General features: G+C 71.8%; 433 protein-coding genes, 6 tRNA genes, 1 other RNA gene and 2 riboswitches (1 of these 442 running past the window's edge). Of the genes, 253 read left to right on the forward strand and 187 right to left on the reverse strand.

Going from position 1 to position 449,722, the window contains the following annotated elements; translation table 11 throughout:
- The 8 genes from ACSQ2D_RS08160 to ACSQ2D_RS08195 all read left to right on the forward strand — a co-directional run.
- A protein-coding gene (locus ACSQ2D_RS08160) for a hypothetical protein (RefSeq protein ID WP_435985458.1) crosses the window boundary here: on the forward strand, positions 1 to 366 show its 3' portion. 81 nt of this gene lie to the left of the window's left edge; 366 of the gene's 447 nt are visible here — the last part of the coding sequence; the start codon falls outside the window, past its left edge; the stop codon is at positions 364 to 366.
- Positions 367 to 411: 45 nt separating this feature from the next.
- Positions 412 to 831 carry a DUF4233 domain-containing protein gene (locus tag ACSQ2D_RS08165; protein WP_435985459.1) on the forward strand — a complete coding sequence of 140 codons (420 nt, stop codon included), beginning with the start codon at positions 412 to 414 and terminating at the stop codon, positions 829 to 831.
- Positions 828 to 1,256, forward strand: coding sequence for a nucleoside-diphosphate kinase (gene ndk / locus ACSQ2D_RS08170; protein ID WP_435985460.1), 429 nt, complete (start codon positions 828 to 830; stop codon positions 1,254 to 1,256). Before ACSQ2D_RS08165 ends, ndk begins: the two co-directional genes overlap by 4 nt.
- An 18-nt stretch (positions 1,257 to 1,274) precedes the next feature.
- On the forward strand, positions 1,275 to 2,309 hold the full coding sequence (locus tag ACSQ2D_RS08175; protein WP_435985461.1) for a rod shape-determining protein: 1,035 nt from the start codon (positions 1,275 to 1,277) through the stop codon (positions 2,307 to 2,309).
- Positions 2,310 to 2,313: 4 nt separating this feature from the next.
- Entirely contained in the window at positions 2,314 to 3,183 is an 870-nt protein-coding gene (mreC, locus tag ACSQ2D_RS08180; RefSeq protein ID WP_435985462.1) for a rod shape-determining protein MreC, read from the forward strand.
- Complete coding sequence (locus ACSQ2D_RS08185; protein ID WP_435985463.1) at positions 3,180 to 3,680, forward strand: rod shape-determining protein MreD; 501 nt, start codon at positions 3,180 to 3,182, stop codon at positions 3,678 to 3,680. Before mreC ends, ACSQ2D_RS08185 begins: the two co-directional genes overlap by 4 nt.
- The gene (locus ACSQ2D_RS08190; RefSeq protein ID WP_435985464.1) at positions 3,677 to 5,680 is read left to right on the forward strand and encodes a peptidoglycan D,D-transpeptidase FtsI family protein; all 2,004 of its coding nucleotides are present in this window, start codon (positions 3,677 to 3,679) and stop codon (positions 5,678 to 5,680) included. Before ACSQ2D_RS08185 ends, ACSQ2D_RS08190 begins: the two co-directional genes overlap by 4 nt.
- Before the next feature lie 82 nt (positions 5,681 to 5,762).
- Entirely contained in the window at positions 5,763 to 6,899 is a 1,137-nt protein-coding gene (locus ACSQ2D_RS08195) for an FUSC family protein (protein ID WP_435985465.1), read from the forward strand.
- Positions 6,900 to 7,190: 291 nt separating this feature from the next.
- Here ACSQ2D_RS08195 and mctP read toward each other — a convergent pair whose 3' ends face one another.
- Positions 7,191 to 8,900, reverse strand: a complete 1,710-nt coding sequence (gene mctP, locus ACSQ2D_RS08200; RefSeq protein WP_435985466.1) for a monocarboxylate uptake permease MctP — start codon at positions 8,898 to 8,900, stop codon at positions 7,191 to 7,193.
- Positions 8,897 to 9,202, reverse strand: coding sequence for a DUF3311 domain-containing protein (locus ACSQ2D_RS08205; protein WP_435985467.1), 306 nt, complete (start codon positions 9,200 to 9,202; stop codon positions 8,897 to 8,899). Before ACSQ2D_RS08205 ends, mctP begins: the two co-directional genes overlap by 4 nt.
- A gap of 175 nt (positions 9,203 to 9,377) precedes the next feature.
- On the opposite strand from ACSQ2D_RS08205, the gene lpdA (ACSQ2D_RS08210) reads away from it, so the two are divergent.
- Both lpdA (ACSQ2D_RS08210) and ACSQ2D_RS08215 read left to right on the forward strand, forming a co-directional pair.
- Positions 9,378 to 10,775 (forward strand): dihydrolipoyl dehydrogenase, encoded by a 1,398-nt coding sequence (gene lpdA / locus ACSQ2D_RS08210; protein ID WP_435985468.1) that lies wholly within the window; start codon positions 9,378 to 9,380, stop codon positions 10,773 to 10,775.
- A 212-nt stretch (positions 10,776 to 10,987) separates the two neighbouring features.
- Positions 10,988 to 11,590 (forward strand): hypothetical protein, encoded by a 603-nt coding sequence (locus tag ACSQ2D_RS08215; RefSeq protein ID WP_435985469.1) that lies wholly within the window; start codon positions 10,988 to 10,990, stop codon positions 11,588 to 11,590.
- 151 nt (positions 11,591 to 11,741) lie between these two features.
- Here ACSQ2D_RS08215 and ACSQ2D_RS08220 read toward each other — a convergent pair whose 3' ends face one another.
- On the reverse strand, positions 11,742 to 11,897 hold the full coding sequence (locus ACSQ2D_RS08220) for a DUF6131 family protein (RefSeq protein WP_196805932.1): 156 nt from the start codon (positions 11,895 to 11,897) through the stop codon (positions 11,742 to 11,744).
- Between the two features lie 305 nt (positions 11,898 to 12,202).
- Between ACSQ2D_RS08220 and rpsO the strand changes: the two genes are divergently transcribed.
- Positions 12,203 to 12,472 (forward strand): 30S ribosomal protein S15, encoded by a 270-nt coding sequence (rpsO, locus tag ACSQ2D_RS08225; RefSeq protein ID WP_020142650.1) that lies wholly within the window; start codon positions 12,203 to 12,205, stop codon positions 12,470 to 12,472.
- A 170-nt stretch (positions 12,473 to 12,642) separates the two neighbouring features.
- Positions 12,643 to 14,886, forward strand: coding sequence for a polyribonucleotide nucleotidyltransferase (locus ACSQ2D_RS08230; RefSeq protein ID WP_435985470.1), 2,244 nt, complete (start codon positions 12,643 to 12,645; stop codon positions 14,884 to 14,886).
- Positions 14,887 to 14,984: 98 nt separating this feature from the next.
- On the opposite strand, the gene ACSQ2D_RS08235 is transcribed toward ACSQ2D_RS08230, so the two are convergent.
- Positions 14,985 to 16,592 (reverse strand): FG-GAP-like repeat-containing protein, encoded by a 1,608-nt coding sequence (locus tag ACSQ2D_RS08235; RefSeq protein ID WP_435985471.1) that lies wholly within the window; start codon positions 16,590 to 16,592, stop codon positions 14,985 to 14,987.
- Between the two features lie 127 nt (positions 16,593 to 16,719).
- Here ACSQ2D_RS08235 and dapB point away from each other — a divergent pair, with 127 nt between their 5' ends.
- Positions 16,720 to 17,508, forward strand: coding sequence for a 4-hydroxy-tetrahydrodipicolinate reductase (gene dapB, locus ACSQ2D_RS08240; RefSeq protein WP_435985472.1), 789 nt, complete (start codon positions 16,720 to 16,722; stop codon positions 17,506 to 17,508).
- Between the two features lie 26 nt (positions 17,509 to 17,534).
- Positions 17,535 to 18,398, forward strand: coding sequence for an oxygen-dependent tRNA uridine(34) hydroxylase TrhO (trhO, locus tag ACSQ2D_RS08245; protein WP_435985473.1), 864 nt, complete (start codon positions 17,535 to 17,537; stop codon positions 18,396 to 18,398).
- Positions 18,399 to 18,508: 110 nt separating this feature from the next.
- Here trhO and ACSQ2D_RS08250 read toward each other — a convergent pair whose 3' ends face one another.
- The 4 genes from ACSQ2D_RS08250 to ACSQ2D_RS08265 are packed head-to-tail and all read right to left on the reverse strand — an operon-like array spanning position 18,509 to position 20,543.
- On the reverse strand, positions 18,509 to 18,847 hold the full coding sequence (locus ACSQ2D_RS08250) for an MmcQ/YjbR family DNA-binding protein (RefSeq protein WP_435985474.1): 339 nt from the start codon (positions 18,845 to 18,847) through the stop codon (positions 18,509 to 18,511).
- Between the two features lie 21 nt (positions 18,848 to 18,868).
- Positions 18,869 to 19,183: an AzlD domain-containing protein gene (locus ACSQ2D_RS08255; protein ID WP_435985475.1), complete on the reverse strand. Its 315-nt coding sequence runs from the start codon at positions 19,181 to 19,183 to the stop codon at positions 18,869 to 18,871.
- On the reverse strand, positions 19,180 to 19,869 hold the full coding sequence (locus ACSQ2D_RS08260; RefSeq protein WP_435985476.1) for an AzlC family ABC transporter permease: 690 nt from the start codon (positions 19,867 to 19,869) through the stop codon (positions 19,180 to 19,182). Before ACSQ2D_RS08260 ends, ACSQ2D_RS08255 begins: the two co-directional genes overlap by 4 nt.
- Positions 19,866 to 20,543: an N-acetyltransferase family protein gene (locus ACSQ2D_RS08265; protein ID WP_435985477.1), complete on the reverse strand. Its 678-nt coding sequence runs from the start codon at positions 20,541 to 20,543 to the stop codon at positions 19,866 to 19,868. The genes ACSQ2D_RS08260 and ACSQ2D_RS08265 overlap by 4 nt, the downstream gene beginning before the upstream one ends.
- A gap of 92 nt (positions 20,544 to 20,635) precedes the next feature.
- Between ACSQ2D_RS08265 and paaA the strand changes: the two genes are divergently transcribed.
- From paaA to ACSQ2D_RS08320, 11 genes are all read left to right on the forward strand, one after another.
- Positions 20,636 to 21,688, forward strand: a complete 1,053-nt coding sequence (gene paaA, locus ACSQ2D_RS08270) for a 1,2-phenylacetyl-CoA epoxidase subunit PaaA (protein ID WP_435985478.1) — start codon at positions 20,636 to 20,638, stop codon at positions 21,686 to 21,688.
- Positions 21,685 to 22,026: a 1,2-phenylacetyl-CoA epoxidase subunit PaaB gene (gene paaB / locus ACSQ2D_RS08275; RefSeq protein WP_435985479.1), complete on the forward strand. Its 342-nt coding sequence runs from the start codon at positions 21,685 to 21,687 to the stop codon at positions 22,024 to 22,026. The genes paaA and paaB overlap by 4 nt, the downstream gene beginning before the upstream one ends.
- Positions 22,023 to 22,958, forward strand: coding sequence for a 1,2-phenylacetyl-CoA epoxidase subunit PaaC (gene paaC, locus ACSQ2D_RS08280; RefSeq protein WP_435985480.1), 936 nt, complete (start codon positions 22,023 to 22,025; stop codon positions 22,956 to 22,958). The genes paaB and paaC overlap by 4 nt, the downstream gene beginning before the upstream one ends.
- A 5-nt stretch (positions 22,959 to 22,963) precedes the next feature.
- The gene (paaD, locus tag ACSQ2D_RS08285) at positions 22,964 to 23,464 is read left to right on the forward strand and encodes a 1,2-phenylacetyl-CoA epoxidase subunit PaaD (RefSeq protein ID WP_435985481.1); all 501 of its coding nucleotides are present in this window, start codon (positions 22,964 to 22,966) and stop codon (positions 23,462 to 23,464) included.
- A complete protein-coding gene (paaE, locus tag ACSQ2D_RS08290) occupies positions 23,465 to 24,586 on the forward strand; it encodes a 1,2-phenylacetyl-CoA epoxidase subunit PaaE (protein ID WP_435985482.1) in 1,122 nt (373 codons plus the stop codon).
- An 82-nt stretch (positions 24,587 to 24,668) separates the two neighbouring features.
- Positions 24,669 to 24,848 carry a hypothetical protein gene (locus tag ACSQ2D_RS08295; RefSeq protein WP_020142636.1) on the forward strand — a complete coding sequence of 60 codons (180 nt, stop codon included), beginning with the start codon at positions 24,669 to 24,671 and terminating at the stop codon, positions 24,846 to 24,848.
- Positions 24,849 to 24,883: 35 nt separating this feature from the next.
- On the forward strand, positions 24,884 to 25,699 hold the full coding sequence (locus ACSQ2D_RS08300) for a thymidylate synthase (protein WP_435985483.1): 816 nt from the start codon (positions 24,884 to 24,886) through the stop codon (positions 25,697 to 25,699).
- Positions 25,700 to 25,724: 25 nt separating this feature from the next.
- Positions 25,725 to 26,204, forward strand: a complete 480-nt coding sequence (locus tag ACSQ2D_RS08305) for a dihydrofolate reductase (protein ID WP_435985484.1) — start codon at positions 25,725 to 25,727, stop codon at positions 26,202 to 26,204.
- A 200-nt stretch (positions 26,205 to 26,404) separates the two neighbouring features.
- Entirely contained in the window at positions 26,405 to 27,307 is a 903-nt protein-coding gene (gene dapA / locus ACSQ2D_RS08310; RefSeq protein ID WP_435985485.1) for a 4-hydroxy-tetrahydrodipicolinate synthase, read from the forward strand.
- A gap of 65 nt (positions 27,308 to 27,372) precedes the next feature.
- A complete protein-coding gene (locus tag ACSQ2D_RS08315) occupies positions 27,373 to 29,058 on the forward strand; it encodes a ribonuclease J (RefSeq protein ID WP_435985486.1) in 1,686 nt (561 codons plus the stop codon).
- Position 29,059: 1 nt separating this feature from the next.
- Positions 29,060 to 30,148, forward strand: a complete 1,089-nt coding sequence (locus ACSQ2D_RS08320) for an endonuclease/exonuclease/phosphatase family protein (RefSeq protein ID WP_435985487.1) — start codon at positions 29,060 to 29,062, stop codon at positions 30,146 to 30,148.
- Between the two features lie 71 nt (positions 30,149 to 30,219).
- Here the strand turns inward: ACSQ2D_RS08320 and ACSQ2D_RS08325 are convergent, their stop codons facing one another.
- A complete protein-coding gene (locus ACSQ2D_RS08325) occupies positions 30,220 to 31,617 on the reverse strand; it encodes an aminotransferase class V-fold PLP-dependent enzyme (protein ID WP_435985488.1) in 1,398 nt (465 codons plus the stop codon).
- A 36-nt stretch (positions 31,618 to 31,653) separates the two neighbouring features.
- Positions 31,654 to 31,779: riboswitch (SAM riboswitch) on the reverse strand.
- 287 nt (positions 31,780 to 32,066) lie between these two features.
- Here ACSQ2D_RS08325 and ACSQ2D_RS08330 point away from each other — a divergent pair.
- Complete coding sequence (locus ACSQ2D_RS08330; protein WP_435985489.1) at positions 32,067 to 34,997, forward strand: DNA translocase FtsK 4TM domain-containing protein; 2,931 nt, start codon at positions 32,067 to 32,069, stop codon at positions 34,995 to 34,997.
- Positions 34,998 to 35,095: 98 nt separating this feature from the next.
- Here the strand turns inward: ACSQ2D_RS08330 and ACSQ2D_RS08335 are convergent, their stop codons facing one another.
- Genes ACSQ2D_RS08335 through ACSQ2D_RS08360 form a run of 6 tightly spaced genes read right to left on the reverse strand, consistent with a single transcriptional unit; the run spans position 35,096 to position 42,980 of the window.
- Positions 35,096 to 35,773 (reverse strand): response regulator transcription factor, encoded by a 678-nt coding sequence (locus tag ACSQ2D_RS08335; RefSeq protein WP_435985490.1) that lies wholly within the window; start codon positions 35,771 to 35,773, stop codon positions 35,096 to 35,098.
- The gene (locus ACSQ2D_RS08340; RefSeq protein WP_435985491.1) at positions 35,770 to 38,475 is read right to left on the reverse strand and encodes a DUF4118 domain-containing protein; all 2,706 of its coding nucleotides are present in this window, start codon (positions 38,473 to 38,475) and stop codon (positions 35,770 to 35,772) included. Before ACSQ2D_RS08340 ends, ACSQ2D_RS08335 begins: the two co-directional genes overlap by 4 nt.
- A gap of 17 nt (positions 38,476 to 38,492) precedes the next feature.
- A complete protein-coding gene (kdpC, locus tag ACSQ2D_RS08345; RefSeq protein ID WP_435985492.1) occupies positions 38,493 to 39,065 on the reverse strand; it encodes a K(+)-transporting ATPase subunit C in 573 nt (190 codons plus the stop codon).
- A 5-nt stretch (positions 39,066 to 39,070) separates the two neighbouring features.
- On the reverse strand, positions 39,071 to 41,251 hold the full coding sequence (kdpB, locus tag ACSQ2D_RS08350) for a potassium-transporting ATPase subunit KdpB (RefSeq protein ID WP_435985493.1): 2,181 nt from the start codon (positions 41,249 to 41,251) through the stop codon (positions 39,071 to 39,073).
- Positions 41,248 to 42,894: a potassium-transporting ATPase subunit KdpA gene (gene kdpA / locus ACSQ2D_RS08355; protein ID WP_435985494.1), complete on the reverse strand. Its 1,647-nt coding sequence runs from the start codon at positions 42,892 to 42,894 to the stop codon at positions 41,248 to 41,250. Before kdpA ends, kdpB begins: the two co-directional genes overlap by 4 nt.
- Complete coding sequence (locus ACSQ2D_RS08360; RefSeq protein ID WP_435987834.1) at positions 42,894 to 42,980, reverse strand: potassium-transporting ATPase subunit F; 87 nt, start codon at positions 42,978 to 42,980, stop codon at positions 42,894 to 42,896. The genes kdpA and ACSQ2D_RS08360 overlap by 1 nt, the downstream gene beginning before the upstream one ends.
- 101 nt (positions 42,981 to 43,081) lie before the next feature.
- Between ACSQ2D_RS08360 and ACSQ2D_RS08365 the strand changes: the two genes are divergently transcribed.
- Positions 43,082 to 43,825: an ion channel gene (locus ACSQ2D_RS08365; RefSeq protein WP_435985495.1), complete on the forward strand. Its 744-nt coding sequence runs from the start codon at positions 43,082 to 43,084 to the stop codon at positions 43,823 to 43,825.
- Between the two features lie 55 nt (positions 43,826 to 43,880).
- On the opposite strand, the gene ACSQ2D_RS08370 is transcribed toward ACSQ2D_RS08365, so the two are convergent.
- On the reverse strand, positions 43,881 to 45,101 hold the full coding sequence (locus tag ACSQ2D_RS08370; RefSeq protein ID WP_435985496.1) for a dipeptidase: 1,221 nt from the start codon (positions 45,099 to 45,101) through the stop codon (positions 43,881 to 43,883).
- Positions 45,102 to 45,129: 28 nt separating this feature from the next.
- Here ACSQ2D_RS08370 and rimO point away from each other — a divergent pair, with 28 nt between their 5' ends.
- Genes rimO through ACSQ2D_RS08400 form a run of 6 tightly spaced genes read left to right on the forward strand, consistent with a single transcriptional unit; the run spans position 45,130 to position 50,322 of the window.
- Entirely contained in the window at positions 45,130 to 46,605 is a 1,476-nt protein-coding gene (rimO, locus tag ACSQ2D_RS08375; RefSeq protein ID WP_435985497.1) for a 30S ribosomal protein S12 methylthiotransferase RimO, read from the forward strand.
- The gene (pgsA, locus tag ACSQ2D_RS08380; protein WP_435985498.1) at positions 46,602 to 47,357 is read left to right on the forward strand and encodes a CDP-diacylglycerol--glycerol-3-phosphate 3-phosphatidyltransferase; all 756 of its coding nucleotides are present in this window, start codon (positions 46,602 to 46,604) and stop codon (positions 47,355 to 47,357) included. The genes rimO and pgsA overlap by 4 nt, the downstream gene beginning before the upstream one ends.
- Position 47,358: 1 nt before the next feature.
- Positions 47,359 to 47,988: a CinA family protein gene (locus tag ACSQ2D_RS08385; RefSeq protein ID WP_435985499.1), complete on the forward strand. Its 630-nt coding sequence runs from the start codon at positions 47,359 to 47,361 to the stop codon at positions 47,986 to 47,988.
- A gap of 11 nt (positions 47,989 to 47,999) precedes the next feature.
- Complete coding sequence (locus ACSQ2D_RS08390; protein WP_435985500.1) at positions 48,000 to 48,302, forward strand: helix-turn-helix domain-containing protein; 303 nt, start codon at positions 48,000 to 48,002, stop codon at positions 48,300 to 48,302.
- Positions 48,303 to 48,319: 17 nt separating this feature from the next.
- Complete coding sequence (locus ACSQ2D_RS08395) at positions 48,320 to 49,219, forward strand: serine hydrolase (protein WP_435985501.1); 900 nt, start codon at positions 48,320 to 48,322, stop codon at positions 49,217 to 49,219.
- Positions 49,216 to 50,322, forward strand: coding sequence for a dipeptide epimerase (locus ACSQ2D_RS08400; protein WP_435985502.1), 1,107 nt, complete (start codon positions 49,216 to 49,218; stop codon positions 50,320 to 50,322). Before ACSQ2D_RS08395 ends, ACSQ2D_RS08400 begins: the two co-directional genes overlap by 4 nt.
- 68 nt (positions 50,323 to 50,390) lie before the next feature.
- On the opposite strand, the gene ACSQ2D_RS08405 is transcribed toward ACSQ2D_RS08400, so the two are convergent.
- Entirely contained in the window at positions 50,391 to 51,992 is a 1,602-nt protein-coding gene (locus tag ACSQ2D_RS08405; protein ID WP_435985503.1) for a DUF3352 domain-containing protein, read from the reverse strand.
- A gap of 156 nt (positions 51,993 to 52,148) precedes the next feature.
- Here ACSQ2D_RS08405 and ACSQ2D_RS08410 point away from each other — a divergent pair, with 156 nt between their 5' ends.
- The 3 genes from ACSQ2D_RS08410 to ACSQ2D_RS08420 all read left to right on the forward strand — a co-directional run bounded on the left by ACSQ2D_RS08410 (position 52,149) and on the right by ACSQ2D_RS08420 (position 54,705).
- The gene (locus ACSQ2D_RS08410) at positions 52,149 to 52,397 is read left to right on the forward strand and encodes a DUF3046 domain-containing protein (RefSeq protein WP_435985504.1); all 249 of its coding nucleotides are present in this window, start codon (positions 52,149 to 52,151) and stop codon (positions 52,395 to 52,397) included.
- A gap of 329 nt (positions 52,398 to 52,726) precedes the next feature.
- On the forward strand, positions 52,727 to 53,776 hold the full coding sequence (gene recA, locus ACSQ2D_RS08415) for a recombinase RecA (RefSeq protein WP_028785358.1): 1,050 nt from the start codon (positions 52,727 to 52,729) through the stop codon (positions 53,774 to 53,776).
- Positions 53,777 to 54,207: 431 nt separating this feature from the next.
- Entirely contained in the window at positions 54,208 to 54,705 is a 498-nt protein-coding gene (locus ACSQ2D_RS08420) for a regulatory protein RecX (protein WP_435985505.1), read from the forward strand.
- A gap of 107 nt (positions 54,706 to 54,812) precedes the next feature.
- Here ACSQ2D_RS08420 and ACSQ2D_RS08425 read toward each other — a convergent pair whose 3' ends face one another.
- Positions 54,813 to 55,418: a YceI family protein gene (locus tag ACSQ2D_RS08425; protein WP_435985506.1), complete on the reverse strand. Its 606-nt coding sequence runs from the start codon at positions 55,416 to 55,418 to the stop codon at positions 54,813 to 54,815.
- 197 nt (positions 55,419 to 55,615) lie between these two features.
- Between ACSQ2D_RS08425 and miaB the strand changes: the two genes are divergently transcribed.
- The 4 genes from miaB to dapF are packed head-to-tail and all read left to right on the forward strand — an operon-like array spanning position 55,616 to position 59,712.
- A complete protein-coding gene (miaB, locus tag ACSQ2D_RS08430) occupies positions 55,616 to 57,187 on the forward strand; it encodes a tRNA (N6-isopentenyl adenosine(37)-C2)-methylthiotransferase MiaB (protein WP_435985507.1) in 1,572 nt (523 codons plus the stop codon).
- Positions 57,188 to 57,229: 42 nt separating this feature from the next.
- Positions 57,230 to 57,844: a peptide deformylase gene (gene def / locus ACSQ2D_RS08435; RefSeq protein ID WP_435985508.1), complete on the forward strand. Its 615-nt coding sequence runs from the start codon at positions 57,230 to 57,232 to the stop codon at positions 57,842 to 57,844.
- Positions 57,845 to 57,893: 49 nt separating this feature from the next.
- On the forward strand, positions 57,894 to 58,859 hold the full coding sequence (gene miaA / locus ACSQ2D_RS08440) for a tRNA (adenosine(37)-N6)-dimethylallyltransferase MiaA (protein ID WP_435985509.1): 966 nt from the start codon (positions 57,894 to 57,896) through the stop codon (positions 58,857 to 58,859).
- A gap of 1 nt (position 58,860) precedes the next feature.
- Complete coding sequence (gene dapF, locus ACSQ2D_RS08445) at positions 58,861 to 59,712, forward strand: diaminopimelate epimerase (RefSeq protein ID WP_435985510.1); 852 nt, start codon at positions 58,861 to 58,863, stop codon at positions 59,710 to 59,712.
- Between the two features lie 50 nt (positions 59,713 to 59,762).
- Here dapF and ACSQ2D_RS08450 read toward each other — a convergent pair whose 3' ends face one another.
- Entirely contained in the window at positions 59,763 to 60,521 is a 759-nt protein-coding gene (locus ACSQ2D_RS08450; protein ID WP_435985511.1) for a nucleotidyltransferase domain-containing protein, read from the reverse strand.
- Complete coding sequence (locus ACSQ2D_RS08455) at positions 60,514 to 61,125, reverse strand: class I SAM-dependent methyltransferase (protein ID WP_435985512.1); 612 nt, start codon at positions 61,123 to 61,125, stop codon at positions 60,514 to 60,516. Before ACSQ2D_RS08455 ends, ACSQ2D_RS08450 begins: the two co-directional genes overlap by 8 nt.
- A gap of 120 nt (positions 61,126 to 61,245) precedes the next feature.
- Between ACSQ2D_RS08455 and hflX the strand changes: the two genes are divergently transcribed.
- The 4 genes from hflX (at position 61,246) to ACSQ2D_RS08475 (ending at position 64,481) form a co-directional block, all read left to right on the forward strand.
- Positions 61,246 to 62,751, forward strand: coding sequence for a GTPase HflX (gene hflX, locus ACSQ2D_RS08460; protein ID WP_435985513.1), 1,506 nt, complete (start codon positions 61,246 to 61,248; stop codon positions 62,749 to 62,751).
- An 88-nt stretch (positions 62,752 to 62,839) separates the two neighbouring features.
- Positions 62,840 to 62,995, forward strand: coding sequence for a hypothetical protein (locus tag ACSQ2D_RS08465; RefSeq protein WP_020142601.1), 156 nt, complete (start codon positions 62,840 to 62,842; stop codon positions 62,993 to 62,995).
- Complete coding sequence (locus ACSQ2D_RS08470; protein ID WP_435985514.1) at positions 62,992 to 64,062, forward strand: GNAT family N-acetyltransferase; 1,071 nt, start codon at positions 62,992 to 62,994, stop codon at positions 64,060 to 64,062. The genes ACSQ2D_RS08465 and ACSQ2D_RS08470 overlap by 4 nt, the downstream gene beginning before the upstream one ends.
- Positions 64,059 to 64,481 carry a hypothetical protein gene (locus ACSQ2D_RS08475; RefSeq protein WP_435985515.1) on the forward strand — a complete coding sequence of 141 codons (423 nt, stop codon included), beginning with the start codon at positions 64,059 to 64,061 and terminating at the stop codon, positions 64,479 to 64,481. Before ACSQ2D_RS08470 ends, ACSQ2D_RS08475 begins: the two co-directional genes overlap by 4 nt.
- Before the next feature lie 27 nt (positions 64,482 to 64,508).
- Here ACSQ2D_RS08475 and ACSQ2D_RS08480 read toward each other — a convergent pair whose 3' ends face one another.
- Positions 64,509 to 66,212 carry a formate--tetrahydrofolate ligase gene (locus ACSQ2D_RS08480; protein ID WP_435985516.1) on the reverse strand — a complete coding sequence of 568 codons (1,704 nt, stop codon included), beginning with the start codon at positions 66,210 to 66,212 and terminating at the stop codon, positions 64,509 to 64,511.
- Positions 66,213 to 66,307: 95 nt separating this feature from the next.
- Positions 66,308 to 66,901, reverse strand: coding sequence for a TIGR03086 family metal-binding protein (locus ACSQ2D_RS08485; protein ID WP_435985517.1), 594 nt, complete (start codon positions 66,899 to 66,901; stop codon positions 66,308 to 66,310).
- An 81-nt stretch (positions 66,902 to 66,982) separates the two neighbouring features.
- Here ACSQ2D_RS08485 and ACSQ2D_RS08490 point away from each other — a divergent pair, with 81 nt between their 5' ends.
- From ACSQ2D_RS08490 to rpsT, 4 genes are all read left to right on the forward strand, one after another.
- Positions 66,983 to 67,657, forward strand: a complete 675-nt coding sequence (locus ACSQ2D_RS08490) for a TetR family transcriptional regulator (RefSeq protein ID WP_435985518.1) — start codon at positions 66,983 to 66,985, stop codon at positions 67,655 to 67,657.
- A gap of 193 nt (positions 67,658 to 67,850) precedes the next feature.
- Positions 67,851 to 70,091, forward strand: coding sequence for an ATP-dependent DNA helicase (locus ACSQ2D_RS08495; protein ID WP_435985519.1), 2,241 nt, complete (start codon positions 67,851 to 67,853; stop codon positions 70,089 to 70,091).
- A 34-nt stretch (positions 70,092 to 70,125) separates the two neighbouring features.
- On the forward strand, positions 70,126 to 71,085 hold the full coding sequence (gene holA / locus ACSQ2D_RS08500) for a DNA polymerase III subunit delta (RefSeq protein WP_435985520.1): 960 nt from the start codon (positions 70,126 to 70,128) through the stop codon (positions 71,083 to 71,085).
- Between the two features lie 226 nt (positions 71,086 to 71,311).
- Entirely contained in the window at positions 71,312 to 71,572 is a 261-nt protein-coding gene (gene rpsT, locus ACSQ2D_RS08505; RefSeq protein WP_020142594.1) for a 30S ribosomal protein S20, read from the forward strand.
- A 60-nt stretch (positions 71,573 to 71,632) separates the two neighbouring features.
- Here the strand turns inward: rpsT and ACSQ2D_RS08510 are convergent, their stop codons facing one another.
- Positions 71,633 to 72,178, reverse strand: a complete 546-nt coding sequence (locus ACSQ2D_RS08510) for a type II toxin-antitoxin system PemK/MazF family toxin (RefSeq protein WP_435985521.1) — start codon at positions 72,176 to 72,178, stop codon at positions 71,633 to 71,635.
- A gap of 123 nt (positions 72,179 to 72,301) precedes the next feature.
- Between ACSQ2D_RS08510 and ACSQ2D_RS08515 the strand changes: the two genes are divergently transcribed.
- A complete protein-coding gene (locus tag ACSQ2D_RS08515; RefSeq protein ID WP_435985522.1) occupies positions 72,302 to 73,540 on the forward strand; it encodes an MFS transporter in 1,239 nt (412 codons plus the stop codon).
- A gap of 13 nt (positions 73,541 to 73,553) precedes the next feature.
- On the opposite strand, the gene ACSQ2D_RS08520 is transcribed toward ACSQ2D_RS08515, so the two are convergent.
- On the reverse strand, positions 73,554 to 73,895 hold the full coding sequence (locus tag ACSQ2D_RS08520; protein WP_435985523.1) for a cupin domain-containing protein: 342 nt from the start codon (positions 73,893 to 73,895) through the stop codon (positions 73,554 to 73,556).
- Positions 73,883 to 74,986, reverse strand: a complete 1,104-nt coding sequence (locus ACSQ2D_RS08525; protein WP_435985524.1) for a M48 family metallopeptidase — start codon at positions 74,984 to 74,986, stop codon at positions 73,883 to 73,885. Before ACSQ2D_RS08525 ends, ACSQ2D_RS08520 begins: the two co-directional genes overlap by 13 nt.
- A 207-nt stretch (positions 74,987 to 75,193) precedes the next feature.
- Here ACSQ2D_RS08525 and lepA point away from each other — a divergent pair, with 207 nt between their 5' ends.
- Together lepA and ACSQ2D_RS08535 are read left to right on the forward strand one after the other, a co-directional pair.
- On the forward strand, positions 75,194 to 77,038 hold the full coding sequence (lepA, locus tag ACSQ2D_RS08530; RefSeq protein ID WP_435987835.1) for a translation elongation factor 4: 1,845 nt from the start codon (positions 75,194 to 75,196) through the stop codon (positions 77,036 to 77,038).
- A 124-nt stretch (positions 77,039 to 77,162) separates the two neighbouring features.
- Positions 77,163 to 77,624, forward strand: coding sequence for a hotdog fold domain-containing protein (locus ACSQ2D_RS08535; protein ID WP_435985525.1), 462 nt, complete (start codon positions 77,163 to 77,165; stop codon positions 77,622 to 77,624).
- 31 nt (positions 77,625 to 77,655) lie between these two features.
- Here ACSQ2D_RS08535 and ACSQ2D_RS08540 read toward each other — a convergent pair whose 3' ends face one another.
- Entirely contained in the window at positions 77,656 to 78,486 is an 831-nt protein-coding gene (locus tag ACSQ2D_RS08540; protein ID WP_435985526.1) for a tyrosine-protein phosphatase, read from the reverse strand.
- 98 nt (positions 78,487 to 78,584) lie between these two features.
- Between ACSQ2D_RS08540 and ACSQ2D_RS08545 the strand changes: the two genes are divergently transcribed.
- On the forward strand, positions 78,585 to 79,835 hold the full coding sequence (locus ACSQ2D_RS08545) for an MFS transporter (protein ID WP_435985527.1): 1,251 nt from the start codon (positions 78,585 to 78,587) through the stop codon (positions 79,833 to 79,835).
- Between the two features lie 189 nt (positions 79,836 to 80,024).
- Positions 80,025 to 81,809 carry a glycosyltransferase family 61 protein gene (locus ACSQ2D_RS08550; protein WP_435985528.1) on the forward strand — a complete coding sequence of 595 codons (1,785 nt, stop codon included), beginning with the start codon at positions 80,025 to 80,027 and terminating at the stop codon, positions 81,807 to 81,809.
- A gap of 15 nt (positions 81,810 to 81,824) precedes the next feature.
- On the opposite strand, the gene ACSQ2D_RS08555 is transcribed toward ACSQ2D_RS08550, so the two are convergent.
- Complete coding sequence (locus ACSQ2D_RS08555) at positions 81,825 to 82,565, reverse strand: peptidylprolyl isomerase (protein ID WP_435985529.1); 741 nt, start codon at positions 82,563 to 82,565, stop codon at positions 81,825 to 81,827.
- A gap of 62 nt (positions 82,566 to 82,627) precedes the next feature.
- Here ACSQ2D_RS08555 and hemW point away from each other — a divergent pair, with 62 nt between their 5' ends.
- The 3 genes from hemW to ACSQ2D_RS08570 all read left to right on the forward strand — a co-directional run bounded on the left by hemW (position 82,628) and on the right by ACSQ2D_RS08570 (position 87,279).
- Positions 82,628 to 83,863 (forward strand): radical SAM family heme chaperone HemW, encoded by a 1,236-nt coding sequence (gene hemW, locus ACSQ2D_RS08560; RefSeq protein ID WP_435985530.1) that lies wholly within the window; start codon positions 82,628 to 82,630, stop codon positions 83,861 to 83,863.
- A 24-nt stretch (positions 83,864 to 83,887) separates the two neighbouring features.
- Positions 83,888 to 85,366: an aldehyde dehydrogenase family protein gene (locus ACSQ2D_RS08565; protein ID WP_435985531.1), complete on the forward strand. Its 1,479-nt coding sequence runs from the start codon at positions 83,888 to 83,890 to the stop codon at positions 85,364 to 85,366.
- Positions 85,367 to 85,560: 194 nt separating this feature from the next.
- Positions 85,561 to 87,279: a CHAP domain-containing protein gene (locus tag ACSQ2D_RS08570; RefSeq protein ID WP_435985532.1), complete on the forward strand. Its 1,719-nt coding sequence runs from the start codon at positions 85,561 to 85,563 to the stop codon at positions 87,277 to 87,279.
- Positions 87,280 to 87,341: 62 nt separating this feature from the next.
- Here ACSQ2D_RS08570 and ACSQ2D_RS08575 read toward each other — a convergent pair whose 3' ends face one another.
- Positions 87,342 to 88,232 carry a DUF3097 domain-containing protein gene (locus tag ACSQ2D_RS08575; RefSeq protein WP_435987836.1) on the reverse strand — a complete coding sequence of 297 codons (891 nt, stop codon included), beginning with the start codon at positions 88,230 to 88,232 and terminating at the stop codon, positions 87,342 to 87,344.
- Between the two features lie 161 nt (positions 88,233 to 88,393).
- Between ACSQ2D_RS08575 and hrcA the strand changes: the two genes are divergently transcribed.
- From hrcA to ACSQ2D_RS08590, 3 genes are all read left to right on the forward strand, one after another.
- Positions 88,394 to 89,437, forward strand: a complete 1,044-nt coding sequence (hrcA, locus tag ACSQ2D_RS08580; RefSeq protein ID WP_435985533.1) for a heat-inducible transcriptional repressor HrcA — start codon at positions 88,394 to 88,396, stop codon at positions 89,435 to 89,437.
- Positions 89,438 to 89,519: 82 nt separating this feature from the next.
- The gene (dnaJ, locus tag ACSQ2D_RS08585) at positions 89,520 to 90,653 is read left to right on the forward strand and encodes a molecular chaperone DnaJ (RefSeq protein ID WP_435985534.1); all 1,134 of its coding nucleotides are present in this window, start codon (positions 89,520 to 89,522) and stop codon (positions 90,651 to 90,653) included.
- 18 nt (positions 90,654 to 90,671) lie between these two features.
- The gene (locus ACSQ2D_RS08590; RefSeq protein ID WP_435985535.1) at positions 90,672 to 91,415 is read left to right on the forward strand and encodes a 16S rRNA (uracil(1498)-N(3))-methyltransferase; all 744 of its coding nucleotides are present in this window, start codon (positions 90,672 to 90,674) and stop codon (positions 91,413 to 91,415) included.
- A 107-nt stretch (positions 91,416 to 91,522) separates the two neighbouring features.
- On the opposite strand, the gene ACSQ2D_RS08595 is transcribed toward ACSQ2D_RS08590, so the two are convergent.
- The 3 genes from ACSQ2D_RS08595 to ACSQ2D_RS08605 form a co-directional block, all read right to left on the reverse strand.
- The gene (locus ACSQ2D_RS08595; RefSeq protein ID WP_435985536.1) at positions 91,523 to 92,698 is read right to left on the reverse strand and encodes a Gmad2 immunoglobulin-like domain-containing protein; all 1,176 of its coding nucleotides are present in this window, start codon (positions 92,696 to 92,698) and stop codon (positions 91,523 to 91,525) included.
- A complete protein-coding gene (locus tag ACSQ2D_RS08600) occupies positions 92,695 to 93,327 on the reverse strand; it encodes an RNA polymerase sigma factor (protein WP_435985537.1) in 633 nt (210 codons plus the stop codon). The genes ACSQ2D_RS08595 and ACSQ2D_RS08600 overlap by 4 nt, the downstream gene beginning before the upstream one ends.
- Positions 93,328 to 93,469: 142 nt before the next feature.
- Entirely contained in the window at positions 93,470 to 96,457 is a 2,988-nt protein-coding gene (locus ACSQ2D_RS08605) for a glycoside hydrolase (RefSeq protein WP_435985538.1), read from the reverse strand.
- Between the two features lie 247 nt (positions 96,458 to 96,704).
- On the opposite strand from ACSQ2D_RS08605, the gene ACSQ2D_RS08610 reads away from it, so the two are divergent.
- From ACSQ2D_RS08610 to ACSQ2D_RS08665, 12 genes are all read left to right on the forward strand, one after another.
- A complete protein-coding gene (locus ACSQ2D_RS08610; protein ID WP_435985539.1) occupies positions 96,705 to 97,721 on the forward strand; it encodes a LacI family DNA-binding transcriptional regulator in 1,017 nt (338 codons plus the stop codon).
- A 9-nt stretch (positions 97,722 to 97,730) separates the two neighbouring features.
- A complete protein-coding gene (locus ACSQ2D_RS08615; RefSeq protein ID WP_435985540.1) occupies positions 97,731 to 98,090 on the forward strand; it encodes a histidine triad nucleotide-binding protein in 360 nt (119 codons plus the stop codon).
- Complete coding sequence (locus ACSQ2D_RS08620; RefSeq protein WP_435985541.1) at positions 98,087 to 99,619, forward strand: S10 family peptidase; 1,533 nt, start codon at positions 98,087 to 98,089, stop codon at positions 99,617 to 99,619. Before ACSQ2D_RS08615 ends, ACSQ2D_RS08620 begins: the two co-directional genes overlap by 4 nt.
- Before the next feature lie 13 nt (positions 99,620 to 99,632).
- A complete protein-coding gene (locus ACSQ2D_RS08625; protein WP_435985542.1) occupies positions 99,633 to 100,844 on the forward strand; it encodes a PhoH family protein in 1,212 nt (403 codons plus the stop codon).
- Positions 100,841 to 101,308 (forward strand): rRNA maturation RNase YbeY, encoded by a 468-nt coding sequence (ybeY, locus tag ACSQ2D_RS08630; RefSeq protein WP_435985543.1) that lies wholly within the window; start codon positions 100,841 to 100,843, stop codon positions 101,306 to 101,308. Before ACSQ2D_RS08625 ends, ybeY begins: the two co-directional genes overlap by 4 nt.
- Before the next feature lie 19 nt (positions 101,309 to 101,327).
- Positions 101,328 to 102,641: a hemolysin family protein gene (locus ACSQ2D_RS08635; RefSeq protein WP_435985544.1), complete on the forward strand. Its 1,314-nt coding sequence runs from the start codon at positions 101,328 to 101,330 to the stop codon at positions 102,639 to 102,641.
- Positions 102,622 to 103,596, forward strand: a complete 975-nt coding sequence (era, locus tag ACSQ2D_RS08640; RefSeq protein WP_435985545.1) for a GTPase Era — start codon at positions 102,622 to 102,624, stop codon at positions 103,594 to 103,596. Before ACSQ2D_RS08635 ends, era begins: the two co-directional genes overlap by 20 nt.
- A 64-nt stretch (positions 103,597 to 103,660) precedes the next feature.
- The gene (locus tag ACSQ2D_RS08645; RefSeq protein ID WP_435985546.1) at positions 103,661 to 104,026 is read left to right on the forward strand and encodes a VOC family protein; all 366 of its coding nucleotides are present in this window, start codon (positions 103,661 to 103,663) and stop codon (positions 104,024 to 104,026) included.
- A gap of 40 nt (positions 104,027 to 104,066) precedes the next feature.
- The gene (locus ACSQ2D_RS08650) at positions 104,067 to 104,210 is read left to right on the forward strand and encodes a hypothetical protein (protein ID WP_435985547.1); all 144 of its coding nucleotides are present in this window, start codon (positions 104,067 to 104,069) and stop codon (positions 104,208 to 104,210) included.
- Positions 104,207 to 105,586 carry a hypothetical protein gene (locus ACSQ2D_RS08655; protein ID WP_435985548.1) on the forward strand — a complete coding sequence of 460 codons (1,380 nt, stop codon included), beginning with the start codon at positions 104,207 to 104,209 and terminating at the stop codon, positions 105,584 to 105,586. Before ACSQ2D_RS08650 ends, ACSQ2D_RS08655 begins: the two co-directional genes overlap by 4 nt.
- 197 nt (positions 105,587 to 105,783) lie before the next feature.
- The gene (gene leuA / locus ACSQ2D_RS08660; protein ID WP_435985549.1) at positions 105,784 to 107,541 is read left to right on the forward strand and encodes a 2-isopropylmalate synthase; all 1,758 of its coding nucleotides are present in this window, start codon (positions 105,784 to 105,786) and stop codon (positions 107,539 to 107,541) included.
- A gap of 36 nt (positions 107,542 to 107,577) precedes the next feature.
- Positions 107,578 to 109,116, forward strand: coding sequence for a hypothetical protein (locus tag ACSQ2D_RS08665; protein ID WP_435985550.1), 1,539 nt, complete (start codon positions 107,578 to 107,580; stop codon positions 109,114 to 109,116).
- Positions 109,117 to 109,191: 75 nt separating this feature from the next.
- Here the strand turns inward: ACSQ2D_RS08665 and ACSQ2D_RS08670 are convergent, their stop codons facing one another.
- Both ACSQ2D_RS08670 and ACSQ2D_RS08675 read right to left on the reverse strand, forming a co-directional pair.
- Entirely contained in the window at positions 109,192 to 110,007 is an 816-nt protein-coding gene (locus ACSQ2D_RS08670) for a maleylpyruvate isomerase family mycothiol-dependent enzyme (RefSeq protein ID WP_435985551.1), read from the reverse strand.
- 14 nt (positions 110,008 to 110,021) lie between these two features.
- On the reverse strand, positions 110,022 to 110,672 hold the full coding sequence (locus ACSQ2D_RS08675; protein WP_435985552.1) for an alpha-ketoglutarate-dependent dioxygenase AlkB: 651 nt from the start codon (positions 110,670 to 110,672) through the stop codon (positions 110,022 to 110,024).
- Positions 110,673 to 110,793: 121 nt separating this feature from the next.
- On the opposite strand from ACSQ2D_RS08675, the gene recO reads away from it, so the two are divergent.
- Both recO and ACSQ2D_RS08685 read left to right on the forward strand, forming a co-directional pair.
- On the forward strand, positions 110,794 to 111,522 hold the full coding sequence (recO, locus tag ACSQ2D_RS08680; protein WP_435985553.1) for a DNA repair protein RecO: 729 nt from the start codon (positions 110,794 to 110,796) through the stop codon (positions 111,520 to 111,522).
- 37 nt (positions 111,523 to 111,559) lie between these two features.
- Complete coding sequence (locus ACSQ2D_RS08685) at positions 111,560 to 112,339, forward strand: isoprenyl transferase (protein ID WP_435985554.1); 780 nt, start codon at positions 111,560 to 111,562, stop codon at positions 112,337 to 112,339.
- Between the two features lie 83 nt (positions 112,340 to 112,422).
- Here the strand turns inward: ACSQ2D_RS08685 and ACSQ2D_RS08690 are convergent, their stop codons facing one another.
- The 6 genes from ACSQ2D_RS08690 to ACSQ2D_RS08715 all read right to left on the reverse strand — a co-directional run bounded on the left by ACSQ2D_RS08690 (position 112,423) and on the right by ACSQ2D_RS08715 (position 117,213).
- A complete protein-coding gene (locus ACSQ2D_RS08690; protein ID WP_435985555.1) occupies positions 112,423 to 113,391 on the reverse strand; it encodes a hypothetical protein in 969 nt (322 codons plus the stop codon).
- A gap of 187 nt (positions 113,392 to 113,578) precedes the next feature.
- The gene (locus ACSQ2D_RS08695; RefSeq protein WP_435985556.1) at positions 113,579 to 114,004 is read right to left on the reverse strand and encodes a Fur family transcriptional regulator; all 426 of its coding nucleotides are present in this window, start codon (positions 114,002 to 114,004) and stop codon (positions 113,579 to 113,581) included.
- Complete coding sequence (locus tag ACSQ2D_RS08700) at positions 114,001 to 115,065, reverse strand: metal ABC transporter permease (protein ID WP_435985557.1); 1,065 nt, start codon at positions 115,063 to 115,065, stop codon at positions 114,001 to 114,003. The genes ACSQ2D_RS08695 and ACSQ2D_RS08700 overlap by 4 nt, the downstream gene beginning before the upstream one ends.
- Positions 115,062 to 115,901, reverse strand: a complete 840-nt coding sequence (locus tag ACSQ2D_RS08705; RefSeq protein WP_435985558.1) for a metal ABC transporter ATP-binding protein — start codon at positions 115,899 to 115,901, stop codon at positions 115,062 to 115,064. Before ACSQ2D_RS08705 ends, ACSQ2D_RS08700 begins: the two co-directional genes overlap by 4 nt.
- A complete protein-coding gene (locus ACSQ2D_RS08710) occupies positions 115,898 to 116,857 on the reverse strand; it encodes a metal ABC transporter substrate-binding protein (RefSeq protein ID WP_435985559.1) in 960 nt (319 codons plus the stop codon). Before ACSQ2D_RS08710 ends, ACSQ2D_RS08705 begins: the two co-directional genes overlap by 4 nt.
- 65 nt (positions 116,858 to 116,922) lie before the next feature.
- Positions 116,923 to 117,213, reverse strand: a complete 291-nt coding sequence (locus ACSQ2D_RS08715) for a DUF6703 family protein (protein ID WP_435985560.1) — start codon at positions 117,211 to 117,213, stop codon at positions 116,923 to 116,925.
- A 78-nt stretch (positions 117,214 to 117,291) separates the two neighbouring features.
- Here ACSQ2D_RS08715 and ACSQ2D_RS08720 point away from each other — a divergent pair, with 78 nt between their 5' ends.
- The 3 genes from ACSQ2D_RS08720 to ACSQ2D_RS08730 all read left to right on the forward strand — a co-directional run bounded on the left by ACSQ2D_RS08720 (position 117,292) and on the right by ACSQ2D_RS08730 (position 120,871).
- Positions 117,292 to 118,686: a glycine--tRNA ligase gene (locus tag ACSQ2D_RS08720; RefSeq protein ID WP_435985561.1), complete on the forward strand. Its 1,395-nt coding sequence runs from the start codon at positions 117,292 to 117,294 to the stop codon at positions 118,684 to 118,686.
- A 296-nt stretch (positions 118,687 to 118,982) separates the two neighbouring features.
- Positions 118,983 to 120,185, forward strand: coding sequence for a S1 family peptidase (locus tag ACSQ2D_RS08725; protein WP_435985562.1), 1,203 nt, complete (start codon positions 118,983 to 118,985; stop codon positions 120,183 to 120,185).
- A 122-nt stretch (positions 120,186 to 120,307) separates the two neighbouring features.
- Positions 120,308 to 120,871, forward strand: a complete 564-nt coding sequence (locus tag ACSQ2D_RS08730) for a HEAT repeat domain-containing protein (protein WP_435985563.1) — start codon at positions 120,308 to 120,310, stop codon at positions 120,869 to 120,871.
- A gap of 89 nt (positions 120,872 to 120,960) precedes the next feature.
- Here ACSQ2D_RS08730 and ACSQ2D_RS08735 read toward each other — a convergent pair whose 3' ends face one another.
- Positions 120,961 to 121,800: a sulfurtransferase gene (locus tag ACSQ2D_RS08735; protein ID WP_435985564.1), complete on the reverse strand. Its 840-nt coding sequence runs from the start codon at positions 121,798 to 121,800 to the stop codon at positions 120,961 to 120,963.
- Positions 121,801 to 121,825: 25 nt separating this feature from the next.
- On the opposite strand from ACSQ2D_RS08735, the gene ACSQ2D_RS08740 reads away from it, so the two are divergent.
- Positions 121,826 to 122,554, forward strand: coding sequence for an alpha/beta fold hydrolase (locus ACSQ2D_RS08740; protein WP_435985565.1), 729 nt, complete (start codon positions 121,826 to 121,828; stop codon positions 122,552 to 122,554).
- A gap of 30 nt (positions 122,555 to 122,584) precedes the next feature.
- A complete protein-coding gene (gene dusB, locus ACSQ2D_RS08745) occupies positions 122,585 to 123,817 on the forward strand; it encodes a tRNA dihydrouridine synthase DusB (protein WP_435987837.1) in 1,233 nt (410 codons plus the stop codon).
- Between the two features lie 3 nt (positions 123,818 to 123,820).
- Here dusB and ACSQ2D_RS08750 read toward each other — a convergent pair whose 3' ends face one another.
- Positions 123,821 to 124,534: a hypothetical protein gene (locus ACSQ2D_RS08750; RefSeq protein ID WP_435985566.1), complete on the reverse strand. Its 714-nt coding sequence runs from the start codon at positions 124,532 to 124,534 to the stop codon at positions 123,821 to 123,823.
- Positions 124,535 to 124,578: 44 nt separating this feature from the next.
- Between ACSQ2D_RS08750 and ACSQ2D_RS08755 the strand changes: the two genes are divergently transcribed.
- Entirely contained in the window at positions 124,579 to 125,217 is a 639-nt protein-coding gene (locus tag ACSQ2D_RS08755) for a YdeI/OmpD-associated family protein (protein ID WP_435985567.1), read from the forward strand.
- A 78-nt stretch (positions 125,218 to 125,295) separates the two neighbouring features.
- On the opposite strand, the gene ACSQ2D_RS08760 is transcribed toward ACSQ2D_RS08755, so the two are convergent.
- Complete coding sequence (locus ACSQ2D_RS08760) at positions 125,296 to 125,427, reverse strand: hypothetical protein (protein WP_435985568.1); 132 nt, start codon at positions 125,425 to 125,427, stop codon at positions 125,296 to 125,298.
- Positions 125,428 to 125,528: 101 nt separating this feature from the next.
- On the opposite strand from ACSQ2D_RS08760, the gene ACSQ2D_RS08765 reads away from it, so the two are divergent.
- The 4 genes from ACSQ2D_RS08765 to ACSQ2D_RS08780 all read left to right on the forward strand — a co-directional run bounded on the left by ACSQ2D_RS08765 (position 125,529) and on the right by ACSQ2D_RS08780 (position 129,465).
- Entirely contained in the window at positions 125,529 to 126,758 is a 1,230-nt protein-coding gene (locus ACSQ2D_RS08765; RefSeq protein ID WP_435985569.1) for a deoxyguanosinetriphosphate triphosphohydrolase, read from the forward strand.
- Positions 126,759 to 126,809: 51 nt separating this feature from the next.
- Entirely contained in the window at positions 126,810 to 128,768 is a 1,959-nt protein-coding gene (gene dnaG, locus ACSQ2D_RS08770; RefSeq protein ID WP_435985570.1) for a DNA primase, read from the forward strand.
- Positions 128,768 to 129,286, forward strand: a complete 519-nt coding sequence (locus ACSQ2D_RS08775) for a hypothetical protein (protein WP_435985571.1) — start codon at positions 128,768 to 128,770, stop codon at positions 129,284 to 129,286. Before dnaG ends, ACSQ2D_RS08775 begins: the two co-directional genes overlap by 1 nt.
- Positions 129,287 to 129,392: 106 nt before the next feature.
- Positions 129,393 to 129,465: transfer RNA gene (locus ACSQ2D_RS08780), tRNA-Asn, on the forward strand.
- A gap of 152 nt (positions 129,466 to 129,617) precedes the next feature.
- On the opposite strand, the gene ACSQ2D_RS08785 is transcribed toward ACSQ2D_RS08780, so the two are convergent.
- The 5 genes from ACSQ2D_RS08785 to ACSQ2D_RS08805 form a co-directional block, all read right to left on the reverse strand.
- A complete protein-coding gene (locus ACSQ2D_RS08785; protein WP_435985572.1) occupies positions 129,618 to 130,547 on the reverse strand; it encodes an amino acid ABC transporter permease in 930 nt (309 codons plus the stop codon).
- Positions 130,544 to 131,221: an amino acid ABC transporter permease gene (locus ACSQ2D_RS08790; RefSeq protein WP_435985573.1), complete on the reverse strand. Its 678-nt coding sequence runs from the start codon at positions 131,219 to 131,221 to the stop codon at positions 130,544 to 130,546. Before ACSQ2D_RS08790 ends, ACSQ2D_RS08785 begins: the two co-directional genes overlap by 4 nt.
- 87 nt (positions 131,222 to 131,308) lie before the next feature.
- A complete protein-coding gene (locus ACSQ2D_RS08795) occupies positions 131,309 to 132,142 on the reverse strand; it encodes a glutamate ABC transporter substrate-binding protein (RefSeq protein WP_435985574.1) in 834 nt (277 codons plus the stop codon).
- Positions 132,143 to 132,233: 91 nt separating this feature from the next.
- Positions 132,234 to 132,962: an amino acid ABC transporter ATP-binding protein gene (locus ACSQ2D_RS08800; protein WP_435987838.1), complete on the reverse strand. Its 729-nt coding sequence runs from the start codon at positions 132,960 to 132,962 to the stop codon at positions 132,234 to 132,236.
- A 223-nt stretch (positions 132,963 to 133,185) separates the two neighbouring features.
- Positions 133,186 to 134,550: a M23 family metallopeptidase gene (locus ACSQ2D_RS08805; RefSeq protein WP_435985575.1), complete on the reverse strand. Its 1,365-nt coding sequence runs from the start codon at positions 134,548 to 134,550 to the stop codon at positions 133,186 to 133,188.
- A 338-nt stretch (positions 134,551 to 134,888) separates the two neighbouring features.
- Here ACSQ2D_RS08805 and ACSQ2D_RS08810 point away from each other — a divergent pair, with 338 nt between their 5' ends.
- The gene (locus ACSQ2D_RS08810) at positions 134,889 to 135,677 is read left to right on the forward strand and encodes a maleylpyruvate isomerase family mycothiol-dependent enzyme (RefSeq protein WP_435985576.1); all 789 of its coding nucleotides are present in this window, start codon (positions 134,889 to 134,891) and stop codon (positions 135,675 to 135,677) included.
- Between the two features lie 754 nt (positions 135,678 to 136,431).
- Here ACSQ2D_RS08810 and ACSQ2D_RS08815 read toward each other — a convergent pair.
- Positions 136,432 to 136,505: transfer RNA gene (locus ACSQ2D_RS08815), tRNA-Ile, on the reverse strand.
- A gap of 145 nt (positions 136,506 to 136,650) precedes the next feature.
- Between ACSQ2D_RS08815 and ACSQ2D_RS08820 the strand changes: the two genes are divergently transcribed.
- The 5 genes from ACSQ2D_RS08820 (at position 136,651) to ACSQ2D_RS08840 (ending at position 140,431) form a co-directional block, all read left to right on the forward strand.
- A complete protein-coding gene (locus ACSQ2D_RS08820; protein ID WP_435985577.1) occupies positions 136,651 to 136,992 on the forward strand; it encodes a bifunctional 3-phenylpropionate/cinnamic acid dioxygenase ferredoxin subunit in 342 nt (113 codons plus the stop codon).
- A 175-nt stretch (positions 136,993 to 137,167) separates the two neighbouring features.
- The gene (locus tag ACSQ2D_RS08825; RefSeq protein ID WP_435985578.1) at positions 137,168 to 137,683 is read left to right on the forward strand and encodes a DUF3145 domain-containing protein; all 516 of its coding nucleotides are present in this window, start codon (positions 137,168 to 137,170) and stop codon (positions 137,681 to 137,683) included.
- 519 nt (positions 137,684 to 138,202) lie between these two features.
- Positions 138,203 to 138,709 (forward strand): HNH endonuclease, encoded by a 507-nt coding sequence (locus ACSQ2D_RS08830; RefSeq protein WP_435985579.1) that lies wholly within the window; start codon positions 138,203 to 138,205, stop codon positions 138,707 to 138,709.
- A complete protein-coding gene (locus ACSQ2D_RS08835) occupies positions 138,706 to 139,080 on the forward strand; it encodes a WhiB family transcriptional regulator (protein ID WP_435985580.1) in 375 nt (124 codons plus the stop codon). The genes ACSQ2D_RS08830 and ACSQ2D_RS08835 overlap by 4 nt, the downstream gene beginning before the upstream one ends.
- 142 nt (positions 139,081 to 139,222) lie before the next feature.
- Positions 139,223 to 140,431, forward strand: coding sequence for an RtcB family protein (locus ACSQ2D_RS08840; RefSeq protein ID WP_435985581.1), 1,209 nt, complete (start codon positions 139,223 to 139,225; stop codon positions 140,429 to 140,431).
- An 81-nt stretch (positions 140,432 to 140,512) separates the two neighbouring features.
- On the opposite strand, the gene fabF is transcribed toward ACSQ2D_RS08840, so the two are convergent.
- From fabF to argG, 8 genes are all read right to left on the reverse strand, one after another.
- Positions 140,513 to 141,763 carry a beta-ketoacyl-ACP synthase II gene (fabF, locus tag ACSQ2D_RS08845; RefSeq protein WP_435985582.1) on the reverse strand — a complete coding sequence of 417 codons (1,251 nt, stop codon included), beginning with the start codon at positions 141,761 to 141,763 and terminating at the stop codon, positions 140,513 to 140,515.
- 142 nt (positions 141,764 to 141,905) lie between these two features.
- Positions 141,906 to 142,154 (reverse strand): acyl carrier protein, encoded by a 249-nt coding sequence (locus tag ACSQ2D_RS08850; protein WP_020145270.1) that lies wholly within the window; start codon positions 142,152 to 142,154, stop codon positions 141,906 to 141,908.
- Positions 142,155 to 142,290: 136 nt separating this feature from the next.
- Entirely contained in the window at positions 142,291 to 143,346 is a 1,056-nt protein-coding gene (locus ACSQ2D_RS08855) for a beta-ketoacyl-ACP synthase III (protein WP_435985583.1), read from the reverse strand.
- A gap of 149 nt (positions 143,347 to 143,495) precedes the next feature.
- Complete coding sequence (locus tag ACSQ2D_RS08860; RefSeq protein ID WP_435985584.1) at positions 143,496 to 144,428, reverse strand: ACP S-malonyltransferase; 933 nt, start codon at positions 144,426 to 144,428, stop codon at positions 143,496 to 143,498.
- Between the two features lie 46 nt (positions 144,429 to 144,474).
- Complete coding sequence (locus tag ACSQ2D_RS08865; RefSeq protein WP_435985585.1) at positions 144,475 to 145,818, reverse strand: PucR family transcriptional regulator; 1,344 nt, start codon at positions 145,816 to 145,818, stop codon at positions 144,475 to 144,477.
- Positions 145,819 to 145,921: 103 nt separating this feature from the next.
- Entirely contained in the window at positions 145,922 to 146,638 is a 717-nt protein-coding gene (locus ACSQ2D_RS08870) for a class I SAM-dependent methyltransferase (protein ID WP_435985586.1), read from the reverse strand.
- A gap of 59 nt (positions 146,639 to 146,697) precedes the next feature.
- On the reverse strand, positions 146,698 to 147,162 hold the full coding sequence (locus tag ACSQ2D_RS08875) for an SRPBCC family protein (protein ID WP_435985587.1): 465 nt from the start codon (positions 147,160 to 147,162) through the stop codon (positions 146,698 to 146,700).
- Positions 147,163 to 147,325: 163 nt separating this feature from the next.
- Positions 147,326 to 148,750 carry an argininosuccinate synthase gene (argG, locus tag ACSQ2D_RS08880; RefSeq protein WP_435985588.1) on the reverse strand — a complete coding sequence of 475 codons (1,425 nt, stop codon included), beginning with the start codon at positions 148,748 to 148,750 and terminating at the stop codon, positions 147,326 to 147,328.
- A gap of 183 nt (positions 148,751 to 148,933) precedes the next feature.
- On the opposite strand from argG, the gene ACSQ2D_RS08885 reads away from it, so the two are divergent.
- The gene (locus ACSQ2D_RS08885) at positions 148,934 to 149,899 is read left to right on the forward strand and encodes a type IV toxin-antitoxin system AbiEi family antitoxin domain-containing protein (RefSeq protein WP_435985589.1); all 966 of its coding nucleotides are present in this window, start codon (positions 148,934 to 148,936) and stop codon (positions 149,897 to 149,899) included.
- Positions 149,900 to 150,085: 186 nt separating this feature from the next.
- Here the strand turns inward: ACSQ2D_RS08885 and aceE are convergent, their stop codons facing one another.
- A complete protein-coding gene (gene aceE / locus ACSQ2D_RS08890) occupies positions 150,086 to 152,857 on the reverse strand; it encodes a pyruvate dehydrogenase (acetyl-transferring), homodimeric type (protein WP_435985590.1) in 2,772 nt (923 codons plus the stop codon).
- Positions 152,858 to 153,151: 294 nt separating this feature from the next.
- On the opposite strand from aceE, the gene ACSQ2D_RS08895 reads away from it, so the two are divergent.
- From ACSQ2D_RS08895 to ACSQ2D_RS08930, 8 genes are all read left to right on the forward strand, one after another.
- Entirely contained in the window at positions 153,152 to 153,568 is a 417-nt protein-coding gene (locus ACSQ2D_RS08895) for a DUF3052 domain-containing protein (RefSeq protein WP_435985591.1), read from the forward strand.
- A gap of 82 nt (positions 153,569 to 153,650) precedes the next feature.
- Positions 153,651 to 154,178 carry a peroxiredoxin gene (locus ACSQ2D_RS08900; protein WP_435985592.1) on the forward strand — a complete coding sequence of 176 codons (528 nt, stop codon included), beginning with the start codon at positions 153,651 to 153,653 and terminating at the stop codon, positions 154,176 to 154,178.
- A 45-nt stretch (positions 154,179 to 154,223) separates the two neighbouring features.
- Positions 154,224 to 154,296, forward strand: a tRNA-Val gene (locus ACSQ2D_RS08905).
- A gap of 1 nt (position 154,297) precedes the next feature.
- On the forward strand, positions 154,298 to 155,188 hold the full coding sequence (locus ACSQ2D_RS08910) for a Nif3-like dinuclear metal center hexameric protein (protein WP_435985593.1): 891 nt from the start codon (positions 154,298 to 154,300) through the stop codon (positions 155,186 to 155,188).
- Positions 155,116 to 155,925 (forward strand): zinc ribbon domain-containing protein, encoded by an 810-nt coding sequence (locus ACSQ2D_RS08915; RefSeq protein ID WP_435985594.1) that lies wholly within the window; start codon positions 155,116 to 155,118, stop codon positions 155,923 to 155,925. The genes ACSQ2D_RS08910 and ACSQ2D_RS08915 overlap by 73 nt, the downstream gene beginning before the upstream one ends.
- A complete protein-coding gene (locus ACSQ2D_RS08920; protein ID WP_435985595.1) occupies positions 155,922 to 156,917 on the forward strand; it encodes a reverse transcriptase-like protein in 996 nt (331 codons plus the stop codon). The genes ACSQ2D_RS08915 and ACSQ2D_RS08920 overlap by 4 nt, the downstream gene beginning before the upstream one ends.
- 24 nt (positions 156,918 to 156,941) lie before the next feature.
- A complete protein-coding gene (locus tag ACSQ2D_RS08925; protein WP_435985596.1) occupies positions 156,942 to 157,355 on the forward strand; it encodes a rhodanese-like domain-containing protein in 414 nt (137 codons plus the stop codon).
- Positions 157,352 to 158,533 carry an O-succinylhomoserine sulfhydrylase gene (locus ACSQ2D_RS08930; RefSeq protein WP_435985597.1) on the forward strand — a complete coding sequence of 394 codons (1,182 nt, stop codon included), beginning with the start codon at positions 157,352 to 157,354 and terminating at the stop codon, positions 158,531 to 158,533. Before ACSQ2D_RS08925 ends, ACSQ2D_RS08930 begins: the two co-directional genes overlap by 4 nt.
- Positions 158,534 to 158,730: 197 nt before the next feature.
- Here the strand turns inward: ACSQ2D_RS08930 and ACSQ2D_RS08935 are convergent, their stop codons facing one another.
- Positions 158,731 to 159,822 carry an SLC13 family permease gene (locus ACSQ2D_RS08935; RefSeq protein WP_435985598.1) on the reverse strand — a complete coding sequence of 364 codons (1,092 nt, stop codon included), beginning with the start codon at positions 159,820 to 159,822 and terminating at the stop codon, positions 158,731 to 158,733.
- Position 159,823: 1 nt separating this feature from the next.
- Positions 159,824 to 160,573, reverse strand: coding sequence for a YaaA family protein (locus ACSQ2D_RS08940; protein ID WP_435985599.1), 750 nt, complete (start codon positions 160,571 to 160,573; stop codon positions 159,824 to 159,826).
- Positions 160,574 to 160,712: 139 nt separating this feature from the next.
- On the opposite strand from ACSQ2D_RS08940, the gene ACSQ2D_RS08945 reads away from it, so the two are divergent.
- On the forward strand, positions 160,713 to 162,149 hold the full coding sequence (locus ACSQ2D_RS08945) for an RNB domain-containing ribonuclease (protein WP_435985600.1): 1,437 nt from the start codon (positions 160,713 to 160,715) through the stop codon (positions 162,147 to 162,149).
- 84 nt (positions 162,150 to 162,233) lie between these two features.
- A complete protein-coding gene (locus tag ACSQ2D_RS08950; protein WP_435985601.1) occupies positions 162,234 to 162,737 on the forward strand; it encodes a hypothetical protein in 504 nt (167 codons plus the stop codon).
- Positions 162,738 to 162,859: 122 nt separating this feature from the next.
- Here the strand turns inward: ACSQ2D_RS08950 and ACSQ2D_RS08955 are convergent, their stop codons facing one another.
- Positions 162,860 to 163,654 (reverse strand): hypothetical protein, encoded by a 795-nt coding sequence (locus ACSQ2D_RS08955; protein WP_435985602.1) that lies wholly within the window; start codon positions 163,652 to 163,654, stop codon positions 162,860 to 162,862.
- Positions 163,655 to 163,839: 185 nt separating this feature from the next.
- On the opposite strand from ACSQ2D_RS08955, the gene ACSQ2D_RS08960 reads away from it, so the two are divergent.
- The 3 genes from ACSQ2D_RS08960 to ACSQ2D_RS08970 all read left to right on the forward strand — a co-directional run bounded on the left by ACSQ2D_RS08960 (position 163,840) and on the right by ACSQ2D_RS08970 (position 166,668).
- Positions 163,840 to 165,477, forward strand: coding sequence for a peptide chain release factor 3 (locus tag ACSQ2D_RS08960; protein ID WP_435985603.1), 1,638 nt, complete (start codon positions 163,840 to 163,842; stop codon positions 165,475 to 165,477).
- A gap of 4 nt (positions 165,478 to 165,481) precedes the next feature.
- Complete coding sequence (locus ACSQ2D_RS08965; RefSeq protein ID WP_435985604.1) at positions 165,482 to 166,225, forward strand: spermidine synthase; 744 nt, start codon at positions 165,482 to 165,484, stop codon at positions 166,223 to 166,225.
- A gap of 74 nt (positions 166,226 to 166,299) precedes the next feature.
- Complete coding sequence (locus ACSQ2D_RS08970; RefSeq protein ID WP_435985605.1) at positions 166,300 to 166,668, forward strand: STAS domain-containing protein; 369 nt, start codon at positions 166,300 to 166,302, stop codon at positions 166,666 to 166,668.
- A 35-nt stretch (positions 166,669 to 166,703) separates the two neighbouring features.
- Here ACSQ2D_RS08970 and ACSQ2D_RS08975 read toward each other — a convergent pair whose 3' ends face one another.
- A complete protein-coding gene (locus tag ACSQ2D_RS08975) occupies positions 166,704 to 167,102 on the reverse strand; it encodes an ATP-binding protein (RefSeq protein WP_435985606.1) in 399 nt (132 codons plus the stop codon).
- A 66-nt stretch (positions 167,103 to 167,168) separates the two neighbouring features.
- On the opposite strand from ACSQ2D_RS08975, the gene ACSQ2D_RS08980 reads away from it, so the two are divergent.
- Together ACSQ2D_RS08980 and rnpB are read left to right on the forward strand one after the other, a co-directional pair.
- Positions 167,169 to 168,968 carry a PP2C family protein-serine/threonine phosphatase gene (locus ACSQ2D_RS08980; RefSeq protein WP_435985607.1) on the forward strand — a complete coding sequence of 600 codons (1,800 nt, stop codon included), beginning with the start codon at positions 167,169 to 167,171 and terminating at the stop codon, positions 168,966 to 168,968.
- A 92-nt stretch (positions 168,969 to 169,060) separates the two neighbouring features.
- Positions 169,061 to 169,456: RNase P RNA component class A (rnpB, locus tag ACSQ2D_RS08985), an RNA gene on the forward strand.
- A gap of 276 nt (positions 169,457 to 169,732) precedes the next feature.
- On the opposite strand, the gene ACSQ2D_RS08990 is transcribed toward rnpB, so the two are convergent.
- On the reverse strand, positions 169,733 to 170,458 hold the full coding sequence (locus ACSQ2D_RS08990) for a TetR/AcrR family transcriptional regulator (RefSeq protein ID WP_435985608.1): 726 nt from the start codon (positions 170,456 to 170,458) through the stop codon (positions 169,733 to 169,735).
- A gap of 64 nt (positions 170,459 to 170,522) precedes the next feature.
- Between ACSQ2D_RS08990 and ACSQ2D_RS08995 the strand changes: the two genes are divergently transcribed.
- The 4 genes from ACSQ2D_RS08995 (at position 170,523) to ACSQ2D_RS09010 (ending at position 174,467) form a co-directional block, all read left to right on the forward strand.
- Positions 170,523 to 171,563: an NAD(P)-dependent alcohol dehydrogenase gene (locus ACSQ2D_RS08995; protein ID WP_435985609.1), complete on the forward strand. Its 1,041-nt coding sequence runs from the start codon at positions 170,523 to 170,525 to the stop codon at positions 171,561 to 171,563.
- A gap of 96 nt (positions 171,564 to 171,659) precedes the next feature.
- On the forward strand, positions 171,660 to 172,154 hold the full coding sequence (locus ACSQ2D_RS09000; RefSeq protein ID WP_435985610.1) for a DUF6326 family protein: 495 nt from the start codon (positions 171,660 to 171,662) through the stop codon (positions 172,152 to 172,154).
- Positions 172,155 to 172,587: 433 nt separating this feature from the next.
- Entirely contained in the window at positions 172,588 to 173,367 is a 780-nt protein-coding gene (locus tag ACSQ2D_RS09005; protein ID WP_435985611.1) for a response regulator transcription factor, read from the forward strand.
- The gene (locus ACSQ2D_RS09010) at positions 173,364 to 174,467 is read left to right on the forward strand and encodes a sensor histidine kinase (protein WP_435985612.1); all 1,104 of its coding nucleotides are present in this window, start codon (positions 173,364 to 173,366) and stop codon (positions 174,465 to 174,467) included. The genes ACSQ2D_RS09005 and ACSQ2D_RS09010 overlap by 4 nt, the downstream gene beginning before the upstream one ends.
- A gap of 21 nt (positions 174,468 to 174,488) precedes the next feature.
- Here ACSQ2D_RS09010 and ACSQ2D_RS09015 read toward each other — a convergent pair whose 3' ends face one another.
- The 6 genes from ACSQ2D_RS09015 to trxA all read right to left on the reverse strand — a co-directional run bounded on the left by ACSQ2D_RS09015 (position 174,489) and on the right by trxA (position 178,604).
- On the reverse strand, positions 174,489 to 175,259 hold the full coding sequence (locus tag ACSQ2D_RS09015; RefSeq protein WP_435985613.1) for a DUF2202 domain-containing protein: 771 nt from the start codon (positions 175,257 to 175,259) through the stop codon (positions 174,489 to 174,491).
- Between the two features lie 156 nt (positions 175,260 to 175,415).
- On the reverse strand, positions 175,416 to 176,483 hold the full coding sequence (trxB, locus tag ACSQ2D_RS09020) for a thioredoxin-disulfide reductase (RefSeq protein WP_435985614.1): 1,068 nt from the start codon (positions 176,481 to 176,483) through the stop codon (positions 175,416 to 175,418).
- Between the two features lie 2 nt (positions 176,484 to 176,485).
- Entirely contained in the window at positions 176,486 to 177,319 is an 834-nt protein-coding gene (locus tag ACSQ2D_RS09025) for a hypothetical protein (RefSeq protein ID WP_435985615.1), read from the reverse strand.
- Between the two features lie 89 nt (positions 177,320 to 177,408).
- Positions 177,409 to 177,675, reverse strand: a complete 267-nt coding sequence (locus ACSQ2D_RS09030) for a metal-sensitive transcriptional regulator (RefSeq protein ID WP_435985616.1) — start codon at positions 177,673 to 177,675, stop codon at positions 177,409 to 177,411.
- Positions 177,676 to 177,763: 88 nt separating this feature from the next.
- Positions 177,764 to 178,162, reverse strand: coding sequence for a DUF302 domain-containing protein (locus ACSQ2D_RS09035; RefSeq protein ID WP_435985617.1), 399 nt, complete (start codon positions 178,160 to 178,162; stop codon positions 177,764 to 177,766).
- Between the two features lie 70 nt (positions 178,163 to 178,232).
- Positions 178,233 to 178,604, reverse strand: a complete 372-nt coding sequence (gene trxA, locus ACSQ2D_RS09040; protein WP_435985618.1) for a thioredoxin — start codon at positions 178,602 to 178,604, stop codon at positions 178,233 to 178,235.
- Between the two features lie 217 nt (positions 178,605 to 178,821).
- Between trxA and ACSQ2D_RS09045 the strand changes: the two genes are divergently transcribed.
- The 10 genes from ACSQ2D_RS09045 to ACSQ2D_RS09090 all read left to right on the forward strand — a co-directional run bounded on the left by ACSQ2D_RS09045 (position 178,822) and on the right by ACSQ2D_RS09090 (position 187,086).
- Positions 178,822 to 179,145, forward strand: a complete 324-nt coding sequence (locus tag ACSQ2D_RS09045; RefSeq protein ID WP_435985619.1) for a rhodanese-like domain-containing protein — start codon at positions 178,822 to 178,824, stop codon at positions 179,143 to 179,145.
- A 100-nt stretch (positions 179,146 to 179,245) separates the two neighbouring features.
- Positions 179,246 to 180,628, forward strand: a complete 1,383-nt coding sequence (locus ACSQ2D_RS09050; protein ID WP_435985620.1) for a rhodanese-like domain-containing protein — start codon at positions 179,246 to 179,248, stop codon at positions 180,626 to 180,628.
- Between the two features lie 92 nt (positions 180,629 to 180,720).
- Positions 180,721 to 180,897 carry a hypothetical protein gene (locus ACSQ2D_RS09055; RefSeq protein WP_435985621.1) on the forward strand — a complete coding sequence of 59 codons (177 nt, stop codon included), beginning with the start codon at positions 180,721 to 180,723 and terminating at the stop codon, positions 180,895 to 180,897.
- 300 nt (positions 180,898 to 181,197) lie between these two features.
- Positions 181,198 to 182,007, forward strand: coding sequence for a sulfite exporter TauE/SafE family protein (locus ACSQ2D_RS09060; RefSeq protein ID WP_435985622.1), 810 nt, complete (start codon positions 181,198 to 181,200; stop codon positions 182,005 to 182,007).
- A gap of 94 nt (positions 182,008 to 182,101) precedes the next feature.
- Positions 182,102 to 182,728, forward strand: coding sequence for a rhodanese-like domain-containing protein (locus ACSQ2D_RS09065; RefSeq protein WP_435985623.1), 627 nt, complete (start codon positions 182,102 to 182,104; stop codon positions 182,726 to 182,728).
- A gap of 116 nt (positions 182,729 to 182,844) precedes the next feature.
- Positions 182,845 to 183,462: a metalloregulator ArsR/SmtB family transcription factor gene (locus tag ACSQ2D_RS09070; protein WP_435985624.1), complete on the forward strand. Its 618-nt coding sequence runs from the start codon at positions 182,845 to 182,847 to the stop codon at positions 183,460 to 183,462.
- A complete protein-coding gene (locus ACSQ2D_RS09075; RefSeq protein WP_435985625.1) occupies positions 183,455 to 184,015 on the forward strand; it encodes a hypothetical protein in 561 nt (186 codons plus the stop codon). The genes ACSQ2D_RS09070 and ACSQ2D_RS09075 overlap by 8 nt, the downstream gene beginning before the upstream one ends.
- Positions 184,008 to 184,784, forward strand: a complete 777-nt coding sequence (locus ACSQ2D_RS09080) for a DsbA family protein (protein ID WP_435985626.1) — start codon at positions 184,008 to 184,010, stop codon at positions 184,782 to 184,784. Before ACSQ2D_RS09075 ends, ACSQ2D_RS09080 begins: the two co-directional genes overlap by 8 nt.
- Positions 184,781 to 185,713, forward strand: a complete 933-nt coding sequence (locus tag ACSQ2D_RS09085) for a cytochrome c biogenesis CcdA family protein (RefSeq protein ID WP_435985627.1) — start codon at positions 184,781 to 184,783, stop codon at positions 185,711 to 185,713. Before ACSQ2D_RS09080 ends, ACSQ2D_RS09085 begins: the two co-directional genes overlap by 4 nt.
- Entirely contained in the window at positions 185,710 to 187,086 is a 1,377-nt protein-coding gene (locus ACSQ2D_RS09090) for an MBL fold metallo-hydrolase (protein ID WP_435985628.1), read from the forward strand. Before ACSQ2D_RS09085 ends, ACSQ2D_RS09090 begins: the two co-directional genes overlap by 4 nt.
- Before the next feature lie 82 nt (positions 187,087 to 187,168).
- Here ACSQ2D_RS09090 and ACSQ2D_RS09095 read toward each other — a convergent pair whose 3' ends face one another.
- Positions 187,169 to 187,993 (reverse strand): universal stress protein, encoded by an 825-nt coding sequence (locus tag ACSQ2D_RS09095; RefSeq protein WP_435985629.1) that lies wholly within the window; start codon positions 187,991 to 187,993, stop codon positions 187,169 to 187,171.
- 344 nt (positions 187,994 to 188,337) lie between these two features.
- On the opposite strand from ACSQ2D_RS09095, the gene ACSQ2D_RS09100 reads away from it, so the two are divergent.
- The 4 genes from ACSQ2D_RS09100 to ACSQ2D_RS09115 all read left to right on the forward strand — a co-directional run bounded on the left by ACSQ2D_RS09100 (position 188,338) and on the right by ACSQ2D_RS09115 (position 192,526).
- A complete protein-coding gene (locus ACSQ2D_RS09100) occupies positions 188,338 to 189,735 on the forward strand; it encodes an alanine--tRNA ligase-related protein (protein WP_435985630.1) in 1,398 nt (465 codons plus the stop codon).
- A gap of 256 nt (positions 189,736 to 189,991) precedes the next feature.
- The gene (locus tag ACSQ2D_RS09105) at positions 189,992 to 190,552 is read left to right on the forward strand and encodes a MarR family winged helix-turn-helix transcriptional regulator (protein ID WP_435985631.1); all 561 of its coding nucleotides are present in this window, start codon (positions 189,992 to 189,994) and stop codon (positions 190,550 to 190,552) included.
- 151 nt (positions 190,553 to 190,703) lie between these two features.
- Positions 190,704 to 191,390, forward strand: a complete 687-nt coding sequence (locus tag ACSQ2D_RS09110) for a hypothetical protein (RefSeq protein ID WP_435985632.1) — start codon at positions 190,704 to 190,706, stop codon at positions 191,388 to 191,390.
- 125 nt (positions 191,391 to 191,515) lie between these two features.
- Positions 191,516 to 192,526, forward strand: a complete 1,011-nt coding sequence (locus tag ACSQ2D_RS09115; RefSeq protein ID WP_435985633.1) for a DUF4037 domain-containing protein — start codon at positions 191,516 to 191,518, stop codon at positions 192,524 to 192,526.
- A gap of 140 nt (positions 192,527 to 192,666) precedes the next feature.
- Here ACSQ2D_RS09115 and ACSQ2D_RS09120 read toward each other — a convergent pair whose 3' ends face one another.
- From ACSQ2D_RS09120 to ACSQ2D_RS09170, 11 genes are all read right to left on the reverse strand, one after another.
- Positions 192,667 to 193,218 carry an ABC transporter substrate-binding protein gene (locus ACSQ2D_RS09120; protein WP_435985634.1) on the reverse strand — a complete coding sequence of 184 codons (552 nt, stop codon included), beginning with the start codon at positions 193,216 to 193,218 and terminating at the stop codon, positions 192,667 to 192,669.
- A 197-nt stretch (positions 193,219 to 193,415) separates the two neighbouring features.
- On the reverse strand, positions 193,416 to 193,724 hold the full coding sequence (locus ACSQ2D_RS09125; protein ID WP_435985635.1) for a phosphatase RsbU N-terminal domain-containing protein: 309 nt from the start codon (positions 193,722 to 193,724) through the stop codon (positions 193,416 to 193,418).
- Positions 193,725 to 193,733: 9 nt separating this feature from the next.
- Positions 193,734 to 194,132, reverse strand: a complete 399-nt coding sequence (locus ACSQ2D_RS09130; protein WP_435985636.1) for an STAS domain-containing protein — start codon at positions 194,130 to 194,132, stop codon at positions 193,734 to 193,736.
- Positions 194,129 to 194,866 (reverse strand): STAS domain-containing protein, encoded by a 738-nt coding sequence (locus ACSQ2D_RS09135; RefSeq protein ID WP_435985637.1) that lies wholly within the window; start codon positions 194,864 to 194,866, stop codon positions 194,129 to 194,131. Before ACSQ2D_RS09135 ends, ACSQ2D_RS09130 begins: the two co-directional genes overlap by 4 nt.
- A gap of 166 nt (positions 194,867 to 195,032) precedes the next feature.
- A complete protein-coding gene (locus ACSQ2D_RS09140; RefSeq protein ID WP_435985638.1) occupies positions 195,033 to 196,124 on the reverse strand; it encodes a sigma-70 family RNA polymerase sigma factor in 1,092 nt (363 codons plus the stop codon).
- 301 nt (positions 196,125 to 196,425) lie between these two features.
- Positions 196,426 to 196,548, reverse strand: a complete 123-nt coding sequence (locus ACSQ2D_RS09145; RefSeq protein WP_435985639.1) for a hypothetical protein — start codon at positions 196,546 to 196,548, stop codon at positions 196,426 to 196,428.
- Positions 196,549 to 196,735: 187 nt separating this feature from the next.
- Positions 196,736 to 197,284, reverse strand: coding sequence for a DinB family protein (locus tag ACSQ2D_RS09150; protein WP_435985640.1), 549 nt, complete (start codon positions 197,282 to 197,284; stop codon positions 196,736 to 196,738).
- 92 nt (positions 197,285 to 197,376) lie between these two features.
- Positions 197,377 to 197,589 carry a hypothetical protein gene (locus tag ACSQ2D_RS09155; protein WP_435985641.1) on the reverse strand — a complete coding sequence of 71 codons (213 nt, stop codon included), beginning with the start codon at positions 197,587 to 197,589 and terminating at the stop codon, positions 197,377 to 197,379.
- Positions 197,590 to 197,645: 56 nt separating this feature from the next.
- Positions 197,646 to 198,380, reverse strand: coding sequence for a GAF and ANTAR domain-containing protein (locus tag ACSQ2D_RS09160; RefSeq protein ID WP_435985642.1), 735 nt, complete (start codon positions 198,378 to 198,380; stop codon positions 197,646 to 197,648).
- A 64-nt stretch (positions 198,381 to 198,444) separates the two neighbouring features.
- Complete coding sequence (locus tag ACSQ2D_RS09165; protein WP_435985643.1) at positions 198,445 to 199,209, reverse strand: ANTAR domain-containing protein; 765 nt, start codon at positions 199,207 to 199,209, stop codon at positions 198,445 to 198,447.
- A 430-nt stretch (positions 199,210 to 199,639) separates the two neighbouring features.
- Positions 199,640 to 200,107: a GNAT family N-acetyltransferase gene (locus ACSQ2D_RS09170; protein WP_435985644.1), complete on the reverse strand. Its 468-nt coding sequence runs from the start codon at positions 200,105 to 200,107 to the stop codon at positions 199,640 to 199,642.
- A 187-nt stretch (positions 200,108 to 200,294) separates the two neighbouring features.
- Here ACSQ2D_RS09170 and serA point away from each other — a divergent pair, with 187 nt between their 5' ends.
- The gene (gene serA, locus ACSQ2D_RS09175; protein ID WP_435985645.1) at positions 200,295 to 201,497 is read left to right on the forward strand and encodes a phosphoglycerate dehydrogenase; all 1,203 of its coding nucleotides are present in this window, start codon (positions 200,295 to 200,297) and stop codon (positions 201,495 to 201,497) included.
- Between the two features lie 7 nt (positions 201,498 to 201,504).
- Here serA and ACSQ2D_RS09180 read toward each other — a convergent pair whose 3' ends face one another.
- On the reverse strand, positions 201,505 to 202,740 hold the full coding sequence (locus ACSQ2D_RS09180) for a helix-turn-helix domain-containing protein (protein ID WP_435985646.1): 1,236 nt from the start codon (positions 202,738 to 202,740) through the stop codon (positions 201,505 to 201,507).
- Positions 202,741 to 202,826: 86 nt separating this feature from the next.
- Between ACSQ2D_RS09180 and ACSQ2D_RS09185 the strand changes: the two genes are divergently transcribed.
- Together ACSQ2D_RS09185 and ACSQ2D_RS09190 are read left to right on the forward strand one after the other, a co-directional pair.
- Positions 202,827 to 203,966: a ferredoxin reductase gene (locus ACSQ2D_RS09185; protein ID WP_435985647.1), complete on the forward strand. Its 1,140-nt coding sequence runs from the start codon at positions 202,827 to 202,829 to the stop codon at positions 203,964 to 203,966.
- Positions 203,967 to 204,009: 43 nt separating this feature from the next.
- Positions 204,010 to 205,173, forward strand: a complete 1,164-nt coding sequence (locus tag ACSQ2D_RS09190; RefSeq protein ID WP_435985648.1) for a fatty acid desaturase family protein — start codon at positions 204,010 to 204,012, stop codon at positions 205,171 to 205,173.
- A 67-nt stretch (positions 205,174 to 205,240) separates the two neighbouring features.
- Here the strand turns inward: ACSQ2D_RS09190 and ACSQ2D_RS09195 are convergent, their stop codons facing one another.
- The 5 genes from ACSQ2D_RS09195 to ACSQ2D_RS09215 all read right to left on the reverse strand — a co-directional run bounded on the left by ACSQ2D_RS09195 (position 205,241) and on the right by ACSQ2D_RS09215 (position 209,230).
- Complete coding sequence (locus ACSQ2D_RS09195) at positions 205,241 to 206,044, reverse strand: maleylpyruvate isomerase N-terminal domain-containing protein (protein WP_435985649.1); 804 nt, start codon at positions 206,042 to 206,044, stop codon at positions 205,241 to 205,243.
- Between the two features lie 52 nt (positions 206,045 to 206,096).
- Complete coding sequence (locus ACSQ2D_RS09200; RefSeq protein WP_435985650.1) at positions 206,097 to 206,594, reverse strand: pyridoxamine 5'-phosphate oxidase family protein; 498 nt, start codon at positions 206,592 to 206,594, stop codon at positions 206,097 to 206,099.
- A gap of 103 nt (positions 206,595 to 206,697) precedes the next feature.
- A complete protein-coding gene (locus tag ACSQ2D_RS09205) occupies positions 206,698 to 207,777 on the reverse strand; it encodes a fatty acid desaturase family protein (protein WP_435985651.1) in 1,080 nt (359 codons plus the stop codon).
- 384 nt (positions 207,778 to 208,161) lie between these two features.
- Entirely contained in the window at positions 208,162 to 208,581 is a 420-nt protein-coding gene (locus ACSQ2D_RS09210; RefSeq protein ID WP_435985652.1) for a DUF7144 family membrane protein, read from the reverse strand.
- A 151-nt stretch (positions 208,582 to 208,732) separates the two neighbouring features.
- Complete coding sequence (locus ACSQ2D_RS09215; RefSeq protein WP_435985653.1) at positions 208,733 to 209,230, reverse strand: hemerythrin domain-containing protein; 498 nt, start codon at positions 209,228 to 209,230, stop codon at positions 208,733 to 208,735.
- A 158-nt stretch (positions 209,231 to 209,388) separates the two neighbouring features.
- Here ACSQ2D_RS09215 and ACSQ2D_RS09220 point away from each other — a divergent pair, with 158 nt between their 5' ends.
- From ACSQ2D_RS09220 to ACSQ2D_RS09230, 3 genes are all read left to right on the forward strand, one after another.
- Positions 209,389 to 210,987 (forward strand): phytoene desaturase family protein, encoded by a 1,599-nt coding sequence (locus tag ACSQ2D_RS09220; protein ID WP_435985654.1) that lies wholly within the window; start codon positions 209,389 to 209,391, stop codon positions 210,985 to 210,987.
- Positions 210,984 to 211,430, forward strand: a complete 447-nt coding sequence (locus ACSQ2D_RS09225; RefSeq protein ID WP_435985655.1) for an SRPBCC family protein — start codon at positions 210,984 to 210,986, stop codon at positions 211,428 to 211,430. The genes ACSQ2D_RS09220 and ACSQ2D_RS09225 overlap by 4 nt, the downstream gene beginning before the upstream one ends.
- 142 nt (positions 211,431 to 211,572) lie before the next feature.
- Positions 211,573 to 212,502, forward strand: a complete 930-nt coding sequence (locus tag ACSQ2D_RS09230) for a hypothetical protein (RefSeq protein ID WP_435985656.1) — start codon at positions 211,573 to 211,575, stop codon at positions 212,500 to 212,502.
- 37 nt (positions 212,503 to 212,539) lie between these two features.
- On the opposite strand, the gene ACSQ2D_RS09235 is transcribed toward ACSQ2D_RS09230, so the two are convergent.
- Complete coding sequence (locus tag ACSQ2D_RS09235; RefSeq protein ID WP_435985657.1) at positions 212,540 to 213,817, reverse strand: hypothetical protein; 1,278 nt, start codon at positions 213,815 to 213,817, stop codon at positions 212,540 to 212,542.
- Between the two features lie 425 nt (positions 213,818 to 214,242).
- Between ACSQ2D_RS09235 and ACSQ2D_RS09240 the strand changes: the two genes are divergently transcribed.
- From ACSQ2D_RS09240 to ACSQ2D_RS09250, 3 genes are read left to right on the forward strand one after another with little or no spacing between them, the layout of a single operon-like run.
- Complete coding sequence (locus ACSQ2D_RS09240) at positions 214,243 to 215,076, forward strand: ABC transporter substrate-binding protein (protein WP_435985658.1); 834 nt, start codon at positions 214,243 to 214,245, stop codon at positions 215,074 to 215,076.
- A gap of 42 nt (positions 215,077 to 215,118) precedes the next feature.
- Complete coding sequence (locus ACSQ2D_RS09245) at positions 215,119 to 215,910, forward strand: amino acid ABC transporter permease (RefSeq protein ID WP_435985659.1); 792 nt, start codon at positions 215,119 to 215,121, stop codon at positions 215,908 to 215,910.
- 17 nt (positions 215,911 to 215,927) lie between these two features.
- Complete coding sequence (locus tag ACSQ2D_RS09250; RefSeq protein ID WP_435987839.1) at positions 215,928 to 216,677, forward strand: amino acid ABC transporter ATP-binding protein; 750 nt, start codon at positions 215,928 to 215,930, stop codon at positions 216,675 to 216,677.
- A gap of 141 nt (positions 216,678 to 216,818) precedes the next feature.
- Here the strand turns inward: ACSQ2D_RS09250 and ACSQ2D_RS09255 are convergent, their stop codons facing one another.
- Positions 216,819 to 217,142 (reverse strand): hypothetical protein, encoded by a 324-nt coding sequence (locus ACSQ2D_RS09255; protein WP_435985660.1) that lies wholly within the window; start codon positions 217,140 to 217,142, stop codon positions 216,819 to 216,821.
- Positions 217,143 to 217,397: 255 nt separating this feature from the next.
- On the opposite strand from ACSQ2D_RS09255, the gene ACSQ2D_RS09260 reads away from it, so the two are divergent.
- Positions 217,398 to 218,036, forward strand: coding sequence for a DUF4203 domain-containing protein (locus ACSQ2D_RS09260; RefSeq protein WP_435985661.1), 639 nt, complete (start codon positions 217,398 to 217,400; stop codon positions 218,034 to 218,036).
- 158 nt (positions 218,037 to 218,194) lie between these two features.
- Here ACSQ2D_RS09260 and ACSQ2D_RS09265 read toward each other — a convergent pair whose 3' ends face one another.
- Complete coding sequence (locus ACSQ2D_RS09265; protein ID WP_435985662.1) at positions 218,195 to 218,743, reverse strand: DUF1062 domain-containing protein; 549 nt, start codon at positions 218,741 to 218,743, stop codon at positions 218,195 to 218,197.
- Positions 218,744 to 218,962: 219 nt separating this feature from the next.
- Positions 218,963 to 219,565, reverse strand: coding sequence for a TPR end-of-group domain-containing protein (locus ACSQ2D_RS09270; protein ID WP_435985663.1), 603 nt, complete (start codon positions 219,563 to 219,565; stop codon positions 218,963 to 218,965).
- Between the two features lie 289 nt (positions 219,566 to 219,854).
- Here ACSQ2D_RS09270 and ACSQ2D_RS09275 point away from each other — a divergent pair, with 289 nt between their 5' ends.
- The 6 genes from ACSQ2D_RS09275 (at position 219,855) to ACSQ2D_RS09300 (ending at position 225,159) form a co-directional block, all read left to right on the forward strand.
- Positions 219,855 to 220,454, forward strand: a complete 600-nt coding sequence (locus ACSQ2D_RS09275) for an alpha/beta fold hydrolase (RefSeq protein WP_435985664.1) — start codon at positions 219,855 to 219,857, stop codon at positions 220,452 to 220,454.
- A gap of 39 nt (positions 220,455 to 220,493) precedes the next feature.
- A protein-coding gene (locus ACSQ2D_RS09280; protein ID WP_435985665.1) for an IS3 family transposase occupies positions 220,494 to 221,671 on the forward strand; the annotation gives its coding sequence in 2 pieces (ribosomal slippage) (positions 220,494 to 220,778 and positions 220,781 to 221,671; 1,176 coding nt in all).
- A 50-nt stretch (positions 221,672 to 221,721) separates the two neighbouring features.
- Positions 221,722 to 221,976 (forward strand): alpha/beta fold hydrolase, encoded by a 255-nt coding sequence (locus tag ACSQ2D_RS09285; RefSeq protein WP_435985666.1) that lies wholly within the window; start codon positions 221,722 to 221,724, stop codon positions 221,974 to 221,976.
- Between the two features lie 248 nt (positions 221,977 to 222,224).
- Positions 222,225 to 222,923 (forward strand): class I SAM-dependent methyltransferase, encoded by a 699-nt coding sequence (locus tag ACSQ2D_RS09290; protein ID WP_435985667.1) that lies wholly within the window; start codon positions 222,225 to 222,227, stop codon positions 222,921 to 222,923.
- Positions 222,924 to 223,079: 156 nt separating this feature from the next.
- On the forward strand, positions 223,080 to 223,787 hold the full coding sequence (locus ACSQ2D_RS09295; protein WP_435985668.1) for a VOC family protein: 708 nt from the start codon (positions 223,080 to 223,082) through the stop codon (positions 223,785 to 223,787).
- 223 nt (positions 223,788 to 224,010) lie between these two features.
- Positions 224,011 to 225,159 carry a glycerophosphodiester phosphodiesterase family protein gene (locus ACSQ2D_RS09300; protein ID WP_435985669.1) on the forward strand — a complete coding sequence of 383 codons (1,149 nt, stop codon included), beginning with the start codon at positions 224,011 to 224,013 and terminating at the stop codon, positions 225,157 to 225,159.
- Between the two features lie 21 nt (positions 225,160 to 225,180).
- Here ACSQ2D_RS09300 and ACSQ2D_RS09305 read toward each other — a convergent pair whose 3' ends face one another.
- From ACSQ2D_RS09305 to ACSQ2D_RS09340, 8 genes are all read right to left on the reverse strand, one after another.
- Complete coding sequence (locus tag ACSQ2D_RS09305) at positions 225,181 to 226,419, reverse strand: MFS transporter (protein ID WP_435985670.1); 1,239 nt, start codon at positions 226,417 to 226,419, stop codon at positions 225,181 to 225,183.
- A 28-nt stretch (positions 226,420 to 226,447) separates the two neighbouring features.
- Positions 226,448 to 227,197, reverse strand: coding sequence for a respiratory nitrate reductase subunit gamma (gene narI, locus ACSQ2D_RS09310; protein WP_435985671.1), 750 nt, complete (start codon positions 227,195 to 227,197; stop codon positions 226,448 to 226,450).
- The gene (gene narJ, locus ACSQ2D_RS09315) at positions 227,194 to 227,880 is read right to left on the reverse strand and encodes a nitrate reductase molybdenum cofactor assembly chaperone (RefSeq protein ID WP_435985672.1); all 687 of its coding nucleotides are present in this window, start codon (positions 227,878 to 227,880) and stop codon (positions 227,194 to 227,196) included. The genes narI and narJ overlap by 4 nt, the downstream gene beginning before the upstream one ends.
- Entirely contained in the window at positions 227,877 to 229,568 is a 1,692-nt protein-coding gene (gene narH / locus ACSQ2D_RS09320) for a nitrate reductase subunit beta (protein ID WP_435985673.1), read from the reverse strand. The genes narJ and narH overlap by 4 nt, the downstream gene beginning before the upstream one ends.
- Positions 229,568 to 233,329, reverse strand: coding sequence for a nitrate reductase subunit alpha (locus ACSQ2D_RS09325; protein ID WP_435985674.1), 3,762 nt, complete (start codon positions 233,327 to 233,329; stop codon positions 229,568 to 229,570). Before ACSQ2D_RS09325 ends, narH begins: the two co-directional genes overlap by 1 nt.
- A 153-nt stretch (positions 233,330 to 233,482) precedes the next feature.
- Positions 233,483 to 233,878 carry a hemerythrin domain-containing protein gene (locus tag ACSQ2D_RS09330; protein WP_435985675.1) on the reverse strand — a complete coding sequence of 132 codons (396 nt, stop codon included), beginning with the start codon at positions 233,876 to 233,878 and terminating at the stop codon, positions 233,483 to 233,485.
- A gap of 103 nt (positions 233,879 to 233,981) precedes the next feature.
- On the reverse strand, positions 233,982 to 236,789 hold the full coding sequence (locus ACSQ2D_RS09335; protein WP_435985676.1) for a multicopper oxidase domain-containing protein: 2,808 nt from the start codon (positions 236,787 to 236,789) through the stop codon (positions 233,982 to 233,984).
- A 48-nt stretch (positions 236,790 to 236,837) separates the two neighbouring features.
- Entirely contained in the window at positions 236,838 to 237,137 is a 300-nt protein-coding gene (locus ACSQ2D_RS09340) for a DUF2249 domain-containing protein (protein WP_435985677.1), read from the reverse strand.
- A gap of 49 nt (positions 237,138 to 237,186) precedes the next feature.
- On the opposite strand from ACSQ2D_RS09340, the gene ACSQ2D_RS09345 reads away from it, so the two are divergent.
- Both ACSQ2D_RS09345 and ACSQ2D_RS09350 read left to right on the forward strand, forming a co-directional pair.
- Complete coding sequence (locus tag ACSQ2D_RS09345) at positions 237,187 to 237,945, forward strand: helix-turn-helix transcriptional regulator (RefSeq protein WP_435985678.1); 759 nt, start codon at positions 237,187 to 237,189, stop codon at positions 237,943 to 237,945.
- Positions 237,946 to 238,286: 341 nt separating this feature from the next.
- Positions 238,287 to 238,466, forward strand: coding sequence for a hypothetical protein (locus tag ACSQ2D_RS09350; protein WP_435985679.1), 180 nt, complete (start codon positions 238,287 to 238,289; stop codon positions 238,464 to 238,466).
- 54 nt (positions 238,467 to 238,520) lie between these two features.
- Here ACSQ2D_RS09350 and ACSQ2D_RS09355 read toward each other — a convergent pair whose 3' ends face one another.
- Both ACSQ2D_RS09355 and ACSQ2D_RS09360 read right to left on the reverse strand, forming a co-directional pair.
- On the reverse strand, positions 238,521 to 238,757 hold the full coding sequence (locus ACSQ2D_RS09355; protein WP_435985680.1) for a hypothetical protein: 237 nt from the start codon (positions 238,755 to 238,757) through the stop codon (positions 238,521 to 238,523).
- A 39-nt stretch (positions 238,758 to 238,796) separates the two neighbouring features.
- Complete coding sequence (locus ACSQ2D_RS09360) at positions 238,797 to 239,243, reverse strand: hypothetical protein (protein WP_435985681.1); 447 nt, start codon at positions 239,241 to 239,243, stop codon at positions 238,797 to 238,799.
- Positions 239,244 to 239,423: 180 nt separating this feature from the next.
- Between ACSQ2D_RS09360 and ACSQ2D_RS09365 the strand changes: the two genes are divergently transcribed.
- The 3 genes from ACSQ2D_RS09365 (at position 239,424) to ACSQ2D_RS09375 (ending at position 242,661) form a co-directional block, all read left to right on the forward strand.
- Positions 239,424 to 241,769 (forward strand): molybdopterin cofactor-binding domain-containing protein, encoded by a 2,346-nt coding sequence (locus ACSQ2D_RS09365; RefSeq protein WP_435985682.1) that lies wholly within the window; start codon positions 239,424 to 239,426, stop codon positions 241,767 to 241,769.
- 11 nt (positions 241,770 to 241,780) lie between these two features.
- Positions 241,781 to 242,257, forward strand: a complete 477-nt coding sequence (locus tag ACSQ2D_RS09370) for a (2Fe-2S)-binding protein (protein WP_435985683.1) — start codon at positions 241,781 to 241,783, stop codon at positions 242,255 to 242,257.
- 221 nt (positions 242,258 to 242,478) lie between these two features.
- Positions 242,479 to 242,661 (forward strand): hypothetical protein, encoded by a 183-nt coding sequence (locus tag ACSQ2D_RS09375; RefSeq protein ID WP_435985684.1) that lies wholly within the window; start codon positions 242,479 to 242,481, stop codon positions 242,659 to 242,661.
- A gap of 139 nt (positions 242,662 to 242,800) precedes the next feature.
- Here the strand turns inward: ACSQ2D_RS09375 and ACSQ2D_RS09380 are convergent, their stop codons facing one another.
- The gene (locus ACSQ2D_RS09380; RefSeq protein WP_435985685.1) at positions 242,801 to 244,588 is read right to left on the reverse strand and encodes a serine/threonine-protein kinase; all 1,788 of its coding nucleotides are present in this window, start codon (positions 244,586 to 244,588) and stop codon (positions 242,801 to 242,803) included.
- Positions 244,589 to 244,773: 185 nt separating this feature from the next.
- Between ACSQ2D_RS09380 and ACSQ2D_RS09385 the strand changes: the two genes are divergently transcribed.
- The 4 genes from ACSQ2D_RS09385 to ACSQ2D_RS09400 all read left to right on the forward strand — a co-directional run bounded on the left by ACSQ2D_RS09385 (position 244,774) and on the right by ACSQ2D_RS09400 (position 249,152).
- Positions 244,774 to 245,883 carry a YihY/virulence factor BrkB family protein gene (locus tag ACSQ2D_RS09385; RefSeq protein WP_435985686.1) on the forward strand — a complete coding sequence of 370 codons (1,110 nt, stop codon included), beginning with the start codon at positions 244,774 to 244,776 and terminating at the stop codon, positions 245,881 to 245,883.
- Positions 245,884 to 245,965: 82 nt separating this feature from the next.
- Positions 245,966 to 247,180 (forward strand): FUSC family protein, encoded by a 1,215-nt coding sequence (locus tag ACSQ2D_RS09390; protein ID WP_435985687.1) that lies wholly within the window; start codon positions 245,966 to 245,968, stop codon positions 247,178 to 247,180.
- Between the two features lie 482 nt (positions 247,181 to 247,662).
- On the forward strand, positions 247,663 to 248,058 hold the full coding sequence (locus ACSQ2D_RS09395; RefSeq protein WP_435985688.1) for a MerR family transcriptional regulator: 396 nt from the start codon (positions 247,663 to 247,665) through the stop codon (positions 248,056 to 248,058).
- Between the two features lie 56 nt (positions 248,059 to 248,114).
- Positions 248,115 to 249,152: an aldo/keto reductase gene (locus ACSQ2D_RS09400; RefSeq protein WP_435985689.1), complete on the forward strand. Its 1,038-nt coding sequence runs from the start codon at positions 248,115 to 248,117 to the stop codon at positions 249,150 to 249,152.
- A gap of 79 nt (positions 249,153 to 249,231) precedes the next feature.
- Here the strand turns inward: ACSQ2D_RS09400 and ACSQ2D_RS09405 are convergent, their stop codons facing one another.
- Positions 249,232 to 251,001, reverse strand: coding sequence for a hypothetical protein (locus ACSQ2D_RS09405; RefSeq protein ID WP_435985690.1), 1,770 nt, complete (start codon positions 250,999 to 251,001; stop codon positions 249,232 to 249,234).
- Positions 251,002 to 251,172: 171 nt separating this feature from the next.
- On the opposite strand from ACSQ2D_RS09405, the gene ACSQ2D_RS09410 reads away from it, so the two are divergent.
- The 6 genes from ACSQ2D_RS09410 to ACSQ2D_RS09435 all read left to right on the forward strand — a co-directional run bounded on the left by ACSQ2D_RS09410 (position 251,173) and on the right by ACSQ2D_RS09435 (position 256,140).
- Positions 251,173 to 251,826 carry an MBL fold metallo-hydrolase gene (locus ACSQ2D_RS09410; RefSeq protein WP_435985691.1) on the forward strand — a complete coding sequence of 218 codons (654 nt, stop codon included), beginning with the start codon at positions 251,173 to 251,175 and terminating at the stop codon, positions 251,824 to 251,826.
- Between the two features lie 22 nt (positions 251,827 to 251,848).
- Positions 251,849 to 252,655: an ABC transporter ATP-binding protein gene (locus tag ACSQ2D_RS09415; RefSeq protein WP_435985692.1), complete on the forward strand. Its 807-nt coding sequence runs from the start codon at positions 251,849 to 251,851 to the stop codon at positions 252,653 to 252,655.
- Positions 252,631 to 254,202, forward strand: coding sequence for a hypothetical protein (locus ACSQ2D_RS09420; protein WP_435985693.1), 1,572 nt, complete (start codon positions 252,631 to 252,633; stop codon positions 254,200 to 254,202). Before ACSQ2D_RS09415 ends, ACSQ2D_RS09420 begins: the two co-directional genes overlap by 25 nt.
- A gap of 122 nt (positions 254,203 to 254,324) precedes the next feature.
- Complete coding sequence (locus ACSQ2D_RS09425; RefSeq protein ID WP_435985694.1) at positions 254,325 to 254,498, forward strand: hypothetical protein; 174 nt, start codon at positions 254,325 to 254,327, stop codon at positions 254,496 to 254,498.
- The gene (locus ACSQ2D_RS09430; RefSeq protein WP_435985695.1) at positions 254,495 to 255,211 is read left to right on the forward strand and encodes a cytochrome b N-terminal domain-containing protein; all 717 of its coding nucleotides are present in this window, start codon (positions 254,495 to 254,497) and stop codon (positions 255,209 to 255,211) included. Before ACSQ2D_RS09425 ends, ACSQ2D_RS09430 begins: the two co-directional genes overlap by 4 nt.
- Positions 255,208 to 256,140 carry a hypothetical protein gene (locus tag ACSQ2D_RS09435; protein WP_435985696.1) on the forward strand — a complete coding sequence of 311 codons (933 nt, stop codon included), beginning with the start codon at positions 255,208 to 255,210 and terminating at the stop codon, positions 256,138 to 256,140. The genes ACSQ2D_RS09430 and ACSQ2D_RS09435 overlap by 4 nt, the downstream gene beginning before the upstream one ends.
- 50 nt (positions 256,141 to 256,190) lie before the next feature.
- Here the strand turns inward: ACSQ2D_RS09435 and ppgK are convergent, their stop codons facing one another.
- Both ppgK and map read right to left on the reverse strand, forming a co-directional pair.
- Complete coding sequence (ppgK, locus tag ACSQ2D_RS09440) at positions 256,191 to 256,961, reverse strand: polyphosphate--glucose phosphotransferase (protein ID WP_435985697.1); 771 nt, start codon at positions 256,959 to 256,961, stop codon at positions 256,191 to 256,193.
- A gap of 137 nt (positions 256,962 to 257,098) precedes the next feature.
- Positions 257,099 to 257,980 (reverse strand): type I methionyl aminopeptidase, encoded by an 882-nt coding sequence (gene map, locus ACSQ2D_RS09445; RefSeq protein WP_435985698.1) that lies wholly within the window; start codon positions 257,978 to 257,980, stop codon positions 257,099 to 257,101.
- Between the two features lie 112 nt (positions 257,981 to 258,092).
- Here map and ACSQ2D_RS09450 point away from each other — a divergent pair, with 112 nt between their 5' ends.
- The gene (locus ACSQ2D_RS09450) at positions 258,093 to 258,302 is read left to right on the forward strand and encodes a methionine aminopeptidase (protein ID WP_435985699.1); all 210 of its coding nucleotides are present in this window, start codon (positions 258,093 to 258,095) and stop codon (positions 258,300 to 258,302) included.
- A gap of 69 nt (positions 258,303 to 258,371) precedes the next feature.
- Here ACSQ2D_RS09450 and panB read toward each other — a convergent pair whose 3' ends face one another.
- Positions 258,372 to 259,262, reverse strand: coding sequence for a 3-methyl-2-oxobutanoate hydroxymethyltransferase (panB, locus tag ACSQ2D_RS09455; protein ID WP_435985700.1), 891 nt, complete (start codon positions 259,260 to 259,262; stop codon positions 258,372 to 258,374).
- A gap of 278 nt (positions 259,263 to 259,540) precedes the next feature.
- Here panB and ACSQ2D_RS09460 point away from each other — a divergent pair, with 278 nt between their 5' ends.
- The 4 genes from ACSQ2D_RS09460 to ACSQ2D_RS09475 all read left to right on the forward strand — a co-directional run bounded on the left by ACSQ2D_RS09460 (position 259,541) and on the right by ACSQ2D_RS09475 (position 267,706).
- On the forward strand, positions 259,541 to 261,865 hold the full coding sequence (locus tag ACSQ2D_RS09460; protein ID WP_435985701.1) for an immune inhibitor A domain-containing protein: 2,325 nt from the start codon (positions 259,541 to 259,543) through the stop codon (positions 261,863 to 261,865).
- A gap of 155 nt (positions 261,866 to 262,020) precedes the next feature.
- Positions 262,021 to 263,358, forward strand: coding sequence for a type I glutamate--ammonia ligase (gene glnA / locus ACSQ2D_RS09465; protein ID WP_435985702.1), 1,338 nt, complete (start codon positions 262,021 to 262,023; stop codon positions 263,356 to 263,358).
- A gap of 50 nt (positions 263,359 to 263,408) precedes the next feature.
- On the forward strand, positions 263,409 to 266,441 hold the full coding sequence (locus ACSQ2D_RS09470; protein ID WP_435985703.1) for a bifunctional [glutamine synthetase] adenylyltransferase/[glutamine synthetase]-adenylyl-L-tyrosine phosphorylase: 3,033 nt from the start codon (positions 263,409 to 263,411) through the stop codon (positions 266,439 to 266,441).
- On the forward strand, positions 266,438 to 267,706 hold the full coding sequence (locus ACSQ2D_RS09475; protein WP_435985704.1) for an MFS transporter: 1,269 nt from the start codon (positions 266,438 to 266,440) through the stop codon (positions 267,704 to 267,706). Before ACSQ2D_RS09470 ends, ACSQ2D_RS09475 begins: the two co-directional genes overlap by 4 nt.
- Before the next feature lie 66 nt (positions 267,707 to 267,772).
- On the opposite strand, the gene ACSQ2D_RS09480 is transcribed toward ACSQ2D_RS09475, so the two are convergent.
- The 5 genes from ACSQ2D_RS09480 to glnA (ACSQ2D_RS09500) form a co-directional block, all read right to left on the reverse strand.
- Complete coding sequence (locus ACSQ2D_RS09480) at positions 267,773 to 268,759, reverse strand: peptidoglycan-binding domain-containing protein (protein WP_435985705.1); 987 nt, start codon at positions 268,757 to 268,759, stop codon at positions 267,773 to 267,775.
- Between the two features lie 151 nt (positions 268,760 to 268,910).
- Complete coding sequence (locus tag ACSQ2D_RS09485; protein WP_435985706.1) at positions 268,911 to 270,608, reverse strand: MFS transporter; 1,698 nt, start codon at positions 270,606 to 270,608, stop codon at positions 268,911 to 268,913.
- Positions 270,605 to 271,048 carry a DUF1810 domain-containing protein gene (locus tag ACSQ2D_RS09490; RefSeq protein ID WP_435985707.1) on the reverse strand — a complete coding sequence of 148 codons (444 nt, stop codon included), beginning with the start codon at positions 271,046 to 271,048 and terminating at the stop codon, positions 270,605 to 270,607. Before ACSQ2D_RS09490 ends, ACSQ2D_RS09485 begins: the two co-directional genes overlap by 4 nt.
- Before the next feature lie 63 nt (positions 271,049 to 271,111).
- The gene (locus tag ACSQ2D_RS09495; RefSeq protein WP_435985708.1) at positions 271,112 to 271,738 is read right to left on the reverse strand and encodes a DUF305 domain-containing protein; all 627 of its coding nucleotides are present in this window, start codon (positions 271,736 to 271,738) and stop codon (positions 271,112 to 271,114) included.
- Positions 271,739 to 271,894: 156 nt separating this feature from the next.
- Positions 271,895 to 273,319, reverse strand: a complete 1,425-nt coding sequence (glnA, locus tag ACSQ2D_RS09500; protein WP_435985709.1) for a type I glutamate--ammonia ligase — start codon at positions 273,317 to 273,319, stop codon at positions 271,895 to 271,897.
- Between the two features lie 201 nt (positions 273,320 to 273,520).
- Here glnA (ACSQ2D_RS09500) and ACSQ2D_RS09505 point away from each other — a divergent pair, with 201 nt between their 5' ends.
- Positions 273,521 to 274,000, forward strand: a complete 480-nt coding sequence (locus ACSQ2D_RS09505) for an RDD family protein (protein WP_435985710.1) — start codon at positions 273,521 to 273,523, stop codon at positions 273,998 to 274,000.
- Between the two features lie 99 nt (positions 274,001 to 274,099).
- Here ACSQ2D_RS09505 and ACSQ2D_RS09510 read toward each other — a convergent pair whose 3' ends face one another.
- The 5 genes from ACSQ2D_RS09510 to lipB form a co-directional block, all read right to left on the reverse strand.
- Positions 274,100 to 274,834, reverse strand: coding sequence for a DUF4191 domain-containing protein (locus tag ACSQ2D_RS09510; RefSeq protein WP_435985711.1), 735 nt, complete (start codon positions 274,832 to 274,834; stop codon positions 274,100 to 274,102).
- Between the two features lie 5 nt (positions 274,835 to 274,839).
- On the reverse strand, positions 274,840 to 275,865 hold the full coding sequence (gene lipA, locus ACSQ2D_RS09515) for a lipoyl synthase (RefSeq protein ID WP_435985712.1): 1,026 nt from the start codon (positions 275,863 to 275,865) through the stop codon (positions 274,840 to 274,842).
- A gap of 122 nt (positions 275,866 to 275,987) precedes the next feature.
- The gene (locus ACSQ2D_RS09520; protein WP_435985713.1) at positions 275,988 to 277,037 is read right to left on the reverse strand and encodes a hypothetical protein; all 1,050 of its coding nucleotides are present in this window, start codon (positions 277,035 to 277,037) and stop codon (positions 275,988 to 275,990) included.
- Positions 277,034 to 278,005 (reverse strand): ABC transporter ATP-binding protein, encoded by a 972-nt coding sequence (locus tag ACSQ2D_RS09525; protein WP_435985714.1) that lies wholly within the window; start codon positions 278,003 to 278,005, stop codon positions 277,034 to 277,036. The genes ACSQ2D_RS09520 and ACSQ2D_RS09525 overlap by 4 nt, the downstream gene beginning before the upstream one ends.
- A 110-nt stretch (positions 278,006 to 278,115) precedes the next feature.
- Complete coding sequence (gene lipB, locus ACSQ2D_RS09530; protein ID WP_435985715.1) at positions 278,116 to 278,775, reverse strand: lipoyl(octanoyl) transferase LipB; 660 nt, start codon at positions 278,773 to 278,775, stop codon at positions 278,116 to 278,118.
- Between the two features lie 36 nt (positions 278,776 to 278,811).
- On the opposite strand from lipB, the gene ACSQ2D_RS09535 reads away from it, so the two are divergent.
- Together ACSQ2D_RS09535 and ACSQ2D_RS09540 are read left to right on the forward strand one after the other, a co-directional pair.
- Complete coding sequence (locus ACSQ2D_RS09535; protein ID WP_435985716.1) at positions 278,812 to 279,879, forward strand: Gfo/Idh/MocA family protein; 1,068 nt, start codon at positions 278,812 to 278,814, stop codon at positions 279,877 to 279,879.
- 123 nt (positions 279,880 to 280,002) lie between these two features.
- The gene (locus tag ACSQ2D_RS09540; RefSeq protein WP_435985717.1) at positions 280,003 to 281,628 is read left to right on the forward strand and encodes a serine/threonine-protein kinase; all 1,626 of its coding nucleotides are present in this window, start codon (positions 280,003 to 280,005) and stop codon (positions 281,626 to 281,628) included.
- On the opposite strand, the gene ACSQ2D_RS09545 is transcribed toward ACSQ2D_RS09540, so the two are convergent.
- The 3 genes from ACSQ2D_RS09545 to lpdA (ACSQ2D_RS09555) are packed head-to-tail and all read right to left on the reverse strand — an operon-like array spanning position 281,606 to position 285,815.
- The gene (locus ACSQ2D_RS09545; protein ID WP_435985718.1) at positions 281,606 to 282,514 is read right to left on the reverse strand and encodes a TIGR01777 family oxidoreductase; all 909 of its coding nucleotides are present in this window, start codon (positions 282,512 to 282,514) and stop codon (positions 281,606 to 281,608) included. The genes ACSQ2D_RS09540 and ACSQ2D_RS09545 overlap by 23 nt on opposite strands.
- Positions 282,515 to 282,538: 24 nt before the next feature.
- Complete coding sequence (gene sucB, locus ACSQ2D_RS09550; protein ID WP_435985719.1) at positions 282,539 to 284,404, reverse strand: 2-oxoglutarate dehydrogenase, E2 component, dihydrolipoamide succinyltransferase; 1,866 nt, start codon at positions 284,402 to 284,404, stop codon at positions 282,539 to 282,541.
- Positions 284,405 to 284,435: 31 nt separating this feature from the next.
- Positions 284,436 to 285,815: a dihydrolipoyl dehydrogenase gene (lpdA, locus tag ACSQ2D_RS09555; protein WP_435985720.1), complete on the reverse strand. Its 1,380-nt coding sequence runs from the start codon at positions 285,813 to 285,815 to the stop codon at positions 284,436 to 284,438.
- Between the two features lie 201 nt (positions 285,816 to 286,016).
- Here lpdA (ACSQ2D_RS09555) and ACSQ2D_RS09560 point away from each other — a divergent pair, with 201 nt between their 5' ends.
- Both ACSQ2D_RS09560 and ACSQ2D_RS09565 read left to right on the forward strand, forming a co-directional pair.
- On the forward strand, positions 286,017 to 286,364 hold the full coding sequence (locus ACSQ2D_RS09560) for a hypothetical protein (protein WP_028785791.1): 348 nt from the start codon (positions 286,017 to 286,019) through the stop codon (positions 286,362 to 286,364).
- 141 nt (positions 286,365 to 286,505) lie between these two features.
- Positions 286,506 to 286,694 carry a DUF5302 domain-containing protein gene (locus ACSQ2D_RS09565; protein WP_435985721.1) on the forward strand — a complete coding sequence of 63 codons (189 nt, stop codon included), beginning with the start codon at positions 286,506 to 286,508 and terminating at the stop codon, positions 286,692 to 286,694.
- Positions 286,695 to 286,771: 77 nt separating this feature from the next.
- Here the strand turns inward: ACSQ2D_RS09565 and ACSQ2D_RS09570 are convergent, their stop codons facing one another.
- Positions 286,772 to 288,241: a leucyl aminopeptidase gene (locus ACSQ2D_RS09570; protein ID WP_435985722.1), complete on the reverse strand. Its 1,470-nt coding sequence runs from the start codon at positions 288,239 to 288,241 to the stop codon at positions 286,772 to 286,774.
- Between the two features lie 184 nt (positions 288,242 to 288,425).
- Here ACSQ2D_RS09570 and gcvT point away from each other — a divergent pair, with 184 nt between their 5' ends.
- The gene (gcvT, locus tag ACSQ2D_RS09575) at positions 288,426 to 289,544 is read left to right on the forward strand and encodes a glycine cleavage system aminomethyltransferase GcvT (RefSeq protein ID WP_435985723.1); all 1,119 of its coding nucleotides are present in this window, start codon (positions 288,426 to 288,428) and stop codon (positions 289,542 to 289,544) included.
- Between the two features lie 71 nt (positions 289,545 to 289,615).
- Here the strand turns inward: gcvT and ACSQ2D_RS09580 are convergent, their stop codons facing one another.
- The 4 genes from ACSQ2D_RS09580 to ACSQ2D_RS09595 form a co-directional block, all read right to left on the reverse strand.
- Positions 289,616 to 290,065, reverse strand: a complete 450-nt coding sequence (locus ACSQ2D_RS09580) for a CoA-binding protein (protein WP_435985724.1) — start codon at positions 290,063 to 290,065, stop codon at positions 289,616 to 289,618.
- A 4-nt stretch (positions 290,066 to 290,069) separates the two neighbouring features.
- A complete protein-coding gene (locus ACSQ2D_RS09585) occupies positions 290,070 to 290,567 on the reverse strand; it encodes a hypothetical protein (RefSeq protein WP_435985725.1) in 498 nt (165 codons plus the stop codon).
- Entirely contained in the window at positions 290,564 to 290,893 is a 330-nt protein-coding gene (locus tag ACSQ2D_RS09590; protein ID WP_435985726.1) for an ArsR/SmtB family transcription factor, read from the reverse strand. Before ACSQ2D_RS09590 ends, ACSQ2D_RS09585 begins: the two co-directional genes overlap by 4 nt.
- 100 nt (positions 290,894 to 290,993) lie before the next feature.
- Positions 290,994 to 292,130 (reverse strand): P1 family peptidase, encoded by a 1,137-nt coding sequence (locus ACSQ2D_RS09595; protein WP_435985727.1) that lies wholly within the window; start codon positions 292,128 to 292,130, stop codon positions 290,994 to 290,996.
- 141 nt (positions 292,131 to 292,271) lie between these two features.
- Here ACSQ2D_RS09595 and ACSQ2D_RS09600 point away from each other — a divergent pair, with 141 nt between their 5' ends.
- Entirely contained in the window at positions 292,272 to 293,519 is a 1,248-nt protein-coding gene (locus ACSQ2D_RS09600; protein WP_435985728.1) for a Mur ligase family protein, read from the forward strand.
- Positions 293,516 to 294,301, forward strand: coding sequence for a hypothetical protein (locus ACSQ2D_RS09605; protein WP_435985729.1), 786 nt, complete (start codon positions 293,516 to 293,518; stop codon positions 294,299 to 294,301). Before ACSQ2D_RS09600 ends, ACSQ2D_RS09605 begins: the two co-directional genes overlap by 4 nt.
- A gap of 163 nt (positions 294,302 to 294,464) precedes the next feature.
- On the opposite strand, the gene ACSQ2D_RS09610 is transcribed toward ACSQ2D_RS09605, so the two are convergent.
- From ACSQ2D_RS09610 to ACSQ2D_RS09640, 7 genes are all read right to left on the reverse strand, one after another.
- Positions 294,465 to 294,683, reverse strand: coding sequence for a hypothetical protein (locus tag ACSQ2D_RS09610; protein ID WP_435985730.1), 219 nt, complete (start codon positions 294,681 to 294,683; stop codon positions 294,465 to 294,467).
- 308 nt (positions 294,684 to 294,991) lie between these two features.
- Positions 294,992 to 295,798, reverse strand: a complete 807-nt coding sequence (locus ACSQ2D_RS09615) for an adenosylcobinamide-GDP ribazoletransferase (RefSeq protein WP_435985731.1) — start codon at positions 295,796 to 295,798, stop codon at positions 294,992 to 294,994.
- A complete protein-coding gene (cobU, locus tag ACSQ2D_RS09620) occupies positions 295,791 to 296,408 on the reverse strand; it encodes a bifunctional adenosylcobinamide kinase/adenosylcobinamide-phosphate guanylyltransferase (protein WP_435985732.1) in 618 nt (205 codons plus the stop codon). Before cobU ends, ACSQ2D_RS09615 begins: the two co-directional genes overlap by 8 nt.
- On the reverse strand, positions 296,405 to 297,262 hold the full coding sequence (locus ACSQ2D_RS09625; protein WP_435985733.1) for an ECF transporter S component: 858 nt from the start codon (positions 297,260 to 297,262) through the stop codon (positions 296,405 to 296,407). The genes cobU and ACSQ2D_RS09625 overlap by 4 nt, the downstream gene beginning before the upstream one ends.
- Positions 297,259 to 298,881: an ABC transporter ATP-binding protein gene (locus tag ACSQ2D_RS09630; protein ID WP_435985734.1), complete on the reverse strand. Its 1,623-nt coding sequence runs from the start codon at positions 298,879 to 298,881 to the stop codon at positions 297,259 to 297,261. Before ACSQ2D_RS09630 ends, ACSQ2D_RS09625 begins: the two co-directional genes overlap by 4 nt.
- The gene (locus tag ACSQ2D_RS09635; protein WP_435985735.1) at positions 298,878 to 299,963 is read right to left on the reverse strand and encodes an energy-coupling factor transporter transmembrane component T; all 1,086 of its coding nucleotides are present in this window, start codon (positions 299,961 to 299,963) and stop codon (positions 298,878 to 298,880) included. Before ACSQ2D_RS09635 ends, ACSQ2D_RS09630 begins: the two co-directional genes overlap by 4 nt.
- Before the next feature lie 15 nt (positions 299,964 to 299,978).
- The gene (locus ACSQ2D_RS09640; RefSeq protein WP_435985736.1) at positions 299,979 to 300,722 is read right to left on the reverse strand and encodes an SCO2322 family protein; all 744 of its coding nucleotides are present in this window, start codon (positions 300,720 to 300,722) and stop codon (positions 299,979 to 299,981) included.
- A gap of 93 nt (positions 300,723 to 300,815) precedes the next feature.
- A riboswitch (cobalamin riboswitch) is annotated at positions 300,816 to 300,965 on the reverse strand.
- Between the two features lie 34 nt (positions 300,966 to 300,999).
- Between ACSQ2D_RS09640 and ACSQ2D_RS09645 the strand changes: the two genes are divergently transcribed.
- Positions 301,000 to 301,215, forward strand: coding sequence for a hypothetical protein (locus ACSQ2D_RS09645; RefSeq protein WP_056781174.1), 216 nt, complete (start codon positions 301,000 to 301,002; stop codon positions 301,213 to 301,215).
- Positions 301,212 to 302,585: a serine hydrolase domain-containing protein gene (locus tag ACSQ2D_RS09650; protein ID WP_435985737.1), complete on the forward strand. Its 1,374-nt coding sequence runs from the start codon at positions 301,212 to 301,214 to the stop codon at positions 302,583 to 302,585. The genes ACSQ2D_RS09645 and ACSQ2D_RS09650 overlap by 4 nt, the downstream gene beginning before the upstream one ends.
- 37 nt (positions 302,586 to 302,622) lie before the next feature.
- Here the strand turns inward: ACSQ2D_RS09650 and ACSQ2D_RS09655 are convergent, their stop codons facing one another.
- From ACSQ2D_RS09655 to ACSQ2D_RS09665, 3 genes are all read right to left on the reverse strand, one after another.
- Positions 302,623 to 303,204, reverse strand: a complete 582-nt coding sequence (locus tag ACSQ2D_RS09655; RefSeq protein WP_435985738.1) for a DUF3043 domain-containing protein — start codon at positions 303,202 to 303,204, stop codon at positions 302,623 to 302,625.
- Between the two features lie 74 nt (positions 303,205 to 303,278).
- Positions 303,279 to 303,860, reverse strand: coding sequence for a protein-L-isoaspartate O-methyltransferase family protein (locus tag ACSQ2D_RS09660; protein ID WP_435985739.1), 582 nt, complete (start codon positions 303,858 to 303,860; stop codon positions 303,279 to 303,281).
- Between the two features lie 71 nt (positions 303,861 to 303,931).
- A complete protein-coding gene (locus tag ACSQ2D_RS09665; protein WP_435985740.1) occupies positions 303,932 to 304,741 on the reverse strand; it encodes a class I SAM-dependent methyltransferase in 810 nt (269 codons plus the stop codon).
- Between the two features lie 114 nt (positions 304,742 to 304,855).
- On the opposite strand from ACSQ2D_RS09665, the gene ACSQ2D_RS09670 reads away from it, so the two are divergent.
- On the forward strand, positions 304,856 to 306,226 hold the full coding sequence (locus ACSQ2D_RS09670; protein ID WP_435985741.1) for a dipeptidase: 1,371 nt from the start codon (positions 304,856 to 304,858) through the stop codon (positions 306,224 to 306,226).
- Between the two features lie 148 nt (positions 306,227 to 306,374).
- On the opposite strand, the gene ACSQ2D_RS09675 is transcribed toward ACSQ2D_RS09670, so the two are convergent.
- Together ACSQ2D_RS09675 and nadA are read right to left on the reverse strand one after the other, a co-directional pair.
- On the reverse strand, positions 306,375 to 307,154 hold the full coding sequence (locus tag ACSQ2D_RS09675) for a metallophosphoesterase family protein (RefSeq protein ID WP_435985742.1): 780 nt from the start codon (positions 307,152 to 307,154) through the stop codon (positions 306,375 to 306,377).
- Between the two features lie 6 nt (positions 307,155 to 307,160).
- On the reverse strand, positions 307,161 to 308,381 hold the full coding sequence (gene nadA / locus ACSQ2D_RS09680; RefSeq protein ID WP_435985743.1) for a quinolinate synthase NadA: 1,221 nt from the start codon (positions 308,379 to 308,381) through the stop codon (positions 307,161 to 307,163).
- Between the two features lie 110 nt (positions 308,382 to 308,491).
- Here nadA and ACSQ2D_RS09685 point away from each other — a divergent pair, with 110 nt between their 5' ends.
- From ACSQ2D_RS09685 to aat, 6 genes are all read left to right on the forward strand, one after another.
- On the forward strand, positions 308,492 to 309,229 hold the full coding sequence (locus ACSQ2D_RS09685) for an SDR family NAD(P)-dependent oxidoreductase (protein ID WP_435985744.1): 738 nt from the start codon (positions 308,492 to 308,494) through the stop codon (positions 309,227 to 309,229).
- Positions 309,226 to 310,320: an S-adenosylmethionine:tRNA ribosyltransferase-isomerase gene (locus ACSQ2D_RS09690; protein WP_435985745.1), complete on the forward strand. Its 1,095-nt coding sequence runs from the start codon at positions 309,226 to 309,228 to the stop codon at positions 310,318 to 310,320. Before ACSQ2D_RS09685 ends, ACSQ2D_RS09690 begins: the two co-directional genes overlap by 4 nt.
- A gap of 104 nt (positions 310,321 to 310,424) precedes the next feature.
- Entirely contained in the window at positions 310,425 to 311,591 is a 1,167-nt protein-coding gene (locus ACSQ2D_RS09695; protein ID WP_435985746.1) for a glycerate kinase family protein, read from the forward strand.
- Positions 311,592 to 311,720: 129 nt separating this feature from the next.
- Positions 311,721 to 312,098 carry an iron-sulfur cluster insertion protein ErpA gene (gene erpA, locus ACSQ2D_RS09700; RefSeq protein ID WP_020145450.1) on the forward strand — a complete coding sequence of 126 codons (378 nt, stop codon included), beginning with the start codon at positions 311,721 to 311,723 and terminating at the stop codon, positions 312,096 to 312,098.
- A 120-nt stretch (positions 312,099 to 312,218) separates the two neighbouring features.
- Positions 312,219 to 313,205, forward strand: coding sequence for a carbohydrate kinase family protein (locus ACSQ2D_RS09705; protein WP_435985747.1), 987 nt, complete (start codon positions 312,219 to 312,221; stop codon positions 313,203 to 313,205).
- A 78-nt stretch (positions 313,206 to 313,283) separates the two neighbouring features.
- Entirely contained in the window at positions 313,284 to 313,958 is a 675-nt protein-coding gene (aat, locus tag ACSQ2D_RS09710; protein WP_435985748.1) for a leucyl/phenylalanyl-tRNA--protein transferase, read from the forward strand.
- On the opposite strand, the gene ACSQ2D_RS09715 is transcribed toward aat, so the two are convergent.
- The gene (locus tag ACSQ2D_RS09715) at positions 313,927 to 314,184 is read right to left on the reverse strand and encodes a sulfurtransferase TusA family protein (RefSeq protein WP_435985749.1); all 258 of its coding nucleotides are present in this window, start codon (positions 314,182 to 314,184) and stop codon (positions 313,927 to 313,929) included. The two genes, aat and ACSQ2D_RS09715, sit on opposite strands and share 32 nt — an antisense overlap.
- The gene (locus tag ACSQ2D_RS09720; RefSeq protein ID WP_435987840.1) at positions 314,181 to 315,326 is read right to left on the reverse strand and encodes a cysteine desulfurase family protein; all 1,146 of its coding nucleotides are present in this window, start codon (positions 315,324 to 315,326) and stop codon (positions 314,181 to 314,183) included. Before ACSQ2D_RS09720 ends, ACSQ2D_RS09715 begins: the two co-directional genes overlap by 4 nt.
- A gap of 343 nt (positions 315,327 to 315,669) precedes the next feature.
- Between ACSQ2D_RS09720 and ctaC the strand changes: the two genes are divergently transcribed.
- From ctaC to ACSQ2D_RS09735, 3 genes are read left to right on the forward strand one after another with little or no spacing between them, the layout of a single operon-like run.
- Positions 315,670 to 316,596, forward strand: coding sequence for an aa3-type cytochrome oxidase subunit II (gene ctaC, locus ACSQ2D_RS09725; RefSeq protein WP_435985750.1), 927 nt, complete (start codon positions 315,670 to 315,672; stop codon positions 316,594 to 316,596).
- Positions 316,596 to 318,374 carry an aa3-type cytochrome oxidase subunit I gene (gene ctaD / locus ACSQ2D_RS09730; protein WP_435985751.1) on the forward strand — a complete coding sequence of 593 codons (1,779 nt, stop codon included), beginning with the start codon at positions 316,596 to 316,598 and terminating at the stop codon, positions 318,372 to 318,374. The genes ctaC and ctaD overlap by 1 nt, the downstream gene beginning before the upstream one ends.
- 5 nt (positions 318,375 to 318,379) lie before the next feature.
- A complete protein-coding gene (locus tag ACSQ2D_RS09735; protein ID WP_435985752.1) occupies positions 318,380 to 318,781 on the forward strand; it encodes a cytochrome c oxidase subunit 4 in 402 nt (133 codons plus the stop codon).
- A 69-nt stretch (positions 318,782 to 318,850) separates the two neighbouring features.
- Here ACSQ2D_RS09735 and ACSQ2D_RS09740 read toward each other — a convergent pair whose 3' ends face one another.
- From ACSQ2D_RS09740 to ctaE, 7 genes are all read right to left on the reverse strand, one after another.
- Positions 318,851 to 319,708 carry an NAD-dependent epimerase/dehydratase family protein gene (locus ACSQ2D_RS09740; RefSeq protein WP_435985753.1) on the reverse strand — a complete coding sequence of 286 codons (858 nt, stop codon included), beginning with the start codon at positions 319,706 to 319,708 and terminating at the stop codon, positions 318,851 to 318,853.
- A gap of 287 nt (positions 319,709 to 319,995) precedes the next feature.
- Positions 319,996 to 320,346 (reverse strand): metallopeptidase family protein, encoded by a 351-nt coding sequence (locus ACSQ2D_RS09745; protein WP_435985754.1) that lies wholly within the window; start codon positions 320,344 to 320,346, stop codon positions 319,996 to 319,998.
- Between the two features lie 82 nt (positions 320,347 to 320,428).
- Positions 320,429 to 321,025, reverse strand: coding sequence for a DUF2231 domain-containing protein (locus tag ACSQ2D_RS09750; RefSeq protein ID WP_435985755.1), 597 nt, complete (start codon positions 321,023 to 321,025; stop codon positions 320,429 to 320,431).
- A gap of 175 nt (positions 321,026 to 321,200) precedes the next feature.
- Positions 321,201 to 322,964 (reverse strand): cytochrome bc1 complex cytochrome b subunit, encoded by a 1,764-nt coding sequence (gene qcrB / locus ACSQ2D_RS09755; RefSeq protein WP_435985756.1) that lies wholly within the window; start codon positions 322,962 to 322,964, stop codon positions 321,201 to 321,203.
- The gene (gene qcrA / locus ACSQ2D_RS09760; RefSeq protein ID WP_435985757.1) at positions 322,961 to 324,070 is read right to left on the reverse strand and encodes a cytochrome bc1 complex Rieske iron-sulfur subunit; all 1,110 of its coding nucleotides are present in this window, start codon (positions 324,068 to 324,070) and stop codon (positions 322,961 to 322,963) included. The genes qcrB and qcrA overlap by 4 nt, the downstream gene beginning before the upstream one ends.
- Positions 324,071 to 324,119: 49 nt before the next feature.
- Positions 324,120 to 324,929, reverse strand: coding sequence for a cytochrome bc1 complex diheme cytochrome c subunit (qcrC, locus tag ACSQ2D_RS09765; protein ID WP_435985758.1), 810 nt, complete (start codon positions 324,927 to 324,929; stop codon positions 324,120 to 324,122).
- 61 nt (positions 324,930 to 324,990) lie between these two features.
- Complete coding sequence (ctaE, locus tag ACSQ2D_RS09770) at positions 324,991 to 325,653, reverse strand: aa3-type cytochrome oxidase subunit III (RefSeq protein WP_081633962.1); 663 nt, start codon at positions 325,651 to 325,653, stop codon at positions 324,991 to 324,993.
- 213 nt (positions 325,654 to 325,866) lie between these two features.
- Here ctaE and ACSQ2D_RS09775 point away from each other — a divergent pair, with 213 nt between their 5' ends.
- Both ACSQ2D_RS09775 and trpD read left to right on the forward strand, forming a co-directional pair.
- Entirely contained in the window at positions 325,867 to 326,337 is a 471-nt protein-coding gene (locus tag ACSQ2D_RS09775) for a response regulator transcription factor (protein ID WP_435985759.1), read from the forward strand.
- Between the two features lie 3 nt (positions 326,338 to 326,340).
- On the forward strand, positions 326,341 to 327,390 hold the full coding sequence (gene trpD / locus ACSQ2D_RS09780; RefSeq protein ID WP_435985760.1) for an anthranilate phosphoribosyltransferase: 1,050 nt from the start codon (positions 326,341 to 326,343) through the stop codon (positions 327,388 to 327,390).
- A gap of 69 nt (positions 327,391 to 327,459) precedes the next feature.
- Here trpD and ACSQ2D_RS09785 read toward each other — a convergent pair whose 3' ends face one another.
- Entirely contained in the window at positions 327,460 to 327,744 is a 285-nt protein-coding gene (locus ACSQ2D_RS09785; RefSeq protein WP_435985761.1) for an Lrp/AsnC family transcriptional regulator, read from the reverse strand.
- A 19-nt stretch (positions 327,745 to 327,763) separates the two neighbouring features.
- Complete coding sequence (locus ACSQ2D_RS09790; protein WP_435985762.1) at positions 327,764 to 329,563, reverse strand: DEDD exonuclease domain-containing protein; 1,800 nt, start codon at positions 329,561 to 329,563, stop codon at positions 327,764 to 327,766.
- 262 nt (positions 329,564 to 329,825) lie between these two features.
- On the opposite strand from ACSQ2D_RS09790, the gene ACSQ2D_RS09795 reads away from it, so the two are divergent.
- The gene (locus ACSQ2D_RS09795; RefSeq protein WP_435985763.1) at positions 329,826 to 330,170 is read left to right on the forward strand and encodes a hypothetical protein; all 345 of its coding nucleotides are present in this window, start codon (positions 329,826 to 329,828) and stop codon (positions 330,168 to 330,170) included.
- Between the two features lie 57 nt (positions 330,171 to 330,227).
- The gene (locus ACSQ2D_RS09800; RefSeq protein WP_435985764.1) at positions 330,228 to 331,586 is read left to right on the forward strand and encodes a hypothetical protein; all 1,359 of its coding nucleotides are present in this window, start codon (positions 330,228 to 330,230) and stop codon (positions 331,584 to 331,586) included.
- 4 nt (positions 331,587 to 331,590) lie between these two features.
- Here ACSQ2D_RS09800 and ACSQ2D_RS09805 read toward each other — a convergent pair whose 3' ends face one another.
- Complete coding sequence (locus ACSQ2D_RS09805) at positions 331,591 to 333,381, reverse strand: AMP-dependent synthetase/ligase (RefSeq protein WP_435985765.1); 1,791 nt, start codon at positions 333,379 to 333,381, stop codon at positions 331,591 to 331,593.
- 220 nt (positions 333,382 to 333,601) lie between these two features.
- Between ACSQ2D_RS09805 and ACSQ2D_RS09810 the strand changes: the two genes are divergently transcribed.
- From ACSQ2D_RS09810 to ACSQ2D_RS09825, 4 genes are read left to right on the forward strand one after another with little or no spacing between them, the layout of a single operon-like run.
- Positions 333,602 to 334,045: an SRPBCC family protein gene (locus ACSQ2D_RS09810; protein ID WP_435985766.1), complete on the forward strand. Its 444-nt coding sequence runs from the start codon at positions 333,602 to 333,604 to the stop codon at positions 334,043 to 334,045.
- Between the two features lie 6 nt (positions 334,046 to 334,051).
- Positions 334,052 to 334,633 carry a hypothetical protein gene (locus tag ACSQ2D_RS09815; RefSeq protein WP_435985767.1) on the forward strand — a complete coding sequence of 194 codons (582 nt, stop codon included), beginning with the start codon at positions 334,052 to 334,054 and terminating at the stop codon, positions 334,631 to 334,633.
- Positions 334,630 to 335,598 carry an ROK family glucokinase gene (locus ACSQ2D_RS09820; protein WP_435985768.1) on the forward strand — a complete coding sequence of 323 codons (969 nt, stop codon included), beginning with the start codon at positions 334,630 to 334,632 and terminating at the stop codon, positions 335,596 to 335,598. The genes ACSQ2D_RS09815 and ACSQ2D_RS09820 overlap by 4 nt, the downstream gene beginning before the upstream one ends.
- 49 nt (positions 335,599 to 335,647) lie before the next feature.
- Positions 335,648 to 336,340, forward strand: coding sequence for an endonuclease/exonuclease/phosphatase family protein (locus ACSQ2D_RS09825; protein WP_435985769.1), 693 nt, complete (start codon positions 335,648 to 335,650; stop codon positions 336,338 to 336,340).
- Positions 336,341 to 336,362: 22 nt separating this feature from the next.
- Here the strand turns inward: ACSQ2D_RS09825 and ACSQ2D_RS09830 are convergent, their stop codons facing one another.
- Complete coding sequence (locus ACSQ2D_RS09830; RefSeq protein ID WP_435985770.1) at positions 336,363 to 337,016, reverse strand: hypothetical protein; 654 nt, start codon at positions 337,014 to 337,016, stop codon at positions 336,363 to 336,365.
- Positions 337,017 to 337,204: 188 nt separating this feature from the next.
- Between ACSQ2D_RS09830 and ACSQ2D_RS09835 the strand changes: the two genes are divergently transcribed.
- From ACSQ2D_RS09835 to ACSQ2D_RS09855, 5 genes are all read left to right on the forward strand, one after another.
- On the forward strand, positions 337,205 to 338,170 hold the full coding sequence (locus ACSQ2D_RS09835; RefSeq protein ID WP_435985771.1) for a lysophospholipid acyltransferase family protein: 966 nt from the start codon (positions 337,205 to 337,207) through the stop codon (positions 338,168 to 338,170).
- Between the two features lie 4 nt (positions 338,171 to 338,174).
- Positions 338,175 to 339,536: a MacS family sensor histidine kinase gene (gene macS / locus ACSQ2D_RS09840; RefSeq protein ID WP_435985772.1), complete on the forward strand. Its 1,362-nt coding sequence runs from the start codon at positions 338,175 to 338,177 to the stop codon at positions 339,534 to 339,536.
- On the forward strand, positions 339,533 to 340,246 hold the full coding sequence (locus tag ACSQ2D_RS09845; protein WP_435985773.1) for a response regulator: 714 nt from the start codon (positions 339,533 to 339,535) through the stop codon (positions 340,244 to 340,246). Before macS ends, ACSQ2D_RS09845 begins: the two co-directional genes overlap by 4 nt.
- A 134-nt stretch (positions 340,247 to 340,380) precedes the next feature.
- Positions 340,381 to 341,817 (forward strand): class II 3-deoxy-7-phosphoheptulonate synthase, encoded by a 1,437-nt coding sequence (locus tag ACSQ2D_RS09850; protein ID WP_435985774.1) that lies wholly within the window; start codon positions 340,381 to 340,383, stop codon positions 341,815 to 341,817.
- A 3-nt stretch (positions 341,818 to 341,820) separates the two neighbouring features.
- Entirely contained in the window at positions 341,821 to 342,888 is a 1,068-nt protein-coding gene (locus tag ACSQ2D_RS09855) for a threonine aldolase family protein (protein ID WP_435985775.1), read from the forward strand.
- 102 nt (positions 342,889 to 342,990) lie between these two features.
- Here the strand turns inward: ACSQ2D_RS09855 and ACSQ2D_RS09860 are convergent, their stop codons facing one another.
- From ACSQ2D_RS09860 to ACSQ2D_RS09870, 3 genes are all read right to left on the reverse strand, one after another.
- Entirely contained in the window at positions 342,991 to 343,890 is a 900-nt protein-coding gene (locus tag ACSQ2D_RS09860; protein ID WP_435985776.1) for a DMT family transporter, read from the reverse strand.
- A gap of 7 nt (positions 343,891 to 343,897) precedes the next feature.
- Positions 343,898 to 345,889: a Stk1 family PASTA domain-containing Ser/Thr kinase gene (pknB, locus tag ACSQ2D_RS09865; protein WP_435985777.1), complete on the reverse strand. Its 1,992-nt coding sequence runs from the start codon at positions 345,887 to 345,889 to the stop codon at positions 343,898 to 343,900.
- Positions 345,890 to 346,085: 196 nt separating this feature from the next.
- Positions 346,086 to 347,276: a LysM peptidoglycan-binding domain-containing protein gene (locus ACSQ2D_RS09870; protein ID WP_435985778.1), complete on the reverse strand. Its 1,191-nt coding sequence runs from the start codon at positions 347,274 to 347,276 to the stop codon at positions 346,086 to 346,088.
- A gap of 266 nt (positions 347,277 to 347,542) precedes the next feature.
- Between ACSQ2D_RS09870 and ACSQ2D_RS09875 the strand changes: the two genes are divergently transcribed.
- Positions 347,543 to 347,941 carry an Rv2175c family DNA-binding protein gene (locus ACSQ2D_RS09875; RefSeq protein WP_435985779.1) on the forward strand — a complete coding sequence of 133 codons (399 nt, stop codon included), beginning with the start codon at positions 347,543 to 347,545 and terminating at the stop codon, positions 347,939 to 347,941.
- Between the two features lie 73 nt (positions 347,942 to 348,014).
- On the opposite strand, the gene ACSQ2D_RS09880 is transcribed toward ACSQ2D_RS09875, so the two are convergent.
- Positions 348,015 to 349,121 carry a polyprenyl synthetase family protein gene (locus ACSQ2D_RS09880; RefSeq protein ID WP_435985780.1) on the reverse strand — a complete coding sequence of 369 codons (1,107 nt, stop codon included), beginning with the start codon at positions 349,119 to 349,121 and terminating at the stop codon, positions 348,015 to 348,017.
- A gap of 94 nt (positions 349,122 to 349,215) precedes the next feature.
- On the opposite strand from ACSQ2D_RS09880, the gene ACSQ2D_RS09885 reads away from it, so the two are divergent.
- Positions 349,216 to 350,124 carry a methylenetetrahydrofolate reductase gene (locus ACSQ2D_RS09885; protein WP_435985781.1) on the forward strand — a complete coding sequence of 303 codons (909 nt, stop codon included), beginning with the start codon at positions 349,216 to 349,218 and terminating at the stop codon, positions 350,122 to 350,124.
- Positions 350,125 to 350,249: 125 nt separating this feature from the next.
- Here ACSQ2D_RS09885 and ACSQ2D_RS09890 read toward each other — a convergent pair whose 3' ends face one another.
- Entirely contained in the window at positions 350,250 to 350,795 is a 546-nt protein-coding gene (locus ACSQ2D_RS09890; protein WP_435985782.1) for a hypothetical protein, read from the reverse strand.
- Positions 350,796 to 350,947: 152 nt separating this feature from the next.
- On the reverse strand, positions 350,948 to 351,688 hold the full coding sequence (locus ACSQ2D_RS09895; RefSeq protein WP_435985783.1) for a DUF4126 domain-containing protein: 741 nt from the start codon (positions 351,686 to 351,688) through the stop codon (positions 350,948 to 350,950).
- Between the two features lie 609 nt (positions 351,689 to 352,297).
- Here ACSQ2D_RS09895 and ACSQ2D_RS09900 point away from each other — a divergent pair.
- From ACSQ2D_RS09900 to ACSQ2D_RS09925, 6 genes are all read left to right on the forward strand, one after another.
- Entirely contained in the window at positions 352,298 to 352,756 is a 459-nt protein-coding gene (locus ACSQ2D_RS09900; RefSeq protein WP_435985784.1) for a DUF6504 family protein, read from the forward strand.
- Positions 352,757 to 352,787: 31 nt separating this feature from the next.
- A complete protein-coding gene (locus ACSQ2D_RS09905; RefSeq protein ID WP_435985785.1) occupies positions 352,788 to 353,240 on the forward strand; it encodes an SAV_6107 family HEPN domain-containing protein in 453 nt (150 codons plus the stop codon).
- 8 nt (positions 353,241 to 353,248) lie between these two features.
- On the forward strand, positions 353,249 to 357,328 hold the full coding sequence (locus ACSQ2D_RS09910) for a DNA polymerase III subunit alpha (RefSeq protein WP_435985786.1): 4,080 nt from the start codon (positions 353,249 to 353,251) through the stop codon (positions 357,326 to 357,328).
- A 63-nt stretch (positions 357,329 to 357,391) separates the two neighbouring features.
- Complete coding sequence (locus ACSQ2D_RS09915; RefSeq protein WP_435985787.1) at positions 357,392 to 358,156, forward strand: class I SAM-dependent methyltransferase; 765 nt, start codon at positions 357,392 to 357,394, stop codon at positions 358,154 to 358,156.
- Between the two features lie 42 nt (positions 358,157 to 358,198).
- On the forward strand, positions 358,199 to 359,458 hold the full coding sequence (gene dinB, locus ACSQ2D_RS09920) for a DNA polymerase IV (RefSeq protein WP_256792064.1): 1,260 nt from the start codon (positions 358,199 to 358,201) through the stop codon (positions 359,456 to 359,458).
- Between the two features lie 74 nt (positions 359,459 to 359,532).
- A complete protein-coding gene (locus ACSQ2D_RS09925) occupies positions 359,533 to 359,931 on the forward strand; it encodes a DUF3040 domain-containing protein (protein WP_435985788.1) in 399 nt (132 codons plus the stop codon).
- 202 nt (positions 359,932 to 360,133) lie between these two features.
- On the opposite strand, the gene ACSQ2D_RS09930 is transcribed toward ACSQ2D_RS09925, so the two are convergent.
- Both ACSQ2D_RS09930 and ACSQ2D_RS09935 read right to left on the reverse strand, forming a co-directional pair.
- Positions 360,134 to 360,622 carry a DUF456 domain-containing protein gene (locus ACSQ2D_RS09930; protein ID WP_435985789.1) on the reverse strand — a complete coding sequence of 163 codons (489 nt, stop codon included), beginning with the start codon at positions 360,620 to 360,622 and terminating at the stop codon, positions 360,134 to 360,136.
- A gap of 70 nt (positions 360,623 to 360,692) precedes the next feature.
- On the reverse strand, positions 360,693 to 360,917 hold the full coding sequence (locus ACSQ2D_RS09935) for a DUF7455 domain-containing protein (protein WP_435985790.1): 225 nt from the start codon (positions 360,915 to 360,917) through the stop codon (positions 360,693 to 360,695).
- A gap of 407 nt (positions 360,918 to 361,324) precedes the next feature.
- On the opposite strand from ACSQ2D_RS09935, the gene ACSQ2D_RS09940 reads away from it, so the two are divergent.
- The 7 genes from ACSQ2D_RS09940 to ACSQ2D_RS09970 all read left to right on the forward strand — a co-directional run bounded on the left by ACSQ2D_RS09940 (position 361,325) and on the right by ACSQ2D_RS09970 (position 369,087).
- Positions 361,325 to 363,457, forward strand: a complete 2,133-nt coding sequence (locus ACSQ2D_RS09940) for a DNA gyrase/topoisomerase IV subunit B (RefSeq protein ID WP_435985791.1) — start codon at positions 361,325 to 361,327, stop codon at positions 363,455 to 363,457.
- Between the two features lie 394 nt (positions 363,458 to 363,851).
- Positions 363,852 to 364,871: an AAA family ATPase gene (locus ACSQ2D_RS09945; RefSeq protein ID WP_435987841.1), complete on the forward strand. Its 1,020-nt coding sequence runs from the start codon at positions 363,852 to 363,854 to the stop codon at positions 364,869 to 364,871.
- A 27-nt stretch (positions 364,872 to 364,898) separates the two neighbouring features.
- The gene (locus ACSQ2D_RS09950) at positions 364,899 to 365,786 is read left to right on the forward strand and encodes a DUF58 domain-containing protein (protein WP_435985792.1); all 888 of its coding nucleotides are present in this window, start codon (positions 364,899 to 364,901) and stop codon (positions 365,784 to 365,786) included.
- Positions 365,773 to 366,255 (forward strand): hypothetical protein, encoded by a 483-nt coding sequence (locus ACSQ2D_RS09955; protein ID WP_435985793.1) that lies wholly within the window; start codon positions 365,773 to 365,775, stop codon positions 366,253 to 366,255. The genes ACSQ2D_RS09950 and ACSQ2D_RS09955 overlap by 14 nt, the downstream gene beginning before the upstream one ends.
- Entirely contained in the window at positions 366,246 to 367,235 is a 990-nt protein-coding gene (locus ACSQ2D_RS09960; RefSeq protein WP_435985794.1) for a VWA domain-containing protein, read from the forward strand. Before ACSQ2D_RS09955 ends, ACSQ2D_RS09960 begins: the two co-directional genes overlap by 10 nt.
- Positions 367,232 to 368,242, forward strand: a complete 1,011-nt coding sequence (locus tag ACSQ2D_RS09965; RefSeq protein WP_435985795.1) for a vWA domain-containing protein — start codon at positions 367,232 to 367,234, stop codon at positions 368,240 to 368,242. The genes ACSQ2D_RS09960 and ACSQ2D_RS09965 overlap by 4 nt, the downstream gene beginning before the upstream one ends.
- Complete coding sequence (locus ACSQ2D_RS09970) at positions 368,239 to 369,087, forward strand: tetratricopeptide repeat protein (RefSeq protein ID WP_435985796.1); 849 nt, start codon at positions 368,239 to 368,241, stop codon at positions 369,085 to 369,087. The genes ACSQ2D_RS09965 and ACSQ2D_RS09970 overlap by 4 nt, the downstream gene beginning before the upstream one ends.
- Positions 369,088 to 369,109: 22 nt before the next feature.
- Here the strand turns inward: ACSQ2D_RS09970 and ACSQ2D_RS09975 are convergent, their stop codons facing one another.
- From ACSQ2D_RS09975 to ACSQ2D_RS09985, 3 genes are read right to left on the reverse strand one after another with little or no spacing between them, the layout of a single operon-like run.
- Entirely contained in the window at positions 369,110 to 370,327 is a 1,218-nt protein-coding gene (locus ACSQ2D_RS09975) for a sucrase ferredoxin (RefSeq protein WP_435985797.1), read from the reverse strand.
- Entirely contained in the window at positions 370,324 to 372,864 is a 2,541-nt protein-coding gene (locus tag ACSQ2D_RS09980; protein ID WP_435985798.1) for a DNA gyrase/topoisomerase IV subunit A, read from the reverse strand. The genes ACSQ2D_RS09975 and ACSQ2D_RS09980 overlap by 4 nt, the downstream gene beginning before the upstream one ends.
- Before the next feature lie 53 nt (positions 372,865 to 372,917).
- Positions 372,918 to 373,541, reverse strand: a complete 624-nt coding sequence (locus ACSQ2D_RS09985; RefSeq protein ID WP_435985799.1) for a nitroreductase family protein — start codon at positions 373,539 to 373,541, stop codon at positions 372,918 to 372,920.
- Positions 373,542 to 373,596: 55 nt separating this feature from the next.
- On the opposite strand from ACSQ2D_RS09985, the gene ACSQ2D_RS09990 reads away from it, so the two are divergent.
- From ACSQ2D_RS09990 to ACSQ2D_RS10005, 4 genes are read left to right on the forward strand one after another with little or no spacing between them, the layout of a single operon-like run.
- Entirely contained in the window at positions 373,597 to 376,296 is a 2,700-nt protein-coding gene (locus tag ACSQ2D_RS09990) for a bifunctional acetate--CoA ligase family protein/GNAT family N-acetyltransferase (RefSeq protein WP_435985800.1), read from the forward strand.
- A gap of 59 nt (positions 376,297 to 376,355) precedes the next feature.
- The gene (locus tag ACSQ2D_RS09995; protein WP_435985801.1) at positions 376,356 to 376,955 is read left to right on the forward strand and encodes a DUF5998 family protein; all 600 of its coding nucleotides are present in this window, start codon (positions 376,356 to 376,358) and stop codon (positions 376,953 to 376,955) included.
- A gap of 10 nt (positions 376,956 to 376,965) precedes the next feature.
- The gene (locus ACSQ2D_RS10000; RefSeq protein WP_435985802.1) at positions 376,966 to 378,126 is read left to right on the forward strand and encodes an alkaline phosphatase family protein; all 1,161 of its coding nucleotides are present in this window, start codon (positions 376,966 to 376,968) and stop codon (positions 378,124 to 378,126) included.
- A gap of 11 nt (positions 378,127 to 378,137) precedes the next feature.
- Positions 378,138 to 378,830 (forward strand): thymidine kinase, encoded by a 693-nt coding sequence (locus ACSQ2D_RS10005; RefSeq protein WP_435985803.1) that lies wholly within the window; start codon positions 378,138 to 378,140, stop codon positions 378,828 to 378,830.
- A 158-nt stretch (positions 378,831 to 378,988) separates the two neighbouring features.
- Here ACSQ2D_RS10005 and sepH read toward each other — a convergent pair whose 3' ends face one another.
- Positions 378,989 to 380,500: a septation protein SepH gene (gene sepH, locus ACSQ2D_RS10010; protein WP_435985804.1), complete on the reverse strand. Its 1,512-nt coding sequence runs from the start codon at positions 380,498 to 380,500 to the stop codon at positions 378,989 to 378,991.
- A gap of 150 nt (positions 380,501 to 380,650) precedes the next feature.
- On the opposite strand from sepH, the gene ACSQ2D_RS10015 reads away from it, so the two are divergent.
- Genes ACSQ2D_RS10015 through ACSQ2D_RS10025 form a run of 3 tightly spaced genes read left to right on the forward strand, consistent with a single transcriptional unit; the run spans position 380,651 to position 383,371 of the window.
- A complete protein-coding gene (locus ACSQ2D_RS10015; protein WP_435985805.1) occupies positions 380,651 to 381,286 on the forward strand; it encodes a trimeric intracellular cation channel family protein in 636 nt (211 codons plus the stop codon).
- Between the two features lie 59 nt (positions 381,287 to 381,345).
- Entirely contained in the window at positions 381,346 to 382,473 is a 1,128-nt protein-coding gene (locus tag ACSQ2D_RS10020; RefSeq protein WP_435985806.1) for a ferrochelatase, read from the forward strand.
- A gap of 10 nt (positions 382,474 to 382,483) precedes the next feature.
- Entirely contained in the window at positions 382,484 to 383,371 is an 888-nt protein-coding gene (locus tag ACSQ2D_RS10025) for an inositol monophosphatase family protein (RefSeq protein ID WP_435985807.1), read from the forward strand.
- A 122-nt stretch (positions 383,372 to 383,493) separates the two neighbouring features.
- Here ACSQ2D_RS10025 and ACSQ2D_RS10030 read toward each other — a convergent pair whose 3' ends face one another.
- Positions 383,494 to 383,679 carry a hypothetical protein gene (locus ACSQ2D_RS10030; RefSeq protein WP_435985808.1) on the reverse strand — a complete coding sequence of 62 codons (186 nt, stop codon included), beginning with the start codon at positions 383,677 to 383,679 and terminating at the stop codon, positions 383,494 to 383,496.
- 349 nt (positions 383,680 to 384,028) lie between these two features.
- On the opposite strand from ACSQ2D_RS10030, the gene ACSQ2D_RS10035 reads away from it, so the two are divergent.
- The 5 genes from ACSQ2D_RS10035 to ACSQ2D_RS10055 all read left to right on the forward strand — a co-directional run bounded on the left by ACSQ2D_RS10035 (position 384,029) and on the right by ACSQ2D_RS10055 (position 386,898).
- Complete coding sequence (locus ACSQ2D_RS10035) at positions 384,029 to 384,328, forward strand: DUF4193 domain-containing protein (RefSeq protein ID WP_020145516.1); 300 nt, start codon at positions 384,029 to 384,031, stop codon at positions 384,326 to 384,328.
- 53 nt (positions 384,329 to 384,381) lie between these two features.
- Positions 384,382 to 384,879 (forward strand): dUTP diphosphatase, encoded by a 498-nt coding sequence (gene dut, locus ACSQ2D_RS10040; RefSeq protein WP_435985809.1) that lies wholly within the window; start codon positions 384,382 to 384,384, stop codon positions 384,877 to 384,879.
- A 97-nt stretch (positions 384,880 to 384,976) separates the two neighbouring features.
- A complete protein-coding gene (locus ACSQ2D_RS10045; RefSeq protein ID WP_435985810.1) occupies positions 384,977 to 385,729 on the forward strand; it encodes a DUF3710 domain-containing protein in 753 nt (250 codons plus the stop codon).
- Between the two features lie 10 nt (positions 385,730 to 385,739).
- The gene (locus ACSQ2D_RS10050) at positions 385,740 to 386,168 is read left to right on the forward strand and encodes an OB-fold nucleic acid binding domain-containing protein (protein WP_435985811.1); all 429 of its coding nucleotides are present in this window, start codon (positions 385,740 to 385,742) and stop codon (positions 386,166 to 386,168) included.
- The gene (locus tag ACSQ2D_RS10055; protein ID WP_435985812.1) at positions 386,161 to 386,898 is read left to right on the forward strand and encodes a DUF3159 domain-containing protein; all 738 of its coding nucleotides are present in this window, start codon (positions 386,161 to 386,163) and stop codon (positions 386,896 to 386,898) included. Before ACSQ2D_RS10050 ends, ACSQ2D_RS10055 begins: the two co-directional genes overlap by 8 nt.
- 23 nt (positions 386,899 to 386,921) lie before the next feature.
- Here the strand turns inward: ACSQ2D_RS10055 and ACSQ2D_RS10060 are convergent, their stop codons facing one another.
- Together ACSQ2D_RS10060 and ACSQ2D_RS10065 are read right to left on the reverse strand one after the other, a co-directional pair.
- Positions 386,922 to 387,608: a potassium channel family protein gene (locus ACSQ2D_RS10060; protein ID WP_435985813.1), complete on the reverse strand. Its 687-nt coding sequence runs from the start codon at positions 387,606 to 387,608 to the stop codon at positions 386,922 to 386,924.
- Between the two features lie 24 nt (positions 387,609 to 387,632).
- The gene (locus tag ACSQ2D_RS10065) at positions 387,633 to 388,295 is read right to left on the reverse strand and encodes a potassium channel family protein (RefSeq protein ID WP_435985814.1); all 663 of its coding nucleotides are present in this window, start codon (positions 388,293 to 388,295) and stop codon (positions 387,633 to 387,635) included.
- A 204-nt stretch (positions 388,296 to 388,499) separates the two neighbouring features.
- Between ACSQ2D_RS10065 and ACSQ2D_RS10070 the strand changes: the two genes are divergently transcribed.
- The 10 genes from ACSQ2D_RS10070 (at position 388,500) to ACSQ2D_RS10115 (ending at position 401,603) form a co-directional block, all read left to right on the forward strand.
- A complete protein-coding gene (locus ACSQ2D_RS10070; RefSeq protein ID WP_435987842.1) occupies positions 388,500 to 390,461 on the forward strand; it encodes an APC family permease in 1,962 nt (653 codons plus the stop codon).
- On the forward strand, positions 390,458 to 391,729 hold the full coding sequence (locus tag ACSQ2D_RS10075) for a class I SAM-dependent RNA methyltransferase (RefSeq protein ID WP_435985815.1): 1,272 nt from the start codon (positions 390,458 to 390,460) through the stop codon (positions 391,727 to 391,729). Before ACSQ2D_RS10070 ends, ACSQ2D_RS10075 begins: the two co-directional genes overlap by 4 nt.
- A gap of 246 nt (positions 391,730 to 391,975) precedes the next feature.
- Positions 391,976 to 392,395 (forward strand): hypothetical protein, encoded by a 420-nt coding sequence (locus tag ACSQ2D_RS10080; protein WP_435985816.1) that lies wholly within the window; start codon positions 391,976 to 391,978, stop codon positions 392,393 to 392,395.
- Between the two features lie 38 nt (positions 392,396 to 392,433).
- A complete protein-coding gene (locus ACSQ2D_RS10085; RefSeq protein WP_435985817.1) occupies positions 392,434 to 393,540 on the forward strand; it encodes a hypothetical protein in 1,107 nt (368 codons plus the stop codon).
- A gap of 181 nt (positions 393,541 to 393,721) precedes the next feature.
- On the forward strand, positions 393,722 to 394,147 hold the full coding sequence (locus tag ACSQ2D_RS10090; RefSeq protein WP_435985818.1) for an acyl-CoA thioesterase: 426 nt from the start codon (positions 393,722 to 393,724) through the stop codon (positions 394,145 to 394,147).
- A 79-nt stretch (positions 394,148 to 394,226) separates the two neighbouring features.
- Complete coding sequence (locus tag ACSQ2D_RS10095; protein WP_435985819.1) at positions 394,227 to 394,682, forward strand: Hcp family type VI secretion system effector; 456 nt, start codon at positions 394,227 to 394,229, stop codon at positions 394,680 to 394,682.
- Complete coding sequence (locus ACSQ2D_RS10100) at positions 394,652 to 396,013, forward strand: methyltransferase domain-containing protein (RefSeq protein ID WP_435985820.1); 1,362 nt, start codon at positions 394,652 to 394,654, stop codon at positions 396,011 to 396,013. The genes ACSQ2D_RS10095 and ACSQ2D_RS10100 overlap by 31 nt, the downstream gene beginning before the upstream one ends.
- A gap of 97 nt (positions 396,014 to 396,110) precedes the next feature.
- Positions 396,111 to 398,915: an aconitate hydratase AcnA gene (gene acnA, locus ACSQ2D_RS10105; protein ID WP_435985821.1), complete on the forward strand. Its 2,805-nt coding sequence runs from the start codon at positions 396,111 to 396,113 to the stop codon at positions 398,913 to 398,915.
- 125 nt (positions 398,916 to 399,040) lie between these two features.
- Complete coding sequence (locus tag ACSQ2D_RS10110; protein ID WP_435985822.1) at positions 399,041 to 400,192, forward strand: peptidase C39 family protein; 1,152 nt, start codon at positions 399,041 to 399,043, stop codon at positions 400,190 to 400,192.
- 115 nt (positions 400,193 to 400,307) lie between these two features.
- Entirely contained in the window at positions 400,308 to 401,603 is a 1,296-nt protein-coding gene (locus ACSQ2D_RS10115; protein ID WP_435985823.1) for a peptidase C39 family protein, read from the forward strand.
- A 34-nt stretch (positions 401,604 to 401,637) separates the two neighbouring features.
- On the opposite strand, the gene ACSQ2D_RS10120 is transcribed toward ACSQ2D_RS10115, so the two are convergent.
- The gene (locus tag ACSQ2D_RS10120; RefSeq protein ID WP_435985824.1) at positions 401,638 to 402,408 is read right to left on the reverse strand and encodes a VOC family protein; all 771 of its coding nucleotides are present in this window, start codon (positions 402,406 to 402,408) and stop codon (positions 401,638 to 401,640) included.
- Between the two features lie 31 nt (positions 402,409 to 402,439).
- Between ACSQ2D_RS10120 and ACSQ2D_RS10125 the strand changes: the two genes are divergently transcribed.
- The 3 genes from ACSQ2D_RS10125 to ACSQ2D_RS10135 all read left to right on the forward strand — a co-directional run bounded on the left by ACSQ2D_RS10125 (position 402,440) and on the right by ACSQ2D_RS10135 (position 405,161).
- A complete protein-coding gene (locus ACSQ2D_RS10125; protein ID WP_435985825.1) occupies positions 402,440 to 402,832 on the forward strand; it encodes a hypothetical protein in 393 nt (130 codons plus the stop codon).
- A gap of 144 nt (positions 402,833 to 402,976) precedes the next feature.
- Entirely contained in the window at positions 402,977 to 404,842 is a 1,866-nt protein-coding gene (gene dxs / locus ACSQ2D_RS10130) for a 1-deoxy-D-xylulose-5-phosphate synthase (RefSeq protein WP_435985826.1), read from the forward strand.
- Position 404,843: 1 nt separating this feature from the next.
- Entirely contained in the window at positions 404,844 to 405,161 is a 318-nt protein-coding gene (locus ACSQ2D_RS10135) for a hypothetical protein (protein WP_435985827.1), read from the forward strand.
- 140 nt (positions 405,162 to 405,301) lie between these two features.
- Here the strand turns inward: ACSQ2D_RS10135 and ACSQ2D_RS10140 are convergent, their stop codons facing one another.
- Positions 405,302 to 406,129 carry a carbon-nitrogen hydrolase family protein gene (locus ACSQ2D_RS10140; protein WP_435985828.1) on the reverse strand — a complete coding sequence of 276 codons (828 nt, stop codon included), beginning with the start codon at positions 406,127 to 406,129 and terminating at the stop codon, positions 405,302 to 405,304.
- Positions 406,130 to 406,317: 188 nt separating this feature from the next.
- Between ACSQ2D_RS10140 and ACSQ2D_RS10145 the strand changes: the two genes are divergently transcribed.
- From ACSQ2D_RS10145 to ACSQ2D_RS10175, 7 genes are all read left to right on the forward strand, one after another.
- Positions 406,318 to 407,538 (forward strand): substrate-binding domain-containing protein, encoded by a 1,221-nt coding sequence (locus tag ACSQ2D_RS10145; protein WP_435985829.1) that lies wholly within the window; start codon positions 406,318 to 406,320, stop codon positions 407,536 to 407,538.
- A 16-nt stretch (positions 407,539 to 407,554) separates the two neighbouring features.
- Positions 407,555 to 408,289, forward strand: coding sequence for an ABC transporter ATP-binding protein (locus ACSQ2D_RS10150; protein WP_435985830.1), 735 nt, complete (start codon positions 407,555 to 407,557; stop codon positions 408,287 to 408,289).
- A complete protein-coding gene (locus ACSQ2D_RS10155) occupies positions 408,286 to 409,038 on the forward strand; it encodes an ABC transporter ATP-binding protein (RefSeq protein ID WP_435985831.1) in 753 nt (250 codons plus the stop codon). Before ACSQ2D_RS10150 ends, ACSQ2D_RS10155 begins: the two co-directional genes overlap by 4 nt.
- The gene (locus ACSQ2D_RS10160) at positions 409,035 to 409,919 is read left to right on the forward strand and encodes a branched-chain amino acid ABC transporter permease (RefSeq protein WP_435985832.1); all 885 of its coding nucleotides are present in this window, start codon (positions 409,035 to 409,037) and stop codon (positions 409,917 to 409,919) included. Before ACSQ2D_RS10155 ends, ACSQ2D_RS10160 begins: the two co-directional genes overlap by 4 nt.
- Complete coding sequence (locus ACSQ2D_RS10165) at positions 409,916 to 411,061, forward strand: branched-chain amino acid ABC transporter permease (RefSeq protein WP_435985833.1); 1,146 nt, start codon at positions 409,916 to 409,918, stop codon at positions 411,059 to 411,061. The genes ACSQ2D_RS10160 and ACSQ2D_RS10165 overlap by 4 nt, the downstream gene beginning before the upstream one ends.
- Entirely contained in the window at positions 411,058 to 411,987 is a 930-nt protein-coding gene (locus ACSQ2D_RS10170; protein WP_435985834.1) for an alpha/beta fold hydrolase, read from the forward strand. Before ACSQ2D_RS10165 ends, ACSQ2D_RS10170 begins: the two co-directional genes overlap by 4 nt.
- 70 nt (positions 411,988 to 412,057) lie before the next feature.
- Entirely contained in the window at positions 412,058 to 413,002 is a 945-nt protein-coding gene (locus ACSQ2D_RS10175; RefSeq protein WP_435985835.1) for a DUF1254 domain-containing protein, read from the forward strand.
- Between the two features lie 63 nt (positions 413,003 to 413,065).
- Here ACSQ2D_RS10175 and ACSQ2D_RS10180 read toward each other — a convergent pair whose 3' ends face one another.
- Positions 413,066 to 414,928 carry a helix-turn-helix domain-containing protein gene (locus ACSQ2D_RS10180; RefSeq protein WP_435985836.1) on the reverse strand — a complete coding sequence of 621 codons (1,863 nt, stop codon included), beginning with the start codon at positions 414,926 to 414,928 and terminating at the stop codon, positions 413,066 to 413,068.
- Positions 414,929 to 414,974: 46 nt separating this feature from the next.
- Positions 414,975 to 415,796 carry a 3-hydroxybutyrate dehydrogenase gene (locus ACSQ2D_RS10185; RefSeq protein ID WP_435985837.1) on the reverse strand — a complete coding sequence of 274 codons (822 nt, stop codon included), beginning with the start codon at positions 415,794 to 415,796 and terminating at the stop codon, positions 414,975 to 414,977.
- Positions 415,797 to 415,972: 176 nt separating this feature from the next.
- Here ACSQ2D_RS10185 and ACSQ2D_RS10190 point away from each other — a divergent pair, with 176 nt between their 5' ends.
- Positions 415,973 to 417,520: a carboxylesterase/lipase family protein gene (locus tag ACSQ2D_RS10190; RefSeq protein ID WP_435985838.1), complete on the forward strand. Its 1,548-nt coding sequence runs from the start codon at positions 415,973 to 415,975 to the stop codon at positions 417,518 to 417,520.
- Positions 417,517 to 418,392, forward strand: coding sequence for a 2-oxo acid dehydrogenase subunit E2 (locus ACSQ2D_RS10195; RefSeq protein ID WP_435985839.1), 876 nt, complete (start codon positions 417,517 to 417,519; stop codon positions 418,390 to 418,392). Before ACSQ2D_RS10190 ends, ACSQ2D_RS10195 begins: the two co-directional genes overlap by 4 nt.
- On the opposite strand, the gene ACSQ2D_RS10200 is transcribed toward ACSQ2D_RS10195, so the two are convergent.
- The 5 genes from ACSQ2D_RS10200 to ACSQ2D_RS10220 form a co-directional block, all read right to left on the reverse strand.
- Positions 418,326 to 419,855 carry a helix-turn-helix domain-containing protein gene (locus tag ACSQ2D_RS10200; protein ID WP_435985840.1) on the reverse strand — a complete coding sequence of 510 codons (1,530 nt, stop codon included), beginning with the start codon at positions 419,853 to 419,855 and terminating at the stop codon, positions 418,326 to 418,328. The genes ACSQ2D_RS10195 and ACSQ2D_RS10200 overlap by 67 nt on opposite strands.
- Before the next feature lie 135 nt (positions 419,856 to 419,990).
- Complete coding sequence (locus tag ACSQ2D_RS10205) at positions 419,991 to 422,129, reverse strand: 3-hydroxyacyl-CoA dehydrogenase NAD-binding domain-containing protein (RefSeq protein WP_435985841.1); 2,139 nt, start codon at positions 422,127 to 422,129, stop codon at positions 419,991 to 419,993.
- Complete coding sequence (locus ACSQ2D_RS10210) at positions 422,126 to 423,367, reverse strand: thiolase family protein (protein ID WP_435985842.1); 1,242 nt, start codon at positions 423,365 to 423,367, stop codon at positions 422,126 to 422,128. Before ACSQ2D_RS10210 ends, ACSQ2D_RS10205 begins: the two co-directional genes overlap by 4 nt.
- Positions 423,368 to 423,544: 177 nt before the next feature.
- On the reverse strand, positions 423,545 to 424,834 hold the full coding sequence (locus tag ACSQ2D_RS10215) for an HRDC domain-containing protein (RefSeq protein WP_435985843.1): 1,290 nt from the start codon (positions 424,832 to 424,834) through the stop codon (positions 423,545 to 423,547).
- Positions 424,831 to 425,415: a DUF3000 domain-containing protein gene (locus tag ACSQ2D_RS10220; protein ID WP_020145570.1), complete on the reverse strand. Its 585-nt coding sequence runs from the start codon at positions 425,413 to 425,415 to the stop codon at positions 424,831 to 424,833. Before ACSQ2D_RS10220 ends, ACSQ2D_RS10215 begins: the two co-directional genes overlap by 4 nt.
- Before the next feature lie 95 nt (positions 425,416 to 425,510).
- Between ACSQ2D_RS10220 and hemE the strand changes: the two genes are divergently transcribed.
- Positions 425,511 to 426,563: a uroporphyrinogen decarboxylase gene (gene hemE / locus ACSQ2D_RS10225; protein WP_435985844.1), complete on the forward strand. Its 1,053-nt coding sequence runs from the start codon at positions 425,511 to 425,513 to the stop codon at positions 426,561 to 426,563.
- Positions 426,560 to 428,245 (forward strand): murein biosynthesis integral membrane protein MurJ, encoded by a 1,686-nt coding sequence (gene murJ, locus ACSQ2D_RS10230; RefSeq protein ID WP_435985845.1) that lies wholly within the window; start codon positions 426,560 to 426,562, stop codon positions 428,243 to 428,245. The genes hemE and murJ overlap by 4 nt, the downstream gene beginning before the upstream one ends.
- A gap of 42 nt (positions 428,246 to 428,287) precedes the next feature.
- Here the strand turns inward: murJ and ACSQ2D_RS10235 are convergent, their stop codons facing one another.
- Positions 428,288 to 429,460, reverse strand: a complete 1,173-nt coding sequence (locus ACSQ2D_RS10235) for a DUF4349 domain-containing protein (protein ID WP_435985846.1) — start codon at positions 429,458 to 429,460, stop codon at positions 428,288 to 428,290.
- 148 nt (positions 429,461 to 429,608) lie between these two features.
- Positions 429,609 to 430,286, reverse strand: coding sequence for a DedA family protein (locus ACSQ2D_RS10240; RefSeq protein WP_435985847.1), 678 nt, complete (start codon positions 430,284 to 430,286; stop codon positions 429,609 to 429,611).
- 68 nt (positions 430,287 to 430,354) lie between these two features.
- Here ACSQ2D_RS10240 and hemG point away from each other — a divergent pair, with 68 nt between their 5' ends.
- Positions 430,355 to 431,734: a protoporphyrinogen oxidase gene (gene hemG / locus ACSQ2D_RS10245; RefSeq protein WP_435985848.1), complete on the forward strand. Its 1,380-nt coding sequence runs from the start codon at positions 430,355 to 430,357 to the stop codon at positions 431,732 to 431,734.
- Between the two features lie 34 nt (positions 431,735 to 431,768).
- Positions 431,769 to 432,470: a hydrogen peroxide-dependent heme synthase gene (gene hemQ / locus ACSQ2D_RS10250; protein WP_435985849.1), complete on the forward strand. Its 702-nt coding sequence runs from the start codon at positions 431,769 to 431,771 to the stop codon at positions 432,468 to 432,470.
- A 57-nt stretch (positions 432,471 to 432,527) separates the two neighbouring features.
- Here the strand turns inward: hemQ and ACSQ2D_RS10255 are convergent, their stop codons facing one another.
- The 3 genes from ACSQ2D_RS10255 to ACSQ2D_RS10265 form a co-directional block, all read right to left on the reverse strand.
- A complete protein-coding gene (locus tag ACSQ2D_RS10255; protein WP_435985850.1) occupies positions 432,528 to 432,911 on the reverse strand; it encodes a DUF1707 SHOCT-like domain-containing protein in 384 nt (127 codons plus the stop codon).
- A gap of 55 nt (positions 432,912 to 432,966) precedes the next feature.
- Positions 432,967 to 433,413: a peptide-methionine (R)-S-oxide reductase MsrB gene (msrB, locus tag ACSQ2D_RS10260; RefSeq protein ID WP_435985851.1), complete on the reverse strand. Its 447-nt coding sequence runs from the start codon at positions 433,411 to 433,413 to the stop codon at positions 432,967 to 432,969.
- Positions 433,414 to 433,591: 178 nt separating this feature from the next.
- On the reverse strand, positions 433,592 to 434,917 hold the full coding sequence (locus ACSQ2D_RS10265; protein ID WP_435985852.1) for a vWA domain-containing protein: 1,326 nt from the start codon (positions 434,915 to 434,917) through the stop codon (positions 433,592 to 433,594).
- Positions 434,918 to 435,208: 291 nt separating this feature from the next.
- On the opposite strand from ACSQ2D_RS10265, the gene ACSQ2D_RS10270 reads away from it, so the two are divergent.
- Entirely contained in the window at positions 435,209 to 436,390 is a 1,182-nt protein-coding gene (locus ACSQ2D_RS10270; protein WP_435985853.1) for an alpha/beta hydrolase family protein, read from the forward strand.
- Between the two features lie 70 nt (positions 436,391 to 436,460).
- Here ACSQ2D_RS10270 and ACSQ2D_RS10275 read toward each other — a convergent pair whose 3' ends face one another.
- Positions 436,461 to 437,204, reverse strand: a complete 744-nt coding sequence (locus ACSQ2D_RS10275; RefSeq protein ID WP_435985854.1) for a dihydrofolate reductase family protein — start codon at positions 437,202 to 437,204, stop codon at positions 436,461 to 436,463.
- A gap of 90 nt (positions 437,205 to 437,294) precedes the next feature.
- On the opposite strand from ACSQ2D_RS10275, the gene ACSQ2D_RS10280 reads away from it, so the two are divergent.
- Positions 437,295 to 438,278, forward strand: coding sequence for a polyphosphate kinase 2 family protein (locus tag ACSQ2D_RS10280; protein WP_435985855.1), 984 nt, complete (start codon positions 437,295 to 437,297; stop codon positions 438,276 to 438,278).
- A gap of 87 nt (positions 438,279 to 438,365) precedes the next feature.
- Here ACSQ2D_RS10280 and ACSQ2D_RS10285 read toward each other — a convergent pair whose 3' ends face one another.
- Positions 438,366 to 440,006 carry an acyl-CoA dehydrogenase family protein gene (locus tag ACSQ2D_RS10285; protein WP_435985856.1) on the reverse strand — a complete coding sequence of 547 codons (1,641 nt, stop codon included), beginning with the start codon at positions 440,004 to 440,006 and terminating at the stop codon, positions 438,366 to 438,368.
- A gap of 121 nt (positions 440,007 to 440,127) precedes the next feature.
- Here ACSQ2D_RS10285 and ACSQ2D_RS10290 point away from each other — a divergent pair, with 121 nt between their 5' ends.
- The 4 genes from ACSQ2D_RS10290 to ACSQ2D_RS10305 all read left to right on the forward strand — a co-directional run bounded on the left by ACSQ2D_RS10290 (position 440,128) and on the right by ACSQ2D_RS10305 (position 441,711).
- Positions 440,128 to 441,327 (forward strand): YihY/virulence factor BrkB family protein, encoded by a 1,200-nt coding sequence (locus ACSQ2D_RS10290; RefSeq protein ID WP_435987843.1) that lies wholly within the window; start codon positions 440,128 to 440,130, stop codon positions 441,325 to 441,327.
- 102 nt (positions 441,328 to 441,429) lie between these two features.
- A tRNA-Gly gene (locus ACSQ2D_RS10295) sits at positions 441,430 to 441,502 on the forward strand.
- 28 nt (positions 441,503 to 441,530) lie between these two features.
- Positions 441,531 to 441,601 (forward strand) — tRNA-Cys (locus ACSQ2D_RS10300).
- Positions 441,602 to 441,636: 35 nt separating this feature from the next.
- Positions 441,637 to 441,711, forward strand: a tRNA-Val gene (locus ACSQ2D_RS10305).
- Between the two features lie 196 nt (positions 441,712 to 441,907).
- On the opposite strand, the gene ACSQ2D_RS10310 is transcribed toward ACSQ2D_RS10305, so the two are convergent.
- From ACSQ2D_RS10310 to ACSQ2D_RS10340, 7 genes are all read right to left on the reverse strand, one after another.
- On the reverse strand, positions 441,908 to 442,741 hold the full coding sequence (locus ACSQ2D_RS10310; RefSeq protein ID WP_435985857.1) for a hypothetical protein: 834 nt from the start codon (positions 442,739 to 442,741) through the stop codon (positions 441,908 to 441,910).
- Between the two features lie 71 nt (positions 442,742 to 442,812).
- A complete protein-coding gene (locus ACSQ2D_RS10315) occupies positions 442,813 to 444,042 on the reverse strand; it encodes an NRAMP family divalent metal transporter (protein ID WP_435985858.1) in 1,230 nt (409 codons plus the stop codon).
- The gene (locus ACSQ2D_RS10320; RefSeq protein ID WP_435985859.1) at positions 444,039 to 444,362 is read right to left on the reverse strand and encodes a hypothetical protein; all 324 of its coding nucleotides are present in this window, start codon (positions 444,360 to 444,362) and stop codon (positions 444,039 to 444,041) included. The genes ACSQ2D_RS10315 and ACSQ2D_RS10320 overlap by 4 nt, the downstream gene beginning before the upstream one ends.
- 447 nt (positions 444,363 to 444,809) lie before the next feature.
- Entirely contained in the window at positions 444,810 to 445,130 is a 321-nt protein-coding gene (locus ACSQ2D_RS10325) for an ANTAR domain-containing protein (RefSeq protein WP_435985860.1), read from the reverse strand.
- A 247-nt stretch (positions 445,131 to 445,377) separates the two neighbouring features.
- The gene (locus ACSQ2D_RS10330; protein WP_435985861.1) at positions 445,378 to 445,722 is read right to left on the reverse strand and encodes a hypothetical protein; all 345 of its coding nucleotides are present in this window, start codon (positions 445,720 to 445,722) and stop codon (positions 445,378 to 445,380) included.
- 161 nt (positions 445,723 to 445,883) lie between these two features.
- Positions 445,884 to 446,423 (reverse strand): ABC transporter substrate-binding protein, encoded by a 540-nt coding sequence (locus ACSQ2D_RS10335; protein WP_435985862.1) that lies wholly within the window; start codon positions 446,421 to 446,423, stop codon positions 445,884 to 445,886.
- A 212-nt stretch (positions 446,424 to 446,635) separates the two neighbouring features.
- The gene (locus tag ACSQ2D_RS10340) at positions 446,636 to 446,833 is read right to left on the reverse strand and encodes a hypothetical protein (RefSeq protein WP_435985863.1); all 198 of its coding nucleotides are present in this window, start codon (positions 446,831 to 446,833) and stop codon (positions 446,636 to 446,638) included.
- A gap of 282 nt (positions 446,834 to 447,115) precedes the next feature.
- Here ACSQ2D_RS10340 and ACSQ2D_RS10345 point away from each other — a divergent pair, with 282 nt between their 5' ends.
- Together ACSQ2D_RS10345 and ACSQ2D_RS10350 are read left to right on the forward strand one after the other, a co-directional pair.
- A complete protein-coding gene (locus ACSQ2D_RS10345) occupies positions 447,116 to 448,300 on the forward strand; it encodes a flavohemoglobin expression-modulating QEGLA motif protein (RefSeq protein ID WP_435985864.1) in 1,185 nt (394 codons plus the stop codon).
- The gene (locus ACSQ2D_RS10350; RefSeq protein ID WP_435985865.1) at positions 448,297 to 449,295 is read left to right on the forward strand and encodes a glutathione synthase; all 999 of its coding nucleotides are present in this window, start codon (positions 448,297 to 448,299) and stop codon (positions 449,293 to 449,295) included. The genes ACSQ2D_RS10345 and ACSQ2D_RS10350 overlap by 4 nt, the downstream gene beginning before the upstream one ends.
- Here ACSQ2D_RS10350 and ACSQ2D_RS10355 read toward each other — a convergent pair.
- Positions 449,255 to 449,536: a hypothetical protein gene (locus ACSQ2D_RS10355; protein WP_435985866.1), complete on the reverse strand. Its 282-nt coding sequence runs from the start codon at positions 449,534 to 449,536 to the stop codon at positions 449,255 to 449,257. The two genes, ACSQ2D_RS10350 and ACSQ2D_RS10355, sit on opposite strands and share 41 nt — an antisense overlap.
- Between the last annotated feature and the right edge of the window lie 186 nt (positions 449,537 to 449,722).

A 449,722-nucleotide genomic window follows, 5' to 3' on the forward strand; every position in this document is an offset into this window, starting at 1 on the left:
AAGGACCCCGACCGCGAGCTCGTCGGCCTAACCGACGCGGTCCGCGCCCGGGTGAGCCGCGAGATCAGCGCCGGCCACAAGATCAACGCCATCAAGATCTACCGCGAGGCGACGGGGGCACCGCTCGCCGACGCCAAGCGGGCCGTCGACAGCTGGTTCGTCCCGGGCCAGGGGCCGGGCGTGCGGGACGCGGCGGCCGCCTACACCGACGGTCGGCTCACCGACGAGGCCCGGTCGCGCATCAGCGAGCTCATCCTCGCCGGCCGGCGCGAGGACGCCATGAGCCTCTACGCCGAGGCGACGGGGGCGAGCGGCGCCGAGGCGCAGGCCATCATCCGCACCTGGGACACCACCCAGAACTACTGAGCCCCACCGGCCACGAGACCCACACCCGAGGCGAGACCCACTCCCATGCGTTCGATCATCTTCTACGGCCAGACCGGCAAGTTCACCTTCCGCATGCTCGCGACGGTGCTCGGTGGGCAGGCCATCTGCATCCTGCTCGGTGCGCTCGTGGCCCGGGCCATCGCGGCCACCGACGAGGGGAGCGGGCCGAGCACGGCATACCTCGTCGTCGGCCTCGGCCTGGGCGCTCTCAGCATCGTCGCAGCGGGCCTCATGCGTCGCCCGTGGGGCGTGACGCTCGGCTGGGTCGTGCAGGCCCTGACCCTGCTCAGCGCCCTCGTCGTGCCGATGATGCTCATCGTGGGCCTCTTCTTCCTCGCCCTCTGGGTCACCTGCCTCGTCAAGGGCACCCAGGTCGACGCCGTCGTCGCCCGCCGCGAAGCGGCCGCAGCCGACGGCGACGCGGCCGATAGGGTGGACGGGTGACCACCGAACGTTCCCTCGTCCTCGTCAAGCCCGACGGTTTCCAGCGCGGCCTCACCGGTGAGGTGCTGCGTCGCATCGAGGGGAAGGGCTACCGTCTGGTCGCCCTCTCCGTGCTGACGCCCACCCGTGAGCAGCTCTCCGCGCACTACGCCGAGCACGAGGGCAAGCCCTTCTACGAGCCCCTCGTCGAGTTCATGAGCTCCGGTCCCGTCACGGCGGTCGTCGTCGAGGGCCAGGACTGCGTCAAGGGCTTCCGCAGCCTGGCCGGCGCCACCAACCCGACCGAGGCCGCCCCGGGCACGATCCGCGGCGACCTCGGGCGCGACTGGGGCACCAAGGTGCAGCAGAACATCGTCCACGGATCCGACTCCCACGAGTCCGCCACACGCGAGATCGGCATCTGGTTCCCCGATCTCGAGGGCTGATCGGGGCACAATCGCGGCATGACCTCCCGACCGTGGCTGCGCCCCCTCGGGCGTGACCTCGCGATCGACCTCGGCACCGCCAACACCCTGATCCACGTCCGTGGGCGCGGGGTCGTCGTCGAGGAGCCGTCGGTCGTGGCCGTGGAGGTCGGCACCGGCCGGCTCGTCGCTGCCGGCACCCGGGCCAAGGAGATGCTCGGCCGGGCTCCGGGCACCATCCGGGCGGTCCGGCCGCTCCGGGACGGCGTCGTCTCCGACGCCGACGAGACCGAGCGCATGCTCCGGTGGTTCATCGACCAGGTGCGCACCTCACGGCTCGTGCGTCCCCGCATGGTGCTCTGCGTGCCGAGCGAGGTGACCGGGGTCGAGCGCCGCGCCCTCGAGGACGCCGCGACCCGGTGCGGTGCGCGCCGCGTCTACATGATCGAGGAGCCGATGGCGGCCGCCATCGGCTCGGGCCTGCCGGTCTACGAGACCGCGGCGAGCATGGTCGTCGACATCGGCGGCGGCACGACCGACGTCGCCGTCATCAGCCTCGGCGGCATCGTCACCTCGAACTCGCTGCGCATCGCCGGCGACGAGATCGACGAGGCCCTCATCGGCTACGTCAAGAGCGAGTACTCCCTCCTGCTCGGCGAGCGCAGCGCGGAGGACATCAAGGTCGCCGTCGGGTCGGTGTTCCCCCTGCGCGAGGAGCTGACGACCCGCCTGCGCGGCCGCGACCTCGTGACCGGGCTGCCCAAGACCGTGCAGGTGAGCTCGGTCGAGGTCCGCCGCGCCATCGAGACCCCGGTGCTCCAGATCATCGAGCTCGTCCGCGCGACGCTCGACGTGTGCCCGCCCGAGCTCGCCGGTGACATCCTCGACCGCGGCATCACGCTGACCGGGGGAGGCGCCCTGCTGCGCGGTCTCGACGAGCGGATGCGCCACGAGCTCGGCGTGCCGGTCCAGGTCGCCGACGACCCGCTGCGGGCGGTGGTGCGCGGCGCCGGTCGGTGCGTCGACGAGTTCGCCGGCCTCGAGCGCGTCCTCGTCGGGGACCACCGCCTCTAGTCGCATGCAACCCACCGTCCGCCGCCGTCTCCTCGTCGTCCTCGCCTCGCTCACCCTCGCGCTGCTCGTCGCCGACCTCGCCCATCTGGCCGTCGCCGACGGGGTCCGCCGGACGGGCGGCCTGGTGCTCGGCCCGGTGCAGCGCGCCCTCGCCGGGGCGCCGCGTGACGACGTCGCCGCGCTCGAGAGCGAGAACGTCCGCCTGCGCGCGGTGGCCGCCGAGCAGCAGCACCGCCTCGAGGAGCTCGGTCGGCTCGACGAGCTCCTCGGCTCTGACGCCACGACCGGTCGCACGCTCGTGCCGGCGCGCGTCGTCGCCACCGACGTCAGCGCGCTCGGCGGACGGAGCGTGACGATCGACGTCGGCTCGAGGGACGGGGTCCGCACCGACTCGACGGTCGTGGCTGCCGACGGTCTCGTCGGCCGCGTCGTGGCCGTCTCGCCGTGGACGAGCGACGTGCAGGTCCTCGGCAGCGCCGGCTCGGTCGTCGCGGTGCGCGTCGGCCCGGCCGGCACGCTCGGCACGGTGTCGCCGCCGGCACCCGGCGACTCCGAGTCCCGTCCCCGTGGCTCGCTCCGGCTCGTGGGCATCGCACCGTCCACCCCCGTCGTCGGCGACGTCGTCCGCACCCTCGGCAGCGTCGACGAGACGCCGTATGCCGCCGGGATCGTCGTCGGGACCGTGACCGCCGTCGACCCCGACCGGGGCCAGCTGACGCGCGGCGCGACGGTGCGCCCGGCCATCGATCCCGACGCGATCGACGTCGTCGCCGTGCTCGTCCCGACCGCACGCTCGACCCCGCGCTCGACCCCGCGCTCGACGGAGGGTGCGACCGCGCCCGCCACCCGCCCGACGACGGGCTCCGGACGATGAGGCCGACGCTGCTGGGAGTGCTGCGGACGGCATACGTCCTCGTCGCGGCGCTCGTCGTGGCGACCCTCCTGCCGCGTCTCGGCGTCGAGCCCCGCTGGGTGCCCGACCTCGTGCTCGTCGGGGTCGTGGCGACCGCCGTGCTCCGGGGCCCTGTGCACGGTGCCCTCGTGGGGCTGCTCGCCGGCTGGGTCGTCGAGCTCGTGCCGCCCGTCGGCAGCCCGGTCGGACTGACCCCCCTCGTCATGATGGTCGCCGGGCTCGTCGCAGGCCTCCTGCGCCGATCCTCGTCACGCTCACGGCTGAGAGCCCCGGCGGCCCTGCTCGCGGCGGCCGCCGTCGTGCTCGTCGCACGCCTCGGCTCGGCGGTCCTCGCCGAGGGCAGCGTCGAGCTGACCGACGGGCTGGTGCGGCTGCTCGTGACGGTGGCCGTCGGCGGGCTGCTGCTGCCGGCGTTCCTCGCGCTCGACCGGGCCCTCGTGCGCCGGAGGCTCGGGTGAACGGCCCGCGACGACGGGTCGGCGTCGCGGGGGTCGTGCTCGTCCTGCTCGTCACGCTCTTCGGGCTGCTGCTCGGCCGCCTCGGACAGCTCCAGCTCGTCGAGGGTCAGGACCTCGCCCGCGCCGCCGTCACGGTCAACACCCGAACCGTCAGCGAGCACGCCTTGCGCGGCCGCATCCTCGACCGCACCGGGGCGCCCTTCGTCGACAACACCTTCGACACCGTCGTCACGGTCCAGCGCTCGGTGCTCGTCGGGGCCGACGACGGCGGCCGCGACCTCGTGACGCGACTCGCGACCGCGGTCGGCCAGCCCTTCGAACGGTTGTGGGGCAAGACGATGCTCTGCGGCACGACCGGGGCGCCGCCGGCCCCGGCGTGCTTCAACGGCTCGCCCTACGTGCCGATCCCGGTCGCGACCGGTGTCGACGCGCGCCGCGCCCTGACGCTGCTCGAGCGGCCCGAGAAGTTCCCGGGCGTCGGGGTCACCGCCGAGCCCGCCCGCGCCTACCCCCGTCCGCGGGGAGCGCTGGCCTCCCACCTGCTCGGCTGGGTCGCCCGGGCCGGCGCCGACGACGTGAGCGGCAGCCAGGGACGCATCGACGCCGAGGACGTCGTCGGACGCTCGGGGCTCGAGTCGCAGTACGACCGCGTGCTGCGCGGCACCAACGGGAGCACGGTCGTCGCCATCGACCCCCGGGGGATCGTCACCGACACGGTCAGCGCCACGCCTCCCGTGGCCGGCCGTGACGTCGTGACCCACCTCGACGCGCGGCTGCAGGCGCGCACCGAGGCCGCGCTCGTGCGAGCCGTCGCGTCGGCACGGGCCCAGAAGCTGCGCGCCGACACCGCGGCCGCGGTCGTCGTCGACGTGACGAACGGTGCCGTCGTCGCCGCAGCCAGCTACCCGTCCTACGACCCGTCCGTCTTCTCCGGCGGCATCAGCACCACGGAGCTCGCGCGCCTCACCGACGAGCGAGCGGGCACGCCACTGCGCTCACGGTTGACGGCCGAGACGTTCCCGCCGGCCTCGACGTTCAAGGTCATCTCGGTGCCCGCGGCGGTCAGCTCCGGGGCCCGGCTCGACGGGACCTACGACTGCTCACCCAACGTCTCCGTCGGTGGCCGACTCTTCAACAACTTCGAGTCGCGCGGCTACGGTCCCATCGACCTCCACCGGGCCCTCGTCGTCTCCTGCGACACCGTCTTCTACCGCCTCGCGTATGCCGCGTGGCTCGAGCAGGGAGGCCTCGCCGCGCCCGTGAGCGCCGCCGACCCCTTCGTCTCGATGGCCAAGGCCTTCGGGCTCGGACGGCGCACCGGCGTCGACGTCCCGGGCGAGGCGGCCGGTCGCGTCCCCGACCGCGCCTGGAAGGAGCAGTACTGGCTCGCGACGAAGGACGAGACGTGCCGCCGGGCGAGCAGCGGCTACCCGGAGGTCGCCCGCACCGACCGCCAGCGTGCCGACTACCTCAAGCGGCTCGCCACCGAGAACTGCTCGGCCGGCTACCAGTACCGCGCGGGCGACGCCGTGAACTTCTCCATCGGCCAGGGCGACACGGCCGTGACGATCCTCCAGATGGCGGGGGTCTACGCCGCCATCGCCAACGGCGGCACCCTGTGGCAGCCCCAGGTGGCCGCCGGCTACCGCACGGCCGCCGGGGTGACGACGCCGATCGCGCCGAAGCGCGTCGCCACGGTGCCCCTGCGACGCGACGTGCTGGCATACGTCCGCTCTGCCCTCGGCGACGTGACCCGACCCGGGGGGTCGGCGGGGACGGCCTTCGCGGGCTTCCCCCAGGACCGCTACCCGCTCGCGGGCAAGACGGGGACGGGTGAGGTCTTCGGCAAGCAGGCGACTGCGTGGTTCGCGGGCTACGGACCGACGACGAGACCGAGGTATGCCGTCGTGGTCGTCGTCGGGCAGGGCGGCTCGGGCTCCAAGGTCGCGGCCCCTGCCGTGCGACAGATCTTCGATGCCATCCTTTCCCTGGGGCTCTAGCCCTGGACGATCGGATGCACGAGTGACTACCCGCACGACCCCCGGTGGCACCTGCCGCGGGGACCGACCGAGAGGCGCGTTCGTGGACGACTACCTGAGGAGCGACGCCCCGGTCGCCGAGGCCCTCGACCGTGCCTGGGACCGGAGCCGGCTCAGCGTCCGCACCCGGTTCGAGCGGCTGCGCTCGCGGATCTTCCTCCTCGTCCAGTGCGCCGTCTCCGCCGGTGTCGCCTGGTGGCTCGCGACCGACGTCTTCGGTCACGCCTCGCCCTTCTTCGCACCCATCGTCGCCGTCGTCTGCCTCGGCATGTCCTACGGCCAGCGGCTGCGCCGGGTCTTCGAGGTCGCGATCGGCGTCGCCGTCGGCGTCTTCACGGCCGACGTGTTCGTGCACGTCGCCGGCAGCGGCCCGTGGCAGATCGCCGCCGTGGTGCTCGTGTCGATGGCGATCGCGACCCTCCTCGACGGCGGGCCGGTCATCGTCACCCAGTCGGCCGTGCAGGGCATCGTCATCGCCGCCCTCGTCGCGAGCCCGGGCCAGGCGTTCGGCCGGTGGACCGACGCGCTCATCGGCGGTGGCATCGCGCTGGTCGCCGCCACGGTCGTGCCGCAGGCGCCGCTGCGTCGACCGCGGGTCGCGGCTGCCGAGGCGGTCCGCAAGATCGGTGAGCTGCTCCGGCGGGCGGCGGTCAGCGCGCGCGACGGCGACGTGGAGGGCGCGGCCGAGGTGCTGGCCTCGGCCCGCGGCACGGAGTCGCTGCTCCGCGAGCTGCGGCAGGCGGCCGACGAGGGCCTGTCGGTGATCACCTCGTCGCCCTTCAAGCGTCAGCACGCCGCCGGGGTGCGCAAGATGGTCGACCTCGTCGAGCCGCTCGACCGCGCGATGCGGAGCACGCGGGTGCTCGTCCGCCGGGTCACGGTCGCGGTCGGGCGCGGCGAGCCGTTGCCTCCCGGCTACGAGACGCTCCTGCTCGAGCTCGCGTCGGCGACCGACGTCATCGGGCGAGCGCTCTCCGAGAACGCCTCTCCCGAGGTCGGGCGGACGGCGCTGCTCGCGGTGGCGGCCGCGACGGGAGAGGTGCCGCGCACGTCGAGCCTCGCCACCGAGACGGTGCTCGCCCAGGTGCGCTCCACCATCGTCGACCTGCTCCAGGTCACCGGTCTCGACGTCGACGAGGCCATCGCCGCCCTCCCGCCCGAACGCCCCCGCGACCCCTGACCCGCCCCACTCGAGTGAGCGCCCCGCCCCACTCGAGTGGCCCCGTCGTCACACCTCTCGAGGCCCCCAATGGTCGAGTGGCCCCGTCGTCGCATCCTCGGAGGGTCCCACCCGGTCGAGTGGCCTCGTCGTCACATGGTGCGGGTGGGGTCACGGGGCCACTCGACGGGGTGGGGGCTGGCTCGGTGGGGCGGGTGGGGTCACGAGGCCACTCGACGGTGTGGGGAGTCGGGACGCGCGGAGGGCCGGGTCCTTGCGGACCCGGCCCTGCGGCATACGTGCTCGGACGAGTCAGGCAGACGGCGTCGTCTCGTGGGGGCCGACGGCCAGCTTCTCGACGCGGGGGTCACCGGCGTCGGCGAAGTAGTCGGCCGGGATCGTCGCGTCCTCGCCCTCCGGAGCCTTGGCGGCCCGGAGCACGAGGGTGAGGATCGCGGCGACGACGACGTTGATCGCGAAGGCGGTCACCGCGATGTAGCCGAGCTGCCCGATGAGGGGCATGTTCGCGACCGACCCGGCGAACGGAGCGCCGGTGGCCTTGTTGGTCACGTTGTACGCGGCCAGCGTGCCGTAGACCATGCCGACCGCCCAGCCGGCGAGCAGCGCCCAGCGGTGGAACCACCGCGTGTAGAGGTAGAACACCAGGGCCGGGAACGTCTGGAGGATCCAGATGCCGCCGAGGAGCTGGAAGTTGATCGCGTTGCTCTTGTCGAGGGTGAGCACGAAGATCAGCGCGAACGCCTTGACGACGAGCGAGGTGAGCTTGCTGACCTTCGCCTCCTGCTGCACGGTCGCGTCCGGCTTGATCCACGCCTTGTAGATGTTGCGCGTGAAGGTGTTGGCCGCCGCGATCGACATGATCGCTGCCGGGACGAGCGCCCCGATGGCGATCGCCGCGAACGCCACTCCCGCGAACCACGAGGGGAACATGTCCTCGAAGAGCTGGGGGATGACCAGCTGGCCGTTCACCTTGCCGTCGAGGCCCACGGGCTTCGTGCCGGCCGCGATGGCCACCCAGCCGAGCAGGGCCAGCAGGCCCAGGAGGAAGGAGTACGCCGGCAGGATCGAGGCGTTCTTGCGGATCGTGTTGCGGCTCTTGGCCGACAGCGTCGCCGTGATCGAGTGGGGGTACATGAACAGCGCCAGGGCCGAGCCGAGGGCGAGCGTGCCGTAGGCCCAGTACGCCTTGGGTCCGGGGATGAAGACGTTCGGGTTGCCCGTCGCCGGGTTGGTCGTCGTCGTCATCTTCTCCTTGGCCGAGTCGAACACGTGGCCCCAGCCGCCGACCTTGGAGGGCAGGTAGATGACGGCCACGATGATGACGAGGTAGATGAGGATGTCCTTGACGAAGGCGATGATCGCCGGCGCGCGAAGGCCCGAGGTGTACGTGTAGAGCGCGAGCACGAGGAACGCGATGAAGAGCGGCAGGTCCTTGGCGACCCAGTTGTTGCCGCCACCGACGCCGGCGACCTCGAGGACGGCCTGGATGCCGACGAGCTGCAGGGCGATGTAGGGCATCGTCGCGAGGAAGCCGGTGACGGCGACCGCGAGGGACAGGACCCGTGACCCCGAGCGGCCCTCGACGAAGTCGGCCGGCGTCACGTAGCCGTGGCGGTGCGACACCGACCAGAGGCGCGACATGAAGACGAAGATGATCGGGTAGAGGACGATCGTGTACGGCACGGCGAAGAAGCCGTTGACGGCTCCGAAGGCCCACATGGCGGCAGGCACGGCGACGAACGTGTAGGCCGTGTAGAGGTCACCGCCGAGCAGGAACCACGTGATCCACGTGCCGAACGAGCGCCCGCCGAGCCCCCACTCCTCGAGGCTCTCCATGCTCTCCGGGCGACGCCAGCGGGCCGCCCAGAAGCCGGCCCCGGCGACGACGACGAAGAAGAAGATGAGGACGGTGAGCGCGACGCCGTTGACGCCACCGGTGTCGGCGGCCGGTGCGAGAGCCGGTGCGAGAGCCGGTGCGAGAGCCGGTGCGAGGGCGGTCATCGGGTGCCGTCCTCTCGCGTGTCGTCGTCGTCGACGAAGGAGTCACCCTCGGGGTTCATCGGCACGTGCGGGCGTGCCTTGAGCACGATGCGGTAGGCCGTGTAGGTCAGGGCCGAGCAGAGGACCACCCAGAGGAACTGGTACCAGATGAAGAAGGGGAAGCCGCCGAGACGGGGCTCGTCCTTGGCATAGGTGCCGACGAGCATCAGGGCGACGATGGGGATGGCGAGGAGGACGCCGGCGAGGGCCAGCAGGCCCTTGTTCGCCGGTGGCGCCTCGTGACGGTGCGGAGTGGTGCTCACGCGGGTGACCTCCGTTGGTCGGGCCGGACGGGTTCGGCCGTGCGTCGGGGAAACTTACTCTCGCCACGGCGGTCCGTGTGCTCTGCGACACAGGGAAATGCACAGTTCTGCGCAGATCGTGATGTGCGGGTGGGCGCCGTCTCGGAGCGCTCCCGCTCACGGATAGGCTGGGGCCATGGCTGATTTCGATGTCGTTGTGCTCGGTGCCGGTCCTGGTGGCTACGTCGCGGCGATCCGCGCGTCGCAGCTCGGCAAGAAGGTCGCCGTCGTGGAGAAGCAGTACTGGGGCGGCGTCTGCCTCAACGTCGGCTGCATCCCGAGCAAGGCCCTGCTCAAGAACGCCGAGCTCGCGCACACCCTGACGCACGAGAAGAAGAAGTACGGCATCGAGGGCGACGCCACGATGAGCTTCGGCCCGACGCACGCCCGCAGTCGCTCCGTGTCGGCCGGCATCGTCAAGGGCGTCCACTTCCTCATGAAGAAGAACAAGATCGAGGAGATCGACGGCTGGGGCACCCTGACGTCGGCGTCCTCGATGGACGTGGCGCTCAACGACGGCTCGTCGCGCTCGATCACCTTCGACAACCTCATCCTCGCGACCGGCTCCGTGACGCGGATGATCCCGGGTGTCGAGGTCAGCAAGAACGTCGTGACCTACGAGGAGCAGATCCTCGACCCCGAGCTGCCCGGCTCGATCATCATCGCCGGCTCCGGCGCCATCGGCGTGGAGTTCGCCTACGTTATGAAGAACTTCGGCGTCGACGTGACGATCGTTGAGTTCCTCGACCGCATGGTGCCCACCGAGGACGCCGACGTGTCCAAGGAGCTGCTCAAGCACTACAAGAAGCTCGGCGTGAAGGTCATGCTCGGCACCAAGGTCGAGTCCGTCGAGGACACCGGCTCCGGCGTCAAGGTCACGGTCAGCCCCGCCGCCGGCGGCGACCAGCAGGTGCTCGAGGCCGACCGTCTCCTGTCGGCCATCGGCTTCGCGCCGCGTACCGAGGGCTTCGGCCTCGAGGCCACCGGCGTCGAGCTCACCGAGCGCGGCGCCATCGCCATCGACGAGTACGGCCGCACCAACGTCCCCAACGTCTACGCCATCGGTGACGTCACCGCGAAGCTCATGCTCGCCCACGTCGCCGAGGCCATGGGCATCGTCGCCGCCGAGACGATCGCCGGCGTCGAGACGATGGCGATCGACTTCGCCTTCATCCCGCGGGCGACGTACTGCCAGCCGCAGATCGGCTCGATGGGTCTGTCGGAGGCACAGGCCAGGGAGGCCGGCCACGACGTCAAGACGGCAACGTTCCCCTTCTCGGCCAACGGCAAGGCGATGGGCCTCGGCGAGCCCGTCGGCTTCGTCAAGGTCATCGCCGACGCGGAGCACAACGAGATCCTCGGCGCCGCGATGATCGGGCCCGACGTCACCGAGCTGCTCCCCGTCCTCAACCTCGCGCAGACGTGGGACCTCACGGCCGACGAGGTGTCGCGCACCGTCTTCGCGCACCCGACGCTCGGCGAGGCCGTCAAGGAGGCCGTGCACGGCATCGCCGGCCACATGATCAACTTCTGAGCCCCTCACGGACAGGCGTGCGTATGCCGTCCGGCCGGCTCACGAGGGCACTCCCGATCGTCGGGGGTGCCCTCGCGCTGTGTCTCGGCCCGTCCGGGTGCACGACGGATCAGCCTGCGCCGCAACCCGGGCCGACCGGTGCCTGGTTCGGCACCCCACCCGGAACGCAGCATGGAGCCACCGCGGTGGCCGCGCCGACACTCGGCGACGGCATGACCGCGGTGCCGGAGGACTCGGCCTGCGCGGCCGAGACCGACCGCAGTGCCACCTCACCGGTGCGGGCGGCGGAGCTGTGGCCGGGAGCCTCCGTCACGGGCGGGAGGGCGACCGAGGTGCGCGCCCGCCCCGGCGTGCCCTGCCCCGACGTGCCGGCGCCCGTGCCGGACTGTGCCCTGCCGGTCTTCGCGTGGTCGAGCTCGACGAACGAGGAGCTGCTCGGGTGGACGGGAGCCGACCGCGTGCTGTCGGGACTCGCCGGTGCCCGGGTCGCGGCGGCGTCCGACCCCGGCAAGGGCTCGCTCCAGGTCGGCTACGTGCGGCTGCGCTTCCGCGCCGGCGACCCCCGCCTCGGTGAGACCCGGGCGCAGCTCGAGGACGCGATGCGCCGGTGTGGCAGTGGTCGACCGGGCTCGTTGGGCGGTGTCACCGGCTTCGTCGCGACGCAGGAGAGCCTCGTCGGTGCCGACCCCGTCCGCACCCTGCTCGTGGCCGAGTCGGACCGGCTCGTCTGGGTGGCCCTCGACGGCGGTGCGTGGTCGGCCGCGAGCACCGAGCGGGCGGTCCGCCTCACCCTGGCGCGCCTGCGGACGTCCTGAACGCCCGGGGCACGCGTGGGTCGTGGGCGCGGGGTCGGCCACACGGCATACGACCCGGGTCACACGGCATACGACCGCTGCCGGCCGGGGACGCAAGACGCCCCCGCGGAAGTCCGCGGGGGCGTCTGGTTCCTGCTGGTGGTGCGACCGATCAGTACCAGTGCTTCCGGCCACCGATGGCGCGTCCCGACGCGCCGAGGATGAAGAGCACCGCGCCCACGACGACGAGAATGATGCCGATCGTGGTCAGGATGCTGATCTTGGCGAAGATGCCAATGAGCAGCAGGATGAGTCCGAGAACGATCATGGTGTCGCTTGTCTCCTTCAAGAGGGTTTCCCCGAGCAACCTCTGTCGTACCCATGCTCCGGGCCGGGCCAAACACGCCCGCGGTCACGAAACGGTCACGGCCGCCGACGTGTCCTCCGAGCCGCCCCGAAGCCCCCGTGAAGCCCCCGTGAAGCCCTCGTGACGCGCCCCGAAGGCCCGATTAGGGCGGCACGTACCCCGCTGTTACGCTTGGAGACGCCGTCGAACGGCCGCGGATTCGATAGCGCCCAGGTGGACATGCCCTGGAGCACCGCGCAACGAGATGAGAAGGAGTCGGTTCATCCATGCCTTTGGACGCTGACGTGAAGAAGCAGATCATGACCGAGTACGCCACGGTCGAGGGCGACACCGGCTCTCCCGAGGTCCAGATCGCGATGCTGACGCAGCGCATCAAGGACCTGACCGAGCACGCTCGGGCCCACAAGCACGACCACCACAGCCGTCGTGGTCTCCTCCTGCTGGTCGGCCGCCGCAAGCGCATGCTGCGCTACCTCGAGGCGACCGACATCGAGCGCTACCGTTCGCTGATCAAGCGACTCGGCCTGCGTCGATGAGTTCGTGACGAAAGGCGGTCACCGCGTTCTGCGGAGACCGCCTTTCGTCGTAGGTGCAGGCGGGCGACGCCCGTCGTCCGCCGCACCAGGGCCACTCGGCCCGAAGAAGGAAACCACGCACACAACGACGATGTGCGCGGGCACATGAGAAAAAGAAAGCGAGGGCCCACATGGAGGGTCCAGACATCACCTTCGCCGAGGCCGTCATCGACAACGGCAGCTTCGGCACCCGCACGGTCCGGTTCGAGACCGGCCGCCTGGCACGTCAGGCCGGCGGCGCCGTCACGGCGTACCTCGACGACGACACGATGCTCCTGTCGACGACGTCCGCGGGCAAGTCCCCGAAGGACCAGTTCGACTTCTTCCCGCTGACGGTCGACGTCGAAGAGCGCATGTATGCCATCGGCAAGATCCCCGGCAGCTTCTTCCGTCGTGAGGGTCGCCCGTCGACCGAGGCCATCCTCACCTGCCGCCTCATCGACCGCCCGCTGCGCCCGACCTTCAAGAAGGGTCTGCGCAACGAGGTCCAGGTCATCATCTCGGTGTTCTCGCTGAACCCCGACCACCAGTACGACGTGCTCGCCATCAACGCGGCCAGCGCCTCGACGCAGATCTCCGGCCTCCCGTTCTCGGGCCCCATCGGTGGCGTGCGCGTCTCGCTCATCGACGGCCAGTGGGTCGCCTTCCCGAACTTCTCCGACATCGAGCGCTCGGTCTTCGACATGGTCGTCGCCGGTCGTGTCGTCGGTCACGACGTCGCGATCATGATGGTCGAGGCCGAGTCCACCGAGTCGACCTGGGACCTCGTGAAGAACGAGGGCAAGCAGGCTCCGACCGAGGAGGTCGTGGCCGAGGGCCTCGAGGCCTCCAAGAAGTTCATCAAGCAGCTGTGCGAGGCCCAGTCCCAGCTCGCTGCCGAGGCCGCCAAGCCGGTCCAGGACTTCCCGATCTTCCTCGACTACGAGGACGACGTGTACGCCGCCGTCGAGTCCGCCGTCGAGGCCGACACGACCGGTGCCCTCACGATCGCGGGCAAGCAGGAGCGCGAAGAGCGCCTCGACGAGATCAAGGCCGCCGTCAAGGCGCAGCTCGCCGAGCAGTTCGAGGGGCGTGACAAGGAGGTCTCGGCCGCCTTCCGCTCCGTGCAGAAGAAGCTGATCCGCCAGCGCATCCTGCGCGACAAGGTCCGCATCGACGGCCGTGGCCTCGCCGACATCCGCGCCCTGGGCGCCGAGGTCGAGGTCCTGCCGCGCGTGCACGGCTCGGCGATCTTCGAGCGTGGCGAGACCCAGATCATGGGTGTCACGACGCTCAACATGCTCAAGATGGAGCAGCAGCTCGACACGCTGAGCCCCGTCACGCGCAAGCGCTACATGCACAACTACAACTTCCCGCCCTACAGCACCGGTGAGACCGGCCGCGTCGGTTCGCCGAAGCGCCGCGAGATCGGTCACGGCGCCCTGGCCGAGCGTGCGCTCATGCCGGTCCTGCCGACGCGCGAGGAGTTCCCGTACGCCATCCGTCAGGTGTCCGAGGCCCTCAGCTCCAACGGCTCGACGTCCATGGGCTCGGTCTGTGCCTCGACCCTGTCGCTGCTCAACGCCGGTGTGCCGCTGCGCGCCCCGGTCGCCGGCATCGCGATGGGCCTCGTGTCCGACACCGTCGACGGTGAGACGCAGTACGCCGCCCTCACCGACATCCTCGGAGCCGAGGACGCCTTCGGCGACATGGACTTCAAGGTCGCCGGTACCAAGGAGTTCGTCACGGCCATCCAGCTCGACACGAAGCTCGACGGCATCCCCGCCTCGGTCCTCGCCGGCGCGCTGACCCAGGCCCGCGACGCGCGTCTGCACATCCTCGACGTCATGGCCGAGGCCATCGACGTGCCCGACGAGATGAGCCCGTACGCCCCGCGCATCATCACGGTGAAGGTCCCCGTCGACAAGATCGGTGAGGTCATCGGCCCGAAGGGCAAGATGATCAACCAGATCCAGGACGACACGGGCGCCGACATCTCGATCGAGGACGACGGCACCGTGTTCATCGGTGCGGTCGACGGCCCCTCGGCCGAGGCGGCTCGCGCGGCGATCAACGCCATCGCGAACCCGACGATGCCCGAGGTCGGCGAGCGCTTCCTCGGCACCGTCGTCAAGACGACGACCTTCGGTGCGTTCGTCTCGCTGCTGCCCGGCAAGGACGGCCTGCTGCACATCTCCGAGGTGCGCAAGCTCGTCGGTGGCAAGCGGATCGACAGCGTCGACGACGTCGTCAAGATCGGCCAGAAGATCCAGGTGGAGCTCAAGGAGATCGACCCGCGCGGCAAGCTCAGCCTCGCTGCGGTCCTCGCCGAGGGCGACAACGGTGACTCGGCCGCCGAGGCCGACGCGCCGGCCACGGAGTCCGCTGACGCCTGACCCATCCGGTGCCGACGCGAGTCGGCCCCGGTCGACCCGTCCAGGTCACGAAGCGGCCCGTCACCCCCCAGGGGTGGCGGGCCGCTCCGTCGTCCGGGTCAGAAGATCGCGTTGACGATGTTCCAGCCGGTGCTGACGAGCACGCGTGGGCTCCAGCCGCCGGCGGCGGTCCGCGGGTAGAGCCACAGCCGGCCGCTCGAGTCGCGGGCCAGCACGTCGGGCACGCGGTCGCCGTTGAGGTCGCCGGGGCTCATCAGCGCGGTCATGCCGTTCCAGCCGGTGCCGATCTGGACGCGGGTGCCCAGCGTGCTCGTGCCGGTCCCCGGCACGAGCCAGAGGATGCCGGTCGACGTCTCGCGGGCCAGCAGGTCGGGCCGCCCGTCGCCGGTGACGTCACCCGGCCCGACGAGGACGTTGTAGCGGTTCCACCCGGTGCCGAGGCTCGACCTGGGCTTCCAGCCGCCGCTGCCCGTGCCGGGGTAGAGGTAGAGCTCTCCGGTGGTGGCCCGGCGGGCCACGATGTCCATCCGACCGTCGCCGGTGAGGTCGCCGACGCCGACGATGGCGTTCATGACCTGCCAGCCGGTCCCGACGCGCACGCGGGGGAGACGCCATCCGCCCGCCCCGTTGCCCTTGTACATCCAGAGGTCGCCGGTCGACGTCTCGCGGGCGAGCACGTCCTGCGCGCCGTCGCCGCTCAGGTCGCCGGGCGTCTCGAGCGCGGACATGCCACCCCAGCCGGTGCCGATCTGGGTGCCGAGTGACAGGCTCCCCGTGCCCGTGCCGGCGTAGAGCTTGAGAGCCGCGGTCGCGGTCCAGCGCGCCAGCACGTCGTTGTTCCAGTCGCCGTTGAAGTCAGCGGTGCCACCCGAGAGGGACGCGGGTGCCACCGGGAGGCGGGTGAAGGCGTACGGGTCGCACGTGCGGTCGTAGTCCCACGTGGCGTCCCACCATTGCGACAGGTAGACCTTGCCGCCGGAGAAGCTCGGCTGGGTGCACTTGTCCAGCGCCTCGTTCGGGTAGTCGAGGGTGCCGGCCGTCGCCCACACGGGGACGCCGGGCAGCCACCAGGATCCCGTGATCGTCTGCCAGCCCGAGGCGTTGGAGTAGACGCCGTAGGAGTAGCCCGCGGCCCGCAGACCACGCATGATCCCCTCGATGACGTAGCGGTTCTCGAGGCGCTGCAGGGACGTCGACGTGGGCCACGGCTGCCTCCGCGGCTCTGTGTCGCGGGGCTCGACGTCGATCCAGACCATCCGCGGCGCCCAGCCGGGGACGTCGCGCACGGTCGCCACGGCGTACATCGCCTCGGCGTAGCCGACGTTGCTGAGTCGGCCTGCACGCGACGCGGTCGACCACGGGCCGCTGCCACCGTAGGTCGTCAGCTGCGCGGTGGTCGGGAAGGCCGCCATGGTGTAGGCGTGGGTCGGCTTGGCGTGGTCGGTCGCCCAGGCGGCCTGCGTTGCGACACAGGGGTTCTCGGTGAAGGGCAAACCGTTCGTCAGGCCGATGACGAGGAACTGCGTGGACGTCGGCGGGAAGCTCGACGGGCACTGCGGCCACGAGAGGTCGTGCCCGAACAGGACGGCCGCCTGGGCGCTCGGGGCGACGAGGAGACCGACGATCAGCCCGATGGCCGCGAGAGGAGCAAGGGCCAGGCGACGGAGCCGGCCCACGACGACGGTGCTGCGCGGACGGACGGACATGCGGACCACTTCCTCGGTCCCTTCCAGTGTGCGCCTCACAGCCGACTCCCAGCACGGATTGGTGACGCACGAGTCCGTATGCCGTGTGCCTCGTCCCGAGGCCCTGGGGCCTCGTTAGGCTGGCCGCGTGAGCGACACGACAGGCCAGCCGTCCCGCGACACCAAGGTCGCCGTCATCGGCGCGACCGGCCGGATGGGTTCCGAGGCGGTGCGCGCCGTCGAGGGCGCCGCCGGCCTGAGCCTCGTCGGTGCCTTCGGGTCGGGCGACGACCTCGGTGACCTCGGTGGGGCCGAGGTCGCCATCGAGCTGACCGTCCCCGGAGCCTCGCCCGCCAACGTCGCCCACTGCGTCGAGCGCGGCGTCCACGTCGTCGTCGGCACGACCGGGTGGGACGACGCGCGACTCGAGACGCTCCGCGGCCAGCTCGCCGATGCGCCGCCGGCGTCCTCCGGTGCCGGGGTCGGCGTCCTCATCGCGCCGAACTTCGCCATCGGCGCGCTGCTCATGATGTCCTTCGCCGCCAAGGCCGCCCCCTTCTTCGAGTCCGTCGAGGTCATCGAGCTGCACCACCCGGCGAAGGTGGACGCGCCCTCCGGCACCGCCGCGCGCACCGCGGCGATGATCGGTCAGGCGCGGTCCGAGGCCGGCTGCGCGCCGGTGCCCGACGCGACGACCCACGACCCCGACGGTGCCCGCGGCGCCCGGGTGGACGGCATACCCGTGCACTCCGTGCGGCTGCGTGGTCTCACCGCCCACCAGGAGGTGCTGCTCGGCAACGCGGGGGAGATGCTGACGCTGCGGCACGACTCCTTCGACCGCGGCAGCTTCATGCCGGGCGTCATCGCGGCGGTGCGGGCCGTCGCCGACCACCCGGGCCTGACCGTCGGGCTCGAGCACTACCTCGGCCTCGACTGAGCCGCCGCGCACGCGACGAGACCGACATGGCCATCCCCAGGGTCGTCCTCTACTACGCCTTCCGCCCGCTCGCCGACCCCGAGGCTCTCCGACTCTGGCAGCGCGACCTCTGCGAAGGACTCGGCCTCCGCGGGCGGATCCTGCTGTCGCGCCACGGGATCAACGCGACGGTCGGTGGCGACGTGACGGTGCTCAAGACGTACGTCCGCAAGACGAGGGAGTACGCGCCGTTCCGCGACATCGACGTGAAGTGGAGCGACGGCACCGGGCTGGACGCCGAGGGACGGAGCCTCGACTTCCCGCGGCTCGTCGTCAAGGCCCGCGAGGAGATCGTCTCGTTCGGGGTGCCCGACGAGGTCGTCGTCGACGAGCAGGGCATCGTCGGGGGCGGCACGCGGCTGAGCCCCGACGAGCTGGACGCCCTCGTCGCCGAGCGTGGTGACGACGTCGTGCTCTTCGACGGGCGCAACGCCGTCGAGGCGCAGGTGGGCCGCCTCCGAGGTGCAGTCGTGCCGGACATCCGTCACACGAGCGACTTCGTCCGCGAGCTCGACGCCGGCCGGTGGGACGAGCTCAAGGGTCGGCCCGTCGTCACGTACTGCACGGGCGGGATCCGCTGCGAGGTGCTGACGAGCCTCATGCGCTCGCGGGGCTTCGAGGAGGTCTACCAGCTCGACGGCGGCATCGCGCGCTACGGCGAGCAGCGGGGCGACCGCGGGCTCTGGGAGGGCCACCTCTACGTCTTCGACGAACGGATGAGCGTGGGCTTCGGCGACGGGGCGGCCCACCTCGCGACGTGCCACGTCTGTGGCACCCCGACGAGCCGGATGCACAACCGCGAGGACCTGCCGGGTCGCCCCCTCCAGCCCGTCTGCGACGCCCACGCCTGAAGCGGGTCGCCCGGACACACCATCTCGGCCCGTACCGGGGTGGTCGTGCGGCGGGGACAGCGTCGGGCCCGGGTTCGTGTGTCGTGCGGGCCCGCCCCGGAATGGTCGCCTCAGTCGTCGAGCAGGTCGGCGGGCGCTCGCATCCGCCACGCGTCGGTCACGAGCTCGTCGAGCCGGTCCGTGTCCACGTGCTCGAGCCGGACCATGACGAGCGGAGAGCCGTCGTAGGCGGGCGTCGTGAAGAAGAGGTCCGGCTCACCGAGCACGAGGGCCTGCTTCTCCGCCTCGTCGCCGACGTAGAGCACCGCGATGTCGGTGCGGATGACGCGCCGCTGTCCCGGGACGCGCTCGGGATAGGACCAGACGAAACCGTGCCCGCCGACCCGGAAGTCGAAGCCCGCACTGGCGATCTCCTCGACGCCGGGCAGCGCGAGGGCCAGTCGTCGCACGGCGTCCGCATCCGCCACCGGTCAGGCCCAGCCCAGGGCGCGCAGGAGGGCCGCGGTGGCAGCGCCCAGCACGACGACGACGATGAACGGCGCGCGCAGCAGGAGCGCGACGACGGCGACGAGCACGGCAGCGGCCCGCGCATCGAGGACGAACGATCCCCCGGGACCGGTGAACGCCTGCGTCGCGACGAGGGCGGCGAGCAGCGCGATCGGCAGGGCGGCCGTGATCCGGCGGATGCGTGGGGCGTCGAGCAGGTGCGCCGGCACGAGATGACCGGCGAGCTTGAGGCCGAAGGCGATCGCGGCCGCGACGATAACCGCGGTCCACAGGTTCACGGCTGCTCCCGCCTCGGGGTGCGCCACGCCAAGAGCGAGGCTGCGGCGGCCGCCACGACGGGTATGCCGGGCGGCATCGTCGGCGACAGCACGACCGCAACGACGGCGCCGACGACGGCGATCGCCACGGCGTCCCGGTTGCGCAGGCGCGGCCAGAGCAGGGCGGTGAACGCGGCGCACGCGGCAGCGTCCAGTCCGTAGGTGCGCGGGTCGCCGACGTGGCCGCCGACGAGGGTGCCGGCGAGGGTGCTGAGGTTCCACAGGACGAAGACGGTGACGCCCGTGAGCCAGAAGCCCATCCGCGACGTGCCCACCTCGTCCTGGGCGACGGCGACGGCGGTCGACTCGTCGATGGTCAGGTGTGCGGCCGCCACCCGTCGGGGGCCGCGGACGCCGAGGAGGTGTGTCAGCTCGAGGGCGTAGAGGCCGTTGCGGATGCCGAGCATCGACGATGCCGCGATCGCTGCCGGTGCGGCGTGCAGGCCGTTGGCGATGATGCCGATGAACGCGAACTGCGACCCGCCGGTGAACATGAGCAGGGACAGCGCCATGGCCTGCCACGTGTCGAGTCCGGCCGCGACGGCGAGGGCGCCGAAGCTGATGCCGTAGGCACCGGTGGCGACACCCACCGACAGGCTCTGGCGCACGACGGCCCGTCGTGCCCCCGGGTCGACGGTCGCGGTCACGGGACCTCCGGGGCCCTGACGTCGGCGGTGGGGGAGTCGGTGGTGCCGGACGTCTCGTCGGCGAGGGCTGCCGACAGGCGCACCTCGCGGGCCGTGTCACCGTCCGGCGACACGACGCGCTCGCGGTGAGCACCGTCGGCCACCATCCCGGCCGCCGTGAGGAAGCCGCGCGTGGCGTCGTCCGTGGCCAGCAGCCAGGCAGAGAGCTCGGAGCGGCCACGCGCACGTGCCGTGTCGACGACCGCGTGCAGCAGGCGCGAGCCGTGCCCCTGGCGCCGCGCGTCGGGGTGCACCCCGAGCACCCCGAGCTCGGCCGTGTCGGGGCTCGCGTCGGCGTCGTCCGACGCGCCCACCGCGGCGAAGCCGACGACCTGCTCTCCGGCGCAGGCCACGAGCAGCACGCCGTCCCCGGACTTCTCGCCCTCGAGCGTGGCGCGCCAGGCGTTCGCGAACGCCCTCGGCTCGAAGGTCGCGAGCACGTCGGGCGCGAGCACGGCGGCATACGTGTCCCGGAACACGACGGCCTGGACGAGGCCGACCGCGGGGGCGTCCGACGCGCGCGCGACCCGCACCGACGCGTCTGCGACCGGCCCGCGCTCGTGCTCGTGCTCGTGGTCGTGCTCGTGGTCGTGCTGGTCGTCGTGCTCGTGTGTGTTCGCGTCCTCGTGTGCCACCACGGCATCCTCTCAGGCGTGGACGCGCCGGCTGTCCACCCCAGCACACCCCGGCTTTGGACGCCCTCGGTCCCATCTCGCATACTGGACTCATGTATGGCAATGACGTCATCGACCCGAACGAACCGCTGAACGCGGCCGAGACCGCCGCCTACGACGCGGCGGCCGAGCACGACGACCAGCGGGACGGTCGGGACGCCGTCGGGGACGACTTCGACGCCCTCCTCGCGGCCGACCAGCGCATCGAGCCGCGCGACGCGATGCCGGACGACTACCGCGAGACGCTCATCCGCCAGATCGCCCAGCACGCGCACTCCGAGATCATCGGCATGCAGCCCGAGGGCAACTGGATCACGCGCGCCCCCTCCCTGCGCCGCAAGGCCATCCTCATCGCCAAGGTCCAGGACGAGGCCGGGCACGGGCTCTACCTCTACTCCGCGGCCGAGACGCTCGGCATCGACCGGCAGGAGCTGCTCGACCGGCTCCACGACGGCAAGCAGAAGTACTCCTCGATCTTCAACTACCCGACGCTGACGTGGGCCGACTGCGGCGCCATCGGCTGGCTCGTCGACGGTGCGGCGATCATGAACCAGGTGCCGCTCTGCCGGTGCTCCTACGGCCCGTACGCCCGCGCCATGATCCGCGTGTGCAAGGAGGAGTCCTTCCACCAGCGGCAGGGCTTCGAGATCCTCTGGAACCTCATGCGCGGTACCGAGGCGCAGCAGGCGATGGCCCAGGACGCCGCCGACCGCTGGTGGTGGCCCGCGCTCGCGATGTTCGGCCCGCCCGACACCGGCGAGGCCGCCAAGGGTGGCCACACCGAGCAGTCGATGGCGTGGGGCATCAAGCGGTTCAGCAACGACGACCTCCGCCAGAAGTTCGTCGACATGACCGTCCCGCAGGCCCAGAAGCTCGGCCTCACCCTGCCCGACCCCGACCTGCGCTGGAACGAGGAGCGCGGACACTGGGACTTCGGCGAGATCGACTGGGACGAGTTCTGGCAGGTCCTGCGCGGCGACGGCCCGTGCAACGCCGAGCGCATCGAGCACCGCCGCCGCGCCCACGACGAGGGCGCCTGGGTGCGGGAGGCCGCCAACGCGTACGCCGCCAAGCACACGACGACCGCTGAGGAGAGTGCCGCGTGAGCGGAGCCACCACCCCGTCCACTGGTGCCGGGGCCCCGTCCGAGCCTGCCCGGGGGGAGCGCAGCTGGCCGCTCTGGGAGGTGTTCGTGCGCGGCAAGCGGGGCCTGTCGCACGTGCACGTCGGCTCGCTCCACGCGCCCGACGCCGAGCTCGCCCTGCGCAACGCCCGCGACGTCTACACCCGCCGGCAGGAGGGCGTCTCGATCTGGGTCGTCCGGGCCGACGACGTCACGGCGAGCAGCCCGTCCGAGAAGGACTCGTTCTTCGACCCCGCCGGCGACAAGATCTACCGGCACCCGACGTTCTACGACGTGCCCGAGGATGTCGAGTACCTGTGAGCGACCAGACGACCGACACCGGCACGACCCCCGTCACCGAGCCCGTCACCGAGCCCGTCACCGAGCCCGTCACCGAGCCCGTCACCGAGCCCGTCACCGACGCGGCGACGTCCGCCGCTGGGTCCGCCCGGCGTGAGCCCCTGCCCGGGGCCGCCGAGAACACCGGCGCCGACCCCGGCGCCAAGCCGTATGCCGCCTACCTCGTCGGGCTCGCCGACGACGCCATGGTCTACGCGCAGCGCCTCGGCGAGTGGATGACGAACGCCCCGCAGATCGAGGAGGACATGGCGCTCGGCAACGTCGCGCTCGACCTGCTCGGCCAGGCGCGCGGGCTCTACCCCTACATCGGCTCGATCGACGGCAGCGGTCGCGGCGAGGACGACTTCGCCATGCAGCGCGACGAGCGCGAGTGGCGCAACGTCCACCTCGTCGAGCAGGAGCGCGGTGACTTCGCCGACGAGATGGCCCGGCTGCTGTGGTTCTCGGCCTACCAGGTCGAGCTGCACACCGCCCTGACCGGCTCGGGCGACGACGTCGTCGCAGGTGTCGCGGGCAAGGCGCTCAAGGAGGTGCGCTACCACCTCGACCACGCCTCGCTCTGGGTCGTGCGCCTCGGTGACGGGACCGAGGAGTCCCACCGCCGCATGCAGGCGGCGCTCGAGCGCGTCCTGCCCCACCTCGCCGAGCTCTTCGACGACGACGAGGCCTCGGTGCTCGCGGCCGACCTCGGCGTCGGCGTCCTGCCCTCGACCCTGCACGACGCCGTCGTGGCCCGGGTCGCGCGCGTCGTCGAGCAGGGCACGCTGACGCTTCCCGACGGCTCGCGGTGGCGCTCACGCGGTGGCCGCGCCGGCATCCACTCGCGCCCCATGGGCTCGCTCCTCGCCGAGATGCAGCACATCGCGCGGTCCCACCCCGGCGCGACGTGGTGACCGCCGTGGTCGCGCAGTCCGCTGTCGCAGAGGCGATCTCGCGCATCCCCGACCCGGAGGTGCCCGTGATCAGCATCGCCGACCTCGGCATCCTGCGGGCCGTCGACGTCGACGAGGAGGCGCACACGGTCGCCGTGACGATCACCCCGACCTACAGCGGGTGCCCGGCCATGGAGGCCATCGCGTCACGCATCGTCTTCGAGGCCGGACGGCAGGGGTATGCCGCCGACGTCCGCACGCAGCTGTCGCCGGCCTGGACGACCGACTGGATGAGCGACGAAGGACGAGCGGCCCTGCTGCGCTTCGGGATCGCACCCCCGGGCGCAGTCCCGGCGGGGGAGCCGCACGGCCCCGTGGCCGTGACCCTGAGCCGCCACGTCGTCGCCTGCCCGCGCTGCGGCTCCGCCGACACGACCGAGATCGCCCACTTCGGCTCGACCGCGTGCAAGGCCCTGCGCCGGTGCAACGCGTGCCTCGAGCCCTTCGACGAGTTCAAGGCCATCTGAATGACCGACGTCACCACCCCGAGCGCTCCCGCACGCCACCGGGCGCGTTTCCATCCCCTCACCGTGGCCGCCGTCGAGCGCCTTACCGACGACGCCGTGGCCGTCACGTTCACCGTGCCCGAGGACCTCGTCGACGAGTTCGTCTTCGAGCCGGGCCAGCACCTGACGCTCCGCGCCGACATCCGCGGCGAGGACGTGCGCCAGTCCTACTCGATCTGCCAGTCACGCGGGGCCGACCCCGCCGGTCGCAGCCTCCGGGTCGCCGCCGCGCGGGTGCCCGAGGGCCGCATGTCGAACTGGCTCAACGACGGGATCTCGCCCGGCGTCGTCGTCGAGGTCATGACCCCGCAGGGTTCCTTCACGTGCCCGACCCGACCGGACGGCATACGCCATCACGTCGCGATCGCGGCGGGCTCGGGCATCACGCCCGTCCTCTCGCTGCTGACCACGGCGCTGGAGGAGGAGCCCGGGTCGCGCGCGACGCTGCTCTTCGGCAACCGGCGCACGTCCTCGATCATGTTCCTCGAGGAGCTCGAGGACCTCAAGAACCGCTTCCCCGGGCGCTTCCACCTCGTCAACGTCCTGTCACGCGAGGCCCAGGACGTCGAGCTCTTCCACGGCCGGCTCGACACCGAGCGGCTCGAGGCGATCTTCGGCTCGCTGCTGCCGGTCGGTTCCGTCGACGAGTGGTACCTCTGCGGGCCGTTCGGCATGGTCACCGGCGCCGAGGCGCTGCTGACGGGGCGCGGCGTCGACCCGCGGCACATCCACCACGAGATCTTCCACGTCGACGACGGCACCGAGCCCAAGCGCAAGGTCGTCGTCGATGCCGCGGCGCCGCCCGAGGCCACGGTCACGGTCAACCTCGACGGGCGCACGACGGTCATCCCGATGCCGAGCCGCGAGGAGACCATCCTCGACGCGACGCTGCGGGCCCGGCCCGACGCGCCCTACTCGTGCACCGGCGGCGTGTGCGGCACCTGTCGCGCCCGCCTCGTGTCCGGCGAGGTGCGGATGGACCGCAACTACGCGCTCGAGCCCGAGGAGGTGGCGGCGGGCATCGTCCTCGCCTGCCAGAGCCACCCGGTGACCGACGAGGTCAGCCTCGACTACGACGCCTGAGCCCGCCGGTCGGGAGTTGCCGAATGTCCCGCAGGCGGCGGTCTGCCGGCGCACACTGGGGTCGAAGGCGAGGCGGTGACAGATGAGCAACAACGCGGGCGCCGCGGGTGGGGGCGCGATCTACGGCCTGGGCATCTTCGGGGCCCTGGTCTACTTCTGGCAGCAGGCGGACCAGTTCTGGGAGTACCTGCTCGCCGTCTTCCAGGGCCTCTTCTGGCCGGCCTTCATGGTCTACGAGGTCTTCGCCGCGCTGGGAAGGTGAGCAGCGGCGTCGGACGTCGGTGTTAGGTTGCCGACGTGCGGCAGTACCTCGACCTCCTCGACCACGTCCTGACCCACGGTCAGGAGAAGTCCGACCGGACCGGCACGGGCACGCTCAGCGTGTTCGGCCACCAGATGCGCTTCGACCTCGCCGACGGCTTTCCGGCCATGACGACGAAGAAGCTGCACCTGCGCTCGATCATCGGCGAGCTGCTGTGGTTCCTGCGCGGCGACACCAACGTGCGCTGGCTCCAGGAGCGTGGGATCTCGATCTGGGACGAGTGGGCCGACCCCGCGACGGGCGACCTCGGCCCCATCTACGGCTACCAGTGGCGGTCCTGGCCCACGCCCGACGGCCGCCGCGTCGACCAGATCGCCAAGGTCATCGAGCAGATCCGCACCAACCCCGACAGCCGCCGCCTCATCGTCTCGGCCTGGAACGTCGCCGACGTCGACGACATGGCCCTGCCGCCGTGCCACACGATGTTCCAGTTCTACGTCTCGCCGCCCGGACCCGACGGCCGCCGGCGCCTGTCGTGCCAGCTCTACCAGCGCAGCGCCGACGTCTTCCTCGGCGTGCCGTTCAACATCGCGAGCTACGCCCTGCTGACGCAGATGGTCGCCCAGCTGACCGACCTCGAGCCGGGCGAGTTCGTGCACACCCTCGGCGACGCCCACCTCTACCTCAACCACCTCGACCAGGCCCGCCTCCAGCTGACCCGCACGCCGCACGCGCTGCCGACGATGCGCATCACGCCCGGCAAGACCGACATCGACGACTTCGACCTCGACGACTTCGAGCTCGTCGACTACGTCGCGGAGCCCGGCATCAAGGCCCCCATCGCCGTCTGAGCCCGCGTCTGGGAGCCTTGGCGCCATGACCACCGTGCTGCCGAACGTGACGATGATCGCCGCCGTCGGGCGCAACGGCGTCATCGGCGACGGGCTGGCGATGCCGTGGCACCTGTCCGAGGACCTCAAGTTCTTCAAGCGCACGACGATGGGCCACCCGATGGTCATGGGGCGGCGCACCTTCGACTCGATGGGGGCGCTCCCCGGCCGGCGCAGCGTCGTCGTCACCCGCCAGCGCGACTGGAACGCGCCCGGCGTCGAGGTCGCGCACTCCCTCCCGGAGGCGCTCGCGCTGGTGGCTGACGCCGACCAGGTCTTCGTCGTCGGCGGGGGAGAGATCTACCGCGAGGCCATGCCGTATGCCGTCCGCCTCCTCGTGACGGAGGTCGACCGGTCCCCGGAGGGCTCGGTCACCTTCCCGGTCATCGACCCGGCCGTCTGGACCGAGACCGCCCGCGACGAGCAGCCCGGCTTCGCCTGGGTCACCTACGAGCGGCGCGGCTGAGACGGCATACGCCATCTCGGAAAATGTCCGGATCGGGCTGTAACGCCACGGCGACCCCGCCGATATAGGGGGTGGCGAGGCACTACTCGGACCCCCGAGCGAGTAGTGCCTCGCCTCTTTCGTGCCCGCGGCGAGCCGGCTCGTGGGTCCGGCGTGGGCGTGGCGTCGTGCGCGAGGGCCCGGGCGCTAACCTTGGGTCCATGGCTGACGCACCCGCCCTCGGACGTGTTCTCTCGGCGATGGTCACGCCCATGCGGCCGGACGGCTCGATCGACCTCGACGCCGCCCAGCGGGTCGCGACGCACCTCGTCGAGGCCGGCCACGACGGCCTTGTCGTCTCGGGCACGACCGGCGAGTCGCCCACGACCTCGTCCGACGAGAAGGACGAGCTGCTCCGCGCCGTCATCGAGGCCGTCGGCGACCGCTGCGTCGTCATCGCCGGGGCCGGCAGCAACGACACCGCCAAGAGCGTCGAGTCGGTGCGCCACGCGCAGAAGGCCGGCGCCGACGCGGTGCTCGCCGTGACGCCCTACTACAACAAGCCCCCGCAGGCCGGTCTCGTCGCCCACTTCACGGCCCTCGCCGACGCGAGCGACCTGCCCGTCATGGTCTACGACATCCCCGGCCGCTCGGGCATCGCCATCGCGCGCGAGACCTACCTGCGCATCGCCGAGCACGACCGCATCACCGCCGTGAAGGACGCCCGAGGCGACCTCTGGTTCGCGAGCGAGATGATGCAGGAGACCGGCCTCGACTGGTACTCCGGCGACGACGCCATGAACCTCGGCCACTTCGTCAACGGGGCCGTGGGCTTCGTCGGCGTCACGTCCCAGGTGGCCCCGGCGGCCTACCGCGAGATGGCCGACGCCGTCGTCGACGGGCGCTGGGACGACGCCCGCGCCGTCCACCGACGCCTCACCCCCGTCGTCAACGCCGTCATGAACGTCACCCAGGGCGCCATCATGGCCAAGGCCGGCCTCGCCGAGCAGGGCATCATCGAGTCCACGGCCGTGCGCCTGCCGCTCGTGCCCGCCGACGACGAGCAGTCCGCCCTCGTCCGTGCCGCTCTCGCCGCCCTCGCGGCCCTCCCGGCGGTCGGATGACCGCCCCATGACCTCTGACCGGAGCCCCTGACGGCCCGGCAGCACCACCGAATGACAGGACACCTGTGAGCCACCCCCACCCCGAGCTGACCACGCCCCCCGCCCTCCCCGACAACGGCCTGCGGGTCGTCGCGCTCGGCGGGCTCGGCGAGGTCGGACGCAACATGGCCGTGCTGGAGACGAAGGGCAAGCTGCTCGTCATCGACTGCGGCGTGCTCTTCCCCGAGGACCACCACCCCGGTGTCGACCTCATCCTCCCGGACTTCACCTACATCGCCGACCGCCTCGACGACATCGAGGCCATCGTCCTCACGCACGGCCACGAGGACCACATCGGCGCCGTCCCCTACCTGCTCAAGCTCAAGGGCGACATCCCGCTCATCGGCTCCACGCTGACGCTCGCGCTCGTCGAGGCCAAGCTCAAGGAGCACCGGATCCGGCCGTACTCCATGGCGGTCAAGGAGGGCCAGCGCGAGAAGCTCGGCGTCTTCGACCTCGAGTTCGTGGCGGTCAACCACTCGATCCCCGACGCGCTCGCCGTCTTCGTGCGCACCGAGGCCGGCACCCTGCTGCACACCGGTGACTTCAAGATGGACCAGCTGCCGCTCGACGGCCGCCTCACCGACCTGCGCGCCTTCGCCCGCCTCGGCGAGGAGGGGGTCGACCTCTTCCTCACCGACTCGACGAACGCCGACGTCCCCGGCTTCACGACGCCCGAGCTCGAGATCGCGCCGGCCATCGACAAGGTCTTCCGCCACGCCCAGCGCCGCGTCATCGTCGCCTGCTTCAGCAGCCACGTGCACCGCGTGCAGCAGGTGCTCGACGCCGCGGAGAAGGCCGGCCGCAAGGTCGCCATGGTCGGACGCTCGATGGTGCGCAACATGGGGATCGCCGCAGAGCTCGGCTACCTCCGGGTGCCCGACGGCATCCTCATCGACATCAAGAAGATCGACAGCCTGCGGGACGACGAGCTCGTCCTCATCTGCACGGGCTCCCAGGGCGAGCCGATGGCGGCCCTCTCGCGCATGGCCAACCGCGAGCACCGCATCGACGTCGGCCCCGGTGACACCGTGCTCCTCGCGAGCAGCCTCATCCCGGGCAACGAGAACGCCGTCTACCGCATCATCAACGGGCTCATGCGCCTCGGCGCCACCGTCGTGCACAAGGGCAACGCCAAGGTGCACGTCTCGGGCCACGCCAGCGCCGGCGAGCTGCTCTACTGCTACAACATCGTCAAGCCGCGCAACGTCCTGCCCGTGCACGGCGAGTGGCGGCACATGTACGCCAATGCCCAGCTCGCCATCGCCTCCGGCGTCCACGAGGACAACGTCGTGCTTGCCGAGGACGGCGTCGTCGTCGACCTGGTCAACGGGGTCGCCGAGGTGACCGGTGTCGTCGAGTGCGGCTACGTCTACGTCGACGGCAGCAGCGTCGGTGGCGCCGACGAGGCCCTGCTCAAGGACCGCCGGATCCTGCGCGACGAGGGCTTCATCACCTGTGTCGTCGTGCTCGACGCGGCTACCGGCAAGATCGCGAGCGGACCGGAGATCACGGCCCGCGGGTTCGTCGAGGCCGACGAGATCTTCCAGCAGGTCATCCCCAAGGTCGAGCGGGCCATCGAGGAGGCCGTGGCCAAGGGTGTGCGCGACGACCAGCAGCTCCAGCAGGTCATCCGCCGCGCGGTCGGCTCGTGGGTCGGCGGCAAGATCCGCCGTCGGCCGATGATCATCCCGGTCGTGCTGCAGGCCTGACGTGACGGTGCAGGAGGTTGCCCGGGGGACCGGGCCCGCCGGCGACGGCGACGACGTGCCCGCCGGCCCGCCGGGGGACACCGGGGAGACCGCCGGGTCGTCGACGCCGGAGCCGGCGCGACGGGCACCGCGCCGGCGCTGGGTCGACGTCGTCATCGGCGTCGTCCTGCTCGGGCTCGTCGCGGTCGGCGCGCTGCGCTGGTACGACTCGACGGCGTACGTCGTCGTCGTGCTCCAGACGGCCGGACCCTTCGTCGTCATCGGCCTGGGCCTGCTCACGGTGGCGACGCTCGTGCTGCGCCGGTGGTGGATGGTGGCCCCGGTCGTCGTCGCGCTCGTCGTGGCGGCGACCGTCGCGGCCCCCGCCTTCCGGGCCACGTCCTCGCCCAAGGCCGACCGCGACCTCACCGTCATGTCGGCCAATGTCTGGGTCGGCTCGGCCAACGCCGGCCAGCTCATGGACGCCGTGCGCTTCCACTCGGTCGACGTCCTCGTCCTCACCGAGGCCACGCCGGCGATCCTGCGGCGGCTCGACGCCGAGGGCGCCGGCGACTACTTCTCGCAGCGCGAGGGCGTGGCCCGCGCGAACACCTCCAGCGGCACGATGGTGCTCTCGCGCTACCCGCTCTCGGTGCGCAGCCTCGGCACCGACCCCGCGCTCGAGGGCACCCAGAGCGTCCAGCCCGAGGTCGACGTGACCGTCCCCAACGGCACGGTCCGCCTCAAGGTCGCCCACCCCGCGGCGCCGTTGCGCGGTGACACGCTCGAGTGGCGCGCCGGTCTGCGGGCGCTCGAGTCGTGGAAGCAGCGGCTCGACGGCGACGAGCTCGTCGTCATGGCCGGCGACTTCAACGCCGGCTTCGGCCACCCGGGCTTCCGCGACCTCGCCGCCGGTCTCGATGACGCGCAGCGCACCGACGGGCAGGGGTGGGTGCGCACCTGGCCGTTCGCCGGCAACCGGCTCCCGGCCTTCGTGCAGCTCGACCACCTGCTGAGCCGCGGGCTGACGGTCGTCTCGGCCGGGCAGGTGGCCTTCAACCGGGCCGACCACGCCGCCGTCTGGGCGAGCTACGCGCTGCCGGCACGCTGACCGAGCCGCTGACCGCGGCCACGCCCGACCGCGCTGACACACCGACCCCGCTCAGCGGCAGACGCCCGCAGTCACCAGGGTCGCTCGACCTCGACGTCGCGCGGGTCGGTGCCCTCGAGCGCCCAGCCGGTCTCCGTGAGCGTCCACTCGGCGTCGGTGCCGTGCTCGACGAGGCGCGCGACGGCGGCGACGAGGCGCTCGACCCCCTCGAGCGTGCTGCCGAGGCCGATGCTGGCGCGGACGGCGGTGACGGAGCGCTCGCCCCAGGGGTCCTCGAGGAGCTCGTCGACGAGCAGGTGGGCGCAGAACTTGCCGTCCCGCACGCCGATGCCGTGCTCGACGGAGAGCACCTGCGAGACGAGCGAGGAGTCCCAGCCGTCGATGGTGAAGGCCACGACGCCGACGCGGTCGCTGTCGTCGCCGAAGATCGAGAGGACCTCGACGCCTGCGACGTCGTCGAGGCCGGTGCGCAGCCGCTCGAGCAGGCGGGTCTCGTGCTCCTCGATCGCCTCGCGGTGGCGGCTGATCGTCGAGCACGCCGCGGCGAGCGCGATGGCGCCGATGACGTTGGGGCTGCCGCCCTCGTGGCGGGCCGGGCCGGTCGCCCACGTCGTGCCGTCCTCGGTCACCGAGCGCGTCGCGCCGCCGCCGAGCAGGTAGGGGTTGCCGGCGTCGAGCCAGTCGGAGCGCCCGGCGAGGACGCCTGCGCCGTAGGGGGCGTACGTCTTGTGCCCCGAGAACGCGACGTAGTCGGCGTCCCACGCGGCGAGGTCGATGGTGCGGTGCGCCGAGAGCTGGGCCGCGTCGACGGCGATCCGGGCTCCGTGCGCGTGGGCCAGCGCGGCGAAGCGCTCGACGGGCCAGACCTCACCCGTGACGTTCGAGGCGGCCGCGACGACGACGAGGCGGTGGCGCGACGGGTGGTCGGCCAGTGCCTCCTCGAGCAGGGCGTGCGCGTCCTCGACCGTCTGCGGGACGGGGAGGCGCACGGTGCGGAAGCGGCCCCACGGCAGCAGGGTCGAGTGGTGCTCGGTGCCGAAGACGAAGACCGTCGTGCGGCTCGGCAGCGCCTTGCTCAGCAGCGCCCAGGAGTCGGTCGTCGTCCGGGTGAAGACGACCGAGTCGCCCTCGCGCGCGCCGACGAAGGAGGCGACCTCCGCGCGGGCCTGCTCGTACCACGCGCTCGTCAGCCGCGAGGCGAAGCCGGCGCCCCGGTGGACGGAGGAGTAGGTCTCGAGGGCACGGTCGACGGCCCCCTTGACCGTCTCGAGCGCCGGCGTCGAGGCCGCGTGGTCGAGGTTGGCGTATGCCGTGTCGCCGTGCAGCGTGGGCACGCGCAGTCCCGCGCCGACGACGGTGGGCAGCGTGCGCGCCTCCGGCACGACGTGCAGGGCGCGGGTGCGCACGAGCGGTGCGGGGGAGCCTCCACAGAGGGAGGCGGCGGGGTGCGTCGAGGGAAGGACCGACATGGGAGTGCTCCTGGGTCATGGGACCCACCTCGTGCAGGTCCGCGCTTGCCGACCTCGAGGACGCATGCGGACCGAGGGCGGCCTGGTCGTCACCCGGAGCACCCCACCGCGGAGGAGGGTTGCTGGCCAGCGAGCCGGGGCTTGTCACTGGCACTCATGACCTGCGCAAGACCATAGGCGGGACGGTCGCCGGCTGTCCACCGGTCGCTCCCCGGGTGTCGCGATCTGAGACGCCGCCCGGCCCGAGGTGCGCCCGCGGCACCCGACGACGGTCCCCACGGTGCGCGGGAGGTGCGCCCACGGCACCCGACGACGGTCCCCACGGTGCGCGGGAGGTGCGCCCACGGCATACGAGAGCCCTGTGAGCCCTGGAGAGCGCTGTCCGACTGATCGGTCCTGTTGCGCGTGTGACGCGTGAGTTCATCGGTGCGTTGACGTACGGTGCCAGCATGGCGTCACGTCCGTCCACCAGCCAGCGCTCGAGCTCCGCCGCGGCCACCCGCGCCAAGGGATCCGCGGGCAGCGCCTCGTCACGCCCTCCGGCAGCACGCGGTGGTAGGCCGGCGCAGCGCAAGCCCGCTGCCCGCAAGCCCGCCGCCAAGACGGCGTCCAAGACCCGGGGCGGAGGCCTCCCCTTCCCGCTCGGCGCGATGCGCAACACGTGGATGGGGGTCTCGCACATGGCCGGGGGAGCGGTGCGCCGCGTCGGCCACAGCGCCGCCGACCTCGAGCCCGAGCACCGTCGCGACGGCATCGGCTTCGCCCTCATCGCGCTCGCCGTCGTCGTCGCCGCCCGTGAGTGGTGGGGCGTCTCCGGCACCTTCGGCCAGGTCGTGCACGCCGTCTTCGCCGGCACCTTCGGCCGCGTCGCGTACGCCGTCCCGCTCGTGCTGCTCGCGCTCGGCCTGCGCATGCTGCGCGCCCCCCAGGACGACGCGGCGACCAACCGCATCGTCGTCGGCACCATCGCCCTGACCTTCGCCGCGTGCGGTCTGTCGCACCTCGCCGACGGCATCCCCAACCCGCCCGACGGCGCCGACGGCATGCGCGCCGCCGGTGGCATCCTCGGCTTCCTCGCGTCGAGCCCCCTCGCGGCGGCCGTCTCGACCTACGGGGCGCTCGTCCTGCTCATCCTGCTCGGGCTCTTCGGCCTGCTCGTCATCACGGCGACGCCGGTCAACATGATCCCGACCCGCATGCGGCAGCTGCGGGCCCTCGTCATCGACCGCGACCACGTCGACGAGCAGCCCGACGAGGCGCTCGACGCCCCGGCCGCCGCGGTCAAGCGCGCGCGTCGCAAGGCCGTCGACCTCGCCGACCGTGACGGCGACGAGGCGTTCCGCCAGGCCGCGCAGAAGGCGCTCGAGGACGAGGCGACCACGCAGCTGCGGCCCGGCGAGAAGCGCCCGACGCCTCCCGGTCTGCTCGCCCCCCGCCCCGGCGGCGAGAAGGGCGCCGAGCGCGTCATCGACGCCACCGACCCCAAGACCCTCGGCGCCCCCGACACGAGCAAGGTCGGCCCCAAGGCCGAGCTCATCCCGCCGCCCATGTCCGACCTGCCCGCTCGCGTCGAGCAGCTGAGCCTCGGCGGCGACATCACCTACCAGCTGCCCGACCACTCGATGCTGACGCCGGGTCCGCCGCACAAGACGCGCAGCGAGACCAACGACCGCGTCGTCGAGTCGCTGACCAACGTCTTCGACCAGTTCGACATCGACGCCGCGGTCACCGGCTTCACCCGTGGCCCGACGGTGACGCGCTACGAGGTCGAGCTCGGCTCGGGCACCAAGGTCGAGCGCGTCACCGCGCTCTCCAAGAACATCGCGTATGCCGTGGCCTCGGCCGACGTGCGCATCCTCAGCCCCATCCCGGGCAAGTCCGCCATCGGCATCGAGATCCCGAACCTCGACCGTGAGAACGTGTCGCTCGGCGACGTCTTGCGCAGCAACACGGCCCGCACCAACGAGCACCCGATGGTCATGGGTGTCGGCAAGGACGTCGAGGGCGCCTACGTCATCGCCAACCTCGCGAAGATGCCGCACCTGCTCGTCGCCGGCGCCACCGGTTCGGGCAAGAGCAGCTTCGTCAACTCGATGATCACCTCGATCCTCATGCGCTCGACGCCCGAGGAGGTCCGGATGATCCTCGTCGACCCGAAGCGGGTCGAGCTGACGGCCTACGAGGGCATCCCGCACCTCATCACGCCGATCATCACCAACCCGAAGAAGGCCGCCGAGGCGCTCGCGTGGGTCGTCAAGGAGATGGACCAGCGCTACGACGACCTCGCGGCGTTCGGCTTCAAGCACGTCGACGACTTCAACAAGGCCGTCCGCGCCGGCAAGGTCAAGCCGCTGCCCGGCTCGGAGCGGCAGATCACGACCTACCCGTACCTCCTCGTCGTCGTCGACGAGCTCGCCGACCTCATGATGGTCGCCCCGCGCGACGTCGAGGAGTCGGTCGTGCGCATCACCCAGCTCGCGCGCGCCGCCGGCATCCACCTCGTCCTCGCGACGCAGCGGCCGTCGGTCGACGTCGTCACGGGCCTCATCAAGGCCAACGTGCCCTCGCGGATGGCCTTCGCGACGTCCTCGCTCGCGGACTCCCGCGTCGTGCTCGACCAGCCCGGCGCCGAGAAGCTCATCGGCCAGGGTGACGCGCTCTTCCTGCCGATGGGCGCGAGCAAGCCGATGCGTGTGCAGGGCGCGTGGGTCAACGAGTCCGAGATCCACGAGGTCGTCAAGTTCGTCACGACCCAGCTCAAGCCCAACTACGTCGAGAACGTCACCGTCGCGGCGCCGAAGAAGCAGATCGACGACGACATCGGCGACGACCTCGACGTGCTGCTCCAGGCCACCGAGCTCGTCGTCACGACCCAGTTCGGCTCGACGTCGATGCTCCAGCGCAAGCTGCGCGTCGGCTTCGCCAAGGCCGGTCGCCTCATGGACCTGCTCGAGTCGCGCGGTGTCGTCGGCCCGAGCGAGGGGTCCAAGGCCCGCGACGTGCTCGTGCGCCCGGACGACCTCGAGCAGACGCTCGCGCTGCTGCGTGGTGAGGACGTGCCGCACCCCAACGAGCCCGTCGACGCCGACGACCTCGCCGACATCATCGAGCCCGCGGAGCCGTATGCCGCCCCGCCCGTCGACGTGGAGCCCCCGGACGTGTCGGCCGGCTACACCGATGAGCCGGAGGAGGCCGCGCCCCAGCGGACGGCCGCCCTCGTCGCCGAGCGTGGCGAGCAGCGCGCCCACGAGGACGAGACGACCGCGGTGCCGACGGCCCGGTGGACGCCGGGCGACATGACGCGCACCGTCGACGAGGACGACGAGGAGTCCGAGGACGCCTGGAACCTCACCGACCGCGGCCCTCGTGAGCGCTACTGACCCGAAGTGCTCGACGCCTTCCCGTCCCAACCGTCGAAAGGCCACAAACCGGGAGGGACGCGCTTCGCGCGGCACACCGGTTTGTGGCCTTTCGACGGTCAGGGGTTGAAGCGGTAGCCGAGGCCGGGCTCGGTGACCAGGTGGCGCGGGTTCGCCGGGTCGGGCTCGAGCTTGCGGCGCAGCTGGTTGGCGTAGACGCGAAGGTAGTTCGACTCGCGGCCGTAGGACGGGCCCCACACGGCCCGGAGCAGGTCCTGCTGCTGGACGAGGTGGCCCGGCTCGCGGCACAGAGCCTCGAGCACCCGCCACTCCGTCGGCGTCAGACGGACCTCCTCGCCGTCGACGGTCGCACGACGCTCGGCGAAGTCGAGGACGAAGTGGTCGGTGACGACGGGGCCGAGGTGCCGCCCGAGGTCACCGCCGCGGCGCACCGCGGCGCGCACCCTGGCGAGGAGCTCCTCGACGCCGAAGGGCTTGGTGACGTAGTCGTCCGCGCCGAGGTCGAGCGCCTCGATCTTGTCGTCGGACTCGTGCCGTGCCGACAGGACGATGACGGGCACGACCGATGCGGCGCGGATGCGGCGGAGCACCTCGGTGCCGTCGAGGTCGGGCAGCCCGAGGTCGAGGATGACGACGTCGGGCGCGTCCTCGAGGACCGACTGCACGGCGGTGCGACCGTCGGCGGCCGTGACGACCTCGTTGCCGTGGGCGCGCAGCGCGATCGTCAGCGTGCGCTGCAGCCGCGGGTCGTCGTCGACGACGAGCACTCGGGTCACGCGTCCTCCTTGGTGTCGGCCGGCTCGGTCGCCCCGGTGGCCACGGTCGCCCCGGTGGCTCCGGTCGCCTCGGTGGCTCCGGTCGCCTCGGTCGAGGTGGTGCCGGCCGCGACGTCCGTGCCGCCATCACCTCGGACCGAGGGGGCGGGCGGCGCGTGCGGGGTCGGGGTGAGCGGCAGCTCCACGACCATGGTGAGCCCACCGCCCGGGGTGTCCTCGGGCACGAGCGAACCGCCGAGGACGCTCATCAGCCCTCGGGCGACGGCGAGCCCGAGGCCGAGGCCGTCGCCCTGGGGCGCATCGCCGACGCGCTGGAACGCGGCGAAGATGCGCTCCTTGTCGGCGTCGGACACCCCGGGCCCGCGGTCGACGACCCGCAGCTGCACGGTGTCGCCGATGCGACCTGCGGTGATGCGCACCTCGGCGTCGCCGCTGTGCCGCAGGGCGTTCTCGACGACGTTGGCGAGCACCCGGTCGAGCAGCCCGAGGTCGGTGCGCACGAGGGGGAGGTCCGGTTCGAGGTCGACCTCGACGCGCTGCGGCGCCGACGTGGTGCGCACCGTCGACACGACGGCGTCGAGCAGGTCGATGGAGTGGTGGTGCGCGCGCACGGCTCCGGTCTCGAGGCGTGACAGGTCGAGCAGGTTGCCGATGAGGGCGTCGAGGCGGTCGGCGCTCTCCTCGACCGACTCGAGCAGCTCCGCCTCGTCCTCGGCCGTCAGGTCGAGCCCGGCCTGGCGCAACGTCGAGACGCCGGCCTTGATGCTCGCGAGAGGCGTGCGCAGGTCGTGCGAGACGGCGGCGAGGAGCGTCGTGCGTGCGGCGTTGTCGCGCGCGAGCCCGGCGGCCTCGCGCGCGGCCCGGACGAGCTGCTCGCGTCCGTGGAGGATCGCGGCGTGCGCGGCGTAGGCGTTGACGACGCGCTGGTCCTCCGCGGCCACGGGAGGGCCGTCGAGCAGCAGGTGGACGCCGTCGTCGACGGTGACGTCGAGCGCCCAGCCCGTGCCGGCAGGGAGCACGCTTCCGGCCGGCAGGTCGGCGTCGGTCGAGGCGACGACGGTCGTGGGCCGGTCGGGGTGCACCTCGGCGAGCACGGCGGCCCGCATGCCGAGGTCGTCCCGCGCCCGGTCGAGCAGGGCCGGCAGGGGCCGAGGCTCCGCGAGCAGGTCACGGCTCATCGCGGCGAGCGCCGACGACTCGCGCTCGGCCGAGATCGCCTGTTCGGTGCGGCGGGCGGCGACGTTGACGACCGACGAGACGGCCATGGCCACGAGCACGAAGACGGCGAGCGCCAGGGCGTTGGGTGGGTCGCTGATGGTCAGGGTGCCCCGCGGCTCGGTGAAGAACCAGTTGACGACGAGCGACCCGACGACGGCGCAGAAGAGCGCGGGCCAGATGCCGCCGACGAGAGCGCAGACCACGGTGAGGGCGAGGTAGAGCAGCAGGTCGAGCGACAGGGTGTGACCTTCGCGCGTCGCGACGAGGACCCCCGTCAGGGCGACGAGGGCGACGACGGCGAGGAGCAGCCCGGTGACCACCCGACGGGTGGGCAGGCCGGTCGCGCGCGACCGCCGTCGGCCCACCTTCGAACCCTCGTGCGACACGAGGTGGACGTCGATGTCGCCCGACTCGTCGGCGACCTCGGAGGCGATGCTCGGTCGGAGGATCTGCTGCCAGCGCCCACGTCGGCTCACGCCGACCACGATCTGCGTCGCGTTGACGCCGCGCGCGTGGTCGAGGATGGCCTCGGCCACGTCGTGACCCGACACGTCGTGGAACTCCGCGCCGAGGTCGTGCGCCAGCCGGCGCAGGCGAGCGAGCACGGCAGGGTCGGTCGAGGTCAGCCCCTCGGCGGACCGGACGTGGCAGGCGATGAGATCCCCGCCGGCGGCCCGGGTGGCGATCCGGGCGCCGCGTCGCAGCAGGGTCTCGCTCCCGGTCTCGCCGGTCAGCGCCACGACGACGCGCTCGCGCGCGGGCCACTGGTCGAGGATGCCCTGGTCGGCCCGGTAGCGCTCGAGGGCCTCGTCGACCCGGTCGGCGAGCCAGAGCAGGGCGATCTCGCGCAGCGCCGAGAGGTTGCCGACCCGGAAGTAGTTGGCGAGGGCGGCGTCGACCTTGTCGGGTCCGTAGATGTTGCCGTGGGCCATGCGACGGCGGAGGGCCTCGGGCGACATGTCGACGAGCTGCACCTGGTCGGCGTGGCGCACCACCTCGTCGGGCACGGTCTCCTGCTGACGGATGCCGGTGATCGACTCGACCACGTCGTTGAGGGACTCGAGGTGCTGGATGTTGACGGTGGAGATGACGTCGATGCCGGCATCGAGGATCTCCTCGACGTCCTGCCACCGCTTCTCGTGGCCGGCGTCCGGACCGTCCGCGACTCCGCCATCGGTGGCGTCGCGGTTGCGGACGTTGGTGTGCGCGAGCTCGTCGACGAGGACCACGTGGGGACGTCGGGCGAGGACCGCGGGGACGTCGAGCTCGGTGAGCCGGCTGCCGCGGTACTCGACCGTGCGACGAGGGAGGACCTCGAGGCCCTCGAGCATGGCCGCCGTGTGGGACCGCCCGTGCGTCTCGACGTAGCCGACGACGACGTCGGTGCCGCGCTCGAGGCGGCGGTGGCCTTCATCGAGCATGGCGACCGTCTTGCCGACTCCCGGTGCTGCCCCGAGATAGATCCGCAGCGACCCACGCCCCATGAGGCGATCCTCTCAGGTCACCCCGCGCTCGGCGCCGTGAGGCGCGCGAGGGCGAGGTTGAGCTCGAGGACGTCGACCCGCGGCTGACCGAGGAAGCCGGCCACCCGCTCCTGCGTGTGCTCAGCCACGAGCGACCGCACCTGGCTCACGTCGAGCCCACGGGCCGCGGCGACGCGCTCGACCTGGGCTGCGGCATACGTCGGCGAGATGTGCGGATCGAGCCCGCTGGCGGATGCCGTCAGGGCGTCGGCGGGTGCGCTGGTCGCGTCGAGGCCGGCGGCCTGCCCGCGCTGCGCGACCTCGGCGTCGAGGTCAGGCCCGGGCCCGAGGTTGGTGCCGCCGCTCGTGTCCCCGGCGTAGGCACTGGCCGAGGGGCGGCCGTGGAACCACTCGTCGCCCGGCCACTGCTGGCCGATGAGGCTCGAGCCGACCACCCTGCCGCCGGACGAGACGAGCGAGCCGGCCGCCTGGTCTCGCGCCACGAACTGGCCGACACCCCACACGACGGCGGGGTAGAGCACCCCGAGCAGGACGGTGAGGACGAGCATGGCCCGGAGGCCCGCGAGGGACTGCTTGACGACGTTGTTCACAGGTCTCACATCATTCCGGGTAGGTGGCTCACGACGAGGTCGATCAGCTTGATGCCGATGAAGGGGGCGATGACGCCGCCGACGCCGTAGACGAGGATGTTGCGTCGCAGGAGGGCGGTGCTGCCGGAGGGTCGGTAGCGAACGCCTTTGAGCGACAAGGGGATCAGCGCGACGATGATGAGCGCGTTGAAGATGACGGCCGAGAGCATCGCCGACTTCGGGGTCGACAGGCCCATGACGTTGAGCGCGTCGAGACCGGGGAAGAGCACGACGAACATCGCCGGGATGATCGCGAAGTACTTCGCGATGTCGTTGGCGATCGAGAAGGTGGTCAGCGCGCCTCGGGTGATGAGCAGCTGCTTGCCGATCGAGACGACGTCGATGAGCTTCGTCGGGTCGGAGTCGAGGTCGACCATGTTGGCCGCCTCCTTGGCTGCGGACGTCCCGGTGTTCATCGCGACACCGACGTCGGACTGCGCGAGTGCAGGGGCGTCGTTCGTGCCGTCACCCGTCATCGCGACGAGTCGGCCGCCCTCCTGCTCCTTCTTGATGAGCGCCATCTTGTCCTCGGGCGTCGCCTCGGCGAGGAAGTCGTCGACCCCGGCCTCTGCCGCGATGGACCTGGCCGTGAGCGGGTTGTCGCCCGTGATCATCACGGTGCGGATGCCCATCGCGCGCAGCTGGGCGAAGCGCTCCTTCATGCCGGGCTTGACGACGTCCTTGAGGTGGATGACGCCGAGCACCCGAGCCGGCTCGCCCGGCTGCATCGACGCGACGACCAGAGGGGTCCCGCCGGAGCTCGCGATCCCCGCGACCTCGGTGAGCACCCCGGACGGGACGCCACCCCCGTGGTCGGAAGCCCAGCGGCACACGGCGTCGGACGCGCCCTTGCGCACGGCCGTGCCGTCGGGCAGGTCGATCCCCGACATGCGGGTCTGCGCGGTGAACTCCACGAACGTGGCACCCTCGCGCCGGACGTCGTCGAAGCGGGTACGCGTCTCGTCGGCGAGTCCCCGCGCTGACAGCTCGACGATCGAGCGCCCCTCGGGCGTCTCGTCGGCCAGTGAGGAGAGGTATGCCGCCTCGGTGACCTCCACGTCGGGAAGCCCGGGGGCCGCGAGCAGCTCGGTCGCACGGCGGTTGCCGAAGGTGATGGTGCCGGTCTTGTCGAGCAGGAGCGTGGACACGTCACCCGCCGCCTCGACGGCGCGCCCGGACATGGCGAGGACGTTGTGCTGGACGAGCCGGTCCATGCCCGCGATGCCGATCGCCGAGAGCAGAGCCCCGATGGTCGTCGGGATGAGGCAGACGAGGAGCGCCACGAGCACGACGACCGACTGCGCCTGGCCGGAGTAGACGGCGAGCGGCTGGATCGCCATGACGGCGAGGACGAAGATGATCGTCAGCGTCGTGAGCAGGATCGTGAGGGCGATCTCGTTCGGCGTCTTCTGCCGGGCGGCGCCCTCGACGAGCGCGATCATCCGGTCGATGAAGGTCTCACCGGGCCTGGTCGTGATGCGCACGGTGATGCCGTCGGAGAGCACGGTCGTGCCGCCGGTGACGGCGCACCGGTCGCCGCCGGACTCGCGGATGACGGGGGCGGACTCGCCGGTGATCGCCGACTCGTCGACCGTGGCCATGCCCTCGACGACGTCTCCGTCGCCGGGGATGACCTCGCCGGGCCGCACGACGACGAGGTCGCCGATCGTGAGGTCCGAGGCGGCGACCGTCTCGAGGGAGCCGTCGGCACGCCGACGCTGCGCGGTCGTCGTGGTGCGCGTGGCCCGCAGCGTGGCCGCCTGGGCCTTGCCGCGACCCTCGGCGACGGCCTCGGCCATGTTGGCGAAGAGCACGGTGGCCCACAGCCAGAGCGTGATGCTCCAGGCGAACCACGAGGGGTCGACGAGGGCGACGACCGTGGTCACGAGCGAGCCGACCCACACGACGAAGACGACGGGGCTGCGCCACACGTGGCGTGGGTCGAGCTTGCGGACGGCCTCGGGGAAGGTCGCGACGAGCTGCCGCGAGAGGGTGGCGAGCGACACGGACCCACGTGCGGCACGGATGAGCTCCGATGCGGGAGGCGCCGTCTCCGTGGCGCCGGACCTCGGGTCGGTGCCGGCGCCCTGACCGGTGGTGGGTGACGACGGCGTCGTCGTCACGGACGGGGTGGGCGAGGTGGTCATGACAGTGCCTCCGCGAGGGGACCGAGGGCCAGGGCCGGGAAGAACGTGAGTCCGGTGACGATGACCGCCACCCCGACGAAGAGGCCCGCGAACGTGGGTGTGTGGGTGGGCAGCGTGCCGGCATTGACAGGCCGGCGCCGTTGCGCCACAAGAGAACCGGCAAGAGCCAGCACGAGGACGATCGGCACGAAGCGGCCGAGGAACATGCACAGGGCGAGGGTGAGGTTCGTGTAGGGCGTGTCCGCCGAGAAGCCCGCGAAGGCGCTGCCGTTGTTGTTGGCGGCCGACGCGTACGCGTACATCACCTCGGTGAGCCCGTGCGGCCCCGAGGCGAGCATCTGCGACGAGACGAGCGGCGCGACCATCCCGATGCCGGTGAAGACGAGCACGAGGGCAGGCATGACGAGCAGCGCGAGCGCGGTGAGGGTGATCTCGCGCCGCCCCACCTGCTTGCCGAGCAGCTCGGGCGTGCGCCCGACCATGAGTCCCGAGATGAAGACGGTCAGCACGGCGAGGAGCAGCGCGCCGTAGAGCCCCGAGCCGACGCCACCGGGGGAGACCTCGCCGAGCAGCATCGAGAAGAGCGCACCGCCGCCGCCGAGCGCACTGTAGCTCTCGTGCATCGAGTTGACGGCGCCGGTCGACGTGCCGGTCGTGCTCGCCGCGAAGAGCGCGGACGGCCAGACGCCGAAGCGCAGCTCCTTGCCCTCGAGGCCGCCGAGGGGTCCGCTCGCGGCACTCACCTCGGCCCACGTCACGGCGGCGACCATGAGCCCCCACAGGGTCCCCATGAAGGCGAGCACCGTCCAGCCCTGCCGGCGGTCGCCGACGAGGATGCCGTAGGTCCGCGGCAGCGAGAAGGGGATGACGAGCAGCAGGAAGATCTCGACGAGGTTCGTGACGGCGTTCGGGTTCTCGAAGGGGTGGGCGGAGTTCGCGTTGAAGTAGCCACCCCCGTTGGTACCGAGCTCCTTGATCGCCTCCTGGGAGGCGACGAGCCCGCCCTGGATGACCTGCGACCCGCCGGACACGGTCGTGACCTCCGTCGGCGACATGAGGTTCTGGATGACGCCGCCGAGCAGCAGCACGACGGCGCCGACGAGCGCGAGCGGCAGCAGGACGCGGACGGTGCCCCGCACGAGGTCGACCCAGAAGTTGCCGATCTCGGCGCCACTGGAGCGTGACAGCCCGCGCACGAGCGCCACGGCCACGGCGAGGCCCACGGCCGGAGAGACGAAGTTCTGGACGGTCAGCCCGAGCGTCTGGACGAGCGGCGACGTGCCGGACTCACCGGCATACGACTGCCAGTTCGTGTTCGTCACGAACGAGACGGCGGTGTTGAGCGCGGTGTCGAGGTGCATCGACGCGCCGCGCGCGAGCGGCAGGACGCCCTGCAGGGCGATGAGCGCGAAGAGCAGGACGATCCCGACGACGGAGAAGCCGAGGACGGCGACGGCATACGTGCTCCAGCGCTGCTGGGACGACGGGTCGATGCGGCACAGGCGGTAGACGAGGCGCTCGACGCGCCAGTGCTTGGCGTCGGTGAAGACGCGGGCCATCCACGACCCGAGGGGCACGTGAGCGACGGCGAGGGCGGCGACGAGGACGGCGATCGTGAGCAGCCCGCTGGCGGTGTCGCTCATCAGAAGCGGTCCGGGTGGAGGAGCACGTGGACGAGGTAGGCCAGCACGGCGATCCCGACCACGCCGAGGAGGATGGAGGTGAACATGACTCCTTCCTAGGGTCGCCACCGCTGCCGACCGCGGCCGTTGACCTCGCGCTGACGGCTCTTGACGCGTTCTTGACGGGGCCGCCACTAGAGTCCGAGTCGTGAGTGCGTCGCTGGAGCTCTGGCCGTCATCGCCCCGTCGTTCGGGGCCGCCGTCGCGGGTCGACCGCCTGCGCCGCAAGGTGAACGAGCTGCCGTGTGCCCTCCTGCTCTTCACCCAGCTCGCGGCGCTCGTGGCCTACCCGTTCATCGAGACGCGGGCGGGTGACGTCCGTGAGACGGGCCGGGCCATCTTCGGCCTCATCGGCCTCGTCGTGCTGTTCCTCGCCGTGCGGGCGGTACGGGCGACACCGGCCCTGACGTGGGTCGCGGTGGGGCTGGGCGGCCCGGTCGTGCTGCTCACCATCGGCGAGGCGGTGTGGCCGACGAACGACGTCGTCGCCTTCTGGAGCGCCCTGCTGCACGCGCTCTTCTACTTCTACACGGGCTACGGGCTGCTGCGGTACATGTTCGCCGACAACTGGGTGACGCGCGACGAGCTCTACGCCACCGGCGCGACGTTCACCGTCGTGGCGTGGGGCTTCGCCTACCTCTACGTCGCCGTCCAGCTCCTGTGGCCCAACTCGTTCACCATCTACGGCGAGGCCGACCCGGGCACGCGCACGTGGTTCGAGCTGCTCTACCTCTCGATCACGACCATGACCTCGACGGGCCTCTCCGACATCATCGCGGTCGAGCCGCACGCCCGGGCCTTCGTGCTGCTCCAGCAGATCGCGGGCATGCTCTACGTCGCGCTCGTCGTCGCCCGCCTCGTCGGGCTCACCATCGCTCGCTTCCGCCAGTAGGCGTTCGCGCCCACCGAGGGCGTATGCCGTGTGCCCGGGTCGCGCTCGGACGCCCTCAGCGGGTGCCGTCGAGCTCGGCGAAGGTCCTGAGGCTCGGGGCGCGGGTGGCCTGCAGGTCGCGGGCCACGGCCTCGACGTCGCGCATGACACGCAGGGTGTTGCCGCGGACGAGCCGCGCGACCTCGGCCTCGGACCACGACCGGTCGAGCAGGGCGGCGACGAGCCGCGGGTAGCCGCTGACGTCCTCGAGACCGACGGGGAAGGTGTCGGTGCCGTCGTAGTCGCCGCCGATGCCGATGTGGTCGATGCCGGCGACCTCGCGCACGTGCTCGAGGTGGGCGACGACCTGCTCGATCGTCGCGTCGGGCTTGGGGTGCTCGCGCTGCCAGCCGGCGGTGAACCGGCCGAACGCCTCCCAGTCCCGCGCCTCGACGCCCACCTCGGCCGCAGCCGCGGCAGCCTCGACGCGCCAGGCGGCGGTGGCGGGGGAGACGAACTCGGGCACGAAGGTCACCATGCACACGCCGCCGTTGGTGGGCAGCGCGGCGAGCACGTCGTCGGGCACGTTGCGGGGGGTGTCGCACAGTGCGAGCGCCGAGGAGTGGCTGAAGATGACGGGGGCGTCGGTGGTCTCGAGCGCGGTCCGCATCGTCGTCGCGGCGACGTGGCTGAGGTCGACCATCATGCCGAGCCGGTTCATCTCCCGCACGACCTCGCGGCCGAACTCGCTGAGCCCGCCGACGACGGGCACGTCGGTGGCCGAGTCCGCCCACGGCGTGTTGTCGTTGTGCGTCAGCGTCAGGTAGCGCACGCCGAGGACGTGGAGCAGGCGCAGGGTGCCGAGCGAGCAGCCGATGGAGTGACCGCCCTCGGCGCCGAGCAGGGACGCGACGCGGCCTGTCGCGGTGGCCGCCTCCACCTCGTCCGCGGTGCGGGCCAGAGCCAGCCGGTCGGCATACGACCCGATCATCCGGTGCACGCCGTCGACCTGCTCCAGCGTCGCCGTGACGGCCGAGTCGCCCTGGAGGGTGCTCGGCACGAAGACCGACCAGAACTGGGCGCCGACCCCGCCCTCGGCCAGGCGCGGGAGGTCGGTCTGCGTCGACGTGAGGCGACCGGAGATGTCGAGCGCCTCGAAGTCGTAGCCGGTCTGCTCGCGCGCCTCCCACGGGAGGTCGTTGTGGCCGTCGACGAGGGGGTGCTCCCGGAGGAGCTCGCGTGCCCGCGTCAGGAGGTCGTCGTGGCCCTGGGGGGCGGTTCCGAGCATGTCGGCCATTGAACACCCCGCCATCTAGAGTGGACGCATGACCCCTCCCCACCCGAGCGCCGACAAGAGCGTCGCACTCGTCACCCTCGGGTGCACGCGCAACGAGGTCGACTCCGAGGAGCTGGCCGGCCGGCTGCTCGCGGAGGGCTGGCGTCTCGTCGACGACGCGGCCGAGGCCGACGTCGCCGTCGTCAACACGTGCGGCTTCGTCGAGCAGGCCAAGAAGGACTCCATCGACGCCCTCCTCGAGGCCTCCGACCTCAAGGGCGAGGGCAGCCGCACGCAGAAGGTCGTGGCCGTCGGCTGCCTCGCCGAGCGCTACGGCAAGGAGCTCGCCGACCAGCTGCCCGAGGCCGACGCCGTGCTCGGCTTCGACTCCTACCGCGACATGAGCAGCCACCTGCAGACGATCCTCGCCGGTGGCCACGTCGAGAGCCACACGCCCGGAGACCGCCGCACGCTGCTCCCGCTCACCCCGGTCGAGCGCCAGCAGGGCTCCGCGTCCGTCGCGCTCCCGGGGCACGGCGACGCCCGCCCGGACCTCGCCGACAGCGACGTGCCGACCCCTGCCTCCGGGCCCCGCGTCATCCGCGCACGCCTCGACGGCCGCCCCTGGGCGCCGCTCAAGATCGCGTCGGGCTGCGACCGCCGCTGCTCGTTCTGCGCCATCCCGATGTTCCGTGGCGCCTTCCTGTCACGCCGTCCGGCCGACATCGTCGCCGAGGGCCGCTGGCTCGCCGAGCAGGGCGTCAAGGAGCTCTTCCTCGTCTCCGAGAACTCCACGAGCTACGGCAAGGACCTCGGCGACCTCGCCCTCCTCGAGAAGCTCCTGCCCGAGCTGACCGCCATCGAGGGCATCGAGCGGGTCCGCGTCTCCTACCTCCAGCCGGCCGAGATCCGTCCGGGCCTGCTGCGTGCCATGGCCGACACCCCCGGGGTCGTGCCCTACTACGACATCTCCTTCCAGCACGCGTCCGAGCCGCTGCTGCGCTCGATGCGCCGTTTCGGCTCGCGGGAGGCCTTCCTCGACCTGCTCGGCCGCGTGCGCGCGGACGCGCCGGAGGCCGGCATCCGCTGCAACGTCATCGTCGGCTTCCCCGGCGAGACCGAGGCCGACCTCGACGAGCTCGAGGCCTTCCTCACCGAGGCGCGCCTCGACGTCGTCGGCGTCTTCGGCTACTCCGACGAGGACGGCACCGAGGCGGAGGGGTATGCCGGCAAGCTGGCCCCCGAGGTCGTCGCCGAGCGTCTCGACCGCTTCACCCGCCTCGTCGAGGAGCTCAACGCCCAGCGGGCCGAGGAGCGCGTCGGCGAGCGGGTCCTCGTCCTCGTGGAGGAGATCGACGACGAGGAGGGCACCGTCATCGGGCGCGCCGACTTCCAGGGCCCCGACGTCGACGGCGTCACCATCGTGCACGTCCCAGAGGGCGCCCCGGCCCCTCAGGTCGGCGACCTCGTGCCGGCTGTCGTCGTCGGCACCGAGGGGATCGACCTCGTCGCGGAGCCGCGATGACGCCACAGACCTTCCACCGGGGGGAGGGGCCCGCGCCCCGGCCCACCGACTGGAACCTGCCCAACGCCCTGACGGTGCTGCGCTTCCTGCTCGTGCCCGTCTACGCCGTGCTGCTCTTCCAGGACGGCGGCCACGAGCCGTGGTGGCGCTTCTGGGCCTGGGCGGTCTTCGTCCTCGCAGCGGTCACCGACGGCATCGACGGCAAGATCGCGCGGCAGCGCGGCGAGATCACGAACTTCGGCAAGGTCGCCGACCCCATCGCGGACAAGGCGCTGACGGGCACGGCCTTCATCGGGCTGTCGCTGCTCGGGGTCGTCTGGTGGTGGGTGACGGTCGTCATCCTCGTCCGTGAGATCGGCATCACCGTGCTGCGCTTCGTCGTCATCCGGCACGGCGTCATGCCGGCCGGTCGCGGCGGCAAGCTCAAGACGATGCTCCAGACGCTGTCGCTCGGCGCCCTGACCTTCCCCCTCTGGGTGCTCCCCTTTGGCGACGCCTGGCTGCTCGCGGCGTACGTCGTGCTCGGCGCGGCCCTCGTCATGACGGTCATCAGTGGCATCGACTACGTCTTCAAGGCCGCGCGACTGCGCGAGACGAGCGAGCGGACCCTTGCACGGCGGGCCGCCCGCGCCGCTGCCCGCGATGCCGCCCGCGATGCCGCCCGCGATGCCGCCCGCGATGCGAGGTCCGAGGCGGCGGACGGCCCGTCCGGCGACCCGGCACCGCCCGAGCGGACGGCGAAGCGGGACTGACGTGGACGACGTCGTCGAGTCCGCCGAGTCCGTCGAGTCCGTCGAGTCCGTCGAGTCCGTCGAGGCGCCCGGGGCGCGGCTCGTGGCCCGCCTGACCGAGGCGCACGAGACCGTGGCGTGCGCCGAGTCGCTCACGGCCGGCCTCGTCGCCGCCACCGTGGCCGACACCCCCGGAGCGTCCGCGGTGCTGCTCGGTGGGGTCGTCGCCTATGCCGCAGCGGTCAAGACGGCACTGCTCGGCGTGCCCGCCGACCTCGTCGCGCGGGTCGGCACCGTCGACCCCGAGGTCGCCGTCCTCATGGCCGAGGGCGTACGCCGCCGGCTGGGCTCCACGTGGGGTCTCGCCACGACCGGCGTGGCCGGTCCGGGACCGTCGGAGGGCAAGCCTGCGGGCACGGTCCACGTGGCCGTGGCCGGGCCGTCGGGAACAGTGACGCGCGCGCTGGGGTTGAACGGGACCAGGGCCGAGATCCGGTCGGCCACCGTCGACGCGGTGCTCCGGCTCGCGGTGGAGGAGACGGGCGCCACGCGCCAAACACCTGCGCCGCCGTGGGACCCTCGGGGTACGGTAGGGCTGTCGGGTCGCCCCGACGACGGCTCCACACCCGAACGCACGACACCAGCGACCTGAAGGAGGACGGCATGACGACACTGTTGCGACGCGAGCTCGGCGACGTCCTCCGTGAGCGCCGGCGCGCCCAGGGTCGCACCCTCCGTGAGGTCTCGGCGACCGCCTCCGTCTCCCTCGGCTACCTCAGCGAGGTCGAGCGCGGCGAGAAGGAAGCCTCGTCCGAGCTGCTCGCCTCGATCTGCGGCGCGCTGTCGCTCCCGCTGTCGCAGGTCCTCATCGACGTGTCCAACCGGATGGCCGAGAGCGAGGGCCTCGCCCCGACCGTCTCGCTGCCCGTCCCGTCGGGCGACGTGGTGTCCGCCTCCGCCGCCTGATCGTCTACCGTGCTGGGGTGCGCAGCCCCTTCTCGGACCTCGACTCACGACTGGACCGGGCCGTGGTGCCCCGGGACCCGTCGGCCCAGCCGCAGCCCGCCACCGTGTCGGTGTGGCTGGGCGACCTGCAAGGCCGGTCCCGCTACGAGCACGACGCGCTCGCACCCCACTACGCGGCGTCCACCATGAAGCTCCCGCTCGTCATCGCCGCCTTCCGGCGCGTCGTGCGCGGCGAGCTCGACCTCGACGCGCCGGTCGCGGTCACCGGCACCTTCGCCTCCGTGCTCGACGGCTCCACGTTCGCGCTCGACGAGTCGGAGGACCAGGACCCGCAGACGTGGGCGGCCGTCGGCGGCACCCGCACCCTGGGTGAGCTGGCCGAGCAGGCCATCACCCACTCGAGCAACATCGCGACCAACCTGCTCGTCGACGTCGTCGGCCTCGACGAGGTCGCCGAGGTGCTCCGGATCGTCGGCTGCTCGCCGGCCACCGTGGTCGGGCGCGGCATCGAGGACGCCGTGGCTCGTCACGCCGGGATCACCAACACCGTGACCGCCGCCGACCTGGGGCTCGTCATGGCCGCGGTCGGGCGTCGCGAGCCCGCTCTCGGCGGCGACGAGGTGCTCACACCGGTCGAGGAGATGCTGGCCCGTCAGGTCCACGTCGACCAGGTGCCGGCCGGACTGCCGCCGGGCACCGCGACCGCGAGCAAGTCGGGCTGGATCCCCGGCGTCTCCCACGACGTCGCGCTCGTGCGTCCGGAGGGGGAGGAGCCCTTCGTCATCGCCGTCTGCACGACGATCGACCTCGACGAGACGGAGGCGGCCGTCTTCGTCGCCGGCATCGCCCACGACGTCTGGCGCGCCGAGCACCCGACCGAGGACAACAGCGAGAACACCGAGGAGGAGCGAGCATGACCACCGTCGCGCGGGTGACGACGACGACCTCGTCCGTGCCGCTGCACACGCCGTTCGTCACGGCCCTGCGCCGCACCGAGACCACCGACACCGTCGTCGTCACCGTCACCGACAGCGACGGCCGCACGGGCTGGGGCGAGGCGCCGCAGGTGTGGCAGGTGACGGGGGAGTCGCTCGCGAGCGCCACCGCCTGCATCGAGCAGATGCTCGCCCCTGCCGTCACGGGTCACCGGCTCGACGACCGCAGCGACCTCGCCGTAGCCGCTGCCGTCGTCCAGCGCGCCGTGGCCCGCAACTTCGGCGCCAAGGCCGCGGTCGACGCGGCCCTGCACGACCTCGTCGCCCAGGCGGAGGGCACGTCGGTGGCGGTGCTGCTCGCGGCCCGGCCGGACGGCATACGCGAGGTGCTGACGACCGACGTCACCCTGTCGGCAGGTGCCGCTGACGCCCTAGCCGACACGGCCCGAGCGCGCGTGTCCGACGGTTTCCGCACCCTGAAGATGAAGGTCGGCACCGACGCGAGCACCGACGTGCAGCGTGTCGCGTCGGTGCGCGACGCCGTCGGTCCCGACGTCGCCATCCGGCTGGACGCCAACCAGGGCTGGACGCGCGAGGAGGCCGTGCAGGTCATCCGTGCGCTCGAGGTCGCCGACCTCGGGGTCGAGTTCGTCGAGCAGCCCGTCGTGGCCGACGACGTCGAGGGACTGGCCTGGGTGCGCGAGCGGGTCGGACTGCCGGTCATGGCCGACGAGTCGTGCTACGGCCCCTTCGACCTCGAGCGGATCATCCGGCTGGACGCGGCCGACCTCGTCAACGTCAAGCTCGCCAAGTGCGGGTCGCTCACCGTGGGCCGTGACATGCTGCGCCGCGCCCACGACGCAGGACTGCGCACCATCGTCGGATCGATGATGGAGAGCCACGTGGGGGTCGGGGCCGCGGCGGCGCTCGTGGCTGCCGAGCCGACCACCGAGGTGAGCGACCTCGACGCCGCATGGTGGTCGGTCAGCTCGCCCGTCATCGGTGGAATCACTTACTCCGGCAACCAGATCCGTGTGCCGAGCACAGACGGCCTGGGGATCACGGGGTTCGTCGACCGCGCGTGACCCCGCTGGTGCCAGACACACGAAGGGCCCCGCTCCGGCGGGGCCCTTCGTGTGTGTCGCGGGTCGGGTCAGTCGCCCAGGACCCGCAGTGAGAACGAGCCCTCACCGTTGCCGGTGTTGGTGGCGGTGAAGCCGACGGCACGCAGCGACTCGAGGAAGGACTTGGCCTCGCCGTGCACCTCGCCCTTGACGATGGCGTCGATCTTGTCGAGGTCGACGAAGAGCGTCGCGGTGGCGTTGCTGACGTCGCCGACGGCGAGCTTGAACGTGTCGCTCTCGCCGAGCTTGCCGGCCGACTTGAGGTCGTCGGCGTAGTCGGGCGTCGTGGCCACGAAGACCTTGTCGCCCTCGACCTTGTGGGTCAGCACGTCGCTGCCCACGCCGGCCGACTCCATGAGGCGACCGACGAGCTCGTCGGCGCGCTTGGCGTCGCTCGAGACGACCTTCGCGCCGAGGACGGGCACGTCGGACTGGAGGTCCTGCTCGGGCATGGCCAGGGTGAAGGACCGGCCGAGCAGCACCTTGAGGTCGTCGGGGAGCTTCATGCCGAGCTGCTGCTCGACCATGCCGATCGGGTCGGACTCACCGTCGGCGGCGGCGAGGCTCTCGATCTGCTTCTTCAGCTGGGGCCACGCGGAGTCGAGCATCTGGTCGGCGCCCGAGACGTTGAAGGCGGCCATCGTGTTGGCTGGGAGGGAGGCCACCTCGCTGCCGTCGCCCTTGACGGACCTCGTCGCGTCGGCGCCGCGCACGACGCCCGCCATCTCGACGTAGTCGGCGTCGAAGCGGACCGCCGTCGCGACGCGTCCCTTGGCCGAGGCCAGGGCCGTCGCGTCCATCCCCGTCGTGCCGCTGAGCTTCTGGATCTCCTTGAGGCCCGTGCCCATGTCGAACCACGCCGACAGGATGCCCTGCTCGCCGAGCGCCGCCATGTCGGAGGTGAAGTCGGCGTTCTGCGCGAGCGTGCCCTTGGAGGCGGCGGCGAGGGTGGCGTCGCCGACGCCGGGCGGGGTGACGATGGCGTAGCCGTCCTTCATCCGCAGCTCGGTGTCGGAGCCGCCCTTGTCGCAGGCGAAGAGCCTGGTCAGGGTGTCCTTGGCCGCCGACTCGTCCTTGACCTGGATCGCGATGGCGACGTTGGGGGCGTCCTCGGTGCCGCCGGGCCGGATCGCGGCGCCGACGCGGTCACCGAGCCAGGGCGCGATGTCGGTGTCGTAGCTGAACTTGGCGACGCAGTCGTTGCTCGCGTCCTTGGAGGCGAGCTGCCACAGCTGCTTTCGGGGGTCGTCGGCGCCGAGCGTGTCCTTGACCTTGGGCAGCTTGCCCAGGAAGCGCACCGCGGCGATCTTCTGGCCGGCCGACGGGTCGATGTCGAGACGGAAGTAGGCGTACGCGTCGCCGGGCAGCACGTCGGCGGGCTGGGAGCCGCCACCGCTCAGCGTCTGGAAGGCGAAGGCCCCTGCGCCGCCGAGGACGAGGGCCGTGACGACGCCGCCGACGAGCAGGCCCGTCCGCTTGCGGCCACCGGACGCGGGCGGCTGCGGGTCGTCGGAGAGGGTGACCTCACCGGGGACGGTCTCGGCCGCGCCGGCGGGCGTCGGGTAGGTGTAGGGCTGGGCCGCCGCGCGCGTGGGCTCGGTGGGCTCGGTGGGCCCGGTGGGCTCGGTCATGGTGTGCTCCCCTGAAGAGTTCGGTGTGCCGCGCGGCTGCGCGCGCGACGAGAGGACGATACCGGCCGCGCCGGACGTTCGCGGGCGGTTGCGGTAACGCTCCGACGACGGGTTCGCGCGGAACGGTTCCGGCGCGGCGGGTGGCACACTGCAGTGGTGCGGATCAGCCACTTCTGGACCTTGATGGACGACGAGTTCGGCGCGGCGTATGCCGGGTCGCTCGCCCGCGACCACGTGCTGGGTGCGCTCGGCAACCGCACCGTCGTGCAGGCCCTCGCCGAGGGCGAGCCGCCGCGCGCCGTGTGGGAGGCGCTCTGCACCGACATGGACGTGCCGCCGGAGCGACGCCTCGGACGCGACACCCGCGTCGCGCGGGGAGCCCAGGGCGGTCAGGCCGGTCGCTGACGCCGGCGCCGTTCGGCCCGGTGCGGAGCGGGGGAGCGCGCGGTGAGCGGGAGCTCCGCGTGGACCGCGTTCGACCGGGCGCTCACGCAGGTCCGGGCCGACACGCTGATCCCGACACCGGCGTGTCGTGCAGACTTCGAACACCTGTTCGGTACTGTTCTCCACAGGTCCTGCGCCACCACCCGCATCGTCCACAGGCCGTCTCGTGGATCCTCCCGATGTCGGCGCCGGCACCTAGCGTCTGACCCGACAGCGGACCTCGCAGCACGAGGCCGTGGCCCGGGTCGAAGGTAGACGACCGCAACGCAGACGGCAGATAGGTGACCGACATGGCTTCGGTGCAGGAAAAGGACAAGGACAAGGCCCTCTCCTCGGTGATGGGCCAGATCGAGAAGAGCTACGGCAAGGGTGCGGTGATGCGTCTCGGCGACGACATCCGTCCTCCCATCGAGGTGATCCCCACCGGGTCGATCGCCCTCGACGTCGCTCTCGGCATCGGTGGTCTGCCGCGCGGACGCGTCGTCGAGATCTACGGCCCGGAGTCCTCGGGCAAGACGACCGTCGCCCTCCACGCGGTCGCCAACGCGCAGAAGGCCGGCGGCATCGCGGCGTTCATCGACGCCGAGCACGCGCTCGACCCGGACTACGCGAAGAAGCTCGGGGTCGACACCGACGCCCTGCTCGTGTCGCAGCCCGACACCGGTGAGCAGGCGCTCGAGATCGCCGACATGCTGATCCGCTCGGGCGCCATCGACATCATCGTCATCGACTCCGTGGCGGCCCTCGTGCCGCGCGCCGAGATCGAGGGCGAGATGGGCGACAGCCACGTCGGCCTCCAGGCGCGACTCATGAGCCAGGCGCTGCGCAAGCTCACCGGTGCCCTCAACAACACCGGCACCACGGCGATCTTCATCAACCAGCTCCGCGAGAAGATCGGTGTCATGTTCGGCTCGCCGGAGACGACGACCGGTGGCAAGGCGCTGAAGTTCTACGCCTCGGTCCGCCTCGACGTGCGTCGCATCGAGACCCTCAAGGACGGCACCGAGCCGGTCGGCAACCGCACCCGCGTCAAGGTCGTCAAGAACAAGGTCTCCCCGCCGTTCAAGCAGGCCGAGTTCGACATCCTCTACGGCCACGGCATCTCGCGGGAGGGCGGCCTCATCGACATGGGTGTCGAGCACGGCTTCGTCCGCAAGGCCGGTGCCTGGTACACCTACGACGGCGACCAGCTCGGCCAGGGCAAGGAGAACGCCCGCAACTTCCTCAAGGACAACCCCGATCTCGCCGACGAGATCGAGAAGAAGGTCAAGGAGAAGCTCGGCGTCGGGCCGCGCGTCGACCAGCCCGCCGAGGTCTCGGACGTGCCTGTCGACTTCTGATCATGGGTCTCTCCGAACAGGAGACCGCACGGGACCGTCTGGCTCGCGCCGCGGCCGCCCTGGCTGAGGCCGAGGGTGTCGCCGGGGTGCGAGCCGGCGGTGCGTCGGGCATGGCTTCGGGCGCAGTGTCCGGGGAGTCGGCGTCCGAGGTCGGCGCAAGCCGGTCCGGGCTTCCGTGGTCCGAGCCTGCCCACGTCGAGCCGTCCGGGCGCGAGAGTGGTCGTCCAGCGAGCACGAGCGCGACCCGACCCGGCAACACGGGCTCGTCTGGAGCGGCGGGCGGGTCCCGTGGCGGCGGGCGTTCGGGCCGCTCCGGTGGCGCGAGCGGTTCCGGTCGTCAGGGTCGCCGGTCGTCGAGGCCCCGCTCGGGCTGGGGTTCGGACGAGGCGGGGGAGCGACCCGACTGGGCGCCCCCTCCCGACGACGTCGAGGTGGCGGTTCCCGACGCCGACGCAGAGTCGGTGGCGCGGGCCATCGTCCTGCGACAGCTGAGCATGGCTCCGCGCAGCCGAGCCCAGCTCGAGAAGAAGCTGCGTCAGCGCGGCTGCGAGGACGACATCGCGGCCAAGGTCCTCGACCGCATGACCGAGGTCGGCCTCATCGACGACGAGGCGTACGCCCAGATGCTCGTCCGGTCGAAGCAGTCGGACAAGGGCTTGGCACGGCGCGCCCTGGCGCACGAGCTGCGCAAGCAGGGCATCGACCAGGAGGTCGCCGACGAGGCGCTCGGTCAGGTCGGTGCGGGCGACGAGAAGGTGCGGGCCGAGCAGCTCGTCGCCAAGAAGCTCCGGTCGATGCGGGGTCTGGCGCCGGACGTCCAGACGCGACGCCTCGCCGGGCTGCTCGCGCGCAAGGGCTACTCGGGTGAGGTCGCGTGGCCGATCATCCGCGACGCCGTCGACGGTCTGCCCGAGCACCGGCGCGACTGACGTCCGGTGCAGTGGCTGACCAGGGCCACCCGGGCTTCTGCGGACACCACGAGGGGGTGAGGACCGTGCGGTCCTCACCCCCTGGGTGTGCTGTGGTGCGGTGCTGCTCAGACCTCGGCGGGCACGTTGGCGATCGCGGACACGTCGAACTCGAGCTTGACCTTCTCGCTGACGAGGACGCCACCGGTCTCGAGGGCGGCGTTGAAGGAGAGGTTCCACTCGGTGCGGTCGATGGTGACGTCACCCTCGAAACCGACGCGGGTGTTGCCGAACGGGTCCTTGGCCGAGCCGGTCTCCTCGAAGGGGATCGTGACGGACTTGGTGACGCCGTTGATGGTGAGGTCTCCGGTGATGTCCCACTCGGCGCCGTCGCGCTCGACGTTCGTCGAGACGAACGTGATCTGCGGGTAGTTGGCGATGTCGAAGAAGTCGGGGGTCTTGAGGTGACCGTCGCGCTGCTCGTTGCCGGTGGTGACGCTGGCCGCCTGGATCGTCACGGTGACCGAGGAGTTGGCCGGCGTCACGGTGTCGACGTGGGCCGAGCCCTCGAACTCGTCGAAGTGGCCGCGGACCTTCGTGACCATGGCGTGGCGGGCGGAGAAGCCGATACGCGTGTGGCTCGGGTCGATGGTGTAGTCGCCGGAGATGTTCTCGACGGCGACCGACGCGGTCTCGGTGGCGGTCTCGTCCTTGGTGCGGTTGAACAGGCCCATGATGTGTCCTTCGGAGTAGGTTATTGAATCTTCAACAACTATGATGCAACCAAGTCGTTGAACTGTCAAGCACCGGGGTCAACAGGTCCACCATCGCTCCTATTCCTCCGTCTCGCGCGTCGGGACCAGAGCCTGAGCAGCACGCCGCCCGCGCGCGACGCTGACCGGGCGCTGCACGACGTACCCTTGTCGGTGCCATGACAACGCAGAACTTCGCGCCCACGCCCGAGGCCGCCACCACCGCGCCCGCCGGCTCGCCCCGCACCTACGACGTCCGCACCCACGGGTGCCAGATGAACGTCCACGACAGCGAGCGCCTCGCCGGCCTGCTCGAGACGGCCGGCTACGTCGACCTCGCGAGCCTGCCGACGCAGGAGCGGCCCGAGGTCGCCGACGTCGTCGTGTTCAACACGTGCGCGGTGCGCGAGAACGCCGACAACAAGCTCTACGGCAACCTCGGCCAGCTGCGTCCGGCGAAGCAGAAGAACCCCGGCATGCAGATCGCCGTCGGCGGCTGCATGGCGCAGAAGGACCGCGGCACCATCGTGCAGCGCGCGCCGTGGGTCGACGTCGTCTTCGGCACCCACAACATCGGCTCGCTGCCGGCTCTGCTCGACCGGGCTGCCCACAACAAGCGGGCCGAGGTCGAGATCCTCGAGAGCCTCGAGGTCTTCCCCTCGACGCTGCCGACCCGTCGGGACTCGGCCTACAGCGCCTGGGTCTCCATCTCGGTCGGCTGCAACAACACGTGCACCTTCTGCATCGTGCCGAGCCTGCGCGGCAAGGAGCAGGACCGTCGCCCCGGCGAGATCCTCGCCGAGATCGAGGCCCTCGTGGCCCAGGGCGTCGTCGAGGTGACCCTGCTCGGCCAGAACGTCAACACCTACGGCGTCGAGTTCGGCGACCGTCTGGCGTTCGGCAAGCTGCTGCGCGCCTGCGGCGAGATCGAGGGTCTCGAGCGCGTGCGCTTCACCAGCCCGCACCCGGCCGCCTTCACCGAGGACGTCATCCTCGCCATGGCGGAGACGCCGAACGTCATGCCGAGCCTGCACATGCCGCTCCAGTCCGGCTCGGACAAGGTGCTCAAGGACATGCGTCGCTCCTACCGGAGCACGAAGTTCCTCAGCATCATCGAGAACGTCCGCCGGCACATCCCCGACGCCGCGATCACGACCGACATCATCGTCGGCTTCCCCGGTGAGACCGAGGAGGACTTCCAGGGCACGCTCGACGTCGTGCGCGAGTCGCGCTTCTCCAGTGCCTTCACCTTCCAGTACTCCATCCGGCCCGGCACCCCTGCGGCGACGATGGACGACCAGGTCCCGAAGGCCGTCGTGCAGGAGCGCTTCGAGCGGCTCATCGCCGTGCAGGAGGAGGTCAGCTGGGCCGGCAACCGCGCCGTCGAGGGCCGGGAGGTCGAGGTGCTCGTCGCACCGTCCGAGGGCCGCAAGGACGTCGAGACGAAGCGGCTGTCGGGGCGGGCCCGCGACAACCGGCTCGTCCACTTCGCCGTCCCCGAGGGCGCCGAGGTGCCCCGCCCCGGCGACATGGTCACCGTGAGGGTCACGTACGGCGCGCCCCACCACCTCGTCGCCGACTCGGGCCTCGACGGTGGGACGTATGCCGTCCGGCGCACTCCCGGGGGAGACGCCTGGGCGGCTCTCCAGGACGCGCCGCAGGGCACGGGCAAGCCGGCCGTCAGCCTCGGCATGCCGTCCGTCGGCCGACCGGCCGCGCCCCCGGCTGCGCCGGGCTGCTCTGTCGTCTGAGCCGATTCGGGTGAGCGCGTCCCCTCGTGCTTGACTTGGCGCATGAGTGTGCGCCCCATCGTCATCACCGGTGAGCCCGTCCTGCACCGGGCCGCCGCCCTCGTCACGGACTTCGACGACGAGCTCCGCACCCTCGTCGAGGACATGTACGAGACGAACGTCGCCGCCAACGGCGTGGGACTCGCCGCACCCCAGATCGGCGTCGGCCTGCGGGTGTTCATCTGGAAGATGGCCAACGAGGACGGCGTCCCGGAGCAGGGGCACGTCATCAACCCGACGGTCACGACGTCGAGGATCCCGCAGGAGCGACCGAACCCCGACGAGGAGACCGAGGGCTGCCTGTCGGTGCCCGGCGAGGCCTTCCCGCTCAAGCGGGCCGACCGGGCGCACGTCGTCGGTCTCGACGTCGACGGCAACCGCGTGGAGTTCGACGCGACCGGATGGTTCGCGCGCTGCATGCAGCACGAGTACGACCACCTCAACGGCACCCTCTACGTCGACCGGCTCGACGACCGGCAGTCGAAGAAGGCCCGCAAGGCCGTCAAGCGCAACGGTTGGGGCAAGCCCGGCAGCTCGTGGCTCCCGGGCGTCGACAAGGACCCGTTCGGTCACGACGAGGACGAGAGCGACGAGTACGCCGACGACCTCATCGGCTGAGGGCGCGCACCTCTCGTGACGGGCACCCCCAGCTCCGGTCCGGTCAGCCGTGACGCCTGAGAGCGCGTCGACGGTCGGTGCGCCCGTGGTCGCGGTCGTCGGGCCGACGGCGACGGGCAAGTCCGACCTGGCCCTCGACCTCGCCGAGCGGCTCGGCGGGGAGGTCGTCAACGCCGACGCCATGCAGTTCTACCGCGGCATGGACATCGGCACGGCGAAGCTCCCCGTCACCGAGCGACGCGGCATCGCCCACCACCAGCTCGACGTGCTCGACGTGACCGAGGAGGCGAGCGTCGCGGGCTACCAGACGGCGGCGCGCGCCGACATCGCCGCCATCCGCGGCCGAGGCCACCGGCCGCTCCTCGTCGGCGGTTCGGGGCTCTACGTCCGCGCAGCCCTCGACCGGCTCGAGATCCCGCCCACCGACGCCGCGGTCCGCGCACGCCTGGAGGCCGAGGCCGAGGTGGTCGGTAAGGACGCCATGCACGCGCGGCTGCTCGCCCTGGACCCGCGGGCGGCCGCCGCGATCCTGCCCGGCAACCGCCGACGCGTCATCCGAGCCCTCGAGGTCATCGAGCTCACCGGTCGCCCCTTCAGTGCGTCGATGCCCACGCGTGAGTTCGTCTCTCCAGCAGTGGTGCTGGGTCTCCGAGTCGACCGCGAGCTCCTCGTCGAGCGCATCGACCGGCGGGTCGAGCGCATGTGGGCGGAGGGTCTACGGGGCGAGACCGAGTCCCTGCTCGCGCAGGGCCTGCGTGACGGCGTCACCGCGAGCCGGGCCATCGGCTACAGCCAGGCCATCGCCGTCGTCGACGGCACCCTGGACGAGGCCACGGCACGGGGCGACACGGCGCAGGCGACGCGCCGCTACGCGAGGCGGCAGGAGTCGTGGTTCCGGCCCGACCCCCGGATCCTGTGGCTCGACGCCACGGACCCGCACCTGCTCGACCGGGCGCTCACGGCGGTTCGTGAGGCGGATGCACGGGTGCGCGACGGCATGCCGGAGAATGGCTGACATGACGCGTTTCACCAAGGGCCACGGCACCGAGAACGACTTCGTCCTCGTCCCCGACCTCGAGGGCTCGCTCGAGCTCACCCCGGCCCAGGTGCAGCGCATCGCCGACCGGCACGCCGGTCTCGGGGCCGACGGCGTCATCCGCGTCGTGCGCGCGGCACTCTCCACCGACGAGGACGTGCGGGCGCAGTCGCGCGAGGCCGAGTGGTTCATGGACTACCGCAACGCCGACGGCTCGCTCGCCGAGATGTGCGGCAACGGCACCCGCGTCTTCGCCGAGTACCTCCGCCGTGAGGGCCTCGCGTTCGGCTCGACCTTCAGCATCGCCACCCGCGCCGGCGTCAAGACGGTGCGTGTCGTCGACGAGGGGTATGCCGTCGACCTCGGGCCGTGGCGGCTCGGCGACGAGGAGGGCGCCCGCCGTGACGGCTTCGACGTCATGGTCAAGCCGCGCCACGGCAAGCCCGTGCCGGCCCTGACCCTCGACCTCGGCAACCCGCACGCCGTCGTCATGCTCCCCGAGGGCATCTCCCTCGAGAACCTCGACCTCGGTGAGGCCCCCGAGCTGCATCCCGAGCCGGCCGACGGCTCCAACGTCGAGTTCGTCCGGGCCGTCGGGCCCGGCCACATCGCCATGCGCGTCCACGAGCGAGGAGTCGGTGAGACCCGGTCGTGCGGCACAGGCGCAGCAGCGGCGGCCCTGGCGACGCGCTTCTGGTCGGGCGTCGAGGACCTCAGCCCGTGGACGGTCGACGTGCCGGGCGGTCGCCTGACGGTCACGCCCCTGGCGGGTCAGCGCGTCGAGCTCGCGGGTCCCGCGGTCCTCGTCGCCGACGGAGACTTCCCACTCTGACGGCCGTCACCTCTCGTTCGAGGTGATGTCGGCTAACTGCGGGCCCGGGGTCACCTCGAACCGAGAGGCGGTCGCGCCGCGGGGTCGGTGCCGGAGAGCCGGTGGCCCTCGAAGAGCGGACCTCCGTTGCGGGCCAGCACGTCGTCGGCGAAGGCGAGCACGAGGGACACGTCGCCGGCAGCGGCCGTGACGAGCGCCTGCTCGTGCCGGACCCGCCAGGAGCTGCCATCACGCTCGTCGAGGTCGGCCAGCTCGCGCACCACCCACTTGCCGCGGCCCCACCAGTGGCCTGCCCCGTGCAGGAGCAGGCGGGCGGCCTCGTCGGCGAGCAGGACGGCGCTCACGAGCCGCTCGTGGCCGTCGTGCGCGTGGGTCACGTCGTCGAGCAGGTCGGTGACGGCATACCTCAGGGTGGCGAGGTCGTCGCCGGTGAGCCGCGGAGGTCCCGCGGCCAGCAGCTGCTGGGCCGTCTGCTGCCACTGTGCGCCGGTCCCGTCCGTGTCGACGAGCACGACGGACCGTCCGACGAGGCGTGCCATCGTCGGACGCCCGCTGTCGACGTCACGCCGCACGTAGTGGCCGAGCGAGGTGTCGGTGTGCACGAAGAGCTCGACCGGCCAGCCGCGATAGCGCCGAGAGTCCCGGTACGGCGCAGGCGGCCCGGGGAGCAGCACGGTCACGTCGAGGTCGGAGCCCGGGGTGGCCGAGCCGAGGACGACGCTGCCGCCGAGCCACGCCGCCCGTGCCTCGGGGAACCACTGGGCCACGAGGGCACGCGCGTCGTCGACGGCCCCGCCCACCTCAGGCACGGCGCACCTCGAGGATGCGGAACGCCTTGGCCGACGACAGGCGCGTGCACGTCAGCCCCCAGTCCTGCTCGTTGATCCACCGCTGGAGCGAGTCGGAGCCGAGGTGCTTCTGGACGACGAGGTGCGCGACCCCGTCGTCGGCCAGGCGTGGGAGCCACCGCTCGAGGAGGGCGTGCAGGGCGGCCTTGCCCACGTGGATGGGCGGGTTGGACCAGATCGTCGCGAACCGCACGTCGTCGGGCACGTCGTCGGGCTCGCAGAAGGTCGTGTTGTCGACGTGGGCCGCCGCGGCGTTGGCCCGGGACAGGTCGAGCGAGCGGCGGTTGACGTCGACGCCCCAGACCCTGGCAGCGGGGGAGCGGAGCGCGAGCGTGAGGGAGATGGGCCCCCACCCGCAGCCGATGTCGAGCAGGTCGCCGGTCGGGCTCGGGTCCGGGGCGCCGTGGAGCAGCACGGCCGTGCCCGGGTCGAGGCGGTCGGGGGAGTAGACGCCGCGGGCCGTCGTCAGGGTGAACCGGCGCCCGTCGAGGGTGACCTCGATGGAGCGACGCTCCTCCGGTGTGGCCGGCTCGGCGGCGAAGTAGTGGTCGGTCGGCTCGCTCATCACGGTCACCGTATCGGCCCCGAGGTGCCCTCCGCGGCACGTGCGTGCCGTGCCCTGGGCGACGCATCGGGCACAAACGAGTGGCTCGTGGCGTTGGACGAGTGGGACCATAGGGAGAACATGACGAGCAACCACACGAACCACCCCAGCGACACCGACCGCGCCGTCCAGCGCGAGCGCACCCTCTTCGCCACCCGCGCCGACGCGCTGGCCGAGGAGCTCCACGAGACCGACGAGACGGCATACCCGCTCTACGACGGTGACCAGCTCGACCGCGAGGAGCGCGCCGCGCTCCGCCGCGTCCAGGGCCTGTCGACCGAGCTCGAGGACATCACCGAGGTCGAGTACCGCCAGCTGCGCCTCGAGCGCGTCGTGCTGGCCGGTGTCTGGACCGAGGGCACCGCCGACGACGCCGAGAACTCCATCCGTGAGCTCGCGGCGCTCGCCGAGACCGCCGGCTCGACCGTGCTCGAGGGCGTCGTCCAGCGCCGCCAGAAGCCCGACCCGGCGACCTGGCTCGGCAAGGGCAAGGCGATCGAGCTGCGCGACATCGTCGTCGAGGAGGGCGCCGACACCGTCATCTGCGACGGTGAGCTGGCCCCCAGCCAGCGGCGAGCGCTCGAGGACGTCGTCAAGGTCAAGGTCATCGACCGCACCGCGCTGATCCTCGACATCTTCGCCCAGCACGCCAAGAGCCGCGAGGGCCGTGCGCAGGTCGAGCTGGCCCAGCTCCAGTACCTCCTGCCGCGCCTGCGTGGCTGGGGTGAGTCGATGTCCCGTCAGGCCGGTGGCCGCGTCGCCGGCGGTGAGGGCATCGGTTCGCGTGGACCCGGTGAGACGAAGATCGAGCTCGACCGTCGCCGCATCAACACGAAGATCGCCAAGCTCCGCCGTGACATCAAGGGCATGAAGACGAGCCGAGACACGCGCCGGCACTCGCGCCGCGCGGGCGGCGTCCCGTCCGTCGCCATCGCCGGCTACACCAATGCCGGGAAGAGCTCGCTGCTCAACCGCCTCACCGGCGCGGGTGTCCTCGTCGAGAACCAGCTCTTCGCCACCCTCGACCCGACCGTGCGTCGCACCGAGACCGAGGACGGCCGCGTCTACACGCTCGCCGACACCGTCGGCTTCGTGCGCAGCCTGCCGCACCAGCTCGTCGAGGCGTTCCGCTCGACGCTCGAGGAGGTGGGCGACTCCGACCTGCTCCTGCACGTCGTCGACGGCTCGCACCCCGACCCCGAGGGGCAGATCACGGCCGTGCGCGAGGTGCTCGCAGAGGTCGGCGGCGACCAGATCAAGGAGATCATCGTCGTCAACAAGGCCGACATCGCCGACCCGGAGGTGCTCGACCGGCTCCGCCGCCACGAGAAGCACTGCATCACCGTGTCAGCGCGCACCGGCGCCGGCCTCGACGAGCTGCGTGCCCTCATCGACGAGGAGCTGCCGAAGCCCGACATCGAGGTGGACGTGCTCGTGCCCTACGAGCGCGGTGACCTCATCTCGCGCCTCCACGAGGAGGGCGAGATCCTCGAGAGCGAGCACGTGGCCGAGGGGACCCGGTTGCGCGCCAAGGTGACGCCGAGCATGGAGCCCGACCTCGCGGCATACGCCGTCGTCGCCAGCTGACGTCCACCGCACCGTCGAAGGGCCCCTCACCGGGGCCCTTCGGCATGTCGGTCCCTGGCCGTCGGGGGCGTCGGGGAGGATGAGGAGCATGGCCCTCGAGATCCCGTGCCCCTACTGCGGCACCCAGATGTACGCCGAGCAGGCGCACAACCGCTGCCCGAAGTGCCTCTACATCGAGCCCTGCTGCGACGGCGCGCCGCTGGCCGCCTGTGAGACGCGCGCGCCCGAGCGACAGGCGCCGTGACCGCTCCCGCCGACGACGGGGCCGTGTGGCTGACGACCGACCGGCTCGTCCTGCGCCGTCCTCGGGCCGACGACCTCGACGACTACGTGCGCCTCCACACCGACCCACGCACGTACGCCCACTCGCCCTCGAGCATGCCCAGCCCCGAGCGGTGCCGCGAGAGGCTCGAGGCCGACCTCGCCGACTGGGAGCGCGACGAGCTGGGGTATGCCGCCGTCGTCGACCGCGCGACCGGTGAGGTCGTCGGGTGGGCGGGCTTGCGGCACAAGGACTCCGACCGCTCTTCCCTCAACCTCTACTACCGGCTGGCACACGACCGGCTCGGCGCGGGTCTGGGGCGGGAGATCTCCCGCACCGTCGTCGCGTGGGGAGTCGAGCACCGCCCGGACGCCCTCGTGACGGCCATGGTCGACGCGGTCAACACCGCGTCGATGCGCACGGCGGTCTCCGCAGGACTCGTCCAGGTGGGCACCCGCCGGATGAAGGGCGAGCCGGACGGCGAGCCGATGCCGTACTTCGTGGCGCCGAGCGTCGTGTCCGTGCCGCGCGAGGCCGTGGACGCCGGGCTCCGGGAGGCCGTTGTCGACCTCTGGGTGCGCGTCAACGACGCCGGTGGCTCGGTCGGCTTCCTGCCGGGTGCAGCCCGACGCGACGTGGCGACCGCCCTCGACCGGCACCTCGACGACGTGCACGAGCGGCGCTCCCTGCTCTGCGTGCTCAGGGAGCCCGCCGGGGCCCTGCTCGGGGTCGGCCTCTGGGAGCACTCGAGAGGCTTCCCCTACGACCACGTCGCCGGGCTGAAGCGGCTCATGGTCGACCCGGCCGCCCAGGGGCGCAACCTCGGCCGCATCCTCCTCGGTGGCATGGTCGGCATCGCCCGACGCGAGCTGCCGTGGGTCGAGCTGCTGCGCCTCGACTACCGCGACGGTCTCGGTCTGGGGGAGTTCTACGTCCGCGCGGGCTGGACCGAGGTCGGTCGGGTGCCACGCGGCCTTCGACTCAGCGCGAGCGACTACCGCGACGACGTCGCGATGGCGCGGCGCGTCGACGGGACTCCGCTGTCGTGAGCGTCGATGCCCCGCTCGTCGCCCTCACCGCTGCCGCTGCGGTCCACGCCGGGTTCCAGGTCACGGTCACGGCGCTCGTCTACCCGGCGCTGCTCCGCGACGACCACGACTGGGCCCGGCGCCATGCCGCGCACGGCCGCCGGATCGTGCCGCTCGTCGCCATCACCTACGGAGCCGTGCTGCTGTCGGTGGCCTGGGTGCTGTCGAGCGGTCCGGCATCGCTCAGCGTGTGGGTCGCCGCCGGCGCGTTCGGTGTCATCCTCGTGCTGACCGCCGTGGGTGCAGCCCCACGGCACGGACGGCTCGGGCGGGGCTACGACGCCGATGTCGCGGCCGGCCTGTCACGCGTCGACCAGTGGCGCTGTGCCCTGGCCCTCGTCATCGTGGGTGGCGCGCTGTGGGCGCTGATGACGGCGTGAGCCGATGGACCGGATCGGGTCGGACGGTCACGACAGGCCGGTGACGGAGCCGTCCTCGCTGATGTCGATGCGCTCGGCGTTGGGGGAGGTCGGCAGGCCGGGCATGGTCCGCATGTCGCCGCAGACCGCGTAGACGTAGCCGGCGCCGACCGCGGCCCTGACCTCGCGCACCGGCATCCGCCACCCGCGCGGCGCCCCGCGCAGCGACGGGTCGGACGAGATCGACAGGTGCGTCTTGGCGATGACGACGGGCAGCCCGCCGTAGCCGAGGCGCTCGTAGTCCTTGAGCGCCCTCGCCGCCGCCGGGCTCACGTCGATGCCGTCGGCGCCGTAGATCTGCGTGGCGATGGCCTCGATCTTCTGCTCGAGTGGCAGGTCGAGGGGGTAGAGGAACTCGAAGCTCGTCGGCTCGTGCGCGGCCTCGATGACGACCTGGGCGAGCTCGAGCGCGCCGGCTCCCCCCTCGGCGACATGGCGGGTCACCGCAGAGCGCACCCCCAGGCTGTTGCAGAAGCGACGGATCACCGCGTGCTCCGAGTCGTGGTCGTCCGGGAAGGCGTTGATCGCGACGACGGGCTGCACGCCGAAGCGCCGCACGATCTCGATGTGCTTGCGCAGGTTGGCCAGCCCGGCCTCGACGTCCTTGGGACTCTCCTTGAGCAGGCCCGCGGGCAGGGGCTTCCCGGCCTTGACGGCATACCTGCCCGAATGGGTCTTGAGGGCACGGACCGTCGCCACGATGACGGCGACGTCGGGCTTGAGGCCGCTGACCCGGCACTTGACGTCGAAGAAGCGCTCGGCGCCCATGTCGGCACCGAAGCCGGCCTCGGTGATGGCGTAGTCGCTGCCGCGCATGGCGATGAGGTCTGCCGTGACGGAGGAGGTGCCCGTCGCGATGTTGCCGAACGGTCCGCAGTGGATGATGGCCGGGCCGCCCTCGAGCGTCTGGAGCAGGTTGGGCTTGAGGGCGTCCGCGAGCATCGCCGTCATGGCCCCGGCCGCGTGCAGGTCGTCGGCGCTGACGCCCTTGCCCTCGGTCGTGTAGCCGACGACGATCCGGCCGAGTCGCTCGCGCAGGTCGCGCAGCGAGGTCGCGAGGGTGAGCAGGACCATGACCTCGCTCGCGGCGGTGATGTCGAACCCCGTCTCGCGGGCCACCCCGTCCTGGCGGGCGCCGAGCCCGATGACGACGTTGCGCAGGGCCCTGTCGTTGACGTCGAGGACCCGGCGCCACGTGATGTTGCGGACGTCGAGCCCGAGCGCGTTGCCGTGGTGCAGGTGGTTGTCGATCATCGCGGCGAGCAGGTTGTGGGCCGACGTCACGGCGTGGAAGTCACCCGTGAGGTGCAGGTTGAGCCGCTCCATCGGCACGACCTGGCTGTAGCCGCCGCCGGCCGCACCGCCCTTGATCCCGAAGGTCGGACCCATCGACGGCTGGCGCAGGGCGACCGCAGCGCGCTTGTCGAGCCGCTGGAGCGCCTGGGCGAGCCCGACCGAGGTCGTCGTCTTCCCCTCGCCGAGCGGGGTGGGCGTGATCGCCGTGACGACGACGTACTTCGCGTCCGGCTGGTGCGGTGGCTCGTCGAGGACGGCGAGGTCGATCTTCGCGACGTCACGCCCCCACGGCTCGAGGTGGTCGGGGGTCACGCCGAGGTCGGCGGCGACGTCGACGAGCGGACGCAGGGTCGCCGCGTTCGCGATGTCGAGGTCGGTGGGCAGGGGTGCGCTCATACCTCGATACAACTCCCGCACCTGCCTGCGCACAACGGGATCGCCGGACGAGCTGTGGTGACGTGCGTCCCAGCACCGACGGCGATCGGCTCGCCTCAGCGCGTGGGGGACCAGCGGGGATCGCGCCCGAGGTAGCGCAGCAGACGGTCGACGGCGTCCCCGTCGTCGCCGGGAAGCGCTGCGGCGTAGGCGAACCCGCGCAGCGGCTCGACGATCTCGAGGGCCACGGCATGCAGCTGCTCGGCCAGCACGGCGTCCACCGGGGACGGCTGCCCGGTCCCGACGGCGATGTCCCAGGCGTGCACGGCTGCGTCCAGCGCGCTGGCGCCGACGGCGACCGGGGCGGCCAGCCGTCCCTGCGGCAGCGGCACGGGGACGGCGGGGTCTGCGGCGTCGACGCGCGAGAAGGCGAGCCGGGCGGCCGCGAGCGGCGGGTCGAGCAGGTCGGGAGCGTCGGCCTCGAGAGCGCCGGTGGGGGAGAAGGGGTCGTATGCCGGGAAGTCGCCTTCGCCGAGGACCGCGGCGTAGGCCTGTTGGTCGCCGGCGGCGTGCTGCAGCACCTGTGCCACGGTCCACTCGGTGCACGGCGTGGGACCGTCCCACTGGTCGGTGCGGACCGCGGACACGGTGTCCCGCAGGGCGGTGTGCGCGGTGTCGAGGATGGTCCAGGCGGTCGGGGCGGCGTCCATGGGGTGACCTCTCTATCGGAATGATGCGTTCCGACCAAGATAACGGAACGAAGCGTTCCGTTCAAGTGCTACCGTCGGCGGATGACCAGCGACCGCCCGCAGGAGCCCAGCACTCACGCCGAACGGGCCCGTCCCCGACGAGGCCGCCAGGCCGAGGCCGCGCGCAACGACACGGCGATCCTCGAGGCGGCACGCGCGACGCTGCTTCGTGACCCGGAGGCGTCCATGGCCGCCGTGGCGCAGGCTGCCGGCGTCGGCGTCGGCGGCCTGTACCGCCGCTATGCCGGCCGTGACGAGCTGCTCCAGCAGGTGTGCGGGGACGGGCTTCGTCGTTTCGTGGAGCTGGCCGAGCAGTCACTCGCCGACGACGGCGACGCCTGGTCGTCCTTCGAGACGTTCCTGCGCCGCGTGGTCGAGGCCGACGTCCACGCCCTGACGGTCCGGCTCGCCGGCACGTTCAGGTCGACGGGCGAGCTGCGGGACCTGGCCGCGCGCAGCGGTGGGCTCGTCGACGCCCTGGTGCGCCGGGCGCAGGCTGCCGGTCGGCTGCGCCCCGACGTGGAGGCGGCGGACGTCCCGATGCTCCTCGAACAGCTGACGGCCGTGCGCGTCGAGGACCCCGAGCGGACCGCCGCCCTCCGGCGCCGCTACCTCGGCCTGCACCTCGACGCGCTCCGGGCGCCCGGGCCCTCTGTGCTCGACGCGACCGCGCCGACGGGAGCCGAGCTCGGCGAACGCTGGGCCCGAAGCCACTGAGTCGCCGGGTCGCTGAGTCGCCGGGTCGCCGAGTCGCCGAGTCGCCGAGTCGCCGAGTCGCCGAGTCGCCGAGTCGCCGAGTCGCCGAGTCGCGAGTGAGTGCCAGACCATCGAGGGCACGCCGGACCACGCGTCGCGCGCGGGCGGGGGACGGGTGGCACAGCAGGTCACCCCTGCGGCATACGCTGATCCAATGCCTCAGCGACCCGCGCTCGACGACCTCCTCCACGCCGCGGTGTCGGGGGTCGGCGGCGCCGAGCGTCCCGGGCAGGTCGAGATGGCCAAGGCCGTCGCCCACGCCATCGACGGCGGCGAGCACCTGCTCGTCCAGGCAGGGACCGGCACCGGCAAGTCGCTCGCCTACCTCGTGCCCGCCGTCGCGCACGCCTTCGAGGCGGGCAAGCCGGCCGTCGTCGCGACCGCGACCCTGGCGCTGCAGGCGCAGATCGTCGACCGCGACATGCCGCGCGTCGCCGACGCGCTCGCACCGGTGCTCGGGCGTCGACCGACCTACGCCCTCGTCAAGGGCCGGCGCAACTACGTGTGCCTCAACAAGCTCGAGGGTGGTTTCCCCGACGACGAGGACGGGCTGCTGTCGGTCGGCCAGGTCGACGCCGCCGTCGGGCGTCTCGGCCAGGAGGTCGTCCGGCTGCGCGAGTGGGCGAGCACGACCGACTCGGGCGACCGCGACGAGCTCGTCCCCGGCGTCTCCGAGCGCGCGTGGCGGCAGGTCTCGGTCTCGGCGCACGAGTGCATGGGTGGCAAGTGCCCGCTCGTCGCCGAGTGCTTCGTCGAGCGCGCCCGCGAGGCCGCCAAGGACGTCGACGTCATCGTCACGAACCACTCGTTCATGGCCATCGACTCCTTCGAGGGCCGGCAGATGCTGCCCGAGCACGACGTGCTCGTCGTCGACGAGGCGCACGAGCTCGTCGACCGCGTCACCGCGACGATCACCGACGAGCTGACCGGCACGATGGTCATGACGGCCGCCAAGAAGGCCGGCCGGATGTCCGAGAACACCGCCGCCCTCGACGAGGCGGGGGAGATGCTCGCCCTCGCGCTCGAGCCGCTCGAGGAGGGCCGGATGCTCGGCGTCCCCGACTCCGTCGGGCTCGCCCTCGCCCGGGTCCGCGACACCGCGCGCACCGTCCAGAGCGACCTCAAGCCACCCCCGGGCCAGGAGGCCGACGGAGCCCGCCAGGTGGCGCGCGCGGCCGTCGACGAGGTCCACGAGAACGCCGAGCGCATCCTCGAGGAGCGCGAGCTCGACGTCGTCTGGCTGAACCGCGACCAGCGCCGGGGTCCCGTCCTGCGCGTCGCGCCGATGAGCGTCGCGATGCTCGTGCGCGACAAGGTCTTCGAGGAGCGGACCGTCGTCCTGACGTCGGCGACGCTCGAGCTCGGAGGCTCGTTCGACGCCGTGGCCGGGACCATCGGGCTTCGCGGCGACGGCGCTCCGAAGTGGCAGGGCCTCGACGTCGGCAGTCCCTTCGACTACCCCAAGCAGGCCATCGCCTACGTCGCCGCGCACCTGCCGCCGCCGGGTCGCGACGGCGCCGGCGACGACACGCTCGACGAGATCGAGGAGCTCGTGCGTGCCGCGGGCGGGCGCACGCTCGGCCTCTTCTCCTCGATGCGCGCGGCCCAGACGGCCGCCGAGGTCATGCGCGCCCGCTTCGGCGACGACATCCCGGTCCTCTGCCAGGGGGAGGACCAGATCACGACCCTCGTGCGCCAGTTCGCGCGCGACCCGCGCACCTGTCTCTTCGGCACCCTGACGCTGTGGCAGGGCGTCGACGTGCCGGGCTCGTCGTGCCAGCTCGTCATCATCGACCGCATCCCGTTCCCGCGCCCCGACGACCCGCTCGCGTCGGCCCGGTCGCAGGCCATCGCGCGGATGGGCGGCAACGGCTTCATGGCGGTGTCGGCCACGCACGCCGCGCTCCGCCTCGCGCAGGGCGCCGGGCGTCTCGTGCGCCGGGCCGACGACCGCGGCGTCGTGGCCTTCCTCGACTCCCGGATGATGACGGCGAGGTATGCCGGCTTCCTCCAGCGCTCGCTGCCGCCCTTCTACCCGACGACCGACAAGACGATGGTGCTCGCGGCGCTCGCCCGGCTCGACGCGATGGCGCCGCCACCCGTCGCCGTCGAGGAGCCCGCCCTGCGCTCGCTCACGGGCGCCCGGTCCGACGCCGACGGCACCGAGCACCCGCGGCCGGTCGCGGTGGCCCCACCGGCTCCGGTCTCGTCGCGCAGCGCGGTCACGTCCGGCCACGCGTGGACGGACGAGCAGGACGAGGAGCTGCGTGACGCAGCCGAGGCCGGCATGCAGCTCGACGAGCTCGTCGACCACTTCGAGCTGCCCGAGGAGACGATCGCGGCCCGGGTCGAGCAGCTCGGGCTCACCATCGCCTCAGGTGCTCTCTTCGACTGACGGGACTGTCGCCCGGGCATGACAGAGTTGGGCCATGACCGACCCGGCCATCCTTCCCTTCGTGCTCGTGACCGGCCCCGAGGGCGTCCTCGTCGAGCGGGCCGTCGCCGGCGTCCTCGCCGGTGCCAGGGAGGCCGACGTCGAGGTGATCCGCATCGAGGCCGCCACCTACGAGTCCGGGGCCCTGCAGATGCACGCCAGCCCCTCGCTCTTCGGCGGCACCAAGACGATCGTCGTGCGCGACCTGCACGAGTCACCCGACGAGCTCCAGCTCGACCTGCTCGCGCTGCTCGCGGCCCCCGACCCCGACGTCGGCCTCGTCGTCGCGCACGGAGGAGGGGTGAAGGGCAAGAAGGTCCTCGACACGATGAAGAAGGCCGGCGCCCGCGTCATCGAGTGCCCGGCCGTCAAGACCGACCGCGACAAGACCGACTTCGTCATGAAGGAGTTCTCGGCGGCCCGGCGCAAGATCACGAGCGAGGGCGTGCGGGCGCTCATCGAGGCCGTGGGCAAGGACGTCCGCGAGCTCGCCGCCGCCTGCTCGCAGCTCGTCTCCGACACCGAGGGCACGATCGACGACGCCGTCGTCGACACCTACCACGGGGGCAAGGTCGAGGCCACCGGCTTCCGGGTCGCCGACGCGACGATCGCCGGGCACTCGGGCGAGGCGCTGCGCCTGCTCCGGCACGCCATCGCCACCGGCGTCGACCCCGTCCCGATCGTCGCCGTCATCGCCTCCCAGCTGCGCCAGCTCATCAAGGTCGGTGCGGCCGGCCGGGGCAGCTCGGCCCAGCTCGCCAAGAGCCTCGGCATGGCTCCCTGGCAGATCGACAAGGCCCGCCGCGCCGTCGGCCACTGGACCGCCGCCGGCCTCGCCGTCGCCGTGCAGGCCGTGGCCGCCGCCGACTTCGAGGTCAAGGGTGGCGGCCGCGACCCCGTCTACGCCGTCGAGCGGGCCATCCTCACCATCTCCCGGGCGCGGGCCGCCCGCTGAGCGCGCCCCCGCCGGGCGTCCGCGCGGACCGCGGCGGACGGCATACCTCCGGTTTGGTCGAGCGCACCGGCCGCTGGTAACTTTGTCCCTTGCGTGCGCGCTCAGGTCGTGCGCGCATGCATGCACCATCCAGAGCCGCTCACGCAGGGTGTCCCCACGCCCGGTCCCGAGCAGCTTTGCCGCCCTCTAACGGCAACCATCCGACCGAACGAAAGAAACCATCAACGTGGCAAACATCAAGTCGCAGCTCAAGCGCATCAAGACGAACGCGACGCGCACCGAGCGCAACAAGGCCGTCAAGAGCGAGCTTCGCACGTGGGTCCGCAAGGTCCGCGAGGCCACGGCCTCCGGCGACAAGGACGCTGCTGCCGAGGCCCTCAAGACCGCCTCGAAGAAGCTCGACAAGGCTGTCAGCAAGGGTGTCATCCACCAGAACCAGGCCGCCAACAAGAAGTCGGCCCTGGCGAAGAAGGTCGCGTCGCTCTGACGCACCACCCTCGCGCGTGAGCGGGCCCGTCACCTCGTGGTGACGGGCCCGATCTGCGTCTCAGCCGTGGTGGGCGCGCGCGGCGGCCACGACCTCGTCGTAGCGGTCCCGCGGGAGCACGGCTCCCTCGCGGCGCACCCCGTCGGGGTCGACGCGGACGAGCCGGTTGACCCGCACCTCGCTCGGGCGTCCGCGGCCGTCCCACGCGCCGGAGCCTATGTCGACCCACTCGCGGCCGGAGCGCCGCTCCTGCTGCTCGTCGCGGTCGTGGTCCTTGCTCGTCAGGGGCAGCGCCACGAGCCAGTCGCCGTCGCGACCGATGACGAGCACGGGACGGTCCTTGCCCTGGGTGTGGTCCTCCTCGTAGGGCACCCAGGTCCAGACGATCTCACCCGGGTCGGGCCGTCCGTCCGGGCGCGGCGCGTACGTCGCGTCGGGCACGCGTGTCGCGTCACCGGGGTAGGGCTTCGTGGCACCCGGAGGCGCCGCGGGGGCACCCGGCGGCACCGGGCTGCGACCGGCCGGTGGACGGGTGCGGGTCGTTGAGGACGTGGCCCGCACGAGGCCGCGCAGGCGACCGAGCAGGCGATCGAGGGTGCTGGACATGGGAATCACCGTAGCCGCGCCACCGTTACCGTTGAGGTCCGAGACCGGGTCGACGGCGATCCGCACCACGCCTTCCCGCGCCACCCCGTGGACGCCGACCGACGACCGAACCCGGAGAGCCCTGTGAGTCCCGCAGCACGCCGCACGACCCTCGCCATCCTCGCCATCGCGGTCGGCGGCTTCGCCATCGGCACGACGGAGTTCGTGACGATGGGCCTGCTGCCCCAGATCGCCGACGGGACCGGGGTCGGCATCGCCACCGCGGGTCACTACGTCTCCGCCTACGCCCTCGGCGTGGTGGTCGGTGCCCCGATCATCGCCATCGCCTTCGCCAAGGCGCCGCGCAAGGGCCTGCTCATGGGGCTCATGGCCTTCTTCGCCGTCGCGCACCTCGCCATCCTCGCGGCGAACACGTACCCGACCGTCATGGCCGCCCGGTTCCTCGCCGGTATGCCGCACGGTGCCTTCTTCGGCATCGGCTCGGTCGTCGCCGCCTCCCTCGTGTCGCACCAGCGCCGCACCGCGGCCGTCGCCGCCATCCTCGGCGGCCTGGGCGTCGCCAACGTCGTCGGCGTGCCCCTCGCGACCCTGCTCGGGCAGCGCTTCTCGTGGCACCTGCCCTACGTCCTCGTCGGCGCCATCGCGGCCTTGACGGTCGTGGCCATCGCGTTCTTCCTGCCGCACCAGCCGCCGAGCGGTGAGGAGTCGATGCGCGCCGAGATGCAGGCGCTGCGTCGGCCCCAGGTGTGGCTCGCGCTCCTCATCGGCGTCGTCGGCTTCGGCGGCATGTTCGCGATGTACTCCTTCATCACGCCGACCATGACCGAGCTCGCGGGGCTCGACGAGCGCTACATCCCCTGGGTGCTCGCGGCCTACGGCGTCGGCATGGTCGCCGGCATGGTGCTCAGCGGCCGCGTCGCCAACCGCGTCGGCGTGCTCAGGGGCATCATCGGGGCTCTGGCCGCCATCGCCGTGCTCCTCGCCCTCTTCGGGTGGGCCGCCCAGATCCTCTGGCTCGCGGTCGTCATGGTCTTCGTCCTGGGCCTGCTGCCCTCGATCGTCGTGCCGCTGCTCCAGACGCGCCTCATGGACGTCGCGCACGAGGGGCAGTCGCTCGCGGCCGCGCTCAACCACTCGACGCTCAACACCGCGAACGCCCTCGGCGCCTGGCTCGGCTCGATCGTGCTCGCCGCTGGCTGGGGCTACGGGGCGCCGAGTCTCGTGGGTGCCGGTCTCGCCGTGCTGGGTGTCGGCGTGGCCGTGCTCTCGGCGGTGCTCGAGCGCCGGTCCCGCGCCGCAGCGCCGGGCTCCGACCGTCAGGTCGAGCCCGCTGCCGTCGTGTCGGCCACGACGAACGCCTGACGGCCGGGGTCGCTCACTCGAGCCAGTCGGTGACGAAGCGGTCACTGGCGTGGATGTGGACCGCTTCGTAGCCGCCCGGCCCCGTGCGGAACCGGTGCGGTGTGCCAGCCGGCACGACGAGCACCTGACCGGCGTGTCCGAGGACCTCTTCCGTCCCGACCGTGAAGGTCGCCGACCCCCGCCGGATGATGAAGGTCTCGGCGTAGGGATGCCGGTGCAGGCGGGGTCCCACGCCCTCGCGCGTCGTCGACTCGAGGATGATGCTGATGCCCGCACCTCCGGGCAGCTCCTCGTAGTTCTCGGTCCAGTCCTCGCCGTCGTCGCGTCCGTCGGCCCGCTCGATCAGGGTCTCCATCGCTCGTCCTCTCGGTTCGGCGGCGGCGTCGTCGGGGCCGTCGCGTCGGGGTAGGGCGCGGGGACGCCCTCACTCCCACGTCGAACGGCGGGAACACCGTTCGACAGGGCGTCGACCGGGACGCCCTGCGTCACCTCCCGGCTCGGCACCGCCTCGGGGAGTGGCGTGGGCGAGAACCCGACCATCGCGGGGAGGGCGTACGCGCCGGGCGCGGCCGGAGCGCCCCACAGCCACGGCTCCCTCGGGCGCCAGAGCAGCCGTCCCGGACGGCGCCGGTCGCGCAGGGCGTGCATGCGCCACAGCAGCACCGGGTGGCTCGCCGCGGCGTTCGCGACCCAGACGAACAAGCCCGGCTCGGTGACGGCGCGGTCGGCCATCGCGTCGACGTCGACCGACCGGCCCAGGTACTTGCCCCCGGCGAGGGTCGCCATCGCCGACCGGGCGCCCTGGGGTGCGAGCGCGTGGCCGTAGTTGTCGGCGGTGTACTCCTGGGCCCGGCTCAGGGTCGACCCGACGAGCGGGATCCACTGCGAGGCGAACGTGCCGAGGATCCGCCAGTAGCTGACGTGGCCGGCGGCGATGTGGCCGACCTCGTGGGCGATGACGAACCGCAGCGCGTCGGGCTCTCGGGCCGCGCCGCCGACCTCGAGGAGGTCGCTGTGGATGAAGACGAAGCGACGGAACCCGTGTCCGGATGCCGCCGCGTTGATGACACCGTTGCCGAGCACGACGTACGCGTCCGGCACGTAGGAGAGTCCGGACCGGCCTGCGGCGTCGACGAGCATCGCGTACGCCTCGGGGAACTGCTCGGGGGTCAGCTTGATGCCGTTGAGCCGCTGCTGCGCCCACAGCTGCCCCCGCGCGAACCAGACGAGGATCGGGGCGAAGACGAGCGCGAGCGCGTAGACGTCGGGCGTGCGCTGCTCGTCGACGGCGGCCGACACCTCGGCGATGGCCGCCAGGAGCAGGAGCAGCGAGGCGATGATGGCGACGACGAGCGTCACGATCTCCCGAGGGTGCCGCACGTGACGGCGCAGCGGCAGGTGCGACCCGGGGGCCACGGGCAGGACCTGCATGGGTTGGGCGCGCATGGCCGCCATTGTGCGTCACGACCCGGGGCGGTGGTGGGCGCGGGCCGTGAGGGCGTGAGCGCCGGGACCCCAAAGCATGGGACACTGTGCTGGCTGCGGCGGCACCCCGAGCGATCCGAGCGATCCGAGCGACTCGAGCCCGCCCGCCCACCGACCAGCACCATCCCCGTCACCCTGACTCTGCGAGGTTCGTCCCACGTGTCGCCCATGGCCCGCTCCGCGTTGGCACCCAACGCAACGCCGCCGGACCTGATCCGCAACTTCTGCATCATCGCGCACATCGACCACGGCAAGTCCACGCTGGCCGACCGCATGCTGCAGCTGACCGGCGTCGTCGACGCGCGCGCCATGCGCGCGCAGTACCTCGACCGCATGGACATCGAGCGCGAGCGCGGCATCACGATCAAGAGCCAGGCCGTGCGGATGCCGTGGGAGCTCGACGGCACGACGTACGCCCTCAACATGATCGACACCCCGGGGCACGTCGACTTCACCTACGAGGTGTCCCGGTCGCTCGCCGCGTGCGAGGGTGCCGTGCTCCTCGTCGACGCCGCCCAGGGCATCGAGGCGCAGACTCTCGCGAACCTCTACCTCGCGATGGAGAACGACCTCTCGATCATCCCGGTCCTCAACAAGATCGACCTGCCCGCGGCCCAGCCGGAGAAGTACGCCGAGGAGCTGGCCAAGCTCATCGGCTGCGAGCCCGAGGACTGCCTCCGGGTCTCCGGCAAGACCGGCGCGGGCGTCGAGCCGCTGCTCGACAAGATCGTCCGCACCCTGCCGGCCCCGGTGGGTGACCCCGACGCCCCGGCACGCGCGATGATCTTCGACTCGGTCTACGACACGTACCGCGGCGTCGTGACCTACGTCCGCGTCGTCGACGGCAACCTCAGCCCGCGCGAGAAGATCGTCATGATGTCGACCCGGGCCACCCACGAGCTCCTCGAGATCGGCGTCATCAGCCCCGAGCCGGTCCCCGGCAAGGGCCTCGGCGTCGGCGAGGTCGGCTACCTCATCACCGGGGTCAAGGACGTGCGCCAGTCGCGCGTCGGCGACACGGTGACCAACGCGAGCAAGCCGGCGACGAAGGACCTCGGCGGCTACCGCGACCCCAAGCCGATGGTCTTCTCCGGCCTCTATCCCATCGACGGCTCGGACTACCCGGACCTGCGCGACGCGCTCGACAAGCTCAAGCTCAACGACGCCGCGCTCGTCTACGAGCCAGAGACGTCGGCAGCGCTGGGCTTCGGCTTCCGCGTCGGCTTCCTCGGCCTGCTGCACCTCGAGATCGTCCGTGAGCGGCTCGAGCGCGAGTTCGACCTCGACCTCATCTCGACCCAGCCCAACGTCGTCTACGACGTCACGATGGACGACGGCAAGTCCGTCCACGTGACCAACCCGAGCGAGTACCCCGACGGCAAGATCCGCGAGGTGAGCGAGCCGGTCGTGCGCGCCACGATCCTCGCGCCGTCGGAGTTCGTCGGCGCGATCATGGAGCTGTGCCAGCAGAAGCGCGGCAACCTCCGCGGCATGGACTACCTCTCCGAGGACCGTGTCGAGATGCGCTACACGCTGCCGCTCGCCGAGATCGTCTTCGACTTCTTCGACCAGCTGAAGTCGCGCACCCGCGGGTACGCCTCGCTCGACTACGAGCCCGACGGCGAGCAGGTCGCCGACCTCGTCAAGGTCGAGATCCTGCTCCAGGGCGAGACCGTCGACGCGTTCTCGGCGATCGTCCACAAGGACAAGGCGTACGCCTACGGCGTCATGATGGCGAGCAAGCTCAAGGACCTCATCCCGCGCCAGCAGTTCGAGGTCCCGATCCAGGCCGCCATCGGGTCGCGCATCATCGCCCGCGAGAACATCCGCGCCATCCGCAAGGACGTGCTCGCCAAGTGCTACGGCGGCGACATCAGCCGCAAGCGCAAGCTCCTCGAGAAGCAGAAGGAGGGCAAGAAGCGCATGAAGATGGTCGGACGGGTCGAGGTGCCGCAGGAGGCCTTCGTCGCTGCCCTCTCGAGCGACGGCGACAAGGGCGACAAGAAGAAGTAGCCGAGGCCGCAGCCCTCCGGTGCGCTCGGGGGCGCTCGCGTGCGCTCGGGAGCGGACGGCATACGGCGTACGTCACCGTGGGTGTCCGGTGACGACAGGGTTACCTGTCGGTAACCTGACCGGCATGACGAACGCCTACGCGCTCTACCGCCGTCTCGAGCACCGTCCCTTCGGCAAGCGGGTCTTCGCCCGGGCGTTCACGGCCGCGGCGCCCTACTTCGCCACGGTGCGTCCGAGGGTCGTCGACGTGGCGCCCGACCGGGCCGTCGTCGTGGTGCCCAAGCGGCGCCGGGTGCACAACCACATCGGCACGGTCCACGCCATCGCGGCCTGCAACGGTCTCGAGGCGGCGATGGGACTGCTGGCCGAGGCGAGCATCCCGCCCACCCATCGCTGGATCCCGCGCGGCATGGAGGTGCGTTACCTCGCGAAGTCCACGTCCGACCTCACGTGCACGGCCGAGACCGACCCGCAGGTGTGGCGCGACGGGCGGGCGGAGGTGCCGGTGCGCGTCACGGCCACCCGGGCCGACGGTGTCGTGACGGTCGAGGGCACGATCCACCTCTACGTCAGCCCTCGCGGCTGACGGCTCTGCCCGCGACCCCGGGTCGCGGCTCTCAGGCCTCGAGGAGCTTGCGGCGCAGGCGCTCCGTGTCGGCCGCCGTCCAGCCCTGGGCGTCGAGCCAGCCCATCGGACCGCCGTAGCGCTCGTCGAGCGCGGCGAGCAGCAGGCGCATCGTGTCGGTGGTCGGCGACTGCTGGGCCACCGTCTTGTCCTTGAGGTTGGCGGCGTAGGCCTCCTTGGCGCGCAGCCGCTCCATGATCGCGGCGACGCGCTCGGCCGACGCCGCGTAGTCGGCGACGACGAGGTCGTCGGGCACCCCGACGACCTTGAGCGCGAGTCCGACGACGGTGCCGGTGCGGTCCTTGCCGGCGGCGCAGTGCACGACCGCGGCGCCCTCGCTCGTCGCGATGGCGTGCAGGGCCGCCACGACCGAGTCGGGACGGCTCGCGAGGTAGCTGAGGTAGTGCTCCGACCAGAACTGGTCGTGGCTGGGGCCGTGGCCCTCGCCCCGCGCGGCGGCCGCTGCGGCTGCGGCGTCTCGGCGCTCGTCGGTCTCCCAGGGCAGGGCGCGCTCCGCGGCCGGGATGCCGGACTCCGTCGTGTCCTCGCGGTAGAGCGTGTGGTGGTGGTGACGTATGCCGTCCAGCGTGCGGAGCGGGCCGTCGCCCTCCTTGGCGACCTCGACGTCGGTGCGCAGGTCCACGACGTCGCTGACGCCGTAGCGGTTGACGAGGGCGTCGACGGAGCCCGGGGTGAGGTCCTGGAGGTTGTCGGAGCGCAGCAGCCGACGGGGCCGGACGGTGTCGCCGTCGGCTGTCACCATGCCTCCCAGGTCACGCATGTTGACGACGCCGTCGAGCTCGATCCAGTTGGGGCTGTACACCCCAGCACCATATGCGACGGCCGAAAACGAGTTGCACCGATGTGCCCAGCGCCATATATCTTGACGTCGAGATAAGTGCGGGGACGAGAGAGAGTGCCATGACGTCGACGACGACCCGACCGCTGACCCACCGCGGCATCCCGGTGGACCGTGACCTGCGCATCCTCGCGCTGGGCTCGTTCGCCAACCGGTTCGGCGCCGGGGCCGTCCTGACGACGAGCGCCCTCTACTTCACCCGCCAGGTCGGCTTCAGCGCCACCGAGGTGGCGCTCGCGATGTCGGTGTCGGCCGTGGTCGGCATCGTCGTCCAGGTGCCGGCGGGCCACCTCGGCGACACCCGCGGCCCCCGCCAGGTGCTCACGGCGTTCATGGTCGGGGCCGCCGTCTTCAGCGCGCCGCCGGTCCTGGCCACGACCCCGTGGATGCTCGCGCTGCTGCTCGGCGTCCTCGCGTTCTTCGAGCGCGGGGCCGGCGCGGTCAACCAGGGCGTCATCGCCCAGCTCGCCACCGGCGGGCGTGGCGTGCTCTTCAAGGCCTATCTCCGCGCCGTGACGAACACCGCGCTCGGTCTCGGGTCGGTGTTCGGGGGCGCCGCGCTCATCATCGACGAGCGGTGGGCCTACGTCACCGTCTTCGTGCTCAACGCCCTCTTCACCGGCCTTGCGGCCTGGAACTCGACGCGCCTGCCGGACCTCGCCCCGCACGAGCGAGCCGCCGGCGAGCCACGTCTGGCGGTCATCCGGGACTGGCCCTACGTCGTCATCACCGTCATCACCGGGCTCTTCTCGCTGCACTTCTTCGTCATGGAGCTCGGGCTGGCCCTCTACGTCTCGGCCCACACGTCGGCCCCCACGGTCATGGTGGCCGTCCTGCTCGTCATCAACACCGCCGCCGTCGCGCTCTTCCAGGTCCGGCTCTCGCGCCGGGCCGACTCGGTCGTGGCCGGCGCCCGGGCGCTCGTGCGAGGGGCGTGGTGGATCGCAGCCGGCTTCGCGATCGTCGCCCTCGCCGACCGCGGCTCGATGTGGCTCGCTATCGCTGCCCTCGTCGCCGGCTCGCTCGTGCACGTCGTCGGCGAGATGATCGGCTCCGGTGGTCAGTGGGGGCTGCAGATGGGGCTCGCTCCGCACGAACGGCAAGGCCAGTACCAGGGCTTCGCCGGACTCGGCTTCAGCGTGCTCGCCGTCGTCGCCCCGCCCGTCGTCACCTACCTGTGCGTCGACCTCGGTGAGACGGGCTGGCTCGTCCTGGCGGCCTTCATGGTCGTCATCGCCCTGGTGTCGGTCCCCGCCGCGAGGTGGGCGCTCGCCTCCCGGGCCCGCTACGGCGTCACGACGCACTCGGGCTGAGCGCGTCCTGCGAGCTCTCCGACAAGAGACCCGTCCTGGCGTCCGGGTGGGTGCGGGCGTGCTTGGATGTCCCCTGTGCCAGCCACACGCCTACCGGACGGTGATGCCGCCGACCCCGTCGTGGGGGAGCCTCCGGTGCATCCGGCGAGCGAGCTGGTCCGGCGGGCCGACCAGCAACGATGGGCCGACGTGCGTCCCCACCTCGCCGCGATGGAGGTCGTCGTCACCGCCCTGCGCGGGCGCACGGACGGTGCCGTGCTCGTGGTGGGTGGACCCGACGCCGCACCGTGGTCGACGATCCTGGCGGCCCAGTGGCCCCTGCTGCGCGTGTCGACGGTGCAGCTGCCCGACGACGCCTCGAAGACCCACGCGCGGCTCACCGTCGAAGGGCCCTTCGACCTCGTCGTCGACGCCTCCGACGAGAACGGCAACGACCAGGCCCTGCTCTTCGAGCGGGTGTTCATGCACCTGCGCCAGGGGGGCGAGTACGTCGCTCGTCGTCTCGTCCCGCACCCGCTCGAGGACGCCGTGGCCTCCGCGAGCCCCGGGGAGTCCCTCGCGCAGCGTCAGGCCGCATCGCTGACCGCCTCGGACGGCGGCACCCGGATCGCGGTCGACGACGCCCTGCCCAACGAGAACCTGCCGCCGGAACCTGCCTACGCCGGCGACCTGTGGGGCCTGGTGGCCGCAGCCCAGGAGGCCCGCACGCGCGACTTCCACGACGAGCGGTTCGAGGCGCCCGCCTACCGGGACGTCGAGGGGCTCGGTCGCTCGCTCGAGCAGGTCCACGTCCACAGCAAGGTCCTCCGCGTCGTCAACGGCGTCCGCGTCGCCCCGAAGCTGCGTGAGGAGGAGGTCGACACGGTCCTCGCGGGACGTCCCGAGCTGGGGGAGCGGCTCGATGCGCTGCCCGCCGTCACGTGGACCGCGACGTGCGCCTACGACGTCAACCGGGTCGCCGATCCCTACGTCCAGTCCCGGCTGACCGTGCCCGAGATGGTCCTGCGGCGCTACGACGCGCCGACGTGCTCGCGCGGGCAGATCGTGACCCGGGACGACGTCCTCTTCCCCGAGACCTTCCGGCAGAGCTGGATGGAGCGGATCGCCAACGTCTACGTCGTCGAACGCGCCCCGCGCTTCGGGACGGTGCGGCGCGACATCAGCTCGCCGGACGAGCTGCCCGGGGCGTGGTTCCACCTCGACTCCGAGTGGCCCGGGCACTTCGGCCACCTCATGACCGAGCAGCTGAGCCGGCTCTGGGCCTGGGAACGGGTCCGCGCGCTGGAGCCGGACGTCAAGGTGCTCCTGACGCTGCAGCACGACCGCGAGCCGGCCGTGCTCGCTCCCTTCGAGATCGACATCCTCGGCGCGTTCGGCATCACCCCCGACGACGTGCACGTCTTCACGGCACCCTGCCGGCCCGAGCGGCTCTACACCGCGACCGGCATGTTCTCGCTGCCTCGATTCGTCCACCCCGCCATGGCGCAGCTCTGGGACCGCGTCGGTGACCACGTCGTTGTCTCGGCCGAGCGGCGTCGCCGGCCCGAGCGGATCTTCGTCTCGCGCCGCCCCTCGCTCAAGCGGTCGTGCCACAACGTCGCCGAGGTCGAGGCGTTCTTCGTGGCGAGGGGTTTCGAGGTCGTGCACCCCGAGGACCACCCGCTCGCCGAGCAGGTGGCGCTCTTCCGCGCCGCCGGGACGATCGCGGGCTTCGCCGGCAGCGGCCTCTTCTCGCTGGCCTTCTGCACGACGCCGAAGCGCGTCTTCGCCCTCGGGCCCGACGCCTACACGGCTCGCAACGAGTACCTCATCTCCGCCCTGCGTGGGCACGACCTCACCGCGGTGCGCAGCCGGTCCGACCTCGAGCACCCCGACGGCTCGTGGACCCAGCAGGCCTTCGCGTCGAGCTTCAGCTTCGACTTCGACGACGAGGGACGCTTCCTCGCCGACCGCCTCGACCAGCTCGACCGCTGACGCTCCCGCGCGGGGTCATCTCCGGGCGACGTCGACGGAGAGCACGCTGACCGACTGGAACGGCGGCCCGTCGGGCCGGGTGTCCTCGCCGCCGCGGCTCGCGACCTGCTGCACGACCTCCTGCCCCGAGGTCACCCTCCCGATGAGGGAGTAGACGGGTGCGCCTGCCGGCACCGTGAAGTCCTCGTGGACGACGAAGAACTCACCCGCCGTGCCAGGGAAGCCGTCCCCGCGGGCCATCCCGACGTCCCCGACCCGGTAGGTGCGGCCGGCCGGGACGTTCTCGAGCGGCAGGTCGTAGCCGGGGTCGGCCGTGCTGCGGCCCGTCGGGTCGCCGCACTGGAGGAGCTTCGTCGGCGCCTGGCGCGAGGTGAGCCGGTGGCAGACGCTGTCGGTCCAGTAGCCGGCCTCTGCCAGCGTGACGAACGAGGCGACGCTGCGCGGGGCGCGCGTCCCGTCCAGCCGCATGGTCAGGTTGCCGCACGTCGTGCGCACGACGGCGGACCAGGACGCGCCCTGCGCCACTGAGGCGTCCGGTGCCGACGTGAAGGTCGGGTAGGTCGTCGGCGGGAGCGGTGGCGGCGAGCACGTCGGGGCGGCGACGGGGGTCGGTGTGGGCAGCCGCCCGGGGCGGTTTCCCTCGACGAACACGTGTTCGGCGACCACGGGCAGCACGATGACGAGGCAGAGCACGAGCACGGCGACGCCGAGGAGGAGACGAGCGGCCCTCCGTCGCTGCGACGGACTCTCTGGCATGACCGCAGCGTACGACCGAGGGGGTGGACGGGACATGCCTCCGGGGCTGGGACAATGGGCGTATGCCGCCCTCCGCCCTCCCCGACGGCGACCCCGCTCCCAGCACGGGTGAGCTGCCCTCCGCGGCCCTGGCCGATCTCGCGAGCGCCGACCTCGGCGTCTACGTCCACGTCCCGTTCTGCACGGTCCGCTGCGGCTACTGCGACTTCAACACGTACACGCTCACCGAGCTCGGTGGCCCGGGCGCGAGCATCGGCATCGACACGTACGCCGACGCCGCCATCCGTGAGCTCGATCTCGCGCGCCGCGTGCTCGGGGACGAAGCGCCAGCAGTGTCAACGGTGTTCGTCGGTGGTGGTACCCCGACGATGCTGAGGTCCGCCGACCTCGTGACCGTGCTGGACGGCATACGCACGCGGTTCGGCCTGGCGGCCGACGCGGAGGTCACGACGGAGGCCAACCCCGACTCCGTGACGCCCGACTCCCTGCGCGAGCTCGCCGACGGCGGCTTCACGCGGGTCTCGGTCGGCATGCAGTCGGCGGTGCCCCACGTGCTCCGCACGCTCGAGCGCACCCACGACCCCGACAACGTCGCGCGGGCCGTCGCGGCCACGAAGGCGGCCGGCATGCAGGTGAGCGTCGACCTCATCTACGGCACGCCGGGGGAGTCGCTCGCCGACTGGCGCCGCAGCCTCGAGGCCGCCGTCGCGCTCGATCCCGACCACATCTCGGCCTACGCGCTCGTCGTCGAGGACGGCACCAAGCTCGCGGCCCAGGTGCGTCGCGGCGTCGTGCCCCCGCCCGAGGACGACGACGAGGCCGACAAGTACGAGCTCGCCGACGAGCTGCTCTCGGCCGCGGGCTTCGGGTGGTACGAGGTGAGCAACTGGGCGCGGTCGGAGCAGACCCGGTGCCGCCACAACGTCGCCTACTGGTCCGGCACGAACTGGTGGGGCGTGGGCCCGGGCGCGCACAGTCACGTCGGGGGGCTTCGGTGGTGGAACGTCAAGCACCCGAGTGCGTATGCCGCCCGGCTGGGTGCGGGGGAGTCGCCGGCCCAGGCGCGTGAGACCCTCACCGACGACCAGCGCTACGACGAGCGTGTGCTGCTCGGCACACGCCTCGTCGAGGGACTGCCGGTCTCCGATCTGCGAGGATCGGGTCGCACCGCCGTGGCCGGCCTCATCGCCGACGGCCTGCTCGACGGCACGGCCGTCGTGCGGGACTCCCGTCTCGTGCTGACGCGGCGCGGGCGCCTGCTCGCGGACACGGTGGTGCACCGGCTCCTCGCCTCCTGAGGGGCCTCGACGAGAAAGGCCCCGATGAGCGAGACCCTGTCGACGACCGCCGGTGACGAGGCGGACTCCCACGCGAGCCACGGGGCGGTGTCCCGGGCGGCCGAGGTCGTCGCCGCGGCCCGGCGCGCCTTCGACGACGGGGTCACCAAACCGCGCGCATGGCGCGTCGCCCAGCTGCGGGCCCTGCGCTCGCTGCTCGTCGACCACGAGGGCGAGCTCGCCGAGGCGCTGCACTCCGACCTCGGCAAGGGCGCCACCGAGGCCTGGGTCACCGAGACGGGTTTCGTCGTCCGCGAGATCGACCACACGCTGCGACACCTCCGGGCGTGGACCGCCCCGCGCCGGGTGCGGGTGCCGGTCTCGCTCGCCCCCGGCCGGTCCAAGGTCGTGCGGGAGCCGCTCGGTGTCGTCCTCGTCATCGCGCCGTGGAACTACCCGGTCCAGCTGTGCCTCGCCCCGCTCGTCGGTGCGCTCGCCGCCGGCAACGCCGTGGTGCTCAAGCCGAGTGAGGTCGCCCCGGCGACGTCACGGGTGCTGGCGCGCCTGCTGCCCCAGCACCTCGACACCTCGGCGGTCCACGTCGTCGAGGGCGCGGTCCCGGAGACGACGGCGCTGCTCGCCGAGCGGTTCGACCACATCTTCTACACCGGCAACGGAGCCGTCGGCCGCATCGTCCTGGAGGCTGCTGCTCGGCACCTGACGCCGGTGACGCTCGAGCTCGGGGGCAAGTCCCCGGCCTACGTCGCCGACGACGCCGACCTCGAGGTGACCGCGCGCCGCCTCGTGTGGGGCAAGTTCACCAACGCCGGCCAGACGTGCGTGGCGCCCGACTACGTCCTCGCGAGCCGCTCCACTCTCGATGCCCTCAAACCCCTTCTCGTGCAAGCGATCCAAGAGGCCTTCGGTGACGACCCGGCGGAGTCGCCCGACTACGGCCGCATCGTCGACGGCCGCCACTTCGAGCGGCTCACGGCCCTGGTCGACCCGGCTCGGGTCGTCACCGGTGGTCGTTCCGACGCGTCCACGCGCTACCTCGAGCCGACGGTCGTCGAGGTCGACGACGCGGACGACCCGCGGGAGCTCGTCATGCGCGAGGAGATCTTCGGGCCGGTGCTGCCCCTGGTCACCGTCGACGGGCTCGATGCCGCCATCGACGTCGTCAACCGGCGGGACAAGCCCCTCGCGCTCTACGTCTTCACGACCTCCGACCAGGTGCGCCAGCGCTTCGTGCGCGACACCTCGTCGGGCGCGCTCGGCTTCAACATCCCCCTCGCGCACCTCGCCGTCCCGGGGCTGCCCTTCGGTGGGGTGGGGGCGAGCGGCATGGGCGCCTACCACGGGGAGCGGTCGGTCGCGCTCTTCTCGCACGACAAGGCCGTGCTCTCGATGCCGACCCGACCCGACACGACGGTCTGGGTGCGCCCACCGTTCACCTCGCTCAAGGAGCAGGTCATCGCCCGGGTGGCCGTCCCGGGCCGCCGGCGTCGCGCGGACGGGTCGTAGTCGCGAGGCCGCGGGAGCGCGCGGCCTCGCGAGCCTCTTGTGGCCGAGAATGACAGCGGTGTCATTAACACAGGAGTGACCCGAGGGCACGTAGATCTCTCGCGTGTCGCATGGGATTTCTGGGAAACCAGTGATCGTGTGGCCCCATTGTCCTAGATTGCCGAATGCACCCACGGCGACCACGGGAGACCCCTATGCCACTCGAGCGCGACCTCACGGCCGAGCCCCGTCTCCCCGGACCCGGCGGCGAGCCCGCGCGGACCTCTCGTCCCGCCCGCACGCGCACGGGTGCCCTCCTCCTCGCGGTGGTCGCGCTGCTGCTCGGTGCGGCCGGCACGGTCGGTCTGGCGGGACCGGCCCGCTCGGCCGAGTGGATCGTCCTGTGCACCGGCTACGACCCGTGCCAGTCGGCCGGCTACCCGCACTCGGGCTACAAGGAGAACAGCGCCACGAGCTACTGGCGGCAGTCGACCGGCCACAACTGCACGAACTACGTCGCCTACCGCCTCGTCAGGAACGGCCTGCCGAACACCAAGCCCGCCTCCCTGTCCGGCAACGCCTACAACTGGGGCCCGTCGTTCCCGAGCCAGACCAACGACGACCCGGCCGTCGGCTCGGTCGCCTGGTGGAACACCTCCTTCTCCTCGACGGGACACGTCGCCTACGTCGAGAAGGTGGTCTCGGCCGACGAGATCCTCGTGTCCGAGGACAACTGGGGCGGCGACTTCAAGTGGCGCAAGGTCACGCGGGCCGGCGGCAAGTGGCCCAACGGCTTCATCCACCTCAAGGACCAGGGCGCGACGGTCGTCGACACCGACGTCTACCGTCCCGTCCGCCCGACCCGTCTGCTCGACACCCGCACGGGACTCGGTGCGCCCGCGGCCAAGGTGGCGGCAGGCACGTCGATCGCCGTGCAGGTCAGCGGCCGGGCCGGTGTCCCGAGCGGCGGTGTCGGCACGGCCGTCCTCAACGTCACGGTCACCGCGCCCGCCGCCTCCGGCTACCTCACGAGCTACCCGTCCGGCGCGGCACGGCCCGGCGCCCGGAGCGTCACCTTCACGACGGCGGGCACGATCAGCGAGCTCGTGCCGGCGCGGCTCGGCACCGACGGCAAGGTCCGGCTCTACACCTCGGCGACGACGCACCTCGTCGCGGAGGTCGTCGGGTGGTACCCCACGACCGGACACCTCGTGTCCGTCACGCCGACCCGCGTCCTCGACACGCGCACCGGCCTGGGCACCGCGCAGGTCCGGGTGCCCGCGAACGGGAGCGTCGACCTCCCGGTGGCCGGGGCCGGCATCGTGCCGAGCACGGGAGCGTCCGCCGTCGTCCTCGCCGTCTCGGCGGCCGCGCCCGGCGCGGGTGGCTGGCTGACGGCATACCCGGCGGGGACCGGCCGGCCGACCACGGCCCACGTGCGCTACGACGCGGACGCCGGCATGACGGGCGTCGTCGTGTCGCGGATCGGCACCGGCGGAAAGGTGACCATCCACTCGACGGCGCAGACCGACCTGCTCGTCGACGTCGTCGGGTGGTTCCGGACGGGCGGCGACCATGTCGCGGTCGCCCCGTCCAGAGTGCTCGACACGCGCGTCGGCCTCGGGGCCCCGACGGGCCGCGTCGCAGCGGGCTCGACCGTCTCGGTCCCCGTCCTCGGCCGCGCGGGGGTGCCCACCGTCGGTGTGGCCGCCGTGTCCATCACCCTGACGCCGATCGCGCCGACGGCGACGACCGCCGTGACGGCGTACGCCTCGGGCACGACCCGACCGAGCCCCGCGAACGTCACCGTGGCCTCGGGACGGACCCGGGTCAACGCCGTCGTCGTCCCCGTCGGCGCCGACGGGTCGATCACGGTGCACACGAGCGCGGCGTCCTACCTCGTCGTCGACGTCCAGGGCTACCTCAAGAAGTGACCCGGCCGCCGCGAGCCGCCGCGAGCCGCCGCGAGCCGCCGTGAGGCGCCGCGGGCCGGCGGTCAGGCGCCGGGCTCGGTGACGAAGTCGATGAGCTCCTCGACGCTCGCGAGCAGGGTCGGCTCGAGGTCGGCGTAGGTGCGCACCGTGCCGAGGATCCGCTTCCACGCGTTCGCGATGTCGGCCTGGCTCGCGTGGGCCCAGCCGAGCTCGGCGCAGATGCCGTGCTTCCACGACGTGCCGCGCGGGATGACCGGCCACCGCTGCCAGCCGAGCCGCTCCGGGCGCACGGACTGCCACACGTCGACGTAGGGGTGGCCGAGGATCCGCACGTGCTGCGAGAGGCCCGGCAGGGCCTGGGCCTGGGCGACGATGCGGGCCTCCTTGGTGCCGGGGACGAGGTGGTCGACGAGCACGCCGAGGCGACGCCCGGGCCCCGGCTGGAACTCGGCGATGATGCCGGCGAGGTCGTCGACGCCGTCCATGAGCTCGACGACGACGCCCTCGACGCGCAGGTCGTCGCCCCAGACCTTCTCGACGAGCTCGGCGTCGTGGCGGCCCTCGACGTAGATCCTCGACCCGCTCGCGACGCGTGCCCGGGCGCCCTCGACGGCCACCGAGCCGCTCGCGGTGCGGGACGCGGCACGGCGCGCCTCGGCGAGGGCGGTGCCGGCGGCGGCCTGCGGGGGAGTGAGCGTCACCGGGGCACCGTCGACGAGGAAGCCGGGTCCGAGCGGGAACGCCTTCGTGCGTCCGCGCCGGTCCTCGAGGTGGACGACGTGCATGCCGCCCGCCTTCTCGACACGCACGACGGCGCCGACCCAGCCGGTCTCGACCTCCTCGACGACGAGGTCGGGCTCCGCCGGGGTCGGGGTCGACCGGCCGCGCCGTGGGGCACGCCAGTCGCCGTTGAGCACGTCGGAGCCGTAGCGATCGTTGGGGGACACGACCAGTGAGGGTATGCCGCCCGGTGGGCTCCCACGCAGCCGCCACGCGGGCGGGGGCGGTGGCGCCGCGACGGCATACGGTTGGATGAAATCGGAGATCCGCGAGGCACGTCGTAGACTTGGCACTCGTCGATCGAGAGTGCCAGACCCGTGAAGGAGGGGACGCGATGAGCGAGGACCGCCGGCTGATGGTGCTGCGCGCGATCGTGCAGGACTACGTCCAGACCTCCGAGCCCGTGGGCAGCCGGGCGCTCGTCGAGCGCCACCACCTCGGTGTGAGTGCCGCGACCGTGCGCAACGACATGGCCCTGCTCGAGGAGGAGGGCCTGATCCACGCGCCGCACACGTCGGCCGGGCGGGTGCCCACCGACGCGGGCTACCGCGTGTTCGTCGACCGCCTGAGCGCCGTCAAGCCCCTGGGCTCGGGCGAGCGCCGCGCGATCGGCCAGTTCCTCGAGGGAGCTGTCGACCTCGACGACGTCGTCGACCGCACCGTGCGCCTCCTGGCCAGCCTGACCCGCCAGGTCGCCGTCGTGCAGTACCCCTCGCTGACGCGGTCGACGGTGCGCCACATCGAGCTCGTGCCGATGGGGTCGTCGCACCTGATGATCGTGCTCATCGTCAACACCGGTCGCGTCGAGCAGCGCGTCGTCGACACCGGACGCGTGCTCTCCGACGGCACCGGTGAGGCACTCGTGGCCTCGATCCGCTCGCGCATCAACGAGGTGGCGGCCGGTGTGCCGTTCACCGTGGCCGCGACGCGGCTGCGGCGCCTCGTCGACGAGGCCGACGAGGCCGACCGCGCCGCCATGGAGGCCGTCGTGTCCGCGCTCGGCGACGCCCTCGTCGAGGAGCGCGAGGAGCGTGTCGTCCTCGCCGGGCAGGCCAACCTCGCGCGCGCCGGCAGCGACTTCCCGCGCACCATCGGGCCGATCCTCGAGGCGCTCGAGGAGCACGTCACCCTCCTGCGCCTGCTCGGCCAGCTCGGGGACGACCCCGACCTCGTCTCCGTGCGCATCGGCTCCGAGAACCCCGTGACCGGGCTCCAGTCGACGTCCCTCGTGTCGATGGGCTACGGCTCCGGAGCCGAGCGCGTCGCGAGCCTCGGGGTGCTCGGCCCGACCCGCATGGACTACCCCACGACGATGGCCTCGGTCCGCGCCGTCGCGCGCTACGTCTCCGAGATCCTCGACGAGAACCAGGCCACCTGACCCACCTGCACCACAGCGGCCAGTCCGCCGGCGCAGCGCCGCGCCGGAACCGAAAGCACCACGTACCAAAAGGAATCTCAGCTTGAACGACTACTACGCCGTCCTCGGGGTCTCGCGCGACGCGAGCCAGGAGGAGATCAAGAAGGCCTACCGTCGGCTCGCCCGCAAGCTGCACCCGGACGTGAACCCCGGCGCCGAGGCCGAGGAGGAGTTCAAGCGGGTCTCGCAGGCCTACGACGTCCTCTCCGACCCGCAGAAGCGCCAGTCCTTCGACATGGGTGCCGACCCGTTCGCCTCGGGCGGCGGCGCCGGTTTCGGTGCAGGACAGGGCTTCTCGTTCAGCGACGTCATGGACGCCTTCTTCGGGGCGGGCGCCCAGGCCGGCACGCGCGGTCCGCGGGCGCGGGTGCAGCGCGGCCAGGACGCGCTGGTCCGCCTCGACATCGACCTGTCCAAGGCCGTCTTCGGCTCCGAGGAGGAGCTGACGCTCGACACCGCGGTCGGCTGCAAGCGGTGCGACGGCGACGGCGCCGAGCCCGGCACCGGTCGCCAGACCTGCCAGATCTGCAAGGGCGCCGGCGAGGTGCAGCAGATCCAGCGCAGCTTCCTCGGCCAGGTCATGACCTCGCGCCCGTGCGTCAACTGCCAGGGCTACGGCTCGACCCTCACCGACCCCTGCCACGACTGCTCGGGCGACGGCCGGGTGCGCACCCGCCGCTCGCTCAAGCTCAAGGTCCCTGCCGGTGTCGACACCGGCACCCGGATCCAGCTGACCGGCGAGGGCGAGGTCGGTCCCGGCAACGGGCCCAAGGCCGACCTCTACGTCGAGATCCGCGTCGTCAACCACGACACCTACACGCGTCGCGGCGACGACCTCCACTGCAGCGTCGAGCTGCCCATGGCCGCGGCCGCGCTCGGCACGAGCTTCAAGCTCTCGACCTTCGACGGCATGCAGGACCTCGAGATCAAGCCCGGCACGCAGAGCGGCGACGTGCTGACGCTGCGCGGTCTCGGCGTGACGCACCTGCGCCACGGGGGCCGCGGCGACCTGCTCGTGCACGCCACGGTGCAGACGCCGACCCGCCTGACCGAGGAGCAGCGCGAGCTGCTGCACCAGTTCGCGACGCTCCGCGGCGAGGAGCGCCACGAGGGACGGCTCACGCCCGCCAACAAGGGACTCTTCGGCAAGCTGCGCGACGCCTTCAAGGACAAGTGACCCGTCCGTGAGCGCCCGGTGACCCACCAGCTCTTCCTCGGCGAGCCGTCCGCGGTGGCCGGGGCCGTCGTGGGCGCGTCCCTGCTCCTCGAGGGCGACGAGGGGCGCCACGCCGCGACCGTCGTGCGCATCCGCCCGGGTGAGCGCTACTACGTCGCCGACGGTGCCGGTCGGCGCGCCCTGCTCGAGGCCACCGACGTCGACCGGGCCTGGGTCCGGGGACGGGTCCTCGACGTGACGGTCGAGCCCGAGCCCGCCCCACGGCTCGTCCTCGTCCAGGCCCTCGCCAAGGGCGACCGCGACGAGCAGGCGGTCGAGGCCGCCACCGAGCTCGGCGTCGACGAGGTGGTCCCGTGGCAGGCCGAGCGCTCCGTCGTGGTCTGGCGTGGTGACCGCGCCGCCAAGTCGCTCGCCAAGTGGGCCGCGGTCGTGACCCGCGCGACCAAGCAGTCACGCCGCTCGCGTGTGCCGGTGACGTCCTCCGCGGTGGGGCTCGCACCGCTCGTGGCCCGGGTGGCGGAGTCGGCCCTCACGCTCGTGCTCCACGAGGACGCCACCGAGCCGCTCGCGTCCGTCGAGCTGCCCGCGTCGGGTGACGTGCTCGTCGTCGTCGGCCCCGAGGGTGGCATCTCCGAGCGCGAGATCGAGGCCCTCACGGCCGCCGGGGCGCGGTCGGTGCGCCTCGGGCCGACGATCCTGCGGGCGTCGTCCGCCGGACCCGCGGCCCTCGCCGTCCTCAGCGCGCGCACCCGCTGGACCTGACGGCACACGCCCGTCCAGGGAGTGACCCGGGACGCCACTCTGGTCCGGGGTGGTCTCGATCCTGAGGTGGGTGCCGCGACCACCCCGAACGGGTCGGAGCGGGCCGGTCAGCGGGCGGTGACGGGGACGAGCTGCTCGGCGACCGCCGACCCGTCCTTCGCGCTGGTGGCGAAGACGCGGACGACGTAGGCGCCGGGCGTGAGCGAGGTCTTCGTCGTGAACCGGTAGGTGCCGCGGTCCGGGGCCCCCGCCGACGCCGTCGTGAAGCCGTGGTCGACGCGCCGGCCGTCGCGGAGCAGCTCCCACTCGACGGTGGCCTCGAACGTGCTGGCGACGCCCTTGACGGTGAGCCGAGCGCCCGCCTTGACGGCAGAGCCCCGGGCCGGCTCGTCGACCCAGACGGGCGCCACCTGCTCGAGGACGGCCATGGCGTCGGTGGGACGGGTGAAGGTCGACGAGGCCGGGTGGCCGGGCGAGACCTCGGTGCCTCCGTCGGCCAGCTCGAAGCGGACGGGCAGCGCCTTGCCCAGCGCCGCCTGGACGGTCCAGACGAGCTGTTCGGTCGCGAGCGACTCGGACGAGGTCGTGCCGGACGAGAGCCGGACCGTGACGACGTCGGGGCCGAGCGTCACCGCGTCGGCGGTGACGCCCTGCCAGGCCGTCCGGTAGCTGCTCCCGGTCGGAGCCGGTCCCATCGCGAGGCGCAGCGCCGTCAACGCGTTGCCCGCCGGCACCGAGGGCGAGGGGACCGCGGACGACACGAACTCGCGGAAGAGTCGCAGCTGGTCGCTGCCGGCCACGACCGGGCCGAGGTAGTAGACCGGCACGGTGGCGGTCGTCGTGGCCGGAGGCGGTACCGCGGTCGTTGCCGGTGTGGTCGGCCGCTGGGCCGTCTGCGTCGGGACGGTCGACGGTGCGCCGGACGACGTCGGGGACGAGGGCCGCGAGGTCGAGGAGGCCACGACCGTGGGCGTTCCGGCGACGGGCGGTGTCGGCGCGGACGGTCGGTTGACGGCCCAGACGGTGCCGGCGACGAGGACGGCCGCGGCCGCTGCCACCGCCGGCACGAGCCACCGGTGGTGCTTCGACCCCGACCCCGAGCCCGCCTGGTCCGCCGCGTGCGCGTCCGCGAGGATCGCGCCGAGTCGGTCGGTCGGGGTGATCGAGCGAGCCTCGGCCTCGAGGGAGCGGCGCAACCGGTCCTCGACCGGCCGCAGCCCGGCACCGATGAGGGTCGGCTCCTCGTCGGGCAGCTCGCCCGGTCGCTTCGGCTCGGCGTTCATGACAGCTCCAGGGGTTCGATGGTGCGGCGCAGGGCCGTGAGGCCGCGGTGGGCGTGGGTCTTCACGGCGCCGGGGGAGATCTCGAGCGCGTGGGCGATCTGTGCCTCGGAGAGGTCGGAGTAGTAGCGCAGCACCAGCACCTCCCGCTGGCGCGAGGGCAGGGTGCGCAGGGCGTCCAGCACGGCGTCGCGCTCGGCCGTGTGGAGGACCTGGGTCTCGGCGCTGCCGTGGCTGCCCCGCCCAGGGGCGTCGGCTGCAGCGGCGTCGCGGACGTTCTGGCGGTCGACGACGACGGTGTGGCGCTGCACCGAGCGGCACCCGTTGACGACCGCGGTCTGGAGGTAGCCGACGACGCGCCCGCCGTCCCGGATGGCCGACCAGCTGCGGTGCGTGGCGACGAACGCGTCCTGCACGACGTCCTCCGCGGCGAGCTGGTCGCGCAGCAGCAGCCACGCGAGGCGCACGAGCCGGTGCCAGTGCGCGTGGTAGAGCTCGGTGATGGCCACGTCGGGGTCGGTCGGCAGCTGGGCTCCGCCGGGGGCGCCCTGCGCCGGGAGCCCGGTGCCGCCCGTCGCGGGACGGCCAGCGTCCCCCGAGGCCCCGGGGTCGCTGAGCTGGCCGGCCGGCATACCCAACGTTCTCACGGACAGATGACGCGCACCGGGAGCTCGCGGTTGACACGTCGGAGCGGGAGATGTCCGGAAGGCGTCGCGGGCCCACGGCTGCCCGGAGGCTTCCGTGGGCCCGCGACCGGAGGGACCGGCTCAGGCCTCAGCCCGCGGACCTGGCCAGCACCTCGACCTCGCTGACGGTCATGTAGCTCGACGCCGTCATGACGACCCGCACGGCGGTGGTGCGTGTGGGGGTGACCGGCACCGACACCACGGGCGCGGCCGGTCCGCTCGCGGCGACCGTCACCTCGCCCGACACCGGCGTCCAGGTGCCACCGACGAGTGCCTCGACGTGGAGCGTCCTGGCGTAGCTGACGTTCCCGCCGTCCTGGTAGAAGCGCGTCACCACCCGGGTGACGTCACGGGCACCGGGCAGCGTGACGGTCAGGGTGTCGCCGGGACGCTGGGTGCCCGAGCGCCAGTTCGACCAGGCCTTGTCGGTCAGCACCCCGTTGACGATGCCCTGCACGGAGTAGCCCGGCTCCGTGAAGGTCGCCGATGCCGTCGTGCCCGGCGCGAGGGCCGCGTTGGCCTCGACCGGCTCGGTCACCGTGACGACCACGGTGGCCGGCGCGGTGGACCCGTCGGGCAGGGTGGCCCGGCCGGGCAGCGTGACCGTGCCGACCGAGTCGTAGGCCGCGCCGGTCGTGTCCCACACCACCGGCAGGGTGACCGTCACGGCGTAGCGGTCCGACGTCGCCGTGACGGTCGGCGGCAGGTCGGGCGTGCCGCCGACGTAGGTGCGGGCCTCGGCCGGGTCGGTCGCGGCGATGGTGTCGACGGTGACGACGGCCCGTGCCGCGTACTCCCGTCCGGTGGCCGGGTCGGTCGCGGTGCCGAAGACGACGACCTGGCCCGGGCGCGCCCAGCGCACGGCGGGCACGGGGCGCCACGTCACGGGCAGGGCGGCGGTCCCGGCGCCGACCCGGTCGGGCGTCACCGTCGTGGGCAGGGTCGGGGCCACCCCGGGCATCGTGAAGACCGGGACGTCGGAGACGCCGCGCACGGTCTCGTCGACGAGCCGCCACCGCTGGTTCGCGGCCGCGTTCGGCTGCCAGGTGCCGACGGGGGAGCCGTCGGCGGTCGCCTGACCGCCCACCTCGATGTTGCCGGGACCCGCAGCGCTCGAGATCGTCCACGTGCCGTCGCCGGTCGTCGAGAGGTACCACTGTGCCGCCACGTCCGGGGTGGTCTGCGCCGTCTCGAGGACGAGGGCGCCCGATCGCAGGGCCACCTGGCGACCGTCGAGCGCTCGCAGCTGGTAGCGCTCGCGGTTCGTGTCACCGCCGGTGAGCTTCGTCGTGGTCCAGAGCTGGTCGGCGCTCGCGGCGTCCGTCGTGCGGATCGCGAGACCGGTCTGCTCGGCGTCGAGGGAGCGCCCGCTCTGGACACCGACGAAGCGGTACGCGTGGTCCTCCTGGAAGGTCGCTGCGTCCTTGGCGACACCACGCACGTCGGAGACGACGAGCGTCGTGACCGACTGCGCGGGCACGCGGACCGTGGCCGAGGTGCCGTCGACGGGCACGGGGGTCTGCGACCGGAGCGCGCCCGCGGCGTCGGTGACGACGGCGGTCACGCTGGCCTTCGGGCCGACCTTGCCGAACTTCGACAGGTCGATCGCGAGGTCCTGGGGCGTCGTCCCGCCGTTGGTGTGCACGAGGGTCGCGGTGCGCGCACCGGGGCGGATCGCGGCGATCGTGCTCGTGTCGTCGACCGTGACGACATGGTCGCCGGGGCGGATGTAGTGGGTGAAGTTGCGGACGGTGTTGAACTTCTGGTTCGTGTAGATGGGGCAGGTGGCCAGCGTGTCCTGCGCCGTGCAGTCGAAGCGCATCTGGATGCTGCCCCAGTTGGCCCCGGCCGCGCTCTCGCCGCCCGGCTTCATGTTGTCGTAGTCCTCGACGGGCTGCCAGAAGACCCAGGCGGACGGCTCGAGCTCGCGCAGGTCGTCGGTCATCCGCTGCGCCATGCCGATGCCGGGCTCCATGGACGTGAAGCTCTGGCCGCTGCCCCAGCTGCCCTCGACCTCGGACATCCACAGGGGCTTGGCGTCGGACTTGCTGAGGTCACGCACGGCGGTGCGCTGCGCGGTGCCGTAGGTGTGGACGTTCATCCGCGACACGGCGGCCTTGACGTCGTCCGGGTAGCTCATCCAGTTGGTGACGAAGGTCCCCGGGTTGGTCTCGTCCATCGCCGCGATCCTCGCGTCGGTGCCCGAGCCGGCGAGCCGCTGCTCGAGCGAGCGGACGACGTCCTGCTGCAGCTGCGGCCCGATGTGGGCGCCCTCCTGGCGGCCGCCGGTGGGCTGCCCGTCGGCACCGAGCTGGGTGCCCCAGTAGCTCGTGTTCGGCTCGTTGAACGGGTCGATCGTGTCGACCTTGATGCCGTGCGCCGCCTCGAGGTGCTCGGTCACCCAGACGAGGTATGCCGTGAAGTCGCCGATGCTCTCGCGCTTCAGCTGGTCCTGGCTCGCGTCGAAGTTCCCCGACACGTAGCCGCTCTCGGTCATGAACCACGGCGGGGAGTTGCTGAAGGTCTCCCACTTCGTGATGCCGCCCTTGATGCGGTCGACCCACCAGCGCTGGGTCCGGTCGGCGTCCCAGTTCCAGTCGGCCTCGTCGTCCGGCGACCACCAGTCGACGTCGGTCCGCGTCGTGCCGGCCGGTGCCTTCCACCAGCCCTGCACGGCGCCTCCGGGGCGCAGGTAGTCCTCGACGTCCGGCGCGTTGCCGCCGCCGATGTTGTAGCGGGCGATGTTGAGCGCGAGCCCGTCCTTGCCGAAGACGAGGTCGGCGAGCCTGTCGCGGACGGCGTCGGGGTAGTCGCCGGTCGCGTTGGCGAACCAGACGAGGCTCGTGCCCCAGCCCTCGAACGCGGGCTGCTGGTAGGACGGGTCGGGCGTGAGGCGCACGACGGGGACGCCGTCGACGGCACTCGTCCGGGTGGAGGAGGAGGCGGTGGCCGAGGTCGGGGGAGCAGCTGCCGGGGCGGGCGCCGCCACGGCGACGGAGCCGGCCAGGAGCGAGCCGACGGCGACCGTGGCGGTCGCCAGGGCGCCCGAGGCGACGCGGGTGGGACGGGGTCTCATGGGTGGTGCCTTCCTGGAGCGACGGCGGTGGCGGTCCGGGGCGAATGCGCAGCCACCGCCCGGAATGAGCGTATGTTTGCGTAAACATCGACCGTCGCCACCGTCCCAGCCGAGCCAGACGGGTGTCAAGGGGCCGTCTCGCGGAGGCTGGCAGGATGGCGCCGGAGGCGGACGGCATACGCCCGCCGGACGTGTGGGCCGAGTGACACGAGCAGGAGGAACGGTGGGGGAGCGACGAGCGGTGTCGATGGCCGACGTGGCGCGCCTGGCCAACGTGTCGTCGCAGACGGTGTCACGGGTGGCGAACGGCGAGACGAGCGTCGTCGAGAGCACGCGCCAGACGGTGCTCCGCGCCATGGAGGAGCTGGGCTACCGTCCCAACAGCGCGGCGCGAGCGCTCAAGCGTGGGGCCTTCCGTGCCATCGGGGTCATGACGTTCACCCTGTCGACGACCGGCAACGTGCGCACCCTCGAGGGCATCGTCGCGGCGGCCGCCGTGCACGACTATGCGGTGACGCTCATCCCGGTCAACGCCCCCTCCCAGGATGCCGTCCGCGGGGCCTTCACCCGCGCCGGTGAGCTCGCCGTCGACGCCGTGGTCGCCATCATGGAGACCCACCTCGCGAGCGACGCCCCCGCGCCCTACCCGCCCGGGTTCAAGGTCGTCGTCGCCGACTCCGACGACGCCGGCGACCGCCACCCGGTCGTCGACACCGACCAGGCGGCGGGCGCCGCCTCGGCGACCGACCACCTGCTCGACCTCGGGCACCGCACCGTGTGGCACGTGGCCGGCCCCGAGAGCTCGTACGCCGCGCAGCGTCGTCGGGACGCCTGGCGGGCGCGGCTCGTGGCCCGGGGCCTCGAGGTGCCTCCGGTGCAGCACGGTGACTGGACCCCCGAGTCCGGCTACGAGATCGGTCTTCGGCTGGCCGACGAGCCCTCCTGCACAGCGGTTTTCGCCGCCAACGACCAGATGGCACTCGGTCTCCTCCGGGCCTTCCACGACCGGGGCCTGCGGGTCCCTGAGCAGGTGAGCGTCGTCGGCTTCGACGACGTGCCCGAGGCGGCGTCCTACATCCCCCCGCTGACCACGGTGCGCCAGGACTTCGAGCAGATCGGCCGGCTCTGCGTCGCGCAGGTGCTCGGCCAGGTGCGGGGCACAGGGCCGACCACCGGCACGACCCTCGTGCCCACGCAGCTCGTCGTGCGGTCGAGCAGCGCCGCGCCGAGCCGCACGGGTGCGCGCCGACCACGTCGTGCCTAGGGTGCAGTCATGACCTCGCAGACCCCCAGTGACTGCCTCTTCTGCAAGATCGTCGCCGGCGACATCCCGTCCGACCGGGTCGCCGAGAGCGAGCGGTCGATCGCCTTCCGCGACATCAGCCCGGCGGCGCCGATCCACGTCCTCGTCGTGCCCAGGCGCCACGAGCCGACCGTCGGCGCGCTGGCGGCGGCGTCCGGTGACGACCTCACCGACGTCTTCCGGCTCGCGGCCCGTGTGGCGGAGCAGGAGGGTGTGTCCGACGCGCACCGGATGATCGTCAACACCGGCAGCGGTGCGGGGCAGACGGTCTTCCACGCGCACGTGCACGTGCTCGCCGGTGCGGCCTTCACCGAGGGGAGGATGGTGTGAGCGACGAGAGCCCCACCCCCGACGAGAAGACCTCTGCGACAAAGGGATCGGCGGACACGGAGCCGAAGGCCGCTGACGCCGAGGCGAAGCCGGTCGACCCCGTCGACGACCTCGTGACGACCCACCACACGCTCAAGGTGGGCCGGCGACGGCTGCGCTACACCGCGACGACGGGCCGCGTCGTCCTCCGCGAGGAGGAGCACAAGGACGGCACCTTCGGGGGCCACAAGGCTCGCGCGGAGCTGTCGATGACGAGCTACGTGCTCGACGACGCCGACGCCCGCACGCGGCCCGTCACCTTCGCCTTCAACGGTGGTCCCGGCAGCTCGAGCGTCTGGCTGCACCTCGGCCTGCTCGGTCCCCGCCGCGTCGTCAGCGGCGACGTGGGCGCCCTCGAGCCGCCGCCCTACCACCTCGTCGACAACCCCGAGTCGCTCCTCGCCGTCAGCGACCTCGTCTTCATCGACCCCATGTCGACCGGCTACTCGCGGGCCGTCGAGGGCGGCAAGCCGGGGGAGTACCACGGCTACCAGAAGGACATCGAGTCCGTTGGCGAGCTGATCCGGCTCTGGACCTCGCGCAGCGGGCGCTGGATGTCGCCGAAGTTCGTCGCCGGCGAGTCCTACGGCACCCTGCGCGGCGCAGCGCTCGCCGAGCACCTCCAGTCCCGCTACGGCATGTACCTCAACGGGCTCGTCCTCATCAGCAGCGTCCTCGACCTCAGCTCGGTCGACTTCGAGAACCAGCGCAACGACCGAGCGCACGCGCTCTACCTGCCGACGTATGCCGCCGTGGCCCACTTCCACGGCAAGCACGGCCGCCGCGCCCTGCGGTCCGTCCTCGACGAGGCCGAGGCGTATGCCGCCCGCGAGTACCCGTGGGTGCTCTCCCGAGGCCACCGGCTGACGAAGGCCGAGCGCGCCGAGGCGGTCTCGACCCTGGCCCGGCTCTCGGGGCTGACCGAGGACTACGTCGACCGCGCCGACCTGCGGATCGAGCACTGGCGCTACTTCACCGAGCTGCTGCGCGACGAGCGCCTCTCGGTGGGTCGCCTCGACGCCCGCTTCACCGGGCCGGCCGCCACGGCCATCGCCGAGAACATGGACGCCGACCCGTCGCACGACGCCATCGCCGGCCCCTACGCCGCGGCCTGGAACCACTACGTCCGCGACGAGCTCGGCTACGTCAGCGACCTCCACTACGAGCAGATCTCGCGTCTCGTGCACCCGTGGAGCTTCAAGGACTTCGAGGGGCGGCCCATCGACGTGTCTCCGAAGCTCGAGCGCGCGATGCGCCAGAACCCGCACCTCAAGGTCCACATCGCCTACGGCTACTACGACGGTGCCACCCCGCACTTCGCCGCCGAGGACGTCGTGGCCCACCTGCAGCTGCCGGCCGACCGGCTCGCGAACATCGAGCACGCCTACTACGAGGCCGGCCACATGATGTACGTCCACGAGCCGTCGCGCGTGCAGCAGAGCAAGGACCTCGCGGAATTCGTGGTGAGGAGCTCCGGCCGCGACACGTAGACTCGTCACCACGATGAATGACGCGCAACCTCGACCATCCGACAGCGACGGCCCTGACGCCCCTGACGGCACCCAGCTCCCTGCGGGAGCCGAGAGCGGCGGTGACGCGCCGGTGCTGACCCGGCAGATCCCGCCGCCCATCGAGATGGTGACCCTCCTCGGTCCCCGCGACGAGCTGCTGCGCACGATGGAGCGCCAGTTCCCGCTCGTCGACACCCACGTGCGCGGCAACGAGATGACCTTCGCGGGACCCGCCGGTGAGCTCGAGATCATCGACACCCTCGTCGACGAGCTGCTGACCATCGTCTCGACCGGACAGCCGCTCAACCGCGACGCCGTCGAGCGGTCGATCTCGATGCTGCGCGGGCAGACCGCCGAGCGCCCGGCCGACGTGCTGACGATGAACATCGTCAGCAGCCGCGGTCGCACGATCCGCCCCAAGACGCTGAACCAGAAGCGCTACGTCGACGCGATCGACGAGCACACCGTCGTCTTCGGCATCGGCCCCGCCGGCACCGGCAAGACCTACCTCGCGATGGCCAAGGCCGTCGCGGCGCTGCAGGCCAAGCAGGTCAACCGCATCATCCTGACCCGCCCCGCGGTCGAGGCCGGCGAGCGTCTCGGCTTCCTGCCCGGCACGCTCAACGACAAGATCGACCCCTACCTGCGCCCGCTCTACGACGCGCTCCACGACATGGTCTCGCCCGAGACGATCCCACGGCTCATGGCGTCGGGCACGATCGAGGTGGCGCCGCTCGCGTACATGCGCGGACGCACGCTCAACGACGCCTTCATCATCCTCGACGAGGCGCAGAACACCTCGAGCGAGCAGATGAAGATGTTCCTCACCCGTCTCGGCTTCGGCTCGAAGATGGTCGTCACGGGCGACATCACCCAGGTCGACCTGCCCGGCGGCACGCGGTCGGGCCTGCGCGTCGTGCGCGACATCCTCGAGGGCGTCGAGGACGTCCACTTCGCCGAGCTGACCTCGCACGACGTCGTGCGTCACCGCCTCGTCAGCGCCATCGTCGACGCCTACGAACGCGACGAGGTGCGGGCCGAGCGCCGGGCCCGGGCGAGGAGCGGGGCGGTCGACCACCGCGACCACCGGGGTTCACGTCGTGGCCCCGACCACCGCGACGACCACCGCGACGACCACCGCGACCACGACGACCACCGCGACGATCGCGGCGGTCGCCGTGACGCCACGGAGGCCGGCGCGTGAGCATCGACGTCCTCAACGAGACCGACCACGACGTCGACGAGCTCGAGCTGCTGGCCTGCGCGGCCTACGTCATGGAGCAGATGCGCGTGCACGCGCAGGCCGACCTCTGCATCAAGCTCGTCGACGAGGACGCGATGGAGGTCCTCCACGTGCAGTGGATGGACCTGCCCGGACCCACCGACGTCATGAGCTTCCCGATGGACGAGCTGCGGCCCGGCCGCGAGGGCCAGGAGCCCGAGGAGGGCACCCTCGGCGACATCGTCCTCTGCCCGTCCGTCGCGACGAAGCAGGCGCTCGAGGCCGGTCACGCGCCGATGGAGGAGATGCTGCTGCTCACGACGCACGGCATCCTGCACCTGCTCGGCTACGACCACGCCGAGCCGGACGAGGAACGCGAGATGTTCGAGCTGCAACGTCAGCTGCTGCTGACCTTCCTCGCCACGCGCAACCGCCCGAGCGCCTGACCGCGGACGAGAGACCGAGATGTTCCCGCAGTTCGCCCTCCCGGCCCTCATCAGCATCGTCGTGGCGTTCCTGCTGTCGGCCGCCGAGGCCGCCATCTTCCGCATGTCACGGGTGCGCGCCCAGGAGCTCTTCGACGAGGGACGGTCGGGCGCCAAGTCGCTGATGACCGTGGTCGGCGACTCGCCGGCATACCTCTCGGTCATCGCGTTCCTGCGCGTCGTCGCCGAGGCCACCGCAGCGGTCCTCGTCACCCTGGCCGTCGCCGGGCGGTTCGAGTCGACGTGGAGCCGCGCCCTCATCAGCATCACGATCATGGCCGTCGTGTCGTTCGTCGTCGTCGGCGTCTCGCCGCGCACCCTCGGCCGGCAGAACTACGACACCGTCGCGCTGTGGAGCGCCCCCTTCGCCGTCGGCCTGCGGCGCGTGCTGGGCCCGCTGGCCAAGCTGCTCGTCGTCCTCGGCAACGCGGTCACGCCCGGCAAGGGCTACACCGACGGCCCCTTCCAGACCGAGTCCGAGCTGCGCGACCTCGTCGACATGGCCGGTGACTCCGACGTCATCGAGGCCGACGAGCGCGAGATGATCCACTCGGTCTTCGAGCTCGGCGACACCCTCGCTCGCGCGGTCATGGTGCCGCGCACCGACATGGTGGTGCTCGACGCGGACAAGACGCTGCGCAGCGCGATGTCGCTCTTCCTGCGCTCGGGCTTCTCCCGGATCCCCGTCGTCGGCGAGGACAGCGACGACGTCCGCGGCCTGCTCTACTTCAAGGACGTCGCCCGACGCCTCAACGCGGCCCCCGAGGACGGCCGGCACCCGGCCACCGAGGTCATGCGGCCCATGCACTTCGTGCCCGAGAGCAAGCCGGTCGACGACCTGCTGCGCGAGATGCAGCGCGACCAGAACCACTTCGCCATCGTCGTCGACGAGTACGGCGGCACCGCCGGCCTCATCACGATCGAGGACATCATCGAGGAGATCGTCGGCGAGATCGCCGACGAGCACGACCGAGAGGCGCCCGGCGTCGAGCAGCTCGAGGACGGCACCCTGCGGGTCCCGGCGTCGATGGACATCGACGACCTGGCGGAGCTCTTCGACGTCACCATCGACGAGGAGGACGTCGACACCGTCGGCGGTCTCCTCACGAAGGTGATCGGGCGGGTCCCGATCGTCGGGTCGTCCGGTACGGTCGCCGGGTTGGAGCTGACGGCCGAACGCATGGCCGGACGCCGCCACCGCGTCGCGTCGGTCATCGTGCACCGGGCCTCGGTGCCGGAGGACGACGCCGCGTACACCGAGACGGAGGACGCCCATGGGCACCCAGGACGCTGACCCGACGCACGGCGAGACCTCGGCCTCGGGGACGACCGACCGATCGGCCGACTACCGCGCGGGCTTCGCCTGCCTCGTCGGGCGACCCAACGCGGGCAAGTCGACGCTGACCAACGCGCTCGTGGGCCAGAAGGTCGCGATCACGAGCTCCAAGCCGCAGACGACCCGCCACACGATCCGGGGTGTGACGACGACCGCGACGGCGCAGCTGATCCTCGTCGACACCCCGGGTCTCCACAAGCCGCGGACCCTCCTCGGCCAGCGCCTCAACGACCTCGTCCGCGAGACGCTCCTCGAGGTCGACGTCATCGGGTTCTGCCTGCCCGCCGACCAGCGCATCGGGCCCGGCGACACCTTCATCGCCCACGAGCTCGCCGAGCTGCGCTCGGTCCGGCGCCGCCCGGTCGTCGCCATCGCGACGAAGGCCGACGCCGTCGACCGCGAGCGGCTCGCCGAGCACCTCATCGCCATCGACCAGCTGGGCGAGTGGGACGCGATCATCCCGTGCTCGGCCGTCTCCGGGAGCCAGGTCGAGGAGGTGCGTGACGTCCTCGCGTCCTTCCTGCCGCGCTCGCCGCAGCTCTACCCCGACGGGATGCTCACCGACGAGCCCGAGATGGTCATGATCGCCGAGCTCGTGCGCGAGGCGGCGCTCGAGGGCGTGCGCGACGAGCTGCCGCACTCGCTGGCCGTGGTGGTCGAGGAGATGGTGCAGCGCGAGGGCCGTCCCGACGACAAGCCGCTGCTCGACGTCCGCGTCAACGTCTTCGTCGAGCGTCCGAGCCAGAAGGCCATCGTCATCGGGCGAGGCGGGTCCCGGCTGCGTGAGGTCGGGACGAACGCCCGCAAGGGCATCGAGGCACTCCTCGGGCAGAAGGTCTACCTCGACCTCCACGTCAAGGTGGCCAAGGACTGGCAGCGCGACCCCAAGCAGCTCCAGCGCCTCGGCTTCTGACCCGCGACGAACACTGCAGCCCAACGGATTTCGCTCTCGTCCCGCGGTGCTTTAGCCTGCCGCGATGAGCAGCCCGATCCAGCGCCGCGTCGGCCAGGTCTTCGTCCCCGTCCGTGACATGGCTGCCGCCATCCGGTGGTATGCCGCCGTGCTCGGTTTCGAGCCGGGCGTGGCCTCCCATGGCGGCACCGTCTACGACATCCCGACAGACGGGGAGACCCGGCTCGCGCTCGACGCGAACCGTCCCGACTTCGTGGCGTCCGGGCCGCCGCGCTTCTTCCTCTGGACCGACGACATGGCGGCGACGGTCGAGCACCTTCGCCGCCTCGACGTCACGATCACCTCGGACGTCGAGGACATCGGCAGCGTCTTCTTCGTGCAGTTCGAGGACCCCGACGGCAACGCACTCATGGTCTGCCAACGCGCCTGACGTCAGCGTGCGGTCCTAGACTTCGGGCAAGGAGGCGCACATGTCGGAGACGGCTGCACACGACCACGAGCTCGAGGTCCTCGAGGAGGACCAGACGGTGCCCCCGCGTCCGGAGGAGCAGATCGCCGACGCCCGCCAGGATGCTTCCGAGGCCGACGCAGCCAGCCCCACCTCCGCGCCGTGACCGACGACCCCTGGGGACTCCACGAGCCACCTGCCGTCGCCGAAGCAGACCTCGAGCCGCTTCCGGGGGTCCTGGCCGAGATCGCCCGGGCCCTCGACTCAGGTGACCGGCTGCCCGCTCCTGAACGGGCGCACATGGACCGGCCCGGGGCGCGTGACCTGCCAGAGGTCGACGCTCTCGTCGGGCAGGGGTGGGAGCCGCTGGCCGCCATGCGCCTCGGCTCCGACGTCGGTCTGGTGCCCGCCGTGTGGCCCGCCGAGCACCGGTGCTGGCTTCACGACCGGGTCCCCGCCTTCGGCGTGTGCGCCTACGGACCCGGCGAGACGTACATCGAGCCGGACCTGCGCAACCCGCAGCGTGAGCACTGGGAGCTCGCGCGCCACGCTCGGTCCGTGGGCCTACCACCCCCGCCGCCGGGTCGACTGTGGCTGCTGCGCTCACCCTGGACCGGGATCAGCGCCAGCAGCCTCCTGCTCGCCATCAGGCAGGTGCGCGACGCCGATGCCTTCGGCTGGGACGCCGTCGGCATGATGCGGGCGGCCGCGCACGTGCTCGACCACGGCGAGGACGCCCTGTGGAACCGGTGGACCGGACGCCAGGCCGATGCCGCCATGGCCTGGCGTCGCGAGGGTGCCACCGGCCGGGACGTCGCCCAGTGGGTTCGTCTCGGGCTGCGACCCGACGACCTCGCCGTCCTGACCGCCCCCCTCGCCGAGGGCGGTGCCGGTCTGTCGCTCAGTTCGGTGCCCGAATGGTGCGAGAGCGTCACTGCCATGACGGGAGAGCCGCGGGACGACGACGTCTCGCGCGTCATCGCCTGGCGGAAGATCGGGCTGTCGGAGGATGCGCCGGTGTGGCGGCTGTCAGGTGTGATGTTCGAGCGCGAGCCGGCCCACGTCCGGGCCTGGCTCGAGGCGGGCCTCGCCGTGGAGGAGATCGTCGCCTGGGATGCCGACGACCTGTCCCTGGCGCTGCGGTGGCGCGAGGCCGGCGTGGAGGTGAGGGACGCCAGAGCGCTGACGCTGGCCGACCCGACCTTGACGCCGGAGGAGGCGCTCGCCTACGACGCCATGGGGATCGAGCGACGCGCCCGGCAGCGCTGGGTCGAGGCCGGCTTCTCGGCCGATGAGGCCAGGACGTGGACCGATCTCGACATCGTGGCGTCCGAGGCCCGCGTCTGGCGTTCCCTCGGCCGTGGAGTCGAGGAGGCCCGAGCACAACGAGCGGCTGGCGGGGCTGCACTGCCGGCCGGGTTCGAGGGCGGGTGGATCGGCTTCGGCTCGGACCGCGACGACGTCAGCTATGGCGTCACCGACCCGCCGGGCACTCGGGGAAGCGTGGCGAACACCGGTCCGGACGGCATGCCGTACCCCTGACCGGACTCGTGTCTCACGATCCGGGCAGCGGTCCCGAGGGGTGGACGCGAACGGAGCGACCGGCATACGGTGAACGGGTGCGAGCGGTGAGCCTCCTTCTTCTCTGCCGCGACGAGGCCTGACCCCGGCCCTCCTCGTCGCGGAGTTTCCCGTGTCCGGCCGGACACCGAGCGAAACGCAGACGAGAGAGTGACGCGATGATCCACCCCCAGCAGACGTCGGGAATGCCGTTCCAGAAGTACGTCCCGTTCCACGAGCAGATCCCGTTCGAGCTCCCAGACCGCACGTGGCCGACGAAGCGCATCGACCGGGCGCCGCGCTGGTGCGCCGTCGACCTGCGCGACGGCAACCAGGCGCTCATCGACCCGATGAACTCCGAGCGCAAGCTGCGGATGTTCCAGCTGCTCGTGAAGATGGGCTACAAGGAGATCGAGGTCGGCTTCCCGTCGGCGAGCCAGACCGACTTCGACTTCTGCCGCGAGCTCATCGAGGGTGGGCACATCCCCGACGACGTGACGATCCAGGTCTTGACGCAGTGCCGCGACCACCTCATCGAGCGCACCTACGACGCGATCCGGGGCAGCAAGCAGGCCATCGTCCACTTCTACAACTCGACCTCGGCGCTGCAGCGCAAGGTCGTCTTCGGCCTCGACCAGGACGGCATCATCGACATCGCCGTCCAGGCCGCGCGTCTCTGCAGGAAGCTCGAGGAGACGATCCCCGACACGACGATCTACTACGAGTACTCGCCCGAGTCCTACACCGGCACCGAGCTCGACTTCGCGATGCGGATCTGCAACGCCGTCGTCGACGTCATCGACCCGACGCCCGACCACAAGATCATCGTCAACCTGCCGGCGACCGTCGAGATGGCCACGCCCAACGTCTACGCCGACTCCATCGAGTGGATGATCCGCCACCTCGAGCGTCGCGAGTCGATCGTCGTGAGCCTGCACCCGCACAACGACCGCGGCACGGGCGTGGCCGCGGCCGAGCTCGGCTACCTCGCCGGCGCAGACCGCATCGAGGGCTGCCTCTTCGGCAACGGTGAGCGCACCGGCAACGTCTGCCTCGTCACCCTCGGCATGAACCTCTTCAGCCAGGGCATCGACCCGCAGATCGACTTCAGCGACATCGACGAGGTGCGCCGCACCGTCGAGTACTGCAACCAGCTGCCCGTGGGTGAGCGCCACCCCTACGGCGGTGACCTCGTCTTCACCGCCTTCTCCGGCTCGCACCAGGACGCCATCAAGAAGGGCTTCGAGGCCATGGCGTCCGAGGCCAAGGAGAAGGGCACGGGCATCGACGACCTCGTCTGGGGCGTCCCCTACCTCCCGATCGACCCGCACGACCTCGGCCGCTCCTACGAGGCCGTCGTCCGCGTCAACAGCCAGTCCGGCAAGGGCGGCGTCGCGTACATCATGAAGACCGAGCACCAGATGGACCTGCCGCGCCGGCTGCAGATCGAGTTTTCCGGTGTCGTCCAGCGCGGCGTCGACCAGGACGGCGGAGAGGTCGCGCCCGCCGACCTGTGGGCGAGGTTCCAGGACGAGTACCTCCCCGACCCGACTCGTGCGTGGGGTCGCTTCGAGCTCGTCAACGTCGTCACGGACTCGACCGTCGACGGGGCGAGCACGATCGAGGCGACCGTCCGCGACGGCGGCGATTCCCTGACCGTCACCGGCACGGGCAACGGCCCCATCGCCGCCTTCGTCGATGCCCTCTCGACCGTCGAGGGCACCCCGGACGTCCGGGTCCTCGACTACGCCGAGCACGCCTTGTCCGCCGGTGGCGACGCCCGCGCTGCGGCCTACGTCGAGTGCGCCGTCGGCGACCGCGTCCTCTGGGGCGTCGGCGTCGACCCCTCGATCGTCACGGCGTCCATCAAGGCGATCGTCTCGGCGGTCAACCGCGCCCACCGCGACGCCGTCCCGGCCGCCTCGTCGGACGCCTGATCTGACGCCCACTCGCGTGGGGTAGCGTCTGGCGCCATGGAGTCCCCGGTCGGTCGAGCACTGCTTCGACTGGCCGGGGTCTCTCTCGTCGCGGTCGCGGTCGTCGGTCTCGTCGCGCCCCGACCCGTCAACGTCGAGCACCGCTGGCAGGTGGTGGTGCCCGTCACGGTCGGGCTGGTCCTGCTGGCCGCCGTCGTCCGCGTGCCCGGGTGGGCGAAGCGGCGCTGGGTGCCCGTCGTCGTCGCGGTCGGCGGGGGCGTCGTCGCGACGATGGTCGGGCTCATGACCCGCTACCGCTACGGCTGGGACGCCCGCATCGTCATGGACATGGCCCGGGGACTGCAGTCTGGCCGACCGCTGAGCCCAGCGGAGTACGACTACCTCTCCCTCTACCCCAACAACCTGCCGCTGCTCGCCATCGACCGGATGGGCGTCGCTGTCGGACAGGCGTTCTCGCTGGCGCCCGACGCCGTCCTCATCCCGCTCAACGGGATCTGCGTCGGCGTGACGCTGTATGCCGTCCACGACCTCGTCGGGCGCGTGGCAGGTCGCGGGCCCTCCCTCGTGGCCCAGCTCGCGACGCTCGTCCTCGTCGGCACGAGCCCCTGGCTGGCCGTGCCCTACACGGACTTCTACGCGATGCCGTTCGTCGTCGGGGGAGTGGCCCTCGCCGTCCGGGCCATGACCCCACGGGCGCGGACCGGCCGGGTCGTCCTGTGGCTGCTCGCCATCGTGTCGGTGACCGTCGCGTACTCCATCAAGACCACGCCCGTCGTCATCGCCATCGCCGCGGTCCTGACGGCCGTCGTTGCGATCTTCGACCACGACCTCCTCCCCGCCCGACGCGCGGGCGTCATCGCGGCGTGCGCAGCGTCCGCGCTCGCGTTCGTCGGCCTCGGAGTCGGGCTGGCCGCCACCGCGACGGCCGCATCGGGCGTCGACTCCGCGCGCATCGACACCTCGGTCTCGCCCCCGATCCTCTGGTGGGTCGCGCTCGGCGCCGACGAGCAGCGCTCATCGACCGGGGTCGTCAACTACGGCGCCTACTCGCGGGAGATGGTCGACGCCGTGACCGGCCGCAGCCAGGCCGAGATGAAGACGTATGCCGCCGGCGTGCTCGCGGACCGGTGGGCCGAGCGCGGTCTCGGCGGCATGCTGGCCTTCTACGGCAACAAGGCCGCGTGGAACTGGGGAGACGGGATGTTCTGGGCCTGGGGTGAGGGCCCCGACTCGCTCCCCGGCACGCTCGCGCCCGCGACCGGTGTGACCGGGGTCGTCCACGACCTCAACGGGTTCCAGGGCTCGGGATACCAGACGCGCGCCGACCTGACGCAGGCGTTGTGGCTGGCCCTCCTGCTCGTGGCCGGTGTCGGGCTGCTGCGCGCGCCCTACCGGCGCGAGACCCTGCTCGTCGCCGCCTCGGTGCTCGGCATCGCCGCCTTCACCCTCGTGCTCCAGGGCCGGTCGCGCTACCTCTTCGCGTTCGTCCCCCTCGTCGTCGTCCTGGCCGGGATGGTCCACGCCTGGTTCCCGGGCCCGGGGCGAGCAGGTCGCTTCGGGCGCCGCACGGGCTGAGCCGTCCGGGTCCGTCGTCCGGGTCCGTCGATCGAGTCAGTCGATCGAGTCAGTCGATCGAGTCAGTCGATCGAGTCAGTCGATCGAGTCGGAAAGCACGGCGTCGACCGCGGCCAGCGCTGCGGCGTCGCCGTCACGCGTGATCTCGCCCTCGGCGGGGCGGTTCCAGAGCCAGCAGTCGATGTCGGCCGCGGACCCACTGATCTCGGCCGCCGCGTCGGCGTCGGGCCCGTCGCTGACGAGGAAGCGCAGCACGTCGATCTCGTCGCCGTTCCGCGTGCCGGTGATGCGCACCGGGGTCACGGTCCAGGAGTGCATCGCGTCGACCGTCGCGATCGTCACCGGTGCCGAGACCGGCACGTGGGTCAGGTCCGGCTCGGGCTCGTGACCGCGCATGATCCGCAGGGCCTCGTCGATGCCGTCGGCCGCGAGCCGACAGTCGAGCGGGGTGCGCTCACCGACGGTGAGCTCGGCGTCGATGCGGTGCACCATCGCCTCGTGGGCCTGACGTCGGCGGATGTAGCCGGCCGTCTTGTCGTCGGCCCACATCCACAGCGGCGTCTCCGGCGGCAGCTCGCCGAGCATCCGGTGCAGCCTCTCGCTCGAGCGGTCGAAGAAGTCGAGCAGGCCGGCGCGGTCGGCCGGTCGCTCCTCCCGGGTCGCGTTCATCGCGTCGAGGTCGGCGGGGTCGGTCAGCCCTCGCTCGGCGATCTCGCCCCAGAACCACTGCACCTCACCCAGGTGCCACAGCAGGTCGTCGGCGTCCCAGTCGGGGCACGACGGCACCCGGGCGCCAGCCGGCGCCGTCGCGAGCACCGTCCGGAAGCGAGCCGAGTCGGCCGCGAGGTGGTCGAGGAAGGGAAGGGGGCCACCTGAGCGGCTGGACGGCATACGTGGGTCTCCTGTCAGCGGACGCCGGCTACACGGAACTGCACCGAGATGCGCGGCCCCATCGGCTCCGACGTCTTGGGGACCGCGTGGTCCCACGTCCGCTGGCACGAACCGCCCATCACGACGAGGTCACCATGTCCCAGGGGATAGCGCAAGCTCTTTGTCGTCGCCCCGGGGATCGGCCCGCCGTCGCGCGGGCGCAGCGCGAGCGTGCGCGCCGAACCGAGGGAGAGGATCGCGATCATCGTGTCGCTGTCACGGGAGCGCCCGATGCGGTCGCCGTGCCAGGCGACGCTGTCGCGACCGTCGCGGTAGAGGCAGAGGCCGGCCGTGACGAACGGCTCTCCGAGCTCGGGCGCGTAGTGCCGGCTCAGCGCGTCACGCGCCTCGACGAGCATCGGGTGGGGGAGCCTCTCGTCGCCCGCGTAGAACTTCGTGAGGCGGGGGACGTCGACGACGGAGTCGTACATCTGGCGCCGCTCGGCGTGCCACGGCACGTCGCGCAGCAGCGCCGTGAAGAGCTCGTCGCCGGCCGCGAGCCAGCCGGGGCGGACGTCGACCCACGCGCCGTGGGCCAGGTGGTGGCGGGTCTTCCCGGTGCCCACGTCGCGGAGCGTCATCGCGTCGGCGAGGTCGAGGAGCGAACCCTGGAGTGAGAGGTCCATGCCCCCACGATAACCCAACCTGTCGAACGGGTGTTCGAACGACGGCGGCGTTTCGCGACGACCTCGGGCAGACCGGCGCGTGCGGTGCCCCCCACGCCCCGGCGGGGGAGAGAATGGAGCCATGCCCCTCTACCGTGACGAGGCGATCGTCCTGCGCACCCACAAGCTGGGCGAGGCCGACCGCATCATCACGATGCTGACCCGCACGCGGGGCCGGGTCCGCGCGGTCGCCAAGGGCGTACGGCGCACGAGGTCCCGCTTCGGGTCGCGCCTCGAGCCCGGGATGGTCATCGACGTGCAGTGCTACGAGGGACGCAACCTCGACACGGTGACCCAGGTCGAGACGCTCGCTCCCTACGGCGACGCGATCGCCCGCGACTACACCGCCTACACGTGCGCGACGTCGATGCTCGAGACGGCGCTCCAGCTCACGGAGGAGCACGAGCCCCAGACGCAGCAGTACCTCCTGCTCGCGGGTGCCCTGCGCTCCCTCGCCGAGCACAGCCACGACGCCGGGCTCGTCCTCGACGCCTACCTGCTGCGCTCGCTCGCCGTCGCCGGCTGGGCGCCGAGCTTCGTCGACTGCGCGAAGTGCGGTGCGCCGGGCCCCCACCGGGCGTTCAACGTGCAGGCCGGCGGCGCCGTGTGCTCCGTGTGCCGTCCGCCCGGCTCGAGCGCCCCCGCCCCCGAGACCTTCGAGCTGCTCGCGTCACTGCTCACCGGCGACTGGGACGTCGCCGACGCGAGTGACGACCGCATCCGGCGACAGGGCAACGGCCTCGTCTCCGCCTTCCTCCAGTGGCACATCGAGCGAGGGCTGCGGTCGCTGCGCCTCGTCGACCGAGCCTGAGCCAGCAGCGAACCCGATCCCGACCGACCGGAGACCCATGTACGCCAAGCCCTTCCCGCACCCGTCCGGCGCGACGCCGCCCGCCATCCCGACCGACCTGCTGCCCAAGCACGTCGCGATCGTCATGGACGGCAACGGCCGCTGGGCCAACGCGCGAGGGCTTCCGCGGACCAAGGGCCACGAGGCGGGGGAGGCGTCGCTGCTCGACGTCGTCGCGGGAGCCGTCGACATCGGCGTGACGCACCTGTCGGCCTACGCCTTCTCGACGGAGAACTGGCGCCGGTCGCCCGACGAGGTCCGCTTCCTCATGGGCTTCAACCGCGACGTCATCCGCCGGCGGCGCGACCAGCTCCACGAGTGGGGCGTGCGGATGCGCTGGGTCGGCCGTGCGCCGCGCCTGTGGCGGTCGGTCATCAAGGAGCTCGAGGTCGCCCAGGAGCTGACGCAGCACAACACGGGTCTCACGCTCTACTTCTGCGTCAACTACGGCGGGCGCGCCGAGATCGCCGACGCCGTGCAGCGGATCGCCCATGACGTCAAGGACGGTCGGCTCCGTCCGGGTTCGGTCGACGAGAAGACGATCAAGCGCTACCTCGACGAGCCCACGATGCCCGACGTCGACCTCTTCGTGCGCAGCTCCGGCGAGCAGCGCACGAGCAACTTCCTGCTGTGGCAGTCGGCCTACGCCGAGATGGTCTTCCAGAACCGGCTGTGGCCCGACTACGACCGCCGCGACCTCTGGTCCGCGATCGAGGAGTACGTCGACCGCGACCGCCGCTACGGCGGAGCCGTCGACGCCCCGACGACCACCTCCTGATCCCGCCTGCGGCTTGAGCGACCTGCTCGGGTCGACGCCACCCGGTCGGGTCGACGCCACCGGTGTCCGGGGGGTCGGAGCCGTCAGCGTGGCGTCGCCTCGAACGGCCGGCTGCGGGCGATCGCGGCGCGGATGCGCTCCCAGACCAGCTCTGGCCGGTCCAGGTCGCTCCACGTAACCCGGACCACCGTCCAGCCCTCGTCCTCGAGCGCGTCCTGGCGCCGTTTCTCCTGCCACAGGACGTCGGCCCCGTGCTGCGGGTCGGTGTACTTCACCTTGCCGTCGAACTCGACGAGCACTCGGGTGCCGTCGATGCGGAAGTCGGCGCGGCGCGTGCCGAGTCGGGTCGAGACCTCGAGCTGCGGCGTCACGGGCAGCCCGAGATCGGCGAGGAGGTGGGCGAGGCGCGTCTCGCCGGGGGACTCGTGCCTGCCGTCGCACCGCTCGAGGGCCGCTGCCGCGGCCCGGATGCCGCGGTGCCCCGACAACAGGACGGTGGCCTCGCGCAGCGACCCGGCGGTCACGAGCCCGGCCCGCAGGGCGGCGTCCCCGCAGATGGCGGCATCCATGGCGCCGGCGACGAGGCCCGTCTGGACGACGGCGACGGCCAGGGGCACGAGCGGTCCCAGGGCAGGTGGGCCCGGCTCCGGCGCAGGTGTGATCGGGACGAGCCCGGGCACCGCCGAGTGGCTGACGACGTGCGGCCTGCGCCGCGTCACGCGGTCACCGACCCGGGTGACGTGGACCGCCGACAGGTCGGCACGCCAGACCGGGAGGCCTGCGATCAACACGCGGGAGTGATGGCTGAGCGCCACCCGTCCGTCGAGATGGCGCACCACGGCCCGGGCGAGGAGCAGGTGCCGGTCGACGGCGTTCTCGGGGCGCCGCGTGGCGTACCAGCCCGTGCACAACCGGTGCAGCCGACCAGCCCGGAGGAGACGCCGGACCTGGTGCGAGTCGATCCCGTGCCGAGCCAGGTCGGCCGCGCTGAGGACGTCGTGGGCGGCATACGGCAGGTCGACGTCGGGCTGTGTGCGGGCGAGGGCGCTCATGGTGACAGCCTGAGCCGCACGCCCGGTCTGGCTGGCGGGACCGAGCGGGCTGTGGACGACCCGCCGCGGACGCGCGGGGGTGTGGACGGAGCCGCGCCGCCGGGGCCGGGCCACCCTTGCGGCACGGAGCGACCCGCCTGCCAGTGGCTCGCTTCCGCCAGGGTGGCGTCGGGCGTCGAGGGTGGCGTCAGCCGGCGGCGGTGCAGTCGGCGCAGGTGCCGAAGATCTCGAGGGTGTGCGTCACGCCGCTGAAGCCGTGGTCGCTCGCCACCTTGTCGGCCCACTTCTCGACGGCCGGGCCCTCGACCTCGACGGTGCGGCCACAGGCGCGGCACACGAGATGGTGGTGGTGGTGGGTCGAGCAGGCCCGGTAGACGGCCTCGCCGTCGTCGGTGCGCAGCACGTCGACGGTGCCGGCCTCGACCATCGACTGGAGCGTCCGGTAGACCGTGGCGAGCCCGACGCCGGCTCCCGCGTCGCGCAGCCGGGCGTGCACCGTCTGGGCGGAGGTGAAGTCGTCGGAGCGCTCGAGCAGCTCGGCGACGGCCACCTGCTGCCGGGTCGGCTTGCGCGAGGTCGCCGAGGCGCTCGAGGTGTTGGTGCCGCTCGTCATGGTCTCGATCCTGTCGTCGGGCCGGTGGCCGGGCCGGCCGGGCGGGCCGGGCCGGCGCCGGCCGTCTCCGGAGCGGGTCCGGAAGGGTTGTCGTGGTGGACACCGTGCTCGTCGTAGTGGCCCTCGTGGGCGGCGTGCAGGTGCCCGTCGTGGACGTAGTCGACGTGGTCCCCGTGGGTCACGGCAGGGTGGCCGCACTCGACCCCGTGCTCGTGGGCGTGCGTCTCGGCGATGTCGTGCCCCCGGCCTCCGACCCTCGCCATGACGCCGGTGACGAGGGCCGTGACGACGAACAGCCCGACCGCGAGCAGCACGATGGTGCCGCCGGAGGGTGTGTTGAGCGGGTAGGACAGCGCGACCCCGCCCACCGACGAGACGAGACCGAAGGCGATGGCCCATCGGAGGCCACTGCTGAACGACCGGGCGATGAGCTGGCTCGCGGCGTTGGGCACGATCATGAGCGCGCTGATGAGCAGGAGCCCGACGACCCGCATCGCCACGACGACGGTCGTGGCCGTGAGGACGGCGAGCACGATGTTGAGGGGAAGGACGGGGATGCCGACCGCCCGGGCGTACTCCTCGTCGTTGGCGACGGCGAAGAGCCGCGGGCGCAGGGCCCACGTGGTGACGGCGATGACGAGGGCGAGGGCTGCGAACAGGTAGAGGTCGCCGCGCTGCGTCGTGAGGATCGACCCGAAGAGGTACTTCATGAGGTTGGCGGGGGTGCCGTCGGCCGACTTGCTGATGATGACCACACCGGCCGCGATGCCGCCGTAGAAGATCACCGCGAGGGCGACGTCGCCGTTCGTGCGTCCCCTCGTACGCAGCAGCTCGATGACGATGGCGGCCAGCACGGCGGCCACCAGTGCCGTGAGCACGGGTGCGGCCCCGGAGACGAGGCCGATCGCGACGCCGGCGAGGGCGACGTGGCCCATGCCGTCGCCGATGAGCGAGAGCCGCCGCTGGACGAGGAAGATCCCGACCATCGGTGCGACGGTGCCCACGAGCAGTGCGGCGATGAGCGCGCGCTGCATGAAGTCGATGGAGAGCATGGCGATCACCGTCGTCTCCCGTCGTTGAACGTGTCGAGCGGACCGTGGGCGACGCCCATCTGAGCCTCGAGCTCGTCGTCGTGGTGGTGGCTGTCGTGCTCGTGGTGGACGCGGGCACGCGCAGCGGCGTACTCCTGCGGCGTTCCGTTGAAGCGGATGCGACCGCCGTCGACGACGATGATGCGAGACAGCAGACGTTCGAGGGCGCCCAGCTCGTGGGTGACGATCACCATGGTGACGCCACGTGCCACGAGGCGCTCGAGCACGTCCGCGAGCACGTGCTGGCTGGCGGCGTCCACACCCGCCGTCGGCTCGTCCATGATGAGGACGTCGGGCTGTCCGGCAAGCGCACGCGCGATGAGGACGCGTCGCTGCTGTCCGCCGGAGAGGGTGCTCACCTCGGTGGCGGCGCGGTCGGCCAGGCCGACGAGCTCGAGCGAGCGGGCGACGATCTGCCGGTCAGTGGCGCGCAGCCGGCCCAGCCACCCGAGTCGCGGTAGGCGTCCGGTCGAGACGATCTCCTCCGCGGTCGCGCGGACCGAGGCCGAGAGCGTATGCCGCTGCGGGACGTAGCCGAGCCTCGCCCGGTCGCGCAGGTCGGTGCTGGGGACACCGAAGAGGGTGACGCTTCCGGAGACGTGGTCGTTCAGCCCGAGGATGCCCTTCATCAGGGTCGACTTGCCGGATCCGTTGGGCCCGACCACCGCGAGGGTCTCACCGGGCCTCACGACGAGGTCGGCGTCGTGGAGCACCGCGCGGTCGCCGTAGCCGAACGAGGCGTGCTTCAGGTCGATGACGGGATCGGTGCTCGGTGCACGGCTCGCGTCCGGGGCAGGGTGCGTCACCGGCAGTTCAGACCCTTCTCCAGAGCCGCGAGGTTGCTGCGCATGACCTCAAAGTAGTCCTTGCCCGCCGACTCGGAGGTGATGCCCTCGATCGGGTCGAGCGTGGCGAGCGTGGCGCCGGTGGAGGTCGCCACGGTCTCGGCGAACTTCGGCTCGACGAGGGTCTCCTGGTAGATGGTCGTGACCTTCTCCTTGCGCACGAGGTCCGAGATCTGCTGCAGCCCTGCGGCGCTCGGCTCGGCCTCGGGCGAGATGCCGCTGATGCCGTGCTGCTCGAGACCGTAGCGCTGCGAGAGGTAGCCGAAGGCGGCGTGACTCGTCACGACGACCTTCGAGCCGCACGACGACAGGCCCTTCTCGAACTCGGCGTCGAGCACCGTCAGCCTGCCCACGAACGCGTCTGCGTTGGTCGAGTAGGTGGCAGCGTTGGCCGGGTCGTCCTTCGAGAGCCGGGCGGCGATGGCCCGCGCCACGGCGGAGTAGCGCTGCGGGTCGAGCCAGAAGTGCGGGTCGTCCGACGAGTGGGCGGCGTGGTCGCTCTCGGACTCGCCCGCGTGGTCGTGGCTGTCCTCCTCGGCCGCGGTCAGGGTGAGCTGGGCGGAGTCGGCGACGTCGAGGACCTTGGCCGCATCCACCTGACCCATGGCGTCGTCGACGGCCGGCTGGAAGCCATCGGCGTAGATGACGAGCTTCGCCTGGGTCATCGACCCGACGTCCTGCGGGGCGAGCTCGAGGTCGTGCGGCTCGGCGCCGGGCTTGGTCAGCACCGTGACGGGGATCTTGCCGCCGGCGATCTGCTGGGTCGCGAACTGGATGGGGTAGAACGAGGTGACGACCGAGCCCTCGGCCGAGCTGGTGCCGGCCTCAGACGTGCTTCCGCACGCGGTGGCGGTCAGGGCCACCGCGGTCGCGGCGACGAGGGCGGGTAGGGCGCGGCGCAGGGGAGGGCGGGTCATGAGAAGCATCATGGCCCGAGATGAGAATGATTGTCAAAACCGTTCTCGCCCTCAGGAAGGCGAGGTCAGCCGGCCGGGACGATCCTGACGACCGCGACCGCCACGGCGAGCACGAGCACCGCCGTGCGCATGAGCCGCTCGGGCAGGGTCAGGCGCTGCCACGTGAGGAAGAGCAGCCAGCCGACGAAGGCCGCGACGACGAGGAAGGCGATGCCACCCCAGGGACGCGGGGCGAAGATGCCGACGGCCAGCAGGACGACGAGGGCGCCGAACGCGACGGGACGCGGGACGGCGTTGAGCCGCTCCACCCACGGGTAGGAGGCGTGCTCGAGACGGGAACGGAAGCTCAGGGCCACACGACGAGCCTAGGGGACGCGACGGCATACCCCGGACGCGTGGCAAAGCAGTGGCGCCGGCCCGATAACCTGTCCCGCATGGCAAAGCAGACATCCATCGTGGACACCGTCGTCAGCCTCTGCAAGCGCAGGGGCTTCGTCTTCCCGAGCGGTGACATCTACGGAGGCACCCGGTCTGCCTGGGACTACGGCCCCCTCGGCGTCGAGCTCAAGGAGAACATCCGCCGCCAGTGGTGGAAGTCGATGGTGACGAGCCGCGACGACGTCGTCGGTCTCGACTCCTCGATCATCCTCCCGCGCGAGACGTGGGTCGCCTCGGGCCACGTCGGCACCTTCACCGACCCGCTCGTCGAGTGCCTGAGCTGCCACAAGCGCCGCCGCCAGGACCACCTCCAGGAGGCGCTCGCCGAGAAGAAGGGCATCGAGGACCCCGACTCGATCCCGATGTCCGACATCGTGTGCCCCGACTGCGGCACCAAGGGCCAGTGGACCGCACCGCGCGAGTTCAACATGATGCTCAAGACCTACCTCGGCGTCATCGAGGACGAGTCGGGCCTGCACTACCTGCGCCCCGAGACCGCCCAGGGCATCTTCGTCAACTTCAACAACGTCATGCAGGCCTCGCGCAAGAAGCCGCCGTTCGGCATCGCCCAGACCGGCAAGAGCTTCCGCAACGAGATCACGCCGGGCAACTTCATCTTCCGCACCCGCGAGTTCGAGCAGATGGAGATGGAGTTCTTCGTCAAGCCGGGCGAGGACGACGAGTGGCTCCAGTACTGGCTCGAGGAGCGCACCCGCTGGTACGTCGACCTCGGCATCAACCCCGACAACCTGCGCCACTACGAGCACGCGCCCGAGAAGCTCTCGCACTACTCGAAGCGCACCGTCGACATCGAGTACCGCTTCAACTTCGCCGGCTCCGAGTGGGGCGAGCTCGAGGGCATCGCCAACCGCACGGACTTCGACCTCTCGACGCACTCGAAGCACTCGGGCACCGACCTCGTCTACTTCGACCAGCAGACCGGTGAGAAGTACACCCCCTACGTCATCGAGCCGGCAGCAGGCCTGTCCCGCTCGCTCATGACCTTCCTCGTCGACGCCTACTCCGAGGACGAGGCGCCCAACACCAAGGGCGGGGTCGACAAGCGCGTCGTGCTGCGTCTCGACCCGCGACTCGCGCCGGTCAAGGCCGCGGTGCTGCCCCTGTCGCGCAACGCCGACCTCTCGCCCAAGGCCCGTGACCTCGCGGCCACCCTGCGCAAGCACTGGAACATCGACTTCGACGACGCCGGCGCCATCGGCAAGCGCTACCGCCGCCACGACGAGATCGGCACCCCGTTCTGCATCACGGTCGACTTCGACACGCTCGAGGACCACGCCGTGACGATCCGTGAGCGCGACTCGATGGCCCAGGAGCGTGTCGCGCTCGACCAGGTCGAGGGCTACCTCGCGCAGCGCCTCGTCGGCTGCTGACGCAGCACCACCGCACCACCGACGTATGCCGTCCGCCCACCCGGGCGGGCGGCATGCGCCTGTAGGCGCCGTCCCACGCGTCCCCCGAGCCTTCGCGCGCGAATCATCACCGGTGACAAGGGGGTTCGCATCCCGAGCCGGGCGTCCTGACGATGAAATGGGTTTCAAGGACTTCTCTTGACCGAACCCGGAGGCAAGCCTGAGGCGGTCCATGGACCGGTCTTGAGTGGCCCTTCCTAGGTTCGTCGTCGTCGGCCGGATCCGCGGTCGACGAGCCCGACACAGGAGAACCGCGCATGATCCGCACGAGCTTCACCGCCCTGGCAGCCACCGCTGCCGTCGCGACGGCGATCACCGTGATGCCGGCCCAGGCATCGACCCTCGCCGCAGACGAGACCCCCACGCCCACCCCCGCGGCGTCCACCGACTCCGGCCAGTCCGTCGCCGAGATGTCGGCCCGCTGGCTCGCGAAGGACCGTGGCATCTCGCTCGCCACGGCGCGTGAGCGCGTCGCGGCCCAGGACGGGCAGGCCCGCACGGCGGCCTCGCTCGAGCGCTCGCTCGGTGCCCGAGCCGCAGGGTCCTACATCGACGCCACGTCGGGAGTGCTCGTCGTCAACGTCGTCGACGCGGCGTCCGCCGCGAAGGTGCGGGACGCCGGAGCCGTCGCCCGCGTCGTCGACCGCTCGACGAGCGAGCTGTCCGCGACCGAGCGCAGGGCGCGTGAGCGGGCGGGTTCGGCCGTCGTGTCCTCCTACACCGACCCCGTCACCAACGGGGTCGTCCTGACCGTCCCCACCGCGCGGGTCTCGGAGGTCCGCAGCGAGGTCGCCGGTCTCGACGGTGTGGCCGTCGCGGGCACCGACGCCCGGACGACGACGCAGGCCAACGTCTACGGCGGCCAGCAGATCGAGTTCAGCGGCTACGTCTGCTCGCTCGGCTTCAACGCCACCCGCGGCGGGTCGCCGGTCTTCATCACGGCCGGGCACTGCGGTGAGGGCTGCCAGACCTTCAGCAAGGGCGGCACGACGCTCGGCAAGACACAGGCCTACTCCTTCCCGGGCAACGACTACGCCTACTCGACCCTGACGTCGAGCTGGACGGGCATCGGTGCCGTCGACCTCTACGACGGCGTCAACGCGCGCCCCGTCTCGGGCTACTCGAACGCCCCGGTGGGCACCGCCATCTGCAAGTCGGGCCGCACGACCGGCTGGACCTGCGGCTCCGTCCAGGCCAAGAACGTCACGGTCAGCTACAGCAACGGTGACGGCACGACGAGCACCGTGAGCGGCCTGACGAAGAGCAACACGTGCACCGAGGGTGGGGACTCGGGCGGCTCCTGGATGGCGAGCACGTCGGCCCAGGGTGTGACGAGCGGTGGTGCCGGCTACGGCGCGAACAGCGTGTGCGGCGAGAAGGTCGGCCAGCCCAACATCGCCTACTTCCAGCCCGTCGACGAGATCGTGTCTGCCTACGGGCTGACCCTCAGGACCTCCTGAGGTCCACCCCTGCCGACCCGTTCCTCCCGGGTCACGACCGACGGCCCCCACCACGACGACGTGGTGGGGCCCGCCGGCCGTCCCGGGCGCCGCCCGTCCGGGATCGGCGGCATACTGCCCGCATGGTCGAGCCCGAGGTGCTGCACGCCACGCCCGGCGACCGGGCGAGGGCCGCTGCGGATGCGCTCGGTGACGACGTCCTGACCCGCTGGTGCGCCGACCTGCTGTCGGGCCGTGCCAGCTGGGGCGACCCGGCCCTGCCCGACATCGGCTGGGTCGGCGGCCAGGTGGTGACGGGCTGGGGGTCGCCCCACCACCTCGACGACGACACCCGCTACTGGTCGCGGGTGTGGGCTGCCCGCACCCTGCTCTACGTCTGGTCGGAGCGGTGCGGGCCGGATGTCGTTGCAGGACTGGTCGATCCGGCCTGGCGCGTCCGCGAGATGTGCGCGAAGGTCGCGGCCCGCTGGGAGGTCGGACCCGCGGCCGAGACCTGCGCGGGCCTCGTCACGACCGACGACGTGCCGAGGGTCCGGGCCGCGGCCGCCCGGGTGCTCGGCGCCGTGGGGGAGGCCGAGCACGCCGACGCCCTGCACGGGGCCGTGGACGACCGGGACGAGTCCGTGCGCGTGGCGGCCGCCCGAGCGCTCGGCACGCTCGAGCGTCGCCTCGACCGCGACCTCTGACCGCGCCAACACGCCGAGCAGGTCACGACGCGCCGGGATCCGATCGCGGTGAGCCGTGACCTGCTCGGTGTGTTGCGGGGTGGAGAGGGTCAGCCGGGGGAGTGGCCGGTCGCGACGGGCCGCGCGGCGTCGCGGATCCACTCGCTCCAGGATCCGGGGTAGAGCACCGTGTCGACGCCGAGCTCGGCCAGCGCGAGCATCTCGTGGGCAGCGGTCACACCCGACCCGCAGTAGACCCCGACCGTCCCGTCGCCGGGGTCGACGCCGCCGGTCACGGTGGCCCAGTGCTCGGCGAGGTCGCGGCGGAACGTGCCGTCGCCGGTGACCCACGCGGCCGTCGGGCTGTTGACCGCCCCCGGCACGTGCCCGGCCACGGGGTCGATCGGCTCGGTCTCGCCCGCGTAGCGCTCGGGCGCCCGCGCGTCGAGGAGCAGCCCGTCCCGGGCCAGGGCGGCCGCACCCGCCGCGTCGAGCGTCGGCAGCTGCCCCGGCCGCACCTCGACGTCGCCGTGCCGGTCGGCCGGCTCCTCCGTCGAGACCGGCAGCCCGGCCGCCAGCCACGCGGCGTACCCACCGTCGAGCACGCGGACGTCGTTGATGCCGACCCAGCGCAGCACCCACCACGCCCGCGCGGCGGCATACGACTCCTTGCCGTCGAGGACGACGACGCGGCTGTGCTCGGTGATGCCGGCGCGGCGCAGGACGGTTTGCACCACGGCAGGGTCCGGCAGCGGGTGGCGCCCGCCGTCGCCCGCCGGCGAGGCGAGCTCGGTGTCGAGGTCGACGAAGAACGCGCCGGGGACGTGGCCGGCGTCGTAGTCCTTCCGGCCCGCGGGGGTGTTCGCCGTCGTCAGCGCCCACCGCACGTCGAGCACGACGACGTCCTCGATCTCGTGGGCGAGCTGGCCGGCGGTGATGAGGTGGGTCACCGGGCCATCGTGGCATCCTCACCGTGTGCGTGCTCACCTGGTCCTCGTCCACGGGTCGCGCCTGTCGAGCACCCAGTGGGCGCCCCAGGTGCCGCTCCTGCGCGACCACGTCGACCTGACGCTCGTCGACCTGCCCGGGCACGGCGCGCGCGTGGACGAGGAGTTCACCCTCGCCCGCTGCGTCGACGTCGTCGACGAGGCCGTGGTCGCGGTCCCCACCGGCACGCCGGTCGTGCTCGTCGGTCACTCGCTCGGCGGCTACGCCGCGATGGCGTATGCCGCAGCGCGCCCCGACACGCTCGCCGGGCTCGTCCTCGCCGGGTCCAGCGCGGTCCCCACCGGCCCCGGAGCCGCGATCTACCGTGGGGTCGCGGCGCTGACCGACCGGCTCGGCGCGGAGCGGATGACGCGGGTCAACGACCGCGTCCTGCACCGCCTCTACCCGCCCGAGCGCATCGACCCGGTCATCGCCGGTGGCTACTTCTTCGCGCCGACGGCTGCGGCCTGGCGGGAGGTCATGGCGCACTGCCGGCCCTCGATGCTCGAGCACGTGCACTGCCCGGTGCTGCTCCTCAACGGCCAGTTCGACCAGCTGCGGATCGGCGCCCGGGCCTACCTGCGCGCGTGCCCGAGCGCGCGCGAGCAGATCGTCCGTGGGGCCGGTCACCTGTCCGGCCTCGACCGGCCCGAGGCCTTCGCCGACGCGCTGCTCGGCTTCGTGCGGACCGACGTCGATTCGGCCCCGCGCGCCTGATCGGGGACAATCGAGCCCGTGACCGACGTGATGAGCCCCGCGACGCAGGCCGGTGAGGCCGCCCCCGCAGAGACGACGGGCGCCGTGCTGCCCCCGCTGCGCATCGGGCGCCACGTCATCGAGTCACCCGTCGTGCTCGCGCCGATGGCAGGGATCACCAACCGGGCCTTCCGCCGGCTGTGCCGCGAGTACGGCAACGAGGGTCGTGCGATCGGTGGCGCCAGCGGCGCGACGAGCCTCTACGTCAGCGAGATGATCACCTCCCGCGCCCTCGTCGAGCGCACGCCCGAGTCGATGCGCCTCATCGAGCACGACCCCGAGGAGAACCCGCGCTCGATCCAGCTCTACAGCGTCGACCCCGCGACGGCACGGGCCGCGGCCCGGATGCTCGTCACCGAGGACCGCGCCGACCACATCGACCTCAACTTCGGCTGCCCCGTCCCGAAGGTCACCCGCAAGGGCGGCGGCTCCGCCCTGCCGTGGAAGAAGGACCTCTTCAAGGCGATCGTCGGCGCCGTCGTCGAGGAGGGCGCCAAGCGCGAGATCCCCGTCACGGTGAAGATGCGCAAGGGCATCGACGACGTCCACCTGACCTACCTCGACGCGGGCCTGACCGCCGAGGCCGAGGGCGTCGCCGCGGTCGCGCTGCACGGACGCACGGCCGCACAGGCGTACTCCGGCACCGCCGACTGGAGCGCCATCCGGATGCTCAAGGAGACCGTGACGAGCATCCCCGTCCTCGGCAACGGCGACATCTGGTCGGCCGAGGACGCGGTGCGGATGGTCCGCGAGACCGGCTGCGACGGCGTCGTCGTCGGACGCGGCTGCCTCGGTCGCCCGTGGCTCTTCACCGACCTCGCGGCTGCCTTCGCCGGCACCCCGGCGCGGGTGACGCCGACGCTCGGGGAGGTCGCCGACACGCTCCGGACGCACACGGCATACCTCTGCGACTTCTACGGCGAGGAGGAGCGCGCCTGCCGCGACATCCGCAAGCACATCGCCTGGTACCTCAAGGGGTTCCCGGCCGGCTCGACGATCCGCAACTCGCTGGCGCTCGTCGACTCGATGGCCGCGCTCGACCGGCTGCTCGCGACCCTCGACCCCGACGTGCCGTGGCCCGGTGAGGCCGCAGAGGGCCAGCGCGGGCGTGCTGGGTCGTCGCGCACCGTGGCGCTGCCCGACCGCTGGCTCGAGTCGCGCGAGCTGTCCGAGGAGCACCGGCGCACGATCGCCGAGGCCGAGCTGTCGGTCAGCGGCGGCTGAGCCTCACTTCAGCCAGACGCTGAGCGGGCCGATCCGCTCGCACCCCGCGGCGACGGCGGCCTCGACGCCCGCCCCGGCCTCCCAGCCGACGAGGGGCATGCCGCCCACGACGCCACGGGCGGCGGCCGCGGCCGCACCCCAGGCGCGCTCGACGTCGCCGTCGGACGTGAAGACGTTGCCGAGACCGGCGACCTCGCCCGTCACGTTGACGACCGCCCCGGAGACGAAGGGCGACGTGCCGTCAGCGGGGTCGTCGGAGGCGCGGGCGCCGAGGACGTGGACGCCGGGCTCGTCGAGCAGCGACGGGCGCAGGATGGCCTCGGCGTCGGGGTCGCTCGCCCACGCACGCACCCAGTCGGCCATCGCGTCGGGCGTCGTGACGCGCTGCCACGCCGCCGCGGGTGCGGGCACGGGAGGTGTCGACGGGTCGAGCCAGACCCACTCGCCGACGACGAGGCGGGCGAAGTCCTCCATCGACAGGTCGAGACGCGACCAGGAGTCCTTGACCGAGCAGCCGTCGGAGTCGTCGACGCGCGCGAGGACGTCGTACTCGCCGACCTCGGGGGAGAGGGTCACGGCGTCGGGGTAGTAGGGCGGCGTGCGCGTCGACGCCGTCCACGCATGGTCGTCGAGGGTGCACACGACGCCGTGCGAGCGGGCCACGGCGTCGCACCAGAGCGCGTTGTTGCGGGCGGCGAGCAGGATGCGGTCGGTCACGGCACGATCCTCCCAGCGTCGGTGGCCGATGGCAGGATCGGGGCATGCGACAGGGCGGATCGGCCGAGCGGCCCGCGACCTTCTTCGACGACGCCGAGGACTTCCGGGCCTGGCTCGAGGCCCACCACGAGAGCGCCACCGAGCTGTGGATGGGCCTCAACAAGAAGCACGTCGAGCCGCGCGGTCTGCAGTGGGCCGAGGCCGTGCGCGAGGCCCTGTGCTTCGGCTGGATCGACTCGATGGCCCAACGCATCGACGAGGACGCCGTGCGCCAGCGGTGGACGCCGCGCAAGCCGGGCAGCAACTGGAGCGCCATCAACATCAACGCCGTCGCCGAGCTCACCGCCGCCGGGCGCATGCGTCCGGCCGGGCTCGTCGCCTTCTCGAGGCGCCGCGAGGACCGCTCCGGCATCTACGCCTACGAGAACCGCGAGCTCACGTGGTCCGACGACTACGAGGCGATGCTGCGCGCCGACCCCCGCGCCTCGGCCTTCTGGGACGGGGCGACACCCTCCTACCGCAAGATCGCGACGAACTGGGTGCTCACGGCCAAGCAGGAGGCCACCCGCGACAAGCGCATGGCAGAGCTCGTCGCCGACTGCTCCAACCTGCGCCTCATCAAGATGCAGCGCTACGGCACCGAGCCGGCCTGGGTGCGACGCATGCAGGCCGAGCTCGGCTGAGCCGGGTCGAGGTCAGACCCGTGTCAGACCCGTGTCAGACCCGTGTCAGACCCGTGTCAGACCCGTGTCAGATCGAGGTCAGCGCTTGCCCTTGGGCGGGATGATCTCGGTGTGGTCCTTGGCTGCGGACTTCGCGTGCTTGTCGGCACGCTTCTCCTTGAGCGATCTGGCCTTCGTGGACATGTGGGACTTCGGTGACTTGTCGCCCATGGCGCGCTCCTGAGGTTGGAAGCCTGAGCGGCTCCATGACTCAGTATGCGCCCCGGGAGCGGCGCCGCGGTCGGCTGCGCCTCGCCGCATAGAGTTCCGGTGTGGGCTACGAGGGTCGGGACCGGGAGCGCTGGGTCGCGGAGGACCCTGCCCAGAAGCGGGCCGACCGCGACGACTTCGCGCGCGACCGGGCGCGGGTCGTGCACTCCTCGTCGCTGCGCCGGCTCGCCGCCAAGACGCAGGTGCTCGCACCCGGCCACGACGACTTCGTCCGCAACCGCCTGACGCACTCGCTCGAGGTCGCCCAGATCGGCCGCGAGTTCGGGGCAGCCCTCGGCTGCAACGCCGACGTCGTCGACACCGCGTGCCTGGCCCACGACCTCGGTCACCCGCCCTTCGGGCACAACGGCGAGACGGTCCTCGACGAGATCGCCTCGGGGATCGGCGGGTTCGAGGGCAACGCCCAGACGCTGCGCCTGCTGACGAGGCTCGAGGCCAAGCGTGCACACGCCGACGGCACGTCCGCCGGGCTCAACCTGACGCGGGCCAGCCTCGATGCCACGACGAAGTACCCGTGGGCGCGCGGCGACGGCCCCTACGAGACGCACAAGTTCGGGGTCTACCCGTCCGACCTCCCCGTCTTCGAGTGGATCCGCGAGGGCGCGCAGCCGCAACGCCGGTGCCTCGAGGCCGAGGTCATGGACTGGTCCGACGACGTCGCCTACTCGGTCCACGACGTCGAGGACGCCATCGCCTCGGGCTGGATCGACCCCCGGCTGCTCCACTCGCGAGACATGGCCGACGTCATCGACGTGGCGGGCCGCACCTACGCGCCCGACCTCGGCGCCGACGCGCTCGGGGCCGCGCTGGAACGCATCCTCGCGTCGGGAGCGGTGCCCACGGCATACGACGGCTCGCGCGGCGACCTCGCGCGCCTCAAGGACATGACGAGCCGGCTCATCGGCCACTTCGTGCTCGTCGTCGAGCAGGCCACGCGCGAGCGTCACGGCCCCGGTGAGCTGTGCCGCTTCGAGGCCGACCTCGTGGTCCCCGACGGCACGCGCGCCGAGTGCTCCGTGCTCAAGGCCATCGCCAACCACTTCGTCATGACCACCGACGAGCGCCTCGCGATCATGTCGGGTCAGCGCGACGTCGTGCGTGCCGTCGTCGAGGCGTATGCCGCCGCGCCCGAGGAGCGCCTCGACGTGGCCTTCCGCCTCGACCACGAGGCCGCTGCCGACGACGGGGAACGGCTGCGCGTCGTCGTCGACCAGGTGGCCTCCCTGACCGACGTCCGGGCGCTCGCGCTCCACAGCCAGTGGTGCCGGTGACGGGCACCTCGAGGCCGAGCACCTAGAATCACGGATGGCGACAGGAGGCAGATGGCGGGGCTGATCAACAGCGAGGACATCGCGGCGGTCAAGGCGCGGTCGTCCATCGAGGACGTCGTGCGTGAGCACGTGACGCTCCGCTCCGCCGGTCCGGGGTCGCTCAAGGGCCTGTGTCCCTTCCACGACGAGAAGACGCCGTCGTTCAACATCCGCCCGGCCGTGGGTGCGTGGCACTGCTTCGGGTGCGGCGAGGGCGGAGACGTCATCTCCTTCATCCAGAAGGTCGACCACCTCAGCTTCTCCGAGGCCGTCGAGCGCCTCGCGCAGAAGCTCGGCATGGAGCTGCGCTACGAGAACGGCGACCGGCCGCGCGAGGAGGGGCTCGGCCGCCGCAGCCGCCTCGTCGAGGCCCACCGCGTCGCCGAGGAGTACTACACCGAGCTGCTCCTCGGCAGCCAGGGCGCCCGGCAGGCGCGTGACTTCCTGCGGGCCCGGGACTTCAACAGCGAGCACGTCAAGCAGTTCGGCATCGGGTTCGCGCCCCGTGGGGGCGAGGACCTCGTGCGCCACCTGCGCGCCAAGGGCTTCACCGACGACGAGCTCGTCACCGGCGGCATCGCCGGCCGGGGCGCGCGGGGTCTCTACGACCGCTTCCGAGGGCGTCTCGTCTGGCCGATCCGTGACATCACCGGCGACACCGTCGGCTTCGGAGCCCGACGGATCTTCGACGACGACCGCATCGAGGCGAAGTACCTCAACACGTCCGAGACCCCCATCTACAAGAAGTCGACCGTGCTCTACGGCCTCGACCTCGCCAAGAAGAAGATCTCGCAGGGCCGCCAGGCCGTCGTCGTCGAGGGCTACACCGACGTCATGGCCTGCCACCTCGCCGGCGTCGAGACCGCCGTCGCCACGTGTGGCACGGCCTTCGGCGCGGACCACATCAAGACGCTGCGACGCCTCATGCGTGACGAGGCCGGCCTCGCCCCGGCCAAGGTGATCTTCACCTTCGACGGCGATGCCGCCGGCCAGAAGGCAGCCATGCGCGCCTTCGCGGACGACGAGAAGTGGACCTCGCAGTCGTTCGTCGCGGTCGAGAAGTCGGGCAAGGACCCGTGCGAGCTGCGCCAGGCCGGGGGAGACCCGGCGGTGCAGGCGCTCATCGAGGACGCCGTGCCCATGTTCGAGTTCGCGGTGCGCACGACGATCAAGCGCTTCGACGTCGCGACGGCCGAGGGTCGCATCCAGGCCGTCCGCGCGGTGGCCCCGATCATCGCCTCGATCCGCGACCAGTCGCTGCGGCCGGAGTACACCCGCGAGGTGTCCGGCATGCTCGGCCTCGACGTCGAGCAGGTCGCGACCGAGGTGTCCCGGGCCGGCAAGATCAAGGTCGACGAGGACGCTCGCACGGACCGGGCCGACCGGGCCGACCGGGCCGACCGGAACGGCCGCGACCGTGGCGACGGACGCGACGACGTGGAGCCGCAGGCGGGTGACGGGGGAGGCATGCCCGTGCCGGACCGTCGCGATCCCGTCGTCCACGCCGAGCGGCAGCTGCTCCAGGTCCTGCTCCAGTTCCCGACGGTCTTCAAGCCGGGCGCCATCGACCTGCTGACGCCCGAGGCCTTCTCGGCGCCGGCGCACCGCGCGGTCTTCGACGGCATCCGCATCGCGCACCACAGCGGCGACAAGGGCAACGCGCGCGCCTGGACCTCGGCCGTCACCGAGGCCGCGCCCTCGCCCGTCGCCGGGCTCGTCAGCGAGCTCGCGGTCGACACCCTGCCGACGCGTATGGACGCCTCGACGGGGCTGCCCACGTCGCGCTACGTCGACGAGCTCTTCGACCGGGTGCGCACCATCGCCCTGACGCGACAGATCGCCGACTCGATGAGCGAGATGCGCCGGCTCGACCACGCCGAGACGCCGTCGCCCGAGCGCACGCGTGAGCTCGGCATCCAGCTGCAGACGCTCCAGCGCGAGCTCGCGGCGATCAAGGCAGGAATGGGCTGATGGCACTCTTCGAACGCCGGCGTCGACCGGCGCTGCCCGCTGACGTCCGCGCGGCGGTCCCGCTCGACGGCGGGGAGCAGGTGCTCGCCTGGGCCCGTGACGAGACGAGCGGCGCCCACGTCGTCGCGACGACCTACCACCTGGCCCTCGTCGACGCCGACGGCGGCCTCGTCTGGCGCCGCGCGTGGCACGAGGCCGAGTCCGGCACGTGGCAGGGCGAGTCCTCCCGGCTCACGGTCACCTGGGTCGACCGCGGGGTCCCTGCGCGCTGGCACCTGACGGAGCCCTCGCTGCTGCAGCAGACCTTGCGTGAGCGGCTCCAGGCGAGCGTCGTGCTCGCCGACGAGTTCCGCACCGCCGGGCGCCGCACGGTGCGCGTCGTGATCCGTCAGGACCTCGCCAGCGGCGCTCTGCTCGAGCAGACGATCCCGGGCAAGGGCGCCGACCTGACCGACCCCCAGGTGGCCCGCGAGGCGGCACAGCGGATGGATCGGCTGCGCTCCGAGGTCGGGCTCTGACGGGACCTGACGAGGTGTCCCGGAGGCTCGTCAGGACGTCGTCTCCGACCCGCCGAACCCGATTTCTCGACGGCGCTGATGCTTTGCTATGGTTGCGCAGCAGCATTCCCCTGTAGCTCAATTGGCAGAGCAGCCGGCTGTTAACCGGCAGGTTATTGGTTCGAGTCCAATCGGGGGAGCCCAGCGAGAAGGGCCCCGACACCAGTGGTGTCGGGGCCCTACTGCTGTCGGTCCCGCCGACGTCGGCCGGCACCACACCGAGACGCCGGCAGCCCCCGACGGCTGCGTCCGTCAGGGGCTGTCGACTGCTCGGGTGCTGCGACGAGGTGGTTCAGCGGCTGTTCGCGTCCCCGGTGCGGACGCCCGTGCCGGCGATGCCGACGGTGGGTGCGTCGACCGTGCCGGCGCCGACCACCCCGGTGGCCTGGGCGGCCTTGCGGGGGCCGCGGCCACGACGGTTGAGCCGGCGCTCGACGCGACCGGCGAGCACCGTGAGGCCGTAGTTGAGCAGGATGAAGATGACCGCGACGAAGATGTACGCCGGGATCGTGTTGCTGTAGGCCGTGCCGATGTCCTTCGCGGCCTGGAGCAGCTCCGGGTAGAGCACCGCGGTGCCGAGCGCGCTGTCCTTGAGGATGACGACGAGCTGGCCGACGAGGGCCGGGAGCATGGCCGTCAGGGCCTGGGGCAGCTGGATCGAGCGCAGCGTCTGGCCAGCGGTCAGGCCGATGGACAGGCCGGCCTCGGCCTGTCCCTTCGGGAGCCCGAAGACTCCCGAGCGGACGAGCTCGGCGATGACGGAGCCGTTGTAGAGGGTCAGGCCCGTGACGACCGCCGCGAGCGGGTTGATCGCGTTGGTGAAGACACCGTTGTTCGAGTAGTAGAAGTAGGTGAAGTACATCATCAGCAGCACCGGGACGGACCGGAAGAACTCGACGATGACGCCGCACACCCAGCGGACGGCACGCAGGTGCGACAGCCGGCCCATGCCGAAGACGAGACCGAAGGCGACGGCGAGCACGATGGAGATCGCCGCGGCCTTGAGCGTGTTGATCAGGCCGGGGATCAGGTAGGCGGTCCAGACGTCCGCGGTGAACAGCGAGGTCCACATCGAGGCCTCGAGCTGCCCCTGTGCGTGGAACTTCCAGATGACGAGCGCGATCGTGGCCGCGGCGAGGACGAAGCCGAAGGCGGTGAGGATCGCGTGGCGGCGCCGGGCACGGGGGCCGGGGGCGTCGAAGAGGACGGACTGTGCGCTCATCGCTTCACCGCCAGTCGCCGCGACAGCGACGTGAAGAGGATGCCGACCGGCAGCGTCAGGATGACGAAGCCGAGGGCGAAGATGAGGAAGACCGTGACGCTGGCCGTCTCGTTCTCGAAGATCTCGCTCATGAGCAGCGAGGCCTCGGCAACGCCGATGACCGACGCGACGGTGGTGTTCTTCGTCAGGGCGATGAGGACCGAGCCCAAGGGCGCGATCGCGCCGCGGAAGGCCTGGGGGAGGATGACCTCACGCAGGCTCTGGCCGAAGGTGAGCCCGATCGAGCGGGCCGCCTCGGCCTGGCCGACCGGCACGGTGTTGACGCCGCTGCGCAGCGCCTCGCAGACGAAGGCCGCGTGGTAGACGGCGAGACCGACGATCGCCCACCGGATGTTGTTGTCGACGATGGACGTCGGTGAGCTCGGGTCCGCGAGGTTGATCTGGAGGATGTAGAGCACGCCGAGCGAGCAGAAGACGAGGATCAGGGTCAACGGGGTGTTGCGCACCGTGTTGACGTAGAAGGTCCCGAGCCGCCGCAGGACCGCGACCGGGGACACGCGCATCACCGCGAGGACCGTGCCGATCACCAGCGCCCCGATGGCGGAGAAGAAGGTGAGCTTGATGGTCATCCAGAACGCGCCGAAGATCGCGTACTTCTCGAAGATGTCGAGCACTACGCCCCTTTCCGCAGGAGAGTCACACCGTCGTGGGTCGTGCGGTCACCCGTGGATGACCGCACGACCCGACGAACCGGCTGGGGGTCAGGAACAGGCAGCCGGCGTGGGCGGGTTGCCCGGGCCCGGCTTGTAGTTCGCCGGTCCGAGGTTGTCGGCGATCGCCTTGTCGAGCGAGCCGTCGCTCTGCATCTTCTTGATCGCGTCGGTGATCTTCTGGCACAGGGCGGTGTCGCCCTTCTTGAGGCCGATGCCGTAGTTCTCGGTCGAGAAGGGCTTGCCCACGACCTTGAACTTGCCCTTGTTCTCGGGCTGGGCGGCGAAGCCGGCAAGGATCGTGTCGTCCGTCGTCAGGGCGTCGACACCGCCCGTGGCGAGGGCCGGCAGGCACTCGGAGTAGCCCGAGAACTCCTGCAGCTGTACGGTCTGGGCGAACTTGTCCTTGACCTTCTGCGCCGACGTCGAGCCCTTGACCGAGCACAGCTTCTTGCCGTTGAGGCTGTCGGGGCCGGTGATCGACGTGTCGTCGGCCCGCACGAGCAGGTCCTGGCCGGCGACGAAGTAGGGGCCGGCGAAGCTGACCTTCTGCTTGCGCTCGTCGGTGATGGAGTACGTGGCGACGACGAAGTCGACCTGCCCGGTCGAGATGAGGTTCTCGCGCTGGGCGCTGGGTGCCTGCACCCAGGTGATCTTGTCCTCGGTCGTGCCGAGCTCCTTGGCGACGTACTTGGCGACGTCGACGTCCATGCCGGAGTACTCGGTGCCCTTCTTGAGGCCGAGGCCGGGCTGGTCGAACTTGATGCCGATCTTGAGGCCGTCGCCGCTGCCGGCGTCGCCTCCGCTGGTGCCGGAGCCGCACGCGGCGAGCGTGAGCGCCAACGTCGCAGCCGCCGCGACGGCTCCGATTCGTCGTGCCTTCATCTGGGTTCCTCCCTGAGTGGTTGCACGCGGCACGCGGTGCTGCGTGCCGCGCCCTGTCGCTTGGTCCAGTGGGTCGGTGGGTGGGGTCGGTTCAGTGGGTGAGGATCTTGCCGAGGAAGTCCTTGGCGCGCTCGCTCCTGGGGTTGGTGAAGAACTCCTGCGGCGTGCCGGTCTCGACGATCTGGCCGTCGGCCATGAAGACGACCCGGTCGGCGGCCTTGCGGGCGAAGCCCATCTCGTGGGTCACGACGATCATCGTCATGCCCTCCTTGGCGAGGCCGACCATGACGTCGAGGACCTCGTTGACCATCTCCGGGTCGAGGGCCGAGGTGGGCTCGTCGAAGAGCATGACCTTGGGGCCCATGGCCAGGGAGCGCGCGATGGCGACGCGCTGCTGCTGCCCGCCGGAGAGCTGCGCGGGGTACTTGTCGGCCTGGGCCTCGACGCCGACGCGCTTGAGCAGGTCGGTCGCCTGCTGGTCCGCGTCGGACTTGGACTTCTTGCGCACCTTGATCGGTCCGAGCGTCACGTTGTCGCGGATCGTCTTGTGCGCGAAGAGGTTGAAGGACTGGAAGACCATCCCGACGTCGGCGCGCAGCTGCGCGAGCGGCTTGCCCTCCTCGGGCAGGGCCTTGCCGTCGATCGAGATGGTGCCCGACTCGATGGTCTCGAGACGGTTGATGGCGCGGCACAGCGTCGACTTGCCCGAGCCGGACGGTCCGAGGACGACGACCACCTCGCCCTTGCCGACCGTGAGGTTGATGTCGCGCAGCACGTGCAGGTCGCCGAAGTGCTTGTTGACGCCCTCGATGACGACCATCAGGTCACGAGGCGTGTCCGGGGTGCGATCGCTCGGCGCCGCGGTGTCGGGGTTCACGTCGTCCATCCCGGAAACCTATCGGCTCCGGGGACCGCGGGGCACCCTCCGCGCCGAGCGTGCCCGAATCGTGAGGAGTCCCGTCCGACGACGCCCAGGCCGCGTCGGCCGGAACGGACCCGCCGAGCGCCCCCGTGCCCCGGGCAGGAGCCCGCGGACGTCCGGGTCAGGCGCCGCCCTCGGCGGCCGCCGTCGTCGAGGCGGTCGGCTCGCTCGTGGACGTGTCGCTGGCCGTCGCGACCGCGGTCGCGACCTCCGTCGCCGTCTTGAGGACCTGGGTCGCCGTGGCGGTCGCCGTGGCCGTCGGCGTGGGGTCAGCGGCCACGGGCGCGGCCGACGGCTCGCTCGACGTGCTCGGCGCCTCGGACGACGGAGCGGGCGGCGGGTCGCTCGTCGTCGTGGGCGGCGGCTCGCTCGTCGTGGTCGTCGTGCTCGGCGGCGGGTTGGTCGTCGTCGTGGTCGTCGTGGTCGTCGTCGTCGGAGCGGGCGTCGTCGGGGCCACCGTCGTGGTGGGCGAGCTCGTGGTCGTCGAGGGCGACGGCTTGGTGCTCGTCGGGCTCGACGTCGTCGTCGGGCCGGGAGCGCTCGTCGTCGTCGAGGGACGGGTCGTCGTCGGCGTGCCCGTGGACGTCGTGGGCTGCGTCGTGGACTGCGTCGGGGTCGACGTCGGCGGACGGCCGCCCGTGCTCGTCGGGGTCGGTGAGCTCTCGGTCGCCTCGGGGATCGGCACGTCGCCGTCCTCGACGGTGCGGATGACGCGACCGCCCTGGTCGAGCACGAGGTGCGGGACGACGGCATACGGCACGGAGGCCGTGGCCGACGGCGCGAAGCCGAGGTACGGGGCGGGGTCGACGTAACGGTCGTTGACGATGACGTCGAAGTGCAGGTGGCAACCGGTCGACCACCCGGTCGTGCCGCTGAGGCCGATGACCTGGCCCTGCTTGACGCGCTGGCCCTCGGTGACGAGGAACTTCGACTGGTGGCCGTAGGCCGTCTTGAGCGTCGGGCTGTGCTCGATGATGGTGCGCCCGCCCCACGACGCCGACACGCGGGCGTAGATGACGGTGCCGTCGGCGGCCGCGTGGATCGGGGTGCCGCACGCCGCGGCGAGGTCGATGCCCGTGTGGAACATCGGACGCCCGAGAAGCGGGTGGATGCGGGGGCCGAACGGCGAGGTCTCGCCACCGGCGACCGGGTGGATGAACAGCGGGCGCCCGATGATCGGTGCGGCGATGGCCTGGGCCGTGGCCGGAGCCAGGCTGATCGCCGGGAACATGAACAGGCCGCCACCGATGGCGGCGGAGAACGCCGAGTCGACCGGGGCGAGCGCGGCGGTGGGCGACGCGGCGACCGAGCCGCTCATCTCCTGGCGGGCCTGCCCGACGGCTGCCACGGCGTCCTGCACCGCGGCCGGGGACCCGGCTGCGAGGACGACCGAAGCGGTCGGGGTCTGGGGGGTGCTACCCCCGAGGAACGGCAGCAGCGCGAAGAGCAGCACCATCGTCGCGAAGGGCACAAGGCGACCGCTCATCCTGATGTTCAGGACGAACGGACCACTTCGCTCATTGGCATCTCTCACCGTCAAGCCACCCCCTCGAGGCACACGCGCTGTCACCTTCGACACTCTCCCGGCAGTCGCACCGCCGCAACCGGAAGGCCCCCACGGACGCCCCCACGTCCTGACTCACCGGTCTCCACCACCATAGGTCGACCGGTTGCGCAAGGGGCGGTTCCCGGGAAAATGCGTCGGGAATCGGTGACGAATGTGACTGATGGGGACAATGTCCGTCTCTCGTCGGGTCGGGAATCGGGGGCGTCGTCGCGAGGTTGGCGTTGGAGACCGTACCCCGCAGAGCAGATGGAGCCAGCATGACCCCGCAGGCAACCTGGATCGACGCCGTCCGCACGTCCCACGAGAGGCTCCGGGGGGTCCTCGACCGGATCGAGCCGCAGCAGTACGAGAGCAGGGCCTACCCGTCCGACTGGAGCATCGCCCAGGTGGCGTCCCACCTCGGCAGCCAGGCCGAGATCTTCGGCCTCTTCCTCGACGCCGGTCTCGCGGACGGTGTCGCCCCGGACGGCGACGCCTTCAAGGCCGTGTGGGACCGCTGGGACGCCATGGCGCCGGCCGACCAGGTCACCGGGAGCGTCGTGGCCGACGACCGCTTCGTCGCGCGGCTCGAGGAGGTCGCGTCGTCCGGTGCGCCGTTCGAGGTCGACCTCTTCGGCGGGCCGTCTGACCTCTCGGGCGTCGCCGCAGCCCGGCTCGCCGAGCACGCCGTGCACACGTGGGACGTCGAGGTGGTCCTCGACCCCGAGGCGACCGTGGGGCCCGAGGCCGTGGACCTGCTCGTGGACCGCCTGCCGGGCACCGTCGCCTTCGCCGGCCGACCGTCGACAGACGTCGGCCCGACCTCCGTGGTGGTGGGCACGCTCGGGACTGAGCGTCGCTTCCGTCTCGACGTCGACGCGGACGCGGTCCGCCTCGAGCCGGTCGACGTCGGGACGGAGTCCGGGGCGCACACCGCCGACGTCGTGCTGCCCGCGGAGTCGCTGGTCCGCCTCGTCTACGGCCGCCTCGACGCCGAGCACACTCCCGCCGACGTCGCCGGCGCCGAGCACCTGCCCGCGCTGCGGGCGGTGTTCCCCGGCTTCTGACGCGACCCGGACGCGGTGGAGCCCGCCGGTCACGAGACCGGCGGGCTCCGCCGTCCGCAGCACACGGCATACGCCATCAGCGCGCCGAGGCGGCGACCGTCAGCTCCTCGGGACCCTTCCGGAAGGCGACCCAGGCGCCACGGGATCCTGGCGTGACCACTCCGACGGGCGGAACGGTGGGCTCGGAGCCCTGCCACGACGGATCCCGTCGCGTCCCTTGCGCCAATCTTGCGGAAACCACGGCATTTGGGGGGTTTCGATCTTGCAGTCCGCACGGCACAGTGGTCGTTGTGGGGGAGGAAGCCCGACCAGGACCGTGGGGGGACGGGTCGGGGGCGTGACCGGCGGGGGAGCCGGCTGGGGGTGAGGACGGGGCGGGTTCTGCCGGGGGAGTCGGCGGGACCCGCCCCGACCGCTGTCCGGCCCACGTCGCCGTGCACGGCGTGACGATGTCGTGACTGCCGGATCTGTGCCGTTTGCACCCGGGACGCGCGGGTGCGGGTGGACACTGGGACCAGGGCCTCGCAGGCCCCTTCTCGGGAGAAGGGTCGGCGTGGCCCAGCGGACGGTGCGGCCCTCGTGGTCGACGAGCACCGGGCCCCGACTCCCACCCCCGGGGTCCGTGCTCTCCCTCAACGCCGTCCGGGCGCCGACCGGCCCGTGAGCGGGCCGCCCGGTGCAGGACTGGCCGGCGGCGGTCGCACCCCGCCGGCCAGCCCCACCGTGGCGACGGGCCGGTGCGTGCGGTGAACGGTGGGGCAGCAGGGGCTTGAACCCTGGACCGACGGATTATGAGTCCGCTGCTCTGACCGGCTGAGCTACTGCCCCGGGACCGTCGACGGCCGGGGCCGCCGAGATCGGTCGGAGTCTAGCGACCGGCCGGCAACCGTCGTGGAGGCGGGCGTGGGGGCTTGCGACCGAACCTCTAGGCTCGCCGTGACCATCGACACCGGGCACGTGAGGAACGACAAGCATGAGTGACGGCATCCGCGTGGCAGCGGTCGACGACGTCGAGCCCGGTGAGGCGCTCGTCCTCGACACCGCGGTCACGGCCACGGACGAGCCGATCTCGCTCTTCCGCGACGACGACGGCACGTACTACGCCCTCGACGACACGTGCTCGCACGAGGACGCGTCACTGGCGGACGGCTGGATCGAGGCGGGCGAGGTCGAGTGCCCGCTCCATGCCACGCGCTTCTGCCTCAGCGACGGCAAGCCGATGTGCCTGCCCGCGACGAAGCCGGTGCGCACCCACAAGGTCGAGGTGCGGGGCGACGAGGTCCTGCTGTTTCCGGGCGTGCCCGCCGGCACCTGAGAAGGGCGAAAGCCACATATCGGTTCCTGAGACTGCTGGTGCCGATGAGACTCGTGGTGCACAATGGGCGAGTGCTCGGAGTCGAGCACGCTCGTCCGGCACCACCGAGTCAGTCCACCGGCACGTGAAGCAGCAGGCGTTGGGGAAGACGTCCCTGCAACTTCAGGAGGTTCGGATGGCTGTCGCGATGCCGCGCACCACGACACGTGGGGTCCTGTTCGTACACGGAGCCCCCGCCGCGCTCTGCCCGCACATCACGTGGGCGATCGAGGCCGTCCTCGACCAGCCGGTCACGTTCGACTGGATCCCTCAGCCGGCCGCGCCCCGGATGGTGCGCACCGAGCTGGGCTGGACCGGCGCCCCCGGCACCGGGGCCGAGCTGGCCAGCGCCCTGCGCGGCTGGGACGGCCTGCGCTACGAGGTGACGGAGGAGCCGTCGCCCGGATGCGACGGGTCCCGGTGGTCCTACACGCCGCGCCTCGGCATCCACCACGCCATGACCTCGGCGTCCGGCGACGCCGTCGTGCAGGAGGACCGCCTGCGCGAGGCGATCCTGCGCACGCGCGGCGACGTCGAGGCGCTCCAGGACGAGATCGACCTGCTGCTCGGAGTCCCGTGGGACGAGGAGCTCGAGGTCTTCCGCTATGCCGGTGACGGTGCCGCCGTGCGCTGGCTGCACAAGGTGGGCTGACCACCACACCTCTCGCCCGTCGCGACCTCCAGCGCGGCGCACGAGATGACGAGGGCCCGGGCGGTTCGTGCTCCCGGGCCCTCGTCATGCGTGGCGCCGTGGACGGCCCGTGCAAAATCCTTGGCGGACAGGTGCTGTCGCCTGTCATGATCGACCGGGGCACGACGACCGCTGTGCCCCAAGACCTCTCACCGTCCGTCATCGAAAGGCCTGTCATGGCAACGGGACCCATCATGGAAGCGAAGCGCAGCCTGTGCCTCGCCGATGCGGCCTACCCGTTCCCGGGGGAGTGCGGCATCCGGCACCCCCAGCCACGGCATCCCCGCCTGCGATCTCGCTGACGCGACGAACCTCACGGTTCCGTCCGACGAGCCGCCCACCGGGATGACCCGGACGGGCGGCTCTTCTCGTGCCGCCCGTCGGCCTGACAGCAGCGCACCACGAACTGCAGCGCACCACGAGCAGCAGCGCACCACGAGACGAAGCACGAGACGACACGACGGACAGGAGGTCCCGGTCATGACACAGGTCGAGGTGTGGAACGCCGACGAGACGCTCCTGCACCGCGTGTCCGTGCGGCACGCCGTGCGGATGATCTGGCGCGGCGTCGCCACTCCCGTCGAGGTCCATGCGACGGAACGGTTCGGGCCCTACCAGGTGCCGGTCGTCGTGCGCCTCGTGCGCTACGTCGAGCAGAAGTGGCTCTACTCGCGCACCCGTGCCACCTACTCGCGTGAGGGCGTGCTGCTCCGCGACCGCCACCAGTGCGCCTACTGCGGCCGTTTCACGGCCACGACCATGGACCACGTCCTCCCGCGCTCGCGTGGCGGCGCGACGGCGTGGGCCAACGCCGTCGCGGCCTGCGAGCCGTGCAACGTCCGCAAGGGCGACCGAACCCCCGACGAGGCACGGATGCCGCTGCGCTGGGAGCCCTACGTCCCCACCCGGGCGCAGCTGCACTTCGCACGCACCACCTCATCGTCCGCAACGCACGTCACCGACCTCGGGAAGGAGCCCGCCAGATGACGAGGAACCGCACGATCACCCGCACCCAGTCCCTCGGACAGTTCGGTCTCCGACCGGCCGCCAGGAGCGCGCACGGCCTCGACGCGTGGATCTTCCGCGCGGCGTCGGAGCACCCCTTCGAGCCGGGCGGCGTCGAGCCGCTCTGCGCGGGGGAGGACCCGGACCTCTTCTGGCCGGCCACCGAGGCCGAGGCGGAGCTGGCCAGGGCGGTGTGCCGTGCATGCCCCCTGACGGAGGCCTGCCTGGCCGTGGCGCAGCAGCGCCTCGAGTGGGGCGTGTGGGGCGGGCAGCTGCTCGCCAAGGGACGCGCCACGACCGAGCTCCCGGGCAACGTGCGTCCGTCGGCGCACGACACGGCGCGCAGCGCCTGACACCGAGGACGTATGCCGGGTGGTGGGGTCCATGGGGACGCCACCACCCGGCATACCACCACGCCGACAGACCCTGTCGGCGACACGAACGTACGACCACGACGTCCGGGCGCCCGCCCGGCACCACGAAAGGATGAGGACCATGACCACCTTCCCTGTCGCGCTCCCGGGCGCGCAGGCCTCCACTCTCATGTGGGCCGACCCCGCGCAGGTCGAGCCCGCAGCCCTGGAGCAGCTGCGCACCATCAGCCGGCTGCCGTGGGTGCACGGCCTGCGCGTCATGCCGGACGTGCACCTCGGCAAGGGCGCGACGGTCGGCTCGGTCATCGCCATGCGCGACGCCGTCTCCCCGGCTGCGGTCGGCGTCGACATCGGCTGCGGCATGACCGGCGTCCGCACCAACCTCACGGCCGCCGACCTGCCCGACGACCTCGGCCCGCTGCGATCGGCCATCGAGGCCGTCCTGCCGGTGGGCTGGCACGCGCACGAGGGAACGGCCCCGGTGCTTCGACGCGAGCGCGCGCTCGCGGCACGCTTCGACAGCCTCATGGGGCGCTTCGGGGAGCTGCGCGCCCCGAGGATCGCGGACCGCCAGGGCCGGGCACTGGCGCAGTGCGGTTCGCTGGGATCGGGCAACCACTTCCAGGAGGTGTGCGAGGGCGACGACGGTCACCTGTGGCTCATGCTCCACTCCGGGTCGCGCAACATCGGCAAGGAGCTCGCGGAGCGGCACATCGCCACGGCCAGGACGCTCGAGCACAACCTCGGGCTGCCCGACCGTGACCTCGCGGTGTTCCTCGCCGACACGGACGAGATGGCGGCGTACCTCCACGACCTCTACTGGGCCCAGGAGTACGCGCTGATCAACCGCGAGGTGATGATGGCGACGACGCGCGAGGTCCTGGCGCGGCACTTCCCGCACGTCGTGTTCGACGAGCCGGTGCGCTGCCACCACAACTACGTCTCGGAGGAGACGTACGACGGGGTGGACGTCGTCGTGACCCGCAAGGGGGCGATCCGGGCAGGAGTGGGCGACCTGGGACTGATCCCGGGGTCGATGGGCACCGGGTCGTACGTCGTGCGCGGACTGGGCAACGAGGCGTCGTTCAGCTCTGCGAGCCACGGGGCGGGTCGCCGGATGTCGCGCAACGCGGCCAAGCGGCAGTTCACCGTCGAGGACCTCCGGGCGCAGACCGCCGGGGTGGAGTGCCGCAAGGACGCCGGCGTCATCGACGAGATCCCCTCTGCCTACAAGGATCTCGAGTCGGTCATCGCGGCGCAGGCGACAGGGCCGAGCCCCCTGGTCGCGGTCGTGGCGCGGCTGAGCACACTGCTCTGCGTCAAGGGCTGACAGCGAGTCACAGATAGACGGAGTGCCCACCCGACGAGCAGGTCGGGTGGGCACTCCGTCACGGCAGATGCGCCAGGCGAGTCAGATGCTGCGGATGGCCAGGGCGACGTTGTGCCCGCCGAAGCCGAACGAGTTGTTCAGGGCGGCGATGTCACCGTCGGGCAGCTTCTGGTGCTCGCCCGTGACGACGTTGAGCGGGATCTCGGGGTCCTGGTCCTCGAGGTTGATCGTCGCCGGGACGAGGCGGTGGTAGATCGACTGGATCGTGATGACCGCCTCGAGGGCCCCGGCCGCGCCGAGCAGGTGCCCGGTCATCGACTTGGTGGCCGTCACCGACATGTTCTCGGTGTGGTCGCCGAACGCCCGCTTGATGGCGTTGTACTCGGCCACGTCACCGACGGGGGTCGAGGTGGCGTGCGCGTTGATGTGGATGATGTCGGTCGGTGCCAGGTCGGCCCGCTCGACGGCATACAGCATCGCGCGGGACGCGCCGGAGCCGTTGGGCTCGGGGGCGGTGATGTGGTGCGCGTCGGCGGACATGCCGACGCTCGCGAGCTCGGCGTAGATCCGGGCGCCGCGGGCGCGGGCGTGCTCCTCCGACTCGAGGACGATGACCGCGGCGCCCTCACCGAGGACGAAGCCGTCACGGCCGGTGTCGTAGGGGCGCGAGGCCTTGGTCGGGTCGTCGTTGCGCGTCGACAGCGCCTGCATCGCGGCGAAGCCGGCGATGGGCAGCGGGTGGACGGCTGCCTCGGTGCCACCGGCCACGACGATGTCGGCCCGGCCCGTGCGGATCATGTCGATGGCGTAGCCCATGCTCTCGGCGCCCGACGCGCAGGCGCTGACCGTCGTGTGCGCCCCGGCGCGGGCGCCCAGGTCGAGCGAGACGGCCGCGGCAGGGCCGTTGGGCATGAGCATCGGGACCGCCAGCGGGTAGACGCGGCGGGGCCCCTTCTCCTTGAGGACGTCCCACTGGTCGAGGAGGGTCCACACGCCGCCGATGCCGGAGCCGATGGCGGCGCCGAGCCGCTCGGGGTCGACCTCGGGGGCGCCGGCGTCGGCCCACGCCTCACGGGCCGCGATGAGGGCGTACTGGCTCGAGGGGTCGAGACGTCGCGTCTCGACCTTGGCCAGCACGTCGACGGGCTGGGTGGCGATCGTCGCGGCGAACGTGACGGGGAGCTCGTACTTGGCGACCCAGTCGAAGTCCATGGGGCGGGCGCCGGACCGGCCGGCGAGCAGGGCCTCCCACGTCTCCGTGGCGGTACCGCCCAGGGGCGTGGTGGCTCCGAGACCGGTGACCACGACGCGTCGGTCGCGATTGGACGTCATGGTGACGTGCTCCTCTGGGTCGAGTGGGGTGGTGTCGTGCGAGGGGTGGTGGCTGTGACGGGACTGCGGTGCTGCTCGTGGGGCAGGCGCCCGTGGTGCGGCTCGGTCGGCGCCCGGTGGTGCCGGGCGCCGACCGGGTGCATCAGGACTGAGCGCCGGCGATGAACGTGACGGCGTCGCGGACGGTCTTGAGGTTCTTGACCTCGCTGTCCGGGATGCGCACGCCGAACTTCTCCTCGGCGTTGACGACGATCGTCATCATCGAGAGGGAGTCGATGTCGAGGTCCTCGGTGAAGGACTTGTCCATCTCGACGGACGCGGTGTCGAGGCCGGTCTCCTCGTTGACGATCTCGGCAAGACCCTCGAGGATCTCCTGCTCGGACTGAGCCATCTGTCTGCTCCTTGTTCGTGTTGGCGGTTCGTGCTGGCGGTGGTGCTCGGGGCTGTCATCCGCGTGGATGGCATTCCGTGGCCCGAATGACCCGTCGGGACCGGCGGGAGTGCTGGACTGCCCGTGCTGGGAGTGCTCAGGGCAGCACGACGACCTGCGCGGCATACACGAGACCGGCGCCGAAGCCGATCTGCAGGGCGAGGCCGCCGCTCGGGATCTCCTTCTCGGCGAGCATGCGGGTCGTGGCGATCGGGATCGAGGCCGCCGAGGTGTTGGCGGTGGTCACGATGTCGCGGGCCACGGGGATGTCGGCCGGCAGCTTGAGCTGCTTGACCATCGCGTCGATGATGCGGATGTTGGCCTGGTGCGGGATGAAGGCGTCGAGGTCGTCGGCCTTGATGCCGGCCTTGTCGATGGCCTGCTGCGCGACGGGGGCCATGCCCCAGACGGCCCAGCGGAAGACCGTCTGGCCGGCCATGCCGATCGCGGGCCACACGTTCTTGTCGGCCTGCGCGGACTGCCACGACTCCCGGACGTCGGTCCACGCCTGCTTCTGCGAGATGGCGTCGCGCTGCGTGCCGTCGGAGCCCCAGACGGTCGGGCCGATGCCCGGGGTGTCGCTGGGACCGATGACACAGGCGCCGGCGCCGTCGCCGAAGATGAAGGCGCTTCCGCGGTCGTAGGGGTCGGTGAAGTCGCTCAGTTTCTCGACGCCGACGACGAGGACGTAGTCGGCGGAGCCGCCCTTGACCATGTCGCTGGCCATCGCGACGCCGTAGCAGTAGCCGGCGCACGCGGCGGAGATGTCGAGGGCCGGGGCCGTCGAGCCGAGACGGGAAGCGAGCTCCGGAGCCGCGGCGGGGGTCTGGTAGGGGTGCGTGACCGTGGCGACGAGGACGAAGCCGATCTGCTCGGGCGCGATGCCGGCGTGCTCGAGGGCCTGGCGGGAGGCCGCCTCCGCCATGTCGATGACGCTCTCGTCGTCGGCGGCGAAGTGGCGGCTGATGATGCCGGACCGCTCCCGGATCCACTCGTCGCTCGAGTCGATCTTGTCGACGATCTCGGAGTTCATGACGACGCGGGCCGGGCGGTAGGCGCCCACGCCCAGGATCCGCGAGTGGCGTGCGGCGCCGTTGTCGACGAGGGTGCCGGTGCCCTTGGGCGTCGGCGCGGTGGCGCTGGGGGATGTCACGTGAGGCCTTCTCGAGGGTGAGGGTTCAGGTGGGGTCGTGGTGCGGCGCGGGGGAGGTCCTGGTCGGGCGGGGTCACCGTCGGACGGGGCCCTCTCCACGAGCGTGCCCCTGTCGGGGTCGGTGCGCCAGTCATGGGACGTCGGTGTCGTCAGGTGCTCGCGTGGGTGGCGACGAGCGCGCGGGCCGCCTCGAGGTCGTCGGGCGTCTTGACGGCGAGGGTCTCCACGCCGGGCATGGCGCGCTTGGCGAGACCGACGAGGGTGCCGGCGGGAGCGAGCTCGAGCAGCCCCGTGACGCCGAGCGCGAGCATCGTCTCCATGCAGCGGTCCCAACGCACGGGGTTGCTGACCTGGCGCACGAGCCGCTCGAGCGCGTCGGGACCGTCGGCCACGGTGGCTCCGTCGGCGTTGGACAGGAGCCGGAGGGTGGGCGCCGAGGGCGTGACGTCGGCCGCAGCGGCGGCGAGAGCGTCGACGGCGGGGGACATGTGGCGGGTGTGGAACGCGCCGGCGACCTGGAGGGGGATGACCCGCGCCTTGGCCGGCGCAGCCGCGCGGAGGGCCTCGACCTGCTCGAGGGTGCCGGCGGCGACGACCTGTCCCGCTCCGTTGATGTTGGCGGGCGTCAGGCCGTGGGTCTCGAGCGCGGCGAGGACCTCGTCGGGGTCGCCGCCGAGGACGGCGGCCATGCCGGTGGGGGTGACCGCGCTGGCCTCGGCCATCGCGCGCCCGCGGGTCGCGACGAGGGAGATGGCCTGCTCGTCCGTGACGACGCCCGCGAGGGCGGTCGCGGTGAGCTCCCCGACGGAGTGCCCGGCGAGGACGGCTCCCGTGCCGGCGAGCTCGTCGCGCGAGGGGAAGAGCGCCGAGGCCGTCACGAGCCCGGCCGCCACGATGAGCGGCTGCGCGACGGCGGTGTCCTTGATCGTCTCGGCGTCGGACTCGGTGCCGTGGGCGACGAGGTCGTGCCCGGCCGCACGGCCGAGGGCGGTCAGCTGCTCGCGCACACCGTCGAGCTCGAGCCACGGGGCGAGGAAGCCGGGGGTCTGGGAGCCCTGTCCAGGGCAGACGATCGCTAGCACGTGCTCAACCTTTCCGGGTTACCGGTGAGGACCTCGCCACCGAATGTCACGAAGTCGTCGGGGATAGTTTGGAGGTTTCCTCCAAGGGAGAACGATCGGTCGTGCGTGGCCGAAGTCGTGGCGTCCGCGACGGGGTGGTCGGGCCGTCGCCGCCCGGCGGGCCGAGGCCGCCCGCGCCGCGGGTGCCGCCGGAGCCCCCGGACCCGCCCGTGCTCGCCGGGGCGGCAGCGAGGCGGCCGAGGGCGAGCGCGATCCGCACGGCCCAGGCCTCGCGCGGCGTCGCGAGGTCGTAGCCCGTGACGTCGGAGATGCGCCCCAGCCGGTAGCGCACGGTGTTGGGGTGCACGAAGAGCACCCGCGCCGTCGCCTCGAGCGACCCGCCGTGCTCGAGGTAGGCGGTCGCCGTCTGGAGGAGGGGTGCGTGCCCGGCGGCGGTGAGCGGGCGATGGATGCGGTCGACGAGGATGCGGCGCGCCGGAGGGTCGCCGGCGAGGGCACGCTCGGGCAGGACGGCGTCGGCCTCGAGCACGCGCGGTGCGTCGGGCCACGCCCCGGCGGCCGCGAGCCCGCTCAGGGCGGCACGTGCCGACCGCCCCGCCGCGAAGAGGTGGGGGACCGTGGGCCCGAGCACGATCGGGCCGGGTCCGAAGCAGTCCGTGACGGCCTCGACGACCCGTGGCGCCTCACGCGTGCCGCCGAGGATCGCGATGAGGCGAGAGCGCTGGACGATGGCGAGGGCCTCGACGCCGTGCTGGCGCACCGCGCGGCGCAGGTCGTCGACGGCGGGAACCGCTCCGCCGCTCGCCGTCGGGGTGCTGCCCACGACGAAGGTCACGTCGGCGAGCTCGCCCCAGCCGAGTGCGCTGGCGCGGGACTGCATCGAGTCGTCGGCCTCGCCGCGCAGCACGGCGTCGACGACGAGTGCCTCGAGCCGGGCGTCCCACGCGCCACGGGCCTCGGCCGCGCCGGCGTAGACCTCCGCGGCCGCGAAGGCGATCTCACGGGAGAAGCGCAGCACCGACTCGCGCAGCAGCTGCTCGTCCCCGGGCGCGGCGAGGCCCTCGACGCGCGACTCGACGACGTCGACGACGGTCCGTACGAGGTCGAGCGTCTGGCGCAGGCTGACCGACCGGGTCAGCTCCTGTGGCGCGTTGGCGAAGATCGAGATGGCCGACGGCGGATGGCTCTCCTCCTGGTGGAACCACGCGATGAACTGCGAGATGCCGGCCTGGGCGACGAGCCCGACCTGCGAGCGTTCCTCGGCCGAGAGGTCGCGATACCACCGCAGGTGCTCCTCCATGCGCTGCGACGCGAGGGTCGAGAGCTCGCCGGCGCTGCGCTCGACGGCGCGGGAGGTCGCCTCGCTCGGGTGCTGTCGCCGTCTGCTCACGGGCCCAGCCTAGGTCTCCGGCAGCCCTGACTTTGTATGCCGCTCACAAAGGGATGGCGGGCACGTGACGTCGCGGACGGGTCGGGTCGCCGTCGGAGCGGCGTCAGTGGGCCGACAGGACGGCGGTGTGGCCGGCGTACGTCCGAGGGCCCTCGAAGTGCGGGAGGGACTGCGCGAGGTCGGGGGAGAAGGTCGCGAGGTAGGCGCTCGCGGCCGCGTGGTCGGCGAAGGTCGCGCGGGTCTCGACGTCGCGCTGGACGACGTGCTCGAAGTGTCGACCGAGCACCTCGGCGGCGTTCTCCGACATGAACTGGGTGACGAGCGCGTCGCCGCCGGCCTCGCGCAGCAGCCCGGCCAGGTGCTCGCGGCCGTTCGTCGCGACGTACAGGGCCCCTCCGTCGCGCAGGACGCGGCGCAGCTCGCGCAGCGTGCCGTCGAGGTCGGGCACGTGGTAGAGCATCCAGGCCGCGACGGCCGCGTCGCACGTGCCGTCGCCGAAGGGCAGGACGTCCGAGGAGGCGACCTCCGCCGGGACGCCCAGGGCGCGCGTCGCCTCGACCATCGCCGGGGACAGGTCGGTCGCGACGTAGTCGACGTCAGGCGCCTCGTCGAGGACCGAGCGAGCGAACTGTCCTGTGCCGCAGCCGATCTCGATCAGTCGCTTCGGCTGGGAGGACACCACGAGCGTACGCAGCACGTCCACGGGCGACACGCCCTCAGGACCGGGGCCCCACACGTCACGCCGCGTGCGGAGGTTGTCGGTCGAGCGGTACTGACGAGCGACGTGGTCGCTCTCGGTGAGGTGGGTCGTCGAGTCCATGACCGGCCACCCTAGCGGCGGTCACGGGGAGATCCCATGACCGCCGAGGGGTGCGTCGGTCAGCTCGAGACGGCTGACGCGAGGTTGCCGAGGCTGTCCTCGAGCTGGCTCTTGTCGACGAGGGGGAAGCTGACCTTGGACAGGATCTCCTTGTCGGTGACGTGGCTCCAGTCGTAGGTCAGCGTCACGAGGGTCGCGTTCGGGCCCTCCGGCGCGAGCTCCCACATCCACTCCCACCCGGGGGGCGGGGTGTCGGCGGGAGCCGTCTTCCACGCGAGCAGGGAGTTGTGCGAGTAGCCCGAGACCGTGTTGTCGGTCTGGTACTCGCCACCCATGTGGTCGCCGGCCATGTTCATCCGGAACACGTCGCCGACCTTCTGGAGGCGCTCGGCCTTCTCGTCGGACCGGACGAAGCCGGACCCGTCGAGCTGGACGTGGCGCTTCGGGTTGCTGAGCACGTCGAAGATCTCGGCTGCCGGGGCGTCGATGGTGCGCTGGACGGTGATTCTTCCGTTGTCGCTCATACAGGGCCCCTACCCGATCGGTGCGTTCCCGCGACCGGCTCCCCACCGGCCCCCACCGAAACGAGGTGGTCCCGGCAGCGAGAGGGCTGCCGGGACCACCTCTGACGACGGAGTCGGGCGGGGTCGGGCGGGGTCGGACGGGGTCAGTCGGGGTCAGTCGGGGTCAGTCGGTGCCGAACTCCATGGCGGCGCGGTCGAGCGCGTCGTCCTGGTCGTCGAGTCCCACGGCCGCCGGGTTGGCCGAGATCGCGGCCGCGCCACCGGGCGTCAGCTCGCCCACGAGCTCGCGCGCGTCGGCGCCGAGGAGGCCCTGGGCGGCATACAGCTCGAGCTTGGCGCGCGAGTCGGCGATGTCGAGGTTGCGCATCGTCAGCTGACCGATGCGGTCGACGGGACCGAAGGCGGCGTCCTCGGTGCGCTCCATCGAGAGCTTCTCGGGGTGGTAGCTGAAGGCCGGACCCGAGGTGCCCACGATCGACCAGTCGTCACCGCGGCGCAGCCGGATCGTGACCTCGCCCGTGACGGCCGAGGCGATCCACCGCTGGATGGACTCGCGGACCATGAGCGCCTGCGGGTCGAGCCAGCGTCCTTCGTAGAGAAGGCGGCCCAGCTTGCGGCCCTCGGCGTGGTAGTTGGCGATCGTGTCCTCGTTGTGGATCGCGGCGACGAGCCGCTCGTAGGTGATGTGGAGCAGCGCCATGGCCGGGGCCTCGTAGATGCCGCGCGACTTCGCCTCGATGATGCGGTTCTCGATCTGGTCGCTCATGCCGAGGCCGTGGCGGCCGCCGATGGTGTTGGCGGCGTCGACGAGCGCGACGGGGTCCGCGTACTCCTGGCCGTTCACGGCGACGGGGCGGCCGCGCTCCCAGCGCACCGTGACGTCCTCGGTCTCGATGGCGACCGAGGGGTCCCAGAACTTGACCCCCATGATCGGCTCGACGACCTCGATCGACTCGTCGAGGAACTCGAGGGTCTTGGCCTCGTGCGTGGCGCCCCAGATGTTCGCGTCGGTGGAGTACGCCTTCTCGGCGGACGCGCGGTAGGGCAGCTCGCGGGCCGTCAGCCACTCGGACATCTCGTGCCGGCCACCGAGCTCGGTGACGAAGTCGGCGTCGAGCCACGGCTTGTAGATGCGCAGGCTCGGGTTGGCCATGAGGCCGTAGCGGTAGAACCGCTCGATGTCGTTGCCCTTGAAGGTCGAGCCGTCGCCCCAGATCGACACGCCGTCCTCCTGCATGGCGCGCACGAGCAGGGTGCCCGTGACGACGCGGCCGAGGGGGGTCGTGTTGAAGTACGTCTTGCCGCCGCTGCGGATGTGGAAGGCGCCGCACGCGATCGCCGACAGGCCCTCCTCGACGAGGGCGGCCTTGCAGTCGACGAGACGGCTGATCTCCGCGCCGTACTGGCCGGCGCGGCCGGGGACGGAGTCGATGTCGGGCTCGTCGTACTGCCCGAGGTCGGCCGTGTAGGTGCAGGGCACGGCTCCCTTCTCGCGCATCCAGGCAACAGCCACAGAGGTGTCGAGGCCGCCGGAGAAGGCGATGCCGACACGTTCACCGACGGGGAGCGAGGTCAGGACCTTGGACATGGATGCAAGTATATGCACAGCCACGCATACCTATCCAATCGCTGTGGCAGCCCGTGAACATCGCGTATGCCGGGTGGCCGACTGCCGCTCAGCAGCGTCGGTCGCGCTCAGCCACGGTGGAGGACTCCGGCGCTGGTGAGCCGTCCACACCCTCCTGGGACCGGCCCACGTCGTCCACAACCCGTGGGCGGACCGTCGCCGTGGGCGCGCGCCCAGTGGACGCTCGAGCGCACGGACCTCCACCTCATCGCGCGTGACGGCGTCTTCTCGACCTCGGACGCGGCCCGCCTCGGACTGGACCGCAACGCGCTGGCCCGCCTCGTCCGTCAGGGGCGCTGCCTGCGCCTCACGACCGGTTGGTATGCCGTCGTCGACGGAGACCCGCCGGCCCGTGAAGCACTGCACCGGCTCACTGCCGTTGCCGTCGGGAGGGCGCTGCGCGGACGCGCCGCCCTCAGTCACCACTCGTGTCTCGTCGTGGCTGGGCTTCCGACGTTCGCGGCCGACCTCACGACCGTGCACCTCACCTCGCTGGTCGAGACGCGAGGTGGCGTGTCGGTCACCCGGCGCGGCGTCACGGTGCACCGGCGCGTCGGCAACCTCCGCATCCCCGCACCGGACCTGCTCGCACCGGACCGGCCGCGGCTCGTACCGACGGCGTGGGCAGCCGTCCAAGCCGGCATGACAGCCGGGCCCGAGGCGTTCGTGGTGTCGGCCGACGGCGCTCTGCGCGCGGGAACAGCCACGCCGGATGCGCTGTCCCGCGCGGTTGAGGTCTTCGCGACCCACACCGGCATCGGCCCGGTCCGAGCTGCGCTGCCCCTCGCGGATGCGCGGCACGAGTCGCCGGGTGAGTCGCGCGCTGCCTTCCTGCTGGCGGCTCTGGGTCACTCGGTGGAACCGCAGGTCGAGGTGGTGGCCGAGGGGCGGCGCTACCGCGCGGACTTCCGGATCGTCGGCACGCGGGTGCTCGTCGAGTTCGACGGTGCGGTCAAGTACGAGGACCGCCGCGCACTGTTCGAGGAGAAGCAGCGCGAGGACGCCCTGAGGCGGGCCGGTTGGGTCGTGGTCCGGGTGGTGTGGGGCGACCTGGACGACCCGAGGCGGGTCGCGCGGCGGTTGGCGGCGGCCCTGGCCGTCGCCGCGTGACCTGCTGTGGCGCTCAGCGGACCCACTCGAGCTCAGCGACGCCGGAGGCCTGCGGCGCCAGTGAGAGCGACCCGCGCGGGTGAGAGCGACCGGCGTCGCTGGGGTGGGGGCGGGTGGCCGGGTATGCCGTGCGGCCCGGTCCCTGGGCAGGGACCGGGCCGCACGGCATACGTCATCGGGGGAGCGTCAGCTCTCGCCGCCCGCGTTGCCCGACGTGCCGGCCGTGACGTCGTCGAGCTGGTACTTCTCGGCCGCGCGACGGGGGACGTCGGCGTCGACCTTGCCCTCCTTGGCGAGCAGCTGCAGCGTCCGCACGGCGACCGAGGGGCCGTCGATGTGGAAGAAGCGGCGTGCGGCCGGGCGGGTGTCGGAGAAGCCGAAGCCGTCGGCGCCGAGGGTGGCGTAGGTGCCGGGGACCCACTCGCGGATCTGGTCCTGGACGGCCCGCATGTAGTCGGACACGCCCACGACCGGGCCCTCGGTGCCCTCGAGGCACTGGGTGACCCACGGCTTGATCGGCGGGCCCTCGGGCTTGAGGAACTCCTGCTCGTCGGACCGCAGGCCGTCACGACGCAGCTCGTTCCACGAGGTCACCGACCACACGTCCGCGGCCACGCCCCAGTCGTCGGCGAGCAGCTGCTGCGCCTCGAGCGCCCACGGCACACCGACACCGGACCCGAGCAGCTGCGCGCGCGGCGCCTCGTGCGTCCAGCCCTCGGTGTCGGCCACCGAGATGCGGTGCATGCCGCGCAGGATGCCCTCGACGTCGACGTCCTCCGGCTCCTTCGGCTGCTGGATCGGCTCGTTGTAGACGGTGAGGTAGTAGATGACGTTCGACTCCTCGGGCGTGTTGCCCTCGCCGTACATCCGCTTGAGGCCGTCCTGCATGATGTGCGCGATCTCGTACGCGTACGCCGGGTCGTAGTGCACGACGGCCGGGTTGGTCGCGGCGAGGAGCGGGCTGTGGCCGTCGGCGTGCTGCAGGCCCTCACCGGTCAGGGTGGTGCGACCGGCCGTGGCGCCGATGAGGAAGCCACGCGTCATCTGGTCGGCGGCCGCCCAGATCGAGTCGCCCGTGCGCTGGAAGCCGAACATCGAGTAGAAGACGTAGATCGGGATCATCGGCTTGCCGTGCGTGGCGTACGACGTGCCCGCCGCCGTGAACGCCGCCAGGGAGCCCGCCTCGTTGATGCCGAGGTGCAGGATCTGGCCGCTGACGTTCTCGCGGTAGGCGAGCATCAGCTCGGCGTCGACCGGCGTGTAGTTCTGCCCGTTGGGGTTGTAGATCTTGATCGTCGGGAAGAACGCGTCCATGCCGAACGTGCGCGCCTCGTCGGGGATGATCGGCACGATGCGCGGACCGAACTCCTTGTCGCGCAACAGGTCCTTGAGCAGGCGGACGAACGCCATCGTCGTGGCGACCTCCTGCTTGCCCGAGCCCTTCTTGACCTGGGCGTACGCCTCGTCGCCGGGCAGCTTGACCGGCTCGAAGTCGACGCGGCGGCTCGGCAGGGTGCCACCGAGCTTGGTGCGGCGGTCGATGGAGTACTTGATGACCTCGCTGTCGGCGCCCGGGTGGTAGTACGGCGGCTGGTAGGGGTTGGCCTCGAGCTGCTCGTCGGTGATCGGGATGCGGAGGCTGTCGCGGAAGGCCTTGAGGTCGTCCAGCGTCATCTTCTTCATCTGGTGCGTGGCGTTGCGGCCGGCGAAGTGCGAGCCGAGGCCGTAGCCCTTGATCGTCTTCGCGAGGATGACCGTCGGCTGGCCGGTGTGCTGACGGGCCGCCTGGTAGGCCGCGAAGACCTTGCGGTAGTCGTGGCCGCCGCGCTTGAGGTCCCACCAGACCTGCTCGTCGGTCCAGTCCTCGACCATCTTGGCCGTGCGCGGGTCGCGACCGAAGAAGTGGTCGCGGACGTACTTGCCGTCGTTGGCGCGGAAGGTCTGGTAGTCGCCGTCGCTCGTCTGGTTCATGATGTGCACGAGCGCGCCGTCGCGGTCGGCGGCGAGCAGCGGGTCCCACCCGCGGCCCCACACGACCTTGATGACGTTCCAGCCGGCGCCGCGGAAGAACGCCTCGAGCTCCTGGATGATCTTGCCGTTGCCGCGCACCGGCCCGTCGAGCCGCTGCAGGTTGCAGTTGATGACGAAGTTGAGGTTGTCGAGCTCCTCGTTGGCCGCGAGCTGGAGCAGGCCGCGCGACTCGGGCTCGTCCATCTCGCCGTCGCCGAGGAAGGCCCACACGTCCTGCTGGCTGGTGTCCTTGATGCCGCGGTTGTGGAGGTACTTGTTGAACTGCGCCTGGTAGATCGCGTTCATCGGGCCGATGCCCATCGACACCGTCGGGAACTCCCAGTAGTTCGGGAGCAGCCGCGGGTGCGGGTAGGACGGGACGGCCTCGACCGTGCCGTCGACGCGGTGGCTCTTCTCCTGGCGGAAGCCGTCGAGCTGCGCCTCGGTCAGGTGGCCCTCGAGGAAGCTGCGGGCGTACATGCCGGGGGAGGCGTGGCCCTGGAAGTAGATCTGGTCGCCGCCGCCGGGGTGGTCCTTGCCGCGGAAGAAGTGGTTCATGCCCACCTCGTAGAGCGTCGCGGCGGACGCGTACGTCGAGATGTGCCCGCCGACGCCGATGCCGGGCCGCTGCGCGCGGTGCACCATGATCGCGGCGTTCCAGCGGATGTAGCGGCGCATCTCGCGCTCGACGTCCTCGTCGCCGGGGAACCACGGCTCGCGCTCGGGCGGGATCGTGTTGATGTAGTCGGTCGCCGTCAGGGACGGGACGCCGACCTGCTGCTGGCGCGCGCGCTCGATGAGCTTGAGCATGATGTAGCGCGCCCGCGTCCGGCCCTTCTCGTCGAGGACGGCGTCGAGCGAGTCGATCCACTCCTGCGTCTCGTCCGGGTCGATGTCCGGGAGCTGACTGGGGATGCCGTTGAGGATCGGTCCGGCCTCGGATGCCACGTCGTGGGTCCTTTCTCGTCGCGAGGCGGCGCCCGCGGCCGGTCGGCCACGGCGCTGCACCCACCCATCCTCTACCAAACCGTGGTGGCCGTCACACTCGGGTCCAGCACCGGGACGGCCACTCCGGCGTCGCCGCCGTCCCACCCGGTGGTATGCCGTGTGCTCCCTCTGGCGCGGCGTGCGCGTTGCGCACCCACCGGGTCGGGCTTGCGCGATAGCGTCGGAGCCAGTGCACTGATCTCGTGGCACCCACGCCACGACACGACGCGCCAACGATCGAGAGGACCGGTGACAGTGAGCGAGACCGCGGGAGCGGCGTCCTTCAGCAAGCTCGGATTTGCCAAGGGGCAGATCATCCAGGAGTTCGGCTATGACGACGACGTCGACGACGACCTGCGGTTCGAGCTCGAGGACGCCATCGGGACCGAGCTCGAGGACGAGGACTTCAACGACGGCGCGGACGGGGTGCTGCTCTGGTACCGCGACGGCGACGACGACCTCGTCGACCTCATGGTCGACGGGCTGACGAAGCTCTTCGACCAGGGCTTCATCGTGCTGCTGACGCCCAAGGCCGGACGCTCCGGTCACGTCGATGCCAGCGTCGTCGAGGAGGCCGCCTCGACAGCCGGCCTGACCACCGGGGGCCAGGTCAACGTGGCCGCCGACTGGGCGGCCACGAAGCTCATGCCACCGAAGGGCCCGCGCCGCTGAGCCCCGTCTGACGTCGGGTCCCGGGCCGAGCCCGTGTCGAGGGTGGCGGCGACACCCGGGCAGTGGTGTCACACTTGCCGCCATGACGAACGCGCACCCGACCGAGTCACCGGTCCAGGCGTCCGCCCCGTTGGGCGTCGGCGCGCTGGCGCCCGACTTCACCCTCGTCGACCAGTACGGCGTCGACGTCAGTTTGTCGGCCGTGCGCGACGTCAAGAACGCCGTCGTCGTCTTCTACCCGGCGGCCTTCTCGGGCATCTGCCGCGGCGAGCTGCGCGAGATCCGTGACGGGCTCGAGGACTTCCAGGACGACGACATCCAGGTCTTCGCCATCTCGTGCGACTCGATGTACACGCTGCGGGCGTGGGCCGACGCCGAGGGCCACTTCTTCCCGCTCCTGTCGGACTTCTGGCCGCACGGCGAGGTGGCGCGGCGCTACGGGATCCTCGACGACGAGGACGGGTTCGCACTGCGCGGCACGTTCCTGCTCGACCGCTCGGGCCGGATCGTCTGGACCGAGGTCCGCGGCATCGGTCAGGGACGCGACTTCCGGGCCTACCGCGAGGCGCTCGCGACGCTCCGCGCGAGCCAGCGCGATGCCGTAGGCTGACCGCCGCCTGCCGGTGTCAGCCACCTGCCTCCTGCGGGCACGTGAGGGCCTGTAGCTCAGTTGGTAGAGCACCGCGTTTACACCGCGGGTGTCGTCGGTTCGAGCCCGGCCGGGCCCACGTGGACGACATCGCCCCCGCCCTCAGCCTCCGTGACGTCGTCGCGGCGCTCGAGTCGCTCTACCCCCTCGAGAGCGCGGCCGACTGGGACCGCGTCGGCCTCGTGACGGGTGACCTCGACCAGCCCGTACGCCGCATCCTCTTCGCCCTCGACCCGACCCTCGCCGTCATCGACGAGGCGCGGGAGTGGGGCGCCGACCTGCTCGTGACGCACCACCCGCTGCTGCTCCGCGGCATCCACTCCGTCGCGACCTCGTCGGCCAAGGGCGCCTCCGTGACGGCGCTCGTCCGCGCCGGCGTCGCGCACTGGGTGGGCCACACGAACGCCGACGTCGCCGACCCCGGGGTCTCGACGGTGCTCGCCGACGCCCTGGGGCTCGTCGACCAGCGCCCACTGTCGACCGAGGGTGGGTACGCGATCGGTCGGGTCGGCGCGCTGACCTCGCCCGTGACGCTGGCGGAGTTCGCCGACCACATCGCCGCGGCCCTGCCCGCCACCGCCGGCGGCACCCGGGTCAGCGGCGACCCCGATGGCCTGGTCTCCACGGTCGCCGTGATGGGCGGGTCCGGTGACGACCGCTTCGACGACGTCCGCGCGAGCGGCGCCGACGTCTACGTGACGGCGGACCTCCGACACCACCCGGTGCTCGAGGCGCGCGAGGAGGCGCGGGGCGGCACGCCCTACCTCGTCGACGCGGGCCACTGGGCGACGGAGTCGCTGTGGCTCGCCAGCGTCCGCGACCGTCTGCTGACGGCGCTGGAGCAGGTGCCCGGAGCGACTAGGGTCGAGTCCAGAGTCTCAGCCATCCGCACCGAGCCGTGGACGTTCGTCGTCGGTGCGAACGCCGCGCGGGCCGACCGTGCGGCTCCCTTAACCGGAGGTGTGCCCTGAAAGCCGACCCGTCCCGCCAGTGGCGCCTGCTCGACCTGCAGGCGATCGACACGCGTCTCGACCAGATCACGCACGCGAAGGCGACGCTGCCGCAGACCCCCGCGCTCGAGGCGGCCCGGCGCGAGCTGGGTGCTCTCGAGACCGAGATCGTCAACGCCCGGACGGCCGCGGGCGACGTCCAGCGCGAGCTGACGAAGTCCGACCAGGACGTCCAGCTCGTCCGCGACCGCGCGGCGCGCAACCAGGCGCGTCTCGACGCCGGCCAGGGCAGCGCCAAGGACCTCCAGGCCCTCCAGCACGAGCTGACGTCGCTCGCGCGGCGCCAGGCCGAGCTCGAGGACGTCGAGCTCGAGGTCATGGAGCGGTCCGAGTCGCTCACGGCACGGGTCGCCGAGCTCGAGGCCCAGCGGGTCGAGCTCGCCGCACGCGTGGAGACCCTCGAGTCCGAGCGCACCGCCGCCATCACGACGCTCGATGCCGAGGCCGAGCAGGTCGGCTCCGGACGGGCCGACATCGTCGCGGGTGTCGGCGACGAGCTCATCGCCCTCTACGAGAAGATCCGCGCCAGCAGCGGTGGCATGGCCGCCGCCGAGCTGCGCCACCGCCGCTGCGGCGGCTGCCGGCTCGAGCTGGGCAACGTCGACCTCGCCCGCATCCGCAACGCTCCGGAGGACGAGGTCGTGCGCTGCGAGGAGTGCCGCCGGATCATGATCCGCACGGGCGAGTCCGGTCTGTGACCGCTGCGTCTCGCGGGTCGGGACGCCGGCTCGTCATCGAGGCCGACGGCGGCTCACGGGGCAACCCGGGGGTGGCCGGCTACGGCGCGCTCGTCCGTGACCCCGAGACCGGCCGGGTGCTCGTCGAGCTCGCCGAGCCGCTCGGCAAGGCCAGCAACAACGTTGCCGAGTACTCCGGCCTGCTCGCCGGCCTGCGCGCCGTGCTCGACCTCGACCCGGGGGCGTCGGTCCGCGTCAAGATGGACTCCAAGCTCGTCGTCGAGCAGATGTCCGGGCGCTGGAAGATCAAGCACGAGGACATGCGCCGGCTCGCGCTCGAGGCGCGCGACCTGTGCGCCGAGATCTCCGAGGCCGGTGGCAGCGTCGACTTCGAGTGGATCCCGCGCGAGAAGAACAAGGACGCCGACGCCCTGAGCAACGACGCGATGGACGGCAAGAGCGTGCACCGGGTCCTCACGGACGAGGCTGACGGTGCCGATGCGGCGGTCGACGCGGATTCCGTTGCAGCGCAGGGGATCTCCGAGACAACCTCGCCGCAGCCGGCGTCCCGACCGCTCCGCCTGCTGCTCGTCCAGGCACCCCACGACGGAGCGGCGGCGCCCCGCATCGTCACGGCGGTCCGGCGCCTCGTCGGCCCCGGCACCCGTGTCGTCGGCGCCGACGACGACCTCGCTGCCCGGGTGGCGGCCGACCTCGCCGCGGCGCTCGACGTTGAGGCCACGACGACGGGGGACTGGTCCGGCCAGGCACCCGGCGAGGGAGCCGACGAGAGGGTGCGGACGGCATACCACTCGCTCGCCGCGACCGGCGGCACCGTCGTCGCGGTGACGAGCCGCAGGGGCGTGCTCTCGGTGCTCAGCGACGTGCTCGGCACGCCCGTCGGGCGCTTCTGGGCCCTGGCGACCGCGGCCGGCAGCCTCACCGCCGTGGAGGTCTGGGAGGACGGGTCCGCGTCGGTGGCTTTCACCAATCGGACCGACCATCTCGCCTGACGGACGCTGTGCGATATTCGGGGCATGAGCTATGCCGGTGACGTGACCCCCGAGCAGGCCTGGACGGTCCTGCGCGACGAGCCCGGTGCGGCGCTCGTCGACGTGCGCACGAGGGCGGAGTGGTCCTACGTCGGACTGCCCGACCTCGGCGAGGTCGGCAAGGACGTCGTCCTCGTCGAGTGGCAGACCTACCCCGACGGCGCGGTCAACGAGCGGTTCACCGCCGAGCTCGAGGCCGCCGGGGTCCCCAAGGACGCTCCGGTCTACTTCCTCTGCCGCTCCGGGGTGCGCTCCGTCGCCGCGGCCGAGGCCGCCACACGTGGCGGGTGGGTCCGGTCGCACAACGTCGTCGAGGGCTTCGAGGGACCGCACGACGAGCAGCGCCACCGCGCGGTCTCCGGCTGGAAGGTCGCGGGACTGCCGTGGGTGCAGGGATGAGCGACGCGAGCCAGCCGTGGCGCCCCGACACCCTCGCGGTGCGGGGAGGCTTGTCCCGCAGTGGTTTCGAGGAGACCTCCGAGGCGCTCTACCTGACGTCCGGCTTCGTCTACGACACCGCGGAGGACGCCGAGGCGGCCTTCAAGGGTGACGTCGACCGCTTCGTCTACTCCCGCTACGGCAACCCGACCGTGGCGATGTTCGAGGAGCGGCTCCGGCAGATCGAGGGCGCCGAGGCGTGCTTCGCCACCGGCTCGGGCATGTCCGCCGTCTTCGTCGCGCTGGCGGCCATCCTCGGCCAGGGCGACCGTGTCGTCTCGTCCCGGGCCCTCTTCGGCTCGTGCTTCGTCATCCTCGACGAGATCCTGCCGCGCTGGGGCGTCGAGACCGTCTTCGTCGACGGTGCCGACCTCGACCAGTGGCGCGAGGCGCTCTCCGAGCCCACCACCGCGGTCTTCTTCGAGACGCCGAGCAACCCGATGCAGGAGCTCGTCGACGTCGCGGCCGTGACCGAGCTCGCCCACGCCGCGGGAGCGAAGGTCGTCGTCGACAACGTCTTCGGCACGCCGGTCTTCTCCAAGCCGCTCGACCTCGGCGCCGACATCATCGTCTACTCCGCGACGAAGCACATCGACGGCCAGGGCCGCACCCTCGGCGGCGCCGTGCTCGGGCCCAAGGAGTTCATCGACGGGCCGGTGCAGAACCTCATGCGCCACACGGGGCCGTCGATGTCGCCCTTCAACGCGTGGGTGCTCGTCAAGGGTCTCGAGACGATGTCGCTTCGCGTCGAGCGGATGGCCGACAGCGCCCTCGAGGTGGCGCGCTTCCTCGAGACGCACCCGAGCGTCAAGCGCGTCGTGCACCCGTTCCTCGAGTCGCACCCACAGCACGACCTGGCCAAGCGCCAGATGCTCGCCGGCGGCACCGTCGTCACGTTCGAGCTCGATGGGGGCAAGGACGAGGCGTTCGCCCTCATGAACGCCCTGCAGGTCATCGACATCTCCAACAACCTCGGTGACTCCAAGTCGCTCATCACGCACCCGGCGACGACGACGCACCGCCGCCTGACACCCGAGGCGCGGGCATCGGTCGGCATCACCGACGGCGTGCTGCGGGTCTCGATCGGCCTCGAGGACGTCCGCGACCTCGTCGACGACCTCCGCCGAGCGCTCGGCTGACGTCCCTAACCGCGTACGGGACCGACCACTCGACGGCCAAGATGCGTCGAGTGGTCGTGTCCGTGCGCCCGGCGCGCCAGGTGCGCGTACGGGAGTGACCACTCGACGGGCAGGATGCGTCGAGTGGTCGTTTCCGTGCGCCCGGTGCGCCAGGTGCGCGTACGGGAGTGACCACTCGACGGGTGGCGGCCGGTGGGTCAGGTGGTCGCGGCGAGGGCCAGGGTCGCGGTGGCCACAACGGTGACGGCGCAGAGGGCGCCGGTGCGCGCGATGCGCCCCACGTCCACGGTGAGGTCGGCGGAACGGCAGCGCGAGGCCCAGAGCAGCGTCGCGACCGAGCCCCACATCGTGATGATGGGGCCGGCGTTGACGCCGATGAGCAGGGCCGCGAGGCGCGCCGGGGAGTCGGCCACCGTCGGCTCGAGCGCCAGGTAGGCCGGCAGGTTGTTGATGCCGTTGGAGGTCAGCATGCCGATGCCGCTGACGCGGAAGAGATCGCCCGTGCCGGTGCCGTGCCCGACGACGGTGCGCAGCCACGCCTCCAGCCCGAGGCGCAGCGCGGCGTCGATGGCGAGGAAGAGGATGCAGATGCCCATGACCGTGAGCCACGGCATCTTGATCCGGCGCAGCAGCTCGGGTGCCCGCCAGTAGGTCGCCGCGAGCAGGACGAGGGCGGCCGGCACGGACGCCAGGGCCGGCTGGATCCCGACGACGAACGCCGGGGCGAGGAGCACGCACACACCGCCGGCGACGAGCATGAGCACCCGGTCGTGCGGCTCGGCGCGCGGCGGCGTGTCGTAGGTGCTGCCGAGGTCGCGTCGGTGCAGCAGCCAGAGCACGGCGACGGTGGCGATGATCGCGACGACGGCCGGCACGGCCATGAGCCTGATGTAGCCCAGGCTGCCGACGCCGAGCTCGGCGAACGGGTGCAGGGCCAGCAGGTTGGTCAGGTTGGACACGGGCAGCAGCAGCGACGCCGTGTTGGCCAGCCAGAGCGTCGTCATGGCGAACGGCAGTGGCGGGGCGCCGACCTGACGAGCCACCGTGATGGCCACGGGCGTCAGCAGCACGGCCGTCGTGTCGAGGCTGAGCACGATGGTGCACACCACCGCGAGCCCGACGACGAGCAGCCACAGCACGAGCACCCGGCCCTTGGCGACGCGCGCGGCGTGGTGGGCCAGGACGTCGAAGAGCCCCGACAGGTCGCAGATCTCGGCCACGAGGGTGATGGCGACGAGGAAGACGAGGATCGGGGCCACGCGCTCGACGAGCAGCCCGAGGTCGAGCACCTCAGGCCCTCGGCGTCGTGGCCAGCTGCCACGGTCGTCCCGGGCGCGGCGGTGGCGTCAGCTCGACGTCGAAGCGCTCCGAGAGGCGCTCGGCCAGGGCCTGCGGTGTGCGCGGCGCCTCGGCCTGCACGAGCTCGCGCGTGACGAGTCCGCGGGTGTGCTTGGCCATGTGCGAGGCGCCGGGGACCGTGACGTGCACCCACCGCTCGGCGCGCTCGCCCGTGGGGCGCCACACGGCGGCATACGTGCTCGACCGGCAGTCGACGACGAGCTCGCGGGGCTTCACCGCGGCGTCGAGGGCCGTCGGCAGCTCCTTGCGCCACTCGTGCGACACGTAGCCGATGCCCGGGAGGGTGCTGCAGATGTTGACGCGGTAGGCCGGCACGCGGTCACCGAGGCGCAGCGCGCCGAAGAGAGCCGACACGACGACGACCCAGCGGTTGGCGCGGCGCTTGGAGGCCGCGTCGAGCGAGTCGACGTCGAGGGCCTGGTAGAGGACTCCGGTGTAGACGTGGGCGGCCGTCGCCGTCGGAGCGGTGCGCAGGACCGTGTTGCCCTTGAGGTCGGCGACGAGGTTGGGGTTGATCTCGAGGACGCGGGCCGCGTCGGCCTCGCCGCTCAACCGCTCCACCGTCTCGACGAGCGACTCGCGCAGGGGCGTCAGCTCGGGGAAGGAGAGGCTGCCGAGGTCGAGCGACCGCCCCCGCCGGGGTCTGGTCTTGCCCTCGGACGGGGGGAGCAGGATGAGCACGGGGGTCAGCCTAGGCAAACCGGACAGGGATGTCTCATCCCTGCGCGTGTCGCGGACGACGAGCAGCGGTCCGACCGACAGGCGGGAGAGCGGGGTGCCGGGACCGCCCGGAGCGGGTCGTGATGCGTAGGGTGACGCCATGGCCCAGCGACACATCGTCTTCCGCCCGGCGACGCAGCCCGGCGACGTGGCACGGCAGCTCACGGCCCGCTTCGAGGCGGTGCGCCGCGAGTTCGAGGTGCCCGACCGGTTCCCACCGGAGGTGCTGGCCGAGGCGGCAGCGGCCGCCGGCGCCGCGACCCTGCCGGAGCGTGACGAGACGGCCATCCCCTTCATCACCATCGACCCGCCGACGTCGATGGACCTCGACCAGGCCATGTCGATCGAGCGCAGCGGCGACGGCTACCGCGTGCGCTACGCCATCGCGGACGTGCCGGCCTTCGTCCGTGCCGGTGGGGCCGTCGACGGCGAGGCCCGCCGCCGCGGCCAGACGGTCTACTGCCCCGACGAGCGCATCCAGCTGCACCCCACCGAGCTGAGCGAGGGTGCGGCCAGCCTGCTGCCCGACCAGGTGCGGCCCGCCTTCGTCTGGGACATGACGCTGGCCGCCGACGGCGAGGGCACCGCGGTCGAGGTCTACCGCGCGATGGTCCGCAGCGTCCGTCGCTACGACTACGAGCAGGTGCAGAAGGAGGTCGACGCCGGCACCGCCGAGGAGTGTCTCGTCCTGCTCAAGGAGGTCGGCGAGAAGCGCGTCCTGCTCGAGCGCAAGCGGGGCGGTGCGACCCTGCCGATGCCCGAGCAGGAGGTCGAGGAGGACGAGGACGGCAGCTTCCGGATCTCGTTCCGCCCGCTGCTCGCCGCCGAGGACTGGAACGCCCAGATCTCGCTGCTCACCGGGATGGGCGGTGCCGACCTCATGCTCCGGGGCAAGGTCGGCATCCTGCGCACCATGCCGCCACCGGACCCGCGGGACCTGGCGCGCTTCCGGCGGCAGGCCGCGGCGGCCGGTGTCGACTGGCCGAAGGACCTGACGTACGGCGAGCTGCTGCGCACGCTCGACCACAGCAACCCGCGACACCTCGCGCTCATCCACGAGGCGACGTCGCTCTTCCGAGGCGCCGGCTACACGCCCTTCGACGGTGACGTCCCCGCGCAGCCGGCGCACGCGGCGGTCGCCAACCCGTACGCCCACGTCACGGCCCCGCTGCGGCGCCTCGTCGACCGCTTCGGGCTCGTCGTGTGCGAGGCCCTCTCGGCGGGTCAGGACGTGCCCGGCTGGGTGCGCGAGGCGCTGCCGACGCTGCCCGAGATCATGGCGACCTCCGACCGGCGCACCAACGGTGTCGAGCGTGCCTGTACCGATGCCGTCGAGGCCGCCGAGCTGCACCCCTGGGTCGGGCGCACGGTGCAGGGCGTCGTCGTCGACGAGAACGACAAGGGCGTCGTCGTCCAGCTCATCGACCTCGCCGTCGTGGCGAAGGCCAGCGGGTCCGCCAAGGCCGGCGAGACGGTGACCCTGCGGGTGGACGCCGCCGACGTCGGCACGGGCACGATCGCGCTGTCGGTCGCCTGACCCCACGCGGCCGGAGCGCGAGGGACGCTGCCGAAAACCGCTGGCACTGCGCCGGCGTGCGCTCCTAGCCTCGAGGGCGTGCGGGTGAGCTTCGTGAGGACCGGCGAGCGTCGCTACGAGGTGCGCGTGGAGCGAGACCTCGCGACGGACCTCGTCATGAGCCCGGCCCCTGGGTGGAGCGACCTCGCCCCGCACGACCTCGTCCACCTCGTTGTCGAGCACCGCTTCGGCCTGCGCGACGGCATCTTCGGCCAGATCGCCGCGGGCGGCAACGGGGGCACCTTCGTGCCCACCCAGGAGCCGCGCACGAAGGCGTGGGCCCGTCGCGTCGCCCGCCGGAACCAGTCCCGGGGCACGCAGATCGGGCGGTCGGAGCAGCTCGCCGCAGCCGTCTACCCGGCCTGGCTGCGACACCGCGGCATGACCCCTGACGTCCACCACGAGCCAGGCCCAGGGGGAGCGGCGGACCTCGGAGCCCGTGAGCTCGGCGAGGTGTTCACCGACCTCGACCGGCTCTCGGCACAGTGGTCCGGGCTCGCGGTCGGGGAGTCCGTCGACGTCGACTGGCCCTGGCCCGAGCGACGCTGACCGAGGCAGCTGCGGCGGGTGCGGTCGGAGGAGGCAGGACCCCCTCGACCGCACCCGGCGGCCGACCACGACGACGTATGCCGCCACACCCGACGGCATACGCCAGCAGGTGGCTCGGACGCTCAGGGAGCCGTGACGGGGGCGCTCGGGGTGCTCGCGCCCGGGTCGGGCGTGGCCGGCGTCGTGGGCGGCGTCGGGTCGGCCGACCCCGTCGCCCCACCCGGGGTCGCCGGGGTGGTGGGGGTCGCCGGGGTCGGCGCGGACGGGGTCCCGGTGGAGGTCGCCTGACCGGGCGTGGACCCGGCGGGCGCCGTCGTCGCGCCGGTCGCGGGCGCGGTGGGCGCCGTGTCGACCGCGCCGGTGTCGGTGGAGGTGCCGTCGCCGGCGGTGTCGCGCGCGGTGCCGCCGGAGGTGCCGCCGGGGCTGTCGACCACGGCGCCCGCGCTGGTGCGGCCGCCGAGGTCCGTGCCGGTCACCTGGGCGCCGGTCGCCAGCTGGAGGCCGGTGAGGAAGGCCGCGGCGATGGCGAAGACGGCACCCGTCGTGACGAGCACGCGTCGCGTCGTCGCCCGGTCGGGACGTCGCCACCACGTCTCGCGCACGACCTCCACGTCCACGCCGTCGGGCCCGCGGCGCGATCGCACGAGCACGACGGCCTCCTTGGCGCGGGCCATGGAGTTCGTGTAGAGGCTGGCCGCGATCGCCGAGATGATGCTGAGCACCGCGGCGCCTGCGATCGTGCCCACGACGCCGAGCCGGGAGCCGAGGGCCGCGGCCGTGGCAGCCGCCATCGAGCCGCCGAGCAGCTGGGTCAGCGAGAGATCGAGCAGCTTCGCTCTGGGCCGTGCGTCAGGCTCCGCATCGGGGGCGGAGCCGGGCCGGGTGTCGGGCAGGTCGTCGGTCAGCGGTTGCGTCATGGTCCTGGGGTCGGTTGCGATCGTCATCTCCCATGCACGACGAACGACGGCACCGGATCGTTGACGCGACCGGCGAGGTGTGACTCGGGTCACCTCGCGTCACGTCGTCGTCGGGCCCGGTGGGCGGTGCCGATTCGGGCGATCAGGGCCGACGGTGACAGACTCGGGGCGATCACTGGAGGACCATGGACGCCACCGCACTGCACGACCGCGACCTCGCGGGCAGCCGAGACCCCGACGGCGCGGACCACCACGGGGGAGCGGTCGCCGAGGAGGCGGCCCGACGCCGCACCTTCGCCGTCATCTCGCACCCCGACGCCGGCAAGTCGACCCTGACCGAGGCGCTGGCCCTGCACGCGCGCGCCATCGGCGAGGCCGGTGCCGTGCACGGCAAGGGCAACCGGCGCGGCGTCGTCTCCGACTGGATGGAGATGGAGAAGGACCGAGGCATCTCGATCACCTCTGCCGTGCTCCAGTTCGCCTACGACGGCACCGTCATCAACCTGCTCGACACCCCCGGCCACGCCGACTTCTCCGAGGACACCTACCGGGTGCTCGCCGCCGTCGACGCCGCCGTCATGCTCGTCGACGCCGCCAAGGGCATCGAGCCCCAGACGTTCAAGCTCTTCGAGGTCTGCCGGGCCCGCGGCGTGCCCGTGATCACCGTGGTCAACAAGTGGGACCGGCCCGGGCTCGACGCGCTCGCGATCATGGACGAGCTGACGACCCGGATCGACCTGCACCCGATGCCGCTCACCTGGCCGGTCGGCGTCGCCGGGGACTTCCACGGCGTGCTCGACTGCGCGACGGGCGACTTCGTCCAGTTCACGCGGACGCCCGGCGGTGCCACCGAGGCCATCACCACCCGGATGAGCGCCGAGGAGGCCGAGCGGCTGCTCGGCTCCGTCTGGACCGACGCGGTGGAGGAGTACGACCTGCTCCGCTCCTCGGGCCACGACCTCGACCTCGAGCTGTTCCTCTCGGGCGCGGCCTCGCCCGTGCTCTTCGGCTCGGCCGTCCTCAACTTCGGCGTACGCCAGCTGCTCGACACGCTCGTGACGCTCGCCCCCGCGCCGGGTGCGCGGCCCGACCGCTCCGGCGACCCCCGGGCCGTGTCGGCGCCCTTCTCGGGCTTCGTCTTCAAGATCCAGGCCGGCATGGACAAGGCGCACCGCGACCGGCTCGCGTTCGTCCGGGTCTGCTCGGGCCGGTTCACCCGCGGGATGGTCGTGACCCACGCCGACACGGGCCGCCCCTTCGCGACGAAGTACGCGCAGAGCGTCTTCGGCCGCGACCGGTCGACGCTCGACGAGGCCTTCCCCGGCGACGTCATCGGCCTCGTCAACGCCAACGCCCTCCGGGTCGGCGACACCCTTTTCGCCGACGAGAAGGTCGCCTTCCCGCGCATCCCGCTCTTCGCTCCCGAGCACTTCGCCGTCGCGCGGGCGGCCGTCACCGGCAAGCAGAAGCAGTTCCGCAAGGGCATCGAGCAGCTCGGCGAGGAGGGCGTCGTGCAGGTGCTGCACTCCGACCGGCGCGGTGCGCAGGCGCCGGTGCTCGCGGCCGTCGGGCCGATGCAGTTCGACGTCGCAAAGCACCGGATGGAGCACGAGTTCGGCTCGCCGATCCGGCTCGAGCCGCTCGGCTACTCGGTCGCGCGGGCCGTCACGGCCGCCGCGATGCCGATCGTCGACAGCCGCCCCGGCGCGGAGTCGCTGACGCGCGAGGACGGGCTGCACATCGCGGTCTTCGCCGACAAGTGGCGCCTCGCGTCCGTCGAGAAGGACCTGCCGGCCGGCTCACTCACCCCGATCTTCGGCTGACGTCGTGAGCCGGCGCTTCGAGGAGATCGACTGGCAGCAGACGCCGATGGGCGAGATCAGCCTCCGCCGCCGGCTCGAGCCGTCGCTGCTCGTCGACGTCTACGAGGTCAAGCTCGGCGAGGAGTTCCTCATGTCGAGCCTCTTCACGGTCGCCGAGGTGGAGCTGGCCCGTCTCGGGCTCGCGGCCGTCGAGGGGGACGGCTCGGGCGAGGGGCTCGACGTCGTCGTCGGCGGCCTCGGCCTCGGCTACACCGCGGTCGCGGCGCTCGAGGACGACCGGGTGCGCACCCTGACCGTCGTCGAGGCGCTCGCACCCGTCATCTCCTGGCACGAACGGCAGCTGCTCCCGGGCACCGCCGCCCTCACCGTCGACCCGAGGACCACCCTGCTCGAGGGTGACTTCTTCGCCCTGGCGCGCGAGGGGCACGGTTTCGGTGACGCGCCGGACCTGCTCCACGCGGTGCTCCTCGACATCGACCACACCCCGCACCACGTCCTCCACCCCAGCCACGCCGACCTCTACAGCCGGGAGGGGCTCTCGCGTCTCGCCGCGACCCTGCACCCCGGCGGCGTCTTCGCGCTGTGGTCGGACGACCCGCCCGAGGACGCCTTCACGGCCCTGCTCGCAGAGGTCTTCGCCGACGTCGCGGCGCACGAGGTGTCCTTCGCGAACCCGCTCACCGGGGGCACGTCGTCCAACGGTGTGTACGTCGCGACCACTGCGGTCGGCAGCCGGCCCACCGACTGAGCCGCATCCGGTCACACACCACCCGAAGTCGTCCTAACGTAAGGCCGAGGACACCGACGTCCACAGGAGGTTCGATGAGCGTCACGGTCTCGGTCAACGGCGCCGTCACCACCGCCCGGCTCGCGGGTGAGATCGACACGTACACCGTGCCGGACGTCCGGGCGGCGTTCGAGAGGCTCACCATCGCGCCGGACGCGACGGTCGTCGTGGACCTGCGCGACGTCACCTTCCTCGACTCGTCGGGCCTCGGGGCGATCATCGGGCTCTACCACCGCGTCGTGGCCGGGGACGCCCGGCTCCAGCTCGTCTGCGGCGACCTCACCCTGCGTCTGGTCAGGCTCATGCACCTCGACCAGGTCATCGACGTCGTCGAGGCGGCCGACGTCGATGCGACCGACGGCGAGCCGGCGGACCCGGCCCGGGCTGACGCGGACCGTTCCTGACGGTCCCGACCGTCCGGCCCTCCGGGTCCCGTCGGTCAGGACGCCAGGCTGAGGTGCACGCCGATCCGCGTACGCGTCGGGCGGGCCTCGATGGTCAGCCGGTCGCTCAGCCGCTGGGCGATCCACAGCCCCCGGCCGCTCGTCGAGTGGGCGTCGAGTGCGAGGACCTCGGGCACCGACCCGGTGCCGTCGTCGTCCTCGACGGTGAAGACGAGCGAGTCGGCCGTCTCGTCGATGAGCAGGACCCCGTGGCCGCCACCGTGGACGATGCTGTTGACCGCGATCTCGTGGACGGCGAGGACGGCGTTGTCGGCCCGGTCGGGGATGCGCTCGCCCGCGATGGCCCGCACGACGTCGCGCACGTGACGGAGGTCGTCAGGACCGAACTCGACACGGCCGAGCTCGCGTCCCCTGGCCACCCCTTGACCCGTCACCTCTGCATGCTCCCACTTCTGCGGCATCCGTGGTTGTCCAAGCCCATCGGCTGTCAGGATGACCCCATGAACGCGCCATGGCAGAGCCCGGCAGCGAGCCGCGCGTCGGTCCCCCCGCGGCTGGCGTCGTTGGCGGGCGTCGCCGCGCAGGTCGCGGCGGCCACGACGCTCGACGAGCTCACCGAGACCATCACCGAGACCGCCTCGAAGGCCATGGGTGCCTCACGGGCCGTGCTCGCGGTGCAGGACGGCCCCTCGCGCCTGCGCACCATCGCCACGCACGGGCTGACCCCGTCGGAGGCCCGCCAGTGGGCCAGCCTCGAGCTCGACGACAGCTCCCCGCTCACCGATGCTTTCCGGACCACCGAGATCGTGTCGGTCGCGGGCCGGGCCCAGCTCCTCGAGCGCTACCCGGACCTCGACGACGGCACGGAGCGGTCGTCGGTGACGCTTCCCCTCATCTCGCGGGCCGGCGGTTCCGCCATCGGAGCCGTGGGGTTCCGGTTCGACGGACCCGGCGGCCCGGTCGACCCGGAGCTCGTCTGGGTCCTGGGCGTGCTCACCGACATGTGCGCGCAGACCCTGCTGCGCCTGCGGGCCGAGGCCCAGAGCGCGAGTCGCGCGGCCCAGCTCGAGTTCCTCGCCGACGCGTCCCAGGCGCTCGCCACCTCCCTCGACTACCGGCAGACCCTGCGTCAGGTCGCCTCGCTCGCCGTGCCGACGCACGCCGACTGGTGCTCCGTCCAGATGGTCGACGACGGGGTCCTGCGGACCCTTGCCGTCGCCCACGTCGACCCGGACAAGGTGCAGCTCGCCAAGGAGCTCGAGACCCGATGGCCCTCCGACCCGGACCGCCCCGGCGGAGCGGCCCAGGTGGCGCGCACCGGGCAGAGCCTGCTCATCGAGAACGTCACCGACGAGATGCTCGTCGCGGCCGCTCGGGACGAGGAGCACCTCCGGGTCGCGCGCGAGCTCGGTCTGCGTAGCGCCATGACGGTGCCGCTCATGGCCAAGGACCGGGTGCTCGGGGTGCTGACCTTCGTCGCGGCCGAGTCCGGTCGCCGCTACACGCACGACGACGTCGCCTTCGCCGAGGACCTCGCCCGGCGGGCCGGGCTCGCCATCGACAACGCCGACCTCTACTCGCAGACACGTCGCGTCGCGTCGGTGCTCCAGGCGACGCTGCTGCCCCAGGACCTTCCCGAGATCCCCGGCTGGCAGATCGGCACGGTCTACCGTCAGGCCGGGCGCACCGACGTCGGCGGCGACTACTACGACGTGAGCGGACTCGACGGCGGCCGCGTCGCCGTCGTGCTCGGCGACGTCATGGGGCGCGGTGTCGACGCGGCCGTCGCGGGATCCCGTATGCGTTCTGCCGCAAGGGTGCTCGCGACCCAGGACCCGGAGCCCGATGCACTCGCAGGCGCGATGGACCGCTTCATGGCGACGGAGCCGCCGACCCAGATGGCGTCGTCGGTCTACCTGCTCTTCGAGCCCGAGCGCGACGACCTCGCCGTCGTCGTCGCCGGACACCCGCCACCGCTGCTCGTCCAGGGCGGTCGCACCCGTTTCGTGACCGAGGACGGCTCGCCGGTGCACGGCCTCGGTGAGGTCCCCCGGGCCTCCGCCCGGGTGCCTTTCGCCGTGGGGGACATGCTCCTGCTCTACACCGACGGCCTCGTCGAGCGTCGCGGCGAGAGCATCGACATCGGGCTCAAGCGCCTGCAGGCCGCCGCCGAGGAGCTGCTCACCGGGGCCGACGACGACACCGACCTCGACGTGGTCCTCGACGAGCTGGCCGAGGCGGTCTCCGACCCCGACCGGCACGACGACGTGGCCGTGCTCGCGTTCCGCCGCGTCGTCTGAGCGGGCCACCGATCCGCGTCGGCGCCGGGGGAGCGGCTCGCCGGTGGGCGCGGACGCAGCGGACGGCATACGCCCCTATGCTGGTGCGCGGATGAGTCGGCCAGACGGTCGCGTCAGGGCCTCGGCCCTGCCGAGGAACGTCCGGGCTCCACAGGGCAGGGTGGTGGCCAACAGCCACCCGGGGTGACCCGCGGGACAGTGCCACAGAGAACAGACCGCCGGCGGCTTCGGCAGCCGGTAAGGGTGAAACGGTGGTGTAAGAGACCACCAGCGCTCCAGGTGACTGGAGCGGCTCGGTAAACCCCACCCGGAGCAAGTCCAGACAGCACACGATCGACGCCTCCGGGCGTCGGGAAGACCGGCCCGGTCGAGTGTGCGGGTAGGACGCTCGAGCCGGCCAGCAATGGTCGGCCTAGATGGATGGCCGTCGCCACGTCACCGGTAACGGGGGCGCGGAACAGAACCCGGCGTATCGGCCGACTCATCCACTTTCAGGCCTCTGACCTGCGGCGATGTGTTCGGTCGCCCCCGTTGGTCCGCAATGGGTCCGCAGATTTCGGAGGACTCCGTCGAGGGCCCTCGTGCACTCGTCGTTGTCGCGCCTGAGTGCTCCTCCCGTTCGTCACCGCTACCGCCAGCGCGGGGCACCTGCGCATGAGGAGCAGTACTTCGGGCAATCTCGTGAGTGCCAGGCCCGAATCAAGTCGGCGGTTATGGATCTGAGCTGCGGTGCGGAGGTCCGTGCGACGGTCCGTGGGCCGTTCCTATGCGGAGGCTCTGAGGGGCTCGAGGGCGGCGAGGACGAGGTCGAGGCCGAAGGTGAACTCCTCTGCCGGGTCGTAGCCGGCAGCGACGAGCGCCGCGGCGGACTCGTTGAGGTAGGGGAACTCGTCAGGAGGTAGCTGGGGCAGGTAGACGTCCTCGGCCATGTCCGCGAACTCATCGGCGGTGTCGAAGGGCAGGCTGGCTTCCTGCAGGGCGAACCCGTAGACGTAGACATCGAGCAACCAGTTGGCGTGCGTCGCCATCACGACCGAGAAGCCAGCCCGCCGCAGGCAGGCGGTGACCGCTTCGCGGTGGCGCAGGTGCGCAGGCCCCGGCGACGTCCGCGACTCCATCAGGCCGATCGCCCACGGGTGGCGTGCGAGAACCTGTCGAGCGGAGACCGTCCGCCGTCGCATCGCCGACTGCCAGTCGGTCTCCTCGGGCGGGAGCTCGATCTCCTCGAACACGACGTCGATCATGGCGTCCAGCAGCTCCTCCTTGCTCGCCACGTAGTGGTAGAGGGACATCGCGCCCGCGCCGAGCGCGCCAGCCAGCCGGCGCATGCTCAGCCCGTCGACACCCTCGCGGTCGGCGAGCCGGATCGCCTCGACCACCACCCGCCGCTTGCTGAGCCCCGCGTCTGACTGGACCTGGCGTTGCTTCCTCACAGACACGGGCCTCCTTGCTCCTTGGAACGGCTTGACAATCGTACAGTGTACGCCCATAGTACAGCGTACGAAGTACAGTGTACGAACCAGCGAGAGCCCACCGCTGACGTGAGGAGCTTCCATGGGAACCGAACAGCGATCGAATGCTGGAGAACGCCGGGTGCCGAGGGGGAGTCCGGCTGGGGCGGCGACGATGCGGGCCGCCGTCCAGCGCTGCTACGGGCCGCCCTCGGTACTCGAGTCGGGCAAGGTCGCGCTACCGCAGCCCGGTCGAGGAGAGGTGCTCGTCAAGGTGGGCGCGGCCTCGACGCATCCCGGCGACTACTTCGTCATGACCGGTGATCCGTACGTGGTGCGCCTGGCGTTCGGGCTCCGCCGGCCGCGCCGCGGCATCCCCGGTAGGGACCTCGCCGGCGTGGTTGCAGCCGTCGGGAAGGATGTCACCGCTCCCCGCCCCGACGAGCAGGTGTTCGGCTGGAGCACCACTGGAACGTTCGCGGAGTACGCCTGCGTCCCGGCGGACCACCTCGTACCGGTGCCTGCCAACCTGTCGGTCGCCGACGCGGCAGCGGTCCCCACGTCGGCCATGACGGCGTTGCAGGCCCTGCGCGACATCGCCAACGTCGGACCGGGCCAGACGGTGCTGGTCACGGGCGCGTCGGGCGGCGTGGGCTCCTTCGCCGTACAGATCGCCAAGGCGGTTGGCGCCGAGGTGACCGGTGTGTGCAGCACCAGCAACGTCGACCTGGTCCGGTCGCTCGGTGCCGACCACGTCGTTGACTACACGAGGACCGACTTCACCCGCACCGAGAAGCGTTACGACGTCATCCTCGACAACGTGGAAGCGCAGCCCCTCTGGGCTGTCCGCCAAGCGCTGACACACACCGGCACCCTCATCCCCAACAGCGGACGCGGCGGCCGCTGGCTCGGCCCCCTTGGTCGGATCGTCACAGCGCGCGTGCTGTCCGGGTTCACCCGTCAGCGGCTGAGGCCCTTCACGTCGGTCGGGAAGCGCCAGGACCTGCTCACCCTGGCCGACCTCCTCGCGACCGGGCAGGTCACGCCGGTCATCGACCGCACCTACCCTCTCGACGAAGCAGCCGACGCCCTCCGCTACGTCGGGGCCGGCCACACCAGAGGAAAGGTCGTGATCACCCTCTGACGACCGAACCGAAGAGCACGACCCACCCCGTGTGGGTGAGCTCCCAGACCCGCCGCCACTCCGGCGGACGGACGCGCCTCTCGAGAGAAGAAACCGATGTCCCTCCGAACGAAAACCCCGAACCTGCTCGACAACCCGCTGGTCCCCCTGCAGGCCAAGCTCGCGGCAGCCTGGACCAGCTTGATGTTCCTCGTCATCTACATCGACTACTTCCACCTCTACCAGCCCGGCGAGATCGACGTGATCCGGGGTGGCGAGATCTTTGCGTTTGACATCACCCCGACGTTGATGGCCGTCTTCTTCGTGGTCATAGCTGTCCCCGCCCTGATGGTGCTGCTCTCCATGGCGCTGCCCGCCCGGATCAACCGCGCCACCAACCTCGTCGTGGCATCGCTCTACATCCCCGTCATGGTGTTCAACGCGGCAGGGGCGTCCTGGGACTGGGCCTTCTACTACGGCCTCACCATCGGCCTCGAGGTGCTGATCCTGGCCTTCATCCTGCGCTGCGCCTGGACCTGGCCGCGCACGACCTCACCGTCGATGCCAGACCTGGTCGAACCTGACCGGCCGCAGATCCAGATGGGACGGTAGGCAGTAGGCCTCGATCAAACCGCAGGTCTGACCAAGAACTTCGGTGATCTCCGGCCGTCAACGCGGTTGACCTGCCGGGCGTGTGCCCGCGACGTCCCCGGCCACCCTGTCACCACGACCCCCGGCCCCTACCGCGAGGAGAACCTCGCCTACCCGGTCGAGGTCGCCGACACCGTCCGCTACCAGCCGATCACGCAGACCACCGTCGACCTGGTCGACATCGACGGCTCTATCGGCCGGCTGCAGTCCGCCGACTCTCGGGCAGCTCGCAATCCATCGGCTCGCCAACGGGTCCGTGAACGCCGTCATCGTGGGATGCGGACCGGGTCCGGCAGGTGGCCGTGACGACGGCTCGTTCCGTGTAGGGAGTCATACCCCGGGCCGTATGCTGAGAGTGGGGGTCGGTGGGTCCGGTCCCGGTCTGGAGTGGGCCATGGTCCAACGCGTCCTCGTCGTCGACGACGAGCCGAAGATCCGTGCCGTGCTCCGGTCCTACCTCGAGGCCGAGGGATTCGTCGTCAGCGAGGCGGACACCGGCGAGGGCGCTGTCGTCGGTGCGACCACCGGTGAGGACAGGCCCTCGCTCGTTCTTCTCGACATCGGTCTGCCGGACGTCGACGGACTCGAGGTGCTCCGCCGCATCCGTTCGCGTGGGGATGTGCCGGTCATCCTCGTCACGGCGAGAGCCGAGGAGGTGGACACGCTCGTCGGGCTCCGTGTCGGAGCGGACGACTACGTGACGAAGCCCTTCAGCCCCCGAGAGGTCGTGGCTCGGGTGCACACGGTGCTGCGCAGGGCGCGACCACCGGTCACGGGGGTACCGGCCGATGCCGCTCGCGCCGACGACCTACCCGGAGGCGACGGTGGCACAGGATCCCTGGCCGCCTTGAGGTTCGACGGCCTGCGCATCGACCCCGACCGCCACGAGATCTCCCGTCTGGGCGACGAGGGCTGGGTGCCGGTGCAGCTGTCGGCCCTCGAGTTCGAGCTGCTGGTGGCGCTCGCGCGTAGTCCGGGCCGGGTCTACTCGCGAGCGCAGCTGCTCGAGCAGGTCTGGGGCTACGACTTCTACGGTGACGAAAGGGTGGTGGACGTCCACGTCGCCAGCATGCGTCGCGCGTTGGGTGACGACGCCGGTCGGCCCACGATCATCGGCACGGTCCGTGGCGTCGGCTACCGGTTCGTTCTCCCGCCGGTCGGGTCGAAGCCATGAACCGCCTCGTCGCCCGGCTCATCCTGTCCCACCTGCTCGTGGTGCTGGTGGGGGCCGCGGTGACCTACCTCGTGGTGCGACAGCTGGCCCCCGCCCTCTTCGACGAGAGCCTCCGGATGGGTGCCCGCATGGGAATGGGCCAGAACGGGGTGGATCCGGAGGCGTCCGGGCTGCTGCGCCAGCAGGTCGGCGACGCCGTCAACCAGTCACTCGTCATAGGACTCCTCGCCGGTGTCCTGCTCGCCGCGGGACTCGGGACGTTGGCTTCGGCGAGGCTGCTACGTCCGATCGTGGCCATCAGACAGGCCGCCAGACGCCTGGCCACGGGACACTACGACGCGGCCGTGCCGGTGCCCGAGGAGCGCGAGCTCGCCGAGCTCGCCACGGACGTCAACACGCTCGCCGGCGCCCTGGCGAGCACCGAGCAGCGCCGGGTCCGGCTGCTCGGCGAGGTCGCCCACGAGATGCGCACGCCCCTGACCGTGATCCACGCGAACATCGAGGGCATGATCGACGGAGTCGTGCCGGCCGCTCCGGCCCAGCTGTCCTCCCTGCAGGTCGAGGTGCGTCGCCTCACCAGGCTCGTCGATGACCTGTCGACCCTGTCGCGAGCGACCGAGGGTGCCGAGCCCCTCCACCGTGGACCTCTTGACCTGCGGGAGGTCGTGCAGCTCGCCGCCGAGAGGCTCCGCCCCCAGGCGGCGGACGCCGGACTCGAGCTCGTCGTCGAGACGAGTGAGGTCCCGCTCACGGTCGACGGCGACGCCGACCGGCTGGCGCAGGTCGTCACGAACCTCGTGGGGAACGCGATCCGGGCCTCTCACGTCGGGGGACGGGTCTCGGTGCGCTCGCGGGTCGAGGGACACGACGCGCTCGTCGAGGTGCAGGACTCCGGGGTGGGGATCGGGGCTGAGGACCTCGAGCGCGTCTTCGAGCGTTTCGTCCGCCTCGACCCCGCCGGGTCTCCAGGTTCGGGAATCGGCCTGACGATCGCTCGGGCGTGGGTCGAGGCGCACGGCGGTACGCTCTCGGCCGCCTCGGCCGGCAGGGGAGCGGGCGCGACCTTCACCGTGCGGCTACCGCTGCCACCCGGTGGCTGAGCTCGCAAGGGCGGACCAGGGTCACGTGTTCGGGCAGTCGGTGGGCCGCACTCCGGTCATGCCGGCTCCGCGGCCGGGCGTGGTCGAGGACTCTGCATCGGCCCACCCCTGCCGCATCGGGCCGGCGCCACCCTCGTGCCTGCCCATCCCAGCCCGTTCCCCGGCGCCCATGCCCTGACCTGCGCCCTGACCTGCGCCCGGCAGGGGGGTCTGGCCCGAGGCGGCGGCCTGGAAGGCGGCGAGGTGTCGCTCCGACGCCGTGCGCAGGTTGGTCAGCACCTGGCGTGCGTCCGCCAGGGTGGTGCGGGCGATCGCGCTGTCGAGGTCTGCGATGTCACGCTTCTCGAGCTCGACGCCGACCTGGTAGGCCGCGTCGAGGGACGTGAGGCCTCGCCGGAGCCACCCGTCGTAGAGCGCCTGGATGGCCGGGTCAGCGTAGCTGCCGGCCGCCAAGCCTGCGGAGGGGTCGGTGATGCCGTGCGTGGTCAGCAACGCACCGACGGCGCTCCAGTGCATCTGCTCGCTGCGGGTGATCATCGCGAAGGGCGCAGCCCCGTCGTAGTGCTCGGCGAGCGCCTGGTACAGGTCGCGAGCCATCCGCTCCTCCTCACGGTTGTACGCCAGCAGTGCAGCGTCGTTGGTGGCCTGCGTCAGCGTCACGCCCGAGCCCGGCGCCGCGGCTCCGGACTGCGCGACGGCGACACCGAGCGCGCCGGTCATGGTCACTCCAGCCAGCACCATCGCAAGGGTGCGACGCGAGGTGGGGTGGGTGCGGATCCGCTTGGTGTTCATGATGGTCATCCCTTCGATGAGGCCTCTCGGCCGGAGGCCCGGTCTGGTCCTCATCTCCAGTTCACCGCGCGACTGTGTCGCCACGACCGGCGCGAGTATGAAGGCCTCGTGAAGGCAGGTGCTGCCACAGCACGGTGCGCGGGACCGTGATGCGGGTCAGGCGCTCAGTTCGGCGCCGACCTGAGAGAGACGGCCAGCCGCCCCCTGGCCGGCCTCGTCGATGACCGCGGCCTCGGCGGGGGCCTGGGCGGGGGAGGCGGTGTCCTCGAGGGCGGCGAGGTAGTGCTCGGCGTCGAGCGCGGCGGCGCAGCCGGAGCCGGCGGCGGTGATGGCCTGGCGGTAGGTGTGGTCGACGAGGTCGCCGCAGGCGAAGACGCCGGGCACGTTGGTGCGGGTGGAGCGGCCGTCGACGAGGACGTAGCCGGCGTCGTCGAGCGCGACGGACTCGCCCTCGGTGCCCTCGCGGGGGACGAGGAGCTCGTTGCGGGGGTCGTGGCCGATGGCGACGAAGAGCCCGGTGACGGCGAGGTCGCGGGTCTCGCCGGTGACGGTGTCGCGCAGCGTGATGCCGGAGAGCTTGTCCTCGCCGTGGAGCTGGGCGACCTCGGAGTTCCAGGCGAAGCGGATCTTGTCGTTGGCGAAGGCGCGGTCGGCCATGATCTTGCTGGCGCGCAGCTCCTCGCGGCGGTGGATGATCGTGACGGTGCGGGCGAACTTCGTCAGGAAGGTGGCCTCCTCGATGGCGGAGTCGCCGCCGCCGACGACGGCGATGTCCTGGTCGCGGAAGAAGAAGCCGTCGCAGGTGGCGCACCAGGAGACGCCGTGGCCGGAGAGCTCCTTCTCGCGGGGCAGGCCGAGCTCGCGGTAGGCCGAGCCCATCGCGAGGATGACCGAGCGGGCGCGGTGGAGGTTGCCCTCGCCGTCGGTGACGGTCTTGACCTCGCCGGTCAGGTCGACGGCGGTGACGTCGTCGGTGACGAGCTCGGCGCCGAAGCGTTCGGCCTGGGCGCGCATGCCGTCCATGAGGTCGGGGCCCATGATGCCGTCCTTGAAGCCGGGGAAGTTCTCGACCTCGGTCGTGTTCATCAGTGCGCCACCGGCGGTGACGGCGCCCTCGAAGACGAGGGGCGCGAGGTTCGCGCGGGCGGCGTAGACGGCGGCGGTGTACCCCGCAGGGCCCGAACCGATGATGATGATTTCGCGGGGAGTCACGTCAGTGGGCATGGTCATGGTCTTCCGGTGGGGTGGGTCGAATCCGTGTCTGAGGGTTGCCCTGTCCGCCTCGGGGGAACGGCTGTGGGGCAGGACGGGGGAGCGGTGAGCCGTTGCGTGAGCGCGAAGCCGGCGGCGCCGAAGGACAGGGTTGCCGAGCCGAGCACGCCGGGATCGGCGATGGTGAGCCACGTCGCACCAAGTGCGAGGAGGCCGCCGGCGGCGGCGCAGGGACCGCAGCCGAGATGCAGTCGGCTGAGTCGGCCCTGTGCTGGAACGAAGGTGGACAGTGCGCTCGACGCGAGCACGAGCGCCGCAAGACCGATGGCTGTCGCCCAGGCCGATGCCTGAGGGGTCTGCGCAGAGCGGACGACCAGGCCCGTGGAGAGCGCCGCCACCAGCGTCGACGCCACGACCGCGCGCCGTGGGCTCCATCGTCGTGGGGTGGACGTCGACGACGCGAGCGGGTGCGGCGCCACCGGCGACCTCGGGCTCGAGAACGGGTGTGGCGCGTCGTCGCTGACCGGTTCGACGTGTTCGAGCTTGCCGAGCGCGTCGCCGAGGGCGCGAGCTCCACCATCGGTGTAGTCGGCCCATGCGCTCCCGTGGCGGTGCTCGTTCTCGGACCTCCATGCCCGGATGCATCGCTCTGCGAGGGTGCCAGCCGGCTCGGCTGGTTCCTGGAGGACGGACGTGCGGAGCCGGCTCAGGGCGACGACGGCTCCTTCGAAGGACTTGAGCGTCTCGCCGTGGCCCGGCGTGCCGGACGGTGGTGCGGTGGAGCACAGGGGAGCCCCGCCGGCGCGGAGCGACAGCCGTTCACGTGCCTGCTCCAGCAGCCCGTCCACGACTGGCAGGGCAGACCCGCTGACTCCTCGTGTGGCATCGCCCGTGCTGCCGGACTCGACCCGTTGCGACATGCTCCATCTCCCCGCTCTCAGGCCAGGCTCAGGAAGAGCTTCTCGAGGACGGCCTGGTCCTCGTCCTGCAGGCCCTCGGGGGAGGTGATGCACTCGCGCAGGTTGGTCGAGATGATGGCGAAGCCGGCCCGGTCGAGGGCCTTGTTGACGGCAGCGAGCTGGGTGATGATGTCCCGGCAGTCACGGCCCTCCTCGATGAGGCGGATCACGCCGCCGATCTGGCCCTGGGCTCGCTTGAGCCGGTTGATGACCGGCGTCATCTCCTCGGCGGGGGGTGTGACCATGAGTGGACCTCTCCTGTGTTGGACGGCGCCCTCCAGGGCGCTGCGGGTGTGGTGGTGTGCTCGGCGCGATCTCGGCAGGTCGCCGCGGTCAGGCAGGACGGCCGAGCGCCTCGAGCGCGCGGCTGAGACGCTCGCGTGCGTCGGCGGCGACATCGGCGAGCTGGTCGTTGCCCGTGAGCTCGACCATCGTGGCCGGGTCCATCGCCTCGACGATGGTGCGCCCTGCCCCGATCGCGCGGACGACGACGTTGCACGGCAGCAGGACTCCGATGGAGGGCTCGGCCCGGAGTGCGGCATGAGCCAGTGGTGGCCTGCAGGCGCCGAGGATCACCTGGGGCGCGATGTCCACGTCGAGCTTCGCCTTGAGGGTCGCCGCCATGTCGATCTCGGTGAGGATCCCGAAGCCCACCTCGGCCAGCTGGGCACGGGTCGCGGTGAGTGTCGCGTCGAAGTCGGCGTCGACCGTGGTCGTGAGCGTGTAGTCCATGTTCTCTCCTGGGGTGGTTGATGACGGGCGAGCGGGGGAGGGGGCGCGCCTGTGACGGCCCGGTCCAGACTCAGACGTCGGCGGTCTGCGACGCGGCGACCTTGGCCCGGACGTCGTCCATGTCGAGGTCGCGGACTGCCGTGATGACCTGCTCCAGGGCGGCGGCGGGCAGGGCGCCGGGCTGGCTGAAGACGAGGATGCCGTCCCGGAAGGCCATGAGGGTCGGGATCGAGGTGATCCCCGCAGCGGCGCTGAGCTGCTGCTCGGCCTCGGTGTCGATCTTGCCGAAGACGATGTCGGGGTGCTTCTCGGACGAAGCCTCGTAGACGGGTGCGAACATGCGGCACGGTCCGCACCAGGCGGCCCAGAAGTCGACGAGGGTGATCCCCTCGCGGGTGATCGTCGACTCGAAGTCAGCGGCGGTCAGGTTCTGCGTGGACATTGGATCTCCTTGTGTGGGAACGGTTCGACTGGGTAAGGATATACCCACCGGGGTATACAACCGACCAGCGTGAGAGATCATTCCCGCCCGACCGGCGCATACGGGCAGGGGTATGTGCGCGACGCGCCGCCCGGTTCGACGAATCGCCCTGTCGCGGGTTACGGTTCTGTCCGTGAGATACCCCCATGGGTATCAAGTCCCTACCTCAGGAGAGTGAATGACCACTAGTGCCAGCATCGACGAGCTCGCTGCCGCCGCCGCTGACGGTGCCGCCGTCGTCGACGTGCGCGAGCCCGGTGAGTACGTGGGCGGGCACGTGCCCGGCGCCGTGCTGATGCCGATGGGTCAGCTGCCGTCACGGCTCGGCGAGCTCGACCGGCACCGCCCCGTCTTCGTCATCTGTGCCAGCGGCAACCGCAGCCGCGCCATGAGCGACTACCTCACACGCGCCGGCTTCGACGCCCGGTCCGTCGACGGCGGGACGGCGGCCTGGGCCGCGGCGGGGCGCCCGATCGTGGGCGGCGCCAAGGCCTCCGCCTGACTCACCTGCCACCTGCCACCTGCCACCTGCCGCGCCGGGCCGGCCTGGCCCGGCGCCGCACCTGACCGCATACCGGTCCGTCCCCGAAAGGACCCGCCGCATGGCGACCATCATCCCCATCGACACCCCGACGCTCGGTGACCGCAGCTACCTCGCCCATGACGGGCAGGTCGCCATCGTCATCGACCCCCAGCGCGACATCGACCGCGTCCTCGACCTCGCGAAGGACGCCGGCGTCTCGATCACCCACGTCTTCGAGACGCACATCCACAACGACTACGTCACCGGCGGCTACGCCCTGGCCCAGGCCACCGGTGCTGCCTACCACGTCAACGCTGCCGACGAGGTCTCCTACGACCGCGTCCCCGTCAGCGACGGCGACGTCCTCGACGTCTCACCCGCACTGCGGATCCGGGTCATCGCCACCCCCGGGCACACCTACACCCACCTCTCGTACGCCCTCGACGCCGCGGACGAGGCGACGGGGACGCTCGAGCCGGTCGGGGTGTTCACCGGCGGTTCGCTGCTCTTCGGCGCGACCGGCCGACCCGACCTCCTCGGGCACGAGCACACGCACGACCTCGTCCACCACCAGTACGCCTCGGCCCACCGGCTGGTCGACGAGCTGCCCGAGCACACCCACGTGCTGCCCACCCACGGCTTCGGCAGCTTCTGCTCCGCGGGCTCCACCGGCGACACGACCGCCTCCACGATCGGTCGGGAGAAGACGGCCAACCCGGCCCTGACCCAGGACGAGGAGCAGTGGGTCGCAGACACGCTCGCCGGACTGGATGCGTACCCCGCCTACTACGCCCACATGGCCCCGGCCAACAGTGCCGGCCCACACGCGGCCGACCTGTCGGCCCCGGCGCTTGCCGACAAGGCCGTGCTGGCCCGCCGCATCACGGAGGGCGAGTGGGTCGTCGACCTGCGCACCAGGACGGCGTATGCCGCCGGGCACGTCACGGGCACACTGAACTTCGGCGTCGACGGCCAGTTCGCCACCTACCTCGGCTGGCTCATCCCGTGGGGCACCCCTCTGACTCTGCTGGGGGAGAGCCCCGAACAGGTCGCCGAGGCCCAGCGCGAGCTCGTCCGCATCGGCATCGACCACCTCGAGGGCGCCGCCACCGGCACCCCTGAGGACTGGACCGACTCCCCGCTCGGCTCCTTCGAGCGCGCGACGTTCGCCGACCTCGCGCAGGTGCGACACCACCGCCGCGTCGCGGTCCTCGACGTCCGCCGCGCCTCGGAGTTCACCGAGTCGCACATCGACGACGCCGTCAACATCCCACTGCACGAGCTCCTCGAGCGCCTCGACGAGACTCCCGCAGGCGAGGTCTGGGTGCACTGCGCCGGCGGCTACCGCGCCTCCATCGCCGCATCCGTCCTCGCCGCCCACGGGCACCACGTCGTCGCCGTCGACGACAGCTACGGGGAGCGCGCAGAAGCGGCCGGTCTGCCGCTGACCGCGGCCGCCTGACGCGCCGCCGAACTCTCACCACACCTCATCACCAAACTCATCACCACAACCCACCCACCGCCGAACACCGACGGTAGACAAGGAGATCCATAATGTGTCGTCCCGCCACCTGCAAGACCTGCGGCAAGACCACCTGGGCCGGATGCGGCCAGCACGTCGACCAGGTCATGCGCAACGTTCCCGCCGGCCAGCGCTGCCCCGGCCACGTCTCTGCCTCCTCGGAGGGCAGCGGGGGCGGCTTCCTCAGCCGCATCTTCGGCGGCCGCTGAGCCGCGCGGTCGGCGGCGGGTCGCTCGCCTTCGGCCCCATCACCGCCCACCCGGTCTGTGCCCGGGCGGGTCCAGCCCGGGAGTCCGCCCCCACGGACCTCCCGGATCCGATCCCGAGCCCGGCGCGTCCTGTCCGCCGAGCCGTCGCCGTCTCGCCATCCCCCAGGAGAGGCCGACGCGCTCGAGACCGGGGCTCGGACGGCACCGTCGGGGGCCCGGGCCATCCTCGTCCGGGCCCCCGATGCAGCGCCGAACCCAGAACGTCCCCCACCATCAGTAGCGTCGAAGGAGCTCCATCCCATGCCCGTGCTGGCCATACCGCTCGGCGTGCTGATCGGCCTCGCCCTCGGGGCCCTGGGCGGAGGCGGCTCCATCCTCACCGTCCCCGCCCTGGTCTATGTCCTCGACCAGGACCCGCGTGACGCGACGACGAGCTCGCTCATCATCGTGGGGATCACCTCGCTCATCGCGCTGGTACCGCACGCCCGGGCCGGCCGAGTCAGGTTCGCGCAAGGGCTGCTCTTCGGTGCCCTCGGAACCGCAGGCGCGTTCGCGGGGACAGCCCTCTCACGGTCCGTGGCCCCCAACACCCTGCTGCTCGCGTTCGCAGCCCTCATGCTCTTCGTCGCAGCGCTCATGCTGCGCCGTGTCCTCAACCCCGCTGAGCGGTCGACACCGCTGGACCCGACGGTCGAGCCGATGATCACGCTTCACCCGTTCAGCTGCGCCTGCCCACGCGTCGCCAAGGTCGTCGTGACTGCCACCCTCGTCGGTCTGCTGACCGGGTTCTTCGGTGTCGGAGGGGGATTCGCGCTCGTGCCGGCCCTCGTCCTGGCCCTCGGCTTCCCCATGCCCACCGCAGTCGGCACCTCCCTGCTGGTCATCGCCGTCAACAGCGCCACCGCGCTGACCGCGCGCGTCACCCACACGAGCAGCAACCTCGACTGGGCGCTCATCGCGACGTTCACGGCCGCCGCCGTCGTCGGCAGCCTCATCGGAGGGCGCATCGCGTCCCGGGCCAACCCGCGACACCTCACCCTCGCCTTCGCCGTCCTGCTCGTCTGCGTCGCCCTGTACACCGCCGCGCGCAGCCTCTCCCTCCTCGGCTGACACCAGCCACCGGGACCTCCGGCGCGGTGGCCGATCCGTCGCGCCCTCCCTCGGAACCCGCACGCCTCCCGGCGCGCGGAACGTGAAAGGAACCATGAGCCACAGCCCCTCCGTCCACCCCGACCCGACCACCACCCGCACCATGCCGCGCCGGCCCGCAGCGCTCGACCCGCAGGCCCTGCGGGAGTGGATGGCCGCCGACGACCGGCCACGCCTGCTCGACGTGCGCACCCCGGCCGAGTTCACGACCGCCCACATCCCCGGGTCCTACAACGTGCCCCTCCCGCTGCTGCGCGAGCACCGCGACGAGCTGCGCACCCACCTCGACGACGACGTCGTCCTCGTCTGCCGCTCCGGGGCCCGGGCCATGCAGGCCGAGACGCTGCTCGGCTCGACCGGTCTTGCCAACCTCCACGTCCTCACCGGCGGCGTGTCCGCCTGGGAGGTCGCCGGCGGCCCGCTCAACCGCGGCGCCCAGGCGTGGGAGCTCGAGCGCCAGGTGCGGCTGGTGGCCGGCGGCATCGTCCTGACCGGCGTGCTGGCCAGCGTCAAGCTCCCGGCCTTCAAGTGGGTGTCGGCGGCAGTCGGAGCAGGGCTGACGGGAGCGGCGGTGACCAACAGCTGCGCCATGGGCAAGGCACTGTCGATGCTGCCCTACAACCGCCGTACCGGACCCAGCCTCGACGCCGTGCTACGCGAGCTGGCCACGCCGGCGAGCTGACGCCAGCAGCACGGCGGCGAGGCGAGGGAATGCTATTCTCGTTTTCCATGGAACAAGCGAGAAGGACAGCTGTATCGGGCGGCCTCCACGATCCTCTTTTCGATCACCTCGCCGTCGTGGGCAAGGCGTTCGCCAACGCCAAGCGCCTGCACATCATCGAGCTGCTGGCCCAGGCCGAACGATCTGTCGACGAGGTCGTGCAGCTGACCGGCCTCGGCCTCAGCACCGTGTCGGCTCATCTGCAGATCCTGCGGGCCTCCGCCCTCGTGCGGACCCGGCGCCAGGGCACCCGCGTCTTCTACCGACTGGCCGGTGACGACGTGGCCACGCTGTTCGCTGCCCTCGGCGCTGTCGCACGCGCGCACTCAGCGGATGTCGGGGCCGCGCTCGACGCATACCTCGGCACCGGCGGGGGAGTCGGGACGCTGTCCCGTGCGGAGGTCGCGACCGGGCTGGAGAGGGGCACCGTCGCTCTGCTCGACGTGCGACCGGTCGAGGAGTACGCCTCCGGCCACATTCCGGACGCCGTCTCCATGCCGTTGGAGGACCTGGTCGCACGGGTAGAGGAGCTGCCCTCCACCGGAAGGCTCGTCACCTACTGCCGCGGCGCGTACTGCGTCATGGCCCACGACGCGGTGACCCTGCTCGGCTCCGTCGGTCGGGAAGCGGTGCGCCTCGAGGACGGGTTCCTCGAATGGCGCCGAGAGGGTCTGCCGGTGGTCTCGGGTGCCTGAGATCGCGACCATCCCGGCGCCCAACCCCAGCCCGGCCTCTGCGGTCGCGGCGTGGACGGCACGCCAGTGGGTGACGGTGCTTGTCGGATCGGTCGTCTCCGCCCTGCTCGTCGCCGTGCCGACGGACCTGCTCGACACTCCGCTGTTCGGCCGTGCGGTCCCGCCGACGGCCTGGGCCTGGCCGTCGCTGGCCGTCTCGTCCCTGCTGTCCGGCCTGCTCCTGGCGACCTACGTGTCGCAGCCTCGGTCAGCACGGCCGGCAGACTCGGCCGACGCGCGCGGCGACCGATGGAGCTCACGCGGCTGGCTCGGCGCAGCGCTCACCTTCTTCGCGGTCGGCTGCCCCGTGTGCAACAAGGTCGTCCTCCTCGCCCTCGGCTACTCCGGCGCGATGCGCTGGTTCGCGCCGCTCCAGCCGCTCCTGCAGGTCGCAGGGATCGCCGTCCTCAGCTGGGCCCTCGTTGCCCGACTGCGCTCGAGCCTGGCCTGTGCCCCGCCGCGCACGCGCGCCAAGACCTTGACCGTCACTCCCGAGGAGAAGTGTCATGACTGACCCGTCCCCACCACGCGCGCGGCGCTCGGTGCTCGTCCCCGCCGCCGTCGCTGTCCTTGCCGCACTCGTGGCCGTCGTCGCCTTCGTGGCCTCCCACCCGTCCTCGAACCCGGCTGCGGGCACGGCCCCGCCGAGCTCGGCCGGCACCGGTCCAGCAGCCGTCATCGAGACCCCGAGCGCCGATGCGTCCACCACCGACCCCGTCATCGAGATGCTCAAGGGTCTCGCCCGCCGCACACCCGGCGACCCGATGGCCCGAGGCAAGACCGACGCGCCGGTCGTACTCATCAGCTACTCCGAGTTCCAGTGCCCGTTCTGCGGCAAGTTCGCCCGTGACACGGAGCCGACCCTGATCCGCAAGTATGTCGACGCCGGTGTCCTGCGCATCGAATGGCGCGACTTCCCCTACCTCGGCGACGAGTCCACGACCGCAGCCGTGGCCGGGCGTGCGGCTGCCGCCCAGGGCAAGTTCTGGCGGTTTCACGACGCGCTGTACGCCGACCAGCAGCCCCCGAACAGCGGCAGGCTCACCACAGCCTTCCTCACCGACGTCGCTCGAAAGGCCGGCCTCGACCCGACCCGCTTCGCCGCGGACCTCCGGAACGCGAGGCTGCGTGACGCGGTCGAGAAGGACTTCGCGGAGGGACAGCGGATCGGCGTCATCGGCACCCCCGCGTTCCTCGTCAACGGGACGCCGATCATGGGCGCCCAGCCGACCGACGTCTTCGAGCGGGCCATCGAGCAGGCTCGGGCGGCGGCCGCCTCGTGACCGAGGTCGGCCTCATCACCGCCCTCGCGGCCGGCGGGCTCTCGCTCATCTCCCCGTGCAGCGCCCTGCTGCTCCCGTCGTTCTTCGCGTACGCCTTCTCGAGCCGTACCGCTCTCGTCGCGCGTACGGGCGTGTTCTACATGGGTCTCCTGCTGACGCTGGTGCCATTGGGCACGGGGGCCGGTGCCGCGTCCACGATCTTCTACGGCCACCGCCAGCTGCTCGTCACCGTCGCGGGCTGGCTGCTCATCGCGATGGGCGTCCTCACGCTCGTCCTGCCCAGCCTGAGCCTCGGAGGCCGGTGGTCCGGCGCCCTTGCCGCGGCGTCGGGGCGTGCTGCCTCCGGTGTGGCTGATGCGTCCTCGGCCCGTGGGCGCTGGCTGTCGACACTCGTGCTCGGTGCGGTCTATGGTCTGGCGGGGTTCTGCTCGGGGCCGGTCCTCGGCGCCATCCTCACGCTCGCCGCGACGCAGGGCGGCCCGGTCCAGGGCGGTCTGCTCCTGGCGATCTACGCCCTCGGCATGGCACTGCCACTCTTCGTCCTGGCCCTGCTCTGGGACCGGTTCGACCTCGGACGGCGTCGCTGGCTGCGCGGGAGGCCTCTGCGGCTCGGGCCGCTCGTGACGCATTCGACGTCGCTGGTGTCGGGGCTGCTGTTCGTCGTCATCGGTGTGCTCTTCATCGCCTTCGACGGCACTGCGGGCATCGTCGGGAACCTCGGTCTCGACACCTCCGAGCTCGAGTTCGCCGCACAGGACGCGCTGGCCGCGGGGGTTGCTGACGTGCCGGTGTGGGTTGCCCCGGTCGCCGTGGCGCTCGTGGCATCGATCGTCGCCGTACGGCGCGCCACGACTAGGGAACATACCCCTGGGGGTATGCGTTGCGACAGTGACGACGTTTCCAGCCGCCCTCGAAGGAGCGACCCGTGATCTTCACCCAGTACTACCTCGACTGCCTCTCCCAGGCTTCGTACCTCATCGCCGACGAGACGACCGGCAAGGCCGTGATCGTCGACCCCCGACGCGACGTCGCGGGCTACCTGGCCGATGCCACCTCCCGAGGTCTTCAGATCGTGGGCGTGGTCAACACGCACTTCCACGCCGACTTCGTGTCGGGCCACCTCGAGCTGGCCCGGGAGACCGGTGCCTGGATCGGCTACGGCGAGGCTGCCCGGACCGACTTCCCCGTGCGCCACCTGGCCGACGGCGAGCGCATCTCCCTCGGAGACGTGACCCTGGAGATCATGGCGACCCCGGGCCACACGCCCGAGTCCATCTCGGTGCTCGTCCACGAGCACGCTCGGGACGACGTCGCCTACGGCGTCCTCACCGGCGACGCGCTGTTCATCGGCGACGTCGGTCGTCCGGACCTGCTCGCGTCGGTCGGCGTCACTGCCGAGGAGCTCGGCAGGATGCTGTATGACTCGGTGCAGCACCGCCTCATGGCGCTGCCGGACGCCGTCCGCGTCTTCCCAGCGCACGGCGCGGGGTCGGCGTGTGGCAAGAACCTCTCGACCGAGCGCCAGTCGACGATCGGCGAGCAACGGGCCGTCAACTACGCGTGCCAGCCGATGAGCGAGGAGCAGTTCCTCGAGGTCGTCACGGCCGGGCAGCCGGCGGCTCCCGCGTACTTCGTCTACAACGCCACCCTGAACAAGCAGTCCCGGAACGTGCGTGACGTCGACGCCGAGGTGCCGGCGCTCGACGCCGCGGGCGTCGAGGCGGCGCTCGCCCGCGGTGCCCGTGTCCACGACGCCCGCGACGTCCAGGAGTACGCCACGGGACACCTCCGCGGCTCGGTCAACGTGCCCGCCGACGGACGCATGGCCGAGACGGTGGGCATGGTCTTCTCACCGGACGACGAGATCGTCGTCATCGCCCCAGAGGGACAGGAGCAGGAGGTTGCGACCCGGTTCGCCCGGATCGGGTTCGACCACGTGGTCGGCTACGTTGCCGAGCCCGACGCATACCTGCTCGCGCACCAGGACGACACCGAGCGGGCCAGCCGGCTCACCGTGGTCGAGGTCGACGTGGCATCCGCGCGTCCCGACGTGCAGATCGTCGACATCCGCAACGCCGGAGAGCTCGAGGCGGGAGGCCTCCCCGGGGCTCGCCACATCCCGCTTGCCGAGCTGTCGCGACGCACGTCCGAGCTGGATCCGGACCGGCCCGTCCTGCTCTACTGCGCGGGCGGCTGGCGCAGCTCGGTCGGCGCGAGCCTGCTGCGCTCGCAAGGCTTCGACGATGTGTCCGACATCCTGGGTGGGTTCGGCGCGTGGGAGCGCGCGCACGTCACCGCGTGATCGGGTTGAGTCGATGGGCGCCTCCGGCCTCCGGGCGGGACTGCGAGATCCTCCGCGGCTCCTCGACTCCGCCGCGGAGGAGTCAGCGGTCGCCACTCTCCTCAGGCGCGCGGGCGATCAGCACGGAGCACTGAGCATGGTGGATGACAGCGTGTGCGGTGGATCCGAGGACGGTACGACGGAGCCCTCCGATGCCTCGTGTGCCCATCACGACCAGGTCGGGGCCGTCAGCGGCGATGGTGTCGAGGATCGTCGCCCGGACGTCGAAGGTCGCCGTGTGGGGTAGTGCAGCCAGCAGCCGGGTGCCGGAGAGCGTGACCCCGCGGGTCTCGAGGAGCCGCACAGCCTCCTCCACCCCGCGCTCGACGTCAGCGTGCTCCTCGCTGACGCCCAGGACCGTGACCTCGGTCGTGTCGATCCACGGGAGGCCGACGAGAGTCTCTGCAGCCCTCTGAGCGTGGACCGAGCCGTCGACGCAGAGCAGCACCTGTCGGCTGGGGCGTGCCGATCGCACGATGACCAGTGGCGTGAGCGGGCGATGCGCCGAGATCAGCCATTCAGCCGTGCTACCGATGAACAGGTGCTTCAGCCGTCCCGTGCCACGGGGTCCGATGGCCATCAGCGCCGCGTCGCTGAACGAGTCCAGGACGAGCCGAGGGTCGGCCTCCGCCATCAGGTGCTCCACCTGCGTCGCGCCGTCGGCGAACAGACGCCGCGGTGCCGGCGGTTCCCAAGGGTGTGGGGATGACCGCTCAGGGCCGACCGATGCGGTCAGAGGGGTCCTCTGCGCCGTGACCACGGAGATGCGCCAGCCTGGCCAAGGGTGGTTGTTGATCCACAACCAGACGACGTCGGCGGCCGCTGATCCGTCGTCGCCGAAGACCAGGTGCCGGCTCTCCGTGTTCATGTGTGGCCCTTCCTTCGCCGGTCTTCGGGATGTGACCCAGCAGCTCGTGCTTGCCCACCGGGCGGATCCCGAGGACCGCGCCGGCCCTGGGAACCCGGCACCAGGTGCTCGCGAGCGGCCGGGGGAGACCCCTCCAGGAACTATGCCCCGTCTGGGTCGGGGTGTCTCGTGATCCCCTGAGACGGGTCTCCGGGGGCGGCACCCGTCGCGACGCCGTGGAGGCGGGTCGTGTCGGGCAGGTCGTGTCGCGCCGTCGGGCTCGGGCGCCGCCCGCCACGCGCACGAGTGACCGCAGGTTCAGGACGCCTGTGGACGAGTGGGCGTTTGTGGTGTCGACTGGGCACGTGGATGCCGACGCGATCCGGGGCGCGTTCCTGGACTACATGACCGAGCAGGGCCACACCGTGATACCACGGGCGCCTCTCATCCCTCGGGACGACCCGACGACGCTCTTCACCGGGAGCGGCATGCAGCCGCTGCTGCCCTACCTCCTCGGCGCCGAGCACCCCGCCGGCACCCGGCTCGCCGACAGCCAGACGTGCCTGCGCGTGCAGGACATCGAGGAGGTCGGCGACAACCGGCACACGACCTTCTTCGAGATGCTCGGCAACTGGAGCCTCGGCGACTACTTCAAGGACGAGCAGATCCCGCAGTTCTGGACCTTCCTCACCGAGAAGGTCGGGCTCGACCCGGACCGCATCTACGTCTCGTGCTTCATCGGTGACCCGGCCCACGGCATCCCCAAGGACGAGGACTCCGCCACCATCTGGACGCGGCTCTTCGCCGAGGCGGGCATCACGGCCGACCAGGTCGAGGTCGACACCGAGGAGCACGCCGCGCAGGTCGGCACGGGCGGGGCGCGGATCGCCTTCTACGGCAAGAAGAACTGGTGGTGCCGCGGCGGCAAGGCCGAGGACATGCCGGTGGGGGAGCCCGGCGGGCCCGACACGGAGGTCTTCTACCTCTTCCCGCACGTCGAGCACGACCCGGCCTACGGAGCGCAGTGCCACCCGAACTGCGACTGTGGCCGTTTCATCGAGCTCGGCAACTCGGTGTTCATGGAGTACCGCCGCACCGAGACCGGCTTCGAGCCGCTGCCTCGCCGCAACGTCGACTACGGCGGCGGGCTGGCCCGGATCGCAGCCGCCGCTCTCGACACCTCCGACGTCTTCCGCATCGGGCTGCTCTGGCCCATCGTCGCGCGGCTGGAGGAGCTGTCCGGCCGGTCCTACGATGACGAGACGCTCGCGATGCGGGTCATCGCCGACCACCTGCGCGGCGCGACCTTCCTCGCCATCGACGGGGTGCGCCCGAGCAACAAGGCCCAGGGCTACGTCATGCGTCGGCTCATCCGCCGCGCCGTCCGGTTCGCCTTCGACCTCGGGCTGGAGGAGAACTTCTTCCCCGACGTCATCCCGACCGTGGCCGGCATCTACGACGTGCACTACCCCGAGGTCAAGGAGCACACCGATGACATCGTGGCGCTGCTGTCCAAGGAGGAGCAGTCCTTCCGCCGCACCCTGCGCAAGGGCCTGAAGCAGCTGGAGGGCTATCGGGGAACGGGGGTCACGGGCGCCGAGCTCTTCGTCCTCTACGACACCTTCGGCTTCCCGGTCGAGCTGTCCACCGAAGAGGCGCGCACGCAGGGCATCTCCGTGAGCGACACGTGGCGTGAGGAGTTCGACGAGCAGATGGCGGCCCAGCGGGCGCGGTCCCAGCGCGCCACGAACCTCCACGTCTGACATGGCGCCGCCGTCGACGCCGGACCGATCGGCACCGCAGTGGGATCTGGCCGGTCTTCTGGGGCGTTTCGGCCAGGACCTCACGAGCGTCGTCGACAGTCATCTCGGTAGTGAGTGGGCGGAGAACGACGAGATCCTCACCATGCTCGCCCTGCGTCATGACATGGGTCCGACGACGCGTGAGCTCGCCGGTGTGGGCGGTCTCAACCGACGTGCCGTCAGTCGCCTCGTGAGCCGGCTGCGTCATGACGGGATCGTGACCACTCGCAACAGCCCGTTCGATCGCCGAAGCGTCGTCGTGGAGCTGACACCGCACGGCACCGCCAGCTTCGCGGCGCTCGAGCGTGACGTGGTCTCTCTCTTCGAGGCGCATCGAGGGACAGCCGCACAGATCTGCGACCTGCTGCACTGCGGACCACCTCAGGGTGGGAGCCAGCACGACCCCCTGGGTCTGCTCGAACACCTCGTCCGCGCCGGCGCGGAGCTCGTTGGCAGCATCGAGTCGGCTGCCGGCGACTCCATGACCGGGAGCCAGCGCACGGCCCTCGTACGCATCGCCGCCGAGCCCGGCCTCCGTCCCGTCGACCTCGTGCCAACTCTGGGCCTCGGGCGCTCGGGAGTGGCGTACGTCGTCGACCAGCTCTGCGACAAGGGCTTGGTGACACGATCGCGGGACGCGGTCGCGGACGATGCGAGAGCGGTCGTTCTCAGCGTGACCTCGGAGGGCTGGACGGCCGCGCGGTCGGTGAGCGAGGCGGCAGCCGTGCACCGGCTGCGCTTCGGACCGTTGTTCGCTGCGGTGCGCGACTGGGAGTAGCTGAGGCTTGCCGGTCCCGTGGCATGCAAGGTCGACGGAGCTGATCGCGCGACTGGCGCCTCCTCGTCGGCGGGGTGCTCTCCGGCCTCGCCGCCGCTGCCGGCGCCCTGGTCCTGCTGCGTCGCCGGCGCCCCGCGGTGGGACAGGACTCATGAGCCGGCAGGCCTCCTCGCGGCTGCTCGTGACCCGGCTCGTCGCCGTCGTGACGGTCGCTGCGGCCGTCGCGTCCGTGGTGCTCGTCCGGGCGTGGCTCCAGCAGCCCGACGACACCGCGCTGGCCGCGGGAGCCGGGCGGACGGCATACACGGGCGGTCACGTGACCCGTGACCTCGACGGCACGCCCGTCGTGTGGGACGCGGCACCCGACGTGGCCCGCGCTGGGGCGCTGGCCACCGGTGGGAGGTTCGTCGCACCCCGGCAGCAGGTGTCCGTGCCGCTGCTCAGCGCGTCGGTCGTCGGCGGCGTCATCGTCCCACCGACGTTGACGGACGCCTATGTCATCCGCGACTTCGGCCGTCTCGACGACACGACGACCGGGCTCGTCGTGGTGGCCATGCACTCCGTGCGAGGCGGCCGCGGACCGGGCAACGCCCTCTTCGAGCCGGGGTCGGGGCGCACGCCACACGTCTCGGTCGGTGACCGGCTCGCCGTCGACGAGACCGACTACCGGGTGACAGCGGTGCTCATCGAGCCCAAGGGCGCCGCTGCCACCGACCCACGGGTGTGGGGCAGGTGGCGGGAACGTGGCGACGAGCTCGCGGTCATCACCTGCCTGCTCGACCCGCACGTACCGATGACCCGGCAGGACAACCTCGTCGTGCTCGCCCGCCGGACGTGACGAGGGACCTGCATCCGTCGGGTGTGCGGTCACCAAATGGGCGAGACCCTGTCGATGCTGCCTGTACCCGCCACTCACCTGCATGAAGGGGTCCACACTTGGTTTCCGTGGAGGAGGCCGATGGCGTGTCGACGTTCGTCCCGGGTGCCGAGCTGAGCCGGCGGTTGTACGACGAGGTCGTGCACCCTGTCATGCGCGCCAGGTTCCGCGACCTGCCCCACTCTGCTGCGCTCCTCGGCCGTGGGTCGGAGGTGCTGGGCTTCGATGACGAGATGTCGACCGACCACGACTGGAAGCCACGCGCCTTGGTGTTCCTCACGGAGGCGGACGAGGCGCGCCGCGGCGACGAGGTCCGGAAGGCGCTGGAAAGGGACCTGCCGGCGACCTTCGCCGGCCACCCGACGGCCCACGAGGTCCACACCGTTCGTGGTTACGTCCTGCAACAGCTGGAGCTGGACATCGCGCGCGACATCGAGCCGCGCGACTGGCTGACGCTGCCGGAGCACGCCTTGCGCGCGTTCACCGCGGGCGTCGTCTTCCACGACGGGGTGGGCCTGCAGGCGACGCGGGACCGTCTGGCCTACTACCCCCACGACGTCTGGCTCTACCTGCTGATCGCCGCCTGGTGGCGCGTGCACCCGGAGATGAACCTGGTCGGCAGGGCAGGAGCCACGGGCGACGAGCTGGGCTCCTCGCTCATCGGCTCGCGTCTCGTCTCGGACCTCATGCGGCTCGCCTTCCTGATGGAGCGGCAGTACGCGCCGTACTCGAAGTGGTTCGGCACGGCCTTCTCACGTCTTGCGTGTGGCTCGGAGCTGACGCCCCTCCTGTGGGACGTCGGGCGCGCAGAGGCGTGGCAGGACCGCGAAGCTGCCCTGATGACGGCCTACGAGAGGTTGGTCGCGATGCACAACGCCCTCGGGCTGACGGCTCCGGTGACCACCGAGGTCGTGCGCATGTGGGACCGGCCCTTCACCGTCGCCTGGGCCGACATCCCGGACCTGCTCCTGCCCCTGATCCAGGACGCAGCGGTGGTCGACATCGCGCACCGATGGCCGGTCGGACCCGTGGACCAGTTCCGCGAGCTGATCTGGGCGCCGAAGAACCGGCACCTCCTGCTGCGTCTCTTCGACTGACACGGCGCGGCGACCAGTGCCGAGGCACTGATCCGGTCGTGCAGAAAGCAGCCGAGGCGGAGGGGGCGTCGGTCCGTGAAGGACCGGCGCCCCCTCCTCGGGTGAGATCAGACCCGTGTATGCAGCGGGGCGAGCAGCCGTCAGAGGCCGAGCAGGCGGTTCAGCAGGGTGGCGAGCCCGTTGACACCACTGCCGTCGAGCAGCCCGGTGATGGCGCAGAGCAGGTTGCCCAGCAGGTTGCCGGCGCCGGTTGCACCGGTGATGTTCAGCACGACCTGGTTGAGGTCCACCACGAGTCCGAGGACATCGAGGTGCAGCGGTCCGAGAACGAGGTTGAGGATGTCGCAGGAGCCCGCCGCCGTCGCGCCGGCCACTGTGGTCGTGACGGTCTGGGTGACGGGCACGACCGCCCCCGTCAGGGTCGTGAGCGTGCCGGTGACGACGCCGGTCACCGCGAGCTGCCCGTTCTGGTTGGTGAACGCCGTCGGCGTGAACGAGCCGGCGAACGTGCCGACCCCTGCGATGACCTGGTTGATCGTCGAGGTGGCCGTGGTCCGAGGCGTGCTGGCTGCCTGGGCAGCCGACGGAGCTGAGGACGGTGCCGCGGACGCGGCGGCAGCGGGCACGAGCCCCAGCGCCGCGGTCGTGGCCAACGTGGCTCCGGCGGCGCACAGCTTGGTGGTCAGCTTCATGAGTGTGACTCCTTGATCGGTCTGCTTACCGGCCTCGTGGGCCGTCGGTCACACCTGAAGAGTCCGTCGCCGTCATGGCATGACGCGGGGTCGCTTCGACGGCATATGTCCAGATGCACGGCCCCCGGCGTCGTGACGCTCCGAATCTCGGGGACTGCCACGTCATGCCACCACCCCCAAGGCGTCCGGGTCGCGGCTCAGGGGTCGAGCACGCTCCGGTTGGTCATGTCGTATGCCGCGAGCACCTCGAGCAGCAGCTCACCCGCAGTCTCGAAGATCTCGGGGTGGCCCGCGGCGCGTGTCTCGTCCAACAGCTCGAGGCTCGAGTCGTGGTGCACCCGGCAGACATCGAGGAGGCTGATGCCTCCGGTGAAGGCTCGCCGCCCCAGGTCGTAGGCCGCTTCCCTCGCAGCCTCGTCGCGACGGGGGAGGAAGCGACGGAGGACCAGGCGGTAGTTCTGCCTGAAGTCCTCCGGGCTGATGTGGTCCCTCGCCTGTCCGGGCATCGTGATCCGTCAGGCCTCGGATGCGTCAGGAGCCGGACGGTTCGACCCGTGCTCGGCGAGAAGCGCGAGGCCCTCCTCGAGGTCCAGCGCGGTCGGGACGGCGCCGGTGCCCATGCCGAGGCGAACCATGGTGAAGGCCACCTCCGGCTGGATGCCGACGAGGACGGTCACCGCCCCTCGAAGGCGCGCCATCTCCGCGATCCGTCGCAGGGTGAGAGCAGCGAAGGAGTCGATGACGTCCAGGGCCGCGACGTCGATGATGACGCCGCGGGAGCGGTGTTCACCGATCTGGTCGACGAGGTCGTGCTCGAACCTGATGAGCTCGGAGTCGTTCAGGGCAGTGTGCACCGACGCGATCAGGGTCGATCCCTGCCGCATGATGGAGACGAGCGCCGGTCCGCCGTTCACGAGCTGGTGCTGACCTCCTTCCGGGTCACGGTGTAGCCGAGGAGCCGCTCGGCCTCCTCGAGACCCCCTTGCAGGTCACCGATGGTGTTCATCTTGCTGAGGTCCACCCCGATGGTGACGAGGGTCTGCGCGATCTTGGGGGAGAGACCCGTGATGATGACGCTCGCGCCCATCAGGCGTGACGCGTCGACGGTCTGCACGAGGTGGTTCGCCACCGACTCGTCGACGTCGGGGGAGCCGGTGATGTCGATGACGACGACCTTCGCGCGGTGCTTCCGGATGCCGGAGAGGAGCTGCTCGGTGAGCTGTCGCGCGCGTTCGCTGTCCAGCACGCCGATGATCGGCAGGATCAGGAGCCGCTCCCGGACGGGAAGCACCGGGGTGGACAGCTCGCGGATGGCGTCCTGCTGCTGGCGGATGACGCGCTCGCGTTCGTCGACGAAGCTGACGGCGACCGTGTTGGCGATGCGGTTGGCCGCGGGCTCGTAGGCGTCGAGCACCTCGTTGAGCATGGAGAAGTCCCGCTGGTACTTCTCGAAGAGTGACCGGGCGAGGACGTCGCGGAGGAGCAGCACGATGCCGACGACCTCATGGGTCTCGACGCCTCGCGGGATGATGCGCTCCGAGAGGTCCCGTGCATAGTGCTGCAAGGCTTCGACGTTGCCGGTCTCGAGCACCTCGACGTAGTTGTCGTAGACCGACGTGGTCTCGGCCGCCATCTCCTGGGGCGTCATGGCAGTCAGCAGGTGCGCTTGCTGGATGCGCTGCGACCACTCCTCCTGAAGGCGGGTCCGATGCTCTCGAAGGTGAGCCACCAGCTGCGACAGGAGGTGACCGCCGGGGCCGGAGTGTGCGGAGTCGTGATCAGGATCGGGTACGGGCTGCATCTGCCGTCGCTCCTCAGGTCGGTCGTTCATGGTCGGTCCTCTCCCACTTGGTCATCGTCACGGTGGTGCCGTGACCGGGCTCGCTCGCGATGGCGAACTCGTCCATCAGTCGCCTCACCCCAGGAAGGCCGAGACCCAGCCCTCCGTAGGTGCTGAAGCCGTCGCCCAGCGCTCGGTCGATGTCTGCGATGCCGGGACCGCCGTCGCGCGCGACGATCTGGATCCCGCGCCTCGGCCCCTCGAGCAGCTCGACGACGATCTCTCCGGCGCCGGCGAAACGGACGATGTTGCGGCACACCTCCGAGACGGCCGTCGCTATCACCGTCAGCTCGGTGGTGCCGAAGTCCAGACGGGAAGCCATCTCGCGGACGGCCCGGCGGGCCGACACGATGTCGGCGTCTGCGCTCACGGCGATGCGCAGACAGTCGTCGCGTTGCTGGCCGCGATCGAGCAGCGGCTGGCTCAGCCGGGCACACGGCTCGCACTCGAGAAGGTGCTGGGCTGCGCGAACCTCACGCTGACGCCGTTGGTCGCCGCTGCTCAGGGCGATCAGCACCGGCCGACAACGATCGGTCGGCGGGTCGACGTGCTCGAGCGCCAAGAGGTACTCGACGCGCAGCCGCGCCCTCGTTCGGTTGAGCTGCGCGGCCACGGCACCGGCACTCGTGCCGTGGCGTGCGGCCAGGGCGTGCGTGTCCGTCCCGTCGACCTCGTGGTCGAGCAGCGCCCGCCGTTCCCGCTCGTCGAGCCGTGCCAGCGCGGTGGCCATCGCCGACTGCTCCTCCTCGAGAACGACCTGTCTCTCAGGTGGCTCCGGGGCGCTGAGATCGACGAGCCGGTGCTGGTTGCGGCGCTTGCGGTCGGTGTCCCGCCACAGGGTGGCGACGACGTTCCGGGCCGTCACGATCGCGTAGGGCTCGAGCATGCCGGGCTCGATCGTCGAGGCTGTGGAGAGCACTCGGGTCAGCGTCTCCTGCACGAGGTCCTCGGCCGACGGGTGCGAGCCCACTCTGGCGTACACGATCCGCCGGACCATGGGAATGAGGTCCGCGACATCCTCCGCGGTGTGGCCGGAGCCGGTCCCGGAACGCTCGGTCGCGCTCATGGGGTGCCCGTGCCCGACCGGCACTCGTCATGCGGTCCGGTCGGTGGCGTCGTCAGACAGAGACCAGTCGGACACGACGGTCGGCTGCCACCAGGAACGGACATGACGCTGCTCACGATTCTGATCCCGCTCGGGGGACTCGTTCTCCTTCTGTCGCTGGGGCGACTGGAGACGTGGCTCGACGGCGAGGTGCCCGGGCGCCCACAGACATCGTCAACGCGCATCCGCCCGATCGCCGGCGGTGCGGCTCGCTGCGCACGCCGTCCATGCCGCCACACAGGGAGGCCGGGTGTCCGCCGCACTACCCACGAGTCTGGGGGGCCACCCTGCCGGTGTCGGTGGCGATGACACGCTCCTCGAACCACTGCAGCGTCAGCAGCAGGCCGAAACCCAGGACGGGGGCACTCAGGGCCAAGGCGATCACGGCGACTCCTAGCATCGGGATGTGGTGTGAATGCTTCGCCCCGACGAACGCATCACGCTGGTCCTTACCTACCCCGATCCACCTGAGTGGGCACACGCGTGCTTGCTGGATCCGGCTCTCTTCTTGCTCTGCTCGTCCTCCGCCGTCACTACGGCAGGTCGGTTGGCGCGTCGCGCCACCCCGGCCGCTACCGGCCGAGCGTGAGCTGCCGGCGATGGTGGTCGTAGTGCAGGACGGGGTAGGCGTAGACGGCGGCCACCGTCATGCGTTGCCGGAAGTACGGGTCCCAGCTCGTCGGGAACCGCATCCCGCGGCCGAGCCCCTCTTCGGGCTCCTGCATCAGGCTTGTGACCAGGCGGTCGACGGTGTGGGTGCACAGGCGCCCCATCCGGGTGTGGTCGAACACGAGTGCGCCTCCGCAGGAGCCCGCGTAGTTCACCCAGTGGAAAGGTGCCCGGCCCGCCTCGAGCACGGCGGCGAAGCTGCGGTCGACCCAGCCCGGGGCCACGGACATGAGTCGTACGAGCGGGAGCAGGCGGCGCACGACGAGGAAGCCGAACACCATGTGGAACAGCAGCTGCTCGTTCGTCCACCGGGTGCCGTTGCTGGCCGCACGCAACTCCGCGCGGGTGGCTCCGGCCAGGAGCGCGAGCAGGTCGACGCGACACCGCTCCAGATCGGCGGCGATGGCATCGCGGTCGACCGGAGGACCCCCGGCTCCGTCCTCGGGCCTCATCGCCACATGCCACCCATGCCGTCGCGGTGCGACCTCGCGCGGCTGGAGCCGAGGCTTTGGGCGCCGACGCGACGGCACGGCATACGCCCTCGTCAGCCGACGCGCTGCCGAGCCGACGGCCGCGCGACGGATGAGGTGGGCAGGTGGAGGGCGGCGTCGACCTCCTGCTGCGAGAGGTGTCGAGGATGCTCGGAGGCCGTGACGATGACGTCGAGCAGCAGCTCGATCTCGTCACGCAGGTGGCCGTCCTCGAGCGTCGCCGGTTCTCGCCGGTCTCGGGTGCGTTCAGCGGGTTGTCGTCTCATGGTGTCGTCCTGGAGGGGTAGGCGAGGGCGCTCGTGCACGTGTCGGGCGTCGTGGTTCAGGGGGACGGTCTGGTGAGCGTGGGGTGTCGCTCGGGGTCGTTGACGATCTCGGTCGCGACGGTGCTCAGACCGAGCCCTGCGCCGCGGGCGTAGGAGCGCAGCAGCGTGAACGCGTCGTCGACGCTGATGCCGTGGATGCGCGAGAGGATCCCCTTGGCCTGCTCGATGCTGATCCGGCTGACCAGGGCGTACTGCAGCTGCTCGGTGAGGAGGTCGCTGGCGCGGATGGATCGCTCCTGCAGGATGCCGATCGTGGCGATGTCGGCGACGGCCTGGACGACCTTCACGTCAGCGTCCTCGAGCGGGTGCGCGTGGACGCTGAGCAGGGTCAGGGCGCCGATCGCGGTGCCCTGGTGGCGCAGCGGCAGCGCGTGCACGGACTCGTAGCCCATCGAGACGGCGAGGTCGGCGAACGCCGGCCAGCGCCGGTGCGCCTCGGTGTCACGCAGGTCGGTGTTGACGACCGGCTCGCCGGTGTGGAAGCAGTCCTGGCACGGGCCACTCTCGCTCTGGACCGCGAGAGCCTCGAGGAGCCGGACCGACTCCTCGGACGCGGCCACGAACTGCAGTCGCCCCGTCGGGTCGCCCAGCACGATTCCGGCCGCGCTGGCCGTGCTGATGGCCGCAGCCTTCTGGGCGACGAGCTCGAGGAACTCGATGATGTCGAAGTCGGCGATCAGGGTGTCGGCCACGGCGACGAAGACGTCGGTGAGCTTGTCGATGGCAATCACGAGCGGTCAGCTCCTTTCAGCGTGAGGCACATGGGGGAACGGTCCGCAGACCTGGACGAGGGTGTCATGGGTGGTCATCGGGAGCGGGAGGCGGGCCGTCCCGCTGCAGGTGGAGGATGCCGTCGATGACGTCCCGGGCCACGACAGTGATGTCCTGACCGGTCGCGAAGGCGTGGCCACGCAGGCGTGCCATCGCCTCGTCGGGCCTGACGTCGAGGTCGACCATGACCATCCCCTGGGCCTGGTAGACCTCCATGCGGTAGGCCAGGGCATCGTCGAGCCCTTCGGGATGCCGGCCCTCGGAGGCTCCGGCCTGCTCCTGGAGCAGCAGCCGGAGCGCGACCTCGGCGAAGGTGTAGCCCGACGCGAGGGCCTCGGCGGAGAGCGGCCCGGCCTGCTGCCGGTAGATGTCGAGCACCCCCACCCGCACCGACCCGACCTGAAGGGGGAATGCGAAGACCGCGCCCACCCCGAGCTCGGAGGCCCGTGGGCCGTAGATGGGCCAGCGGTGCGCCCCGGCGCCCGCGAGGTCGGGTTCGAGCATCGGGCGCCGCGCCGCGTGCGCATCGAGACACGGACCCTCGCCCAGGGTGAACTGCAGCGCCTCGAGGCTGCGGCTGCGGGGGCCCGCGGCCGCAGCGATCCCGGCGGAGCCCTGCCCCTCGCCCACGAGGCTGATCCCCGAGCCTGACGCCGGCAGGTGCCGCACCACCGCGGCACACAACCGCGTCAGGGTGCTGACGAGCCCGTCCGCGCCGGGCGGCTGAGGCTCCTCGGCGAGCTGGAGCAGGACCCGAGCCACTGCTCGGTCCGGAGGGGACGTCGTCACGTGCAACCTCGGTTCTGCGGCATGAACCACGAGCCCGACGCCACGGTCCGGTGTCGCCCTGCCTGGGAACCCCACCCTACGCCTCGACCCCGGACGGGCGGGCCCCTCGAGGACGGGCGGGCGCGGCCCGCTCGGGTGGGGTGAGCGGGCCGCGCCGGGTGCGCCAGCGGCAGGGGGGTTGCCGCTGGGGCGTGAGCGCGCCCGTCGAGACAGGGGAGCATCGACGGGCGCGCGAGAGCGACAGTGCCACACCCGGCTGAACGAATCCTGCGCGCCACGCCGAAGGAAAAGTGCGTCATGATCCGGGCGCTCGATCGTCTTCCAGCTGACGGCGGTTCACCCCGAGTTGCCGACGTCAGGGGTCCCGGGTCTGCTCATGGAGGGGTGCCTGGGACCCCACCTCCCCAGCCGGTGCCGGGCCGTCGCGACGTCAGCCGCGCAGCTCCATCCGGTGCTCCGGGGGCTCGTCGGCCGGCCACCACTCCGGGACGCCGGCGTCGACGAACCCGACCCGCTCGTAGGCCCGGCGGGCGCGGACGTTGTCGCTGCGGACCATGAGGTAGGTCGACTTGTCCTGGGCGGCGGCCCAGTCCACCACCGCGCCGATGAGCTGCCCCGCCAGCCCCGTGCCCCGCGCCTCCGGGACCACCCACATCGAGATGAGCTCGACCCACGTCTCGTCGGCCGGCTGTCCGCTGACGACCCCCAGCAGCGTCCCGTCCTCGTGCGCCAGGAGGGTCAGCGGCACCTGGGTCAGGCGGGAGCGCCAGCGCTCGGCAGGGGCGTCGACCCAGTCGGCGTGCCGAGAGCCGAAGGCTCCCGGTGCCTCGGACAGCGACGCGAGCCGGACCGCTCGGAACTGCTCCCAGTCGCCCGCTGCGATGCGCGTGATCTCCACGCGGAGAACCTAGCAAGCGGCGGGCAGGCCACCCCAGTGGGCTTCCCAAGGGGTGGCCATGTGAGCCCGACCGGAGCATGCGTGGCACCATCGGGTCGGTCGAACCCGGTGTGGCAGGCGCGCTCGAGCCGCTGCCCACCGACCCGCTTGCACCACAAACCGTCCTGCCCCGGACAAGGAGGCGCCCGTGAAGGTCCTGCTGCTGGAGAACGTGCACCCCGTTGCCGTCGAAGCCTTTCGAAGCAACGGCCACGAGGTCGAGGTCCGATCCGGATCCCTCACCGAGGGCGAGCTCATCGACGCGCTGGTCGGGGTCTCGCTGCTGGGCATCCGGTCCAACACCAAGGTGACCGAGCGGGTGCTCGCGCGGGCGGACGACCTGCTCGCGGTCGGGTGCTTCTGCATCGGGACCAACCAGGTCGACCTCACCGCAGCTGCCGCGCACGGGGTCCCGGTCTTCAACGCCCCCTTCTCGAACACGAGGAGCGTCGTCGAGCTGGTCATCGGCGAGATGCTCGCCCTGGCCCGCCGTCTGCCCGAGAAGACGCAGCGGATGCACGACGGGATCTGGGACAAGTCGGCGCGGGGGAGCCACGAGACGCGCGGCCAGACGCTCGGCATCGTCGGCTACGGCAACATCGGCACCCAGCTGTCCAACGTCGCCGAGGCCATCGGGCTGCACGTCGTCTTCTACGACACCGCGGACCGGCTGGCCCACGGCAACGCCCGGCGCGTCGGCTCGCTCGAGCAGCTGCTCGCCGAGTCCGACATCGTCAGCCTCCACGTCGACGGGCGCCCTGGCAACGCCGGCCTTTTCGGCGACGAGCAGTTCGCCCTCATGAAGCCCGGCTCGGTGTTCATCAACGCCTCCCGCGGCATGGTCGTCGACGACCTGGCGCTGCGCGCACACATCCTGTCCGGCCACCTCTCCGGCGCGGCCATCGACGTCTTCCCGTCCGAGCCCAAGGCGCAAGGTGACCCGTTCGAGTCGCCGCTGCGGGGGCTCGACAACGTGATCCTCACCCCGCACGTCGGCGGGTCGACCCAGGAGGCGCAGGAGGAGATCGGCTCCTTCGTCGCCGCCAAGCTGCTCGGCTTCGTGCAGTCCGGCCTCACCTCCCTGTCGGTGAACCTCCCCGAGGTGTCGGCGCCGCCGGCCGACGGTGGCGGCTTCCGGGCGGGCTACCTCCACCACAACGTCCGGGGTGTGCTGGCGTCGATCAACCAGACGCTCTCCGAGGCAGGTGCCAACATCACCGGCCAGTCGCTCTCGACGCGCGGCGAGCTCGGCTACGTCATCACCGACACCGACGTGGCGCTGTCGGACGAGACCCTGGAGCGGCTGCAGCAGCTGGAGGAGACCGTCTGGCTCCGGACCTGGGCGACCTGACAGACGCTCAGGATCCGTCCGGGGCGGGAGCCGAGAGCGCCACGACGAGCTCGCGCACGACGGACGGGTCGAGGAGCCGGTCGCCGTAGAGCTCGCGCACCTGGCCCATGCGGTAGCGGACCGTCTGGGCGTGGACGTGGAGCTCGGCGGCGACCGCGTCCCGACGGCCCTGGTGGAGCAGCCACGACAGGAGCGTCTCGGCGAGCCGGTCGCGCGTGCTCGCGGGCAGGTCGGTGAGCGGCTCCAGCGCGTGGGCCCTGAGGTCGGCGAGGGCGTCCGGGTCGGCGGTGAGGACGAGGTCGGTCAGGTGCCGCTCGGTGTCGATCGGGGCTCCGGTGCGCGACGGCCGCACCAGCCGCGCCGTGCGGGCGGCCCGGTCGTAGGACGAGCGGGCGTCGTCCCAGGCGCGCGGCGGCCCGACGACGGCGTGGCGTCCGGCGAGCACCCGCAGCAGGTGGACGCGGCCGGGCCCGTCGGCGTCGGGGACGAGCAGCAGCGTCAGGGGATGGTCCGGGTCGACGTCGTCGACGCCCGGCAGGTCTTCGCCGACCTGGAGCGTGTCGGCCCCGAGTGACGCGAGGGCGCGCCGTCCCTGCGCCGCCGGCAGCAGCACGGCGGTCAGCGTGGCCGGGGGAGTCCACTCGGCACGGGCGGCAGCCGCGGTCAGCGCGTCGACGCCTGCCCGGGCCAGCAGGTGCTGACCGAGCCGCTCGCGGTAGCGGTCCCGGACCCGCCCGCTCGTCGTCAGCTCGTCGGTGTGGCCCGCGACGCTCGCCGCAGACAGCTCGTCGATGTAGGCGAAGAGCAGCTCGGCGAACTTCGCCATCGTCGTCGCGGGCAGGCCGGCCTCACCGGCGGCGCTGGCGAGCTCGCGCCACGAGACGCGGGCACCGACGCGGTATGCCGCGAGCAGGCTGTCCATCGAACGTCCCCCACGTGCCTCGCCGCGTCCGAGGGCGTAGGCCCCTTCGCGGGTCGGGCCCAGCGGGGTGCTCGGGTCGACGTCGCTCCCGCCGCCCGCGAGCTTGAGGAAGCCGGCGATGGCCATCTGCACGGCGCGCTCGATGGTGTCGCCGGCGGACCCGCCGAGGGCGCCCCGGTAGTCGGGGACCTCGTCGACGACGGCCGTGACCGTCGTCGACGCGATGGCCGGGAGCCGCTCGCGCAGCACCCGGAGCACCGCATGGTCCAGCTGCAGGTCGGCCGCGCCACGGACCGTCGCTCTCGTCGCTTCTGAGGCCATCGACTGTTCCCTCCGCACAAGAGTTCCCAAACACTTCACGCCCTGCGGTCAGGATCTTACCCTTGTCCCTCAGTCATGCTGGGTGCATGAGCCTGACCGCGCCCTCGAAACCCTCGACCCGAGAGAGCCGACCGTCCCTGCGACGACGGTTCCTCCAGCTCGCCGAGCGCGCGACCTCCCCGCTGCTGCCCGCCGACTACCTCGACCTCTTCGACCCGCTGCGCCCCGGCGCCGACCTGCGCGGACGCATCGTGGCCGTGCACCCCGAGACGGCCGACGCCGCCACCATCGTCATCCGCCCCGGGGCCGACTGGGCCGGCCACGTGCCGGGACAGTACGTCCGCGTCGGCGTCGACGTCGACGGCATCCGCCAGTGGCGGGCCTACTCCCTGACCCACGGGCCGCGCGCCGACGGCAACATCTCTATCACCGTCAAGGCGGTGCCGGACGGGCTCGTCAGCACCCACCTCGTGCGCGAGTCGCGAGCCGGCACCCTCGTGCACCTCGAGCAGGCCCAGGGCGAGTTCGTGCTCCCCACCGACGGCGGGAAGTTCCTCTTCGTCACCGCGGGCTCCGGCGTCACCCCGGTCATCGGCATGCTGCGCAACCTCTTCCCCGTCGCCGACGACGGCGTCGTGCGCCTGGCCCGATCGGCGGCATACGACATCGTCGTCGTGCACGTCGCCCCGAGCGAGCCGCACTCGATCTTCATCGACAACCTCCGCGCCCTCGACGAGGCCGGGCTCATCCGCCTCGTCGCGCGCTACGACGACGAGCACGGCGTCCTCGACGTCGCCGACCTCGACACCCTCGTCCCGGACCTCCACGAGCGGATGACGCTCGCGTGCGGTCCCGGCGGGCTGCTCGACGCGCTCCAGCGCCACCACGACGAGCGCGGGCTCGACCTGCTCACCGAGCAGTTCCGCGTCACGACGCTCGTCGTCGGCGAGGGCGGCACCGTCGACTTCACCGGCTCGGGCACGACCGTCGACGCCGACGGCGCCACTCCCATCCTCGACGCCGCCGAGGCCGCCGGCGTCCTCATGCCGTCCGGGTGCCGCATGGGCATCTGCTTCGGCTGCGTCCTGCCCCTGCGCGAGGGCGCCGTGCGCGACCTGCGCACCGGCGCCGTCACGACCGCGACGCCCGGCGAGACCGAGGGCCAGGGCGTCCCGATCCAGACCTGCATCTCCGCAGCCGCCGGCGCCTGCGTCATCGACCACTGACCCGATCCACAGACCTCCCGACCCCCTGACCAGAGGAGTCACCATGACCGTCCTGCAGAAGAAGGCCCACAACCCGATCGGGCACCTCACGCCCGAGGACATCGAGCAGATCGGCGTCGAGCTCGACGCGATCCGCCAGTCCGTCATCGACACCCGTGGGGCCGACGACGCGGCCTACATCCGCAAGGTCATCGCCACCCAGCGCAAGCTCGAGCTCGGCTCCCGCGCGGTCCTGCTCGTGTCGATGTTCCCGCCCGCCTGGGTCGTCGGCACCGCCGGCCTCGCGGTCGCCAAGATCATCGAGAACATGGAGATCGGGCACAACGTCATGCACGGTCAGTGGGACTGGATGCGCGACCCGAAGATCCACTCGACGACGTGGGAGTGGGACAACGCCAGCCCGTCGGAGCAGTGGAAGCACTCGCACAACGAGCTGCACCACACGTACACGAACGTCATCGGCAAGGACAACGACCTCGGCTACGGCATCATGCGCGTCGACGAGGACCAGCGCTGGGTGCCGCTCTACGCCGCGCAGCCGGTGTGGAACTTCGTCAACGCCTGCTTCTTCGAGTACGGCATCGCGGCCTACGACCTCGAGCTCGGCAAGAACCTCGCGACCAAGGAGCGCCGCCAGGACCCCGACTTCCGGGCGCGCGCCAAGGTCACGCTGAAGAAGATCCGCAACCAGATGACGAAGGACTACGTCATCCACCCGCTGCTGTCGGGCCCGTCGTTCCTCAACACGCTCGCCGCGAACGCCACGGCCAACCTCATCCGCAACCTCTGGACGCACTCGGTCATCATGTGCGGCCACTTCCCCGAGGGCGTCGAGACGTTCGAGCGCCGCTCGATCGTGGGGGAGACCCGCGGCGAGTGGTACCTGCGCCAGATGCTCGGCTCGGCCAACATCAGCGGCAGCAAGGCCATGCACTTCATGACCGGCAACCTCAGCTTCCAGATCGAGCACCACCTCTTCCCCGACCTGCCGAGCAACCGCTACCAGGAGATCGCCCCGCAGGTGCAGGACCTCTTCCGCAGGTACGGCCTGACCTACACGACGGGCTCGCTGCCGCGTCAGGTCGCCTCGGCCTGGAAGAAGGTCATCCGGCTCTCCCTGCCCAACGACTTCCTCGGCCGCAACAAGGGCGCGTCCGTCACGGACCTGCCGACGACGCAGCCCACCCGGGAGCACGCCGCCGCCTGACGCCGGTCGCGCCGCGCACCTCGTGGAACCGCGTGGAACCTCGTGGCACCTCGACGCGAAAACCCTGTCATGAAACCGCACCCCGGTCGTCTACAGGGTGAAGGGATGCCTCCGGGCGTCCTGGCAACAGCCTCGGGTGTTCGTGGAGGGGTACCCCAGGCTGGCCCGTCGGGGACGGGCAGCACCGAACAGAGCCCCCGCTCGCCCACCTGAGCGGGGGCTCTGTGCTGCCCGCGCCCGGGCCCCCGGTTCCCGGTCGGCCCCGGACCGTGGGGTCCCAGCGCCAGGCGTCGAGGCGTGGCCGGTCCGGGAGGGCCGCCCGGCCGCAGCACCACAGGAGGACCTCCGTCGGGTCCCCGTCGGGTGCCTGCGGGAAGAGCCGCGGCAGCACGGGCCGGCTCAGCTGCTGCGGCGGCGCCCAGCCCAGGCCCAGACCCAGGGCGATGTCGTGCGTGTGCACGAGCACCTCGACGACGCCCATGGCCGCGAAGCCCTCCGCGTCCGCGACGCCGGCCGGGTGCCACGCCCGCAGCCGGTCCGGCGCGGCCGCACACGCCAGGTGCAGCAGCTGCGCGCACGCCACGACGGATGCGACGAGACGGTCGGGCGTCGCGGCGTCCTCGACCGTCACCTCCATCGGCAGGTAGGCCCCGTCCGGCTGCGCGACGACCTGGCCGGCATACGAGAAGAGCACGTCCGCGACGTGCGCGGCGGTGCCTCGGCACGACCAGTCGAGGTCACCCGCCGGCTCGTCCCAGTCGCGGTCGACGGCGGCCTCGAGGACGCGCCGGCACTCGGCCGCCACGGCGGGGAGCAGGTCGGTGATCGGGCGCGGGTCGGCGAAGGGTGCGGAGGTCGTCGCGGTGGTCATGGCCCGACGGTGCCAGCGGATCCGGACGGTCCCCGACCGGGATGCCGCGGACTCACCCCTGTTGCCGGCGCTCGCGCTCGCGCACCAGCTCCTCGACGGCGCTCGGCAGCGTCTGCTCGAAGTCGATGAGCTTCGCCCACGTCGGGGTCACGACGATCCGAACCATCCCGGCGTAGAGCGAGCGCACCTCGGCCTCCCACGCGACGCGCTGCTCCGGCGTCATCGTGTAGGTCCCGTTCATCTGGAGGTACTCCTCCGGGATGCCGTCGACGACGTCGAGCTCGGCCGTGCCGCGGATGAGCAGCATCGTCGGCGGGTGCACCTCGGTGTCGATGGTGAGCGCCACCGACGGGTCGCGGCGCAGGGCAGGCAGCTTCGGCGCGTTCGTGGAGGTGCACATGACCAGCTGGGTCCCGTTCCAGGTGAAGGCGATCGGGATGGCGCGCGGCGTGCCGTCGGTGCCGACGTAGGCCAGACGGGCCACGTCGCGGGACAGCATCTCCTGGGCGCCGGGTCGGTTCAGGACCTCGGCGATCTCGTTCGGTTGCACGGTCGTCCTCCGTCGTCACGGGCCCCGGGTGGATGCCCTTCACCCGTGGGACGGAGCCGGCCCGCACGTCTCGACATCGCGCCGGGCCCGACCTCCGAAGACGTCAGCGGGCGTCCGCCACGGTCACCGCTCGCCGGCTCGCGACGAGCGGGCACAGGAAGGGGTCGTTGTCCTTGAGCCCGACCGTGTTGAGGTGGCTGATGACGCTTCCGTATGCCGTCCAGAGCGTCGTCTGCGTGTAGCGCACTCCCTCGGCCGCGCAGTAGGCGACGACGAGCGGCTGGACGCGCCGGAGGTGGGGCCGGGCCATCGACGGGAAGAGGTGGTGCTCGGTCTGGTGGTTCAGGCCGCCGAGGAGCACCGACATCCACCATCCACCGCTGATGTTGCGGCTCATGAGGACCTGGCGGTTGAGGAAGTCGAGCTTGAGCCCGGGCGCCACGAGCGGCATGCCGATGTGGTTCGGAGCGAACGAGAGGCCCATGTAGAGGCCGAAGAGGCCGAGCTGGACGGCGAGGACGGCGACGACCTTCGCCGGCGACATGACGAGCAGCAGGAGCACGGGCAGCCCCGCGAGGCGGATCGTGAGGAAGGCAAGCTCGACCCACCGACGGTCGACCCGGCGGCGGCCGGCGACCCGGTGGATGCCCTCCCAGTGCAGCGACAGGCCTTCGAGCAGCAGCAGGGGGAAGAAGTACCAGCCCTGGTGGGCCACGAGCCACCGGACGAGTGGTCGCTCGGGACGCTGGGCCTGCTCGGGGGTGAAGGCGAGGACACCCGGCGCGATGTCGGGGTCGTAGCCGACCTTGTTGGGGTTGCCGTGGTGGCGGGTGTGCTTGCTCTGCCACCAGCCGTAGCTGATGCCGACGAGCAGGTTGGCCACGACGAGGCTGACCCAGTCGTTCATCCGACCGGAGCGGAACATCTGGCGGTGGGCGGCGTCGTGGCCGAGGAAGGCGATCTGGGTCATCAGCACCGCAAGGACCGCCGCGGGTGCGAGCTGCCACCAGCTGTCCCCGATCCACACGACGACGAGCACCCAGGCCGCCATCGCCACGACCGCGCCGACGAGCCTGGTCCAGTAGTAGGCGTACCGCCGACGCATCAGCCCGAGGTCGTGCACCTGGCGGGTGAGCGCGGTGAACGAGCTCCCGGTCGTCTGGTCGTGGTGGGTGCTGGTCACGGCGATCGATCTCCTTGGGTCACGGTGGGTGCCCGTTGGTGTGCGACCGGTCGCGGCCAGCACGACACAGGGCTGCACGGGAATGTGAGCCGTGACCTGGCTCGGGGACGGCGGTGCCGGACGACGCGCGAGGTCACGTTCACGGGAGGGACGCGACCGGGGTCCAGGGACTCGCCTACCAGTGTGAGTGTACGCGTCCGGAGCGGCGTGACCTCCCGGTGACGGTCGGCGGCGGGGTCGCGGACCCCCCGAGCGCGGGGGAGGCGTCGCTGCGGGCGGACGGCGCTCACCGACCGTCCACCTCCCCTCGGTACCGACACGGGATGTGGGTGTCGAGCACCGACCGTGCGGCGCTCGAGGTACTCGGGGCGCGACGAGCGCGGGTCAGTAGCCGACGTCGTCGGCGAACCCGGCGGTGCACAGCGCCCAGATGACGAGGGCGTTGAGCGTCAGCAGCACGATGGACCAGAAGGGGTAGACCGGTATCGAGGCGAAGTTGAGGACCATCGCGATCGAGACGGGGACCAGGCCGAGGATCCGGCCGATGGGGCGCTCGGCGAGGATGAGCCCTCCGACCACGACGAGGACGATGCCCCAGACGAGGTGGATCCATCCCCAGGCCGTGACGTCGAAGGCGAAGATGTAGCGCGGCGTGTTGACGTAGAGCGTGTTGTCGAAGAGTGCCGACAGCCCACGGAGGAACTCCAGGATGCCGGAGATGAGCAGCACCGTTCCCGCGAAGAGCACGGTCCCGTACCTCCAGCCGTGCGGGCGGGTCGGAGCGGTGATGGGCGAGGTGGTCATGCGTCCTCCCGGGCTAGGCGATGCCTCATCGTCGCCTGGTGGGTGGCCGACCGTCCTCACCCGGTCGGCATGAGATCGCTGCGCTCGCCACTGCCCGGGCGGCGCGTGCCTGACGAGCTCGCGTGACCTCGTCAGGCCGGGAGCCGGAGCGTCAGGAGACGACCGCGTCGACGGCCTTCTTCATGGCGCTGGGCTGCTCGGGTCGGCGCGGCGCCTTCTCCCTGGCCTCGATCAGCTCCTGACCGAGCTCCTGGAGCTGCTTGCGGCCGAGGCCGTCGCGGACCTTGGGGAACCAGTCCTGCTCCTCCTCGGCCATGTGGTGCTCGACGTTCTCGATGAGCACGGTGGTCTTGGCGTCGAAGCGCTCGTCGGTGGCGTCCATCGCGGAGAGCTCCATGGCGAGCACGTCGGCGACGTGGTGCTCCTCGTAGGACTCGAGCACGTCGTCCTCGAGGTCGGGCAGCAGGGCCCTCACGCGGGGGTACATGACCTCGTTCTCGATGTAGGTGTGCACGGTCAGCAGCTCGAGGATCGTGTCGACGATCTTCTGCTTCTGGACGGGGGTCTGGTCGGGCTTGCGGAAGGCGCGGAACTGCTCGCGCACGTCCTTGTGGTCCTGCTTGAGCATGACGATGGCATCGGTGGACACGGGCACTCCTTCGAGCGGGGTGGGTGGTGCAGACGAGGGGTCGGCCCTGTGACGTCCACCGGCCTCGTACCCGGAGCGGGCGTGGACCCGCGGGCGCGCCCCGGGTTCATCCGGGACTGGACGGGGTACGTCGAGCACGAGGCGGACGAAGGGACATCGTGACGACGACGGATGCAGTGGTCATCGGCAGCGGACCCAACGGGCTCGTCGCGGCCAACCTCCTCGTCGACGCCGGGTGGTCGGTCGTCGTGCTCGAGGAGCAGGACCGGCCCGGGGGAGCGGTGTCCAGCGACGACTCCGTCGCGCCCGGTCACGTCCACGACACCTTCAGCCCCTTCTACCCCCTGGCCGCCGCGTCGCCGACCATCCGCCGGCTCCGTCTCGAGGAGCACGGGCTCGCGTGGTCGCACGCGCCGTCCGTCCTCGGACACTCGTTCGGCGGCGGCCGCTGGGGCGTGCTCCACCGGGACCGGGATGCCACTGCGTCGGGGCTGGACGCGCACGCACCCGGTGACGGTGAGGCCTGGCTCGCCCTGTGCGAGACATGGGACCGCGTCGGCGACGACGTGCTGCGCGGCCTCCTCAGCCCCTTCCCTCCCGTGCGTGCAGGCGCCGGTCTCGCGCGTCAGGTGCTCCGCCCCGGTGGGCTGGAGCTGCTGCGCGAGATGGCGATGCCGGCCCGGAGCCTGACCGAGCGGCTCTTCCGCGGCGAGGCGGCGCGCATGCTCGTTGCCGGCAACGCCGGTCACGCCGACATCGGCCTCGAGTCGCCGGGATCGGCGGCCATGGGCCTGCTGCTCGCGCTGCTCGGGCAGTCGGTCGGCTTTCCCGTCCCGCGGGGTGGTGCCGGGCGGCTGTCGACGGCGATGGTGAGCAGGCTCGGGTCCAAGGGCGGGCAGCTCTGCCTCGGCGAGCGGGCCGAGGGCGTACGCGTGCAGGGCGGTCGCGCGGTCGCCGTGCGCACCGCGTCCCGCGAGATCCGCGTCCGCCGCGCCGTCCTCGCCGACGTGTCGGCGCCTGCCCTCTACGGCGGGCTCGTGCCGTGGGACGTCCTGCCGACGCGGCTGCGCCATCGGATGGCGCGATTCGAGTGGGACCCCTCCACCGTCAAGGTCGACTGGGCGCTCGACGGCCCGGTCCCGTGGGAGGGCGCACCGGCTGCGGCCCCCGGCACGGTGCACGTCGCCGACTCGATGGACGAGATGACCCTGACCGGGGGACAGGTGGCCGCCGGACTCGTGCCGGACCGGCCGTTCCTGCTCGTCGGCCAGATGGGCGTGGCCGAGGCCTCCAGGGTGCCTGCCGGGGGAGAGGCGCTGTGGGCGTACACGCATGTGCCCCAACGGGTCCGGGGTGATGCTGCTGCCGGGCGACCCGGGGTCCGCGAGGTGCGCGGCACGTGGGACGAGGGTGACCTCGAGGCCATGGCCGAACGCATCGAGCAGCGCATCGAGAGCCGCGCGCCCGGCTTCCGTGACCGCGTCACGGCACGACGGGTCCTCGGCCCGCGCGAGCTGGAGGCGCGTGACAGCAACCTCGTCGGGGGAGCGCTCAACGGCGGCACCGCGGGACTCCAGCAGCAGCTCGTCTTCCGGCCCGTCGCCGGGTCCGGACGTTCCGAGACGCCGGTCAAGGGCCTCTACCTCGCCTCCGCCTCGGCCCATCCCGGTGGCGGCGTGCACGGTGCCTGCGGAGCCAATGCCGCTCGGGCAGCCCTGTGGCACCACAAGATCCAACCGCCTTGGAGGCGCACATGAGCACCACGACACGAACCGTCCACGGCACCCCCGAGGCGATCTTCGACGTCCTCGCCGACGGATGGAGCTACAGCCAGTGGGTCGTCGGCGCCTCGCGCGTGCGCGACGTCACCCCCGGCTGGCCGGAGCCGGACACGCACATCCACCACTCCGTCGGCGCGTGGCCGCTCCTCATCGACGACACGACGACGGTGCGCCGGTGCGAGCGCCCGCACCTGCTCGAGCTGACCGTGCGTGCGTGGCCGTCCGGTGAGGGCGTCGTGCGGATCACCTGTCGTGCGACCGGAGCCGGCACCGAGGTGACGATGGAGGAGGACGCGACGAAGGGGCCCGCGAAGCTCGTCCCGAAGCCGGTGCGCGACGTCGTGCTCGACCGCCGCAACCGCGAGGCGCTCCGTCGTCTGGCGATCCTCGTCGAGCGCGCCCAGCCGGACCCGGCCTGACAGCCCTCGCGGGGCGCCGGACCACGGCGCTTGGGGTCGTCGGTGCGAACCTTGCGGCAATCTTGCGAAACGGCTGCGCGAGTCTTGCGCAATCCGGACAATTCGGAGGGCTGGTCGCCACCCCTCGTCCCGGAGTCCTCTCATGTTCATCACCCGTCGTGCCCGCGCCACTCGCCTCGTCGCCGGGGCCCTCGCACTCGCGGGCACCACTGCAGCCCTGCTCGCCACGGCTCCCGGCGCAGCCGCGGCCCCCAAGGTCAGGACGGTGACCACCGTCGCGACCCCGACCCAGGACACCCGGGCCATGTGGGTGTGGGACACGAGCACCCCCGCGGCCACCGTCGACCTCGCCGTGAGCACCGGCATCGACCAGCTCTTCGTCGCCGTCCCGCCGAACCTCGCGACGTCGACCCAGCTGCCGAACATCACGACACTGAGCAACCGGGCCCGTGCCGCCGGGATCCGTGTGGACGCGCTCGGCGGTGACCCGGGATGGGTGGACAACCCGGCGTGGGTCGTCACCTACTGGCTCAAGCCGGCCAAGAGCTCGGGGCTCTTCACGGGCATCCACGTCGACGTCGAGCCCTACTCGACGCCCGCGTGGAGCACCAACCAGGCCACCGTCGTCAGCAGGTACCTCACCCTGCTCGACAAGCTCAAGGCCAGTGCCGGCGCCGCCCCGATCGAGGCGGACATCCCCTTCTGGTTCAACACGATCCACGCCGTCGCGTCCGCGGGGGCGGCCTCGACCCTGGACCGGGAGATCATGAAGCGCACGGCCGGCGTCACGGTGATGTCCTACCGCAGCAGCGCCACCGGCACGGACGGGACGCTCGACGTCGCGGCACCGGCCCTCGCGGCCGGGGCCTCGCTGGGCAAGCCCGTGCGCCTCGGCCAGGAGACCAACTACCTCGGCGCCACCGCGGTCGACACGAAGCAGACGTTCTACGGCTGGACCCGCAGCGCCATGGAGATCCAGCTGGCGCAGGTGAACGCCGGCGCGAGCGCCCACGCGACGTATGCCGGGCTGGCGATCCACGACGCCGCCGGGTATGCCGCGATGACCCCCTGACCGGGCGCTGACGGAAGGGCGACGGGAGCGCGACGGCTCAACCGCCGCCGATCCGGCCGGCGATGATGCTCGTGATGATGACGGACGTGATCGTCACGGTGGAGAAACCGGCGACGATCATCTTCGGCAGGATCTCGTTCTCGATCGCGGCCACCTCCTCGGGGGTCTCCCCGGCCCCCTTGGCGGCCTCCTGGGACAGGATCATCGTGCCGGGGAAGCCGTAGAGCGAGGTGAGCCCGATCGCCACGGACATCGGGACGCTGTAGCCGAGGAGCTTGCCGACGAGCGCCGCGAAGCCGGCGATGCCGACGATCCCGAAGAGGAAGGCGATGAGCAGGGGCCCGGCCAGCGCTGACACGTCGGAGGGCTTGACGGTGGCCAGCGGTCCGAAGACGAGGATCATGATGGCGATCATCATGAGGCCGAAGGCGTCGATGCCGGAGAGGACCGAGGGCTTGAAGACCCCCGTCGTCCGCAGCCCGATGCCGAAGAGCAGAGCCACGACGAAGGTGTTGAGGATGCCGTCGGTCAGGTTGTTGATGCCGAGGCTGGCGAGCACGACGACCCCGACGATGAAGAGCGTGCCGGCGGTCGTCCGCAGGGCGGCGGGGAGCTTGGTCTCCGGAGCGGGTGGGGCGGGTGCGGTGGACGCCTTCGCCGCACCGCCGCCGTCGCTCCGGCTGCCACCGCCGCCGGCGGCGACCGCCCCCACCACTGCGACGGGCGCCAGCGTGCCCGCGCGGTACTCCTCCCTCAGGCGGGCGGCTTCGCGGCGCAGGATGATCGAGGTGAGCGGGAAGCCGATGAGACCTTGCAGTGCGGCGATGAGGACGGGGAAGACGGCGATGCTCGTCAGGCCGACTCCGAGGGCGGCCTCCTGGACGATGAGCACCGAGATCGTGCCGCCGCTCAACGCGCCCGTGCCGGCGATCACGAAGTCGAGCGCCTGCGCGTAGCCGTCGGCCGCGGCGCCCGAGATCTTGGGTCCGAAGATGAGTCCGGCGAGGAGCAGCGCCAGCCCGATGCCGATCACGGTGGCGATGCCGACGAGCAGCGTCTTCCACTGCTTCTTGAAGTCGTCGAGGCTGATCATCGTGCCGAGATGGACGATGACGAAGCCGACGACGACGCCGGCGAGCGCGAGCAGGCTCGAGCTCGCGAGGAGGTCCTCGGGGAAGACGTCGGTGAGGAAGCCGACGAGGAAGATGATCGAGGCGACGAAGAGCGAGGACAGCAGTGACTGAGTCTTCTTCGCGACGAGGTCACTGACGGTCCAGACGAGCATGACGATGACGAACGCGAGCACCGGGTTCACAGCGGCCTCATCTTCCTCGTGGTGGCGGGGTGGTCGTCTCCCGATCGTGCCGGGGAGGGGGAAGTGCCGATTCCCCCTCCGTGGGTGATCGGGACCGACCCGGTCACGACGTCAGCCCCTGTGTCAGGCGGGTCGCAGGAGAGCCCGACGTTGGTCCATGGGCCCGTCGCGGCCCCGCCGTCCCGTCCGTCGACGGCGGGACCCGATTATCACGTCGAGTTAAGTGTCCTATAACCTTTTGAAGGTGAACGTCGCGCGAGCCCGGATGCCTGCCGCTTCGCGGCGCTGTCCCTAGCCGCACCCCCGACGCGCCCCTCGCGGCGCTCGGCGTGCGGCACGCCCGTTCCTCCCATGAGCCAGCACCGTTGCCCGGCGAGCCGGGCCTCGGCGCGCCCTGACCTGCCCGAACGAGAAGGACTACACCCATGCCACTGCTCCAGCGCTCCCTCACGGCCGCCGCCGTCGCCCTCGTCTCGCTCTCGCTGGCCGCCTGCGCCGGCGGGTCGTCCGCGAGCCAGGGGTCGGCCGACAACCCCTACGACCTCCAGCAGCCCGGCACGCTGCGCGCCGGCACCCTGACCGACGCGCCGCCGAACGTCTTCCTCAAGGACGGGAAGTTCACCGGCTTCGACAACGACCTGCTGACGGCCGTGGCCGCCAAGCTCGGCCTCGAGGTCGAGTTCGTCGGGACGGAGTTCAGCTCGCTCCTCGCCCAGGTCAAGACCCGCAAGTTCGACGTCGGCTCCTCGTCGATCAGCATCACCGAGGCGCGCAAGAAGACCGTCGACTTCACGAACAAGTACGACTTCGGCTTCCTCGGCCTCGACGTGCCGAAGGGCTCGAGCATCACCTCCTTCGACCAGCTCGCCGGCAAGCGGGTCGTCGTCGTCCAGGGCACCGTCCAGGACGACTACGCCACGCGCGAGAACCTCGACCCGGTCCGCGTCCCCGACTACAACGCGGCGCTGAACCAGCTCCGCGCCGGCACGGCCGACGCGTGGATCACCCCGGCCGAGATCGGTGAGAAGACGGCGGGCGACTCGGGCGGCAAGGTGCTCGCCGTGGCCAAGCAGCTCGACCCTGGCGGCATCGCGTATGCCGTCGCGCCCGGCAACGACAAGCTGCGCGCGGCCCTCGACAAGGGGATCGACGCGGTCGTCGCTGACGGCACCTGGGCCAAGCTCCAGAAGCAGTACTACCCGAGCCGAGAGATCCCGGCCGACTTCAAGCCGGGCAGCGGTTCCGCCGCCCCCCAGTGACCCCGACGCCGTAGCCGCACCCACCACCGAGAGGAGGGCCGGATGGACATCCTGACCACGTTGCGGGAGACGTTCTTCGACCTCGACGCCATGCGCGAGGCGCTGCCCGACCTGCTGCGCGTCGGCCTGCCCAACACGCTCATCCTGGCCCTCACCTCGGCGGTGATCGGCACCGTGCTCGGCATGGTGCTCGCCGTCTGCGGGCTCTCGCACCGACGCTGGCTGCGCTGGCCCGCGAGGGTCTTCACCGACGTGTTCCGCGGGCTCCCGGCTGCCGTGACGATCCTGCTCATCGGGGTCGGCCTGTCTCCGGTGGGACTGCAGATCTGGGGTCCGAACCCCTACCCGCTGGGCATCCTCGCGCTGTCGCTCATCGCGAGCGCCTACATCGGCGAGATCTTCCGGTCGGGCATCCAGAGCGTCGACGACGGCCAGCTCGAGGCGGCGCGAGCCCTGGGCTTCAGCCGGCCCTCCGGGATGCGGCTCGTCGTCATCCCGCAGGGGGTGCGCCGGGTGCTCCCGGCCCTGGTCAACCAGTTCATCGCCCTGATCAAGGAGTCCTCGCTCGTCTACTTCCTCGGCTTGCTCGCCAGCCAGCGCGACCTCTTCCGGATCGGGCAGGACGCCGCGGCCAACACCGGCAACCAGTCGGCGCTGGTCCTGGCCGGGCTGTTCTACCTGCTCATCACCGTCCCGCTGACGCACGTCGTCAACGCCGTCGACCGCCGGCTGCGTGACGGCCGACGCGCGGACGGCGCCGCGCGGCCCGACGACGTGGGCAGCGACGACCGACCGGCTGACGCGCCGCTCGCCCTGACCCAGGAGGCACGATGACCCCCGGCAGCACGACCATGACCGACACGCCTGCCACGGTCCGTGGGGTCGCCGTCTCCACCCGGGACGTGCACCTCTCCTTCGGGTCGAACCAGGTCCTGCGCGGCGTCGACCTCGACGTGCCGGCGGCGACCACGGCCTGCGTCATCGGGCCCTCGGGCTCGGGCAAGTCGACGCTGCTGCGCGTCGTCAACCGGCTGCTCGAGCCAGAGCGGGGAGACGTGCTCCTCGACGGCCGGAGCGTGCTGCGCGACAACCCCGACGAGCTGCGCCAGCGGGTGGGCATGGTCTTCCAGCACTTCAACCTCTTCCCGCACAAGACCGTCCGGGCCAACGTCACTCTGGGACTGACCAGGCTCAAGGGGCTCTCGAAGGACGCGGCGGCCGAGCAGGCACAGCACCACCTCGAGCGGGTCGGCCTCGCCCACAAGGCCGACGTGCGCCCCGGCAACCTCTCCGGGGGTCAGCAGCAGCGGGTGGCCATCGCCCGGGCCCTCGCCATGGAGCCCGAGGTCATGCTCTTCGACGAGGCGACCTCGGCCCTCGACCCTGAGCTCGTCAAGGGAGTCCTCGCCACGATGGCCGACCTCGCGTCCGAGGGGATGACGATGCTCGTCGTGACCCACGAGATGGGCTTCGCACGGTCCGTGGCGCAGCAGGTGCTCTTCATGGACCACGGACGGGTCGTCGAGTCGGGGGAGCCCGACCAGCTCTTCCGGGCCCCGCAGACCGAGCGGCTCCAGCGCTTCCTCTCGCAGGTGCTCTAGACGTCGCGCGCCGGAGATCACGAACCCCCCGCGCGGTCGCTCTTGTGGACGCAGCACGTCCGTTCCCACTGTCAGGACGACACTCACCGTGCCCGCCCGACGTCTCCCCTCGCGCTCGCTCGTCTGGCGCGACGTCCCGCCCTATGCGGCCGGCGGGAGGAGCTGTGCCAGGGCGTCACCCATGCGGTCCCGGCTGCCACCGTCGCGCCCGATGTTCCCCAGGCCGAACTGCAGGTTCGAGGACAGCGTCACCTGCACGGTGCCCGGAGTGACCTCACGGATCCGGGCAGTGACCTTCTCCCCGAACGAGAGCACCATCCGCCCTGCGGTGAAGACGAAGATGCCGGTCGCAGCATCAGAGGAGAGGTGCTGCATCCCCGCGCGGCGCGCTGCGTCCTCGAGCGCCGTGACCGCCTCGCCGGTGCTCGCCCGGAAGGTCATCGACCGCGTGTTCCTCGTGCTCATCTCACCGCTCCCTCACCCGACGCCATCCGTGGGTCCGCGGCGGGTCACACTCCATGGTCGGCCCGACTGCAGCCCTTCCGCGCGTAGGACGAGACTAGCGAGACGACGACGGCGCGGGCGGTGCTTTCGGGTGCACCGACGTCAGGGACCGGACGGAGCGGCGGTACGTACGGTCCAGCGCCACCGGACCGTGAGCGTGGCCCCTAAGTGCTGCGTTCGTGCCCGGGCCGACGAGCGGGAGCCCTACATTGGGGCATGGCAGACATCATCCTGGGCCTTTTCGCCATCATTGCCGGTGGTCTCATGCTCTTCGCCGGACAGCTGCTGCTGCGCTTGGTCCTCCCCATCTGGGGCTTCTTCGCCGGATTTGCTTTCGGGGCAGGACTCTTCGCTGAGCTTGCCGATGAGCGTGTCCTCGGCACCGTGCTGGGTTGGGTGGCGGGCTTCGTCTGCGCCCTGATCTTCGCCCTCCTCGCATACCTCTACTTCGCGGTGGCCGTCGTTCTCGCCATGGCTGCGTTCGGTTTCGCGATCGGTTCGGGCCTCGTCGTCGCCCTGGGCATCGACTGGAACTGGGTTGCCGTGCTGGCGGGCATCGCCGTCGGCGCCGTGCTCGGCCTGGTGGCGGTCATCGGCAACCTGCCGATGATCGTGCTGGCTGTCGTCAGCTCGATCGCCGGGGCCGTCAGCGTCGTCGCCGGTCTGATGCTGCTGGTGGGCACGATCGACTCCGCCGACTTCACCCGGGGCAACTTCACGCAGGCGGTGCAAGCCAGCTGGGGCTGGTACGTGACCCTGCTGGTGCTTGCCCTGGTCGGCATCGTCGCCCAGACCCGGCAGCGGCTGGCGATGCGCCGCTCCATCCAGGAGACCTGGTACGTCGAGAGTCGCTGACGGGGGACCCTGCGCCTCGGGCGCCGCGGTCGCGGACATTCGGCGTCGTCGGCGTGGCGTCAGCCGGGTGAGCGGCTCCGCCGCCGTGCCGAGCACCAGATCGAGACGCCACAGCGAGGCTTGCGACGTCTTCGTCGCCGGCCAGACGGTCGGACGAATCAGCGCTCGAGTGTGAATGCAAACTCTCCGGAGCGTTTGCCGTTCAGGCGGACACCGGATCTCAGCCTGCCCTCGGCGATGAGCTTCTCGACCTCGGGCCGCGAGAGGCCGAGGCCCTCGGCGATCAGTCGTATCGGCCGGACCGGGATCGGCGCTGCGAAGCGCACGACGACCTCGGCGTCCTCATCCACCAGGTCAAGCGGTTCAGAGGTGTCGAGGCGCCAGGCGTTGTCCCAGTCGAGCGCGACCCGGTTACGTCGCCGCACGGTCGGATCCGCAAGCAGCTCGGCCGCCAGATGGGGGTCGTTGTGGTGCAGGCGGTCCAAGAGCTCATGCCTCACCGCCCGGACGTTGATCCGTTCAAGCACCGTGAGCTTCGTGGTGTCGCCGCAGATGGTGCACAGGGCCAGGAGCCAGGAGTCGAGCAGCTTGTGGTTGGCGTTGACGCGGAACTTGCCGCTCGTGCGAAACCGTTCGGAACCACAGGCGTGACAGCGTCGGACGATGGTGGGCAGGCAGGTGGGTACGACGACCCAGATTCTGGGCACAGAGATGCACCGGTTCCCGTGAGAAGTTCGAAAGCGAAAGGAGCGCGACGCGCATTCGCGTCGCGCGACGAATCAGCGCTCGAGAGGTCTCACAGGTGGTGCATCGGCAGGTCCTTGGCGGTGGCTACTGGGTTTGCCGCACCGTAGCAACGCGACGAAGGACCGCTCCATCGGTTTTCAGGGGACCGTCGGCCTGGCCTCCCAGCTGGCAGCCCTCGATCACTGCTCGCCGACGAGCTCCTTGAACTCTGGTTCGTCACGGATCGGAACGAAGTCGGCGTCGGCGCGTGCATCTGCCCGGTACTTCTCCGAGGCGTCGATGGCGTGCCGGAGATGACGTATCGCCTCGGCCGGGCGGCCGCGGAGGCTCTCGCAGCAGGCCAGGTTGTAGGCGAGCATCGGATACCCGGGGTTGGCGGCGACGGCTTCCTCGAGTCGAGCGCTCAGCTCGTCGTGCTCGCCTTCGTCGTAGAGCGGTCTCAGCGGTGCCCACAGCTCCCAGCCGGTCGCGTCGTACGCCTTGCCCGGTGTGCCGTCGAAGACGAGGACGGTGGTTGCCGGCTCGGCCGCGACGGCTGTGCGCCGGGTGCCCTGTCTGGTGAACACGAGAGTGCCAGGGCTCGCTTCCACGCGTTCGTCCTCGAGCTCGAAGACCGCTCGCCCGCTGACGACGACGAAGAGCTCCTCGGCCGGCTCGGAGTCCTCGTCGAACTCGTTGATGATGGCGTCACCGTCAGAGCCCACCCATGCGGTCACCCCGAAGCTCGTGATGCCGAAGTGGTGCCGTACAGGCCGATAACGACCCGGACCGTCGGCCAGCACGTCGATCTCGTCCAGTCGTGCGACTGCGTACCCTCGCTGCGCGTCCGCAGCCTGTGTAGACGTTGCCATCCACACACGCTAGGACCGCTTCCGGACGACCGGCGTCCGGGACAAGGTTCACGTCGGGTGCCATTCCCGTGCGGGCACCAGTCGTCCTGCAGCGGCACGCAAACGGCGCCCTGCCCTGCTAGGGCCAGAAGTCGCCGAGCTCCAGCCGACGGGACCGTGCACTGCTGGGGCCCGTTCAGGAGCGTGTCCGCGTGCTGGGCCGTCGCGGTACGGTCACCGGGTGCCGGGTCACATCGACATACCTTCCGACGAGTTCGTCACGCTCGACGGTGTCCGCTTCCACTACCTCGACTGGGGCGGCGACGGAGACCCGCTGCTGCTGCTGGCAGGACTGGGCGGCACCGCCCACGTCTTCGCCGAGCTGGCCCCGCACCTGAGCGACCGGTTCAGGGTGCTCGCCCTGACCAGGCGCGGGCACGGCCTGAGCGACCGGGTCGAGGGCGGCCACGCGCTCGCCGACGCTGCCGAAGACGCGCGACGGCTGCTCGACGCCCTGGGCATCGAGCGTGCCCACGTCGCGGGGCACTCGATGGGAGGGGGTGAGGTCTCGGCCCTGGCCGCTCGTCATCCCGGACGCGTGGCCAGCATCGTCTATCTCGACGGGGCCTACGACTGGGCCGACAGCCCCACACCGGAGTGGCCGGAAGAGGCCGCGAGCCCGGAGCGGTTCGCCTCGTACGAGGACTACGTCGACGTCGTCCACTCATTGCTCCCCGACGACATCCGGGGACCCGCCTTCGACGCGATGCTGCGCACCTCCGTGGAGACCCAGGAGGACGGGTCAGTGGTGGGGACTGCTGCACGGATAGGTGACATCTGATCTGCGTCGATGTGTGTCGGCGCTGGAAGGATGTGCACCATGCCCAAGGCGTTTCCCAACGAGTTCCGCGAGGACGTGATCCGGGTCTTCAAGGAGTCGGATGCCTCCGTGGCCCAGGTCGCGAAGGACTTCGGCATCTCGCCGTCGTGCCTGAAGCGGTGGCTGACGATCGATGAACGACGCTCGGCCAGCGCTGCGAGCCCGGCCCGGACCTCCAATGAGTCCGAGGCGCTTCGGGAGGCGAACAAGCGGATCAAGCTTCTCGAGCAGGAGAACGAGGTCCTGCGCCGCGCGGCCGCCTATCTCTCGCAGGCGCACCTGCCGGGAAAATGATGTACCCGCTCGTCCGCGAGCTCGCCGGCGACGGGATCCCCGTCACGGTGACGTGCCGGGTGCTGAAGATCGCCCGCCAGCCCTACTACCGCTGGCTGGCCAACCCGATCACCGACACCGAGCTGACCGCGGCCTACCGGGCGAACGCGTTGTTCGACGCCCACCGCGACGACCCGGAGTTCGGCTACCGGTTCCTGCTCGACGAGGCCCGCGACGCCGGGCAGGCGATGGCCGAACGGACCGCGTGGAAGCTGTGCTCGCAGCAGGGTTGGTGGTCCGCGTTCGGCAAGAAGCGCGGCCGCAACGGCAAGACGCCGGGACCGCCGGTGCACGACGACCTGGTCGAGCGCGACTTCACCGCGCCCGCCCCGAATCGGCTGTGGCTGTCCGACATCACCGAGCACTGGACCGGCGAGGGCAAGCTCTACCTGTGCGCGATCAAGGACGTCTACTCCAACCGCATCGTCGGCTACTCGATCGACTCACGGATGAAGTCCTCCCTCGCCGTCGCAGCCCTGGACAACGCCGTCGCCCGACGCCACGCTGACGGCGCGGACGTGGCCGGATGTGTCCTGCACACGGACCGCGGGTCGCAGTTCCGGTCCAGAAAACTGGTCCACCAGCTCCACCGTCACGGCATGGTCGGCTCGATGGGCCGGGTCGGGGCGGCCGGTGACAACGCAGCCATGGAGTCGTTCTTCGCGCTGCTGCAGAAGAACGTCCTGAACCGTCGCGCGTGGGCGACCCGCGAGCAGTTGCGGATCGCGATCGTCACCTGGATCGAACGCACCTATCACCGCCGCCGGAGACAGCCTCGGCTCGGGCGGTTGACCCCGGTCGAATACGAGTTGATCATGACGACAACCGCCACGCAGGTGGCCTAACCGAAACTGTCACCCGTCCGTGCAGCAGACCCGTGGACACGTTCTCCTCCGTGGCTGCCGCGCCGTTCGTTCAGGCCCTTAAGGCGTTCCGTCATCCCTACTCCGACATCACCGCACCCGCGCTGGCGATCTACGCGCTCGGGGACCAGTGGCAGGGGCCGGAGGCGATCTGGCGGGTCGCGTGTCGTGACCGCTTCGCCGCAGAGACGGCGGATGCCCACGTCATCGAGCTCCAGGCCAGCCACTACCTCTTCATCGACCGCCGTGACGACGTGCTCGCGGCGATGCGGGCGTTCCTCTCGTAGCGGTCACCCCGTTCTGCGAAACGCGTCGCCCGCCGCCGCCCTCCGTGCGCGAGGTCAGCGGTCGCACCTGCCGCCGAGCGGCGGTGCCGACGAGGGCCGGTGGCCGAGCAGGTCGGCGGCCTCGTCGAGAACGACGACATGAGAGTGCCGGGACCGGAGGCGCCGGGCGGGCACCGTGCCTTTCCCTGTGCCAACGTTGGTACGTCGCTCCCGGCCGGGGGGGGGGGGCACCCAGGGAAGAGGGACGTGTGCGGGCCGACCACTACGACAGCTTCGCCGAGAGCTACGCGAAGGCCAACGAGACGGGCCTCTTCAACGCCTACTACGCACGACCGGCGATGGTCGAGCTGGCCGGCGATGTCGAGGGGCGTCGCGTGCTCGATGCCGGCTGCGGCTCCGGGCCCCTGTCCGAGGACCTCCGCTCGCGGGGCGCCCACGTGAGCGGGTTCGACTCGAGCCAGGCCATGCTCGAGCTGGCACGGCAGCGCCTCGGCGCGGAGGCGGACCTGAGAGTGGCCGACCTCAGCCAGCCTCTGCCGTATGCCGATGCAACCTTCGACGACGTCATCTGCTCCCTCGTGCTGCACTACCTCGAGGACTGGACGGCGCCCTTGGCCGAGCTGCGGCGCATCCTCCAGCCAGGAGGACGCCTCCTCCTGTCGGTCAACCACCCACGCATCCTCGAGTCGAGCGACCCCGATGCCGACTACTTCTCCGTCACCCGCTACTCGGAGGAGTACCTCTTCGACGGCCGGCCCGCGGTGCTCACGTACTGGCACCGGCCGCTGCACGCCATGAGCGACGCGTTCACCGAGGCCGGCTTCCGCATCGCCGTCATCAGCGAGCCCCCCTTCTCGCTCGACACCCCACGAGACCTCCTCCCACCGGACATCGGTGGCCGGACCGCCTTCATCTGCTTCCTCTTCTTCGTCCTCGAGGCGCACTGACGTCCAAGCCCGTTCCCGGCGCGATCGGTGGTGGTCAGGCACCCGCGCCAGACGGGTGGTGGCCGACGTGCCGCGGGAGGGGTGTGCGGTGCGCTCGGAAACCGTGCTGCCTCTCCGGGGCACCGAGGGCTGGTGTCGCGGCTAGGGTCCCCGTGTATGGACATGCTGAAGAGCGCCCAGATCGCCGAGGCCGGCCTGACCGACTGGCGCAAGCTGGCCCAAGGCCTGCACGCCCGCTACCTCGTCGACGACTTCGGCACCGGCGCTCGGTTCGTCGCGGCGGTGGGCGACGCGGGCGATGCCCTCGGCCACCACCCCCGCGTGTCCATGGGCAACGGTGTCGTCGACCTCAAGCTCGTCAGCGACGACGCCATCTACCGCGACGACGAGGGCACCGAGCACGTCGTCGAGTGGGTGACGCAGCAGGACGTCGACCTCGCGCGACGGATCACCGAGATCGCCGCCGACCACCACCTCGATGCCGACCCGGCGTCGGTCAGCGACATCGAGCTCGGGCTCGACACGACGCGCTCGGCGACCATCGCCCCGGTGTGGGCCGCCCTGCTGACCGGCAGCGCCGACTCCCAGGGTCGCGGGACGCCCAGTGACGAGATCCGGGACGCCACGAGACGTGTGCCGAACCTGTGGTTCGGTGACGCCGACGAGCAGGACTCCCCGCGCCAGCGGTTCCACGTCGAGGTCTACGTGGCGCCCGAGGTGGCGGACGAGCGGATCGCCGCCGTCCTCGCTGCGGGCGGGACCGTCGTCGATGACAGCGACGCGCCCGGGCTCACCGTGATCGCCGACCAGGACGGCAACAGGGGAGTCCTGTGCGTCGACGTGTCCGCTGCCAGGAAGGACTGAGACGCCGATCCTCGTGACGCGCGGCCGGCCCCGCGCGCCTCACGACGGCAGCGACGAGAGCGGCTCGGGGTCTCACCGTCTGCGCCCGCTCCCGATCGCCCGACCGATGTCCGGTTCGTCCGTTCGGCGAGGGTTCACGCAGACGCCACGTCGCGGGCACCCCGGCCGGGCGGGAGATCCATAGCGTCGAGGGGCCAGCCCAGCCCCGAGTGAAGGATCTCCGATGCCCGTACGCCGTCTCCTCGTCAGCATGGCACTCGCCGGACCCCTGGCCGCCCTGACCCTCGGCCCCGCCGTCGCCGCCGGAGGCGCCGGGGCCAGCGGCGCCGTCGCCGCCATCACCCCCAGGGCTGCCGTCACGCTCGAAGGCGCGGGGGAGTCCGGCGCTCGCGCCGTCCTGCCGCAGAAGACGCACTTCGACCTTCAGGCCCACCGCGGCGGCATCGGGATGACGACCGAGGAGTCCCTCGAGGGATTCGCCAAGGCGATGCTCCTCGGCGTCACCACGCTCGAGCTCGACACGCAGGTCACCAAGGACGAGAAGGTCGTCGTCAACCACGACCGCCAGGTCAGCGCCCAGAAGTGCCGCGACACCGCCCCCGTCACGCCCGGCGACCCGATGTACCCCTACGTCGGCAAGTACATCAAGGACCTCACCCTCGCCCAGGTGAAGACGATGGACTGTGGCTACCAGCAGCTGCCCGGATTCCCTGAGCAGGAGCGGGTGCCCGGCTTCCGCATGGTCGAGCTCAAGGACGTGCTCAACCTCGTCGAGTCCTACCGCGCCAAGCAGGTGACGCTCAACATCGAGACGAAGGTGGAGGCCGGCGCCCCCGAGCAGACCGCGCCGCGCGACCTCTTCGTGCGTCGCGTCTACGAGGAGATCCACGCCTCCGGCATCGAGGACCAGGTGACCATCCAGTCCTTCGACTGGGGCGCCCTCAACGTCATGCACCGGCTGGCGCCGTCGTGGCCGCTCGTCGCCCTCACCAACTACGACTTCCTCCAGGTCGGCCGGCCGGGCGCCTCGCCGTGGCTCGGAGGTGTCGACGCCGACGACTTCGGCGGTGACTACGTCGCGACCGCCGCGGCAGCGGTGCCCGGGCTCACGGCGCTGTCGCCGAACTACGGCTTCCCGCAGAACGGCACCGTCGCCGACCCCGGCTTCCGCTTCTACCCTGACCGGGCCATGGTCGACGCCGCCCACGCCAGAGGGCTGAAGGTCATCCCGTGGACCTGCGACGACCCGGCCACGGTCAGCGCGCTCATGGACCTCGGCGTCGACGGCGTCATCACCGACTACCCGAACCGGGTCCGCCGGATCATGGCTGACCGCGGCATGCGCCTGCCCAAGGCGTACGGACCGCGCTGAGCCACACGGCATACGCAGCCGTCAGGCCGTGCGCCGACGGTCGTCGGACGAACGGATCCCGACCTGCGAGAAGACGAGGGCGCAGGCTGCGACGAGAGCCAGCAGGGCGAGCCCGAAGCCGTACTGGGGGAAGACCTTGTCGTAGGTGGCGCCGAGGACGAGGGGCGGGAAGTAGCCGCCGAGCCCTCCTGCCGCGCCGACGAGCCCGGTCACGCTGCCGACCCGCTCCGGCGGCGCGAGGCGGGCGACCCAGGCGAAGACGCCGCCGGTGCCGAGGCCGAGGAAGAAGGCGATGGCGACGAACGAGATGCCGGCCGGCAGCTCGAGCGGCGGCCGGAAGGCCAGGATGATCGCGAGGACGGTCGTGCCGGCCAGCGAGATGGCGACGACCGCGCGCGGGCCGATGCGGTCGGACAGCACACCACCGATGGGTCGAGCGACGACCGCCGCGATCGCGAAGCCGGCCGTGCGCGTGCCCGCTGCCGTGAGGTCGAAGGAGTAGACGTCCTTGAGGAAGGTCGGCAGGTAGGTCGAGAACGCGACGAAGCCGCCGAACGCCACGGCGTAGAGGAACGACATCTGCCACGTGACGGGCAGCTTCAGCGCCGCCGCGAGCTTGGGCACGACCGGGTCGGTGTTGGGCTTCCAGACCGGTGAGTTGCGCATGGCGGACCAACAGAGCGCGGCCGTCCCGACGAGCAGGACGGCGATGATGACGTGCGTCAGCGTGTAGCCGAACCACGTCACCATCCGTGGCGTCAGGGCCGACGACAGGGCCGTGCCGCCCATGCCGGCGCCGAAGACGCCGGTGGCGAAGCCGCGCCGGTCGGCGCGGTACCACGCGTTGACGAAGGGCACGCCGACCGCGAACGTCGTGCCACCGATGCCGAGGAAGAAGCCGAAGAGCAGCATCAGCGGGAAGGACGCGAGGTTGCCGGCCAGTGCGACGAGGAGCACGAAGGGCACGGTGAGCAGCGTCAGCACCGGGAACATGACGCGGCCGCCGTAACGGTCGGTGAGCGCACCGACCGGGATGCGGCCGAGCGAGCCGACGAGCACCGGCGTCGCGACGAGCAGCGCCTTCTGGCTGCTGCTCAGGTGCATCTGCTCGGTGTACCTCACCCCCAGCGGCCCGATGAGGTTCCACGCCCAGAAGGTCACGGCGAAGGCGAACGTCGCGAGGGCGAGGTTCCGGCCCTGGCCGCTCAGCTCGACGTGCGGCGTGGACGGCGTCGATGCGCTCGGTGCGCTCGTACTCATGGCTCTCCTCGAGGCAAGGTCGGTCGGGTCAGTGTCTGCGGTCGCGGTCGGAGGTGCCGACGCCGCTCCAGCCCGGACGGCTCGAGCGGTTGCCGGAGGTCCGGCCGTCGCGGGACCGGTAGACGATGTAGGGCCGGAAGAGGTAGTGCAGGGGGGCCGTGAAGGCGTGGACGAGCCGGGTGAAGGGCCACAGCGCGAAGAGCAGCATCCCGACGATCGCGTGGACGTGGAACTGCACCGGTGCTGCCGCCATCGACGCGACGTCGGGGCTCAGCAGCAGCACCGACCGGAACCACGGGGACACCGTCTCGCGGTAGTTGTGCGCCTCGCTGCCCGCCCCGACGCTGACGAGCGTCGTCCAGAGGCCGAGGACGATGGCCGCGACGAGCAGGACGTACATCAGCTTGTCGTTCTTCGTCGTCGCCATGAAGACGGGCCCGGTCGTGCGGCGCCGGTAGACGAGGATGAGGATGCCGGCGAGGGTGCAGACCCCGGCGAGGCCGCCGAAGAGCAGCGCGTTGAAGTGGTAGAGGCCCTCGCTGACGCCGACGGCCTCGGTCCACGACTCGGGGATGACGAGCCCGCCGACGTGGCCGACGAAGACGAGCAGGATGCCGAAGTGGAAGAGCGGGGACCCGATGCGCAGCAGGCGCGACTCGTAGAGCTGGGACGAGCGGGTCGTCCACCCGAACTTGTCGTAGCGGTAGCGCCAGACCGTGCCCCCGACCAGGCTCGCGATGCAGAGGTAGGGCAGGACGCCCCAGAGGAAGGTGCTCACGAGCGGGCCCCCGTCGGTGCGCCGGACGAGACCGTCTGCAGGGGAAGGAGTCTCGGGTCGTAGGGCTCGAGCCCGACCGACTCGGTCGGGTGCGGCCCGCTCAGGCCGACCATCTCCATGACCGCCGCGCGGTCGGGAGGCGACTCACCGGGAAGGGTCGCGCACACGGCGACGACTGCGGCGGCATACGGGCTCTTCCTCTCCTGCAAGGCGATCCGCAGCAGCTCGAGACTTGCGCGGTACTCCTGGAGGAGCGAGACACCCGCCTCCGGATCGACGCGCGCCGCGAACTCGAGCACCATCGGGAGGTAGTCGGGGAGCTCCCCGTGCGTGTCGACGACCGCACCACTGCTGCGGTATGCCGTCTTGAACCGTCCCAGCACCTCCCCGCGACGGCGGGTGTCGCCATCGGTCCAGTACGACAGGTAGAGCGCGTGCTTGCGGCTGAGGTCGAAGGTGTCGACATAGGCCTGCTGGAGGTCCGGCAGGTCGGCTCCGCCGAGGTGGGCGACGAGACTCGTCAGTCGGGTGGCGGCGGCCGAGTCGCCTTGCTCCGCAAGGGCATCGCGCATCGAGGGGAGGGTGGTGACGAGCTCGGCCGAGGGGTAGTCGAGGCAGCGACCGGCCACGAGGTGCACGACGCGGTGGTCCCGGGGTGTCGCCCGCCGGCGCAGCCCGATCACGGTGCGTCCCCGTCCGAGCGGCCCGGGAAGAGTCCCGGGGGAGCGCCGTTGCCGTCCCAGTTGAGCAGGTTGACCCGACCGGTCAGGGAGCCGGACTCGGTCGTCGTCATGGCCGTGTCGGACGTCTGCCGCTGCTTGAGCGCGTTGAAGGTCTCGACGGCCACCGGCGCGGGCCGGCCGCTCGCCTCGCCAAAAGGTCCGGACTCGTACATCCCCGGACCCTCGTCGAAGTCGAGCGAGCAGCCGATCTCCTCGAGCTCGTGGGCGCGCTCGACGTGGGCGGTCGGGATGACGTAGCGGTCGGCGTACTTCGCGATCGCCATGAGGCGGTACATCTCGTAGAGCGTCTCCTCGCTCATGCCGACGGCCTCCGGGATCGCGGGGTCACCGTCGCGGCCCAGCGACACGTCGCGCATGTACGCGCGCATCGCGGCGAGCTTCTGCAGCACGCCCGTGATGATGTCGGTGCGGCCCGCGGTGAAGAGCTCGGCGAGGTAGTCGACGGGGATGCGCAGCGCCTCGATGGCCCCGAAGAGCACGGTGCGGTCCTCGGCGTCGTGCCCCTGCGACGACAGGACGTCGACGATCGGCGACAGTGGCGGGACGTACCAGACCATCGGCATCGTGCGGTACTCCGGGTGCAGCGGCAAGGCCACCCGGTAGGTCTTGGCGAGCGCGTAGACGGGAGACCGGCGCGCCGCGTCCATCCAGTCGTCCGGTATGCCGTCGCGCCGGGCCGCCGCGATGACCTCGGGGTCGCTCGGGTCGAGCATGAGGTCGAGCTGGGCCTCGTAGAGGTCGCCCTCGTCCGGGGTCGCGGCCGCGGCCGTGACCCGGTCGGCGTCGTAGAGGAAGAGCCCGAGGTAGCGCAGCCGTCCGACGCACGTCTCGGAGCACACGGTCGGCAGGCCCACCTCGACGCGGGGGTAGCAGAAGGTGCACTTCTCGGCCTTGCCGCTCTTGTGGTTGAAGTAGATCTTCTTGTACGGGCAGCCGGTGATGCACTGCCGCCAGCCGCGGCACCGGTCCTGGTCGACGAGGACGATGCCGTCCTCCTCGCGCTTGTAGATCGCGCCGGACGGGCACGACGCCATGCACGAGGGGTTGAGGCAGTGCTCGCAGATCCGGGGGAGGTAGAACATGAAGGTCTTCTCGAGATCGAGGCGGACCTTCTCCTCGGACTCGCGCCGCACCGAGGCGTTGAGCTTGGCGACGATGGGGTCGAGGTGGCCCATCTCGCTCGCGCCGCCGAGGTTGTCGTCCCAGTTGGCCGACCACGTGATCTTCGTGTTCTCGCCGGTGATGAGCGACTTCGGCCGGGCGACGGGGAAGTCGTCGCCGAGCGGTGCCTCGATGAGGGTCTGGTAGTCGTAGGTCCACGGCTCGTAGTAGTCGGCGAGCTTGGGCTGCACGGGGCTCGCGAAGATGCCCAGGAGCTTCTGCACCCGACCGCCGCCCTTGAGCTTGAGGTTGCCGCGGTGGGTGAGCGTCCAGCCGCCCTTCCACGTCTCCTGGTCCTCGTAGCGGCGCGGATACCCTTGTCCCGGGCGCGTCTCCACGTTGTTGAACCAGACGTACTCCGTGCCCGCGCGGTTGGTCCACGCCTGCTTGCACGTGACCGAGCACGTGTGGCACCCGATGCACTTGTCGAGGTTCATCACCATGCCCATCTGGGCCATGACACGCATCAGTACGTCACCTCCTGCGAGCGCTTGCGCACCGTCGAGACCATGTCGCGTTGGTTGCCCGTCGGCCCGAAGTAGTTGAACGTGTAGGACAGCTGGGCGTAGCCGCCGATGAGGTGGGTCGGCTTGACGAGCAGCCGCGTCACCGAGTTGTGGATGCCGCCGCGGCGACCGGTCGCCTCCGACTTCGGCACGTCGATGGTGCGCTCCTGGGCGTGGTGCACGTAGACGACGCCTTCCGGCATACGGGGGCTGACGATCGCCCGGCCGACGAGCACGCCGTTGGTGTTGAGGCACTCGACCCAGTCGTTGTCCCTGACGTCGATCGAGCCGGCGTCCTGCGGGCTCATCCACACCGTCGGGCCGCCGCGCGACAGCGAGAGCATGAGCAGGTTGTCCTGGTACTCCGAGTGGATCGACCACTTGGAGTGCGGCGTCAGGTAGCGGACGGTCACCTGCTTCGCGCCGTCGGGGCCGAGCTTCGGCTCGCCGAAGAGGCGGTGCATGTCGAGGGGCGGCCGGTAGATGGGCAGCGCCTCGCCGAGATCCTGCATCCAGTCGTGGTCGAGGTAGAAGTGCATCCGACCGGTGAGGGTGTGGAAGGGCTTGAGACGCTCGATGTTGACGGTGAAGGGCGCGTAGCGTCGCCCGCCGGTCTCGGAGCCCGACCACTCGGGCGAGGTGATGACGGCGACCGGTGCGCTCTGCGTGTCGGCGAAGGTGACGTGCTTCTCCTCGGACCCCTCGGCGAGGTCGGCGAGCTTCTTGCCGACCCGCTCCTCGAGGGTGCGGAAGCCCTGCACGGCGAGGTGGCCGTTCGTCGTGCCCGAGAAGGTGAGGATGGCCTCGGCCATCTTCGCGTCGGTGTCGATCGCGGGACGGCCGTCACCGGCGCCGCCGAGCATGACGCCGTTCGTGGCGGCAAGGCGGGCCACCTCCTCCTCGACCCGGTAGGTGACGTTCTTGACGGTGAAGCCGAGGCTGTCGGCGAGCGGCCCCACGGTGGCGAGCTTCTCGCTGATCGCGGTGTAGTCGCGCTCGACGAGCTGGAAGACCGGCATCGTCTTGCCCGGCACACCCGGCTGTCCCGTGGCCCGCCAGTCGACGGCCCGCCCGCCGGGCTGCGCCGTCTCGCCGGGGGTGTCGTGCATGAGCGGCACGCTGACGAGGTCCTTGCGCACGCCGAGGTGGGTGCGCGCGAGGTCCGAGAGCTTCTCGGCGAGGAGGTGGAAGAGCTCGAAGTCGCTCTTGGCCTCCCAGGGCGGGTCGATGGCCGGGGTGAAGGCGTGCACGAACGGGTGCATGTCGGTCGAGCTGAGGTCGTGCTTCTCGTACCACGTCGCGGCGGGCAGCACGATGTCCGACAGCAGGGTCGTCGACGTCATGCGGAAGTCGGCCGAGAGCAGCAGGTCGAGCTTGCCCTCCGGCGCCTCGTCGTGCCACTTCACCTCGGAAGGCCTTGGTGCCAGAGGGTTCTCGCTGCCGAGGACGTTGTGGTGCGTGCCCAGCAGGTTGCGCAGGAAGTACTCGTTGCCCTTGGCCGAGGAGCCCATGAGGTTGCTCCGCCACAGCACGAGGGTGCGCGGCCAGTTCTCGGGGGCGTCGACGTCCTCGATGGCCGAGGTCAGCGTGCCGTCGTGGAGAGCACCGGCCACGTATGCCGCCGGGCTGGCGGCGGTGCCCGCGTCGACGGCGGCCTGGGCGTCCTCCGCCACCTGGAGCGGGTTGGCGCCGAACTGCGGGTAGAACGGCATCCACCCCATCCGGGCGGACTGCGCGATGGTGTCGGCGGTGTGCTTGCCGGCCAGATGCCCTCTGGCGAGGGGCGAGTTGAGCGAGTCCGCGGAGTAGCCGTCGTTGCGCCACTGGTCGGTGTGCATGTACCAGTACGACGTGCCCGTCATGGTGCGCGGCGGCCGGCCCCAGTCGAGGGCGTTGGCGAGGGAGATCCAGCCGGTGATCGGTCGGCACTTCTCCTGGCCGACGTAGTGCGCCCAGCCGCCACCGTTGCGACCCATGCAGCCGGTGAGGACGAGCAGCGAGAGGATCGCGCGGTAGGTCGCGTCGCCGTGGAACCACTGGCAGATGCCCGCACCCATGATGATCATCGAGCGCCCTTGTGACTGCTCGGAGTTCGTCGCGAACTCGCGCGCGATGCGGATGCACTGCTCGGCCGGCACGCCGGTGATCTCGGCCTGCCACGCCGGCGTGTAGGGCGCGGTCACGTCGTCGTAGCCCGTCGGCCAGCTGCCCGGCAGCCCTTCTCGCTCGACGCCGTACTGCGCGAGCATGAGGTCGTAGACGGTCGTCACGAGGTGACCCGCGACGCGGCGAGCAGGCACCCCTCGGCGCAGGACCGAGCCGGTGCCGTCGGGCTCGACGAAGGCCGGCAGCAGCACCTCGACGGCCTCGGCGGCGTCGCCTGCCATCGTGAGCGCTGGGCTGACCCCGTCGAGGTCGAGGTTCCAGCGCCCCTTGCCGGAGTCCGCGTAGCGGAAGCCCATCGAGCCGTTCGGCACGACCGGTTCGCCGGTCACGTCGTCGAGCAGCACGGTCTTCCAGGCGTCCTCGTCCGGGGCCGTGCTCCCTTCGGCGGCGAGGTCGGCGGCGGTGAGGAACTTGCCGGGCACGAGGGGAGCGGTGGCACCGGCACCCGACGCGGCGGCATACGCCTCCTCGGGGGCCTCGAGACGGATGAGGAAGGGGATGTCGCTGTAGGTGCGCACGTAGTCGGTGAAGAAGGAGACCTCGCGGTCGACGAAGAACTCCTTCAGGAGCACGTGACCCATCGCCATCGCGAGCGCGGCGTCGGTGCCGGCCTGGGCGGGCATCCACTCGTCGGCGAACTTCGTGTTGTCGGCGTAGTCGGGGCTGACGGTGACGACCTTCGTGCCGCGGTAGCGGACCTCGGCCATCCAGTGCGCGTCGGGCGTCCGGGTCACCGGGACGTTGGAGCCCCACATCATGAGGTACGTCGCGTCCCACCAGTCGCCCGACTCGGGCACGTCGGTCTGGTCGCCGAAGACCTGCGGGCTCGCGACGGGCAGGTCGGCGTACCAGTCGTAGAAGCTCGTCATGACGCCGCCGATGAGCTGGATGAAGCGGGTGCCGACGCAGTGCGACACCATCGACATCGCGGGGATCGGCGAGAAGCCGGCGACGCGGTCGGGGCCGTACTCCTTGATCGTGTGGACGTGCGCGGCGGCGGCGATCTCGACGGCCTCGCCCCACGACGCACGCACGAGGCCGCCCTTGCCGCGAGCGCTCTGGTAGCGGCGGCGCTTCTCGGGGTCGGTCGTGATCTCGTGCCAGGCGGCGACCGGGTCCCCGAGGCGGGCCTTGGCCTCGCGGTACATCTCGAGGAGGACACCGCGGACATAGGGATAGCGCACGCGAGTGGGGGAGTAGGTGTACCAGGAGAAGGCGGCTCCGCGCGGACAGCCGCGGGGCTCGTACTCCGGGCGGTCGGGGCCGACGGACGGGTAGTCGGTCTGCTGCGTCTCCCACGTGATGATCCCGTCCTTGACGTAGACCTTCCACGAGCAGGAGCCGGTGCAGTTGACGCCATGGGTCGAGCGGACCACCTTGTCGTGGCTCCACCGGTCGCGGTAGAAGACGTCGCCGGCCCGCCCGCCCTCACGGAAGACGGCACGGCCGTCGTCGGACTCCTCCCACCGCGTGAAGAACCGGCCGGCCCGGAGCAGCGCCGCCGACGCCGCGCCGTCGAGGCCAGCAGGACCTGCGGTCGTTGACCGTTCAGCCATGACGCACCCCCTTCCGCGCTTCTTTGCGCGGCCAGGTCACCTCGAGGGTTGCCATGTCCTGCACCCTGTCACGGGTGTGACCCGTGTGACCAGACCTACGACCCCGTGTAGTCGGCGAGTTTGTATCTGGTGTCGTCGTGGTTGGGTTCGTCGTCATCGGTGCGCTCCTGCTGCTGTCGGGGTGAGGGCCAAGACCTCGTCCCACTCGGGGCCGCCGAGGTGGATGGCCGCTGCGGGGAAGAGACCGTTGTCCTCGCGGTCGATGTGGTCGCGCAGGGCGTCCTCGAAGCGGGGGAAGAGGGCGACGTCACCACCCGCCACGGCCGCGAGCAGCTCGTCGAGCTCGTGGTGCTCGCCGCAGAGCCGCGCGATGTGGTCGGTGAAGACTTCGTCGCGAGCCATGATCGTGAACAGCCCCGCCTCCTCGGCCACGACGTGCGGCGTCAGGTGGGCCTCGAGCTCGTGCGCCGCTGCGCGCCGCCGGGGCTCGTCGTCGAGCGAGCTCCGCAGGGCGCTGAGGTGGTTGATGATGTGCTCGTGCTCGGCCATGAACCGTCCGACCACCTCGAAGTCGGCACATCCGCAGTAGCTGCACATCATCGGTTCCCGTCGTCGGTGGTGGTGGTGGACAAGGGCGTGGTCGTCGCAGCGCTCATGGCTGCACCTGTACGATCCCGTGCGCTCCGCGCTCCGCGTCGGCCATGACGTGGCTGACGAAGGGGTAGTGGCCGGCTTCCGGGAAGGACGTCTCGACGAAGCCGCCCTGGGCCGCGCCGAGCGAGAGGGTCTGGCTGCCCCCGCTCGACCCGTCCCGCCGCAGCAGCCACGCGCCCTCGGCCCAGACGACGTCGAACTGCGCCCCGACGACGTGGAAGCTGCTCCCCCGGTTGGGCCCGGCGTCGAGCACCCAGAAGCGCACGCGCTCCCCGACGCGCGCCCGGAGGTGCGTCGTGTCGTACTGGAACGCGGTGCCGTTGAAGACGACGCCGTCCGGGGTGTCCGCCTGCGTCTTCGTCGCGTCGGCCTCGACGGCTGAGCCGTGGGCCGTGCTCGCGCCCAGATAGAGCTCCGACTGCACGAGCAGGAAGCTGCGGTCGACGGCGGGCAGGTCGGGCGGCTCGATGACGACGGCCCCGAAGAGTCCCGCCGCGATGTGCGCCGACATCGGCATCGTCCCACAGTGGTACATCCAGATGCCGGCCCGGGTCGCGGTGAAGCGGTAGGTGAGGCTGGCACCAGGCGGCACCGTCCGCATCACCTCGTCCGGCGCCCGTGAGCCGGCGTGGAAGTCGATGGAGTGGCCCATCGTGCCGTGGTTGACGAGGGTCACCTCGAAGACGTCGCCGACGCGCCCGTGCAGGGTCGGCCCGGGCGAGGTGCCGTTGTAGGTCCACCGCCGCTGCCACACCCCTGGCGCCACCTGCTGCTCGAGCTCCTCGACGGTGAGCGTCACCCGGTGGACCCGCTCGGCCATGAGCGGCGGCAGCACGGGGTCGTATGCCGTGAAGCCGGCTCCGAGCGCACCCTGGCCGGAGTGCACAGGGGCGTCGGGCATCGTCATGGACGACCCGCCGTGACCCGCCGACGGCACGCTGCCCGCCACGGAGCCCGCCCGGCCGCCCGGAGCGGCGGTGCCAGCGGCGTCGCCGCCGACGACCAGCACGTGCAGGACCATGCCCATCTGGCGGTGGCCGACGACGGAGCACCAGCCCTCCACCGGACCGGCGACCACGCCTGCATCGAGCTCGCCGGTTGCTCCCGGCGCCATGCGAGCGGTGCGGCCACCCGTGTCGAGGACGAGGTCGTGGGTCGTCGTCTCGTCGCGGTTGGTCAGGCGGATGACGAGACGGTCACCGAACGGCACCGTGATCGAGGCAGGCGTGAAGCGCATGTCCCGTGCGGCGACGTCGACGGTCGTCGTGTGCCCCGTCGGGGTGACCTCGGCGCGACCTCCCCCCGCCGCCGCAGACGGCAGGGCAAGGCTCGCAGCGACGACGAGGGCGATGACGGACACGGCGGCGGCAAGCTGTCCGGAGGTCCAGAAGGCCCGCCCGTTGGCCGGGACGCGAGAGGTGAATGCGGGAATGGCGGGTCCGGTGGCAGCGGGGATCTGCGCGGTTCGCGCACCCTCTGCTGCGGGCGGGTCCGCCTCGCCGAGATCGCCGGCTGCTGCCGGTACCGCCGCCGCCGCCGGTACCGTCGCCCCGGCTACCGACTGTGCGGCCCGGCGCCCCCGGATCGACTCGCGCACCGAGAGCCCGGTGAGGGGCAGGAAGCTCGCCACGGCCAGGGCGACCAGCCCACCCAGGGCCATCCGGGTGGGGCTGGGGAGCGGGAGCAGCCACAGCGCGAGGCCGAGGTTGAGCACGACGACCCGGAACGGCGCGCCGCGCTCGAACCAGTCGAGTCCGGCGCGCAGGACGGCCGGGCCTCCACCGAGGACGCTCGGCACGAGATGGCTGAGCGCCGCGAGCACGAGCTGCAGCGCGAACCCGAGGGCGAGCGCGGCTGCGACGAGGTCGTAGTGGGCGCCCACCTCGGTCCAGTCCGGAGTCACGAGCACGAGCACGGCGACGGCCACGACGGCGGCGACGAACCACGTGAGTGCGCACGCGGCGGACACGGTGGCGAAGCGTCGCGGCACGCTGCGACGGGCGGGGGTGACGAGCGCGCGTGCCCACCAGAGGAGGCCGGCGGCATACGTCATCAGGCCGAGCGAGGTGAGCGGGTGCCAGCCTGCGAGGGCACCACCCACGGCGACGGTGACGCCGACGATCAGCACCGGAAGTGCCTCTCGCGCAAGGCCTTCGGCGCGGTCGTCCATGCGGGCGCGCAGGAGCGTCGGCCAGAAGGTCACGAGGGTGCCGGTCACGGTGAGACCGAGCCAGCCGAGCGCCATCGTCATCGAGTGGGCCACGAGGAGGCGGGCGTGCCACGGGTCGGCCGGCTGCTGCGCGAGGAGGACCCCGAAGAACGCGCCCACCGGCATGGCCGTCGCTGCGGCGAGGTAGTAGCGGATGGTGATCCGGAAGCGCCCCGGGAGGGCTGCGCGGAGGCGGCGCCACAGCTGGACACCGTGCCACGTGACGGCGGCGGCCGCGCACGTGGCACCGGCGACGGTCACAGGCCCGCACCCGGCCGGCACCCCGACGAAGACGAGGGTGGATCCGACGAGCAGGAGCGCGAGGCGACGGCCCTGCTGCCGGCGCCCGTCGAGCGTCGGCGGTGTCTTGAGGAGGGCCTGCGCGAAGTGGGTGCTCCAGACCATCACCGCGTGGGTGACCGCGCCGAGGAGCACGAGGTGCACGACGAGCCAGTCGGCACCCGGGATCCCTCGACCGAGCGCCGTCACGACGAGGGCCGCGGTCAGCCACAGCGTCGTCGGGTGGTCGCGTAGCGGCCACACCCCGCGGCCCGGCAGGGCTGCGGCAGAGGGGCGCTCGAGCTGGCGAGTGCTCATCGCGGCGGCTGTCAGGGGCGTCTGTCAGGGGGCGTCGACGGCTGTTGGTCAGGCCTGACGGGTGAGGCGCAGGGTCCAGGCCTCGGCGCCGCGCACGAGGTAGTCGACCTCGATGGCGCCGCCCTCACGATCCTCGATCTGGGCGAGCAGCGGCTTCGGGTCGTGGGGCGCGACGAGGCGCAGCGACCCACCGACCGGCACGGCTCCCAGGGCGCCGAAGACGGTGGCGTGGCGGATCGCGTGCGGGATGGCGCGCACGTCGAGCTCCGGCTCACCCTCGTCGGAGCACCCGCAGGCGCAGCCGGCCGAGGTGATGTCGGAGACGGGAAGGGAATCGTGGATGCTCACGCTGGCTCCTTGGGGTGCGGTGGGGACGAGTATTTATTACACTGCCCTTGTGGAAAATAGCCCACGCGGTCGCGTCGCGCCAACCCGACCCCTGGAGCAGGCCCTGGAGCGCGAGCGAGAGCGCGGCCCCGAACCCCTGCCCGAGGTGCCGCCGGCGCGCGAGCGGGTGCTCGAGGCCCTGGCCGGCCACGGCCCGGAGCGGGCCGCCACGATCGGCGCTCTCGTCGAGGTCCTCGGCGGTCACCCCAACACCGCGCGCGCCCACCTCGCCCGCCTCGTCGACGACGGTCTCGTCGCGCGGACGGCCATCGAGGCCGGCACGCGGGGGCGGCCCGCGCTCGGCCACCACCTGACCGAGCGCGGGCGGCTCGTCCTCGAGGCGCTGCGCGTGTCACGGCCCGTCTCGACCGACGAGCTCGTCACGGCCATGGCCGAGCACCTCGCCGACACCAGCGACCCCGAGGCGCATGCCCGGGCCATCGGGCGCCGTTGGGCCAGCCAGCTGAGCGAGCCGTCAGCGGGCACGCGCCCGGCGCCTCCCGTCGACGCGGTCGTCGGCATGCTGACGACAGCCGGGTTCTCGCCGCAGGTGGAGCCGGACGGCGACATCGCGCTGCGCACGTGTCCGGTGCTCGCGTCGGCGCGGGCGCACCCGGGCATCGTCTGCACGATGCACGAGGAAATGCTGCGCGCGGCGCTCGACCGGTCCGGGGCGACGGACACCGAGGTGGGCCTGGTCCCCTTCGCTCGCGACGGCGCCTGCCTCGTGCACCTCCTGAAGCCCGATCCGGTAGAGGCTGGAGCCTGAGCCGCTCCACGATCAGGACCGCGACCAACGCCGATTCGAGGTGAGGGCGCCTCTCTCCCGATGATCCCCGAGGAGGTCGGCGAACGCCGGGGGCTGTCACGCAAGGAGGCGCCGGCGTCGCGGGCCGCCGTCACGCCCGACGCCTGGCTCGGCAGGCCTCTCGAGCACCGTCGACCTCGGTCGTGCACGCACACCCAGGCGCTGACGACCGGGTGGTCACGCGGTGATGGAACCGGACGGTCGCGGGGTATGGGGCCGGCGTGTGCACGTCGTCAGTGCCCGGAGAACGCCGGGGCCACTCGCAAGAGACCCCGGACCCGGCCATCGCCGCCCCGAGAGGCTTGAGCCCGCAGGGCGGCATCGACCTTGCCGTGGCGGTGGACCTCGTGATGCTGCAGCGTGGCCTGACCAGCGACGAGGCGCACGAGCTGTTGCGCAGGCAGGTCGAGGCCACCGGCGGCAAGCTCGACCGAGTCACGAGCGACGTCATCGACCTCGGCACCTCGAGCCTGCTGCGCTGACCACCGCGGCTCGACCGCCTCGTCGCCGCCCGGGTCGTGGAGCTTCGTCGGCGCTCAGGGTTCCTGGGCGCCCTCGCTGTTGGCCACGGCCTCGACCCAGTCGACGGCCGCGTCCGAGAGTTCGAGCCCGTCGGGACCGCGGCGGGCGACCCACCAGGCGTCGTGGTCTACGGGACCGCTGACTCGTGTGATGTCGTCGACGACGTCCACCGGTAGCGGTTCGCCGTTGTGGGCGACGAGCCAGTCGCGGGTCTCGGGCCTCACCGCGGACCACCACGTCTCGAGGGACATGAGCCCACTGTCGCAGCCTCGCGGGCCCGCGTCGAGGCCTCAGCCGGCAGGCCCCGGAACCCGTCGCGCCGGCGCGAGCAGGCGGCGCACGACGAGGCGGCTGACCAGGAGCGCGAGGATGAGCAGCGTCACCGACACGAACCCGCCGAGGCTGACGCTGTCGCCGAAGACGAGGTCGATGGTCTTGAGCACGAAGAACTTGCTGCCGACGAGGACGCCCCAGAGCAGCAGGCCCGCGCCGACCTTTCCCGCGGCGCTGCGCGCCGAGGTGAACCGCCACCTCGCGCGCTTCTTCACCGCGACGACGACCTCGAGGACGCCCTTGAGCAGGACCGCAGTGAGCAGCGACAGCGTGAAGGTCTCACTGATGACGGCCGGGAAGTACTCGACGAAGAGGTTGAGCACGACGACGTAGACGAAGATGTCGACGACATCGGCGGCGCGCCCGTTGCTCGGACTGGGCGTCGGATCGACCTGACCGGGCACGGAGCTCACTGTAGGGCCGTCATCGCGCTGCGGGCGTGACATCGGCACACACCGGCTCGTTGGGGCAGGACAATCCGGATCCGCCCGTGCGGCGAACCACGGAGGCACCACCACGTGCAGCCCGCCCCACCCCCGGCACTCCCGGTTGCACGTGCTCGTTCCGAGAAGGGACCCCAGTCGATGACGACGACCCCCGGCCACCCGCACGTCCAGAGCCCCGCCCGAGCCCCGGGTTCGCCACCCGGCGGCGTCAGCCGGAGGCGGTTCATCGGCTTCGTCGTGGCAGGGGCCACACTCACGGTCGCGGCGGAGGTCGGCGGCGCTGCCCCCGCCTCGGCCGCGGTCCCGAGCGCATCGCAGGTGCCCGAGCTCTACGACCTCGGCGACCTCCAGACCCACTCGGCGCTGCCGACGTCACAGCTGATCACCATCACGGTCGACGACCACGGACTGGCGCGCTTCGCGATCCCGCGCATGGAGGTCGGGCAGGGCATCACGACGGCTGCGGCCATGATCATCGCCGAGGAGCTCGCGATGCCCGTCGAGGACGTACGCGTGACGCTGGCGCCCGCACGCCCCGAGCTCGTCTTCAACCAGCTCACCGGCGGCTCGAACACCATGCAGTCGATGTTCACGCCGATCCGGGTGGCGGCCGCGGTGGCCCGCGGCGCCCTCCTCGAGGCTGCGGCGACAGCCCTCGGCGCCACGGTCGCCTCGCTCGTGGCCAAGGGCGGCGTCGTGACGGCGCGGGACGGCAGCAGCCGGACGTATGCCGAGCTGTCGGGTCCCGCCGCCAGCTCCACGACCACGGCCGTCGACGTCGAGCTCGCTCCGGTCACCTCGTTCGACGTCGTGGGCACGCCCCGCAACCGGGTCGACGCACTCGAGGCCGTGACGGGGCGCAAGCGGTTCACCATGGACCTCGACGTGCCCGACGCGCTGCCGACGATGGTGTGCCGACCCCCGACGCTCAACGGCTCGCCGCGCAGCGTCGACAACCTCGGGGCGGTCCAGGCACTGCCCGGAGTCACCGACGTCGTCGTCGTCGACACCGGAGTCGCGGTCCGCGCCGAGACGTTCGGCCAGTGCATCGACGCCGTCCGCGCCCTCCGGGTCACGTGGGACGGCGGTCCGGTCGAGGGCGAGTCCGACGACTCGGTGCTGCGCCGTCTCAAGGCGGCAGAGCTGCCGATGGCGGTGCCCAAGGTGCCCCTGCTGACGCAGACCGTCGACCTGCGCTTCGAGTTCATGTTCCGCAGCAGCGCGGCCCTCGAGCCCAACTGCGCCATCGCCGACGTGCGCGACGACCGCGCCACCGTCTGGGCAGGCCTCAAGGCTCCCATCGTCGCCCAGCGCAACATCGCCAAGGCCCTGGGCCTGCCGATCGCACGCGTCGCCGTCAACGTCGTGACCGGTGGAGGGTCCTTCGGGCACAAGCTCTTCGGCGATGCGGCCATCGAGGCTGCGAAGATCTCCCGGGCCATGGGCAAGCCCGTCAAGCTCATGTGGCACCGTGCCGACGAGCCCCGCCAGGGGCGGACGCACCCCATGGCGACGTCACGGATCCGTGCCACGCTGCTGGCGGGGGAGGTGCTCACCTTCGAGCAGCGGCACACGAGCATCAAGACGGACTTCTCGCACGGGCTGGGTGAGCGGCTGACGGCGATGGCCTCCGAGCTGCCCGCCGGTCTGGGCAACCTCGGTCTCGCCGAGTCGATCTTCACGCTGACCCAGGAGCTGCCCTACGACTTCGGGGTCGTGACCCAGCTGCTCAACGAGGTCGACATGGGCTTCAACACCGGGAGCATGCGCAACATCTACTCACCCGACGTCGCGTGCGCCAACGAGCTGTTCATCGACCAGCTCGCCAAGAAGCTGCGCAAGGACCCCCTCGCCTTCCGTCTGGCGTTCCTGCGCAACGAACGCGTCAAGGCCTGTCTGCGCAAGGTCGCCGAGGTCGGCCAGTGGGGACGCTCGATGCCGGCCGGCACCGCGCAGGGGATCGCGATCCACTCTGAGTACAAGGGCGCCACCGCGGTCCTCGTCGAGATCGACTGCCGCCCCGAGACGGTGAACCGGCAGGTGCGCGATGCCGTGACCGGCCCACGCGTCACCAAGGCGGTCATCGCCATCGACGCCGGACTCGTCGTCAACCCACGCGGACTGGAGGCGCAGATGATGGGCGGAGTCTCCGACGGCATCGCGCTCGCCCTGACGAGCAGCAACCACCTGCAGGACGGTCACTTCCTCGAGGCGAGCTGGGACAACTACTTCTACACGCGGCAGTGGAACGTGCCCCCGACCTTCGAGTGCATCGTCATGCCCTCGGACGCCGAGCTGCCGGGCGGCGCGGGGGAGGCCGGTGTGGCCGCCTCGGTCGCCGCGACGGCGTGTGCCTACGCCCGGGCCACGGGCACCGTCCCGACGCGGTTCCCCATCAACCACGGGACCGTGTCGTTCACCCCGAAGACCTTCGTCCCACCGGTGCCGCCGTCACCCACCGACGGCCTCGACCACACCTACTGAGGAGCACACCCATGGCACAGCACACCTTCCGGGTGAACGGCGAGTCCGTCACCGTCGACGTGGCCGACGACGTCCGGCTCCTCTGGGTCCTGCGCGACGTCCTCGGCATCACCGGGCCGAAGTACGGCTGCGGCATCAACGTCTGCAAGGCCTGCACCTCGCACATCAACGGCAAGGCCTTCAACCCCTGCTCGGTCCAGGTCAAGGACGTCGGTCCGGACGACGAGATCACGACCATCGAGGGACTGCCCGACACGGTGGGCGCCGACCTGCACCCCATGCAGGAGGCGTGGCTCCAGCGGGACGTCGCCCAGTGCGGCTACTGCCAGCCCGGGCAGATCATGGCCGCGGTCGCTCTCGTGCAGAAGGTGCGTGCCGAGGGCCGCGCCATCACCGACGACGACCTCGACGGCATACGCAACGTCTGTCGGTGCGGCACCTACACCCGCATCCGGGAGGCGATCAGGGACGGCGCCGAGCGGATGTAGCTCCGGCGTCCGGCCGTCGACCAGCGGTCGGTCGACGGCCCACCGGCGGCCGCGGGTCCTTCGGGCCGCGGCCGTCGGCTGACCATCCCTTGCACATTTCTTGAGACTTTCTTGCAGATATTCGGGCAATAGGGACGTATCCGTCCTTTACGACTGGTACACCTACTCCAAGGACACCGGCCACAGGGTAGAGCCGGGTGCCGCGACCAGGGAGAACCACCATGAGCGCAGTGACGGCGGCCGACGACGAGACCTTCGCGACCGTGATGACCGGCAGCGAGCGGGCAGCAATGCTCGAGCGTCTCGCGCAGGTGTGCACGACGAGCGTCGTGGCCCCGGTCGGCGCGGCGCGGAACCGAGCAGGGCACTCTGCACGTTCACTGGTCATGTGGCGCTGCCCCTGACGGTCCTCCCGTCACCGTCGAGCCACACCGCGAGCACCCCGCCGTCCGCGGCGCCCCGCCCCAGATCTGAGGCACGGCCACCCGAACGCGGACGGCGGGGCCTCGGGGCGCCTCGACCGCCGCAGCGGCCCGGCCGTCGTCAGAGCCGGCGGCTGCTCAGCACCGACGATCGGTCGATCTTGAGGATCCCGCCGTCGTCCACGAGCGAGTAGGACGTCCGCTCCTCGAAGCGGCGCCCGTCGTCGAAGGCGTAGCGCAGGGTCGCGACGACCGACCGCGGCGCCGACCCGGTCGCCTGGCGCACGTCGACGGAGTCGACGGAGCCCCAGAAGCGCTCGTAGGTCGCGCGGCTGCCCGACGTCGTGGACCGGTAGCGGTCGGTCAGGCGCGCCCACCCGGCGTCGGTGTCGCCGGGCAGCAGCGCGTAGTAGTCCCGCACGGCGCGGGCCAGCTCGGCGTCCGTCGGGCCGCCCGGAGCCGCCGTCGTCGTGGAGTTCGAGGGCGTCGAGGGCGCCGTCGTGGGCGTCGACGACGGCGAGGGTCGGGGGCTCTGGGGCGCGCTCGTCGAGGGCGAGGGTGTCTCGGCCCGAGACGTGGTGGGAGCCGACGTCGTGGGTCGCGTCGTGGCCTTCGAGGTGCTGGAGGCGACGGGTGGCGCAGCCTGTCCACCGGGGTCGGTCGCGTCACGCTGCAGGCCCCAGACGGCAAGACCGGCACCGGCGAGCACGACCACGGCGATCAGGAGGAGCACAGCGGCCCGGCGGTGGCCCGGGCTCTCGCCGCGGTCCACGACCTCGCCGTCGTGGTCACCGCCCTCCGGCCACGCGACCTCGGAGGGTGGGGGTGGCGTGGCCCTCGCCGGCGTGTCGGTCGGGTCGGGTGCCCCGGCCGTCGGCAACCGCGTGGTGCCCGGGGTCGCGCCGCCGAGGTCGTCGCCGCCGCGGTCGCCATCGTGCCTCGACGCACCGCCCGCACCGCCCGCGGCGGCGGCTGCGGCCCCGGCTCCCGCGGCCCGCGCCGCTCCGCCGGCGGGCAGGACACGCGTACGGGCAGGGCGGTCGGCGGGTCCGTCGTCGGACGAGGTCACCGCTCCGCCGCGGGGCGGACGTCCGGCAGCGACCTCGGCGAGCTCGGCCGAGACGTCCTGCATCGACGGACGGTCCTCGGGTGATGCGGCGAGCATCGAGAGCAGGACGGGCGCGAGGGGACCGTCACCGGGCGGGGTGATCGAGCCGGACGCGACCCGGTGCAGCAGCGCCATCGCGTTGTCGCCGGTCCCGAACGGTGGCGTGCCCTCGGCAGCGGCATAGAGCGTGGCGCCGAGGGAGAAGACGTCGGAGGCCGGGCTCGACGCCGCCCCCCGGGCGACCTCTGGCGCCAGGTAGGCGGGGGTGCCCGTGACCATGCCGGTCGACGTCAGGGACGCGTCACCGACGGCGTGCGAGATCCCGAAGTCGGTGATGCGGGCCGTGCCGTCCTCGGCGACGAGCACGTTGCCCGGCTTGACGTCGCGGTGCACGATGTCGGCGCGGTGGGCGGCGGCGAGCGCCGCGGCGAGCTCGCCGCCGAGCTTGGCGACCTCGCGCACCGGCAGGGGTCCGCGCTCGGCCAGAACGGCGTGCAGGCTGCGCGACGGGAGGTACTGCATGACGAGGCACGGCTGACCGTCGTGGTCGACGACGTCGAAGACGGGGACGGCGTTCGGGTGGTGGAGGCGGGCCGTGTTGCGAGCCTCCCGCATGGCGCGTTCGTGGGCGACGCGGGTGTCGGCCTCGTCCAGGCCGACGGGGGAGTGCAGCTGCTTGAGGGCCACGGCACGGCTCAGTCGCTCGTCCCAGGCGAGCCACACGTGTCCCATGCCACCGGAGCCGATCCGGTTCATGAGCCGGTAGCGCCCGGCGATGAGGTCAGCCTGTCGGTCCACCATGCTCGGCCTCTCCCTCGGGTTCGTGTCGGCTCGTGGCCCGCCGTCCGGAGGCGACCACCCGCCCTGTGCGGGCGACGCATAGGGCTTCGTACCCACAGCAGCGCCCCATGCTGCCATTGCCCGCCGACGACCAGGGACCGGCCCCGTCCCGTGCGGCCGTCCCACCCATTGGGTACGGGCAGGGAATGGCACCCGCAAGCGACCCCTCACGCAGCAGCCGCGGCCAGGCGCAGTCCGGCACCCCCGACGACGCCCCCGACAGCAGCCCCGACATCAGCCCGGACGGCAGTCCTGATGGCACAGACCACGGCACGAGGACGTCCGGAGAGCCGGACAGTCCCGCCGACCTGCCCCGCTCCTCCCTCGTCGCAGCCCTCAAGCGTGCCCGGGTCGAGTTCAAGCGGGACAACCTCACCGACCTCGCGGCGTCGTTGACGTACTACGGCCTGCTCTCGATCGCCCCGGCGCTCGCCGTGCTCGTCGCGGCGCTCGGGCTCATGGGGCGCAACGCCACGGCCGAGGTCATCAGCCAGGTCCAGGCCATCGCACCCGGGTCGAGCGCGGACTTCGTGCGCACGCTCATCGCCCAGGCACAGGCGAACCGGACGAGCGCCGGCTTCGGGGCGGTCCTCGGCCTGCTCGTGGCCCTCTGGTCGGCGTCCGGCTACGTCTCGGCGTTCATGCGGGCCTCCAACGTCATCTACGACATCCCGGAGGGCCGTCCGCTCTGGAAGACCGTGCCGATCCGTGTCGGGGTGACCCTCTTCGCCGTCGTCGTCATGGTCGCCAGCGCGGTGATCGTCGTCGTCAGCGGGCCGGTGGCCGAGCAGGTCGGCAACCTCATCGGCGCCGGTGACACGGCTCTCCTCGTGTGGGGCGTGCTGAAGTGGCCCGTGCTGCTCGTCCTCGTCTCCGTGCTCTTCGCCGTCCTCTTCTGGGCCAGTCCCAACGCGAAGCAGGGAGGCGTCAAGTGGGTCAGCCCCGGCGGCGTCATCGCCGTGCTCATCTGGCTCGTCGTCTCGGGGCTCTTCGCGGTCTACGTCGCCCTGTTCTCGTCGTACAACAAGACCTACGGGTCCCTCGCCGGTGTCGTCATCTTCCTCGTCTGGCTGTGGCTGACGAACATCGCGATCCTGCTGGGCGCCGAGGTCAACGCCGAGCTCGACCGGAGCCGCGCGATCGCCGAGGGCGTCCCGGAGGACCTCGAACCGTTCGCGGAGCCGCGCGACACCCGCGCCATGGACGACATCGACAAGCGGGCCGTCGAAGAGGCGTCGCAGCGCAGGTCTTCGTGATCGGCCCCGCCGGGCGGCGCGAGGCGTCCGGGACGGCGCCTTCGGTGCCGGGTGGCGCGCCGCCGCGTGAGGGGCTCCGCGGATGAGCCAGTGGCGTGACGACGCGAGGCAGCGGGTGCGCGCCCTGCGACGGGCGTTCCACCAGCCCGGTCCCGAGCGCGATGCGCTGCTGCTGCTCGTCAAGGCTGCGGTGGCGACCGTCCTGGCCTGGCAGTTCGCCGTGCGGGTGCTGGACAGCCCGGTCCCGTTCTACGCGCCGATGGCAGCCCTGCTCGTCGTGGACCGCACCATGGTGCGGTCGATCTCGGCCAGCGCCCAGCGGATCGCCGCCGTCGTGCTCGGGCTCAGTGTCGCGTGGGTCGTGGCGACCGTCTTCGGCGTCACGTGGTGGACGATGTTCGGGGTCATCCTCGTCGCGCTCGTCATCGGTCGGTGGTCCCGCCTCGGGGAGCACGGCATCCAGGTGCCGGCCATGGTGCTCCTGTCGCTCATCACCGCCGGCGGCACCGACGAGCAGTTCACCTACCTGACGATCGTCGAGACCGTCGCGGGCGGCATCATCGGCGTGGCGACCAACGCGATCGTGTTCGCACCGCTGCACCTGACCAAGCCCCGTCAGCGGGTGTCGGCGCTCGCGCGACAGGTGCGCGAGCTCCTCGAGGAGATGGCCACCGGGCTCCGCGGGGACTGGGACGCCGAGTCGGCGCGTCGGTGGTACCGGCGCGGCGGCGAGATCGGCGACAAGGCGCCGTACGTCGTCGACGACATCCGGACCGGGCGCGAGAGCACGCGCTACAACCTGCGCGACAACCTCCGCCCTGCAGACGTGGACTGGGACGGCTACGAGCGCACGGTCACGACCCTGCGTCGCACGGTCTGGGAGGTCACGGGCATCGGACGCACCCTCGTCGACGCTGCGGACGAGCGACGTCGACGACCGGCCCCGTCCGACACCTTCCTCGGGGAGTATGCCGACGCGCTCGAGGCCATGGCGCAGGCCGTCTCCCAGCTGGGTCGGCACGACGACGACGCGACGGCCGCGTTCGACGCCGGCACGGCAAGGGCCCGGGAGGTCCTCACGTCGCTGCGCGAGGAGGTGCGCACGACGCCGCTCGAGGACCCCGAGCAGTGGCCGGTCTACGGCTCGCTCATCAGCGACTCGCTGCGGGCCGTCGCCGAGCTCGAGTCCGCCCGCGAGACGGCGGTGGTCCCCGGTGACACGGGGTCGCTACGACTGCCTCCGTCCTCGTCGGGGCTGTGGTCCCGGCTGCGACGACACGGGGAGCCGGGTCACTGACGTCGGCGGCCGGCGCGTAACCCCCGGGGGTGTCGGGTCGTTCCCAGAGCACGCGGCCACGAGGTCCGCGTCCAGCGCGGTCGTCCCCGACCGGGTCGGGGTCGGGGGACCCGCCCGGTCGGTCGTCCGCCGAGGAGAGAGGAGCGACCTGTGCCGGCACCCACCCTGCTCGAGACCGATCTCCCGCCCGACGCCGCCGTGACCCGGGCACCGGCCCCACGCATACCTCCTCGTCCCGCGGCCGCGGTCCCGAGGGCCGCGCGGTGAGCCGCGACGGATGCGCCGGGAGACCCGGCCCCGGCTGGGAGTGCTGGACGTGGCCCGCCGCCCAGGAGCGGCGGCTCGCCCCCGCCCGTGGCGTCGGCCGTCGTCGCCGGCGGCTGCTCCGGGTGACCGTGTGCAGGCCCGTGTCAGGCGGTCGTGAGCGCGACAGTCGCCCTCCCACTTGACTTCGAGTGCGCTCGAAGCGTCAGCATGGGTCCGTGACCGCCATCGCACCGCCCCAGGGCCTGACCATCGCCGAGGCGTCCGAGCGCACCGGCCTCACCACGCACACGCTTCGCTACTACGAGCGCGACGGGCTGATGCTGCGCGGCGTCGGCCGCACGAGCTCGGGCCACCGCGTCTACACCGAGCACGACCTGACGTGGGTCCGGATGCTGACGCGCCTGCGCGCCACGGGGATGCCGATCCGCGAGGTGAAGGCGTATGCCGCCCTGTGTCGTTCGGGCGACGGCAACGAGACCGAGCGCCTGGCGCTGCTGCAGAACCATCGGGCGAGGGTGCTGGCGCAGCTGGCCGAGGTCACCGAGCACCTCGGCGCCATCGACAACAAGATCGGGATCTACCAGTCCACGCTCGAACGCGCCGACGCCTGAGCCCTCGTGGCAGGCGGCTTGACTTCGAGCGCGCTCGAAGGGTTTGACTCGAACGCATGACCCAGAACCCCGAGACCACCGCCCCCGCCGGAGCCCGAGCACCGCTCGGCACGCGCACCCTGGGCACGGCGTCGCCCCTGACCGTCTCGACCATCGGCCTCGGCTGCATGGGGATGTCCGAGTTCTACGGCACGGGTGACGAGTCCGACGCCGTCGCGACCATCCACCGAGCGCTCGACCTCGGCGTCACCTTCCTCGACACGGCCGACATGTACGGGCCGTTCACCAACGAGAGGCTCCTCGGACGCGCCCTCGACGGCCGCCGCGACGGCGTCGTGCTCGCGACGAAGTTCGGCAACGAGCGGGCCGAGGACGGCACCCGTCTCGGCATCAACGGCCGGCCCGACTACGTCCGCCGTGCCGCCGACGCCTCCCTCCAGCGGCTCGGCGTCGACCACATCGACCTCTACTACCAGCACCGCGTCGACCCGACCGTCCCGATCGAGGAGACCGTCGGCGCGATGTCCGAGCTCGTCGAGGCGGGCAAGGTCGGCCACCTCGGGCTCTCGGAGGCCTCGTCCTCGACCATCCGGCGCGCGCACGCCGTCCACCCGATCACGGCGCTGCAGACGGAGTACTCCCTCTTCACCCGCGACGTCGAGGACGAGATCCTCCCGACGCTGCGCGAGCTCGGCATCGGCCTCGTGCCCTACTCGCCCCTCGGTCGCGGCATCCTCACCGGCGTCATCACCTCGCCTGACGACCTCGAGGCCGGCGACTCGCGGCGCACCGCCTACTTCCCGCGCTTCCAGGGCGAGGCCCTCGAGTCCAACCTGGCCCTCGTCGCGCGGGTGCGCGACATCGCCGCGTCGAAGGGCGCGACCGCCGGGCAGCTCGCCCTCGCCTGGGTCCTCGCCCAGGGCGACGACGTCGTGCCGATTCCCGGCACCAAGCGGCTGCGCTACCTCGAGGAGAACGTCGGGGCCGCCTCCGTGCAGCTCACCGCCGACGACCGTGCAGCGATCGACGCCGCCGTGCCCCGGGCTGCCGTGCAGGGCGCACGCTACGGCGACATGTCGAGCATCGACGCCTGAGATCCCCGAGATCCCCGAGATCCCCTGAGAGACCTGGTGGCGGCCGAGGCTCCGGTGCAGCGGCGGCGTCGCTCCGGGCCTACCGCCGCAGGACGTCCCGGAGGTTGACGACGAGCACGATCACGGCCACCGACACGAGTACCCAGTAGCTGACCAGCTGCCAGTTCCCGGCGAAGTCGGAGAGCAGGGACAGCACCACCGTGAGCGCGACGAGGCGCAGGACGTAGGCGAGGAGGTAGCCGCGGGCGAAGGCTTCGACGCCGAGGACGAGGGTGATGACCACGAGTGCACCCAGCGGCCGGTCGGTCACCTCGGGCTTGAAGAAGCCTGCGACGAGGTAGAGGACGAGGGGCGTGCTGACGACGGCCCAGACCGCGAGCAGCCGGTCCCGCGAGCGCTCGCTCGCGGCGATCGGCGTCCGACGGTGGGACAGGTGCGCGTGCGGCGAGGCCGTGGGGAGCCCGTCGCGGAGGGCGCGCTCCATGCGGGACCGCTCGTCGCGCAGGCGAACCGCCTTCATCCGCACCGCCGTGAGCTCGCGCTCGTCGGGTGCGAGACCACGCACGTCGGGGCTGTCCGGACCGAGTCCGGCTGCGCGCGTCGTCACGGCGTGGACCCTGGCGTCGGCCTGCTCCGTCAGGTCGGCGAGCTGCTGGTCGATCTCGTCGATGCGGTCGGCGACGAGGGCGGCCTCGGCCTCGGGGCTCGGGGCGACCTTGGCGAGCGCGGCCCAGCCCACCGGGTCGCCCCAGGACAGCCGGACCGTGGCGTCGCGCTCGTAGCGCGGGCCGGCGGGCCCGCGCTCGCCGCCGAACCGGTCCTTCGTGTCGTGTCCCCAGAGCCCGCGGTAGTCGCGCACCCACGCGGTCCTGTCGTCGATGACGACGGGACTCCAGGCCAGCTCGGCCGAGGGGCCGATCGACGGCCCGTCGCCGCGTGCGTAGTCGATGTACGGGATGCCGAGCCCGGCGCCCTGGGCCGCGCGCGCCCACGGGGCGAAGAGCTTGGCGAGACGACGCACGGCGGGGATGACGCCGCCCCAGGACGGTGGAGCGACGGTGATGAGGTAGTCGCCGGGCAGGTAGGCGCCCGAATGGGATCCGGCGCCGGCGAAGACGACGGGGTGGCGGCCGTCGACCGTCTCGAGGTCGGGGTCGTCCCACCGGCGACGGAGGTCGTCGCCCGTCTCGTCGTGGGCGCTGAAGATGACCCAGCGTGGTGGTGGCAGACCGTCGTCGCCGAGCGTCCCCGTGCCGTCGAGGAAGATGGTCACCTGTTCCCAGTCGGCCTCGTGCTCGTTGACCCCGGAGAAGCCGGATCGCCAGTTGTTGAAGGCGTAGAAGAACCAGTACTGGCACACGACCCAGCCGTCGCTGCGCACGACGCGGCCGTAGTAGGTCGGGCGGTCGGGGGAGAGGTGCTCCTGCTGGACGGCATACGCGGTCGCGGCGCTGCCGCCGGGCACCGAGCCGCGGAGCAGCAGCGACAGCCGGCTCAGCGTGTCGATGGTCCGGCCCAGCAGGCCGACCTGCGCCAGCCGGCTCCCGGCCCGGAAGCTCGGTCGGGCACCCGGGAGCGCCCTCCGCAGGCGCTCGACGAACGACCGCGGCTCGGTGATGCCCGACAGCGACAGCCCGGGCCCGTCGTGGTCCGTGCCGTGGGCGGCGAGGGAGGCCAGGTCGAGCGTCCCGGGCGGAGCGACGACCGTGGCCGACCCCGCCTCGTTGCGGATGAGGCTCGCGTGCGTCACGTAGGCGTCGACGGCGACCGGCAGGAAGTACTCGCCGCGGGTGAGCCGCACGACGGGCTCGTAGGCCCGGAGCAGGCGGAGGTCCTCGTCATGCTCCACGGTGTCCACCCGCCGTCACCCCGATCCAGCCACGCCCGCACGTGCCGGTCCTGGGAGCGACCGGTCCTGCGGTGAGTCTGTCATCCGGCCATGACGCGTGCAGAGGGATGTTCGCGGGTGTGCGCTGTGTCTCGCGGTTCGGGCGGCGGGGACCGTGATTAGGGTGGTGGCATGCGCGTGACTCACCTCGGACATGCCTGCCTCCTCGTCGAGACCGCGGACCGTCGCATCCTCATCGACCCGGGCAGCTTCTCGACGGGCTTCGAGGAGCTCACCGGCCTCGACGCAATCCTCGTGACCCACAACCACGCCGACCACTTCGACGCCGAGCGCGTCAGTGCCCTGATCCGCTCCAACCCCGGCGCCACGGTGCACACCGACCCCCTCACGGCCGAGAAGCTGCGCGACGAGGGTCTGGCGGCGGTGCCGTCGCGGCAGGGCGAGGACTTCGCCGTCGGCGACGTCACGGTGAGCCCGGTCGGCGAGCTGCACGCGTTCAACCACGCGTCGATGCCGCGCATCCCCAACGTCGGTGTCGTCCTGCGGGCCGACGGCGAGCCCTCCCTCTTCCACCCGGGCGACGCCTACGACGGCGAGCCCGGGCAGGTCGACGTCCTCGCCCACCCTCTCAACGCCCCGTGGGCCGCGAGCCGGGACTCCATCGCCTTCGTCGGGCGCATCGCCCCGAGGGTCTTCATCCCCATCCACGACGCGCTGCTCAGCGACGTCGGGCACCGGATGTACTCCGGCCACATCGAGCAGTTCTCCGGTGTCGCCGGCCTCACGTACACCCCGCTGCGCGACGCCGAGTCGGCGACCTTCTGACGCTCGATCTCGGGGGAGTGACATGAGCGACGTGACCGATCTGCCTGCACCGCAAGGCGACCCGACCGAAGGGCCGGCGATCGCGCTTCGCGGGCTGGGCAAGCGCTTCGGTGACCTCATCGCCGTCAAGGGGATCGACCTCGACGTGCCGCGCGGCTCGTTCTTCGGGCTCGTCGGCCCCAACGGCGCCGGCAAGACGACGACGCTGTCGATGGTCACGGGCCTGCTTCGTCCGGACGCCGGTCAGGCGTTCGTCCTGGGCCGCGACGTCTGGGACGACCCCGTCGCCGCCAAGCGGCTCATCGGCGTGCTCCCCGACGGGCTCAAGCTCTTCGACCGCCTGACCGGTCTCCAGCTCATCACGTATGCCGGTCTGCTCCGGGGGATGTCGCGTGAGCTCGCGTCGGAGCGGGCGTCCGAGCTCGTGGCCGCCCTGGGCCTCTCCGAGGCGCAGGGCAAGCTCGTCGTCGACTACTCGGCAGGCATGACGAAGAAGGTCACGCTCGCGTCGGCGCTCGTCCACGCGCCGCGCGTGCTCGTGCTCGACGAGCCGTTCGAGGCCGTCGACCCGATCTCGGCCGCGACGATCCGTCGGATCCTCTCCGGCTTCGTCGAGTCCGGAGGCACGGTCGTGCTCTCGAGCCACGTCATGGACCTCGTCGAGCGCATCTGCACGCACGTCGCCGTCATCTCGGACGGGCTCGTCCTCGCCGCCGGCCCGCTCGACGACGTCCGGGATGGCCGGTCGCTGGAGGAGCGGTTCGTCGACCTCGTCGGCGGGTCGACCGAGGTGGTGGGGCTCTCGTGGTTGCGCACCTCGTCCGACTGAAGCTCACCCTGCTGCGCAACATCTTCCGGCGCAGCCGGGCCCAGGCCATCGGTGCCGTCGTCGGCATCGTCTACTTCGCGGTCCTCGTGGCCGGGCTCGCCGTCATCCTCGCCTCGTTCCGCCAGTCGCTCGACGCGGCGCGCGTCGTCATCCCGCTCGCGGGCGCCGCCGGCATCGTGCTCTGGACCGTCGTGCCGCTCTTCTCCTTCGGCTCCGACCCGACGCTCGACCCGGGGCGCTTCGCCACCTTCGCCGTCCCGCACCGCGACCTGGCGGTCGGCCTCGTGGCCGCTGCGCTCGTCGGCCTGCCGGCGATCGCGTCCATGGTGCTGTCGGCCGGGGTCGTCGTCGCGTGGTCCCACACCGTGGCCTCGACCGCGGTCGCCGTCGTCGCTACGGCGGTCGGTCTGCTCACGGCGATCACGACGAGCCGCTGGGTGTCCGCGATCATGACCCATGCGATCTCGAGCCGTCGGGGCCGTGACGTCATCGCGGTCCTGGGGCTGCTCCTGCTCATCGTCATCGGGCCGGCCATCTCCGTGGTGGCCAACCTCGGCGCGGACCTGCGCGACGTCGCCACGACCGCCGCAGCCGTCGTCGGCTGGTCGCCGCTCGGCTGGGCGTGGGCCGCCCCGGGTGACGTGGCGGCGGGCGACACGGCGATCGGGCTGGTGCGCCTGGCCCTGGCCGCAGGACTGCTCGTCGTCGTCTTCTCGCTGTGGTCCCGGGTGCTCCGTGACGAGGTCGACAACCCGCGCGCGGTCTCGCGGTCCGACTCGGGCACCTCTGTGGGCGACGACCTCGGCCTGCTGGCCCGGCTGCCCGGCACGCCGCTCGGCGCCATCGCGGCACGGGTTCTGACCTACTGGCGCCGGGACCCCCGCTACCAGATCAGCATGGCCATGACCCCGGTCGTCCCGCTCGCCCTGCTCATCCCGTTCGTCACCGGCGACGTGACATGGACGCCGCTGCTGATGGGCCCGCTCGTCGCGTTCCTCCTCGGCTGGAGCGAGCACAACGCCGTCGCCTACGAGTCCGACGCGCTGTGGCTGCACGTCGTCTCCGGCACCTCTGGCCGCGACGACCGGCGGGGGCGCCTGCTGCCCGACGTCCTCCTCGCCGCGGTCCTCGTGCCCGTGTACGTCGTCGTCGGGGTCGCGGTCGCCCACCGCTGGGACCTCCTGCCGGCCGCGCTCGGTCTGTCGGTGGCCCTGCTCGGAGCGGGGTATGCCGTGTCGAGCGTCATGAGCGTCGTGCTGCCCTATCCCGTGCCCGAGTCGGGCGAGAGCCCCTTCAACGCGCCACCGGGCGCCGCCGGGATCACCATCGCGGCCCAGTCGATGGCGAGCCTCGGCACGCTGCTGCTCGCATCGCCGACGATCCTGCTCGCCTGGTGGGCCTGGCAGGGGTCCGTCGCAGCGGGCTGGGCGGCCGGCGTCGTCGGGCTCCTGCTCGGCGGTGTCGTCGGCGTCGTCGGCGTCGGCGTCGGCGCACGGCTCTACGAGCAGCGTGCCCCGGAGCTGCTCTCGGCGCTGCGGCGCTCGTAGGCGCGGGCACCGCAGATCACATTCGGTCGCCGGGGCGGGGGCCGAGGATCTACTCTTACAACGTGTAGTAGATCTGCGCCGGGCAGGAGGACTCACAGCTTCGCACTCCCCGGAGGCCAGAGATGATCACCCAGTTCCTCGCCGCGTCGCAGCCGGTGCCCGCAGGGCCCGTCGTCCAGTGGGGGTGGCTGACGATCACGGTCGCCAACCTCCTGGTGATCCTGCTCATGGTCGTCGTCTTCGTCCTCGCGCTCCTGCTGCCCTTCCCGGCGCCCCCTGAGGAGGAGGACCGGTGAGCCGGGCGCCGACGCCCCTGCGCCCGGGATCTCCCGAGCCGCAGGCGCGGCCCCAGAGCACCACGTGGACGGCTGCGGTCACCCGTTGGGTCGAGGGTCTCGTGCCTCAGGGGCAGTGGCTGCCCGATCGCCAGCCGGCCTACGTCGCCTCGTGGATCTACGTCTTCGGGGTCGCCTGTCTCGCCAGCCTCGTCGTCATCATCGTCTCCGGACTGGTCCTGGCGATCGGTGGAGTCTCGTGGTGGCATACGAGCGAGCTCGGTCACTTCGTCAACTCCGTCCACCTGTGGAGCGTCGAGCTCTTCTTCGCCACCATGGTGATCCACCTGTGGGGCAAGTTCTTCATGGCCGCGTGGCGCGGCAACCGTGGACTCACTTGGGCGACAGGAGCGCTCGCCTTCTTCGGTTCGCTGGGGACCGCGTTCACGGGCTACCTCGTGCAGACCAACTTCGACGCTCAGTGGATCTCCACGCAGGCCAAGGACGGGCTCAACGCAGCGGGCATCGGCGCGTGGTTCAACGTCACGGACCTCGGGCAGATGATGCTGTGGCACGTCTCGCTGCTCCCGCTCGTGGTGGGAGCCATCGTCGTCGCGCACATCGTCCTGGTGCGGCGACACGGCGTCGTCCCACCGATCGGCGCGACCGAGCCGTCGGTCGCCGCGGGCGACACGTCCCCGACGCCGAGCACGCCCCCAGGGGTGCAGTCATGACCCGCCGGACGGGCGGGTGGGGACCCACTCCGGACTCGCACGCCTTCCCGACGCGTCGGTATGACCTCGTCAAGGAGTTCGTCATCGCCCTCGCCGCGGTCTCGGTGCTCTCCGTCGGGGCCGCACTCGTCTTCTCGTCTCCCGACGAACCGGCGATCTCGTTGCAGCAGTGGGCCCGACAGGCACCGGCCGACGTCGTCGCCACCGCCGCAGGCGAGCTCGCGGGAACCACGACGAGCGCTGGTTACGGTCCGCCCTACAACACCGCCGGAGAGGGCCAGAGCCTCGGCCCGGTGAACCTCCAGACCATGCCCGGGGTCACCATCCCGGTCGACTCCGCGAAGGATCTCGTCCTCGACCCGGTCCGGAGCCTCACCTCGGACCCGGCCGCAACCGCAGCGGTCCGCGCCTGGGACGCTGCGCCGGCGGACCGGCAGCAGGCCTGGGCCACCGCGTACGCGGACGCGCTGTCCAGCGCGCCGGACGGCGACCCGGCCAAGGTCGCCGCCGGCGACTACGGACCGGTCCCGGCCATCGCGGCGGCCGAGCTGCAGCTCGCCGACAGCGGGGCGCTCGAGGGGCTGCTCACCTCCCGGACGTCCTTCTTCGGTGCCGACAGCACCAAGGCACTGCTGCTGCTCGCCGACGGGACCCATCTGGAGGAGGCGGCTCGGTCCCAGAACCTGGGTGGGGACCAGTGGGGGATCATGAACGAGACCGGCAGCTACCCCGGTCAGCCCTGGCTCTGGCTCTACTCGCTGTGGTACCAGGTGCCGCCGTTCTCGACGTCCGAGAACGCGGACATCGCCGTCTGGGCCCTGATGGTCGTGCTGAGCATCGGCTTCATCTGCATCCCGTGGATCCCGGGGCTGCGCACGCTGCCACGCCATCTGGGGGTCCACCGGCTCGTCTGGCGCAGCCGACCCTGACGCGGGACGGCGGGGGTGGAGCGCCCGTGCCGGGCGCTCCGGCCGCCGGCTCAGGACCGGTCGGCAGCGATGTCGGCGGCGAGGTGGGCGGCGCCGATGATGCCGGCCTGGTTGCGCAGCTGGGCCGGGACGATGGGGCAGCGCAGCTTGAGCTTCGGCAGGAAGTCGTCGCTGTCCTTGGAGATGCCGCCGCCGACGATGATGAGGTCGGGGGAGAAGAGCTTCTCGATGGTGTCGTAGTAGGTCTGGAGGCGCTCGGCGTACTCGTCCCACGAGAGGCCCTCGGAGTCCTTGACGGACGACGCGGCCCGGTCCTCGGCGTCGTAGCCGTCGATCTCGAGGTGACCCAGCTCGGAGTTCGGCACGAGCCGCCCGTCATGGATCAGGGCGGTGCCGATGCCGGTGCCGAGGGTCGTGAGGATGACGAGGCCCTGCACCCCCTTGGCGGCCCCGTAGTACATCTCGGCGAGACCGGCGGCGTCGGCGTCGTTGAGGACGGTCACCGCGCGACCCGTGTGCTCCTTGATGAGGGCCTCGGCGTCGGTGTTGATCCACGACGGGTCGATGTTGGCCGCCGAGAGCACGGTGCCGCGGATGACGACCGCCGGCACGGTCACGCCGATGGGGGAGTCGCCCGTCACGTCGGCGAAGTGGTCGACGATCTGGTCGACGACCTCGGCCACGGCGTCGGGCGTGGCCGGCTTCGGCGTCAGGATCTTCAGCCGCTTGCCGGCCAGGTCGCCGGCCTTGAGGTCGACGGGCGCGCCCTTGATGCCGCTGCCGCCGATGTCGATGCCGAGGGGCTTGCCGTGCTTGGCCATGGTCCGTACTTCCTTGTCGAGGACGTGGTCGTGGGGTGTCAGCTGGTGGTGCGGGGTGACGCGGTGCGCTCAGGTGCTGCCGTGGGTGCGACGTGGTGCGAGTGGTGCGAGTGGTGCGACGTGGGTGGCCGGCCGGCTCAGGGGGCGGCGTCGCCCTCGGGCAGGGTGAGGATCTCGAAGCCGTCGTCGGTGATGAGGATCGTGTGCTCGAACTGGGCCGACCGCTTGCGGTCGCGCGTCACGACGGTCCACCGGTCGTCCCACATGTCCCACTCCGGCGTGCCGAGGTTGAGCATCGGCTCGATGGTGAACGTCATGCCGGGCTCGATGACGGTCTCGTAGTGGGGAGCGGCGTCGTAGTGCGGGACGATGAGCCCGGAGTGGAACTCGAGCCCGATGCCGTGCCCGGTGAAGTCGCGAACGACGCCGTAGCCGAAGCGCTTGGCGTAGCTCTCGATGACGCGGCCGATGACGTTGATCTCGCGGCCGGGACGGGCGGCCCGGATGCCGCGCATCATCGCCTCGTGGGTGCGCTCGACGAGGAGACGGGACTCCTCGTCGACGTCGCCGACGAGGTAGGTCGCGTCGGTGTCGCCGTGGACGCCGTGGATGAAGGCCGTGACGTCGATGTTGACGATGTCGCCGTCCTCGAGGGGCCGCGCGTCGGGGATGCCGTGGCAGATCACCTCGTTGACGCTCGTGCACACCGACTTCGGGAAGCCCTTGTAGCCCAGGGGCGAGGGGTAGGCGCCGTGGTCGAGCATGTACTCGTGGGCGATCGCGTCGAGCTCGTCGGTGGTGACCCCGGGCGCGATGGCCCTGGACGCCTCGACCATGGCCGTGGCCGCGATGCGCGAGGCGATGCGCATCTTCTCGATGGTCTCGGTGTCCTTGATGCGCAGGTCGCCGTCCTCGCGCGGGTTGGGCACGTCGACGTAGTGCGGCCGCTCGATCGAGGCGGGCACCGGTCGTCGCGGACTGAGGGGGTGTGCTGACACCCGCGGCTGGAGCAACGGCATACGGTGGAGTCTAGGTCGTCAGCGGGTGCCGTCCACGAGGGGCGTTCACGACGCGGACCCGCTCGAGCCGGATGGCAGGTCGGAAGAGTCCGAAGAGAGAAGGAGTGCGCACGTGAGCTTCTGGTACAACGTCGACACGGGTCAGGTCGAGACCGACGAGAACCGCAGCCGCGGTGAGCAGGTGCTCGGGCCGTACGCCACCGAGGCGGAGGCGCAGGCGGCCCTCGAGACCGCCCACAAGAAGACCGAGCAGTGGGACTCCGAGGACCGCGACTGGAACCAGCGCGGCGGCTCGGCCTCGGGCGGCGACAGCGACGCCTGAGCGCGGCGACCCGCCCCACCCCACACCGCGCTCCGCCCGACCGGTCCCGACCGGTCGGGCGGCGTCGTCTCAGGACTCGAAGGAGTGCTCGGCGTCGGGGAACGCGCCCGACTCGACGTCGGCGGCATACGCCCGGGCGGCGTCGAGCAGCGTGCCGCGCAGGTCGGCGTACTTCTTGACGAACCGCGGTGCCTTGCCGCTGCGCAGGCCTGCGAAGTCGCTCCACACGAGCACCTGGGCGTCGGTGCCGCTGCCGGCGCCGATGCCGATCGTCGGGATGCTCAGCACCTCGGTGACCCGGGCCGCGACGGGGGCCGGGACCATCTCGAGGACGACGGCGAAGGCGCCGGCGTCCTGCAGTGCCCGCGCCTCGTCGACGAGCGCGTCGGCCGCGTCGCCACGCCCCTGCACGCGGTAGCCGCCGAGCTGGTGCTCGCTCTGCGGCGTGAAGCCGACGTGGGCCATGACCGGGATGCCGGCGTCGGTGAGAGCCTTGACGAGCGGCACCATGGCCGTGCCGCCCTCGAGCTTGACGGCGTGGGCCAGGCCCTCCTTCATGAGGCGCACGGCGCTCGCGAAGCCCTGCTCGACCGACCCGCCGTAGGAGCCGAAGGGCAGGTCGGCGACGACGAGCGCGCGACGGGTGGCCGTCGACACGGCCCGGACGAGCGGGATCATCTCGTCGAGCGTGACGGGCACGGTCGTCTCGTAGCCGTAGACGTTGTTGCCCGCCGAGTCGCCGACGAGCAGCACCGGGATCCCGGCCTCGTCGAAGATCTGCGCGGCGTACATGTCGTACGCCGTGAGCATCGCCCAACGGCGCCCCTCCGCCTTGAGCGCGTGCAGGTGGGGGATGCGCACCTTCCGTGGGCCCGGAGCGGAGCCCGCGGCCGCGGGGGAGCCCTGGGCACGGCTCCCGGAACCGTAGGGACTCTGCTCCTCGGGGGCGTCTGTGCTCATCCCGGGAGCATATCGGCGCCCCGGGGGAGGCCCTGGGCAGTCGTCGGCCGGTTCAACGGATGCCTCTGTGACAGATGGGGTTCCCTACTCGACGCGAGGCCTGGTTGGGAAGGGTGAAGGGCCGTCTCTTTACGAAGATTTTACGTTCTTTGCGACGAACTGCCTTGCAGCACAAGTTTTTTCGAATTGTCTGGCACCAGGCGCCACATTGTCTGTGTTCTGTGTTCTTATACGCGAGGTGCCGGATTTGCGGCGCCTTGTGACCAGGAGGACAGATCGTGAACAAGCGCCATTGGAGTGCTGTTTCGGGGCTGGCCGTGGGGGCGCTCGTCGTCACCGGGCTGAGCGCGCCGATGCAGGCTCAGGCAACTCCCGTTGCCAAGGCCCCGGTGAGCGGAGACCCCGCAGCCGCCCAGGCCTCGCAGCCCGACAACCTGCCCAACCCCCTTGCCGAGGCCCAGGCGGCCGAGCGCAAGGACGCCGTGGCCAAGCTCCTCAAGGGCGAGGCCTCGACGAAGACCATCAACGGCAACCGCGTCATCGAGGTCAAGAGCAAGGGCAAGGACGGCAAGCCGGCCAAGTCCAAGTACGTCAACTACCCGGTGAACCGCGAGGAGGACATCTTCACGATCCTCACCGACTTCGGCACGCAGACGAAGTCGCCGTTCGACACGACCCCCGGGCCGGTGCACAACCAGATCGCCGCGCCCGACCGCACGTGGGACGGCAACGCGACCGACGACAACTCGACGTATTGGGTCAAGGACTTCAACCGCGACCACTACCTCGAGATGATGTTCGGCACGGGTGAGTCGTTCAAGGACTTCTACCTCAAGCAGTCCAACGGTCGGTTCCTCGCCAAGGGTGACGTCTCCGACTGGGTGACCGTCCCCTACAACGAGGCCCGCTACGGCGCCAAGAACAACGCCGACGGCTACTGGAACTACGTCAAGGACACCGCGACGGCCTGGTACAACGCCCAGAAGGCGGCGGGCAAGAGCGACGCCGACATCAAGACGTACCTCGCGCAGTTCGACAAGGTCGACCGCTACGACTACGACGGTGACGGCGACTTCAACGAGCCCGACGGCTACATCGACCACTTCCAGGCGATCCACGCCGGTGAGGGCGAAGAGGCCGGCGGCGGCGCCCAGGGCGTCAACGCCATCTGGTCGCACCGCTGGTACGCCTTCTCGACCGACGCCGGCAAGACCGGTCCGGACTTCAACAAGCTCGGTGGCGTGCCGCTCGGCACCTCCGGCATGTGGATCGGCGACTACACGACCGAGCCCGAGAACGGTGGCCTCGGCGTCTTCGCGCACGAGTTCGGTCACGACCTCGGTCTGCCCGACCTCTACGACACCAACAACGGTGACAACAGCACGGCCTTCTGGACCCTCATGAGCGGTGGCTCGTGGCTCAACCGCGGCACCGACTCGATCGGCACGACCCCCGGCTACATGGGTCCGTGGGAGAAGCTCCAGCTCGGCTGGCTCGACTACAAGACCGTCCCCTTCGGTGACGACACGTCGGTCAAGCTCAGCCAGGCCGACCTCGCGACGAAGAGCGGCTCGGTGCAGGCCCTCGTGGTCCCGCTGCCCGAGCGCACCGTGACCTCCGACCGCAACACGCCGCACTCCGGCAAGGCGGAGTGGTGGAGCGGCTTCGGCGACAACCTCAGCTCGACGCTCGCGCGCCCCGTCGACCTGACCGGCGCCAAGACCTCGGCCTCGATCAGCGCCTGGGTCCAGGGCAACCTCGAGAAGGACTACGACTACCTCTACGGCGAGGTGTCGACCGACAACGGCGCCACGTGGGTCCAGGTCGGCTCGCCCGTCAACGGCGTCTTCGCCTGGGCGCAGAAGACGTGGGACCTCTCGTCCTACAAGGGGCAGAGCATCCAGTTCCGCTTCCGCGTCGCCACCGACGGCGGCGTCTCCAGCGAGGCCTTCGTCGACGACATCGCCGTGACCACCGACGGCGTCGCCGGCGCGGTCGACGACGTCGAGTCGGGTGCCGGTGCCTGGGTCGCCAAGGGTGGCTTCGCCGTCATCGACGGCACCACCTCGAAGCAGGTCCAGGACTTCTACCTCGCCGAGAACCGCGTCTACAGCGGCTACGACGCGACGCTGAAGACCGGTCCGTACAACTTCGGCTGGGGCAACAGCAGGCCCGACTGGGTGGAGCGCTTCCCGTACCAGAACGGCATGCTCGTCTGGTTCGCCAACGGCGAGTACGGCGACAACAACACCATCGACCACCCCGGTGGCGGTCAGGTGCTCCCGGTCGACGCCCGCCCGGCGCCGATCATGCTCAACAACGCCGACGGCTCCAAGTCGATGCTCGGCAACCGTCGCCAGCCCTTCGACGCCACCTTCGGTCAGGAGGCCACCGACGCGGTGACCTTCCACCGCAACGGTGTCGAGACGGTCGTCCCGTCCTCGCCGGCGATGCCGACGTTCGACGACTCGGACGTCAACCGCTACTGGTCCGCGGCGAACCCGCTCGGCTCCACCAAGGTGGCCGGCTCGGGCACGACGATGACCGTGACGAAGACGCGTGACGGCGGCAACGAGCTGCAGGTCAAGGTCGCGTTCAAGTGACACACCCCGTGACCGCGAGGTCATGAGCGCGTCGGGCCCCCGGGACACGTCCCGGGGGCCCTTCGCGTGCCCGCCCGGCGGCATACGACAGGGCTCTCGTCCCAAAGATCGTGTGTCGCAACATCCGTGAAACAGCCATGCGGCAGGATCGACACATGAACCGTCAGGAAGAGTTCGTGCTGCGCACGATCGAAGAGCGAGACATCCGGTTCGTCCGTCTGTGGTTCACGGACGTCCTCGGCACCCTGAAGTCGGTGGCGGTCGCCCCGGCCGAGCTCGAGGGGGCCTTCGCCGAGGGCATCGGCTTCGACGGTTCGGCGATCGAGGGTTTCGCGCGCGTCTACGAGGCCGACATGCTGGCCAAGCCCGACCCGTCGACCTTCCAGATCCTGCCCTGGCGCGGCGACCCTCCCGGCACGGCGCGGATGTTCTGCGACCTCCAGCTGCCTGACGGCACGCCGAGCTTCGCCGACCCGCGGCACGTGCTCCAGCGGGCCCTCGGCAAGGCCGCGGACCTCGGCTTCACCTTCTACACCCACCCCGAGATCGAGTTCTTCCTCCTCGAGCAGGGACGCGGCCCTGACGGGCGGCCCGTCCCGGTCGACGACGCCGGCTACTTCGACCACGTGCCGCACGGCACCGGCCACGACTTCCGCCGCGCCGCGATCACGATGCTCGAGAACATGGGCATCTCGGTCGAGTTCAGCCATCACGAGGGCGCCCCGGGCCAGAACGAGATCGACCTGCGCTACGCCGACGCGCTCAGCACGGCCGACAACATCCAGACCTTCCGGACGGTCGTCAAGGAGGTCGCCCTGACGCAGGGGATCTACGCGACCTTCATGCCCAAGCCGTTCTCCGAGCACCCCGGGTCGGGGATGCACACGCACCTCTCGCTCTTCGAGGGCGACTCGAACGCCTTCTTCGAGGCCGGCGCCCCCTACCAGCTGAGCAAGGTGGGGCGGCAGTTCATCGCCGGCCTGCTGCGCCACGGGGCCGAGATCGCCGCCGTGACGAACCAGTGGGTCAACTCCTACAAGCGCCTCTGGGGCGGGGGAGAGGCTCCGGCCCACCTCACGTGGGGCCACAACAACCGTTCCGCGCTCGTCCGGGTGCCGATGCACAAGCCCAACAAGGGCCAGTCGACGCGCGTCGAGGTCCGTTCGCTCGACGCCGCCTGCAACCCCTACCTCGCCTTCGCGGTCCTGCTCGGGGCGGGCCTCAAGGGCATCGAGGGGGGCTACGAGCTGCCTCCCGAGACCGAGGACGACGTCTGGAGCCTCACCGACTCCGAGCGCCGCGCCATGGGCATCAAGCCGCTGCCGTCCTCGCTCGGTCGGGCGCTCGAGGTCATGGAGGAGAGCGAGCTGGTGGCCGACGTCCTCGGCGAGCACGTCTTCGACTTCTTCCTGCGCAACAAGCGCCAGGAGTGGCTCGACTACCGTCACGAGATCAGCCGCTTCGAGCTCGACCGCTACCTGCCGCGACTCTGACCGGACGGGCCCCACCCTCCCGGACCCGACCACCGAGCGATTCGACACCGATGTCATCACGCACCAGCACGACCGAGGGAGCCCTGGCCCGGCTCGGTTTCGCCGACCCCGACCGAGGCGTCGGGCTCATCGACGACCGCGCGCTGCTGCCGATCCGGGCCGCCTTCGAGGACGGCCAGCTCGACCCCCTCGCCGCCGTCATGGGCGACACCGCCGACCCCGACCAGTGCCTGCTCGGGCTGGTCCGGGTCGCGGAGTCCCTCGCCGCACTCGGTGACCCGCCCGGGTGGGGCATCTCCGCCTTCGCGGCCGAGCTCGCCACGCCCGGTGTCGGGCGCGACCGCGTCCTCGGCGTGCTCGGGGCCTCGACGGCACTCGTCGACGAGCTGGTGCGACACCCGGAGCACTGGGTCGACGCCGCGCGTGCCGAGCGCCGCACCGGCGAGCAGGTGCGCAGCGACCTCGTGCACGCCGTGACCGACGAGCGCGCGGACCGCACGCCGCTCGACGCCCTGCGCATCGCCTACCGCCGCGGGCTGCTGCGGATCGCCGCGCTCGACGTCACGGCCGCCGACCCGCTCGCCGAGATGCCCGCCGTCGGCGAGGCCCTCGCCGAGCTGGCGGAGGCCGCCCTGGAGGCCGCCCTCGCCATCGCGAGGGAGGAGTACGGCGACGGCCACGAGGTATGCCGTCTCGCCGTCATCGGGATGGGCAAGACGGGCGGTGGCGAGCTCAACTACGTGAGCGACGTCGACGTCATCTTCGTCGCGGAGCCGGCCGACGGCGCCGACGAGGACCTCGCGCTGCGGGTCGGCACGGCCCTCGCCACGGCCGTCATGCGGGCGTGCTCGACGCCCACGCCCGAGGGCAGCCTGTGGCCGGTCGACGCCGCGCTGCGCCCCGAGGGCAAGCAGGGCCCGCTCGTGCGCACCATCAGCAGCCACAAGGCCTACTACGAGCGCTGGGCCAAGACGTGGGAGTTCCAGGCGCTGCTCAAGGCGTGGGTGTCGGCGGGCGACAAGGAGATCGGGCTGCGCTACAAGGCGGAGATCTCGCCGATGGTGTGGGAGGCGGCCGGACGGGACAAGTTCGTCGAGGACGTCCAGGCGATGCGGCGCCGCGTCGAGCAGCACGTGCCCGCCAACGAGGCAGCGCGCCAGCTCAAGCTCGGTCCGGGGGGCCTGCGCGACGTCGAGTTCAGCGTGCAGCTGCTCCAGCTCGTGCACGGGCGCACCGATCCGAGCCTGCGGTCCGCGACGACGCTCGAGGCCCTCGCGGCGCTGGCCCGCGGCGGCTACGTGGGCCGTGACGACGCCGCCATCCTCGACCGGGCCTACCGCCACCTGCGCTGCCTCGAGCACCGCATCCAGCTGCACCGGCTGCGCCGCACGCACCTCATGCCGGTGACGGAGGCGGACCTGCGCCGGCTGGGTCGGGCGATGGGCCACCGCACGCACCCGGAGCGGGCCGTCGTGGCCGACCGCCAGGCGTCGGCCCGGGAGGTGCGCCGGCTCCACGAGCGGCTCTTCTACCGCCCGCTGCTCGCCGCCGCCGCGAAGCTCAGCCCGACCGAGGCACGACTCAGTCCCGAGGCAGCCCGACAGCGGCTCCTCGCCCTCGGCTTCCGCGATCCGGCCGGCGCCCTGCGCCACATCGAGGCCCTGACGACGGGTGTCAGCCGTCGCGCCGCCATCCAGCGCACGCTGCTGCCGGTCATGCTCGGCTGGTTCGCCGACGAGGCCGACCCCGACGCCGGGCTCCTGTCCTTCCGTCGCGTCTCCGACGAGCTCGGCTCGACCCACTGGTACCTCAAGATGCTCCGCGACGAGGGACGTGCTGCCGACCGTCTCGCGCACTGCCTCGCGCGCAGCCGGTACGCCGCGGACCTGCTCGTCCGCTCGCCCGAGAGCGTCTCGATCCTCGGCGACGACAACGGTCTGACGCCGCGCACGCGCGAGGCGATCACGGCGACGATGCAGTCGGCGGCCGGTCGTCGCGACTCGGCCGCGGACGCCGTGGCCGCGGTCCGCGCGATCCGGCGCCACGAGCTGCTCCGCATCGTCATGGGGGACCTCGTCGGGGTCATCGACCTGCCCGGTGTCGGGGCGGCCCTGACCGACCTCACCGGCTCGACGATCCAGGTCGCCCTCGAGGCGGCCACCCGTGAGGTGGAGCGGCGCGAGGGTGAGCCCGTCGGCGGTGACATCCTCGTCGTCGCCATGGGCAGTCTCGGTGGCCGGGAGCTCGGCTACGCCAGCGACGCCGACGTCATGTTCGTCCACCAGCCGCACCCCGGCTCGTCGGAGAAGGACGTCCAGGCCCGCGCGACCCTCGTGGTGCAGGAGCTGCGCAAGCTCCTCTCCGGCTCGGGTCCCGACCCGGCGCTCGGGCTCGACGCCGACCTGCGTCCCGAGGGCAAGGGCGGCCCGCTCGTGCGCAGCGTCGACTCGTTCCGCACGTACTACGAGCGATGGGCCCTCACGTGGGAGTTCCAGGCGCTCCTGCGCGCCACCCCGATCGCGGGGCCGTCGTCGCTGGCCGAGGCCTTCCTCGAGCTCATCGACCCGTTGCGGTGGCCCGAGGGCGGCCTCGACGACAGCCAGGTGCGTGACATCCGCACCCTCAAGGCGAGGGTCGAGAGCGAACGCCTGCCGCGGGGCGCCGACCCGCGCACCCACATCAAGCTGGGCCGCGGCGGCCTGACCGACGTCGAGTGGGTCGTCCAGCTGCACCAGCTCGAGCACGCCCACGCGCACCCGGCCCTCCGGGTCACCGGCACGATGGCCGGGCTCGCGGCGCTCGAGTCCGAGGGCCTGGTCGCGACCGACGACGTCGTGGCGCTGCGCGAGGCCTGGCGTCTCGGCGCGCTCATGCGCAACGCCGGTGTGCTGTGGCGGGGGAGGGCCATCGACAGCGTCCCGTCGGACCTGCGAGACCTCGACGGGATCGGCCGGATCATGGGTCGGCCGGCGGGCGAGGGAGCAGCCCTCGCCGAGCTGTGGCGCCGGGTGGCCCGACGCTCCCGGCACGCCACTGATTTCAACTTTTACGACACCCCACCTCGGGGTAGCGTCGTCACGTGAATCCGAGCCAGGGGCAGGGCGACAGCGCGCCGACGTACGCCGCCGTCCTCCGGGTCCCGCGGTACCTGCCGGTGTTCCTGGCCAACGCCCTCTCGATGTGGGGCGACTACATCGCGCGCGTCACGATCGCGGCCGTCGTCTACGAGCGCACGTCCTCGCCGCTCGCGACGGCCACGACGCTCGCGGTCAGCCTCGTGCCCACCTTCTTCGGTCGTAGCCTCATCGGTCCCATCGTCGACCGGTTCCCCTACAAGTGGGTCCTCATCTGGTCGCACCTGTTGCGGGCCGCGTGCGTCCTGGGTCTGATGTGGCTCGTCCTGCAGGGGGCGAGCTTCTGGTTGATGTTCCTCGTGCTCTTCGGGCTCGAGCTCATCGGCGGGGCGTCGACGGCCTCCTACATGGTGCTCGTCACGGACCTCTTCGAGGATCGCCACCTCTACGCCCGGGCCGTGGGACTCGGGGCGATGTCCGAGCAGTTCAACCAGGCGATCGGCCTGGCCGTCGGCGGTGGGCTCATCGTCCTCGTCGGTCCCGAGACGGGGCTGCTCTTCGACCTGCTGACGTTCGTCGTCGCGGCACTCGTGACGCTCTTCGTCGTCGAGCTCAAGCCCGTCTCGGGCGAGCGGGGTCGTGGCCTGCGCGGCTTCGCCCGCGACCTCACGACCGCCGCGGGCGACCTCGCGCGTCACCCGGTCCTCGCGCGACTCGTGACCCTGAGCGCCGTCGCGTGCCTCGGTATCGTCGCGCCCGAGGCGCTGGCCCTGCCGATCGCCGGGCAGAACGGCTGGGGCGGTGTGCTCATGGCCTCCCCGATCGTGGGGGCCGTCGTCGGCATCGTCCTCATCGGCCGCCGCGACGTGCACCAGCAGAACCGGTCGATCGTGCCGCTCGCGCTCCTCATGCCGCTGCCGCTGCTGCTGACTGCTCTCCAGCCGCCGATCTGGCTCGTCGCCCTGCTCTTCTTCGTGTCCGGCATGATGCAGGCGTTCATGGTGCCGTTGCAGGCGACGTTCGCCCTCGTCACGGAGCCGGCCCTGCGGGGTCGCATCTTCAGCCTGGCGGGGTCCGTCTCGATCGCCGCGGCCGGCCTCTCCTACCTCGCCGCCGGCTGGGTGGCTCAGCACTCGAGCGCCTACCTCGCCGTCACCATCTGTGCGGCGGTGTGCCTGGGCCTCATCACCCTCATCGCCGCGACGTGGCCGCACAGCCGGGTCCGTTCGGCCGTGGACTCCGCCTACGCGACGCCGTCCTCCCGCGCCGCCTGAGCGACGCGGAAGGACGTCCGGTGCCGGATGGTGTCCGGCGCGGTCCCCTCGGGGGGCAGCGCTTCGTCAGTGCATGCCGTTGGCGGCGAGCAGAGCCCGCCAGGTCGACGGGTAGGTGATGCCCGTGGCGCCGAGACCGTGCTTGGTCTGCCACGTCTTGAGGCGGCTCGTCGTGACCGAGGCGAAGGTGCCGGTCGCCGGGGACACCCCGATGGCCTGCTGCAGCGTCGTCACCGCGGGCCCGGACATGCCCGGACGCAGGACCATGCCCGAGCGGGGGACGAGCTGCTTGAGCAGTGCGCTCGCGCCGGACGGAGCCTTGACGACGGCGTAGCTCGGGCAGCGTCGCGGGTTGGGGGCCGCCTGGCCCTCGGACCAGTTGAGGTCCGCGGGTCGGCAGGGGCCCCAGTCGACCGGCGCGACCGCCTTGGTCCAGAACGAGGTACGCCCGTTCGCGCCCTCCCACGAGAGGCTGAGGTGGACGTGGTTGCGGTGACAGGCCGTGTCGTACGCCGATGAGGGCGTGTCGGCGCAGTTGCTGTACGGGCGCCATCCCTCCGAGGGGCGGTAGGAGCTCCACATCTTGTCGTTCCAGATGATGTACATGACGCCGAGTCGCCGCGCGTTGGCGTAGCGGTTGCCCGCCTTGTCGTACGCCAGCAGCCAGGTCAGCAGGGCGCTGGCCTCGGCGCGCTCGGTGGCGTTGCGCACGTTGAAGAACGTGTCGATGGCACGCCCGTCGAAGTGCTCCGACGACGGCGTCGTCGCCGACGTGCAGGTGCGCGAGAGGCCGTACGTGTTGCCGTACGTCGCCTGGATCAGCGTGGCGAGCTTCGCCGAGCCGGTCCGGGTGCGCAGGTCGCAGCCGGTTGGCGGGACGTAGGGCGACAGGCCCTCGATCGCGACCGGGAGGCCGGTCGGGGTCGGGGGCACGGCGGCGCCCCCGCCGGCGGTGGCCGGTGCGGCCACGGCGGACACGATGGCGAGCGAGGCGACCGCTGACAGCAGCAGGCCGAGACCGCGCAGGCGTCGGGGAAGGGTGGGGTGCTTCATGGGTTCTCCGAGACGGGGATCGGTGGGATCCACCCAGGCCGAGGCAGGGTGGCAGGGCGCGAGGGGCATGGTGTGGTGATCCCGTGCGCGTGGAGAGAGGCCGTCAGAGAACCTGCGAACGCGGGTGTGGCAATTTAACCCATTTGTCCGGCTACTGCCCAGTCAACGAGGACATCGACCTCCGGACACGCCGAACAGAGCGCGTGACCCGTCGCTCAGGATGAGGTATGCCGCGCTCGTCCGGGACGCCGGTGGTGAGGCCGGGAAGGGCCCGGCCGGGATCCCGGATCAGCGTCCGAGGGTGGACGCTGCCCGTTCGCGCCGCCTGCGCCCGCGCAGGTCGAGGGAGCTGGCGAGCAGGGCGACCGCGACGAGGCCCGCGGTGACGCGCAGGGCCGTCGACGCGTCGAGACCACCACCCGAGGCGGCCGTCGAGTAGAAGACGGCTCCGACGAGGGCGATCCCGGCTGCGGTGCCGATGCGTTGGCCGGTCTGGAGGAGCCCGCCCGCGGTGCCGGCTCGCTCGACCGGGGACCTGGGCGACGGTGAGGGTGATGTTGGGCGAGATGACCAGCCCGCTGCCGAGACCGGCGACGAGCAGGGGGCCGGCGAGCCACCAACCGAGCGAGGCGTCGTGGACCGTGCCGAGCACGACGTCCACCGCCACGATGCCGACGAGCACCACGCCCAGCCCGCCGGTCACGAGCGACCTCTCGAAGCGACTGACGAGTCGCCCACCGATCGCGGAGGTCACGGCCGACCCGGCGGCGAAGGGAGTGACCGCCAGGCCGGCGAGCAGCGGCGAGTAGCCGAGCTGCTGCTGGAAGAAGATCGTCAGCACGAAGAAGATGCCGGTGAAGCCGCCGAAGTAGATGCTGCCGACTGCAGCGCCCGAGGCATAGCCGGGCACGCGGAAGAGAGCCAGGTCGACGAGTGGGCTCCGGCCGCGCCTCGTGTAGGTGCGCTCCCACCAGAGGAAGACCACGAGGAGGACCCCGCCGATGACGGCGACCCACCCCGGCACACCCGCGCCGCCACGCCCGGTCTCGACGACGGGCAGCAGGATGCCGAGCACGCCGGCGCCGAGCAGCACCACGCCGAGGGGGTCGGCGTCGACGTGCCGGTTCGGGTCGCGCGGCGGAGGGTCGGGCAGCCAGCGCATCGCGAGGACGACCGCGACCACGGCGACCGGCAGGTTGACGAAGAAGATCCACCGCCAGCCGCGCTGCTCGCCCAGGCCGTCGAGGATGACCCCGCCGACGACGGGTCCCACGGCCGTGGAGATGCCGATGATCGCGCCGAGCAGGCCGAACGCCCGGCCACGCTCGGCGCCGCGGAAGAGCTGCTGGATCAGACCCGAGACCTGCGGGTTGAGGATCCCGCCGGCCGCCCCCTGGACCAGCCGGGCGACGATGAGCAGGGTGGCGTTCGGCGCGATCCCGCAGGCCAGGCTCGCGAGCCCGAAGAGGACGACGCCGACGACGAACACGGTGCGGCGGCCGAGCGCGTCGCCCAGGCGTCCCGCCGGCACGAGGGTCAGGCCGAAGGCGAGCGCGTAGCCGGACACGACCCACTGCAGGTCGCTCGGGGTGGCCTCCACCCCGGTCTGGATCGAGGGGAGGGCCACGTTGACGATGCTGACGTCGAGGAGCGTCATGAACCCGGCCACGAGGCACACCCACAGGGCCTTCCAGCGCCGCGGGTCGGGCTCGCCGTCCGCTGCGCCTCCCATGGTCCGACCGGATGGCTCACGGTCGGTCCGCCGGTCGGTCCGCCGGTCGGTCCGCTGCTCGGTCCGCCGGTCGGTCCGCTGCTCGGCGAGGCCGGCCTCGACGGCGTCGTCGGTCACGAGCCGAGGATCCCGGTCGTCGCGTCGTCGCGGCGGCCCTCGAAGAAGTGCTCGAGCACGCGGGCGAACGGCTCGGCCTCCTCCGCGTCCCGTGCGGCGAGCTCGAAGAGCGTCATCGACGAGCGCAGCTTGGTCGCGTCGACGGGACCGAGCACGCGCACCGGGTCATCGGTGTCGAGGGCGTCGAGCGCGTCCGCGCACTCGCGCAGTCGGGGTCCGAGGACCGGGTGGCGCAGGTAGGCGCGGGCCTCGCGAAGGCCCGACACGGCATACGCCCTGGCGGTCTCGCTCCTGCCCAGCCCGCTGACCTGGGGAAGGACGAACCACATCCAGTGACTGCGCTTGGCGCCGCCCCGCAGCTCCGAGAGCGCGGCGGCGTAGGTGCCGCCCGCGTCCTGGGCGCGCACGAACCGCTCGAGGTCGGGGGAGTCGTCCGTCATGTGGAGGTCGTACCCGAGAGGCCCGCGCGACCGGACACCCCTGTCCAGGGTCGCGCCCGTCGGTCAGGACGTCAGCGCACGCATCGTGGCGATCTCCCGCTGCTGGCCGGCGACGACGGCCTGGGCGAGCGCTCGCACGTCGGGGTCCGCGGTCGTCGAGAGCACCGTCCTGCTCATCGTGACGGCTCCCTCGTGGTGGGCGATCATCATCGTGAGCCACAGCCGGTCGAACGCCTCGCCCTCGGCGTCGGCGAGCGTCGTCATGTCGGCATCGGTCATCATCCCGTCCACGCCGTGGTCCATGTGACCGGAGGCGCTCGTGGGGGCTCCCCACTGCTGGAGCCAGCCCGTCATCGTCGCGATCTCCGGTGCCTGCGCGGCGCGGATCTGGCGGGCGAGGTCCCTGACGGCGCTCGAGGTCCCCGCCTTCTCCAGCGCGAGGTCTGCCATCTCGACGGCCTGCTCGTGGTGGGGAATCATCATCTGGGCGAACATCACGTCACCCGGAGCCTGGGCCGACCCGGTCGTCGACGCCCCTGAGGTCGCCGACGGCGACCCGGCGTGGGTGGCCACCGAGCCGTGGTCCATGCCTGCGGGCGCCCCGGTGTCGTGCCCACCACAGGCGCCGAGCGCGAGGGTGGCCGTGATGCCGACGGCGGTGAGGACGGGGATGCGGTGTCTGTTGCGCACGATGTCTACTCCTCGGGTTTCGGGAGTCCAGCATACCCCATAGGGGTATCCCTGCCCGACTGGGCGGCGTACAGCGCGAAACGCGGGCCCCCGTAGGGACCCGCGTTCCGAGTGTGGCCGTCCCACCAGGGGACCGGCCGGTGCTGCCGAGTCGGCTCAGATGTCGAAGTACATCTCGAACTCGTGCGGGTGCGGACGGAAGCGGATCGGGTCCACCTCGTTCTTGCGCTTGTACTCGATCCAGGCCTCGATGAGGTCCTGCGTGAACACGTCGCCCTCGAGGAGGTAGTCGTGGTCGGCCTCGAGCGCATCGAGCACCTCGGGGAGCGAGCCGGGCACCTGCTGGATCGCGGCGTGCTCCTCGGGCGGCAGCTCGTAGAGGTCCTTGTCGACCGGCTCCGGCGGCTCGATGCGGTTCTTGATGCCGTCGAGACCGGCCATGAGCTGGGCGGCGAAGCAGAGGTACGGGTTCGCCGACGGGTCGGGAACGCGGAACTCGATGCGCTTGGCCTTCGGCGACGTGCCCGTGATCGGGATGCGGACGCAGGCCGAGCGGTTGCGGGCGGAGTAGACGAGGTTGACCGGGGCCTCGTAGCCGGGGACCAGGCGGTGGTAGGAGTTCACCGTCGGGTTCGTGAAGGCGAGCAGCGACGGGGCGTGCTTGAGCAGGCCGCCGATGTACCAGCGCGCGAGGTCGGACAGACCGCCGTAGCCGCGCTCGTCGTAGAAGAGTGGCTCGCCGTCCTTCCAGAGCGACTGGTGCGTGTGCATGCCCGAGCCGTTGTCACCGAAGAGCGGCTTCGGCATGAACGTCGCCGTGTGGCCCTGCTTCCACGCGGAGTTCTTGACGACGTACTTGAACTTCATGAGGTCGTCGCCGGAGTGGAGCAGCGTGTTGAAGCGGTAGTTGATCTCCATCTGGCCCGCGGTGCCGACCTCGTGGTGGCTGCGCTCGACGTTGAGACCGACCTCCTTGAGGTCGAGGCAGATCTTGTCGCGGAAGTCGGCGAAGTGGTCGACGGGGGAGACGGGGAAGTAGCCACCCTTGTAGCGGGTCTTGTAGCCCTTGTTGCCGCCCTCCTCGACGCGACCGGTGTTCCACGCGGCCTCGATGGAGTCGAGGTAGTAGTACGACGCGTTCTGCTTCGTCTCGAAGCGCACGTCGTCGAAGATGTAGAACTCGGCCTCGGCACCGAAGTAGGCGGTGTCGGCGATGCCGGTGGACTTGAGGTACTCCTCGGCCTTGCTCGCGATGTTGCGCGGGTCGCGGCTGTAGCGCTCGTCCGTGAACGGGTCGAGGATCGAGAAGTTCATGACCAGCGTCTTCTCGGCGCGGTACGGGTCGACGAAGGCCGTGGCGGGGTCCGGCACGAGCTTCATGTCCGACTCGTGGATCGCCTGGAAGCCGCGGATCGAGGACCCGTCGAACATCTGACCAACGGTGAAGAAGTCCTCGTCGACCGACTCAGCCGGCACGTTGAAGTGCTGCATGACACCGGGCAGATCGCAGAACCGAATGTCGACGAACTTGACGTCCTCGTCCTTGATGAACGTGAGGACCTCGTCAGCTGAGCTGAACATCCAACCTCCTGATGTGGGGCGAGGGCGTCTCCCGGTCCGGGGCTCCACGGAGCGGCAGGGATCGAGGGACGGCCTCGTGCTGTCGGTGTCGACACTATCGACTGCCGATTTCTCTGCCATGACCCTCATGTTTCACGGGTGTTACGGATGGACAGGCCCGGGCAAAGAGCCCGGGCCGTGTCTCGTTACGCTGGACCCGTGGTGGACCGCAAGGATTTCGGCTCGTGGCTCGAGGGCCCGCGCGCACGTACGAACGCCGAGGGGCAGTACCGAGGCCGCGACCTCGGCCTGCCACCGCGCGGACCCGGCTCGGTGGCCGGCTTCGGCATCCGGTTCGCGGGTGTGCTCGTCGACTGGACCATCGCGTCGTTCATCGCGAGGGGCCTCTTCGGGGTGCCGCTGCCGTTCTCGCAGCCCCCGGCGTCGGGCGCCCAGGGGTTCGTCGTGCTCGCCGTGTTCGGCGTCATGCACCTCGTGCTCGTCGGCACGGTCGGCTTCACGATCGGTCACCGGATCATGGGTCTGCAGGTGCGCTCGCTCGTGGGCGACCGCGTGCTGCCGCTCCAGGCCGTCGTCCGCACCGTCCTGCTCTGCCTCTTCCTGCCCGCCGTCGTCTGGGACCGTGACGGCCGGGGCCTGCACGACAAGGTGCCGAACACCGTCATCGTGCGCACCCGCTGACGCGAGCACGCCTGCGAGGACGGGGTATGCGCAAGGGCCGGTTCCCGGGGAACCGGCCCTTGCGCATACCTCTGGGTCGTGCCGCCGTGGCGGCCGGGCTCACTTGCCGCGCAGGGCCTTCCGGTCCATGCGGGCGCGCATCGGGTCGACGCCGGGCGGGAGCGGGGCGCGCAGGCCACCGAGTGCCTTGAGGCGCTTGTTGACGAGCGCCATCTCGTCCTTGGTGATCTGCGGCTTGAGGCGCTGGACCTTGCTCGCGAGCTTGGGGAGGGGCACCTCGTTGTCGCCCGAGCCGACGCGCATCGTCGTGACCGGGACTCCGGGGGCGACGCGCTCGACGCGCTTCTTCTCGGTGGCGAGCAGCTTCTGGACGCGCGCCGTGGGGCCCTCTCCGACCAGGACGACACCGGGGCGGCCCAGTGCGCGGTAGACCATCGCGGCCGAGTTGATGTCGCCGGGCCGCGCCACGTCGGCGGCGACGGGCTCACGGTCGGTGTACCACCCGCGGCGGATCGAGGTGAGGGCGGCGCCGGCGGCGCCGGCCTGGCCCTCGATCTGGCTGTATGCCGCCCGCTCGGCGCGACGGCTCATGATGATCGTCGCGGCGAGGATGCCGAAGAGCACCCCGAAGATGCCGAAGATCCACGGCAGCTTGACGAGGAAGCCGATGACGAGCAGCACCCCGAAGACGACGAGGAACGACAGCAGCATGAACCAGCCGATGAGCGGGTCAGCCTGCTTGGAGACCCGGTAGACGTCACGGATCTGGGACAGCCGTCCCTGCTTCTTCTCCTGGGGCGCGCTGCTCGCGTCGCCGTCCTTGTTGCGTGCCATGGTGCTCAGGATACGGCGCTCTGGGCGCGGGCCACCAACGACGCCGCCTCCTGGCGGGCGGGGGACCCGGCGGCCTCGGCCAGGTGCGAGAGGTGGGCGGGGATCTCGCGCCCCCACTTGCGCATCGCGGTGGCCCACAGGCGACCGGCGCGGTACGACGAGCGCACGAGCGGACCGGCCATGACGCCCTTGACTCCCATCTCGTCGGCGACCTCGGACCAGTGCACGAACTCCTCGGGCTTGACCCACCGGTCGATCGGGTGGTGCAGCTTGGAGGGCCGGAGGTACTGCGTGATGGTGAGGATGTCGCAGCCGGCCTCGTGGAGGTCGCGGATGGCCTCCTCGATCTCGGTGTCGGTCTCGCCCATGCCGAGGATGAGGTTGCTCTTCGTGACGAGCTCGGCCTCACGGGCCATGCTCAGCACGGCCAGCGACTTCTCGTAGGTGAAGGCAGGACGGATGCGCCGGAAGATGCGCGGCACCGTCTCGAGGTTGTGCGCGAAGACCTCGGGCCGGGCGTCGAAGACCTGGCCGACGAGCTCCGGCTTGGCGCCGAAGTCGGGCGGGAGGATCTCGACGCCGGTGTTGGGGTTGAGCAGGTGGATCTGGCGGATCGTCTCGGCGTAGAGGCCGGCGGCGCCGTCGGGCTGGTCGTCGCGGGCGACACCGGTCACGGTGGAGTAGCGCAGGCCCATCTGGGCGACCGACTCGGCCACGCGGCGCGGCTCGTCGAGGTCGAGCGTCGTCGGGCGGCCCGTCGCGATGTCGCAGAAGTCGCAGCGCCGGGTGCACACGTCACCGCCGATGAGGAAGGTGGCCTCCTTGTCCTCCCAGCACTCGAAGATGTTGGGGCAGGCGGCCTCCTGGCACACCGTGTGCAGTCCCTCGGACTTCACCATCGAGTGCAGGGCGGTGTACTCGGGCCCCATCTTGGCCGTCGTCCTGATCCAGGACGGCTTGCGCTCGATGGGGGTCTCGGCGTTGCGCGCCTCGACGCGCAGCAGACGACGGCCGTCGGGAACGACAGACACACGGGCTCCTTGGTCGGGATTTGCTGCTCCGCACAGGTTACGCCTCTCCGCCGACGGTCCCGGACCACCCTCGACGTGGGCGTATGCCGGGTGGCCGGGTCCGGGGAGGGGCGTCCTCGGCGTCAGGTGACGTCGCGGCGCCGGAACGACGCGACCCCGACCAGCACGATCGCGAGCGCGACGACGAGGAGGAAGACCCAGCCGTGCGTGTAGGTGAGGGTCCGCTCGGTGTAGTCGCACGACGTGGGCCCGCAGGACTCGGCGACGTAGGTGGTGCCCCGCTCGACGACCGCCTCGATGTTCTTCAGGACCGACCACTGCTGGAGCCGGCCCTGGAGGAACGCCTGCATCGCGATGCCCTCGACGACGACGGCGAAGCCGAGCACGGTCCCGATGATCGCCGCCGTGTGCCGGAGCAGCAGGCCGAGGGCCGCCCCGACGACACCGGCGCCCACGGCCAGCGCGACGATGCGCAGCCCGAGCAGGGCCAACGGCTCCTCGAGCGGGGGCGCCTGGGGCAGCTGGAGGTCGGACCCGGGGCGGTTGACGACGGCGACCATGCGCGCGCCGAGGTTGGTCAGGACGAGGCCGAGGACGGCGACGACGGCGCCGCCGACGGCGGCCGCCGTGAGCTTGCTGGCGGCGACGCGCAGCCGACGTGGCTGGAAGGTGAGCCACAGGCCCATCGAGCCCGTGGAGAACTCGGCTCCGACGAAGCTCGCGCCGAGCAGCAGTGCCACGAAGGCGAGCAGCAGGGCGATCGTCCTCGCGATGCCGTCGGTGACCGTGTCGGCGACGGGCAGGGCGAGGCCCATCTGCTCGAGCGTCGGCGTCTGGCCCTGCTGGTCGCAGCCGAAGTCGAGCGTCTGGTCGCCGCTCCGGTCACGCTCGATGGCCTGCTGCTTGCGGCACTCCTCGATCATCCGGGGTGCTTCCTGCTGCATGATCCGGTAGCTGTCGAGCTGCTGGGCGAGGCGCTCGGGCGTGCTCGCGTTGTAGGCGTTGAAGACGCTGGCCCCGATGAAGACGACGACGGCGGCGAGAGCCACCTTCGTCAGGCGGCGCCACCAGAGTCGGCGCAGCTCGACGCCGACGAGGCCGACGAACGACGTGCCCTTCGGCTGTCGGGCTGCGCGGGGCCCGGAGTCGGGGGAGACGAGGGTGCTGCTCATGCCGCACCCCCGTTCCGGCGACCGCCGGCGGCCCGGTCGGCCTCGCTCCCGAGGCCCTCGTCGGCGGTGAGCGCGAGGAAGGCCGACTCGAGGTCCGGACGCACCGGGACGAGCTCGGCGACGTAGAGACCGTGCCCGGCGAGGGAGCGGGTGACGGCCGAGGGGTCGTCGGTGCCGACGACGAGGTAGGCGTCGTCGCGGGTCAGGGTGAAGCCGTCGGCGGCCAGCACCTCGGCGGCCCGGTCGGGCGAGGCGACGCCCACCCGCACCTGGGCGGTGCCGGCGGCACCCGCGCCGCCGAGGATGTCGCTGACGCGCCCCTCGGCGAGCAGCGACCCGTGGCCGATGATCGACACCGTGTCGGCGACCTGCTCGACCTCGGCGAGGATGTGCGAGCTGACGAGCACCGTCTTGCCCTGCTCGCCCAGCGACCTCATCGTGTCGCGCACCTCGCGGATGCCGGCGGGGTCGAGCCCGTTGGTGGGCTCGTCGAAGATGAGCAGGTCGGGGTCCTTGAGGAGCGTCGCCGCGATGGCCAGGCGCTGCTTCATGCCCAGCGAGAAGCCGGCGTAGCGGTCGCGCCCGCGGTCGCCGAGGTGCGTGGCCTCGAGCACCTCGTCGACGCGCTGTCGCGGGCTGCCGATCGCGCCCGCGAGCAGGGCGAGGTTCTGGCGGGCGGTGAAGGCGGGGAAGAACTTCGGCGACTCGACGATGGCCCCGACCCGGTCGATGACGTGCGGCAGCCGCTTGGGCACCGCCTCGCCGAAGACCTCGGCCGTGCCGGAGTCGGCGCGCACGAGGCCGAGCAGCATCCGGATCGTCGTCGTCTTGCCCGAGCCGTTCGGGCCGAGGAAGCCGTGGACGCCGCCGAGCGGCACGGCCATGGACAGGCCGGTGACGGCGACGCGTCTCGACCCTCGGCTCAGGTACGTCTTGCGTAGGTTGACGGTGCGGACGGCGACGTCCATCGATCCCCCTGGTTCGACCGGTTGGTGGTCGACACCCTAGGGGTGGCCCGAACGGACCGCGCGGGGACCCGCCGGTCACGACACGGCATACGGGACCCGGGGGCGGGAGGTCAGGCGAGGGCGCGGCGGTTCGGCTGGAGCGTCGGCAGGATGTCGGCGAGGTGCTTCTCGACGTGGGGGAGCACCTCGGTCACGGGCACGTCGCGCCCGAGCTCGTAGGACAGCGAGGTGACACCGGCCCCGACGATGCCGCACGGGATGATGACCTCGCCCCACGACAGGTCGGGGTTGCAGTTGAGCGCGAAGCCGTGCATCGCGACCTGACGGCTGACGCGGATGCCGATGGCGCCGATCTTGCGACGCGGGCCGCGGTCGTCGGCGGCGATCCACGTGCCGCTCTCGCCCTCGACGCGTCCGGCCTCGACGCCGAAGTCGGCGCAGACGCGGATCATCATCTCCTCGATGTGGCGGACGTAGCCGACGACGTCGATGGGCGCCGGGAGCCGGACGACCGGGTAGCCGGTGATCTGTCCCGGACCGTGCCAGGTGATCTTGCCGCCGCGGTCGACGTCGATGACGGGAGTGCCGTCGCTGGGTCGCTCCTGGGGCTCGGTGCGCTTGCCCGCGGTGTAGACCGCGCGGTGCTCGAGGAGGTAGACGGTGTCGGGCTCCTCACCCGCCACGACCTTCGCGTGCGTGTCGCGCTGGACCTGCCACGCCTGCTCGTAGTCGACGAAGTCGGGGTCGAGACCGAGGTGGACGAAGCGCATGCGGCCACCCTACGCCGGGCGGCATACGATGCCGGAATGCCTGCCACCGACGCGTCCCCGTCCACCCCGCCGCGTGTCGGACTCGTCGGCTACGGCTCGGCGGGCCGGGGCATCCACGCCCCGCTCATCGGGCGGGCCGGCCTCACGGTGGCAGCCGTGTCGACGTCGAACGCGACCCGCGCCGACGAGGTGCGGGCCGACCTCCCGGGGGCCGAGGTCGTCCCCGACCTCGAGGCCCTGCTCGGCGTCGAGGGTCTCGACCTCGTCGTCCTCGCGTCGCCGAGCGGCGTGCACGCCGAGCAGGCCGAGCGCGTCATCGAGGCGGGCATCCCGCTCGTCGTCGACAAGCCGCTCGCCGTCGACGCGAGCCGTGCCCTCGACGTCGTCGACCTGGCCGCCCACCACGGCGTGCCGCTCACGGTCTTCAACAACCGGCGCTTCGACCCCGAGCTTGCGGCGCTGCGCATCGTCCGCGACGACGAGCTCGTCGGCGAGATCTGGCGGGCCGAATACCGTTGGGACCGTTGGCGTCCCGTGCCCAAGCAGCGCTGGCGCGAGCAGGTCACCGCCGAGGAGGGCGGCGGTCTGCTGCTCGACCTGCAGACCCACCTGGTCGACCAGGCGGTGCTCCTGCACGGCGAGGTCGAGTCGGTCTATGCCGAGGTCGACTCCCGCACGACGGTCGCGGAGGACGACACCTTCCTCGCGTGCCGGCACACGTCCGGCGTCGTCAGCCACGTCATGTCGAGCTCGGTCAACGGCGCACCCGGACCCCGCGCCCGCGTCAACGGCTCGGCGGGCTCCTTCGTCATCGGCCGGCAGGTCGACGACGTCAGCGCGTTCACCGAGTTCGAGAACGACGGGGACGCGATCGGCTGGATCGTGCGCGGTGACGAGCGCGAGCGAGGACCGGTCGTGACCGACGCCGACCAGGCGGACTTCTACCGCGCGCTGGCGGTGGCACTGGCGTCGTCGGACCCGCAGGCGAAGATGCCGGTCGACCCGCGCGACGCCGTGCACGTGCTGGCGGTCGTCGACGCCGCACGGATCAGCGCCCGCGACCGACGGGTCGTCGACGTCGTGACGCCGGGCCAGACTCCCTGACGGGAGCCGGGCACCGACCGGTGGTCGTATGCCGGGTGGCCCGGTACGTCGTCGCGCGCGGTCCTCTCGCGACCCTGTGGACGACGCGCCCGCGGACGGCTGCGGCGCTGCTTGCATGGCCGGGTGACCGAGAACGAGCGAGAGCAGCCACCGGAGCGTCCCGACGTCGCGGGGCACCGCGTGGACTCCGTCATCGGCGTGGGATCGTCGGCGGTCGTGTGGTCCGGCGTCGACGCGACGGGACGCCGGGTGGCCGTCAAGGTGCCGCACCTCGTCCGCGACGAGCTCGACCGGCAGCAGTCGCTCGCCGAGCAACAGGTGCTGCTGGCCGTGCAGCACGACCACCTCGTGCCGCTGCGGTCGGTCGTGCCGCTGGCCGACGGCCGCGAGGCGCTCGTCTTCGACCTCGTCGCGGGGGCCCAGCTCGCCGGGATGGTGCGCAGCCGCGGCCACCTCCGGCCGGGCGAGGTGGTCACGGTCCTGACGCCCGTGTGCGAGGCCGTCGCCCACCTGCACGCGGCAGGAGGCCTGCACGCCGACATCTCGCCGTCCAACGTCATGCTGACCTCCGACGGGCGACCGGTGCTGCTCGACCTCGGAGCCGTTCGCGTGGCCGGCCACCAGCCCGGAGCCGTCCACGGCACGGCCGGCTTCGTCGCCCCCGAGGTGCTCCTCGGCGGCGCCCCGGACGAGGCCTCCGACGTCTACGCCCTCGGCGCCGTCGCGTGGTTCTGCCTCACGGGCAACGGTGCGCCGGACACGGTGGTGCGGCTCGACGAGGAGACCGTCGTGAGCCACGTCGGGCCCGAGCTCGCGGCCGTCGTCGCGGCGGCCATCGACCCCGACCCGGACCGCCGCCCGGGTGCGGCCGAGCTCGCACGGCTCGTCTACGACGCCGCTCCGGCCGAGCCCGTCGAGGTGGTGGTCGGAGCAGACCAGGCCTCGGCTCTGACCCACCGGCTCCGTGCCGAGGCCGGTCGCGAGCCATCGCTCGTGCAGCCCGACCGCCGTCGCTGGCCGCGGCGACTCGTCACGTCCGTGCTCGTCGCGCTGCCGCTGCTCGTGGCCGCCGGGTGGGCGTGGGCGGCCCGCGCTCCGGGAGCGACGGCGCCGCTGGCAGCGGTGGCCACGACGGACGCGAGACCGGGGTCCACGACACCCGGTGCCGCTGGGGCGGCGACAGCACGCCCGGCCCGAGTCCCGTCAGCCTCGCCGCCGACCGCGTCCTCGATGCCGTCGATGGGGCCGAAGCCGCCGATGGGGCCGAAGCCGCCGAAGCCGCCGACACCGGCGGTCCCGACGCCCTCGTCCGGGTCGGCCGTGGGCACCGCCGACCGGGTGCTGCGTGACCCCGCCGGCGCCTCGACGAGGCCGGAGGACCTGCTGCAGGCCCTCAGCGACCGGCGTACGGCCGCGCTCGTCGATCGCGACGCGAGCGCCTTGGCGGGAGTCCACGCGCCCGGCTCGCCGAGCCTGTCGAGCGACCGGGACCTGGTCTCCGGGCTCGTCGAGGCCCGCACGCGGTGGGAGGGGCTGCGGCTCGAGGTCGCCGAGGCGCTCTACGTGACGGGGTCACCCACGGAGGCGGTCGTCCGCGCCAGGGTCGACTGGACGGCATACGTCGTCGTCACCGCGGGCGGTGCGCGGCTCGGTCGACCGGCGGACGTCGGTCGTCAGCTCGACTTCCGGCTGACGCGTGGAGCGCAAGGTTGGCGGATCAGCGCGATCAGCGCTTCACCAGCCACCTGACGGCGCTCTCCAGGTCGGGGTGCTCGAACGAGAACCCGGAGGCGAGCAGGGCCTCGGGCTCGACGCGCTGGCTCGCGACGACGTAGTCGGCGAACTCGCCGATGACGGCGCGCAGGGCGAAGTGGGGCGCGGGGACGAAGGCCGGGCGTGACAGCGCCGATCCGATGGCCGAGGCGATCTCGCGCTGCCGGGCAGACCCCGGAGCGACGAGGTTGAACGGGCCGGTGAGCTCCGGGTGGTCGACGAGGTGCAGGATCGCGCGCACCTCGTCGACGAGGGTGATCCACGGCCACCACTCGCGCCCCGAGGCCATCGGGCCGCCGAGGCCGAGACGGCCGAGCAGCACGACCTGCTCGAAGGCGCCGCCCTCGTGGGCCATGACGAGCCCGGTGCGGGCCAGCGCGACGGGCAGGCCCGCCTCGACGGCGGGCCCGGTCGCGGCCTCCCAGCGGACGACGACGCCGGAGAGGAAGTCCTGACCCGGCGTGCTCGTCTCGGGGAGGTGCTCCTCACCCCGGTCGCCGTAGTAGCCGACGGCCGACGCGTTGACGAGACGGATGGTCTCGCCGGTGCGGTCGCGGTGGGCGACGAGGGCCTGCGCGACCGTACCGGTCGCGTCGGTGCGCGACCGCTCGACCTCACGCTTGTGCTCGGCGTTCCACCGGCGGTCGCCGATGCCGACACCGGCGAGGTTGACGACCGCGTCGACCCCGTCGAGCGCCCCCTCCTCGAGACGGCCACGGCTCGGGTCCCACTCGACCTCGTCCGGCGCGGACGGGGCATGGCGCACGAGACGCACGACGTCGTCCCCGCGCTCGGCGAGCGCACGACGAAGCGCGCCGCCGATCAGGCCGGACGAGCCGGTGACGGCGACGCGCTTCGTCATGGGGTGCTCCTCATGCAGGGGACCTCAGGCCTCGAACTGGCCCTCTTCGAGCCTGGCCTTCATCGTGCCGAGGAACCGTGCTGCGTCGGCTCCGTCGACGATGCGGTGGTCGTAGGACAGGGCGAGGTACATCATCGAGCGGATCGCGATGGTCTCGCCGCCGTCGGCGTCGGTGACGACGACGGGCCGCTTGACGATCGCGCCGGTGCCGAGGATGGCCACCTGCGGCTGGTTGATGATCGGCGTGTCGAAGAGCGCGCCGCGGCTGCCGGTGTTGGTGATCGTGAAGGTGCCACCGGCCAGGTCGTCGGGCGTGATCTTGTTGCTGCGCGTGCGCGCGGCGACGTCGGCGATGGCCCGGGCGAGACCGGCGATGTTGAGGTCACCGGCGTTCCTGACGACCGGGACGATGAGGCCCTTCTCCGTGTCGACGGCGATCGAGAGGTTCTCGCTGCCGTGGTAGACGACCTCGTCGCCCTCGATGCTCGCGTTGACCATCGGGTGCGCCTTGAGCGCCTCGGTCGCAGCGAGGGCGAGGAACGGCAGGAAGCTGAGCTTCGTGCCCTCACGGGCCTCGAAGTCGCTCTTGACCCGGGCGCGCAGGCGGGCGACCTTCGTGAGGTCGACCTCGACGACGGTGGTCAGCTGCGCGGAGACCTGCAGCGACTCGACCATGCGGGTCGCGATGACCCTGCGCAGTCGGGTCATCTTCTCGCGGGTGCCACGCTTCGGCGAGACCGCCGCAGCCGTGGGGGAGGCGCTGGGTGCGGCCGCGGCTGCCGGAGCGGCGGCGGGCTGCGCGGCGGGTGCCGGCTCGGCCGGTGCCTTGGCTGCCTCGGCGGCGTCGAGGACGTCCTGCTTGCGGATGCGACCGCCGACGCCCGTGCCGGTGATCGAGCCGAGGTCGACACCGTGCTGGTTCGCGAGCTTGCGGACCAGGGGCGTGACGTAGGCGGCGGCGTCGTCGCGCGACGGCGCCTCCGCCGGGGCGGCGGCCTCGGGGGACTGCTGGGCGGGGGCGCGCTCGGCGTCGGCCGGCTTTCCGGCAGCCTCCTGCGTCGCCTCCTCCGGCTGCTCCTGCGCCGGAGCCTTCGGCGCCTCGGCGGCGGGCTCGGGTGCCTTCTGGGGCTCGGGCTCGGGCTCCGGCGCCTTCGCGGGCTCGGGTGTCTTCTCGGGCTCGGCGGCCTTCTCGGGCTCGGCGGCCGCGGCGGGCGCGCCACCGCCGATGACGGCGAGGTCGGCGCCGACGGGGACGGTGTCGTCCTCCTGGACGAGGATCTTGGTCAGGGTGCCGGCGACAGGAGAGGGGATCTCGGTGTCGACCTTGTCGGTGGAGACCTCGAGGAGCGGCTCGTCGACGGCGACCTCGTCTCCCTCCGACTTGAGCCAGCGGGTGACGGTGCCCTCGGTGACCGACTCGCCGAGCGCGGGCATGGTCACGGTCTGGCCCTCGCCACCGCCGGATGCCGAGGAGGCAGCAGCCTGCGGCGCCTCGGCCTGCTCGGCCTCGGGCTCGCTCGTCGCGGCCTGCGGCTCCTGCTCGGTGCTCGGGGCCTCGGGTGCCGGGGCGGCCTCGGGCTCCTTCTCGGGCTCCTTCTCGGGCTCCGGCTCGGGCTCGGCGGCCGGGGCATCGCCACCGGAGGCGGGAGCGTCGTCGTCGCCGATGACGGCGAGGTCGGCGCCGACGGGGACGGTGTCGTCCTCCTGGGCGAGGATCTCCTGGAGGGTGCCCGCCACGGGGGAGGGGATCTCGGTGTCGACCTTGTCGGTCGAGACCTCGAGCAGCGGCTCGTCGACCTCGACGCGGTCACCGACGTTCTTCAGCCAGCGGGTGACGGTCCCCTCGGTGACTGACTCACCCAGGGCCGGCATGGTCACGCGTTCTGACATGACGTGTTTTCTCCTCTTCCCAGTTTCTGGCTCAAGCGTGTGCGTGCAGGGGCTTACCCGCCAAGGCCAAGTGTGCCTCGCCGAGCGCCTCGTTCTGTGTGGGGTGCGCGTGGATGAGACCGGCGACGTCCTCCGGGTGCGCCTCCCAGTTGACGATGAGCTGTGCCTCGCCGATCTGCTCACCCATCCGGGCCCCGATCATGTGGACGCCGACGACGGGCCCGTCGACCTGGCGCACGAGCTTGACGAAGCCCTGGGTGCCGAGGATCTGGGACTTGCCGTTGCCGCCGAGGTTGTACTCGTACGTCGCGACGTCGCCGTGCTTCTCGCGAGCCTGGGCCTCGGTGAGGCCGACGCTCGCGATCTCGGGGTCGCAGTACGTGACGCGGGGGATGCCCGTCTCGTCGATGGGCGCGGGTGCGAGGCCAGCGATCTCCTCGGCGACGAAGATGCCCTGGGCGAAGCCGCGGTGCGCGAGCTGGAGCCCGGGCACGATGTCGCCCACGGCGTAGACGCCGTCGACGCCGGTGCGCAGGCGCTCGTCGGTGGGCACGAAGCCGCGGTCGACCGTGACACCGGCAGCCTCGAAGCCGAGACCCTCGGTCACCGGCCCGCGGCCCACGGCCACGAGCAGCAGGTCGGCCTCGATGGTCTCGCCCGACTCGAGCGAGACGGTGACGACGTCACCCTCCTGCGTGGCACCCGCGAAGCGGACACCGGTCCGGAAGACGATCTTGCGCTTGCGGAAGGAGCGCTCGAGCTGCTTGCTGATCGCCTCGTCCTCGGCGGCGACGAGCCGCGGCAGCGCCTCGACGATCGTCACCTCCGAGCCGAAGCTCTTGAAGACGGAGGCGAACTCGACGCCGATGACCCCGCCACCGAGCACGACGACCCGGGCCGGCACGTGGTCGATCGAGAGGGCCTGCTCGCTCGTCATGATGCGGCCGCCGATCTCGAGCCCCGGGAGCGACTTCGCGTAGCTGCCCGTGGCGAGCACGACGTTTCGGCCGGTGATGCGACGGTCGCCGACGACGACGGTGTGCGGCCCGTCGAGGACGCCCGCGCCCTCGACGTAGTCGATCTTCGCGGCCTTCACGAGACCCTGCAGGCCCTTGTAGAGACGGCTGACGACGCCGTCCTTGTAGGCGTTGACGCCCGACATGTCGACCGACTCGAAGGTCGTCTTCACCCCGAACGACGCACCCTCGCGGGCGACGTCGGCGACCTCGGCCGCGTGGAGCAGCGCCTTGGTCGGGATGCAGCCCTGGTGCAGGCACGTGCCGCCCAGACGCCCCTTCTCCACGAGCGCCACGGAGAGCCCCAGCTCTGCCGACCGCAGGGCACAGGCGTAGCCGCCGGACCCTCCACCGAGAATGACGACGTCGTAGTCGCCTGCGGCACCAGCCGGCATGTGCATGTGCTCCTTCGGATGAATCGCCTGCTCCCGCCGTCGTGCAGCAGGAGTCCGCGGACGTTCTGGCGTACGCGTGGGTGGGCGTAGGGGTGGGCGTGCAACAGCATCTTGTCATTGATCGGATGAGACGTCACAGGCAGGTCACGCCTCCCGGCGCGCTGTGGTGGTGGGCACGGGTCGACCCCGTACAGTGCCGCCATGGGCTGGTTCTCACGACGCGGCAGCCGCAAGGGCAATCCCTTTCCCGGCCGGTCCGACGGGCCGCAGATGGAGATCGACCGGAAGGCGGTCGAGCAGCACCTGCGCGCGTTCGTCGAGTCGCGCCTCGGGGTCGAGGCCTACGTCGAACCCGCCACGAGCGTCACCCCGACGACGATCGTGCTCATCGCCTGGGACGGCGAGTGGACGCGTCGCGCCGTGCCGTCGCCCAAGGACGGCTTCGAGATGAGCCAGAAGCTCGGCGTCCCGGTCTACGACGTCAACAAGACGGGCTATCCCAACCGGATGCGCGAGTGGAGCAAGCGCCGACGTCAGGGAGATGCCTGACCCGGCGGCACGGCATACGACCTCGTCGTCGGTTGCCGGGCAAGAAGGCAAAAAGGGTGGACCGGGCCCCGGTTCGCTGACAGGGTGAAAAGTGTTCAGTCCGTGCCGGATTCGGCGCCACAGCACACAGGAGGTTCTCGAATGTCGAAGCAGGATGGCGAATCCGCAGGTCCGAGCGAGGAGATGAAGGCCAAGTTCCGGGCGGCGCTCGACAAGAAGCACGCCCACGGCGGCAAGGACGTCTCCGACGACCACGACCGCACCAAGGTGCACGGCGCACACGGCCCCGCCAAGGCCCAGCAGATGTTCCGTCGCAAGTCCGGCGGCTGATCCCAGCCGCAGACGCCGAGAGGCCCCGTTCCGTCACGGAACGGGGCCTCTCGCGCGTCGACGTCAGACGTAGGGCGTCAGACGTAGGACTCGGCGAGGCCGACCAGGGTGCGCACGCCGAAGCCGGTGCCGCCCTTGGGCCAGTAGCCCGTCGGGGCCTTGTCGTTGTAGGCGGGCCCGGCGATGTCGAGGTGGCTCCACGGGATGCCCTCGCCGACGAACTCGCTGAGGAAGATGCCGGCCGTCAGCATGCCGCCCTCGGCGCCGCCCTTGTGCGCGAGGTCGGCGTTGATCGAGTCGAGGCCGGGACGCAGCTCGGTGGGCAGCGGCATCGGCCACATGGCCTCGCCGACCGTGGAGGCCGCGTCGAGGACGCGGGTGCGGAAGTCGTCGTCGTTGCCCATGACGGCAGCCGTGTTGGCGAGCGCCACGACCTGCGCACCGGTGAGCGTGGCGATGTCGACGATGGCGTCGGGCTTGCTCTCCGAGGCCAGGGCGATGCAGTCACCGAGGACCATGCGACCCTCGGCGTCGGTGTTGAGCACCTCGACGGTCGTGCCGCCGCGCATCGTCACGACGTCGCTCGGGCGCTGGGCCGTCGAGCTCGGCATGTTCTCGGCGAGTCCGAGGTAGCCGGTGACGGCGATCGGCAGACCGAGCTCGGCGATGGCGAGGACGGCGCCGGCGACGGCGGCCGCACCGGCCATGTCGCACTTCATCGTCAGCATGCCGTTGGCCGGCTTGATGCAGAGGCCGCCAGAGTCGAAGGTGATGCCCTTGCCGACGAAGGCGATGGACGCCTTGGGTCGCGTGGGCGTGTAGCTGAGGACGGCGATCCGCGGCTCGTTGGCCGAGCCCTGGCCGACACCGACGGTGCCGCCGAAGCCGCCCGCACGCAGGGCCTTCATGTCGTAGGACTTGAGCTTGACCTTCGTGCCCTTGACGCGGTCGGCGAGGGAGTCGACGAACGTCTCCGGGTAGAGCAGGTTCGGCGGGAGGTTGACGAGGTCACGCGTGTACGCGACGGCCTCACCGAGCGCGGCCGCCCGCTTGACGGCACGACGCGAGGCGGCGTCGGCCGGACCGACGAGCGCGACGGCCGCGACGGCGTCGGTGCTCCGCGTGCCCGCCTTGGACACGGCGTACGCCCCGAGCGCCACGCCCTCGGCGACGGCGGAGACGACCTCGACGGACGTGCCCGGCACGACGACCGCGACCTTCTTCTTGCGGCTCAGCGAGCGGATCGCCCCGCCGATGCCCTTGCGGACGTCCTCGAGCGCGGACGCGTCGGCGGCCAGCTGGCCCACACCGGCGAGCACGACGAGCTTGGCGGCCACCTCGGGCACGGCCGCGAGGGTGGTGACCTCACCGACCTTGCCGGCGAGCTCGAGGTCGGTGACGACGGACTTGAGGTGGGCGACGGTCTTGCGGGGGAGTCCGTGGCCGGGGGCCAGGGTGGCACCGCCGTCACCGGGGACGAGCGCGACGACGAGCGCGTCGCCGGCCGTGTCGGCGGCCGAGCGGTTCGAGATGGTCAGGTTGGCCACGAAGGACTCCTTTGTCGAGGTGCTTGCGGGCGCACGGTCACAGCACGTCCTGAGGGGTGCGTCGAGGGTGCGTCGCTGGCGCACGGGCTCGTGCGCCGGTCGAACTCACGACACCGCCGCTGGTGGCGGCGTTCGATGATAACGAGCGGAGGCGGCATACCCGCTGGGCGGTAGGTTGACGACCATGACGACAGCGACGTCGGGGACGACCTCCCCGCTCACCTCACCCCTGCACGACCGCCACGTCGCCCTCGGCGCCAAGATGGCCGACTTCGGTGGCTGGGACATGCCGATCGAGTACCCGGGCGGCGGCGTCGTCGCCGAGCACACCGCAGTGCGCGAGCGCGTCGGCGTCTTCGACGTGAGCCACCTCGGCAAGGCCTCGGTGACCGGCCCGGGCGCGGCCGACTTCGTCAACGCGTGCCTGACCAACGACGTGCGCCGCATCCAGCCCGGCTCGGCGCAGTACACCCTGTGCTGCGACGACGCGGGGGGCGTCGTCGACGACCTCATCGTCTACCTCAAGTCCGACGACGACGTCTTCCTCATCCCCAACGCGGCCAACACCGCCGAGGTCGTCCGACGGCTGCAGGCCGCCGCGCCGGAGGGCATCACCGTCACGAACCTGCACCGCGACTACGGCGTCATCGCCGTCCAGGGCACGAAGAGCGACGAGGTGCTCGAGTCGCTGGGTCTGCCGACCGGCCACGACTACATGTCGTTCGTCGAGGCGGACTGGCAGGGCACGCCGGTCATCGTCTGCCGCACCGGCTACACCGGTGAGCGCGGCTACGAGCTCGTGCCGCGCTGGGACGACGCGCCTGCGCTGTGGGACGCGCTCGTCGAGGCGGTCGCCCCGTTCGACGGCAAGCCCTGCGGTCTGGGTGCGCGCGACACGCTCCGGACCGAGATGGGCTACCCGCTGCACGGACAGGACCTGTCGCTGCAGATCTCGCCCGTCCAGGCGCGCGCCGGCTGGGCCGTCGGCTGGAAGAAGGACACCTTCTGGGGCAAGCAGGCTCTCGAGGCCGAGCGTGCCAACCCGACGCGCCTCATGCGAGGTCTGCTCGTGACCGGTCGCGGCATCCCGCGCGCCCACTGCACCGTGTCGTGGAACGGGGCCGCGGCCGGCGAGGTCACGTCCGGCACCTTCTCGCCCACGCTCAAGCAGGGCATCGCGCTCGCGCTGCTCAACCCCGAGATCGCCGACGGCGAGACGGTGTCGATCGACGTGCGAGGTCGCGCCCTCGAGGCGACCGTCGTCAAGCCGCCGTTCGTGCAGGTGCAGGTCCGCGAGAGCTGAGTCCCCTTCTCCGAGAACGTATGCCGGGTGGCGCGCCCGAGTGCGCCACCTGGCACAGCGGCGTAGCGGCCTCAGCGGGCGCGGACGGCTGCAGCGGCCTCGACGATAGAGGGGGCGCTGACGAAGTCGACCCCGGCCTCGCGGGCGAGCGCTGCCCTCTGCTCGGCCTCGGCGTCGGTCAGGTGGACGCCGGCAGGGTCCCTCTCGCCACGTTCGTCGAGGCCGGACTGATGCCACAGGGTGGAGGCGCCGAGACGCCGGGCCTCGTCGAGCAGGCGCGGCATGTCATCGAATGGCCGGTGGCTGTAGATGATGTCGGCGTGCTCGGGAAGGCCGGACACGCGCTCGGTTTCCGGACGACCGTCGACGAGTCGGGTCACGTAGAGGTCATCGGGCTCCGGGCCGCCCTGGAAGGTGACATCGAGCCCGGCGGCGACGAGCGCGTTGGGGACGTCCTCGGACGGCCAGTCATGGAGCACGACGGTCCGGGCCGCTCGCAGGATCTCGACGGCATCGATCATGGCACTACCTCCGTGGTTTCGGTCCAGCTGTGCGGTCAGGGGCGATGGTGGTGCTGCGTCCGGGCGGCAGGTCCTCGCACCATGGAAGGAGCCAGCCGATGACATTGGGCCAGAAGAGGAAGGCGCGATCGCCGTCGTCGCGCAGGTACTGGTGCACCCGCACGGTCGTGCCGGTGGCGGAGGGCTCGAAGGAGACGTCCGTCTGGCTGTCGTCGACGATGCCGCGGTAGGACAGCCGGACTCCCGGCTCCCACGTGGTGATCTCGGCGATGACGAGCTCGCCGTCCGGGTAGACCTCGAGCACGCGACCGCCGGGTCGGCACTCGACACGCATCGTGGGCGAGCGGTTCGCGTCGAAGAAGTTGATCGGCCCCGGAACCCACCACGAGCCGATCTCGGCCGTGAAGGCCTCGAAGGCGCGCTGGGGCGGGACCCCCACGTCGACCTCGGCGCGGGCCTCGGGGCGGGTGCCCGGGGTTCGCGCGTCGCGACGGGGAGTCACGAACCCGCCTCGACGTGCGCGCGAAAGGCGGTGAGCTGCTCGTCCCACTGGGCCTGCACCTGGTCCATCCAGGCGCGGGCTGCCACGAGGCCGGCGTGGTCGAGTGCGAAGACGCGACGGCGTGCATCACGGGGGTCACGGGTGTCGGTGACGAGGCCGACCTCGTGGAGCGTCCGTAGGTGTCGGCTCATGACCGACGGGGAGACCGAAGCGAGCCGCGCGAGCTCGCCGGCGCTCAGTGGACCTCGTGCCAGGGTCTGCACGGTCGCTAGCCGTACGGGGTCGCCGAGCGCCGCGAACCTCTCGACGGCGAGAACGTCATGCATACCTGCAATATTTCATGACTTCCGCAACTAATCAAGAAGTCGTCAGGCCGTGCCGGCGGAGCCGGCTTGGTGGGCCGCGGACACGGCCACCGTGGATTCGCTACTCGCGGAGGGAGAAGCGGCGCCGGCCGTGGCGGTCGAGGATGCTCGCGAGACGCTCGCCGTCGAGGGCGTGGATCGTCAGGCCGTCGCGGCCCTCCATCGTCTCGGCCTGGAGCATGGCGTTGAGGATCGCCTCGGCGGTGGCCTCGATGACGGCGCCGAACATCGCGTCGAAGTACTCGAGGGCGAGCATCTCGACCTGCATCCCGATCTCGGTCCGGGCGCCGGGGCCCTGGTCGGGCATCCCGTGCGCGGCCGTCGAGAAGGCGATCATGAGGTCGCCGGAGTAGTTGTCCCCGCGGGCGCCGAACTTCGCGATGCCGAGCCCGGCGCGCTGGGCCAGCCGGTTGAGCTGGTGGGGGAGCAGGGGCGCGTCGGTCGCGACGACGGCGAGCACCGAACCCGTGCCCGGCGGCGGGACCCGGGTGATCTCGGACGTGCGGGGGAAGGGCACGACCTTCTTCGTGAGGACATGGCCGACGGGCACGCCGTTGACCTCGAAGTGCTTGCGGTCGCCGTGGTTGGCCTGGACGAGGACGCCCACCGTGAAGCGACGGTCGCCGAGGTCGACGACCCGCGAGGCCGTGCCGGTGCCGCCCTTGAAGCCGTAGCACTGCGTGCCCGTGCCGCCACCGACGTTGCCCTCTGCGATGACGCCGGTGCGCGCGTCGTCGAAGGCGGCATGCACGTGCTCGCGGGTGACGTGCTGGCCGCTGATGTCGTTGAGGATGCCGTCCCACGTCTCGCCGACGACCGGCAGCATGATCGGCATCCGCCCCGGCACCCGGGTCTCGCGGGCGATGAGGGAGTCGCGCACGACGCCGACGCTGTCGGTGTTGGTCAGGGCGATGGGGCTCGAGAGCATGCCCGACTCGTGCAGCCACTCGAGACCGGTCAGCTCGCCGAACCCGTTGAGCCGGTGGTAGCCGGCGAAGACCGGCTCGGTGGAGGCACGGCCGCCGTGGGGGAGCACCACGGTGACGCCGGTGCGCACCGGTCCCTGCCCGACGGTCATATCGCCCTCGCCGTGCACGATCGTGCTGTAGCCGACCCGTACGCCTTCGACGTCGGTGATCGCGTTGAGTGGACCCGAGCGCCCCGTCCCGATCTCGATCCCGACATCGGTGGCTCGCACGCGGTCTCCTCCTCGTCCACCCGCGGACCGGGAGAACCGGTGCTGCGGCTACGATCTGGCTTGTCGATCTGGCATGTCACCGAGCGGTCGCCCCTCGCTGCCGAGCGGCGCGACCCACGATGTCGAGAAGGGTAACCGCTTTTGTCTGACGCACGCGATCCGCTCCGCGCCCGCCTGGCGCTGGCCACGGGACGGTCGGCGGGACGGCTCTCGCAGGCCCTCGGCAAGGGCTCCGGCTCCATGATCGGTGGCCGCCTCGCCCTCCGCGTCGACCCGCAGGTGCTCCGCGCCGTGGCCGGTGACCGGCGCAGCGTCCTTGTCACCGGCACCAACGGCAAGAGCACCGTGACCGCCCTCGTCGCCGCGGCGATCACGCCCGGCGGCACCGTCGTGAGCAACTCGACCGGCGCCAACATGACCGACGGCATCGTCACCGCCCTCTCGGCAGACCGCACCTCCGAGCTCGCAGCCCTCGAGGTCGACGAGGTCTACCTCGAGCCGGTGGCCCGCGGCACCCGGCCCAAGGCGGTCGTCGTGCTCAACAGCTCCCGCGAGTACACCCGCGGCGTGTCGCTCCGGAGCACGCTCGAGCACTGGCGCCGCACCGCCGCCGCGCTGCCCGACGACTGCGTCGCCATCGTCAACGTCGACGACCCGCTCGTCAGCTGGGCCTTCGAGACCGCGCCGCGCCGCATCGGCGTCAGCGGCGGCCTCTACTGGCGCGGCGACGCCCTCATCTGCCCGGCCTGTGGCTCGGTCCAGGACTTCACCGACGACTCGTGGAGCTGCCCCGGCTGCCAGCGCTCGAGACCGGAGCCCGACTGGAAGGTCGTGCCGGACGGCGACGGCTGGGCCGTCGAGCACTCCGGGGAGCGCACGCGCATCGAGGTCACGGTTCCCGGCCGCACCGGCCCGGTGGGCGGCGCCTTCGCCCTCGCCGCGGCGGACGCGCTCGGCGTCGACGTCGCCACGGCCGCCGAGCGGGTGAGCGCCGTCGCCGACGTCGACGGCCGCTATGCGCCGTACCGGCTCGGCGACCACGCCGCTCGTCTGCTCATGCTCAAGAACCCCGCCGGGTGGGCGGAGGCGATCGACGTCGCGGTCTCGACCGGCCGGCCGCTCGTCGTCGCCGTCGACCCGTTCGGCCCCAAGGACACCGCCACCATGTGGGAGGCGCCGTTCGAGCGCCTCGCGGGCCAGCGGGTCGCCGTCACGGGCGGGCGCACGGCCGACGCCGTGGCGATCCTCGACGCCGCGGGGGTTGAGGTCGTCGAGGCCCCCGACATCGAGTCGGCCGTTCGCGCCCATGCACCGGGCGAGGTGATGGTGGCCTGCAACTACCCGGCCTTCCGACGCATCTCCAAGCAGTTCCGAGGAGGCACCCATTGAGCCGGGCACTCACCGTCGCCACGCTCTTCCCGCTCGCCACGGTCGCCGCGGCCGACGAGGCCAACGCGAAGGCGCTCGTGCGCCGCGGCGCCGCGCGTGACCTCTCCGTCGAGACCGTCACCGTCGACCGCGCCGACTCCTTCGTCGACGCGGACGTCTACCTCGTCGGCGGCACGGGACGCGGTGGCGTGGCGGCCCTCGTCGAGGCGCTGACGTCGACCGATCTCGCGGCACGCGTCGCTGACGGCGCCGTGCTCCTCGCGGTCGACGCCGGTCTCGACGCGATCGCCCGCTCGTGGGTCGACCCGTCCGGTGCCCGGCACCAGGGCCTCGGTCTGGCACCGGTCACCGTCCACCCGGCTCCCGAGGTCACCGGCACCGTCGTGACCCGGCCCGACGCCTCGCTCGACCTGCCGGCCCTCATCGGCTGGGAGGCGCACGACCTCCGCACGGATCGCGAGGACGGCGCGCGGGCCCTCTTCACCCTCGAGGTGGGCGCCGGCAACCGCACCGACGACGCCGCCGGCGCCACGACCGAGGGTGTGCTCGCCGGGTCGGTCCTCGGCACCCGTCTGCACGGACCGCTGCTGGCGCTCAACCCGGAGCTCGCCGACCTCGTCCTGGCCCGGGCCACGCGCCGGACCGAGCCGTGGGCCGTGCTCGAGTCCCCGGCGGTCGAGCGCGCCCGTCGCGAGCGCATCGCCGAGGTGCGACGCGAGTCGCCGAAGGCCGACTGGCGCAGCCGTCTCCCCGGACCAGTAGCAGGCCGCCTCCGCCGCTGACCGAAGCCCAGGTCAACCGTCGAGACGCGGGTCCGCGCCCACCGACGGAGCTGCCGAGGCGCTGCGTCTTGCGAGCTGGCACACGCCTTCTCAGGGCCAACGGTACGGAGCCGACCCCCGAAGAGCCCGAGCGGGTCGTGCTCCGATGCTGTGGTACCTGGGGTCACAGAGCCGACGTGGCCGCAGCGCCCCCGTACATGAGGAAGAACACGACGATCGACGCGAGCGCGGTGACGAGGCCGGCGATCGCCATGCCGCGACCGGGGTGCTTCTTGGCGAGAGCGATGCCACCGAAGACGATGGCGAGGACCGCGAGTGGCCACAGGCCGATGTTGAGGAACGGAACGAACGAGAGGAGCACGGCGAGGATTCCGAGGATCATGCTCGTGACCGCGAAGCCGGTGCCGGGGCGTGTCGTGGGTGCTGCAATGTTCGTTGCAGCCGGGCCAGGGATTGTTTGACTCATGATGTCTCTCCTGCAGATGAGTCGAGAACTCGACTCCGATGTGGGTCAGAATGCCCACGAGCCAAGTCAACTCCTCCCGTGCCCTGCGCGGATGGGCTGGAAGTCCCCCGAGCGCGGACCGAAGGTCCTGTCTGCTTGCCTCGGGCGTCGCTCACCTGGTGTCTGCTGCCCGCGCGGGGCATGCAGCCGTGACGGCACTGCGGCCGGACGTGGCCTCTCGACGGTTAGAGGTGGGGGAGGGCGGTGGTGACGACGGTCGCTGCCACGAGCCCGGCGGCCAGGGCGACCTCGACGGCCGCGCCGATGACGTCGCCCGTGACCCCGCCCAGACGCCGCACCGCGTGACGCCGGGTCACGACGGCCCCGGCCACCGCGACGAGCACGACGACGACGGCGCCGAGGCCGACGGTCCACGACGTCTCGCCGAGCACCCCTGACAGCCCGCCGACCGCGAGCCCGGCAAGCACGCCCACCGCGGCGACGAGTCCCAGCAGCCGCCCCCGGGCCACGGTGCCGGCGACACCCTGACCGAGTCCCTCGGGACGGGCGGGAGGTATGCCGTCCCGCGCGCACACCGCGCACGCGAGCCGGCTGGCCACGAGGGCCACGACGGCCAGCGCCGTGCCGAGCGCGCCGACGAGCAGGAAGGCGAGGCAGGCGGCGTCGAGGAGGAGGACGAGCACGACCGCTGCAGCGCCGGCCGGGCCGGTGTCGCCGCGTCGCATGACCTCGAGAGACCGCACCGGGTCGTGCCCGGAGGTGAGCCCGTCGGCGAGGTCCGCGAGCCCGTCGAGGTGGAGCGCCCGGGACAGCAGCGCCGTGACGACGAGCGCGATCACGGCCACCACGCCGGAGGGGGCCCAGCCCGTGACCGAGACCGTGCCGAGCACGACCCAGGCGAGCGCGGCCGGCGCCGCCGTCACGGGTGCGAGGAGCATGGACCGGCCGAGGACGGCCCGGTCGACGTGCGTCGGGGGCCCGACGGGCAGGGCCGTGAAGGTGCCGAACGCCAGGCGCCAGGCGTCACGCATCGAGCGTCCCGCTCCGCGGCTCGCGGGTCACGACGGGGGCGTCACTGAGGTCGACGACGCGTCCAGCGACGACGAGGTGCACGCGGGCCGCCACCGTCGCGACGAGCGCGTTGAGGCGGCCCAGCTCGTCCTGGAAGAGGCGTCCGGAGGCCGTCGTCGGCACCAGCGACCAGCCGACCTCGTTCGTCACGACGACCACGGGCACCGTTGCGGCGCAGAGTGCCTCGACGAGCCCGTCGGCCTCGCGACGCACCGCGCCCGCCGCGGCGACGAGGTCGTCCCAGCCGGCCTCGTCGACGAGGGCCGTGAGCCACGTGCCGAGGCAGTCGACGAGCACGGGACCCGTGGCGGCCTCGATCGCCCCGGCCACGTCCGTCGTCTCGAGGGTCCGCCACGTCGCGGGTCGGCGCGTGCGGTGGTCCTCGACGCGCCGGCTCCACTCGGGGTCCGAGGCGTCGGCGCGGCGCCCGGTCGCGACGTACGTGACGTCGTCGTGGCCCTCGACGAGGTCCTCGGCGTGGCGGCTCTTGCCGCTGCGCACCGGTCCCGTGACGAGGGTGGTGGTCCGGGCCCGGCGAGGTGAGAACGCGACGCCGTCCGTGCTGGTCATCGCAGCCCGCTCGCGTCCTGCAGCGGGACCTCGCGGGTCGCTCCTGGCGCGGGTGCCGGGCCGAAGACGACCGGCACTCCGAAGGCCGCCCGCCGCGCGCCGCGCCGGAAGACACGGAGCAGTGCCGGGCCGGCCAGCAGGACGAGGGCCGCGTTGAGCACGCCCCGCGGCAGGTCCCACGCGAGGGACGTCGCGAGGTAGAAGAGGGCGTAGTGGGCGAGGTTCTCCGAGACCGGGGCGCCGGGGACGAAGCCCATCCCGCTGGGCGCGTTGGTCCCGAGGAACGGCCAGAACCAGAGGTTCATGAAGAGCCCGAAGGCGAGTCCCGTCACGAGGGCGTATGCCGTGAGCACCCAGCGCTCGACGCGTCCTCCCGCACGGCCGGGGAGCAGGCCGGCGCCGAGCCCGATGCCTCCGGCGCAGATCATCTGGAAGGGCAGCCAGGGGCCGACCCCGCCGGTCAGCAGGGCGCCCGTCGTGACGGCGAGCGCCCCGGACACGAAGCCGACGCCGGGACCGAGCACGCGTCCGGCCACGATGACGACGAAGAACATCGGCTCGAGCCCGGCGGTGCCGGCGCTGAGCAGCCGCAGGCCACCGCCTGCGGCAGCAGCAACGCCGAGGACCGCGATCGTCTTGGCGTCGAGACGTCCGGCCGTGACCTCGGCGAGGCACACGACCGCGAGCAGCCCGAGCAGGACGGCGAAGAGCCAGGGCGCGTCGTTGCCGTGGTCGCGCGCGAAGTCCCCGGTGACGAAGAAGGGCCACGTGAACGCGACGAGCCCGACGATCCCGACCACCCCGACGGCCACGACGGCCGGCCAGCGCAGCGGGATGACGCGGCGGCCCGTCATGCGATCCTCGCGAGGGCGCCAGCGACCTCGGCCACGGTGAGCCACGTCTGGGGCAGGAGCACCTTCGTCACCTGCGGGGCGAACGCCGGTGACGAGGCGAGGACCTCACGCGCCGGGCCGTCGGTGACGACCTCCCCGTCGGCGAGGATGACGACACGGTCGGCGACCTCGGCCGCGAGCTCGACGTCGTGGGTCGCGAGCAGGACCGTCGTGCCGTGCGCCGCGAGGCCCGTGAGCATCTCGCCGAGCCGCTTCTTGGCGCCGTAGTCGAGGCCGCGCGTCGGCTCGTCGAGCAGGAGCACCTCGGGCGACCCCGAGAGGATGACGGCGAGCGCGAGCTCGAGGCGCTGGCCCTCGGACAGGTCGCGCGGGTGCACGGTGGGGTCGATGCCTCCGGAGATGCGGTCGAGCAGGCCGCGGGCCGTTCCCGGAGCGGCGCCGAAGTCCTGGTCGGCCGCGGTGCACTCGGCCGCCACGGTGTCCGCGTAGAGGAGCAGCTCGGGCTGCTGGGGCACGAGCCCGACGGTGCGCACCCGCTCGCGGGCGGACCGGGCGTGCGGGTCGACTCCTCCGGCCCCGACGCGCACCGTCCCGCCGGACAGCCGGTGCTGGGCCGCGATGGCGCCGAGGAGCGTCGACTTGCCGGCGCCGTTGCGCCCCATGAGCGTCGTCACCGAGCCACGGGCCACGGCGAGGTCGACGCCGTCGAGGACGACCCGGCCGCCGCGCGCGACGCGGACACCGTCGACGGTGACGGCGTCGGCGGGCCCGATCACCCGGAGGTCGGCCACGGGGCGCGGGGTGCTCGTGCCGAGGGCCTCGCGCAGCGCGGCGGCCTTGCGGCGCGCGTCACGGATGGACAACGGTGTCGGAGACCACCCGACGAGCCGGGAGAGGCCGACGACGGGCGGGTAGATCTGGGAGCGCAGCATCGCCTCGGCGGGGTCGAGCAGCTCGGACACATGGCCCTCGTCGACGAGGACGACGCGGTCGGCGTGGTGCACGACGCGCTCGAGCCGGTGCTCGGCCAGCACGACCGTGACCCCGAGGTCGTGCACGATGCGGTGGAGCGAGGCCAGGACCTCTTCTGCCGCAACGGGATCCAGCGCCGACGTCGGCTCGTCGAGCACGAGGACCCGAGGGCCGGCGGCGAAGAGGGCGGCGATCGCGACGCGCTGCTGCTGACCCCCCGAGAGGGTGCGCAACGCCCGGGCGCGCAGGGGAGTGAGCCCGAAGAGGTCGAGCGTCTCCTCGACGCGGCGACGGATCGTCGTCGAGTCCAGCCCCATCGTCTCCATGCCGTAGGCGACCTCGTCCTCGACGACGTCGGTGACGAAGGTCGAGGACGGGTTCTGCTCGACGAGCCCGACCACGGTCGCGAGGTCGCGCGGACGGTGCTCGGCCGTGTCGAGCCCGTCGACGGTGACGCGTCCGGTGAGCGTGCCGCCGCTGAAGTGCGGCACGAGCCCGTTGATGGTGCGCAGCAGCGTCGACTTGCCGCTCCCCGTGGGCCCGACGACGAGGACGAGCTCGCCCTCGGGGATCTCGAGCGTGACGTCGTGGAGGCTGGGAGCGGGAGTGTCGGCATACTGCACCGACACGTGCTCGAAGGTGATCACGGAGCGACCTCCCGGGGACGGGGCGACAGCCAGGCAGGCGTGGCGGCCACGAGCAGCGCGAGGACGGCGACGAGCGGCACGGCGGGCAGCTCGGCCTGCTGGCTCGGCACGATGCCCTCCCAGCCCTGCACCGAGGCGACGACGAGGACCGCGGCGGGCACGGCGCCCGCGACGACCGTCACGGTCTCGGTCCACGTCCACCGGTCGCGACGATGTCCCGACCGGGGGTCGCGTGACGCGCCGACGAGCAGGCTCGAGCCGGCGAGCAGTGCGCCCAGCACGAGGACCGGCAGCCCGAGCACCCCGCCGGCGGAGGAGTCGAGCAGACCGTAGAGCCCGGCGAGCACACCGACGAGACCGGCGAGGGCGAGCCCGGTGGCGGCACGGCGGCTCGTCGTCGTGGAGCGGACCGCGCGACCGTAGCCGCGCGACTCCATCGACGCGGCCAGCCCGAGCGATCGCTCGAAGGCGGTCTCGAGCACGGGCACGGTGAGGCGCGCCATCTCCCGCAGGCCCCGGCCGTCGCGTCCGCGCAGCGTGCGGGCCGCCCGCACGTCACGGGCGTCGGTCAGCAGCTGCGGCGCGAAGGTCAGGCCGACGACGACGGCCGTGCCGACGTCGTAGAGCGTGGCGGGCAGGTAGCGCAGCAGCCGGCGCGGGCTCGCCAACGCGTTGGCGGCGCCGAGGCACGCGAGGACCGCGGCGAGGCGCAGGGCGTCGTAGGCGGCATACAGCAGGGACTCGAGCGTGACCGTGCCGCCGAGGCGCACGCCCGCGGCCCAGTCCGGCAGCGGGACGTTCGGCAGGGTCATGACGACGGTCTCGCCGACGATGCCGTTGCCGAGCAGCGCTGTCATGACGATGCGGAAGGCGACGATGACGGCACCGATGACGAGGAAGGCGGGCAGCGGGTTGACCGTGGCGGGGTCGTGGCGCTCGCTGACGACGAGCACGCAGACGCCGATGACGAGCAGCAGCAGGACCGGGTTGGTCGTGCGCGACGCAGCGGTGGCCAGGCCCAGCCCCCACAGCCACCAGGCTGCGGGGTGCTGGAGCCGGGCCTTGCGCTGGAGTCCCGCCACGTCCGTCGGGGCTCCTCAGGCGTCCTGGCGGGCGCGCGAACGCGAGCGCACGAGCAGGTAGCCGACGAGCGCGAGCAGGACGAGGCCCGCGATGACGTATGCCGCGACCGTCCCACCCGAGGTGCCGGACGTCGGCGCTGCGGCGACGTCGGTGCCCGAGGCGGCGGGGGTCGTGGCCGCCGCGGACGGTGTGGCTGCCGGAGCGGCGATGGTCACCGGCTGGTCCGCCGCCTTCGCCTCGGGGCTGACCTCCTTGACGGCACCGCCGCAGTCGCTCGTCGGGTAGCCGTCCACCCCGCAGACGAGGCCCTTCTCGGTGCGCACGTCACCGGCCTGAGCGAGCACCACGGCGCTCGTGGCGTCCGTGGCGACGACCGCGCACAGGGCCTTCGGCTCGGGCGGGGTGGCGCCGTCGGCGGCGTCGGCCGGACGACCGAAGTCGACGACGAGACCGACGCGCTTCTTGCCCGCCTCGGCGGGGGTCGTGCCGCAGACCTGGTCGAAGGTGAGGACGGCGCGCGGGTAGCGGGTCGAGGCCTCGTCGGCGACGGCGAAGCGCCAGCCGTCGACGCTGCCGTCCTTCGGGACCGTCTGGTCCGGGCCCTTCTGTGCGAAGGTCCAGGCGCCGTCGGAGAGCTGGTAGAAGCCCCAGTAGCGGTAGGCGGCGGCGTGGGCCGGCGCGATGGTGAGGGCCGAGAGGCAGGCCGCGACGAGCGCGGCGAGCACGACCCGGAGCGGGGCACGACGGACAGGGGACACGGTTTCCTCCTCGCGGTCGGACACCATGTCGGGTCTGCTGGCTGAGGCCGGCCCGGCGGGGTGACTCCGGTCCGCATTCCACGACAGACTGACAAAGGAGCCGGTGGGACGCGGGTTTTCCGGCTGGTCACCCCGGGCCGCACTGCGGCGGGAGGTGGCTTCACGGTTGCGGGTCAGCGCCGGAGTCACACCGGCTTGCCCCATCGTCCTTCGGTTAGGCGAACCGTCGCACGCGGGGCGTCCGCCCGTCAAACGGCGTGCCAACTAGGGTGGCCGCATGAGTGCTGACTGGTCCTGGCTGTTCCTCGACGCGCACGGCAACCCGGTGGAGGGGGAGGGCGTGACGACGTCGGGCTTCCCGACCCAGAGCGACGCCGAGAGCTACCTCGGGGAGTCGTGGCGCGAGCTGCTCGACGCCGGCGTCGAGGCGGTCACCCTGCGTGAGAACGACACCGTCGTCTACGGCCCGATGAGCCTGCGGGCCGCGGAGTGAGCGCGCCGCTCGGCGCCGGCAACCCGTCGGACACGGCGCTGTCGGCCGGGCTCGAGCGCGACCTGCTCGCCCGGGTCGTCACGGCCCAGCGCTCGTGGCGCTCACCGGGCGTCAGCGTCGGCGTCGTGCGCGACGGCGTGCTCGTCTGGTCGGCGCACGTGGGGTCGGCCCGCCTCGGGTCGCAGCCCGCACCGGCCACCGACGACACGCAGTTCATGATCGGCTCGGTGACGAAGACGTTCACGGCGCTGGCCGTCATGTCGCTGCGTGACGAGGGGCTGCTGTCGCTCGACGACGCGCTCGAGACGTACGTGCCCGGCACCAGGCACGCACGGGTTCCCTTGCGGCAGATGCTCGCCCACGCCTCGGGACTGCAGCGCGAGCCCGTCGGCAACATCTGGGAGAGCCTCGTGGCGCCCGAGCGCGAGGAGTTCCTGGCCGGCGTCGAGCAGGCCGAGCAGGTGCTCCCCGCCCACCACGCCTTCCACTACTCCAACCTCGCCTACGGCCTCCTCGGCCAGGTCGTCGAGCGCGTCACGGGACGGGACTGGGAGCACGTCGTCCGCGAGCGCGTGCTCGAGCCCCTCGGGATGAGCCGCACCGGCCTGACGCCCGCCGACGACCGCGCCCTCGGCTACCAGGTCGACCCCTATGCCGGCACCGCGAGCGAGGAGCCGCTCTTCACGCTCAACGCGACGGCGCCGCTCGGTGGCCTGTGGTCGACCGTCGCCGACATGGCGCGCTACGCGGCCTACGTCGCGAGCCCCGACGACCGGGTCGTGCGGCCCGAGACCGTCGAGGAGATGTGCCGGCCGATCATCATGACCGACGTCGACGGCTGGAGCGGCGCCTACGGGCTCGGCTTCGGCATGGGCCGTCGCGGCGACCGCGTCTACGTCGGCCACGGCGGAGCCATGCCGGGCTTCCTCACCGGCCTGCGGGTCCGTCGCACGGACGGCGTCGGCGCGGTCGTCTTCGCCAACGCCACGTCCGGGGCCATGACCCTCGGCCTCGCGACCGACCTCGTCGAGGCCGTCGTCGACGCCGAGCCGTCCATGGCGGCGGCGTGGGTGCCCGAGACGGAGCAGCCGGCCCTGGCCGAGCTCCTCGGCCTGTGGTGGTCGGAGGGCTCGCCCCTCACCTTCTTCGTGCGTGGCGGCGAGCTGTGGTCGCGGCTCGCCGACGACGAGCCGCTCTCCGAGACGCGGTATGCCGCCGAGGGCACCGACCGCTTCCGTGCCGTGGCCGGTCGGGAGCGCGGCGAGGTGCTCGAGGTCGTGCGCGCCGGTGACGGCTCCGTCGACAAGCTCTACTTCGCGACGTACGCCGTGACACGGGCGCCGCTCGCGTTCGCCGACCTGCAGGGCTGAGCCGGGCGGTCAGCAGCCCCGTCGCCCCGGAGGTCGGTCAGGCGGGGTGCTCGCCGCGGGCGACCTGCGGCTTCGGCATGCGCGTGCGGCGCATCTGGAAGGCACGCATGATGGCGTACCACGCGTCGCCCTTCTCGGCGCCGCCGAACTTGTCGTCCATCTTGCGCCGCGTGCGGCGCCACATCAGCAGGGCGTCGCCGATGGCCACGAGGATGAGGCCGTAGACGAGGACGAAGACGAGCAGCAGGGCCCAGTTCGTGCGGACGAAGCTGAGCAGCAGGACGATGAGCATGATCGGCAGCATGAACTCGCCGATGTTCCAGCGGGCGTCGACGGTGTCGCGGATGAAGCGGCGGCGGGGGCCCTTGTCGCGGGCGGGGAGGTACTTCTCGTCCCCCGTCATCATGCCGGCGCGCTGCTTGGCCATCGCCTCGCGGCGGGCTGCCTTGTCCTGCTTCGTCGCGGCCTTGCGGTCGGTGACGATGAGGGGACGCTTGTTGAGGGCCTCCTGCTCGCGCCGCTTCGGCGTCGGCCGGTTCTTCGCGCCGGGGCGCGCCGACTCGTCGGTCGAGGCCGTGGGTGAGAGCTCTTCGTTGAGGGTCTTCTTGCGTCCGAACACGGGGACACTCTAAGCCGAAGGGCGGCCGGGACCCGCATCGCGCCCACGGCCACACGGCACACGGCCCCTCGTCGTCACGACCCGGGTGACGTGCGGAGCGGGACGAACCGGTAGTGCCCGTGCCGCGTGGTCCGGAGCGTGCCGTGGTCGCGCACGGCGAGTGTCATGGTGCCGGCGACGGGGACGACGAGCCGCCCGGGGTCGCCGAGCTGGTCGACGAGCGGCTGGGGCAGGCTCTGCGCCTCAGCCGAGACGAGGATGCGGTCCCAGGGCGCACCGTCGGGATCTCCGAGCACGCCGGCGGCGGCCTCGTGGATCTCTGCCCAGGGCATCCGGGCGGCGGCGAGGTTCTCGGCACCCCAGCGCGCCAGGGCGGGCTCGAGCTCGACGCCGACGACCTCGCCGGTCGGCCCGGTGAGGTGGGCGAGCAGGGCGGTCGTCCAGCCGGAGCCCGAGCCGACGTCGAGGACGCGCTGGCCGGGTTGCACGTCGAGCAGGCGCAGCATGTCGGCGACGGTCCGCGGCTGGGAGTTCGTCTGGCCGTGCCCGATGAGGATCGGGGCGTCGTGGGCCGCGCGGGACCGGGCGCCGCGGGGGAGGAAGCCCGCGCGCGGCACCGCGGCGAAGGCCTGCTGCACCCGGTCGACGGCGTCCATGGTCCGAGCCAAGCACGACCGGGCGCGGACGTCAGCCCCCGGCGGCGTGGCGGGACGCGCCGACGGGGGAGTCAGGCCATCCGCCGGGCGATGACGTGCACGAGGGTGCCGAGCGCGCGGTAGGGGTCGGTCGAGCCGAGCCTCTCCTCGACGTCGAGCAGGGTCGCGAGCTCGCCGCCCTCCGGAGCCGGCTCGTCGACGGCGACGTCGTCGCTCGCGACGCGGATGCCGTACCACGCGACGACCTCGAGGCCTGCTGCCTCGCAGTCGGCCGTCAGCGAGGCGAGGGTGTCGGCGCGGGCGTCGACGCCGATCTCGTTGCGGTAGCGCGCGTGCCGGCCCTCCCGGGCCGCGTGGCGCGTCTCGTCGAGCATGGCGAGGGCCGCGCGCCAGTCGTGCCGCCCGGCTGGGCGCCAGGCCATCGCGTCACCGTTGCGGGCCGCGATCGACACGATGCCGCCCGGCGCGACGCGACGGGCCAGACCGGCCACCGCGGAGCGGCTCTCGGGGAGGTACATGAGGACGCCGTGGCACATGACGACGTCGTATGCCGTCGGCCGCGTCACGCTCGCGAGTCCGGCGAGGTCGGTGGCCACGAGGGTGACGTGGTCGCGCTGGTCCGGAGTGAGTCCGGCGGCGGCCTGCTCGAAGGTGGCGCGCATCCGCCCGTCCGGCTCGACGGCGGTCACCGAGTGGCCGAGCCGGGCCAGGCGCAGCGCCTGCGTGCCCTGCCCGGCGCCGACGTCGAGGACGCGGAGCGGGCCACGTGGCAGGTGCGCCGCGAGCTGCCGGGTGACCATCTCCTGGCGCACGACGTTGCGCAGGTTGCCCAGGCGCTCGAGCCAGGGGTCCTGCCCGGCGACGAACGTGTTGTCTCCCATCCGGCCGAACCTACCCATGGGGGACGACAGCTCCCGAGGCGGCCACCGCGAGGGTGGTGGACCGGGGCCTCGCCTGCCTCGTGGGACGGACGCCCGCGTGGGTAGGGTCGGCACGTGACTGACGACGCCCTCACCCCCGCCCAGATCCAGCAGATCCGCGACCGCGTGGCCGAGCTCATGCCGCAGGTCCGGGCCGACCTCGAGGAGCTCGTGCGCATCCCGAGCGTCTCGGCCTCGTCCTTCGACCAGAGCCAGGTGACCCGCAGTGCGGACGCCGTCGCCGAGCTGCTCCGCCGCGAGGGACTCGACGTCGAGGTCGTCGTCGAGGGTGGCCGGCCCGCCGTCATCGGGCACCTCGACGGCCCCGAGGGAGCTCCGACCGTGACGCTCTACGCGCACCACGACGTGCAGCCCCCCGGCGACGACGCCGACTGGGACAGCTCGCCGTTCGAGCCCGAGGAGCGCGAGGGTCGCCTCTACGGCCGCGGTGCGGCCGACGACAAGGCAGGCGTCATGGCCCACGTCGCCGCACTGCGTGCCCACGCCGGCAACCTGCCCGTCGGCGTCACCGTCTTCGTCGAGGGTGAGGAGGAGTCCGGCTCCCCGTCGCTCGGCACGATCCTCGAGAAGCACGGCGACCGCCTCGCCGCCGACGCCATCGTCATCGCCGACTCCGGCAACTGGGACATCGGCACGCCCGCCCTCACCACGACCCTGCGCGGCGGCATCCGCGTCGTCGTCCGAGTGCAGACGCTCGACCACTCCGTGCACTCCGGCATGTTCGGCGGTGCGGCGCCCGATGCCACCACCGCGCTCGTGCGCCTGCTCGCCTCGCTCCACGACGCCGACGGCACCGTGGCCGTGGCCGGGCTCGACGCCGGTGAGGCCGCCGACATCGACTACGACGAGCAGCGCTTCCGCGCCGAGTCGGGCCTGCTGGACGGCGTGTCGCTCATCGGGTCCGGCTCGATCCTCAGCCGGCTCTGGAACAAGCCCTCGATCACGACGATCGGCATCGACGCGACGTCCATCGACAAGGCGTCGAACACGCTGTCGGCCAAGGCTGCCGCCAAGATCTCCGTCCGGCTGGCACCGACCCAGGACCCGCTCGTCGCCTTCGAGCGGGTGCGTGAGCACCTCGAGGCCCACGCCCCGTGGGGTGCCCGCCTGACCGTCGAGCTCGAGGAGCACGGCTCGGGCTTCGCGGCCGACGCGAACGGTCCCGTCTACGACGAGGCGCGGGCATCCTTCGCCGACGCGTGGGGGACCGAGCCGGTCGACATGGGCGTGGGTGGCTCGATCCCGTTCATCTCCGACTTCTCGGCGCGCTTCCCCGACGCCTCGATCATCGTCACCGGGGTCGAGGACCCCGACACCCGCGCCCACGGCGCGAACGAGTCGCTGCACCTCGGCGAGTTCGAGAAGGTCTGCGTGGCCGAGGCGGTCTTCCTCGCCCGGCTGGGAGCGCTGCGGTCCGCCCACTGAGGCGGGCGGCATACGCCATCGGTCCGAGGGTCGACCGATGACGTGTGCGATGGTGCTGCGTCTGCTGGGGTGGTCACACCACCGGAGGCAGCACCATCAGCAAGGTCCTCCACGCCGGAGCCCGGCGGGCCCGGGCCGGCCCGGCGGCTCAGGAGGCGGGGACCGCCGACCCCCGGTAGCGCTGCTCGCGCAGCTCGAGGGCGTACGCGTCCGCGCCCGGCATCCCGAGCTCCTGGGCGATCGCGACCTCGGCCTCGACGTCGTACGGGACGCGCACGAAGGCGATCCCGACGTGGCCCGGCGGCTCCTCCTCGCCAGGGGCGGCGAGGCTTCCCTCGAGCACGACGTAGGGCGCGCCCGGGCCGTCGAGGGCGTTGCCGACCGAACCGGCGTTGAAGACGGTGATGCCGTAGTCGACGGCGAGGTAGGCGCCGTGGATGTCGCCGTAGCCGACGATCGTGGGGACCGGCCCGTCACCGGTGAACTCCGTCTGTGCGACGAAGGCGCGGTGCTCGGCCTCGGTGGTGGGCGCGTAGACACGGGTGAACTCGTCGACCGGGGACGCGTGGAAGAAGCGGATCGGCTGCCCGCTCAACACGAGCTCGTGCACGTTCGGCAGGTCCGCGAGCCACAGCCGGTCAGCAGGTGTCAGCTCGTCGTGGACCCACTGCGGGTGCTCCCAGGGGTGCTCGTCGTCACGCGCGATGAAGGCGTCCCAGTTGCCGCGGACCGTCGGGATGTCACGGTCGCGGGTGATCCGGATGCACTCCGAGCCGCGCGGGCCCTTGCCGACGACGTCGCCGAGGTTGACGACGTGCTCGATCCCGCGACGCGCGATGTCGGCGAGCACGGCTTCGTACGCGGTCACGTTGCCGTGCACGTCGGAGACGACGGCGACCCGGTGGAGGCCGTCTGCGGGTGACGTCACCGCGGCTCAGTCCTTGTGGGTCGTGCCGGGCAGCGCGAGCATCCGGTCGAGGGCCGCGCGGGCCTCGGCGGCCACGCTCGGGTCGACGTGGATGGGGTTGACGACCCGACCCTCGACGAGGGACTCGAGCGCCCACACGAGGTGCGGCAGGTCGATGCGGTTCATCGTCGAGCAGTAGCAGACGTTCTTCTCCAGGAAGGCGATCCGCTGCTCGGGGAACTGCTGCGCGAGCCGTCGCACGAGGTTGAGCTCGGTGCCGACGACCCACGACGTGCCGGCCGGCGCGGCGGCGATGGTCTGGATGATCTTCTCGGTCGAGCCCACCTCGTCGGCCCGCTCGACGACCTCGTACTGGCACTCGGGGTGGACGATGACCTTGACGCCCGGGATCTCGCGGCGGGCGGCCTCGACGGCGTCGACGGAGAAGCGGCCGTGCACCGAGCAGTGCCCGCGCCAGAGGATCATCCGCGCCTTCTCGAGCTGCTCGCGGGTCAGGCCGCCGTTCGGGCGGTGCGGGTCCCAGACGACGCAGTCGTCGAGCGAGAGGCCGAGCTCGCGCACCGCGGTGTTGCGGCCGAGGTGCTGGTCAGGCAGGAAGAGCACCTTGCCCGTGCCGGTCCCGTCCAAGCCGACGCCACCGACCTGCTCGAAGGCCCAGTCGAGGGCGGTGCGGGCGTTGGAGCTCGTGCAGATGGTGCCGCCGTGCCGGCCGGTGAAGGCCTTGATCGCGGCGGAGGAGTTCATGTAGGTGACGGGGATCGTCTCGCCGGCGACGCCGGCCGCGGTCAGCTGCTCCCAGCAGTCCTCGACCTGGGCGATGGCGGCCATGTCGGCCATCGAGCAGCCCGCTGCGAGGTCGGGCAGGATCACGGTCTGCTCGTCGCTCGTGAGGATGTCGGCGGACTCGGCCATGAAGTGCACGCCGCAGAAGACGATGTAGGGCGCGTCGGGCCGGGCGGCGGCGTCGCGGGCGAGCTTGAACGAGTCGCCGGTGACGTCGGCGAACTCGATGACCTCGTTGCGCTGGTAGTGGTGCCCGAGGACGAAGACGCGGTCCCCGAGCGCCGCCTTGGCCGCGCGGGCGCGCTCGACGAGGCCGGGGTCGGACGCGGGCGGCAGGTCGCCCGGGCACTCGACGCCGCGCTCGGTGTGCAGGTCGGTGCCCTGCCCGAGCACGAGGAGGGGGAGCGGAGCAGGTGCCGGGGCCGATGCCGTGTCGGTCGTCATGAGCAGATCGTATGCCGCCGCGCGGGCTCCCAGCGCCCGGGCACTTGACCTCAAGTCAACTTGATGTCTGACGCTGTGGCCATCGACCCACGACCACCACAGGAGTCATGATGCCCACCGCACTCGTCACCGGCGCCACCCAGGGCCTCGGCCGGGCCCTCGCCGAAGCCCTCGCCGTCCGCCGCTGGGACCTCGTCGTCACGGCCCGCGACGCCTCGCGCCTCGCCGAGACCGTCTCCTCCCTGCGCGACCACGGTCACGTCGTCGTCGGCCTGTCCGGCGACGTCAGCGACGCCGTCCACCGGGAGGAGCTCGCTGTCGCCGTCACCGAGCTGGCAGGGCCCGGCGCCCTCGACCTGCTCGTCCACAACGCGAGCACGCTCGGCCCGGTCCCGCTGCGCCCCCTGACCGACCTGACGACGGACGCCCTCGCAGCCGTGCTCGCCGTCAACGTCATCGCCCCGCACGCACTGACCCGCTCGCTCCTCGCGTCCCTCGAGACCGCGGGAGGGACGGTCATCGCCATCTCGTCGGACGCCGGCGTCGAGCACTACGAGACGTGGGGCGCCTACGGCGCGAGCAAGGCCGCGCTCGACCACCTGACGCTGACGCTGGCGGCGGAGCTGCCGTCCGTCCGGGCGTACGCCGTCGACCCCGGCGACATGCGCACCGCGATGCACCAGGCCGCGTTCCCCGGGGAGGACATCGGCGACCGCCCGCTGCCGGAGGAGGTCGCCGTCCCCGCGATCCTGGCGCTGCTCGCGTCGCGGCCCGCGAGCGGCCGGTACCGGGCTGCGGACCTGCTCGCGGCCGGTTCGGCGGCCGGCTCGGCGGCGGTGGCCTCGTGACCGCGACCCTCGCGCACGCGCCGCACACCGTCTTCCGCGTCACCGACGACCTCACGGCCGACGCCCCACCCGAGACGAGGGGTCTCGGTCGGGACGGCGTACGCCTCCTCGTCGCCTCGGAGCCGACCTCGGGCGGGGTGCACGTCGAGCACACGACCTTCGCCGCGATCGGTGACCACCTCGCGCCCGGCGACCTGCTCCTCGTCAACAACTCGGCCACCGTGGCGGCCGAGGTCGACGGTCGGGTGGCGGGACGAGGAGCCGTCGTCGTCCACGCCGCGACCGAGCTCGACGACTGCACGTGGGTCGTGGAGCTGCGCACCGCGCCCGACGCCGCGCACCCGGTGCTCGACGCCCTGGAGGGCGACGTCGTCGAGCTCGGGCCGGGCGGTCCCCGGCTGCGCCTCGAGGCCCCGTACCCGAGGCCCGACTCGTCGCCGACGGGCCGCGGCAACCGGCTGTGGCGAGCGGCGGAGCTCGACGACTGCACCCTCGCGGAGCACGTCGCGGCGCACGGCAGACCGATCGCGTACGGCTACCTCCGCTCCAGGTTCCCGCTCGAGGCCTACCAGACGGTCTTCGCCCGGCTGCCGGGCAGCGCCGAGATGGCCAGCGCCGCAAGGCCGTTCACCGCCGACCTCGTCACCGCCCTCGTGTCCTCGGGGGTCCTCGTCGCCCCCGTGACGCTGCACACCGGCCTGTCGTCGCAGGAGGCGGGGGAAGCGCCGCAGCCGGAACGGTTCGCCGTGTCCGGGGAGACGGCCGCCCTCGTCAACCTCGTGCGCGACCGCGGCGGGCGGGTCGTCGCGGTCGGCACGACCGCGACCCGGGCCATCGAGTCGGCGACCGCCCCGGACGGTCGGGTGCACGCCGCGGCCGGATGGACCGAGGTCGTCATCTCGCCGGACCGGCCTGCCCGCGTCGTCGACGGGCTCGTCACCGGCTGGCACGACCCGGACGCCTCGCACCTGCTCCTCGTCGAGTCGGTCGCGGGGGCCGAGCTGGCCCAGCGGGCGTACGACGAGGCGGTCGCGCACCGCTACGCCTGGCACGAGTTCGGCGACGCCGGCCTCTTCCTGCCCCACCGCTGACGGGGCGCCGCCGCCGGTTCGAGGTGATCAGGGCACCCTGTGGCGCCCACGACCACCTCGAACCGGCACCCGGCGGCGACCACGGCAGTGGGAGGATGCCGGACGTGCACGTGATCATCGCCCCCGACTGCTACACCGGCACCCTCACCGCGTCCCAGGCCGCGGCCGCGATGGCCGAGGGCTGGGGACGCACCGCCCCGGGGGACCGCCTGACCCTCGTGCCCCTCTCCGACGGCGGACCGGGCTTCGTCGACGTCCTCTCCGAGACCCTCGCCGGCGAGGTGCACGCCGTCGTGACCACCGACCCGCTCGGCCGCGAGGTGCCCGGCACGATCCTGCTGACGACGGGCGCGGGCGGCCGGACGGCATACGTGGAGTCGGCGCAGGCGGCCGGGCTGCACCTGCTCGCCCCCGACGAGCGCGACCCCACCCGCACGTCCACCTCCGGTGTCGGGACGCTCGTGCTGGCGGCCCTTGACGCCGGCGCCCGGCGCGTCGTCATCGGGCTCGGCGGCTCGGGGACCAACGACGCGGGGGCCGGCCTGCTGGCCGCCCTCGGCGTGGGTTCTGCCGCCCGTCTCGGGCACGGAGGCCTGGCGCTCGCAGCGGCGACGCCCGACGACGTCGCCGGCCTGGACGCCGCGCGCGACCGGTTGCGCGGCGTCGACCTCGTCATCGCCAGCGACGTCGACTCGCCGCTGCTCGGCCTCAAGGGCGCGAGCGCGGTCTTCGGGCCCCAGAAGGGCGCGTCCGAGGAGGACGCCCAACGGCTCGAGAACGCGTTGGGCCACTTCGCGAGCGTCGTGGCGCGGGTGCGCCCGCCCGCCAAGGACCTGCTGACCGGCACCCTGCTCAAGCCCGAGCGCGAGCCGGGCGCCGGGGCCGCGGGCGGACTCGGCTACGCCCTGCACCTGCTCGGTGCCCGCCGGGTGTCCGGGGTGGAGGCCGTGCTCGACGCCGTCGGGTTCGCCGACCTCGTGGCCTCCGCCGACCTCGTCGTCACCGGTGAGGGCAGCTTCGACTGGCAGTCGCTGCGCGGCAAGGTCGTCGTCGGTGTCGCCGAGGCCGCCGCGCGCGTCGGCGTGCCGGTCATCGCCGTGCCGGGCCAGTCGCTCGTCGGCCGCCGCGAGGCGATGACGGCCGGACTCTCGGGGGTGTATGCCGTCGCGGAGCGTCCCGACCAGGTCGCAGCCGCCCTCGCCGAGCCCGCCGCACGCCTCGCCGACCGCACCGCCCGCGTCGCGCGGACGTGGTCGCCGTCCACATCCTGAGCCGCCGGAACGGGGGAGGATGCACGGATCGGGTGGGTCCCGACGTATCCTTGGAGGCGTCGGGAACACATCCGGCGCGGCATGGGTTCTCACTTCCGACCCATGCTCCACGACGTGAAGGACCAACACATGAGTGTCGAGACGAACGCATCTCCCGCCGAGGTTCAGACCGAGGCTCCCGCCCACGGTGTCGTCCTGACGGACGTCGCGGCCACGAAGGTCAAGAGCCTGCTCGAGCAGGAGGGTCGTGACGACCTCCGTCTGCGCGTCGGTGTCCAGCCCGGCGGATGCTCGGGCCTGATCTACCAGCTCTACTTCGACGAGCGCAGCCTCGACGGTGACCTCGTCCGCGACTTCGACGGCGTCGAGGTCGTCGTCGACCGCATGAGCTCGCCCTACCTCGAGGGCGCGACGATCGACTTCGCCGACACCATCGAGAAGCAGGGCTTCACCATCGACAACCCCAACGCGGGCAGCAGCTGCGCCTGCGGCGACTCCTTCAGCTGAGCCGCCTGCGCCACGGCGCACACCGCACCGCACGTCCGAAGGGCCCGACCGTCACGGTCGGGCCCTTCGTGGTCCCCGGGTCGGCGTCGGCGACGCCGTGATCCCGGGTAGGTTCGTGCTGTGCAGATCGCCATCACCGGTTCCATCGCGACCGACCACCTCATGACCTTCGACGGACTCTTCGCCGACTCGCTCGTCGTCGAGCAGCTCGACAAGATCTCCCTGTCGTTCCTCACCTCGGACCTGCAGGTCCGACGGGGCGGGGTGGCCGCGAACATCGCGTTCGGCATGGCCAACCTCGGACAGCGCCCGCTGCTCGTCGGGGCGGTCGGTGAGGACTTCACCGACTACCGCAGCTGGCTCGAGCGCCACGGCGTCGACTGCGGCGCCGTGCACTACTCCGAGTCCCAGCACACGGCACGCTTCATCTGCACCACCGACCGCGACATGGCCCAGATCGCCACCTTCTACGCGGGCGCCATGACCGAGGCCCGTGACATCGAGCTCGCGCCGGTCGCCCAGCGCGTCGGCGGGCTCGACCTCGTCGTCGTCGGTGCCAACGACCCCGAGGCGATGCTGCGCCACTCCGACGAGTGCCGCTCGCGCGGCATCCCGTTCGCGGCGGACCCCTCGCAGCAGCTCGCCTTCTGCGACGGGCCGACCATCGCGCGCCTCATCGACGGCGCCGAGTACCTCTTCACCAACGAGTACGAGAGCCACCTCGCCTGCCAGAAGACCGGCTGGAGCGAGGACGAGCTCGCCGACCGGGTCCGCGTCCAGGTCAAGACCCGCGGCAAGGACGGCGTCACGGTGCGCGTGCGCGGCGAGGAGCCCGTCGAGGTCGGGATCGCCCGTGAGGTGCGCAAGGCCGACCCGACCGGTGTCGGCGACGCCTTCCGGGCGGGCTTCCTCACCGGGCTCGCGGCCGGGCTCCCCGTGAGGCGGTGCGCCGAGCTCGGCTCGATGCTCGCCACCTACGTCATCGAGACGATCGGGACGCAGGAGTACGCCCTGGGCAAGCAGCGCTTCCTCGAGCGGCTGGCAGACGCCTACGGTGCCGACTCCGCCGACGAGATCGGGCCCCACATCACCTGTCCACGGCCATGACGCCGTCGCCGGCCCGGCGCTGACGGTCACCACGAGCCGCTGAGCAGCCCACCCCCACGACAGCCGGGAGCCCCGTCAGTGCCCACGCCGCCGCCGCCCACCCCTTGGGACTTCGCGCTCGACCGCGTGCCCCCGGGGGAGGACCTCATCGGCATCGGCGCCGACCTCGACGTCGCGACGCTCTTCGAGGCGTACTCCGTCGGCGTGTTCCCGATGGGGATCGGCGACCACGGCGCCGAGCCGATCGGGTGGTGGTCACCGGACCCCCGGGGCATCCTGCGGCCGCGTGAGCTGCGGGTCAGCCGGTCGCTCCGCAAGGCCGTGGCCCGCTTCGAGGTGCGCGTCGACACCGACTTCCGCGCGGTCGTCGAGGCCTGCGCGGCACCCGACCGCGACGGTCGCTGGATCACGCCCGCGATCGTCGACGCCTACGTCGGGCTCCACGAGGCCGGGTGGGCCCACTCGGTCGAGACGTGGCTGGACGGCGAGCTCGTCGGCGGGCTCTACGGCGTGGCCATCGGCGGCCTCTTCGCGGGTGAGTCGATGTTCCACCACGAGCGCGACGCCTCGAAGGTCGCCCTCGTCGGCCTGCGCGACCTCCTCATCACCGACGGGGACCCGCGACGGCTCGTCGACGTGCAGTGGCAGACGCCGCACCTGGCCACGCTCGGCGTGCGTGAGGTCCCGCGCGACGAGTACCTCGCGATCCTGCCGACCGTCCTCAGGGCGCCCCTGCCGGCCTGCTGGGCCTGACGACCTCGACGACGTATGCCGTGTGGTCGCCCTCCGCGCGCGCCTCGACGAGGCGGTGGCCGCGCATCCGGCACCAGGCCGGGATGTCGTGGGCGGCGGCGGGGTCGGTGGCCAGCACCATGACGCTCGCGAGGTCGGGCCGGTCGCGGACGAGCCGGGCGAGGCGGATGACGGGCAGCGGACAGCGCTCCCCGCGCGCGTCGACGACGGCCGGGTCGTCGGTCACAGGTCCCCGACCCCGAGCTGGTCGCGCACGGCCCGGACGGTCGGTGCGATGGCGGCCGTGAACTCGCTGACGTCGTCGGCGAGCAAGGGGGAGACGGCGGGCAGGGGCAGCGTCACCCGGACGTTGCCGTGGGTCAGGACCCCCATCGCCGCGAGGACGTGGCTCGGCTCGAGCGTGCTCGACGTGCAGGCCGACCCGCTCGCCACGGCGAAGCCGGCCGTGTCGAGGGCGCCGACGACGGTCTCGCCGTCGACGTAGAGGCTGGAGAAGGTGACGACGTGGGGGAGCCGGTCGTCCGGATCACCGACGACGACCGTGTCAGGCACTGCGGACGCGGCTCGGCGGATGTCGTCGACGAGCGCGCGCGTCACCTGCCTGTCAGCCGGTCCGGTGGCCGACGTCTGCTGCCACGCCTCGGCCGCGGCGAGCGCCAGCGGCACCCACGGCGTGACGTCCGCGCGACCGTGCTCGACGTCGGCCCGGGCCTCCGACCAGTGCCAGCGCACGCCCTCGCGCACGACGAGCACGCCGAGCGGGGGCCCGCCCCACGAGCGTGCGTCACCGACGAGGACGTCCCAGTCGGCAGGCACGTCGTCGCGTCCGAGGGACGCCGTCGCGTCGACGACGAGGGGTGTGCCGTGGGCGGCGGCCGCGTCGCGAGCCGCGGCGAGGGGCTGACGGGTGCCCACCTCGCCGTTCGCGCTCTGCAACGCCGCGACGACGGTGCCCGGGACCGCCAGGGCGCTGCGCCACGCGTCGAGGTCGAGCCGACCCAGGGGGTCGACGGCGACCTCCGCGAAGAGGGACGCGTCGTCGGCCGCGGCCGCCCGGGCCCGGCCCGGCACGAGAACGGCGGAGTGCTCCACCGCGGAGGCCACGGTGCGCGCCCCACGCCGGCGGGCGGCATACGCCAGCCCGTCGACGGCCCGGGCCAGAGCGGTCGGCCCGCTGGGCAGGAAGCTCACCTCGCCGGGGCGGACCCCGAGGCCCGCGGCGACGATCTCACGGGACCGGTCGAGCAGGGCCCGGGCCCGGCGGCCCTCGGCGTGCAGGCGGGCGGGGTCGGCCCAGCCGACCTCGACCGCGGCCAGCAGGGTGTCGCGGGCGACGGGGTGGAGCGGGCCGGACGACGCGTCGAGCAGCCGCCGCGTGGCGGGCGAGCGGGGCGGCGTAGGTGCCGGCGCAGGTGCCGGCGCAGGGGCCGGCGCAGGAGCGCGCTGAGGGTCGCGCTGAGGGTCGCGCTGAGGGTCGCCGGGGAGCCCGCCGGGCGCCTGCTGGGAGCCTCCGGAAGGGGACGACGGGCCGGGTCCAACGTTCGTGCCCGGATCGTGACTGACCACGGCGCAACGTTAGCCGCCCCCTGCGGACACCGTCAGGAGTGGGACGGTAGGGTTGCGCCGTGGGCCTTTGCTGCCCAGACGGTTTGACGTGAACACGTTCGACGCGCGCCCTGCGCGCCCACGTACGGAACGAAAGGTGCACCTGGTGCCTGAGCACGAAGACACCCCAGCGGCGTCGCCGGTGGTGACGACGGTGGATGGTCGGACCGGGCGGCGACGCACGGGTCTGCGCATCGCCGGGATCGCCGGTATCGCGGCACTGGCCCTCAGCGGTTGCCAGGGACAGGTGTCCAACGGATACCTGCCCCCCGTGGTTTCCGACAGCGGCCAGCGGGTCACCGACCTCTGGATCGGCAGCTGGATCGCGGTCCTGGCCGTCGGCGCCGTCACGTGGGGCCTGATGCTCTATGCCGCCATCCGCTTCCGCAAGCGTCGGGGCGACGAGACCCTTCCCGTCCAGCTGCGCTACAACGTGCCGATGGAGATGCTCTACACGGTCATCCCCGTGTTCATGGTGGCCGTCTTCTTCTACTACACCGCGCGTGACGAGGCCCGCCTCGTCGACACGAGCACGAAGAAGGACCTCACGGTCAGCGTCGTCGCCAAGCAGTGGAGCTGGGACTTCAACTACGTCGACTCGAACGTCCACGAGACCGGTGTCCACACCGAGCTCGACGGCACCGAGGGCAAGCGGGCCCAGATGCCCGTGCTCTACCTGCCCGTCAACAAGCGCGTCGAGTTCGTCCTCAACGCCCGCGACGTCATCCACAGCTTCTGGGTCCCCGCGTTCATGATGAAGATGGACATGCTCCCGGGCAAGACCAACAAGTTCCAGCTCACGCCCACCCAGGTCGGCACCTTCCAGGGCAAGTGCGCCGAGCTCTGCGGCGCCTACCACTCGCAGATGCTCTTCATGGTCAAGGTCGTCCCGCAGGCCGAGTACGACCAGGAGATGGCCCGACTGAAGTCCATCGGCCAGGACGGCCTCATCCCCGTCGACGTCAGCCGCGAGAAGATGGTCCAGGCCGACATCGACAAGATCCCCGCACCGGCTCGCACTGGGAGCAACTGATGACCTCCGCAACGTACAACCGTGAGGCGCAGGCCCCGAGCATGACCGCCGCGGCCCGCCCGCGCCTGGCCAAGGGCCAGACGTTCGTCAAGTGGGTGACGACGACCGACCACAAGGTCATCGGCAACCTCTACTTCATCACGTCGTTCATCTTCTTCCTGCTCGGCGGGCTCATGGCCCTGCTCATCCGCGCCGAGCTCATCGCGCCCGGCCTGCAGGTCGTCGACAACCCCGAGCAGTACAACCAGCTCTTCACGATGCACGGCACGATCATGCTGCTGCTCTTCGCGACGCCGCTCTTCGCCGGCTTCGCCAACGCCGTGATGCCGCTGCAGATCGGTGCGCCCGACGTCGCGTTCCCGCGCCTCAACATGTTCGCGTACTGGCTCTACCTCTTCGGTGGCCTCATCGCGTCCGTCGGCTTCCTGACGCCTCAGGGCGCGGCCGCCTTCGGCTGGTTCGCCTACGCGCCGCTGTCCGACGTCAGCTACTCGCCCGGCGTCGGCGGTGACCTCTGGGTCTTCGGCCTCGCGCTCGGTGGTTTCGGCACGATCCTCGGCGCCGTCAACTTCATCACGACGATCATCTGCCTCCGCGCGCCCGGCATGACGATGTTCCGGATGCCGATCTTCACGTGGACCGTGCTCATCACGTCGCTGCTCGCGATCCTCGTCTTCCCGATCCTCGCGGCCGCGCTCTTCGCCCTCGGTGGTGACCGGCGCTTCGGGATGCACATCTTCGACGCCGAGAACGGTGGGGCCATGCTGTGGCAGCACCTGTTCTGGTTCTTCGGGCACCCAGAGGTCTACATCATCGCGCTGCCGTTCTTCGGCATCATCAGCGAGGTGCTGCCGGTCTTCTCGCGCAAGCCGATCTTCGGCTACAAGACCCTCGTCTTCGCCACGATCGCCATCGCGGCCCTGTCGGCGAGCGTCTGGGCGCACCACATGTACGTGACCGGGCAGGTACTCCTCCCGTTCTTCGCCGTCATGACGATGCTCATCGCCGTGCCGACCGGTGTGAAGTTCTTCAACTGGATCGGCACGATGTGGGGCGGCAAGGTCGTCATGGCCACCCCGATGCTGTGGTCGATGGGCTTCCTCGTCACCTTCCTCTTCGGTGGTCTGACCGGCATCATCCTGTCCAGCCCGGCGCTCGACTTCCACCTCTCCGACAGCTACTTCGTCGTCGCGCACTTCCACTACACCGTCTTCGGCACCGTGGTCTTCGCGATGTTCGCCGGCTACTACTTCTGGTGGCCCAAGCTGACCGGCCGGATGCTCGACGAGACGCTCGGCAAGATCCACTTCTGGATGCTCTTCATCGGCTTCCACATGACGTTCCTCATCCAGCACTGGCTCGGCGTCGAGGGCATGGCCCGTCGCTACGCCGACTACCTGCCGGAGGAGGGCTTCCAGCTCGCGAACATCGTCTCGAGCGTGGGTGCGTTCCTGCTCGGCGCCTCGATGATCCCGTTCGTCTACAACGTCTGGAAGACGTGGCGCACGGCCCCGCTCGTCGAGTCCGACGACCCGTGGGGCTACGGCGCGTCGCTCGAGTGGGCCACCTCGTGCCCGCCGCCGCGGCACAACTTCACGTCGCTGCCCCGCATCCGGTCCGAGCGTCCCGCGTTCGACCTGCACCACCCCGAGGCCGCTGCGGGCGTCGCGCCCGTCGCCGACCAGGGCACCCTCGTCCAGGTCATGGGCCCGGCCGACGTCGCCGGGTCCGAGAAGGCCACCGCCAGCCCTGCCAGCACCGAGAAGCGTGAGGACTGATCCCGATGCGTGTCGAGACCAAGCTCTTCCTCTACCTGTTCGTCTTCTTCGTCCCCGTCGTGCTCATGTACGGCTTCTGGTCCAAGTGGGAGGAGCCGATCGGCGTCACGGCGCTGATCCTCACCGCCCTGCTGTTCGCCCTGACCGGCTTCTACCTCTGGATGACCGGCAAGAAGCTGCCGCTGCGCCCCGAGGACAACGCCGCCGGTGAGATCGAGGACGCCGAGGGCAACTACGGCTACTTCGTCGCCAGCTCGTGGACGCCGCTGTGGCTCGCCGGCTCCGGCGCCATCATGTTCGCCGGTCTCGCGATCGGCTGGTGGCTCTTCATCATCGGCGCCGTGTTCGCGATCGTCGCCGTGTGCCTGTGGGTCTTCGAGTCCTTCTCCGGCGAGTACTCCATCTGATCGCCATCTGAACGTAGGAGGGCCCCGGTCGTCGACCGGGGCCCTTCGTCGTTGTCCTGCGGCAGCTCGTCAGGCCGGGAGCCCTTGGCGCCAGCCGTGTCGCGGCTCGAAGCCGATGAGGCGTCGGGCCAGGGCGTTGGACAGCAGGGTCTCGTGCCCCGCGAGCTCGCCCCGGATCTCGACGTCCGGGAAGACCTCGTGCATGAGGGCGGCACTCGGCGTCTCCATGATCGTGTCCTCGGCGGCGATGATGACGTTGACCGAGCCCGTCGTGTCGGCCTCCAGCGCGTTGCGGCACGAGGCGGCGGCGTCACGCACGTCGATGTAGCCCCAGAGGTTCCACATCCGGCTCCTCGCGTCTCCCTGGAAGGACGGGACGCGTCGGTAGTCCTCGTCGGTGAAGATGTTGGACAAGCGAAGCCCGACGAAGGGGATGCCGCTCCACGTGCTGATGTGCTCGGCCATCGTCTCGGAGAGCACCTTGGACAGGGCGTAGGTCGACTCCGGGTGCGGGTAGTGCGCCTCGTCGACCGGTGCGTAGCGCGGGGGAGTGTCGGGACCGAAGGCCAGGCCCAGGGTCGTCTCGCTCGAGGCCCACACGACCCTGCGCAGTCCGAGGGTCTGCGCGGCGAGGAAGACGTGCGCGTTCATCGTCGTGTTCTCGGTCAGGGTCCGTGCGGCAGGCCGCAGACCGGGAGCCGGGATGTTGGCCAGGTGCACGACCGCGTCCGCCCCGTCGAGGACGTCGACGACCTGCCCGTGGTCGGTGAGGTCTGCCCGGAGGTATGCCGTGTCGAGGCCGTCCGGTGGCGGCGTCCGGTCCGTGGCGGTGACCCGGTAGCCGTGCTCGAGCAGGTCGGCGACGGCGGCTCGCCCGGCCTTGCCGGCGGCCCCGGTCACGACGATGTGCTGCGGTGATGACGTCATCGCCCAACCCTAACGACGTGACCTCTGGAGCCGGACAGCGCGAAGGGGAAGGCCGTGGGCCTTCCCCTTCGATCCGACCCTGACCTTCACGGTCCGAGCGGCTCGCAGTGCGATCGTGTGGGAGAGAACATCTGACGCACCTCCATCCGATCGGTTGAACGGTTCCTCGACGGTATCTCCGGCCGGCTGCGACGTAAAGGGGCGCTCCGTGCGGGTCCGACAAACTGTCCCGGGTGCGAGACGGCACGCTGCGGGCGTGGCCGGGGACGGTGGGGATGTGGCGGACCTCAGCCCCAGCCCAGCTCGTGGAGGTGCTCGTCGTCGATGCCGAAGTGGTGGGCGACCTCGTGGACCACGGTGATGGCGATCTCCTCGCGCAGCTGGGCGGCGGTGTCGCACATGCGCTCCAACGGGCCCTGGAAGATCGTGATGCGGTCGGGGAGCGAGCCGGCATCCCACCAGCCGTCGCGCTCGGTCAGCGGCGTCCCGTCGTAGACGCCGAGCAGGTCGGGGTCGTCGGGCGGGGGCTCCTGCTCGACGAGCACGACGACGTTGTCCATCGCCCGCGCGAGCTCCTCGGGGATCGAGTCGAGGGCATCGCCCACGGCCTCCTCGAACTCCGCCTCGGACAGGTGCATGGGCCGAGTCTGTCACGACGCCGCGGAAGCGTTCCGGCCACCGCTGCCGCGGCTCACGGCGCGCAGCGCCACGCTCAGCGGCTCAGTCGTCGTCGCCGCCCCCGGCGGGCGCGGGGGTCTGCGACACGGAGTCGGACCACGCCGCCTGCGCGCCGCTGTGGCCGATGCGCACCACCTGGACGGTCGTGCCGAGCGCTGCGACGAGGCCCACGACGGCGCCGCCGACGAGGAGCCGGCGGGGCACGAGCGAGGCGCGAGCCGAGCCCTCGGTGGCGTCGGTGGCGTCGGTGGCGTCGGTGGCCCGGCCGGTCCGGCCGGATGGTGTCTCAGCGGCGGCGGTGCGGAGAGCGCGCCGCTCGCGCCGCGCCACGACGAGGAGCAGGACCGCCGCGACCGCGAGGCCGACGACCCAGGGCAGCAGGCCCTCTGCAAGCTCCGAGTGCGTCTCGATCAGGTCACTGCGCCCGACCCGGCGCTCGAGCGACTCGCCCGACTCGGTCGACAGGGGAGTGAGGACCACGGCGAGGACGGACAGCGCCAGGGGCATCCATCCGGCCCAGCGGCGGAAGCGGGGCCACACGGCCGCCAGCAGCACCGCGAGGGCAGCGGCCGGGACGACGACGGTCGTCGCGTGGACGACGAGCGGGTGGACGGGGAGACCGAAGATCGTGTCGAGCATGGACCTGCCTGTCGTTCGGGGACGGGTGCAGCCGTGCGCCCAGATGCTCTCGACGACATCTCAGAAAGTTCTCATAACGGGCGGGCCGGCCCAGAACCCGGCCCGAGACGCCGAGAGGGACCTCCCGCGGTGGGAGGTCCCTCTCGTGTCGTTCTCGCCGGACGGCGATCCGGCGTCAGCCGTGCTGCTTGTCCGCCTTGATCGTCTCGCGCTCCTGGCCGGCCCCTGCGGACTCGATGGCCTCGTGCGCACCGTCGGGTGCCGCCGCGTGGTCGTCGTGCTCGTGGTGGGCCGCCTCGAGCTCCGACGGGGTGGCCGGGGCGACGCGGTCGCGGAAGTAGAAGTTCGAGAACTTCGCGCGGAGGCGCTCCTTGCGGGCGATCGGGCTGTCGACGCCGTTGGCGTCCTTGCCCGCGGTGAGCTGGAGCGGCTCGAGGGACTCGTGCTGGACCAGGACCCAGCGCTCCTCGGGCGTGAGCGGGGCGTGGATCTCCTCGAACCGGCCGTCGGCGTGGCGCCAGATCGTGCCGGTCTCGCGACCGTGCAGCACCTTCTGGCGATCGGCACGCTGCAGGCTGAGGCAGATCCGCTTGGTGATCCAGAAGGCGACCGGCGGCGCCACGAAGAAGAGCACGCGCAGCGTCTGCGTGATGTCGTTGATCGACAGGTGCAGCTTGATCGCCATGAGGTCGTTGCCGGCGGCGAGGAAGAGCACGACGTACATCGAGATGCCGGCGATGCCGATGGCGGTGCGGGTCGGGGCGTTGCGCGGTCGGTCGAGCAGGTGGTGCTCGCGCTTGTCACCGGTCACCCAGGACTCGACGAACGGGTAGACGCCGATGATGGTCCACATCAGGGGCAGCAGGACGAGCGAGCCCGGGAAGATGTTCATGCTCCACGTGAAGCCGAACGTCTCGAACTCGAGGAAGCCGGGCAGCAGTCGCAGCGCGCCGTCGGCGAAGCCCATGTACCAGTCGGGCTGGGAGCCCGCGGTGATGGGGGAGGGGTCGTACGGACCGTAGGCCCAGATCGGGTTGATGGTCACGACGGCCGAGATGAGGGCGATGACGCCGAAGACGATGAAGAAGAAGCCGCCGGCCTTGGCGACGTACACCGGCAGGAGCGGGTAGCCGACGACGTTCTTGTTCGTGCGACCCGGTCCGGGGAACTGCGTGTGCTTGTGCAGGAACACGAGCAGGATGTGCGCCGTGAACAGGCCGACGAGGATCGCCGGGATGAGCAGCACGTGTGCCGAGTACAGGCGCGGGATGATCGCCTCGCCCGGGAACGCCCCACCGAAGATGAAGTACGACATGTAGGAGCCGATGACCGGCGCCGACTGGATGAAGCCGTTCATGGCGCGGATGCCCGTGCCCGAGAGCAGGTCGTCGGGGAGCGAGTAGCCGGCGAAGCCCTCGATGCAGGCCAGCAGCGACAGGATGGTGCCGAAGACCCAGTTGATCTCACGCGGCTTGCGGAAGGCACCGGTGAAGAAGACGCGGGCCATGTGGACGAAGACCGACACGACGAAGATCAGGGCGGCCCAGTGGTGGATCTGCCGGATGAGCAGACCGCCGCGGATGTCGAAGGAGATCGCGAGCGTCGAGCGGTAGGCGTCCGACATCGTCACGCCCTGGAGCGGGACGTACGAGCCGTCGTAGACGACCTGGCTGGCGCTGGGCACGAACCAGAACGTCAGGAACGCGCCGGTCAGCAGGCAGACGATCATCGAGTACATCGCGATCTCGCCGAGCATGAACGACCAGTGGTCGGGGAAGACCTTCTTGGCGAGGAAGGAGACGCCCTTCGCGCCACCGAGGCGGTCGTCCATCCAGCCCGCGATGCCGCCGAGCGGCTTGGTGGAGGAGGCGCGCTCGTCGGCCTGGCGGTCGCCGGCGCGGAGTGCGTCGGCGGGACGAGTCTCGTTGATGGTGCTCATCGCGCACGCTCCCAGAAGCTCGGTCCCACGGGCTCTGCGAAGCCTGCGGGGGCGACGAGGTATCCCGCGTCGTCGACGGTGATCTTGAGTTGCGGCAGCGGCCGCTTGGCCGGGCCGAAGATGACGGCGCAGTCCTCGGTGAGGTCGAAGGTCGACTGGTGGCACGGGCAGAGCAGGTGGTGCGTCTGCTGCTCGTACAGGCCGACCGCGCAGCCCACGTGGGTGCAGATCTTGGAGTAGGCGACGACGCCGTCGACGCCCCAGTCCTTGGCCTTCTGTACCTTGATCAGGTCGGGGTCGAGGCGGATGAGGATGACCGCCGCCTTGGCCTTGGCCTCGAGGACGTGCTTGCCCTCGTCGATGTACTTCTGGAGGGTCTCGGGCATCACGTGGAAGACCGAGCCGGACGTGACCTCGTCCAGACGGATGGGCGTCATCTCCGGGTCACGCATGAGCCGGATCGGCTTGCCGTCGTTGTCCTCCGGGTCCCAGATCGTGTGCTTGAGCTCCTCGATGGTGACCGGTCCGAGCGAGCCGGCGACCTGCAGGCCGAGGGGGAGGATGAAGAGGCCGAGCGCGCCGCCGAGGGAGTACTTGAGCAGCGGGCGACGGTTGAGCTGGGTGGACTCGACACCTTCGGCGACGACGGCGACGGCCTTGGCGCGCTGCTCGGGGGTCGAGGCCTGCTCGTGGCGTTCCTCGACGACCTCCTCGTCGGACATCAGCGTCTTGGCCCAGTGCACGGCGCCGATGCCGATGAGGAAGATCGAGAAGCCGAGCGAGAGGCCGAGGACGACGTTCTGCGTCTTGGCCAGGCCGACGCCGGGGAAGAAGAAGGTCGCCTCGTCGGGCACGGCGAAGTAGCTGACGACGAACACGAGCGTCGCGAGCATCGACAGCCCGAAGAGCGTCGCGACCTGGCGCTCGGCGCGCTTCGCGGCGGCGGGGTCGTCGTCGGCGGCACGGTGGACGTGCGGGGGAAGACCGGGGTTCTCGAACTGGTCGACGTCGGTGATCAGCGACGCCGGCAGCAGGTCGTGTCCGTCACTGGACGCCGGGACGAGAGACGTGCTCTTCCCGTGGTCCGTGGTCTCGTGGTCGTTCATCGGGTCGTGGTCCTGTCGTCGTTCGTGATCGGGACGATGCAGCGCGGGGTCATGCGGCCTTCTTGCCGAGCCAGACGGCACAGCCGATGAGGATGCCGAGCGCGAACACCCAGGCGAAGAGGCCCTCGGACACCGGGCCGAGGTTGCCCAGCGTCAGTCCACCGACGTTGGTCGCGTTCTCCTGGGCCTTGAGGTAGGAGATGACCTTCTGCTTGGACTCGGGCGTGATGTTCATGTCGTTGAAGACCGGCATCGACTGCGGGCCGGAGACCATGGCCTCGTAGATGTGCTTCGGCGTCACGCCGTCGAGCGCCGGGGCGTACTTGCCCCGGGTCAGCGCGCCGCCCGCGCCGGCGAAGTTGTGGCACATGGCGCAGTTGACGCGGAAGATCGCGCCGCCCTCGGCGATCGCCTTGTTGTTCTCGGGCGTGCCGGGCTCGATGACCGTCGTGTACTTCTCCGCCGGGATCGCCGGGCCGGGGCCGAGCGACGCGACGTAGGCCGCGAGGGCGGAGATCTGGGCGTCGTCGAACTTCACCTTGTTCTGGGGAGCCTGGACGTTCGGGCCGGCGAGCGGCATACGGCCGGTACCGACCTGGAAGTCGACCGACGCGGCACCCACGCCGACGAGCGACGGGCCGGACTTCGTGCCCTGGGCGCCGACGCCGTGGCAGCTCGCGCAGTTGGCGATGAAGAGGTCCTTGCCCTTGGCGACGTCGTCGGCCGCAGCCGTCGGGGCGGACGCGTTGGCGTCCTTGGGGGCGAGGAAGGAGTAGGCGCCACCGGTCACGAGGAGGCCGAGCAGCAGCAGCACCGCGATCGCGGCGGGGTGTCGGCGTCGGGCGGCCAAGGCGTTCACTGTGGGTTCCTGTCGTCCATGGAGGTGGGGTTCGGGTTCGGCTGTGCGCTCATGCCGGAGGTCAGCGCAGGATGTAGATGGTCGCGAAGAGCGCGATCCACACGACGTCGACGAAGTGCCAGTAGTACGACGTGACGACGGCGCCCGTGGCGTTGGCGTGCGTGTAGCGACGCGTCGTGAACGTGCGGGCGATGATGAGCAGGAAGGCGATGAGGCCTCCGGTCACGTGCAGACCGTGGAAGCCGGTCGCCATGTAGAAGACCGAGCCGTAGGCGTCGGAGCTCAGCGTGACGTTCTCGTGGACGAGCTCGGAGTACTCCATGACCTGGCCGGCGATGAAGAAGGCGCCGAAGAGGTACGTCAGGACGTACCACTCGCGCATGCCCCAGCCCTTGATGTCGAGCAGCTTGCCGGTGCGTGCCTTCTGGCCGCGCTCGGCCTTCCAGACGCCGAGCTGGCACCACACGGAGGAGATGACGAGCACGAGGCAGTTGACGCTCGCGAAGGGCAGGTTGAGCTTCTCGGTCTGCACCGCCCAGAGGTCACCGCGGACCGACCTGAGCTGGAAGTAGACGGCGAAGAGACCCGCGAAGAACATGAGCTCGCTGGAGAGCCACACGATGGTGCCGACGGCAACCATGTTGGGGCGGGTCGCCGGCCCGTGATGGGCCGGATTCGCTACTGCGCTTGAAGGAACTGCCGATGCTGTCGCCACGTTGGACATTATTCCCACATTCCTGTCCGGCTGTGCGAGGGACCCCCCGCTTCGGGGCCCTTTCTCGCGCGGGTGTAGAGGATTCGTGACCATTCCGACACGAACCCTGAACAGCCGTGTCGCGGGCCGTCCGGGACCACCCTCCCACGTCGCCGTCCCGGGGCGTCTCGCGGGTGGGAGGTCCGTGCGGGCGCCCGCGACCCGCCCGGTAGCATCGGTCGCATGACCGCCTCGAACGACAGCGCAGCACAGGGCACGTCCACCGACATCGCGACGACGACCGGCGCGCAGCGGCCGGTGGCGCGGGTCAGCGTGCTGCTCTACAGCGACGACGTCACGACCCGCGACGCGGTGCGCGCGGCGGTCGGTCGTCGCCCCGCCAAGGACGTCGAGGTGGTCCGCTGGCACGAGTGCGCGACGGCCGACGCCGTGATCAGCTCCGTCGAGTCCGAGCGGTTCGACATCCTGGTCCTCGACGGCGAGGCCGCGAAGGTCGGCGGACTGGGCCTGGCCCGTCAGCTGAAGAACGAGATCTTCGAGTGCCCGCCGATCATCGTGCTCACGGGCCGTCCGCAGGACAGCTGGCTCGCCGCCTGGTCCCAGGCCGACCTGGCCGTCCCGCACCCGCTCGACCCGATCGCGCTGACGTCGGCCATCGCCACGCTCGCGCGTTCGGGCGTGCCCACGGCCTGACGCATGGCGCCCGACGCGACGACCTGGCCCGCACTGCTGACCGACCTGATCGCCGGTCGTGACCTCGACCGGACGACGGCCGAGTGGGCCATGGCGCAGATCATGACCGGTGAGGCCACGCCGTCACAGGTCGCGGGCTTCCTCATCGGCCTCCGGGCCAAGGGCGAGAGCATCGAGGAGATGCGGGGCCTGGCCGAGCAGATGCTCGCCCACGCGCGTCGTATCGAGGTGCCGGGCCCGAGCCTCGACATCGTGGGCACCGGCGGCGACCGGGCCCACACGGTCAACATCTCGACGATGTCCTCGATGGTGGCGGCCGCCGCCGGCGTTCGCCTCGTCAAGCACGGCAACCGGGCTGCGTCGTCCTCGTCCGGCTCGGCCGACGTGCTCGAGGCGCTCGGCATCGACCTGTCCCTGCCTCCGGAGCGCGTCGTCGAGGTGGCGTCGGAGGCCGGCATCACCTTCTGCTTCGCCCAGACCTTCCACCCCTCGTTCCGTCACACCGCGGTGCCGCGCCGCGACCTCGGGATCGGGACGGCGTTCAACTTCCTGGGCCCCCTGACCAACCCGGCCCAGCCCACGTATGCCGCCGTGGGCTGCGCGGACGCCCGCATGGCCCCGCTGCTGGCCGGAGTCTTCGCCCACCGCGGCAAGGACGCCGCGGTGTTCCGCGGCGACGACGGCCTCGACGAGGTCACCGTCTCGACGACGACGCACGTCTGGTGGGTCCGTGGTGGCGCCGTCACCGAGCGTTCGCTCGACCCCACGCGCCTCGGGCTCGAGCTGCACCCCATCGAGGAGCTGCGCGGCGGCGACGCCGCGCACAACGCCGGCGTGGTCCGCGACGTCTTCGCCGGTGCCCCCGGAGCCGTCCGGGACGCGGTGCTGCTGAATGCCGGCATCGCCCTCGCGCTGACGCGCCCGGACTCCGGGGCGTCGGAGAGCGACTTCGACGGCGACGTGCGTGCCGGGATGGACCTCGCGGCGGAGGCCATCGACAGCGGCGCCGCGACGAGCCTCGTCGATCGCTGGGTCGCAGCCACCCGACGCTGACCCCTTCGGCTCAGCGGTCCGTGCAGTGCGGCGGTGGTCCCTCGGCGAGCCAGCCGACGTCGGGTCGGGCTAGTCGCCCTCGAGGCCGAGGCTGAAGGCTGCCTCGAGGTCGTGCGAGGAGTAGGTGCGGAAGGCGATGTGCGTCGACGTGCCGACGATGCCCTGCACCTTGTTGAGCCGGTCGGCGATGACGTCGGCGAACTCCTCGTGCGCCTTGACCCGCACCATGGCGATGAGGTCGGCGTCGCCCGTCACCGAGTAGACCTCGGACACGGCCGGGATGTCGGCGATGGCCTCGGCCACCTCTGGGATGCGGTCGACCTCGCAGCTGATCATGACGATGGCGGTGATCACGACAACACCCTAGCCGGGCCTACCCGGCCCGACGCAGGCCGCCGCCCCTCCCCGGACGGGCGGCGCGACCGGGCCGGCCTCCGTGGGCCGCGCCACCGCGGGGTCCCGGGACGTCGTGGTCGAAGCCGACGACGTCGTGCGCCGACGCGACCGCCGGCTCGAGCTCGCTGCGCACCGAGCCGGCGCCGCCGACGGGGCACGTCCAGGACCCCTCGAGCTCGACGATGCGCACGCCCGGCGCCTCGAGCCACCGGAGCAGGATCTCGGTCTCCTCGGTGAGGGCGGACGGGCGGTCGGGCGTCGGTGCCGGCACGACCTCGGCGGTCGCCTGCATCGAGTGGACGTAGGGCATCGGGTCGGCGCCTCGCGGGCTCACGGCAACGCCGGCCATGCGGCCGTGGCGGATGGAGACGAGCTCCCACCCGCCGAGGTCGCTGCGGCGCGCGGCGATGATCTCGGGGGAGCGGACGAGCGGGGCGAGCCGTTGTGCGCGGGCCGCCCCGCGGACGAGCTGGAGGAAGCGGTCGCGCACCCGGGCCGCGTCCTCGAACCGCTCCTGGGAGGCCAGCTCCTCGAGGCGGACCCGGAGCAGCTCGGCGCTCGGTCGGGCGTTGCCGGTGAAGATGGCGCGGCACTCGGCGACGACGACGGCGTAGTCGCCCTCGGACTGCGCCCCGGTGCACGGTGCGCCGCAGCGGCCCATGTCGGCGAGGGCGCAGGCGGTGCCGCGGCCGGTGAGCCGACCGGTGCACTGGCGCAGCGGCACGACCTCGTGGACGGCGTCGATGGCCGCCTGGGCCGTGGCCCTGGAGCGGAACGGCCCGATGTAGTGGGCGCCGTCGTCGCGGACCTGCCGGACGATCGACAGGCGGGGGAAGCGCTCCTGCGTGAGCTTGACCCACATGACCTTGCGGCCGTCCTTGGACCGACGGTTGAAGCGTGGCTTGTGCTCGTCGATGAGCCGCAGCTCGCGCACCTGCGCCTCGAGGGAGGTCTGGCACACGACCGGGTGGACGACGTGGGCGAGGCGCACCATCTCAGCCATCCGGCTGCGTTGCTCGGAGGCCGTGAAGTAGGTGCGCACCCGGGTGCGGATGTCGCGGCTCGTGCCGACGTAGAGGACGCGGTCGCTGCCGTCCTTGAAGAGGTAGACGCCGGGGGCGCTCGGCAGCGGGTCGGCGAGGAAGCGCTTGCGTCGCTGTGACGGGGTGACCCGCGAGCTGTAGCTCGAGAGCTCCTCGAGCGTGTGCACCCCGAGGTTGCCGACGCGCTCGATGAGTCCGTGGAGCACGTCGACCGTCGCGCGCGCGTCGTGCAGGGCACGGTGGTCGGGGGCGGTGGTGGAGCCGAAGACCTGGGCGAGCGAGGAGAGCCGGTGGTTGGGCGACTCGTCACGCACGACGAGCTGGCGTGCCAGCTGGAGCGTGTCGAGGACGGGGAAGCCGGGCCACGGAGCGCCGACGCGCGCGGCCGCCGCCTTGAGGAAGCCGATGTCGAATCCGGCGTTGTGGGCGACGAGGACGCTGCCGGCCGCGAACTCGAGGAAGGCGGGCAGGGCGCTGTCGATGCGCGGCGCGTCGCGGACCATCGTGTCGGTGATGCCCGTGAGGACGGAGATGAACGCCGGGATGGGCTCGGCGGGGTTGACGAGGGTCTGGAACTCGCCGAGCACCTCGCCGCCGCGCACCTTCACGGCGCCGATCTCGGTGATGCCGCACTGCGCGGGCGAGCCGCCGGTGGTCTCGAGGTCCACGACGACGAACGTGACGCCGGCGAGGGGTGTGCCGAGGTCGTCGAACGTCGCCTGGATTGCCTGCATGACCTCGACGGTATGCCGGGGTGCCGACAATGCCTCGGAGGCGCGTCGGTCGCAAGCCCTTCTGGCACAAGGGGGCCGGGCCCGTCCCCTCGTCACGGTGTCGTGCCCCGGGACTCCGCGGGCGCGACTCGACAACCGGTTCCGACACAGCAGGTGGGCGCCGGGAGGCGACTCGACGGCCGGTCGCGTCGGGGCAGTGTCAGTGGGCCCGCCTAGCGTCTTTCACGACAGATCGCAACGAGAGACGAAGGGTTGGACCACGATGATGCTCGTCGACTGCCAGACCTGCCCGGTGCGGGACGTCCACTGCGCAGACTGCATGGTGACCGCGCTGACGGCGATCCCGCTGCGTCCGGGAGCGACCGCACCCGGCGCCGACACCGAAGGCCGCGACCGCGCGGGGACGCGTCCCGGCCGTCCGCGCGCGGTCGACGACCGCCGCGACGTCGACGGGGTCATGACCGCACCGCTCGACCGCGCCGAACGACGGGCCGTGTCGGCCTTCGTCGCGGCCGGACTGGTCTCCGCGTCCACCGCCAACGCCGCCCGGGCGGAGCTCGAGCCGGCCGAGGTCGTGACGCACCACCGAGCCCGACGCGCCGTCTGAGGCGCACCGTTCCGGCGGCAGGACCCTGGCGACAGGTCCGCGTGACACGATGTCGCGGTGTCGAGCACCCGTCGTCGTGGACAGGCGAGGTCTGCGGCCTCGGCGGCGCTGGCAGCCCTCACGGCCCTGGCCCTCGCGGCGTGCACGGCGGTCGGCTCGGCACCGGCCACGTCGTCCACCGCGGCCGCTGGCGCGACGTCTCCCGGCGACGCCGTCGCCACCACCTCCGACATCACCCCGGAGGCATGGGCGGCCGCCCGTCAGCGCGTGGTCACGGACCTGCTGCGCAGGCGCTTCGCTGCCGCCGACCGGGCGGACGAGGCCGGCTGGCTCGCGCCGCTGCAGGGCGCGTCCTCCGCGTCCCTGCGCACGACCCAGGCCGCGGTGCTCGACCGCATGACGCGCATGCGGGTGGGGAGTGTCCGGCTCGTCGGCGTCCGGGAGACGACCGCCCCGGTGCCGGCCGCGCGGGGGACCGCGGTGGAGTGGGACGTCAGGGCGAGCCTGACCTACCGGCTTCGCGGCTTCGACTCCGCGCCGCGATCCTTCGGCCTCGACCTCACCTTCAAGGCCGACCCGGCCCGTCCGGCCGGTCTCGCCATCACGGCCTCGACTCCCTCGGGGCGACCGCAGCCATGGGACCTCGCCGGCCTCGTCGTCAGGAGGTCGGACACCGCTCTGGTGCTGGCCGTGGGCGACGACGAACGGGTCGAGGAGGTGGTCCGCCGGGCGCGCACGGCGGCCTCGCGTGTCGCGACCGTGTGGGGAAGCGTGCAGCCCGCCGTCTGGATCTCCCCGGCCACCGATGCCGACGCCGCCAGGCTGCTCGGCCGCACGGCCGGCGAGCTCGACGGCGTCGCAGCGGCCACGGACGGTCCGCTGACGCCGGGAGAGCGGGCCGGGGCGGACCGCATCGTGCTCGTCCCCGGGGCATGGGTCTCGCTGCGTCCCGACGGACGCGACGTCGTCATGACGCACGAGCTGACCCACGTCACGGTGCGGGCCTCGACGACACGGGCCGTGCCCGTCTGGCTGTCCGAGGGCTTCGCCGAGCTCGTCGCGTACGAGCCGATCGACCTGCCCGAGGCGACCGTCGTGGCTCCGGCGCTCGACCGGGTCCGGGTCGCAGGTGTGCCTCGGACCCTCCCCGCCGACGCCGACTTCGACCCGGGCACCCACGCGCTCGCGGCGGCATACGGCCTCTCGCTGCTGGCGCTGCGCACGCTGGCCGACGCGCACGGCACCCAGGCCGTCGTGCGTCTCTACCGGGCCGCCGCCGGCGGGCTCGACGTCCCGACCTCCCGGCTCGACGACCGGGAGGCGGCTGTCGACGCGGCCCTGCGGAGCGCGACCGGGACCACCCGGTCAGCCCTCGTGGGGGACTGGCAGGCGCGCATCCGCGACCTGCTGCGGTGAGCCCTCAGGCGTAGAGCTTCTCGACCTCGTCGGCGTAGTCCTTCATGACGACGTTGCGCTTGAGCTTGAGCGACGGCGTCAGGTAGCCGTTGGCCTCGGTGAAGTCGCCGGGCAGCACGGCGAACTTGCGGATCGACTCGGCCTTGGAGACGGCCTCGTTGGCCCGGTCGACGGCCTCCTGCAGCGCCTCGAGCACCTTCGGGTCGGTGCGGGCCTGGTCGAGCGACACGCCCTCGACGCCGTGCGTCTTGGCCCAGAGGGGCCACATCTCCTCGTCGAGCGTCAGGAGGACGGCGACGAACGGCTTCTGGTCGCCGACGACGATGCACTGGGAGACGAGGGGGTGCGCGCGCAGCCGGTCCTCCAGCACGGCCGGGGCGACGTTCTTGCCGCCCGCCGTCACGAGGATCTCCTTCTTGCGGCCGGTGATCCGGAGGTAGCCGTCGTCGTCCATCTCGCCGATGTCACCGGTGCGGAACCAGCCGTCGACGATGGCGTCGGCGGTCGCGGTCGGGTTGTCGTGGTAGGCGCTGAAGACGCCGACGCCCTTGAGCAGGATCTCGCCGTCGTCGGCGATCCGGATGCCCGTGCCGGGCAGCGGCGGTCCGACGGTGCCGATCTTGATCTTGTCGGGCGTGTTGACCGCTACGGGCGCCGTCGTCTCGGTGAGGCCGTAGCCCTCGAGGATGACGACCCCGATGCCCCGGTAGAAGTGGCCGAGACGCGTGCCGAGGGGTGCCCCGCCGGACACGGCGTAGCGCACGTGCCCGCCCATGGCCGCTCGCAGCTTGCCGTAGACGAGACGGTCGAAGACGGCGTGCTGGATGCGCAGCCCCAGGCCGGGCCCGCCGGCGTCGAGCGCCTCGCTGTAGGCGATGGCGACGGTGGCTGCGCGCAGGAAGATCTTGCCCTTGCCCTCGGAGGAGGCCTTGGCCTCGGCGGAGTTGAAGATCTTCTCGAAGACGCGAGGGACGGCGAGGACGAAGGTCGGCTGGAAGCCGGCGAAGTCGTCGAGCAGGGTCTTGATGTCGGCCGAGTGGCCCATGCGTGCGCGGCCCTCGACGCAGAGCACCTCGATGAAGCGGGCGAAGACGTGCGCGAGGGGCAGGAAGAGCAGGGTCGAGGCGTTCTCGGTGAGGACGACCTGGCCGAGCTTCTCGATGGCGTTCTCGGCGAGGTCGAGGAAGTTCCCGTGGGTCAGCTCGCAGCCCTTGGGCCGCCCCGTCGTGCCCGACGTGTAGATGATCGTCGCGACCGACCGTCGGTCGAGCCCGGCCCGGCGCGCAGCGAGGTCGGCGTCGGTGACCTCGCGGCCCTTCTCGCGCAGGGCGTCGAGACCTCCGGCGTCGATGGTGACGACGTCACGGAGCGACGGCAGCTCGCCGCGGACCTGGTCGACGGTGGAGCGGTGGGCGTCGGTCTCGACGACGACGACGTGGGTGTCGGAGTCCGAGAGGATCCACTGGACCTGCTCGGCCGAGGAGGTCTCGTAGATCGGCACGACCACGGCGCCGGCGCTCCAGGCCGCGAAGTCGACGAGGGTCCACTCGTAGCGCGTGCGCGACATGAGGGCCACGCGGTCGCCGGGCTGGAGACCGTCGGCGATGAGGCCCTTGGCCACGGCCGCCACGTCGTCGGCGAACTGGGACCACGTCACGTGGGTCCAGCCACCGGAGGGCGTCTTGCGGGAGAACGCGGTGTCGCTCGCGTTCTCCGCGGCGTTGCGCACGGGGAGGTCGGCGAGGCTTCCCTCCGTCGTGACGGGGGCAAGTGGTGCGACGACGTTGTCCTTCACTGTCACTCCTGATGGCGGGGCCGGGGAACTGTGCTGCACCTTACCGATCGGTAACCGCGCAGACCACGTCAGCATGATCACAGGGCGGGCTCCGTGGTCGGGCGCGCCGCCCCTCGGCGCAGGGCTGCCGTCGTCCCCATCTTGGCACGCGGCCGACGCGCGATGACAGCGGCAGGGACATCCACCGTGGGCCCGCTGGTGACGCGATAGCCTTCGGCGCATGGCCGATCGCACCGAGTCCTCCATCGTCATCGACGCCCCGCCCGGCGAGGTGCTCGACGTCATCGCGGACTTCGAGGCCTACCCGGAGTGGGCGGGCGAGGTGAAGGACGTCAGCGTGCTCGCCGAGGAGGGCGACGGCTGGGCCGACCAAGTCCAGTTCACCCTCGATGCCGGTGCCATCAAGGACACCTACGTCCTGGACTACGAGTGGGACGTCGTCGAGGACGGCACCGGGGTCGTCTCCTGGTCGCTCGTCTCCGCCCACGTCCTCAAGGCCATGAACGGCTCCTACACCCTCGCGGGCGACGGTGACGGCACGAAGGTCACCTACCGGCTGTCGGTCGACGTCAAGATCCCCATGATCGGGCTGCTCAAGCGCAAGGCGGAGAAGGTCATCGTCGACACCGCGCTCAAGGAGCTGAAGAAGCGCGTCGAGGCCTGACCGACCGTGACCCCGAACGACGGTCCAGACGCAGCACCTACCGCTCCCGACCAGCCCCACCGACCTGACGTCGACGCGTCGGCACGCCCTGCGGACGCGCCTCCCGGCAGCGTCGCCGCGGAGGCCGCGCTGCTCGTCGACCTGCTCTCCGGCCGCAGCTGGTCGAACCGCTCGCGTATGCCGTCGAGCGGCGTCCGGGGTGAGCGCCCCGGCGCAACCCCTCACGACCACGACCACTCCGCGGGCCCCACGTCGGCCACGGGTGACCGGTCGGGACCGGAGCCGACGACCACTCAGGACGGACCCGCAGGGGAGTGCACGTGCGGAGGGGCGACGCCCGCCGCCTGCCGCGTCTGCCCCGTCTGCCAGCTCATCGCCTTCGTCCAGCAGGTCAACCCCGACACCATCGAGAAGGTCGCCGACTTCGTCGGCTTCGCGGCCACGGCCCTGCGCGACCTCGCGACGGCGCAGCGGGAGCGACGGTCCGAGCCGGCACCCGACACCGACGAGGCCGACACCCCCGACACCGACGACCACGTCACCGACGACCACGTCACCGACGAGAAGGGGCCCGGAGGCAGCGCATGAGCAGGCGTCTCGCGATCGGCATCGACATCGGCGGCACCAAGGTCGCGGGCGGTGTCGTCGACGAGTCCGGTGTCATCACCCACCGCACGCGTCGTGACACCCCGCACCGCTCGACCTCTCCGGCGGTCGTCGAGAACACCATCGTCGAGTCGGTCGAGGAGCTGCTCGGCCAGGTCGACCCGGACGACGTCGTCGCCGTCGGCATCGGCGCCGCGGGCTTCGTCGCCGAGGACCGCGCGACCGTCGTCTTCGCGCCGCACCTGTCGTGGCGCAACGAGCCGCTGCGCGACGCGTTGTCCCAGCGCATCGCGCTGCCGATCACCGTCGACAACGACGCCAACGCCGCCGCGTGGGCCGAGGCGACCTTCGGTGCCGCCCGGGGTGAGTCGCACGTCGTCGTCATCACCCTCGGCACGGGCATCGGTGGCGCCCTCATCATCGACGGCAACGTCCAGCGCGGACGGCACGGCATCGCCGGCGAGTTCGGCCACATGCAGATCATGCCGGGCGGCGCCCGCTGCGAGTGCGGCAACCGTGGCTGTTGGGAGCAGTACGCCAGCGGCAACGCCCTCGTGCGCGAGGCCCGCGCCATGATCGAGGCCGGGTCGCCCGTCGTGGCCGACCTGCTGGCCCGCCTCGGCGGCGACGCCAACGCGCTGACCGGACCCTTCATCACCGAGGCGGCCCGCGAGGGCGACCCGACCGCCCGCGAGCTGCTCGCCGACATCGGCGAGTGGCTCGGGATCGGGCTGGCCAACCTCGCGTCGGCCTTCGACCCGGGCCTCTTCGTCATCGGTGGCGGCGTCAGCGCGGCCGACGAGATGCTCATCGGGCCGGCCCGTGAGGCCTTCCGCCGTCAGCTCCCGGGCCGCGGCTACCGTCCGGAGGCGAGGATCGTGCGCGCCGTGCTCGGCAGCGACGCGGGCCTCATCGGGGCTGCCGAGCTCGCGCGCGCCGGCCGCTGACTCCGTGGTCCCGCGGCCCCGTGGCCGACCGGAGCACGTGCTCCGGGTCATGAGCTACAACGTCCACGACCTGCTCGACGACCGGGCCGCGGCCGCCCGGGTCGTGCGCGCCGTCGCTCCCGACGTGCTCTGCCTCCAGGAGGTCCCGCGCCGGCTCACGACCGAGCTGCGCCTCCCACCGTTCGCGCGCGACTGCGGTCTGCACTGGCACGGAGGCCGCCTCGGCACGGGCGGGACCGCCGTCCTCACCGCCGAGGACGTGGTCGTCCACGGCGTCTCGCGCGCCCGCCTGCCGGTCCGCTTCCCCGACCGCACGCGGGGGTATGCCGCCGCGACCGTGTCGCTCCCGTCAGGCGGTCCGTCGTGTCGTCCTGTCACCGTCGTCAGCGTGCACCTCGGGCTGCGGGCGTCCGAGCGTGAGCGGCACGCGGCAACCGTCCTCGCGCGACTCGGCGGACGTGAGGGAGTGGGCGGCGCGGGCGACCGCGCCGTCATCGCCGGGGACCTCAACGAGGGACCCGGCGGGCCGGCATACGCGATGTTCGCGGCGCACCACCCGCCGGTGTCCGGCGGCGTGCCGACGTTCCCGGCACGGCGTCCGAGCCTCGCCCTCGACGTGGTCTTCGCCGGCCCGGGACTGCGGGTCGTCGAGACCGGGCAGACGCCCGTGGACGAGCGTGACCTCGCGACGGGCTCGGACCACCGTCCGGTGTGGGTCGACCTCGACGTCGGGTCCGACTGACGCGTCGGACCGCAGGGATGGCCTAGACGCGGGTGCCGTCGTCGAAGGGGTCGCGCTCGGTGCCGCCGCGCAGGACGAGCAGCACGAAGCCGACGACGACCATGGTCAGGGCCGTCACGACCCACCAGCCGCTGCCGTCCCGGTCGAAGAAGAGGACGTAGAGCAGCAGGAGCGGGCCACCGCCGAGCCCGCCCACGATCGCCCAGAACATCGGGTCGGTCTCGGCGGACGGAAGGTCGATCTCGGACGGCGGGACGAAGTGGTCGTCGCCGTCCGAGAGGTCGTCGACGTCGTCGCGACGGGAGGTGGGGCCGCGCCACGCGTGGGACGTCGTCGGGGCGATCGGCAGCTCGAGCAGGCCGGACGACCCGGACGGGCTCGACGCGCCCGCTCCCGGCTGCTGGGGCGGCGCGGCGGGATCGCTGCCCAGGCCGCCCTCGGGGCGCTCCGGCGCCGAGGGCGCGGCGCCGGGCGTCGACGGAGGACGAGGCTCGTCGGCCGCGGCGGTCGGGTCGACACCGACGGGCGGTGCCGGCGGTGACGCAGGATCGGGCGCCGGCTCGGGCGAGGGTGCGGCATCGGGCGCGGCGGGGTCACGGCGCTGCGGCTCGGGTGCCTCGGCGTCCCAGCCTGCGATGATCCGCGCGAACTCGGCGTCGAGGTCCCGGTCACTCATCGACGGTCCCGGGGACGGTCGTGCGGAGGTGCTCGGCAGACATGCCGAGGCCCACTGCGGCGTCGGGACGGACCGTCACGGTGGGGCTCCTCGGGCGAAGCGGCTGGACCTGCTGATCCTCGCATGCGCCGCTGTCAGTGCGCGAGTGTCGTAGAGTTCGAGCCGTCACAGACGGAAGGCGGACACGGTTGTTCTACTGGTTCCTCAAGACGATCGTCATCGGGCCGATCATCAAGCTCCTCTTCCGTCCGTGGGTCGAGGGGGAGGAGAACATCCCCGAGGAGGGTGCCGCGATCTTCGCGAGCAACCACCTGTCCTTCTCCGACTCGATCTTCCTGCCGCTCGTGGTGTCCCGCCGCGTCACGTTCCTCGCGAAGAGCGACTACTTCACCGGCCGAGGCATCAAGGGCCGGCTCACCGCCGCCTTCTTCAAGGGTGTTGGGCAGCTGCCCGTCGACCGGTCGGGCGGCAAGGCGAGCAACGCTGCGCTGACGTCGGGCCTGAAGGTGCTGCGTCGCGGTGACCTGCTCGGGATCTACCCGGAGGGCACCCGCTCACCCGACGGACGCCTCTACCGCGGCCGCACCGGCGTCGCCCGGATGGCGCTCGAGGGCAAGGTCACCGTCATCCCCGTCGCCATGATCGGCACCGACAAGGCGCAGCCGACCGGCAAGGTCATCCCGCGGATCATGCGGGTCGGGGTGCGGGTCGGCAAGCCGCTCGACTTCTCGCGCTACGAGGGCATGGAGGACGACCGCTTCGTCCTCCGCTCGATCACCGACGAGATCATGTACGAGCTGATGCTCCTCTCGGGCCAGGAGTACGTCGACATGTACGCCACGTCGATGAAGGACCGGCTCGTCTCCGCGGCCCGGGCCAAGGCCCGTGAGCTGCAGGAGGCCGCCAAGCCCGGCAGCGCCGCCCCGGAGCTCGAGGAGGCGCTCGACGCCGCCGAGGGCAAGGCCCGTCCCGCGAAGACCACTGAGTCCACCGAGTCCACCGAGTCCACCGAGTCCACCGAGGCCACGGACTCCACCCAGTCCACCCAGTCCACCGAGGCCACGTCGTCGACCGGGCCGAGCGAGTCGGTCGAACCCGGGGCGTCCTCGGCCTCCGACGACGACGGCGACGCTCCCGTCGTGGCGGCGTCCTGAGGTCATGGCTCGCACGCGCCACGGCGCCGGCCCGGAGCGCGACCGTGATCCCGGCGGTGAGCCGGGCGGCCCGGACACCGACCTGATCCCCGCCCCGGCGCCGCTGTCCGACGACGACCTGCCCGCCGTCGTCTCGGGACCGACGGTGGCGGTGCTCGACGACGAGCACGCCATCGTGCGAGGGCTCTGGCGGGGCGTCGACGTCTTCCGCTGGCTCGCCCTCGTGTATGCCGCGTGGTCGGTCTGGGAGCGTCACGAGCAGATCGCCCACCTCGTCGGGGCGGTCGCCATCCTCGGGGTCCTCGCCGGCTGGACGCTGGCCGTCACGCTGCGGCCGATGCGGACGGTCCGCGCCTACACGGTCGAGCTGGCCATCGGCTGCTCCGCGATCCTCGCGACCCGGCTCGTCGACGACCCCGACGTCATCACCGCCGGCGCCAAGACCATCCCCTCGATCTGGCCGACCGCGGCCGTCGTCGGGTTCGCCGTGCTGCGCGGGTGGCGCGGCGGGCTCGCCGCCGCCTCGCTCGTCGCGGCGTGCTCCTTCGTCGAGGTGGTCCAGCCGACCCCCAACACCATCACCAACTCGATCTTCGGGCTCCTGCTCGGTGGCTGCATCGGCTACTGCGTCGACCTCGCCCGCTCGAGCCACGCGGCCCTCGCCGAGGCCATGCGGCTCGACGCGGCCCGTGCCGAGCGCGACCGGCTCGCCCGGACCGTGCACGACGGGGTGCTCCAGACGCTGGCCTTCATCAACCGCCGCGCGAGCGACATCGGTGGCGAGACGGCGCGGCTCGGTGCGATGGCCGGTGAGCAGGAGCGGATCCTGCGCACGCTCGTGAGCCAGACCGACCTGGCCGAGGTGGGTCGGGCCGTGAGCGGCGACGCCGACCTGCGCGGCCTGCTGCGCCACGTCGAGGGCGAGGGCGTCCAGCTCGTCTCGCCCGCCGACGCCGTGCTGCTGCCGAGACGGGTCGCCGACGAGGTCGTCGCGGCCGTCGAGGCCGCCCTCGACAACGTCCGGCAGCACGCCGGCGACGACGCGCGGGCGTGGGTGCTGCTCGACGACGACGGCGACGAGATCGCCGTGACGATCCGCGACTCCGGTCGAGGCGTGCCGGCAGGCCGGCTCGAGGAAGCCGTCGGCCAGGGCCGTCTCGGCGTCTCGTCGAGCATCGTCGGCCGGCTGGCCGACCTGGGCGGCACCGCGACCATCACGTCCGGACCATCCGGTGGGACGACCGTCGAGCTGCGGATCCCCAATCGCCGGACGGCACGTCTGACCAACCGGCACCATGGTCGCCGGACGCCCGCGACGACCGAACCGGTGACGCAGGCCCGCACCGAGGGACGAGGAGCATCGTGACGGAGCAGGAGGACGCCATGCCGCAGCAGGGGAGCAGCACGCCGCCCGAGCACATCCGGGTCGTCGTCGCCGACGACCACCCGATGTGGCGCGACGCCGTCGCCCGTGACCTCGCCGACGCCGGCTTCGAGGTCTTGGCGACCGCCGACGACGGCCGGTCCGCCGTGGCGCGGACCCGAGCCACGGTGCCCGACGTCCTCGTCCTCGACCTCAACCTCCCGGGCCTGTCCGGCGCCGAGGTCTGCGCCGCCCTCGCCGCCGCACAGGTGCCGACCCGCATCCTCATCCTCTCGGCCAGCGGCGACCACCAGGACGTCCTCGACGCGGTCAAGGCCGGGGCGCTCGGCTACCTCGTGAAGTCGGCGGGGCGCGAGGAGTTCCTCGCTGCGGTGCGCGCGACGGCCGCGGGCGAACCGGTCTTCACCGCGGGCCTCGCCGGTCTCGTGCTCGGCGAGTTCCGGCGGGTCAAGGCGGCGGGCGGCGGCAGCCCGGAGCGGCCCATCCCCGAGCTGACCGACCGCGAGACCGAGATCCTCAAGTACGTCGCGACCGGCATGGGCTACAAGGAGATCGCGGCGACGCTGTTCCTCTCGCACCGCACCGTGCAGAACCACGTGCAGAACATCTTCGGCAAGCTCCAGATGCACAACCGCGTCGAGCTCGTGCGGTTCGCGATGGAGCGCGGGCTCGACCTCGCCGACCCGACGTGACCCGAGCCGACCCCGGCTCGTCCCGACGGACCCTGTGAGCGCGCCGGACGGCATACGTCGTCGGTGACGCCGCCGGGACCCTGCGAGACCCGGCGGGACCCGGCGAGACCCGGCCAGACCCCCGAGGTTTCGGGATGCGGACCCGCGCGGGGGCACCGCCGTGCGACGTCTACGCTGTCGGAGTGAACACGAGGACCGCCACCGCCGATGCCGGCCTCGAACCCGTTGACGGGTCCGAGGCCCTCGCCGCCCTCACGGCCGCGGCCACCGAGCTCGAGGCCCAGCAGCAGCCTGCCTGGCCCGACACGGCTGCCCTGGCCGAGGTGATCGAGACCCTCGCCTCGTATCCTCCGCTCGTCTTCGCGGGCGAGTGCGACATCCTCACCGACCGGATGGCCAAGGCCGCCGTCGGCGAGGCCTTCGTCCTCCAGGGCGGCGACTGCGCCGAGACCTTCGCCTCCGCCACCGCCGACAACATCCGCGACCGCATCAAGACGATCCTGCAGATGGCCGCGGTGCTCACCTACGGCGCGTCCGTGCCGGTCATCAAGATCGGGCGCATGGCCGGGCAGTACGCCAAGCCCCGCAGCTCGACCGTCGAGACCCGGGAGGGCGTCACCCTGCCGGCGTTCCGGGGCGACATGGTCAACGACTTCGCCTTCCACGAGACCGCTCGCATCCCCGACCCGCAGCGCCTCGTCCGGGCCTACCACGCGAGCTCGGCGACCCTCAACCTCGTCCGCGCCTTCACGACCGGCGGCTTCGCCGACCTGCGGCACGTGCACGACTGGAACCGTGGCTTCGTCGCCAACTCGGCCAACCAGCGCTACGAGAAGATCGCCAAGGACATCGACAAGGCGATGCGCTTCATGTGGGCCTGTGGTGCCGACTTCGACGCCATGCGCACCGTCGAGTTCTACGCCGCACACGAGGCGCTCCTGCTCGACTACGAGCGGCCGCTGACGCGCATCGACTCTCGCTCCGGGCGCCTCTACGACACCTCGGGCCACTTCGTGTGGGTGGGCGAGCGCACCCGTCAGCTCGACGGCGCGCACGTCGACTTCGTCTCGCGCATCAGCAACCCCATCGGCGTCAAGCTCGGGCCCAAGGCCGACATCGACGAGGTGCTGCGCCTCATCGACAAGGTCGACCCGAACCGCACCCCGGGCCGTCTCACCTTCATCACCCGCATGGGTGCCGGCACGATCCGCGACGCCCTGCCGGCCCTCGTCGACAAGGTGACGGCCTCCGGTGCCACCGTGACGTGGATCTGCGACCCGATGCACGGCAACACGTTCGAGAGCCCCTCGGGCTACAAGACGCGTGACTTCGAGGACATCGTCGAGGAGGTGCGCGGCTTCTTCGAGGTGCACCAGTCCCTCGGCACGATCCCCGGCGGCATCCACGTCGAGCTCACCGGCAACGACGTCACCGAGTGCCTCGGCGGGGCGGAGAAGATCATCGACTCCGACCTCGAGAAGCGCTACGAGTCCGTCTGCGACCCGCGCCTGAACCACCAGCAGTCGCTCGAGCTCGCGTTCCTCGTCGCCGAGATGCTCGGCCAGGCCTGAGCGGTGGTGGCGACGAGTCCCTTCCGGGCGGACCTGCTCAGCGACACCCTGACCCGGCCCTCCGCGGCCATGCGCGATGCCATGGCGCGCGCGGAGGTCGGCGACGACGTCTTCGGCGAGGACCCGACGCTGCGCGCCCTCGAGGAGCGCGTCGCCGGGATGCTCGGGCACGAGTCCGCGCTCTTCACGCCCTCGGGGTCGATGGCCAACCAGCTCGGGGTGCGCCTGCACGTCAGGCCGGGGGAGGAGCTCATCGGCGACTCCCTCGCCCACGTCGTGCGGGCCGAGCTCGGCGCGGCGGCGGTGCTCTCGGGCATCTCGTCGCGCACCTGGGTCTCCGAGCGCGGCCGCTTCCGCGCTGACGACGCCGCGTCGCTGATGATCACCGGCGTCGGGCCCTACCAGGTCTGCACGTCGCTCGTGATCGTCGAGAACACCCACAACTTCGGCGGGGGCACCGTGCAGTCGCTCGACGAGATCCGCCGGGCACGAGAGGTGACGCGCGAGCGGGGCGTCGCCATGCACCTCGACGGCGCGCGGCTCTTCAACGCCCACGTCGCGTCGGGCGTCCCCGTCGGCGACTACGGCCGCGAGTTCGACACCGTCTCGATCTGCCTGAGCAAGGGCCTGGGCGCACCCGTCGGCAGCGTCCTCGTGGGGTCGGCCGACGCCATGGCCGAGTCACGGATCTGGCGCAAGCGCTTCGGTGGCGGCATGCGGCAGGCCGGGATCCTCGCTGCCGCAGGCCTTTTCGCCCTCGACCACAACGTGGAGCGCCTGGCCGACGACCACGCGCGAGCGCGGCGCGCTGCCGAGGCGATGGCCGAGGCGGCACCCGGTGCCGTCGACCTGGCCACGGTCGAGACCAACATCGTCATCGTCGACGTCGCCGCGGTGGGGTGGACCTCCGCCGCCTTCGTCGACGCGGCCCTCGCCGCCGGCGTGAGGACGTATGCCGTGGGGCCCGGTGCCGTGCGCCTCGTGTGGCACCTCGACGTCGACGACGCCGGCACCGACGTCGCGATCGACGTCCTCACCGGCCTGCTCCGTTCGGCGCCTCCGGCAGCCTGACCCGAGCCACGCCTCCCGCACCGAACGCCGCGTTCGGTGCCGAACTCACTGGTGGAACAGCGCTTTCGCCACCGAACGCCGCGTTCGATGAGGAGGGTGGGCTCAGACCTCGTGGTGGAGGGCCTCGGCGGGCAGCTCGCCCGGGCGTCGCCGCGCGAGGAGCTCGACGGCATACATCGCGGTGAGCACGAGCGCGCCGCCGACGACCATCCGCAGCGTCGCGGTCTCGTCGCCGAGCGTCACGGCGAAGAAGGCCGCGAAGACCGGCTCGAGCGTCATGACGATCGCAGCTCGCGTGGCCGGCATGTGCGCCTGCGCCCACGTCTGGACCCACAGCGCGAGGATGCTCGCGAAGACGACCATGTAGAGCACCGACGCCCACTGGGCCGGCGTGCTCGGCAGGATGATGCCGCCGGGCACCGCACCGACGACGCACAGGAGCGCGATGACGACCATCTGGACGACGGACAGTCCGGTCGCGATCTCGGACGCGCTGTAGCGGCCGAGCCCCACGATGTGCAGTGCGTAGAGCGCGGCGGCGAGCAGGGTGATCGCCTCGCCGACGCCGACGGAGAAGCCGTTGAGCGAGAGCAGCGCGAGGCCCACGGTCGCGAGCCCGACCGCGGCCCAGGTGGATCCGGCCACCCGCTCGCGCAGCAGGACGGCGGTGAAGACCGGCGTGAGCACGACGTAGGTGCCGGTGATGAAGCCCGACACGGAGGCCGGCGTCGTCGCGAGACCCTGCGTCTGGAAGATCTGGGCCAGGCCGTAGAGGGCCCCGAGACCGACGCCGACGAGGACCTGACGGCGGCTCAGGGCCCGTACCGGTCGCCAGAAGACGATGAGCATGATGACGGCCGAGAGGCTGAAGCGCACCGCGAGGAAGTCGACCGGGGGGACGGTCTCCACGAGGTCGCGGATGAGGAAGAACGTCGAGCCCCACACCGCCGTCAGGGCGACGAGGAGCAGCGTGGCCAGGCGCGTGCGCGCCGCAGGAGTCACGGAGGCCTCAGACGATCGTCAGGTGGATCGTCGTGCCCTTGGGCACGGGCGTGCCGGCGGCGGGGTCCTGGGCCCGGACCTTCTTCTCGAAGAGCTCGCCGAAGGGGTACTGCTTGTCGACCTTGAAGCCGAGGTCGGTCAGCGTCTTCTCGGCGGCGGCGTCCTGCTGGTCGACGACGTTGGGCACCGGCACCATCACCGGACCCTTGGACACGACGACCGTGACCGTGTCGCCCCGGTGCAGCGTGCCCTTGTCGGGTGACTGCGAGACGACCTGGCCTGCAGGCACGCTGTCGCTGTTGACGTCCTCCCCACGCTGCACCGTGAGCCCGGCCTTCGTGATGGCCGCCGAGGCCGCGTCGAACGGCGCGCCGGTCACCGTGGGCACCTCGATCGGCTCTCGGCCCTTGGACACGACGACGGACACGGGGGTGCTGCGCTTGACCGACTCGCCCGGAGCCGGGTCCTGGGAGATGACGACGCCCTTGGCCACCGTCTCGCTCCACGCCTCGGAGCGGTCGCCGAGGCGGAGCGTCAGGGGTGACAGGGCCGCCCCGGCGTCGCCCAGCCTGGCTCCGACGAGCTTCGGGACGGCATACCGCTCCTTGCCCTTGGAGACGACGAGACGGACGGTGGACTCCTTGCCGAGCTCGCTGCCAGCGCCCGGCTCGACGCGGAGCACGACGCCCCTGGCCCTGCCCTCGGAGAACTCCTCGACGGTCTCGACCGTCAGGGAGGCCTGCTCCATCGCACCCTCGGCCTGCGCGACCGGCTGGCCGACGACGGCCGGCACGACGGTCGACCCACCCGGTCCGGCCGTGAACCACCAGCCACCGAACGCCCCACAGGCCACGACGAGGACGGCCGCGAGCCAGAACGGCCATCGTCGGCGGCGTCCGGCGCGTCGGTCGATCGGCATGGCCGCGGTGTGCTCGAGGGCGGGACCGTCCTCGTGGACGGGCAGGCCGGCGAGGGCGGCGCGTCCGACCTCGTTGGGCCGGGTGCGCTGGCGCTCGGGGGCGGCGGGCAGGTCGGCTCGCTGCGGCCGGGCGGGAGTGCCGGGCTGCGTCGTCGACGAGACGGGTGGCAGCACGGAGGTGGCGGCGGGGTCCGTGGTGACGGCGCTCCCGCGCCGGTCGAGCTCCTCGGCCGAGAGACCGCGACGCACCGCGCGCAGGGCGGCCACGAACGCGGCGGCCGAGTCGAAGCGGTCCTCGGGCTCGAGCGCCGTCGCGCGGGCGACGAGGTCGTCGAGCTCGGCGGGGATCCCCGGGACGACGGAGCTCGGCGTGACGATCGAGCCGTGGACGTGGTTGTACGCGATCTGGATCGGGGTGCCGCCGGTGACGGCCTTGCGCCCGGTCAGCATCTCGAAGAGGAGCAGACCGGCGGCGTACACATCGCTACGGGTGTCGGCGACGCCGCGCTCGACCTGCTCGGGGGAGAGGTAGGAGACGGTGCCCAGCAGGACGCCCGTCTGGCTCGTCGCGGCCTGGTTGGTGATGGCGCGGGCGAGCCCGAAGTCGGCCACCTTGACCTCGCCGTCGCGGCGCACGATGACGTTCTCGGGCTTGACGTCGCGGTGGATCATGCCGGCCACGTGGGCGGCCCGCAGCGCCAGCAGGATCGGCTCGAGGATGGCGAGCGCCTCCCGTGCGGTGAGGGGCGCCTCCTCGTGGATGACGTCACGCAGGGTCTTGCCCTCGACGAGCTCCATCGCCAGGAAGACCTCGCCGTCGTCCTCGCCCTGGTCGAAGACGGCGACGACGTTGGGGTGGCTGAGGCGCGCGGCGGACCGGGCCTCAGCGCGGAAGCGCTCGACGAAGACGTCGTCGGTGGCGAGACCGGGGCGCATGATCTTCAGCGCCACCTCCCGGTCGAGGCGTCCGTCCAGCGCCACGTAGACAGAGGCCATGCCTCCGTCTGCGAGGTGGGAGAGGATGCGGTACCGGCCGTCGATCACCCGACCGACGAGGGCGTCCGCCACGCTGGACGTCACGGACCGAAGTTTACGGGCTGGTCCGGCGCATCCCGCGCAGGCCAGCCGCGGCGGGGTCTCGCGGTGTGGGCGCGCTGCCCGCCCGGTGGGCGCGCCGGCTCATGCGCACCGCGAGACCTCCGCCCGGCGCTCCGCGGCCGTGGGGCCGTCCGGCGACCACCCCGACGGACGGCCCGGGACGCGGAGCGGCACCCCGTCAGAGGCGGTCGTAGACGGCCAGCACGGTGGCCACGTACTTCTTCGTGTCCTCGTACATGCCCTTGGTGCGGACCGAGTAGAGGCCCTGGTAGTAGCCGGCGATGGCCTGCTCGCGCGAGTCGGCGCTGGCCTGCAGCGCGCGGATGATGAGGACGCCGCCGGTGATGTTGTCCTGCGTGTCGTAGCGGTCGAGCGTCCGGCCCGCGAGCTGCGAGGCCCACGTCTGGGCCACCGGCATCAGCTGCATGACGCCGACGGCGTTGGTGTAGGAGACGGCACGCTGGTACCACCCCGACTCCAGGTAGCCGATGGCGAGGGCCAGCTTCGGGTCGACACCGTGCCGGGTGGCCGTCGCGCGGATCATCGCCGCCGTCTCGGTGCGGCTGGGCACGTCCATGGCCGCGAGCTTCGCCTTGCTCTCGGCGACGGCCTGGGCGGTCTTGCTGGGGTACTGGTATCCCGGGGCGGGTGCCGGAGCGGGAGCCGGCGTCGTCGGCGCGGGCGCCGAGGCGGTGCCGGGGATGACGATCCTCTGGCCCACGTAGATGCGGCTCGCGTCGGGCAGCTTGTTGGCCGCGAGCAGCTTGGTCAGGGACACGCCGTGGCGCTGGGCGATGACGCTCATGCTGTCGCCGGCCTTGACGACGTAGATCGAGCCGGCACCGCTCGGCGTCGTCGGTCCCGTCGTCGGCTTGGAGGGCGTCGGCGTGGAGGGCTTCGGGGTGGCGGGCGCCGGCGTGGCCGGTGCCTTCGCGCCCGGCACGCTGATCCGCTGCCCGACGAAGATGAGTCCCGCGTTGGGGAGCCGGTTCGCGGCGAGGAGCTTGGTCAGGGACACCCGGTACCGCTTGGCGATCCCGCTCATCGTCTCGCCGGAGCGCACCACGTGGATGACGGTGGCGGTCGTGCTCGCCGGACGCGGCTGGGCCTGCGTCGACGAGGCGGACCTGGCGGGGGTCGACGACGGACGGCCGGGGACGAGCAGCTTCTGCCCCGGGTGGATCACGGATCCGCCTGCCGTGAGCCGGTTCTTCTCGACGATCGCCTGGACGGTCGTGTGGTGGGCGATGGCGAGGTGCCAGAGCGTGTCACCCGGGCGGACCGTGACGGTCTTCCACGGCGTGGCGGCCACGGGGGCCACGGCGGCGTGAGCGGGCAGCGCGAGCGCGGCGACGTCGGCGAAGGGCATGGGGTGGAGTCCTTTCCTGGAGCCCGAGCTGAGTTCGATAAGCGTGGAGGGGCGTTCGGAAGGGGTTCGGTGGTGGTGCTGGAGGTTGCTCTGGTGCTGCGGAGGTGCTGTGTGACGCTTGTGAGCGGAGTGGCGCCTGTGACGATAGCGCATAATTGAGCACTAAAGTATAAATACAGCGGTGTAATTCGTCCCTGTCCGCGCCACGGCGGTCCGGCCGGGGAGGTGTGCGCGGACCCGTCGGGACGGTGGCAGACTCTCGTCCTGTGAGCGAGACCCCCGAACCGCAGCCCGACGTGCCCACCTCCCACGACCTCGAGTCGCTCGTCGGGGAGTGGCTGACCGTCCCCGACGTCGCCGAGCGCCTCGGCCTCCAGCTGTCGCAGGTGCGTCAGCTGATCGCCGACCGCGAGGTCCTCGCGGCCCGGATCGGCGAACGGCGCGTCGTCGCGATCCCGGCGAAGTTCTTCGACGAGGCCGGACCCCGGCCGGAGCTGCGTGGCACCTTCACCGTCCTCGCCGACGGCGGGATGGACGACGACGAGATCATCGAGTGGCTGCACACGCCGGACGACACGCTGCCCGTCGAGGGTGCGCCCATCGACGCCATGCTGGCCGGGCACAAGACGGAGATCCGGCGCCGCGCGCAGGAGCTCGCCTTCTGACGCGTCCCGATCGGCCGAAGGCCGACAGGCCGAGGCCCGACAGGCCGAGGGCGTATGCCGTGTGGCCCGGTCGTCAGGACCGGCGCGCGGTCGAGACGGCGACGAGCGCCTCGAGGACGTCGAGCGCCGACGTGTCGTAGGAGCCCGTCGCCCGGGCGCGTTCGACGGCGTGGCAGGCCTCGTCGGCCAGCGTCGTGATGAGGCTCTCGACCCGGTCGACCGCCCCGGTGTCGACGAGGACCCTGCGGATCGCCTCGACACCCGCGAGGTCGAGGTCGTCGCGGCCGAGGAGGCCCTCGACCGTCTCGCGGTCGGTGTCGGACGCCGCGTCGAGGGCGTGGGCGACGAGCACCGTGCGCTTGCCCTCGCGCAGGTCGTCGCCCGCCGGCTTGCCGGTCGCCTCGGGGTCGCCGAAGACGCCGAGCAGGTCGTCGCGCAGCTGGAACGCCTCGCCGAGCGCGAGGCCGTAGTCCGACAGGGGTGCGAGCGAGCCGTCCGGCGCCCCGCCGACGAGGGCCCCGATGAGCAGCGGGTGCTCGATGGTGTACTTCGCGCTCTTGAATCGGATCACCTTGCGGGCCGAGGCGATCCGGGCATCGAGGTCGAGACCGTCCCAGCCGCGGGCCGACTCGAGCAGGTCGAGGAACTGGCCGCCCATGAGCTGTGTGCGCATCGAGTCGAAGAGCTGTCGGCCCCGGGCCAGCTCGTCGGCGGGCAGGCCGCACGTCGCGTACAGCTCGTCGCACCACGTGAGGCACAGGTCGCCGGCGAGGATCGCCGTGCCCTCACCGAAGCGGTCGGCGTCACCCGCCCAGCCACGCGCCTGGTGCAGGGAGGCGACGGCCCGGTGCGCGGACGGCATACCCCGTCTCGTGTCGCTGCGGTCCATGACGTCGTCGTGGAGCAGCGCTGCGCCCTGGAAGAACTCCATGCTCGCCGCCAGGCGCACGAGGGCGTCGGAGTCGGCGCCACCGGCGGCGCGGTAGCCCCAGTAGAGGAAGCCGGCGCGCAGGCCCTTGCCGCCGGTCAGCAGGCCGGACACGGCCGAGACGAGCGGGGCGGTCTCCTCGCCGATCGCGGCCAGCGACTGCGTGGCCCCGGCGATCTGCCCGTCGATCGCCTGCTGCACCCGACGGCGCAGCACGTCGAGGTCGGTGGGGGTCTGCACGGGGTCCTCCATCGAGTCGCGGGAATCGTGGTCAGCCTACGCGGCGAGCGGGTGCGCCCGTGAACAGCCCGGACACCGCGGACGCGCGCGGCTTATGGTGTGCGGCATGGCACACGGCACGGCATCCTCGATGGCGCGGGCGGAGCGGTTCACGCGGTCCATCCCGGCGATGATCGAGGCCGACACCCCGACGTTCAGCTTCGAGTTCTTCCCGCCCAAGGACGACGCGTCCGAGGCGCAGCTCTGGGACGCCATCCGACGCCTCGAGAAGGTCTCGCCGAGCTTCGTCTCGATCACCTACGGCGCCGGCGGCGGCACCCGCGACCGCACCGTGCGGCTCACCCAGCGCGTCCTCGAGGCGACCTCGCTGACGCCCATGGCACACCTGACGTGCGTCGGTCACTCCGTCGCGGAGCTGCGCGGCATCGTCGGGTCGTATGCCGCCGCCGGGGTCCGCAACATCCTCGCCCTGCGCGGTGACCCCCAAGGCGGCCTCGGCCAGCCGTGGGTCGCGCACCCCGAGGGCCTCGACCACGCCGACCATCTCGTCGCGCTCGTGCGCGGCCTCGGCGACTTCACGGTCGGGGTCGCGGCCTTCCCCGACGGACACCCCGAGTCGGGCGACATCAGCGAGGACGCCGAGACCCTGATCCGCAAGGAGCGCGCCGGCGCCGAGTTCGCCATCACCCAGATGGTCTTCGACGTCGACCACTACCTCCGGCTGCGCGACGAGCTCGCCCGGCGCGGGTCGCGGCTGCCCGTCGTCCCCGCGATCATGCCGATCACCAACGCCCGCCAGGTGGTGCGCATGGCGCAGCTCGCGGGTCAGCCGATGCCGACCGCGGTCACCGACCGTCTCGAGCGGCACGGCGACGACGCCGCCGGAGTCCGCGCCGAGGGCATGGCGATCGCCACGGAGGCGTCGCGGCGCCTGCTCGACGAGGGTGCTCCCGGGATCCACTTCATCACGATGAACCGCTCGTCGGCGACGCTCGAGGTCTTCGGCAACCTCTGACCTGCGAGCGAGGCCGAGCCGTCGGAGGCAGCGGCACCGTTGGAGCCAGCGGCACCGTCCCCCACGGCATGGGGACGACCGACCCCCAGGGAGGGGCCGGTCGTCCGGTTCGTGGGCGGGTCCGGTCAGGTGGTGCTCGACGGGGTGGCCGTACCGTCGGGGGAGGCCGGTGCCTCGCCCTGCTGGCCCAGCTCGCCCTGCTGGCCCTGGGGGCCGTCGCCGTCGTGGTCAGCGCCACGGCCGCCGGGTCCGCCCGGGCCGCCCTCCTGGACGTCGGTCACGGTGAAGGACGCGTCGACCTGCACCGTGATGTGCGTGCCGTCGGTGCGCACCATGTGCGCCTCGTAGACGCCGTCCGAGTCGGTCTCGACGCGCTCGATCGTCGCGGTCGGCTCCTTGGCCTCGGCGGCTGCCGTCACCTTGGCGGCGACGTCGCCCGTGAGCAGGGTCTCGTCGGAGCGCATCGGCGTGCTCGGGTCGGTGTTGCCGGCGGTGCTGCCGTCGGCCTGGCGTCCGGCGCTGGCGCCGGGGCCTTCGCCGAGCCGGCCGTAGCTGGTGGCGGTGCCTGTGGCACCTGTCTCGTCCGCGCTCGCGAGGGCTGCCCCGCCGAGCGCGAGCGCCGACGCGGCCACGATGCCGGCTCCTGCCAGCGCGATGGTCTTGTTCCTCATGCGTTCCACTCCTTCGATGGGCCGGCCTCGTGCCAGCTGTGTCCACCGTCGGCAACAGGGCTGTGCCCGCGCCTTCGTCAGGGTGGGGAGGGACTGTGAGACGGCCGCCGTCCTGTGAGTGGCACCCGTCGGGGGCGCGGCCGGACCCTGGCTCAGGAGTCCTGGTCGAAGGGTCGTTCGAACCGCTCGTGCTGCTCCTGCCACTCGTGGCGTTCCCCCCGGGGGAGCGGCTCGGTGGACCCGGCCGACGGGCGCCGCGGGTCTGCCGTGGTGTCGGGCGCTCGGCGGTCGGACGGGACGGCGATGCCCACGCGTTCGCCCCACGCGTCGTAGCGGCGCTTGTAGCGACGGATGCGTCCGGCGAGCTTGTAGACGAGGAAGGCGCCGAGCACGAGGAAGACCAGGGCGATGGCCGCCGCCAGCCACGGGTGCGCGATGGCGAGGGCCGTGACGCCGGTGACCGTGACGTCCTCGGTGGTGCTCACGAGGACGTTGCTCGCGGGCTCGGGGGAGGTGTTGACGGCCGCGCGCAGGCCGGCCTTGATCCCGTGCGAGATGAGGGCCGTGACGCCGCCCGTCGCCGCGCCGACGGCGGCGTCGAGGCTGGCCGTGTCGTGGCCGATGAGGTAGCCGATCGTCGCGCCGACCGCCGGCCTGACGACGGTGTGCACGGAGTCCCAGACGGAGTCGACGTAGGGGATCTTGTCCGCGAGCATCTCGACGACGAAGAGGACTCCTGCCCCGATGAGCACGTCGGTGCGGGCCAGGGCGTTCGGGATCTGGCTCAGGTTGAAGATCTTGTCGGCCAGCCCGAGGACGAGCACGACGGCGTACGCGTTGATGCCGCTGCCCCACCCGGTGGTGAAGGCCATGGGGATGAGCTCGGCGCCCACGACACCCCTTCGGTCGTGCGCCGGTCACGATGGGCCGGTGCGGGTCTGGCCAGGCCGGTCGGCCGAGCCCAGGTCCAACGTCCCTGACGCTCCCGTATTCCCGTGGGCGACGCAACGGGGCGCGCTGGGCTGGCCGGACGGGGGCAGCGGAACGGGCCCGATCCGTGAGCGGACAGGACCCCTGCGCCCCTCCGTTCGCGGACCGAGCCCGCGGCATCACTCTGCCGCTGGGGACGCACACCGACCTGAGCCCGGGTACTCAGATCGGTCCGGACCGTGACGGAACGGGCACGTGCGCCGTGGCGGGCTGCAGCGGTTCCGGATCGCGTGGAGGTGACCCGCGGACCGTCTTGACAGGCTGTCGGCGGCAGGGGTTAGGCTTCGAGTATCGAACAGGTGTTCGAATCTCGTTCTTCCGGGTGAGTGCCGGGGAGGAGGTCCGGGCCGGTGTTCGAGCCAGTCAGTGGTCAGTCAGTGTCAGTCAGTTGTCAGTTCAAGTCGTCGGTTGGTGTCGGGCCGCTCGTGTGGGGCGCGGGTGGTCTGGGTCGTGATGTCCGGCCTCGACGTGTCCGAGGGAGACGTGTCGTGGTGCGCAGGTTCAGTGACGCCGTGCAGGTGAGAGTGCGCGAGCGGGAGCAGCAGGAGCAGGAGCAGTCCGTCGTGGGCCGGTCCGATGGCCGGGTCGCGAGGTCGACCCGGCCGCCCGGGGCCTCGGGAACCACCGGGGCCCCGGGGTCCCCGGTGTCGGAGCCATCGGGATCGCCGGCGTCGCCGGGGGACGGGACCCTCGAGGCGCCACCCGAGGCGTTCATCTGGCGCGGTCGTCTCTACGTCGTGCGTGGCGTCCTCGCCCAGTGGCGCGAGCGGCGGGCCTGGTGGCACGACGCGCTCGAGGCCGACGAGGCGCAGGTGCGTCCCGGCGAGACGCTCGTCGCCGCGGCGAGCGAGCAGCACGTCTGGCGCGTCGAGGCGAGTCCGGGGTGGTCGTTCACGCCCGGGGTCTACGACCTCGCCCACGACGAGTCCCCGCGCGGCGACCGCTGGTCGCTCGTCCGGGTCGCCGACTGAGCCCATGAGACGAGAGAGGAGAGGAACCACCATGACCACCGCCCACGACCTGCGTCGCCCACCCATCTCGGTCGCCGTGCTCGACCTGCTCGAGCGGGGCCGGGCGACCCTCGAGAGCGCGTGCCGCACGAGCGACGCGTCCGAGCGCTACCGCGACGCCCACCTCGGGGCCCTGCGCGCCGCCGCGGCCCTCGTCGCCGCCCGCACCGTGCCGTCGCCCCGCTCGCGACCGCGCAGCGTCTGGCAGGTGCTGCCCGGGGTGGCCCCCGAGCTGGGGGAGTGGGCTGCCTTCTTCGCCGCCTGCTCGGCGCACCGGTCGGTCATCGACCGCGGGGGTCACATCAGCGCACGCGAGTCCGACGACCTGCTGCGCCAGGCCGAGATGTTCCTCGAGATCGTCCAGGACCTCCTCGGCGTCCCCGCGACGATCCCGCTGCCGCAGTCGATCACCCCGGTCTCGAGGAGCCGGGCGAGCGGGGCGTGACGACCGGTATGACCACCATCACCAGGAGCCGCACCAGCAGCGGCACGGCCGGCGGCACCGAGAGCTTCGTGCACCTGCACGTCGCGTCCGGCTACTCCATGCGCTACGGCACGGCCAAGCCGCACGAGCTCGTCGAGCGTGCCGCCGCGTTCGGGCAGCCCGCGCTCGCCCTGACCGACCGCGACGGGCTCTACGGCGCCGTGAAGTTCGTCCGTTCCTGCATGGAGCACGACGTCGCGCCGATCCTCGGCGTCGATCTCGCGCTCGGTCCCGACCAGCCCGAGCGGCGGGGCGGACGTCCCGTGCGCACCCCGGTCCGTGGCGGCGCCCTCGTCGACCCGCGGCTCCCGCGGGTCACGGTGCTGGCCCGGGGCAGCAGCACCGGTCTCGCCCCGGGCGCAGGGTGGGCGGCGCTGTGTCGCCTCGTCACCGCGACCCACCTGCGCGGTGAGCGCGGCAACCCCGTGACGACCACGGCCCTCGTCGCCGAGCACGCGCGCCGGCTGCCCACCCCGTCCGTCCCGCCCGTCCCGCCCGTCCCGCCCGTCCCGTCCGTCCCGTCCGTGCCGTCCGTGCCGTCCTCGGCGGAGGGCGACCGGCCCGACCGACCCGACGGGCGACGCGGACCCGACGGACGAGGCGGACGGCATACGCCATCGGTGGCGGACGGCGGGCCCTCCCGCCTCGTCGTGCTCCTGGGGCCCGACTCCGACGTCGGTCGCGCGGTGCTCGCCAAGCGACGCGACCACGCCCGGGCGGCGCTCGAGCGCTGGGTCGCGCTGCTGCCGCGGGGCGCCGTCGTCGTCGAGGTCGTGTGCCACGGCGGACCCGAGCACCAGCCCGGCAGCCTCGGACAGGCCGGACGCATGCTCGCGCTCGCCCGCGAGGTCGGCGTGCCCAGCGTCATCACGGCCGCGGTGCGCCATGCCGACCCGCAGGACGCCGCCATCGTCGACGTCCTCGACGCCGCCCGCCGGCTCGTCGCGCTCGACGCGCGCCACCTCGACCGCGTCACGACCGCCGGGCACCTCTCGCCGACACCCCTCATGCACGCGCTCGCCCTCGATGTCGTCCAGGTCTCCGGCCCGGGGCTCGTCGGCGGCGGGTCCCTGGCCCGCGAGCAGGCACGTGAGCTGCTCGCCCGCACGACGGCGCTGGCCGCCGACTGCGTCCAGGACCCGCGGGCCGACCTCGGCATCGGCTCGGTCCACCTGCCCGAGCCCGGCGTCCTCGGCATCCGGCCCGGCACCAACCCGCACCGCGTCCTCGCGCGTCGGTGCCGCGAGTCCATCCCGACCCGCTACCCCGCCCGCACCGAGAGCGAGCTCGTCGCCGTCAGCGACCGGCTCGAGGACGAGCTCGGCGTCATCGAGACCCTCGGCTACGCGACGTACTTCCTCACCGTCGCCCAGGTCTGCGACCTCATCCGCGAGATGGGCGTGCGGGTCGCCGCCCGCGGGTCCGGGGCCGGGTCGCTCGTCAACTACCTCCTCGGCATCTCCGGCGTCGACCCGATGCGGCACGGGCTGCTCATGGAGCGCTTCTGCTCACCGCTGCGGGCCGAGCTGCCCGACATCGACATCGACGTCGAGTCGGCCCGGCGCACCGAGATCTACGAGCGCATCCTCGACCACTTCGGCGGCGAGCGGGTCACGTGCGTCTCGATGATGGACACCTACCGGGTGCGCCACGCGATCCGCGACGCCGGGGCCGCGCTCGGGCTCCCGCCGCCCGAGGTCGACGCCATGGCCAAGGCCTTCCCGCACATCGCCGCCCGCAACGTCCGCAACGCCCTGGCCGAGCTGCCCGAGCTGCGCGCGAGCGGCCTCGACGTGCCCCGCCTGCAGCTGATGTTCGACATCGTCGAGCGTCTCGACGGCCTGCCCCGGCACATCGCGCTGCACCCGTGCGGCGTCGTGCTCTCCGACTCGGTCCTGCTCGACCGCACACCCGTCGAGGCGAGCTGGCTCGGCTTCCCGATGAGCCAGTTCGACAAGGACGACGTCGAGGAGATGGGACTGCTCAAGCTCGACGTCCTCGGCATCCGGATGCAGTCCGCGATGGCCCATGCCGTCATGGAGGTCGAGCGCGTCGACGGTGACCACGTCGACCTCGACGACGAGTCGCAGGTGCCCTTCGACGACGAGCCGACCTTCGAGCTCGTCCGCTCGACGAAGACCCTCGGCTGCTTCCAGATCGAGAGCCCCGGACAGCGCGAGCTCATCGGCAAGTTCGGGCCACGCACCTTCGACGACCTCATCATCGACATCTCCCTCTTCCGCCCCGGCCCGGTCAAGAGCGACATGATCATCCCGTTCCTCAACGCGAGGCAGGGCTGGAAGGACCCGTCCTACCTCCACCCGTCGCTCGTCCCGGCGCTCGAGGAGACCGAGGGCGTCGTCGTCTTCCACGAGCAGGTGCTCATGATCGTCGCCGAGACCACCGGGGTGACCCTCGCCCAGGCCGACGAGGTGCGCCGCACGCTCGGCACGCCCGACGGGCAGAAGCGGATCGAGGCGTGGTGGCGACCCGCGGCCCGGGACCGCGGCTATGCGCCCGAGGTCGCCGACAAGATCTGGGAGGTCCTCAAGGCGTTCGCGTCGTTCGGCTTCTGCAAGGCGCACGCCGCGGCCTTCGCGCTGCCGACCTACCAGTCGGCCTGGCTCAAGACGCACCACCCCGCGGCCTTCCTCGCCGGGGTGCTCACCCACGACCCCGGCATGTACCCCAAGCGCCTCATCCTCGACGACGCCCGCACCTTCGGCATCGCGATCCTCGGGCTCGACGTCAACGTCTCGACCGGCGCCTACCGCTTCGAGCGCACCGACGACGGCGGCGAGGCCATCCGGCTCTCGCTCGCCGACGTCCACGGCATCAGCGAGGCCGAGGTGGCACAGATCGTCGCCGGTCAGCCCTACTCCAGCCTGTCCGACTTCTGGCAGCGCGCCCACGTGTCGCGGCCCGTCGCCGAGAAGCTCGTGCTCGCAGGAGGATTCGACTCGCTGCACGACATCGACCTCGGTGGTCCCTCCCGCCTCGACGAGAGCGGGTCCGGGGTCGTGGGCCGGGCGCGCGGCGGCCTCGGCCGTCGCGGTCGGGTCACCCGGCGCGACCTGCTGCTCCACGTCGCCGAGCTCGACCGCTGGTCCTCCTCGCAGCGGTCGTCGCGCCGGTCCTCCCAGCGGGTCTCGGCCGCGAGCCGGTCGTCGGGACCTGGCTCGTCACGGGGCCGGGTCACGTCCGTCTCCGCCACGGGAGACATCCGGGCCCTCGCGGCCGCCCAGTCGCAGGCCTCCGCCGGGGCGCCCGCGCAGATCGCGACCCAGCTGACGCTCGACCTCGGCGACACGCCACGGCTCTCCGCGACGAGCGGCCTTCCCGAGATGACCGGCCCGGAGCGCGTCCGGGCCGAGCTCGAGGTGCTCGGCCTCGACGCGAGCGGTCACGTCGTCGACTTCTACGGCCCGCTGCTCGACGCGCTCGGCGTGACCCGGGCGCGCGACCTGCTCTCCGGCCGCAGCGGCCGCGAGGTGCTCGTCGCCGGGGTCAAGGTCGCCACCCAGACCCCGCCGATCCGCACCGGACGCCGCGTCGTCTTCCTCACGCTCGACGACGGCACCGGCCCGGCCGACCTCACCTTCTTCGAGGACGTCCAGGGCCCGTATGCCGCCACCGTCTTCCACTCGTGGCTGCTGCTCTGCCGAGGGGTCGTGCGACGCACCGGCCCACGCGGCGTCTCCATCCGGGCCACCGGTGCGTGGGAGCTCTCGGCCCTGCAGGACGCGTGGACCTCCGGAGGCATCACCGCCGTCCGTGACGCGCTCGAGGCCGCAGACCGGTCGGCGTGGGAGCGCGCCACCGCGCTCGCCGGACCCGACGGGGCGAAGGCCGGAGTCGGTGAGGGGCCGGACGGCCGGCGGGTGCTCGTCCATGCCTCGGGCTTCAAGCAGTCGCCCTACGCCGACATCAAGCCGGCGGGTGACGACGTCCGGGGACCGCGCGGCACGAGCGGGCTCGTGCCCACCGAGACCGTGGGTGGCCCGCCACGCAAGCTGTGGCACGCGAGTCCGGGAAGCTCGGGGCACTAGGGTGATGACGCACACGAACCACACGCGGCACCACGCGTACCACGTTCCCAGACGGAGGATCCCGTGCCCGACGAGCAGCGCCCCCAGCGACGTGGAGGGGTCCGGCCGTCGGCCGTCGTCTCGGCCGTGGGTCGCATCGCCGACGAGTGCTCGCAGCGCCTCGGCCGTCCGCTCGAGGTGCTCGACCTCGGGGGCGGCACCGGCGGCGTCGCCGTCCCGCTCGCCGAGGCCGGTCACCGCGTCACCGTCGTCGACCCCAGTCCCGACGCGCTCGCATCGCTCGCCCGCCGGGCCCGCGAGGCCGGCATCGTCGACCGCATCACCGCGGTCCAGGGCGACGGCGACTCCCTCGGCTCCGTCCTGGCCGGGCGTCACGTCGACCTCGCCTGCTGCCACGGCACGCTCGAGTTCGTCGACGACCCCGCGGCCACGCTCCACGCCATCGCGCAGGCGCTGGGCGAGGGCGGTGTCCTGTCACTGCTCGTCTCCGGCCGCCTGTCCGTCGTCTTCGCCAAGGCCATCGCCGGTGAGTTCGGTCAGGCCCGCGCCGCCCTCGTCGACCCGTCCGGTCGCTGGGGGAGCACCGACCCGCTGCCGCGCCGCTTCGACGTCGAGCAGCTCGAGACGCTCCTCGCCGACGCCGGCTTCACCGACGTCCGGGTGCGCGGCACCAACATCCTCGGCCACCTCGTCCCGGCCTCGCTCATCGACTCCGAGGCCGACCGTGTCGCCCTGGCCGAGCTCGACGAGCTGCTCGTCACCGGTCCGGGACGCGAGTTCCTCCGGACCCTCGGCAATGCCCTCCACGTCGTCGCGCGTCGCGACTGACCGCGCTGTCGTGAGCGCGTCGACCCGTCCGGCGGGCCGACGATGAGCCGCCGCCAGTTCACCGCGCCGACCCGCGCCGGCTCCGAGCCGCCCGACGACACCGGCTGCACCGTCCTGCACGTCGACATGGACGCCTTCTACGCGTCCGCCTCGCTCATCTCGCGTCCCGAGCTGCGGGGCCGACCCGTCATCATCGGCGGCGCGAGCGGGCGGTCCGTCGTGCTCTCGGCCACCTACGAGGCCCGAGCCTTCGGGGTCACCTCGGCCATGCCGATGGCCCGGGCCCAGCGGCTGTGCCCGCAGGCGGTCATCATCGAGCCCGACCACCGCCGCTACGCCGCCATCTCCGAGGCCGTCATGGCGACGTTCGCGACGATCACCGACAGCGTCGAGCCCCTCTCGCTCGACGAGGCCTTCCTCGACGTCTCCGGGGCCGTACGCCGCCTGGGCCGTCCGACGCAGATCGCCGAGCAGCTGCGTGACACGATCGCCGACGAGCAGGGCATCACCTGCTCGGTGGGGGTGGCCTCGACGAAGTTCGTCGCCAAGCTCGCCTCCAACCTCGCCAAGCCCGACGGGCTCATCGTCGTGCCGCGCGAGGAGGTCGTCTCGTTCCTGCACCAGCTGCCCGTCGGCGCGATCTGGGGTGTCGGCGACAAGACCGAGGAGCACCTGCACCGCCTCGGCCTGCGCACCGTCGCCGACCTCGCGCACACGCCCGTCGAGACCCTCCAGCGAGCCCTCGGCGACGTCGCCGGCCGGAGCCTGCACGACCTCGCGTGGGGTCGTGACCCCCGGTCCGTCGTGCCGGAGCGACGCGAGAAGTCGATCGGCGCCGACGAGACCTTCGCGCACGACATCGACGACCCCGTCCGCATCCACCGTGAGCTGCTGCGCCTCGCCGACCGCACCGCGGCCCGGGCCCGGTCCGCCGGGATGACGGGACGCACCGTGTCGATCAAGGTCCGCTTCGCCGACTTCACGACGATCACCCGCGCCAAGACCCTGCGCCACCACACCGACGTGTCCCGCGACATCTTCGCGACGGCACGCGAGCTCTACGACCGGCTCGGCCTCCAACGCGCCCGCATCCGGCTCGTCGGCGTCCGCCTCGAGGGGCTCGTCCCGTCGGCCGTCGCCCCCATCCAGGCCACCCTCGACGAGCCCGAGCACGGGTGGCGCGAGGCCGACCGCGCGGTCGACCGGGCGAGCGCCAGATTCGGTGCCGGGTCGGTGCGTCCAGCATCACTGATGCCTGACCGACCCTCGGGTTCCCAACGCGGTCGGCGCGACCTATCCTGAGGGAAAGAAGTCCGCGTCGGCCGTTTCCGACATACGATTCGGGCACAGTCGATTTCGCACCAGGGAGGTGCCCGGTGGCACTCTCGGAACACGAGGAAGCACTCCTCCAGCAGATGGAGGAGGCCCTCTACGCCGAAGACCCTCGATTCGCGTCGCGGATCGAGAAGACGAAGTCACGCGGTCTCGGCCGTGGGCGCCTCGTCGCCGGCGTGGTCGCAGCTGTCGTCGGTCTCGCCCTCGTGGTCTTCTCGGCGATGAGCAGCAGCATCTGGCTCGGTGCGGTCGGGTTCGCCATCATGGTCGCGGGCATCGTCTACGCGATCACTCCGTCCAAGACCAAGCTCGCCGCCGTCGCCAGCGACGGCACCACCAAGCCGCGGGCCGGCAAGGCCAAGGCCGCCTCGGCCAAGCAGGCCAGCTTCATGGAACGCCTCGAGGAGCGGTGGGAGAAGCGGCGCCGCGACCAGTGGTGACGTGTCGCTGACCGGCTCCGGCCACCCGCACAGACAAGGACCCTGACGTATGCGTCCGGGTCCGTCGTCATGTCCGTGGCCCGTTCGGGCCCGTGCACGGGGGCAGCGCGCCTGACCTCAGGGCGGCCTCAGGGCGGCCTCAGGGAGGTCCCAGCGAGAGGGCTCAGCGAGAGGTCCCAGCGAGAGGTCCCAGCGAGAGGGCTCAGGGGCGGGTGGCGTAGACCCCGAGAGCCCACGTCGCGATCATCGCGAACGCCGTCACGAGCTCGATGCCGATGTTGAGGGCCACCGCCCGCAGGGCCTGCGTCGTCGCGTGCCAGGCCGGGGCGTGGGCGCGGTGCTTGACCCGCTCGAGGACGTAGATCGTCAGGACGAAGCCCAGCGGCGCGCCCACGACGGGCACGACGAAGAACCCCACCACGGCGACGGCCAGCGCCACCGCGACGATGACCCCGTCGACGCCCGCGGTCTTCATCCGGCGCCCGGGGACGAGGTACTGCGCGACGAGGCCCACGGCATACAGCAGGGTCGAGATGCCGAGGACGAGCCAACCCGGCCCGTCCTGACGTTCGAACGCCCAGACGAGCGTCGCACCCCACACCAGGAGCAGTCCCGGGAGCACCGGGACGACGATGCCGACGGTGCCCACGAGCATCGCGAGGAGAACGAGGACGTTCGTCGCAGTGATCACGGGGCAGCCGTCGGCGGCGTGCGGATCAGGATGGGGTCAGGAGGGGCCGGGTCGGAGATCGCCTCTGGACTCAGTGTTCGTCCACGGGAGAAGATCCCGGGACCTCGGTGAGTCGTTCCGTCTCGTCGCGGATGTCGAGAGCCTTGTCCTTCAGCGCCGGGAGGTGCTCCCGTCCGTGGTGCGCGCAGAAGAGCAGCTCTCCGCCGGAAACGAGGCGGGCGCGGATGTAGGCCTGAGCCCCACATCGGTCGCAGCGGTCAGCAGCAGTCAGTTCGGGTGCCAGTGCTGTCGTCATCGTATTTCGCCTCTTTCCTCCCTCGGGGGTCCCCCGGAGGGAAACCCTGCCATGTACCTACGACGCCCGATCGGTCCATCGGGTGGACCTCTCGCGCCTCGTGGACGTTCCAACAGTGAATCACGTCGAAACCTTCCCGATGGTGAGGCTCGGTAACTGAGACGCCCGTCGGACCAACATCGTTACGTGTCAGTGATTCGCCGCGCCGCCCAGATACGGATTGGTGAGGTGCTCCCGGTGGGGCCCGCGTGGCTGTCGGGGACTCGTGTCCGGGTCGTCCGTGAGGTCGGTCACCCGGGGCCCAGCGAGCCTCCCGGGAGCGGTCGGTGGCGGTGACTAGGCTTCCCCTGCCAGCCCTCCACAGCCCGACCGCTGGCCGCACACCGACGGAAAGAGAACGACACACCGTGGCCTCCGCCTCACGACCCGCTCCCTCCGGCAACGGCGACTACACCGCCCGCCACCTCCAGGTCCTCGAGGGCCTCGAGGCCGTGCGCAAGCGCCCCGGCATGTACATCGGCTCGACCGACCAGCGCGGCCTCATGCACTGCCTCTGGGAGATCATCGACAACGCGGTCGACGAGGCCCTGGCCGGCGTGTGCACCGACATCGAGGTCATCCTCAGCGGCGACGGGTCCATCGAGGTCCGCGACAACGGCCGAGGCATCCCCGTCGACATCGAGCCCCGCACGGGCCTGTCCGGCGTCGAGGTCGTCTTCACCAAGCTCCACGCGGGCGGCAAGTTCGGTGGCGCGTCGTATGCCGCAACCGGTGGCCTCCACGGCGTCGGCGCGTCCGTCGTCAACGCCCTGTCCGCGCGGCTCGACGTCGCGGTCGACCGTGGCGGCAAGACGTACGGCATGAGCTTCCGGCGCGGCGAGCCCGGCACCTTCGGTGACCGCACGGCGATCCACTCGCCCGACTCGGAGTTCACGCCCTACGAGAAGAAGAGCGCGCTGCCCGTCGTCGGCAAGGCCAAGCGGGGCGTCACGGGCTCGCGCGTGCGCTTCTGGCCCGACCGGCAGATCTTCCTCAAGGACGCCGAGCTCGACTACGACGCCATCCTCGGTCGTGCCCGCCAGACCTCCTTCCTCGTCCCCGGGCTGCGCCTCGTCATCCGCGACGAGCGGCGCCTCAAGGGCACGCCCGGCGAGGAGGGCCCCATCGAGGAGGTCTTCCAGCACGACGGCGGCATCGCGGACTTCGTCGAGTTCCTCGCGCCCGACACCCCGATCACCGACGTGTGGAAGCTCGAGGGCTCCGGCACCTTCACCGAGACCGTCCCGGTTCTCGACGTCAACGGGCACATGACGCCGACCGAGCTCGAGCGCGAGTGCGCCGTCGAGGTCGCCCTGCGTTGGGGCCAGGGCTACGACACGAGGGTCCAGTCCTTCGTCAACATCATCACGACGCCCAAGGGCGGCACGCACGTCACCGGCTTCGAGCAGTCCATCGTCAAGGTGTTCCGCAAGCAGCTCGAGGTCAACGCCCGGCGGCTCAAGGTCGGCAACGACAAGCCCGAGAAGGACGACATCCTCGCCGGCATGACGGCCGTCGTCACGGTGCGCCTCGCCGAGCCGCAGTTCGAGGGGCAGACCAAGGAGGTCCTCGGCACCAACGCCGTGCGCGCCATCGTGGCCAAGGTCGTCGAGAAGGAGCTGACCGACCGCCTCACGTCGACCAAGCGCGGCGACAAGGCGCAGGCCGCACTGCTGCTCGAGAAGGTCGTCTCCGAGATGAAGTCGCGCATCAGCGCGCGGCTGCACAAGGAGACCCAGCGTCGCAAGAACGCCCTCGAGAGCTCGACGCTGCCCTCGAAGCTGCGCGACTGCCGCACCACCGACGTCGAGCGCTCCGAGCTGTTCATCGTCGAGGGCGACTCGGCCATGGGCACCGCCAAGGAGGCCCGCAACTCCGAGTTCCAGGCGCTGCTGCCGATCCGCGGCAAGATCCTCAACGTCCAGAAGGCGTCGGTCTCCGACATGCTCAAGAACGCCGAGTGCGCCTCGATCATCCAGGTGATCGGTGCGGGCTCGGGCCGCAGCTTCGACCTCTCCGCCGCCCGCTACGGCAAGGTCATCATCATGACCGACGCCGACGTCGACGGGGCGCACATCCGCACCCTGCTGCTGACGCTCTTCTTCCGCTACATGCGTCCTCTCGTCGACGCCGGTCGCGTCTACGCCGCCATGCCGCCGCTGCACCGGCTCGAGGTCATCAACGCCGGCGCCAAGAAGAACGAGCTGATCTACACCTTCAACGAGCCGGAGATGCGCCGCACGCTCGCCCGCCTCGAGAAGTCGGGCAAGAAGATCAAGCAGCCGATGCAGCGCTACAAGGGCCTCGGTGAGATGGACGCCGACCAGCTCGCCGACACGACGATGGACCCGCGTCACCGCACGCTGCGCAAGGTGACGATGCGCGATCTCGAGACCGCCGAGCGCGTCTTCGAGCTGCTCATGGGCAACGAGGTCGCCCCGCGCAAGGACTTCATCATCGAGTCCGCGGCCGAGGTCGACCGCGAGCGGATCGACGCCTGACGGGAGCGTTCGAGGCCCCCGGAGCGTCCGTGGGGTGACGGGACCACCGGCGCGGCACAGCCAGCCGTGCTTACGATGTGTCCCTGCCGGCGCGACTCCCTCCGCCGGTACGCGTCGAGAAGGGGAATCGATGGTGGGCAACGTCAACGCCGAGGAGTCGGTCGCCGACGGCCAGCAGGCCCAGGCCGACGGTGAGACCTTCACCGTCGCGCTCCCGGGCACGGCAGGCCACGCGCAGGACGGTCCGGTTGCACCCGCCCAGGACGGGCACGTGCCGGGCGTCCCGGACGTCCCGGGCGTCCCGAACGTCCCGGACGACGCGGCCGTCCCCGACGAGCCGGAGCAGCTCTCTGGCTCGCCCGCCGCCCCCGACGAGGACGTCGCCGTGGCTGGCATCGACACGGCTCCGGACCGCACCGCCCCGGCCCCGACGCGCTACCTCACCCCCGACGAGCTGCACTGGGCCGGCGAGACCATCGAGGCCATCTCGACGGCGTTCGCCTCGAAGGTCGTCGGCCAGGCACGACTGCAGGAGACCCTCCTCATCGCGCTGCTGACCGGGGGCCACGTCCTCCTCGAGAGCGTCCCGGGACTGGCCAAGACGACGGCCGCACAGACGATCGCGCAGGCCGTCGGTGGCAAGTTCCACCGCATCCAGTGCACCCCGGACCTGCTGCCGAGCGACATCGTCGGCACGCAGGTCTACAACCAGCACTCCGGCACGTTCGAGACCCAGCTCGGCCCCGTCCACGCCAACTTCGTGCTCCTCGACGAGATCAACCGCAGCAGCGCCAAGACGCAGTCGGCGATGCTCGAGGCGATGCAGGAGCGCCAGACCTCGATCGGCGACAAGAGCTACGCCCTGCCCGACCCGTTCCTCGTCCTCGCGACCCAGAACCCCATCGAGCAGGAGGGCACGTACCCGCTGCCCGAGGCGCAGATGGACCGCTTCATGCTCAAGGACGTCCTCGACTACCCGTCACCGGCGGAGGAGGCCGAGGTGCTGCGGCGCATCGACTCCGGGATCTTCCTCACGGCGTCCGAGCCGGTCGTGTCCGTCGCCGACGTCAAGCGGCTGCAGGCGCTCGTGGGCCGGGTCTACATCGACCCGGCCATCGTCAACTACGTCGTCGGCATCGGCTACGTCACGCGGCACCCGCGCGACTACATCGAGCCGCGCCTCGCCGGCTACGTCGACTTCGGCGCGAGCCCGCGTGCGAGCATCGCCTTCACGAGCGCCGCGCGGGCCCGTGCCCTCGTCGACGGCCGCAACCACGTCGTCCCCGACGACGTCAAGGCACTGACGCACCGGGTGCTGCGGCACCGGGTGACGCTCGGCTTCGAGGCGGCGGCCGACGAGATGGCCGTCGAGAGCATCATCGACGCGATGGTCAACGGGATCCGCACCCCCTGACCGGGGGAGCCGGACGAGAGACGCGACATGCCGACGACGCTGCTGACCAGGGTGAAGAGCAAGCTCTTCGTCCATGCGCGCCGCAAGTCCCGCAGCCTCCTCGAGGGCGAGTACGCCTCCGTCTTCCACGGCCGCAGCCTCGACTACGACGACCTGCGCGACTACGTCCCGGGTGACGAGGTGCGTGACATCGACTGGCGGGCCACCGCCCGCAGCCAGTCGCCGCTCGTCAAGCGCTACGTCGCGACGCGCAAGCAGAACGTCATGCTCGTCATCGACACCGGCCGCGGGATGGCGGCCTCGACCCGCAGCGGCGAACCGAAGAAGTCGGTCGCCATCGCGGCGGCGGGCCTCGTCGGCTACCTCGCGCAGCGCCACGGAGACCTCGTCGGGCTCGTCCGCGGCACCGCCGGCTCGACGGTGGCGCACGACCTGCGTGGCTCCGAGGCGCACCTCGAGCTGCTGCTGCGGGCCGTCGACGCCGCGACCGTCCTCGACGGCGACCAGAGCAACCTCGCGACGCAGCTGCGCTGGATCGTGCGCAACGTCCGGCGCCGGCTCGTGCTGCTCGTCGTCGCCGACGACAAGGAGCTCGACCCGGCCCTCGACGAGCTGCTGCGCCGGCTCCACGTGCAGCACGAGATCCTCTGGATCACCGTCGAGGACGCCGACCCCACGGCCATCGAGGGGGACCGGACGGCATACGACGTCGCCGACACGTACACCCTGCCGACGCTCGTGCGGCTCGACCCGCGGGTGCGCGCGGCGTATGCCGCGTCGGTCGCCGAGCGCGTGCTGCGCACCACCGAGCTGCTCGACCGCCGCGGGATCAACCACGCGCGTCTCGGCTCGTCCGACGAGGTCGTCGCCACGGTCTTCGCCCTGCTCGAGAGGCAGCGCCGTGCGCGCCGCTGACGCACCGCCGCCGGGCTTCTACGCCCCCGACCCGTATGCCGCGAAGTGGCTCTGGATCGGCATCGGCGCCCTCGCCCTCGTCGCCGCCTGGTACGCCTGGGTGTGGTGGTCGACCCGCGAGAAGAAGGTCGTCGTCCCACCGCGCATCACGTCGGACCGGCTGACCCGCCTGCGTGCCGACTACACGCGGCAGATCGACCTCGTGCTCGACCGAGCGGCTGCCGGCGAGATCAGCCAGCGCCGGGCGCACCAGCAGCTCAGCGTGCTCGTGCGCCACTTCGTCCAGGAGGTGTCGGGGATCCACGCGCCGACGATGACGCTCACCGAGCTCAACGCGACGGGGTCCCGGCTGACGCCCGTCTCGGAGGTCGTCGGCTCGCTCTACCCGGGTGAGTTCGGGCCGCGTGAGACGGCGACCCTCGTCGGGGCCGGCAGCGTCGCCAAGCAGGTGGTGGCGCGATGGAGCTGAACGGGCTCGACCTCAAGTGGCCGGGGGTGCTCGGCCTCGGGACGCTGCTCGCGGCACTGCTCGCGTATGCCGTCTACCGCCTCATGTCCCGACGCCAGGCTCGCGCGTCGGCGGCGGTCGCCAACTCGACCGCGCTGACCGAGCTGCCGGAGTACCGTCGGGCGCTGCGCCTGCACCGGATCCGGATGGCGGTGCTCGCCTCGAGCGCCGTGCTCCTCGGTGGGGCAGCGCTCGTCGGCGCGGCCCGACCGCTCGACACCACCATCGACAAGCCACAGACCCGCAGTCGCGACATCATGCTGTGCCTCGACATCTCCGGCTCGATGGCTGCCTACGACGCGACGCTCGTGTCGACGTTCAAGACGCTCGTGTCGAGCTTCCAGGGCGAGCGCATCGGCCTCGTCATCTTCAACTCCTCGGCCGCCACGGTCTTCCCGCTCACCGACGACTACGACTTCATCAACGGCGAGCTCGACTCGGCCGGCCGCGCGCTGACGGGCGACCCGGAGTACGACTCCTTCTTCGCCGGCACCTTCAACGGCCGCGGCACCTCCCTCATCGGCGACGGCCTCGCCACGTGCGTCTCGAGCTTCGACAAGGTCGACCTGCAGCGCGCCCGCTCGGTCGTCTTCGCCACCGATAACCACCTCGCCGGGCGGCCGATCATCGACGTCGACGAGGCCGGCGAGCTGGCCAAGGCCAAGGGCGTGCGCGTCTACGGGCTCAACCCGGAGGAGGACGGGGCCGACGATGAGGCGGTGGAGATGCGCGACATCGTCACCGGTACCGGCGGCCGCTACTTCGCGATGAGCGACCAGGCAGCCATCAAGGGCATCGTCGACGCGGTCCAGGCCCAGGAGGCGACGCTCATCGACGCGGCCTCCCGCGCCCTCTACTCCGACAACCCGACGCTGCCGATCACACTCGCCGGGATCGGGCTCGTCGGCGTCATCGGTGCGAGCCGGAGGTGGGCGTCGTGACCCTCCTGCCCGTCGCCCCGTGGCCCGTGCTGCTCGTCCTCGTCGTCGGGGCGCTCGCCGCCGTGTGGTGGAACCCCTCGTCGCGGGCGGTGCCGGGGGAGTCGCGGGCGACGCACTGGCGCCTCACGGCTGCGGTCGTGCTCCTCGGGATCGCCGCGTTGCGCCCGGCGGTGCCGGGCGAGCAGGTCGACACCACGGCCGCCAACCTCAACGTCTACTTCGTCGTCGACACGACGAGCAGCATCATCGCCGAGGACTACGGCGACGGACGTCCGCGCATCGAGGGCGTCTCCTCGGACATCTCTGCCATCGCCGCGTCCCTGCCGGGCGCCCGCTACTCCGTCGTGACGTTCGACCAGGAGGCGCGGGTGCGCCTGCCCCTGACCACCGACACGACAGCCCTCGACGCCGCGGTCGAGACGTTGCTCCCCGAGTCCTACGAGGTCTCCAGGGGCACGTCGGTGAGCGAGGCCAACACCCGCCTCAAGACGCTGCTCCAGCAGGCCGACGCGCGCACCCCCGAACGCGGACGCGTCGTCTTCTACTTCGGCGACGGGGAGCAGACGGCGCAGGACCCTCCCGCGCCCTTCGACGTCGACAAGCGGCTCATCAACGGCGGAGCGGTCCTCGGCTACGGCACGACCGAAGGCGGCCGGATGAAGGCCACGCGGTCCCGCTTCGACACGACCCGCGACTACATCAAGGACCCCGCGACCGGTGAGGACGCCAGGTCGGTCGTCAGCGAGGACACCCTGCGCACGATCGGCGACCAGCTCGGCCTGACCTACCTGCACCGAGAGGCGGGCGACGCCATCGGCCCCGCCGTCGACGGCATCGACCTCGAGCGCTTCGGCACGAGCGAGCAGATCGAGAAGCAGAAGGTCATCGCCCGTCGCGAGCTCTACTGGCCGCTCCTGCTCGGAGTGGCCGGGATCGCCGCGTGGGAGGTCGGCGCCGGCATCACGGCGCTCGTCCAGACCCGCCGCCGGAGGGAGACCCGCCCATGACGCTCCTCGACGAGCGGCCCGCACGCGCGGACGACGTCCCCGACGAGGGCGTACGCCGCCGCTTCCGACTGCGCCGACGTGACCGTCGTCCCCTGCCGCCACACCTCCGCCGGCGCCGCAGGCGCCTGCTGCTCGCCTCCGCTCCCGTCGTCGTCCTGCTCGTCCTCGTGGCGATCAGGCTGGTCTCGCTCAACCTCGTGCACGCGCAGACGCGCGACGCCTACGAGGCCGGCGACAAGCCCCGCACGCAGACCTGGGGTGAGCGACAGGGATGGGTCAACGTCGTCGAGCAGTTCCGTTCGCCCTTCGCGATCGGTGACGCCCACGTCCTCTCGGGACACTTCGAGCTGGCCCGTCCGTGGTTCGAGCAGGCCTTCGAGCAGGTGCCCAAGGGCGGGATCGACGACTGCAAGGTACGGGTCAACCTCGGCCTCACCTACGAGGCCCTCGGTGACGCGGCCAAGGCGCGCGAGCGCACCGACGAGTGGAAGCAGTACTACGACAAGGGCATCACCATCACGAAGGAGCGCCCACCGCTCTGCGAGGCTCCCGAAGGTGGCCAGACCGGGGAGCAGCTGCAGCAGGCGCAGCAGCGGATGGAGGAGAAGAACTCCGACGCGCCGCCCCAGGACCAGCAGCCGCCCGACAACCCCCAGCCGCAGCCCGGCCCGGGCCAGCAGCCCGCTCCCACGCCGGATCCCGGGAACACACCGAGCCAGGAGGAGCAGGACTACCTCCAGGAGCAGCAGCGCCAGAACACCATCGAGCGCAACCAGCAACAGCAGCAGGGCAACGACGACACGGTGCCGGGCGACGGGTCGCAGACCGTGCCAAAGCCCTGGTGAGAGGGCCCGTCGAGGTGCCGGGCTAGAACCACGCCTCGAGGATCGTCGCCCGGTGCTCCATGACCTCGATCGCCTTCTTGCCGCACGACTCGGGTCGGGTGCGACCGACCGGCTCGCGCGTGACGCGCACGTGCCAGCGGCGCCCGTCGGCATGGGTGACGGTCACGTCCCAGCCGCCGTCGGCGGGCTCCGGGGCGTCGGCCCAGAGGGCGTCGAGGCGGGTCTCGCCGGTCTCGGCGCGGACGTGCGACTCGGCGCACTGCGAGGGACCGGTCACGCCGGAGCGCCCCCGGTCGTGGAGCGGGCCGAGCAGCTCGGCCGGCAGGTGCCCGGTCTCGCTCGCGCCGAGGAGCCACTCGGAGGCCCGCTCGTCGAGGCGCGCGAACGTCTGGCCCCAGGGCAGGAGGACGGCGGTCGGCGCGAACCGGTGACCGCCGGTGTGCGACACCTCCCACGCCCGACCGGGAGCGACCCGCGCGGCGTGCGCCGCGAGGGGACGTCCGCGGACGGCGCAGCAGACGTCACGGCGACCGTTGGTGCACACGAGCAGAGTCGGCTCAGCGGGTCGTGAGCCGAGGAGCGAGGCCTGCACCAGCGCGCGGCTGCCGCGGGCGAGGGCACCCCAGTCGAGGCCGAGCAGGTCGCCGAGCTCGTCGACCTCGGCGGTGAGGAGCCAGGCGTCCTCGGGCCGCGCACCGGCGTGCGCGACGAACACGTGGCGAGGGCCGTCGTGCGCCGGGTGGCCTCCCGGGCGCCGGATGAGCATGAAACGCCCGCCAGCCCGGCTCGTGCGGCCCTCCAGCTCGGTCCCGAGCTCCCGGTCGAGGTGTGACTCGCGGGCCGCGTCGCGGCCCCACGGGCCGGACTGCTCGACGATGACGAAGAAGCGCGCCGTCGCCGCGGTGCCGTAGGCACTCGTGCCGTCGTGGTCCCACAGGACCGAGCACGCGTCGGACGCAGGAGTGCCGTAGCCCGTCGTCGCCGGGTGCTCGGCGTGCTCGGGCTCGACGGGCTCGGTGTGCTCGGGCTCGGTGGGCTCGGTGGGCTCGGTGGGCTCGGTGGGCTCGGTGGGCTCGGTGGGCTCGGTGTGCTCGGGCTCGGCGTGTTCCGGGTCGTCTCGTGGCGCGGGATCTCCTGAGACGGCGTCGACGACCGACGCCACCGTCGCGGATGCGGCAGCCGTGGCCGCCGCGGCGACGGCCGCAGCACGTCGGGCGGCCTTGCCACCTGGCGGCGTCATGCGTCGCCTCCGTCGGTCGGCGCGCTGTCACCGGTGCCGGCGTCCGGGGCGGCGTTGGCCCCCGGCTCCGGGTCCGTCGACTGGGTCGTGGCCGGTGGGGCCGCGACGTGCGCGATGACCGCGCTTGTCGGCACGCCGGAGCCGTCGCGGCGCCCGTCGGCGGTGGGCAGCTCGATCGCGACACCGTTCGCGGCGGCAGCGCGGGCCGGGGTGTTGCCGGCGAAGGCGAGCACGAGCGTGTCCTCGCCCTTGAGGAAGCGATGGCAGCGGACGCCGCCTGTCGCTCGCCCCTTCGCGGGGTACTCGGCGTACGGCGTCACCTTGAGCGACCCGCCCTCGGTGCCGGGCAGCGCACCCGACGAGCCGGACGACGTGACGACGACACCCTCGCGGGCCGGGTCGGCGACGCCGAAGAAGGCCACCCGGGCGCCGGCGGCGAGCTTGATGCCCGCCATGCCCCCGGCGCTGCGTCCCTGGGGCCGCACCGTCCGGGCCGGGAAGCGGAGCAGCTGGGCGTCGGTGGTGACGAAGACGAGGTCGAGGTCGTCACGGTCGGCGACACCGGCCCCGACGACGCGGTCGCCGTCCTTGAGGCTGATGACGTCCCAGTCGTTGCTCTTCGGGGCCTCGTTCGTCACACGCTTGACGACGCCGGCAGCGGTGCCGAGGGCGACGAAGGGAGCGTCGGCCCCGATGGGCACGATCGTCACGGGCTCCTCGCCCTTGCCGAGGTCGACGTAGGCGGCGAGCGGCGCACCCCCAGACAGCGTGGGGGCCCCGTTCGTCGGTGGGAGGGTCGGCAGGTCGAGCGCCGAGAGGCGCACCATGCGCCCGGCGCTCGTGACGAGACCGAACTCGCCTCGGGCGGTCGTGCGGACGGCGCCGATGACGACGTCGTGCTTGGCGCGCGAGCCCTCGGCGGTGACCGGTTCGGCCGTGCCGGTCCGTGCCAGCAGGCCGGTCGAGCTGAGGAGCACCCAGCACGGGTCGTCCGCGATCTCGAGCGGCGAGGCGGCCGTCGCCGTCGCGCTGGCGCCCGAGCTCTCGAGCAGCACCGTGCGGCGCGGGGTGCCGTGCGCCTTGGCGACGTCGGCGAGCTCGGTCGACACGAGCTTGAGGAGCAGCTTCTCGTTGTCGAGCAGGGCCCGCAGCTCCTCGATGGCGCGCTCGAGCTCGGTCTTCTCGTTCTCGAGCTCGATGCGCGAGAACTTCGTGAGGCGGCGCAGCTGGAGGTCGAGGATGTAGGTCGCCTGGGCCTCGGACAGGTCGAAGACGTCCATGAGCCGCGCGCGGGCCGTGGCGGCGTCGTCGGAGCTGCGGATGACCTGGATGACCTCGTCGATGTCGACGATGGCGATGAGCAGGCCCTCGACGAGGTGCAGCCGCTCCTCGCGCTTGGCCAGGCGGTGGGCGGTGCGTCGGCGCACGACGTCGGTGCGGAAGTCGACGTAGACCTTGAGGAGGTCCTTCAGGCCCATGGTGCGCGGCTGGCCCTCGACGAGTGCCACGTTGTTGATGCCGAAGTTCTCCTCCATCGGCGTCAGCTTGTAGAGCTGCTCGAGGACGGCGTCGGGGTTGAAGCCGTTCTTGATCTCGATGACCAGACGCAGGCCGTTCTGGCGGTCGGAGAGGTCCTTGAGGTCGGCGATGCCCTGCAGCTTCTTGCCCTGGACGAGGTCCTTGACCTTGTCGATGACCTTCTCGGGCCCGACGAGGTAGGGCAGCTCGGTGACGACGATCCCCTTGCGCCGGGCCGTGATCGACTCGATGCGTGCCGTCGCCCGGGTGCGGAAGCTGCCACGCCCGGTGAGGTAGGCGTCGCGGATCCCCTCGAGCCCGACGATCTTGCCGCCGCACGGCAGGTCGGGCCCGGGGACGAACTTCATGAGGTCCTCGAGCGAGCACGTCGGGTTGGCGATGAGGTGCCGTGCGGCGCCGATCACCTCGACGAGGTTGTGCGGGGGCATGTTCGTGGCCATGCCGACCGCGATGCCGGCCGCGCCGTTGACGAGGAGGTTGGGGTAGGCCGCGGGCATGACCCCGGGCTGGAGCTGGGTGTCGTCGTAGTTCGGGACGAAGTCGACGGTGTCCTCGTCGAGGCCGGCCACCATGAGGAGCGCGGCGTCGGCCATGCGCGCCTCGGTGTAGCGGGCCGCCGCCGGCCCGTCGTCCAGCGAGCCGAAGTTGCCGTGCCCGTCGACGAGGGGCAGGCGCAGGGTGAAGGGCTGCGCCATGCGCACGAGGGCGTCGTAGATCGCCTGGTCGCCGTGCGGGTGGTACTTGCCCATCACCTCGCCGACGACGCGCTGGCTCTTGACGTGGCCGCGGTCGGGCCGCAGCCCGAGCTCGTTGGCGCCGTACAGGATCCGTCGCTGAACGGGCTTGAGCCCGTCCCGGGCGTCGGGCAGCGCCCGGCTGTAGATGACGCTGTAGGAGTACTCGAGGAAGGCGTTCTGCATCTCCTCCTCGACGTCGATGCCGACGATCTTCTCCTCGAAGTCCTCCGGTGGAGGCGGGGGGGTCTTTCCACGGGCCATGCCGGGTGGTGCTCCTTGCCGCTAGCGGGTGAACACCCCATCTTCGCGCAGGGTCATGACGCGTCCTCACCTGCCACGCCGAAGCGGCCCCAGTGGGACACCTCGCGGCCGGTGCGCCGGTGCCGCCGCAGGCTCGGGCTCCGGGGTCCCGGGACGGCATACCCGATGGACACGACCCCGACGATGCTGCGGCTGGTGGGGATGCCGAACGCCTCGTGGACGGCGCCGTGGCGCTCCGGCGGCACCCCGAAGAAGAGGCTGCCCAGGCCCTCGTCGGTGGCGGTCAGCAGGATGAGGAGCGAGGCCATGCCCGTGTCGACGTCCCAGTAGGGCACCGGCCAGCGCGCCTCGTCACGGTCGGTCCATCCCTTGTCGGGCGCCGCGTAGCGCTCGAGGTAGGCGTCCTTGTGCGAGAGGCACAGCACGAGCACCGGAGCGGCGCGTATGCCGTCCAGCCAGGGGTCGCTCGCCGCGCCGGGCTCCGTCGTGGCCGCCCAGAAGGCGTCGCGCTCGGGCGGGCTCGTGAGCACGACGAAGTCCCAGCCCTGGCTGAAGCCGGCGCTGGGGGAGCGCACCGCGTTGTCGAGGCAGCGCTCCACGACCTCGCGCGGCACCTCCCGGTCGGGGTCGTAGCGGCGGACCATGCGTCGGGAGCGGACGACGTCGGTGAACTCCATGCGACCACACTCCCATCTCCCTGGGTCGTGCAGCCCGACGTGACACGATGAGGGCATGGAGGGTGGCGAGCTCAGCGACGAGACCGGCGCGATCGAGCGGGTCTCGGCGCAGGCCACGGGTGCCCCCGTCGAGTGGGAGGCGGACGTCGTGCTCCGGGACGGCACCGTGGCGCACATCCGGCCGATCACGCCCGACGACGCGGACGGCATACGCCACTTCCACAGCCTCCAGTCGGAGGAGTCGATCTACCTGCGCTTCTTCGCCCCGCTGCGCGAGCTGAGCGCCCGGGACCTTCACCGCTTCACGCACGTCGACCACCACGACCGGGTCGCCCTCGTCGCGACGCTCGACGGCGAGATCATCGGCATCGGCCGCTACGACCGCATCGACCCGACCTCGGCCGAGGTCGCCTTCAACATCTCGGACCACTACCAGGGCAAGGGCATCGGCTCGGTCATGCTCGAGCACCTGGCCGCCATCGCGCAGGAGATGGGGATCAACCGGTTCGTCGCCGAGGTCCTGCCGCAGAACCGCAAGATGCTCACCGTCTTCAAGGAGGCGGGCTACGAGGTCACGCACCACATCGAGGACGGCGTCGTCGAGGTCTCCTTCGACATCTCGCCGACCGAGCAGAGCAAGGCCGTCCAGCTCTCGCGGGAGCACCGGGCCGAGTCCCGCAGCATGCACACGATCCTCTTCCCGGAGCGGGTCGCGATCATCGGCGCGAGCCGGCGGGAGGAGTCGATCGGCGCCCTCGTCATGCGCAACATCCTGGCCGCCGGCTACCAGGGCGAGCTCTACCCGATCCACCGGGTGGCCGACCGGATCCAGGGCCTCACCGCCTACCCGAGCATCCAAGACGTGCCGGAGCCCGTGGACCTCGCCATCGTCGTCGTCCCGGCGGCGCAGGCCATCGAGGTCGTCAAGGACTGCGGCAAGGCCGGTGTCAAGGCGCTCCTCGTCCTCTCAGCCGGCTTCGCCGAGGCGGGCGAGGAGGGAGTTCGCCTGCAGGAGAAGCTCCGTCGTCGGGTGCGTCGCGCCGGGATGCGCATCGTCGGCCCGAACAGCTTCGGCCTCATCAACAACGACCCGTCGGTGCGCCTCAACGCCACGCTCGCCTCGGTCATCCCCGAGTCCGGTCGTCTCGGTCTCTTCGCCCAGAGCGGTGCGCTCGGCGTCGCGGTGCTCGCCTCGGCGGCCCGGCGCGGCCTCGGCATCTCGGTGTTCGCGTCGGCCGGCAACCGCGTCGACGTCTCGGGCAACGACCTCATGCAGTACTGGATCGACGACCAGGAGACCGACACCGTCGGCCTCTACCTCGAGTCGATGGGCAACCCGCGCAAGTTCTCCCGCATCGCCCGGGCGCTCGCGGCGGTCAAGCCCGTCGTCGTCGTGAGCTCGGGGGTCTCGAGCTTCGCCGCCCCGCCCGGGCACCGCACCCGCGTCACCAACGTGCCCCCGCAGGCGTTCGACGCGCTGCTGCGCCAGGCCGGTGTCATCCGCGTGGAGAACGTCCACCAGCTCTTCGACGTCGCCCAGCTGACCCTGCACCAGCCGCTGCCGAAGGGTGACCGCGTCGCCATCGTCGGCAACTCCGACGCCCTGGGCGCCCTGAGTGCGAGCGCCTGCGTCAGCTGGGGCCTGCGGGTGACGCACGGCCCGGTCTCGCTGCCGCCGCAGGCGTCGGCCGAGGAGTTCGCCGCCGCGCTCGACGCCGCCTTCGCCGATCCCGAGGTCGACAGCGTCGTCGCCGCCTTCATCCCGCCGCTCGTGACGCAGGACGAAGAGGTGCACATGGCGGTCCGCACCATCGTTGCCGACCACGAGAAGCCGTGCGTCGCAACGTTCCTCGGCATGCGCGGAGTCGGTGACGGGCTCTCCTACGAGCAGCACGGCATCCGGCGGTCGGTGCCGGCGTACTCCATGCCCGAGGACGGCATCCGGGCGCTCAACGCCGTGACGCGCTACGCCCTCTGGCGCCAGCGCGACCGCGGCACCCAGGTCGCGCCGGTCGGCATCGACCGGCTCCGCGCCGAGGCGCTCCTCGACGGCTACCTCGCGGGCAGCCCCGACGGGCGTGCGCTGACGCGCGAGGAGGCGCGCGAGCTGCTCGGGGCCTACGGCATACGCGTCTGGCCCGCCGTGGAGGTCGCGGGCGTCGACGCCGCCGTGGCCGCCGCCGAGGAGCTGACCTACCCCGTCATCCTCAAGTCGACCTCGCCGGTCGTGCGCCACCAACCCGGCCTCGTCGGGGTGCGCGGCGACCTCGTCGACGCCGAGGCCGTCCGCGACGCCTACACGTCCCTGACCCAGCGGCTCGGGCCCCTGGGAGCCGACCGGTTCGTCGTGCAGCGCATGGCCGTCCCCGGCGTCTCGTGCGTCATCCGCGCGAGCGAGGACCCGCTCTTCGGTCCGGTCGTCAGCTTCTCCGTCGCCGGGCCTCCGACGGAGCTGCTCGGCGACGTCGCGCACCGCATCCCGCCGCTGACCGACGTCGACGTCACCGACCTCATCGACAGCGTCAAGGCGGCGCCCCTGCTCAGTGGGCACCGGGGTGCGGCACCGGTGCACCGCGCGGCGCTCGCCGACCTCATCGCGCGGCTGTCGGTGCTCGCGGACGACCACCCCGAGCTGTCCTCGGTCGAGCTCAACCCCGTCAACGCCTGGACCGGCGGGGTCGACGTGCTCGGCGCCGAGGTCGTCGTGCGACCCGCCCTCGTGCGCAAGGACCCCGGCCGCCGGCGGATGACCTGACGCCGCACGGTGTGGACCGCTGGGAGGGGTCATTCTCTCGCTGGTGCAAGGATGGGGGCATGCGACGCGTCACCACGGGCACCGGTCGGGCCCTTCCCGAAGACCTCACCGAGGCGATCACCCGAGCCGGCTACTACCCCTCGCTCGTCTGCGACGTCGTCGAGTCGGCGATCGCCGACGACGAGGTCGTCTCGCACCTCGTGCACCAGGAGACGACCTTCGACCACGAGACGGTGCGCCGTCACGTCACGGTGCTCGTCGTCACGCCGCAGCGGCTCGTCATCGCGCACGCCGACGACCACGCCGAGTCCGAGGACAAGCTGATGGCGACGGCCACGACCGAGACGGTGCCGCTCGCCGCCGTGCGCGGCGTCATGCTGACCCACGTCGTGGCCCAGCCCGACACGTTCACGCCCGGCACCCACGGCCGCGACCTGACCCTGACGCTCGGCTGGGGCGCCGTGAGCCGGCTCGACATGATCCCCGCCGCCTGCGGCGACCCTGACTGCACCGCCGACCACGGCTTCGAGGGGACCATCGCCTCCGACGACATCTCGCTGCGCATCAGCTCGGCCGCCGACGGCGAGGACGCCGTGGGTCGCGCGATGAGCTTCGCCCGGGTGCTCTCCGCGAGCATCGGCGGCGGCACGGCGCACTGACGCGCGCGCCGTGGCCGACGACGTGACCACCCACGCCGCCACGCCGACCGACTGGTCGGCGGGCACCCTGGCATCGGTGCTCCCGTCGGTCGCCGACCGTCTCGGCGTGCCGCGGTATGCCGGCCGCGACGTCTTCGACCTGCCCGCGGTGCCGCGCACCGTCGTCGTGCTCGTCGACGGGCTCGGTCACGACCTGCTGCGCCAGCGCAGCGGCCACGCGCCCTTCCTGCGCAGCCACCTCGGCACCGCCCACCGGGTGCCGTGCGGCTTCCCGACCACGACGGCGACGTCGATGGGGACCTTCGGCACGGGTCTGCCGCCGGGCTCCCACGGTCTGGTGGGCATGCAGGTGCTCGACCCCGCCACCGACCGGCTGCTCAACGAGCTGTCCTGGGAGGACGGTCCCGACCCTCGGGCCTGGCAGCCGAACGAGACGGTCTTCGAGGCCGCCGAGAACGCCGGCGTCTCGGTGACCATGGTGGGTCCGCACTACTTCGACGGCTCGGGCCTGACCACCGCCGCCCTGCGCGGCGGGCGCTTCCGGGCCGGGCGCACGCTCGACGACCGCGTCTCCGCCGCGGCCTCGGCGGTGCGGGCGACGCCGCGTGCCCTCGTCTACCTCTACTGGGGCGAGGTCGACAAGATCGGCCACGTGCACGGCTGCCAGTCGTGGCAGTGGGGCGACGAGGTCGAGTCGGTCGACGCCGCGCTCCGGCAGCTCGCCGCGCGCGTCCCGGACGACACGTCGATCGTCGTCACGGCTGACCACGGCATGGTCGACGTCCCCTTCCACGACCGCATCGACCTCGTGCGCGAGCCGGAGCTCATGGCTGGCGTGCGCCATCTCGGCGGTGAGCCGCGCAACCTCCAGCTCTACGCCGAGGCCGGCGCCACCGATGACGTCGAGGCTGCGTGGGCGGCCCGGCTCGGTGACCGGGCGCGCATCCTCACCCGTGAGCGCGCCGTCGACGAGGGCTGGTTCGGCCCCGTGCGCGCGGGTGTCGAGGGCCGGATCGGCGACCTCCTCGTCGTCACGGAGGGCTCCTTCGCCGTCGTGCACTCCGGGCTGATGCGGCGCGAGGTGGTCGCGCTGCTCGGTCTGCACGGCTCGACGAGCGACGCGGAACTCGCCGTGCCGGTGGTCGTGGTGCCACCCCGCCGGGGCGCCTAGGGTGGTGCCTCGTGGCTGAGCTCGTCTTCTTCTCCGGGACCATGGACTGCGGCAAGTCGACCCTCGCCCTCCAGATGGACCACAACCACGGCGCGCGGGGTCGCGTCGGTCTCATCTTCACCAAGATGGACCGCGCCGGCGCCAACGTCCTCAGCTCGCGGCTCGGTCTGTCGACGGGCGCCCTCGAGGTCCGCGACGACCTCGACTTCTGGGAGGCGATCGTCGACCGGGCCACGGCGGGCACCCGCATCGACTACCTCATCTGCGACGAGGCCCAGTTCTACACCAGTGACCAGGTCGAGCAGCTCGCGCGGATCGTCGACGAGATGGACGTCGACGTCTTCGCCTTCGGCATCACGGCCGACTTCCGCACCGAGCTCTTCCCCGGCAGCAAGCGGCTCATCGAGCTCGCCGACAAGGTGCAGGTGCTCCAGGTCGAGGCGCTGTGCTGGTGCGGCCGTCGCGCGACGACCAACGCCCGCGTCATGGACGGCGTCATGGTCGTCGAGGGAGAGCAGGTCGTCGTCGGCGACACGAAGCCCGGCACGACCGGGCTCGTCGAGTACGAGGTGCTCTGCCGCCGGCACTACATGCGCCGGATGACCTCGCACGCCGCCCGGGCCGCCGCGATCTCGCCCGAGGTGCTGCCCTTCGACCTCGACGTCTGCCCGCTGCCGCCGCTGCCCATCACCCAGGCCGACTGAGCGCCCACGTCCCCAGCCGAGGGCGTATGCCGTCCCGCGAGCTCCGGGACCCGCCACCCGGGCGCCGCGGCGCCCGACGGGTCGGTGCGAGGGCCGGGTGGGGGACGGTCTGCGTGCCGTGGCCCCCTAATGGTTGCGGGGGAGGCGCTGGGTGGCCGTCAGTCGTTCTTGCGGCCGAACATGATGTCGTCCCAGCTCGGCACGCTCGGCCGTCCGGACTTGCGCGCCGGTGGAGCCGGGCGGGGGACCGGCTTGGCCGCCGGAGCGGCTGCCCGCTGCTCGACGACGTCGTAGCCGTCGTCGTCGGGCTCACCGGACTCGTCGCGATCCTCGGCTGCGGGGGAGGGCTCGCCCTTCCCGGCGGGGACGCGTGACAGTCGCCGGGAGTCCTCGCGGCGGTGCGCGGCGGGCCGCAGCGGCTCCTCGACGGGCTCCGGGTCCGACGACGACCGGTCCGTCGGGTCGTCGGCGACCTCAGCGGCGTCGTCGAGGTCGACCTCCTGACGGCGGTGCTGATCGAGCTCGGCCGCCGACTCGCTGACGGCCTCGGCCGCCGGCTCGGGCTGGCCAGCAGACTCACGCTCGGGCTCGCGGGTCAGGTCAGCGGGGTCGGAATCGGGTGCAGGCTCCGCCGGGTCCGGGTCCGGGTCCGGGTCCGGACCCGGGGCGGCGGTCGACTGCTCCGGCGCCTGTCGCACGGGCTGGGTGGGCTCGGTGCGCCGTGCCTTGCGGCGGGCGGCGTCGACCCCGACGCGCTGCTCGACGGAGCCGGTCTTGACGACCTCGGGGTCGTCCTCAGGGTGCGTGTGCGCCGGCGGCGGCAGCTCGTCGCGTGGGTCGCCGGCGAGCTCCTGCAGCGGCAGGGCCTCCTCGGGCGCCTCGTCGAGGCCGGGGACCTCGGTGGACTTGGGACGGCGGCGACGACCGCGCTGGGCGCTTCGCTCGCGCATGGCGGCCATGAGGTCGACGGTCTCGCCCTCGCGGCGCCGCATCGTGGCCGCACCGACCCCACCCTCGGCCTCGACGTCGTAGACGCGGCTCGGACGGTTGGAGGCGCTGAGGTGCGGGGCCGGGATCGGGCCGGGAGCCTGCTGGTCCTCGTCCTCGCTGAGCCAGCGGGCCTCGTCGTCGACGGCCGAGACGGTGCGGGCGAGCGGGTCGTACTGCCAGGCGGCCTCGCGCTCGCGACCGCCGGCGGTGAAGAGCAGCAGGACGGTCCAGGCGCCCTTGTCGGTGCGACGGGAGTCCCAGCGCGCTGTCACGGAGTCGATCTCGCGGGTGCGCAGGCGCTCGGTGACCCGCGCGTCGAGGGTGGGAGCCGCGCCGTGGGATCCGCCGCGCGGGCGCAGCCGGACCTGGCGGGCGAGGCCGGCGACGTGCTCGCGCTCGGCGAGGATCGGACCCTCGTAGCGATGGACCTTCTCGACGGTCCAGCCGGCGCGCTCGGCGACCTCCTCGGCCGTCATGCCCGCCCGGATCATCGCCTGGACGTCCTTGGGCCGCAGGCCGCCCGAGATCTCGATCTGGAGCTGGCCGAGCCGCGGCCGGTCGCGCCGCACCGCAGCGCGGAGCGAGTCGTCGAGCGGGACGGAGAAGCGGTTGCCCTCGTCGTCGGCCAGCAGCAGGTGCAATCCGTCCTCGTGGACGCCGACGAGCCTGAGGAGCTGCATGGGTGGGTCTCCCGGTACCGAGTCTGCGTGGTCCTGCCGTGAAGGGTGCGCCGGTCGCTGGTGCCGGCCGGTGCGCCGTGCTGTCGAGCATGCCACCGGCCCGGGTGCGCACCAAAGCGACCACGCCGCACGGGTACCGTTTGCTCTGGCATGCCTACCTCTTTCGCGTCCGCGCAGCTCGCCCTCGACCTCGTCGGCGTGTTCGTCTTCGCGCTCTCCGGTGGCCTCGTGGCCGTCAAGAAGCGCTTCGACCTCTTCGGGGTGCTCGTGCTGGCCTGCGCTGCGGCCCTCGGCGGCGGCATCGTGCGCGACCTGCTCATCGGCGACATCCCGCCGGTCGGCATCAGCGACTGGCGGCTGCTGACCGCCGCGGCGCTCGGCGGCCTCGTCACGTTCCTCTTCCACCCGGGCGTCGAGCGCATCACCCGCTTCGTCCGCGTGCTCGACGCCGCCGGCCTCGGCGCCTTCGCCGTCGCGGGCAGCCTCAAGGCCGTGACGACGCTGGGGGTCTCGCCCATCGCGGCCGTCCTCGTGGGCGTCATCACGGCGGTCGGGGGCGGGGTCGTGCGCGACCTGCTGGCGGGCCAGGTGCCCGAGGTGCTGCGCCGCGAGCTGTATGCCGTCCCGGCCATGCTCGGCTCGATCCTCGTCGTCGTGGCCGCCCAGCTCGGGTCGCTCCAGGACTGGGTGCTCTGGACCGCCGCGGCTCTGGTCTTCGCCCTCCGGATGCTCGCCGTCCGCCTCGACCTCAACGCCCCGACCCCGTTGCGCTCCAACCCGACCTGACGACGGCGCACCACGGCCCTGGCCCCTCGAAACCCTGCTCACCCACCGATGGCGGAGACATGACATCAGACGCAGCACCGACGCCCGACCAGCCCCAGCCCTCGCCGCTCGAACCGTACGACGCCGTGATCCTGCTCGGCTTCGGCGGTCCCGAGGGCCCCGACGAGGTCATGCCGTTCCTGCGGCGCGTCACCGCCGGCCGGGGCATCCCGGACGAACGTCTCGAGGCCGTCGGCGAGCACTACCACCACTTCGGTGGCCGCAGCCCGATCAACGACCAGAACCGGGCGCTCATCGCGGCCCTGCGCGCCGAGCTCGACGGGCGCGGCATCAGCACACCGATCGTCTGGGGCAACCGCAACAGCGAGCCGTTCATCGACGACGCCCTGCGCGAGAGCCACGCGGCCGGGCACCGACGCGTCGTCGCCCTGACGACGAGCGCGTACTCGTGCTACTCCTCCTGTCGCCAGTACCGCGAGAACCTCGCCGACGCCGCCGCCACGGTGGCCGAGGACGGCATCGAGCTACAGATCGACAAGGTGTCGCAGTACGCCCGGCGCCCCGGGTTCGCCGCGGCCAACGCCGGCGAGCTCGTCCGGTCCCTGCGGGCGCTCGACGGCGCGCCGGACGCGGAGATCGCGCTGCTCTTCGTCACGCACTCGATCCCCGACGCCATGGACGACACGTCCGGTCCCGGCGACGGGGAGGGCAACCTCTACCAGCGCCAGCACCTGGCGCTCGCGTCGCAGCTCACCGAGGAGGCCAACCGCGTCCTCGGCCGCGACCTCACGGGTGAGCTCGTCTTCTGCTCGCGCTCGGGCCCGCCCACCCAGCCGTGGCTCGAGCCCGACGTCAACGACCGGATGCGCGAGCTCGCGGCGGCCGGGATCCGCACCGTCGTCACCGCTCCGATCGGCTTCGTCAGCGACCACATGGAGGTCGTCTACGACCTCGACACCGAGGCGCAGGAGACGGCCCACGAGCTGGGCCTGACCCACGTGCGCGTCCCGACGGTCGGCACGGACGAGGTCTTCGTCCGAGACCTCGTCGACGCCCTGCTGGAGCGCGCGGCGGAGGCCCGCGGCGAGGACGTGCCGCAGTTCGAGGGCCGGATGCCCTCGGTGTGCGCACCCGGCTGCTGTCCCAACCTGCGCCAGGCCCGCCCGGCCCTCTGCGGCAGCGACTGAGGACGCCGCGATGACGACCGAACGCCCTGTTCCCGCCCTCCCTTACGGTGTCACGGTCCAGGAGCTCGAGCGGCTCTGCGTCGAGCTCGCGGTGGAGGCCGCCCGCTTCATCCGTGACGAGCGCCCGCCCCGGATGGGCGTCGCCGCGACCAAGTCGACCGAGACCGATGTCGTGACCGTCATGGACCGGCGTTCCGAGGAGCTGCTCCACCGGCTCATCCAGGCGGCCCGCCCCGACGACGGCATCCTCGGCGAGGAGGGGGCCGACGTCACCGGCACCTCCGGCCTGACGTGGGTCGTCGACCCCATCGACGGCACCGTCAACTACCTCTACGAGATCCCTGCGTATGCCGTGTCCGTGGCCGTCGTCGTCGGGGACGCCCACTCCCAGGGTGGGTGGACCCCCGTCGCGGGTGCGGTCGCCGACCCGTGCCGGCGCCTCGTGCACCACGCCGGCCGGGGCACCGGAGCCCGGACGAGCCCGGAGGACCCGACCGAGGGCGTCGCGCCGAAGCAGCTGTCGGTCTCGGACGAGGACCGTCTCGCCCGCACCCTGCTCGCGACCGGCTTCGGCTACGCCCCCGAGGTCCGCGCCCGACAGGCGGAGGTGCTCCTGGGGGTCCTGCCCCTCGTCCGTGACATCCGACGCATCGGGAGTGCCGCCCTCGACCTCGTCCGCGTGGCCGAGGGCTCCGTCGACGCCTACGCCGAGACCGGCCTCAACGCCTGGGACCTCGCCGCGGGCTGGCTCGTCGTCGAGGAGGCGGGAGGCGTCGTCATCGGCGCGGGGGAGGAGCCCGGGTCGGCACCCGGCACCGCCCTCACCGTCGCCGCGGGACCCGACCTCGTCGAGCAGGTGCGCGCGCTCTTCGTCGCGCCGCAGGGCGCAAACGGCTGACCGTCACGCCGCTCGCTCGAGGACGCAGGACGAACGCCCCACCCGGCCGAGCCGGGTGGGGCGCCTGTCGTCGTGCGGGAGCGGACGGCATACGTCCGCGGTCGTGCGTCGGGTGACGCTGCTCAGGCCGCCTGGAACGGCTCGAGCTCGGGGACGCGGACGCCGTTCTCCGTGGCGAGGCGGGCGAAGGACTCCAGCTCGCCGGTGTGCACCTGCACGCGGTAGTCGTCACCCGCCTGTCGCGCCTCGGCGAGGTCGCCCAGCGCGTCGTTGACACGTTGCCTGATCTGGTCGACGAACTCGGTCATGGGTGCCACCTCCGGGCCTGGGTTGTCGATCGGTCGAGTCCGGAGACCCTACCGCGCCGTAGGACCACCAATGTGCACCCGTGAAGGTCGGCGGATGGCAAAGCGCAGGTGAACTGTTCGTCCGAAAAGGGCAGGTGTGAGTGGTGCGGGCGGGGGCGCGTCTCAGGCCTTGGCTCGGGCAACGTGACAACGCGGTGGGGATCGGGCACCATACGCGCACGCGGACATGTTTCGTCGCTGTTAACAACGTCGTTGACCGCGCGGGTTCTCCGGGAACAAGCACGGGCCCACGAGCGTTCTCCGCGTCACAGACCGCAAGGCGCAGCACGAGTAGAAGTGAGACAACGAGATGGCAACCGATTACGACGCGCCACGCAAGACTGACGACGATCTGAGCGAAGACTCCATCGAGGAGCTGAAGTCCCGTCGGGTCGACAAGACGTCGTCCAGCGTGGACGTCGACGAGACCGAGCAGGCCGAGGGCTTCGAGCTCCCGGGCGCCGACCTCTCCGGTGAGGAGCTGTCGGTGCGCGTCCTGCCCAAGCAGGCCGACGAGTTCACCTGTGGACGGTGTTTCCTCGTCCACCACCGCAGCCAGCTCGCCAAGGAGAGCAACGGCATGATGATCTGCACGGAGTGCGCAGCCTGAGCGCATTCCCCACCGGGCAGCAGCATGGCCAGGAGCAAGTAGGGTCGGTCCTCGTGACCGACCCTTGTGCTGTCCCGGTCCGGAGGCTCGACCCCGACCTGGCCCTGCCCCGCTACGCGCACCCCGGGGACGCCGGCGCCGACCTCTGCTCGCGCGTCGACCTGACCATCGAGCCGGGGGAGCGTGTCCTCGTGCCGACGGGTGTGGCCCTCGCTCTGCCCGCTGGTCACGCGGGCTTCGTGCACCCGCGCTCCGGCCTCGCGGCACGTCACGGCATCTCCATCGTCAACGCCCCCGGGACCGTCGACGAGGGCTACCGGGGCGAGATCCTCGTCAACCTCGTCAACCTCGACCCACGCGAGCCGTTCACGGTCCGCAGGGGCGACCGGATCGCCCAGCTCGTGGTGCAGCGGGTCGAGCGCGTGCACTTCGTCGAGGTGGATTCGCTCGACGACACCAGTCGGGGGGACACTGGACACGGATCCACCGGTGGGTTCGCCACCGGCGGCGCCGCCCCGCCGACACCGGGGGAGACGCCCACCGGGGCGTGATCATCGGATACGGTTCGCCGGGCGCTGCGTCAGCGCCGCGACGACCACGGGCGGGCATCGTGCCCACCGTGCAGCAGGACTCAAAGGACGGAATGACGTGGGACTCTTCAGCCGGGGCAAGTCGAAGGACCGCCCGGACACCGATGCCGTGGACCTTCCCGACGACCTCGAGCAGGACGAGCTCGGTGACGGCGACGTCGACGGTGACGGCGCCCCTGCGGCCACGTCCCGACCGCTCGACCGCAGCGAGGTCGAGGACGACTCCGACTACCTCAACCTCGGCGCCATCTGGCTGCGCGGGCAGCAGGGCATGGAGCTGCGCCTCGAGGTCAACGAGCAGGAGCAGCAGATCACGGGTGTGACCGCCGTCATCGGCGAGTCGGCCGTGCAGCTGCAGGCCTTCGCCGCTCCGCGCACCGAAGGTGTCTGGATCGACATCCGCAACGAGATCGCCGCGAGCATCGTCGACGCCGGCGGCACCGCCGAGGTCCTCACCGGCGAGTTCGGCGAGGAGCTGCTGACCCGGATGCCGCAGGCCGGCCCCGACGGCCGGACGGTCTTCATGCCGGCCCGCTTCGTCGGTGTCGACGGCCCCCGCTGGTTCCTCCGCGCCGTGGTCTCCGGCCGGGCCGCGATCGAGCCCGCCGCCGCCGACGCGGTGCACGACGTCATCCGGACGACGGTCATCGACCGTGGCGAGGAGGCCATGCCTCCCCGCGAGCTGCTGCCGCTGCGCCTCCCCGACGCCGATGGCGCCGCCCAGGCCGGTGAGCCGGACGACGCCGCCGAGCAGGGCGGTCCCGACCTCAAGCCGTTCGAGCGTGGACCCGAGATCACCGAGGTCCGTTGATGTCCGGCCCGTGTCCCGCACCGCGTCCGAGCCGGACGCGCCCGTGAGCACGGGCCAGCCCGGCGCCCTGCGTCGCCTCACCGACCGCCTGACCCGCTCGTCGCACGAGATCGAGGCGGCCGAGCTGCGCCGTGAGTCCTCGGACCTCGACGGCGTCGTGCACATCGGCGACGCGCCCCAGCGCGTCAGGGTCACCGTGTGCGGCGAGGTACGGTCCGTCACCCTGCGGCCGCGCGAGGAGACCCCGGCGCTCGACGTCGAGGTCTGGGACGGCACCGAGTCGCTCCACCTCGTGTGGCTCGGTCGTCGGCGCATCGCCGGCATCGTGCCCGGGGTCAAGATCCAGGCCACGGGCCGCATCACCACCCGCCGGAAGGTCAAGACGATGTTCAACCCGGCCTACGAGCTCATCGGCCGGGCGGGGCAGGCGCATGGCTGACGCCGAGGGCACGGCCGTGGGACCGGGCGGAGAGCGCACCGGGGAGGGCGACGGGGTCGTCCGCTCCGAGGCCGACCTGCGCCGCTACGACACCGTCGAGGAGCTGCTCCGCGACAAGCTGTCCGAGGCGCTGGGCGGCTGGCGCGGCGCCGTCGAGTCGGCCGTGCCGACCCTCGCCTTCGCCCTCGTGTGGGCGCGCACCGAGAACCTCCGCACGTCCCTCGTGGTCGCCGGCGTCCTCGTGGGCGTCCTCCTGCTCGTGCGCCTCGCCCAGCGCCAGGACCCTCGCTTCATCGCGTATGCCGCTGCGGGCGTGGGGATCTCGGCCTTCTTCGCGCTGCGGTCGGGTCGGGCGGAGGACGCGTTCCTGCCGGGCATGCTGCAGAACGCCGGGCTGCTCGTGCTGCTGCTCGTGACGAACCTGACGCGGTGGCCGCTCTTCGGCTTCGTCGTCGGGGTCGCCGAGCCCGAGGCGTTCGCCGAGAACCCCACGTGGTGGCGGCGGCACCCCGGCATCGTCACGGTCGCGGCGCGGCTCGCGTGGGTCCTCATCGCCCTCAACGTCGTCCGGCTCTCGATCATGGTGCCGCTCTACCTCGCCGAGCAGGTCGCCGCTCTGGGCGTGGCCAAGGTGGTGCTCGGCTGGCCGGCGTACCTGCTCGCCATCACGGCGATGGGCGCCATCCTGCTCCGCGGGCGCACGCCGATCGACCCCTCGCGGGTCGCCTGACGCCCGACCCGGCGACGTCGAGGTCAGTCCTCGAGGTGGGTGTGGTGCCGCTCGCCCGGTGCGACGAGGTCCTGGAGGCGGTCCTCCTGCTCCGTCGTCGTGATGAAGAGCAGCTCGTCGCCGGCCTCGATCGCGTCGTCAGGGGTGGGAGCGAGCGGACGCTCCTCGCGGATGATCGCGACGAGCACCGTGTCGGTCGGCCAGTCGACGTCGCCCACGCGGCGCCCGGCGAACGGGCTGCCCTCGGGGAGGGTGATCTCGACCATCGAGGCCCGGCCCTGCTGGAACTCGAAAATGCGCACGAGGTCGCCGATGCTCACGGCCTCCTCGATGAGCGCCGTCATGAGCCGTGGCGTCGACACCGCGACGTCGACGCCCCACGACTCGTCGAACATCCACTCGTTCTTCGGGTTGTTGACGCGGGCGACGGTGCGCGGGACCCCGAACTCGGTCTTGGCGAGGAGCGAGAGCACGAGGTTGGCCTTGTCGTCACCGGTGGCGGCGACGCACACGTCCGACTCCTCGAGCCTGGCCTCCTCGAGGGCGGCGAGCTCGCACGCGTCGGCGAGCAGCCACGACGCCTCGGGCACCCGTGAGGCCTGCACGTCGTCGGCGTCCTTGTCGATGAGCAGGACCTGGTGCCCGTTGCCGAGCAGCTCACGGGCGATGGAGCGGCCGACGCTTCCGGCTCCGGCGATGACGACGCGCATGGGGGTTTCTTCTCCTGTGCCGGGTCAGTGGGCGGCCGGGGCCTGGTCGCAGAGCCGCTCGACGCGAGCGAGGTCGTCGCGCGGGACGGTGAGGTGCACGAGGTCGCCCTGCTGGACGACCATGTCGGGCCGGGGGAGCGTGCCCTCGCCGAGCCGGGTGACGTAGGCGACGCGGGCGCCGGTCTGCTCCTCGAGATCGGTGAGGTGCCGGCCGACCCAGCCTTCGGCGAGGGGGACCTCGGCGATGACGATCTTGCCGCTCGGGTCGGTCAGCTCGGGCACGGCGCCCTGCGGCAGCAGCCGCTGGATCATCTGGTCGGCCGTCCAGCGCACCGTCGCGACGGTCGGGATGCCGAGGCGCTGGTAGACCATGGCGCGCTGCGGGTCGTAGATGCGGGCGGCGACGTGCTCGACCCCGAACGTCTCGCGCGCCACGCGGGCCGCGAGGATGTTGGAGTTGTCGCCGCTGCTGACGGCCGCGAAGGCGTAGGCGTCACGGATGCCGGCGGCGATGAGGGTGTCGCGGTCGAACCCGATGCCCGTGACGGTCTGGCCCTCGAAGGAGGTGCCCAGCCGGCGGAACGCGGAGGCGTCCGCGTCGATGATGGCGACGTCGTGGCCGTTGCGGCCCAGGGTGCGGGCGAGGGTCGACCCGACGCGGCCGCATCCCATGATGACGAAGTGCACGGACGCGACGCTACACCGTGGGGACGTCGCCCACCCCGCAGGCCGCGCAGGCCGGACGCCGAGCGAAACGTGCGGGACGGCATACGTTCTCGGGGCGGTGTCCGCGCCGTCCGGAGTGGGTCAGTGCGAGGGGACGATCCGTCATACAGTTGCGTCGTGCCCGGTACCGGTTCGCTGTTCAAGCGCCTCCTCCTCGGTCGCGCGATGCGCAGCGACAAGCTCGGGGAGACCCTGCTGCCCAAGCGCCTCGCGCTGCCGATCTTCGCGAGCGACGCCCTCTCGTCCGTGGCCTACGCGCCCGACGAGATCCTGCTCATGCTCGGGCTCGCCGGCGGCACGTTCGTCGCGACGCACAGCTGGCAGGTCACCATCGCGGTCGTCCTCGTCATGGTCGTCGTGGTGGCGTCGTACCGCCAGAACGTCCACGCCTACCCCTCGGGCGGCGGCGACTACGAGGTCGCGACCGTCAACCTCGGTCCGCGGGCCGGGCTCACGGTCGCGAGCGCCCTGCTCGTCGACTACGTCCTGACCGTCGCGGTGTCGATCTCGTCCGGCGTGCAGAACGCTGCCACGGTGCTCGGTTTCGTCCGCGGCCACGAGGTCATCGTCGCGGTGGCCCTCATCGTCTTCCTCACCGCCATGAACCTGCGCGGCGTCCGGGAGTCGGGCAAGGCGTTCGCCGTGCCCGTCTACGCCTTCATGCTCGCCATCATCGGGATGGGCGTCTACGGCTTCATCCAGCACTTCACGGGCAACCTGACGCCGGCCGAGAGCGCAGGCCTGACGCTCAAGCCCGAGGAGGGCCAGGGCCTCACCGGACTCGCTGCGGCCTTCCTGCTCCTGCGGGCGTTCTCGTCCGGCTGCGCGGCCCTGACCGGCGTCGAGGCCATCAGCAACGGCGTCCCGGCCTTCAAGAAGCCCAAGAGCACGAACGCCGCGACGACCCTGCTCCTCATGGGCACCCTGTCGGTCGTCATGCTCGGCTCGATCATCGCCCTGAGCCAGTGGACCGGCGTCAAGATCGCCGACGACCCGGGCGCCCAGCTGCTGCGCGACGGACAGCCGGTCGGTGACTCCTACATCCAGCACACGGCCATCGGCCAGCTCGCCGAGTCGGTGTTCGCGGACTTCCCGATCGGCGTCGTCTTCGTCTCGATCGTCACCGGCCTGATCCTCGTCCTCGCCGCCAACACGGCGTTCAACGGCTTCCCGGTGCTCGGCTCGATCCTCGCCCGCGACGGCTACCTGCCCCGCCAGATGCACACCCGCGGCGACCGGCTCGCCTTCAGCAACGGCATCCTCATCCTCGCCGGGGCGGCCATCGTCCTCGTCATCGTGTTCAAGGCCGAGGTCACCGCGCTGATCCAGCTCTACATCGTCGGGGTGTTCGTCTCCTTCACCACCTCGCAGATCGGCATGGTGCGGCACTGGACGCGCCACCTGCGCCTCGAGCGCAACGCCAAGGAACGGTCGCGCATGCAGCGGTCGCGCATCATCAACGCGGTGGGTGCGGCGATGTCGGCGACGGTGCTCATCGTCGTCCTCCTGACGAAGTTCCAGGCCGGGGCGAAGTACGCCATCCTCGCGATGGTCGTCCTCTTCGCCCTCATGCTCGGGATCAAGAAGCACTACAACCGCGTGCGTGACGAGCTCGCCATCGACTGGGACGTCGAGCGGCCCATGCTGCCGAGCCACGTGCACGCCATCGTCTGCATCTCCAAGGTGCACAAGCCGACGATGCGGGCGCTGGCGTACGCCCGGGCGAGCCGGCCGTCCTACCTCGAGGCCGTGACGGTCGACGTCGACCCCGACGAGACGCAGGCACTGCTCGACGAGTGGGACAAGCGCGAGATCCCGGTACCGCTCAAGGTGCTGTCCTCGCCGTACCGCCAGATCACGAAGCCGATCCTCGACTACGTGCGGTCGATCCGCAGCGGCAACCCCCGCGACATCGTCACGGTCTACCTCCCCGAGTACGTCCTCGGGAAGTGGTGGGAGCAGGTGCTGCACAACCAGAGCGCGCTGCGCCTGAAGGCCCGGCTGCTCTTCACCCCCGGTGTCATGGTCGTCAGCGTCCCGTGGCAGCTCCAGTCGTCCGAGGGCGCCGAGCGCGACTGGATCGACGAGCCGCCGATCAGCGGGTCCGTGCGCGGTGGAGCGCTGTGAGCGGCCGCCAGAACCGCGAGCGCGCCGCAGGGGGCGAGTCGCTCGTGGGACGGGAGTGGACCGTCGAGGTCGGGCCCGTCGCCCACGGTGGTCACTGCGTGGCCCGGCACGAGGGACAGGTCATCTTCGTGCGCCACACGCTGCCCGGCGAGCGCGTCGTCGCGCGCGTCACCGAGGGCCGCGTCGGTGACAGCTTCGTGCGTGCCGACGCCGTGGAGGTGCTCGAGGCCGCGCCCGGTCGCGTGCCCGCGCCGTGCCCGTATGCCGCCCCCGGGCTCTGCGGTGGATGCGACTTCCAGCACGCCTCCCTGGACACGCAGCGTGCGCTCAAGGGCGCCGTCGTGCGTGAGCAGTTCGCGCGGGTGGCAGGACTCGACGTCGACGTCGTCGTCCAGCCGGTGCCGGGCGACGAGGGAGGGCTGCGCTGGCGCACCCGGGTCGAGTTCGCCGTGGACGGTGCCGGGCGCGCGGGTCTGCGCGGTCACCGGTCGAGCCACATCGTGCCCGTCGAGGACTGCCTCATCGCCACCCGAGGGGTCATCGACTCCGGCGTGCTCGACACCGAGTGGCCCGACCTCGAGTCGGTCGACGTCATCGACGCCGTGCACCCCGACGAGCCGGTGCTCGTCCCGCTGCCCGCGCCGGAGGGTGGCGGCAGCGGCGGTGGGCTCGTCGGCGAGCTGGCCCGCGACGGCGACTGGGAGGGCGAGTACGTCGTCTCCGCGAGGGGCTTCTGGCAGGTGCACCCGGGCGCGGCGACGACGTTCCTGTCCCGTGTGTCGACGCTGCTCGGCGCCGAGCCGGGGGACCGCGTCCTCGACCTCTACGCCGGGTCGGGCCTCTTCACGATGCGCCTCGGAGAGCTCGTCGCGCCCGACGGTGTCGTCCTCGGTGTCGAGGGGGACCGTCGCGCGGTCGAGAACGGCGAGTCCAACACCGAGCACCTCGAGAACGTCGAGTGGCGGGCCAACCGCGTCGACGGTGAGCTGCGGTCGCTCGTGGACCAGGACGTGACTGCCGACCTCGTGGTGCTCGACCCGCCCCGCACGGGGGCCGGCAAGGACGTCATGGGGCTGCTCGCTCGGATGGGGCCGCGCCGCGTCGTCTACGTCGCGTGCGACCCCTCGGCCCTGGCCCGAGACGTCAAGGCCGCCGGGACGCACGGCTACGACCTCGTCTCCCTCGAGGCCTGGGACGCCTTCCCGATGACGCACCACGTCGAGTGCATCGCCGTGCTGGAGCCCCGTGACGGGTCCGCCAGCGCCTGAGCACACGTGGCCGAGAGCCCACTCGGCGCGCGGGGCATGGCGTGGGTGCGGGCGCATGGCCGGGGGACGGCGCACTGTCCGTGGCTCGTACTAGTGTTCGATCATGGAGTCGAGGAGTGCCGTGGGGAGCAGCGAGGTCGCTGCCGGTGGCGTGCTCGCCTTCGTCACCCAGATCCCCCTGACGTCTTCGACGCGCTGCCGCCGGTCGCGCAGGCAGCCGTGGTGTGTCGCGTGGTGCCGGAGCGGTTGCGCAGTCTCGACACGGCCGGCGCCGAGGCGGTCCTCGCCGTCACACAGCGCGCGATGAACGTCCTCGGCGCCGTCCAGGATCTCGCGCTGGCCGCCTGCGTCCGCCGTCAGGAGCTCGACCTCGCCGACCTCGACGGGGACTGGTCCGACGGTTCCGAGTTCCGCCCGTCGTCGGTGAAGATCGTGGCCTCGAGCGTCGCGCCCATCCTGCGCTCGACCCCACGTGGCGCCGAGTGGCGGGTCGCCGACGCGCTCTGCCTCGTCGAGGACCTCCCGCGCACCCTCGCCGCCGCGCGGACGGGCACCTCAGCCAGCGGCAGACCGCCGTCGTGGTGGACCAGGCGGGCCTCGTCGCGGTCGGTGCCCGTCCGATCTTCGAGGCCGTCGTCATGGAGGGAGGCGGGGCGGAGTCGCTGACACCGGCTCGGCTCCGTCGGCAGTGCGAGCGTGCCGCCATGGCGACCGATCCGTCCTCCGTTCGGTGCCGATCGGAGCACGCCCTCCGTGACCGCTTCGTGCGGGTGGAGCCGGGTCTCGATCCCGGCACGACATGGTGGAAGGCCTCGCTGCCGGCGCGGGACTCGATGCAGGCGTGGGGTGCCGTCGACGAGCTGGCGCACGAGTACGTGCGCGCCGACCCTGCCCGGTCGATCGACCAGGCTCGCGCTGACGCCTTCCTCGATCTTCTCCTCGGCAGCGCCCAGGTGTCCACCACCGTCGAGCTGGTCGTGCCCACCTTCGTCGGTCCCGCGTCGGACGACCGGCGTGGCGTCGCGCTCCGTGGCCCGGACGAGGCCGCGGCAGTGCCCTCCGCCATCCCGGCGGCCGACGTGCGACCCAGCGCCCCGTCCCGCCGACCACGTCCGGGAGATGGGCCGAGCCGGTCGTCATCCGTCGATGTCGGGGCGTTCGACCTGGCACACATCACCGGTCCGCGCCTCGCACCGGAGCATGCGATCGGGTCAGAGCTCTTCGGGCTCGGGTCTGCGCCGCGTGCCGGATGCGACGCCGACCCGGCAGCCGCCGGGGCGTTGCTCGCGCACCAGGCAGCAATGCCCGTCACGGTGACAGGAGCGGTCGAGGACGCGGCGAGCCCCCAGCGTCTCCCGGGCGAACGATGGCGACCACCGAAGCTCGGTGTCCGACATCCACGGTTCGGCTGGATGCTCGCACCCGTGCTGGCAGAGGTGCTGTCAGACCCCGATGTCGTGCTGCGCGTGAGCCGAGCCGACGCGCTGACCGGTGTCACTGTGGCGCGCGATCCCGCTACCTACCGGCCCAACGCTGCTCTGGCGCAACGTGTTCGGGACCGCGATCGGACGTGTCGCTTCCCGGGGTGCGGCGTCGCCGCGCGCCGGTGCGACCTCGACCACGTGGTGCGCTTCCCCGACGGCTCGACCACCGAGTGCAACCTCGTCTGCCTGTGCCGCACCCACCACGGCTTCAAGCACCATGCCGGATGGACGTTGACGATGGACGCCGACGGCACGTGCACGTGGACCGCACCCACGGGGCGCTGCCACGTGACCCGTCCGGCTGACGTGAGGCTCGACGCTGCCTAGGTCGCGACCGTCAGCGATCGGCGAGCACGGAGATCACGACGCCAAGGGTCCGTGCACCTGTGGGCTTCCCTCGCGCCCGCCGGAGCACTCACGCGCCGGCAGTTTCGGCCAGCACGTGGCTGACGGAGCACCTGAGGGACCTGACGACCAGAGCAGGTGGCCGTCGCGAGAGCATGGGGCCATGTCGTTCAGCTACCCCGTGGCCGTGAAGTTCTCCGAGATCGATCTCGCCGGCGTCGTCTTCAACTCGCACTACCTGACGTGGTGCGAGGACGCGAAGATGGCCTTCCTCGACCACCTCGGCTACGGGCCCTACCGCTTCGCCGACGAGCACCGGCTCGCCCTCGTCCGGCACGCGGAGATCGACTGGACCGCGAGCCTCAAGCCTCTCGACCACGCCGACATCCGTGTCGTCGTCGACCGGATCGGCACGTCGTCGTTCACGCTCCGGCACGAGATCTGGCGACGGGGCGAGCAGCCCCTGCTCACGGCCACGTGCGTCATCACCTACGTCTGGTTCGACACCGAGGCCGGCGCCAAGGCCGAGCTCGACCCCCACTTCCGTGAGGCGCTGACGGGCGAGGGCGCCGGCGACGGTCCCGCCTGAAGGCCTTCTGGCGCGGGCCCCGCGGTGCTAGCGTCGAAAGACGTGCTCGGCATCGGGTGGAGGCGACATGGATGCGTTCATGAGGTTCGACGGCATCGAGGGCAGCAGCCAGAGCAAGGACCACAAGGGGGCGATCGACGTGGTCTCGTGGAACTGGGGCGTGACGACCCCGACGAACGGCTCGGGCAGTGGCGGCGCGGCCGGCCGGCCGCGTGCCCACGAGTTCCGGATCGTCCACCGCTACGACCTCGCCTCGCCCCATCTGGCGTCCTTCGCAGCGACGGGCAAGCACCTCAAGGACGCGACGCTCAACGTCGCCCATCCCGGCGCGCACAAGGACTTCCTCACGGTGACGATGAAGGACCTCGTCGTGACCGAGGTGCTCGTCTCCGGTGAGGAGGACGACGTCGACGAGGAGGTGGCCCTCCAGCCTGCGTGGATCCGCTTCGACTATGCCGAGCCCGGTCCCGGCGGCGGCGCGAGCGGCCGAACGTCCAGCGTCACGTGGGACATCCGATCCAACAAGATGGGCTGACCAGCGGCCCGGGTGGCGACGGGCACCGCGTCGGACCGGACGACGCGCTCGAACGGGCGCTGGCGCGGCTGCGCGCCGGTGACGGGCCGGGAGCCGAGGAGGCGCTCGCCGGTGTGACGGGGGCGCACGACGACGTCCGCGTCCTGCACCTGCGAGCCGTCGCGGCACACCTGTGTCGAGACGACTCCGCCGCTGAACGGCTCATGTCCGAGGCGCTCTCGGCGGTCACGGACCCGATGGTGCTCGCGAGCCTGCACAACGACCTCGGCAACATGCGCCTGGAGGTGGGGGACCCGGCGGGCGCGGTCACGTCGTACGAGGCCAGTCTCGCGGTCCACCCGACCGATGCCCCGACGTGGGCCAACCTCGCCACCGCACTGCGGCTCGCCGACGACCCGGCCGGTGCCGGGGACGCGGGCCTCCGGACCCTGGAGCTCGAGCCGCAGAGCTGGCGCGGGCGGGGCGCCGTGACCGCTGCCGTGCTGGCCCTGACGGCGCGTGACCGTGAGACCGAGGCCCTCGACCTCGTGCGGCGGTGGGTGCGGCTCGACCCCGACGACCCGGGTGCCCGGCACCGTCTGGCCGCCCTGGGCGGGCTGCCTGCCCCGGACCGCGCGCCGGACGACTACGTCGAGTCGCTCTTCGACGCCACCGCCGACGCGTTCGACCCGCACCTCGCGGGTCTCGGCTACCGGGCGCCGGAGCTCGTCGTGGACCGGGTCGCCGAGCTCCTCGGCGAACCCGTGGCTGACCTCGACGTGGCCGACCTCGGCTGCGGCACGGGTCTCGTCGGCGCGCTAGTGCGTTCCTGGGCGCGCACCCTCGCCGGCTGCGACCTGTCGCTGAACATGCTCCGGCACGCGCAGGTGCGCGGCTGCTACGACGTCCTGCAGCGCAGCGAGCTCAGCGCGTTCCTCCGCGCCCAGCCCACGGCATACGACCTCCTCGTCTGCGCGGACACTCTCTGCTACCTCGGCGACCTCGGCGCGACGACGGCGGCGGCAGCGCGGGCGCTGCGGCCGGGCGGCACCCTCGTCGCGACCGTCGAGCGGCTCGTCGACCCGGTGGGGGACTGGCGGCTGACGCCGTCGGGACGCTACGCGCACGGCGAGGGGTACCTGCGGTCCGTCAGCGCCGCCGCGGGTCTGGCCGACGTGGAGGTGACCCGTGTCCACCTCCGCCTCGAGGCCGGCGTCCCGGTCGAGGGACTGCTCTGGTCGGCACGCCGATCCGGGCCCGGGCAGCGGTCCGACCAGCGGTCGGGCGGGTACGCGACAGGGGCGCGACAGGGGGCGACAACGACGCGAGCGGAGGGAAGGATGGGCGGGTAGGGGTGGACTGACAAGGACGGACGCGTGTGGTTAGATATATCTTGACGTCAAGATAAATCGAGCACCGTGACATCAGAGTTGCTGGAAGGAGCCCGTCGTGGGCAGTGTTGACAGCTTCAAGGCCAAGGGGACCCTAGAGGTCGGTGGCCAGTCCTACGAGATCTACCGCCTCGCAGGGGTGAAGGGGCAGGAGACCCTGCCGTACAGCCTCAAGGTCCTCCTCGAGAACCTCCTGCGCACCGAGGACGGCGCGAACATCACCGCCGACCACATCAACGCGGTCGGCTCGTGGGACGAGAACGCCGAGCCCGACACCGAGATCCAGTTCACGCCCGCGCGCGTGATCATGCAGGACTTCACCGGTGTGCCCTGTGTCGTCGACCTCGCGACGATGCGTGAGGCTGTCGCCACCCTCGGCGGCGACGCGGCCAAGATCAACCCGCTCGCGCCGGCCGAGCTCGTCATCGACCACTCCGTCATCATCGACGTCTTCGGCCGCGCCGACGCCTTCGAGCGCAACGTCGAGATCGAGTACCAGCGCAACCGCGAGCGCTACCAGTTCCTGCGCTGGGGCCAGACCGCGTTCGACGACTTCAAGGTCGTCCCGCCGGGCACCGGCATCGTCCACCAGGTCAACATCGAGCACCTCGCCCGCACCGTCATGGTCCGCGAGATCGACGGTGAGCGCGTCGCCTACCCCGACACCTGCGTCGGCACCGACTCGCACACGACGATGGTCAACGGCCTCGGCGTGCTCGGCTGGGGCGTCGGCGGCATCGAGGCCGAGGCGGCCATGCTCGGCCAGCCCGTCTCGATGCTCATCCCGCGCGTCGTCGGCTTCAAGCTGAGCGGCTCGATCCCCGTCGCCGCCACCGCCACCGACGTCGTCCTCACGATCACCGAGATGCTCCGCAAGCACGGCGTCGTCGGCAAGTTCGTCGAGTTCTACGGCGAGGGCGTCTCGCAGGTCCCGCTCGCCAACCGCGCCACCATCGGCAACATGAGCCCCGAGTTCGGCTCGACCTGCGCGATCTTCCCGATCGACGAGGTCACCCTCGACTACCTGCGCCTCACCGGCCGCTCCGACGAGAGCGTCGCGCTCGTCGAGGCGTACGCCAAGGAGCAGGGCATGTGGCTCAAGGCCGGTCCCGACCAGCCGGAGGCCCGCTACAGCGAGTACCTCGAGCTCGACCTCTCGACCGTCGTCCCGTCGATCGCCGGCCCCAAGCGTCCCCAGGACCGCATCGCGCTGACCGACGCCAAGGACGCCTTCCGCAAGGTGCTCCCGACCTACGTCGCGCACGAGGAGGGTGACGCGGGTGCAGCCTCGTCCTTCCCGGCGAGCGACCCGACCCCGCAGGGCACCGTCGAGGGCACGAACGGCGGCGACCGCCCAGCCGACTCCGGTGGCGTGAGCGGCCGCCCCTCGAAGAAGGTGTCGGTCACCGACGCCGAGGGCCGCGAGTTCGAGATCGACCACGGCATCGTCTCGATCGCCTCGATCACGAGCTGCACCAACACGTCCAACCCGTCGGTGATGATGGCGGCCGCGATGCTCGCCAAGAACGCCGTCGAGAAGGGCCTCTCGGTCGCGCCGTGGGTCAAGACGTCGATGGCACCGGGCTCGAAGGTCGTCACGGGCTACTACGACAAGGCCGGCATGTGGCCCTACCTCGAGAAGCTCGGCTTCCACCTCGTCGGCTACGGCTGCACGACGTGCATCGGCAACTCGGGCCCGCTCAACGAGGAGATCTCCAAGGCGATCAACGACAACGACCTCGCCGTCACGTCGGTCCTCTCGGGCAACCGCAACTTCGAGGGGCGCATCAACCCCGACGTGAAGATGAACTACCTCGCGAGCCCGCCGCTCGTCATCGCCTACGCCCTCGCCGGCACGATGGACTTCGACTTCGCGTCGCAGCCGCTCGGCCAGGACGAGGACGGCAAGGACGTCTTCCTCGAGGAGATCTGGCCGGCTCCCGCCGACGTCGAGCGCACCATCGCGAGCTCGATCAGCCAGGAGATGTTCACCGAGGACTACGCCGACGTCTTCGCGGGCGACGAGCGCTGGCAGTCGCTGCCGACCCCCGAGGGCGACACGTTCGCCTGGGACGCCGAGTCGACCTACGTCCGCAAGCCCCCGTACTTCGACGGCATGTCGATGGAGACGACGCCCGTCAGCGACATCGAGGGCGCCCGCGTCCTCGCCAAGCTGGGCGACTCCGTCACGACCGACCACATCAGCCCGGCCGGCGCCATCAAGAACGACAGCCCCGCGGGCAGGTACCTCGCCGAGCACGGCATCGAGCGCAAGGACTTCAACTCCTACGGCTCGCGGCGCGGCAACCACGAGGTCATGATCCGTGGCACGTTCGCCAACATCCGCCTGAAGAACCTCCTCCTCGACGGCGTCGAGGGCGGCTTCACCCGTGACTTCACCAAGGGCGGCGAGCAGACGACGATCTACGACGCCGCGCAGAGCTACGCCGAGGCCGGCACGCCGCTCGTCATCCTGTCGGGCAAGGAGTACGGCTCGGGCAGCTCGCGTGACTGGGCGGCCAAGGGCACGAGCCTGCTCGGCGTCAAGGCCGTCATCGCCGAGAGCTACGAGCGCATCCACCGCTCCAACCTCATCGGCATGGGCGTCATCCCGCTGCAGTACCCGGCCGGCCAGAACGCCGACTCGCTCGGCCTCGACGGCACCGAGACCTTCTCGGTCACCGGCATCACGGCGCTCAACGAGGGCACGACGCCCAAGACGGTCAAGGTCGTCGCCACCAAGGAGTCGGGCGAGACGGTCGAGTTCGACGCCGTCGTGCGCATCGACACCCCCGGTGAGGCCGACTACTACCGCAACGGCGGCATCCTCCAGTACGTCCTGAGGTCGCTCGTCAACAGCTGACCCGCAGCACGGCCCAGCAAGACGGGCCCGTATGCCGTACGCCACGGCATACGGGCCCGTCGCCGTGTGCGCGGGGCTGGGGACCCGGCCGGACGGCATACGCCCTCGGATGGCATGCTCGTCGCGTGAGCGAGCGACACGCTGTCCTGACCGTGTGGGAGACCGGCCTCGACTGGTCCCCGGCGCCTGATGTCGACGACGTGGACGTCCACGTCGACGGCGCCGAGCCGGTGACCTACCGCACGCGGTTCTGGGAGTCGTCGGTCGTCGAGTCGCCCTTCGCCGCAACGGAGCTCATCCCTTCGTGGAACGCCCGCACGCCGGCGGGCACCTGGCTCCACGTCGAGGGTCGCGTGGGCGACGCCGCCGGCTGGACGCCGTGGTTCACCTTCGCGCGGTGGGCCGAGGACGACCCGGCGGGGGAGTCGCCGATCACGCGGACCACGGTGCCCGGGCAGACCTTCGAGGCCGGGAGCGTCTCGACGGACACGTGGCTGTCGGCGCCCGGGCGGGGCGTCGACCGGTGGCAGCTGCGCCTCACGGCCCATGCGATCCCCGATGGCGACGTCGCCTGGCCGACCGTGACGCTCGTCGCCGGCGCGGCCTCACGCTTCGACATCACGCCCGACGAGCCCACGAGCCGGCCCGGCGTGGGATGCGGGCACGAGGTGGCGGTCCCACCCCACTCGCAGCGGCTGCACGTCGGCTCGTTCCCCGAGTGGGACAACGGCGGCCAGTCGTGGTGCTCACCGACGTCGACGACGATGCTCCTCGAGCACTGGGGGCGTGCGCCGGGACGCGACGAGACGTCGTGGGTCGGCCACGACACCGACCCCGAGGTCGTGCACGGCGTGCGACGCGTCTACGACCGCGCCTACGGCGGGGCGGGCAACTGGGCCTTCAACACGGCCTACGCCGGGGCGCGGGGTCTGCGCGCCTACGTGACACGCCTGCGCGACCTGACCGAGGCCGAGGCGTTCGTGGCGGCCGGCATCCCGCTCGTCGTGTCGGTGACCTTCCGTGAGGACGAGCTCGACGGGGCCGGCTACGAGACGAACGGTCACCTGCTGACGGTCGTCGGCTTCACGGCCGAGGGCGACGTCGTGTCCAACGACCCCAACTCGCACCGCATCGCGAGCAACGAGCAGGTGCGCACCGTGTACCGGCGCGACCAGTTCGAGCGGGTCTGGCTCGGTCCCAACGGGGGTCTGGCCTACGTCATGCACCCGCGCGAGGTCGCGCTGCCGTCACCGCCTGCCGAGCCGAACTGGCGCTGACCCGTCAATTTCCTGCGCGACGCGTCCTCATCGCGAGAATTTACGACGGGAAGCCCCCACGGGGCGAGGACCGGGTGTTGACTGGCCGCGCGATCCCCCTCCGGAAGGTGTGCCCATGCCCAGTCGCTCCACCGTCTCAGCCGTTCCGTTCCAGCCCAGCCGCCGCTCGCTGCTCGCCAGCGCCGCCGCCGGTGCCGCCCTCGTCGGCGTCTCCGCCACGCCGCGGGCCCGCGCCGCCGAGGCGAAGAAGGGCGCTGCCGAGCGACACGTCCACTACGCCTCGTGGTCCGGTGCCGACCTCGTCTTCGGACCGTTCGACCGGACCCTCGACTACACCGACCCCCACGCCACGGACGGCACGCCCGTCACCTACGAGGTCGCGACGTGGACCTCTCCCGTCGTCGCGCCCGGCTTCGGCCTGACCGAGCTCGTCGCCTCGTGGAACGCCGCGACGCCCGGGGACTCGTGGGTCGAGGTGCTGGTCCGTGGCACGAGCGCCGGCACGACGACCAAGGACTACGTGCTCGGGCGCTGGGCGGCCAAGGACCCCGCTGACGGTGGCGGCATCCACCGGACCTCCGTCGCCGGCCAGGGTGACACCGTGGCGACCGTCTACACCGACACCCTCGCCACGCGCACCGGCTTCACCCTGACGGACTGGCAGCTCGAGGTCCGCCTCATGCGTCCCCAGGGCACCACGGACACGCCGAGCGTGTCGGTCGTCGGGGCCATGGCGTCCGCGCTCCCCGACACGAAGAAGGTGCCGCGCAGCCCCAACGGGCCCGCCTGCGGCACGGTCCTCGACGTCCCCACCTACTCGCAGGAGGTGCACATCGGGCACTACCCGCAGTGGGACAACGGTGGCGAGGCCTGGTGCTCGCCGACGTCGACGTCGATGGTCGTCGCCTACTGGGGAGCCGGTCCCTCGACCGCCGAGACCGCGTGGGTCGACCCGCCGGTCGACGCCCAGGTCGACTTCACGGCCCGCAACGTCTTCGACTACACCTACGACGGCGCGGGCAACTGGCCCTTCAACACCGCGTACGCCGCCACCCGGGGAGACCTGCACGGCTTCGTCACGCGCCTGCGCACCCTCACCGAGGCGGAGGCCTTCATCGCCGCCGGCATCCCGCTCGTCGTGTCGGTGTCGTTCAAGAAGGGCGAGCTCAAGGGCGCCGGCTACGGCACGAACGGCCACCTCATGGTCGTCGTGGGCTTCACCGAGTCCGGTGACGTCGTGTGCAACGACCCGGCCTCGCACCTCGTCGCGAGCAACGACCAGGTGCGCGTCGTCTACGACCGCGAGCAGTTCGAGAACGTCTGGGCGCCGCACAGCGGGGGCATCGTCTACGTCATCCGGCCCGCAGGCCGGCCGCTGCCACCGGCCCCGGCGCACGAACCCAACTGGTGACCTGAGCCCGGGCGGACGCCCCGCCGCACGCTCGTCACCGACCGAGGCCGGACCTCGGGTCGCGGTCGGTGATGCAGTAGTGGGCGCCGGTCGGGTCGCGCAGCGTGGTCCAGCCGCCGCCGTGGTCGGCGACGACCGTCGCGCCGAGTCCGACGTGTCGGGAGACCTCGGTGGGACGGTCGTCGCAGGCCAGGTCGAGGTGCCCGGTGACCGGCCCGTGGGCCGGCTCGACGAGGCGTTGCAGCAGCAGCCGCACGGGGATCCCGTCGGGGTGCACGAGGTGGTGGAACTCGGGGCGGCTCACCGACCCGCGCAGCGGCCAGCCGGTCAGCTCGGACCAGAACGTGCACTCGGCCTCGTAGGCCGCGGGCGGGATGTCGAGGCACACCTGGTCGACGACGCTCTCGTGCTCCTGGGGCCACCGGGTCGGCCAGGGACGCTGGGCGAGCGGCTCGTGGACGAAGCAGAAGACGAAGCCGCCGGGGGAGCGCAGCACGACGTAGCCGTGCTCCGAGCGGTGGACGACCTCGGCACCGTGGGCCTCGGCCCGCGCCGAGGACTGCTCCGGCGACGTGACGTGCAGGTCGAGGTGGACGCCGGGGGCGGTGTCACCGCCGTCGGCGTCCGTGCGCTGGATCTTGAGGTACGGGTCACCGACCGGAGGGAGCAGCGTCGTGAACTCCGCGTCGTCCCCGCGAGCCGGCGACACGGCATACCCCGTCACTGCAGACCAGAAGTGGGTGCCCGCCGCGTGGACGTCGGGCGGGAGGTCGAGGAAGGCCGTGACCCAGCTGACCGTCGTCATGGTCCGAGACTAGGCGAGGCAGACTGGGAGCATGCCGACTCCGACACCCTCCGAGTCTCGGGGGCACACCCCACCGGGGTGGCCGCCGGGCGTCCCGCCGGCCCACACCCCCGGCTGGGAGGACCGCGCCGTGCTGTGGCTGCTCGACCAGTGCCCACCGGACTACCGGGCGTATGCCGGGTGGCGGCGTCACCCGATCGCGCTCGCCTGGCTGGCCGGTCGGCACCTCGACGGGCAGGTGGTGGCCATGCGCGACGCGTGGCGCGAGGCTCGCGTCGCCATCGGGCCGCACGTGCCGGCCGACGCCCTCACCGAGATCCTCGGGCAGATCGAGGCCGAGGGGATCCGGCTGCTCGCCGCCTCGCGCTCGGCGCGGCTGCTGCACGAGGCTTTGCAGGGCAAGGTCTTCGCGCCCCGCCTCTGACGGGCGTCGGGGCGACCGTGTGGAGGTCGTGTGACGAGACCGACAGGGCCTCGTGCGCACGGTTGGGAGCCGCCGGACGTTGACCCGTAGACTCGATCGACCCCACCCCAGGGGATCGAGACACCACCGAGAGGACGAGGCAGCGTGGCCCTGCTGGAGACGATCACGAGCCCCGCGGCGCTCAAGGCGCTGCCGGCGACCCAGCTGCCGGCGCTGGCGGAGGAGATCCGCACCTTCCTCGTCACCGAGGTCTCCAAGACCGGTGGACACCTCGGCCCCAACCTCGGGGTCGTCGAGCTGACGATCGCGCTGCACCGGGTCTTCGACTCCCCGCGCGACACCCTCGTCTTCGACACGGGCCACCAGTCCTACGTGCACAAGCTGCTGACGGGGCGTCACGACTTCAGCAAGCTGAAGAAGCAGGGCGGACTGTCGGGCTACCCGAGCCGCGCCGAGTCCGAGCACGACGTCGTCGAGAACTCGCACGCCTCGACCGCGCTCTCGTGGGCCGACGGCATCGCCAAGGGCCGCCGACTGTCGGGGGAGGCCGACCGGCACACCGTCGCCGTCATCGGTGACGGCGCGCTGACCGGCGGCATGGCGTGGGAGGCGATCAACAACATCGCCGTCGACAAGACGCTCCCGCTCGTCATCGTCGTCAACGACAACGAGCGCTCCTACGCCCCGACCATCGGCGGCCTCGCCGACCACCTCGCGACGCTGCGCACGACGCGCGGCTACGAGCGCTTCCTCGACTGGGGCAAGCGCTCGCTCGCCAGGACGCCCGTCGTCGGCGGCGCGATGTTCGAGACGCTGCACGGCGTCAAGAAGGGCATCAAGGACATCGTCGCGCCGCAGGGGATGTTCGAGGACCTCGGCCTCAAGTACATCGGTCCCGTCGACGGCCACGACGAGCAGGCGCTCGAGCGGGCGCTGGGCAAGGCCAAGGACTTCGGCGGCCCCGTCATCGTCCACGTCATCACCCAGAAGGGCCGCGGCTACCAGCCCGCCATCGACGACGAGGCCGACCAGTTCCACGGCGTCGGCAAGTTCAACCCCGAGACCGGGCTGCCGTTCGAGGTGTCCGGGCGCATCTGGACCGACGAGTTCAACGAGGAGATGGTGGCCATCGGGCGCGACCGTCCCGATGTCGTCGCCCTCACCGCCGCCATGCTCATCCCGGTCGGCCTCGACGGCTTCGCCGCCGCCTACCCCGACCGCGTCTTCGACGTCGGCATCGCCGAGCAGCACGCCGTCACGATGGCGTCCGGGCTCGCGTATGCCGGCCTGCACCCGGTCGTCGCCGTCTACGCGACCTTCCTCAACCGGGCCTTCGACCAGCTCCTCATGGACTGCGCGCTCCACCGGGCCGGCATCACCCTCATCCTCGACCGGGCCGGCGTCACGGGCAGCGACGGCGCCTCGCACAACGGCATGTGGGACATGACGCTCACCTCGATCGTGCCCGGCCTGCGCCTGGCCGCGCCCCGCGACGGCGAGCAGGTCAAGCTCCAGCTGCGCGAGGCCGTCGACGTGTCCGACGGGCCGACCGTGATCCGCTTCCCCAAGGGCGACGTCGGTGACCCGCTGACCGCGGTGCGCTCGATCGGTGACGTCGACGTGCTCTTCGAGAACGCCGGCGACGAGGTCGACCTGCTCGTCGTCGGCGTCGGTGCCTTCGCCGGGATGGCCATCGAGGCGGGCGAGAAGATCGCCGCCCACGGACGCACCGTCCGCGTCGTCGACCCGAGGTGGGTGCTGCCCGTGAGCGACGACGTCGTCGCGCTCGCCCTCCGGGCGAAGGCCGTGGCCGTCGTCGAGGACAACCTCGTCAGCGGCGGCGTCGGTGCGGCTGTCACGCTCGCGCTGCGCGAGGCGGACGTCGACGTGCCCGTGCACACCTACGGCATCCCCAAGCGTTTCCTCGACCACGCGTCGCGCGGGCAGATCCTCGAGGAGCTCGGCCTGACCGCCGACCAGGTCGTCGTCGACCTCGAGCCGAGGCTCTGACATGCAGGTCCGGGACGCAGCCGACGTGACCACCGCCCCCATCGCCGCCCTCGGACTCGTCGGTGGCTACGTCGTGGCCCGCGAGAGCGGCATCCGGCCCCTGGGTGGGGTCGTGCTCGGTGCGGCCGGCCTCTACGCCGGCCGCAGCTGGGTCGCCAAGGCCGGAGGAGCGGGCGCCGCGGGTCTCGCGGCGGTCTACCTCGGTGGTTTCGGCGCCTCGCACGTGCTCGCGAAGAAGATCGGCGCCTGGCCGTCGGTCCTCACCGTGGCCGCCGTCAGTGCTGCAGCGTCCTGGGTCGTCGCCGACCGCCGTCGCTGACGGCCCGACACCCGGGGCCGCCGACGAACGACCGTTGGTCGACTGCGCCGCGCGACACGCCGCACGACACGCCGCGACGTGGCTGCCACTGCGACCAACGGTCGTCGGTGTGCGCCGGTGTCGCGTCGCCGGGAGCTGCCTCAGAACTCGGTGCGCACTCGGCTGCGCTCGTCGACGACCCGGCGCTCGTCGTAGATGTGGCCCGCGCGCGCGGAGGCCCGCCACGGCCGAGCGAGGTCGAGGGCGCCGCGCAGCGCCGGGTCCCGGCGATCCAGCGCTGTGACGACCAGCCCCGGATCGCTGCCCACGTCGCCGAGCCACTCGCCGTGCGGCCCGATCAGCCCGGAGTGGAACAGGTGCGTCGTCTGCGCCGGCACCGACAGGCTCACCCAGTAGGTGTGGATCGCGGCGTAGGCGCGCGCCTTGGTCGCGAAGATCGAGTCGACCGGGTAGGCGGACAGCAGCAGGCAGTCGACGCCGAGCCGGTCGTACTCGGCGAACAGGTCGGAGAAGTTGATCTCGATGCAGATCGCCAGGCCGAAGCGGAAGCCGTCGACGTCGAGGACCACCGCGTCGAATCCCGGTGAGTAGAACCGGGTGAGCTCGGTGTGCGAGCACTTCCGCTTGTCGTAGCGGTCGACGAGCCTCCCCTCGTCCGAGATGACGTAGAGGCTGTTGTGCGGCCGGTGCGGCGCGGTCAACGGGTGGGCAGAGCCGAGCAACACCCAGATCCCGAGCTCGCCGGCGAGTGCGGCGACGTCCTCGAGCTCTCGGCGGACCAGCGCCCAGTCGACGGTGTCCCACGAGGACACGTCCTCCACCGCGTACCCCGACAGGAAGCCCTCGGGGAAGTGGGCGAGCCGCGCACCCGCGGCCGCGGCCTCCCGGAGCATGCGGCGCACCTCGGCACCGTTCGCCCGGGGATCGGACGACGAGGTGGGCTGGCAGGTGGCGATGGCAAGACTCATTCGCGCATCCTGTCAGGTGCGGCTCTCGCCCCGGTGGGTGGCGGCGAGACACATGCCCGGACCGTGTTTGTGGTCTCCGGTCCCACCGCCGGCCGTTCGAGGCTGAACTACTTTCGCCGAAACGGTTGGGCGTCAACGGATCTCGTTGCAGCAAAGGCGCGAGCGCCCGCCAGAGGTGGAGGACATCGGTGTCCAAGCGGTGGAGTCTCGCGCTCGCGAGCGCCATGATCACGCTGTCGGTCGCAGCCTGCGGCTCTCCCGGCCAGCCGGGTGCGCCGGCTGCCGACAACGGCACCGGGGCTGCCTCGGGTGGTGCCGGCGCCCCGTACAAGGTGGGACTCGTCTACTCCAAGTCGGGCCCGCTGGCCAGCTACGGCGAGCAGTACCGCCAGGGCCTCACAGCCGGCATCGACTACGCCACCAAGGGCACCGGTGCGGTCGCGGGCCACACGATCCAGATCACCGAGCAGGACGATGCCGGTGACCCGGCCAAGGCCGTGGCGTCGGCGACCGACCTCATCGGGCAGGGCAACACGATCATCGCGGGATCGACGTCGAGCGGCGTGGCCCTGCAGGTCGCACCGCTGGCCAAGGACAACAAGGTGCTCTTCATCTCGGGGCCGGCCGCCGCCGACGCCGTGACCGGCGCCAACCGCTACACCTTCCGGTCGGGTCGCCAGACCTACCAGGACGTCGCGACCGCGGGCACCATCCTCGGCGACGTCAAGGGCAAGAAGGTGACGGTGCTCGCCCAGGACAGCGCCTTCGGCAAGGCCAACATCGCCGCCGTCACGGCCATCCTCGGCGCCAAGGGCGCGACGGTCAGCGCCGTCGAGGTCCCCTCGGCCGCGACCGACCTGACCCCGTTCGCGACGAAGGTCAAGGGCGCCGCCCCCGACCTGCTCTTCGTGGCCTGGGCCGGTGCCAACGCGACAGCGATGTGGACCACCCTCGGCCAGCAGGGCGTCTTCGACTCCACGAAGGTCGTCACCGGGCTCGACATCAAGGCCACCCACGCGCTCTTCGGCGAGGTCGCGACGAAGATCAACTTCCTCTCGCACTTCTTCGAGGGCGCCGCGGACAACGCGGCCTACCAGGCGCTCGACGCGGGCCTGAAGAAGCAGGGTGCGAGCGTCGACCTCTTCACCACCGACGGCTTCGTCGCGGGCCAGATGATCGTCCACGCGCTGGAGGCCGGTGGTGACGACGTCGAGAAGATGGTGACCTCCCTCGAGGGCTGGACGTTCGACGGGCCCAAGGGCTCGCTCGAGATCCGCGCGGAGGACCACGCGCTCCTGCAGCCGATGTTCACGGCGACCCTGAAGAAGGACGGCAGCAACGTCGTGCCGCAGCTCGTCGACACGCTCGACGCGGCCACCGTCGCACCACCCGTCACCCCCTTCAAGTGATCGGACACCCTCCGTCGTGATCAGCGCAGAGGCCGTCGGCTGGAAGGTCGGTGGCGCCCAGATCCTCGACGACGTCTCCCTGACCGTGGGGGCCGGTGAGCTGCTCGGCATCATCGGCCCCAACGGCGCGGGCAAGTCGTCGCTCGTCAACATCCTCAGCGGGGTGACCAAGCCGTCCGCCGGCCGGATCACGCTGCAGGACAAGGATGTCACCGGGGCGAGCGCCACGCGGCGCGCGCGCCTGGGGCTGGCGCGCTCCTTCCAGACGTCGGCGCTCTTCGACGGCCTGACGGCAGGGGAGAACGTCCGTCTCGCCATCCAGGCCTCATGCTCGGCGGCGTTCTCACCCTTCCGCGCCGCCGGCTCGGCGTCGTCAGGAGCCATCGAGACCCTCCTCACCCGGGTGCGTATGCCGGGTCGCGCGCCCACGCTCGCCCGTGACCTCTCGCACGGCGACCGTCGCAAGCTCGAGCTCGCGATGGCGCTCGCCTCCGAGCCCGCGGTGCTCCTCCTCGACGAGCCGATGGCGGGGGTGTCCGCCGAGGACGTCGACGGCCTGAGCGAGATCATCGGCGAGGTCCGCGACTCGGGAGTCGCCGTCGCGATGGTCGAGCACCACATGCACGTCGTGCTCGGACTCGCCGACCGCGTCGCCGTCCTGCACCACGGGCAGCTGCTCGCCGTCGGCGCCCCGACCGAGGTGACCGCCGACGAGCGTGTCCAGCAGGCCTATCTGGGAGAAGCGCTGTGACCGAACGCAACCCGTCCGCACCCGAGTCGTCGCCGCCAGCTCCCGTGCTGACGCTCGAGGACGTCCACGTCCGCTACGGCGGGTCCCACATCCTCCAGGGCGTGTCGTTCGACGTGCCCGCCACCGGTGTCACGGCGCTGCTCGGCCGCAACGGCGTGGGCAAGACGACGACCCTGAGGTCGATCATCGGACTCGCCCCGCGCAGCGGCCGGATCCTGCTCGAGGGCAGGGAGATCCAGGGCCAGACCACGGCCCGCATCGTCCGCGGCGGCATCGGCTACGTCCCCGAGGACCGGGAGGTCTTCGGCGGCCTCACCGTCGAGGAGAACCTGCGCCTCGTCGACCCCGACCGTGGCGTGGACGCGCCCGTCGTGGCCCGGCTCTTCCCGGACCTCGTGACCCGGCGTGGCCAGCGTGCCGGCACGCTCTCGGGTGGTCAGCAGCAGATGGTGTCCTTGGCCCGGGTGCTGCTCCGCGAGAACGCCCTCCTGCTCGTCGACGAACCCACGAAGGGGCTCGCTCCCAAGCTCGTCACCGAGGTGGCGGACGTGCTCGCCGAGGTGGCCAGAACCACCCCGATCCTGCTCGTCGAGCAGAACCTCCCGCTCGTGCGCCGCATCGCGGACCGGGTCGTCGTCCTGGACGCCGGGTCGGTCGTGCACCGCGGTGCCGCGGCCGACCTCGTCGCGGACGCGGACCTGACGCGCGAGCTGCTCGGGGTCTCGATGCGACGGGAGGGCGCGGCATGAGCGACCTCGTCCTGCTCCTGGTCACGGGCCTCGGCCTCGGCGCGCTCTACTTCATCGCCGCGAGCGGGCTCAGCCTCATCTACGGGCTCATGGGCGTGCTCAACTTCGCCCACGGCGTCTTCATGACGGCCGGGGCGTACGCCGCGTGGCTGACCATGGGTGCCCTGCCGGCCGCGTGGCCCGTGGCCGCCCGCCTCGGGGTCGGCATCCTCGGGGCGGTGGCCGTCGGAGCCGTGGTCGGGCTCGTCGTCGAGGTCGTGCTCATCCGGCCGCTCTACCGCCACCACATCCAGCAGGTCCTCGTCACGGTCGGTCTCTCGCTGGCGGGCGTGGCTGCTGCACAGGGGATCTGGGGTGCCGACCCTCGTCCGGTCGACAAGCCGCTGTGGATGAGCGGGACGACCGACGTCCTCGGCGCGCGGCTGCCCAACGACCGCTTCGTCTACGTGCTCGTCGCCCTCGCGCTCTTCGCCGGGCTGCTCGCGCTGCTGCACCTGACCCGCCTCGGCCTCGTGATCCGGGCCGGCGTCGAGAACCGGACGATGGTCGAGGCGCTCGGCATCAACGTGCAGCGGACCTTCACCACCGTCTTCGCCCTCGGCGGCGCCGCGGCAGGTCTCGCCGGGGTGCTCTACTCGCAGTACGCCGGGGCCGTCTCACCCGCGCAGGGCGGCTCGCTGCTCATCTTCGCCTTCATCGTCGTCGTCATCGGCGGCATGGGGTCGCTCACGGGCACCGCGGTCGCAGCCGTCGTCGTCGGGCTCGTCCAGCAGCTCGCCAACTACTACGCGGCGAGCGGGGTCGGCGACCTGTCGGTCGTGCTGCTCCTCGCGCTCGTGCTCCTGCTCCGACCGACCTCCCTGAAGGGAGCGACGGCATGACGTCGCCCACGGACCACCTGACGCACCCGCACCCGCCCTCGGTGTCACCGGACGGCAAGGACGAGGCGACGGGGACGCCGCCCTCGGCGTCGCGGGAGGGGCGCCACGTCGCGCGCCGCGTGCTGCGGGCGCTGCCCGTCGTCGTCGGCCTGACCGTGCTCGGCTACCTGCCCTACCTGCCGGTCGAGCTGCCGGGCATCCTGCCGGGGCGGGTCAACGGGCCCGGCGCGATGCAGCTGCTCGCGACCTGCCTCGTCGTCGGGGGCATCGCCCTGAGCTATGACGTCCTCTTCGGCCGCACGGGGCTGCTCAGCTTCGGGCACGCCCTCTTCGTCGCGTCCGGCAGCTACCTGCTGACGATCTCGCTCTCGACGTGGGCTCTGCCGCTTCCGGTCGCGGTGCTCGTCGCGCTGGCCCTGTCCACCCTGCTCGCCCTCGTCGTGGGTGGGATCGCCCTGCGCGTCGGCGGCATCGCGTTCGCCATGGTGACCCTGGCGTTCGCCCAGGCCGCCTCGATCATCGTCATGCGCAACCCGGGCGGCGTGACCGGCGGCGAGGAGGGACGTCCGCTCGACCGCGACGCCGTGCCGGACCTGCTCGTCGGTGTGGCCAACGCGCCCTACCGGTACTGGTTGGCGCTGGGCTTCGTCGTCGTGGCCTGGGTCGTCGTGACGCTCCTCGTGCGGTCGCGAGCCGGGCACGCGATGGCGGCCGTGCGCGAGAACGAGCAGCGTGCGTCCGTCCTCGGCTTCGGGACCTACCGCGTCAAGCTCCTCGCCATCGTCGTCGGCTCGTTCCTCGGCGCCCTCGGTGGGGTCGTCCACGCCCTCGTGCTCGGCGGCTCGAACCCGCACCTGACCACCTCGGAGTTCACCCTCTCGCTCCTCGTCATGGTCGTCCTCGGCGGCGCCGGCAGCCGCTGGGGTGCCCTCCTCGGCGGCGTGCTCTACACCTACGCCGACGCCCGGCTCGTCGAGGTGAGCAACGCCGCGTTCCTGCAGGACCTGCCTGTCGTCGTCCGCCAGGTGCTGTCGCAGCCCCTCTTCATCCTCGGCGTCTTCTTCGTCGTCGTGGTCTACTTCGCTCCGTCGGGCCTCACCGGGCTCGGCGGCAGACTGATCAGGAGGTTAGGGTCCAGATGAGCACCACACCGTCCGCGTTCGTCATCGAGCTGCCCGAGGGCAGCCTCGCCATCCACGACCTCAGCCTCGGCACCCCTCCTCCCGAGGCGCCCGTCGTGCTCGCCGTCCACGGCATCACCGCCAACGGCCTGTCGTGGCGCCGGGTCGCCGACGAGGTCGGCCGGCGCCACGGGCCCGGCGGTGTCCGCTTCCTGGCGCCGGACCTGCGCGGACGCGGTGACAGCCGGTCGGCCCCCGGACCCTACGGTCTCGGCACGCACGTGGACGACCTCACCTCCATCGCCACCGTGTTCGGCTCGGCCCCGGTGCTCGTCGGCCACTCCATGGGCGCCTTCGTCGCGGCCCTCGCCGCAGCCCGGCACCCCGAGCGGTTCCCGGCGGCCGTGCTCGTCGACGGCGGCCTCGCCTTCCCCGTGCCCGACGACCTCGACGTCGACTCCGCCCTCCAGTCGGTGATCGGGCCGGCCATGGACCGGCTGACGATGCGCTTCGCCGACCCCACGGCATACCTCGACTTCTGGTCGGGGCACCCCGCCCTCGGGCCGGTGCTGCACGGGCCGGGTGGCGACGCCGCCCGGGCCTACATCGAGCACGACCTCGTGCAGGACCCCGCGGACGGGCAGTGGCGCAGCACGTGCGTGCTCGAGGCCGTGCGCGCCGACGGCGCCGACGTCATGGCCGACCGGGAGACGCACGCGGGTCTCGCGACCGCGGTCGGGCAGGGTGTCCGGGCCGAGCTCGTGTGGGCCGAGCGAGGGCTGCTCGACGAGCCCCAAGGGCTCTACGACGAGTCACGGCTGGCGGCCCTGCAGCTGCCGGACGGTGTGCGGACGACCCGTGTCGATGCCAACCACTACGACGTCATCCTCGGCGACCGCGGCGTCGCGGCGGTCGCCGACGCCGTCGACCGTCTCCTCGTCGGCTGACCGCGAGAGCCGGGAGTTTCACCGTCTGCGGGTGATGTCCCGACCCCGCGCGGCGGCTGATCCTGCCGTCATGACCGGGACCCACGTCAACGCAGACACCTTCGCCCGCGCGGAGACCGACCGGATGTTCACCGCGCTCGTCAGGGACGCCGGTGGCGTCAACCGCCTCAACCACTCACGGGTGCCCACGCCGCTCGGTCACCAGCCGGTGATCCGGATGAACCGGGACACGCTCTACAGCTCGGCCATCGTCGACATCACCGGCGGCGCCGTCCTGACGCTCCCCGACGCCGGCGACCGCTACCTCTCGGCGATGGTCGTCAACCGCGACCACTACGTCGATGCCGTGTTCCACGACCCGGGCCCGCACGAGCTCACGACGGACCGGTTCGACACCGACTTCGTGTGCGTCGCGATCCGGACGCTCGTCGACCCGGCCGACCCCGCCGACGTCGCCGCGGTCAACGCCGTCCAGGACGCCATCGACCTCTCGGCCCGCTCGGCGCGCCCGTTCACGGCGCCGGACCACGACCAGGACTCCCTGGACCGGACGCGGTCGGCGCTGCTGGAGCTGGCCAAGGGCTACCCTGGGTTCGACCGCGCGTTCGGCGCACGGCAGGACGTCGACCCGGTGCGCCACCTCATCGGCACCGCTGCCGGCTGGGGTGGTCTCCCGTCCGAGGAGGCGACCTACGTCAACGTCGACCCCGGACTGCCCGTGGGGGAGTACCGGCTGACGGTGCGCGACGTCCCCGTGGACGGCTTCTGGTCCGTCAGCGTCTACAACGGCGACGGCTACTTCGACGACGACGGAAGCCGCGTCAGCCTCAACAACCTGACGGCAGAGCGAGATCCGGACGGCTCCGTGACGGTGCACCTCGGCGGGTGTGGCGACGGCCGACCCAACTGCCTCGGCATCAAGGAGGGGTGGAACTACCTCGTGCGCCTCTACCGCCCGCGGGCCGAGGTCCTCGACGGCACGTGGACGTTCCCGGAGGTCTCACCGGTCCGGTGACCCGTCCCGTCGACCCTTCTGCCGACCGGACCGCTGACGGACCGCTGACGGGGACGGCGGCGGTCAGGCCGGGGCCTGCAGCGACCGCAGGCGCAGCGCGATCTGCAGCTCGAGCGCGTGGTCGGGGTGCTGCCACGACTCCCCGAGCAGGGCCGCGATGCGTTCGAGCCGCTGCGAGACGGTGTTGACGTGCACGTGGAGCGTGCCCGCAGCGTGCCGTGGGCTGCCGCCCGCGGCGAAGTATGCCGCCAAGGTCCCGGCGAGGTCGGTGCCGCGCCGCTCGTCGTAGTCGAGGACGGGCCCGAGCAGCTTGCGGACGTACTCGTCGACGTCGGGTGCGGAGCCCACGATGAGCCCGGCGAAGCCGAGCTGCGTCGCCGCGGCGCCCTTGCCCCGGTGGCCGAGGGCGATGAGCGCGCCCACGGTGCGATGGCCCTCCTCGTGCGCCTCGCTGATCCCGTCGACGTCGGTGACGGGACCGACGCCGGCCACGGTGACGCACGTGCGCTCGCCGATTCGGGCGGCCACGGCGCGGGCCAGACCGTCCGGGTCGGTGCCGGGCACGAGAGCGATGACGTCGCCGTCGTGGGAGCCGACGAGCGAGGCCTCGCCGGTCGCGGCGCTGGCGGAGATGAGCAGGGCCCGGTGTCCGGTCGGCTCGTCGCCGCGGAGCACGAGCAGGCAGAAGGGCCGCTGCGGGTCGAAGCCCACGGCGCGCGACAGCGCGAGGCGCTCCTCGCGGGAACCGCGCGCGCTGACGAGGTCGCTGACGAGCCGGTTGCGCGCTGACTGCCGGGCGTCGGCAGCCTGGCGTTCGAAGAGCAGGACGAGAGCCGTGACGACGCCGGCACGCTCGACGGTGCGCTGGTCCGAGTCGCTGAGCGTCAGGCCCCCGACGTAGATCGTGCCGAGCCGCTCGCGAGCCGCGGTGACGGCGACGGCGTACACGCCGTCCCGCTCGACGAGGCGACCGGCGGCGAGGCCGGGGAGGGCGTTGAGCGCGGCGAACGGGTCACCTCCCGCGGGGTCGTGCTCGGGCGCCGGGCCGGAGGAGCTGTGGCGGTGGCCGTTCTCGTCGACGAGCACGGCCCACCCGCCGAGCAGCTCGGCGAGGGCGTGCGTGATGTCGTCCACGCCACCGCCGCCGAGGACGAGGGAGGCGAAGCGGTCGTGGGCGGCTGCTGCCTTCTCGACGCCCTCGGCATACTGCCGGACCGTCTCGTGCGCGTCCGACAGCGCGGCCAGGGCGTTCTCGGCATCGGCGAGGGCGCGCGTCTGCACGAGGGTCACCGCGGCCAGGGTGGCGAGGTTGCCGAGGAGGCCGACCTCCTCGCGCGTGAACGGGCGTGAGGACCGGTTGGCGGCGAAGAGCACGCCGACGAAGTGCTTCTCGACGATGAGCGGCGTGCCGCAGATCGCGATGATGCCCTCCTCGCCCACGGCGCCGTCGATGGCGTTCGTGTGGCGGAAGCGCTCGTCGGCCCAGTAGTCGGCGGTCCAGTAGGGCTTGTGCGTCGAGGCGACGAGACCTCCGAGGCCGGCGCCGAGGGCGAGACGTACGGACTGGAACGCCGCCGAGACGGACCCGTCGGTGGCCCGCATGAACGTGTCGCCGGCCTCGGGGTCGTAGAGCGTGAGGTAGGCGAGGTCGGTGCCGACGAGACGGCGGGCGCGGCGGACGATCGCGTCGAGCACGGAGCCGGGGTCGCTCTCGGTCGCGAGCTCACGGGCCGTGTCGAGCAGGGCGGCGAGGCCGGCCTCGCGGTGCTGGTGCACCTCGCGGGCGCTCGTGATGCGCAGCGCCAGGTCCCGGGCCTCCGCCGGCGCGTCGGCTGCCGCGATCTCGCCGACCGGGGCGTCGGCGGCCAGCAGCTCGAGCAGGTGGATGACCTGCTCGGCCGTCGACGTCTCGCTACGGGTGGCCACGGGCAGATCCTAGGCGGGTCGGGACGGGGTGGGCGGGGAGGCGTCGTCAGTGGGCGGTCCAGCCGCCGTCCATCGAGAAGGACGTGCCGCTGATCGAGCCGGAGGCCGGTCCGCAGAGGAAGAGCGTCAGTGCGGCGACCTCGTCGGGCTCGACGAGTCGCTTGACGGCCACGGGCTCGAGCATGATGCGTTCGACGACCTCGGACTCGGGGATGCCGTGGGTGCGGGCCTGGTCGGCGATCTGCTTCTCCACGAGGGGGGTGCGGACGTAGGCCGGGTTGATGCACGTCGACGTGACGCCGTGCGGGGCACCCTCGAGGGCGACGACCTTCGAGAGGCCCTCGAGCCCGTGCTTGGCCGTGACGTAGGCCGCCTTGAAGGCGCTGGCGCGCAGGCCGTGGACGCTCGAGATGTTGACGACCCGGCCCCACCCGCGGTCGTACATGTGGGGGAGGCTCTGCCGGATCAGCCGGAACGGCGAGGTGAGCATGAGGTCGAGGATGAAGTCGAAGCGGTCGAGCGGGAAGTCCTCGATGGGGCTCACGTGCTGGATGCCGGCGTTGTTGACGAGGATGTCGACCTCGCTCGGCAGGTCGGCGAGCGCGTCGAGGTCCGCGAGGTCCGCCGCGATGGTCGCGACGCCCGAACCCTTGGCGAGGGCGGCGAGGCCCGCCTCGTCCCGGTCGACGGCGTGCACCTTGGCGCCGGCGGCCGCGAGAGCCCGGGCGACGCTCGCCCCGATGCCGCTGGCGGCGCCGGTGACGAGGGCCGTGCGCCCGGTCAGGTCGATGGGTTCGTTGACCGCCAGGGAGCCGCGCTGGAGGCGGTCCGGGGCGTCGTCGCGTGCGTCGTTGCGGGCGTCGGCCATGCGGGAAGACTAGGTAGGGGCGTCCGGGCCACCTGTGTGGTGGACGAACACAAAACGTCCCAACCCATGTGGAGACGCGTCACGTCCCGAGAACCGCCGGACGGGTCGAGACGGGCCGGGACCTTCGGCTCTGGCGGCGGCGGTGCCGACGCGCGGACGCTGAAGAGGTGCAGACCGTGGCCAGGACGAACCGGGGATCGGTCCGCGGCGTCGTCACCGACGGGATCCACACCTTCCTCGGCATTCCGTATGCCGCCCCGCCCGTGGGTGCCGACCGGCTGAGACCACCGCGACCCCATGCGTCGTGGGACGGCGTGCGCGACGCCACCCGCCCCGGAGCGGAGCCACCGCAGGTCGCGCCCCCGCGCACCGGCGGCCCCGTCGCCGGAGCCGCGGAGGACTGGGACCAGATCGGCGAGGCGTTCGGGGCGGTCGTGCGCGGGGACCCGTCGACCGAATGCCTCAACCTCAACGTCTGGACGCCGGATCCGGGGGCAGCGGGTCTGCCGGTGATGGTGTGGATCCAGGGCGGGATGTTCGAGCTGAGCTCGACCGCGGCGTACGACGGGACCGCCTTCGCCCGGGACGGCGTCGTCTGCGTCGTCCTCAACTGGCGGCCCGGGGCCGAGGGATTCCTCTACCTCGACGACGGGATCGCCGACCTCGGCCTCCTCGACCAGGTGGCGGCTCTCGAGTGGGTCCGTGACAACGTCGCCGCCTTCGGGGGCGACCCGGGCAACGTCACCGTGTTCGGGGAGTCGGCCGGCGCGATGAGCATCGGCTGCCTGCTCGCCATGCCGCGTGCTGCCGGCCTGTTCCGCCGGGCGATCCTGCAGAGCGGCGCCGGGCACCACGTGAGCGAGCCCGAGGACGCCCTGCGCATCGCCCACGACCTCGCCCACCGGCTCGGCGTCCCTCCCGTCCGGGACGCGATTGCCGGGGCCGGCGTCGCGCGGCTGCTGGCAGCGCAAGCCGAGCAGAAGCAGGACCTGCTCGCCCACCCGGACCCGGAGCGCTGGGGCCCGGCGCTGGTGACGAGCACGATGCCGTGGCAGCCCGTCGTCGACGGAGTGGTGCTCCCTGCACCACCGATCGACCTGATCGCCGCGGGCTCGGCCCGCGACGTCGACGTCGTCGTCGGCACCAACACCGAGGACTGGCGGCTCTGGCTGCTGGTGAGCGGCGCGTTCGCCGGGATCACGGACGAGGTGCTGACCAGCGCCGTGCGCGCCCACGGGTACCAGTGCCTCGAGGCGTATGGACTCGAGGCGCAGGCCGCGCTGCGGGCCTACCGGGAGCGCTACCCGCATGCAGTCCCGGGTGACCTGCTGGCTGCGGTCCAGACCGACTGGTGGATGCGGATCCCCGCCATCCGGCTCGCCGACGCGCACGTCCGACGCGCCCGCGTCGGAACCGGCACGTACATGTACGAGTTCGCCTGGGCGGCGCCGGGACTCGGAGCGGTCCACGCGCTCGAGGTCCCCTTCGTCTTCGACACGGCGCGGCCGGACGCGCCGCTCTTCGGACCGCTGCTCGGACCGGACCCGCCGCAGGAGCTGGCGCGGACGATGCACTCGGCGTGGATCTCGTTCGCGACGACCGGTGACCCGGGCTGGCCCGCCTACGAACGCGACGGACGCGCCACGATGCGGTTCGACACCACGTCGTCGGTCGTGCACGACCCCCGGGCCTGGGAGCGTGCCTTCTGGAAGGACCTCCGGTGACCGCGGGCCGAGGCCCCGACCCGGGCTACGTGGTCGAGCGGGTCCCTCGTGACCGCCGCCCGGTGCTCGACCGGTTGGCGGGAGCCGGCCGACGGTTCCAGGTGCACGCGCTCGTCGAGCTCGACGTGAGCGAAGCCCGAGCCAGGATCCGCACGGCGCCGGAGCCGGTGACCTGGACCGCCTTCGTCGTCGCCAGCGTGGCCCGGGCCGTGGCGGCGCACCCGGAGCTCAACGCCCGGATGTCGGGCAGCCGCGTCATCACCTTCGACCGCGTCGACATCGGCGCAACGGTGGAGCGGTCGGGGGAGGGCCGGCCCGTGCTCGACATCGTGGTCGTGCGGGGCGCGGACCGGCTGGACTGCCTCGAGATCACGCGGATGCTGCACGAGGCCAAGACGGGACCGGCCCTGGAGCATCCAGCGCGAGGACTCGTCGCCCTGGTGGTGCGCCTGCCCGGTCCGCTCCGGCGCACGGCGCTCCGGCTGGTGGCGAGGCGGCCGGCCGTGTCGGCCACCTTCGGCCCGGCGGTCGGAGTGACGTCGATCGGGATGTTCACCCACGGGTGGGGTTGGGCGATCCCGTTGGCACCGCTCACCATCATCGCCACGGTCGGCGCCGTGGTCGAGAGGCCCGTCGTCGTCGACGGCGTCGTCGTGGCCAGACCCATGCTGCCGCTCACCCTGAGCTTCGACCACGCGGTGGTCGACGGTGCGCCCGCGGCCCGGTTCGTCGAGACGTTGCGTGACCTGGTCGAGACGGCGGCCGCCCTGAACGAGCCGGCCGCCGGCCCCTCCTGGGACCCGGGTCAGATGTCGCGGAAGACCTCGATCGTCGCGCCGAGGGCGTTGAGGCGCTCGGCGAGGTCCTCGTAGCCACGGTTGATGACGTAGACGTTGCGCAGCACCGACGTGCCCGGTGCGGCGAGCATCGCGAGGAGCACGACGACGCCGGGACGCAGGGCCGGCGGACACACGACCTCGGCCGCGCGCCAGCGGGTCGGGCCCTCGACGATGACACGGTGCGGGTCGAGCAGCTGCACCTTGGCGCCGACCTTCGTCAGCTCGGTGAGGTAGATCGCGCGGTTCTCGTAGACCCAGTCGTGGATCATCGTGCTGCCCTCGGCGACGGCGCCGATGAGCGCGAAGAACGGCAGGTTGTCGATGTTGAGGCCCGGGAAGGGCATCGGGTGGATCTTGTCGATCGGTGCATGGAGCGGACCGGGGATCGTCGTGAGGTCGACGAGGCGCGTCTTGCCGTTGGCCGAGGTGTACTCCGGCGTCAGGTCGTACTTCATCCCCATGCCGTCGAGGGTGGCGAGCTCGATCTCGATGAACTCGATCGGCACCCGGCGGATCGTGATGGAGCTGTCGGTGACGACGGCGGCGGCGATGAGGCTCATCGCCTCGATGGGGTCCTCGCTGGGGGAGTACTCGACGTCGACGTCGATCTCGGCGACGCCGTGGACCGTCAGGGTCGTCGTGCCGATGCCGTCGATGCGGACACCGAGCTTCTCGAGGAAGAAGCAGAGGTCCTGGACCATGTAGTTGGGGCTCGCGTTGCGGATCACCGTGGTGCCCGGGTGGCGCGCGGCGGCCATGAGGACGTTCTCCGTCACGGTGTCGCCGCGCTCGGTGAGCACGATGGCCCGCTCCGGTCCGACGGAGCGGTCGGACCGCGCCTCGTAGAAGCCGTGGGTCGCGGTGACCTCGAGACCGAACGACCGCAGCGCGGCCATGTGGGGCTCTACGGTGCGCGTGCCGAGGTCGCAGCCACCGGCATACGGCAGCTGGAAGGACTCGTGCTCGTGGAGCAGCGGGCCGAGGAACATGATGACGGTGCGCGTGCGGCGTGCGGCCGCGACGTCGATGTCGTCGAGGTTGAGCACGGCCGGCGGGATGATCTCGAGGTCGCTGCTCTCGGGCAGCCAGCGCGTCCTGACGCCGATGGAGGCGAGCACCTCGAGGATGCGGTTGACCTCCTCGATGCGGGCCAGGTTGCGCAGGGTGGTGCGACCGCGGTTGAGCAAAGCGGCGCAGAGGAGGGCGACGGCGGCGTTCTTGGACGTCTTGACGTCGATCGAGCCGGTCAGCTTCTGGCCGCCGACGATGCGCAGGTGCTGCGGTCCGGAGTGCCCGAGCGAGACGAACTCGGAGTCGAGCGCGTCGCCGATCTTGGCGAGCATGTCGAGGCTGAGGTTCTGCTTGCCCTGCTCGATGCGGGTCACGGCGCCCTGGGAGGTCCCCAGGAGCTCTGCGAGGTCCGACTGGGTCATCCCCTTGTGGCGTCGCGCGTCGCGGATGAGTCCGCCGATCCGGGTCAGGTAGGTCTGAGGCACGACGACGAGGCTAACTCATATATGAGTTACGGCAAATCCCGTCACGTCGAAAGGCCACGAACCGGGAGCGCTGCTCGACGCGAGCGGCCGCTGAGCCCGGTTCGTGGCCTTTCGACGGTGGGAGGTGGATCGCGGTCAGGCAGGGGTCCTGGCGTTGGCCACGCCGTCGGGCAGGAAGCGCGATCCGGTGACGGCCTCTGCCACGCCGGTCCGGTCGAGGAGCGGCGTGATGCCACCGTTCCAGAACTGGAAGCCCGCGCCGGTGATCATCGCGAGGTCGATGTCCATCGGCGCCTGCGCGACACCCTCGTCGAGCATGCGTCGCGCCTCGTCGGCCAGGACCGTGAGCACGCGCTGGCGCACCTGGGGGAGGTCGAGGACGACCGGCTCGGCCGGCTTCTCGATGAGCTCGGCGACCTCGGGGTCGAGGACCGGGCGACCCGAGCTGAGGTCGTAGAAGCCGCGCTTGCCGGCCGCGACGATCCGCTGCAGCGTCGGGGACGCGTAGAAGCGGTCGGGGAAGGCGCGCACGAGCGTCTCGCCGTTGTGCAGTGCGATGGCCGGCCCCACGAGCCCGATGAGGACGAACGGCGGCATCGGGGCGAGACCGGCGAAGGCGCGGTCGACGACCTCGATCGGCGTGCCCTCGTCGAGGATCTTCGCGGCCTCGCCCATGAACCGCCCGAGCAGTCGGTTGACGATGAACGACGGCCGGTCCGCGGCCAGGATGCAGGTCTTCTTGAGCGCCTTGCCGACGGCGAATGCCGTTGCGAGAGTGGGGTCGTCGGTGCGCTCGCCCGGGATGATCTCGAGCAGGGGCATGACCGCCACCGGGTTGAAGAAGTGGAAGCCGACGACCCGCTCCGGGTGCTCGAGCGTCCCGGCCATCTCGGCGATCGACAGGCTCGAGGTGTTCGTCGCGAGCACGCACTCGGCCGAGACGACGGCCTCGACCTCGGCGAAGACCTGCTGCTTGACCGACATCTCCTCGAAGACCGCCTCGATGACGAAGTCGGCGTCGGCGAAGCCGTCCTTGCTCGTCGACCCCCTGACGAGCGCCTTGTAACGGTTCAGCCTGTCGGGGTTCAGCCGACCCTTGCCGGCGAGCTTGTCGAGCTCGGCGTGGACGTAGCCGACGCCCTTGGCGACGCGCTCGTCGTCGATGTCGGTGAGCACGACCGGCACCTGGAGGCGCTGGATGAAGAGCAGCGCGAGCTGGCTGGCCATGAGGCCGGCGCCGACGATGCCGACCTTCGTGACCGTGCGTGCGAGCGCCTTGTCCGGGGCTCCGGCGGGACGCTTGGCGCGCTTCTGCACGAGGTCGAAGGCGTAGAGCCCGGCGCGCAGCTCGTCGCTCATGAGCAGGTCGGCGAGCACCTCGTCCTCGGCGGCGAATCCCTCCTCGCGCGTCGCGGTGCGAGCGGCGGCGAGCAGGTCGAGGGCGGCATACGGGCTCTTGGCCTGGCGGCCCGTCTTGACGTCGGCGAGGCCCTTGGCCTTGGCGATGGCGGCGCTCCACGCCGCCTCGTCGCGATCGACCTCGGGGCGCTCGACGGTCACCTCACCGGACAGCACGCGGGCCGCCCAGGCGATCGACTCCTCGATGAAGTCCGCAGGCTCGAGCAGCGCGTCGGCCATCCCGAGCCTGTAGGCGTCGACGCCCTTGAGCATGCGGTTCTGGCTCAGCGGGTTGTCGATGACGACGGTGATCGCCTTCTCGATGCCGACGAGGTTGGGCAGCATCCAGCAGCCGCCCCAGCCGGGCACGAGGCCGAGGAAGACCTCGGGCAGGGCGACGGCCGGGACGCCCGCGCTCATCGTGCGGTAGGTCGCCGACAGCGCCAGCTCGACACCGCCGCCCATGGCGGCGCCGTTGACGAAGGCGAAGGTCGGGACCGGCAGGTCGGAGAAGGCTGCGTATGCCGCGTGGCCGGCCCGGGCGATCTCGAGCGCCTGGTCGCGCGACCCGATGAACGGCACGCCGGTGAGGTCGGCGCCGACGGCGAAGATGAACGGCTTGCCGGTGACGGCGACGGCGACGATCTCGCCCGCCACGGCGCGCTCACGCAGGCGCTCGACGGTGGCCGCGAGACCGGCGATCGACTGCGGGCCGAAGGTGTTGGGCTTGGTGTGGTCGAAGCCGTTGTCGAGGGTGATGAGCGCGAGGGTGCCGCCGCCACCCGGGAGGGCGATGTCGTGCACGGGGGTGCGCGTCACGACCTCGGAGGCGAAGTCGCTTGCGGCCGTGGGCTTCTCGGTGGTGGTGGCGCTCACTTGGCGATCTCCTCTGCGGTCGTGCGGGTCGTCGAGGACTCGTAGGCCTCGTGGTGCGGGTTCTCCCAGATGACGGCTCCGCCCATGCCGATGCCGATGCACATGGCGGTCAGGCCGTAGCGGACCTCCGGGTGCTCCTCGAACTGGCGCGAGAGCTGGGTCATGAGGCGCACGCCGGAGCTGGCCAGCGGGTGACCGGTGGCGATGGCGCCGCCGTACTCGTTGACGCGCGGGTCGTCGTCGGCGATGCCGAAGTGGTCGAGGAAGGCGAGCACCTGGACGGCGAACGCCTCGTTGAGCTCGAAGAGGCCGATGTCGCCGATCGTGAGGCCCGCCTTGGCAAGCGCCTTCTCCGTGGCCGGCACGGGCCCGACGCCCATGACCTCGGGCTCGACGCCGACGAAGGAGAACGACACGAGGCGCATCCGCACCGGCAGGCCGAGCTCGGTCGCAGCCGTCTCGGAGGCGAGCAGGCACGCGGTCGCGCCGTCGTTGAGGCCGGCGGCGTTGCCCGCGGTGACGTTGCCGTGCGCACGGAAGGGCGTCTTGAGCTGGCCGAGGTCGTCGACGGTCGTGCCGGGACGCGGCGGCTCGTCGGCGGTCGCGAGACCCCAGCCCTGCTCGGCGTGACGGGTGGCGACGGTGACGAGATCGCGCTGGATCTTGCCGTCGGCGTACGCCTGGGCGAGCTTGTCCTGGCTGCCGACGGCGAAGGCGTCGGACCGCTGCTTCGTCAGCTGCGGGAAGCGGTCGTGGAGGTTCTCGGCGGTCTTGCCCATGACGAGGGCGTCGGGGTCGACGATCTTCTCGGAGACGATGCGCGGGTTGGGGTCGACGCCCTCACCCATGGGGTGGCGGCCCATGTGCTCGACGCCGCCGGCGATGGCGATGTCGTAGGCGCCGAAGGCGATCGAGCTCGCCGTGTTGGTCACGGCGGTCATCGCGCCGGCACACATCCGGTCGACGGAGTAGCCGGGCGTCGTGTTGGGCAGGCCCGAGAGAAGCGCCGCGGTGCGGCCGAGGGTGAGGCCCTGGTCGCCGATCTGGGTGGTCGCGGCGATGGCGACCTCCTCGACCTTGTCCTTGGGCAGGTTCGGGTTGCGGTGGAGCAGCTCACGGATGCACCGGATGACGAGGTCGTCGGCGCGGGTCTGGGCGTACATGCCCTTGTCTCCGGCCTTGCCGAACGGCGTCCGGACGCCGTCGACGAAGACGACCTCATTGAGTGCGCGGGGCACGGTGCCTCCCAGTGGATCGAGGGTGATCGCGGTGGATCGGGGTCGGTGGGCCGGCGATGACGCCGGCGTCGGGCCGCGGCGGAGAGCGACCTCCTCGATACTACTTCTCGGTAACTTCGGGGCCAACGGGCCCACGGGTGACCATCCTCACCACGGCTCGCGAGGGAGGGACACGCCTCAGGCGGGCGGGTTCTCGCTGCAGGCGAGGGAGATCAGGGGCGCGGTGATCGTCGTCTGCCAGCGCCGGGCCCCCATGGCGGAGAGGGCCTCGGCGACCTCGGAGGTCGACGGCGCCGCCGGTCCCTCCCACAGGAAGCGGCGCAGCAGGTCGGGGGTCAGGAGGTTCTCGACCGGGACGGCCAGCTCCTCGGAGATCGCACCGAGCAGCTCCCGGGCGCGGGCCAGGCGGGCCGCGGCGACGGGGTCGCGGTCGGCCCACGCCTTGGGCGGCGGCGGGCCGCTCGGCGGGAGGGCCAGGACGGGCAGCTCGTCGTCGGGGAGGGCGAGGGCGCGCGCGACGACCTCGATGATCGCCTCCTGGTGGCGGCGCACCGAGCGGGCCAGCCGCGGCTCGGCGGAGCCCACGGTGCGTGGCGGCTTCGTCGCCCGCTGGTTGGCGATGGCGATCTCGCTGATCGCCGCGTCCGGCAGGACCCGTCCGGGGGAGGTGTCGCGCTGCTGGGCCACGGCGTCGCGCCAGAGCCACAGCTCACGCACGATGGCCAGACCCCGACGGCCGCGCACCTTGTGCATCCCCGACGTGCGACGCCACGGGTCGACGCGCGGCTCGGGACCGGTGAAGTCGAGCAGGTGCGTGAACTCCTCGGCGGCCCAGGCCGCCTTGCCCTGCGACGCGAGCTCGGCGGCCACCGCGTCACGCAGGTCGACGAGCACCTCGACGTCGAGAGCGGCATACCGCAGCCACGGCTCGGGAAGGGGGCGCACCGACCAGTCGACGGCCGAGTGCTCCTTGGCCAGCTGCAGGCCCAGGTAGTGCTCGACCATGGCGCCGAGCCCGACGCGGGGCAGACCGGCGAGCCGGCCGCCGAGCTCGGTGTCGAAGAGCGACTGGGGACGCAGCCCGACCTCGGCCAGGCACGGGAGGTCCTGGGTGGCCGCGTGCAGGATCCACTCGGCGTCGCCGATGGCCTCACCGACGGGGGAGAGGTCGGGGCAGGCGATGGGGTCGATGAGCCAGGACCCGGAGCCCTCGCGGCGGACCTGCACGAGGTAGGCGCGCTGGCCGTAGCGGTAGCCCGACGCGCGCTCGGCGTCGATGCCGACGGGGCCGGTGCCGTTGCCGATGGCCTCGGCGGCGCGCATCAGGGCGCGCTCGTCGACGACGACGTCGGGCACCCCGTCCCGCGGGTGGGTCAGCGGGACGAGCTCAGCGGCGGCGTCGGGTGCGAGGTCGGCGGCCTGGTCGTCGCCGAGGTCGTCGGCGGGCTCGTTCGGCTCCGCCGTCACCGTCGCTGCCCCGGGAGGGGGACGACGCCGTCGGGCAGCGGCGGGATGCCGGCGATGGTGCAGAGCATGTCCGCCCACGCGCGCAGGTGGTCGGTGGCGTCGCCGCCGACCGGGGTCCAGGAGGCGCGGATCTCCATCTCGACACTCGCCTCGCGGTCGGCGAGACCCGCGAAGCTCTCACTGACCACACGGGTCACCGTGCCAGCCTCGGCCGTCCAGCCGAGGTTGCGGTTGGCGAGCGAGTCGGTCAGCCACGACCACCCGACGGCCCCGAGCATCGGGTCGCCGGCGAGCTCGGGCTCGAGCTCGGCCCGCGCGAACGTGACGATGCGCCACTGGCCGTCCCACGTGTCGGGGGCTGCCGGATCGTGCAGGAGGACGAACCGTCCGGTCGCGAGGTCGTCGTCGGGGTCTGCGACGTCGATGACGTCAGCGGTCAGGGCTGCGGCGTACGGCGCGATGCGCGTCGGCGCCGGCACCTCGGTCAGCCGCACCTCGGAACGCAGACGGACGTCTCGCAGGGCGCTGAGCGTCCTGGCGAAGACCGCGCCGTGGTTGCCCGGCAACGTTCGCGTGTGCACCAGATGAGGGTATGCCGGAGTCGGGCGATCTGTCCTCAGGGCGCGCCGGACGCGCGTGGCGCGGGGGCACGTGCCCGCCGTGGCAGGATTGACCGGTGCCGACCACAGCCCCGCCAGACACCCGCCAGAGCGACCTCGTCCGCGCTGCGCGCCGCGAGTCGGTGACCCGGACCCCGGTGTGGTTCATGCGCCAGGCGGGGCGTTCGCTGCCCGAGTACCGCGCCGTCCGCGAGGGCATCCCGATGCTCGAGTCGTGCATGCGCCCCGACCTCGTCACGGAGATCACGCTCCAGCCCGTGCGCCGCCACGGCGTCGACGCGGCCATCTTCTTCAGCGACATCGTCGTGCCCCTCAAGGCCATCGGGGTCGACCTCGACATCGTGCCCGGCGTGGGCCCGGTCGTGGCCCACCCGATCCGCACCGCCGCCGACCTCGACCAGCTCGTCCCGCTGACGCCCGAGCACGTCCCCTTCATCACCGAGGCCGTGGGCCTGCTCGTCCGTGAGCTCGGTGACGTCCCGCTCATCGGCTTCGCCGGAGCGCCCTTCACGCTCGCGTCCTACCTCGTCGAGGGCGGCCCCTCCAAGAACCACGAGAAGACCAAGGCCCTCATGCACGGCGACCCCGAGCTGTGGGACGCCCTGTGCGCGAGGCTCGCGCAGATCTCGGGCGAGTTCCTCCGCGTGCAGGCGCAGGCCGGCGCCAGCGCCGTCCAGCTCTTCGACTCGTGGGCCGGTGCCCTGTCGAAGGCCGACTACGCCGCGCGCGCCATGCCCCACTCGTCGGTCGCGCTCGCCGCCGTCGCCGACCTCGACGTGCCCCGCATCCACTTCGGCGTCGGCACGGGTGAGCTGCTCGGCCTCATGGGTGAGGCGGGCGCCGAGGTGGTCGGCGTCGACTACCGCGTGTCGCTCACCGACGCCGTGGACCGCCTCGGGCCGACGTATGCCGTCCAGGGCAACCTCGACCCGGCCCTGCTCTTCGCGCCGTGGGACGCCCTCGAGCGCCGCGTCCGGGAGATCGTCGAGGAGGGGCGCCACGCCCCGGGCCACATCTTCAACCTCGGCCACGGCGTGCTGCCCACCGTGGACCCCGACGTGCTGACCCGGGTCACGGCACTCGTCCACGAGTGCTCGAGCCGCCCATGACGACGGCGGCACCGTCGGTCGCTCGCTCCAGCCTCACCATGCTCGGTGGGTCTGTGGCATCGCGCGTGCTCGGGGTCGTGCGCAACGGCCTCATCACCGCGATCATCGGTGCGAAGCTCGCCGGTGACGCCTTCTCCCTGGCCAACACGCTGCCCAACGTGCTCTACGTGCTCGCGGCCGGCGGCATCCTCAACGCGGTCCTCATCCCGTCGCTCGCCCGGGCGATGAAGCTCGAGGACGGCGGCCAGGAGTTCACCGACCGCGTCATCACGGTGGCGCTCACGGCGATGGCGGTCATCACGGTCGTCGTCATGGCCGCCGCCGGGGGGTTCGTCTGGCTGCTCGCCCGCAGCTCGTCGCCGGACTTCAAGGACCTCGCGCTCGCGTTCTCGCTCATCTGCCTGCCGCAGATCTTCTTCTACGGGCTCTTCGCCCTGCTCGGGCAGATCCTCAACGCACGCGGGCAGTTCGCCGCCTTCGCGTGGGCCCCCTTCATCGCCAACGTCGTGGCCGTCACCGGGCTGGTGCTCTTCCTCTTCGTCTTCCCCAAGGACGCACCACGCGGAGCCCCCGGGCGCGACCAACCGCGGGACCCGTCCGAGTGGACCGGGCCGATGATCTGGCTCTTCGCCGGCTCGGCCACGTTGTCCGTGATCGTCCAGGCCCTGTCCCTCGTCCCTGCCCTGCGGCGGACCGGGTTCCACTACCGCCCTCGCTGGGGCCTGCGCGGCGTCGGCCTCGGAGGCGTCAGCCGCCTCGCCCTCTGGGCCTTCGGCGGGCTGGCGGTGTCGCAGGTCGGCTTCTTCATCAGCCAGGGCGTCCTCAACAACGCGACGGCCTCCGCCACGGCGCTCGGTCTCGAGGACGCGGTACGAGGCCCGGCGGCATACGCCATCGCGTTCACGCTCTTCATGCTGCCGCACGCGTTCATCACGGTCTCGATCATCACCGCGCTCTTCCCGCGCTTCTCGGCCGCCGCGGCCTCCGGGGACAAGGAGAGCCTGCGCCGTGACTTCCGCACCGGCCTGACGATGCCGCTCGTGGCCAACGTGCCGATCATGGTCGCGGTCATCGTGCTCGCCGAGCCGATCGTCGCGCTGCTCAACCCCGGCATCGAACCGCGCTCGGTCGAGGTCTCCGCCAGCGTCCTCATCATCATGATCCTGGGGCTCGTGCCCTTCGGGCTCGACCTGCTCTGCTACCGCATGTTCTTCGCCCTCGAGGACGGCAAGCCGACCGTCGTCATGCAGGTGCTCCTGACCGGCATCAGCGCGCTCGCCGGCGTCGTGACGCTGTTCATCAACCCGGTCTGGGCCATCGGGGTCATGGCGATGGGCCAGACGGTGGGCAACGTCGTCAGCTCCATGGTCGGCCTCTTCCTGCTGCGTCGGCGCATCGGGAGGCTCGGCCTCGGGGAGGGGCTCGTCACGGCGTCGCGCGTCGGCCTCGCCGCCGCCGTCGCCGGCGTCGTCGCCTGGGGTGTCACCCAGGTGCTCGACCCCATCACCGGGGCCGCGGTCGAGGGAACGACCTCGGCCCTCAAGCGGATGTTCGCCAGTGCCATCGAGATCGGTCTCGTCGGTCTCGTCTTCGGCGTCATCTACCTCGGCATCGCCCACGCCATGCACGTGCGCGAGGTGCGCCAGGTCGGCGACATGGTCCGCCGGCGGCTCGGTCGCTGACCGAGCCACCGACGGCCCCTGCGCCCTTCTCGTCTCCTCGCGTCAGTCGTCCGTCGCCGACGGGGAGGCAGATGCCGGTACCGGGGCTGCTGCCGGCTGCGGTGCCGGTGTGGGTCCGGCGCCGCTGCCGGTACCGGCACCACCGTTGGAGTGGGAGCCGACGGACGGCGTACCGGCAGCACGGCGACGCCACAGGCGCAGGGCGACCAGGGTGAGCGGCACGAGGAGGACGAGCCAGGGCAGGAGCGCCGCGAGTCCGGTGAGGATGACGGTGAGCGAGCCGACGAGGCTGTCCCACGCGGTGCGCAGGCCCCCGGTGAGGCCGCTCTCGGTCTGCACGGGCGTCGTCGCGTCGGTCCAGAGCGTCACCGTGACGTCGCTCGTCGTCGTCATCGCGTCGAGCTGGGCCAGGCGTTGCGTCAGCGAGTCGAGCTCGGCCTGACGGCGGGTCAGCTCGCTCTCGAGCAGGATGACCTGCTGGAGGTCCGTCGTCTTCGTGAGCAGGGCACGCACACGCGTGATCCCGTCCTGCATGGGCTCGATGCGCGCCTTGGTGTCGACGTAGGTGTCGGTGACGTCCTGGGACTGCGACGAGCGGTAGGACACCGTCCCGATCTTGGACAGCTGCGTCAGCACGTCGTCGAGGGTCTTGGCCGGGACGCTGAGCACCATCCGGGCCTCGTCGACGCCGACGGTCGGCAGCGACGATCCCGACTCGAGGCGGGGGTCGACCCCGCCCGGTCCGGTCGGACCGCCGGTCGGGTCGACCGAGGTCACGACGTTCTCCGACGTCACCTGGCCCCCGGCGTCCGTCGCGATGACGCGGGCTCGGGCCGCCGATCCCGTCAGGTCGGTGACCTTGATCCCGAGCCACGCGGACCGCGCGATCTTCGGCTCGATGACGGCGACCGACCCCGCGACGCCGGTGCCGAGCGAGCCCGTGTCGGCGGCGGGCGACTTGGCGCCTGCCGTGGCGTCGGGCTGCGGCGCGAGGTCCTGCCCGACCACGCCGTTGCCGGTCACGTCACTGCGACTCGCCTCTCCGGCCGATGCCGCGGACGAGGAGGAGCCTGAGGACGAGGCGCCCTGGAGAGCCTTGAGGCCCAGCGGGATCGACAGCGCGAGCACCGCGACGACCCCGGCGACCATGGCGAGGAGACGTCGCCGTGCGGGAGGGAGCGAGGCGAGACGCGGCAGGTGTGGCGTGGCGGTCATGGCGAGCCTTTCGACGGGTCGCCTCCCGTGCCGTACCTGACGGTGGAGCTGTGGTGCGCACGGTGTGTGTGGCGACGTCCCTTGTCATGAGAGACACGCAGGTGGACCCGATCGTTGCGGTGCCCCGCGGGGCGGTCGCGGCGGTGGGTCAGCCGTGCTCGTGGACGCGGCCGCGGCGGGTCCGGCGGACGCGGCGCACGACGAGCCAACCGACGAGGACGACCACGGCCGTCCCGACGACCCAGTCGAGCACCGAGGAGTACCGGTCGACGAGCTCGTAGCGCGAGCCGAGCACCCAGCCGAGGCCGATGAGCAGGCCGTTCCACAGGGCACTTCCCGCGACGGTGAAGACCGTGAACCGCGCCAGCGGCATGTGGACGGCGCCGGCGGGCAGGGAGACGAGGCTCCGGACTCCGGGGACGAGCCGGCCGAAGAAGATCGACCGGCGCCCGTGGTCGGTGAACCAGTCCGTCGCCCGCTCGAAGTCGTGCCGGTCGACGAGCGGGAGCCGGGCCATGACGTCGATCGCTCGCTCCTGGCCCAGGCGGTCGGCCAGCAGGTAGAGGGTCAGGGCGCCGAGGTAGGAGCCGAGGGTGCTCGTCACGAGGAGCAGCCCCAGGCTGAGCTGGCCCTGCCGCGCGATGAAGCCGGAGAGCGGCAGCACGACCTCGCTCGGGATGGGAGGGACCACCGTCTCGAGGAACGTCAGGGCTCCGACACCCCATTCGCCGAGCGCCTGGATGACGCGGTAGGCGGCACCGACGAGTCCGGAGAGGTCCGCGGGCTGGGCGACGGGCTGGGCGACGGGCAGCGCGGGCGTGCTCATGCGCCCAACATTCCCTCATCGGGCGGGCCTCGGACAAACCGCCGGAGCCGGGATGGGAGAGTGGCGCCATGGGCAGGACGGTCGCGGTCATCGGTGGTGGCATCAGCGGACTGGCGGCCGCCTGGGAGCTCGGTCGCTCCGGCGTCGACGTCTCCGTCACGGTCCTCGAGGGCTCCGACCGGGTGGGCGGGAAGCTGCGGCTCGAGGAGGTCGGCGGGGTGCGCATCGACGTCGGCGCCGAGTCGGTGCTGGCGCGTCGCCCCGAGGCGCTCACGCTCGTCGAGGAGCTCGGCGTCGCGGCCCTCACGACGCACCCCGGACCCGCCGGCGCCTCGATCGTCTCGCGCGGGCGCCGCTGGCCGATGCCCCGCGGCACGGTGATGGGGGTGCCGGCCGACCCGGAGTCGGTGCGCGGGCTGCTCACCGACGACGAGGTGGAGCGTCTGGCGCACGAGCGCGTCGAGGGCCCCGTCGTCGGTGACGTCTCGGTGGGTGACCTCGTGGACGCCCGGCTGGGGCGTGCCGTCACGGACCGCCTCGTCGAGCCCCTGCTCGCCGGCGTCTACGCCGGGCACGCCCGCGAGATCTCCGCCGAGCAGGCCGTCCCGGTCCTCGCGGCCGCAGCGCACGACGGCCGACCGCTGCTCGACGTGGCCCGTGCCGCAGCCGAGTCGGCAGCGAGCGGACCGATGGCCGGTCGCCCCGTCTTCGCCTCCCTCGTCGGCGGCCTCGGGACGCTGCCCGAGGCCCTCGAGCGCGAGCTCGTCGCCGCTGGTGTCCTGGTGCGACGGGGCGCGGTGGTGCGCGGGCTCCGTCGCGACGGCGACGCCTGGGTCGTGTCGACCGGTCCCACGACCGACGTCGTCGAGCAACGTTTCGACGCCGTCGTGCTCGCCGTCCCCGCGGCTCCGGCCTCGCGACTGCTGCGTGACGTCGCCCCCGCGGCCGCCGCGGCGCTCGCGACCGTCGAGTACGCGTCCATGGCCATCGTGACGTTCGCCCTCGACGGTGCCGCACCGGCCGTCCTCGACGGCAGCGGCTTCCTCGTCCCGCCCACGGAGTCGCTGACGATCAAGGCGTCGACGTTCAGCTCGGTCAAGTGGCCCTGGCTCGCAGCCGCCCACCCGGGGCGGACGTTCCTGCGGGCCTCCGTCGGCCGTCACCGCGAGGAGGCCTCGCTCCAGCGCTCCGACGACCAGCTCGTCGCCGTGGCCCTCGCCGACCTGCGCACGGTGCTCGGGCACGGGGTGCCCGACCCCGTCGACGCGCACGTCCAGCGCTGGGGCGGGGGACTGCCGCAGTATGCCGTCGGGCACCGTTCGCGTCTGGCGCCCACCCGCGTGCTGCCGCCCGGGCTCGCGCTGTGCGGGGCGGCATACGACGGCGTGGGCATCCCGGCGTGCATCGCGTCCGGCCGCGCTGCCGCGCGGTCGGTCCTGACCCGCTGACGAGGGGCCCCGAGCCGCTTGGGATGATGGGGCCATGAGCGAGCGCCTGACCCCGGCCGAGATGCGGGAGATCAACGACACCATCCGCTACTGCATGTGGTCGGTGTTCAGCACCGTCACGCCGGTCGGCGACGACCGCGACGCGGTCACGGCGGACCTCGAGGCGTTCCTCGACGAGATCGCCGGCGAGGGTGTCGTGGTCCGTGGCATCTACGACGTCGCAGGCCTGCGCGGCGACGCCGACTTCATGGTGTGGTGGCACGCCGAGACGATCGAGCAGCTCCAGTCGGCCTACCACCGCCTCCTGCGCACCGAGCTCGGCTCGCACCTCGAGCCGGTCTGGAGCAACGCGGCGCTGCACCGCCCCGCGGAGTTCAACAAGAGCCACGTCCCGGCCTTCATGGCCGACGAGGTGGCGCGGAAGTACGTCTGCGTCTACCCGTTCGTCCGCTCCTACGAGTGGTACCTCCTCGAGGACGCCGAGCGCCGCGACCTGCTCCGCGAGCACGGCCAGATGGCGCGTGACTTCCCCGACGTGCGGGCCAACACCATCGCCTCCTTCGCCCTCGGCGACTACGAGTGGCTGCTCGCCTTCGAGGCCGACGAGCTCCACCGGATCGTCGACCTCATGCGCGAGCTGCGCGCGTCCCGCGCCCGGATGCACGTGCGCGAGGAGATCCCGTTCTTCACCGGACCGAAGGTCGAGCCGGCCCAGCTCGTCGCCAACCTGCGCTGAGCGCCGGCGACGCCCGCGTGCGCCGCTGAGCCCCCGCCTGCACGTGCAGGCGGGGGCTCAGTCGTCGATCGCCTTGGCGATCGCCACGATGACGGGAATGAGCAGGACGACGAGCCACGACTCGGTGCGCAGGAACGCGGCGAGCGCGATGAAGGGGGCGAGGCTCACGAGCACGCGCGCCACCCTGCTCCGTGGCCCCTGGCGGGGCGCCGACGGACGCGAGACGGCGCCGCCCCGCGCGGGCTCGAGCCGCGGACGTGGCTCGGGCAGGTCGACGAAGAGCTCGGTCAGGTCCCGCCGGACGACGGCGTCGGTCGCCCGGCCGCGCCGGTCCTCGTACTCGTTCGCGTCGAGGCGTCCCGCGGCGTGGTGCTCGGCGAGCGCGGCGAGCGCCTCGTCGCGCTCGGCACTGCCGATGCGGATGTCGCCATCGTCGACCATGGGACGAATCTAGGCGAGGAGTCCGGGCGACCGCAGCCCGTCGGCGGTCGGCCGGTCAGGCCTGCGCAGACGGTCCCTCGTCGGGCTGCAGGCGCAGCGAGATCGAGTTGATGCAGTAGCGCTGGTCGGTCGGGGTGTCGTAGCCCTCGCCCTCGAAGACGTGCCCGAGGTGCGAGCCGCAGCGGGCGCACCGGACCTCGACGCGCTTCATGCCGAAGGCGCGGTCCTCGATGTACTCGACCGTGTCACCGGCGAGCGGGGAGTAGAACGACGGCCAGCCGCAGTGCGACTCGAACTTCGTGTCGCTGCGGAAGAGCTCGCTGCCGCAGGCCCGGCAGGAGTAGACGCCCTGCGTCCTGGTGTCGGTGTACTCGCCGCGGAACGCGGGCTCGGTGCCGGCCTGTCGCAGGACCTTGTACTCGGCGGGCGTCAGGGCTGCGCGCCACTCCTCGTCGGTGCGCTGGACGGCATACGGCTTGTCGGAGGTGTTCTCGTGGCTCATGTCCAGACCAACGCCACGTCACCCGGGTTTGTGCCCGCCCGGCGACGACGTGGTCCTTACGAGGTCTTACGGGCCGGGTGCGGACGCGCCACGAGGGCCCCGGTGGGTGGCCGGGGCCCTCGTGCTGCTCGGCCCGGGGTGGTCGGGGCCGCGCAGGACCTTCATCGACGCGCTGGCGTCACTTCTTGTTCGGCGGGACGGTGCAGGTGGCCGTCGCCGTGTTGCCCGCGGCGTCCGTGGCCGTCAGGAGCAGGTCACCCTGGACGGTGACGTGCCAGTCGACCATGCCCTCGAAGGGGACGGACGACGGCGTCGCACCGAGCGCCTGCGTCATCTTGATGTACGTGCCGGGGTCGTAGGGACCGAAGGAGGCCCCCGTGGCGGTGTCGGAGACCGTCACCGTCGTGCCCGGCAGGTTGTCGTCGGCGACGAGCTGGTAGAAGCCGGCCTTCTTGTAGCCGGGCGGCGTCACACCGTCCGGGTTGACGCCGGGGCCGCACGAGACGGTCGGCGGCGTGACGTCGTTGACCTTGATGCTCACGGTCTGGACGAACTCCGGCCCGGCCTCGGCACCGTTGACGAGGAAGGTCGTCGTGCAGGTCAGCGTCGACCCCTGCGGGGCGTCGGCGGCGACCGTGATGGCCTCGTCGAGCACGACGTCGCTGCCGCTCGTCACGGTCTGGGGCAGGGACGGAGTGAACCCGATCGACAGGCCGGCGTCGCAGTCGACGTTCGCCGTCACCTCGGCGGGCAGGTTGCCCAGACCGGCGAGGATGGTGCTCGCGACGTTGCCCGGCGTCACGCTCGGGAAGAACGTGCCCGACGTGGCGTCGGCGATGCGCTGGGCCTGGCCGGTCGCGTTGAGGCCGTCGGCCCCACCGGACTCGACGTTGATGGCGATGACCTGTGCGCCGACCCCCGTGAGGGATGCCGTCGCGTCGGCCTCGCTGTGCCCGCCGCTCGGGTCGTGACCGCTCGCGTCGCCGAACCAGACGACGATGCGCGAGGAGTCGGGTCGGTAGGCGATGGCGCCGCCGCCGGACCCGACCTGCCACAGGGCGTTGAGCTGGCCCTCGGGGGTGTCGCCGCCCCCGGACGCGGACAGGCTGTCGATCGCGGTCTGGGCGGTGGCCTGGCTGCCCGTCAGGCCGGTCTCGACCTGGAAGAACTCCGCCCCGTCACCCTCGTCCTTGTAGGAGGCGATGGCGAACTGGGCCTGCGGCTGGGCTCCCTGGACCGTGGTGACGATCGAGCCCATCTCGGACTTCACGTTGTCGATCGCCGGCCCCATGCTGCCGGTCTCGTCGACGACGAGGACGATGTCGGGCTTGGGCGGGATCTCCGGCGTGCTGATCGTCTTGGTGACGTGGACGGTGTCGCCCGGGTCGACGGACGCGTCGTAGGTGGCCGGGCTGACGCCGGCTCCCATCGCGAGGGCCGGCGTGGCGACGAGCGCCCCGGCCGCCGCGATGCTGAGTGCGCCGCGGCGCAAGGTGGTGAACACGGATGTCCCCTTTCGTGGGACGAGACGGTGAGAAGCGGCGCGTGGACCTCGTCCTCGCACCCCGAGACGGCGAGGTGGTGACCGCGACCCCGAACGGGCGCCTCCTCGACCGCGACCGGCCCACGCGTGGGCCGGGGAACGATCAGGGGGTGCGGCACGCCGCCCGTGGGTCCCCGAGGCTCCCGAAGGACGGTGCGCCGGACGCCCGATTTGATACGCCTGTCCTGATCCGTGTGCGCCCGGCGGCACGCCCTCCCACGGCGTGCGCCGGTCGTTTGCGACGATGGCCCCGTGCAGGTGCGCCGTCTCGTCTCGCGTCCGGTGCTCGTGGCCGCGGCCGCCGGCACGGGTTCGGTGCTCGGCGCGGCCGGCGGTTCGGTGGCGGCCGCCGCGTACTTCGCACGACGCGTCATCACGCCCGACGAGCTGCAGCCGGACGACGTCGAGATCCTGCGCCACGACGCCGACACGGTCACCTTCGGCGTCACCCCCGAGACCGTCGTGCCGGGCCGCTACGGCGTCTGGCTCGACGGGGGAGCGGGCCACGCGCGGGTCGGTGAGATCGTCGACGCGGACCCCACGTCGGTGACGCGACGGCTCGTGGCGGTGGACCGGGGAGCCGTCGAGACCGCGACCGCCCGCTGGAACCAGTACTACTTCTGGGACCGCCCCTCGGTGAGCCTGGGCCTGCCCGACGAGGACGTCAGCATCCTGTCCGACGTTGGCCCGCTGCCGGGCTGGGTGGTGCGCCGTGAGGACGGCACGACCGGGGCCGACTGGGCCGTGCTCGTGCACGGCCGCGGTGCGCGCAAGGAGGAGACGCTCCGGGCGGTGCCGGTGCTGCGCGAGGCCGGGTGGACGAGCCTCGTCGCCGCCTACCGCAACGACCGCGACGCCCCGCGTGGTCCGGACGGGCGCTACAACCTCGGGCTGTCGGAGTGGCGCGACGTCGAGGCGGCCATGGGGTATGCCGTGTCGCACGGTGCCCGGCGCATCCTCCTTCTCGGGTGGTCGATGGGCGGCGCCATCGTGCTCCAGGCCCTCGACCGGTCACCACTGTCGGACTACGTCGTCGGGGTGGTGCTCGACTCCCCGGTCATCGACTGGGGCGTCGTGCTGCGCCACCACGGGCGGCTGCACCGCGTGCCCGGACCGCTCGTGCGGGTGGCCACCGACCTCATGGGCTCCCGTCGCACACGTCGGCTCGTCGGGGTGCACGAACCGATCGACGTGGCCCGCACCGACTGGGTCGCGCGCGCCGGCGAGCTGCGGCACCCCATGCTCGTCATCGCCTCGGACGGCGACGACTTCGTGCCGATCGGGCCCGCGGTGGCCCTCGCAGGGCGGCGGCCCGACCTCGTGCGCCTCGAGCGGTGGGACACCGCGCGGCACTGCCGCGAGTGGAACTACGACCAGGACCGCTGGGAGCGCGTCCTGCGCGAGTTCGTGAGCGTGTTCGCCGAGGGCCGCTGAGCGCTCGTCGTAGGGCGTCAGACGCCGCCGAGCGCCGTCGTGCGGCCTGGTGCGGCGTCGTGCGGCTTCGTCACCGCCTGACGAACCAGCGTCCCATCAGCGTCGCGTCCTGCTCGACGAGCACCTCGAGGTCGAGGTCGGCGGGCGTGCCCTCGGGGCCGACCGGGCGCGGGTGCTGGCCGCCGACGACCTGCGGGGCGATGGTGAAGCAGAGCTCGTCGAGCCGACCCGCCGCGAGGAAGGACCCGAGCAGGCTCGGCCCACCCTCGGTGAGCACGTGGTCCCAGCCGCGAACGTGCAGCGCCTCGACGAGGGCCGCGACGTCGACCACGTCGTCGCCGCAGACGAGGACGTGGTCCTCACCGAGGTCACGCCTGGCCGAGTCGAGTCCGGCGGCCGAGGCCGGGACGGCCATCAGTGCCCGGCCGTCCCGGCATCCGCTCAGCGTCGGGGGGACGTGCCCCTGGTTGCTCACGGCGACGAGGGGCAGGGCGTCCGGGAGGCCGCGGTCGCGTCGCAGGTCGACGAGCGGATCGGCCACGGACAGAGGCGGATAGCCCTCGGCGCGGATCGTGCCTGCGCCGACGACCACGACGTGGCTCAGGGCTCGCAGCACCTCGAAGACGACGTGGTCGGCGTCGTTGTTGATCGAGCCGGAGCGTCCGTCCGCGCCGGTGGCGGCGCCGTCGAGGCTGGTCACCATGTTGCACCGCACCCACCGGTCCCTGGGCGGTGCATAGGCGCTGAAGAGCCCGGCCGCGTCGAGGTCGGAGTGGGCGGGCAGGCCGGAGCGACCGGGCACGAGCAGGCGCATGGGGCCAGTATCGACGACGGCCCGGGACGCCGCGCGGATCGGTGACCTCACATCCCGTCGCACCGGTCTCCGGTCGGGCAGGATGACGCCATGGGCAAGGGCGCGAAGGGCAAGGGCAAGAAGTCCGGGAAGTCGTCGGGCAAGGAGGGCAGGATCTCGAGCAAGAAGGCGGCCAAGGAGCTGGAGGCCCAGGTCGCCGAGGACGAGGTCATCGCGGCGCACGAGGAGGCGGCCGTCGAGGAGATCAAGGACGTCGCCAACGCGCTGAAGGTCGGGAAGGGCTTCGTGCTCGCCGACGTCGACACGTCCGGCACCCCGGGTTTCACGGGCGACAAGATCGCGGGCAAGGCGGCGCTCAAGGCCTGTGAGGCCGAGCTGTCCGACCTGCTCGAGCGGCTCTTCGCCGCGTCGACGGCCGGCTCGAGGCAGTCGCTCCTGCTCGTCGTGCAGGGCATGGACACCTCGGGCAAGGGCGGCATCATGCGCCACGTCATCTCCGTCAACCCCCAGGGCGTCAAGGCGACCGGCTTCAAGGCGCCGACGAAGGAGGAGCTCGCGCACGACTTCCTCTGGCGCATCGACAAGGCCCTGCCCGGCGCCGGCCAGCTCGGGGTCTTCGACCGCTCGCACTACGAGGACGTCCTCGTCGTGCGGGTCCACGAGCTGGTGCCCGAGGCCGTGTGGTCCAAGCGCTACGCCCAGATCAACGCCTTCGAGCGCAGGGTGATCGCGGCCGGCACGACCGTCATCAAGGTGATGACCCACATCTCCAAGGACGAGCAGAAGGCGCGGCTCATGGAGCGCCTCGACCGCCCCGACAAGCACTACAAGTACAACCCGGGCGACGTCGACGAGCGCAGCCACTGGGGCGCCTACATGGAGGCCTACCAGGCCGTCCTCGACAAGACCTCGACGGTCGGTGCGCCGTGGCACGTCGTGCCGTCGGACCGCAAGTGGTACGCCCGACTCGCGGTGCAGCAGCTCATCCTCGAGGCCCTGCGAGGGATGAACCTCCAGTGGCCGCCGGCCGACTTCGACGTCGAGGCAGAGAAGAAGCGCCTGTCGGCGAGCTGACGCGCTCGGCGCCGCAGGGGGCGCAGACCCGAGGACGTATGCCGCCCAACGGGTTTCGCGTGGTGCCGCGGTTCGCCTCTTGGTTCGTCAGCCGGCTCGGTCGATGACGGTCGCCGCGGCCCCGGCGAGGTCGACGTCGAGGGAGCCGAACGAGTGTCCGCGACGGCCCGCGATCCGACTGGCCACGAAGGCATCGGCGACGGGGCCGGGGGAGTGCTGGACGAGCAGGCTGGCCTGGAGGGCGAGCGCCAGCCGCTCGACGACGACACGCGCGCCGAAGGACGCCTCGGCGGACGAGGGGTCGAGCGAGCGCGCCTGTGCGAGTGACGAGTCCACGTGCGCGTCGAGCTCGGCGCTGCGGCCGCGGACCTCGTGCAGCTCCTTCGTCAGCGCCTCCAGGGTGGTCGGCTCGCGGGTCACGGCACGCATGACGTCGAGGGCGTTGACGTTGCCCGAGCCCTCCCAGATCGAGTTGAGCGGCGCCTCGCGGTAGAGGCGCGCGAGGCCGTTCTCCTCGACGTAGCCGTTGCCGCCGAGGCACTCGAGCGCCTCGGCCACCATGGGGGCTGTCCGCTTGCACACCCAGAACTTGCCGAGGGCCACACCGAGCCGGGCCAGCTCGGTCTCCCCGGTGTCGACGGCGTGGGCGAGCCGGAGACCGAGCACGGTCGCTGCCTCGGCCTCGAGGGCGAGGTCGGCCAGCACGTTGCGCATCAGCGGCTGGTCGACGAGGAGCGCGCCGAAGGCGGTCCGGTGACGGGCGTGGTGCACCGCTCGGGCCACGGCGTCACGCATCGTCGCCGTCGAGCCGAGGATGCAGTCGAGGCGGGTCGCGCCGACCATGTCGATGATGGTGCGAACCCCACGACCCTCGTCGCCGAGCCGGCTGCCCCACGTGCCGTCGAGCTCCACCTCGCTCGAGGCGTTGGAGTGGTTGCCGAGCTTGTCCTTCAGGCGCTGGAGGGCGAAGGGGTTGCGCGTGCCGTCGTCGAGCGCACGCGGCACGACGAAGCAGGTCAGGCCGTCCGGCGCCTGGGCGAGCACGAGGAAGACGTCGCTCATCGGCGCCGAGCAGAACCACTTGTGGCCCTTCAGCCGGTAGGTCTCGCCCGGCAGGGCCCCGCCGGGGGAGGCGACCGCCCGGGTCGTGTTGGCGCGCACGTCCGAGCCGCCCTGCTTCTCCGTCATGCCCATGCCGGCGATCGCCCCGGCCTTCTGCGACACGGGCCGGATGCCGAACTCGTAGTCGCGGCTCGCGAGGGCCGGGAGCCAGTGGGCACCCAGGGTCGGGTCGTGTCGCAGGGCCGAGCCGGCGGCATACGTCATCGAGACGGGACAGCCGTGCCCGGCCTCGACGCGTGACCACAGGACGAAGCCGGCCGCGCGGCGCACGTGGGCGCCCGAGCCGGCGGGCGACGTCCACGGCTCGGCCGTGAGGCCGGCCCCGACGGCCCGGGTCATGAGCCAGTGCCACGACGGGTGGAAGTCGACCTCGTCGACGCGGTTGCCGCGCGCGTCGTGGGTGCGCAGGACCGGCGGGTTCGTGTCGGCGAGGCGGCCGTGCTCCTGCGCCTCCGGGGTGCCGGCGAGGGACCCGAGCGCGGCGAGGTCCGAGACGGCCGCGGGGCCTGCCCAGCGCTCCACCGCCTCCCGCAGCGCGACGTCGTCGGAGAGGAAGTCGCCGCCGACGAACGGGGGCACCTGGTTGGTCACCTCGTGTGTGCTCACCCCGCCGAGACTAGGTGCCGAGCGGGTGGCCCGACCCGTCGGGCGCGTGTCGTGCCGGTCACGCGTGCCGCGGGTGGTCGTGGCCCCGTTAGCCTCGGAGACGATGAGCGTGCGGACGAGGATGCGGGCAGTGCTGGAGCGAGTGCCGTGGGGCGTCCCGCTCGCGCGGCTGACCCTGGAGACGATCCGGGTGTGCCTGCGCTACCGCGTCACCGGCCTCGCGGCCGAAGGCGCCTTCTTCATGCTGCTCAGCCTGCCGCCGCTCGTCCTCGGGCTCTTCGGTGGGCTCGGCTTCGTCGGCGGCTGGATCGGCGCCGACACGATCAACAGCATCGTGTCGGCCATCGAGGTCTACGCCTCGCGCTTCCTGTCCGAGTCGAGCATCAACGAGCTGCTCCTGCCGACCATCGACGACGTGCTCAAGGGCGGCCGTGTCGACATCATCTCCGTCGGCTTCATCCTGTCGCTCTGGTCGGGGTCGCGAGCCCTCAACGTCTTCGTCGACACCGTCTCGATCATGTACGGGCAGAAGGACGCTCGCGGTATCGTCCACATGCGCGCCTTCAGCCTGCTGCTCTACACGCTCGGCATCCTCTCGGCGATCATCGTGCTGCCGCTCATGCTCCTCGGGCCGGGTCTGCTCGCCTCGTGGCTGCCCGACGCGGCGGCGACCGTGACCAAGGCGCTCTTCTGGCCGACCCTCATCGTCTTCAGCGTGCTTCTTCTCGCGTCGATGTACCACGTGTCGACCCCGCGACGGAGCCCCTGGCGGCGCAACGTGCCGGGTGCCCTGCTGGCGATGGCGATCTGGCTCGGCGCGTCCTACGTCGTGCGGATATCGCTCGAGGTCTCCATGGGCGGCTCCTCGATCTACGGCCCGCTGAGCACGCCGATCGTCCTGCTCATCTGGCTGTACGCGCTGGCCGTGGCCATCCTCATCGGCGCGGGCCTCAACGCGGCGGTCCGCACCCTGTGGCCCGTCGACCTGCACGAGGGCGCGGACGTGCGGCTGGTCAACTGGGCGATGGAGGGTGCCGGTGGGCTCATCGCCCGCGCGGAGCCCGAGACCAGCGACGGTGGACCGGGGTCGGACACGGACCCGCCGGCGACCTTCGACGGCGTCGACGTACCAGCCGCAGACGCCGGCGCGCACGCGCGTCGAGGGCGCGACCAGCAGTACGAGAGCACCGACCACGGGCCGATCAAGACGGCGATCCAACGCAGCGTCGGGGAGGGGGCGCGGGAGGTCGAAGCGACCTCTGAGCAGGCCTCCGGAGAGGCCTCCGACCCGACCTCTGACGAGGCCGCGCGGCGGCGCTGAGGTGCTGGCACGGGGCCGACGACAGCCGGTTTTGTATCTCGTGGATCGATCGGCTAATGTCTACCAAGCACCGAGCGGGGAAGTTACACCGCTGGTGTTCCCGCGGACGTAGCTCAGTTGGTAGAGCGCAACCTTGCCAAGGTTGAGGTCGCCGGTTCGAGCCCGGTCGTCCGCTCGGAGGCAAAGATCCACTTGCCTTCCACGGTGGAGTGGCCGAGAGGCGAGGCAGCGGCCTGCAAAGCCGCGTACACGGGTTCAAATCCCGTCTCCACCTCGGTGAGACACCACGCAGTACCAGCAACACCCCAAGGGCGATTGGCGCAGCGGTAGCGCGCTTCCTTGACACGGAAGAGGTCACTGGTTCAAACCCAGTATCGCCCACCAGCACGAGACAGCCCCTGACCAGCGGAGACGCGGGTCAGGGGCTGTCTCGTCACGTGGCCACAGGCGGGCCGAGTCGTCATCGCGTCGTGGCGGATCGCCGCCAACGGCCCAGGTTCTGCTCGGTCGCTCTCTGCCGGAGGCGGGCCGTGTCCGCAGCCTTCGTCCGAAGCCGGGGGCGCCGACGATCCCACCGTGCTCAGAGGGGCGGATGTCGTGCGTCGCCCGCTCCTGGGTCCTCGGACAGGTCGTGCGGATGTCGTGGCGCGGCCGCCTGGTCGAGCCGGAGGGCGCCGTGGGTGGTCTCGAGCCCGATGACGTGCTCGATCGCGACCACGCGGTCGTGCCGTTGCCAGATGCGCACCAGGCGGCGCACGAGTGCCGGTCCCTGCGTGCGGTCCGTGGAGTAGCCCAGCTCGGAGCCCGCCAGGTGTCGGGTGTAGACGACCCAGCGTGCCCGGAGGGCGTCGAGGCGGTGCCCGGGCGGGCGGCTCACGCAGCGGACCTCACTGACCCGGCCGACGAATGTCCCGTCGGGCGCCAGCACTGTCCGTCCGATGAGGGAGCTGAGGCCACGAGCACCTTCCAGCGGTGCCCGCACCGGTAGCGGAAGGACGCCCGCCACCGTCTCGGCAACCGACGGGGGCTGCTTGCCCGTGGCCAGCTGCTCCGCGTCACCGGTCGCACCCGGCAGGCGGGAGATGACGTGCTCGCGCAGCCACAGCTCCAGCCCGAACGTGCTCGACAACGCCTGTGCGGCAGCGAGGTTCACCTCGATCACGGACCCGATCGAGGTCACGTGGGCGAGGGGCAGCACAACCGGGGTCGGGTCCGAGGACGGGTGCAGCCGCCGCCACACCGCGTACACCCATCGGCCGAGCAGGCCGGGGAGGCGCTGGCTCAGCGCCGCGGGTCCGACCATGAGCCCGGTGACGAGCCAGCCGGTGTCGTCGCTGATCATCTCGAGGTCGTCGACATTGCCCAGCAGGGCCCCGTCGGGGCCGACGATCTGGTGGTCGAGCAGCCGCAGCACGGCGTCATGCGGTCCCGCCCTGTGGGCTCGTCCCGAGCTCTCAGCGGCATCACGGCCGTCGCGGGCGGAGCTCACTGTCCGGCCCTGGTGACGATCATGAGGGGGATGGCGGCGACCGCAGCGACAAGCACCACGACGAGGTATACGGTGCCGAGGGTGTTGGCCAGCCGCCCGTTGACGTGGCGGCCCATGTAGGTGCGGTCGTTGGCGACGACGAGGATCGGGAAGTAGGTCAGCGGGAGCGCGACTGCGCTGAAGACGACCGAGTACTCCGTCAGCATGATCGGGTCGATGGTCGTGAGCAGGACCCCGACGGCGACGACGGCGGACAGCAGCACGACCGAATGGAACCGGGCGGCCTTGAGCGGCGCCACGAACTTGCCCCACTGCCAGCCCAGGTACTGGGCGATGCTGTAGCCGACGGACAGACCGGTCTCGCAGGCCGCGCCGAACGTCGCCGCGAAGAAGCCGATCAGCACGAGAGCGATCCCGAGCACGCCGAGGGCCTGCCCGACCGGCATGCCGATCTGCCCCAGACTGTCGACCTCGACACCTTCCGGCTGGTAGACCACCGCTGCGACTGCGGCGATGGCGACCGACAGCAGTCCGCCCAGCGGGAACCCGATGAAGACGTTGGCGCGCATCGTGCCCAGGTCGTCGCTCGTCCAGCCCTCCTCGACGCCGCCGGAGGAGAAGAAGAACACCTCGTACGGTGTCATCGCTGCCCCGAAGAGCGCGACCGCGTAGTAGAAGTACGTCGTGTGGCTCTCGTCGTGCGGGACGAACGGGCGGGACGCCTGCCGCCACAGGTCGGCCCAGTCCGGCTGGAGCTTCCACAGCGCCACCGCAAACACGACGAGCGCCAGACCGGCAAGGCCGAACGCGTTCTCGAGGACGGCGAACTTGACCCGCCACAGAACGATCCACACGGCCGCCCCGACGACCGGGATCCACAGGTAGGGGTTGACGCTGGTCGCGAGCTGCAGCGCCAGCGCGACCCCGCCGATCTCGGCGATGAAGGTCAACAGCGTGACGGCCATCGAGGCGAAGAGGTTGAGCAGCCCCACCCTCGGGCCGAGCCGTTCTCGCACCAGGTCGAACGTGGCCCGGCCGCTGACAGCCGCCACTCTGCCGGACATCTCCGCGAAGACGCAGATGCCGATGATGCCCAGCAGCACGACCCACACCAGGGCAAGGCCGAACCTGGCGCCCACGAGCCCGTTCGTGACGAGGTCGCCGATGTCGACGAAGCCCCCGATGGCGGTCAGGATGCCGAGCGCGATCGCGAAGACCTTCTTCACGACAGCCCCTCGGAGCGTTGCTCCATCCGGTCTGCCAGGCCGCGCAGCGTCTTGACGCTGTGCATCATCGCGGTCCGATCGTCGTGCCGAAGCGCGATTCTGGCCGCGGCCAGCGCGTCCCCCGCATCGGAGAGCAGAGCAGTCACCTCGTCGCGGAGGCGTGCGTCGGCCGTCGACGGCGGATCCACCGCCGCGAAGCTGTCCTCGACGGGACCGATGGCGTCCTCGCTCTCGGTCACCACCGTGTCCGCGTACGGTCGCGGAACCCGGGCGTCCAACACGTTCTGCAGCGCCAACGCGCTGGTGCGGGTGTCACTCACAGCCGAGTCCAGGGAGTGGATCGCGTTGCGCTGGAAGGCTCCCGAGTCAAGGGCCGGTGCCACGCATGCGGACAACGCTCCCGTCAGGGCGAGGGCCAGCGCCAGCCGGCCGACAGGGCGGCGCACAGGACGAGGCGCCGACTCCGCCCGTTGCTCCGGGGCGGAGCTCACTGCGTTCCCCGCAACACCCGCCACGCCAGATAGCCGAGGGCCGCCGCGTAGAGCAACCAACCCCCACCCAGCGCGAAACCCTCTGTCATGCAGGTCCCCGTACCCAGAACCGCCTCGGCCAGAGGTGGCGTGCGGATGCGTGTGTCGAGCGCGGCGGATCCGGTCCAGAGGCGACGTGGTTACGGTGCGGACTCGACGATGGTTCGTGTCGACGACGTGCTGGTGGTGTTCTGCTCGAGGGCCCGGCTCCAGGGGTGGCGGGACCTCGACTGGCCCCTAGCTCCCGGACACGGGGATCCCCGGTGCGAGCTCCGGTCCTCGTCGTGGGTACTCGGGCAGACAGCCTTGCTCCACCACATCCGAGGCGACGTCGCGTAGCTTGCGGTTGTGGTTCTGGCTGGCCTGCCGCAGGAGATCGAACGCCTCGTCAGGCCCCAGCTTGTGGATCCCCATGAGGATGCCCATGGCCATACCGATGCGCCGGGAGGTCTCCAGGGCACGCTTCAGCTCGTCAACCTCGACCCTGGCTGCGTGCAGAGCGCACATCAGCTCTTCAGTCGTCCCAAGTGCCGGTCTCGGGACTGCGATGACATTCATGTGACCCATCGGGACACCTTGCTCTTCGTTCCACAGCGGCCCCTTGTTCGACCGTTCGCCCCGGAAGCTTTGACAATATCCCCGAAGCGCCCGCAGGTGGGCCGTACGACTGTCACGCTGGCAGCTGGCGGGTGCTCAGGGTAAGCGCGCTACACGGTCGCCACCGGGATTGAGCAGCCAGTCCTGGTGGCGACCGGAGCGACGTGACCCACGTGCGCGTCGCGCGCCTCGCTACGTGCGGATCGCGTCAGCCGGCCTCGGGGATGGTGTCAGGCAGGCTCGCCCACCACCCGGTCGAGCGTGCGGCCTCCCAGTCGTCGACGCCGACGACGACCAGGTCCGGATAGACGCCACGGTCGTCCGCGAGGAAGCGGCGCTTCGCGATGGCTTCGTTCTCGAGCCCGAGGAACGCGACGCAGAGACCCTCTCGGTGGTGCGCGAAGGTCACGTTTCCTGGATGGTTCTCTTGCGGGACTCGACCTGTGTCGGCTCGACCTACATCCGCGACGCTCCTGGCGTCGAGGCTGGCGTCGAGGCGACCGACGTACAGCACTCGGGTTCCGACGGGGTCGGCGGTCGTGAGGGGACGCATGCTTCTCCTTCGCATGGAGTGGACGTGCTTCGTCAGTCAGATGGACCCCGTGCCCGGTGTCGAGCACGGGGTCCACCGGTAGGGCGGCGGTCCACCGACCGTCGCGCTCCCTGACCGGGCGAGATCAGACCCGGTGTGCAGCGGGGCGTGGACGGCGGTGCTCAGAGGCCGAGCAGGCGGTTGAGCAGGTTCGCCAGCCCGGTGATGCCGTTGCCGTCGAGCAGACCTGCGACGGCGCAGAGCAAGTTGCCGAGCAGGTTGCCGGCCCCGGACTGGGCGGTGATGTCGAGGACCACCTGGTTGAGGTCGACGACAAGACCGAGGACGTCCAGGTGCAGCGGCCCGAGAACGAGGTTGAGGATGTCGCACGAGCCGGCCGTGGTCGCGGTGGCGACAGTCGTCGTGACCGTCTGTGTCACGGGGATGACGGCGCCCGTCAGCGTCGTCAGCGTGCCCGTCACGACGCCCGTGACCGCGAGCTGCCCGTTCTGGTTGGTGAAGGAGGTCGGAGCGAACGAACCCGTGAACGTGCCGACGCCTGCGATGACCTGGTTGATCGTCGAGGACGCCGTGGTGCGCGGGGTGCTGGCCGCCGGGGCAGCCGCAGGGGCGGCGGATGCTGCCGAGGCGGGGACAAGCCCGAGGGCTGCGGTCGTGGCCAGAGCGGCTCCGGTGGCGCACAGCTTGGTGGCGAGCTTCATGGACGTGACTCCTTGATCGGTGGTCGGCCTCGTGGGCCGTCGGTCACACCTGAGGAGTCCGTCGCCCGGCCAGCATGACGTGGAACTCGTGAATGCGTCAGCCCTCCGTGCGCCCTTGCCGGTCGCGCCGGAGCACAGGCACGCAGCATTCTCGGTCGGACTCGGTGGTGTGTCCGCGTCATGCACGTGAGGTCAAGGCGTCCCGTTGAGGGCTAGTCCTGGACCGGGTCCTGCCCGGTGGACTCGTCGCGCGGCGCCGAGTGCGTGATCCAGCTCTCGAACTGGGCTCCGCACGAGGCGCACGTGTAGACCGCGAAGGCGTCGGTGGCCTCCTGGTACGGAACGGCTGCAGGGCTGCGGGTTGCCCCGCACGTCGGACACGTGGGCTGGCCTGTCTTGTCGTCACTCATCATTCGTTCGTCTCTGGCGGCTCGCGCCGAAGACGCTCCTTCCGCTGAGGGATCGCGATCGAGCCCATGACCTTCCTAGTGCGTACCCGCACACCAAGGCGCTACCCATGGCGCTGGCGGTACGCGCACTCCGGGTCGACATCCATGGGAAAGTGCCATTCGAGGCAATGGTCGGACTCGTCCGCCCCACCACCGACGAGCGCAAGCCGCTCTGGACCGGGGACTGTGATCGTGCCGACCGTTACGGCTGCTGGGTCTCACGGGCTTGGGTAAGTACATGGGGTGTCACCTCTCACGCAGCAGCAGTTCGGGCCTGCTCTCGAGATCGATGCTCGTCTCACCGGCCTCGAACGCACCGTGGACCTGCTTCTGAATCTCACGCCGGTCAACGCGGCAGAAGCGTGGCTCGACTTCGAGCGCAGTGACTGGGGCAGTGCGCCAACGCTTCGCCTCCGGCCGCTGGGGTTCGACCCGGACCTGGTGCGGCGTGATCTCTACCGTCTCGAGATCGAGAACGTCACCGACCCCGCACTGCACGCGCTCCTGCGGTCCAAGCGGGACGAGATAGCCAGACAGGTCACGGCATTGGAGGACCGCGACACCTCGCGCTTCGTCTACGGGTCGCTGCAGCTCTACGGAGGGATCACCCGGTCCTTGGCCGCGGAGGCGGAAGAGCTGCTTCGGCTCATCCCAGCCCAAGCCCCTAGTGGGCGCAGCGTCACGGCCGGAGCGTTCGCGGAGGCGGCCCGGGCAGAGTTCCATCGGTACGGCGCCAGGTATCCGGGCTTCCCTGTGAACGTCCATGTGCGCGAGGACATCTCGGAGCTGATGGTGTCGTTCGGTCATCTGCTCATTCCCGAGGCCGCGGCGATCAGGGCCGACCGCGTCGAGGCGTTGCTGCACCACGAGGTCGGCACTCACGTCGTCACGTACCAGAACGGTGCCAGGCAACCGCTGAAACTCCTGACGATCGGGCTGCCGGGCTATGACGAGACCCAGGAGGGACTGGCCGTGCTGGCGGAGTACCTGGTCGGCGGGCTGGACCCGCGGCGCCTACGCGTGCTCGCGGCGCGGGTCGTCGCCATCGACCAGATGCTGCACGGCGCCGACTTCCTGGAGATCTTCGAGTCCCTGAGAACCGACCATGCGATACCGGCGCGGACCGCGTGGTCCATCGCCATTCGCGTCGTCGTGGCGGGTGGGTCCGTCAAGGACGCGATCTACCTCCGGGGGATCTCGCGCCTCCTCGACCTGCTGGCAGAGGGCGTCCCGCTGGACGTCCTGTTCGTCGGCAAGCTCGCGGTCGACCACATCCCACTCATCCAGGACCTGCTCGACCGCGAGGTGCTCGAAGCGCCATGGGTCCGTCCGCTCTGGCTGGACGTTCCCGGGGCGCAGGAACGACTGGACCGCATCCGCGCGGGCATGTCCGTCACCGACCTCTACGAAGGAGCCGTGTCCGCATGAGACTTGCCTTCCTCGTCAACGACATCGCCACGGAGATCGACGAGTACACGACGACCCGGCTGGCGAGAGCAGCCGCCCAGGGTGGCCACGAGGTGTGGTACCTCGGAGTCGGGGACGTCGAGCTCGGCGAGCAGAACGGACAACTGCTCGCTCGTGGGCGCACCGCGACGTTCGCCGGCGGTGACACGCTTCGAACGTTCCTGGCCCGCATCCAGGAGGGCGACGCCGAACGCATCGTCCTGGACGACCTCGACGCCGTGGTGCTGCGCAACGAGTCGATCGATGACCTGCAGGAGCGCCCCTGGGCCAGCCCACTCGGTGCCGTCTTCGGCCAGATGCTCAAGGCCAGAGGTGTCGTCGTCGTCAACGACCCCATGTCGCTGATCCGCGCCACCAGCAAGCTGTACCTCGAGGAGTTCCCCGAGAAGATCCGGCCCCGATCACTGGTGACGCGGGACCCCGACGCGATCGAGCGGTTCGTGCGCACCGTCGGTCACTCCGTCGTCAAACCCCTCTACGGAGCCAAGGGTCGAAACGTCTTCATGATCAAGGACGCCGACGAGACCAACCTCGCGCAGATGACCGAGGCGGTGCTGCAGGACGGCTACGCGATCGTCCAGGAGTTCATCGACGGGGGAGAGCGCGGTGATGCACGCATCTTCGTCCTCGAAGGACGCATCCTCGAGCGCGACGGAAAGCTCGCAGCGTTCCGGCGAGTCCCCACCGGAAACGACCCCCGGGCCAACATCAGCACGGGCGGGCGCTCCGTTCCGCTGGAGGTGAGCGACGTCGAGCTCGCTGTCGTGGACGCCATGAGCGAGAAGCTCATCGCCGACGGGATGTTCCTCGTCGGCCTCGACGTCATCGGGGACAAGGTGCTCGAGATCAACGCCGAGAGCCCTGGAGGGATGCAGAGCGTCGAACGGCTCTACGACGTGGACGTGTGCCCCAGCGTCATCGAGGCCCTGGAGCGCCGGACACAGTCGATCCGTTGACCACGCCGCAGGGGCTGCTCAGCGAGCTGTGGTCGGCGTCGCCGGGCAGGTCGGTCCCGTGCAGGACGATGTGCAGGTTCGCCAGGTTCTTGGCGACCTCCTTGGGCACGACGACGCTGCGGCGGTAGCTGAGGTTGCCGTCGGCGTCAGCCGAGACGAACCGCTCCAGGGTGAGTCCGCTGGACGGGCCGGTGTCGCCGGCGCCATCAGCGGGGCCGTCGGGGCCCCGCCCGGTCGTCACGGGAGGTCATCGGGCCGGCGACGTCCGCCACATCACCGCGAGCTCGGAACGGATCGCCAGGGAGCTCGGATGGCGCGCTCAGATCGGTTTCGCGGAGGGAAATGAGGGAGTTCGCGGTCGCTCCGCCGAGGACACCTGTCAGCGGACCGGGCACGTCGTGACTGACCTCGCCCGGTGCAGGTCCAT

Source organism: Terrabacter sp. LjRoot27, assembly GCF_964254175.1.
Classification (GTDB): Bacteria; Actinomycetota; Actinomycetes; order Actinomycetales; family Dermatophilaceae; genus Terrabacter.

Bases quoted from the DNA above. Each gene is read 5' to 3' on its own strand.
- ACSQ2D_RS10095 (WP_435985819.1), top strand. From the start codon at position 394,227: ATGAGGTTCGACGGCATCGAGGGCAGCAGCCAGAGCAAGGACCACAAG.
- ACSQ2D_RS08605 (WP_435985538.1), bottom strand. From the start codon at position 96,457: ATGAGACCCCGTCCCACCCGCGTCGCCTCGGGCGCCCTGGCGACCGCC.
- ACSQ2D_RS09185 (WP_435985647.1), top strand. From the start codon at position 202,827: ATGAGCCTGACCGCGCCCTCGAAACCCTCGACCCGAGAGAGCCGACCG.
- ACSQ2D_RS09980 (WP_435985798.1), bottom strand. From the start codon at position 372,864: ATGGCCCGTGGAAAGACCCCCCCGCCTCCACCGGAGGACTTCGAGGAG.
- dapA (WP_435985485.1), top strand. From the start codon at position 26,405: ATGGCTGACGCACCCGCCCTCGGACGTGTTCTCTCGGCGATGGTCACG.
- mctP (WP_435985466.1), bottom strand. From the start codon at position 8,900: ATGACCGCCCTCGCACCGGCTCTCGCACCGGCTCTCGCACCGGCTCTC.
- ACSQ2D_RS08730 (WP_435985563.1), top strand. From the start codon at position 120,308: ATGGTCGAGCCCGAGGTGCTGCACGCCACGCCCGGCGACCGGGCGAGG.
- kdpB (WP_435985493.1), bottom strand. From the start codon at position 41,251: ATGACCACCTCGCCCACCCCGTCCGTGACGACGACGCCGTCGTCACCC.
- ACSQ2D_RS10340 (WP_435985863.1), bottom strand. From the start codon at position 446,833: ATGAGTGACGACAAGACAGGCCAGCCCACGTGTCCGACGTGCGGGGCA.
- ACSQ2D_RS08525 (WP_435985524.1), bottom strand. From the start codon at position 74,986: ATGCGCGCCCAACCCATGCAGGTCCTGCCCGTGGCCCCCGGGTCGCAC.
- ACSQ2D_RS08390 (WP_435985500.1), top strand. From the start codon at position 48,000: ATGACGACACTGTTGCGACGCGAGCTCGGCGACGTCCTCCGTGAGCGC.
- ACSQ2D_RS08945 (WP_435985600.1), top strand. From the start codon at position 160,713: ATGGCCCAGCGACACATCGTCTTCCGCCCGGCGACGCAGCCCGGCGAC.
- ACSQ2D_RS08850 (WP_020145270.1), bottom strand. From the start codon at position 142,154: ATGGCTCAGTCCGAGCAGGAGATCCTCGAGGGTCTTGCCGAGATCGTC.
- ACSQ2D_RS09080 (WP_435985626.1), top strand. From the start codon at position 184,008: ATGACTGACCCGTCCCCACCACGCGCGCGGCGCTCGGTGCTCGTCCCC.
- sepH (WP_435985804.1), bottom strand. From the start codon at position 380,500: ATGCAGCTCCTCAGGCTCGTCGGCGTCCACGAGGACGGATTGCACCTG.
- ACSQ2D_RS09880 (WP_435985780.1), bottom strand. From the start codon at position 349,121: ATGGAGGACCCCGTGCAGACCCCCACCGACCTCGACGTGCTGCGCCGT.
- ACSQ2D_RS08955 (WP_435985602.1), bottom strand. From the start codon at position 163,654: ATGACGCAACCGCTGACCGACGACCTGCCCGACACCCGGCCCGGCTCC.
- ACSQ2D_RS08455 (WP_435985512.1), bottom strand. From the start codon at position 61,125: ATGAGCGAGCCGACCGACCACTACTTCGCCGCCGAGCCGGCCACACCG.
- ACSQ2D_RS10290 (WP_435987843.1), top strand. From the start codon at position 440,128: ATGCGGGCAGTGCTGGAGCGAGTGCCGTGGGGCGTCCCGCTCGCGCGG.
- ACSQ2D_RS09110 (WP_435985632.1), top strand. From the start codon at position 190,704: ATGAGCCGGCAGGCCTCCTCGCGGCTGCTCGTGACCCGGCTCGTCGCC.
- cobU (WP_435985732.1), bottom strand. From the start codon at position 296,408: ATGACCAGCACGGACGGCGTCGCGTTCTCACCTCGCCGGGCCCGGACC.
- ACSQ2D_RS08810 (WP_435985576.1), top strand. From the start codon at position 134,889: ATGACCCCGCAGGCAACCTGGATCGACGCCGTCCGCACGTCCCACGAG.
- ACSQ2D_RS09490 (WP_435985707.1), bottom strand. From the start codon at position 271,048: ATGACGGACGACTCCCCCGACCTCGAGCGGTTCGTGCGCGCCCAGGAC.
- ACSQ2D_RS08235 (WP_435985471.1), bottom strand. From the start codon at position 16,592: ATGTCCGTCCGTCCGCGCAGCACCGTCGTCGTGGGCCGGCTCCGTCGC.
- ACSQ2D_RS09055 (WP_435985621.1), top strand. From the start codon at position 180,721: ATGTGTCGTCCCGCCACCTGCAAGACCTGCGGCAAGACCACCTGGGCC.
- fabF (WP_435985582.1), bottom strand. From the start codon at position 141,763: ATGACGTCCAATCGCGACCGACGCGTCGTGGTCACCGGTCTCGGAGCC.
- ACSQ2D_RS09560 (WP_028785791.1), top strand. From the start codon at position 286,017: ATGGGCTGGTTCTCACGACGCGGCAGCCGCAAGGGCAATCCCTTTCCC.
- ACSQ2D_RS08840 (WP_435985581.1), top strand. From the start codon at position 139,223: ATGACCACCTTCCCTGTCGCGCTCCCGGGCGCGCAGGCCTCCACTCTC.
- ACSQ2D_RS08495 (WP_435985519.1), top strand. From the start codon at position 67,851: ATGCCTCAGCGACCCGCGCTCGACGACCTCCTCCACGCCGCGGTGTCG.
- narH (WP_435985673.1), bottom strand. From the start codon at position 229,568: ATGCGTGTCATGGCCCAGATGGGCATGGTGATGAACCTCGACAAGTGC.
- ACSQ2D_RS10085 (WP_435985817.1), top strand. From the start codon at position 392,434: ATGGCGACCGATCCGTCCTCCGTTCGGTGCCGATCGGAGCACGCCCTC.
- ACSQ2D_RS09885 (WP_435985781.1), top strand. From the start codon at position 349,216: ATGGCACACGGCACGGCATCCTCGATGGCGCGGGCGGAGCGGTTCACG.
- ACSQ2D_RS09850 (WP_435985774.1), top strand. From the start codon at position 340,381: ATGCGGACCCGCGCGGGGGCACCGCCGTGCGACGTCTACGCTGTCGGA.
- pgsA (WP_435985498.1), top strand. From the start codon at position 46,602: ATGACGCCACAGACCTTCCACCGGGGGGAGGGGCCCGCGCCCCGGCCC.
- ACSQ2D_RS09415 (WP_435985692.1), top strand. From the start codon at position 251,849: ATGAGCGACGTGACCGATCTGCCTGCACCGCAAGGCGACCCGACCGAA.
- ACSQ2D_RS09325 (WP_435985674.1), bottom strand. From the start codon at position 233,329: ATGGCTGAACGGTCAACGACCGCAGGTCCTGCTGGCCTCGACGGCGCG.
- ACSQ2D_RS09745 (WP_435985754.1), bottom strand. From the start codon at position 320,346: ATGCACCTGTCCGAGGCGGAGTTCGAGGAGGCCGTGGGCGATGCCCTC.
- ACSQ2D_RS09225 (WP_435985655.1), top strand. From the start codon at position 210,984: ATGAGCACCACGACACGAACCGTCCACGGCACCCCCGAGGCGATCTTC.
- panB (WP_435985700.1), bottom strand. From the start codon at position 259,262: ATGAGCACAGACGCCCCCGAGGAGCAGAGTCCCTACGGTTCCGGGAGC.
- ACSQ2D_RS09890 (WP_435985782.1), bottom strand. From the start codon at position 350,795: ATGAGGAACAAGACCATCGCGCTGGCAGGAGCCGGCATCGTGGCCGCG.
- ACSQ2D_RS10330 (WP_435985861.1), bottom strand. From the start codon at position 445,722: ATGCGTCCCCTCACGACCGCCGACCCCGTCGGAACCCGAGTGCTGTAC.
- ACSQ2D_RS09250 (WP_435987839.1), top strand. From the start codon at position 215,928: ATGACCGACACGCCTGCCACGGTCCGTGGGGTCGCCGTCTCCACCCGG.
- ACSQ2D_RS08725 (WP_435985562.1), top strand. From the start codon at position 118,983: ATGATCCGCACGAGCTTCACCGCCCTGGCAGCCACCGCTGCCGTCGCG.
- map (WP_435985698.1), bottom strand. From the start codon at position 257,980: ATGCCGTTGCTCCAGCCGCGGGTGTCAGCACACCCCCTCAGTCCGCGA.
- ACSQ2D_RS10015 (WP_435985805.1), top strand. From the start codon at position 380,651: ATGCCTACCTCTTTCGCGTCCGCGCAGCTCGCCCTCGACCTCGTCGGC.
- ACSQ2D_RS10060 (WP_435985813.1), bottom strand. From the start codon at position 387,608: ATGCGCGTCGTCATCGCCGGAGCCGGAAGCGTCGGCCGCTCCATCGCC.
- ACSQ2D_RS09480 (WP_435985705.1), bottom strand. From the start codon at position 268,759: ATGAAGCACCCCACCCTTCCCCGACGCCTGCGCGGTCTCGGCCTGCTG.
- ACSQ2D_RS08835 (WP_435985580.1), top strand. From the start codon at position 138,706: ATGACGAGGAACCGCACGATCACCCGCACCCAGTCCCTCGGACAGTTC.
- ACSQ2D_RS08465 (WP_020142601.1), top strand. From the start codon at position 62,840: ATGGCCCTCGAGATCCCGTGCCCCTACTGCGGCACCCAGATGTACGCC.
- ACSQ2D_RS10025 (WP_435985807.1), top strand. From the start codon at position 382,484: ATGACGACCGAACGCCCTGTTCCCGCCCTCCCTTACGGTGTCACGGTC.
- ACSQ2D_RS08710 (WP_435985559.1), bottom strand. From the start codon at position 116,857: ATGACCCGCCCTCCCCTGCGCCGCGCCCTACCCGCCCTCGTCGCCGCG.
- ACSQ2D_RS10090 (WP_435985818.1), top strand. From the start codon at position 393,722: ATGTCGTTCAGCTACCCCGTGGCCGTGAAGTTCTCCGAGATCGATCTC.
- ACSQ2D_RS10335 (WP_435985862.1), bottom strand. From the start codon at position 446,423: ATGAAGCTCGCCACCAAGCTGTGCGCCACCGGAGCCGCTCTGGCCACG.
- nadA (WP_435985743.1), bottom strand. From the start codon at position 308,381: ATGACGACCGACACGGCATCGGCCCCGGCACCTGCTCCGCTCCCCCTC.
- ACSQ2D_RS09380 (WP_435985685.1), bottom strand. From the start codon at position 244,588: ATGGTGGACCGACAGGCTGACCTCATCGCCGGGCGCTACCGGCTCATG.
- ACSQ2D_RS08555 (WP_435985529.1), bottom strand. From the start codon at position 82,565: ATGCCAGAGAGTCCGTCGCAGCGACGGAGGGCCGCTCGTCTCCTCCTC.
- glnA (WP_435985702.1), top strand. From the start codon at position 262,021: ATGAACCGTCAGGAAGAGTTCGTGCTGCGCACGATCGAAGAGCGAGAC.
- ACSQ2D_RS09195 (WP_435985649.1), bottom strand. From the start codon at position 206,044: ATGACCACCGCGACGACCTCCGCACCCTTCGCCGACCCGCGCCCGATC.
- ACSQ2D_RS08230 (WP_435985470.1), top strand. From the start codon at position 12,643: ATGGAGGGTCCAGACATCACCTTCGCCGAGGCCGTCATCGACAACGGC.
- ACSQ2D_RS08760 (WP_435985568.1), bottom strand. From the start codon at position 125,427: ATGGGCGACAAGTCACCGAAGTCCCACATGTCCACGAAGGCCAGATCG.
- ACSQ2D_RS09910 (WP_435985786.1), top strand. From the start codon at position 353,249: ATGACCACCATCACCAGGAGCCGCACCAGCAGCGGCACGGCCGGCGGC.
- ACSQ2D_RS08220 (WP_196805932.1), bottom strand. From the start codon at position 11,897: ATGATCGTTCTCGGACTCATCCTGCTGCTCATTGGCATCTTCGCCAAG.
- sucB (WP_435985719.1), bottom strand. From the start codon at position 284,404: ATGTCAGAACGCGTGACCATGCCGGCCCTGGGTGAGTCAGTCACCGAG.
- ACSQ2D_RS08565 (WP_435985531.1), top strand. From the start codon at position 83,888: ATGAGCGAGACCCTGTCGACGACCGCCGGTGACGAGGCGGACTCCCAC.
- ACSQ2D_RS10170 (WP_435985834.1), top strand. From the start codon at position 411,058: ATGAGCACCACACCGTCCGCGTTCGTCATCGAGCTGCCCGAGGGCAGC.
- ACSQ2D_RS09905 (WP_435985785.1), top strand. From the start codon at position 352,788: ATGACCACCGCCCACGACCTGCGTCGCCCACCCATCTCGGTCGCCGTG.
- ACSQ2D_RS10055 (WP_435985812.1), top strand. From the start codon at position 386,161: ATGGCTGACGCCGAGGGCACGGCCGTGGGACCGGGCGGAGAGCGCACC.
- ACSQ2D_RS09050 (WP_435985620.1), top strand. From the start codon at position 179,246: ATGGCGACCATCATCCCCATCGACACCCCGACGCTCGGTGACCGCAGC.
- ACSQ2D_RS09790 (WP_435985762.1), bottom strand. From the start codon at position 329,563: ATGCAGGCAATCCAGGCGACGTTCGACGACCTCGGCACACCCCTCGCC.
- ACSQ2D_RS09190 (WP_435985648.1), top strand. From the start codon at position 204,010: ATGACCGTCCTGCAGAAGAAGGCCCACAACCCGATCGGGCACCTCACG.
- ACSQ2D_RS10115 (WP_435985823.1), top strand. From the start codon at position 400,308: ATGCCCAGTCGCTCCACCGTCTCAGCCGTTCCGTTCCAGCCCAGCCGC.
- rimO (WP_435985497.1), top strand. From the start codon at position 45,130: ATGACCCCTCCCCACCCGAGCGCCGACAAGAGCGTCGCACTCGTCACC.
- def (WP_435985508.1), top strand. From the start codon at position 57,230: ATGAGTGTGCGCCCCATCGTCATCACCGGTGAGCCCGTCCTGCACCGG.
- trhO (WP_435985473.1), top strand. From the start codon at position 17,535: ATGGCCATCCCCAGGGTCGTCCTCTACTACGCCTTCCGCCCGCTCGCC.
- ACSQ2D_RS08785 (WP_435985572.1), bottom strand. From the start codon at position 130,547: ATGAGCGCACAGTCCGTCCTCTTCGACGCCCCCGGCCCCCGTGCCCGG.
- ACSQ2D_RS09625 (WP_435985733.1), bottom strand. From the start codon at position 297,262: ATGACGGGCCGCCGCGTCATCCCGCTGCGCTGGCCGGCCGTCGTGGCC.
- ACSQ2D_RS09300 (WP_435985669.1), top strand. From the start codon at position 224,011: ATGCCCGTACGCCGTCTCCTCGTCAGCATGGCACTCGCCGGACCCCTG.
- ACSQ2D_RS09355 (WP_435985680.1), bottom strand. From the start codon at position 238,757: ATGTCCCTCGAGACGTGGTGGTCCGCGGTGAGGCCCGAGACCCGCGAC.
- ACSQ2D_RS08930 (WP_435985597.1), top strand. From the start codon at position 157,352: ATGAGCGACGCGAGCCAGCCGTGGCGCCCCGACACCCTCGCGGTGCGG.
- ACSQ2D_RS08645 (WP_435985546.1), top strand. From the start codon at position 103,661: ATGAGCAGCCCGATCCAGCGCCGCGTCGGCCAGGTCTTCGTCCCCGTC.
- ACSQ2D_RS10240 (WP_435985847.1), bottom strand. From the start codon at position 430,286: ATGAGCACGCCCGCGCTGCCCGTCGCCCAGCCCGTCGCCCAGCCCGCG.
- ACSQ2D_RS09535 (WP_435985716.1), top strand. From the start codon at position 278,812: ATGCCTGCCACCGACGCGTCCCCGTCCACCCCGCCGCGTGTCGGACTC.
- ACSQ2D_RS10255 (WP_435985850.1), bottom strand. From the start codon at position 432,911: ATGGTCGACGATGGCGACATCCGCATCGGCAGTGCCGAGCGCGACGAG.
- ACSQ2D_RS09750 (WP_435985755.1), bottom strand. From the start codon at position 321,025: ATGCTCGACACGATCTTCGGTCTCCCCGTCCACCCGCTCGTCGTCCAC.
- ACSQ2D_RS09400 (WP_435985689.1), top strand. From the start codon at position 248,115: ATGACCCAGAACCCCGAGACCACCGCCCCCGCCGGAGCCCGAGCACCG.
- ACSQ2D_RS08330 (WP_435985489.1), top strand. From the start codon at position 32,067: ATGGCGTCACGTCCGTCCACCAGCCAGCGCTCGAGCTCCGCCGCGGCC.
- ACSQ2D_RS08685 (WP_435985554.1), top strand. From the start codon at position 111,560: ATGTACGCCAAGCCCTTCCCGCACCCGTCCGGCGCGACGCCGCCCGCC.
- ACSQ2D_RS09935 (WP_435985790.1), bottom strand. From the start codon at position 360,917: ATGACGACAGCACTGGCACCCGAACTGACTGCTGCTGACCGCTGCGAC.
- ACSQ2D_RS08720 (WP_435985561.1), top strand. From the start codon at position 117,292: ATGGCAAAGCAGACATCCATCGTGGACACCGTCGTCAGCCTCTGCAAG.
- ACSQ2D_RS08820 (WP_435985577.1), top strand. From the start codon at position 136,651: ATGAGTGACGGCATCCGCGTGGCAGCGGTCGACGACGTCGAGCCCGGT.
- ACSQ2D_RS08960 (WP_435985603.1), top strand. From the start codon at position 163,840: ATGGACGCCACCGCACTGCACGACCGCGACCTCGCGGGCAGCCGAGAC.
- qcrA (WP_435985757.1), bottom strand. From the start codon at position 324,070: ATGAACGACCACGAGACCACGGACCACGGGAAGAGCACGTCTCTCGTC.
- ACSQ2D_RS10275 (WP_435985854.1), bottom strand. From the start codon at position 437,204: ATGCGCCTGCTCGTGCCCGGTCGCTCCGGCCTGCCCGCCCACTCCGAC.
- hrcA (WP_435985533.1), top strand. From the start codon at position 88,394: ATGAGCGAGGACCGCCGGCTGATGGTGCTGCGCGCGATCGTGCAGGAC.
- ACSQ2D_RS09095 (WP_435985629.1), bottom strand. From the start codon at position 187,993: ATGAACACGGAGAGCCGGCACCTGGTCTTCGGCGACGACGGATCAGCG.
- ACSQ2D_RS09120 (WP_435985634.1), bottom strand. From the start codon at position 193,218: ATGAAGCTGACCACCAAGCTGTGCGCCGCCGGAGCCACGTTGGCCACG.
- ACSQ2D_RS09645 (WP_056781174.1), top strand. From the start codon at position 301,000: ATGAGTGCTGACTGGTCCTGGCTGTTCCTCGACGCGCACGGCAACCCG.
- ACSQ2D_RS09155 (WP_435985641.1), bottom strand. From the start codon at position 197,589: ATGAGACGACAACCCGCTGAACGCACCCGAGACCGGCGAGAACCGGCG.
- ACSQ2D_RS08340 (WP_435985491.1), bottom strand. From the start codon at position 38,475: ATGGGGCGTGGGTCGCTGCGGATCTATCTCGGGGCAGCACCGGGAGTC.
- ACSQ2D_RS08775 (WP_435985571.1), top strand. From the start codon at position 128,768: ATGGCACTCTTCGAACGCCGGCGTCGACCGGCGCTGCCCGCTGACGTC.
- ACSQ2D_RS09410 (WP_435985691.1), top strand. From the start codon at position 251,173: ATGCGCGTGACTCACCTCGGACATGCCTGCCTCCTCGTCGAGACCGCG.
- ACSQ2D_RS10125 (WP_435985825.1), top strand. From the start codon at position 402,440: ATGCCGACTCCGACACCCTCCGAGTCTCGGGGGCACACCCCACCGGGG.
- erpA (WP_020145450.1), top strand. From the start codon at position 311,721: ATGAGTGTCGAGACGAACGCATCTCCCGCCGAGGTTCAGACCGAGGCT.
- ACSQ2D_RS09135 (WP_435985637.1), bottom strand. From the start codon at position 194,866: ATGACGCCCCAGGAGATGGCGGCCGAGACCACGTCGGTCTACGACAAC.
- ACSQ2D_RS08635 (WP_435985544.1), top strand. From the start codon at position 101,328: ATGTTCCCGCAGTTCGCCCTCCCGGCCCTCATCAGCATCGTCGTGGCG.
- dusB (WP_435987837.1), top strand. From the start codon at position 122,585: ATGAGCCCCGCGACGCAGGCCGGTGAGGCCGCCCCCGCAGAGACGACG.
- ACSQ2D_RS10070 (WP_435987842.1), top strand. From the start codon at position 388,500: ATGCGCAGCGACAAGCTCGGGGAGACCCTGCTGCCCAAGCGCCTCGCG.
- ACSQ2D_RS08510 (WP_435985521.1), bottom strand. From the start codon at position 72,178: ATGTCCAGCACCCTCGATCGCCTGCTCGGTCGCCTGCGCGGCCTCGTG.
- ACSQ2D_RS09685 (WP_435985744.1), top strand. From the start codon at position 308,492: ATGCCCACCGCACTCGTCACCGGCGCCACCCAGGGCCTCGGCCGGGCC.
- ACSQ2D_RS08970 (WP_435985605.1), top strand. From the start codon at position 166,300: ATGAGCGTCACGGTCTCGGTCAACGGCGCCGTCACCACCGCCCGGCTC.
- trpD (WP_435985760.1), top strand. From the start codon at position 326,341: ATGGCGCCCGACGCGACGACCTGGCCCGCACTGCTGACCGACCTGATC.
- lpdA (WP_435985720.1), bottom strand. From the start codon at position 285,815: ATGCCGGCTGGTGCCGCAGGCGACTACGACGTCGTCATTCTCGGTGGA.
- ACSQ2D_RS09060 (WP_435985622.1), top strand. From the start codon at position 181,198: ATGCCCGTGCTGGCCATACCGCTCGGCGTGCTGATCGGCCTCGCCCTC.
- ACSQ2D_RS08665 (WP_435985550.1), top strand. From the start codon at position 107,578: ATGGAGTCCCCGGTCGGTCGAGCACTGCTTCGACTGGCCGGGGTCTCT.
- ACSQ2D_RS10185 (WP_435985837.1), bottom strand. From the start codon at position 415,796: ATGGCCGACGCCCGCAACGACGCACGCGACGACGCCCCGGACCGCCTC.
- lepA (WP_435987835.1), top strand. From the start codon at position 75,194: ATGGCCCGCTCCGCGTTGGCACCCAACGCAACGCCGCCGGACCTGATC.
- miaB (WP_435985507.1), top strand. From the start codon at position 55,616: ATGACAACGCAGAACTTCGCGCCCACGCCCGAGGCCGCCACCACCGCG.
- ACSQ2D_RS08425 (WP_435985506.1), bottom strand. From the start codon at position 55,418: ATGGGCCTGTTCAACCGCACCAAGGACGAGACCGCCACCGAGACCGCG.
- ACSQ2D_RS09180 (WP_435985646.1), bottom strand. From the start codon at position 202,740: ATGGCCTCAGAAGCGACGAGAGCGACGGTCCGTGGCGCGGCCGACCTG.
- murJ (WP_435985845.1), top strand. From the start codon at position 426,560: ATGACGACGGCGGCACCGTCGGTCGCTCGCTCCAGCCTCACCATGCTC.
- ACSQ2D_RS08535 (WP_435985525.1), top strand. From the start codon at position 77,163: ATGACGAACGCCTACGCGCTCTACCGCCGTCTCGAGCACCGTCCCTTC.
- ACSQ2D_RS08215 (WP_435985469.1), top strand. From the start codon at position 10,988: ATGACCGCGGTGCCGGAGGACTCGGCCTGCGCGGCCGAGACCGACCGC.
- ACSQ2D_RS09525 (WP_435985714.1), bottom strand. From the start codon at position 278,005: ATGGACGTCGCCGTCCGCACCGTCAACCTACGCAAGACGTACCTGAGC.
- ACSQ2D_RS08805 (WP_435985575.1), bottom strand. From the start codon at position 134,550: ATGAGCGGTCGCCTTGTGCCCTTCGCGACGATGGTGCTGCTCTTCGCG.
- ACSQ2D_RS09775 (WP_435985759.1), top strand. From the start codon at position 325,867: ATGACCGCCTCGAACGACAGCGCAGCACAGGGCACGTCCACCGACATC.
- ACSQ2D_RS08795 (WP_435985574.1), bottom strand. From the start codon at position 132,142: ATGAAGGCACGACGAATCGGAGCCGTCGCGGCGGCTGCGACGTTGGCG.
- ACSQ2D_RS09035 (WP_435985617.1), bottom strand. From the start codon at position 178,162: ATGGACTACACGCTCACGACCACGGTCGACGCCGACTTCGACGCGACA.
- rpsO (WP_020142650.1), top strand. From the start codon at position 12,203: ATGCCTTTGGACGCTGACGTGAAGAAGCAGATCATGACCGAGTACGCC.
- era (WP_435985545.1), top strand. From the start codon at position 102,622: ATGGGCACCCAGGACGCTGACCCGACGCACGGCGAGACCTCGGCCTCG.
- ACSQ2D_RS08545 (WP_435985527.1), top strand. From the start codon at position 78,585: ATGACGTCGACGACGACCCGACCGCTGACCCACCGCGGCATCCCGGTG.
- ACSQ2D_RS08875 (WP_435985587.1), bottom strand. From the start codon at position 147,162: ATGAGCGACAACGGAAGAATCACCGTCCAGCGCACCATCGACGCCCCG.
- ACSQ2D_RS10165 (WP_435985833.1), top strand. From the start codon at position 409,916: ATGACGTCGCCCACGGACCACCTGACGCACCCGCACCCGCCCTCGGTG.
- ACSQ2D_RS09030 (WP_435985616.1), bottom strand. From the start codon at position 177,675: ATGGTCACACCCCCCGCCGAGGAGATGACGCCGGTCATCAACCGGCTC.
- ACSQ2D_RS08185 (WP_435985463.1), top strand. From the start codon at position 3,180: ATGAGGCCGACGCTGCTGGGAGTGCTGCGGACGGCATACGTCCTCGTC.
- ACSQ2D_RS09435 (WP_435985696.1), top strand. From the start codon at position 255,208: ATGACCCGCCGGACGGGCGGGTGGGGACCCACTCCGGACTCGCACGCC.
- ACSQ2D_RS09665 (WP_435985740.1), bottom strand. From the start codon at position 304,741: ATGGGAGACAACACGTTCGTCGCCGGGCAGGACCCCTGGCTCGAGCGC.
- hemG (WP_435985848.1), top strand. From the start codon at position 430,355: ATGGGCAGGACGGTCGCGGTCATCGGTGGTGGCATCAGCGGACTGGCG.
- ACSQ2D_RS08480 (WP_435985516.1), bottom strand. From the start codon at position 66,212: ATGAGCGCACCCCTGCCCACCGACCTCGACATCGCGAACGCGGCGACC.
- ACSQ2D_RS09045 (WP_435985619.1), top strand. From the start codon at position 178,822: ATGACCACTAGTGCCAGCATCGACGAGCTCGCTGCCGCCGCCGCTGAC.
- ACSQ2D_RS10325 (WP_435985860.1), bottom strand. From the start codon at position 445,130: ATGAATGTCATCGCAGTCCCGAGACCGGCACTTGGGACGACTGAAGAG.
- gcvT (WP_435985723.1), top strand. From the start codon at position 288,426: ATGACGACAGCGACGTCGGGGACGACCTCCCCGCTCACCTCACCCCTG.
- ACSQ2D_RS09010 (WP_435985612.1), top strand. From the start codon at position 173,364: ATGAACCGCCTCGTCGCCCGGCTCATCCTGTCCCACCTGCTCGTGGTG.
- ACSQ2D_RS09330 (WP_435985675.1), bottom strand. From the start codon at position 233,878: ATGGCCGAGCACGAGCACATCATCAACCACCTCAGCGCCCTGCGGAGC.
- qcrB (WP_435985756.1), bottom strand. From the start codon at position 322,964: ATGAGCACCATCAACGAGACTCGTCCCGCCGACGCACTCCGCGCCGGC.
- ACSQ2D_RS09810 (WP_435985766.1), top strand. From the start codon at position 333,602: ATGGCCGATCGCACCGAGTCCTCCATCGTCATCGACGCCCCGCCCGGC.
- recO (WP_435985553.1), top strand. From the start codon at position 110,794: ATGCCCCTCTACCGTGACGAGGCGATCGTCCTGCGCACCCACAAGCTG.
- lipB (WP_435985715.1), bottom strand. From the start codon at position 278,775: ATGCGCTTCGTCCACCTCGGTCTCGACCCCGACTTCGTCGACTACGAG.
- ACSQ2D_RS09065 (WP_435985623.1), top strand. From the start codon at position 182,102: ATGAGCCACAGCCCCTCCGTCCACCCCGACCCGACCACCACCCGCACC.
- ACSQ2D_RS08670 (WP_435985551.1), bottom strand. From the start codon at position 110,007: ATGCCGTCCAGCCGCTCAGGTGGCCCCCTTCCCTTCCTCGACCACCTC.
- ACSQ2D_RS08595 (WP_435985536.1), bottom strand. From the start codon at position 92,698: ATGAACGCCGAGCCGAAGCGACCGGGCGAGCTGCCCGACGAGGAGCCG.
- ACSQ2D_RS08370 (WP_435985496.1), bottom strand. From the start codon at position 45,101: ATGGCCGACATGCTCGGAACCGCCCCCCAGGGCCACGACGACCTCCTG.
- ACSQ2D_RS08925 (WP_435985596.1), top strand. From the start codon at position 156,942: ATGAGCTATGCCGGTGACGTGACCCCCGAGCAGGCCTGGACGGTCCTG.
- ACSQ2D_RS08400 (WP_435985502.1), top strand. From the start codon at position 49,216: ATGACCACCGTCGCGCGGGTGACGACGACGACCTCGTCCGTGCCGCTG.
- glnA (WP_435985709.1), bottom strand. From the start codon at position 273,319: ATGTTCAGCTCAGCTGACGAGGTCCTCACGTTCATCAAGGACGAGGAC.
- ACSQ2D_RS08650 (WP_435985547.1), top strand. From the start codon at position 104,067: ATGTCGGAGACGGCTGCACACGACCACGAGCTCGAGGTCCTCGAGGAG.
- ACSQ2D_RS09305 (WP_435985670.1), bottom strand. From the start codon at position 226,419: ATGAGTACGAGCGCACCGAGCGCATCGACGCCGTCCACGCCGCACGTC.
- ACSQ2D_RS08830 (WP_435985579.1), top strand. From the start codon at position 138,203: ATGACACAGGTCGAGGTGTGGAACGCCGACGAGACGCTCCTGCACCGC.
- ACSQ2D_RS09335 (WP_435985676.1), bottom strand. From the start codon at position 236,789: ATGAGCACTCGCCAGCTCGAGCGCCCCTCTGCCGCAGCCCTGCCGGGC.
- ACSQ2D_RS08625 (WP_435985542.1), top strand. From the start codon at position 99,633: ATGAATGACGCGCAACCTCGACCATCCGACAGCGACGGCCCTGACGCC.
- ACSQ2D_RS09140 (WP_435985638.1), bottom strand. From the start codon at position 196,124: ATGAGCGCGACCGAGCGTTCCGGGACCGGCTCCGGCCACACCGCGGAG.
- ACSQ2D_RS08675 (WP_435985552.1), bottom strand. From the start codon at position 110,672: ATGGACCTCTCACTCCAGGGTTCGCTCCTCGACCTCGCCGACGCGATG.
- ACSQ2D_RS09985 (WP_435985799.1), bottom strand. From the start codon at position 373,541: ATGGAGTTCACCGACGTCGTCCGCTCCCGACGCATGGTCCGCCGCTAC.
- ACSQ2D_RS09365 (WP_435985682.1), top strand. From the start codon at position 239,424: ATGACGACGACCCCCGGCCACCCGCACGTCCAGAGCCCCGCCCGAGCC.
- macS (WP_435985772.1), top strand. From the start codon at position 338,175: ATGGCTCGCACGCGCCACGGCGCCGGCCCGGAGCGCGACCGTGATCCC.
- ACSQ2D_RS10160 (WP_435985832.1), top strand. From the start codon at position 409,035: ATGAGCGACCTCGTCCTGCTCCTGGTCACGGGCCTCGGCCTCGGCGCG.
- leuA (WP_435985549.1), top strand. From the start codon at position 105,784: ATGATCCACCCCCAGCAGACGTCGGGAATGCCGTTCCAGAAGTACGTC.
- ACSQ2D_RS09210 (WP_435985652.1), bottom strand. From the start codon at position 208,581: ATGACCACCTCGCCCATCACCGCTCCGACCCGCCCGCACGGCTGGAGG.
- ACSQ2D_RS09975 (WP_435985797.1), bottom strand. From the start codon at position 370,327: ATGACGCCGCCAGGTGGCAAGGCCGCCCGACGTGCTGCGGCCGTCGCC.
- ACSQ2D_RS08485 (WP_435985517.1), bottom strand. From the start codon at position 66,901: ATGGACGCCGCCCCGACCGCCTGGACCATCCTCGACACCGCGCACACC.
- ACSQ2D_RS10280 (WP_435985855.1), top strand. From the start codon at position 437,295: ATGGGCAAGGGCGCGAAGGGCAAGGGCAAGAAGTCCGGGAAGTCGTCG.
- ACSQ2D_RS10120 (WP_435985824.1), bottom strand. From the start codon at position 402,408: ATGACGACGGTCAGCTGGGTCACGGCCTTCCTCGACCTCCCGCCCGAC.
- ACSQ2D_RS08600 (WP_435985537.1), bottom strand. From the start codon at position 93,327: ATGCCGGCCGGCCAGCTCAGCGACCCCGGGGCCTCGGGGGACGCTGGC.
- ACSQ2D_RS09870 (WP_435985778.1), bottom strand. From the start codon at position 347,276: ATGCCCTTCGCCGACGTCGCCGCGCTCGCGCTGCCCGCTCACGCCGCC.
- ACSQ2D_RS09820 (WP_435985768.1), top strand. From the start codon at position 334,630: ATGAGCAGGCGTCTCGCGATCGGCATCGACATCGGCGGCACCAAGGTC.
- ACSQ2D_RS09590 (WP_435985726.1), bottom strand. From the start codon at position 290,893: ATGCATGACGTTCTCGCCGTCGAGAGGTTCGCGGCGCTCGGCGACCCC.
- ACSQ2D_RS09615 (WP_435985731.1), bottom strand. From the start codon at position 295,798: ATGCGTGACGCCTGGCGCCTGGCGTTCGGCACCTTCACGGCCCTGCCC.
- ACSQ2D_RS08520 (WP_435985523.1), bottom strand. From the start codon at position 73,895: ATGGAGACCCTGATCGAGCGGGCCGACGGACGCGACGACGGCGAGGAC.
- ACSQ2D_RS08695 (WP_435985556.1), bottom strand. From the start codon at position 114,004: ATGACGAGCGGCACCAACACCTCGAGCGCCTCGGCGACCTCGCGCAAG.
- trxA (WP_435985618.1), bottom strand. From the start codon at position 178,604: ATGTCCACGCAGAACCTGACCGCCGCTGACTTCGAGTCGACGATCACC.
- msrB (WP_435985851.1), bottom strand. From the start codon at position 433,413: ATGAGCCACGAGAACACCTCCGACAAGCCGTATGCCGTCCAGCGCACC.
- ACSQ2D_RS08870 (WP_435985586.1), bottom strand. From the start codon at position 146,638: ATGGACTCGACGACCCACCTCACCGAGAGCGACCACGTCGCTCGTCAG.
- ACSQ2D_RS09960 (WP_435985794.1), top strand. From the start codon at position 366,246: ATGGAGCTGAACGGGCTCGACCTCAAGTGGCCGGGGGTGCTCGGCCTC.
- paaA (WP_435985478.1), top strand. From the start codon at position 20,636: ATGTATGGCAATGACGTCATCGACCCGAACGAACCGCTGAACGCGGCC.
- ACSQ2D_RS09565 (WP_435985721.1), top strand. From the start codon at position 286,506: ATGTCGAAGCAGGATGGCGAATCCGCAGGTCCGAGCGAGGAGATGAAG.
- ACSQ2D_RS09240 (WP_435985658.1), top strand. From the start codon at position 214,243: ATGCCACTGCTCCAGCGCTCCCTCACGGCCGCCGCCGTCGCCCTCGTC.
- ACSQ2D_RS09125 (WP_435985635.1), bottom strand. From the start codon at position 193,724: ATGCCCGGACAGGCGAGGGACCACATCAGCCCGGAGGACTTCAGGCAG.
- ACSQ2D_RS10030 (WP_435985808.1), bottom strand. From the start codon at position 383,679: ATGACCGAGTTCGTCGACCAGATCAGGCAACGTGTCAACGACGCGCTG.
- ACSQ2D_RS09660 (WP_435985739.1), bottom strand. From the start codon at position 303,860: ATGGACGCCGTCGACCGGGTGCAGCAGGCCTTCGCCGCGGTGCCGCGC.
- trxB (WP_435985614.1), bottom strand. From the start codon at position 176,483: ATGCCCACTGACGTGACTCCCCGCGAAATCATCATCATCGGTTCGGGC.
- ACSQ2D_RS09005 (WP_435985611.1), top strand. From the start codon at position 172,588: ATGGTCCAACGCGTCCTCGTCGTCGACGACGAGCCGAAGATCCGTGCC.
- ACSQ2D_RS08325 (WP_435985488.1), bottom strand. From the start codon at position 31,617: ATGTCGGTCCTTCCCTCGACGCACCCCGCCGCCTCCCTCTGTGGAGGC.
- hflX (WP_435985513.1), top strand. From the start codon at position 61,246: ATGACGAGCAACCACACGAACCACCCCAGCGACACCGACCGCGCCGTC.
- ACSQ2D_RS09580 (WP_435985724.1), bottom strand. From the start codon at position 290,065: ATGATCGATGCCGTCGAGATCCTGCGAGCGGCCCGGACCGTCGTGCTC.
- ACSQ2D_RS09000 (WP_435985610.1), top strand. From the start codon at position 171,660: ATGTCCCTCCGAACGAAAACCCCGAACCTGCTCGACAACCCGCTGGTC.
- ACSQ2D_RS08800 (WP_435987838.1), bottom strand. From the start codon at position 132,962: ATGGTCGTCATCGAGGGCGTCAACAAGCACTTCGGCGACCTGCACGTG.
- ACSQ2D_RS08900 (WP_435985592.1), top strand. From the start codon at position 153,651: ATGACGAACGCGCACCCGACCGAGTCACCGGTCCAGGCGTCCGCCCCG.
- ACSQ2D_RS09015 (WP_435985613.1), bottom strand. From the start codon at position 175,259: ATGAACACCAAGCGGATCCGCACCCACCCCACCTCGCGTCGCACCCTT.
- ACSQ2D_RS08305 (WP_435985484.1), top strand. From the start codon at position 25,725: ATGACCACCGTGCTGCCGAACGTGACGATGATCGCCGCCGTCGGGCGC.
- ACSQ2D_RS09610 (WP_435985730.1), bottom strand. From the start codon at position 294,683: ATGATCCTCGGAATCCTCGCCGTGCTCCTCTCGTTCGTTCCGTTCCTC.
- dinB (WP_256792064.1), top strand. From the start codon at position 358,199: ATGAGCCGCCGCCAGTTCACCGCGCCGACCCGCGCCGGCTCCGAGCCG.
- ctaE (WP_081633962.1), bottom strand. From the start codon at position 325,653: ATGTCCAACGTGGCGACAGCATCGGCAGTTCCTTCAAGCGCAGTAGCG.
- ACSQ2D_RS09950 (WP_435985792.1), top strand. From the start codon at position 364,899: ATGCCGACGACGCTGCTGACCAGGGTGAAGAGCAAGCTCTTCGTCCAT.
- ACSQ2D_RS08405 (WP_435985503.1), bottom strand. From the start codon at position 51,992: ATGACCGAGCCCACCGGGCCCACCGAGCCCACCGAGCCCACGCGCGCG.
- ACSQ2D_RS09385 (WP_435985686.1), top strand. From the start codon at position 244,774: ATGGCACCCGCAAGCGACCCCTCACGCAGCAGCCGCGGCCAGGCGCAG.
- dnaG (WP_435985570.1), top strand. From the start codon at position 126,810: ATGGCGGGGCTGATCAACAGCGAGGACATCGCGGCGGTCAAGGCGCGG.
- recA (WP_028785358.1), top strand. From the start codon at position 52,727: ATGGCTTCGGTGCAGGAAAAGGACAAGGACAAGGCCCTCTCCTCGGTG.
- argG (WP_435985588.1), bottom strand. From the start codon at position 148,750: ATGTCCAAGGTCCTGACCTCGCTCCCCGTCGGTGAACGTGTCGGCATC.
- ACSQ2D_RS09370 (WP_435985683.1), top strand. From the start codon at position 241,781: ATGGCACAGCACACCTTCCGGGTGAACGGCGAGTCCGTCACCGTCGAC.
- mreC (WP_435985462.1), top strand. From the start codon at position 2,314: ATGCAACCCACCGTCCGCCGCCGTCTCCTCGTCGTCCTCGCCTCGCTC.
- ACSQ2D_RS09735 (WP_435985752.1), top strand. From the start codon at position 318,380: ATGCGTGTCGAGACCAAGCTCTTCCTCTACCTGTTCGTCTTCTTCGTC.
- holA (WP_435985520.1), top strand. From the start codon at position 70,126: ATGACCGACCCGGCCATCCTTCCCTTCGTGCTCGTGACCGGCCCCGAG.
- ACSQ2D_RS09425 (WP_435985694.1), top strand. From the start codon at position 254,325: ATGATCACCCAGTTCCTCGCCGCGTCGCAGCCGGTGCCCGCAGGGCCC.
- ACSQ2D_RS09990 (WP_435985800.1), top strand. From the start codon at position 373,597: ATGGAGGGTGGCGAGCTCAGCGACGAGACCGGCGCGATCGAGCGGGTC.
- ACSQ2D_RS08990 (WP_435985608.1), bottom strand. From the start codon at position 170,458: ATGGGCGTACACTGTACGATTGTCAAGCCGTTCCAAGGAGCAAGGAGG.
- ACSQ2D_RS08490 (WP_435985518.1), top strand. From the start codon at position 66,983: ATGACCAGCGACCGCCCGCAGGAGCCCAGCACTCACGCCGAACGGGCC.
- ACSQ2D_RS10235 (WP_435985846.1), bottom strand. From the start codon at position 429,460: ATGACCGCCACGCCACACCTGCCGCGTCTCGCCTCGCTCCCTCCCGCA.
- ACSQ2D_RS09825 (WP_435985769.1), top strand. From the start codon at position 335,648: ATGAGCTACAACGTCCACGACCTGCTCGACGACCGGGCCGCGGCCGCC.
- ACSQ2D_RS09375 (WP_435985684.1), top strand. From the start codon at position 242,479: ATGAGCGCAGTGACGGCGGCCGACGACGAGACCTTCGCGACCGTGATG.
- ACSQ2D_RS09295 (WP_435985668.1), top strand. From the start codon at position 223,080: ATGGACATGCTGAAGAGCGCCCAGATCGCCGAGGCCGGCCTGACCGAC.
- ctaD (WP_435985751.1), top strand. From the start codon at position 316,596: ATGACCTCCGCAACGTACAACCGTGAGGCGCAGGCCCCGAGCATGACC.
- ACSQ2D_RS09545 (WP_435985718.1), bottom strand. From the start codon at position 282,514: ATGACGAAGCGCGTCGCCGTCACCGGCTCGTCCGGCCTGATCGGCGGC.
- ACSQ2D_RS09740 (WP_435985753.1), bottom strand. From the start codon at position 319,708: ATGACGTCATCACCGCAGCACATCGTCGTGACCGGGGCCGCCGGCAAG.
- ACSQ2D_RS08360 (WP_435987834.1), bottom strand. From the start codon at position 42,980: ATGTTCACCTCCATCCTCCTCGGCGTGGTCGGGATCGCCGTGCTGGCC.
- ACSQ2D_RS08615 (WP_435985540.1), top strand. From the start codon at position 97,731: ATGACCTCGCAGACCCCCAGTGACTGCCTCTTCTGCAAGATCGTCGCC.
- ACSQ2D_RS09255 (WP_435985660.1), bottom strand. From the start codon at position 217,142: ATGAGCACGAGGAACACGCGGTCGATGACCTTCCGGGCGAGCACCGGC.
- ACSQ2D_RS08295 (WP_020142636.1), top strand. From the start codon at position 24,669: ATGAGCAACAACGCGGGCGCCGCGGGTGGGGGCGCGATCTACGGCCTG.
- ACSQ2D_RS10350 (WP_435985865.1), top strand. From the start codon at position 448,297: ATGAGACTTGCCTTCCTCGTCAACGACATCGCCACGGAGATCGACGAG.
- ACSQ2D_RS10175 (WP_435985835.1), top strand. From the start codon at position 412,058: ATGACCGGGACCCACGTCAACGCAGACACCTTCGCCCGCGCGGAGACC.
- ACSQ2D_RS10035 (WP_020145516.1), top strand. From the start codon at position 384,029: ATGGCAACCGATTACGACGCGCCACGCAAGACTGACGACGATCTGAGC.
- kdpA (WP_435985494.1), bottom strand. From the start codon at position 42,894: ATGAGCGACACCGCCAGCGGGCTGCTCACGATCGCCGTCCTCGTCGCC.
- ACSQ2D_RS08165 (WP_435985459.1), top strand. From the start codon at position 412: ATGCGTTCGATCATCTTCTACGGCCAGACCGGCAAGTTCACCTTCCGC.
- ACSQ2D_RS08980 (WP_435985607.1), top strand. From the start codon at position 167,169: ATGAACGCGCCATGGCAGAGCCCGGCAGCGAGCCGCGCGTCGGTCCCC.
- ACSQ2D_RS08995 (WP_435985609.1), top strand. From the start codon at position 170,523: ATGGGAACCGAACAGCGATCGAATGCTGGAGAACGCCGGGTGCCGAGG.
- ACSQ2D_RS09520 (WP_435985713.1), bottom strand. From the start codon at position 277,037: ATGAGCAGCACCCTCGTCTCCCCCGACTCCGGGCCCCGCGCAGCCCGA.
- ACSQ2D_RS08755 (WP_435985567.1), top strand. From the start codon at position 124,579: ATGCGACAGGGCGGATCGGCCGAGCGGCCCGCGACCTTCTTCGACGAC.
- ACSQ2D_RS08610 (WP_435985539.1), top strand. From the start codon at position 96,705: ATGGCCGACGTGGCGCGCCTGGCCAACGTGTCGTCGCAGACGGTGTCA.
- paaE (WP_435985482.1), top strand. From the start codon at position 23,465: ATGACCGACGTCACCACCCCGAGCGCTCCCGCACGCCACCGGGCGCGT.
- ACSQ2D_RS08570 (WP_435985532.1), top strand. From the start codon at position 85,561: ATGCCACTCGAGCGCGACCTCACGGCCGAGCCCCGTCTCCCCGGACCC.
- ACSQ2D_RS09470 (WP_435985703.1), top strand. From the start codon at position 263,409: ATGTCATCACGCACCAGCACGACCGAGGGAGCCCTGGCCCGGCTCGGT.
- ACSQ2D_RS09510 (WP_435985711.1), bottom strand. From the start codon at position 274,834: ATGGCACGCAACAAGGACGGCGACGCGAGCAGCGCGCCCCAGGAGAAG.
- hemW (WP_435985530.1), top strand. From the start codon at position 82,628: ATGCCGCCCTCCGCCCTCCCCGACGGCGACCCCGCTCCCAGCACGGGT.
- ACSQ2D_RS09830 (WP_435985770.1), bottom strand. From the start codon at position 337,016: ATGAGTGACCGGGACCTCGACGCCGAGTTCGCGCGGATCATCGCAGGC.
- ACSQ2D_RS09260 (WP_435985661.1), top strand. From the start codon at position 217,398: ATGGCAGACATCATCCTGGGCCTTTTCGCCATCATTGCCGGTGGTCTC.
- dapF (WP_435985510.1), top strand. From the start codon at position 58,861: ATGACGCGTTTCACCAAGGGCCACGGCACCGAGAACGACTTCGTCCTC.
- ACSQ2D_RS08175 (WP_435985461.1), top strand. From the start codon at position 1,275: ATGACCTCCCGACCGTGGCTGCGCCCCCTCGGGCGTGACCTCGCGATC.
- ACSQ2D_RS08825 (WP_435985578.1), top strand. From the start codon at position 137,168: ATGGCTGTCGCGATGCCGCGCACCACGACACGTGGGGTCCTGTTCGTA.
- ACSQ2D_RS08690 (WP_435985555.1), bottom strand. From the start codon at position 113,391: ATGAGCGCCCTCGCCCGCACACAGCCCGACGTCGACCTGCCGTATGCC.
- ppgK (WP_435985697.1), bottom strand. From the start codon at position 256,961: ATGGCCAAGCACGGCAAGCCCCTCGGCATCGACATCGGCGGCAGCGGC.
- ACSQ2D_RS09150 (WP_435985640.1), bottom strand. From the start codon at position 197,284: ATGAGGCCCGAGGACGGAGCCGGGGGTCCTCCGGTCGACCGCGATGCC.
- ACSQ2D_RS10140 (WP_435985828.1), bottom strand. From the start codon at position 406,129: ATGAGTCTTGCCATCGCCACCTGCCAGCCCACCTCGTCGTCCGATCCC.
- lpdA (WP_435985468.1), top strand. From the start codon at position 9,378: ATGGCTGATTTCGATGTCGTTGTGCTCGGTGCCGGTCCTGGTGGCTAC.
- ACSQ2D_RS09970 (WP_435985796.1), top strand. From the start codon at position 368,239: ATGACGCTCCTCGACGAGCGGCCCGCACGCGCGGACGACGTCCCCGAC.
- ACSQ2D_RS09245 (WP_435985659.1), top strand. From the start codon at position 215,119: ATGGACATCCTGACCACGTTGCGGGAGACGTTCTTCGACCTCGACGCC.
- ACSQ2D_RS09390 (WP_435985687.1), top strand. From the start codon at position 245,966: ATGAGCCAGTGGCGTGACGACGCGAGGCAGCGGGTGCGCGCCCTGCGA.
- ACSQ2D_RS10020 (WP_435985806.1), top strand. From the start codon at position 381,346: ATGACATCAGACGCAGCACCGACGCCCGACCAGCCCCAGCCCTCGCCG.
- ACSQ2D_RS09995 (WP_435985801.1), top strand. From the start codon at position 376,356: ATGCGACGCGTCACCACGGGCACCGGTCGGGCCCTTCCCGAAGACCTC.
- hemQ (WP_435985849.1), top strand. From the start codon at position 431,769: ATGAGCGAGCGCCTGACCCCGGCCGAGATGCGGGAGATCAACGACACC.
- ACSQ2D_RS09230 (WP_435985656.1), top strand. From the start codon at position 211,573: ATGTTCATCACCCGTCGTGCCCGCGCCACTCGCCTCGTCGCCGGGGCC.
- ACSQ2D_RS09795 (WP_435985763.1), top strand. From the start codon at position 329,826: ATGATGCTCGTCGACTGCCAGACCTGCCCGGTGCGGGACGTCCACTGC.
- ACSQ2D_RS10135 (WP_435985827.1), top strand. From the start codon at position 404,844: ATGCAGGTCCGGGACGCAGCCGACGTGACCACCGCCCCCATCGCCGCC.